Annotated in this window: 433 protein-coding genes, 4 pseudogenes and 7 riboswitches (1 of these 444 running past the window's edge); of the genes and pseudogenes, 135 read left to right on the top strand and 302 right to left on the bottom strand. The window is 43.8% G+C overall.

The genetic code is table 11. The features are described 5' to 3' along the window. Positions 1 to 1041 carry the 5' portion of a class I adenylate-forming enzyme family protein gene (locus AB5I83_RS11165; RefSeq protein WP_448975363.1) on the bottom strand. 486 nt of this gene lie to the left of the window's left edge, so only the first 1041 of its 1527 coding nucleotides appear in the window; the start codon lies at positions 1039 to 1041; the stop codon falls past the left edge of the window. A 110-nt stretch (positions 1042 to 1151) separates the two neighbouring features. Here AB5I83_RS11165 and AB5I83_RS11170 point away from each other — a divergent pair, with 110 nt between their 5' ends. Beyond that, positions 1152 to 1274 (top strand): hypothetical protein, encoded by a 123-nt coding sequence (locus AB5I83_RS11170; protein WP_448975365.1) that lies wholly within the window; start codon positions 1152 to 1154, stop codon positions 1272 to 1274. Here the strand turns inward: AB5I83_RS11170 and AB5I83_RS11175 are convergent. The 4 genes from AB5I83_RS11175 to AB5I83_RS11190 all read right to left on the bottom strand — a co-directional run bounded on the left by AB5I83_RS11175 (position 1259) and on the right by AB5I83_RS11190 (position 7712). Next, positions 1259 to 3307, bottom strand: coding sequence for a sigma 54-interacting transcriptional regulator (locus tag AB5I83_RS11175; protein ID WP_448975367.1), 2049 nt, complete (start codon positions 3305 to 3307; stop codon positions 1259 to 1261). The genes AB5I83_RS11170 and AB5I83_RS11175 overlap by 16 nt on opposite strands. Positions 3308 to 3428: 121 nt before the next feature. Beyond that, positions 3429 to 5255, bottom strand: coding sequence for a LysM peptidoglycan-binding domain-containing protein (locus AB5I83_RS11180; protein ID WP_448975369.1), 1827 nt, complete (start codon positions 5253 to 5255; stop codon positions 3429 to 3431). Positions 5256 to 5521: 266 nt separating this feature from the next. Continuing rightward, on the bottom strand, positions 5522 to 6289 hold the full coding sequence (locus AB5I83_RS11185; protein ID WP_448975371.1) for a 3-hydroxyacyl-CoA dehydrogenase: 768 nt from the start codon (positions 6287 to 6289) through the stop codon (positions 5522 to 5524). 505 nt (positions 6290 to 6794) lie between these two features. Next, the gene (locus AB5I83_RS11190; RefSeq protein WP_448975372.1) at positions 6795 to 7712 is read right to left on the bottom strand and encodes a DMT family transporter; all 918 of its coding nucleotides are present in this window, start codon (positions 7710 to 7712) and stop codon (positions 6795 to 6797) included. Positions 7713 to 7987: 275 nt separating this feature from the next. Here AB5I83_RS11190 and AB5I83_RS11195 point away from each other — a divergent pair, with 275 nt between their 5' ends. Both AB5I83_RS11195 and AB5I83_RS11200 read left to right on the top strand, forming a co-directional pair. Continuing rightward, a complete protein-coding gene (locus AB5I83_RS11195; protein ID WP_448975374.1) occupies positions 7988 to 8869 on the top strand; it encodes a hypothetical protein in 882 nt (293 codons plus the stop codon). 20 nt (positions 8870 to 8889) lie between these two features. After that, entirely contained in the window at positions 8890 to 10692 is a 1803-nt protein-coding gene (locus tag AB5I83_RS11200; RefSeq protein WP_448975376.1) for a hypothetical protein, read from the top strand. 51 nt (positions 10693 to 10743) lie between these two features. Here the strand turns inward: AB5I83_RS11200 and AB5I83_RS11205 are convergent, their stop codons facing one another. From AB5I83_RS11205 to nirB, 6 genes are all read right to left on the bottom strand, one after another. Further along, entirely contained in the window at positions 10744 to 11064 is a 321-nt protein-coding gene (locus tag AB5I83_RS11205; RefSeq protein WP_448975378.1) for a YciI family protein, read from the bottom strand. A 183-nt stretch (positions 11065 to 11247) separates the two neighbouring features. After that, on the bottom strand, positions 11248 to 11874 hold the full coding sequence (locus tag AB5I83_RS11210; protein ID WP_448975380.1) for a precorrin-2 dehydrogenase/sirohydrochlorin ferrochelatase family protein: 627 nt from the start codon (positions 11872 to 11874) through the stop codon (positions 11248 to 11250). 145 nt (positions 11875 to 12019) lie between these two features. Beyond that, positions 12020 to 12754, bottom strand: coding sequence for a sirohydrochlorin chelatase (locus AB5I83_RS11215; protein WP_448975382.1), 735 nt, complete (start codon positions 12752 to 12754; stop codon positions 12020 to 12022). A 28-nt stretch (positions 12755 to 12782) separates the two neighbouring features. Beyond that, positions 12783 to 14243, bottom strand: a complete 1461-nt coding sequence (cobA, locus tag AB5I83_RS11220; protein WP_448975384.1) for a uroporphyrinogen-III C-methyltransferase — start codon at positions 14241 to 14243, stop codon at positions 12783 to 12785. A 48-nt stretch (positions 14244 to 14291) separates the two neighbouring features. Further along, on the bottom strand, positions 14292 to 14618 hold the full coding sequence (locus AB5I83_RS11225; RefSeq protein ID WP_448975386.1) for a nitrite reductase (NAD(P)H) small subunit: 327 nt from the start codon (positions 14616 to 14618) through the stop codon (positions 14292 to 14294). A 9-nt stretch (positions 14619 to 14627) separates the two neighbouring features. Further along, on the bottom strand, positions 14628 to 17051 hold the full coding sequence (nirB, locus tag AB5I83_RS11230) for a nitrite reductase large subunit NirB (RefSeq protein WP_448975388.1): 2424 nt from the start codon (positions 17049 to 17051) through the stop codon (positions 14628 to 14630). 250 nt (positions 17052 to 17301) lie between these two features. On the opposite strand from nirB, the gene AB5I83_RS11235 reads away from it, so the two are divergent. After that, positions 17302 to 17670: a DUF948 domain-containing protein gene (locus AB5I83_RS11235; protein WP_448975390.1), complete on the top strand. Its 369-nt coding sequence runs from the start codon at positions 17302 to 17304 to the stop codon at positions 17668 to 17670. Positions 17671 to 17889: 219 nt separating this feature from the next. After that, positions 17890 to 20268 (top strand): M14 family zinc carboxypeptidase, encoded by a 2379-nt coding sequence (locus tag AB5I83_RS11240; protein WP_448975392.1) that lies wholly within the window; start codon positions 17890 to 17892, stop codon positions 20266 to 20268. Between the two features lie 38 nt (positions 20269 to 20306). Here AB5I83_RS11240 and AB5I83_RS11245 read toward each other — a convergent pair whose 3' ends face one another. From AB5I83_RS11245 to AB5I83_RS11275, 7 genes are all read right to left on the bottom strand, one after another. After that, a complete protein-coding gene (locus tag AB5I83_RS11245; RefSeq protein WP_448975394.1) occupies positions 20307 to 20732 on the bottom strand; it encodes a hypothetical protein in 426 nt (141 codons plus the stop codon). An 87-nt stretch (positions 20733 to 20819) separates the two neighbouring features. Beyond that, entirely contained in the window at positions 20820 to 22010 is a 1191-nt protein-coding gene (locus AB5I83_RS11250; protein WP_448975396.1) for a M14 family zinc carboxypeptidase, read from the bottom strand. 80 nt (positions 22011 to 22090) lie between these two features. Next, positions 22091 to 22666, bottom strand: a complete 576-nt coding sequence (locus AB5I83_RS11255) for a TetR/AcrR family transcriptional regulator (protein ID WP_448975398.1) — start codon at positions 22664 to 22666, stop codon at positions 22091 to 22093. A gap of 14 nt (positions 22667 to 22680) precedes the next feature. Beyond that, positions 22681 to 23388, bottom strand: a complete 708-nt coding sequence (locus tag AB5I83_RS11260) for an MBL fold metallo-hydrolase (protein WP_448975400.1) — start codon at positions 23386 to 23388, stop codon at positions 22681 to 22683. A 470-nt stretch (positions 23389 to 23858) separates the two neighbouring features. After that, a complete protein-coding gene (locus AB5I83_RS11265; protein ID WP_448975401.1) occupies positions 23859 to 24581 on the bottom strand; it encodes an amino acid ABC transporter ATP-binding protein in 723 nt (240 codons plus the stop codon). Next, positions 24578 to 25234 (bottom strand): amino acid ABC transporter permease, encoded by a 657-nt coding sequence (locus tag AB5I83_RS11270; protein ID WP_167833380.1) that lies wholly within the window; start codon positions 25232 to 25234, stop codon positions 24578 to 24580. Before AB5I83_RS11270 ends, AB5I83_RS11265 begins: the two co-directional genes overlap by 4 nt. 117 nt (positions 25235 to 25351) lie before the next feature. Then, positions 25352 to 26170, bottom strand: a complete 819-nt coding sequence (locus AB5I83_RS11275) for a basic amino acid ABC transporter substrate-binding protein (RefSeq protein ID WP_448975403.1) — start codon at positions 26168 to 26170, stop codon at positions 25352 to 25354. Between the two features lie 173 nt (positions 26171 to 26343). Here AB5I83_RS11275 and AB5I83_RS11280 point away from each other — a divergent pair, with 173 nt between their 5' ends. The 3 genes from AB5I83_RS11280 to AB5I83_RS11290 all read left to right on the top strand — a co-directional run bounded on the left by AB5I83_RS11280 (position 26344) and on the right by AB5I83_RS11290 (position 28967). Further along, entirely contained in the window at positions 26344 to 26715 is a 372-nt protein-coding gene (locus tag AB5I83_RS11280) for a VOC family protein (protein ID WP_448975405.1), read from the top strand. Positions 26716 to 26809: 94 nt separating this feature from the next. Further along, the gene (locus tag AB5I83_RS11285; RefSeq protein WP_448975407.1) at positions 26810 to 28024 is read left to right on the top strand and encodes an MFS transporter; all 1215 of its coding nucleotides are present in this window, start codon (positions 26810 to 26812) and stop codon (positions 28022 to 28024) included. Between the two features lie 163 nt (positions 28025 to 28187). Next, complete coding sequence (locus tag AB5I83_RS11290) at positions 28188 to 28967, top strand: formate/nitrite transporter family protein (protein ID WP_448975409.1); 780 nt, start codon at positions 28188 to 28190, stop codon at positions 28965 to 28967. Between the two features lie 8 nt (positions 28968 to 28975). Here the strand turns inward: AB5I83_RS11290 and AB5I83_RS11295 are convergent, their stop codons facing one another. From AB5I83_RS11295 to AB5I83_RS11320, 6 genes are all read right to left on the bottom strand, one after another. After that, complete coding sequence (locus AB5I83_RS11295) at positions 28976 to 29152, bottom strand: hypothetical protein (protein WP_448975411.1); 177 nt, start codon at positions 29150 to 29152, stop codon at positions 28976 to 28978. Between the two features lie 408 nt (positions 29153 to 29560). After that, positions 29561 to 30703, bottom strand: coding sequence for a serine hydrolase domain-containing protein (locus tag AB5I83_RS11300; RefSeq protein WP_448975413.1), 1143 nt, complete (start codon positions 30701 to 30703; stop codon positions 29561 to 29563). 170 nt (positions 30704 to 30873) lie between these two features. Beyond that, on the bottom strand, positions 30874 to 31878 hold the full coding sequence (locus AB5I83_RS11305; protein ID WP_448975415.1) for an ABC transporter permease: 1005 nt from the start codon (positions 31876 to 31878) through the stop codon (positions 30874 to 30876). Between the two features lies 1 nt (position 31879). Continuing rightward, complete coding sequence (locus AB5I83_RS11310; protein ID WP_448975417.1) at positions 31880 to 33379, bottom strand: sugar ABC transporter ATP-binding protein; 1500 nt, start codon at positions 33377 to 33379, stop codon at positions 31880 to 31882. 247 nt (positions 33380 to 33626) lie between these two features. Then, positions 33627 to 34724: a sugar ABC transporter substrate-binding protein gene (locus AB5I83_RS11315; protein WP_226087010.1), complete on the bottom strand. Its 1098-nt coding sequence runs from the start codon at positions 34722 to 34724 to the stop codon at positions 33627 to 33629. A gap of 104 nt (positions 34725 to 34828) precedes the next feature. Beyond that, positions 34829 to 34938: riboswitch (SAM riboswitch) on the bottom strand. Between the two features lie 149 nt (positions 34939 to 35087). Continuing rightward, on the bottom strand, positions 35088 to 37832 hold the full coding sequence (locus AB5I83_RS11320) for a dynamin family protein (protein ID WP_448975419.1): 2745 nt from the start codon (positions 37830 to 37832) through the stop codon (positions 35088 to 35090). Between the two features lie 375 nt (positions 37833 to 38207). On the opposite strand from AB5I83_RS11320, the gene AB5I83_RS11325 reads away from it, so the two are divergent. Further along, positions 38208 to 38717 (top strand): hypothetical protein, encoded by a 510-nt coding sequence (locus AB5I83_RS11325; RefSeq protein ID WP_448975421.1) that lies wholly within the window; start codon positions 38208 to 38210, stop codon positions 38715 to 38717. 45 nt (positions 38718 to 38762) lie between these two features. On the opposite strand, the gene AB5I83_RS11330 is transcribed toward AB5I83_RS11325, so the two are convergent. From AB5I83_RS11330 to AB5I83_RS11360, 7 genes are all read right to left on the bottom strand, one after another. Further along, positions 38763 to 38984 (bottom strand): hypothetical protein, encoded by a 222-nt coding sequence (locus AB5I83_RS11330; protein ID WP_448975423.1) that lies wholly within the window; start codon positions 38982 to 38984, stop codon positions 38763 to 38765. 96 nt (positions 38985 to 39080) lie between these two features. Further along, the gene (locus AB5I83_RS11335; RefSeq protein WP_311074331.1) at positions 39081 to 39278 is read right to left on the bottom strand and encodes a hypothetical protein; all 198 of its coding nucleotides are present in this window, start codon (positions 39276 to 39278) and stop codon (positions 39081 to 39083) included. After that, a complete protein-coding gene (locus AB5I83_RS11340; protein WP_311074330.1) occupies positions 39271 to 39798 on the bottom strand; it encodes a QcrA and Rieske domain-containing protein in 528 nt (175 codons plus the stop codon). Before AB5I83_RS11340 ends, AB5I83_RS11335 begins: the two co-directional genes overlap by 8 nt. 18 nt (positions 39799 to 39816) lie before the next feature. Beyond that, a complete protein-coding gene (locus AB5I83_RS11345; RefSeq protein ID WP_448975425.1) occupies positions 39817 to 40557 on the bottom strand; it encodes an Mrp/NBP35 family ATP-binding protein in 741 nt (246 codons plus the stop codon). A gap of 423 nt (positions 40558 to 40980) precedes the next feature. Further along, positions 40981 to 41532: a 4Fe-4S dicluster domain-containing protein gene (locus AB5I83_RS11350; protein WP_023625614.1), complete on the bottom strand. Its 552-nt coding sequence runs from the start codon at positions 41530 to 41532 to the stop codon at positions 40981 to 40983. 14 nt (positions 41533 to 41546) lie between these two features. Further along, entirely contained in the window at positions 41547 to 43676 is a 2130-nt protein-coding gene (fdhF, locus tag AB5I83_RS11355; RefSeq protein WP_448975427.1) for a formate dehydrogenase subunit alpha, read from the bottom strand. Continuing rightward, positions 43657 to 44826: an MFS transporter gene (locus AB5I83_RS11360; protein WP_448975429.1), complete on the bottom strand. Its 1170-nt coding sequence runs from the start codon at positions 44824 to 44826 to the stop codon at positions 43657 to 43659. Before AB5I83_RS11360 ends, fdhF begins: the two co-directional genes overlap by 20 nt. A gap of 381 nt (positions 44827 to 45207) precedes the next feature. On the opposite strand from AB5I83_RS11360, the gene AB5I83_RS11365 reads away from it, so the two are divergent. After that, positions 45208 to 46197 carry an NADPH:quinone oxidoreductase family protein gene (locus AB5I83_RS11365; RefSeq protein WP_448975431.1) on the top strand — a complete coding sequence of 330 codons (990 nt, stop codon included), beginning with the start codon at positions 45208 to 45210 and terminating at the stop codon, positions 46195 to 46197. A 54-nt stretch (positions 46198 to 46251) separates the two neighbouring features. Here AB5I83_RS11365 and AB5I83_RS11370 read toward each other — a convergent pair whose 3' ends face one another. The 6 genes from AB5I83_RS11370 to AB5I83_RS11395 all read right to left on the bottom strand — a co-directional run bounded on the left by AB5I83_RS11370 (position 46252) and on the right by AB5I83_RS11395 (position 50805). Continuing rightward, positions 46252 to 46884 carry a histidine phosphatase family protein gene (locus tag AB5I83_RS11370; protein WP_448975433.1) on the bottom strand — a complete coding sequence of 211 codons (633 nt, stop codon included), beginning with the start codon at positions 46882 to 46884 and terminating at the stop codon, positions 46252 to 46254. A gap of 107 nt (positions 46885 to 46991) precedes the next feature. Beyond that, positions 46992 to 47435: a threonine/serine exporter family protein gene (locus AB5I83_RS11375; RefSeq protein ID WP_448975435.1), complete on the bottom strand. Its 444-nt coding sequence runs from the start codon at positions 47433 to 47435 to the stop codon at positions 46992 to 46994. Between the two features lie 15 nt (positions 47436 to 47450). Beyond that, on the bottom strand, positions 47451 to 48209 hold the full coding sequence (locus AB5I83_RS11380; protein WP_448975437.1) for a threonine/serine exporter family protein: 759 nt from the start codon (positions 48207 to 48209) through the stop codon (positions 47451 to 47453). A gap of 115 nt (positions 48210 to 48324) precedes the next feature. Beyond that, the gene (locus tag AB5I83_RS11385) at positions 48325 to 49476 is read right to left on the bottom strand and encodes an MFS transporter (protein WP_448975976.1); all 1152 of its coding nucleotides are present in this window, start codon (positions 49474 to 49476) and stop codon (positions 48325 to 48327) included. Positions 49477 to 49644: 168 nt separating this feature from the next. Next, positions 49645 to 50244 carry a DUF421 domain-containing protein gene (locus tag AB5I83_RS11390; protein WP_448975439.1) on the bottom strand — a complete coding sequence of 200 codons (600 nt, stop codon included), beginning with the start codon at positions 50242 to 50244 and terminating at the stop codon, positions 49645 to 49647. Between the two features lie 105 nt (positions 50245 to 50349). Next, the gene (locus AB5I83_RS11395) at positions 50350 to 50805 is read right to left on the bottom strand and encodes an OsmC family protein (RefSeq protein WP_448975441.1); all 456 of its coding nucleotides are present in this window, start codon (positions 50803 to 50805) and stop codon (positions 50350 to 50352) included. A 256-nt stretch (positions 50806 to 51061) separates the two neighbouring features. Between AB5I83_RS11395 and AB5I83_RS11400 the strand changes: the two genes are divergently transcribed. From AB5I83_RS11400 to AB5I83_RS11420, 5 genes are all read left to right on the top strand, one after another. Continuing rightward, positions 51062 to 52714: a M20/M25/M40 family metallo-hydrolase gene (locus tag AB5I83_RS11400; RefSeq protein ID WP_448975443.1), complete on the top strand. Its 1653-nt coding sequence runs from the start codon at positions 51062 to 51064 to the stop codon at positions 52712 to 52714. Between the two features lie 150 nt (positions 52715 to 52864). Beyond that, positions 52865 to 54523 (top strand): glutamine--tRNA ligase/YqeY domain fusion protein, encoded by a 1659-nt coding sequence (locus AB5I83_RS11405; protein ID WP_448975444.1) that lies wholly within the window; start codon positions 52865 to 52867, stop codon positions 54521 to 54523. Between the two features lie 941 nt (positions 54524 to 55464). After that, positions 55465 to 55962: a GNAT family N-acetyltransferase gene (locus AB5I83_RS11410; protein WP_448975446.1), complete on the top strand. Its 498-nt coding sequence runs from the start codon at positions 55465 to 55467 to the stop codon at positions 55960 to 55962. A gap of 90 nt (positions 55963 to 56052) precedes the next feature. After that, positions 56053 to 56403: a hypothetical protein gene (locus tag AB5I83_RS11415; RefSeq protein WP_167833355.1), complete on the top strand. Its 351-nt coding sequence runs from the start codon at positions 56053 to 56055 to the stop codon at positions 56401 to 56403. Positions 56404 to 56523: 120 nt separating this feature from the next. Continuing rightward, positions 56524 to 57468, top strand: coding sequence for a Gfo/Idh/MocA family protein (locus tag AB5I83_RS11420; RefSeq protein ID WP_448975449.1), 945 nt, complete (start codon positions 56524 to 56526; stop codon positions 57466 to 57468). Between the two features lie 23 nt (positions 57469 to 57491). Here the strand turns inward: AB5I83_RS11420 and AB5I83_RS11425 are convergent, their stop codons facing one another. Beyond that, the gene (locus AB5I83_RS11425) at positions 57492 to 58301 is read right to left on the bottom strand and encodes an alpha/beta fold hydrolase (RefSeq protein ID WP_448975451.1); all 810 of its coding nucleotides are present in this window, start codon (positions 58299 to 58301) and stop codon (positions 57492 to 57494) included. A 4-nt stretch (positions 58302 to 58305) separates the two neighbouring features. Further along, positions 58306 to 58818, bottom strand: a complete 513-nt coding sequence (locus tag AB5I83_RS11430) for an NUDIX hydrolase (RefSeq protein ID WP_448975453.1) — start codon at positions 58816 to 58818, stop codon at positions 58306 to 58308. A 155-nt stretch (positions 58819 to 58973) separates the two neighbouring features. Here AB5I83_RS11430 and AB5I83_RS11435 point away from each other — a divergent pair, with 155 nt between their 5' ends. Together AB5I83_RS11435 and AB5I83_RS11440 are read left to right on the top strand one after the other, a co-directional pair. Further along, on the top strand, positions 58974 to 59348 hold the full coding sequence (locus AB5I83_RS11435) for a hypothetical protein (protein WP_448975455.1): 375 nt from the start codon (positions 58974 to 58976) through the stop codon (positions 59346 to 59348). 169 nt (positions 59349 to 59517) lie between these two features. Continuing rightward, positions 59518 to 61212 carry a PAS domain S-box protein gene (locus AB5I83_RS11440; RefSeq protein WP_448975457.1) on the top strand — a complete coding sequence of 565 codons (1695 nt, stop codon included), beginning with the start codon at positions 59518 to 59520 and terminating at the stop codon, positions 61210 to 61212. A 42-nt stretch (positions 61213 to 61254) separates the two neighbouring features. On the opposite strand, the gene AB5I83_RS11445 is transcribed toward AB5I83_RS11440, so the two are convergent. Then, complete coding sequence (locus AB5I83_RS11445) at positions 61255 to 61485, bottom strand: excisionase family DNA-binding protein (protein ID WP_226086992.1); 231 nt, start codon at positions 61483 to 61485, stop codon at positions 61255 to 61257. 6 nt (positions 61486 to 61491) lie between these two features. Further along, positions 61492 to 62076, bottom strand: a complete 585-nt coding sequence (locus tag AB5I83_RS11450; RefSeq protein WP_448975459.1) for a DUF1836 domain-containing protein — start codon at positions 62074 to 62076, stop codon at positions 61492 to 61494. Between the two features lie 131 nt (positions 62077 to 62207). Between AB5I83_RS11450 and trhA the strand changes: the two genes are divergently transcribed. Next, the gene (gene trhA / locus AB5I83_RS11455; RefSeq protein WP_448975461.1) at positions 62208 to 62855 is read left to right on the top strand and encodes a PAQR family membrane homeostasis protein TrhA; all 648 of its coding nucleotides are present in this window, start codon (positions 62208 to 62210) and stop codon (positions 62853 to 62855) included. Between the two features lie 34 nt (positions 62856 to 62889). Here trhA and AB5I83_RS11460 read toward each other — a convergent pair whose 3' ends face one another. From AB5I83_RS11460 to thiM, 5 genes are all read right to left on the bottom strand, one after another. After that, entirely contained in the window at positions 62890 to 63504 is a 615-nt protein-coding gene (locus AB5I83_RS11460) for an exonuclease domain-containing protein (protein ID WP_448975462.1), read from the bottom strand. A gap of 104 nt (positions 63505 to 63608) precedes the next feature. Further along, complete coding sequence (thiW, locus tag AB5I83_RS11465; protein ID WP_448975464.1) at positions 63609 to 64112, bottom strand: energy coupling factor transporter S component ThiW; 504 nt, start codon at positions 64110 to 64112, stop codon at positions 63609 to 63611. A gap of 3 nt (positions 64113 to 64115) precedes the next feature. Then, positions 64116 to 64766: a thiamine phosphate synthase gene (thiE, locus tag AB5I83_RS11470; protein WP_448975466.1), complete on the bottom strand. Its 651-nt coding sequence runs from the start codon at positions 64764 to 64766 to the stop codon at positions 64116 to 64118. Then, positions 64739 to 65578: a bifunctional hydroxymethylpyrimidine kinase/phosphomethylpyrimidine kinase gene (thiD, locus tag AB5I83_RS11475; RefSeq protein ID WP_448975467.1), complete on the bottom strand. Its 840-nt coding sequence runs from the start codon at positions 65576 to 65578 to the stop codon at positions 64739 to 64741. Before thiD ends, thiE begins: the two co-directional genes overlap by 28 nt. 3 nt (positions 65579 to 65581) lie before the next feature. Beyond that, on the bottom strand, positions 65582 to 66391 hold the full coding sequence (gene thiM, locus AB5I83_RS11480; protein WP_448975468.1) for a hydroxyethylthiazole kinase: 810 nt from the start codon (positions 66389 to 66391) through the stop codon (positions 65582 to 65584). A gap of 71 nt (positions 66392 to 66462) precedes the next feature. Here thiM and AB5I83_RS11485 point away from each other — a divergent pair, with 71 nt between their 5' ends. Further along, complete coding sequence (locus AB5I83_RS11485; RefSeq protein WP_448975469.1) at positions 66463 to 66705, top strand: hypothetical protein; 243 nt, start codon at positions 66463 to 66465, stop codon at positions 66703 to 66705. A 30-nt stretch (positions 66706 to 66735) separates the two neighbouring features. Next, positions 66736 to 66845, bottom strand: a riboswitch (TPP riboswitch). A 143-nt stretch (positions 66846 to 66988) separates the two neighbouring features. Here AB5I83_RS11485 and AB5I83_RS11490 read toward each other — a convergent pair. After that, positions 66989 to 67126 (bottom strand): hypothetical protein, encoded by a 138-nt coding sequence (locus AB5I83_RS11490; RefSeq protein WP_167833342.1) that lies wholly within the window; start codon positions 67124 to 67126, stop codon positions 66989 to 66991. 126 nt (positions 67127 to 67252) lie between these two features. Between AB5I83_RS11490 and pepT the strand changes: the two genes are divergently transcribed. The 7 genes from pepT (at position 67253) to AB5I83_RS11525 (ending at position 75147) form a co-directional block, all read left to right on the top strand. Continuing rightward, complete coding sequence (gene pepT, locus AB5I83_RS11495) at positions 67253 to 68485, top strand: peptidase T (RefSeq protein ID WP_448975471.1); 1233 nt, start codon at positions 67253 to 67255, stop codon at positions 68483 to 68485. A gap of 232 nt (positions 68486 to 68717) precedes the next feature. Continuing rightward, entirely contained in the window at positions 68718 to 69581 is an 864-nt protein-coding gene (liaG, locus tag AB5I83_RS11500; RefSeq protein ID WP_448975473.1) for a LiaG family protein, read from the top strand. Between the two features lie 334 nt (positions 69582 to 69915). Then, positions 69916 to 71649: a LytS/YhcK type 5TM receptor domain-containing protein gene (locus tag AB5I83_RS11505; protein ID WP_448975475.1), complete on the top strand. Its 1734-nt coding sequence runs from the start codon at positions 69916 to 69918 to the stop codon at positions 71647 to 71649. Positions 71650 to 71652: 3 nt separating this feature from the next. After that, a complete protein-coding gene (locus AB5I83_RS11510) occupies positions 71653 to 72384 on the top strand; it encodes a LytR/AlgR family response regulator transcription factor (protein ID WP_226086980.1) in 732 nt (243 codons plus the stop codon). 161 nt (positions 72385 to 72545) lie between these two features. Next, positions 72546 to 73997 (top strand): carbon starvation CstA family protein, encoded by a 1452-nt coding sequence (locus AB5I83_RS11515; RefSeq protein WP_226645275.1) that lies wholly within the window; start codon positions 72546 to 72548, stop codon positions 73995 to 73997. A 2-nt stretch (positions 73998 to 73999) separates the two neighbouring features. Further along, the gene (locus AB5I83_RS11520) at positions 74000 to 74152 is read left to right on the top strand and encodes a hypothetical protein (RefSeq protein WP_448975478.1); all 153 of its coding nucleotides are present in this window, start codon (positions 74000 to 74002) and stop codon (positions 74150 to 74152) included. Positions 74153 to 74220: 68 nt separating this feature from the next. After that, on the top strand, positions 74221 to 75147 hold the full coding sequence (locus AB5I83_RS11525) for a ketopantoate reductase family protein (RefSeq protein WP_448975480.1): 927 nt from the start codon (positions 74221 to 74223) through the stop codon (positions 75145 to 75147). 69 nt (positions 75148 to 75216) lie between these two features. Here AB5I83_RS11525 and buk read toward each other — a convergent pair whose 3' ends face one another. The 9 genes from buk to AB5I83_RS11570 all read right to left on the bottom strand — a co-directional run bounded on the left by buk (position 75217) and on the right by AB5I83_RS11570 (position 85989). Next, complete coding sequence (gene buk, locus AB5I83_RS11530; RefSeq protein WP_448975481.1) at positions 75217 to 76278, bottom strand: butyrate kinase; 1062 nt, start codon at positions 76276 to 76278, stop codon at positions 75217 to 75219. Positions 76279 to 76289: 11 nt separating this feature from the next. Beyond that, complete coding sequence (locus AB5I83_RS11535) at positions 76290 to 77210, bottom strand: bifunctional enoyl-CoA hydratase/phosphate acetyltransferase (protein WP_448975483.1); 921 nt, start codon at positions 77208 to 77210, stop codon at positions 76290 to 76292. An 18-nt stretch (positions 77211 to 77228) separates the two neighbouring features. Then, positions 77229 to 78299 (bottom strand): Glu/Leu/Phe/Val family dehydrogenase, encoded by a 1071-nt coding sequence (locus tag AB5I83_RS11540; RefSeq protein WP_448975977.1) that lies wholly within the window; start codon positions 78297 to 78299, stop codon positions 77229 to 77231. Between the two features lie 409 nt (positions 78300 to 78708). After that, positions 78709 to 79833: an NADH-dependent flavin oxidoreductase gene (locus tag AB5I83_RS11545; RefSeq protein ID WP_448975485.1), complete on the bottom strand. Its 1125-nt coding sequence runs from the start codon at positions 79831 to 79833 to the stop codon at positions 78709 to 78711. A 157-nt stretch (positions 79834 to 79990) separates the two neighbouring features. Beyond that, entirely contained in the window at positions 79991 to 80449 is a 459-nt protein-coding gene (locus AB5I83_RS11550; RefSeq protein WP_448975487.1) for a DUF1259 domain-containing protein, read from the bottom strand. A gap of 78 nt (positions 80450 to 80527) precedes the next feature. Next, the gene (locus tag AB5I83_RS11555; RefSeq protein ID WP_448975489.1) at positions 80528 to 82768 is read right to left on the bottom strand and encodes an EAL domain-containing protein; all 2241 of its coding nucleotides are present in this window, start codon (positions 82766 to 82768) and stop codon (positions 80528 to 80530) included. Between the two features lie 168 nt (positions 82769 to 82936). After that, positions 82937 to 84241: a DUF2254 domain-containing protein gene (locus AB5I83_RS11560; protein WP_448975491.1), complete on the bottom strand. Its 1305-nt coding sequence runs from the start codon at positions 84239 to 84241 to the stop codon at positions 82937 to 82939. A 237-nt stretch (positions 84242 to 84478) separates the two neighbouring features. Continuing rightward, positions 84479 to 85465: a lipocalin family protein gene (locus tag AB5I83_RS11565; protein WP_448975493.1), complete on the bottom strand. Its 987-nt coding sequence runs from the start codon at positions 85463 to 85465 to the stop codon at positions 84479 to 84481. 83 nt (positions 85466 to 85548) lie between these two features. Next, complete coding sequence (locus tag AB5I83_RS11570) at positions 85549 to 85989, bottom strand: SRPBCC family protein (RefSeq protein WP_448975494.1); 441 nt, start codon at positions 85987 to 85989, stop codon at positions 85549 to 85551. Between the two features lie 164 nt (positions 85990 to 86153). On the opposite strand from AB5I83_RS11570, the gene rluF reads away from it, so the two are divergent. Beyond that, a complete protein-coding gene (gene rluF, locus AB5I83_RS11575; protein WP_448975978.1) occupies positions 86154 to 86861 on the top strand; it encodes a 23S rRNA pseudouridine(2604) synthase RluF in 708 nt (235 codons plus the stop codon). Between the two features lie 263 nt (positions 86862 to 87124). Here the strand turns inward: rluF and AB5I83_RS11580 are convergent, their stop codons facing one another. Beyond that, positions 87125 to 88393 (bottom strand): MFS transporter, encoded by a 1269-nt coding sequence (locus AB5I83_RS11580; protein ID WP_448975496.1) that lies wholly within the window; start codon positions 88391 to 88393, stop codon positions 87125 to 87127. Next, the gene (locus AB5I83_RS11585; RefSeq protein WP_448975497.1) at positions 88394 to 88870 is read right to left on the bottom strand and encodes an ArsR/SmtB family transcription factor; all 477 of its coding nucleotides are present in this window, start codon (positions 88868 to 88870) and stop codon (positions 88394 to 88396) included. Between the two features lie 168 nt (positions 88871 to 89038). Here AB5I83_RS11585 and AB5I83_RS11590 point away from each other — a divergent pair, with 168 nt between their 5' ends. The 3 genes from AB5I83_RS11590 (at position 89039) to AB5I83_RS11600 (ending at position 91589) form a co-directional block, all read left to right on the top strand. Continuing rightward, positions 89039 to 89809, top strand: coding sequence for an RQC-minor-1 family DNA-binding protein (locus tag AB5I83_RS11590; RefSeq protein ID WP_448975499.1), 771 nt, complete (start codon positions 89039 to 89041; stop codon positions 89807 to 89809). A 118-nt stretch (positions 89810 to 89927) separates the two neighbouring features. Then, a complete protein-coding gene (locus tag AB5I83_RS11595) occupies positions 89928 to 90374 on the top strand; it encodes a MarR family winged helix-turn-helix transcriptional regulator (RefSeq protein WP_448975501.1) in 447 nt (148 codons plus the stop codon). Positions 90375 to 90389: 15 nt separating this feature from the next. Then, positions 90390 to 91589 carry an MFS transporter gene (locus AB5I83_RS11600; RefSeq protein ID WP_448975503.1) on the top strand — a complete coding sequence of 400 codons (1200 nt, stop codon included), beginning with the start codon at positions 90390 to 90392 and terminating at the stop codon, positions 91587 to 91589. A gap of 293 nt (positions 91590 to 91882) precedes the next feature. On the opposite strand, the gene AB5I83_RS11605 is transcribed toward AB5I83_RS11600, so the two are convergent. The 5 genes from AB5I83_RS11605 to AB5I83_RS11625 all read right to left on the bottom strand — a co-directional run bounded on the left by AB5I83_RS11605 (position 91883) and on the right by AB5I83_RS11625 (position 95608). After that, positions 91883 to 92398: a CBO0543 family protein gene (locus AB5I83_RS11605; RefSeq protein ID WP_448975505.1), complete on the bottom strand. Its 516-nt coding sequence runs from the start codon at positions 92396 to 92398 to the stop codon at positions 91883 to 91885. Between the two features lie 105 nt (positions 92399 to 92503). After that, positions 92504 to 93442, bottom strand: coding sequence for a 5-oxoprolinase subunit C family protein (locus AB5I83_RS11610; RefSeq protein ID WP_448975506.1), 939 nt, complete (start codon positions 93440 to 93442; stop codon positions 92504 to 92506). Then, complete coding sequence (locus tag AB5I83_RS11615) at positions 93439 to 94206, bottom strand: LamB/YcsF family protein (RefSeq protein ID WP_448975508.1); 768 nt, start codon at positions 94204 to 94206, stop codon at positions 93439 to 93441. The genes AB5I83_RS11610 and AB5I83_RS11615 overlap by 4 nt, the downstream gene beginning before the upstream one ends. A gap of 5 nt (positions 94207 to 94211) precedes the next feature. Continuing rightward, a complete protein-coding gene (gene pxpB / locus AB5I83_RS11620; protein WP_448975510.1) occupies positions 94212 to 94928 on the bottom strand; it encodes a 5-oxoprolinase subunit PxpB in 717 nt (238 codons plus the stop codon). 50 nt (positions 94929 to 94978) lie between these two features. Continuing rightward, a complete protein-coding gene (locus AB5I83_RS11625) occupies positions 94979 to 95608 on the bottom strand; it encodes a pyroglutamyl-peptidase I (protein WP_448975512.1) in 630 nt (209 codons plus the stop codon). Between the two features lie 136 nt (positions 95609 to 95744). Between AB5I83_RS11625 and AB5I83_RS11630 the strand changes: the two genes are divergently transcribed. The 5 genes from AB5I83_RS11630 to AB5I83_RS11650 all read left to right on the top strand — a co-directional run bounded on the left by AB5I83_RS11630 (position 95745) and on the right by AB5I83_RS11650 (position 98373). Continuing rightward, complete coding sequence (locus AB5I83_RS11630) at positions 95745 to 96191, top strand: GNAT family N-acetyltransferase (RefSeq protein ID WP_448975514.1); 447 nt, start codon at positions 95745 to 95747, stop codon at positions 96189 to 96191. Between the two features lie 156 nt (positions 96192 to 96347). Continuing rightward, on the top strand, positions 96348 to 97175 hold the full coding sequence (locus AB5I83_RS11635) for a glycerophosphodiester phosphodiesterase (protein WP_448975516.1): 828 nt from the start codon (positions 96348 to 96350) through the stop codon (positions 97173 to 97175). A 141-nt stretch (positions 97176 to 97316) separates the two neighbouring features. Beyond that, positions 97317 to 97682, top strand: a complete 366-nt coding sequence (locus AB5I83_RS11640) for a DUF2089 domain-containing protein (RefSeq protein ID WP_226645323.1) — start codon at positions 97317 to 97319, stop codon at positions 97680 to 97682. A gap of 11 nt (positions 97683 to 97693) precedes the next feature. Beyond that, positions 97694 to 98077 carry an SHOCT-like domain-containing protein gene (locus AB5I83_RS11645; protein WP_167833314.1) on the top strand — a complete coding sequence of 128 codons (384 nt, stop codon included), beginning with the start codon at positions 97694 to 97696 and terminating at the stop codon, positions 98075 to 98077. Positions 98078 to 98082: 5 nt separating this feature from the next. Further along, positions 98083 to 98373, top strand: a complete 291-nt coding sequence (locus AB5I83_RS11650) for a hypothetical protein (protein WP_448975518.1) — start codon at positions 98083 to 98085, stop codon at positions 98371 to 98373. 52 nt (positions 98374 to 98425) lie between these two features. Here AB5I83_RS11650 and AB5I83_RS11655 read toward each other — a convergent pair whose 3' ends face one another. Together AB5I83_RS11655 and AB5I83_RS11660 are read right to left on the bottom strand one after the other, a co-directional pair. After that, complete coding sequence (locus AB5I83_RS11655) at positions 98426 to 98944, bottom strand: GNAT family N-acetyltransferase (protein WP_448975520.1); 519 nt, start codon at positions 98942 to 98944, stop codon at positions 98426 to 98428. A 21-nt stretch (positions 98945 to 98965) separates the two neighbouring features. Beyond that, a complete protein-coding gene (locus AB5I83_RS11660) occupies positions 98966 to 99094 on the bottom strand; it encodes a hypothetical protein (protein WP_264163885.1) in 129 nt (42 codons plus the stop codon). 243 nt (positions 99095 to 99337) lie between these two features. Between AB5I83_RS11660 and AB5I83_RS11665 the strand changes: the two genes are divergently transcribed. The 3 genes from AB5I83_RS11665 to AB5I83_RS11675 all read left to right on the top strand — a co-directional run bounded on the left by AB5I83_RS11665 (position 99338) and on the right by AB5I83_RS11675 (position 102293). Continuing rightward, positions 99338 to 100549, top strand: coding sequence for an MFS transporter (locus AB5I83_RS11665; RefSeq protein ID WP_448975522.1), 1212 nt, complete (start codon positions 99338 to 99340; stop codon positions 100547 to 100549). 212 nt (positions 100550 to 100761) lie between these two features. Next, complete coding sequence (locus tag AB5I83_RS11670; RefSeq protein WP_448975524.1) at positions 100762 to 101484, top strand: DUF3784 domain-containing protein; 723 nt, start codon at positions 100762 to 100764, stop codon at positions 101482 to 101484. A 182-nt stretch (positions 101485 to 101666) separates the two neighbouring features. Then, positions 101667 to 102293, top strand: coding sequence for a nitroreductase family protein (locus AB5I83_RS11675; RefSeq protein WP_448975526.1), 627 nt, complete (start codon positions 101667 to 101669; stop codon positions 102291 to 102293). Positions 102294 to 102320: 27 nt separating this feature from the next. Here the strand turns inward: AB5I83_RS11675 and AB5I83_RS11680 are convergent, their stop codons facing one another. The 8 genes from AB5I83_RS11680 to AB5I83_RS11715 all read right to left on the bottom strand — a co-directional run bounded on the left by AB5I83_RS11680 (position 102321) and on the right by AB5I83_RS11715 (position 108793). Beyond that, entirely contained in the window at positions 102321 to 102980 is a 660-nt protein-coding gene (locus AB5I83_RS11680) for a DsbA family oxidoreductase (protein ID WP_448975979.1), read from the bottom strand. A 155-nt stretch (positions 102981 to 103135) separates the two neighbouring features. After that, positions 103136 to 103588 carry an N-acetyltransferase family protein gene (locus AB5I83_RS11685; protein ID WP_448975528.1) on the bottom strand — a complete coding sequence of 151 codons (453 nt, stop codon included), beginning with the start codon at positions 103586 to 103588 and terminating at the stop codon, positions 103136 to 103138. A gap of 144 nt (positions 103589 to 103732) precedes the next feature. Continuing rightward, a complete protein-coding gene (locus tag AB5I83_RS11690) occupies positions 103733 to 104581 on the bottom strand; it encodes an STAS domain-containing protein (protein ID WP_448975529.1) in 849 nt (282 codons plus the stop codon). 262 nt (positions 104582 to 104843) lie between these two features. Further along, entirely contained in the window at positions 104844 to 105458 is a 615-nt protein-coding gene (locus AB5I83_RS11695) for a protein kinase family protein (RefSeq protein WP_448975531.1), read from the bottom strand. 68 nt (positions 105459 to 105526) lie between these two features. Then, positions 105527 to 105919 (bottom strand): sporulation protein, encoded by a 393-nt coding sequence (locus tag AB5I83_RS11700; protein ID WP_448975533.1) that lies wholly within the window; start codon positions 105917 to 105919, stop codon positions 105527 to 105529. A 17-nt stretch (positions 105920 to 105936) separates the two neighbouring features. Next, positions 105937 to 106065: an FbpB family small basic protein gene (locus AB5I83_RS11705; RefSeq protein ID WP_448975535.1), complete on the bottom strand. Its 129-nt coding sequence runs from the start codon at positions 106063 to 106065 to the stop codon at positions 105937 to 105939. Positions 106066 to 106486: 421 nt separating this feature from the next. Continuing rightward, complete coding sequence (locus tag AB5I83_RS11710; RefSeq protein ID WP_448975537.1) at positions 106487 to 107704, bottom strand: DUF5667 domain-containing protein; 1218 nt, start codon at positions 107702 to 107704, stop codon at positions 106487 to 106489. Between the two features lie 94 nt (positions 107705 to 107798). After that, positions 107799 to 107882: riboswitch (cyclic di-GMP riboswitch) on the bottom strand. A 65-nt stretch (positions 107883 to 107947) separates the two neighbouring features. Further along, a complete protein-coding gene (locus AB5I83_RS11715) occupies positions 107948 to 108793 on the bottom strand; it encodes a pirin family protein (protein ID WP_448975539.1) in 846 nt (281 codons plus the stop codon). A gap of 183 nt (positions 108794 to 108976) precedes the next feature. After that, positions 108977 to 109021, top strand: a riboswitch (PreQ1 riboswitch). A gap of 6 nt (positions 109022 to 109027) precedes the next feature. Here AB5I83_RS11715 and AB5I83_RS11720 point away from each other — a divergent pair. Together AB5I83_RS11720 and AB5I83_RS11725 are read left to right on the top strand one after the other, a co-directional pair. Continuing rightward, positions 109028 to 109513 carry a QueT transporter family protein gene (locus tag AB5I83_RS11720; RefSeq protein ID WP_448975540.1) on the top strand — a complete coding sequence of 162 codons (486 nt, stop codon included), beginning with the start codon at positions 109028 to 109030 and terminating at the stop codon, positions 109511 to 109513. Between the two features lie 839 nt (positions 109514 to 110352). Further along, on the top strand, positions 110353 to 111771 hold the full coding sequence (locus tag AB5I83_RS11725) for a LysM peptidoglycan-binding domain-containing protein (protein ID WP_448975542.1): 1419 nt from the start codon (positions 110353 to 110355) through the stop codon (positions 111769 to 111771). 88 nt (positions 111772 to 111859) lie between these two features. On the opposite strand, the gene AB5I83_RS11730 is transcribed toward AB5I83_RS11725, so the two are convergent. Further along, complete coding sequence (locus tag AB5I83_RS11730) at positions 111860 to 112618, bottom strand: 2-phosphosulfolactate phosphatase (RefSeq protein ID WP_448975544.1); 759 nt, start codon at positions 112616 to 112618, stop codon at positions 111860 to 111862. A 329-nt stretch (positions 112619 to 112947) separates the two neighbouring features. Here AB5I83_RS11730 and AB5I83_RS11735 point away from each other — a divergent pair, with 329 nt between their 5' ends. After that, on the top strand, positions 112948 to 116007 hold the full coding sequence (locus tag AB5I83_RS11735) for an efflux RND transporter permease subunit (RefSeq protein ID WP_448975545.1): 3060 nt from the start codon (positions 112948 to 112950) through the stop codon (positions 116005 to 116007). Positions 116008 to 116051: 44 nt separating this feature from the next. Here AB5I83_RS11735 and AB5I83_RS11740 read toward each other — a convergent pair whose 3' ends face one another. The 9 genes from AB5I83_RS11740 to AB5I83_RS11780 all read right to left on the bottom strand — a co-directional run bounded on the left by AB5I83_RS11740 (position 116052) and on the right by AB5I83_RS11780 (position 127591). Continuing rightward, positions 116052 to 117122 (bottom strand): MBL fold metallo-hydrolase, encoded by a 1071-nt coding sequence (locus AB5I83_RS11740; RefSeq protein ID WP_448975547.1) that lies wholly within the window; start codon positions 117120 to 117122, stop codon positions 116052 to 116054. 63 nt (positions 117123 to 117185) lie between these two features. After that, positions 117186 to 117845: an oxidoreductase gene (locus AB5I83_RS11745; RefSeq protein WP_448975980.1), complete on the bottom strand. Its 660-nt coding sequence runs from the start codon at positions 117843 to 117845 to the stop codon at positions 117186 to 117188. A 105-nt stretch (positions 117846 to 117950) separates the two neighbouring features. Then, positions 117951 to 119567: an FMN-binding glutamate synthase family protein gene (locus AB5I83_RS11750; RefSeq protein WP_226086948.1), complete on the bottom strand. Its 1617-nt coding sequence runs from the start codon at positions 119565 to 119567 to the stop codon at positions 117951 to 117953. Between the two features lie 15 nt (positions 119568 to 119582). Beyond that, entirely contained in the window at positions 119583 to 120212 is a 630-nt protein-coding gene (locus tag AB5I83_RS11755; RefSeq protein ID WP_448975549.1) for an NAD(P)H-binding protein, read from the bottom strand. A gap of 67 nt (positions 120213 to 120279) precedes the next feature. Continuing rightward, positions 120280 to 122349 carry a catalase gene (locus AB5I83_RS11760; RefSeq protein ID WP_448975551.1) on the bottom strand — a complete coding sequence of 690 codons (2070 nt, stop codon included), beginning with the start codon at positions 122347 to 122349 and terminating at the stop codon, positions 120280 to 120282. Positions 122350 to 122501: 152 nt separating this feature from the next. Continuing rightward, entirely contained in the window at positions 122502 to 122885 is a 384-nt protein-coding gene (locus tag AB5I83_RS11765; RefSeq protein ID WP_167833289.1) for a hypothetical protein, read from the bottom strand. A gap of 178 nt (positions 122886 to 123063) precedes the next feature. Next, positions 123064 to 123567, bottom strand: a complete 504-nt coding sequence (locus AB5I83_RS11770; protein WP_167833288.1) for a ferritin — start codon at positions 123565 to 123567, stop codon at positions 123064 to 123066. A 176-nt stretch (positions 123568 to 123743) separates the two neighbouring features. Further along, positions 123744 to 125531, bottom strand: coding sequence for a YhgE/Pip domain-containing protein (locus tag AB5I83_RS11775; protein ID WP_448975554.1), 1788 nt, complete (start codon positions 125529 to 125531; stop codon positions 123744 to 123746). 2 nt (positions 125532 to 125533) lie between these two features. Continuing rightward, entirely contained in the window at positions 125534 to 127591 is a 2058-nt protein-coding gene (locus AB5I83_RS11780) for an efflux RND transporter permease subunit (protein WP_448975556.1), read from the bottom strand. A gap of 162 nt (positions 127592 to 127753) precedes the next feature. Between AB5I83_RS11780 and AB5I83_RS11785 the strand changes: the two genes are divergently transcribed. Beyond that, complete coding sequence (locus AB5I83_RS11785) at positions 127754 to 128308, top strand: TetR/AcrR family transcriptional regulator (RefSeq protein ID WP_448975558.1); 555 nt, start codon at positions 127754 to 127756, stop codon at positions 128306 to 128308. Positions 128309 to 128341: 33 nt separating this feature from the next. Here AB5I83_RS11785 and rlmD read toward each other — a convergent pair whose 3' ends face one another. The 3 genes from rlmD to pdaA form a co-directional block, all read right to left on the bottom strand. Next, positions 128342 to 129895 (bottom strand): 23S rRNA (uracil(1939)-C(5))-methyltransferase RlmD, encoded by a 1554-nt coding sequence (gene rlmD / locus AB5I83_RS11790; RefSeq protein ID WP_448975560.1) that lies wholly within the window; start codon positions 129893 to 129895, stop codon positions 128342 to 128344. Between the two features lie 15 nt (positions 129896 to 129910). Further along, positions 129911 to 130771 carry a DNA-3-methyladenine glycosylase family protein gene (locus tag AB5I83_RS11795; protein WP_448975562.1) on the bottom strand — a complete coding sequence of 287 codons (861 nt, stop codon included), beginning with the start codon at positions 130769 to 130771 and terminating at the stop codon, positions 129911 to 129913. A gap of 296 nt (positions 130772 to 131067) precedes the next feature. Continuing rightward, the gene (gene pdaA, locus AB5I83_RS11800) at positions 131068 to 131877 is read right to left on the bottom strand and encodes a delta-lactam-biosynthetic de-N-acetylase (protein WP_448975564.1); all 810 of its coding nucleotides are present in this window, start codon (positions 131875 to 131877) and stop codon (positions 131068 to 131070) included. Positions 131878 to 131994: 117 nt separating this feature from the next. On the opposite strand from pdaA, the gene AB5I83_RS11805 reads away from it, so the two are divergent. Beyond that, a complete protein-coding gene (locus AB5I83_RS11805) occupies positions 131995 to 133008 on the top strand; it encodes a DUF3231 family protein (RefSeq protein ID WP_448975565.1) in 1014 nt (337 codons plus the stop codon). 90 nt (positions 133009 to 133098) lie between these two features. Here the strand turns inward: AB5I83_RS11805 and AB5I83_RS11810 are convergent, their stop codons facing one another. Together AB5I83_RS11810 and AB5I83_RS11815 are read right to left on the bottom strand one after the other, a co-directional pair. Beyond that, on the bottom strand, positions 133099 to 134652 hold the full coding sequence (locus tag AB5I83_RS11810; RefSeq protein ID WP_448975567.1) for a fumarate hydratase: 1554 nt from the start codon (positions 134650 to 134652) through the stop codon (positions 133099 to 133101). Between the two features lie 197 nt (positions 134653 to 134849). Then, complete coding sequence (locus AB5I83_RS11815; RefSeq protein WP_167833282.1) at positions 134850 to 135035, bottom strand: SE1561 family protein; 186 nt, start codon at positions 135033 to 135035, stop codon at positions 134850 to 134852. A 156-nt stretch (positions 135036 to 135191) separates the two neighbouring features. On the opposite strand from AB5I83_RS11815, the gene AB5I83_RS11820 reads away from it, so the two are divergent. Further along, positions 135192 to 135695, top strand: coding sequence for a DUF421 domain-containing protein (locus tag AB5I83_RS11820; protein ID WP_448975569.1), 504 nt, complete (start codon positions 135192 to 135194; stop codon positions 135693 to 135695). Between the two features lie 39 nt (positions 135696 to 135734). Here AB5I83_RS11820 and ggt read toward each other — a convergent pair whose 3' ends face one another. The 5 genes from ggt to AB5I83_RS11845 form a co-directional block, all read right to left on the bottom strand. Beyond that, positions 135735 to 137420: a gamma-glutamyltransferase gene (ggt, locus tag AB5I83_RS11825; RefSeq protein ID WP_448975571.1), complete on the bottom strand. Its 1686-nt coding sequence runs from the start codon at positions 137418 to 137420 to the stop codon at positions 135735 to 135737. Between the two features lie 135 nt (positions 137421 to 137555). Further along, positions 137556 to 138353, bottom strand: coding sequence for a YtxH domain-containing protein (locus AB5I83_RS11830; RefSeq protein ID WP_448975573.1), 798 nt, complete (start codon positions 138351 to 138353; stop codon positions 137556 to 137558). 172 nt (positions 138354 to 138525) lie between these two features. Next, positions 138526 to 139359 (bottom strand): YfkD family protein, encoded by an 834-nt coding sequence (locus AB5I83_RS11835; RefSeq protein ID WP_448975575.1) that lies wholly within the window; start codon positions 139357 to 139359, stop codon positions 138526 to 138528. A gap of 382 nt (positions 139360 to 139741) precedes the next feature. Then, positions 139742 to 140359, bottom strand: coding sequence for a YczE/YyaS/YitT family protein (locus AB5I83_RS11840; protein WP_448975577.1), 618 nt, complete (start codon positions 140357 to 140359; stop codon positions 139742 to 139744). A 450-nt stretch (positions 140360 to 140809) separates the two neighbouring features. Further along, a complete protein-coding gene (locus AB5I83_RS11845; RefSeq protein ID WP_226645404.1) occupies positions 140810 to 141196 on the bottom strand; it encodes an OsmC family protein in 387 nt (128 codons plus the stop codon). A 160-nt stretch (positions 141197 to 141356) separates the two neighbouring features. Between AB5I83_RS11845 and AB5I83_RS11850 the strand changes: the two genes are divergently transcribed. After that, complete coding sequence (locus AB5I83_RS11850; protein WP_448975579.1) at positions 141357 to 142535, top strand: MFS transporter; 1179 nt, start codon at positions 141357 to 141359, stop codon at positions 142533 to 142535. A gap of 52 nt (positions 142536 to 142587) precedes the next feature. On the opposite strand, the gene AB5I83_RS11855 is transcribed toward AB5I83_RS11850, so the two are convergent. After that, on the bottom strand, positions 142588 to 143526 hold the full coding sequence (locus AB5I83_RS11855) for a DMT family transporter (protein ID WP_448975581.1): 939 nt from the start codon (positions 143524 to 143526) through the stop codon (positions 142588 to 142590). Between the two features lie 193 nt (positions 143527 to 143719). On the opposite strand from AB5I83_RS11855, the gene AB5I83_RS11860 reads away from it, so the two are divergent. After that, positions 143720 to 145639, top strand: a complete 1920-nt coding sequence (locus AB5I83_RS11860) for a heavy metal translocating P-type ATPase (RefSeq protein ID WP_448975583.1) — start codon at positions 143720 to 143722, stop codon at positions 145637 to 145639. 534 nt (positions 145640 to 146173) lie between these two features. Here AB5I83_RS11860 and AB5I83_RS11865 read toward each other — a convergent pair. Further along, positions 146174 to 146989: a YihY/virulence factor BrkB family protein gene (locus AB5I83_RS11865; RefSeq protein ID WP_448975585.1), complete on the bottom strand. Its 816-nt coding sequence runs from the start codon at positions 146987 to 146989 to the stop codon at positions 146174 to 146176. 54 nt (positions 146990 to 147043) lie between these two features. Continuing rightward, positions 147044 to 147406: a YtxH domain-containing protein gene (locus AB5I83_RS11870; protein ID WP_448975587.1), complete on the bottom strand. Its 363-nt coding sequence runs from the start codon at positions 147404 to 147406 to the stop codon at positions 147044 to 147046. Between the two features lie 324 nt (positions 147407 to 147730). Here AB5I83_RS11870 and AB5I83_RS11875 point away from each other — a divergent pair, with 324 nt between their 5' ends. From AB5I83_RS11875 to AB5I83_RS11885, 3 genes are all read left to right on the top strand, one after another. Beyond that, positions 147731 to 149086 (top strand): alanine/glycine:cation symporter family protein, encoded by a 1356-nt coding sequence (locus AB5I83_RS11875; RefSeq protein ID WP_448975589.1) that lies wholly within the window; start codon positions 147731 to 147733, stop codon positions 149084 to 149086. 95 nt (positions 149087 to 149181) lie between these two features. Beyond that, a complete protein-coding gene (locus tag AB5I83_RS11880) occupies positions 149182 to 149406 on the top strand; it encodes a DUF1128 domain-containing protein (RefSeq protein ID WP_167833270.1) in 225 nt (74 codons plus the stop codon). 128 nt (positions 149407 to 149534) lie between these two features. After that, positions 149535 to 149849 (top strand): hypothetical protein, encoded by a 315-nt coding sequence (locus AB5I83_RS11885; RefSeq protein ID WP_448975591.1) that lies wholly within the window; start codon positions 149535 to 149537, stop codon positions 149847 to 149849. A gap of 198 nt (positions 149850 to 150047) precedes the next feature. Here the strand turns inward: AB5I83_RS11885 and AB5I83_RS11890 are convergent, their stop codons facing one another. From AB5I83_RS11890 to AB5I83_RS11930, 9 genes are all read right to left on the bottom strand, one after another. Further along, positions 150048 to 150632 (bottom strand): molecular chaperone TorD family protein, encoded by a 585-nt coding sequence (locus tag AB5I83_RS11890; RefSeq protein WP_448975593.1) that lies wholly within the window; start codon positions 150630 to 150632, stop codon positions 150048 to 150050. A gap of 49 nt (positions 150633 to 150681) precedes the next feature. Then, entirely contained in the window at positions 150682 to 153780 is a 3099-nt protein-coding gene (locus AB5I83_RS11895) for a molybdopterin-dependent oxidoreductase (protein WP_448975595.1), read from the bottom strand. Next, positions 153770 to 155062 carry an NrfD/PsrC family molybdoenzyme membrane anchor subunit gene (gene nrfD / locus AB5I83_RS11900; protein ID WP_448975596.1) on the bottom strand — a complete coding sequence of 431 codons (1293 nt, stop codon included), beginning with the start codon at positions 155060 to 155062 and terminating at the stop codon, positions 153770 to 153772. The genes AB5I83_RS11895 and nrfD overlap by 11 nt, the downstream gene beginning before the upstream one ends. A gap of 12 nt (positions 155063 to 155074) precedes the next feature. After that, positions 155075 to 155962 (bottom strand): 4Fe-4S dicluster domain-containing protein, encoded by an 888-nt coding sequence (locus AB5I83_RS11905; RefSeq protein WP_448975598.1) that lies wholly within the window; start codon positions 155960 to 155962, stop codon positions 155075 to 155077. A gap of 24 nt (positions 155963 to 155986) precedes the next feature. Next, positions 155987 to 156187, bottom strand: a complete 201-nt coding sequence (gene tatA, locus AB5I83_RS11910) for a twin-arginine translocase TatA/TatE family subunit (protein WP_079505480.1) — start codon at positions 156185 to 156187, stop codon at positions 155987 to 155989. Between the two features lie 395 nt (positions 156188 to 156582). Then, positions 156583 to 157554 (bottom strand): nuclease-related domain-containing protein, encoded by a 972-nt coding sequence (locus tag AB5I83_RS11915; protein WP_448975600.1) that lies wholly within the window; start codon positions 157552 to 157554, stop codon positions 156583 to 156585. Positions 157555 to 157795: 241 nt separating this feature from the next. Beyond that, positions 157796 to 159136, bottom strand: a complete 1341-nt coding sequence (locus AB5I83_RS11920; RefSeq protein WP_448975602.1) for a sigma-54-dependent transcriptional regulator — start codon at positions 159134 to 159136, stop codon at positions 157796 to 157798. Beyond that, the gene (locus AB5I83_RS11925; protein ID WP_448975603.1) at positions 159108 to 161321 is read right to left on the bottom strand and encodes an ATP-binding protein; all 2214 of its coding nucleotides are present in this window, start codon (positions 161319 to 161321) and stop codon (positions 159108 to 159110) included. Before AB5I83_RS11925 ends, AB5I83_RS11920 begins: the two co-directional genes overlap by 29 nt. Then, complete coding sequence (locus AB5I83_RS11930) at positions 161318 to 162322, bottom strand: ABC transporter substrate-binding protein (protein ID WP_448975605.1); 1005 nt, start codon at positions 162320 to 162322, stop codon at positions 161318 to 161320. Before AB5I83_RS11930 ends, AB5I83_RS11925 begins: the two co-directional genes overlap by 4 nt. A gap of 157 nt (positions 162323 to 162479) precedes the next feature. Here AB5I83_RS11930 and AB5I83_RS11935 point away from each other — a divergent pair, with 157 nt between their 5' ends. Then, positions 162480 to 162623 (top strand): hypothetical protein, encoded by a 144-nt coding sequence (locus AB5I83_RS11935; RefSeq protein WP_448975607.1) that lies wholly within the window; start codon positions 162480 to 162482, stop codon positions 162621 to 162623. Positions 162624 to 162690: 67 nt separating this feature from the next. On the opposite strand, the gene gnd is transcribed toward AB5I83_RS11935, so the two are convergent. From gnd to AB5I83_RS11955, 4 genes are all read right to left on the bottom strand, one after another. Continuing rightward, positions 162691 to 163587 carry a phosphogluconate dehydrogenase (NAD(+)-dependent, decarboxylating) gene (gnd, locus tag AB5I83_RS11940; RefSeq protein WP_448975609.1) on the bottom strand — a complete coding sequence of 299 codons (897 nt, stop codon included), beginning with the start codon at positions 163585 to 163587 and terminating at the stop codon, positions 162691 to 162693. Positions 163588 to 163733: 146 nt separating this feature from the next. Further along, positions 163734 to 164594, bottom strand: a complete 861-nt coding sequence (locus tag AB5I83_RS11945) for a MurR/RpiR family transcriptional regulator (protein ID WP_448975611.1) — start codon at positions 164592 to 164594, stop codon at positions 163734 to 163736. Between the two features lie 215 nt (positions 164595 to 164809). Next, positions 164810 to 165559, bottom strand: a complete 750-nt coding sequence (map, locus tag AB5I83_RS11950) for a type I methionyl aminopeptidase (RefSeq protein ID WP_448975613.1) — start codon at positions 165557 to 165559, stop codon at positions 164810 to 164812. A 361-nt stretch (positions 165560 to 165920) separates the two neighbouring features. Next, positions 165921 to 166439 (bottom strand): type 1 glutamine amidotransferase domain-containing protein, encoded by a 519-nt coding sequence (locus AB5I83_RS11955; protein WP_448975615.1) that lies wholly within the window; start codon positions 166437 to 166439, stop codon positions 165921 to 165923. A 207-nt stretch (positions 166440 to 166646) separates the two neighbouring features. Here AB5I83_RS11955 and AB5I83_RS11960 point away from each other — a divergent pair, with 207 nt between their 5' ends. After that, positions 166647 to 166922, top strand: coding sequence for a late competence development ComFB family protein (locus AB5I83_RS11960; RefSeq protein WP_167833256.1), 276 nt, complete (start codon positions 166647 to 166649; stop codon positions 166920 to 166922). Positions 166923 to 167070: 148 nt separating this feature from the next. Here AB5I83_RS11960 and treR read toward each other — a convergent pair whose 3' ends face one another. Then, positions 167071 to 167796, bottom strand: a complete 726-nt coding sequence (treR, locus tag AB5I83_RS11965) for a trehalose operon repressor (protein ID WP_448975617.1) — start codon at positions 167794 to 167796, stop codon at positions 167071 to 167073. 294 nt (positions 167797 to 168090) lie between these two features. On the opposite strand from treR, the gene AB5I83_RS11970 reads away from it, so the two are divergent. Continuing rightward, positions 168091 to 168411: a helix-turn-helix domain-containing protein gene (locus tag AB5I83_RS11970; protein WP_167833254.1), complete on the top strand. Its 321-nt coding sequence runs from the start codon at positions 168091 to 168093 to the stop codon at positions 168409 to 168411. A 100-nt stretch (positions 168412 to 168511) separates the two neighbouring features. On the opposite strand, the gene AB5I83_RS11975 is transcribed toward AB5I83_RS11970, so the two are convergent. Next, positions 168512 to 168640 (bottom strand): anti-repressor SinI family protein, encoded by a 129-nt coding sequence (locus tag AB5I83_RS11975; RefSeq protein WP_226645451.1) that lies wholly within the window; start codon positions 168638 to 168640, stop codon positions 168512 to 168514. Positions 168641 to 168669: 29 nt separating this feature from the next. Continuing rightward, a riboswitch (cyclic di-GMP riboswitch) is annotated at positions 168670 to 168755 on the bottom strand. 643 nt (positions 168756 to 169398) lie between these two features. Here AB5I83_RS11975 and AB5I83_RS11980 point away from each other — a divergent pair. After that, entirely contained in the window at positions 169399 to 169734 is a 336-nt protein-coding gene (locus AB5I83_RS11980; protein WP_448975619.1) for a helix-turn-helix domain-containing protein, read from the top strand. A 255-nt stretch (positions 169735 to 169989) separates the two neighbouring features. Then, the gene (locus AB5I83_RS11985; RefSeq protein ID WP_448975621.1) at positions 169990 to 170616 is read left to right on the top strand and encodes a nitrous oxide reductase accessory protein NosL; all 627 of its coding nucleotides are present in this window, start codon (positions 169990 to 169992) and stop codon (positions 170614 to 170616) included. 330 nt (positions 170617 to 170946) lie between these two features. Here the strand turns inward: AB5I83_RS11985 and AB5I83_RS11990 are convergent, their stop codons facing one another. The 7 genes from AB5I83_RS11990 to motA all read right to left on the bottom strand — a co-directional run bounded on the left by AB5I83_RS11990 (position 170947) and on the right by motA (position 177847). Then, entirely contained in the window at positions 170947 to 171663 is a 717-nt protein-coding gene (locus AB5I83_RS11990) for an ABC transporter ATP-binding protein (protein WP_448975623.1), read from the bottom strand. Continuing rightward, the gene (locus AB5I83_RS11995) at positions 171656 to 172474 is read right to left on the bottom strand and encodes an ABC transporter permease (RefSeq protein ID WP_448975625.1); all 819 of its coding nucleotides are present in this window, start codon (positions 172472 to 172474) and stop codon (positions 171656 to 171658) included. Before AB5I83_RS11995 ends, AB5I83_RS11990 begins: the two co-directional genes overlap by 8 nt. Continuing rightward, positions 172471 to 172935 carry a nitrous oxide reductase accessory protein NosL gene (locus AB5I83_RS12000; RefSeq protein ID WP_448975627.1) on the bottom strand — a complete coding sequence of 155 codons (465 nt, stop codon included), beginning with the start codon at positions 172933 to 172935 and terminating at the stop codon, positions 172471 to 172473. The genes AB5I83_RS11995 and AB5I83_RS12000 overlap by 4 nt, the downstream gene beginning before the upstream one ends. Next, complete coding sequence (gene nosD, locus AB5I83_RS12005; RefSeq protein ID WP_448975629.1) at positions 172932 to 174278, bottom strand: nitrous oxide reductase family maturation protein NosD; 1347 nt, start codon at positions 174276 to 174278, stop codon at positions 172932 to 172934. Before nosD ends, AB5I83_RS12000 begins: the two co-directional genes overlap by 4 nt. A 674-nt stretch (positions 174279 to 174952) precedes the next feature. Continuing rightward, positions 174953 to 176170 carry an MDR family MFS transporter gene (locus AB5I83_RS12010; protein WP_448975631.1) on the bottom strand — a complete coding sequence of 406 codons (1218 nt, stop codon included), beginning with the start codon at positions 176168 to 176170 and terminating at the stop codon, positions 174953 to 174955. Positions 176171 to 176286: 116 nt separating this feature from the next. Continuing rightward, entirely contained in the window at positions 176287 to 177060 is a 774-nt protein-coding gene (motB, locus tag AB5I83_RS12015; protein ID WP_448975633.1) for a flagellar motor protein MotB, read from the bottom strand. Next, the gene (motA, locus tag AB5I83_RS12020) at positions 177053 to 177847 is read right to left on the bottom strand and encodes a flagellar motor stator protein MotA (protein ID WP_448975634.1); all 795 of its coding nucleotides are present in this window, start codon (positions 177845 to 177847) and stop codon (positions 177053 to 177055) included. The genes motB and motA overlap by 8 nt, the downstream gene beginning before the upstream one ends. 200 nt (positions 177848 to 178047) lie before the next feature. On the opposite strand from motA, the gene AB5I83_RS12025 reads away from it, so the two are divergent. After that, positions 178048 to 179529 carry a methyl-accepting chemotaxis protein gene (locus AB5I83_RS12025; protein ID WP_448975636.1) on the top strand — a complete coding sequence of 494 codons (1482 nt, stop codon included), beginning with the start codon at positions 178048 to 178050 and terminating at the stop codon, positions 179527 to 179529. Positions 179530 to 179622: 93 nt separating this feature from the next. On the opposite strand, the gene AB5I83_RS12030 is transcribed toward AB5I83_RS12025, so the two are convergent. From AB5I83_RS12030 to AB5I83_RS12045, 4 genes are all read right to left on the bottom strand, one after another. Continuing rightward, a complete protein-coding gene (locus tag AB5I83_RS12030) occupies positions 179623 to 179997 on the bottom strand; it encodes a DnaJ family domain-containing protein (protein ID WP_226645498.1) in 375 nt (124 codons plus the stop codon). A gap of 267 nt (positions 179998 to 180264) precedes the next feature. Further along, entirely contained in the window at positions 180265 to 181293 is a 1029-nt protein-coding gene (gene cydB, locus AB5I83_RS12035) for a cytochrome d ubiquinol oxidase subunit II (protein WP_448975638.1), read from the bottom strand. After that, entirely contained in the window at positions 181283 to 182635 is a 1353-nt protein-coding gene (locus tag AB5I83_RS12040) for a cytochrome ubiquinol oxidase subunit I (protein WP_448975640.1), read from the bottom strand. The genes cydB and AB5I83_RS12040 overlap by 11 nt, the downstream gene beginning before the upstream one ends. A 207-nt stretch (positions 182636 to 182842) precedes the next feature. Beyond that, positions 182843 to 183454, bottom strand: a complete 612-nt coding sequence (locus AB5I83_RS12045; protein ID WP_448975642.1) for a redoxin domain-containing protein — start codon at positions 183452 to 183454, stop codon at positions 182843 to 182845. 116 nt (positions 183455 to 183570) lie between these two features. Here AB5I83_RS12045 and AB5I83_RS12050 point away from each other — a divergent pair, with 116 nt between their 5' ends. Beyond that, complete coding sequence (locus tag AB5I83_RS12050) at positions 183571 to 183735, top strand: hypothetical protein (protein ID WP_167833900.1); 165 nt, start codon at positions 183571 to 183573, stop codon at positions 183733 to 183735. 126 nt (positions 183736 to 183861) lie between these two features. Continuing rightward, complete coding sequence (locus AB5I83_RS12055) at positions 183862 to 184179, top strand: YbjQ family protein (RefSeq protein ID WP_448975643.1); 318 nt, start codon at positions 183862 to 183864, stop codon at positions 184177 to 184179. 43 nt (positions 184180 to 184222) lie between these two features. Here the strand turns inward: AB5I83_RS12055 and AB5I83_RS12060 are convergent, their stop codons facing one another. Then, positions 184223 to 184642, bottom strand: coding sequence for a GNAT family N-acetyltransferase (locus AB5I83_RS12060; protein ID WP_448975981.1), 420 nt, complete (start codon positions 184640 to 184642; stop codon positions 184223 to 184225). 54 nt (positions 184643 to 184696) lie between these two features. Next, positions 184697 to 185128: pseudogene (locus tag AB5I83_RS12065) on the bottom strand (NUDIX hydrolase); the annotation flags it as partial. Positions 185129 to 185213: 85 nt separating this feature from the next. Here AB5I83_RS12065 and AB5I83_RS12070 point away from each other — a divergent pair. Together AB5I83_RS12070 and AB5I83_RS12075 are read left to right on the top strand one after the other, a co-directional pair. Continuing rightward, the gene (locus AB5I83_RS12070) at positions 185214 to 187310 is read left to right on the top strand and encodes a DNA topoisomerase III (RefSeq protein ID WP_448975645.1); all 2097 of its coding nucleotides are present in this window, start codon (positions 185214 to 185216) and stop codon (positions 187308 to 187310) included. Positions 187311 to 187441: 131 nt separating this feature from the next. Beyond that, positions 187442 to 188710: an MDR family MFS transporter gene (locus tag AB5I83_RS12075; protein ID WP_448975647.1), complete on the top strand. Its 1269-nt coding sequence runs from the start codon at positions 187442 to 187444 to the stop codon at positions 188708 to 188710. 287 nt (positions 188711 to 188997) lie between these two features. On the opposite strand, the gene AB5I83_RS12080 is transcribed toward AB5I83_RS12075, so the two are convergent. Continuing rightward, positions 188998 to 189396 (bottom strand): hypothetical protein, encoded by a 399-nt coding sequence (locus tag AB5I83_RS12080; RefSeq protein ID WP_448975649.1) that lies wholly within the window; start codon positions 189394 to 189396, stop codon positions 188998 to 189000. A 212-nt stretch (positions 189397 to 189608) separates the two neighbouring features. Here AB5I83_RS12080 and AB5I83_RS12085 point away from each other — a divergent pair, with 212 nt between their 5' ends. From AB5I83_RS12085 to AB5I83_RS12105, 5 genes are all read left to right on the top strand, one after another. After that, positions 189609 to 190841, top strand: a complete 1233-nt coding sequence (locus AB5I83_RS12085; RefSeq protein ID WP_448975651.1) for an aminopeptidase — start codon at positions 189609 to 189611, stop codon at positions 190839 to 190841. A gap of 1010 nt (positions 190842 to 191851) precedes the next feature. Continuing rightward, on the top strand, positions 191852 to 192124 hold the full coding sequence (locus AB5I83_RS12090) for an acylphosphatase (protein WP_167833894.1): 273 nt from the start codon (positions 191852 to 191854) through the stop codon (positions 192122 to 192124). 172 nt (positions 192125 to 192296) lie between these two features. Further along, the gene (gene mscL / locus AB5I83_RS12095; protein WP_167833889.1) at positions 192297 to 192665 is read left to right on the top strand and encodes a large-conductance mechanosensitive channel protein MscL; all 369 of its coding nucleotides are present in this window, start codon (positions 192297 to 192299) and stop codon (positions 192663 to 192665) included. 80 nt (positions 192666 to 192745) lie between these two features. Beyond that, positions 192746 to 193381: a Bax inhibitor-1/YccA family protein gene (locus tag AB5I83_RS12100; RefSeq protein WP_448975654.1), complete on the top strand. Its 636-nt coding sequence runs from the start codon at positions 192746 to 192748 to the stop codon at positions 193379 to 193381. Positions 193382 to 194167: 786 nt separating this feature from the next. Next, a complete protein-coding gene (locus AB5I83_RS12105) occupies positions 194168 to 194500 on the top strand; it encodes a DUF3243 domain-containing protein (protein ID WP_167833887.1) in 333 nt (110 codons plus the stop codon). Between the two features lie 63 nt (positions 194501 to 194563). Here the strand turns inward: AB5I83_RS12105 and AB5I83_RS12110 are convergent, their stop codons facing one another. Beyond that, a complete protein-coding gene (locus tag AB5I83_RS12110; RefSeq protein ID WP_448975656.1) occupies positions 194564 to 195499 on the bottom strand; it encodes a magnesium transporter CorA family protein in 936 nt (311 codons plus the stop codon). Between the two features lie 175 nt (positions 195500 to 195674). On the opposite strand from AB5I83_RS12110, the gene AB5I83_RS12115 reads away from it, so the two are divergent. Next, positions 195675 to 195941: a hypothetical protein gene (locus AB5I83_RS12115; RefSeq protein WP_226086910.1), complete on the top strand. Its 267-nt coding sequence runs from the start codon at positions 195675 to 195677 to the stop codon at positions 195939 to 195941. A gap of 90 nt (positions 195942 to 196031) precedes the next feature. Then, on the top strand, positions 196032 to 196691 hold the full coding sequence (locus tag AB5I83_RS12120) for a TrkA C-terminal domain-containing protein (RefSeq protein WP_448975660.1): 660 nt from the start codon (positions 196032 to 196034) through the stop codon (positions 196689 to 196691). A gap of 17 nt (positions 196692 to 196708) precedes the next feature. On the opposite strand, the gene AB5I83_RS12125 is transcribed toward AB5I83_RS12120, so the two are convergent. The 4 genes from AB5I83_RS12125 to AB5I83_RS12140 all read right to left on the bottom strand — a co-directional run bounded on the left by AB5I83_RS12125 (position 196709) and on the right by AB5I83_RS12140 (position 201386). Then, the gene (locus AB5I83_RS12125; protein WP_448975982.1) at positions 196709 to 197092 is read right to left on the bottom strand and encodes a DUF1284 domain-containing protein; all 384 of its coding nucleotides are present in this window, start codon (positions 197090 to 197092) and stop codon (positions 196709 to 196711) included. Between the two features lie 114 nt (positions 197093 to 197206). Next, positions 197207 to 198538, bottom strand: coding sequence for a polysaccharide biosynthesis protein (locus tag AB5I83_RS12130; RefSeq protein WP_448975662.1), 1332 nt, complete (start codon positions 198536 to 198538; stop codon positions 197207 to 197209). A 443-nt stretch (positions 198539 to 198981) separates the two neighbouring features. Further along, a complete protein-coding gene (gene abc-f / locus AB5I83_RS12135) occupies positions 198982 to 200877 on the bottom strand; it encodes a ribosomal protection-like ABC-F family protein (protein WP_448975664.1) in 1896 nt (631 codons plus the stop codon). Positions 200878 to 201230: 353 nt separating this feature from the next. Further along, a complete protein-coding gene (locus tag AB5I83_RS12140; RefSeq protein WP_448975666.1) occupies positions 201231 to 201386 on the bottom strand; it encodes an RAxF-45 family protein in 156 nt (51 codons plus the stop codon). Between the two features lie 237 nt (positions 201387 to 201623). On the opposite strand from AB5I83_RS12140, the gene AB5I83_RS12145 reads away from it, so the two are divergent. Next, the gene (locus tag AB5I83_RS12145; protein ID WP_448975668.1) at positions 201624 to 201818 is read left to right on the top strand and encodes a hypothetical protein; all 195 of its coding nucleotides are present in this window, start codon (positions 201624 to 201626) and stop codon (positions 201816 to 201818) included. Positions 201819 to 201850: 32 nt separating this feature from the next. Here AB5I83_RS12145 and AB5I83_RS12150 read toward each other — a convergent pair whose 3' ends face one another. From AB5I83_RS12150 to safA, 7 genes are all read right to left on the bottom strand, one after another. Next, a complete protein-coding gene (locus AB5I83_RS12150; RefSeq protein ID WP_448975670.1) occupies positions 201851 to 202021 on the bottom strand; it encodes a hypothetical protein in 171 nt (56 codons plus the stop codon). 18 nt (positions 202022 to 202039) lie between these two features. After that, on the bottom strand, positions 202040 to 202672 hold the full coding sequence (locus AB5I83_RS12155) for a response regulator transcription factor (protein ID WP_167833880.1): 633 nt from the start codon (positions 202670 to 202672) through the stop codon (positions 202040 to 202042). Beyond that, positions 202665 to 203714 (bottom strand): sensor histidine kinase, encoded by a 1050-nt coding sequence (locus AB5I83_RS12160; RefSeq protein ID WP_448975672.1) that lies wholly within the window; start codon positions 203712 to 203714, stop codon positions 202665 to 202667. The genes AB5I83_RS12155 and AB5I83_RS12160 overlap by 8 nt, the downstream gene beginning before the upstream one ends. Beyond that, a complete protein-coding gene (gene liaF, locus AB5I83_RS12165; protein WP_448975674.1) occupies positions 203711 to 204445 on the bottom strand; it encodes a cell wall-active antibiotics response protein LiaF in 735 nt (244 codons plus the stop codon). The genes AB5I83_RS12160 and liaF overlap by 4 nt, the downstream gene beginning before the upstream one ends. 133 nt (positions 204446 to 204578) lie before the next feature. After that, a complete protein-coding gene (locus tag AB5I83_RS12170) occupies positions 204579 to 205223 on the bottom strand; it encodes a PspA/IM30 family protein (RefSeq protein ID WP_448975676.1) in 645 nt (214 codons plus the stop codon). A gap of 185 nt (positions 205224 to 205408) precedes the next feature. Further along, positions 205409 to 205753, bottom strand: a complete 345-nt coding sequence (locus AB5I83_RS12175; protein ID WP_448975677.1) for a lmo0954 family membrane protein — start codon at positions 205751 to 205753, stop codon at positions 205409 to 205411. 183 nt (positions 205754 to 205936) lie between these two features. Then, positions 205937 to 206545: a SafA/ExsA family spore coat assembly protein gene (safA, locus tag AB5I83_RS12180; RefSeq protein ID WP_448975679.1), complete on the bottom strand. Its 609-nt coding sequence runs from the start codon at positions 206543 to 206545 to the stop codon at positions 205937 to 205939. 120 nt (positions 206546 to 206665) lie between these two features. Between safA and AB5I83_RS12185 the strand changes: the two genes are divergently transcribed. Further along, entirely contained in the window at positions 206666 to 206809 is a 144-nt protein-coding gene (locus AB5I83_RS12185; RefSeq protein ID WP_226086902.1) for a hypothetical protein, read from the top strand. A 67-nt stretch (positions 206810 to 206876) separates the two neighbouring features. Here AB5I83_RS12185 and AB5I83_RS12190 read toward each other — a convergent pair whose 3' ends face one another. The 3 genes from AB5I83_RS12190 to AB5I83_RS12200 form a co-directional block, all read right to left on the bottom strand. Then, the gene (locus tag AB5I83_RS12190; protein ID WP_448975681.1) at positions 206877 to 207443 is read right to left on the bottom strand and encodes a general stress protein; all 567 of its coding nucleotides are present in this window, start codon (positions 207441 to 207443) and stop codon (positions 206877 to 206879) included. 154 nt (positions 207444 to 207597) lie between these two features. After that, a complete protein-coding gene (locus AB5I83_RS12195; protein ID WP_448975683.1) occupies positions 207598 to 208743 on the bottom strand; it encodes a trans-sulfuration enzyme family protein in 1146 nt (381 codons plus the stop codon). Between the two features lie 92 nt (positions 208744 to 208835). Further along, positions 208836 to 208940, bottom strand: a riboswitch (SAM riboswitch). A gap of 239 nt (positions 208941 to 209179) precedes the next feature. Further along, on the bottom strand, positions 209180 to 210349 hold the full coding sequence (locus AB5I83_RS12200) for a CBS domain-containing protein (RefSeq protein ID WP_448975684.1): 1170 nt from the start codon (positions 210347 to 210349) through the stop codon (positions 209180 to 209182). Between the two features lie 178 nt (positions 210350 to 210527). Here AB5I83_RS12200 and AB5I83_RS12205 point away from each other — a divergent pair, with 178 nt between their 5' ends. Next, on the top strand, positions 210528 to 211394 hold the full coding sequence (locus tag AB5I83_RS12205) for a YitT family protein (protein WP_448975686.1): 867 nt from the start codon (positions 210528 to 210530) through the stop codon (positions 211392 to 211394). A gap of 306 nt (positions 211395 to 211700) precedes the next feature. Here AB5I83_RS12205 and AB5I83_RS12210 read toward each other — a convergent pair whose 3' ends face one another. The 4 genes from AB5I83_RS12210 to AB5I83_RS12225 all read right to left on the bottom strand — a co-directional run bounded on the left by AB5I83_RS12210 (position 211701) and on the right by AB5I83_RS12225 (position 217299). Next, entirely contained in the window at positions 211701 to 211835 is a 135-nt protein-coding gene (locus AB5I83_RS12210; protein ID WP_260983522.1) for a hypothetical protein, read from the bottom strand. A 24-nt stretch (positions 211836 to 211859) separates the two neighbouring features. Then, positions 211860 to 213347 carry an amidase family protein gene (locus AB5I83_RS12215; protein WP_448975688.1) on the bottom strand — a complete coding sequence of 496 codons (1488 nt, stop codon included), beginning with the start codon at positions 213345 to 213347 and terminating at the stop codon, positions 211860 to 211862. 144 nt (positions 213348 to 213491) lie between these two features. Continuing rightward, positions 213492 to 214634: a DEAD/DEAH box helicase gene (locus AB5I83_RS12220; RefSeq protein ID WP_448975690.1), complete on the bottom strand. Its 1143-nt coding sequence runs from the start codon at positions 214632 to 214634 to the stop codon at positions 213492 to 213494. A gap of 277 nt (positions 214635 to 214911) precedes the next feature. Continuing rightward, positions 214912 to 217299 carry an immune inhibitor A domain-containing protein gene (locus AB5I83_RS12225; protein WP_448975692.1) on the bottom strand — a complete coding sequence of 796 codons (2388 nt, stop codon included), beginning with the start codon at positions 217297 to 217299 and terminating at the stop codon, positions 214912 to 214914. Between the two features lie 408 nt (positions 217300 to 217707). Here AB5I83_RS12225 and AB5I83_RS12230 point away from each other — a divergent pair, with 408 nt between their 5' ends. Next, positions 217708 to 218760 (top strand): M20 family metallopeptidase, encoded by a 1053-nt coding sequence (locus tag AB5I83_RS12230; RefSeq protein ID WP_448975694.1) that lies wholly within the window; start codon positions 217708 to 217710, stop codon positions 218758 to 218760. Positions 218761 to 218790: 30 nt separating this feature from the next. Here AB5I83_RS12230 and AB5I83_RS12235 read toward each other — a convergent pair whose 3' ends face one another. From AB5I83_RS12235 to AB5I83_RS12350, 24 genes are all read right to left on the bottom strand, one after another. Then, a complete protein-coding gene (locus AB5I83_RS12235; RefSeq protein ID WP_448975696.1) occupies positions 218791 to 219969 on the bottom strand; it encodes a hypothetical protein in 1179 nt (392 codons plus the stop codon). A gap of 125 nt (positions 219970 to 220094) precedes the next feature. Next, on the bottom strand, positions 220095 to 221279 hold the full coding sequence (locus AB5I83_RS12240; protein ID WP_448975698.1) for an HD-GYP domain-containing protein: 1185 nt from the start codon (positions 221277 to 221279) through the stop codon (positions 220095 to 220097). Positions 221280 to 221497: 218 nt separating this feature from the next. After that, positions 221498 to 222733 (bottom strand): ATP-binding protein, encoded by a 1236-nt coding sequence (locus AB5I83_RS12245; RefSeq protein WP_448975700.1) that lies wholly within the window; start codon positions 222731 to 222733, stop codon positions 221498 to 221500. A 175-nt stretch (positions 222734 to 222908) separates the two neighbouring features. After that, a complete protein-coding gene (locus tag AB5I83_RS12250) occupies positions 222909 to 223265 on the bottom strand; it encodes an SCP2 sterol-binding domain-containing protein (RefSeq protein ID WP_448975702.1) in 357 nt (118 codons plus the stop codon). A gap of 117 nt (positions 223266 to 223382) precedes the next feature. Beyond that, entirely contained in the window at positions 223383 to 224174 is a 792-nt protein-coding gene (locus AB5I83_RS12255) for an ABC transporter permease (RefSeq protein WP_448975704.1), read from the bottom strand. An 11-nt stretch (positions 224175 to 224185) separates the two neighbouring features. Then, positions 224186 to 224974 (bottom strand): ABC transporter permease, encoded by a 789-nt coding sequence (locus AB5I83_RS12260; RefSeq protein ID WP_448975706.1) that lies wholly within the window; start codon positions 224972 to 224974, stop codon positions 224186 to 224188. Beyond that, positions 224949 to 225974: an ABC transporter ATP-binding protein gene (locus AB5I83_RS12265; RefSeq protein WP_448975707.1), complete on the bottom strand. Its 1026-nt coding sequence runs from the start codon at positions 225972 to 225974 to the stop codon at positions 224949 to 224951. Before AB5I83_RS12265 ends, AB5I83_RS12260 begins: the two co-directional genes overlap by 26 nt. Positions 225975 to 226308: 334 nt before the next feature. Continuing rightward, complete coding sequence (locus AB5I83_RS12270) at positions 226309 to 227340, bottom strand: glycosyl hydrolase (RefSeq protein WP_448975709.1); 1032 nt, start codon at positions 227338 to 227340, stop codon at positions 226309 to 226311. Positions 227341 to 227443: 103 nt separating this feature from the next. Continuing rightward, a complete protein-coding gene (locus AB5I83_RS12275) occupies positions 227444 to 228700 on the bottom strand; it encodes a glycosyltransferase family 2 protein (RefSeq protein WP_448975983.1) in 1257 nt (418 codons plus the stop codon). Then, entirely contained in the window at positions 228693 to 230453 is a 1761-nt protein-coding gene (locus AB5I83_RS12280) for a DUF2334 domain-containing protein (RefSeq protein ID WP_448975711.1), read from the bottom strand. The genes AB5I83_RS12275 and AB5I83_RS12280 overlap by 8 nt, the downstream gene beginning before the upstream one ends. A 263-nt stretch (positions 230454 to 230716) precedes the next feature. Next, positions 230717 to 232258 carry a SulP family inorganic anion transporter gene (locus tag AB5I83_RS12285; RefSeq protein WP_448975712.1) on the bottom strand — a complete coding sequence of 514 codons (1542 nt, stop codon included), beginning with the start codon at positions 232256 to 232258 and terminating at the stop codon, positions 230717 to 230719. A 109-nt stretch (positions 232259 to 232367) separates the two neighbouring features. Continuing rightward, complete coding sequence (locus AB5I83_RS12290; RefSeq protein WP_448975714.1) at positions 232368 to 232733, bottom strand: DUF5658 family protein; 366 nt, start codon at positions 232731 to 232733, stop codon at positions 232368 to 232370. A 59-nt stretch (positions 232734 to 232792) separates the two neighbouring features. After that, positions 232793 to 233503, bottom strand: a complete 711-nt coding sequence (locus tag AB5I83_RS12295) for an LPXTG cell wall anchor domain-containing protein (protein ID WP_448975716.1) — start codon at positions 233501 to 233503, stop codon at positions 232793 to 232795. 197 nt (positions 233504 to 233700) lie between these two features. Then, positions 233701 to 234558 carry a TasA family protein gene (locus AB5I83_RS12300; protein WP_448975718.1) on the bottom strand — a complete coding sequence of 286 codons (858 nt, stop codon included), beginning with the start codon at positions 234556 to 234558 and terminating at the stop codon, positions 233701 to 233703. An 81-nt stretch (positions 234559 to 234639) separates the two neighbouring features. Further along, positions 234640 to 235212 (bottom strand): signal peptidase I SipW, encoded by a 573-nt coding sequence (gene sipW / locus AB5I83_RS12305; protein WP_448975720.1) that lies wholly within the window; start codon positions 235210 to 235212, stop codon positions 234640 to 234642. A gap of 26 nt (positions 235213 to 235238) precedes the next feature. Further along, positions 235239 to 236264, bottom strand: coding sequence for a fibronectin type III domain-containing protein (locus tag AB5I83_RS12310; protein WP_448975722.1), 1026 nt, complete (start codon positions 236262 to 236264; stop codon positions 235239 to 235241). A gap of 253 nt (positions 236265 to 236517) precedes the next feature. Further along, positions 236518 to 238194, bottom strand: a complete 1677-nt coding sequence (locus AB5I83_RS12315) for an acyl-CoA dehydrogenase family protein (protein ID WP_448975724.1) — start codon at positions 238192 to 238194, stop codon at positions 236518 to 236520. Then, on the bottom strand, positions 238191 to 238562 hold the full coding sequence (locus tag AB5I83_RS12320) for a MerR family transcriptional regulator (protein WP_448975726.1): 372 nt from the start codon (positions 238560 to 238562) through the stop codon (positions 238191 to 238193). The genes AB5I83_RS12315 and AB5I83_RS12320 overlap by 4 nt, the downstream gene beginning before the upstream one ends. 89 nt (positions 238563 to 238651) lie before the next feature. After that, a complete protein-coding gene (locus AB5I83_RS12325) occupies positions 238652 to 239812 on the bottom strand; it encodes a murein hydrolase activator EnvC family protein (protein WP_448975728.1) in 1161 nt (386 codons plus the stop codon). Positions 239813 to 240187: 375 nt separating this feature from the next. Continuing rightward, on the bottom strand, positions 240188 to 241093 hold the full coding sequence (sdaAA, locus tag AB5I83_RS12330) for an L-serine ammonia-lyase, iron-sulfur-dependent, subunit alpha (RefSeq protein WP_448975730.1): 906 nt from the start codon (positions 241091 to 241093) through the stop codon (positions 240188 to 240190). A 27-nt stretch (positions 241094 to 241120) separates the two neighbouring features. After that, entirely contained in the window at positions 241121 to 241786 is a 666-nt protein-coding gene (gene sdaAB, locus AB5I83_RS12335) for an L-serine ammonia-lyase, iron-sulfur-dependent subunit beta (protein ID WP_448975732.1), read from the bottom strand. A 141-nt stretch (positions 241787 to 241927) separates the two neighbouring features. Continuing rightward, on the bottom strand, positions 241928 to 242971 hold the full coding sequence (locus tag AB5I83_RS12340; RefSeq protein WP_448975734.1) for a GGDEF domain-containing protein: 1044 nt from the start codon (positions 242969 to 242971) through the stop codon (positions 241928 to 241930). A 275-nt stretch (positions 242972 to 243246) separates the two neighbouring features. After that, the gene (locus AB5I83_RS12345; protein ID WP_448975735.1) at positions 243247 to 244251 is read right to left on the bottom strand and encodes an anti-sigma factor; all 1005 of its coding nucleotides are present in this window, start codon (positions 244249 to 244251) and stop codon (positions 243247 to 243249) included. Beyond that, complete coding sequence (locus tag AB5I83_RS12350) at positions 244232 to 244777, bottom strand: sigma-70 family RNA polymerase sigma factor (RefSeq protein ID WP_448975737.1); 546 nt, start codon at positions 244775 to 244777, stop codon at positions 244232 to 244234. Before AB5I83_RS12350 ends, AB5I83_RS12345 begins: the two co-directional genes overlap by 20 nt. Positions 244778 to 244959: 182 nt before the next feature. Between AB5I83_RS12350 and AB5I83_RS12355 the strand changes: the two genes are divergently transcribed. Continuing rightward, entirely contained in the window at positions 244960 to 245304 is a 345-nt protein-coding gene (locus tag AB5I83_RS12355; protein WP_167833846.1) for an ASCH domain-containing protein, read from the top strand. Between the two features lie 3 nt (positions 245305 to 245307). After that, on the top strand, positions 245308 to 245748 hold the full coding sequence (locus AB5I83_RS12360) for a hypothetical protein (protein ID WP_448975738.1): 441 nt from the start codon (positions 245308 to 245310) through the stop codon (positions 245746 to 245748). A 325-nt stretch (positions 245749 to 246073) separates the two neighbouring features. Here the strand turns inward: AB5I83_RS12360 and AB5I83_RS12365 are convergent, their stop codons facing one another. Together AB5I83_RS12365 and AB5I83_RS12370 are read right to left on the bottom strand one after the other, a co-directional pair. Further along, complete coding sequence (locus AB5I83_RS12365) at positions 246074 to 246535, bottom strand: SRPBCC family protein (protein ID WP_448975740.1); 462 nt, start codon at positions 246533 to 246535, stop codon at positions 246074 to 246076. Then, positions 246528 to 246878 carry a MerR family transcriptional regulator gene (locus AB5I83_RS12370; RefSeq protein ID WP_448975742.1) on the bottom strand — a complete coding sequence of 117 codons (351 nt, stop codon included), beginning with the start codon at positions 246876 to 246878 and terminating at the stop codon, positions 246528 to 246530. Before AB5I83_RS12370 ends, AB5I83_RS12365 begins: the two co-directional genes overlap by 8 nt. Positions 246879 to 247010: 132 nt before the next feature. Here AB5I83_RS12370 and AB5I83_RS12375 point away from each other — a divergent pair, with 132 nt between their 5' ends. After that, on the top strand, positions 247011 to 247199 hold the full coding sequence (locus AB5I83_RS12375) for a hypothetical protein (RefSeq protein WP_448975744.1): 189 nt from the start codon (positions 247011 to 247013) through the stop codon (positions 247197 to 247199). A gap of 26 nt (positions 247200 to 247225) precedes the next feature. Here AB5I83_RS12375 and AB5I83_RS12380 read toward each other — a convergent pair whose 3' ends face one another. The 4 genes from AB5I83_RS12380 to AB5I83_RS12395 are packed head-to-tail and all read right to left on the bottom strand — an operon-like array spanning position 247226 to position 249770. Further along, complete coding sequence (locus AB5I83_RS12380; RefSeq protein ID WP_448975746.1) at positions 247226 to 247654, bottom strand: protein-tyrosine phosphatase family protein; 429 nt, start codon at positions 247652 to 247654, stop codon at positions 247226 to 247228. A gap of 23 nt (positions 247655 to 247677) precedes the next feature. Further along, positions 247678 to 248097 (bottom strand): arsenate reductase (thioredoxin), encoded by a 420-nt coding sequence (gene arsC / locus AB5I83_RS12385; protein ID WP_226645766.1) that lies wholly within the window; start codon positions 248095 to 248097, stop codon positions 247678 to 247680. Positions 248098 to 248115: 18 nt separating this feature from the next. After that, positions 248116 to 249411, bottom strand: a complete 1296-nt coding sequence (locus AB5I83_RS12390; protein ID WP_448975748.1) for an arsenic transporter — start codon at positions 249409 to 249411, stop codon at positions 248116 to 248118. A 14-nt stretch (positions 249412 to 249425) separates the two neighbouring features. Next, the gene (locus AB5I83_RS12395) at positions 249426 to 249770 is read right to left on the bottom strand and encodes an ArsR/SmtB family transcription factor (protein WP_448975750.1); all 345 of its coding nucleotides are present in this window, start codon (positions 249768 to 249770) and stop codon (positions 249426 to 249428) included. A 224-nt stretch (positions 249771 to 249994) separates the two neighbouring features. Between AB5I83_RS12395 and AB5I83_RS12400 the strand changes: the two genes are divergently transcribed. The 4 genes from AB5I83_RS12400 to AB5I83_RS12415 all read left to right on the top strand — a co-directional run bounded on the left by AB5I83_RS12400 (position 249995) and on the right by AB5I83_RS12415 (position 251696). Beyond that, positions 249995 to 250327 carry an ArsR/SmtB family transcription factor gene (locus AB5I83_RS12400; protein WP_226087815.1) on the top strand — a complete coding sequence of 111 codons (333 nt, stop codon included), beginning with the start codon at positions 249995 to 249997 and terminating at the stop codon, positions 250325 to 250327. Between the two features lie 147 nt (positions 250328 to 250474). Beyond that, positions 250475 to 250645, top strand: a complete 171-nt coding sequence (locus AB5I83_RS12405; protein WP_448975752.1) for a hypothetical protein — start codon at positions 250475 to 250477, stop codon at positions 250643 to 250645. A 19-nt stretch (positions 250646 to 250664) separates the two neighbouring features. Then, the gene (locus AB5I83_RS12410; protein WP_448975754.1) at positions 250665 to 251528 is read left to right on the top strand and encodes a permease; all 864 of its coding nucleotides are present in this window, start codon (positions 250665 to 250667) and stop codon (positions 251526 to 251528) included. Positions 251529 to 251564: 36 nt separating this feature from the next. Next, the gene (locus AB5I83_RS12415; RefSeq protein ID WP_448975756.1) at positions 251565 to 251696 is read left to right on the top strand and encodes a hypothetical protein; all 132 of its coding nucleotides are present in this window, start codon (positions 251565 to 251567) and stop codon (positions 251694 to 251696) included. 201 nt (positions 251697 to 251897) lie between these two features. Here the strand turns inward: AB5I83_RS12415 and AB5I83_RS12420 are convergent, their stop codons facing one another. The 4 genes from AB5I83_RS12420 to AB5I83_RS12435 all read right to left on the bottom strand — a co-directional run bounded on the left by AB5I83_RS12420 (position 251898) and on the right by AB5I83_RS12435 (position 255529). After that, a complete protein-coding gene (locus tag AB5I83_RS12420; protein WP_226645776.1) occupies positions 251898 to 253163 on the bottom strand; it encodes a hemolysin family protein in 1266 nt (421 codons plus the stop codon). Positions 253164 to 253284: 121 nt separating this feature from the next. Then, positions 253285 to 253836, bottom strand: coding sequence for an undecaprenyl-diphosphatase (locus tag AB5I83_RS12425; RefSeq protein ID WP_448975758.1), 552 nt, complete (start codon positions 253834 to 253836; stop codon positions 253285 to 253287). Positions 253837 to 253933: 97 nt separating this feature from the next. After that, positions 253934 to 254434, bottom strand: a complete 501-nt coding sequence (locus AB5I83_RS12430; protein WP_448975760.1) for a flavodoxin domain-containing protein — start codon at positions 254432 to 254434, stop codon at positions 253934 to 253936. 591 nt (positions 254435 to 255025) lie between these two features. Continuing rightward, complete coding sequence (locus tag AB5I83_RS12435; protein ID WP_448975762.1) at positions 255026 to 255529, bottom strand: methylated-DNA--[protein]-cysteine S-methyltransferase; 504 nt, start codon at positions 255527 to 255529, stop codon at positions 255026 to 255028. Between the two features lie 242 nt (positions 255530 to 255771). Between AB5I83_RS12435 and AB5I83_RS12440 the strand changes: the two genes are divergently transcribed. Further along, positions 255772 to 258810: a GNAT family N-acetyltransferase gene (locus AB5I83_RS12440; RefSeq protein WP_448975764.1), complete on the top strand. Its 3039-nt coding sequence runs from the start codon at positions 255772 to 255774 to the stop codon at positions 258808 to 258810. An 11-nt stretch (positions 258811 to 258821) separates the two neighbouring features. After that, positions 258822 to 259676 (top strand): amidohydrolase family protein, encoded by an 855-nt coding sequence (locus AB5I83_RS12445; protein WP_448975766.1) that lies wholly within the window; start codon positions 258822 to 258824, stop codon positions 259674 to 259676. A gap of 90 nt (positions 259677 to 259766) precedes the next feature. Here AB5I83_RS12445 and AB5I83_RS12450 read toward each other — a convergent pair whose 3' ends face one another. The 15 genes from AB5I83_RS12450 to AB5I83_RS12520 all read right to left on the bottom strand — a co-directional run bounded on the left by AB5I83_RS12450 (position 259767) and on the right by AB5I83_RS12520 (position 274255). After that, on the bottom strand, positions 259767 to 260726 hold the full coding sequence (locus tag AB5I83_RS12450) for an alpha/beta hydrolase (RefSeq protein ID WP_448975768.1): 960 nt from the start codon (positions 260724 to 260726) through the stop codon (positions 259767 to 259769). Further along, positions 260704 to 261276 (bottom strand): helix-turn-helix domain-containing protein, encoded by a 573-nt coding sequence (locus AB5I83_RS12455; RefSeq protein ID WP_448975770.1) that lies wholly within the window; start codon positions 261274 to 261276, stop codon positions 260704 to 260706. Before AB5I83_RS12455 ends, AB5I83_RS12450 begins: the two co-directional genes overlap by 23 nt. A 338-nt stretch (positions 261277 to 261614) precedes the next feature. Continuing rightward, positions 261615 to 263213 carry an aspartate:alanine exchanger family transporter gene (locus AB5I83_RS12460; RefSeq protein ID WP_448975771.1) on the bottom strand — a complete coding sequence of 533 codons (1599 nt, stop codon included), beginning with the start codon at positions 263211 to 263213 and terminating at the stop codon, positions 261615 to 261617. 518 nt (positions 263214 to 263731) lie between these two features. Next, complete coding sequence (locus tag AB5I83_RS12465) at positions 263732 to 264034, bottom strand: antibiotic biosynthesis monooxygenase family protein (protein WP_448975773.1); 303 nt, start codon at positions 264032 to 264034, stop codon at positions 263732 to 263734. After that, on the bottom strand, positions 264034 to 264969 hold the full coding sequence (locus AB5I83_RS12470) for a siderophore ABC transporter substrate-binding protein (RefSeq protein ID WP_448975775.1): 936 nt from the start codon (positions 264967 to 264969) through the stop codon (positions 264034 to 264036). The genes AB5I83_RS12465 and AB5I83_RS12470 overlap by 1 nt, the downstream gene beginning before the upstream one ends. Before the next feature lie 18 nt (positions 264970 to 264987). Next, positions 264988 to 265749, bottom strand: a complete 762-nt coding sequence (locus AB5I83_RS12475) for an iron ABC transporter ATP-binding protein (RefSeq protein ID WP_448975777.1) — start codon at positions 265747 to 265749, stop codon at positions 264988 to 264990. After that, on the bottom strand, positions 265746 to 266696 hold the full coding sequence (locus AB5I83_RS12480; protein ID WP_448975779.1) for an iron chelate uptake ABC transporter family permease subunit: 951 nt from the start codon (positions 266694 to 266696) through the stop codon (positions 265746 to 265748). Before AB5I83_RS12480 ends, AB5I83_RS12475 begins: the two co-directional genes overlap by 4 nt. Next, complete coding sequence (locus AB5I83_RS12485; RefSeq protein WP_448975781.1) at positions 266689 to 267639, bottom strand: ABC transporter permease; 951 nt, start codon at positions 267637 to 267639, stop codon at positions 266689 to 266691. The genes AB5I83_RS12480 and AB5I83_RS12485 overlap by 8 nt, the downstream gene beginning before the upstream one ends. A 305-nt stretch (positions 267640 to 267944) precedes the next feature. Then, positions 267945 to 269003, bottom strand: coding sequence for an aromatic acid exporter family protein (locus tag AB5I83_RS12490; RefSeq protein ID WP_448975783.1), 1059 nt, complete (start codon positions 269001 to 269003; stop codon positions 267945 to 267947). An 88-nt stretch (positions 269004 to 269091) separates the two neighbouring features. After that, complete coding sequence (locus AB5I83_RS12495) at positions 269092 to 269781, bottom strand: hypothetical protein (RefSeq protein ID WP_448975785.1); 690 nt, start codon at positions 269779 to 269781, stop codon at positions 269092 to 269094. Beyond that, positions 269778 to 270530 carry a hypothetical protein gene (locus AB5I83_RS12500; RefSeq protein ID WP_448975787.1) on the bottom strand — a complete coding sequence of 251 codons (753 nt, stop codon included), beginning with the start codon at positions 270528 to 270530 and terminating at the stop codon, positions 269778 to 269780. Before AB5I83_RS12500 ends, AB5I83_RS12495 begins: the two co-directional genes overlap by 4 nt. Beyond that, on the bottom strand, positions 270505 to 271407 hold the full coding sequence (locus AB5I83_RS12505; RefSeq protein ID WP_448975789.1) for an ABC transporter ATP-binding protein: 903 nt from the start codon (positions 271405 to 271407) through the stop codon (positions 270505 to 270507). Before AB5I83_RS12505 ends, AB5I83_RS12500 begins: the two co-directional genes overlap by 26 nt. Further along, positions 271407 to 271790, bottom strand: a complete 384-nt coding sequence (locus AB5I83_RS12510; protein WP_448975791.1) for a GntR family transcriptional regulator — start codon at positions 271788 to 271790, stop codon at positions 271407 to 271409. Before AB5I83_RS12510 ends, AB5I83_RS12505 begins: the two co-directional genes overlap by 1 nt. A 447-nt stretch (positions 271791 to 272237) precedes the next feature. Beyond that, positions 272238 to 272465: a hypothetical protein gene (locus AB5I83_RS12515; RefSeq protein ID WP_448975793.1), complete on the bottom strand. Its 228-nt coding sequence runs from the start codon at positions 272463 to 272465 to the stop codon at positions 272238 to 272240. A 68-nt stretch (positions 272466 to 272533) separates the two neighbouring features. After that, a complete protein-coding gene (locus AB5I83_RS12520; protein WP_448975795.1) occupies positions 272534 to 274255 on the bottom strand; it encodes an ABC transporter ATP-binding protein in 1722 nt (573 codons plus the stop codon). 180 nt (positions 274256 to 274435) lie between these two features. Between AB5I83_RS12520 and AB5I83_RS12525 the strand changes: the two genes are divergently transcribed. Further along, entirely contained in the window at positions 274436 to 274912 is a 477-nt protein-coding gene (locus AB5I83_RS12525) for a hypothetical protein (RefSeq protein WP_448975796.1), read from the top strand. Between the two features lie 57 nt (positions 274913 to 274969). Here AB5I83_RS12525 and proC read toward each other — a convergent pair whose 3' ends face one another. Then, the gene (gene proC, locus AB5I83_RS12530; RefSeq protein ID WP_448975798.1) at positions 274970 to 275818 is read right to left on the bottom strand and encodes a pyrroline-5-carboxylate reductase; all 849 of its coding nucleotides are present in this window, start codon (positions 275816 to 275818) and stop codon (positions 274970 to 274972) included. A gap of 240 nt (positions 275819 to 276058) precedes the next feature. On the opposite strand from proC, the gene AB5I83_RS12535 reads away from it, so the two are divergent. Next, positions 276059 to 277126 (top strand): GIY-YIG nuclease family protein, encoded by a 1068-nt coding sequence (locus AB5I83_RS12535; RefSeq protein WP_448975800.1) that lies wholly within the window; start codon positions 276059 to 276061, stop codon positions 277124 to 277126. Between the two features lie 32 nt (positions 277127 to 277158). Here the strand turns inward: AB5I83_RS12535 and AB5I83_RS12540 are convergent, their stop codons facing one another. The 5 genes from AB5I83_RS12540 to AB5I83_RS12560 all read right to left on the bottom strand — a co-directional run bounded on the left by AB5I83_RS12540 (position 277159) and on the right by AB5I83_RS12560 (position 281786). Continuing rightward, positions 277159 to 278559: a HAMP domain-containing sensor histidine kinase gene (locus AB5I83_RS12540; protein ID WP_448975802.1), complete on the bottom strand. Its 1401-nt coding sequence runs from the start codon at positions 278557 to 278559 to the stop codon at positions 277159 to 277161. Beyond that, a complete protein-coding gene (locus AB5I83_RS12545) occupies positions 278543 to 279229 on the bottom strand; it encodes a response regulator transcription factor (RefSeq protein ID WP_448975804.1) in 687 nt (228 codons plus the stop codon). The genes AB5I83_RS12540 and AB5I83_RS12545 overlap by 17 nt, the downstream gene beginning before the upstream one ends. A gap of 101 nt (positions 279230 to 279330) precedes the next feature. Then, positions 279331 to 280407, bottom strand: a complete 1077-nt coding sequence (locus tag AB5I83_RS12550) for a hypothetical protein (protein WP_448975806.1) — start codon at positions 280405 to 280407, stop codon at positions 279331 to 279333. Positions 280408 to 280621: 214 nt separating this feature from the next. Further along, entirely contained in the window at positions 280622 to 281191 is a 570-nt protein-coding gene (locus AB5I83_RS12555; protein WP_448975808.1) for a DUF4352 domain-containing protein, read from the bottom strand. Then, entirely contained in the window at positions 281178 to 281786 is a 609-nt protein-coding gene (locus tag AB5I83_RS12560; protein WP_448975810.1) for a vWA domain-containing protein, read from the bottom strand. The genes AB5I83_RS12555 and AB5I83_RS12560 overlap by 14 nt, the downstream gene beginning before the upstream one ends. A gap of 97 nt (positions 281787 to 281883) precedes the next feature. Between AB5I83_RS12560 and AB5I83_RS12565 the strand changes: the two genes are divergently transcribed. Further along, positions 281884 to 282381: a hypothetical protein gene (locus AB5I83_RS12565; RefSeq protein ID WP_167833506.1), complete on the top strand. Its 498-nt coding sequence runs from the start codon at positions 281884 to 281886 to the stop codon at positions 282379 to 282381. A gap of 78 nt (positions 282382 to 282459) precedes the next feature. Here AB5I83_RS12565 and AB5I83_RS12570 read toward each other — a convergent pair whose 3' ends face one another. Next, the gene (locus AB5I83_RS12570; RefSeq protein ID WP_167833505.1) at positions 282460 to 282642 is read right to left on the bottom strand and encodes a DUF3896 family protein; all 183 of its coding nucleotides are present in this window, start codon (positions 282640 to 282642) and stop codon (positions 282460 to 282462) included. 324 nt (positions 282643 to 282966) lie between these two features. Between AB5I83_RS12570 and AB5I83_RS12575 the strand changes: the two genes are divergently transcribed. Further along, positions 282967 to 284412 carry a DEAD/DEAH box helicase gene (locus tag AB5I83_RS12575; RefSeq protein WP_448975813.1) on the top strand — a complete coding sequence of 482 codons (1446 nt, stop codon included), beginning with the start codon at positions 282967 to 282969 and terminating at the stop codon, positions 284410 to 284412. A 194-nt stretch (positions 284413 to 284606) separates the two neighbouring features. Here AB5I83_RS12575 and AB5I83_RS12580 read toward each other — a convergent pair whose 3' ends face one another. The 4 genes from AB5I83_RS12580 to AB5I83_RS12595 form a co-directional block, all read right to left on the bottom strand. After that, positions 284607 to 285965, bottom strand: a complete 1359-nt coding sequence (locus tag AB5I83_RS12580; RefSeq protein WP_448975815.1) for an IS1182 family transposase — start codon at positions 285963 to 285965, stop codon at positions 284607 to 284609. Between the two features lie 320 nt (positions 285966 to 286285). Next, entirely contained in the window at positions 286286 to 287152 is an 867-nt protein-coding gene (locus tag AB5I83_RS12585) for a TRM11 family SAM-dependent methyltransferase (protein ID WP_448975817.1), read from the bottom strand. A 163-nt stretch (positions 287153 to 287315) separates the two neighbouring features. Next, positions 287316 to 287507 carry a hypothetical protein gene (locus AB5I83_RS12590; protein WP_448975819.1) on the bottom strand — a complete coding sequence of 64 codons (192 nt, stop codon included), beginning with the start codon at positions 287505 to 287507 and terminating at the stop codon, positions 287316 to 287318. Positions 287508 to 287592: 85 nt separating this feature from the next. Beyond that, positions 287593 to 288462 carry a cation diffusion facilitator family transporter gene (locus tag AB5I83_RS12595; RefSeq protein WP_448975821.1) on the bottom strand — a complete coding sequence of 290 codons (870 nt, stop codon included), beginning with the start codon at positions 288460 to 288462 and terminating at the stop codon, positions 287593 to 287595. Positions 288463 to 288787: 325 nt separating this feature from the next. On the opposite strand from AB5I83_RS12595, the gene AB5I83_RS12600 reads away from it, so the two are divergent. Further along, complete coding sequence (locus AB5I83_RS12600) at positions 288788 to 290650, top strand: LTA synthase family protein (RefSeq protein ID WP_448975823.1); 1863 nt, start codon at positions 288788 to 288790, stop codon at positions 290648 to 290650. A 322-nt stretch (positions 290651 to 290972) separates the two neighbouring features. Here AB5I83_RS12600 and rnjA read toward each other — a convergent pair whose 3' ends face one another. Together rnjA and AB5I83_RS12610 are read right to left on the bottom strand one after the other, a co-directional pair. Beyond that, on the bottom strand, positions 290973 to 292637 hold the full coding sequence (gene rnjA, locus AB5I83_RS12605; protein WP_226086831.1) for a ribonuclease J1: 1665 nt from the start codon (positions 292635 to 292637) through the stop codon (positions 290973 to 290975). Positions 292638 to 293078: 441 nt separating this feature from the next. Then, positions 293079 to 293999, bottom strand: a complete 921-nt coding sequence (locus AB5I83_RS12610; protein ID WP_448975826.1) for a methyl-accepting chemotaxis protein — start codon at positions 293997 to 293999, stop codon at positions 293079 to 293081. 173 nt (positions 294000 to 294172) lie between these two features. Here AB5I83_RS12610 and AB5I83_RS12615 point away from each other — a divergent pair, with 173 nt between their 5' ends. The 3 genes from AB5I83_RS12615 to AB5I83_RS12625 all read left to right on the top strand — a co-directional run bounded on the left by AB5I83_RS12615 (position 294173) and on the right by AB5I83_RS12625 (position 297473). Further along, the gene (locus AB5I83_RS12615) at positions 294173 to 294736 is read left to right on the top strand and encodes a glycerol-3-phosphate responsive antiterminator (RefSeq protein WP_448975828.1); all 564 of its coding nucleotides are present in this window, start codon (positions 294173 to 294175) and stop codon (positions 294734 to 294736) included. Positions 294737 to 294878: 142 nt separating this feature from the next. Continuing rightward, on the top strand, positions 294879 to 296534 hold the full coding sequence (locus AB5I83_RS12620) for a glycerol-3-phosphate dehydrogenase/oxidase (RefSeq protein ID WP_448975830.1): 1656 nt from the start codon (positions 294879 to 294881) through the stop codon (positions 296532 to 296534). A 90-nt stretch (positions 296535 to 296624) separates the two neighbouring features. Next, positions 296625 to 297473, top strand: a complete 849-nt coding sequence (locus AB5I83_RS12625) for a cation diffusion facilitator family transporter (RefSeq protein ID WP_448975832.1) — start codon at positions 296625 to 296627, stop codon at positions 297471 to 297473. Positions 297474 to 297533: 60 nt separating this feature from the next. Here the strand turns inward: AB5I83_RS12625 and AB5I83_RS12630 are convergent, their stop codons facing one another. After that, complete coding sequence (locus AB5I83_RS12630) at positions 297534 to 297980, bottom strand: DUF4385 domain-containing protein (protein ID WP_448975834.1); 447 nt, start codon at positions 297978 to 297980, stop codon at positions 297534 to 297536. Between the two features lie 113 nt (positions 297981 to 298093). On the opposite strand from AB5I83_RS12630, the gene AB5I83_RS12635 reads away from it, so the two are divergent. Further along, positions 298094 to 298585, top strand: coding sequence for a hypothetical protein (locus tag AB5I83_RS12635; protein ID WP_448975836.1), 492 nt, complete (start codon positions 298094 to 298096; stop codon positions 298583 to 298585). 69 nt (positions 298586 to 298654) lie between these two features. Here the strand turns inward: AB5I83_RS12635 and AB5I83_RS12640 are convergent, their stop codons facing one another. The 4 genes from AB5I83_RS12640 to AB5I83_RS12655 all read right to left on the bottom strand — a co-directional run bounded on the left by AB5I83_RS12640 (position 298655) and on the right by AB5I83_RS12655 (position 302696). Then, positions 298655 to 299605, bottom strand: coding sequence for an MBL fold metallo-hydrolase (locus AB5I83_RS12640; protein WP_448975837.1), 951 nt, complete (start codon positions 299603 to 299605; stop codon positions 298655 to 298657). Positions 299606 to 299649: 44 nt separating this feature from the next. Beyond that, positions 299650 to 301143, bottom strand: coding sequence for an amidase (locus AB5I83_RS12645; protein ID WP_448975839.1), 1494 nt, complete (start codon positions 301141 to 301143; stop codon positions 299650 to 299652). Between the two features lie 133 nt (positions 301144 to 301276). After that, on the bottom strand, positions 301277 to 302110 hold the full coding sequence (locus tag AB5I83_RS12650; RefSeq protein ID WP_448975841.1) for a hypothetical protein: 834 nt from the start codon (positions 302108 to 302110) through the stop codon (positions 301277 to 301279). A 121-nt stretch (positions 302111 to 302231) separates the two neighbouring features. Next, entirely contained in the window at positions 302232 to 302696 is a 465-nt protein-coding gene (locus AB5I83_RS12655; protein WP_448975843.1) for a DUF305 domain-containing protein, read from the bottom strand. Between the two features lie 322 nt (positions 302697 to 303018). On the opposite strand from AB5I83_RS12655, the gene AB5I83_RS12660 reads away from it, so the two are divergent. After that, positions 303019 to 304512 (top strand): peptide MFS transporter, encoded by a 1494-nt coding sequence (locus AB5I83_RS12660; protein WP_448975845.1) that lies wholly within the window; start codon positions 303019 to 303021, stop codon positions 304510 to 304512. 132 nt (positions 304513 to 304644) lie between these two features. Further along, positions 304645 to 305601, top strand: coding sequence for a calcium/sodium antiporter (locus AB5I83_RS12665; RefSeq protein ID WP_448975847.1), 957 nt, complete (start codon positions 304645 to 304647; stop codon positions 305599 to 305601). A 65-nt stretch (positions 305602 to 305666) separates the two neighbouring features. On the opposite strand, the gene AB5I83_RS12670 is transcribed toward AB5I83_RS12665, so the two are convergent. The 8 genes from AB5I83_RS12670 to kynU form a co-directional block, all read right to left on the bottom strand. After that, positions 305667 to 306644, bottom strand: a complete 978-nt coding sequence (locus AB5I83_RS12670; protein WP_448975849.1) for a GNAT family N-acetyltransferase — start codon at positions 306642 to 306644, stop codon at positions 305667 to 305669. Between the two features lie 208 nt (positions 306645 to 306852). Then, positions 306853 to 307494, bottom strand: a complete 642-nt coding sequence (locus tag AB5I83_RS12675; protein ID WP_226646323.1) for a 2OG-Fe(II) oxygenase — start codon at positions 307492 to 307494, stop codon at positions 306853 to 306855. A gap of 275 nt (positions 307495 to 307769) precedes the next feature. Beyond that, complete coding sequence (locus AB5I83_RS12680; protein ID WP_448975851.1) at positions 307770 to 308624, bottom strand: GNAT family N-acetyltransferase; 855 nt, start codon at positions 308622 to 308624, stop codon at positions 307770 to 307772. A gap of 26 nt (positions 308625 to 308650) precedes the next feature. After that, positions 308651 to 308878: a hypothetical protein gene (locus tag AB5I83_RS12685; protein ID WP_448975853.1), complete on the bottom strand. Its 228-nt coding sequence runs from the start codon at positions 308876 to 308878 to the stop codon at positions 308651 to 308653. Then, entirely contained in the window at positions 308875 to 309057 is a 183-nt protein-coding gene (locus AB5I83_RS12690) for an antitoxin VbhA family protein (protein ID WP_448975855.1), read from the bottom strand. Before AB5I83_RS12690 ends, AB5I83_RS12685 begins: the two co-directional genes overlap by 4 nt. 201 nt (positions 309058 to 309258) lie before the next feature. Continuing rightward, positions 309259 to 310305, bottom strand: a complete 1047-nt coding sequence (locus tag AB5I83_RS12695) for an ADP-ribosylglycohydrolase family protein (protein ID WP_448975857.1) — start codon at positions 310303 to 310305, stop codon at positions 309259 to 309261. A gap of 127 nt (positions 310306 to 310432) precedes the next feature. After that, positions 310433 to 311833, bottom strand: a complete 1401-nt coding sequence (locus AB5I83_RS12700) for an amino acid permease (RefSeq protein ID WP_448975859.1) — start codon at positions 311831 to 311833, stop codon at positions 310433 to 310435. 80 nt (positions 311834 to 311913) lie between these two features. Next, entirely contained in the window at positions 311914 to 313203 is a 1290-nt protein-coding gene (gene kynU, locus AB5I83_RS12705) for a kynureninase (RefSeq protein WP_448975861.1), read from the bottom strand. A gap of 112 nt (positions 313204 to 313315) precedes the next feature. Between kynU and AB5I83_RS12710 the strand changes: the two genes are divergently transcribed. Continuing rightward, positions 313316 to 313930: a TetR/AcrR family transcriptional regulator gene (locus AB5I83_RS12710; RefSeq protein ID WP_448975863.1), complete on the top strand. Its 615-nt coding sequence runs from the start codon at positions 313316 to 313318 to the stop codon at positions 313928 to 313930. A 181-nt stretch (positions 313931 to 314111) separates the two neighbouring features. Here the strand turns inward: AB5I83_RS12710 and AB5I83_RS12715 are convergent, their stop codons facing one another. Continuing rightward, entirely contained in the window at positions 314112 to 314243 is a 132-nt protein-coding gene (locus AB5I83_RS12715) for a hypothetical protein (protein WP_448975865.1), read from the bottom strand. A 113-nt stretch (positions 314244 to 314356) separates the two neighbouring features. Between AB5I83_RS12715 and AB5I83_RS12720 the strand changes: the two genes are divergently transcribed. Then, positions 314357 to 315373, top strand: coding sequence for an acyltransferase (locus AB5I83_RS12720; protein ID WP_448975866.1), 1017 nt, complete (start codon positions 314357 to 314359; stop codon positions 315371 to 315373). A gap of 61 nt (positions 315374 to 315434) precedes the next feature. Here AB5I83_RS12720 and AB5I83_RS12725 read toward each other — a convergent pair whose 3' ends face one another. Continuing rightward, a complete protein-coding gene (locus tag AB5I83_RS12725; RefSeq protein ID WP_448975867.1) occupies positions 315435 to 316250 on the bottom strand; it encodes an EcsC family protein in 816 nt (271 codons plus the stop codon). Between the two features lie 54 nt (positions 316251 to 316304). Beyond that, positions 316305 to 317090 (bottom strand): arylamine N-acetyltransferase family protein, encoded by a 786-nt coding sequence (locus AB5I83_RS12730; RefSeq protein ID WP_448975868.1) that lies wholly within the window; start codon positions 317088 to 317090, stop codon positions 316305 to 316307. Between the two features lie 234 nt (positions 317091 to 317324). Between AB5I83_RS12730 and AB5I83_RS12735 the strand changes: the two genes are divergently transcribed. After that, on the top strand, positions 317325 to 318119 hold the full coding sequence (locus tag AB5I83_RS12735; protein ID WP_448975869.1) for an alpha/beta fold hydrolase: 795 nt from the start codon (positions 317325 to 317327) through the stop codon (positions 318117 to 318119). Between the two features lie 209 nt (positions 318120 to 318328). Here AB5I83_RS12735 and AB5I83_RS12740 read toward each other — a convergent pair whose 3' ends face one another. From AB5I83_RS12740 to AB5I83_RS12755, 4 genes are all read right to left on the bottom strand, one after another. After that, entirely contained in the window at positions 318329 to 318523 is a 195-nt protein-coding gene (locus AB5I83_RS12740; protein ID WP_448975870.1) for a hypothetical protein, read from the bottom strand. A 5-nt stretch (positions 318524 to 318528) separates the two neighbouring features. After that, complete coding sequence (locus AB5I83_RS12745; protein ID WP_448975871.1) at positions 318529 to 318732, bottom strand: hypothetical protein; 204 nt, start codon at positions 318730 to 318732, stop codon at positions 318529 to 318531. A gap of 25 nt (positions 318733 to 318757) precedes the next feature. Then, positions 318758 to 320503, bottom strand: coding sequence for a methyl-accepting chemotaxis protein (locus AB5I83_RS12750; protein ID WP_448975872.1), 1746 nt, complete (start codon positions 320501 to 320503; stop codon positions 318758 to 318760). 110 nt (positions 320504 to 320613) lie between these two features. Continuing rightward, entirely contained in the window at positions 320614 to 322212 is a 1599-nt protein-coding gene (locus tag AB5I83_RS12755; protein ID WP_448975873.1) for an amidohydrolase, read from the bottom strand. Between the two features lie 150 nt (positions 322213 to 322362). Further along, a riboswitch (Lysine riboswitch) is annotated at positions 322363 to 322541 on the bottom strand. A 108-nt stretch (positions 322542 to 322649) separates the two neighbouring features. Between AB5I83_RS12755 and AB5I83_RS12760 the strand changes: the two genes are divergently transcribed. The 4 genes from AB5I83_RS12760 to AB5I83_RS12775 all read left to right on the top strand — a co-directional run bounded on the left by AB5I83_RS12760 (position 322650) and on the right by AB5I83_RS12775 (position 328064). Continuing rightward, positions 322650 to 323555 carry a nuclease-related domain-containing protein gene (locus tag AB5I83_RS12760; protein WP_448975874.1) on the top strand — a complete coding sequence of 302 codons (906 nt, stop codon included), beginning with the start codon at positions 322650 to 322652 and terminating at the stop codon, positions 323553 to 323555. A 675-nt stretch (positions 323556 to 324230) separates the two neighbouring features. Then, on the top strand, positions 324231 to 324959 hold the full coding sequence (locus AB5I83_RS12765) for a GntR family transcriptional regulator (protein ID WP_448975875.1): 729 nt from the start codon (positions 324231 to 324233) through the stop codon (positions 324957 to 324959). Beyond that, a complete protein-coding gene (gene gntK, locus AB5I83_RS12770; protein WP_448975876.1) occupies positions 324952 to 326487 on the top strand; it encodes a gluconokinase in 1536 nt (511 codons plus the stop codon). Before AB5I83_RS12765 ends, gntK begins: the two co-directional genes overlap by 8 nt. Positions 326488 to 326717: 230 nt before the next feature. Then, positions 326718 to 328064, top strand: a complete 1347-nt coding sequence (locus tag AB5I83_RS12775) for a GntP family permease (RefSeq protein WP_167833468.1) — start codon at positions 326718 to 326720, stop codon at positions 328062 to 328064. A gap of 55 nt (positions 328065 to 328119) precedes the next feature. Here the strand turns inward: AB5I83_RS12775 and AB5I83_RS12780 are convergent, their stop codons facing one another. Beyond that, the gene (locus AB5I83_RS12780) at positions 328120 to 328314 is read right to left on the bottom strand and encodes a hypothetical protein (protein ID WP_448975877.1); all 195 of its coding nucleotides are present in this window, start codon (positions 328312 to 328314) and stop codon (positions 328120 to 328122) included. A gap of 147 nt (positions 328315 to 328461) precedes the next feature. On the opposite strand from AB5I83_RS12780, the gene AB5I83_RS12785 reads away from it, so the two are divergent. Then, positions 328462 to 328890: a VOC family protein gene (locus tag AB5I83_RS12785; protein ID WP_448975878.1), complete on the top strand. Its 429-nt coding sequence runs from the start codon at positions 328462 to 328464 to the stop codon at positions 328888 to 328890. Between the two features lie 47 nt (positions 328891 to 328937). Here the strand turns inward: AB5I83_RS12785 and AB5I83_RS12790 are convergent, their stop codons facing one another. The 4 genes from AB5I83_RS12790 to AB5I83_RS12805 all read right to left on the bottom strand — a co-directional run bounded on the left by AB5I83_RS12790 (position 328938) and on the right by AB5I83_RS12805 (position 336012). Then, complete coding sequence (locus AB5I83_RS12790; RefSeq protein ID WP_448975879.1) at positions 328938 to 331112, bottom strand: beta-propeller domain-containing protein; 2175 nt, start codon at positions 331110 to 331112, stop codon at positions 328938 to 328940. Positions 331113 to 331240: 128 nt separating this feature from the next. Further along, positions 331241 to 333421, bottom strand: a complete 2181-nt coding sequence (locus tag AB5I83_RS12795) for a bifunctional diguanylate cyclase/phosphodiesterase (protein ID WP_448975880.1) — start codon at positions 333419 to 333421, stop codon at positions 331241 to 331243. 478 nt (positions 333422 to 333899) lie between these two features. Further along, positions 333900 to 335126, bottom strand: coding sequence for an ABC transporter permease (locus AB5I83_RS12800; protein WP_448975881.1), 1227 nt, complete (start codon positions 335124 to 335126; stop codon positions 333900 to 333902). A gap of 1 nt (position 335127) precedes the next feature. Continuing rightward, a complete protein-coding gene (locus AB5I83_RS12805; RefSeq protein ID WP_448975882.1) occupies positions 335128 to 336012 on the bottom strand; it encodes an ABC transporter ATP-binding protein in 885 nt (294 codons plus the stop codon). 210 nt (positions 336013 to 336222) lie between these two features. Here AB5I83_RS12805 and AB5I83_RS12810 point away from each other — a divergent pair, with 210 nt between their 5' ends. The 3 genes from AB5I83_RS12810 to AB5I83_RS12820 are packed head-to-tail and all read left to right on the top strand — an operon-like array spanning position 336223 to position 337620. Continuing rightward, complete coding sequence (locus tag AB5I83_RS12810; protein ID WP_448975883.1) at positions 336223 to 336426, top strand: helix-turn-helix transcriptional regulator; 204 nt, start codon at positions 336223 to 336225, stop codon at positions 336424 to 336426. 2 nt (positions 336427 to 336428) lie between these two features. Further along, positions 336429 to 336854 carry a hypothetical protein gene (locus AB5I83_RS12815; RefSeq protein ID WP_448975884.1) on the top strand — a complete coding sequence of 142 codons (426 nt, stop codon included), beginning with the start codon at positions 336429 to 336431 and terminating at the stop codon, positions 336852 to 336854. 16 nt (positions 336855 to 336870) lie between these two features. Then, a complete protein-coding gene (locus AB5I83_RS12820) occupies positions 336871 to 337620 on the top strand; it encodes a hypothetical protein (RefSeq protein ID WP_448975885.1) in 750 nt (249 codons plus the stop codon). A 353-nt stretch (positions 337621 to 337973) separates the two neighbouring features. Here AB5I83_RS12820 and AB5I83_RS12825 read toward each other — a convergent pair whose 3' ends face one another. The 6 genes from AB5I83_RS12825 to AB5I83_RS12850 all read right to left on the bottom strand — a co-directional run bounded on the left by AB5I83_RS12825 (position 337974) and on the right by AB5I83_RS12850 (position 342844). Then, positions 337974 to 338375, bottom strand: coding sequence for a hypothetical protein (locus AB5I83_RS12825; protein WP_448975886.1), 402 nt, complete (start codon positions 338373 to 338375; stop codon positions 337974 to 337976). Between the two features lie 360 nt (positions 338376 to 338735). Continuing rightward, positions 338736 to 339929 carry an ABC transporter permease gene (locus AB5I83_RS12830; protein ID WP_448975887.1) on the bottom strand — a complete coding sequence of 398 codons (1194 nt, stop codon included), beginning with the start codon at positions 339927 to 339929 and terminating at the stop codon, positions 338736 to 338738. Beyond that, positions 339926 to 340618, bottom strand: coding sequence for an ABC transporter ATP-binding protein (locus AB5I83_RS12835; protein WP_448975888.1), 693 nt, complete (start codon positions 340616 to 340618; stop codon positions 339926 to 339928). The genes AB5I83_RS12830 and AB5I83_RS12835 overlap by 4 nt, the downstream gene beginning before the upstream one ends. Then, entirely contained in the window at positions 340615 to 341733 is a 1119-nt protein-coding gene (locus AB5I83_RS12840) for an efflux RND transporter periplasmic adaptor subunit (RefSeq protein WP_448975889.1), read from the bottom strand. The genes AB5I83_RS12835 and AB5I83_RS12840 overlap by 4 nt, the downstream gene beginning before the upstream one ends. Positions 341734 to 341735: 2 nt before the next feature. Continuing rightward, positions 341736 to 342401, bottom strand: a complete 666-nt coding sequence (locus AB5I83_RS12845; RefSeq protein ID WP_448975890.1) for a Yip1 family protein — start codon at positions 342399 to 342401, stop codon at positions 341736 to 341738. Between the two features lie 203 nt (positions 342402 to 342604). Then, positions 342605 to 342844 (bottom strand): ABC transporter, encoded by a 240-nt coding sequence (locus AB5I83_RS12850; RefSeq protein WP_167833456.1) that lies wholly within the window; start codon positions 342842 to 342844, stop codon positions 342605 to 342607. Positions 342845 to 343018: 174 nt separating this feature from the next. Between AB5I83_RS12850 and AB5I83_RS12855 the strand changes: the two genes are divergently transcribed. Next, positions 343019 to 344752, top strand: a complete 1734-nt coding sequence (locus AB5I83_RS12855) for an ABC transporter ATP-binding protein (protein WP_448975891.1) — start codon at positions 343019 to 343021, stop codon at positions 344750 to 344752. Between the two features lie 75 nt (positions 344753 to 344827). On the opposite strand, the gene AB5I83_RS12860 is transcribed toward AB5I83_RS12855, so the two are convergent. Continuing rightward, a complete protein-coding gene (locus tag AB5I83_RS12860) occupies positions 344828 to 346063 on the bottom strand; it encodes a helix-turn-helix domain-containing protein (RefSeq protein ID WP_448975892.1) in 1236 nt (411 codons plus the stop codon). Between the two features lie 199 nt (positions 346064 to 346262). Between AB5I83_RS12860 and AB5I83_RS12865 the strand changes: the two genes are divergently transcribed. Both AB5I83_RS12865 and AB5I83_RS12870 read left to right on the top strand, forming a co-directional pair. Continuing rightward, positions 346263 to 346622, top strand: coding sequence for a hypothetical protein (locus tag AB5I83_RS12865; protein ID WP_448975893.1), 360 nt, complete (start codon positions 346263 to 346265; stop codon positions 346620 to 346622). Next, complete coding sequence (locus tag AB5I83_RS12870) at positions 346622 to 348187, top strand: sodium/solute symporter (protein ID WP_448975894.1); 1566 nt, start codon at positions 346622 to 346624, stop codon at positions 348185 to 348187. Before AB5I83_RS12865 ends, AB5I83_RS12870 begins: the two co-directional genes overlap by 1 nt. A 418-nt stretch (positions 348188 to 348605) precedes the next feature. Here AB5I83_RS12870 and AB5I83_RS12875 read toward each other — a convergent pair whose 3' ends face one another. Continuing rightward, positions 348606 to 348740, bottom strand: a complete 135-nt coding sequence (locus AB5I83_RS12875; protein ID WP_448975895.1) for a hypothetical protein — start codon at positions 348738 to 348740, stop codon at positions 348606 to 348608. A 191-nt stretch (positions 348741 to 348931) separates the two neighbouring features. Next, a complete protein-coding gene (locus AB5I83_RS12880; protein WP_448975896.1) occupies positions 348932 to 350023 on the bottom strand; it encodes a mechanosensitive ion channel family protein in 1092 nt (363 codons plus the stop codon). A 169-nt stretch (positions 350024 to 350192) separates the two neighbouring features. Between AB5I83_RS12880 and AB5I83_RS12885 the strand changes: the two genes are divergently transcribed. Beyond that, entirely contained in the window at positions 350193 to 351422 is a 1230-nt protein-coding gene (locus AB5I83_RS12885; protein WP_448975897.1) for a DUF438 domain-containing protein, read from the top strand. Positions 351423 to 351461: 39 nt separating this feature from the next. Here the strand turns inward: AB5I83_RS12885 and AB5I83_RS12890 are convergent, their stop codons facing one another. Then, positions 351462 to 352709, bottom strand: a complete 1248-nt coding sequence (locus tag AB5I83_RS12890; protein ID WP_448975898.1) for an MFS transporter — start codon at positions 352707 to 352709, stop codon at positions 351462 to 351464. A 770-nt stretch (positions 352710 to 353479) separates the two neighbouring features. Here AB5I83_RS12890 and AB5I83_RS12895 point away from each other — a divergent pair. The 3 genes from AB5I83_RS12895 (at position 353480) to AB5I83_RS12905 (ending at position 354344) form a co-directional block, all read left to right on the top strand. Then, positions 353480 to 353695: a DUF1659 domain-containing protein gene (locus AB5I83_RS12895; RefSeq protein WP_167833449.1), complete on the top strand. Its 216-nt coding sequence runs from the start codon at positions 353480 to 353482 to the stop codon at positions 353693 to 353695. Positions 353696 to 353731: 36 nt separating this feature from the next. Further along, positions 353732 to 353950 (top strand): DUF2922 domain-containing protein, encoded by a 219-nt coding sequence (locus AB5I83_RS12900; protein ID WP_448975899.1) that lies wholly within the window; start codon positions 353732 to 353734, stop codon positions 353948 to 353950. 196 nt (positions 353951 to 354146) lie between these two features. Next, the gene (locus AB5I83_RS12905) at positions 354147 to 354344 is read left to right on the top strand and encodes a YvrJ family protein (protein WP_448975900.1); all 198 of its coding nucleotides are present in this window, start codon (positions 354147 to 354149) and stop codon (positions 354342 to 354344) included. Between the two features lie 168 nt (positions 354345 to 354512). On the opposite strand, the gene AB5I83_RS12910 is transcribed toward AB5I83_RS12905, so the two are convergent. Next, positions 354513 to 355373, bottom strand: coding sequence for an AraC family transcriptional regulator (locus AB5I83_RS12910; protein ID WP_448975901.1), 861 nt, complete (start codon positions 355371 to 355373; stop codon positions 354513 to 354515). Positions 355374 to 355590: 217 nt separating this feature from the next. Here AB5I83_RS12910 and AB5I83_RS12915 point away from each other — a divergent pair, with 217 nt between their 5' ends. The 6 genes from AB5I83_RS12915 to AB5I83_RS12940 all read left to right on the top strand — a co-directional run bounded on the left by AB5I83_RS12915 (position 355591) and on the right by AB5I83_RS12940 (position 359907). Next, entirely contained in the window at positions 355591 to 356163 is a 573-nt protein-coding gene (locus AB5I83_RS12915; protein WP_448975902.1) for an RNA polymerase sigma factor, read from the top strand. Continuing rightward, positions 356150 to 356941, top strand: coding sequence for an anti-sigma factor (locus AB5I83_RS12920; protein ID WP_448975903.1), 792 nt, complete (start codon positions 356150 to 356152; stop codon positions 356939 to 356941). The genes AB5I83_RS12915 and AB5I83_RS12920 overlap by 14 nt, the downstream gene beginning before the upstream one ends. 142 nt (positions 356942 to 357083) lie before the next feature. Beyond that, the gene (locus tag AB5I83_RS12925; protein ID WP_448975904.1) at positions 357084 to 358427 is read left to right on the top strand and encodes a copper amine oxidase; all 1344 of its coding nucleotides are present in this window, start codon (positions 357084 to 357086) and stop codon (positions 358425 to 358427) included. A gap of 51 nt (positions 358428 to 358478) precedes the next feature. Next, positions 358479 to 358649, top strand: coding sequence for a hypothetical protein (locus AB5I83_RS12930; protein WP_448975905.1), 171 nt, complete (start codon positions 358479 to 358481; stop codon positions 358647 to 358649). 121 nt (positions 358650 to 358770) lie between these two features. Further along, on the top strand, positions 358771 to 359403 hold the full coding sequence (locus AB5I83_RS12935) for a class F sortase (RefSeq protein WP_448975906.1): 633 nt from the start codon (positions 358771 to 358773) through the stop codon (positions 359401 to 359403). Between the two features lie 360 nt (positions 359404 to 359763). Next, complete coding sequence (locus tag AB5I83_RS12940) at positions 359764 to 359907, top strand: Sjogren's syndrome/scleroderma autoantigen 1 family protein (protein ID WP_448975907.1); 144 nt, start codon at positions 359764 to 359766, stop codon at positions 359905 to 359907. Positions 359908 to 359960: 53 nt separating this feature from the next. Here AB5I83_RS12940 and AB5I83_RS12945 read toward each other — a convergent pair whose 3' ends face one another. From AB5I83_RS12945 to AB5I83_RS13010, 14 genes are all read right to left on the bottom strand, one after another. Beyond that, complete coding sequence (locus AB5I83_RS12945; RefSeq protein WP_448975908.1) at positions 359961 to 360578, bottom strand: acetate uptake transporter; 618 nt, start codon at positions 360576 to 360578, stop codon at positions 359961 to 359963. 242 nt (positions 360579 to 360820) lie between these two features. Continuing rightward, entirely contained in the window at positions 360821 to 361774 is a 954-nt protein-coding gene (locus AB5I83_RS12950; protein ID WP_448975909.1) for a sensor domain-containing diguanylate cyclase, read from the bottom strand. A gap of 129 nt (positions 361775 to 361903) precedes the next feature. Then, positions 361904 to 362635 (bottom strand): YwaF family protein, encoded by a 732-nt coding sequence (locus AB5I83_RS12955; RefSeq protein ID WP_448975910.1) that lies wholly within the window; start codon positions 362633 to 362635, stop codon positions 361904 to 361906. An 815-nt stretch (positions 362636 to 363450) separates the two neighbouring features. Then, the gene (locus AB5I83_RS12960) at positions 363451 to 364194 is read right to left on the bottom strand and encodes a class I SAM-dependent methyltransferase (RefSeq protein ID WP_448975984.1); all 744 of its coding nucleotides are present in this window, start codon (positions 364192 to 364194) and stop codon (positions 363451 to 363453) included. A 125-nt stretch (positions 364195 to 364319) separates the two neighbouring features. Continuing rightward, positions 364320 to 365699, bottom strand: a complete 1380-nt coding sequence (locus AB5I83_RS12965; protein ID WP_448975911.1) for a sensor histidine kinase — start codon at positions 365697 to 365699, stop codon at positions 364320 to 364322. Next, positions 365696 to 366397 (bottom strand): winged helix-turn-helix domain-containing protein, encoded by a 702-nt coding sequence (locus AB5I83_RS12970; RefSeq protein WP_448975912.1) that lies wholly within the window; start codon positions 366395 to 366397, stop codon positions 365696 to 365698. The genes AB5I83_RS12965 and AB5I83_RS12970 overlap by 4 nt, the downstream gene beginning before the upstream one ends. Positions 366398 to 366473: 76 nt before the next feature. Next, the gene (locus tag AB5I83_RS12975; protein ID WP_448975913.1) at positions 366474 to 367424 is read right to left on the bottom strand and encodes an ABC transporter permease; all 951 of its coding nucleotides are present in this window, start codon (positions 367422 to 367424) and stop codon (positions 366474 to 366476) included. Continuing rightward, entirely contained in the window at positions 367425 to 368336 is a 912-nt protein-coding gene (locus AB5I83_RS12980; RefSeq protein WP_448975914.1) for an ABC transporter ATP-binding protein, read from the bottom strand. It lies immediately after the preceding gene. Between the two features lie 145 nt (positions 368337 to 368481). Continuing rightward, on the bottom strand, positions 368482 to 369327 hold the full coding sequence (locus tag AB5I83_RS12985) for an SDR family oxidoreductase (RefSeq protein ID WP_448975915.1): 846 nt from the start codon (positions 369325 to 369327) through the stop codon (positions 368482 to 368484). 67 nt (positions 369328 to 369394) lie between these two features. After that, positions 369395 to 369955, bottom strand: coding sequence for a TetR/AcrR family transcriptional regulator (locus tag AB5I83_RS12990; RefSeq protein ID WP_448975916.1), 561 nt, complete (start codon positions 369953 to 369955; stop codon positions 369395 to 369397). Positions 369956 to 370180: 225 nt separating this feature from the next. Continuing rightward, positions 370181 to 370594, bottom strand: a complete 414-nt coding sequence (locus AB5I83_RS12995) for a hypothetical protein (RefSeq protein ID WP_448975917.1) — start codon at positions 370592 to 370594, stop codon at positions 370181 to 370183. A 92-nt stretch (positions 370595 to 370686) separates the two neighbouring features. Then, complete coding sequence (locus AB5I83_RS13000) at positions 370687 to 372300, bottom strand: hypothetical protein (protein WP_448975918.1); 1614 nt, start codon at positions 372298 to 372300, stop codon at positions 370687 to 370689. 2 nt (positions 372301 to 372302) lie between these two features. Then, positions 372303 to 373082 (bottom strand): ABC transporter ATP-binding protein, encoded by a 780-nt coding sequence (locus AB5I83_RS13005; protein ID WP_448975919.1) that lies wholly within the window; start codon positions 373080 to 373082, stop codon positions 372303 to 372305. A gap of 106 nt (positions 373083 to 373188) precedes the next feature. Then, positions 373189 to 373923, bottom strand: coding sequence for a sulfite exporter TauE/SafE family protein (locus AB5I83_RS13010; RefSeq protein ID WP_448975920.1), 735 nt, complete (start codon positions 373921 to 373923; stop codon positions 373189 to 373191). 249 nt (positions 373924 to 374172) lie between these two features. On the opposite strand from AB5I83_RS13010, the gene AB5I83_RS13015 reads away from it, so the two are divergent. Next, a complete protein-coding gene (locus AB5I83_RS13015) occupies positions 374173 to 374733 on the top strand; it encodes a GNAT family N-acetyltransferase (protein WP_448975921.1) in 561 nt (186 codons plus the stop codon). Positions 374734 to 374907: 174 nt separating this feature from the next. Here the strand turns inward: AB5I83_RS13015 and AB5I83_RS13020 are convergent, their stop codons facing one another. Further along, positions 374908 to 375174 carry a hypothetical protein gene (locus AB5I83_RS13020; RefSeq protein ID WP_448975922.1) on the bottom strand — a complete coding sequence of 89 codons (267 nt, stop codon included), beginning with the start codon at positions 375172 to 375174 and terminating at the stop codon, positions 374908 to 374910. Between the two features lie 312 nt (positions 375175 to 375486). Here AB5I83_RS13020 and AB5I83_RS13025 point away from each other — a divergent pair, with 312 nt between their 5' ends. Further along, entirely contained in the window at positions 375487 to 375927 is a 441-nt protein-coding gene (locus tag AB5I83_RS13025; RefSeq protein ID WP_448975923.1) for a YtoQ family protein, read from the top strand. A 78-nt stretch (positions 375928 to 376005) separates the two neighbouring features. Here the strand turns inward: AB5I83_RS13025 and AB5I83_RS13030 are convergent, their stop codons facing one another. The 4 genes from AB5I83_RS13030 to AB5I83_RS13045 all read right to left on the bottom strand — a co-directional run bounded on the left by AB5I83_RS13030 (position 376006) and on the right by AB5I83_RS13045 (position 379619). Then, positions 376006 to 377331, bottom strand: coding sequence for a hemolysin family protein (locus AB5I83_RS13030; protein ID WP_448975924.1), 1326 nt, complete (start codon positions 377329 to 377331; stop codon positions 376006 to 376008). Positions 377332 to 377492: 161 nt separating this feature from the next. Then, positions 377493 to 378260, bottom strand: coding sequence for a TerC family protein (locus tag AB5I83_RS13035; RefSeq protein ID WP_448975925.1), 768 nt, complete (start codon positions 378258 to 378260; stop codon positions 377493 to 377495). Between the two features lie 20 nt (positions 378261 to 378280). Further along, positions 378281 to 378421 carry an FbpB family small basic protein gene (locus AB5I83_RS13040; RefSeq protein ID WP_167834139.1) on the bottom strand — a complete coding sequence of 47 codons (141 nt, stop codon included), beginning with the start codon at positions 378419 to 378421 and terminating at the stop codon, positions 378281 to 378283. Between the two features lie 325 nt (positions 378422 to 378746). Further along, a complete protein-coding gene (locus tag AB5I83_RS13045; protein ID WP_448975926.1) occupies positions 378747 to 379619 on the bottom strand; it encodes an AraC family transcriptional regulator in 873 nt (290 codons plus the stop codon). A 195-nt stretch (positions 379620 to 379814) separates the two neighbouring features. Here AB5I83_RS13045 and AB5I83_RS13050 point away from each other — a divergent pair, with 195 nt between their 5' ends. Beyond that, positions 379815 to 380837, top strand: coding sequence for a serine hydrolase domain-containing protein (locus AB5I83_RS13050; protein ID WP_448975927.1), 1023 nt, complete (start codon positions 379815 to 379817; stop codon positions 380835 to 380837). 59 nt (positions 380838 to 380896) lie between these two features. Here AB5I83_RS13050 and yiaA read toward each other — a convergent pair whose 3' ends face one another. After that, a complete protein-coding gene (gene yiaA, locus AB5I83_RS13055; protein ID WP_448975928.1) occupies positions 380897 to 381367 on the bottom strand; it encodes an inner membrane protein YiaA in 471 nt (156 codons plus the stop codon). 379 nt (positions 381368 to 381746) lie between these two features. On the opposite strand from yiaA, the gene AB5I83_RS13060 reads away from it, so the two are divergent. Continuing rightward, positions 381747 to 381905 carry a hypothetical protein gene (locus AB5I83_RS13060; RefSeq protein WP_448975929.1) on the top strand — a complete coding sequence of 53 codons (159 nt, stop codon included), beginning with the start codon at positions 381747 to 381749 and terminating at the stop codon, positions 381903 to 381905. Positions 381906 to 381939: 34 nt separating this feature from the next. Here AB5I83_RS13060 and AB5I83_RS13065 read toward each other — a convergent pair whose 3' ends face one another. Then, positions 381940 to 382389, bottom strand: coding sequence for a hypothetical protein (locus AB5I83_RS13065; RefSeq protein WP_448975930.1), 450 nt, complete (start codon positions 382387 to 382389; stop codon positions 381940 to 381942). Positions 382390 to 382549: 160 nt separating this feature from the next. Between AB5I83_RS13065 and AB5I83_RS13070 the strand changes: the two genes are divergently transcribed. Continuing rightward, positions 382550 to 383224, top strand: coding sequence for a DNA alkylation repair protein (locus AB5I83_RS13070; RefSeq protein WP_448975931.1), 675 nt, complete (start codon positions 382550 to 382552; stop codon positions 383222 to 383224). 35 nt (positions 383225 to 383259) lie between these two features. On the opposite strand, the gene AB5I83_RS13075 is transcribed toward AB5I83_RS13070, so the two are convergent. From AB5I83_RS13075 to AB5I83_RS13085, 3 genes are all read right to left on the bottom strand, one after another. Next, positions 383260 to 383526, bottom strand: a complete 267-nt coding sequence (locus AB5I83_RS13075; protein WP_448975932.1) for a hypothetical protein — start codon at positions 383524 to 383526, stop codon at positions 383260 to 383262. 44 nt (positions 383527 to 383570) lie between these two features. Then, positions 383571 to 385631 carry a DUF4179 domain-containing protein gene (locus tag AB5I83_RS13080; RefSeq protein WP_448975933.1) on the bottom strand — a complete coding sequence of 687 codons (2061 nt, stop codon included), beginning with the start codon at positions 385629 to 385631 and terminating at the stop codon, positions 383571 to 383573. 644 nt (positions 385632 to 386275) lie between these two features. Continuing rightward, positions 386276 to 387280 (bottom strand): N-acetyltransferase family protein, encoded by a 1005-nt coding sequence (locus tag AB5I83_RS13085; RefSeq protein ID WP_448975934.1) that lies wholly within the window; start codon positions 387278 to 387280, stop codon positions 386276 to 386278. A gap of 193 nt (positions 387281 to 387473) precedes the next feature. On the opposite strand from AB5I83_RS13085, the gene AB5I83_RS13090 reads away from it, so the two are divergent. Then, positions 387474 to 387833: a hypothetical protein gene (locus AB5I83_RS13090; protein ID WP_448975935.1), complete on the top strand. Its 360-nt coding sequence runs from the start codon at positions 387474 to 387476 to the stop codon at positions 387831 to 387833. Positions 387834 to 387973: 140 nt separating this feature from the next. On the opposite strand, the gene AB5I83_RS13095 is transcribed toward AB5I83_RS13090, so the two are convergent. The 5 genes from AB5I83_RS13095 to AB5I83_RS13115 form a co-directional block, all read right to left on the bottom strand. Beyond that, positions 387974 to 389644 (bottom strand): hypothetical protein, encoded by a 1671-nt coding sequence (locus tag AB5I83_RS13095; protein ID WP_448975936.1) that lies wholly within the window; start codon positions 389642 to 389644, stop codon positions 387974 to 387976. A 318-nt stretch (positions 389645 to 389962) separates the two neighbouring features. Beyond that, the gene (locus AB5I83_RS13100; RefSeq protein WP_448975937.1) at positions 389963 to 391903 is read right to left on the bottom strand and encodes an ABC transporter permease; all 1941 of its coding nucleotides are present in this window, start codon (positions 391901 to 391903) and stop codon (positions 389963 to 389965) included. Continuing rightward, positions 391893 to 392654, bottom strand: a complete 762-nt coding sequence (locus AB5I83_RS13105) for an ABC transporter ATP-binding protein (RefSeq protein ID WP_226646035.1) — start codon at positions 392652 to 392654, stop codon at positions 391893 to 391895. Before AB5I83_RS13105 ends, AB5I83_RS13100 begins: the two co-directional genes overlap by 11 nt. Positions 392655 to 392753: 99 nt before the next feature. Continuing rightward, the gene (locus AB5I83_RS13110; protein WP_448975938.1) at positions 392754 to 393755 is read right to left on the bottom strand and encodes a sensor histidine kinase; all 1002 of its coding nucleotides are present in this window, start codon (positions 393753 to 393755) and stop codon (positions 392754 to 392756) included. Next, on the bottom strand, positions 393755 to 394444 hold the full coding sequence (locus tag AB5I83_RS13115; RefSeq protein ID WP_448975985.1) for a response regulator: 690 nt from the start codon (positions 394442 to 394444) through the stop codon (positions 393755 to 393757). The genes AB5I83_RS13110 and AB5I83_RS13115 overlap by 1 nt, the downstream gene beginning before the upstream one ends. A gap of 754 nt (positions 394445 to 395198) precedes the next feature. On the opposite strand from AB5I83_RS13115, the gene AB5I83_RS13120 reads away from it, so the two are divergent. The 3 genes from AB5I83_RS13120 (at position 395199) to AB5I83_RS13130 (ending at position 396654) form a co-directional block, all read left to right on the top strand. Beyond that, positions 395199 to 395750, top strand: coding sequence for an LPXTG cell wall anchor domain-containing protein (locus AB5I83_RS13120; protein WP_448975939.1), 552 nt, complete (start codon positions 395199 to 395201; stop codon positions 395748 to 395750). A gap of 52 nt (positions 395751 to 395802) precedes the next feature. Next, the gene (locus AB5I83_RS13125) at positions 395803 to 395970 is read left to right on the top strand and encodes a hypothetical protein (protein ID WP_226646041.1); all 168 of its coding nucleotides are present in this window, start codon (positions 395803 to 395805) and stop codon (positions 395968 to 395970) included. Positions 395971 to 396231: 261 nt separating this feature from the next. Continuing rightward, positions 396232 to 396654: a hypothetical protein gene (locus AB5I83_RS13130; protein WP_448975940.1), complete on the top strand. Its 423-nt coding sequence runs from the start codon at positions 396232 to 396234 to the stop codon at positions 396652 to 396654. Positions 396655 to 397026: 372 nt separating this feature from the next. On the opposite strand, the gene AB5I83_RS13135 is transcribed toward AB5I83_RS13130, so the two are convergent. Continuing rightward, positions 397027 to 397194, bottom strand: a complete 168-nt coding sequence (locus AB5I83_RS13135; protein WP_448975941.1) for a hypothetical protein — start codon at positions 397192 to 397194, stop codon at positions 397027 to 397029. 268 nt (positions 397195 to 397462) lie between these two features. On the opposite strand from AB5I83_RS13135, the gene AB5I83_RS13140 reads away from it, so the two are divergent. Further along, on the top strand, positions 397463 to 397699 hold the full coding sequence (locus AB5I83_RS13140; protein WP_448975986.1) for a hypothetical protein: 237 nt from the start codon (positions 397463 to 397465) through the stop codon (positions 397697 to 397699). 92 nt (positions 397700 to 397791) lie between these two features. On the opposite strand, the gene AB5I83_RS13145 is transcribed toward AB5I83_RS13140, so the two are convergent. The 4 genes from AB5I83_RS13145 to AB5I83_RS13160 form a co-directional block, all read right to left on the bottom strand. After that, on the bottom strand, positions 397792 to 398169 hold the full coding sequence (locus tag AB5I83_RS13145) for a permease (protein WP_448975987.1): 378 nt from the start codon (positions 398167 to 398169) through the stop codon (positions 397792 to 397794). Between the two features lie 20 nt (positions 398170 to 398189). Then, on the bottom strand, positions 398190 to 398393 hold the full coding sequence (locus AB5I83_RS13150) for a helix-turn-helix transcriptional regulator (RefSeq protein WP_448975942.1): 204 nt from the start codon (positions 398391 to 398393) through the stop codon (positions 398190 to 398192). Between the two features lie 150 nt (positions 398394 to 398543). Further along, entirely contained in the window at positions 398544 to 399749 is a 1206-nt protein-coding gene (gene ilvA, locus AB5I83_RS13155) for a threonine ammonia-lyase (protein WP_448975943.1), read from the bottom strand. A 178-nt stretch (positions 399750 to 399927) separates the two neighbouring features. Beyond that, positions 399928 to 401115: an MFS transporter gene (locus AB5I83_RS13160; RefSeq protein WP_448975944.1), complete on the bottom strand. Its 1188-nt coding sequence runs from the start codon at positions 401113 to 401115 to the stop codon at positions 399928 to 399930. A gap of 232 nt (positions 401116 to 401347) precedes the next feature. Here AB5I83_RS13160 and AB5I83_RS13165 point away from each other — a divergent pair, with 232 nt between their 5' ends. After that, positions 401348 to 401704: a winged helix-turn-helix transcriptional regulator gene (locus tag AB5I83_RS13165; protein ID WP_226646051.1), complete on the top strand. Its 357-nt coding sequence runs from the start codon at positions 401348 to 401350 to the stop codon at positions 401702 to 401704. Between the two features lie 66 nt (positions 401705 to 401770). Here AB5I83_RS13165 and AB5I83_RS13170 read toward each other — a convergent pair whose 3' ends face one another. Next, the gene (locus tag AB5I83_RS13170) at positions 401771 to 402556 is read right to left on the bottom strand and encodes an SGNH/GDSL hydrolase family protein (RefSeq protein WP_448975945.1); all 786 of its coding nucleotides are present in this window, start codon (positions 402554 to 402556) and stop codon (positions 401771 to 401773) included. Between the two features lie 244 nt (positions 402557 to 402800). Between AB5I83_RS13170 and AB5I83_RS13175 the strand changes: the two genes are divergently transcribed. Next, entirely contained in the window at positions 402801 to 403652 is an 852-nt protein-coding gene (locus AB5I83_RS13175) for a TVP38/TMEM64 family protein (protein ID WP_448975946.1), read from the top strand. 53 nt (positions 403653 to 403705) lie between these two features. Here the strand turns inward: AB5I83_RS13175 and AB5I83_RS13180 are convergent, their stop codons facing one another. Together AB5I83_RS13180 and AB5I83_RS13185 are read right to left on the bottom strand one after the other, a co-directional pair. Continuing rightward, complete coding sequence (locus tag AB5I83_RS13180; RefSeq protein WP_448975947.1) at positions 403706 to 404683, bottom strand: aldo/keto reductase; 978 nt, start codon at positions 404681 to 404683, stop codon at positions 403706 to 403708. Between the two features lie 715 nt (positions 404684 to 405398). Continuing rightward, positions 405399 to 406385 (bottom strand): Gfo/Idh/MocA family protein, encoded by a 987-nt coding sequence (locus AB5I83_RS13185; RefSeq protein ID WP_448975948.1) that lies wholly within the window; start codon positions 406383 to 406385, stop codon positions 405399 to 405401. A gap of 210 nt (positions 406386 to 406595) precedes the next feature. Between AB5I83_RS13185 and AB5I83_RS13190 the strand changes: the two genes are divergently transcribed. Then, the gene (locus AB5I83_RS13190; RefSeq protein WP_448975949.1) at positions 406596 to 407111 is read left to right on the top strand and encodes a CBO0543 family protein; all 516 of its coding nucleotides are present in this window, start codon (positions 406596 to 406598) and stop codon (positions 407109 to 407111) included. A gap of 223 nt (positions 407112 to 407334) precedes the next feature. Here AB5I83_RS13190 and AB5I83_RS13195 read toward each other — a convergent pair whose 3' ends face one another. Continuing rightward, the gene (locus AB5I83_RS13195; protein WP_448975950.1) at positions 407335 to 408231 is read right to left on the bottom strand and encodes a GNAT family N-acetyltransferase; all 897 of its coding nucleotides are present in this window, start codon (positions 408229 to 408231) and stop codon (positions 407335 to 407337) included. A 321-nt stretch (positions 408232 to 408552) separates the two neighbouring features. On the opposite strand from AB5I83_RS13195, the gene AB5I83_RS13200 reads away from it, so the two are divergent. Next, the gene (locus AB5I83_RS13200; RefSeq protein WP_448975951.1) at positions 408553 to 409422 is read left to right on the top strand and encodes an STAS domain-containing protein; all 870 of its coding nucleotides are present in this window, start codon (positions 408553 to 408555) and stop codon (positions 409420 to 409422) included. Between the two features lie 125 nt (positions 409423 to 409547). On the opposite strand, the gene AB5I83_RS13205 is transcribed toward AB5I83_RS13200, so the two are convergent. Both AB5I83_RS13205 and AB5I83_RS13210 read right to left on the bottom strand, forming a co-directional pair. Next, positions 409548 to 409976: an N-acetyltransferase family protein gene (locus AB5I83_RS13205; RefSeq protein ID WP_448975988.1), complete on the bottom strand. Its 429-nt coding sequence runs from the start codon at positions 409974 to 409976 to the stop codon at positions 409548 to 409550. Then, positions 409970 to 410410 (bottom strand): GNAT family N-acetyltransferase, encoded by a 441-nt coding sequence (locus AB5I83_RS13210; RefSeq protein WP_448975952.1) that lies wholly within the window; start codon positions 410408 to 410410, stop codon positions 409970 to 409972. The genes AB5I83_RS13205 and AB5I83_RS13210 overlap by 7 nt, the downstream gene beginning before the upstream one ends. Positions 410411 to 410672: 262 nt before the next feature. On the opposite strand from AB5I83_RS13210, the gene AB5I83_RS13215 reads away from it, so the two are divergent. Further along, a complete protein-coding gene (locus AB5I83_RS13215) occupies positions 410673 to 410831 on the top strand; it encodes a hypothetical protein (protein ID WP_226086734.1) in 159 nt (52 codons plus the stop codon). Between the two features lie 84 nt (positions 410832 to 410915). Here the strand turns inward: AB5I83_RS13215 and AB5I83_RS13220 are convergent, their stop codons facing one another. The 4 genes from AB5I83_RS13220 to AB5I83_RS13235 all read right to left on the bottom strand — a co-directional run bounded on the left by AB5I83_RS13220 (position 410916) and on the right by AB5I83_RS13235 (position 413846). Beyond that, the gene (locus AB5I83_RS13220; RefSeq protein ID WP_448975953.1) at positions 410916 to 411518 is read right to left on the bottom strand and encodes a hypothetical protein; all 603 of its coding nucleotides are present in this window, start codon (positions 411516 to 411518) and stop codon (positions 410916 to 410918) included. A 417-nt stretch (positions 411519 to 411935) separates the two neighbouring features. After that, positions 411936 to 412853: an alpha/beta fold hydrolase gene (locus tag AB5I83_RS13225; protein WP_448975954.1), complete on the bottom strand. Its 918-nt coding sequence runs from the start codon at positions 412851 to 412853 to the stop codon at positions 411936 to 411938. 45 nt (positions 412854 to 412898) lie between these two features. Continuing rightward, the gene (locus AB5I83_RS13230) at positions 412899 to 413144 is read right to left on the bottom strand and encodes a hypothetical protein (protein ID WP_448975955.1); all 246 of its coding nucleotides are present in this window, start codon (positions 413142 to 413144) and stop codon (positions 412899 to 412901) included. A 48-nt stretch (positions 413145 to 413192) separates the two neighbouring features. Continuing rightward, positions 413193 to 413846 (bottom strand): hypothetical protein, encoded by a 654-nt coding sequence (locus tag AB5I83_RS13235; RefSeq protein ID WP_448975956.1) that lies wholly within the window; start codon positions 413844 to 413846, stop codon positions 413193 to 413195. Between the two features lie 376 nt (positions 413847 to 414222). Between AB5I83_RS13235 and AB5I83_RS13240 the strand changes: the two genes are divergently transcribed. Then, complete coding sequence (locus AB5I83_RS13240; RefSeq protein ID WP_448975957.1) at positions 414223 to 416229, top strand: methyl-accepting chemotaxis protein; 2007 nt, start codon at positions 414223 to 414225, stop codon at positions 416227 to 416229. 407 nt (positions 416230 to 416636) lie between these two features. On the opposite strand, the gene AB5I83_RS13245 is transcribed toward AB5I83_RS13240, so the two are convergent. Beyond that, positions 416637 to 416762, bottom strand: a complete 126-nt coding sequence (locus AB5I83_RS13245; protein ID WP_448975958.1) for a hypothetical protein — start codon at positions 416760 to 416762, stop codon at positions 416637 to 416639. A gap of 400 nt (positions 416763 to 417162) precedes the next feature. Here AB5I83_RS13245 and AB5I83_RS13250 point away from each other — a divergent pair, with 400 nt between their 5' ends. Together AB5I83_RS13250 and AB5I83_RS13255 are read left to right on the top strand one after the other, a co-directional pair. After that, positions 417163 to 418116, top strand: coding sequence for a magnesium transporter CorA family protein (locus tag AB5I83_RS13250; RefSeq protein WP_448975959.1), 954 nt, complete (start codon positions 417163 to 417165; stop codon positions 418114 to 418116). 195 nt (positions 418117 to 418311) lie between these two features. Next, a pseudogene (locus AB5I83_RS13255) lies at positions 418312 to 419131 on the top strand (MBL fold metallo-hydrolase). Positions 419132 to 419475: 344 nt separating this feature from the next. Here the strand turns inward: AB5I83_RS13255 and AB5I83_RS13260 are convergent. The 6 genes and pseudogenes from AB5I83_RS13260 to AB5I83_RS13285 form a co-directional block, all read right to left on the bottom strand. Next, on the bottom strand, positions 419476 to 420090 hold the full coding sequence (locus AB5I83_RS13260) for a CPBP family intramembrane glutamic endopeptidase (RefSeq protein ID WP_448975960.1): 615 nt from the start codon (positions 420088 to 420090) through the stop codon (positions 419476 to 419478). Between the two features lie 87 nt (positions 420091 to 420177). After that, the gene (locus AB5I83_RS13265; RefSeq protein ID WP_448975961.1) at positions 420178 to 421122 is read right to left on the bottom strand and encodes a hypothetical protein; all 945 of its coding nucleotides are present in this window, start codon (positions 421120 to 421122) and stop codon (positions 420178 to 420180) included. 176 nt (positions 421123 to 421298) lie between these two features. After that, the gene (locus AB5I83_RS13270) at positions 421299 to 422069 is read right to left on the bottom strand and encodes a FixH family protein (RefSeq protein WP_448975962.1); all 771 of its coding nucleotides are present in this window, start codon (positions 422067 to 422069) and stop codon (positions 421299 to 421301) included. A gap of 263 nt (positions 422070 to 422332) precedes the next feature. Continuing rightward, entirely contained in the window at positions 422333 to 423580 is a 1248-nt protein-coding gene (locus tag AB5I83_RS13275) for a helix-turn-helix domain-containing protein (RefSeq protein ID WP_448975963.1), read from the bottom strand. 82 nt (positions 423581 to 423662) lie between these two features. Beyond that, on the bottom strand, positions 423663 to 427844 hold the full coding sequence (locus AB5I83_RS13280) for a S8 family serine peptidase (protein WP_448975964.1): 4182 nt from the start codon (positions 427842 to 427844) through the stop codon (positions 423663 to 423665). 351 nt (positions 427845 to 428195) lie between these two features. After that, positions 428196 to 428543 (bottom strand): annotated as a pseudogene (locus AB5I83_RS13285) (TasA family protein); the annotation flags it as partial. 637 nt (positions 428544 to 429180) lie between these two features. Between AB5I83_RS13285 and AB5I83_RS13290 the strand changes: the two are divergent. Next, positions 429181 to 429534 (top strand): helix-turn-helix domain-containing protein, encoded by a 354-nt coding sequence (locus tag AB5I83_RS13290; RefSeq protein ID WP_448975965.1) that lies wholly within the window; start codon positions 429181 to 429183, stop codon positions 429532 to 429534. 104 nt (positions 429535 to 429638) lie between these two features. Here the strand turns inward: AB5I83_RS13290 and AB5I83_RS13295 are convergent, their stop codons facing one another. The 5 genes from AB5I83_RS13295 to AB5I83_RS13315 all read right to left on the bottom strand — a co-directional run bounded on the left by AB5I83_RS13295 (position 429639) and on the right by AB5I83_RS13315 (position 432936). Beyond that, on the bottom strand, positions 429639 to 429914 hold the full coding sequence (locus AB5I83_RS13295) for a hypothetical protein (protein WP_448975966.1): 276 nt from the start codon (positions 429912 to 429914) through the stop codon (positions 429639 to 429641). A gap of 66 nt (positions 429915 to 429980) precedes the next feature. Further along, complete coding sequence (locus tag AB5I83_RS13300; RefSeq protein ID WP_448975967.1) at positions 429981 to 430976, bottom strand: hypothetical protein; 996 nt, start codon at positions 430974 to 430976, stop codon at positions 429981 to 429983. A 2-nt stretch (positions 430977 to 430978) separates the two neighbouring features. Next, the gene (locus tag AB5I83_RS13305) at positions 430979 to 431146 is read right to left on the bottom strand and encodes a hypothetical protein (protein WP_448975968.1); all 168 of its coding nucleotides are present in this window, start codon (positions 431144 to 431146) and stop codon (positions 430979 to 430981) included. 65 nt (positions 431147 to 431211) lie between these two features. After that, positions 431212 to 431934: an endonuclease/exonuclease/phosphatase family protein gene (locus AB5I83_RS13310; RefSeq protein ID WP_448975969.1), complete on the bottom strand. Its 723-nt coding sequence runs from the start codon at positions 431932 to 431934 to the stop codon at positions 431212 to 431214. Positions 431935 to 432360: 426 nt separating this feature from the next. Continuing rightward, on the bottom strand, positions 432361 to 432936 hold the full coding sequence (locus tag AB5I83_RS13315) for a hypothetical protein (protein WP_448975970.1): 576 nt from the start codon (positions 432934 to 432936) through the stop codon (positions 432361 to 432363). A gap of 122 nt (positions 432937 to 433058) precedes the next feature. On the opposite strand from AB5I83_RS13315, the gene AB5I83_RS13320 reads away from it, so the two are divergent. Continuing rightward, positions 433059 to 433856, top strand: coding sequence for a nuclease-related domain-containing protein (locus AB5I83_RS13320; RefSeq protein WP_448975971.1), 798 nt, complete (start codon positions 433059 to 433061; stop codon positions 433854 to 433856). A 163-nt stretch (positions 433857 to 434019) separates the two neighbouring features. Here the strand turns inward: AB5I83_RS13320 and AB5I83_RS13325 are convergent, their stop codons facing one another. Further along, complete coding sequence (locus AB5I83_RS13325; protein WP_448975989.1) at positions 434020 to 435351, bottom strand: CoA-disulfide reductase; 1332 nt, start codon at positions 435349 to 435351, stop codon at positions 434020 to 434022. A 338-nt stretch (positions 435352 to 435689) separates the two neighbouring features. Between AB5I83_RS13325 and AB5I83_RS13330 the strand changes: the two genes are divergently transcribed. Continuing rightward, positions 435690 to 436772, top strand: a complete 1083-nt coding sequence (locus tag AB5I83_RS13330; protein WP_448975972.1) for a nitric oxide synthase oxygenase — start codon at positions 435690 to 435692, stop codon at positions 436770 to 436772. A gap of 308 nt (positions 436773 to 437080) precedes the next feature. Here AB5I83_RS13330 and AB5I83_RS13335 read toward each other — a convergent pair whose 3' ends face one another. The 3 genes and pseudogenes from AB5I83_RS13335 to AB5I83_RS13345 form a co-directional block, all read right to left on the bottom strand. Next, on the bottom strand, positions 437081 to 437986 hold the full coding sequence (locus AB5I83_RS13335) for a zf-HC2 domain-containing protein (RefSeq protein WP_448975973.1): 906 nt from the start codon (positions 437984 to 437986) through the stop codon (positions 437081 to 437083). Then, positions 437983 to 438471: an RNA polymerase sigma factor gene (locus tag AB5I83_RS13340; RefSeq protein ID WP_448975974.1), complete on the bottom strand. Its 489-nt coding sequence runs from the start codon at positions 438469 to 438471 to the stop codon at positions 437983 to 437985. Before AB5I83_RS13340 ends, AB5I83_RS13335 begins: the two co-directional genes overlap by 4 nt. Before the next feature lie 623 nt (positions 438472 to 439094). Continuing rightward, positions 439095 to 439501 (bottom strand): annotated as a pseudogene (locus tag AB5I83_RS13345) (SDR family oxidoreductase); the annotation flags it as partial.

A 439501-nucleotide genomic window follows, 5' to 3' on the forward strand; every position in this document is an offset into this window, starting at 1 on the left:
GATATCCTTGCCTTCTTCGTCCACCACTCTGGCTTCAGTCAGGAATGCGGCTTTCCCGCCCTTCCCAAGGTGGTGCTTATGACCTTCAGGCCCAAGCAGGATCCCACCAGGACCAGCCTCCGTCAGGCCGCAAAGATTATAGAACTGGTCTGTCCTGAAAAGTTCCATACTTTTTCGCACAAGTTCCGGCGCCATTGGTGCAGCACCATATCCGCATCTTTTAATCGAAGAGAGGTCGTATTCAGCAGCATTCGGCACCTGCAGCATGAAATTGTACATAGCAGGCACGCCAAAGAAATGGGTTATTTTATGCTGTTGGATTGCCTGGAGAGTGGTGACTGGATGGAAATCCCGATGAATGATATGAGTTGCTCCAAGGACGACACCAGAAATCAGGAACAGATTAAGCTGGGCCGAATGAAATAGCGGAGCGATATGGAGAATTCGTTCCTCCTGGTTGATGCCCATGCTGATCATCATCGTCAGGCCAACATTGAACACTCGTTTATGGTCAAACAAGGCACCCTTAGGTCTGCCGGTCGTTCCAGACGTATATAAAATTTCCAGGTCATCATCATCGCTGACTTCAATTTGTGGATTGGAGGCATTTTCAGAAAGAACGTGAGTCAATGAATGATGTCCGATTGCTTTAGGGGTTCCGGTTGTGATGACATGCGATGCATTTGTCCCTTCACGTGCAGAAGTGATGATATCCTCGAATTCTTCATCGCAAATAACCAGGACCGTTCCGGACTGTTCAAGTATGTAATGGACCTCGGATGCTGTCAGACGGAAATTTACCGGCACAATCACCGCCCCAATTTTAGCTGCTGCAAAAAAAGCAAATACAAATTGATCAGAATTCTTCATCATCAGAGCGACTCTCACGCCCTTGCGAATACCCAGACCGAGCAGGCCATGAGCCAATTTGTTCACTTCTTCATTAAACTGCTTGTAGGTATAAATCCTGCCTTCACAATCAATCGCTAGCTTCTCCGGTGTTTTCCTCGCATTCTGCGCTAAATATGAACCAATATCCATTCACAACTTCCCCCTTGATTATATTTGAAAACGCATTCAACTTTATTCATGCAATAATTATGCCAATTTTCCGAAAACAAGGAAGACGATAAAACCAAGGAGGACATAATGTGTACGTCCTGCACAGTGTCCGGAAATTGGACACTGTGTTTGGACATTATGATGTGATTGGCGAACTTGAAAAAACAAATGATAATTCCAGTTCGAATAAAACTTTCTATACGCTCAGCTGATATTTCTTTATTTTTTCATAAAGGCCAGAGCGGCTGATGCCCAGCAGTCTTGCTGCTTTGGCTTTGTTTCCGTTCGCCTGGGTAAGAGCTTTTTTAATTGCGCCGAGCTCGGCATCTTCCACAAGGCTGATTTGTTCGGTTGATGGACTGGATAGTTGCGAGAGCAAGTAGTCGGGCAGATCCTCATTCTGAATTTTTCCGTGCTCCGCAAAGGTCATAGCGCGCTCAAGGACATTCCGCAATTCCCGGACATTGCCTGGCCAACTGTAGCGAAGCAGCGCTTCCTTCGCCTGTGAAGAGATACCTGTGATGCTTGTTCCCAGCATCGAATTCAATTCTTTCATTAAACCTGTGATCAAGTACTCGACATCCTGCACCCGTTCCCTCAGTGGCGGGATATTCAAGGAAATGACGTTCAAACGATAATAAAGGTCCTCCCTGAATTCCCCCTGTTTCACCATCTCTTCCAGGTTCCGGTTTGTGGCTGCGATGATCCGGACATCGACCTTCACCCGCACATTTCCGCCTACCCGATAAAACTCCCGTTCCTGCAGGACTCTCAGCAGCTTTGCCTGGAGGGAGAGTGACATATCACCGATTTCATCGAGAAAAAGCGTTCCTCCATTCGCAAGGTCAAACTTCCCGATTTTTCCGCGCTGCTTTGCCCCTGTGAAGGCGCCTTCTTCATAACCGAAAAACTCCGATTCAAGCAGGTCCTCTGGTATCGCGGCACAATTGACTACGACAAACTTGCCATCGCTCCTGGCGCTGCTGTTATGGATGGCATGCGCGAACAATTCTTTCCCTGTCCCGCTTTCCCCCCTGACCAATACTGTGGATCGGCCTTTTGCTGCTTTGGCAGCACTTTTTTTCAACTTTTCCATATAAGGGTCTTCGCTATAAATATGTTCCCAGGTAAATCTGGCAGACTCTGATTTCTGCAGCTGCTGATGGTAAAAGCTTGCCTTGTTCTCTGCCTTCTGAAGTCTCTTGAACAACTCGCTGACCTCGTTCAACTGGCGGAACATCACTTTTCCTATTGCCCCGATTACCCTTCCATCCTTCTTGATTGGAATGCGGTGGACAATATATCTAATCCCGTTCATTTCGTTAAAATCGCTGACTTCCGCCATTTCAGACCTGAACACATTGCCAAGCTTCAGCTGCGGAAGTACTTGCTCAACTGGCTTATATAGGACCTCTGGTTTTTCGAGTCCGAACAGCTCAAGCAACGGCGGACTGACCATTGTGATCATGTTCTTTTCATCAGTCATCAGGATTCCATCATACGCATTCTCAAGCGTCGTCTCGATTGTCAGCTTCAGCTTTTTGACTGTCTCGAGCTCTTCCGCCATTTTTTCAAATTCAGAAATATCCTGGAATAACAGGATTTTTCCTTCTTCATGATTGACTGTTTCATAGGATGATATATGAAGGATCGACTTGAATTTTTCATAGTGATGCGGCGAACTTTCTTCGTGAAGCAGCCCAGGGAAAATCTCGTCAAGTTCCCTAGACATGATGGAATCAAATGTCCGTCCGCTGATTTTGGCAAAAGCGTCATTCGCATACACCACTTGCATCCTTTCATCAGTCATGAGCACTCCAATATTGGAATGCTTCAGGATTGTTTCCAGCTGATCCTTGAGTGTATTCGCTGATTTTAACAGAGCGAGCACCATGTCGGTCTTGGTCAATAAGCCGATGACCTTATCCCGTTCATCAAGCACAACTCCAGTCCCAACCTGGCTTGTCTTCACAATCTGTTCGATATCCCTGTAAGGAGTATCTATTCGTAGCGATCTTACTTGCTTCTTTATGTATGGCCGGATTGGTGCATCCAGCGGACTGCCATCGAGAATCATTTGGTAAAGCCCGCTCCGAGTAAAAACCCCCTGCAAATTCCGCTCTGCATCTGTCACGGGCAGCAAGTTCCATTTTTCCTTTTTAAAAAGCCCAAGAGCATCTCTTAATGTAGTTTTTTCTGTGACCAGGCAGTGGACAGGCGTCACAATATCCCTGAATTCTATCATTGACTTTCCTCCTTCACAGAGAGATTTCTGAATATTATAACTTCAATTATATAGCAGTGATGCAGAAAGGTACACTTATTGAATGTAAAAAACCCGCTCCTTATAGGAGCAGGTTTCATGACTAGCGTAGAATCGTAAGCTTCTGGCCAATATACAAATATTTTGCCGGATCAAGATTATTCGCCTTCACGATCGCATCGATTGTCGTGGCATATTTCACACTGATTTTCCACAGCGTGTCTCCACTTACCACTGTATGGACAACAGGCTGGACAGCCGGTGGTTCCGGCGTCGGAGTTGAAGAGGGAATCGTAAGTTTTTGACCGATATACAAATATTTTGCAGGGTCAAGATTATTCGATTTTACAATTGCATCAATGGTTGTGCCATATTTCTGGGCAATCTTCCAGAGAGTATCTCCTGATTGCACCGTGTGGACCACTGGCTGCGGTGCTGGTTCTGGCGAAACTGCAGCAGGAACATTCAGCTGTTGCCCGATGTACAAATACTTATTTGGATCCAGATTGTTTAATTTTACAATTTCTGAAATGGTTGTGTTAAACTTGGCTGCGATTTTCCATAGAGTGTCACCGCTCACCACAGTGTATTCAGCAGTGTTTGGAACTGTCGGAGGAACAGTTTCAACAACAAGTTCTACATCACTTGCATTGATTGTTCCAGATACACCTTCCTTGACCAGCACCTCGTACCGGCCGTTTTCAATTGTTTCAGAAATCAATGGGAATGTATCGCCCTTAACAGCCGTATACCCCTGTCCTGCCGGGTACACAGAAAGCTGAGCCTTCTCAGCGACTACTCTGACTCGCTTTTCAGGCTGAAGTGCTTTTACCTCATAGCCGCCTTCAAATCTCACATTGTCTGTAAAAGAGATATAACCTGCGCTTGCTCCTTCAATCAACATGACTCTTATATAATAGTTTCCATTAACGGCTTTCCCGCCGTAAAAGTCGGTACCATCCCATGTAAATGTATGAGTTCCCGCCTGGAAAGACTGCTCGGTGATGACATTTTTCATATGCGCGCCTGCGGCATTCGCAATATAAATAGATAGTTTTGACGGCTCAGCCAATGTGAATTGCCCTGAGACCGTGTCGTTGATCCCATCACCATCGGGGCTGATTACGTCAGAAGTGAAGACACCGTCCGTAACCACTTGTTTTACTCTCCAGAGCGGAATATTATAGTCGCCATCCTTAATGGTAACCGTTCCTGCTTTCTGTGAAGACTGTTTCGTCGCTGGGTAGTTATATGCCGTTTCAATGAAATTAAAATTTACATCATATGTTCCATCCGCAACAACTCGTCCCGCATTATCTCTTCCATTCCAGGTGACAGAATGGGTGCCTGGCAAAAGCTTCATCTTACTGCCTCCATAAATCTCGGCACCATTTTGCCAGATGCTTAACTGCACCTCGGCTGGACGATTCAAATTGAAAGGGATCTGAACTGTTTCTGTCCCGCCATATTTTGGGGCGAAGACGGAAGGATTGATGGAAACCTGGTCGATCAAAGGCTTTGGATTCGTCTCATTGACAACTATCAGTTTGCCAAGCGGATAACCTTGCATCTGATTGTAACCTTGATCAGACAAATAAGCCTTCAATTGGTATTCCCCAGCTGGCAATGGAACTTTCTTCGTATCGTCCCATGGTACCCAGTCTACTTTGTGGACTGTTTTAAAATCGGTAGAAGAAAGGTTGATTTTCGTCTGGATACCGTTGCCTACTGCTAAAATATGACCACGCGTCGGTTCGCTGGTCTTCAGCTCAAAAGTAACATATCCTGGCACACTGTTCCCTTGATATGCAACTGTTCCAGTAGACTGGCTGAAGGAAGTGACCTCCGCCATCGCAGAAGCGAATTGTGGGAAGGTAGCAGCCGACGCAAGGATTAAAAGCATGAAAATTCTAAAAAATTTCGTTGTCACTCTAGTTGTCCCCTGCTCTCTGTTAAAATGTTATATTGCAAAAATATCATATTCGTTTTCTTGACTTTCCACAACGCGAAAATATTTCCACAATGGAATGTGCTCACGCCTTTGCCAGACCTAGATCAAAACGTGCGGCGACAATTAATTATGGCGGACATTTCATTAAGTGAAAATAAGCTTTCGTCAATGTAAAAAACCCTCTCCTGTCAAAGGATGAGGGCTGCACAAAATTACTTTGGCTGCATGCGAAGGGCTGCACAAAATTATTTCGGCTGCATGCGGATGGCTCCGTCCAAACGGATTGTTTCGCCATTCAGCATTGGGTTTGTCAGGATGCTTTCAGCAAGCTGCGCATACTCTTCAGGATAGCCAAGCCGCTGCGGGAAAGGCACCATTTTCCCAAGAGAGTCCCTTGCTTCCTCAGGCAGTGAATCGAACATCGGCGTATGGAACAATCCCGGTGCAATAGTCATCACCCTGATGCCGTATGAAGCAAGCTCCCTTGCAATTGGCAGCGTCATGCCAACAACTCCCCCTTTTGAAGCACTGTAGGCGGCCTGACCAATCTGTCCGTCAAAGGCGGCAACGGAAGCCGTATTGATGATGACGCCCCGCTCACCAAGTTCGTTCGCTGCATTTTTGGACATCTGCTCGGAAGCAAGCCTGATGACATTGAAGGTGCCAATCAAGTTGATGGAAATCACTTTTGAAAACATGTCCAGCGAATGGACACCTTTGCGCGATAGCAGCTTTCCTGCAACCCCGATTCCGGCACAGTTTACAACCGTGTTGATAGAGCCGAATGATTCAAATGCTTTGTTGATCGCATTTGAGACTTCTTCCTCACTCGTTACATCTGTTTTGATGAAAAGCGTCTGTTCCCCAAGTTCTTTGACGAGAGCTTCGCCGCGTTCCACAGATAAATCAAGAATGGCAGCCTTCCCGCCCTGTTCAACAATACGTCTTACAGTCGCTTCCCCTAAACCAGATGCTCCACCTGTAACAATCGCTTTTACTTCACTCATTTTCATTTATCCTGACCTCCACTTTAATAAAGTTGTTAGTTTTATATAAAGCAAGAATCATGCCAAGGTCTGATACTCAATAAAATATAGAGTTTATTAGATATAAGTGTCCAAAATCAGTACGTTTTTTATGAGATATGGACACTTTGGACTTTGAGCCAGGATTTTGAACTTCCTGCCAGCTTTATCTAGAGGTAATTGTATGGTGTATTCCCCGCCCGAATTGTTTTTTTCTCGTAAAATCAGTTTTAATCCCCGTTGCGACAAATTAAATCACCGTTGATTCGGTTTTAATCCCCGTTGATTCAGTTTTAATCCCCGTTTGGTTGTGATATCAATTTAAATACAAGTTAGATTGAGTTTAAAACCAGTTGAGATTAATTTAATTCCAGTTGAGGTTAATTTAATTCCGGTTAAAGTCCATTTAATTCCAGTTGCGACTCATTTAATACCGGTTGATTGTTTTACACCGAAAAAAAAGCAGAGCCAAGGCCCTGCTTAAAAAATCATATTAAGCTGCATTTCGTTTCATCCTGTTTCTCAGCAACAATTCCTCAAGCGCTCCCGACCCGAATATGACTCCGGATACGATGAATATCAGTCCCAGCAGATGAGCGGATGTGATATGCTCGCCAAGGAAGATGGCTGCGAATAAGATGGACAGGAATGTGTTCAAGTTCAGGAATATGGAGGCTTCCGCCGGTCCCGCCTGGCCGATCGCGTAGTTGTAGAGCATATGCCCCACTGCGGTGGCAAAAATCGCTGATGCGAAGAAGATGATCCATACTCCCGCTGAAGCATTTCCGAGGCTTGCCAATCCACCTGGTTCCTTCCATATACCAATCAAGAACAACATAAACGAACCGATGACGAGCATATACCCGGTCAATAGTCGAGGGTCCAATGTTCTTGCTGCTTTGGATATGATGATGAAACTGATGGCTTGTGAAAGAATGGAGAGAAACACATAGAAATCCCCAATCGACACGCCGGATAAACCTGAGCTTCCTGCCAGCACAGTCAATGAAACGCCTATTCCCCCGAAAATAAAGCCCAGTGTACGTACGAATGTCAGCTTCCTTCCCAGGAATAAGATAGCCATCGACGCCGTCAGCAAGGGGCCAAGACCGAGAATCAAACCACCGTTAACCGCCGAAGTTACCTTTAAACCAAGACCAAGAAACATATGGTGCCCAGTTACATTCAAGATACTGCCACCGATAATATAGGTCCACTCTTTCCTGGATGGCAGGCGGACTTTTTTTAAGAAAAAGAGAATGATAAAGACCGAGACTCCTGCGGTGAATACACGCAGTGAGGTGATGGTGATCGGCGGGAAGTTCCCCACTATTACCTTTAGCGCGGTGACATTCAGTCCCCATAAGAACATGACACCGGTAAGAATCAAATAAATTCTAAGATTGTTCATGATGTATCCTTCTTTCATTTAAACGGTTAAAGCATAAATCCCATTCTACTCCTTTTTTATAAAAGAGCAAGAGAAAGGAATACCAATTATTTACCACCCAGAATAATAAGTACCAAAAAGAAGGGAAATTCGAATCAGTCTTTCCTCTACTATTGGAATAGCTTGATAGGTTAAAAGAACGGTTTCTATTAAAATCCTGCAAAAACCGACAAAAACACGTTTTAAATCATGAATGCTATCCCTGAGAGAATTTTCTTTTGAAAGGAGGTGAAAGGATGCACTTCCGACACATACTTATAACTGGCTTTATTGCTGGTGCGGCAATGCTGGTCCCAGATATGGCTTTCGCTGAAAAAGGGGAAAATCCCGGTAAGGGTCCACAGCCTGCAGCGGCTGAACAGGCTAACGTTCCAGACAAAGAAAATAATGTCAGGATTTCTGAAAAATCGCCTGCACAACCTGCGAAACAAAACCAGCCGGTGCATATACAAACGGTTCAGAAACCCATCCAGGCCAAGCCTAAAGAAACACCGGGCGATGCAGTGAAAGTAAAGTCGAATGCCTCATCATCCAAAAAGGATCAGAAGGCACTACAGCCCAAAAAGACTAAGGCATCGACCACCGACAAGCAAAATCAGGTAAACCATAAACAAAAGCACAGCAATAACCAAAATAAAAAAGGTACGTTGAAATCCATACATAATAAAGATCAATACGCAAAAGAAACAGAGCGAAGATCTCCTGTTCTGGAGGAAAAGGTTGAGCCACCTAAGGAGTCTAATGAGATACCGTCCATTGTCAAAAAGGCAGCAAAGACGGTAAGCATGAAAATGCCTCCTGAAAAAAAGGATGAAGATGATCCATCACAAAACGAGAGGTATCCTAAAGGAGACAATCTTCCTAATCCTCCTTCACGCACGAAGGCTTCTGGGGGGCCTTCCGGCGACAGGACAAGTTATGGAAACACGAACAATTTTTTAAGCGATAAATGGTTTTATTGGGATGTAACATTTCAATTAAATCTCCTGCAGCACTTCACATCGCGGGTCGCTGTTTTTCAAAGCCAGTGGGTCAATGCCCCACCTTCCCCACCACCGCTAAAAGCTCCTGCTTTTTTACCGTATACCGATGCAATTGTCACGGATCACGTTAATTAAAAAGGGAGCGAATGATGAACATGAAAAATAATATTAATGGAACTAAAGTTGTGAAATCTTTTATGCTAGCTGGAGTATTGTCAATCGGAGTACTGACTGGAGGACACTTCACTCAAGCTGCAGGACCGGAAAAAGTGAAGGTTGAGCAATCTCACAAGGTGAAACCAGCAAAGGTTCAGGTTCTTGATAAAAAGGCTAATGTTAAAGTAACTCCTGCTAAGCCTGCAGTCAAGGCTCAGCCAAAAGCTGCAACAAAGGTTGAAGCTAAGGAAAAAGCATCAAAGTCACAGGCTGGCATTCATGCAAGCCAAACTGCCAAAAAGCACGCGGCACCGAATGCAGCCGTACACACAACAAATCAGCAAGTGCCTGTCGAAGAGGTGCCAACTGAGGAAGTTCCAACAGAAGAAACAGTTACTCAGGAACCAGTAGTGGAAGAAACTGTAGAAGTTGTAGAACTTGAGCCAATTGTTACTGATGAAACAGATGTTGACTCTGATTCAGAGGAAACTGCAGAAACGGATGCAGCTAAAGAAGAAGAGGAAACTAAGCCTGAGGCTGACACTGAAATGAAAAAGGAAGATGAAGAAGCTGATGAAGATTCTGAAGAGGAATCAGAAGACATCGACCTTGATACAGATGCTATTGTAAAAACAGAAGAAGACGAAGATAATGACTCCGATTCTGAGGATATCGACCTTGATACAGATGCAACTGTAAAGACTGAAGAAGACGAAGAAGAAGAAGATACTGAAGAGAAAGAATCTCCTTCTATCGCTAACAAAATGAAGTCCAGTGCTTTCAATGCAAGTGATGTTGCTAAAGAGAAAGCGAACGAAAATTCAGCTGTTGCTTTGTCTGTTGAAGTAACTGAAGATGATGTGACTGAAGAAGACGTTACTGAAGAAGACGTTACTGAAGAAGATGTTACTGAGGAAGACATTACAGAAGAAGACGTTACCGAAGAAGACCTTACTGAAGAAGATGTTACTGAGGAAGACGTTACTGAAGAAAACGTTACTGAAGAAGACGTTACTGAAGAAGACCTTACTGAAGAAGACGTTACCGAAGAAGACGTTACTGAAGAAGACGTTACCGAAGAAGATGTTACTGAAGAAGACGTTACTGAAGAAGACGTTACCGAAGAAGATGTTACTGAAGAAGACGTTACTGAGGAAGACGTTACTGAAGAAGAAAAAGTATCCCCTTCTGTTGCCAACAAAATGAAGTCTAAGGCTTTCAACGCTAGCGATGTTGCTAAAGAGAAAGCTAACGAAAATTCAGCCGTTGCTTTGTCTGTTGAAGTGACTGAAGAGGTTGTTACTGAAGAAACTGCTACTGAAGAAGTGACTGAAGAAGCTGTAACTGAGGAAACTGCTACTGAAGAAGTAATTGAAGAAGCTGTAACTGAGGAAACTGCTGCTGAAGAAGTAACCGGTGAAGCTGTAACTGAAGAAACTGCTACTGAAGAAGTAACGGAAGAAGGTGTAACTGAAGAAACTGCTGCTGAAGAAGTGACTGAAGAGGCTGTAACTGAGGAAACTGCTACTGAAGAAGTTGTCGAAGAAGCTGTAACTGAGGAAACTGCTACTGAAGAAGTAACGGAAGAAGCTGTAACTGAAGAAACGTCTACTGAGGAAACTGCTACTGAAGAAGCAAAAGTGAATCCTTCTGTTGAAAAGAAAGCTGAGTCTAAGGCAAGCTTACACGCAAGTGAAATGGCAAAGAAGTTTGCTGCTTTGATTTCTGCGGTACTTGCTGTATTCGAAAAAGCACCTGAAGAGACTACTGAAGAGGTTATCGAAGAGGCAGAAACAAAGTAATAGGATTTATATCCTGGAAAGGACTTCCACACTGGCTGGAAGTCCTTTTTTTTAGTGAACCAGATTCGCAGTGGTTTGCGGACTATCCATCAGCCAGTTGTTTTCGTCGTTGGCAACGATGAGTTCGTTAATATCATATGTATTGTAATATTTCTCTTTTATGAACGGGTCACTTTCTACCACATTAATCGCTTCATCAATATCATCACAATTAAGGATGATCATTGCTTGTTCGTTATTTTTGAGCGGTCCAGCTACCATCAATTTTCCTTCCTGTTTTAATTGCCTGAGGTGTTCGATATGTCTAGTTAACAGGCTTGGTTCCAGTTTGCCTTTCCTTTTGTCTTTTAGGAAGACGACAAATGTTTTCATAAATGATACTCCAATCTTATAAGCTTTTACAGTTCATTATATCATTTCCAGAATATACCTTCATGTATGAACCCTTGCCTTGTTAGAACTGAACATAAGAGTCTCCACATGGCAGCATATCTTATTCTGGAGCTGGACATCTGAACCGCAAAAAGGAGGGAAGTAATCGTGCGAACTCGCGCTTTACTTTCCCTCCTCACTGATTGCTTCTATAAGCAGCCTGGCAAACCTTTCTTCTCTTTGGTCAGAAGCTAAGAAACTCTCCTTAGCTATTTCTCTCAAAAGCTTCCTTTTAACTGTTTCATCCTTGACAGCTGCTTTAATTTCTTTTCGGCTTGCTGCCAGGAACTCCAGGTAGCTTTCGTATTTTTCATCAAAAGTCTGCTCCAGTTGACCGCAAATCTTTTTAGCGAGTACAGGGCTTGCACCCGATGTCGAGACGGCGATCATCAATTTCCCTCTTTTCATGACGGATGGAACCTGAAAGTCAGAATGCTCGGGATTGTCTGCAAGACTAACCAATTGATGTGATGAAGCATCCTTCTTAACTGCCAGGTTCGTCTCGGTGTCATTGGTTGCGGCAATCACAAGCAATGCTCCTTCAAGATCTTTTTTCGTGTATTTCTCTGCCTGCCAGGAAATCTCGCCTTCTGCGGCAAGACCCATCAATTCTCTTGTCAATTCAGGACTGACTACCTTCACTTTTGCTCCAGCATCCAGCAACCCCAGTACTTTTCGGTGAGCGACCTTGCCTCCGCCAATCACCACTGCGTTACGGCCTGATATCCGAAGGTTCATAGAGTATAGCATGCTTCCACTCTCCATTTATGTTGCGATTTCTATTATATTGACGGTATTCATACCATTATTGGCGATAAATCGTTTTTTTACCGGTGTTAACAAAATCATTGGCGATCGGTATTTTTATTGGTTTCTGCTGACGAAGACCGTGTTTCTAAGTTAACCTTTCTCTTGCTTCATCAACTCTTTGCAGAAGCAGCCCGCCAAGACGGTCATCGAAACCGACTGGTTCGCACAGGACAACCTCTCTCTCCTGATCTTGAACCAAAGTACTATTTATTGTTTCCTCCATTTTAACTGTAAACCCGCCAGTATAAAGCAAGAATGGCAGAACGTACATCTTCTTGCGGACCTCACTTGCCAAAAGCTTTTCTCCGTAAAATGGCTGTGTTGTTATATAGCCTGTTTCAACTTTAGAGAGAACTTTCTCCTGAACGCGGAATGCCAGTTTCTCGAATACGGTTGCAGCCAAAGGGTCTCTGCTGCCATGTCCGACGAGCAGAACGGCTTCTAACTCGCTGCCCGAGAAACCTTGTTCCTTCAAGCGGTCCAGGACGATTTCCATTATCGTATCATTCACTCCAAGCGGTTCGCCATAGGAAATCTTAACTTCTGGGTGCTTGTGGCTGACTTTTGCCAGTTCCTCAGGTATGTCCACATTTGCATGGATTCCCGGAAGTAACAGCACCGGAACGACGGTAATCGATGACGCACCCTTTAATATGCATGATTCAACACTTTCAAAAATGGTTGGCTTTGTATTCTCAAGGAACCCATAAGCTGCAATCGTACTCGGCTCAGTCGAAATCACTTTCTCGATGAATGAAATAAACACTTTGTTGCCATGCTCACTTCTGCTTCCATGGCTGATGAATACTGTGGCTTCCATATCTTTCTCTCCTTTAAAAATCTGTCCATTACACGAATGCCAGTTCAGATTCTTTTCTGCTTAAACAATCGATCACAGCGGTTTTATCTGGTGATTCTAACACCTTATCTGGGACAATTCCATATTCTCTTGCCGCCTCTCCCGTCCGGACTCCCATGCAGACAATTTTGGATGTTTTCAAAAGCTGCTGTGGGATGATTTCCTCTAGGATTCCTTCTTCAACCATTGTTTTGACCGCCCTTGTGCTTGGTAAAACCACTGTATTGACAGAAGCTTCTTCGAGAATTCTTTTGAAAATTGGCGTGAATTTCTCATCGACAACCTTTTTTGAGATTAGGAACCTTTCAGCATCGGGATATTGGTGCGTGATATCGCTGTCTCCTACGATTAACAGCTTTCCAACCGGATGCAGCTTCCCTTCCACTTCTGCAAAAAAGCCCTTTTCATTCAATGCCCTGACAGACTTTGTTGAACAACCGTAAAGTTCTGCTTTCACCCTCCTGATATCGATTCCTGCTTCAAAAATGATCTGGAAGAATTCTTTTACACACTCAGGAGATGTAAAAAGAATCTGCTCGTATTCTTGAATTTTTTTGATGACTGCCTTGTCTGCAGGAACGTAAACCTTTTTCCATTTCGGAAATTCAATCACGTCCGCTCCCTGCTCCATCAATTCCTTTGCAAGTTCACTCTCAGTACTTCCTGTTCGGGCAAGTAATATTTGTTTACCAAACAAAGGCTTCGTTTCAAACCAGTTCAATTTCTTACGAAGCGATACGATATCTCCGACAAGGGTGATGGCCGGGTTGGTAAAATTCACTTCCATCGCCTTTGCGGCAATATTAGAAAGCGTTCCTTCAAGAGTCTGCTGCCGGGAGAAGGTTCCCCATTGGATGAGGATGACCGGGGTATCCGGTGACTTTCCATTCTTGATTAAGTTTTCACTGATATAAGGAAGATTTGAAATACCCATGTAAAAAGCAATGGTGTCGATTCCGGTGGCAAGTCCCTTCCAGTCCAGTTTTGGCTGTCCATTTTCGGACTTGTCATGGGCAGTCACAACCGCGAAGGATTCACCAAATTCTCGATGTGTAACGGGAATTCCTGCATACAGTGGCGCAGATATTCCCGATGTGATTCCCGGTACAATTTCGAAGGAAAGTCCATTTTCAGCCAGAGCAGCTGCTTCCTCGCCTACTCTTCCAAAAACGCCAGGATCGCCGCCCTTGAGGCGGACAACAATTTTCCCTTCAAGCACTTTTTCAACCAGAAGGTCGTTGATCATTTCCTGGCGAAGGACGTGCCTGTCAGGAAGCTTGCCGCAGTAGATTAGCTCGCAATCTGCAGGAGCATAATCCAGCAGTTTTGGATTGGCAAGGCGGTCATATAGGATGACCTGCGCCTTTTTGATGGCTTCCATCCCCTTAACTGTTATCAGCTGTACGTCTCCAGGCCCTGCTCCGACTAAAAATGCTCTTCCTTTTTCCATTATGTTCCCGCCCTTTCAATGATTGAGAGGGAGGTTCCCCCTCTTAGATCATATCGTTATATAAACTTCATTTTCGATTACTTCAACATGATACGTTTTTACTTCGCCTGTATCCGGTGCCTGAACTTTCCCGTCGTCTAGCGAAATCTTCAGGTCATAGACTGGACAGTAGATAAACTTGCCGCTTACAAGCGCATCTGTAAGAGTTCCGCCTTTACGGTGTGGGCTGCGGTTTTCAACCGCTTTGACCTCTCCATTGGATATGCGGAACAAGACGATGTTCTCGCCATCTACTGTAACTACCTGCCCTGCCCGTTCAGGCAGGGAGTCATAATCAGCTACTTTGATTCTCACTTTCGTTGTTTGCATCTTCATCCATCCTCCTTATTCAACAGTCACGCTGCGGACTTGATAGTACTTTTCTTTTATGCCGCTATCAGTGATCGCTTCGTGCCATGGCTCGTTATATCGCTCCAATGTCTTATCCAGTCTTTCGTTCAACTGCTTTCTCATGTTCTCATCGGCCAGCACTTCTTTGACATGATCAAGTCCCATTCTTTCGAGCCATGGTGCCGTCCTTTCAAGGTATGCTGCCGTTTCACGGTAGTACTGGAGGTATGCTCCGGTAATTTCCAATGCCTCTTCTTTCGTCTTGACGGTATCAAGCAAGTCGGCAGCACGCAGGTCGGTTCCACCGTTTCCTCCGATATAGATTTCCCAGCCGCCATCGACACCTACAAAGCCGATGTCCTTGATTCCTGATTCAGCACAGTTCCTTGGGCAAGCAGAAACACCCATCTTCACCTTATGAGGTGTATCGAGTCTCTCAAACTTTTTCTCGAGCTCAATTCCAAGTCCCATTGAATCCTGGGTGCCAAACCGGCAGAACTTTTCACCGACGCAGGTTTTGACGGTACGCAGTGTTTTTCCGTATGCATAGCCTGATGGCATTCCCAGGTCTTCCCACATAGCAGGAAGGTCCTCTTTGTTGACACCAAACAAGCCAATCCTTTGACCGCCAGTCAGCTTTACCAAAGGCACGTCGTACTTCTCGGCAACTTCCGCAATTTTTTTCAAATCAGCTGCTGTCGTCACACCGCCATACATCCTTGGCACAACTGAATATGTCCCATCTTTCTGGATGTTGGCATGCATCTTCTCGTTGACCAGCCTTGAATCGCGTTCATCCTTATAGCCGCCATAATGGACCATCCCCAAGTAATAGTTGATCGCCGGACGGCATTTCGAACATCCTTCCTCCTGGGACCATCCGAGTACATTCATGACTTCCCTGACATTGGTCAATCCTTTTTCCCTGATCTCAGCGACTACTTCATCTTTGCTTAAAGTCGTACAGCCGCAAATTCCTGCTTTTTTCTTTGATGTATCATATTGGTCGCCAAGCGTATAAGCGAGGATATCGGATATGAGCGATTTGCATCTTCCGCAAGAACGGCCAGCGTTCGTGCAGCCACCAACTTCATCAACAGTAGTCAACTCATTCGTGCGGATGGCTTCGACAATCGTTCCTTTTGTGACACCATTGCAGCCGCAGACGAGTTCGTCATCGGCCATCGCCGCTACATCGCCGGCTTCTCCTCCACCGCAGCATCCGCTTGCTTCAAGAATCGAGACACTTGTCATGCCGCTGATGTCTTCTCTTTTGGTCAGCATCCTGAACAGGCGATTGCTGTCCTTCGTATCACCATAAAGCACAATCCCGGCAATCCGGTTGTCACGAATGACAATTTTCTTGTAAACCCCATCAAATTCATTGTGGACCTTGATTGATTTCGTTCCTTCGTCATCGCTGATTTCACCTGCTGAAAACAAATCACAGCCTGAAACCTTCAGTTGAGTGCCGCAAATCGTTCCTTCATAAGGGTTAGTCGGAATCCCCGCAAGGTTAGCTGCAAGTACTTTACCCTGTTCATACAGCGGTGCTACAAGACCATACACGATTTCTCTATGCTCAGCACATTCCCCGACGGCATATATATTCGGCACATTTGTCTCCATATAATCATTGACGACTATCCCTCTGTTGACATAAATGCCGCTGTCTTTTGCCAACTGGACGTTAGGGCGAATGCCGACAGCCATGACAACAAGGTCTGCCTGGATTTCGGTACCGTCTGAGAACCTTAGTCCTGTTACCCTTTCGTCTCCTAAAATTTCCGCAGTCTGTTTTTCAAGCAAGAAATTCATGCCTTGGTTTTCCAGCTCTTTTTTCAGCATTCCAGAAGCGGTTTCATCAAGCTGCCTTTCCATCAGATGCGGCATTAAATGGACAACATCGACATCCATGCCCAAGTTCAGCAAGCCTCTCGCTGCTTCCAGACCTAACAGCCCGCCGCCAATTACAGCTGCTTTTTTATACTGCTCGGAATCTTTGATCATCATTTCACAATCATTGATATCACGAAACCCGACCACACCCTTTTTGTCAGATCCAGGTACTGGCAGGATAAACGAGCTGGAGCCTGTAGCGATGATTAACTCGTCATAGTCCACCTTGCGTCCTTGGTCGGAAATGACTAGCTTTTTTTCCTTGTCAATCTCGATGACTTCTTCTCCTGCAAAAAGTTGTATTTCATTACCCTTATACCAATCCCAGTCATTCATGATGATATCATCGATCGACTTATCTCCCTGAAGGACTGTCGATAACATGATTCTATTGTAGTTAGGATGAGGTTCATTCCCAAAAATCGTGATCTCGAAGCCATCTGGCTGAAGTTTAAGCAGTTCCTCGATTGTTCTTACTCCTGCCATTCCGTTTCCTATCATGACTAATTTCTTTTTCATCTCGTTTGTCCTCCTATAATTTCAAATGGAGTTTTCATTAATGATATTTTCTCTATGTATAAATTGTATTGTGATTTAAGATGACTGTTTGTGAAGTTCGTCACATTTCGAGTATACTTTGTTCACTGTTTCACAAATCATTCAAATTTAGCAATTTTAGGCTTCCATAAAAATTCAGTTATTCTTTTGCTGAATTAGGGTAATCAATATGTAAATGATTTTTACCTACATTGGAAAGGAGGCTCATTTTATGATCATTGTTTATATAAGCATCGCTGTCATCGTCGCTGCCCTCGGTTATCTAGGATTTGTTGCATATAAAACATTTAAGGACGCCAAGCCAACCATCGATAGTCTTCAAGAGACAGCCACACGTGTCCAAAATAAAACCAATGCCATCAAGGAAGAAACAGATTCACTTAAGTTTAAACAGCAGAAGCTGATGACTGATTTTGATAAAAAGAAACAGGCTGTGAACACAGTCGTCTTTTCTGTAAAGCAGACTCCTGTTGAATTCAAGAACGCACTTGTCGCAAAGCCTGTCGCTGAACTCGAACAGAAGTATAAAGCAAGACAGTGGAACCGCAAACGTCGCAATCGAACAATGCAGCCACAGTAAAACAGGGCCACCTGCCCTGTTTTTTTAATTTTAGCTTCTCCTTGTGACTTTCTACCCATATAGTAATTCCAATTAATTTCCCAACTCGTCAAAAATCAAGGAAAATCAACGCTTGCTCCACATTAAAACATTTTTAGGAATTTCGTACGATTGCCGAAATAATATTTAGTGATTATTATGTATAAATATACAAAATATTATTTCGGAGGAATACATAAAATGAAGCATAAAAAGATTATTTCTGGTGTAGTGGCTGCAAGTTTGCTGGCATCCGCACCATGGACTCCCGCACTGGCTGAGTCAATCAAATGGAATTATGTAAATGCATACGAAGAAAAGGACGGCAGCTTATTCAACAGCGAAAACTATGATTTTATGAAGTTCTCGGAAATCGGCGACAAGCTTGCGCAAATTGAAAAGCAATCCAATCGGGTGAAGGTCGAAGTAAAAGGGAAATCCTCTACAGGCCAGCCTCTTTATGTCGTGACGATTGCCGCCCCTGACTCTAAAGGCAAGTTCGGCAAAATTCAAGCCCTAAGAAAACAAATGTTCAAGAATCCTGGGAAAGCACAGGACTGGATTGAGAACAATCCTGACTTCAAGGTGCCTATCATGATCAATGGCTCCATCCATGGCACGGAGTTTGTCGGTAGTGACGCGGTCATGCAGCTGATCGAACGCTTTGCCCTTGAAAATGATGATACTACCAAAGAGATTCTCGATAATAACATCCTGATTTTCAATGTTGTCCAGAATCCTGATGGCCGGATTGACGCTACCCGCTTCAATGGAGAAGGAATCGACTTGAATCGTGACTTCATCACCCAGTCCCAGCCTGAAACCCAGGAAACTGTCGCATTGATCAAGGAATGGAATCCAATGGTCTTCCTTGATACACATGGCTATGTGAAAAATTATGCACCGAACAAGCAAGGTCTTATTGAACCGTGTACGGTTCCACACAATCCTAACTACGAATATGATTTGTATGAAAAATGGGCGATGGACCAGGCAAAAGCAATGGAAAATGAAATTATGTCCGATAAGGAAAGCTTCTCAGGCAGCCTCTATCAGGCAATGGAAGGAACTTATATTCCTCAGCGTGATGATGCGGAAGGCTGGGATGATTATCCGCCAATCTTCACTCCAATGTATGCCATGTACCATGGAGCATATGGCCATACACTTGAAGCGCCAACCAATGATGAAGACGGTGTTCGCTGGATGTATGACGCCATCATGGGAGCATTGAAAAACGCAACCGAGAACAAGCAGGAAATGATCAAGGATCAGATTGAGATGTTCAAGCGAGGCATCAATTTTGATCATCCATTCCATGAAGAAGGCTTCTTCCCGACTGCCTATGTGCTTCCTGTTAATCCGGAAGATCCAACCGTGACACATAAGGCTGTCAATCATCTGCAGAAAAACGACATCGAAGTCGTCCAGGCTTCCAAAGCTTTTACTGCCGACGGAACATCTTACCCTAAAGGCACGTATATCGTAAAAATGGATCAGGCAAAAGCCGGCCTTGCCAATACGATGCTCTGGGATGGCGAGGACATCACCGAAGACGTTGATGCCATGTATGATATTTCAGCATGGAGTTTGCCTGAGCTTTGGGGATTTGAGGCTATTGCGGTTCAAAGCGAGTTTGATGCAACAGCTGCAAAAGTAAATCAGATTCAAGAACTAGGGTCTGTCAGCGGTAAAGGTCCATTCCTGATTCCAAACAGTTCCGTGAAAGCTGTGGAACTTGTGAATACGTTACTTCAGCAAGGCGTTTCTGTAAAACGGAATTCTGAAGGTGATTTTTACACAGAAGCAGCGGCTAATGTAATCTCAGCAGCAGTAAAAGAATCCGGACTGCACATTGAATCAGCAAAAGTGCCAACCGATGCAGTTGAAATGGCTGACATGAAGGTCGCTATATTGAAAGATGGCGGCATGAACAAGGCTCAATCTCATTCAGGAACTAAACTGGCGCTGAAACGACTGGGATTCAACGTGACAGAAGTGACTCCTGTTGAAGTGGCAGAACAAGGCCTTTCCAGCTTTGACGTATTTGTTTACAGCGGAACGGAAGGCTTGATTGCAAAGAGCCAATGGCGTGAAGGAAATAAGGAGTTTGGATTCGCAAATCCTGAACAATTCGACAGCTTCAAGGCTAATACAGAGGAATTTTTGCAGGATGGCGGCAAGTATATCGCGGTTGGTGCTGGAGCTTCCAATGCAACAAAGACATTAGGTCTTACAGATACCACGGTTGTTGTTGGAGACTATAACAGCAACGGCATCGCAAAAGTTGATTACAGCGGCGAAGGTGTGACAGGAGGATATGGTGAGGACGACTTTGGCTTTGTATACCGCCCAGTCTGGTATGAAAACACCGAAAATGATGAAGTATCCGCAACATTTGACGACAACACCGATTTCTTTGTAGCCGGCCACTGGAAAAATAATGGTGCCGCACAGGGCAAGGCAGTCATCGTGAAAGAACAGAATAAGGACGTTACATTGATTGGCCTCGAAGCAGGTTTCCGCGACCATACCGATTATCTGTTCCGACTTCTTTCCAACAGCATTTTTGAAAAATAAACATGACAAAAGCATCGGGCTCCAGTCCGATGCTTTTGTTAGTTATGTGAATAGTATTTTTCCAAAAGCTGATAATCCTTTGTCTTTTTCACCTCAATATGATTAGTCAAAGCGAATTCTTCAAGCTCATGTATCAGCTGTTCGCTGTTAAAGTAAGCAACATTGAAATTGAAACCTCCCCTTACTTTTACCACTGCATTCTTCGTCGTCCAGCCAATCCGGCCAAACTTTATTTTCTTGATATTCTTAGAAGTAAGTATTTTTCGGTATATTGTAATATTAGAGATGGTTATTTTATATTCAATCTGATGAGTTGCAAACGATAAATGAAATCGCAGATAAATAATAATAACTAAAGCAATCGGAATGAGTAATTGAAAAAACCTGTTAAAATTTGATACGAATGGCATAACAACTAACAAAGAAGAAAATATGTATATTGGCGGTCTACCAGAATAAGTCAACTAATCACCCCTCACTTCCTTTTATTTTACCAGATAAATCCAACTGTTAATATAGAAAAAGACCACCTTTTCAGGTGATCTTCTTTTTCATAGATAAAGTCCTGCAAGGAAGATTCCCAGGGCTTCTTCATAAATCTCATCGAATTGCGAAAGCGGCAGCGGGTTTATGCCGAAGCCAAGTTCGACTGTAAAACCAGGCCTGCGCCAGTCCTGGATGAACCAATCTTTATAGCCGGCATAGCTCTCAATTGTCTTGACCGGCTGGTATCCGCTCACCCGGGCAAATTCATTGACCATTGCCTCGGATTCAGGCGGCTCAAGGTTTTCAAAGCCCCAGTAGATGACCTCTCCCTGAGTATGGAAGGCGAGAACCCGGTCAAAATCGCGCCTTCTTGTCATTTCTGCCATTGCAATTGCTTCCGGCTCGGATAATGGCTTTGGCCCAACATAATCCCTTGGGCCCGGCTGACTTGGGTTGCGTTCTTTTTCAAGCTCCCATTTTGCCGGGAATTGGTCGTTAAGATCCACCCCTCTGATATTCGCCTTCCAACCGCTGAAATCCAGGCTTCCTCTATTCAATTCTACTACTCTTTCATTCCATGGCTCTGCTTCAGGCGGCCCATTGAGCACAAGGTCAACACCATCTGGATTGACCATCGGCACAATTGATAATGTTGTCTGGCCATAGTAATTCTGCATGGACAGGCCGCGGATGGAGGACTTATTTGTCAGCGCCAGAAGATAGTCGTTCAGAAATGTCATGATGATTGGAGTGGTGATCCATTCATTCGCATGGAAAGATCCATTGTAATGGACCCGCTTATTGCCATTCCCGATCAGTGTTTCTGGTATGCTTTTACCTAAAACCGAATTCCCGATCGAAGGCACCCTCATGAACGGATAGACATTTTCCAATCGCCTCAAATCACTCATCAGTGCGGCATAATCATAATTCTTTTTCCCCTGGACAATCCGCCAGGTAATTCTTAGCGGGACCTTGACCATTTGTCCGATATACAACCCGTTTGGATTAATATTGCGGTTCGCCAGCAGAAGGGCATCCACTTGCAGATTCCTGCTTTGCGCAATTTTCCAAAGGGTATCACCTGCACGGATTCGATAATCCACAGCTGCAAAACCTGGAATCCTCACCGTCTGCCCCACATTCAGTGCATTTGGGTCAATATCACGGTTGGAATCTATGATCAACTGGAGAGGGATGTTGAAAATATTGCTGAAATACCAAAAGGAATCTCCTCTTCTCACATATATATCCATAGCGCGCCTCCTGTTCTTTCAAAGTTGCATCTATACATATATATATGAGTACCTTTTGAATCTATTTCAGAAGATGAAAATTAGCTGGATTTTTTCAAGCCTGTAATAAAAGCTGTGACTGCAAGCTTGTAGCTCTCATCCAAGTCCAGCGGCATTCCGAAACCACCTTTATGCTCCAGCGAAGCAAATCCATGCATGAGGCTTCTCAAGCCGCGGACGGCATGGATTGCTTCCTCTTCTGAAAGTTCAAAAGGACGGATTGCAGATACGACGAGTTCAACGATTTTTTTGCCAGCGTCATGAACCAGCTCATCTAAAGGATCCGGTGCTGATAATGCGAACTCGTACAGTCCTGGGTTGGTTCTCGCAAAGGCTAAATACGCCCGGCTTAATGCCAATACTGCTTCGCTCCCGTGAGCTTTGCCCTCCGCTTCCTCTGCCAGGCTATTGTACAGTTTCTGTAGTGAAAAAATGGCCATTTCCTTTTTGATTCCCGGCAGGCCGTTAAAGTGGTTATATAATGAAGGCGATTTAATGTTGAGCTTCTTGGCCAGCATTGCCAGAGTGATATAGTCACTTCCATGCTCATTCGCAAGCTCAGCTGCTGCGATCATAATCGTATTTTTATCAAGCGCCACTTTCGGTCTTGGTGACATGTTTACGCACTCCTTTATTTTGTAAAAGCTTCCTCTGCTTTATGAATGGCTTTTTCGATATGTGCTGCAGGATTTCGCAACAGTTCCCCGTGCCCAACCGCAAGAAGTGTTGGTTTTAGCTCCGTGATTTTCCAGGCACTTTGAAGGGCGGTTTTCTTGTTCCAGGTCGCCATTGCTGGAAAAGGGAACCATGGGATTGTCACCCCTGAAACGGCTGTACCGCCCCTGGTCTGGAATGCATCACCCGCAATCAGCATATTTGTTCTCTGGTCAAGGAATGACATCGATCCCGGTGTGTGCCCAGGAGTTGAGATTGCCAGCAAAGAACCGATTTCATCCCCTTCCTTGATGAGAGTATCCGGTCTTGTTTTAATGTTTTTTGGAATGCCGCCGCGAATCGGTGTCTGGGGTTCAGTCGAATCAAGAGAGGTATCACCAGCTAAAAGGCGCGAATCGCGAGCAGAGATATAAACTGGAACATCAAGTTTTGCTTTCAGTTCATCAAGCGCACCTATGTGGTCGCCATGTGCATGGGTCAAAACAATTCGCTTAATTTCTTTTCCGAATTTTTCAGCTCCCTGCAAGATTGCCTTCGCGCTATTCGGAAGCGCGGCATCAATTAAAGTAAGTCCATCCTCCTCCTCGATAAAATAACAATTTACAGGAAAAACCTTTGGCAAGAACGTCAGCTGATATAAATACCCCTCTTTGATCACTCTCATTTTAGTGAACCTCCCCTAAAACTAATGTCGTTAGTTTTATTTTAACTAATGTCATTAGTTTTAGCAATCGCTAATTGGATAAATTATGAAAAAAGGCCAGTTACTCCGCCAATCTTAAGTTAATGCTGGTATTAGACTGCTTTGATGTGATGGGCCGTAACCTTACCAGTTTACCGACCCTCATTTCTGGATTGACGAAGTGTATTTTACGGTTGCAATCAATATATTTACGGTTGAACATTTTTTATTTACGGTTGAACATTTTTTATTTACGGTTGTATCAATCTTATTTACGGTTGAACAACTTTTATTTACGGTTGTACCAATCTTATTTACGGTTGCACATTTTTTTTAAGGTGGCACAACATTATCTCCAGTTGCTTAACTTTTATCTCCGGTTACACCCGTGTTATTTAGGATTGTCAAAAAAAAGAAGCACCGACTCCAAAAAATCGGGCTTCCTTATCAAACTATAGCACCTTGCTCAAAAATGCTTTCGTCCGCTCATGCTGCGGATTTTCGAAAATCTCATTCGGCTTGTTCTCTTCAACTACAAGTCCTCCGTCCATGAAAATGACGCGGTCACCGACTTCGCGGGCAAAGCCCATTTCATGCGTGACAACCACCATCGTCATTCCTTCGCGAGCCAGCTGTTTGATGACCTCTAAAACCTCGCCGACCATTTCTGGATCGAGGGCTGAGGTTGGTTCATCGAACAGCATGATCTTGGGCTCCATCGCAAGAGCGCGGGCGATGGCCACCCGCTGCTTTTGTCCTCCGGAAAGGGAGTCTGGGTAGGTATCCGCTTTATCTTCGAGACCTACTTTTTTCAAAAGCTCCGTTCCTTTCTCCCTTGCCTGCTGTTCGGAAACACCTCGTACCTTCAGCGGCGCCAGCATGATGTTTTCAATCACTGTCTTATGCGGGAACAGATTGAAGTGCTGGAATACCATGCCGACCTCTTCACGCACTTTGTTGATATCTGTCCCTTTATCGGTAATGTCTATATCTTCGATCAGCACATGTCCGTCCGTGATCGTTTCCAGTAAGTTTATGCAGCGGAGGAAGGTGGATTTGCCTGAACCAGACGGACCGATTACGACAACGACTTCCTGTGGCTGAACCTCAACATCTATTCCATTCAACACCTTGTGGCTGCCAAATGATTTTTGCAGATTAGCGATTTTAATCATTCTGTTTTCAGCCTTCTTTCGAGGAGATTTAGTAAAAAGCTAAGCGACAGGGTCAGTAGTAAGTAAATGACTGCCGCGGTGAGGTACGGTTCCCATACTCGGTAATACTGCCCTGCCATTGCCCGTCCCCAGTACATGATTTCCGGAGTCGCGACGATCGCTGCCAAGGATGATTCCTTGATGAGTACAATGAACTCATTCCCCAGAGGCGGAATCATCCGCTTGAAAGCCTGCGGTAATATGACATACCTCATTGCCTGCACATGGGTCATTCCCAGTGAGCGGGCGGCTTCCATCTGGCCGCGGTCAATCGACTGGATTCCGGCCCTGAAGATTTCAGCTATATAGGCTGCTGCGTTCAGGGACAGCGCGATGATCGTCGCGACAATCCCGTTCGTTTCTCCAATGAGCATCGGAACCACACCAAAATGAATCAGCAGGATCTGCACAAATAACGGGGTTCCCCTAAAGAAAGTGATATACCAGACAAATGGCCATGTCAGCAGTTTTCGCCGCTGGATCTTGCCGAGACCGATGAACAGCCCGAGGATTGTCCCGATTAAAATTCCGGCCAATGACAGCCCGATTGTCAGCAGCGTCCCTTTTATTAGATAAGGAGTATATTCAACGATAATATCAAAACGAAAATCCATAGCTTGCCCTCCAAAGCCCCCAGGCTCGGGACCATTTTTATAAATTTACAAAAAAATGCGTAACGCTATTTTTCAAGAGTTACGCATTATCATTGAAGATTCATAGGTTATGATTGGTTATTCTGATGCTTCTTGTTCTGCTTTCAGCATTTTAATGTTAGGCTCCTGACCGAACCATTCTTGATAGATTTTTTCATATGTGCCATTCTCGACGATTTTCTTGATTGCTTTATCAAAGTCCGCTTTCAAATCTGTGCCTTTTGGGAACAGGATGCCATAGTATTCCGCCTCGAAGCTGTTACTGTCTTCAATGACCTTTAGTTTTTCTTTCGGATTGTTTTTAGCGTACACTTCGACGACGCCATTATCAGCAACGACTGCATCTGCTCCGCCAGAAAGCATTTCCATGATGGCCAGATTGTTGTTGTCGAACTTTTTGATGTCCTTATTGTTCTTGCCGAGAAGCTTATCCATTGCTTCCTGCCCGGTTGTTCCGTTTTGGACAGCCACTACCTTGCCTTTTAGGTCAGCCGCAGTTTTAATATCGCTGTCTTCGCGGACAAGGATTTTATTGGTGGACAAGAAATACGGCAGCGAAAAATCATAAGTCTGCTTGCGCTCATCATTGATGGAAATCGAGGAGACGGCCATGTCAGCCCGCTTACTCTTGATTTCCACAAAAATCGGATCCCAGCCGACATTCTCAAACTTTAGTTCATACCCTGCTTCTTTCGCAGCTGCCTTCAGGAAATCGATATCGAAACCAACAATTTTGTCGCCTTCCATGTACTCGAATGGTGCATACGCTGCGTCCGTGACGACTCTTAATTCCTTCTTTTCAGCGTCCGATCCCCCTCCGCTTGAGCTTGTACCGCAAGCCGAGATTACAAGCGCCATGATTGCCATCATCACAATGGCAAGAAATCTTTTTTTCATTTCTGATAGCCCCCTCTTTTAAAAACGTGCAAAACTTTACTAATTTATATGTAAAAAAGAAGGCCTGTATTACTTTTTACAGTGATAAGAAAAACTTATATTTATAGATTCATACCTTGTCATTTCCTTATCTTTCCTTATAGATTAAAATTTTAAATAGGGAGGGATTGAATATGACATTCAAATTCAAAGCGATCGATCATATACAGCTAGCAGCACCTAATGGTTCAGAAGCTCAGGCAAGAAGATTTTTCGTGGAAATACTAGGCTTTGAGGAGATTGAAAAGCCTTCAGAGTTGAAAAAGCGTGGCGGAGCATGGTTTCAGTCCGGGAATTGCCAAATCCATGTTGGCATTGAAGAACCTTTTGTGCCCGCACGGAAAGCCCATCCTGCGTTTGAAATCGAGAATATCGAAGGATTGAAACAGCATTTGTCTTCTACAGGAATTGATTACATTGAAGATGACAAGTTGCCAGGCGCAAATCGCATATATGTCTACGACCCATTTGGGAATAGAATTGAATTGCTCGAATGGCTGAAATAATACCTTCTTGCTGTATTGGTTTTCAATACAGCAAAAATTTGGTATCATATTTAGAAAAGCGAAATATTCGCACTGTGAAAGAAGTGTTGATGGAATGACCCAGCAGCAAAAGGCGAAACGCAACTTGATGATCATGTGGTTCGCGAATTTCTTTATCGCCGGCAGCATGACAATGGTGATGCCCTTTCTCTCTTTATACATTGAGACGTTCGGTGATTTTTCAGAAAGGTATGTCCAAAATTGGTCGGGATTGACCTTCGGGATTACATTCGTTACTGCATTTCTATTCTCTCCCGCAATCGGAAGGCTGGGAGACCGGTTCGGCCGAAAAATGATCCTGATTTTCATGGCTTTCGGGATGGGTTTTTCAGTTTTCCTGTTAGGATTAGCCAATTCTGTATGGGAATTATTTTTACTTAGGATGTTCATGGGATTATTCTCAGGTTTCATCCCTGTGTCGCAGGCTCTGATTTCCACGCAGACGTCAAAGGAACAGGCCGGCAAGGTATTAGGCACTCTCCAGACTGGCAGTATAACCGGCGCCCTTCTAGGACCGATGATCGGCGGGGTACTTGCCGATTCCCTAGGCTACGCGGTAACCTTCCAATCAACCTCGGCCTTCATCGTCCTGTCAGGATTGTTAGTGTTCATGGTGATGGAGTACAGAGTGGATATTAAAAAAGGATCAAAAACAAATTACAGCCGCAAAGAAGTCCTTCAGCATATCTTCAAAAATCCAATCATGGTGAATGTCCTGCTCATGTCCATGCTTGTCCAGATTGCCCATTTCAGTATCCAGCCAATACTGTCGCTATATGTTGGTGAGCTGCACGGGCCTGAAAACCTCGCTTTCTTTTCTGGAATCGCCTTCTCAGCAGCAGGGCTCGGCAACTTGTTAATGGCACGAAAATGGGGGCAAATTGCCGATCGCGTTGGCTATATTAAAATCCTTGTCGTGCTCCTGTTTTTATCAGCGATCATCTATCTGCCGGGCGGTTTCGTCGGCAACATCTGGCAGCTTGTCCTGATCCGGTTCCTGCTCGGGATCACCATCGGAGGCATCATTCCGGTCAGGGTAGCTTATATCAGGCAGGAAGCACCGGTGGCCATGCAAGGCGAGGTACTCGGCTACAACACAAGTCTCCGTTTCTTCGGGAACATTGTCGGTCCAATACTTGGCGGTTTTCTTGCCGGATACTTCGGCTTCACCTCGGTATTCGTATTGACAAGCGGGCTGCTGCTCGTAAGCGGCATTGTCCTGTTTGCGTCGATGCAGCGCAATCCTCAGTTTGTCAGGGATACATTTTAAGGAAAGACTGAATCTTAGCGGATTCAGTCTTTTTCATTTACCCTGATTAATCTTGCCTCACAACTTGTTCACATTCAGTTGGAAGATTTACTGTTTTTTAATTGCAGTCTGGGGAATCATTTACATTAGAAGATATTATATATGAGAAAATCGGGTGATTCATTTGGAAGTACAAGCTTTACAGGAAGTCGAAAAATTGGCCTTAAAAAAGCATAAGATTTTTAAGCAGAGCAAAACACGTTATCTCGCAAGAGCAGCCCTTGCTTCGATGTTCATTGGCTTCGGGGTAATCGTTGCGTTCAAGACGGGTAATCCATTTTATGTGGAACACTCGCCCTTTGCCTACCCTATAGCGGCCATTACCTTTGGTGCAGCCATTATCCTGATTGCCTATGGTGGAGGGGACCTGTTCACAGGCAACACCTTTTACTATACGTTTACAGCTTTAAGGAAAAAAATGGCCTGGGTTCAGGTGGCCAGGATGTGGGTTTACAGCTATATCGGCAATATCATTGGCGCAGCTGCGTTCGCTTTTTTGATTTACACAACAGGATTATTTGATGATCATTCGGTAAATGGTTTCTTGTTGAGTGTCGCTGAAAAAAAGACCCTTGCACCAACTTCAGAGCTATTTTTCAGGGGAATTCTCTGTAACTGGCTAGTCTGCCTGGCATTCTTCCTGCCGATGTCAATGAAGGGCGACGGAGCAAAAATGTTCGCGATGGTGTTCTTCGTATACTGCTTCTTCATTTCGGGCTATGAGCACAGCATCGCCAATATGTGTACCTTTGCGATCAGCATGGTCCTTGATGACCCTCAATCTGTTACTTTTGCCGGTGTAATTCATAATCTGATCCCCGTGACAATCGGCAATCTCATTGGCGGCGGGATTATGATGGGCTGGATGTATTACTATGCGAACAAACCATTTTTGGATGAATGATAAAAGGCTCAGTTTGTACCTGAGCCTTCCCTTTTGAATTTGATCGCAATTTGAGCTGCCAGCAAGGTGGATCCTAGAAAGATGGAGGCAAGCAGTACTTTATTACTCAACAACTCTTTTGAATATACTGCTACATTCATTGAAAACCAAAACAGGCTGCTGACTGCAGCGGCCGCGAAGAACAACCCCCATATGATCTCCTTGAACTTCCGGTACCAAAGGCTCCCTTGGAGATGCTTTATGTAAAAAAAGAACATGATACACACGACCAAAACCACGAACGAATAACTGTATGGAAAATTTATAGCATCCTCTACCTTATCTACCACAGCAATGTTCCCTAAAAAAAACAGTTGAAAGATAAGAAAATAAAAAATGGCAATTAATAATAAAATCCATTCTGCTATATATATAAAGATCTTTCCGTAAATTACCGATCCCTCCTCTTTTTAACGATAACTAATGAAAAGGCTCAGAATTTTGGCTGAAGCTTTCATTAGGCTATTCTTTCGCTATTGAACTGTGGTCACTACAGACACAGTTTATTTAAAAAGCTCTATAGTATAAAAACTAATACCAATGTGTACAGCTGATCATTCCATAAGTTCTTTCAGTCTTTTATTCGCCTCTTCATTTACCTTAATTGGTTCTTCCGAAACTGCAGCCGGAATGATATATTCTTTTAGCAGAGCGTCAAAGTCATTGCCCGAAGCAGTCTGTACAGCTACGATATTAAGGTCGGGAATGACTCCAATAAACTGTCCATGCGCTCCCATTGCCTCATATACTTTGTGGCCATCCATTTCAGTCAGCCAGAAATAGTATCCATAGTTTTCGCCCCCGGGAATCTCTGTAGCTATCTGCGGAGATGTAGATGCTTCCACCCAATCCATAGGAACAATTTGTTCATCCTCCCATTGGCCTTTATTTAAATATAAAAGACCAAACTTAGCCATATCCCTCGGGGTCATGAAGATACCAGCACCGCCCATTGATATCCCCTTTTTATCCGGGCTCCATCGGACACTATTCATGCCTATTGGTTCAAAGAGCTTTTCAAGTGCATATTCTGATGTTGTTTTGCCCAGCCTTTGTTGGAGGATGGCTGAAAGTGTGTGCGGATCACCACTCGAGTAATTAAATTTGCCTACCTGCTCTTCGTTGATCTGCTGATCCAGATAATACTTCAGTTGATCCTCGCTGTTATCCCAATTTGTCCAAACGCCTTTGTTTTCCGTCCACTCCGGCCAATCGAATCCAGTGGTCATCGTCAGTAAATGCTTGATGGTCAAGTCTTTCTTAGCCTGTGACATATTTTCAATTGGTACATCATGAAAAAAGTTCAATACCCGGTCTTCCAAATTAATTACTTTTTCTTCAGCTGCAATACCAGCAACAGCCCCGAGAATGCTCTTGGTAACTGAGTATACATTATGGCTGCTGTTTTCTGAATATGTCCCACCATATTTTTCCCCTACGATGTAGCCGTTCCTTACCACTATGAAGCTATGGACTTTATCATTGCCTTCAAGCTGTTTATAAAGTTCCACAAGCTTGGAGCTGTCCATTCCCTGCGCCTCTGGCAAGGACGTTCGCCATTGCTTTGTCGGCCAATAAGCCTCCGTCTCTTGGAGAATAATTTCTTTCTTGCTCTCTGTTACTGCACCCTCTTGATTAGAACAGCCACTGCCCAGTACACTGACCCCCACAACCACTGACAATAAAAGTCTCTTCATCTTGATACCCTTTCCTCACCGAATTCAATTTTTTACCATAACCTCTTTATATTCTTGCTGAAGCTTCAATATTCCTCCACCTTAGGCCGATAAAAAAAAGCCGGATTTAGATCGGTTCTAAATCCGGCTTGCTTGTTTTATTTCCAAAAAGAGAAATACATTTTGATCGACTAATGTTTCTGCTTATAATAGGTAATCCCCAGCGCAAATGCCAGCACGGTTCCCTTCACGATATCCATTGCGTAATACGGTACAGACATCATCACAAGCCCGTTTTGCAAAATTCCGATCAGTACCGCTCCTACAAATGTGCCGAACGCATTCGGCTTGCCTGCGCCCAGAACGGAAAAACCAATGAATGCGGCGGCTACCGAATCCATTAAATAAGGGGATCCTGCATTGATTTCAGCAGTCATGACACGTGAGGCCAAGACAATCCCGCCAATTGCTGCGAATAGAGCAGACAGCAGGTAGGCAGCCGTTTTATAGCGGTTGACCGCAATACCCGAAAGCCTGGCCGCCTCTTTATTCCCGCCAATCACATACATATAGCGTCCGTGCTTTGTGTACGTCAGGAATATATGGACAATGATGACGGCGATCGCCATGATGAGGATGATCCATGGAACCTGCCCTATTTTAGCGAAAAACGGGCTGATGGTTCCTGTTGAAAAACTGCCATCAGGAAGAATCATATTCTCTGAAACCGTTGCGCCCTTCGTATAAGTCAACGCTGTTCCCTGGATGATGAACATCATGGCCAGTGTCATCAGCATATCCGGAATCTTAAGCTTGACGATCATCAACGAATTGATTGCCCCTACAATCAAGGCGGCTGCGATCGCTGATAATACCGCAATTAAAGTATTCTGCGAAAACCAGACAAACATCGAGATGACGATGGCGTTGGATAGTGATGCTACTGAGCCGACAGATAAATCAAAACCATCCACAGTCAGCGAGATGGTGATCCCGACCGCGATGATCGTCACAATTGAAATCGAGCGCAGGATATTGATGACATTATCTCCGTTGATAAAAGAAGGATTTGCTGCCGCGAAGATTGCGACCAGGACAAAGATGGTCAATATCGTCCCATATTTATATAGGAACTGGAACAGTTCGAATGTCTTTTTCGGCGTTGGCTCTTGCTGCAATGGGAGTTTCGCTTCCATCCTACCTTCCTCCTGTTGAATAAAATAAAAGTTCTTCTTCTGTTGTTTCGTTGGTTACCAGCTCCTTGACAGGTTCACCGTCATAGAGCACGTAAACTCGATTCGTGATGCCGACGATTTCTGACAGCTCCGAGGAGGCATAAATGATACCCTTCCCTCGAGCTGCAAGCTGGGCAATCAGCTCAAAAATATCCCGTTTCGCACCTACATCCACGCCCTTGGTTGGTTCATCAAAGATATACACGTCCGCATCGGCAATCAGCCACCTGCCAATCGCCACCTTCTGCTGGTTCCCGCCTGAGAGGTTTTCGACCCTCGCATTTACTGAGGAAGTCTTGATGCCGAGAGCCTTTATGTATTCCTGTGAAGTTTTTTTCTCAGCCCGCCGGTCGATAAAACTGAAATATTTTGAGAATCTCTTAAGATTGACAGCTGTAAGATTCGCGGTAACCGATTCTGCGACAAGCACACCTTCCTTGCGCCGCTCTTCTGGCACAAGGGCCAGGCCGCTTTTTACAGCTGCATGAGGACTTGTCAGTTTCAGGTTTTCTCCTTTTAACTTTACGGTTCCACTCTTTGTCGGTGCAGCACCAAACAATGATTTGCACAGCTCGGTCTTCCCCGCTCCGACGAGGCCGGCTATCCCGACAATTTCCCCTGTTTTTAAATGAAGGGAAGTATTTTTCACTTTGCCTCCATGATCTGATAGGCCTTCGACTTCCAGCAGGGGCTCCCCGAATGTGCTGACCCTCGCCGGGAATTGGTCTTCCAGTTTCCGGCCGAGCATGTATTCAATCACCTGGTGGGTGCCGACTTCAGGAATAGCCTTTTTCACGACCAGCTCCCCATTTCGCATGACCGTAATCTCATCACATAACTCAAAGATCTCCGGCAATCGATGGGAGATGAAGATGATGCCCACATTCCTCTCAGCCAGTTCCCTCGTGATCCTGAACAGTTCGGATGTTTCGGTATGACTGAGCGGAGCAGTTGGTTCATCAAGGATGAGGAAGGAGCAATTGCTTGAAGTCGCTCTGGCGATCAGCACAAGCTGCTTCTCAGCAAGCGTGAGCTCCCCGGCAAGTTTTTTCACAGGAATGTGAAGGTTCATGCTGGAAAGAATTTCAGTTGCCTGTTTGAAAAGCTGCTTCCAATTTACCCAGTGTTTATTTTCTGCTGCCTGCACTGTGTGATTAAGCATGATATTTTCAGCAACTGTCAGGGATGGGATGATGGCTGTATCAACCTCCTGGTAAACGGTCTGGATTCCAAGTTTCTGCGCATCTGCCGGCTTGCGGATTTCCACCTTCCTGCCATCAAGCTGGATTTCACCGGTGAAATGGTCGTGGGCTCCAGAAAGCACCTTCATTAATGTGGATTTGCCAGCGCCATTAGCACCAATCAACGCATGGATGCTGCCCGTTTCTGTGCTGAAATCCACCTCATTCAGCGCACGCACTCCCGGAAAGTCAATACTGATGTTTTTCATTTGAAGTTTCATCCCCGGGCCTCCTCTCTATCATTCTGCAAAGCAGACACTCTCGTAAGTTTGAGAGTGTCTGTTTTGTTTTGTTTGAGTGTAAACTGGAAAAAATCGTGCGGAATTTCCAATTCGCTATAAAAGTGAAATTCTCGCTATATATATTGAAAAGTCGCTATATTATTGGAAAAGTCGCTATATAATCGAGAAAGTCGCTATATAATATTTTTTTCAGCTATAAAAACTTCTCAACCAACCATTTCAATAGTTATTTCTTATAATGATCCTTCAATTTCTCCATCCAGTCTTCCAAAAATGCATCCGATTTGCCCCAGCCTTCGATGATTTCAGCTAAATTCGCCATGTTCACCGGCTCTTTTGACTGCTGGAGCTCTTCCTGGGAAATCAGTGATGCTTCTAAGTCGTAGCTTGCTGGAGTTTCTTCACCTGCAAGCTTTTTCGCAAGCAATCTCATATTCACTTCCCCAATCAGCTTTGGATCAACAGCGGCCGTGTATTTCCATGAGCTTCCATCTCCCTGGATTTCCTGCAGGTCAGCATTGGATACATCAATTCCGTAAATCTTGATTTCATCGCGGCCCGCTTCCTTGATGGCACGTGCTGCACCGATCGCAAACGCGTCCCAAGTTGCGAAAATCGCGTCAATTTCTCCTTTTGGATGCTTATTCAGCATGGCTGCAACAGCGTTCTGCGTCTGGACGCTTGTATCAGCGGCGGCCACTCCGAATCTCTCAACTTCTTTGATTCCCGGATTCGCCTTTAAGGTTTCCTGGTAAACTTTATTTCTTCTGACCATCGGCGGGAAGCCATCTACCCATAGATAAACGATATTTGCTTCGCCATTTTGGTCTTTCACAAGCTGGTCCAGCGCCTGTGTGGCGAGGGCTTCATCGTCCTGGGAAGTAAGAGTGACACCTTCTACCTGAGCAAGGTCTGGATTCGAATCAAAAGTCACGACACTTTTGCCCTCATCCACTAACTTTTTCACATCATCTACTGTTGCCGCATCGTCACCATGCGAGATGATGAATCCATCATAATCCTGCTGCAGCCCTTGGTTAATCGCGTCATGGAATTTTGCTGTATCTCCATTCGCAGTAAAAACATCTACCTTGAAGCCAAGAGCTTCTCCTTCTGCTTTTGCTCCGGCTAAAAATTGTGCAGTATGGTCGTCTCCGCCGATCTTGCGGATCACTTTAATTTTGACTTCCTCACCTTTGGCAAATCGCTCCGGAACTCCCTCAACAGGACCAGAGGCCGTCTTCGTCTCTCCCCCGCCACAGCCTGTCAGCAGCAATGCAGAAGCAACTGCACCTAAAAATACTTTTTTCATTCCTTTTTTCATCTGAATTTCCCCCTTTGATTGATCTGCCTGTCTAACACAAATAAAAAAACCTCTCCAGAAAAGAGAGGTTTCAAACGCAGTAAAAATGCAAAGGTCGGATTCCTCTCTTATCTTTCAAAACAAAAAAAATTGTTTTGCAGGATTTAGCACCAATTCCAATTGGAACGGTTGCTGGGCGTCATAGGGCCAGTCCCTCTGCCACTCTTGATAAGAGAATTTCTTTATTGAGTTAATGTTGCAAATCGATAAATTTTACTTTAAACTCCTATACTCATATTGTCAATATTATTTCGAAAATTTAATTTTATTCTTTTTTCACACCAAGCAAAAAGGAAGACTCCAATCGGAATCTTCCTTTTTCAATTAACCTCTCCCTGCAGCGGTCATCCATTCAAACTGGCGAAGCTTCACTTCGTACAGTGTCAATGGGTCGCGGTACAGCTCTGGGTTGATTCTCATTTTTTCAAGCTCGGTCTTGCCATAACCAATTTCGGAATTGGCATCTTCTACTGCTTTTTCTAGTACGTTGAATGGATTTTTGAAGAACAGGTTCACGTCGCGTTCAATCGATTTTTCAAAAATCTCGAATTGCTGCAGGAATCTTTTCGCGGTGGTCACGCCGATCTCATAATAATCTTCTGTCTCCAGATAGGTTTTATATCGGTTATAAAGCATCGCATTGTTTTGCGGCAGCACGCCTAGCAGCTTGCCTGCGCTCTTCAGGAAGAATTGCTGCGGTGTCGAGCGGTTCATGATGTTGATTTTTTCATAGTGAACGCCGTTCGTCATCCGATTTGCATCGCGGCGCCAATCATCAAGTACCCTGAAATCGCAGTCCAGGCTGATCCGTTCATCTCCATACATCGAGTTAAAACCGTCAGCCATTTCATTCAAATAGTTTTGGCTATGATCGAATTCGTCCTTCGAATGCTGAATCCATCCTTGCAAATCCTCATGGAATTTCGGCAACAGTGTTTCATCAAGATATTCTCTTATCTTCTTGTTCATCGCTTCATCCATTTCAGTATGGATTTTTCCGAAATCGCTGTCCTCTGTTACCAATTCAGAACAACTCCGCAGGATTTCCGGAATTTTTTCAATGATTTCCGTACGGGTTTCGTCCTTGATTTTACGGTATGACTTCTGAATGGATTTCGATTTCTCTTCCTCGATGTCACCCAGTTGATTGATCGCACCATTCAGCTTGCTTACCATCTCTTCGTTCCAGCTGATTGTTTCCATATGGTCATTTTCAATTTCAATCCGTTTATCAAGCAAATACGTGATCGCCCTTCTCACAAAGAATTGCAGTTTTGCTGTGCGCTCCTGATCGAAGTCTACTGTGCTTCTGTTTGCTTTGATAAAATCAGAGAAATCTCTCAACTGCTTGCCTTTATCATAAGTAGCTGAGAAAGCGAACATCTTTGCTTCAGGATAGTATTGGCTGATTTCCGCTGATGTTTGGTCGAATACTTCTATTGCCTCTTGCTGACTGTAGACAGCATCTATTTTATTCAACAGGAAGTGAATAGGAAGCTGCGGGAAGTACTCGGATATTTTCGTGAGGATTTCCCTTTCTTTTTCCGTAAAAGGGTCATTTGCGTTAAGCACGAATAATAGGCTGTCAGCAAACCTCAAGTAATTGTACAACGGATGATTGTCATAGTTATTACGATTGATTCCTGGAGAATCAATTAGCGCCAACTGATGGTCGTGCAGGAATGGGAACTGAGCTCTGAAGTCAATGATCGTTTCCTTTTTATGGTTCTGGCGGCGAACTCCGGCGGATTCCTTGAAGTCCTCGAGATCCGTGATTTGGCGGACTGCCGTATCGTTAATTTCCTGGATTTCCGGATTCTCATCGTTCATGAACCTGATGACAGCACCAGTTGGAGTTGTAATCAGCTCTTCGCCAACAATCGTATTGACGAAGGATGACTTTCCATTTCCGGATAAACCGGCAATCAGCAGATTATGGACATTGGTTTCCTGGAGCTCACGGACCATCCATTTTATCCTGTTGCCTACTTCGATTTCATGGTTCTCAGCCCACTTAATGATGGTCTCAAATAACTGCATGCTATCTTCGTATCCATTATCGTATTGACGCGAATTCAGGACAAGGTTCTCCGCGTCGTGAATCGCCGACGTGGTTATGGTTCCTGGAAAAACCTCATTCCAAGCAATGATTGATGATGCTGAAACAAGGCTGTTAACTGGACTCGTAATTTTCAGCCAGTTCGTCAGCAACTCAGGAATCAGCGGTGAGATTTCCTTAATCAACCGATCTCCATTAATCAATTCGAAGTAAGTGTCCTGATAGACCGCTGAAAGATGGGTCCAGCCATCTCTTCTATTGCCGTCCATCCCGCTGAACAGTTGGTTGAATTCCCTCAGCCATTTCATATAGGAACTTTGATCCCGATAACTTTCCCACAGGGATACAGACAGCTGTTCAAACCGGCTTCTATCCACCTGGAATAGGACGGATAAAGCTTCGTTAAAATAAGAAGGTGAGAACTGGCGGGTATGCCCCTGTTCTACATACTGATTCAAGACGTCGAACCATTTCGGCGAACCGGTTCGGACGCCTTCATTGACTGCCAGTTCAACCGCATTCTCCCAGTCGTGATGCTCTTCAAAGAAAGCACGGGCAATCTCTGTTACGCCCGGATAATCCGGATCCAGCTGCACAGATTTCTTGATGACAGCAACCGCTTTGTCAAGCTTCCCCTGTTCTATGTAAAGCGTCAAAAGCTGCAGCCCGCTTTCAATCCTGAGAATATTGCTTTCTGTATCAATCGAAAGGTACAGTTCCTCTGCAGATGTGTGCAGACCAATCTCCAGGAACGCATCACCCATGTTCTTTTTCGCCCATGGCTCCAGTTCATTCGTGATATTTTCCCATTTAAAAATAGCCGCTTCGTAATCTCTGTTATGAAAATAGACCTCTCCCTGAGCAAAACGGATGTATGATAAATCCGGCATATCATTCTTCTGCTCTTCAAGGTAAAGCTCCCCGAGGACACGAACAGGATGTGCCTGGCTTCTTTGTTCCATATAAGTTTCAAAGTACGACTTTTTGATTAATTGCTCTTCAAATGTCATGACCTTCCTCCGACCTCTTTATAATATCAATCCAAAAAAAGAGCCTTCAGACTCCTTCAGGCATAAAAAATTGTTCTAACTAACTATACTTTTTCCCTATGCCGGCTTACGCTCAAACCTTATCATTGTATTCTATCAAACAATTTTTCATGCAAGATTTCAGCCAGCTTTCAGTTTTGCTACAAGCACTGCAAAATTTGTAACCTTTTTAATAAACGATCCATTTTTTTGCCAGTTATTGTCGAAAAATCGTCTCCACCTATACCGTTCGAACTAAAATCAGGTTTTATGGGGAAGTAATGAAGTTTGTCACACCGTAGATAGGGCAAAATCATTATAATGAAGGTAACATTACGACCGAAAAAGGAGATTGTTATGCTTACTCTGAAACTAATGGGCACTCCCCTGGAACATTTGAAGTCACAACATATAAAAAACAAATCTGTCATGATGAACAACAAAACGCTTGCTTCCATCAAGGAAAACGGAAACGTGGTTGAATTCCACATTGACCCTTATCTTGACCTTGAGGAGTTTCAATTTTTACGGGATGTAATCTTAGAGCTTAGCTATGGAAACGAAGCCGCGATCGATGAAAGAGACTGCCAGCTAGGCTATTTGGAGAATGGTGAGGCAGCGTTTTTGATAAAGAATTGGGAAGAGTGGAAGTTATTCCTGATGAAAGCCAAGCTCAGGACTCTTGAAGGCCAGAATGTCCAGGCTTTGAATCCAGAAGGCGAAGAACTGGGGTCCGGCCTGCTTGCGGAATATGAAATCGCTGAAGGTCCGTTCCGCATCACCAGCTGCACCTTGATCACCCTGTTCGGCGAAAGGAAATTCGAAGGGGAAAATATCAAGATTGTGCCGACTAATCAATTTAGCTAAAACGGTAATAGAAAAGCAGCGGAGTTCAAAAACTCCGCTGCTTTTCTATTTGCCTTTTTTCAATTCATCAAGCAACTGTTTTGTCCGTTTCGCATTTCCTTCTGCGAAGTTTTCGAGGCGGTCCTTTAGTTCGGGATCGTCATGGATTCGTTCAGCCGTGATTAGAAAAGTACGCATTAAATCTTCTTCAATTTCAAGGGAATTTTCAAGTACTTCCTCAATTGATTCTTTTTTGCTGTCTTGATGAAAAAAAGAATGGGATACCATGTGCATTCCTCCCTTTTGAACTCTTTTTCATGCCATTCCAACTGCTATGTACGCAGTTGTATACAAAGAGTCCTCCTTTTTATCATCGCCACCAGCTTACTTTTTATACTCTGCCTTCTTCCAGATGAAAAAGGCTGTTGTTGCAAGAATCGTGGAAATCAACGCGACGATAACCGCACCATATACGCGCTCATCTTCGTGTCCATAATACCCCTCGATCGCATTGGATAAAGAGAAAACGTTGATGGCAAGGAACAGGAAAATCGAGAAGAATGCTGCTCTTTTTTTATCCATGCCTTACTTCCCTCCCTACTGCAAAAACCTTTCCGTCCTTGATTTCTAGCAGGATTTTAGGAAGCTCGCGCTGTGGCGGTCCTGCCATCGGCTGTCCGCTGTCTACATTGAAATAACCTTTGTGGCAAGGGCACAGCAAGACATTTTCCTTATGCTCGTAAAAAACCGGGCATTGAAGGTGTGTGCATTTATTGTTGTAGGCTACGAATTTGTCCTCCGGTGTCCTGACCAAAATAGCCGGCTCATTCTTTGTCGGGTAGTTGAAGTTCCTGGATTCGCCGATTGCCAGGTCATCGATATCGGTGATTTCTACTCGCTTCACTTCGCCATTTTCATCGCGCAGGAACGTGAAGATTCCGAATGGAGTCGTCGCAAGTCCGATCGCGACGGTTGCGCCGAATGAAGCCTTCAGGAATGCCCTTCTATTCAAATGGACATCGTCTTTCCTGTTCAGGTTATCGATCAGCTTAATCATATCCTTATCATCTTCATGATGTGTCTTCTTTTTATCATCACTCATTGCCAAATCCTCCTGTTCCTAGAGCTGAAACTTAGCATCGATTTTTTCTGCCAGGTTTACGTATTCCTTGAATAGCGATGTATTCTCTGCTGCGATGGCAGGAGTTTCGCTATTCTCATCGGCTTCCTGGATCGGCAGCTGTCCCAGCAGATCTGTGCCAAGCTGTGAAGCCAGTTCCTCGCCGCCGCCTTTTCCGAAAATATAGTACTTCTGATCACTGTCCTCAGGCTTGAAGTAAGACATATTCTCAACCACGCCGATCACTTCATGCTTGCTCTTGATTGCCATCGATCCAGCACGTTCCGCTACGAAAGACGCTGCCTTATGAGGCGTCGTCACGACGATTTCCTTGCTTTGAGGAATCATCAGGTGCATATCAAGGGCGACATCCCCTGTGCCAGGAGGCATATCAAGAATGAAATAATCCATTTCTCCCCACAGTACATCCTCTGTAAAATGCTGAATCATTTTTCCGAGCATCGGTCCGCGCCAGACAATTGGTTCATTGTCCTTCACGAGGAAACCCATGGACATTACCTTAATGCCATTCGCTTCAACCGGGATGATTTTTCCGTTGAACGTCTTTGGTTTGGAATCTATATTCAGGATTTTTGGTACGCTGAATCCGTATATATCAAGGTCGATGATTGCGACAGACTTGCCAAGCTTTTGCAGCGCGAGTGCAAGGTTCACTGATAAAGAAGACTTGCCAACTCCGCCTTTTCCACTTGTCACCGCCAGCACATTTCCTTTTAACATTTGAAAGCACCTCTTTTTTTGGATGGGTTATTATTCCCTACCTTATCTAAAATTGGTTGAAACCTTAGCTGGAAAAAATCGTTTGAAATTTCCAGTTCGCCAATATATTTTTATTTTCGCCAATAAACCTGCTGTTTTCGCCAATAAAATCAATTTATCGCCAATAAACTTGTGAAAACCGCCAATAAAAACAGATTTTCGCCAATATCGTCAAAAATAAAGCCGGCCCTAATGAACTTAGCGCTCTTTTCCGGCCGGCTCAATTAAATTATCCTGTAAAAATCAATACTTACTTCGAGAATTGTCCAGCTCCAGCGCCTAACCCCTCGAGACGCTTCGGTCCGCCCAATGAAGTCAAAGATCGACTTCACCGGTCGGCCCTTCAGCGCTTGTCGGGGCTGACCAGGCGCTTCCGCATTTCAATTATGATTGTGAATCAGTATAAACTCCGAAAAACTCAGGTACGTAATCCCATTTGTTGCCCTCTTGCGGCTTTTTGCCTTCAACCAGGTTCATCTGGGTACGTTTTCTGCGCAATTGCTGCATTTCATCAAAGTCGATGAAGCGGATCGCATCACTTGGACAAACAGATGCACACATTGGCGCAATATCATGACGAGTTCTGTCATAGCACATATCACATTTGTACATTTTATTTGTCTCGAAATCGAATTTCGGGATACCGAATGGGCAGCCGAATGTACAGTTGCGGCATCCGATACATTTCTCTTCCATCGCTGACAGCACGACGCCTTCATCCGTGATCTGGATCGCGTTTGCCGGGCAGACACGAGCACATGCAGGGTCTTTACATTGCATGCACAGCATCGGGAATGTCTGGCGTGATTCGGTAAAATCAACATATTCTACATAGTTCCGTTCTTTTGCATCATGGTCCCCACACTCACGGCAGGCTGCCTGGCAGGCACGGCATCCGATACAGCGCTCAAATTCTAGATACATTATTTTATTCATAATGGCCGTTCCTCCTATTTCGTCAGTTTTTCAAGCTTTACAGCACAGACTTTAAATTCAGGCATCCTTGAGAATGGATCCAGTGCCGGGCTGGTCAATTGGTTGACTGCCAGCTTCTTGCCCCAGTGGTAAGGGACGAACATTGTGTCTTTGCGGATTGCTTTTGTTATTTTTACCGGAGCGATCATATCGCCGCGCGGAGTTGTCAATTTCACTCTTTCACCGTTCTCGACCTGGTACTGGCTGGCGAGTTCAGGGTGCATTTCGACGAATGGCTCTGGGCATTGCTCCATCAGGAAGTCGACACGTCTTGTCTGGTTGCCTGATAGATAATGGAAAACAACGCGGCCTGTTGTCAGCCATAATGGATATTCTTTTGATTGAACCTCTGTAGGTCCTCTGAAATCGCAGACTGCAAGGTTCGCTTTTCCATCTTCAGTAGCGAATCGCTCTTGGAAAATGGATGGGGTTCCCTTGGAGTCTTCTGTCGGTGCCGGCCAGAAAACGCCGTCCTGTTCATCGATTTTTTCGTAAGTCACTCCGTAGTAATCAGCCTTACCGCCTTTTGAAGCGTGGCGAAGCTCGTCAAAAATTTCTCTTGGTTCGCTGTAATCGAAGTATTTCCCTTTTCCAAGTCGGTCGGCAATCAGCTGCATAATCTCCCAGTCAGGCTTCGATTCTCCAATTGGCTCGACTACCTTACGAATTCGGATAACACGACCTTCGATATTAGTAGTCGTTCCTTCGTCTTCAGCCCATGTTGTTGCTGGAAGAACAACGTCAGCAAGCTCAGCTGTTTCTGACAGGAAGAAGTCATTTACTACAAGGAAATCGAGCTTCTCAAGTGAATCCTGGACATAATTAATGTTCGGTGATGAAACAACCGGATTCGAACAGATGACATGCAATGCGCGGATCGTCTTGTTCTGCATCAGATGGAACATTTCATATGCGGAAACGCCTTCCTTCGGCATTTCCTCAGGCTTGATGCCCCAAACTCCAGCAACGTGCTCGACATCTTTAGGGTTGGCGATTTTACGGTATCCAGGAAGCGCATCTGCTTTCTGTCCGTGCTCGCGTCCGCCCTGGCCATTGCCCTGTCCTGTAAAAGTAGCAACGCCTGATGCGAATTTTCCGATTTGGCCTCTTAACAATGCCATTGATGTATAAAGGCTTACATTGTCAACACCAGAAGTCTGCTGCTCCGCACCGCGTGCGAACATCACGACTGAGCGTGGTGATTTTCCGAAAATGTGAGCTGCCTTGATGATTTTCTCAGCTGCCACACCTGTTAGCTTGGATGTATATTCTGGCGTGAATTTCGCCGTCATTTCTTTCAATTCTTCAAAGTTGTTGCAGCGTTCCTGCACATATTGGTGATCTACATAATCATATTTGATCAGAAGGTGCATGATGCCGTTTGCCAAAGCAGCGTCCGTACCAGGCAGCAAGTCAAGGTGGACGTCAGCAACGCGTGCTGTTGCTGTTTCACGCGGGTCGGCTACGATGAATTTCGCGCCTTTGTCCTTTGCTTTCCAGAACCATTGGATACTAGTCGGATGGCATTCCGCTGTGTTGGAGCCAGCCATGAAGAAAGTATCCGTATGCTCTAGCTCAGTCCAAGGAAGTGTCGATCCGCGGTCCATTCCAAGTGTCTTGTTGAATCCGCCGGCAGCGGAGCTCATGCAGTAGCGGCCGTTATAGTCGATATAGCGAGTACCAAGTCCTACGCGTGCGTATTTGCCGACAAGGTAACATTTTTCATTTGTCATCGAAACGCCGCCGTAAACGCCTATCGCATCTTTTCCGTAGTTTTCCTGAATCCCTTTATATTTGCTTTCAATCAAATCCAGGGCTTCGTCCCATGTAGCTTCGACGAACTTGCCATTCTTTTTGATCAAAGGAGTCTTGATGCGATCCGGATGGTCGACTGTCTGGTAAGCCGTTACCCCTTTAGGGCACATCTTCCCTCTTGTTAAAACCCAGTCATAACGTGGTTCGACACCGACAACCTTGTTATTTTTTTCATCGACTCGGATGTGCATGCCGCACTGCATCCCACAGTAGCAGCAATGCGTTGTGACTAGCTTTTCACCTTTGCGGATTTGATTCTTTACGCCTTCTTTAACGAGAAATTGGCTCATCTACTTTTTCCTCCTTTGAATCCTGTTCAAGTCCGTAAAATTCTTCCGAACGTTTCTTGCTGAAACCTGATATATGAATTCCATTGTTTGTGCTTACTGGTCCGTATGGGTTGCCTTTTGGTGCTTCAAGATTCATTTGCTTCATCGCTCTCATCCTGCGGCGGCAGCCTGTGCAATAATCTGATAGGTATGAGCCGTCCGAAAGCTGCAGGTCGAAATTCTGGCTCTTTAATATTGCCTGGACATCTGCTATCTGGTCATCATTGCTGTAGACTTGGCCGCAGCTTTTACATGATTTCGTATCCACTTTGACCACCTCTTGATAACTCATTGGAACGGCTGTAGCCAGCGGCCTGATCGGCACGTGGAACAGTTTTCCGAATGGGAAGTACATTAGCATGACAATGACTGTTACCTGATGGATGAGTGACATATAATGATGCATCCAGCCATCAAGGAATGTGTATTGGATTGTCAGGATCAAACCTGTAACGGTAACTGCCAGCAGAATGATCAATGGCAGGATATCGAATTCGAATCGCTGTGTTACTTTTACATCGTAGTCCGTGATGCGTCGGTATAAGGCCATTCCCGCTCCGATCAGCACCATGATTGCGCCGATGTTCAGTCCGTTATAGACAATCTCGGCGAAGATTCCGTGAGCCGCCATCGTGATGGTTGGCATATCGAACACTATGATCTGGTATGTTTCCGGGTCGATCAGGTCAAAACGCATCCATCCGAATGTAAGGCCGAATGTGATTGCGAAGGAAATGATGCAGCCCCATGAAATCATGAAGTGCTGGATTCCGCGGTAGATCCCGCGCTGGAAAATGAATTTTTGCAAAATGATATTATCAATCAATGTTCTGATTAATGCTTTTGAATTACGTTTCAATCTTTCTTTATTAAAAAGGTTATCAACGCTTCGCTTCGCCACCCTGTTAGTGGCTTTGCGCCACATCCAGAAGCTCATCCTGATTGTCAGGCCAATCGCGAAAACCGCAGATGAAATTGCATATCCCAGAAGCGCCATATCAATATGGACAAACTTCGAAGTTGAATACCACATTGAGAAGAACAAGATCATCACAACGACAAAGGAATACATGCTTGTTTTTGAGTAAAAAGATTTCTCGAATTTGTACAACTTTGCTACCTCCCTGTAAATCGTTCCCGATTTCAAAACTCATCTTATCATGGAAAAACAGTCATAATAGGGTGAAATTGTAAACACTTTGTGAATAGTGATAAATTGATTTGATAATGTTTTTAAAGCCCTAACCACCACTGTGTACCTTGCTTACCTAAATCTTAAGGGAGGCAGATTAAAAGATATGTGAAGTCCGTCACACCAAAAGAAGTGGACACAAAATCGTAATAAATTCGTGACGGACTTAACTTTTTGCAATGATATCTATAGGGATGAATCATGAAAGGTAAAAAGAATCCCTGGGTAAGTTAAGTTATTAGAAGTCTGGTACGCCTATGCCCTATACTAAAACTATCAAGCCAGGAAAGGTTGGGAGATATGGAGAATTTCAAAGCTTTTATGGTGAACAAGAATGAGGAAGATTTTTCTGCTGAAATAAAGACGGTCAGGCTGGAAGGCTTGCCTGCCGGGGATGTACTGATCAAGGTAAGCTATTCGAGTGTCAACTATAAGGACGGACTGGCAAGCATCCCGAATGGAAAGATTGTCAGGTCCTATCCTTTCATCCCTGGCATCGACCTTGCCGGGACAGTGGTACGATCTGATGACAACCGCTTCAAAGAAGGCGACGAAGTTATTGCTACAAGTTATGAGATAGGGGTTTCCCACTATGGTGGATTCAGCGAATTTGCCCGTATTCCGGGAGACTGGATTGTTCCATTGCCTGAAGGTCTCTTATTGAAGGAAGCGATGGTTTACGGAACCGCAGGATTCACGGCAGCCTTGTCTGTCCATCGACTTGAAGAAAACGGCCTTACTCCTGAAAAAGGAAAAGTTCTCGTGACCGGTGCAACCGGCGGGGTCGGCAGCGTGGCTGTTGCGATGCTCGCCAAACGGGGGTATCAGGTTGTTGCAAGCACAGGAAAAGAAACCGAACATGACTACCTGCGTAAAATTGGCGCAGCCGAGATCATCAGCCGTGAAGAGCTTGCCGGTGAAAAATTAAGGCCATTGGACAAACAGCTATGGGCAGCGGCCGTTGATCCGGTTGGCGGCAAGACATTATCGTCAATCCTCAGCAAGCTCGATTACAACGGTTCAGTCGCAGTCAGCGGCTTGACTGGCGGAACAGATGTCCCAACAACTGTATTCCCGTTCATCCTCAGGGGAATCAATCTCCTTGGCATCGATTCAGTTTACTGTCCGATGGAAACGAGAAAACTTCTCTGGCAGCGGATGGCTACAGACTTGAAGCCTGAGGGATTGCTGGAAACCATTCAAAATGAAGTAGAATTAGAAGAACTGCCAGGCGTCCTTTCCAGCATCTTAAAAGGCGAGAACCGCGGACGCACGATTGTGAAGATGTAATAAAAAAGCCCGAATCCAGCTATTGACTGGGTTCGGGCTTTTCTATCTTACCTATTAATTTTGTACTGCCAGATTCTCTTCATCCACTTTTGCCAGATGGCCGCAGTCATTCAAAAACAGGACTGCTTTTTGTCCTTCTTTTATCTTAAGCAAATGAATTCCTGTGTCCCCAGTCGGAAAATAGATATCATTGGAAACCGGAAGATTCAAGAATGTCCTCAGCAGGTTGGAAATCATTCCTCCATGGGAAACAATTGCGATTCTTTTCCTTCCTGCACTTTCTGTTAGTATCTTTGAAAATACCGTCTGGGCGCGGAAGCGGAACTCCAGTTCAGACTCCCCTTCCTCTATTGGTTCATGAGGTTTCCTGCCACCCTCTGGCTCCGGATAGCGCAGCTTGGCTTCTGCATAAGGCAAACCTGCCAAAACTCCATTATTGAATTCTCTTAATTTCTCATCCTCAATCACTGCAATCCCTGTTTCCTTGCTGAGTATTTCCGCCGTCTCCCTTGCACGCTTCAATGTGCTGGACCAAATTACTTCCGGCATGAATTTTTCTTTTACCACTTTCGCCATTTCCTTAGCCTGCCTGCGGCCATGTTCCGTTAACAGCAAATCCGCCCGGCCTTCATGGACCTGTAGGATATCCCCCTCCGACTCACCATGCCTGATCAATAGTATTTCCATGTCCTCACCCTTTTTTTGTCTTTTTATCTACAATTCTCCACAAACGGCAAAATCACCTTTTTGCCCGTAAAAAAAGACCCGCAGCAGTACGCGAGTCTTCCCAATCTTTATTTTACCGGCCCCAGGTTTGACCTTCTGATCACCTGGTTGATTACTTCAGAAAAAACAAGGCCGACCGCGATGGCGCCTGATATCATCGATGCTTTCGCAGCGAGCGATAGGGCCACACTATAATCATTCTCCACGAAGTTCCTCATCGCATCATATGCCAGTCCGCCCGGAACCAGAGGGATGATTCCGGCGACACTAAAAATGATGATGGGCGTCCGATATGCCTTCGCGAACACCTGGCTGACAACCGCAATTAAGAAAGAGGCCATCAGTGTCGCAAAAATCGTGCCGAACCCATTTTTATCAAGTGCAAAATAGACGATCCAGCCAGCCATCCCAGAAATCCCGCATTTAACGAGGGATTCCCTCGGTGCGTTAAAAATGATTCCAAACGCTGCCGAAGCAATAAAACTCGTAATAAGATGTTCTATATAAATCATCGCCACTTCTCCTGACTACAACAAAGATAAAATTGCGGCTATGCCTGATCCAATCGCAAACGCGGTCAACAGCGCTTCCGCTCCTTTTGACAGTCCTGAGACCAAATGGCCAGCCATCAAATCCCGCACCGCATTCGTGATCAGCAGGCCGGGAACAAGCGGCATCACGGAGCCGATAATGATTTTATCCAGTTCCTGTCCCAGTCCCAGTTTCACAAAGAAAAACGAAATCATCCCAATCATAAAAGAGGACAGGAATTCTGCGAAAAATTTTACCGGGACAATCCTGTGAAAATAAACGACCAGGAAGAATCCAATCCCACCTGCGGCCATCGAAGGCAAGAAATCAAGCCAACTACCCAGGAACATGATGGTGAAACAACCGCTCGCAATCGCTGCCGCAAGTATTTGAACCATGAACGAGTAGGTTAAGTTGGCTTCTTCAATTTCTCCGAGGAGCCTGCAAGCCTCCGTAAGCCCTACCTCACCGCTGCTGATTCTCCGTGAAACACTGTTGACCATGGCGACCTTCCGTAAATCTGTCGTCCGCTCGGAGATCCTCACAAGCTTTGTCCGTTCCCGGCCCACACCTTCAACTGAAAAAATAATGCCGGTGGGTGTCACATAACTGTGGGTCTGGTCAATACCGAAGGCCGAAGCCATCCTCGACATTGTGTCCTCAACCCTATACGTTTCCGCACCGCTTTGGAGCATGACTTTCCCGGCCAACAAACAGGCCCGCATCACTTCAAATGTTTGATCCTGATTATCCATAATGATCCTCACATACCAATCCGTACTGTCTAAATTTCTTTATCAGTTTAAATCATAAGAGTGCTGTTCGCAACCAAAGAAAAAGCCAGCCCATAAACCAGGCTGGCATCCTGCCTCAGGATAGAGCTTCCTTTGGCTGTTGTACTTCTTTTGTACGTCTTCCTTTTACAATGGTCAGGATCAGAGCTAGCACAATGAACCCGCTGGAAATCCGGAATAGTGCCCCCAACTCGACGAATTGTGCAAGCACTCCGAAAACCAGGCCGCTTAATCCAATCCCCAGGTCAATGGATGAAAAGAACATTCCATTTGCGACACCTCGGCGGTTTGGAGGTGTCAGTGACAATGTCCACGATTGCAGCGTCGGGATCAGGGAACCGAATCCGATTCCGAACAATACACCGGCAATCGCAATCATGATGTTGGAATGGGCGAAGCTCAGCACCCACATCCCCATGATCGTAATGGAGATGGTTAGTATGACAAGCCCGACAGGCCCTTTCTGATCAAACCATTTTCCGGCAACCGGACGCGACAAGGACGCAAGGATAGCATTGCACAGGTAGAACAGGAAGATTTGGTCAATCCCGCGTTCATCCCCGAAAATCACGATGAAGGTGACAATCGTTCCATAGCCAAGGTTGATGAGCAATGTTAGCATTGCCGGAAACCAGCCGGATTTTTCGACAAGTGACCCTAAATAAGTGAACTTAAGGTCTTCCTTTTTGGTCGTTAACACCTGATTGGGCGTGTTGTACTTAATCGTCCCCAGGAGCACCAATGCAATGACACCAAGAGCCCCGGAAATGTAAATAAGGTTATCGAAAGACGTAACCTGGAACAGAAAAATTCCCAGACTTGGTGCAATAATCATCCCAATAGTGATGGACAGGCCGAAATACCCCATTCCCTCGCCAAGGCGTGAGTTCGGGACTAGATCCACAGCAGCAGTACCATTAACCGTCGTTGACCATCCCCAGGCAAGGCCGTGAATCAGGCGGATTGCCAGGAAAATCACGACTACTTGTGAAAGTGGATATAAGAATGTAATCAATAGGAGCATTACAGCACCAATCAAAACGAGCGGTCCGCGCGCTTTATACTCAAGCATGAAGCCGATGAACGGCCTGCTCAAAACAGCACCGATAGAGAATAATGCCGTGACTAGCCCGATTTCCGTTCCGCTGGCACCAATTGATTTTATATAAGGCGGCAGAGTCGGAATCAGCATCTGGAAAGACATGAAAATGAATAGATTCCCCACCATCAATTTAATGAACGAAGAGGTCCATAATGGTTCTTTTTGTTGTGACAAAGTATATCTCCCCTTTTTCTTGAAAAAGAAAAAAATCTTCTGCAAAGAAGATTTTCAATGTTATTTCGCATTTCTAAATAATAGCATAGGCCACTGGATAAATAAAAGGGAAATTTTGTTTTATTGAAGGTATTTCGGGTTATCTTGTGGATTTGATTTATTGAGTTCCTTAAAAATATCCGGATTTGCTGATTCCGCTTTGTCTTCCATTTTCATGAGCATTGCTGGAAGATAATCATTCAGCGCCTTTTTAAACTCCCCGATTGTGAGCGGTTTTGCGTCATCCATAAGCTCATAGCCGAGCTGGCCATTAGGCTCGATTGTCGCATATTTAACATCTTCCAGCTTCGTAATCCCTTTATTCCTTAACCTCATTTCCAACTGGTCAACCGTCAGCCGAAGCTTCTTCAAGTTCTTGATATTTAACTGACCATTCTGGATGATGATTTTTGATTTCCCTGTGATGAATTTTTCGAAGAAATTAAATTTCAACTGCAAGTACTCCAGAATCACAATGGCAGCAACAAAGATAGCTGCCCCAGCGATCGCCTTCCACATGCTTTTTTCCACAATGGGCTGGACGATGATGGTACCAAGTGAAATCATGACGACTGTTTGCGCAAGTGTCATTTGAGAGATTGATTTCCTGCCCGCGATTCTCAATAACAGGATTCCTGAAAGGATCAAAAACGCTGTTTGCCAAATAAAAGTGAAATCCATAAGCTGCCTCCTAAAAAATTTTTACCTTTAATTTCTCCATTGCTAAAGTTTTTATGAGTAAAAAAAAAAAACGGCACCTGATTGGCGCCGCCTATTGTTCGTACCTTATAATGCAACTGGTTTTTCGATGATGATTTCTGATTTGGTGACATTCACTGGATTTGAGATGGTATCATCCACCGGACAAGTTTTCGCAATAAAATCTGCTAGTGCCCTGATGTCTTCCTCTGGAGATGGGGACTTTATATAGTAGGTATAGCGAATATCTGAATAACCCCGGCGCACGTCTGACTTGTTCATGAATCCATCCGTATCAAGGTCCCCTTCCAATTCAACCCGGAAATCCTCTAACACCACACCGAATTTTTGGCTGTACACGCGCGCCACGATCGATTGGCAGGCTCCTAACGCACCAAGAAGCATTTCCACCGGATTCATACCCTGGTCGGTTCCTCCCAAATTGGCAGGCTCGTCAATCGTGATATGGAAACCCCTGGCCTGAACATCAACCTTTACACCCTCCTGCAATGCAGCACTGGCTTTGAAAATTTCTTTTGGCATGATATTCCCTCCTTATCTATTACACCTTTATTTTTAATTATTTTTTCAAAAAAACATACACTTAAGAGCAATCTTCATAAAAGGTTCATCATGTTATGTCTTGATTGTGAAATACTCAACAAACTAAAACTATGGACACCTTTTTTCAACTATTACGATAGAGGAATTCCCTTAGTCATTTTTTTCTATTGTATTTCACGTCGATATACGTTAGCTTGATAATAAATCCTGAATATTCTGAAAGGGGATGCTTTGGATGCTTAATTGCAGGGATGAGGTTTTATTTTATACGAAGCAGCTTGTGAACATCGGGAGCATTGTCAATACCAATGGAGAAAACGAGATTGCCCAAGCACTTTATACGATGATTTCATCGTTTCCTTATTTTATAGAGAATCCGACACATGTAATCAAACCGCAAACCCAGAATGATGTGCTCGAACGATATAATGTCATGGCTTTTGTAAAAGGAACAAAAGGGATCAGCAACCGAACTCTCATTTTGATGGGCCATCTTGATACAGTGGGGATCGATGATTTTACACAGTTGGCTGATGTGGCGTTTGACCCAGACCAGCTGCTTGTTGAGTTAAAAAAAGAAAAGCTGCCCCCACTTGTCAATGAACATGCGCAATCAGGAGACTGGATGTTCGGACGCGGAGTTCTGGATATGAAGAGCGGCGTCGCTTCCAATCTTTATCTTTTGAAATACTTTTCCGAGCACCCGGAGGAACTCGATGGCAATCTGGTCTTTTTGGCAGAGTGCGATGAAGAGGACAGCTCGTATGGAATCCTCTCTGGTGTCAAGGACCTCAAGACCTGGAAAGAAGAGCATGGTTTTGAATATGTCGCGGCGGTCAACAGCGACTTTGTTTCCCCAAGATATGCTGGAGACAAGAACCGCTATATCTATAAAGGAACTGTCGGAAAGCTGCTGCCTTCTTTTTACATCACGGGATCTGAAACCCATGTAGGCTCTGCTTTTGAAGGTCTCGATCCGAACTTGATTGCAGCTGAACTGACCAGACAAATCGACTATAACCCTGATTTGTGCAATGAGGCGCTTGGTGAGACGACGATGCCGCCCGTATCCCTTAAGCAGATGGACCTCAAACCAAACTATACCGTCCAAACGGCACTGGCTGCATATGTATATTATAATTTCTTTATCCACTCCTGGACTCCAAAGGATGTTTTAGGAAAGTTGAAAGAGCAAGCTCATATTGCTTTTGAAAAAGCCTTGAAGCTGTACGAGGAACGTTACCTGCAATTTTGCGAAATCAGCGGCGAACCATGCAGGGAACTGCAATGGCAGCCGCGGGTGATGACGTATGAAGAAATGGAAGCTCAACTCATTAAGGCCCATGGATCTGAATACACCGCCCATATGGTTGAATTCAAGGATAATCTTCTTCTCGATGCCAGCCTTGACCTGAGAATGTATGCTGCCAGAGTCGTCGAGGAAGCCTGGAAGTGGATGCCCGACCAAAGTCCGGCCATCATCGTCTTCTACTCCTCCCTCTACTCACCAAGGATTGAAGTCGCTGGTGATACCGAGGATGAACGAAATCTGATTGAAGCTTTGGACGCTGCTGTTAAAGTGGTTCAGCCTGAATACGAGGAACCGATCGTTGTCCGCAGTTTCTTCCCTTATATATCTGATATGAGCTTTGTCGCATTAAGTGATGATGACGAAGCGTTGGACTCTGCGTCCCGGAATAACCCTAGCTGGGGAACGAAATTTTTCGTGGATTACCAGGAAATCCGTGAGTTGAACGTACCAGTCATCAACATCGGGCCATACGGGCTTGACGCCCATAAACGATACGAACGGATGGAAATCGACTACTCTGTTAAAATCGTTCCGAATCTCACTTACGAAGTGATCAGGAATCTTTTAGCAAATTAATCTGCAGGTGCCTTGATTTAAGGCACCTTTTTCCTATTTCACCACTTGTTTTTCCGCTTTTTTCTTATTACTATATAGTTCAGTGGAAATATATTATAGTAATCATTAAAATAAAGATAATGAGACTGATCAAAGGAAAGGCTGATTTAATTGGAAGAAAACTCTAATTTTATAAAAACAATCATTAAGGAAGATTTGGAGAGCGGCAAGCGCGATCAAGTCGTGACCCGTTTCCCTCCGGAACCAAATGGATACCTACATATCGGTCATGCAAAATCCATCGTCATCAACTTCGGCCTTGCAGATGAATTCGGCGGCAAGACCAATCTGCGTTTCGATGACACGAACCCGCTGAAGGAAGACCAGGAATACGTGGATGCCATCAAGGAAGATGTTGAATGGCTGGGCTATGAGTGGGAAGGCTTGTTCTTTGCATCTGACTATTTCGATGAAATGTACGACCGAGCTGTCCTGTTGATTAAAAAGGGATTGGCGTATGTCGATGACTTGTCAGCAGATGAAATCCGCGAATACCGCGGGACACTATCTGAGCCAGGTAAGGAAAGTCCGTACCGCAACCGTTCAGTAGAAGAGAACCTTGAGCTATTCGAAAAGATGCGCAATGGCGAGTTCGCCAATGGAGAAAAGGTACTGCGCGCGAAGATCGATATGTCATCACCAAATATCAACCTTCGTGACCCTGTCATTTATCGTATTTCCCATGCATCACACCACAACACAGGCGATAAATGGTGCATCTACCCAATGTACGCTTTTGCCCATCCACTCGAGGATGCGCTGGAAGGTGTTACCCACAGCTTATGCACAACGGAATTCGAAGACCAGCGTCCGCTATACGATTGGGTTGTCCGTGAAACTGAAATGGAAGCAACTCCGCAGCAAATCGAATTTGGCCGTCTGAACCTGACAAATACAGTAATGAGCAAGCGCAAACTGAAGCAGCTTGTTGAAGAAAAGTATGTCGATGGCTGGGATGACCCTCGCCTGCCGACAATTTCCGGTTTGAGAAGACGCGGCTTCACACCAGAAGCAATCCGTGAATTTGTAAAAGCGGCCGGCGTTTCCAAAGGCTACTCAACAGTTGACGCACAAATGCTCGAGCACTTTGTCCGTGAAGACCTTAAGCTGAAGGCTCCGCGTACGATGGGCGTGCTTCGTCCATTGAAAGTCGTCATCACGAATTATCCTGAAGGCGAAGTGGAATGGCTGGACGCAGATATCAACCCGGAAAACCCGGAAATGGGCACACGTAAAATTCCATTCTCACGTGAAATTTATGTTGAGCAGGACGACTTCATGGAAAATCCACCAGCGAAGTACTTCCGCCTCTTCCCTGGCAATGAAGTCCGTCTGAAGCATGCATATTTCATTAAGTGCAATGACGTCATCAAAAACGAAAATGGTGAAGTCGTCGAGCTTCACTGCACCTATGATGTAGAAACAAAGAGCGGATCTGGCTTTACTGGCCGCAAAGTAAAAGGAACACTGCACTGGGTAGACGCCACGCATGCACTGCCTGCAGAATTCCGCCTGTATGAGCCGCTTATTCTTGATGATGAAGAAGAAAGCCAAAATGAGGCAGAAAACAAATCATTCCTTGATCAGGTAAATGAAAAATCACTGGAAATCGTGAACGGCTACATCGAGCCAAACATGAAGGACGCCAAACCGCAGGACAAATTCCAGTTCTTCCGCCACGGCTACTTCAACGTCGATCCAAAGCACACAACAGAAGACAAGAAAGTCTTCAACCGCATTGTTTCGCTGAAGAGCTCGTTTAAGCTTTAATAATTGGATCAAGTTGGCCTCCCCGGGTTTGTCGGGGAGGTTTTTGTTTGGTGCTGCTTCGGACTTGTGACAGCTTTTCTCCTTTTGATGCCAAACCTGTCTTAAGTTTGCTCTTCTTTTGACAGCTTTTCTCCTTTTGATGTCAAAGCTGTCTTAAGTTTGTTCTTCTTTTGACAGCTTTTAGCCTTTTAATGCCAAACCTGTCTTAAGTTCACTCATCTTTTGACAGCTTTTCTCTTTTTGATCCTGAACCTGTCTGAAGTTTGTTCTTCTTTTGACAGCTTTTCGCCTTTTAATGCCAAAGCTGTCTTAAGTGTGCTCTTCTTTTGACAGCTTTTCTCTTTTTGATGCCAAACCTGTCTTAAGTTCACTCATCTTTTGACAGCTTTTCTCTTTTTGATGTCAAACCTGTCTTAAGTTCACTCATCTTTTGACAGCTTTTCTCTTTTTGATGCCAAACCTGTCTTAAGTTCACTCATCTTTTGACAGCTTTTCGCCTTTTGATGTCAAACCTGTCTTAAGTTTGCTCATCTTGTGACAGCTTTTCGCCTTTTGATGTCAAACCTGTCTTAAGTTTGCTCATCTTGTGACAGCTTTTCGCCTTTTGATGTCAAACCTGTCTTAAGTTAGCTCATCTTGTGACAGCTTGTCTCCTTTTGATGTCAAACCTGTCTTAAGTTAGCTCATCTTGTGACAGCTTTTCTCCTTTTGATGTCAAACCTGTCTTAAGTTAGCTCATCTTGTGACAGCTTTTCGCCTTTTGATGTCAAACCTGTCACAATATCATCGGTTTCTTGACAGCCTTTCCGCGCTCGCCTCCAAACTATCACACGAAGTTTCCCTTCAGTTCTCTCTCTCATAAATACAAATTCTCTTTTTTAAAGGAAATTCGTAATAAATCTCGAACTCTATAAAGCAACGATTTTACAGAGGTGAGCATTATGGAAATTCGGCGATTAAATGGTGGGGATGCTGAAGGTTATCGGGTCCTGCGACATGAGGCTTTGCTTCAGAACCCTGAGGCATTCAGCTCGAGTTATGAGGATGAGATGTATTATGAAGCATCAGATTACAAGCAAAGGCTCAATAGTAAATTCACTTATACATTTGGCGCGTTTGACGAAAACCTACTGGTCGGGGTCGTGACACTTGTTCCAGAAGGAAAAGTGAAGCTGAAGCACCGGGCAAATATCTTTGCCATGTATGTGACCTCCTCACAACGTGGTCGGGGTCTTGGACGGGAACTTGTAACAACAGCCATTCAACAAGCGGCAAAATTAAGCAGCGTGGAACAGATTCACCTCACAGTGACCTCAAGCAATGAGCCTGCAAAGAAACTTTATGCTTCTCTAGGTTTTGAACCATATGGAGTCGAAAAGAATGCTTTGCGGATTGATGGAACTTATTATGATGAAGATTTAATGGTGTTATTTATGTAAAAGGCCTGAATTGGCCTTTTTTTCATGTTTATTTTTTGCTGAAAAAGGAAGTAGGTAAAGGATGAGTCTTTTATTGAAAGGAGATTGCTCATGTTTTTAGATGCTTATGTTAACCAGAAGGTTCAGATTAAACTCAAAAATTTTCCCGATAGCATGATTGGCGATATTACGGGAATTTACCAGCCAGATGAATGGTATCTTGTAAAAATAGTACATGCTGAAAATATGGGGATTTGGGTTGAGAATCCTTGCTATAAGCGGACTCCAGTGCAGAAGGAAGATGGTACCGCGATTCCTGACGAAGACCAGGTGGAGGAAACCTGTATCACCCACATGTTCCTGCGCTGGGATTATATCGCATCCGTGATTACCTTCCCAGACGCAGATCCTAAAGCTGATAAAAAGGCCAAGTTGATCGGGTTCCAGCCTGATATTGATTAACAATGAATAGGAACGCTGCCGGAAATCTGGCAGCGTTTTTTATTGCTTCGACTCACTAAACTATTTAATAATTAAAATTATCTGTATAATAGTTTTCAAATGAATTATTGGAGGTCCCTCATGATAAAAGTTGGAGTAATCGGCCTTGGAGCAATTGGCCAGCGTTTGATTAAAGGTTTTCAAGAACACCCGGAGATGGATATTGCGGCTGTCTGTGACGCGGCTGAAGATAGAGTGAAGGAAACGGCAGCCGAACTTGGTGGGGTTCCAGCATTCACGAATCATCAAGAAATGCTTGAGAACTCGCAGTTGGATCTTGTTTATGTTGCTGTTCCCCCTAAGTTCCACCATGCCGTAGCATCTGATGTACTTGCGAAAGGAATACATATTCTTTGCGAGAAGCCGCTGGCAAACTCTGTAGAGGAAGCTGAAAGTCTATTAAAACAGGCGCAGGATGCGGGTGTCGTTCATGCGATGAACTTCCCGTTGAACTATAGCGCTGGCAGCAAGACGTTCGAAAAATTAATTAAGAGTAACTATGTTGGCAACCTGAGAAGGGTTCAATTGAAGATGCACTTCCCGCAATGGCCGCGTCCATGGCAGCAGAATGCATGGGTTGCGAGCAAGGAACAGGGTGGCTATGTTCTTGAGGTTGGCGTCCATTTCATCCAGCAGCTACAGAAGATTTTCGGAGATGTAGAGGTAAAGGATGTCCACATTCAATTCCCTGATGACCCGCACGCGAGTGAAAGTGCAATCCTAGCAATCTTGAAGCTGGCAGACGGGGCTCCGGTTCTGATTGATGGCATGAGTCAAATTGCCGGCAAAGAGGAAATTGCGTTCACAGCTTATGGTGATGAAGGAACATTATCACTCCTAAATTGGGGGCAACTCGAAGGCGGCAGACTTGGCGAGGAAATCCTGCCACAGGAAGCTGATCACTCCCTGACAGATTCATTGGTTGATAATCTTGTAAAAGCAATCAAAGGCGAAGAAGCGACGATCATTGATTTTGCCGCTGGTTATGAGGCACAGATTATATTGGAACAACTCCGGAAAGGTTGAGAGCGCATATTTGCGCTCTCTTTTTAATGACTGCCACTCAACCAATCCGCCATTAAATTCTGAACAACTTCACGCTTCTCAATTTGCAGCATATGCCCTGCCCGATCCAATACAGCCAGTGTGGATTTCGGAAACTTTTCTAGTAAAAACAAATGATCTTTATAGCCGCAAATATAATCCTGTTTTCCGAGGATAAACAGCGCTGGATTCGGTAGAGTTTGCACATCGTGAAAAGGTTCCTCATCCAGGTAATAGCGTTTTGCCTTCCAATCCGAAGCAAGAAATTCACGATTGGCCAAAATTCTGCCAGGCTGGACCTCCTTCATGAAGGCAGCTAATACCGCTTCATTTTGATAGATGAATAGAGTCTCGAATGCAGCCCGGATATCAGGCTTAAGACTGGAAAGCAAGTCTTCATCCCTCTCTAAAATAACTCTTTCAGGTACATCCCTCTTCTTTAGGTGAAGTGCCGGTGCCAATAGACAAATCCCTTTTACCTGGGACCTCCTGTTATGAAATATTCCTTGAGCTAAATATCCGCCAAACGATGCACCGACAAGTGAAAATTCTCCCTCTCCAAAAGTATCATCAATAAAATCAAGCAGGTTTGCGAGCAAATCATCGGTCGAATTCACATGGTCCTCAATAGCACTCCGGCCATGCGCTGGTAAATCAATATATACTCTTTGAAAGCCTACGACCTTATTAAAAACAGGTTCCAGCCATCCTTTCATGGAACGATGGTCTGTACCCATAGCATGAAGGATCAGCAAGGGAAACCCATCTCCAATGACTTCATAATGAATAGTGCCCTTTCTTACTTTGCAATCCACAGCTTCATCTCCCCCGGCCTTTAAGGCTCCTCATCCATCCATCGTCCCACTGGAACTCAGTCATTTCACTATCACTTTTCACAAAAATGCTCTCGGGATAAGGCAGTGCCAATTCTGGCTTGTTTTCCGAACTGAAGTAACGTAGTTCCGCAGTTTCGCTGTCGATGGGATTGTGCTCTCCCCCGACGGGTCTGCAATCGAAAACGAACACCACATATTCAACCTTGTGGCCGTTCGGATATTCATAACGGAACTCTTTCCCGCCAAAGACACCGAGTAATTTTTCTGGTAAAATATGAAGCCCTGTTTCTTCCCACACTTCGCGGACAACGGCTTCAGCCGGTGCTTCTCCTAGTTCGATCGCTCCTGCAGGCAAGCTCCATTTTTCACCATTCCCTTTGTTCTGGAATAAGATTTCTCCAGCTTCATTCCTGACGATCCCTGCCACACACGGCATAAAAATTAGGTTACTTCCCACTTTATCCCTAAGATCTTGATAGTAATTCGACATTCCCATAATTTGTGCACACCCCCTGGTTATCCATTCGGCGCAACACCAGTTTTTTCCTCCTTTAGGCAAATGCCTATCACTCTCCGCTTTCACCTACATACTTTATAGAGAATTTATCGCCAGCTCTCAGGCAGATTTTTTACCAAAAGGAGTGTGCCCGCATGTATCAACAACACTATAGTTACAACCCGAATCAATTTGATCCTTATACTCATTATGATTTCAACTATTATGCGCACCAGCAGGATCCGTATGATTTTGATCGACAGCCTGCTCTCGAGCGAAGAGTGAATCAGCTTGAAAGGCAATTACAAGTTCAAAAAACAGAGCTAGATAGGCAGAATAAAGAAATTGGCCGCCAAAACAGGGAGATTTCCCGGCTTAACAGAGAGATTGGCCGTTTAAACAATGAAATTACGCGATTAAATCAGAACGATGAACGGCATACACGCCGTTTGAACCGTTTGAACCAGAGGCTGCGCACTGTTGAAAACCGTTTGAATATTCCTTTTCAGGCAACGGATGGAGATTTTTAAAAAACACCAAAGGACCGGATTCGATTTCGGTCCTTTGTATAATTTTCCAATTGGAACAGAAGATATATTGTAAATAATCCTAATTTTATAGAACAAAATTGTGCTACTATAGAAAAGTAACACTAATTTCAAAATGCGTGAGCTTGATGCTTACTTTAGGAGTCAAGAGATGAAGAAAAAGCAATATGTCCTTATCTTTTTCATAATGAGCATGGCCTGGATTTTTGGTACAAACTATTTACTGAATTTATACGCTCCTTCTGAATTTGTTGCCATAATTGAACATACGAAGGAAGTCCTTTATGTATTGCTGGCAGGTTGGTTTTTCTATTTTTTCATCTCGAAGATGGAGGAATTGAGTGCCTCCAAAGAAGAAGAAGAGCGTTTATCCACATTGATCAATTCAATGGTCGATTTCGTCAACTTCAAGGATGGCGAAGGCCGGTGGATTCAAGCCAATGATTTTGGCTTGAAATTGTTTGATATTGAAAATGTTGATTATAGAGGAAAGAAAGACTCGGAGCTTGCCGAGTATAGCAATTATTTCAGCGATGCATTGAGATATTGTGAGATCTCCGATGAAGAAGCATGGAAAGCAGGCGGAATCATCCGTGTCGAAGAGGTACTTCCGCAGCCTGATGGAACGACCAAGACGTTCGATACGATTAAGGTCCCTCTTTTTAATGATGATGGAAGCCGACAAGGACTTGTCATCATCGGCCGGGATATTACCGAACGAAAAAATGTTGAAACTCTTCTCGAAGAGAGCAGGCAGCAGTACCGGTCATTATTTGAGTACAGCCTGGATATTGTTTCCATGCTCGACTTGAATGGTACAATTACCAACCTGAATCCTCAATTCGAAAAAATCACCGGGTACAGCAAGGAAGAATTTATCGGAAGAAACCTGGCAGACTTACTTCCTGATTCCCACCGACAGATTGTCTTAGATAAGATTGCCTGTGTGGTAGAAAATCAATGCCCACAAACGTTTGAGCTCGAATTACTGCATAAGAACGGCAAGCCATTGATTTTCCAAAGCACGTCCCTGCCGATCATTGTGAATGACAAGATTGCCGGGATCATTTGCAACTCAAGGGATATTACTGAGCTTCGACAAACAGAGGAGCGCCTGCGAAGAACGGACAAGCTCTCAGTAGTGGGTGAACTGTCCGCGAGCGTGGCACATGAAATCCGTAACCCGCTCACTTCCCTGAAGGGGCTTGTCCAGCTGCTGCAGATGGAAGATGAAAAGCATCAGCTGTATTATCAGATCATGATCGATGAACTGAACAGGATCAACCATATCGTCAGCGAATTGCTGTTGCTGGCCAAGCCGCAGCAAATCAAATATACGGAAGCCGACATGCAGGTCATTTTACATGATGTTATCTCTCTTTTAAAATCAGAAGCGAGCCTGCATAATATCCAAATCGAATTCCATGTCCAAAGTCATCCTGTCATGATTGAATGTGAACCGAACCAGCTCAAGCAATTGTTCATCAACATCGTAAAGAATGCGATTGAAGCATCTTCAGCCGGAGATGTTGTCACAATCTCACTTCAAAACCATGACAACAAGGTAACGGTTATGGTCAAAGACGAGGGAGTGGGAATATCGAAAGAGCTTCTCGAAAGAATCGGTGAACCTTTTTATTCATCAAAGGAAAAAGGTACTGGCCTCGGTATGACAGTCAGCTTCAAAATCGTCCAGTCCCATAATGGCACAATCAAGTTCAAAAGCGAACCTGATATAGGGACAGAAGTGGTCGTTCAATTGCCAATCAAGCATGGAGATAAAGTGACCGGTCTACAAGGCAATAAAAGCGAAAGCTCATTGGTTAGCCAGAAAATTAACCCATAAAAGCACAAAAAAACGCGAAAGGATCAGTCCTTTCGCGTTTTTTTAATCCTCATCTTTAATGTCGATATCCTCGGGAACAGGTTCATTCATTATTTCCTCAACGAGCTTCTTATACTTCTCTACCTGTTTCAAATGCGTATTGAATTGATCCTTGTAGATTAAATATTGTTCGCCATCGTGAATGGCTCTTATTTTTCTTTGGAAAATCATATTTTCCACCTGTTTCTCCGGAATCGATAAGTATTCTGCTGCTTCTATTACTGTCAAATACACCCTTATTCAGTCCTTTTTCTTTTTTTCAGCTGCAAGTCTGTCAACAAGCTTTTCCGCTGTCCTTCTGTAAAAGTTGCTTATATTAATGAGCGATGCAATCAGAAGGATCGTTTCAAGCTCATCTGGTTCCTCTGCCTCAAGGCTCTCCACTTCTCGTTTCACTTCATGCTGAGTTTTAAGAACATCCTCATTAAAAATCTCTATGTTTTTCTCATGCAAATTCAAGAAACTTTGATAAAAAGGGCCAAGTAGAATTTCACCCGACAAAGCCTTCTCATTGATCCCTTCGAGAGTCTGCTTAATATCCTGTATGGACAACCCGCCCTTCAGCTGATAAATCAGGCTGATCAGGATCAAGTGTTCCTTCGAATACTTTTTATTCTTGATTGGAAAAAACAGTTTCCCCTTCGCGTAATTATTGATCATTGTTTTAGTGAGGACCTTTTCATCCTCATTTCTCGTGGAACTGCCGAAGTTCTTTTCGAATAGCTGGATGACCTGATCCATGTACAAATCGATCTCCGGAATGTCTTCAAGCGAGATATTATTTTCAAGATTGAGTTCAGTTAACAACTGTTCTAAATTATCCACTATAAACTCCTCATGTTTTTATTTTATTATAATGCAAAAAAATAAAGACGTAAACATTGACTACATATCATAATGTATATATTATTATATATAGTTATTAAAACTATATTAAATGATATGGAGGTTTAAAAATGAACAGCTACATCCGCGAACCAATCAACGGCCTCACCCATCTGGCTGGTGCCTTACTATCCTTTGCAGGACTCCTTGCCCTCGTGATCAAAGCTTCAATCACGACAGGATCGGCACTCGCCATTACTTCCGTCACGATTTTCGGCATCAGCATGATCCTTCTCTATACGGCATCCGCTACCTACCATATGGTCATCAGCAAAGATAGCGTCATCGCCTTCCTTAGGAAAATTGACCATTCGATGATTTTCGTCCTGATTGCCGGTACCTATACTCCATTTTGCCTGATCAGTCTCAATGGAGTGACAGGCTGGACATTATTCGGCATCATCACTTTCGCTGCACTATGCGGAATTCTTTTTAAAATGATTTGGTTCAGGAGTCCGAGATGGCTGTCGACCTCTATCTATATTGTCATGGGCTGGATGGTTATTTTCGTCGTTTCTCCCCTCTCCTCTGTGCTCAGCAAAGGAGGAATTTCCTTGCTGGTAATCGGGGGAATCATGTACACGATTGGCGGAGTCATTTATGCTTTGAAGCCTGATTTCCTTCGATCCAAGCACCTGGGCTTCCATGAAATCTTCCACATCTTCATCATGCTCGGAAGCACCGCCCACTTTCTGAGCGTATATGTATATGTCCTTTAAATATTGAAAAGGTGCCTGAAATCAGGCACCTTTCCTAGTAGAACATTCTTCTTCTCTGTTTTTGGGCAGGCTGGTATTTGCGCATCGGGCCATATTCCAGCACTTCTTTTAAATAATAATCGCCGTTCGGATTTTGCTGTTTCAAGAGTTCCGTCAAATATGTAATATCATCCATCGCTCTGTGTGTCTGGAATTTTGAAATATTATGCGCCTGCAATAAGGTGAGCAACTTGCTGTTTGGGAAGCCATGATTCTTCCATTTGACATTCTTCATCGTGCAATACCACTTCATCTCATTGACTTCCGGATACATCCTGAATAAAAAGCTTCTGTCAAAGGAAGCGTTATGCGCAAAGATCGCATCGGTGCGATTGAAGAAATCCATAATCTTCTCATCGTAAAATGTTTTTCCGCGGACCATATCATAATGGATTCCATGAATTCGGTACGCCCTGTCATAGTTTCTCTGTGCCGTTGTCGACAGTGGCTCCCTCAAATATGAATCTTCATCTACTATATCAATAATTTCCCCTGTCTCTTCATGAAAAGAGAACAGCTTAAGCGCTAATTCTATGATTTCATCCGAATCTGGACCCAGTCCAGTTGTCTCAACGTCCACTACCAATCCAAGCTTGTTCTCTGTGCTCAAGAATTGTCACCCTTTTCAGCTGGTATATATGAATCTATTTATAATCATATAGCAGGAGTTCTCCGTTTTCCAGCTAAAGGCAACAGGATGAAATCATTTCCAGACTACATCCTGTTGGTCATCTCCAATCTTCCTGCGGCATTTTTCATGAAAACTTTCAGAAGAGCGAAGCCGATTGCTGCACCCGCAAGCGAGCTGGCAAAGAATGCCGGTACCATTCCAAATAAAGCTGCTTCCTTACCAAGGAACAATGTAGCAATCGGATAGCTGGCAATCGCTCCAATAATACCGGTGCCAACTACTTCTCCCGCAAAAGCAAACTCCATTTTCTTTGTCTTTTTATACAAATAGGCAGCCAGAAGAGCACCGATCATGCTGCCAGGAAAAGCGAAAACTGAACCTGTGCCCATCATATTCCTCAGCAAAGAGATGCCAAATGCCTGGGCAACAGCGTAATACGGTCCAAGCAGTACGGCTGACAAAACATTGATAAAATGCTGCACCGGAAACACCTTGACGATTCCGAGCGGGATGAATAACATATGGCTTGTCAATGTACCTATCGCCATCATCATGGCGGTGAGGGTAAGCTTTTGTGTCTGTCTCATTTTCTACCTCCGCAGTACTTTCTCTTTAAGTCTGACTGCTGCTTCTTTGACATCTTCAGCTTGGCTGATCGCTGTGATCACAGAAACTCCATCTGCACCGGCAGCCATTACGGCTCCTGTATTATCCGCATTGATACCGCCGATCCCGACAATCGGTACGCCAAAGTCTTTTAGCTGCTCTAGAAATACTGTTCCCTGCACTGCTCTTGTATCCTTCTTTGTTGCCGTTGGAAAAATCGGCCCAACCCCAAAATAATCCGCACCTGCAAGCTTTGCCTTTTCAGCTTCCTCCAGATTGTGTACAGAAACTCCAAGTATCTTATTTCCAATTTTTCCGCGGACCTGAGCAGTGTCCTCATCCTCCTGGCCGATATGAACACCATCCGCATCAAGCTCGAGGGCCAGTTCAAGATCATCGTTCACAATGAAGGGAATGCCATTGTCCAGGCAGAGTCTTTGTAAATTCTTGCCCAGCTCCAGCTTTTCAATTTTCTCTAGACAGCCTTCTCCTTTTTCACGGTACTGAAAAATCGTGATGCCCCCGCGAATCGCTTCTTCAAGCACTTTAACAGGATCCTTAAAACAATTCGTGCTGCCAGCAATAAAATAAAGCTTCAGCATGCTTCTCATTTGTTCAGGACTGATTCTTGCCATGAGCTGACCCCACTTTCCTTTTTCATATTGTAGGCCCAATGGTTGGTAGGTCCATGTCCATTCCCGATAGGCAGCGGGTTGGCGATGGCAGCCTGGATGAAATCCTTCGCCACAGAAACTCCTTCTTGGACCGAAGCCCCTTTCGCCAGCTGTGCCGTAATCGCAGCGGAAAAAGTACAACCTGTACCATGGGTGTTTTTCGTACTGATTCTTGGAGAGGAAAAAAAGGTGAAATCCCTGCCGTCGAACAGGACATCAACAGATTGAACCGCCTCCTCATCATGTCCGCCTTTTATCACCACATTTTTCGCGCCAAGCTCATGGATCCGCTTTGCGGCTTCTTTTTTCTCATCCATGCTGTTAATTGACATGCCTATTAAAACTTCAGCTTCAGGAATGTTCGGAGTGATGATGAGGCAAAGCGGGAGCAAATCTTTTTTCAAGGCTGAAACCGCCTCCTGCTGAAGCAACGAGGCTCCGCCTTTCGCAATCATGACCGGATCGATTACGACCTTTTCCCAGCCGAACTGTTTTATTTTTTCCGCGACAGCTTCGATGATTTCCGCGTTAAAAAGCATCCCTGTCTTTATGGCATCGGTCCCAATGTCCTCTCCAACAGATTGGATTTGTTTCGCCACAGCCTCTGCGGTCATTGGAAAAACTTCTTGCACACCCAGAGTGTTTTGCGCTGTTACTGCTGTCAATGCGGACATTCCGTATACACCCAGCTCCTGGAACGTTTTCAGGTCTGCCTGGATTCCGGCTCCGCCTCCGCTGTCCGATCCTGCGATTGTCAATGCTTTTTTCATCATCAATTACCTCCTTTTGTAAAAAGAACTTCTATTAAAGATTTCCTCAGTATCCAAGTGGTACAGCTGGTTCAGGAGCTCCATTTGAAAACTTCCCGGTCCAAGCATGCCGCTTTTATCAGCGGCAGCCTCTGCTGCTACTCCATAAATGGTCAGTGCAGCAGTTGCTGCTTTGAGAAAATCCTTTTCAACTGCTGTGAATGCCCCAATAACTGATGTCAGCAGACATCCAGTGCCCGTCACCTTCGTAAGGATGGGGTGACCATTGCGGACGACAAACGTTGATTTCCCGTCTGTAATAACATCTTCTTTCCCTGTCAAAGCCACAATCGTGTTCAATTTTTGAGCAGCGGATTCAGCCAGTTCGATTACATCCCCATCTGATTCTCCGGCATCAACGCCTCGTATGCTCCAGGTTTCACCGGCAACATTCGCTATTTCCGCAGCATTTCCCCTGATAATCGAAATCTCTAATTCTTGCATCAGCCTTCTTGCTGTTTCGGTCCGATAAGCAGTCGCCCCGGCGCCCACCGGATCAAGAATGACTGGTACTCCATGTTTATTTGCGGCACTCCCTGCAAGCAGCATCGACTCTACAACTTCCGGGCGCAATGTTCCGATGTTCAGTACAAGGCTCCCCGCCATGCCTGCCATTTCGGCAACTTCCTCGTGTGCATAGGCCATCACGGGAGATGCGCCTAACGCCAGCAGTCCATTAGCCGTAAAATTGGTGACCACAACATTGGTGATATTATGTACAAGCGGATTCTCCCTCCTGACTTTTTCTAGCAAGCCAGCAATCTCTCTTTTTTCCATCCTGATCCCTCCTTGAAAAATAAAAGCGCAAGCGCCTTGGTCAGCCCCGACAAGCGCTGGAGGGCCGACCGGTGAAGTCGTTCTTTGACTTCATTGGCCGGACCGAAATCGAAATGTATAGCCGACTGCCCAGAAACGCAGAAACTGGAGACTCCGACAAAGAAGCGCTTTTTGCTTCTGTCGGCGGAGTTGAAGTTTCGGAGTTTCTAGGAGGCGACACTAGACAAGCGACTCGAGGGGCTAGGCGCTGGAGCTGGACAATTCTCGAAGTAGAATACACTTCGTTACCTCAAAATAAAAAGCCAGATCCATAAATGGACCTGGCTTAAAAGCAAAGTAAGAAAACTTCTCTCACACTACTTTCCTACGCTGGTATTACCCAGATCAGGTCCGAAGGGTTAAAAGACTTAGTGTCTTCCTCTCAGCCCGCAGCAGGGCACCCCTAGTAGTACATCAATATTCATTTGTCTTTATCCTAGCCTTAACTCTTATATATGTAAAGTGAAAAGTACATATTCAGCCATTTTTCCAGTCTGATTGATTTCAGGGAAGCTTGAGATATTTTTGATTGTGATTGGCTCTTTGACATAAACAGGATCAATCTTCTTTCTTTTTCCCTTCGGCAAGGTCATCGAATGGAGTATAGTTATTGCTTGGCATTTTTCCTGACCGTATCATTTTAAAAATCGAATAAAACACCACAAACAGCACAATAGCCGTGAACACATAACCCAAATTTCCCATCCTCCTTTTCTATATATTATACTCACAAAAAATGGAATTTTCATTCTTTTTAAAATGGTGTTCCCGTCGATCTATGCTAATATGAAAATATACATAGTAAATAGGAGATGACAGGAAATGAAAAACGAGATTATTGAAAGATTCACCTCTTATGTAAAAGTGGATACTCAATCGAATGAAGACAGTGAAACCACCCCATCGACAGCTGGACAACTAACGCTTGCCAATATGCTGGTCGAAGAGTTGAAAACAATCGGCATGGAGGAAGTCAGTATTGACGACCATGGTTATGTGATGGCCACCCTTCCTGCCAATACAGATAAGAATGTGCCAACGATCGGCTTCCTCGCTCATGTTGATACAGCAACTGATTTTACCGGAAAAAATGTAAATCCACAGATTGTTGAAAACTTCGATGGCAATCAGATTGTCCTGAACAAGGAACAGAATATCATCCTGTCACCTGCTGATTTTCCAGAGCTGCCTCAGTATAAAGGACATACCCTGATCACCACTGACGGAACGACGCTGCTTGGAGCTGACAATAAAGCTGGAATCGCCGAAATCATGACAGCGATGGCTTATTTGATTCAGCATCCGGAAATCAAGCATGGTAAGATCCGTGTTGCATTCACACCAGATGAGGAAATTGGCAGAGGCCCTCATAAGTTCGATGTGGAAGCTTTCAATGCGAAGTTCGCTTATACTATCGATGGCGGCCCGCTAGGCGAGCTGGAGTATGAAAGCTTTAATGCAGCAAGCGCGAAGGTGACTTTTAAAGGCAAGAACGTCCACCCGGGAACAGCAAAAGGAAAAATGGTGAACTCAGCCAAAATCGCAATGGAATTCAACAGCAAGCTTCCTGCAGAAGAAGCACCGGAACACACCGAGGGATATGAAGGCTTTTTCCATCTTAGCTCGATCAACGGTGATGTCGAGGAAACAACGCTTCACTATATCATCCGAGATTTTGACGGTGACAGCTTCCAGGCACGCAAGGACTTGATGCAGAAGATCACCAATGAATTGAGACTGACTTATGGCGAGACCCGCATTGAGCTTGAAATGAGTGACCAGTATTACAATATGAAGGATAAAATCGAACCGGTGAAGGAAATTGTCGATATCGCCTATGAAGCAATGGAAAACAACGGCATCAAGCCAATCGTCAAACCGATACGCGGCGGTACAGACGGTTCCCAGCTAAGCTATATGGGACTGCCAACACCGAATATTTTTACAGGCGGAGAAAACTTTCACGGAAGGTTCGAATATATCTCAGTTGATAATATGGTGAAATCAGTAGAAACCATTGTAGAAATAGCTAAACTTTTTGAAGCAAAGGTCTAGCCTTAACTCAACCAGAAGCCAGATTCCCAAACCGTACGGAATCTGGCTTCTTTGTTCATGCTCATTTGGCTTTCTTAAACTAATTTTTTCTGAAGTCTTTCTCGAAAAGAGAAGCGGCCTATTCTAAAATACGCCTCAGGTCCTATCGAGATTTAAATCGGAGGTGCATTGGGGTTCAGAGCGAATCCCCTTATTCTGGTTATAGAAGGAAACTTGAGAGGAGTTTTTATCAATGAAACGGATTTTGGTTATTTTCCTGGTGATTACCGGGGCCTATATTGGATGGAATTATATGTTCGATGGGAGCGGATTGAACTTTGCACAGGCGGAAGATGCTGTGAAGGTAACAAATGATACCGATAAAATCAGTATTGATGTATCAAGCGTCGAGACGGTGATTGTGCCAGATGAGCGCGATGATGTCCGCGCCGAGTTGGAGGGCGAAGGAACGGTCAAAGTTCAGGAACACGGTGATGAAATAAAGGTTTCTGTTAAACGGAAAGGCTTTTTCTGGTTCAACTGGTTTGAGATGGATAAGACGACTATGACAGTTTATATCCCTGCAGATTATGAAAAGGATATGGACATCGAGCTCGGCTCAGGGAAAATTGTTTTTAAAGGTGAATCTGCCGAAAACCCTATGAAGCTAAGAGATCTTTCACTCAATATCGGTTCGGGAAGGGCCACATTGGAGAATTTCGATGTTGAAAAATTGGTAAACCAGAGCTCATCAGGCGAGGTTGAAATGAACTCGATCGATGCTCAATCCGGTTCATTTGATGTCAGCTCCGGAAGCGTTCATGTCAAAAACTATTCTGGCAAGGTTGATGCTGATGTTTCATCTGGCAAGCTGGAAATCCAGATGGACCAGTTGTTGGATGATGTCAGCCTGGACGTCAGCTCCGGCTATATCGTTTTGGATCTGCCTGAAGATGCAGGCTTTATATTGAATGGAAAAGTAAGCAGCGGGAACATATCAAGCGATTTTCCGCTTCAGAACAAAGAACAATCTGACAACCGCCTGCGCGGCAAACACGGAAGCGGCAAATTCGAAATCATCGCTGATGTATCTAGCGGGAATATTAATATAAAGTAGAACTTTATAGAGGTGGCGAACTGGAAAAAATCCAGTAAAATTTCCATTTCGCTATATAAGTTAAAAAGTCGCTATTATAATCAGAAAGTCGCTATATAAAATTGAAACTCGCTATAATAATCAGAAAGTCGCTATATTAAATCGAAACTCGCTATAAAAATAATTTCTTCGCTATAATTCACTTTCTTCCACCCTATTGGTAGAAGCGAATTGGAATTCCAAAGCCTGGCAGCAGATGCCAGGCTTATATTTATATAAAACTCGGACAATGTTTCTTTGTTTTTCGTAACCATTCATTTAAAATAAGTGCAAACACTTCCTGAGGAGCATCATTATGTTCGAATTACTCATTACGATGCTGGAGCGGCTTGGCATCATCGTGACGATTGCTTTCATTTTAACGAGGTTCCGTTTCTTCAGGGGATTGATTTACCATGATTCCCTGAACCGGCGCCAGCAATATTTTGCCATCCTATTCTTTGGTTTTTTCGGGATTATTGGTACATATTCCGGGATGAGTTTTTCAACGGATAATCTCCAGTTCAACCCCTGGGCAGCTGATTTGGCTTCTGATGAAGCCATTGCTAATTCCCGTGTCATCGGGATTGTGATTGCCGGGATGCTTGGCGGCTACAAGGTTGGTATTGGTGCCGGCCTTATTGCGGGTCTGCATCGGTTCACGCTCGGCGGATTCACTGCTCTTGCGTGCGGACTTGCGGCAATCGTGGCTGGAATCATCGCGGGCCGTTTTCAGAAGAAGAAAAATAATATCAACCTAAGAACCGCCTTCCTGGTCGGGGCGATTGCCGAAAGTGTTCAAATGCTGATTATCCTATTGATTGCCAAGCCTTATGTTCAAGCTCAAACTCTCGTTGAAATAATCGGTGTTCCGATGATCATCGCAAATGGGCTGGGGTCTGCTCTATTTTTAATGGTAATCAAGAATGTGGTTTCCGAGGAAGAAAAGACTGGAGCGATGCTAGCGCAAAAAACGCTGAGGATTGCCGACCAGACACTCGCCTACTTGCGCAAGGGCATCAATCAGGATTCAGCGCGGGCAGTATGCCAGATTTTACACAACGAAGTACAGACTAGCGCGGTGGCAATCACCAACCAATATGAAATCCTTGCCCATATTGGTCTTGCTGATGACCATCACCGCTCAACAAGCCCTATTCAGACCCAGATTACAAGGGATGTGCTGAAAAGCGGAAAACTGGTCGTCGCCAATGATGAAACGATCCACTGCCGCGAGCAAAGCTGTCCGCTTGGCGCGGCAGTGATTGCTCCATTGAAACTGCGCGAGGAAAATATAGGCACGTTGAAGTTTTATTTTAAATCGGAAAAGGAAATTACCGATGTCGTCATTGAACTGATATCCGGGCTCAGCAATCTGCTCAGCAACCAGCTTGAAATCGCTGAAGCTGATAAGGCCTATCAGCTTGCAAAGGAAGCTGAGGTTAAGGCCCTTCAGGCTCAGATCAGTCCTCATTTTTTATTCAATACAATGAATGTCATCACCTCACTGATCAGGATTGATCCGGCAAAAGCACGGATGCTTCTTGTCTCTCTATCTCATTTCCTGAGACAAAATTTAAATGCAACTACCGTGTCAATGACGACTCTTGAGCAGGAATTGGCTCACGTGAAAGCCTATCTATCCATTGAAGAGACGCGGTTTGTAGAAAAGTTGCGGGTTACCTACGATATAGAGGAGGACGCTTTGCCTGTAAAAATTCCGCCGCTGACGCTGCAGCCAATAGTAGAAAATGCCGTAAAACATGGAATCAAGGATATGGATCACGACTGCCAGATTCATATAGCCATTCGTAAAGGGATTAAAAGCACGATTGTAACAGTGAACGATAACGGGCAGGGAATGAACCAGGAACGGATCAATCTGCTAGGCAAACAAATAATAGATTCTGAAACAGGAAGCGGAATCGCACTTTTTAATGTAAATAGAAGACTTACGATGAACTTTGGGGAAGATGCCTCATTGCGGATTGATAGTGAGCCAGGAAAAGGCACGAAGGTTTCCTTTACGATTCCACAAGCGGAGGAATGATAGATGGATAAGATGATACGTACTCTGATCGTTGATGATGAATTATACAGCCGGGATGAACTGAAGCATTTATTGCAATCCTTCCCCTCCATCCAGGTTGTTGGGGAAGCGGAGTCAGGTGAGGCTGCAGTCATGAAAGCTTTGCAGTTTTATCCTGATGTCGTCTTTTTGGATGTTGAAATGCCGAAAATGAATGGAATGGAAGCGGCGAAAGCGTTGATGGAATTCAAAAAAACGCCGCTGATTGTGTTTGCAACGGCCTATCCGCAATTTGCTGCCGAGGCTTTCAGATATGAAGCTGTCGATTACTTGCTTAAACCGTATGACGAGAATCAGCTGAAAGAAACGATCCTTAGGATTGAGAAGCATTTTCTGATGCCAGCTGAACAAGAGTCTGCCAAGCAGACTGGCAAGCTTGCCGTTGAAGGGGATGGCGAGATTTTTTATCTGGACCCGAAGGATATCCTCTACATATCGAGAGAAGAAAAATACTCAAAAATCATCACGAAAACAAAGGAATACGAAACAAGGATTCCTTTAAAAGATCTGGAAGCCCGGCTTACAGCATACTCCTTTTTCCGGATTCATAAAAGCTATATTGTGAATCTGGATTATGTCACCCGCCTTACACCATGGTTCAATGGCGCCTATCAACTAGAAATTGAAGGCAGGGAGGAAATGCTGTCAGTCAGCCGGAATTATGTAAAGTCACTGAGGACCCAGCTGGAATTATAAGTACTCATTAAAGCATCTTAAGGGTGCTTTTTTGCATTTCAATCGACATATCTTGCACTTCAAGCTCATTTTCCTGCATCTTGTTCACAAAACAGCCACAATTCCACCTTCTCTATTATACTAAATGAAAACGCATACAATTTTCTTTGAGGAGGTTTCATATGTATACCTTTCTAGCTGGTATTGCACTTTTAATTGTTGGTTATTTTACGTATGGAAAGTTTGTTGAAAAGGTTTTTGGAGTGAACGAAGGTCGTAACACTCCGGCTTATACACATAAGGATGACGTTGACTATGTGCCAATGTCCACAGCAAAGAACTCTTTGATCCAGCTTCTTAATATCGCTGGTGTTGGTCCTATTTTCGGGCCGATCATGGGAGCACTTTACGGACCGGTTGCTTTCCTTTGGATCGTTCTTGGCGCTATCTTCGCTGGTGCTGTCCACGATTACCTTACAGGTATGATTTCAATCCGTAACCGAGGCGCACACCTTCCTGAACTTGCAGGAAAATTCCTGGGTAAATTCATGAAGCATGTTGTTAATGCATTTGCGATTCTTCTTTTACTATTAGTTGGAACCGTTTTCGTCACAGCTCCGGCTGGCTTGCTTCATAACTTAATGGACGGAAAGGTTACAATGGGCCTGATCATCGGGGCAATCTTTGTTTACTATATTTTAGCGACACTTCTTCCTGTTGATAAAATTATTGGCCGCTTCTATCCAATCTTCGGTGCATTGCTATTGATCAGTGCCGTTGGAGTAGGTGCAATGCTTGTGATCACGGGAGCACCGATTCCTGAATTATCACTAACGAATTTCCATCCTGGTAATGCAGCGATTTTCCCGCTTTTGTTCTTAACCATTTCTTGCGGAGCGCTATCAGGATTCCATGCTACACAAACACCGATCATTTCACGTACAACTCAAAATGAAAAGAACGGCCGCAAGATTTTCTACGGAATGATGATTGCTGAAGGTGTCATCGCAATGATCTGGGCAGCTGCTGCAATGAGCTTGTTCGATGGCTATAACGGCCTTAACGACATGCTTGCTAACGGCGGACCTGCTGCTATCGTAAGTGAAGCCTCAACATTGATGCTTGGCGCAATCGGCGGAACGCTTGCTGTACTTGGTGTCATCGTACTTCCGATCACTTCTGGTGATACTGCTTTCCGAAGCGCGCGTATGATCATCGCTGACTACTTCAATTTTTCACAGAAGAAAATCACCAGCCGTCTTTGGATTGCTGTTCCATTATTCGTGATCTCTTTCGCTTTGACAAAAATTGATTTCACGCTTCTCTGGAGATACTTCTCCTGGGCTAACCAATCAACTGCGGTCATCGCGCTTTGGGTTGGCGCCATGTACCTGTTCATCGCCAAGAAGAACTACTGGATCGCGATGATTCCTGGCATGTTCATGACAGCAGCTACAACTTCCTATATCCTTAATGCCCAAATCGGATTCGGCCAGTCACTGACAGTATCCAATATCGGAGCATTAATTGTCACAGCTGTCATCACGGTCATTTTCTTCAACGCTGCCAAGAAAGCTAGGGCAAAAAATATCCCGCTTGAAGAGGATATCTCCAGCTATAACCAGGTGGCGTAACGATGAGCGGATGCTGCAGTCCGGAATACCGCAAATCAGTCAATGAGAAGGAAAGCCAGGTTAATGAAAAAGGGAAAGAGCAGCTTCCCTTTTTCGCAAAAATCATCATTGTCCTTATTACTGCAGGAGGGCTGCTCGCAGCCTTTCTTGTATAATAAAAGGCAAGGATTGTGCACGCTTGATTCCAGGCGTGCACTTTTACATCGTCAGGAGGGTGGTTTTCATGAAAATTTTAATAGTTGGTGCAGGTGCTATTGGCGGCTACTTTGGCGGCCGCCTTTTGGAAAAAGGAGAAGATGTCACGTTTTTGGTGCGTGAAAAGCGCCAGCTTCAGCTTCGTGCAAATGGGCTGGTGGTGGAAAGCATTCACGGAGATATGCATGTCCCTGAACCTAAAACGGTTTTGGCGGGAGAAAATGCGGAACCATATGATGTTATTATTGTCTCTACAAAGTCCTACCATTTTGAAGGCGCCATTGAGGACATCCAGCATTATGTAGGAGAAGAGACGATGGTCCTGCCATTATTGAACGGAGTGGCTCATCTTGATGTGCTGATAAAGGCGTTCGGTGCTGAAAAGGTCATTGGCGGCCTATGCTTTATCGAAACCACCCTGGCTCAGGATGGCAAAATCATTCAAACAAGCCCGATCCACGACCTTGTTTTCGGTGAGCGGACTGGCGAAAAAACGGAAAGGATTTTACAGCTGGAGAATGTGTTCAGCGGTACGAAGGCAAGCTTCCGCCTTTCTGAAAAAATCCAGCAGGAAATGTGGCACAAGTACTTATTCATCACTTCATTAAGCGGGATCACCTCCCTTTTCAGGTCACCAATCGGCCCTATTCGCGATCAAGAGCATGGCTGGCATACAATTCATAAACTGGTCCATGAAGCTGCGGAAATCATGGAGAGACTCGATGCGCCACTCGCTGAAGGAGCGATCGAGGCCACTCTTGGAAAAATGAATGAAATCGGACATGGAATGAAGTCCTCCCTGCAGCGGGATATGGAGAAATCACTCCTGACTGAAGCGGATCACCTTTTTGGCTATTTGCTGGAGAATGGCAAGAAATCAGGTTTGGATGCTCCCATTTTATCTGCCATCTATGCAAATGTTAAAGTCTATGAAAGTCAGCTTGCTTCTGAATAAATCTGTGGTCATACCAGACCTAATAAAAAGGCATGAGCCCCATTTTCATCACATGGGCTCATGCCTTTTTTAATAGATTTTCGCGTCTTCGATTCCTCTCATCACTCGTAAAGCACCTGCTGCCAGTGCTTCCATTTCCGCTTCACCTGGCAGGACGAAAACTTTCCCTAGAAAGCTGATTTTCTTTTTAATTAAACCTACAATTCTATCTGAATGGGCGATTCCACCGGTAAGGATGATTCCGTCCATTTCCCCTTCAAGTACGGCGGCCATCGCGCCAATCTCTTTTCCGATTTGATGTACCATTGCCTTTAAAACCAGGGCAGCCTCTAGGTCACCCTCAGCGGCCCAATCCTCAACTTCCATGAGATTCTTGGTGCCAAGATAGGAATACAAACCACCCTGTTTTGTCATCCGCTGAAGCAATTCCCTTTCAGTATATTTCCCTGAAAAACAAAGCTGTACGAGCTGTTTTGCCGGCAGTCCGCCTGCTCTTTCGGGTGAAAATGGACCTTCATTTTCAGCATTATTGACGTCGATGATTTGTCCATTCCGTACCGCTGCAACCGATATACCGCCTCCAAGATGGGCAACAACGAAACTGGCATCTTCTAAAACCTTTCCAAGATGTACAGCAATTTTACGAGAAACACCCTTGATATTCAGTGCATGGACATGGCTTTTCCTCTCTATATCAGCCAGGCCGGAAATCCTTGCTTCCACAACCAATTCATCTACACAAACTGGGTCAACGATATAGGCGGGTATTTGGTGAGAGTCAGCTATTTCAGCTGCGATCATTGATCCCAGGTTTGAAGCGTGATTGCCATATTTCCCAGAGCGGGCGTCATTCAGCAGATTTTCATCAATAAGATACGTCCCACTGTCCATCGGCTTCAGCATTCCACCCCGGCCAACGACTGCGTCCAGGTGTGAAGGATTGAAGTCCTGCAACCGTAAAGCTTCCAGGATGGACTCAAGCCTGTACGGCAACTGGTCATCTAGTTCCGGAAGCTTCATGATTTCATCATCAGGATGGCGGATGGTCTCTTCAAAAAGTAAATCTTCATTTTCATACACTGCTAGCTTGGTAGAAGTGGAGCCTGGATTTACCGCTAGGATTTTCATCATACCTCTCCTATCTAAACGCTGACCGTTGTGTTGGATGCCGCTAAGACGGCGAGTGCAATCGAAGCCAATTTTGCTTCTGCTGTATCTGACCTTGAGTTCAATACGAGCGGCACTTTCGCACCGAGCACGATTCCTGCCATGGTCCCTTTCGCAAAATAGGTAATCGCCTTGCCAAGGAAGTTTCCTGCCTCAATCGTTGGAACGATAAGCAGATCCGCTGCTCCCTCAAGCTCGCTGTCCAATCCTTTATGGAGAAGCGATTCCCTGCTAATGGCAAGGTCGAGCGGAAGCGGTCCTTCTATCAACAGCTCTCGGCTCGCTTCATTTTTTATCAGCATAGCCAGATGGTCGGCTTCCACGGTCACTGGCATCTTCTCACTGACTCTTTCGTTGGCTGCTAAAATCGCAACCCGCGGTGAGTCGATTCCAATTCTGTTGAGGAAATCGACGGCATTAAGGATGATTTGCTTTTTCTGCTGAAAATCTGGCGCTATATTGATACCGCCATCACTCATGCTGATCAGCCGATCTGCACCCGGGATATCGAAAACGGAGATATGGCTGATGACTGTGCCAGTTTTTAAATTTAGTTCCTTATGTAGCACCCCTTGTAAAAATGGCGTGCTATTCACGAAGCCTTTCATGATAGTCTGCACATGTCCCTCGCTAGCCAATTTTGCGGCAACAAACGCATTTTCCTTTTCAGTATAGGCAGGATAAACAGGATAATCCTCCACAGAAAAGCCGATTTCCCTTGCCAGTTCAAAGATCTTCTGCGGGTCGCCGACTAGATATGGTTCGATGATTCCGATCTCCACAGCTGCCTTAACCGCTTGAAGCACATCCCGGTCGTGTGCTGCGGCGACGCTCATTTTTACAGGGTGCCTTGTCCGTGCGAGATCAATGACATCTGTAAAGCTTTTATAGCGCATACTTTCACCTCCTGTTGTTCAACCTGTATACTTGCTCTGGATCCGGCTGATTTTTTCAATCTTCTCTTCTACTAATATATTGGCGGCTTTATATGTTGGGATATCATGAGTTTTGGAGATTTTGTAGATTTTTTCTAAAATGTCGTAAATCATGCTCGCATTCCTGAACGCCCGGTCCTTGCTGTACTCGTGCAGTTCGTCCGCTACCTGAATCAAGCCGCCTGCATTCGCCACGTAGTCCGGTGCATAGAGGATACCTTTCTGGTGAAGCATATCGCCGTGCCGTTCTTCCGCGAGCACATTATTCGCTGCTCCGGCAACAGCCAGGCACTTGAGTTTCGGTATTGTGAGATCATTGATGACAGCCCCCAATGCATTTGGTGAAAAGATATCGCATTCTACGCTGTAAATCTCGAGAGGATCAACTGTTTCAATATCCGGGTATTGCTCCTTGATTTCTTTTACATTCTCTTCAAAAATATCGGTGACGATCAGCTTCGCTCCTTCTTCATGAAGGTGGCCTACGAGAAAGCGACCTACCTTTCCAAGACCCTGGACAGCAATTCGCCGGCCTAGAAGTGAATCTCTGCCAAAAATCTCTTTCGCCGTTGCCTTGATGGCTTTCCACACACCGAAGGCCGTTATGACAGCTGAATTGCCGCTGCCGCCATATTCTTCAGGCAAGCCAACAAGGTAGGTTGTTTGCTTTGAGGCAGAAACGAAATCCATGCCGACCGTTCCGACATCCGTTCCTGTGTAAAAGCGTCCCTTCAAAGTTTCGATGAATGAGCCGAAAGCCTGAAAAAGTTCATCCGATTTTTCTGACTTGTGATCACCAATAATGACCGCTTTCCCGCCTCCATAAGTCACACCCGAAACACCGCATTTATAGGTCATGCCTTTCGAAAGCCGCAGAACATCACGCAGCGCTTCTTCCGTCGATTCGTAATCCCACATCCGGCATCCCCCAAGAGCCGGTCCGAGCGTCGTATCATGGATGGCGACGATCGACTTCAATCCAGTGGCCTTGTCATAATTGAAAATCACCTGTTCGTGGCCCTGGCTTATCATTTCTTCAAAAATATCCAGTACCATTTTCTGTTCTTCCGTTAGCAACACAAACATCCCCTCCCGTGATCGGTCCTGGCAAAGCTGCGTCAATCTAGGTAGATCCAGGTTATTCAAACAAATGTAAGCCCTTACATATATTCATTATAAAGACTTCAGCTGCTGCTTACGGTGATTTATCTTACACTTTCATGGCAATTAGAACTGGAAAAAAACGATGATAATTTCCAGTTCGCCAATAAATTTAGATTTTCGCCAATAAATGGAGTGTTTTCGCCAATAAAAAGTTTTTTTCGCCAATAAAATGAAATTATCGCCAATAAAATTGTGAACTTCGCCAATAAATCACTCTGCTAAGAGAAGCACCCCATTAAATTTCACGATAAAAAGAACCAAAGCAGCAGCTTTGGTTCTTTTAAAGCAACTTTTATTATTGAATTCCCGGAAACCAGCCTGGTGTATTGATGATTGCCTGCCATAATGGTTCCGGTACGACAAGCCGAGCCTGGGCACCTGGATCAATCTTTGTTTCAATTTCATTTTCACGGCCAGTTTCGACTTTTTCTACCCAATCCGGGTCAATGATCAGTTCGCGGCCTAACGCGAGCAATGGGACTCCCGTCTCAAATGCTTTGATGACATCATCTGCGCTATAAAGCGAGCCGACACCGATGACAGGAACCTTGCTGCCGACTCGTTCGTGGATGATTTCCATTCTCGAACGATCATCGTCGACACCCCTTCTTGGCTTTGACCAGAAATCATTTAACGAAACATGCAAGTAGTCCAGATCTTTTTCGGCGAGGGCATCAATCAGCTGAAGGGTGTCAGCCATCGTGATTCCAGGCTCCTCCGGTTCTTCCGGTGAAAATCTGTATCCGATAATGAACGGTTCCTTTGCATGCTTAGCGGTTACTTTTTTCACCTCATCAACAACTGCCAGCGGGAATGCCATCCTTTTTGCCAGGGAGCCTCCCCATTGATCATCACGTCTGTTTGAATGAGGAGAAAAGAATTGCTGGATCAAATAGCCGTTGGCTCCGTGGATTTCGACGCCATCAAAGCCTGCTTCTATCGCCCGGCGGGTTGTCTCGCCAAACGCGGCAATGATGTGTTGTACTTCCTCCCCAGTCAATGCCCGCGGCGCCTTTGCACTATTACGCTCTGATTGAACATCGCTTGCACTGACGATATCCCCGTTAGGTACAAGCTCTGGAGGACACTCGCGCCCGCCATGGAAAATTTGCAGCACCGCTTTAGCACCTTCAGCTTTGATCGCTGTTGCCAGCTTTTTCAGGCTTGGGATCATTTCATCAGTATCGGCTCCGAATTCACCATGAAATCCTTTCCCATTGCGGGTTACATATGTACACGCAGTTACCACCATGCTGACGCCCTTCGAACGGCGGACGTAATAATTGACCTCTTCGTCCGTTACCGTTCCATCCTCGTTAGACGAAAAATTGGTCATCGGCGCCATCACAAGTCTATTTTTCAGGTTAATGCCATTCTTGAACGTAAATGAATCAAATAATGGTTGGTATTTATCATTCACAGAAGTTATCCTCCTTCTTTAGTATACGAAAGTGTAATAGCCTAAACGGACTTCTGTTAAACATCCTTGTTTATTATTTGTATTCCAATCGAAAAAAAACAGCGAAAATATTCCGCTGTTCCTGCTGATTTCGTTTCCCGCTGAAAAGAGGCGTAATTTATTTACTCGTCTTATCGATCGCTGCCTTAATCGCTTTTGCCTGCTGTTCCAAATTGCCGAGTCCCTGGAAATGGACATACATGATTCTTGGCTCTTCAAACATCATATGGTTGTGCAGGGCGGTTACTTCGAGTTCTCCTTTACGCAATTCGTCCAAAACTGGGTTCACCTCTTTTTGCAGAAGGGCAAGTTCGCCTATGACAGCAGTCTGTCCATCCTTCTGCTCAAAGCTGAAATGGAAGGCCAGTTCCATCATTTCGGGGGAGAGTTTTTTTCCCATATTCGTCGGCTTGATGCTTTGACGGTGTATTTCTACTTTGCAGACACCATTTTTGGTCTCCACACTTGTTTTGAACATTTTCTCTAATTTTTCACAGTCAGCATTTCCTTGCGCCTGTACTGCACCAGCTAAAAAGAGAGCAAAAACCAGTGTTGCCAACATGATTAACCTATTCATTTCCACCACTCCTTTTTAGCCTTAGCGTCTCTCATTCAGGCTTCGCTATACGGCGGGAAAATAAAAAAAGACATTCCGCTATTGCAGAATGCCTTCATGTTTCACATTGTTAAAAAGCAATTCTTCCATTTGCTCCACCGGAAGCGGCTTGCTGAAATGATAGCCTTGTCCGACCATGCAGCCATTTTTGAGCAAAAATGCAACCTGCTCTTTTTCCTCGACGCCTTCAGCAATAACCTCGAATTGCAGATTATGCCCCATGTCGATGATGGTCTTGACCATCGCTCCATGGTTGGAATGGTGAATGATGTCATCGACAAAAGATTTGTCGATTTTGATTTTATCAATCGGAAAATGCTTTAGTAAGCTTAACGATGAATACCCGGTACCAAAATCATCAATTGCAAGTGTAATGCCCAGCTCCTTCAGTTGATCAAGTATCAACGCTGTCTTCTCACTGTTCTGCATGACGCTTTCTGTGATCTCAAAATCAAGAAACTTTGGAGCCAGCTGCGTATCGGCCAGTACTTGTTTTACACTATCAATGAAATGATCCTCCTGGAGCTGGCGTACAGAAATGTTCACTGACATCGGGATGGGTCTGTAGCCTTGCTCCTGCCAAGCTTTGTTTTGGGCAGCCGCTTTTTCCAGCACCCATTTCCCAAGCGGGACAATCAATCCCGTTTCCTCAGCAAGGGGAATGAACTCAGCCGGTGAAATGAGGCCATTCTCCGGATGGATCCAGCGCACAAGTGCTTCCACACCAATAATTTCACCAGTTTCCAGATTAATCTGTGGTTGATAATGAAGCGTGAGCTGATTTTGTTCCAACGCTTTCCTCAGACCGTTCTCCAGCTCCATTTTGCGTGAGGAAAGACCATCCAGCTGGTTGGTGTAAAACTGGTAATTATTTTTTCCGCGATCCTTCGCGAGATACATTGCCGTATCCGCATGCTTGATCAGTGTTTCCTCATCTTGGCCGTCTTCTGGTGCCATGCTGATGCCAATACTTGGAGTCACAAAGAACTCCTGGCCTTCGATTGTAATCCCCGTACCGAATTCTTCAAGAATCCTATCAGCAATTTCGCTGACTTGATCTTTCCCAAGGCCTTTAAGGACAATGATGAATTCATCACCGCCCTGGCGCGAAACCAGCCCCTGCTCTTTGACTGCATTTTTCAGTCTGCTGGCGACGACTTTTAACAGTAAGTCACCAAAACGGTGGCCCTTTGTGTCATTGATAATTTTGAAACGATCGAGGTCAAGGAACAGAATTGCGAGCCTTTCATTCCCTTTAGATAGCGAATCTTTCAGGTGCTTCCGGACCATATTCCGATTCGGCAGGCCGGTAAGCACGTCATAATAGGCCATATATTTGATTGTTCTTTCCGCTTTTTTGCGCTGAGTCAAATCCCGGCCGACAATTTGTTCAGCCATTCTTCCTTCATATAAAATCGGCATTGCCGACATCTCAACCACAATTTCAGTCCCATCTAACTGAACTGCCTTAAATTCAAACCATAATTTTTCCTCAAAATCCTCACCTATTGCCAGTTCACGATTTTTTATATGAGCCAGTACATCAGGCGGAATCAGCCTGGAGATGGGCTGACCGATCAAATCTCCCGGGCTTTCCGCCTTAAAAAGCTTGCATCCGGCTTCATTGATATAATCCAGCTTTCCTCTGCTGTACACCGCAATTAAATCGGGAGACATTTCCACAAGGCTGCGATATCGGCCTTCGCTTTCCTGCCGGTTGGTGATATCGAAAAGCACACTAGTAAAATCAATGAAGTTTCCATTATCATCTATGACAGGGATGCCTCTATCCTGAATCCAGCGCACCTCTCCATCAGGCCGGATGATTCGGTATATACTGGTGACTGCTTCCCCTCTTGATAACCCTGCTTCCCTTTCGGTTAATATGTGCAGGTCATCAGGATGAATGACTTTTTTCCAGAGAGTGTTGTCTTGGTAAAATTCTTCAGACGAATGACCGTATAATTTTTCGATACCAGAGGTAATTAGTAATGTATCTGTTTTCAGGTCATGTGACCAGATTGCGACATCCAGGGTATCAAAAATGCTTTTAAGTCTTTTTTTATGCCCATTCAAATCCTCTGCTGCATTTTTTAGTCCCTTAATTACGAAGAAGACCACTGCGATGTAAATGAAGGATACAGCCAAATCAATCAAAAAGCCCTCTTTTTCACTTATGGTAAAATAAAACGATGTCAGCCAATCCATCAGCTCTGCTAACAGAAGAAAAATAATTATCGATAAACCGGTGAATCGTGTAATCTTCCCTTTATTGCCCATTAAAATTTATCCTCCTGTGCCACGCCGCACGAATGTCTATTGTAATATATTGGTGCAGTTCTTCTACTAAAATAACAAAGAACACTGGTCCGGCACAATGAGATTATTCCATATGACCCACAAAATTGAGGTTTTTTGTCACTTTCTGTATTAAAACACCAATGGACACTAAAGGGCGATGCCCAGAACCGTTGACAGTTCTCTCTTTTTTTCATTCAAATAGATTTGGTCGATCTCCTTCAATTCGTTAGAATCGAATTTTTCCATGCTGTAGATATACAGCTCCCATACGCTCTTCTTCAAGGATTCATCCTCCGTTTTTCCGATCAGCAGGTACGCGTCGATCAAAGCAGTCAGAATGGAAAAGTCCTGGCTTCCATAATGAACAATCTGATAAAAAGATAAATATAAGATATCCATCGTGCGTTTTTGCTTCCCGATAATCCTTGGCTGCATATCTTCATCATAATAAGCTATATACCGTCCGTTTGAACGGACTCGGCATAAGTGGGACAGAGCCATGCCTAAATAGGAGATACAGACTCTGGCCGTATTCGGATCATTAATTCCCGGTGAGATGGCCCTCAAGGCAACTTCCACAATCTTCTGGAGTGCAAATTCAGGATCCTGGATTGATGACCGTTCTTTTCCGAGTCTTAAATAATGATTCAAGGCAGCATCAATATCCTCATCGAACTCGCCACTATGATGGACCCTGAAAGCAATACTGTTTTCTGTCATGAAATCACCATTCAGGAAGTTGGCTTCAACCCCAATTTCGTTTTCAGATGCATATTCCAATAGTCCCTGATAATCAGTCAGCTGGACATAACCGAACCCCCTGCATTTTACATCCCGCACAAATTCATAGGTGAAACCAGCATCCTTCCTGTCATCAATCACATTCGTGTATTCACTTTCCAATGTATCCTCCTGACTTTTAATCACCTTCAGAGCACCTTCCGTGATCTCCCTGATCAATGTGCTGACCTGGACGGAGGTGGCGACATTATGGATAAAATAGGCGAAGAAGGCGAGACAGATGAACGCAATGACAACTCCAACCGTAGCCGAAATGACCTCGCTCTCATACCACGTTTCGCTCATGAACAGCAGCGACAGGATCGAGTAGACAAAGCCTCCCATGAAGATTCCGAGCACACGCAATGTAACAGGATCCTCGACGAAGTTACTCAAAGTCCTCGGAGAAAATTGAGATGAATATGTAGTCAGGACGACCATGATCGTTGAAAAAGTAATCGTCGTCATCGTCAGCAGAGCACCGGAAATTGAACCTAGAATCGTCTGTGCCAAATCTACATTTGTCAGCAGGAACGAAGGCACTATTCCCTGGGCGAGTTCGTTATGATCGATATATATCACGGCCAATGCCAGCAGGAATGCAAGTACACTATATATAACTGGCTTCAGCCACATGCTTTGCCTTATTCGTAAAGCAATCTTTTTCAACAAATATAACAGCCCCTTAAGTTACCAACTCTTTCCTTACTTATTTAGACCATTTTCGGGGTGTTTAATCCTTTATTGAAGGATTCCATTGCTATTCTCTCTATAAAACTTTTCTTAATCGAAAAAAACCTTGCTAACCGCAGCAAGGTTCCCCATTTCAGTTCGCATACCCCACAAGCTCCATAAAACCTCTTCCTTTTAGTGACCTGCTCTTTCCATTTTCCAGCTTTTCACTGCCAGTTACTTACATACCCCTTCCCAAATGGCCTGTATGGGGCCAATGATCAACATTTCCTGGTTTGGGAATTCCGCTTCAACATGAAGCTCGATTCCAAGTTCGGGAATGCGAATCTCCCATTCTACTGGATACCTGGCATTTGTTTTCAGGCTTTTCCAGTACTTTATTTTTTGAAAAGTTATATTTCTCGTAAACTTGATACTGCCGTCCTCTTCAATAAGGTTTGCCATCGGCTTTCCGGAGGACATTTGATTAAGCAGCAGCTCACGGCCATCGCTTAGCTGAAGCCCAAACCAGTCCCAGCCTGATCCTTTTACTAATGAGTAATCACGTCCCCATTGATGGTCGAACCAACCAGTGCCGCTTACATTTTCCGTTTTCGAATCAGTCCTTACCATCCCGCTCATAGAATTCCTCGTAGTAGAGTAATAGTACAAATCGTCCGGCTTTCCATCGCCGCCTATCAGTGCAGCAGGTTTCATTGGTGTGAATTCAAGTTCAATCTCTGAATTTTTCTCCTTTAAAATTACATCAAAACCAACCGCCTTTTCCCCTATGAAGTTCAGCCTGTGGCTCCCATAAGTTAACTTAATGGGATTCTGATTGATTTTCGCAGTTTTCAACATTTTGTGAGGTGCAGGTATCTTCCCCTTAAGCAATTGTTTATAGAGTCTCCAGATTCTTCTATCTGTTGGGTGGCGCAAAAGGTAGAAAGGCAAATATATGGCGAGCATCGCAAGCTTAACCCTTGTATCGAAACTTGAAAAATTGGAGCGTTTTTTACTGTTCAGGTCGATCAAAGTATGGATGATATAATGCCCTTTGCCAATCTCAAGCTCGCCTACACGGAAAAATGATGCCATCACCGCATATCGGCCTCCCCTGTCTCCATTCAAAAAAGCAAAAAAGTACCACCATTCGATATTGGCATCTCCATGCGGCCCAGCATCCTTTGGCAGTGTAATCCTGTCTAACCGTCCTTCATTCATCCCAGCACACACCTTCTGTTTTTTAGTAAGGTATGCAAGGGACAGTAAAAAAGCATCAAAGAAGCCATTTCCTTCTTTGATGCTTATCCTAATCCTTCGATTATTTCTTTTATTTTTCTCAGGTCTTTCCTATTTGCCTTTCTCATCATTGAAGCCATAAAAGGCGACATTAGTTTGGAGAATCCAGACGGTTCACCCTGATTCCTCAAAGTCATCCGTGTTGTATTCGAATCCAATGCTTTCCAGATGTATGTAGTCTTCATCGGGAATGGGCCTTCTGAGGTTTGCATCACCATTTTCACTCCTGGGACATACTCGGCAATTTCATAAATATAAGCTAGTTCCCGGCCAAGGAATTTTGCTTTAAAAGCAATCTTCGAACCAATTTTCAAAGGTTTTTCAGTGATCCATTCAGCAGAATCAATGTTCACATACCATTCCGGAGCGTTGTCAGGATTGGATGCATATCGAGAAACCTCATCAACTGGGGACTTTATATCTATTTCTGTCAGGACATCTACCAATATAATTCCTCCACATTTAAAGCGTTTTTGAACATTATAATATAAGTTAAGCCAGAATCGACAATTTACTTGCCGTTTTTATTGCCGACTGCTGGAAAGCTTGAAAATAAATCTACAGTGGAATATCCTTAAATGTATACTTTATATTTAAGGATGGGATTACCCTGCGTATCAATAAATTCATCAGCGAAACAGGAAAAACGTCGAGACGCGGAGCTGACCGTCTCGTTGAGGAAGGCCGCGTGACCATCAACGGAAAAGTGGCGAAAATCGGCAGCCAGGTTGAGCCTGGCGATGTCGTCAAGCTAAATGGCGAAGAAATCAGGGTGGCACAAAACTATGTATATTTAGCTTTGAATAAACCAGTCGGAATCACCTCCACAACGGAGAGGCATGTGAAAGGCAATATCATCGACCTTGTCAATCACCCGCTAAGGATTTTCAATATCGGACGCCTCGACAAGGATTCAGAAGGTCTGATCCTGCTCACGAATGACGGAGACATCGTAAACGAAATCCTGCGAGCCGAAAACAAGCATGAAAAAGAGTACATTGTTTCAGTCGACAAGCCCATTACTCCAGAATTCGTCAAGGCGATGTCAGAAGGAGTGAGGATCCTCGGGACCAAAACACTGCCTGCAAAAGTCGTCCAGCTTTCCAAATATGAGTTCAATATCATCCTTACACAAGGATTGAACAGGCAAATTCGCCGCATGTGTGAAACCCTTGGATATCAAGTTGTCAGATTGCAGCGCATCCGCATCATGAACATCCATCTAGGGAACCTGCCAATTGGCCAATGGCGGGACTTGAATAAGAAAGAAAAAAGGCAGCTTTTCAGCGACTTGAATTACGAACCTAAGGAATGGTAAAAGGATGAGCCGCCGCTCATCCTTTTCTTTCTGTCTATTAAAATTTATAAGCGGAGAATTTCCGTCTATTGTCTATAGAAGACGCTTATGAAGCAGAAATAAACGGAGATATTCCGGTTAGCTGCTTGAAATTAGATAAAATCCAACCCTTCTTGATGAAATAACCGGAAAAACGACCCTTATTTTTAAGAAAATAATGGGCTTTTTCCATTTAAGCGGAATTTTTCCGTCTATTATCAATCAACCATTTAGTTATAAAAGATTTAGATCGAGGCTGCTTTGGGCTGGTCTTCTTCCCGCAATAATGTAAGGAACATCTTCTCGCGGTAAAGATAGAATACGACTGCAAACAAACTCAATCCGCACACGCCTAACAACAGCCACACAGGCAATTTTTCGAGCAAAAACCCAAACAAGATGAATCCTGCAGGAGTCATGGCGCTTGAACCTGTTTCGAGCAGGGCCATGACCCTTCCGCGATACTCATCAGGAGTGTTTTTTTGCAAAAGGACGCTTACAGGTGTGTTGATGAACATGATGGATGCAGAGAGAATCAGGACCATACCGATCAAGAATCCGAAGACGGCTGCGTTTGGCAGGCTCATGAAACCAGGCAGCGCTGGAAGACCAATCATCATCAAGGTCGCTGAAAGCAACACCATCCCCCCTATGATGGATCGCTCCTTCCTTCTGATTTCCTTCCGCGCTGACAGGATGATGGCCATGACCATCATGCCGACGGAGAAGGCTCCTTCTATGAAACCCAGCTGAATGGAGGACATTTTCTTGACTGTCAGAACTAAATACGGCATGGCGACCGGAAAGACCGCAAACCAAAAGTTCAGCCAGACGCTCAGGATGACAAGATGGAGAAGAAATGGCTGCCCCTTTATATAGGCTACTCCTTCCCTCAAGTCTTCTGATACACGTGTTGTTTTTTTACCTTGTGTTTTCTTAGAAAATAAATTGTATTCTATGAGGATGCTTGCAAAAGCTGCGATGAGATAAGTAAGTATGTTCAATGCCATGAAGAGATGGATTTGGATCAGACCAAAGAATACTCCGCCAAGCACCGGACCCAGGATGGCAGAGAGGGAAATGGCCGCTTGATTCAATGACATTGCTCTTTGCAGATGATCCGGCCCGACCATGTTGTAAATCGAAGAGGTAACGGCGATGGAATAAAAAGTACTGATAATGCTCAATCCGGTCGTTGCGACATACAAAATCCAGATTTCCTGTGTAAAAAACAGAAAGGATACCAGAATCACTCCAAGCCAGAAAGCACTTGCAAAGTTCGAGAAAATGATGATTTTCTTGCGGTCGAGACGGTCGCTTAATGTCCCCGCAACCGGAGCAAGCAGAATCCGCGGCAGCATGCTGAGCACAAGCGTGAGCGCAAAATTGAGGCTTGAACCTGTTTTCGCCAGGATATACAGTCCGATGGCAAATGCATAAATCGATGACCCAAGTACGGAAGTTACCTTTCCAACCAGGAACAAGACAAGGTTTTTCTTAATGGCACTTTCCACTTAATTTTCCTCCTCCACTTCTCTTTTTAATGAGATATTAATTTCATATGAAGTTTTATCCTGATCACTTTTCACTGCAGATTTTTTAACGTATTTCAAAAAAAGCGAATCGATATCGTTCTGCAGCTCCTTCCTGTCTTCCTCTGTCAAAGTAAGATATGTGGACTGGCTTATAACCTTTTCTGAAACGGGCTTCCCGGCCTCATTCTTCAGGTTGAAATGGGTGGCTCTTGACCGGTAGTATTTTTCGATGATCCCCCTTTTTTCCTTCGTCTCCTCCAATTCGAGAATCCCGCCATTATACAGCTGCTGGATATGGTAATGGATGCTTCCTGCAGACTTTCCCAGCTCATCTGCAACCTGCTTTGCCGTCATCGCTTGCGTTGCAAGCAAATAAATGATTTTTACCCGCAGCGGGCTCGAGATCAATTTTTGCTGTTCTAGATTCACATCCATCGTTTTCTTTATATAATCCACTGAAATCACCTTCCAATATATCCATATGTTCTAAATTTATTTTACGTTCTAAAATTTTAGAATGCAATGTTTTTTTAGACTGATACTTTTCTCATTTATACTTGCATGACTATTTTGCAGTATGATGCAATAATTACACTAACGTTCTAACTGATTGGAGTTTTTTACATGAACAAATGTAATACGATGAATACATTAAGTGAAGATGAACTTACCACAATATTGCTCGCTGCCAACGAAATCATTATGTACGGCGGCAAGGGGCTGCTTGGCAAGATTCTTGCAGGCTCAAAGGACAGGAGGATTTATACAGTCGACCTTCACCTGACCCCTTTTTACGGTGCATTTGCAGACATGAAACAAAAAGAAATCATGGACAAAGTTGCTTGGGTGATGGCCAACGGATACCTTTCGGCCGATGAAAAGCTTTCCCTACTTATGTATACTGACAAAGGCTGGAACCTTATTAAAGACCAACTCGCAGAAGTTATTTACAAAAAGTTCACCCTCGCTGCAGAATACGGAAAATACGAGTATATACAATTCATCCTCTACCAGGATCCAAAAGTAAAGATGGATCTGCTCGATTTAATTGAAAAAAGAGACAACAAAGCACAAATTGACATGCTTATTGAGTGGCTGGAAACCGAAGACTTTAAACCCGTTCCTGAAAGGATTCATGAAGTCATTCAGAAATTGGACAAGGGTGTCTCTCGCGGTCCTCAGCCAACAAGCAGTCCGCTCTCTTTTTCAGCCAATAAAAAGTGGCTGTCTATCCCTCAAGGTATCAGGCAGATGTTTGTGCAGAACGTTTACTGCGGACATTGCCGAGATTCGGTTCAAATTGTGAAATATGTAATCAAAGACTTCAACGACACAGTAGTGCTTGAAGGAAAGTGCAAAAACTGCGGCAATGCGGTCGCAAGAGTAATTGATTAAAGGCACCTGGTTGAATCCAGGTTTTCTTTTGGTCAAATATAATTTGTATACAAACTATATTTACACAAACTAATTCTGTATGATATGATTTTTAAAGGCCAGTAAGGAGGACATAATTATGAATCTTTCTATGGATAAAGCAATTGGCTCTGCCTCGGTTCGGTTGAGCAAGAGGCTGACGCGAATCATCAACTTATACTTAAAACCTTATCAAATTACGACGGAGCAATGGAGTGTGCTGCGCACTTTGAGCGAATCCGATGAGATTTCCCAAAAAGAATTATCGCTTCGTTCCGATAAGGATCAGGCAACTTTGACAAAAATTTTGGATCTGCTGGTTAAGCAAGAGAATGTTGAGAGAATTGCCAACCCTCTGGACAGGAGATCTTTCCTGGTAAAAATCACTCCAAAGGGCGCCATAATCGCTGCGGAAGTGACTCCTTATCTTGAGGAGATTTTCACGAAGATTACACATGGAATTGATGAGGAACGCCTTGAGATATTCAGGGATGTATCACTCACCCTCGAGTCCAATATCGAAAAACTTTTGGAGGAAAACAAATAGAAAGAAGGCAATCTAATGAATACACCCAGGTTATGGACAGCACAGTTTACGGCCATTGTCATAATGGCTTTTTTATTTTTCCTATGCCTGCAGCTTTTGACTGCCGGCTTCCCCGCTTTCATCACGGACATTAAAAATAATCCTGCCCAGGGAGGCTTGATGACAACTGTCTTTATGGTTTCCGCCATTGCAATCCGTCCTTTTGTCCCTTCCTTGATGCAGAAGATGGACAAAAAGAAATTAAGCGTTATTTCTCTTGGCTTTATTGCTATTTCTGTAGCCTTAAGCTTTGGTCAGGATTCAGTGGCTCTGCTGCTCCTGCTCCGTATTTTCCATGGCATTGGTTTTGGGATCATCACGACGATTTTCTCGACGATGGCAACGAATATCATCCCTGCCCACCGATTGGGCGAGGGAATTGGCTATTACGGAATGGCCACCAGTGTCGGGACAAGTCTTGGACCGATGCTGGCACTGGCTTTGCTGCAGGTTTTTTCTTTTAACCTGCTTATACTTCTTTCCGTAGGATTGACTCTCCTTACCTTGCTTTTGAACCTTTTCATTAAAGGTCCGCGGAAACCAGCTAAAAAGATGGCGATAGTCCAGAAAAGCCATTTCAGGGAGCATGCCTTTGACCGTCATGCCTTTACACCTGCAATTCTTACAGCATTTTTCTCTATTACGCTTGGCGGAGTGGTAAGCTTCCTTCGGGAATTAGGGAAAGAGGCGGGTCTTGGGGCAACGATCTCGCTGTTCTTTCTTGTCCTGACAATTGTGATGGTCGTCATCAGACCGTTCTCCGGAAGGATATATGATCGATTGGGACACAAATTCATCATCTACCCTGCTGTGGTCTCGGGAATCATTGGGCTGACACTTTTGGCCATCACTCAAAATACCATGACCCTTTTAGTCGCCGCCGTTTTTTACGGGCTGGCTTACGGAACAGTAGCCCCGACTCTTCAAGCACTTGCGGTGGGTGCGGTACAAAAGGAGAAACAAGGAACAGCAAATGCGATGTATTTTTCCTCCATGGACCTTGGAATGGCTCTCGGGTCTGCCGGACTGGGATTGCTTGCTTCCTATACGAGCTACCACTTCATATACGGGTTCTCGGTCATCTTCCTCGTTGGATTGATGCTTGCCTATACCTTTGTCTTCGTCGTGAAAAAGAAGCCACAAGAACAAATCGTAAAAAAATCGATCGAAGCGTAACAAAAAGCGCTGGAGTTGGATTAAGACACTTAAAATGTAGTTATACACAGAATGCTTTTATAGTTTCCTGATGTACATTAAAAAACACGGTCGAGCCTTTCCCACCGTGTTTCTTTTAATGTTTATCGTCAGGATCCCGCCTGACCTCATGCCTTGTGATATACTTCCACATGGCGATATAGGTCAGGAAAAGCAAAACTAGAAACACCGGTGCTGATAATACATTCTGTATCAACAAATTAAGCCACCTCTTTTATTTGGCTGCTTTCTTAATATCAATGTGATGATAGCCTTTATTTTAGGCTGTCCAGCGGAAAAGGAAATAATATATAAAAAATGACAGCGAGCGGGATTGAAATGATCCAGGCCAGGGCGGGTTTCCGGTAATGAATCCATAGAGTCACGAATAAAATCAGGTTCAGCCAAATATTGTGCCAGCTGTTCCAGCCATTATCATATACGTACATTCCTCTGTGAGCGAATAATGCTTCAATGATGGTATAGAAGGTCACCCAGCTCCCTAGATAGATCAACTGATTTCTTCTGTTAGCAGGAAAGCGCTGCAGATAGATGATCAATCCGACCGGGCAGATAAAAAAAGTGAAGGCGATATTGATGATGGAATGGCTCAGCCAGTCAGCCGTAATACCCCTGAAAGCCCAAAGAGTATGGTTATAGTAAAGCGTGTTATAGAGAAGGTTCACCATCATGAAAAAAAGGATGGTTGAGTATTGCCTTTTCCATTGTGACCAATCAACAAATTTATAAGCGAAAAAAATCCAAACTACTATCACCAACAAAAGATACATGCTTCTCTCTCCCGGAAAGTACTGATTTCATCAGTTATTTCCCGGAGGTGAGGTTTTATACATAAAAAGAGACCTGTTTGTCAGGTCTCTTAAAAAGGGGTATTACTATACAACAATGGAAAGGGCTTGGAGAAGTTTTTTCTGCTTCACGTAAAGCTTTTGTGCTTCTTCCACGGTGATTTTCACAAAGCGGAGTTTAGTTCCTGGTTTTGCCTGGGCCAGGATCGGCAGGTCAACGGATATTACAGTGGCAATCCTTGCATATCCTCCGGTCGTCTGTCTTTCTGCCATCAGGATGATGGGCTGTCCGTTAGATGGCACCTGGATTCCTCCTGCTTGAATGGCATCTGAGATGATATCTGCGCCGCCAATATGGCTAAGCTCGGGGCCTTCAAGACGATAACCCATTCTGTTTGATTGTGGCGAAACCATGTAGTCTCCTGATAAAAACTGTTCGATCGCATTTGAAGTGAATTTTTCAAGATGAGGGCCAAGGATCACCCGGATTTCAAGCTGGGTTTTATATTCAGGAATAAAGTCTTTATGTAAAAATCGATTTCTTCGGACAAATGGATTGCCATGTAAACTATCCCCCTGTTCCAGCTGCCGTCCATCCAAACCGCCTATACCTCCATTGATGAAGGTGGACTTGCTGCCCAGCACAAGCGGAACCTCAATTCCACCGGCTACTCCAATATACGCTCTTGCCCCGTTTCCTCCATTTCCAAATGACAATACATCCCCTTTTTTAAAAACAAAGCATCTCCACATCGGCACTTCCTCATTATTCACCATCGGCTTCAGGGCACCTCCGCAGATTGCGATTGATACATCAGCCATGGCTTCGAGACGCGGGCCGATTATGGTGACTTCCAGCCCGGATTCGCCAAGAGGGTTCCCAACAAGGATATTGGCCATTTGCAAGGCATAAGCGTCCATCGCTCCCGAAGGACTGATGCCAAACCGCTGATAGCCTTTCCTCCCTAAATCCTGTACGGTTGTTTGCAAGCCAGCTTTGAGGACTTTAATCAAAGGTACATTCATTTTGCATCAAAGCCTCTGCCTACTTCTACCCCTTCAGCTTTCAATGCCCCTTTTAACGCAACAGCAAAGTCGAGTGCCTGCGGTTCATCTCCATGGATGCAGACTGTATCTGCCTTTATGTCAATGTCCGTCCCATCAACTGCCTCAACTTTCCCTTCACGTACCATCCGGACTACTCTGCTGATGGCCAAATCAGAATCGTGAATCATCGCGTTTGATTGAGAACGCGGCGTCAGCGAACCATCAGGCTGATACGTTCGGTCGGCAAACACTTCCTGTGCCACCGACAATCCCCTTTCCATCCCCGCTTTCACAAGCGAGCTGCCTGCAAGCCCGAACAAGACAAGAGACGGATCGACATCCGCCACTGCTTTGGCAATGGCTTCAGCTATTCCTTCATCTTTTGCAGCCATATTGTACAGCGCGCCATGCGGCTTTACATGATTCACCTTTGTTCCACAAACCTTCGCAATCGCAGCAAGAGCGCCAATCTGGTAAACCGTTATATTATAAATCTCCTCATTGCTTACCATCATTTCTCTCCTGCCGAATCCATGCAAGTCTGAAAAGCCGGGATGTGCGCCTATCTTCACTCCATACGCTTTTGCCATTTTCACCGTTTCCACCATTACATTATGGTCGCCTCCATGATATCCGCAGGCGATGTTGGCAGAAGTGATATGCTTCAACACTTCTTTATCATTGCCAATTTTATAGAATCCGTAGCTTTCAGCTAAATCACAGTTAAGATCAACGAATAACACCTTCCTCACCTCTTTTCATACCTGGTAACCTGGTATGCTTCTCCCATTTGCTTTATATGTGAAAATTGCTCTTCATTGATTGGCACAAATTTTATATAATGTCCTGAATTGAACAAGAACGGTTCCTCCTTCTCAGGTGAAAATAATGTCACAGGAGTGGTGCCAATGATCCTCCAGCCTGAAGGAACATCAGCAGGATAAATCCCTGTCTGGCTCCCTCCTATTCCGACAGCTCCAGACTTCACATTATGCCTCGGCTGCTCAAGCCTTGGCACAGCCAGCTTTTCCGGCAAGCCTCCAAGGTATGGAAACCCCGGCATGAATCCCATCATATAGATGAGGTATTCTCTATTTGCATGAAGGCTGATGACTTCCTGCTCGGACAGGCCATGATATTTAGCGACATAAGCTAAGTCCTGGCCCCAGTCTCCGCCGTAGCTGACCGGAATCTCGTAGACAAGTGGAATGTCTTGCATGGTTTGACCCGGAGACAGACTGACTCGATCAAGCTCGGCTTTTAGCGATTCATAGGCTATCATTTCAGGTTGATAATAGATCGTCAGAGTCGTATAGGCAGGCACCCATTCAACGATGCCTTTAATTTTTTCTCTTTCCAGCTTGCTAATGAAAAGCTGAATTTGTCTGTTCGTCTTTTCATTGATTTCATTGCCGAATGACAAAACTACCGCTAAATCACCCAGCGGCGAGATTTTATACTCCATCCTTTCTCTCCTTTAAAAAATACCAGACAAATTTCATCCGGCATCCTTCCTTATTGTCGTGACTCTGCAGAACATGTTTCAACAATCACCTTCAATGCCTTAGTCATTGTTTCCTGCGGCAGTGATGGCAGGGAGGGATTGAGCGCTGACATTTTCGTCGATGCCGGAAAATGGATGAATCCAGCCTTGATGTTCAGGCTATTTTTCCGGATATGATTCAAAACAGCATACAAGGTGTTATTGCAGATGAAAGTACCGGCACTGTTTGAAACCGCTGATGGAATGTCCAACTCTTTCAGTCTCTTCTCAATCAGGCGGTTGGGCAAAGTGGCGAACAAGCCGTCCGGTCCCTCCTCATCGATCATTTCATCTGTTGGGATACTGCCCTTATTGTCAGGATAAGGATCACCAGAACCTGTATCTTTTACATTAATTCCGATTCGCTCTGGAGTAATCGCTGTCCTGCCAGCTGCCAGACCGCAGGAAATCACCACATCTGGCTGGGTTTCTTCCATCTTTTTAATCAACTCTTCCGCGCACTCGTCATAATTAACCGGCAAAAGGATCGTTGAGATTTCCACATTTTCAATTTCAAACTTTTCAGCTTCCAGCAACAATTCCTCAGTAGGGTTAATGTTCATTTTTCCAAAAGGCTCAAAGCCGGAGATAAGAACTTTCATCTAGCAGACCTCGTTTCTCGATTTTTATATGGAATTGGATGTATTAAAAATTCTACTATAGTTAACTATGGATATATACCTTTTAAACTCATAAAATTGGGTTTAGTTGTAATATTCCGATAATATAGGTGGTCAAATGGAAATTGAATATGGCAAAGCAACCGGACCTGAATTACAGGAGATTTTTAGCATGGCGGGTGTAAATAGAGCAGAGGCTACTGGAATACAGGCGGATAATCACAAAGAAGAGATGATATCTGCTTATAAAGATTCCCTTGAACATGGAGCTTATTTCCTTGTGGCCAGAAACCAGGAGTCATTGATTGGCTGGGTGCTGGTGGACCGAAGCCTGGATTGGTTCACGCAAAAGGAAATCGGCTGGATCAGTGATGTTTATGTAAAAAAAGACTACAGGCAAAACGGAGTTGCCAAGTCCTTGATCGAGCAAAGCCTCGTAGAGTTCAAGCACCTTGGCTATAATGATGTCCGTCTGAATGTCTTTTCATTTAACGAGAAAGCCATTCACTTATACGAAAAGCTGGGATTCAAAGACGTCAGCAAATTTATGAAGATTGATATATAGGGAATAATTACTCATCCTAATGTAAATAAAACTATGAAAATTTAACTGAATAAATTAATAATTCCATTACTCTCTTCATACAGAAACAACATAGTCTCTAAACATTCCTCCGCTAAACTAGCATTGTTACATACATTATGCGGAGGAGATGGAGAAATGAAAAAAACATTAATCGGAACAGGTTTTGCACTAACCCTAATGCTGAGTCCATTCCAACAGGCACTCGCTGCCGAACCTACAACAGGTGAATTAAGGCAGTTCGACACTGTCGCCCACCGCGGCGCTGCAGGTTATGCACCAGAAAACACAATCGCCGCATTTGATAAGGGATTGGAAATGAAGGCTGATTACATTGAAATCGATGTTCAGCGCAGCAAGGATGGCGAATTGGTCGTGATCCATGACACTACTGTAGATCGGACAACAGATGGCACTGGCAAAGTTGGCGAGCTGACACTTGAAGAACTACGCAGCCTTGATGCCGGGAGCTTCAAAGGCGAGCAATTTGCCGGTGAAAAAATTCCTACCTTTGAAGAAATACTCGAACGCTATCACGGAAAAATTGGCATATTAATAGAATTGAAAGCACCTGAGCTTTATCCTGGAATTGAAGAAGCAGTGGCGCAGGAATTGAAGGAAAGAAATCTGGACAAGCCGCAAAATGACAAGATCATCATCCAATCTTTTAACTTTGAGTCCATGAAAAAGATGGATGTATTGCTTCCAAAAGTACCGATTGGTGTCTTAACCTATTCAAGACTCCACACAACGGATGCTGCGCTTCAGGAATTCGCCAAATACGCTGATTTGTTCAACCCAAGTTATGGACTCGTTTCCAAGGAACTTGTCGATAAAGTCCACAGTCTTGGAATGGAAATCCAATCCTGGACAGTACGAAGCCCGGAAGCAGCTCAATTCCTGATTGATATGAAGGTCGACGGCATTATTACGGATTACCCGGATTATGTTGATCCGCGCAATTAAGCTAAAAAACCTGTCCTGAAGAGGACAGGTTTTTATATATTTAATTACAAAATTAAATATATTAATTAATTTAAAATTAATTATTTACATTTTTAATCTATATATATAATATATAACTAAACACACCGAAAGGAGGCAGTCATGGCATATCCAGTCTTAACGAATTGTCCTGTTTGCAGCCAAAACCTTAAAATTACCAAACTTAAATGCAATCACTGCGATACGACCATTGAAAATGAATTCGAACTTTCAAAACTTGCTTCTTTAACAAAAGAACAGCTACAGTTCGTCGAAACCTTCCTTGTATCCCGTGGAAATATTAAAGAAGTGGAAAAAGAGCTAGGAATTTCCTATCCGACTGTCCGGGGAAAGCTGAACGATATCATCACGGCACTTGGATATGACACTCAAAAGAAAAATGAACTGGATGAGAAGAAAATCGTTGCAATGCTGGAGAAGGGTGAAATTTCTCCAGAGGATGCAATCAAACTTTTAAAAGGTGAATAGGAGGAATTGCAATGAGTGAAGAGATTTCGAAGATTTTAACGATGGTACAAGAAGGAAAAATTGATTCTGAAAAAGGCGCCCAGCTGATTGCCGTACTCAAGGAAAAAGAAACTCCTGCCATACCTAAGAATCAAAATAAATACTTGGATAAAACATTAAAAATCCGTGTTGTATCCAGTGAAAATGACAATGTGAACGTCAATGTGCCGATCAAACTTGTAAAAGCACTTCTTAAAACCGGACACAGCATTGCTTCAGGCATCCCTCAATCACAGCAATACGTCAAGGATCTTGATATCAATATGCTGATCGATGCTATTGAAAATGAGCTGGATGGCAACATTGTTGACATCCAATCGGCGAACGGCGATACAGTTAAAGTCGTCATTGAGTAAAAAGCATGATAAAAATAAAGATCAAAACACCCAATAAGATCGCCATCTTCCTCCCTGTCCCTTACACAATCTTAAAATCTTCCAGCTCCATTCTTGCCTCTAAAAAGTTCCAGAAACAGATGCATAAATGGGCAAACCAGGATCTTGAACATAAACCTATTCCCGCTGCGCTTTTCAATACTTTACTAAACAAGCAGCTGATGAATGAAGTCATCCGCGAACTGGGGAATCACAAAGGAACAGTCCTTGTCGATGCAAAATTGCATGATGGTACGGTGGTCCATGTAAAACTATGAAAGCAAGAAACCCTGGCTTCCTTTTGCAGCGAAGACAGGGTTTCTATTTATATCAGAACAATTTTTCGAAGCAAACATATAATTCATGTCCCTCAGGCTTTTCATTCATCATCACTTTTCCGGTAATCTTATAGCCCCTTTTTTCATAAAAGCGGACTGCCCCCTCATTCCCGGAGTATGTATCGAGCCGGAGCACACCATATCCATGATCCCTGGCGAAGTCCTCGGCAAACTGCAGCATCTTGCTGCCAAATCCCCCGCCCTGTGCAGATGGATCGACACAAAACGAGTGGAGAATCAGCGGCTTTCCTTCTGTTTTAGACCAATTCGCATTCTCCCATTCAGGAGCCTGCCACTCATCGAGGACCATTACGCCAATTATTCCTTCTCCTTTTTTCAACACGAACAGCTCTTCACCCTGCATCGCATTCTCAAAATATTCATGGTTTGGATATTGTTCATCCCATTGTATAATGCCTCTCGACTCAAGATACTCTTTGCACTCCGCAAACATTGATCCGATGACAGGCAAATCAGTTTCCATAGCCCTTTCAATCCGTTCTTCAGCCATTTCCGAGCTCCTCCGCTGCCATTATTCACTGTCAGGCGTTATATTAAAAAAGTTCGCACTCTTGTTCTTCTTCTTTTCATCTTTTTTCTTATCATCCATTTTCCCGTCAGATTCATAGCTTAACTTGAACGGCTGCTGATCTTTTTTCATCGTAAAATCTTACCTCCTTTTTAGTTTGGCGGTAAGATTAGTTTGTCCCTTTACCCTTGTAAAATTCGAATTCTTACTGCGTGGTATGGAGCGCAAAGAAAAAAATCTTCCTACTCCGTATCTTTACTCGCTACCTTTACGTTATAAAATTGCATAATCATAATATTTAGCTTTACGAAGTTTCACGAATATCAGATAATTGAAGATAACAAAATTCTTTAGAAACCGAGAGGCACAAACAGAATGTGGAAAAATAAGAATGTCTGGATTTTATTGTCTGGCGAGTTTATTGCCGGTTTAGGACTATGGCTTGGAATCATTGGTAATCTTGAATTTATGCAAGAACATATTCCTTCTGACTTTTTAAAGTCGCTGCTGCTGGCAGCCGGATTATTGGCGGGGATAGCTGTTGGCCCGATGGCAGGGAAATTGACCGATCAACACAGCAAAAAGACTGTCATGCTCATATCAGGTTTCGTCCGAATCATCAGTGTCATGTTCATGCTGATTGCCATTCAAACCAGTTCGGTATGGTGGATGCTTGTATTCCTCGTATTATTGCAAATATCTGCCGCGTTCTACTTTCCGGCACTTCAGGCAGCTATTCCGCTTGTTGTCAGCGAGAAGGATTTATTGCAGCTGAATGGAGTCCATATGAATGTGTCAACCCTATCCCGAATAATCGGGACAGCCGCTGCAGGAATTTTACTTGTCGCCATTCCATTGAACGCTGTGTACCTCCTGTCGATGGTGGCCTACCTTGTTTTATTCGGACTGACCTGGTTCCTGCAATTTGACGAAAACAAAAAAGGTACTGAAGTAAAAGAAGGTATGCCAAAGCAAGGATTCAAAGACGTATTCCCTGTCATCGTCAAGCTGCCGATTGTGATGATGACCTTGATTTTGACGTTGATCCCTCTCATTTTCCTGGGAGGCTTCAACCTGGTGGTCATCAATATCAGTGAGCTTCAGGAAAGTACAGCCATCAAAGGCTGGATCTATACAGCAGAAGGTCTCGCCTTCATGAGCGGCGCCTTTTTGATCAAAAAAATCAGTTATAAATTTTCGCCATATAAAATATTGTTTTCCAGTTCCATGCTGATCGGCTTCTCACAGCTGTTGCTCTATTTTGCTGACCAGCCAGTCTTGACAATCATTGCCTTTCTGCTGTTCGGATTTTCCGTAGGCTGCTTCTTCCCGACCGCAGCTACCATCTTCCAGACTAGAGTGCCTAAAGACTTTCATGGCCGTTTCTTCTCGTTCCGGAATATGATGGACCGCGTTTTCTTTCAGGTCGTCCTACTCATGACCGGATTCCTTCTTGACGCAGTCGGCCTCCAAAAGATGAGCGTCATGTTCGGTGCACTGTCAATCGTCATGACAGCAATCTTTTTCCTGAGGTCGCGCAACTTAAGAGCCGCCACTACGGAAACTGAGCAAAGGGTAAGCTCGTAGACTAGATGAAATGCCATCCTGGAAAACTGGAACCGTCTCTGTCCGTCATCGAAGTTATGACGGACACTTTTCTTTTGAATCACGACTTTTCTGTCCGTCATCGAGGCTATGACGGACATTTTTCTCCCAATCACCTGATTTTTTTCCGTTAGTGAAACTTGTTTCCAGGCAATCCGTATAAGTAGGTAAGGACTCTTATAGAGGTGATCGATATGATGTTATTTATTGGGATCCAACTTCTTACGATTGTTATGTTCCTGTTCTTTGGCTGGGCGATTGTGAAGAAGAAGTGGTACGGACTGATTTCGAATTTCAATGGCAAACCTGAGGATGAGCAGCAGCAATTAATCAAGAATGGCTATCCACAAAGAGTGGGGAAGCTGATGCTCGCTACTGCCGCGGGAATGGCCCTTTTGCTTCCTTTAAGTTTCACTTCTTTTCAATATTCCCTGGAAGTCCAGTTTGGTTTTATGATGGTATTCCTTCTCGGCGGTCTGATTTATCTTTCCAAATATGAAATAAAAGAGAAGCGAAAGCGAAGCTATATTTTCAGCAGCCTTATTGCCATTGGAACGATTGGGTTTATAGTGGGACTTTTCTTTACAGGATATCAGGACTTTGAATTGAAGGACTATGGTGATTCTTTTGAAATCACAGGCATGTATGGTGAAGTTTGGGACTACGCAGATATTCGCCATGTAGAACTCCTTGAGGAAATGCCCGAAGTGACATGGAAAGAAAATGGGTTTGGCCTTGCCACGTTGGCAAAGGGACATTTCAAAGTAACGGACTACGGAAGCAGCCTGCTTTTTATCCACAAAGATTCACAGCCTTATTTATTCATCGAAACAGAAAAGGATAAGATCTTCATCAATAGCAAAAATTCAAATGAGACGAAAGAATGGTATGAAATTTTATCCAGCAAAACAAAATAAGGGGCGTCCCGGTTGAACGGGCACCCCTTATTTTCAATCCCGATTTCTCCAAAGTTCACTCCTCTTCACTGTCCAGTTATTGGAATGGTCGATTCCGGTCATACTGTTTGACTTTACCCACTTACTAATAGTAATCTGAAAGCTGCTTACTAAAAGTAACAACAACTTTGGAGGAATTCATAATGAACAAATCTGAGACAAGCCTGTCCAGTGTCATACGTGAACGACGTTCTGTCAGAAAATATGACCCTAGCTTTAAGATTTCAAAAGAAGAGATTTTAGATATATTAAAAGAGGCTGCCCTGGCACCTTCTTCAAGCAATCTTCAGCCATGGAAGTTTCTTGTCATCCAGGATGAGGAAACGAAGAAAGAACTAAGAATGATTGCCAATAACCAAGAGCAGGTCGAAACTTCTTCAGCTGTTATTGCGGTTCTGGGCGATCGGGAAATGTACCGAAATGGCGAAAAAGTATACCGCAGTTCATATGAAGCTGGGTATATGGACGAAACAACAATGAGCAGAATGATTGAAAATACCAATAAATTATACCCGTCTGCCCCCGTTGCGATCAGGGAAAACATCGCGTCTTTCGATGCCGGACTGATTTCAATGCAGCTTATGCTGATTGCCAAGGCGCGAGGTTATGACACTGTGCCGATGGGCGGATTCAACAAGCAGCAATTCCTCGAAAAATTCAACATTGATGAGCGCTATATGCCCGTCCTCCTTTTGGCTCTTGGAAAGGCTGCTCAGCCAGGGCATCCAACGACCCGCATTCCGGTCGAGGAAATCGTGGAGTTTATATAATCCTAATAAAAAGAACTAGTCCGAGGACTAGTTCTTTTTATTAGGAATCTCACAGCCATCATCATCACAGATCATTCCATCATCGCTGCTTAAAACGGTGATTTCACTCTCAGCAATGACTTTTTTCAACGACTGAACGATGACATCCGTCGGTTGTGCGCCTGTAATGGCGTACTTTTTATTGATCAGGAAGAACGGTACTCCCGTGATTCCATACTGCTGGCCGATGCTTTCATCTGCGCGGACCTCATTGGCCATTTCATCGCTAGCTAGCATTTTCTCTACTGCATCACGGTCGAGTCCCACTTCAACAGCCAATTCTGTTAATGTTTCATGGTCACCAATGTGCTTTGATTCGGTAAAATAGGCACGCAGAATTCTTTCGGTCATCTCTGCCATCAATCCATGCTTTTTAGCAAACATTGTCAAACGGTGAGCATCAAAAGTATTGGTTAAAATAAGCGTGTCCATATTATAATCCAGGCCCGATTCCTTGGCCATTTGCACCATGTTTTGCGTGCTCGCTTTCGCCTGGGCAATGCTCATCCCATATTTCTTCGCTAAAGCTTCATAAATATTATATTCAATGTCCCGACTTGAGTTCGGATCAAGCTCGAAGCATCGATACGTCACTTCAATCGGGTGATCAATCTGTTTAATAGCGTCATCCAGACGCCTTTTGCCAATATAGCAGAACGGTCAAGCAAAGTCTGTCCACATTTCAATTTGCATGCAGGATCCCTCCAGTTGATTATTTCACACTATAGTATAGGTGTTAACCATGTAAATTACACGAGATTCGACTCGTAGAGTACAGACTCACCGATGAAGACAGTGCAAATCTATTCTATTTCATAAACCAGCCAGTCTGACTGTTTTCCACCCATTTTATTGTAAAGACTTTGTGCGGCATGATTATCCTTGGACGTTTCCCATGTCATATAAGCGAAATTATTTTCCCGGATATGGGAGAGACATTTTTCAAAAAGCTGCTCTCCTGCCTTTTGGCCTCTTGCCTCGGCTGATACAAATAAGTCATTTAAAATCGCCGCCCGTTTTACCTGAAGTGTGCTGAAAGTATAATACAGGGTTGCAAAGCCGATTATTTCCCCTTCTATTTCAGCCACGAACTGCAAACCAAAGTCAGGATGAGCCAGCAAGTGTTGAATTAAATTTCTCAGTTCATCTTCATTTGGTTTTGGCTTCTTATAAAAATCCACAATGTATTGGGTCATTAAATGGTGTATCCTTGGAATGTCTCGTTCTTCAGCAGGCCGTATATTCAACTCAGCCATGCCATCACCTCCAAAATTATATTTCTCAATCCCTGCAGGTTCTTTATGCAAAAATCATTACTTTCCCTCTAGGAAATTCTCCTCTTAGAAGGTGAATCCTGCTTTTTTATGCAAAAAAAAAGCTGCGTGGGCAGCTTTCGAATTTTATGCATTTTGCAAAGTTTGAATCTCTTTGAATGCCTGGTGAAGATTTGATTTGACCATGATTCCTTCGAGGTTGAGACCAAGTGTCACCATTGTGTGGGCAACTTCAGGGCGGATGCCCGTCATGATTGTCTTGACACCAACTAGTGATAGAGCGTTGATGACCTTGAACAGCTGGTCCGCAACCATTGTATCGACAATCATAACTCCTGACACATCAAAGATAAGGTGAGAAAGCTTGAGTTTCACAGCCTGATCCAGCGTTTCTTCCATCAACAACTGGGCCCTTTCCGTATCAACATTCCCTACTAGAGGCAATACCCCTACACCAGGCATTAATGGAACGACTGGCACGGACAATTCCAATAATGCTGTCTTGGCGTTCTCAAGACTCTTTTGGTGCGAGTCGACAAATGTCAGGCTGAAGCTGTATATTGCATGGTCCATTAAAGGATCAATAATATCCAATACTTCAAAGATGACTGTTGCTGACATCTCTTTGGCCTCATGTTTGAGTGCCTTCCAGATATGATTCCGATAATAGCTTGTATCTTTAAGAGCCTCATCGAGTGAAGCACCAAGTTTATAGATATATTCTCCGGTTTCTTTGCCCCAATTTGTGATTTTTTCAAAAACCTTGCTCTGGTCTTCATGCTCAATCAATGCCTGGCCGAATAATTCGATGAAATTCGCCCTGATCTCAAGGATTTGAACTTCAATTTTACCAAGTTCATATTTCTGCGCCTCTGTCAAAGCGGCTTCAGTATACCTATCTTTATGCACAGCTTTAGCGATTTCATGCTTCCTGCTGACGATTGCTTCTCCTAATGCTTGCAGTTCGGTTGTCATTTATATTCCTCCATATGTTCAACGACAAATTGATTTATATTTTTCCTGCGGATAATATTCCAAATTGGACTGTTATAATCCATCATAACGCAGGTTCAGAATGCAGGACAAGTTTTTGAGCTTACACCTCTTTTCAGTCAGTGGAGTAAAACCGCTTTCTTTTTTGCGGGATTTCAATAAAGGACATTTTCTTAGCATGTTTAGTTTTCACTAGTTTTTAGGGGGAAGTCTCCTATCTAAAAAACGGACTGCAGCCATTGAATTAGTTAATCGTTGGCAGCAGTCCTTTTTTATAGAAGAATGCTATTAAATTTATCGCAGGTTCTGGCACTTTTTTCGGAAAACGTTCACTTCTGTAATATTTATAGAATGCACTTCTTAGGTCCTCCCACTGGGAGCATTGCTTCATTTGCCGGAATCGGGCTACATCTATAAGCTTGACTTCATCATCTGGTGTGATGATGATGTTCCGCAGATGAATATCTGAGGGATTCAGGCCTTTTTCTCTTGCTAGCTTAAGGGCATGATCGACTTCCTCGATATGGCCGGCTGCAATCGGCATGCCATTTGCCAAACACTGATAGAGTGTCATGCCCCGGACATAATCCATGACTAAGTAATTGCGTCCGGATTCGTGGAGAGTAGGGAAAAATGGAATTCCGGCAAGCTCCTTATAAATCCCGGCTTCTTCTGCGGCCACTTTCTCAAATTGAGGGAAAAAGACCTTTAGAACAAGATCTGTACCATTAATCCTGAATGCGAACGCACTCCTGCCCTCACCGACCAGCCTTAGTGATGAATCTTTATGAACCAAAGCTGCCTTTGATCCTCGGATTGAATATACAACACTGTTTGCAAGATGTTCATATTGATTCATTCTTTTGCTCCTTTCAGTCTATTCCCAATGGCTCCAACGGGGGGTTTCACCATCACCGATCCTGCAAATCATCTTTTTACAACCTTAATCAGGTCTTCATCCCAGCTTTCTATACCCTGCTTGAAAACCAATTTTGTTTTAAAATGATAGGAAATATCCTTATTTGAAGGAGGAACATCTTTCGGGAGCAGGAAGCTGAACGGCACAACATCATCCCCATCCGGCTGGATCCTTAACTGCACATCGATTGTCACAGTATCTAGTACGCTTTCTTCCTCTGTCTTTACATTCACCATGACAAGGGCACACTCAATCAGCTGCAGATCCTGATCCACAGTTCCGCCCTTGATCAAGAACTTTCCATTCACTGCCTCACCAGGAATTAAAACATCCTTCTTCAAAATCAGGTCAATCTGGGCCGAACCTACTCCTAGCAAAGACATATACTTCCGTAATAACATCCTGTTCCTCCATCTATTTACTTTTTTTGATTGATGTACTTTTCATCAAGCTTCTTTTCAATTTGCTCAATCTGTTTATGATCTGCTAACAATTCTTCTCTGTTCTTCTTAACCAGTTCATCAAAGCTAAGCTGTAATTTCTTCATACACCTACACTCCAATACTTAAATTTATGTTTTTCGATCGTAAAATGCCTCTTTATATCTATAAATAGCTCAGATTTGTTCCTTCATTTTTCGCATGCAAGTTCATGGAACCAGAGCTGTTTTTTTCATATTATTGAAGGCGTCCACTCCGCTGTTTTTCTAAACAAAAAACCTTCACCTGGTTTGGTGAAGGTTAAAAATAAATAAAGACCTTCACCAAGTTTGGTAAAGGTCTTGCTAACAACTGTCGTTGCCAGCAAAGCCGGGAGGGATTCTCCGTAATGACGACTCTGCTGTGAAAGCTACTCCCCTTTAGGAGGACTATATGATTTTATACGATAATCATACAATACAGTGTACATTCCGTCAATTCATTGAAATCAAACTGGCAGTTAATTCTGCAGCATTGACTTGCTCAATGTTACTTGCCGTTATCTTTCCCTTTTCCTTTGCTTCCATTATCATCACTGTCATCACCTTGCTCATCGTCTTGCTCATCGTCTTCTTCGCTGTCTTCATCTTCTTGTTTTTCTTTGTTTTTCTTGGTTTCTTCACGCTTTTGTTCTTCAGCTTTTTTGGTTGCTTCTTTTTGCTGCTCTTCAGCTTTTTTTGCAGCTTCCTTTCGTTGTTCTGCTGCTTTTTCTGCTGCATCTTTTTGCTTGGCTTCAGCTTTCTTCTCTGTTTCAAGCTTTTTTTCTTCAGCTTTTTTTGCTGCTAAAGCTTTCTTCTCTTCAGCTTTCTTTCCAGAGCTTTTTTCACTTTGTGCTGAAGCAGAGCCAACCTGCTGGACCGTGGTTTGTTCAGAGGCTGTTTCTTCGCTTTCATTTTCAGTTACAGTTTCAGCTGCTTGCTGTCCAGCTTCTTCTGTACTGCTCTCTTCTGATCCCTCTGTGTTTTCCTCAGTTTCTGTATCTTCCTCTTGGTCTTCTTCAGATTCTTGTTTTTTTCCTGATGCGAGACCTTTCATTTTCGAAGGATGGACGCCAAGCTGCTTGGCTGCCTGGCCAAATCCGATCTTTTCTTCTGTATATAAAGCAGTGATTTCCTCAACTGTTTTACCAGCTGCTTCTGCCAGCCAGAAGATTTGAGCAATTTGGCCGTAACCCAACTCCTGTTCGCGCAGCTGTAAAACCATTTCCTGGTCCAGATCTTTAACAACATTAGCAACGATCTTTGCTTGTTCCGTTGCTTCTTCAACTTCTTCCTTCAGCTCATCTTCAAGCTCCTCAGTAAGTTCATCCTCAACCTCAGAAACATTTTCCAGCTCTTCAGTCAGTTCGTCCTCACCTTCAGAATCAGTCTGTTCTTCAACAATTACTTCTGTAACCTTCTCTTCCGCTTCCTCAAGAGCCTCTAAATATTCTTGAAAAGCCTGTTGGACGAATTCTGTTTTTTCTTGTTCTGACATTGCGCCAGCTTCAGCCAGCCTTTCATTCGCAAACTCGAGAAGGAGTTGGGCATCTTTTTCATCATCAAAGGTAACTAGAAGCTTCAATTCCTCAAATAGTTGGTCAAAAGTAAATAAAAACTCGTCTGGAGTCGTTCCCGGGTCTACCGTTTCGCCGAGCACATCTGCAGATGCTGCAGTACCAAAAGCAAACACTCCGGTTAAAATTGTTGATGCTAAAAGCTTTTTCATTCCAATACCCCCACTGTTTTTTATATATTGGAATTAAAATCGACATAAAAAGTGCTGTCCGAAGAGCAGCACACATACATTAGCTATGTGAATCTTCGGCATCTGGCTGGCATGGTCGATGACTTTAGCCCCTGTAGCTTTGCGTCCCCCGGTTTCCCTGGGTTTGCCATTATCGGATTTTAATTCTACTTTTATCTTACTTATTCGACAGGAAAAAATAAATAGAAACTTTTAAAGTTTCGGTTATTCAGCTGCCTCGCCGAATTTACCTTCCTGATAATCGCGGTAAGCCTGGCGGATCTCATCCATCGAATTCATAACGAACGGCCCGTAGGCAACCACTTCCTCTTTGATCGGCTTTCCTGAATAGACCAACACCCTTGATCGTAGGTTTGCTTTCAGGCTTAGTTCGCTTGTCCCCTCGCCTCCGTCATTGAAAGTCAATGTTGCCGCAGCCGACTTTTTAAGGTGTGTACGACTTGAACCGGCCTCAATATCTCCTGAAAGAACATACAAGAATGCATTATGTGACTCAGGCAATGAGTATGTGAATTCGGTATCCTCAGCCAGTTGAATTTCTGATAATGTAAAAGGCACCAAGGGTTCGAGAGGCCCTTTTACACCAGCTGTTTCTCCTGAGTACACCTTTAAGATACCGCCTTCGAACTGGACAACCGGTGCCTGTTGGGAATACACATTTTGATAGGAAGTGGTAGTGCCCTTCAGCTCCTTCGGAAGATTCAGCCAGAGCTGCAATGTATGCGCGATATCATTGTCGACTGCCTCTTCAGCATGCCGCGCGCCGCTGCCTGCGTTCATATACTGGATGTCACCGGATTCCAGGATGCTGTGGCCTCCATGGTTGTCAATGTGCTCCAGCCTGCCATCAATGATATACGTAATCGTCTGGAAGCCTCGGTGCGGGTGATCGGAGAAAGTCCCGCGCTTAAACCAGTCCTCCGCCATTAAAATGAAAGGATCCAGTTCCCTCCAGTCTTGTGGGTTCAGCACAAGTCCTGCCTGGACATGCGGCATCCCTCTTTCTTCATATTGAACAGTCCAATGCTTCTTGATATCTCTTATGAACATTTTTCAAAACCCCTTTATCATACTGCTTACTTTCCTATTCTCAAATTATAACAAGGCAGCGTTATATTTTAAAATAAAGATAATTTAAGCTGAGATATCTTGTGGTCGCCCGACAACTATTATTCTAAGAAAATTATATTGTGAGAAGGTCTTTTATCCTATATAATATAAAATTGGCTTTTAAATAACGTGGTTCGTAACCATCCCACGTAAAAAAACTAGGAGAGATGAAAAATGAACACTAGAACGATTGTGAGGAACGGGATTCTTGCAGCTCTATATATTGCCGTTTCTGCCGTCATCCAGCCATTTGGCTTCACTAATGTACAATTCCGCGTGTCGGAAATGTTTAACCACTTGATCGTTTTCAATAAGAAATACTTTTTTGGAATCGTATTGGGTGTGTTTTTAACCAATTTGCTCTTTTCACCAATGGTCGCCTATGACCTCGTCTTTGGAGTTGGCCAGTCTGTGATCTCCTTGCTGATTACGATTTTCACAGCAAAATATATTAAGAGCATCATTGGCCGCATGGTTGTGAACACATTGGTCTTCACATTCACGATGTTCCTGATTGCGATTGAGCTGAACCTGGCATTCCAATTGCCATTCTGGTTCACATGGCTGACAACAGCCGCAGGTGAATTAACGGTTATGGCTGTAGGTATACCTGTAATGCTTGCGATTCACAAACGCATAAACCTTGAAAAATTAGTTTAATATAGATCAAACGCATGGATGAAGAGAGTCCATGCGTTTTGTTTTGCCTCAAAGTTGGAGTCTTTCTTTAGATATCGACTTAAGCTTCAACCGTTTTTGGTATGAACTCGCACCTGTTTCGGACATTCTAAACGGCTTCCGCTGCTATTTTGTCCGAACTTGCATCTACTTCAGACATTCTAACCGACTTCCGCTTTAATTTTGTCCGAACTTGCACCTACTTCGGACATTCTAATCGGCTTCTCCTCTGATTTTGTTCGAACTCGCACCTACTTCGGACATTCTAACCGGCTTCTCCTCTGATTTTGTCCGAACTTGCACCTGCTTCGTACATTTCAAGCGGCTTCCGCTATGATTTTGTCCGAACTCGCACCTACTTCAGACATTCTAATCGGCTTCTCCTCTGATTTTGTCCGAACTCTCACCTGCTTCAGACATTCTAACCGGCTTCTCCTCTGATTTTGTCCGAACTTGCACCTGCTTCGTACATTTCAAGCGGCTTCCGCTATGATTTTGTCCGAACTCGCACCTACTTCAGACATTCTAACCGGCTTCTCCTCTGATTTTGTCCGAACTCTCACCTGCTTCAGACATTCTAACCGGCTTCTCCTCTGATTTTGTCCGAACTCGCACCTACTTCAGACATTCTAACCGGCTTCTCCTCTGATTTTGTCCGAACTCTCACCTGCTTCAGACATTTCAATCCGCCTCTTCTTCAATTTAGTCTGAACCTGGCTAACACTGACTCTTATAATGAGATTAATAAACGTCCTCCTTCAACATATAATCCCTTTTTATCTCATAGCATATTGTAGGACTTTTTCGTGAGGGGGTTCATTATGATCATTCATGTTGTACAAAGAGGGGAAGCTCTGTGGCAGATTTCAAACAGATATCAGGTGAGCGTAACGCAAATCAGTGAAATAAATGGCCTGGAAAACCCTAATCAATTGGCTGTGGGCCAGGCTTTGCTCATTCCATCTTATGACGCATTCCATTCCGTTCAAAACGGTGAGGCATTATGGTCGATTGCCCAGCGGTACGGAACAACTGTAGACGCCATCATTCGGGCGAATGCCATTACCAACCCTGCTCTCATCTACCCCGGGACCGTACTCCGCATACCCGCTTCCCGCCACACCGTCCAACGCGGTGAAACTCTTTGGAACATTTCCCAGCGTTATGCTGTAACCGTACTGGCGATCATCAAGGCAAATCAAATCCAAAATCCAAACCTGCTTTATCCAGGGACGATCCTGGTCATCCCAAAACCGAAACCAACGATTGAATCGAATGCCTTCACTTACCATTCCGATGAAATGGCCATTGAACTGGTCGGGGGAGTAGCCGACCTGTTGACCTATATCGCCCCGTTTGCCTATGTCATCCAGCCTGACGGGTCGCTGGTCCTTTATATGAAGGACGATACTGAAGCTATCCAGACAGGACTCGCAAAAGGCGCACTGCCAATGATGTCGATAACCAATTTCACAGCCACTGAAGCCGGAGAAAATATTGCCCATGAAGTACTGGCTAGTGAAGCACATCGTGCCACACTCCTTAACAATATCCTTTCTGTCATGCGTGAAAAAGGGTACCGCGGCTTGAATATTGATTTTGAAAATGTACTTCCTGCTGATCGGGAGCTTTATAATACTTTTCTGCAAGAAGCCGTTGATACGCTTCATAAAGAAGGTTATTTCGTTTCAACTTCTCTTGCCCCGAAAGTCAGGGCCGACCAAAAAGGGCTATTATACGAAGCACATGATTATCCCGCACATGGCAGGATAGCAGATTTCGTCGTTTTGATGACCTACGAATGGGGATACCGCTTTGGTTCACCACAGGCTGTTTCACCATTGAACGAAATCCGCAGGGTGCTTGATTATGCAGTTACAGCGATTCCAAGGAATAAAATCCTGATGGGCTTCCAGCTGTATGCCAGGGACTGGATCATTCCCCATATACAGGGCCAGGAAGCTGAAACATACAGTCCACAGGAAGCTGTCAGCCGCGCCATCAAGTACGGAGCTGCGATTCAATACGATACAGTGGCCGCATCGCCTTATTTCCGCTACACCGATGAACAGGGCCAGCAACACGAAGTATGGTTCGAAGACGCCCGAAGTGCCCAGGCAAAGTTTGATTTGATCAAACAATACAATCTGCGTGGTGTCAGCTACTGGGTGCTCGGGTACCCATTCCCGCAAAATTGGGCGCTGCTGGAGGATAACTTCAATATTAAGAAGTTAAAGTAAAACATATAAATATCTCTGTTCATATGGCCTTCTAGTGAAGCTGACTCTAGAAGGCTATTAGTATTTTTCCATCTTTACTAGCACCAGGTCAGATATCTTCATTTCCTTCTATAAATCTTCCATCCTTCATTATTGGCACAGTGCCGGTCACATTCAGCTGGCAGCAATACTTCACATCATCTTCATATCCCCGTTCGCGCAATTCACGTCCGCTGCCCGAATCCCAGACCAGTTCTTTCAACCGATTGACCGAAACCATAAAAGCTCCGGCGCATACCTCTGCTTCCGGGGATTTGCTGCCGCCAAGACCTGAAAGGATTGCGCCAGCACCTAAGTAATCCTCAACTGAGGGCCTCAGTCCATCTTCATCTTCACGAGCATCATTCCACATTTCTCCGCAAGAGACGATCGTGATGTCCGCTCCTGTTTCCTGCTGCAGCTTACCGGCAAGAACAGCTGCTGCTGATGCATTGAGTAATGACCCTATCAATAGCGCTGGCACTTTGGCAGCAATCCAGGAACAATATGCACCATTAAGAGAAGTTAAAACAAAACGCTCGTTAAGATGCTCCTCATTAAATGTCACTGGCGACAAGGTGGGATTTCCCGTCCTTGCTGCTTCTGCCCTGCCAAGTATATATTGGGCCCCAATGCTGCTCGCATATTTTTTGCCATCGCGATTTGGAGGGTAAGGAAAAATCACTGCCCCTGCATTCAATGCAGCTACAACGGTTGATGAAAAGCTTAGTACATCGACAATGATGATAATATCTCCTCGCTCCGCTGCCTCCCTCGCCCCTCTTCTTCCCCATTCCATTTTCACTTTAAAAGGAGCCTGGCTGAACATGAAATTCACCTCACATTTTTTTCTACGAAATTATATTCTCGTTTTACATGCCTATTCCTTCTCGGTCTTGAGCCCTATATAAAAATCTGTCTCTGGCTCATTATGAAATCTCACCACGAGGGATAAAATGGAAATATCTTAAAGGATATGGAAGTTTCTTTATTTACCCAGTGATTAAAGTACTCCAACAGGTATATATATGGGAAATATTAATAAAAACACAAAAAAATAGTTATTTTTTCCTATTAATATGTGTATAATCTGTTTTTGGGTGAATAAAATAGAAATTTTTCACAATCCTATTTTGCGATAATAATGGGGAGGATTTTATGAGTTTATTTAGATTTATTGTTCAAAGAAAGATTTTAGTCAGTTTGACGGTTGTATTAGTTTTAATGATTGGCAGCTTTTCAGTTTTGAAGCTGGATAAGGAACTTTTTCCATCCATCAAGATGGATGGTGCTTATGTGGAAATCTATGCCGGTGAGCTGCCTGCAATTGAAGTGGAAAGAACCATCACTACTCCGCTTGAAAAAAAGATCCTCGGCATTGAAGGTGTAGAGGAAGTCCTTTCGACCAGCAATATCGGGAAAAGTTCCATGCAGCTAACGATTGAACGTGGCCGTGGAGAGGAAGTATACAAGGAAGTCGAGTCCGTGGTGAATTCTACCACCTCCGATATGAGCGGTGTCAAAGATGTGATGACCGGACAATTCGGCACTAGCCAGGCGTACGACTTTTTCATGGATGTCTCTGGATCCGACATGGAGAAAATGACAGCCTTCGCTAAGAATATCCTGGAACCAAGGCTCGAGGCTCTTCCTGAAGTACATGATGTCTTGCTGTCAGGCAGCCTCGAAAAAGAAGTGACTGTTGAACTGAAGCGTGACGAACTATTAAAAAATGGGCTGGATGCAGCACAGGTGATTGGCGCAATCCAGCAGACAAACAATGAAGCAACACTGGGCCAGCTAAACAACGAAACAAACTCCCCTTCCCTTAGATGGAATACACAGCTAGAATCGGTCGAGAATGTTAAAAACCTGCAAATTCCGGCAGCGAATGGTTTTATCAAATTATCACAGGTTGCCGACGTTAAACTGCAGCCCCTGGAAAGCTCTTCATTCGTCTGGAAAAATGGTTCAAAGGATTTCATTTTTGTCCAGGTAGGCAGAGTAGCTGATGCCACTCAAATCGAGATGGCAGAAGCGGTGCGTGAGGAAATCAAGCAAATCCGAAAAGAAGGCTTGGTCAGCGGCGTTGAATTGAATGAAATGGTCGCCCAGGCAGATTATGTAAAGGAATCCATAGATGGCGTAACCAGTAACATCCTGATTGGTGCTGCTATTGCCGTGGCGATCCTGATGCTGTTTTTGAGAAATATACGTGCTACATTGATCGTCGGACTTTCGATTCCAACATCGGTGCTGCTCACTTTCGCTTCAATGTGGGTTTTTGGATACAGCTTCAATATGCTCACCCTTATTGGTCTTGGACTCGGAATCGGGATGATGGTCGATTCGTCCATCGTTATTCTTGAATCCATCTACCGTAAAAAAGAATTAGGTTTAAAGAGTCTAGAGGCAGTCATTAATGGAACAAAGGAAGTAGCTACAGCCGTATTGGCTTCGATGCTGACGACGATTGTCGTGTTCGTGCCAATCGGCCTGCTTGGCGGTGAGATGGGCTCCTTCATGATCATTCTTTCTGTTGTCGTCGCCATCACTCTCATCAGCTCTGTCATTGTTTCATTTACACTGATTCCTTCTCTATCCGATAAGTTCCTGAAGCTGAAAAAGAAAGAAAAGACCAACAAAGAAGGCCGCCTTGTGCGCGGCTACAGCAAGATGATATCCTGGACCATCAAGAAAAAGCGACACAGCTTTGCTGTCATCGGCCTCTTCTTCCTGATGCTCATTGGATCGCTGATGCTGGTGACAAAGATTCCAATGACCATCATGCCAGACATGATGAACCGTTATGCTGAGCTCATGGTCACCGTCGAACCTGGTCTAAGCCTGGATGAAAAACAGGAAATCGTAAGTGAAATGAACAAAGCATTAGATGAAATTCAAGATGTCGAATCTAACTATGTAATGGATAACGGCAATATGCTGTATACGATTATCAACATGACAAAAGGCGATGAAATCACAAGAGAACAAAAAGACGTAAATGAAGAAATCCTTAAGTCATTACGAGCCCTTGAAGGGAAAGTACCTTTGAAAAGCGCAGCAGCAGCCATGTCTGCAGGCGGCGGTTCCCCTGTTCAAGTCAATATCTCAGGTGAAAGCTTTGACGAACTCCAATCAACTGCTGACGGGTTTATAGAAGAGCTTAAGTCTATTGAAGGAATTGTCGCGGTCGAAAACTCGATTGAAAGAACTTCGGTTGAACAAGTCGTCCAACTGGATGAGTCTGAAATTGAAAAAGCAGGATTGTCACAACCGCAGATCAAGCAATTCATCGAGCAGGCCTTTTTACAGATGCCTGTGGGTGAATTGAAAATCAATGAAGAAAACGTTCCATTAAAAGTAAAGTGGGATGAAGAGACGAACACCAAAGCCGCTTTGCTGGACCTGAAAGTTCCAACTCCTTCAGGGGAGAAAAAGCTATCTGAGTTCATCTCATTAAAGAGCGTTGAGAACCCGAACGAAATCTCGCACAAGGATGGAGAACGATATATTTCCATCTCGGCAGATATTGAAGGAAAAGACCTGGGCACCATCAACCGTGAAGTCCAGAAACTGATGGACAGCTATAACGTGCCAGAAGGCTACAGCATCACACCTGCTGGAGACCTTGAGCAACAACAGGAAATGGTTCAAGACATGATCCTGATCCTGGCGATTTCCATCTTCCTTGTCTATCTGGTCATGGCCGTCCAGTTCAACCACCTGGGCCACCCGCTGATCGTCATGTCCGTCATTCCGATGACCATCGTCGGTGTCATTCTTGGACTATTCCTGACGCAGCAGGAATTAAGCATCATGTCCGGAATGGGCATCATCATGCTAATCGGGATTGTTTTGAACAACGCAATATTATTGATCGACCGCACAAATCAGCTGCGCAACGAGGGCTACTCTGTCCAGGAAGCACTCGTTGAAGCAGGGAAAAACCGCATCCGCCCGATCTTGATGACAACACTGACAACAGTCGGCGGCATGCTTCCACTTGCACTGGCTTCGGGAGGATCGGGCAATTACCAGGCACCAATGGCAACTGCCATTATCGCCGGTTTGAGCTTCGCAACCCTTATCACCCTGCTGCTGATCCCGGCTGTTTACCGAATCTTCACAAGAAGTGCTGAGAAAAGAAGCTGGTTCCGCAGGAAAGCCAAGAAAACAAAAGAAACGATCACTCCAGTTCCTGAGGCATTGAGCTAAATATAAAAGAGGCAAAACGACTCATACATCGTTTTGCCTCTTTTTTAGTTCTGCTCTGTCATTTCAATCCTACGCCACCAGTCTGATGCTGGATAATCATCATGTCCAACCACGAACGTTTCCCCAATCCTCGGTGTTGCAATCTGGACTCCTGTTTTTTCCGCTGACCGGACTGCCCTCTCTACGGGATCATGCCATGCATGAAGAGACAGGGTGAAAGCTCCCCAGTGTACAGGTATCATCAGCCTTCCTCGTACGTCCTGATGTGCCTGAACTGTTTCTTCAGGCATCATATGAAGCGCTGCCCAGCGAGCGTCATACTGGCCGCATTCCATCAATGTTAAGTCAAACGGGCCATATTTTTCTCCTATCTCTTTAAAATGTGGACCGTAACCGCCATCGCCACTGTAGAAGATTTTTATATCCTGTCCCTTGATGACCCAGGAGCACCAAAGAGTGGCATTCCTGTCGGTAAGGCTGCGGCCAGAAAAATGGCGGGCAGGAGCACAGGCCAGCTCAAGCCCTTCAAAGGAGAATTCATCCCACCAGTCATGCTCCTGGATTATTTCAGGAGCAATTCCCCAACGCTGCAAATGTGCCCCTACTCCGAGTGGAGCGATAAAGTTCTTTACCTTGCTTTTCAGTTTCATGATTGAACCATAATCAAGATGGTCGTAATGATCGTGTGAAAGCACAACGGCATCTATAACCGGAAGTTCTTCTATCTTAAATGGCAGCTCCCTGCTATATCGCTGGTTCCTAACCGGGAATGGAGTCGGTGCCTTCCCGAACATCGGGTCGAATAAAATAGTCTTGCCTTCAATTTCAAGCAGGAAGGCAGAGTGCCCAAACCAGGTTACTTTCGGACCTTTTTCTGTGCCAGGTGCATATGAAGCCATCTGAAGCGGGACTCCCGGCTTTCTCTCTGGATTGCCTTTCATAAAGTCCTTCATCATTGAAATCATTGAACTAAAACCTGTATTCCATGTAGTTTCAACCTGATTGACAAACCTCCCGTTTCGATATTGCAGAGACTTTGCGTATAATGATTTTCTTTTATCTGTATGCTTTCCGCCAAAAGCCGGATAGTAATTCAGGACTGCATATACTGCCATTAAAAATAACACCAAGAATATGAATAGATTTAACATCATATATACCTCACAAAAGTTGTTTGATCATTGGCCAATATCATGAATTTCTTCAGAAGGGTATACCGTCAGACCTTTTGCATCCTTTTGGGCTACTTGATACATGGCGGATGCTACCGTCCTGCCTTCGATGGCTTTGTATTTCCTGAACGGGCCAGCAAACAGGAATGGGACTTTCGTAAAAATGGCAGCAGCACTTCTTTCGCCCAGCCTGAATTCATCCCGCTCCCCCAATAACAAAGAGGGGCGGAAGATTGCCGTTGTCTCAAATGAAATTTTTTTTATTTCTTCTTCAAGCCTCCCTTTCATTTTCGAATAGAAGATCGGTGACTCGGGATTGGCATTCATCGAACTGACAAGTAAATATTTCTTTGCTCCGTGTGAACTGGCCAATCTGGCAATCGCCAGTGGATAATCTACATCTATTTTCCACATTGCTTCCTTTGCCTTCGCCTTCTTGATTGTTGTACCCAGGGCGCAGAAGACATCATCAACGGCAAAAAGCTCGTTATATTGATCTAATCGATCAAAATCAACAACCCTTTCTTCGAGTTTAGGATGATTAATCTCAACCGACCTTCTCACTATCGCTACTACTTTATCGTATTCATTACCATTCAATAGGAACTGTAATAGTTCTTTCCCAATCAAACCGGTCGCACCGGCAATTAAAGCTGTTTTACCCACCAAGCAAGTAACCCCCTAATTCATAGCGTGATACTTTCAAATTTTACTGATAAGAATATTTTAACCGTAAAACAGCCAGCCCACAATTGGACTGGCTTCTTGATCCTAATCTATCTTTCTTTCTTTTTGTGATTGAGCCCTTCTTGCTGCAATAATCAAATCTTCTACGGGAGATACTCGGCCAAGCTCGTCTTTATGGACAATATGCTTCCTTTCAAATTGTGTTGGGCTGTCCAGGCCTGCAGCCGCCGCCAGATTATAAAGGCCTTCCCGCAAGGAGATAATATAATTGGCGACCCGGTACATTTTCTCATCCACAACCAGGCCATCCTGGAGTTTTTGGTCTGTGGTCGCCACACCCGCAGGGCAAGTATTCGTATGGCATACTTGGGCCATGATACAGCCAACACTGATCATCATGCCGCGGGCTATATTCACAAGGTCCGCTCCCATTGCCAGGGCGATGGCGATTTTATCAGGAGTGATCAGTTTTCCTGACGCAATCAGCTTCACTCTGTCTCTGATTCCATATTGGCGAAGCATTTCATCCACAACAGGAAGCGCTGAGTTGATAGGAAGGCCAACCGTGTCTGCCAGCTCCTGGTAGGTTGCCCCAGTGCCGCCTTCTCCGCCATCCACTGTGATGAAATCCGGGCCTTTCCCGCTTTCCTTCATGTAGGAAATCATATTTTCAAGCGCGTCCATATCTCCGACGACAATCTTGATTCCAACTGGCTTTCCGCCCACCGAACGCAATTCCTCAATCCAATCAAACATGGAAGGGACATCGCTGAACTCATAAAATCTGTTCGGACTGTTAATTGTCTTTCCGACTTCGACAAGGCGGATCTTAGCGATTTCCTCAGTGACCTTTTCTCCTTCAACATGGCCGCCGCGTGTCTTCGCTCCCTGCGCCAGCTTGATTTCAAACGCTTTTACCTGAGGCATTTCACTTTTCTTCTTGAACTCTTCCCATGAAAATTCACCGTTCGGTTTCCGGACGCCAAAGAGGTCCGGCCCGATTTGCATGATGATATCTGGGTTTCCGGCAAGGTGATGGTCAGATAACCCGCCTTCTCCTGAATTCATCCATGTCCCGCCTGCAAGCCCAAGGCCCTTCGACAATGCCTGGATCGCTTTTTCCCCAAGCGCTCCATAGCTCATTGCCGACTGCCCCACCTGTCCCTTCACCCTGAAAGGATAGCGGCAGTTTTTCTCACCGAGCACTACGGCGTCATCATCCTGTAAATAATAAGGATCAGCCAATTTTTCCTCGTTATGTTCTTTCCTTGTAAAAAGGCCCTCGCCATCAATCTTATAAACTCTTGTTTTAATTTTATCCGCATTATCGACCTTCATTTCATCAGTCAATTTAGGAAAAAGTGTATTCCTGATGTAAAAGCCCTCTGCCTCAAAATCCTTTAATGATCCAAAACCTATTAATCTTTCCTTATACTTGCCTGCCTTAACGACATCCTGGTATTCCTTGCGCGAAAAAGGCTTACCCTCATTATCACCATTGAATAAATATTGTCTTAGCTCTGGACCAATATGCTCAGTGAAATAGCGAACCTTACCAAGCACGGGGAAATTCCTTAAAATTGAATGTTGCTGCTGGTGATCATCTTTAAAATATAAATAGATAAATAGAAAGACCGGCACCAGGATAAGCAATGCTATGAAAATAAACAAGCCGATCACTAGATAATCCGTCAAACCCATTAAAATCCTCCTTTCCTATAATGAAGATAAAGCTTTTGTGATGACTGTATCTCCTTCTGCCACTTCGAAAGTCTTGTTAAAAGCGGCCTCGGTTTCGAGGGACATGACCAATACCTCCGCGATGTCCTCGTGTGAAATTTCAAGCTCATTTGAATTCAGTGTTTCAGCCGCAGATATTTTTCCATTGCCAGGTTTGTCTGTAAAAGCTCCCGGCTGCACGATCGTATATGTCAAATTGGATTGCCGCAGCAACTCATCTGGCATCTCTTTCGCGCCGATTTCCCGGCTGTCATCCCCTGCCGCTTCATTGGCCATGATGGCGCTCATCATCACAAAACGTTTCACACCCTGCTTCTCTGCTTCCTTCACCGTCTCGATGACCGACTCATGATCAACCATTACAGTCCGGCCAGTTTTGGCCTTTGGATTAACACCAGTCAGATAAATGGCGGCATCATACCCATTGAATAATGTCGGCAAGATCCTTTCTTCATATAGAACTACCTCTGTAGCCCCTCTCTTTTTCATCAAATCCATTTGATTCTCATCGCTGACGACTGCGCAGGATGTATACCCATTTTCCATCAGCTTGCTGACAACAAACTCCCCGACGCTGCTATGTGCACCAATCACGATTACCTTCATTACATTCCCTCCTTTGTAAAAAAGAGAAACAGATTATATCCGTTTCTCTTTTTGAATCACTTGGAAATTACATCATCCGGTTCCAGTGTCGATGTTCGGCAATTGCATCAATGAACTTCTGGCTGTCTCCTGACGCATCATTGGTGTTTGCAAAGATGACAACACCAGGTGCGTCTTCATGGCCAATGCCTGCTGCTGCCAATAATTCAGCTGCTTCTTTTCCCGCACCGACTGCTTTCAAATGGCTGTAAGCCTCATCAACAAAGTAGACTGCTTCCTTTTTTTGATTCAAGCTGTCAACACTTTGCTGGCCGCCGGCAACATGCAGTGCATCAAATAAAACAGAGCTGCCAGTCAGCAGCGTATGCTGTACTTCAAGTTCCGTGCCATCATCGCCCTTGATCATCCCAAGCTGCTTGCTGACGATTTCTGCCGTAATGCCGCTCTTTTTCAGCATCTCCATCATTCCAGAGACTTCAGCTCCGTTAAAGCCATGATCAGCTAGGATTGCAACCTTTCTTGTATTCGGCTGCTTTGCTGTATTCATCTGGCTCAATGCCGGAGAAGTCATGTTCACTTCTGCTGGTTTGCTTGTCGGCTTCTTAGCGCCTAGACTTTCAGCTACCTGTTCAGCCAGGAATGTATCAATATTTCCAAGCATCTCCACCACCTGCTGCTGCACATCCTTGCTTTTCACTTTTCCAAGCTCAAAACTGAATGCCTCGATCATATGCTGCTTTTCCACATCGGACATGCTGTTCCAGAAGAGAGTCGCTTGGGAATAGTGGTCCTTGAAGCTATCACTGCGTGCCTGGACTTTTCGTCCCTCGACTTTTTCCTGGTGATGTTCATATCCTCCTTCGCTCACAGGTGAAGGCTCAGGATCATTGTTTTGCAGCGAATTTTTGTGATAAGCGACCTGCCCGCGGTCAATCGTCATCCGGTGCATGCCATCACGCTGGTTGTTATGGAACGGGCAAACCGGCCTGTTGATTGGGATCTCATGGAAGTTCGGGCCGCCGAGACGAGATAGCTGAGTGTCCGTATAAGAGAACAAACGCCCTTGAAGGAGCGGGTCATTTGAAAAATCAATTCCTGGAACGACATGTCCCGGATGGAAGGCAACTTGCTCAGTTTCTGCAAAGTAATTAGTCACATTTTGGTCCAGCGTCATTTTTCCGATGATCTTGACTGGCACCAATTCCTCGGGCCAGATCTTGGTAGGGTCCAATACATCGAAATCGAACTTGAATTCATCTTCCTCGTCAATCATCTGGACACCAAGCTCATACTCTGGATAATTCCCCATCTCGATTGCATCAAATAAATCTCGGCGGTGGAAATCCGGATCTTTTCCGGCAAGCTTTTGGGCTTCATCCCAAACTAACGAATGAACACCCAGTACCGGTTTCCAATGGAATTTTACAAACCGGGCCTTGCCCTGCTCGTTCACAAACCTGAATGTGTGGACTCCGAACCCTTCCATCATCCGGAAACTGCGCGGAATGGCACGGTCTGAGATATGCCACATGATCATATGGGCCGACTCAGTGTTATTAGCAATGAAATCCCAGAATGTATCATGAGCCGACTGGGCCTGCGGTATTTCATTATGAGGCTCTGGCTTGACCGCATGAATCAAGTCAGGGAATTTGATTGCATCCTGGATGAAGAAAACAGGGATGTTATTACCAACAAGGTCGTAATTGCCTTCTTCTGTATAAAATTTCGTCGAAAAACCGCGGACATCACGGACGGTATCACCTGATCCCCGTGAACCGGCTACCGTTGAAAAGCGCACAAAAACGGGAGTCTTTTTGGATGGATCCTGCAGGAAGCCTGCTTTCGTATATTCAGCCATTGGCTCGTATGCCTGAAAATATCCATGAGCCGCAAACCCCCTGGCATGCACCACGCGCTCCGGAATACGCTCATGATCAAAATGAGTCATCTTTTCACGGAAATGGAAATCCTCCATCAATGTCGGACCGCGGGTTCCTGCCTTCAATGAATGCTCATCTTCAGAGACACGCAGTCCCTGGTTAGTCGTCATTGCTTCACCATTATGTCCAGACCTGTATTGCTCAAGCTGCTGATTCTTCTCGTTCATAGATTGATTCTTCTCGTCATTTTTCATCGATTATTCCTCCCGTTAGAGATGGGGGCATGTGGACTATTATGTAATTCCTCTTAAGCTGCCTTTTTATCGTGCCGATAGACACCATGCTCCTATATGGACGTATACCACAAGCGAAAGCCCGCTAAACGATAAGTTAGCGGGCTTGCTTTTTACAAGTTTTCATTCAAGTATTCCTTCGCTTCTTCTGGAGAGGCAAAAGGTTTAATGAAGGTAACTTCTTTGCCATCGTTGGCAACTGCCAGGAATCCATCAGCTACCTGGATAATATCTGCAGTCACATTATTTTGCCCATCAGGTTCTACGGTATCAGCAACTGTCGCCTGCCCTTTATCAACCCAGGACTGGACTTCGACCGCATATGCATCATAATCCATTCCTTCATAGAATCTCTCCTGCAGGTAATCCGTTGTAACTGGATCTTCCTCTGTCTTCACTTCCGTATCCGGCGGACCCTCCTGGCCGATCTCACTATCATCAGCGCTGCATCCAGCAAGGATTCCAGCCGCCGCTAAAGATATCAGTAGTTTCTTCATAAGATCCTCCTTATTGTAAGATTCTCTTATCCTCTCTTTACCCTATTTATCAAGCTAAAAAAGTTTTCAGGTCATTTTGGATGGAATTGGCAATATGACTTATTAAGGAGAAATTTATCATCTGGGAAAGCACAAAAAACAGGATTCCGGCATGGAATCCTTCGATAACCCTTTATTTTCACTCTGGTGCTGTGAATGAACGCTGTGCGAGTTCGTTTTCGAGCATGAAAAATGCGTTGCTGTCCTGGTCAATCCGGCGCAGCTTCTGGATCAAGCTGTCGAACAGGGCTTCTTCTTCAACCTGTTCTTCAATGAACCACTTCAGGAAAGTCATCGTCGCATGTTCACGCTCATCCAGCGCAATATCCGCAAGTTTGTAAATGCGGCGTGTAACTTCCTTTTCGTGCCCAAGCCCTTTTTCAAAAACATCAAGGACAGACTCGAACTCGTTTGATGGGGCATTGAAGCCATCGAAAGTCACTCGCTCACCCATATCATTGATAAAATTGTAGAACTTCATTGCATGGAATCGTTCTTCTTCAGCTTGTACCATAAAGAAATTCGCAAATCCATCTAGATTTTCAGCTGAGCAATACGCAGCCATTGCCATGTACGCATGAGCAGAATAAAATTCATAATTCATTTGTTCAACCAAACCATTAACCAACTTATCGCTGATCATTGTCATTCCTCCTCAATCTCTGCAGCCTTTTCTTTTTACGCTAACATAGTTATTTTGCCTTCTCAATTGAATTTTACCCTTTCGTGCTCCATAAAACCATGTTTATCCAAAGTGTTGCAATAAAAAAGGACAGCACGAAAGCAAACGCTAATGCCTCCTGAACTGTCCTTCACTTATTAAAATAACTCCAACAAAAGATCCCAAAACCCTTTCTTTTTCTCAGGTTTTGCTTTTTTCTCTTCTGGTTCTTCTTTTTCAATTGCCTCGGTTTTGATCACGAATTGTACAGAAGTGACTTTCTCGTTCTTCGTTGACACAAAGGAAACTGGCTCGAAGTCCGATTTGTCATACTCCTTGATTATATCATTGATTTCCTGCTTCATTTGTTCAGGCAGATCTTTCGTTTCCTGATGCAGCTCGCTTGTTCCTTTGTGGAGTTGTTCTACTCCATCATTCAATTCGCCTGTGCCATCTGCCAGACTAGCAATTCCCGAATGCAGCTGGTTATAGGAAGCTGCCAGCTTGCTCACTCCTCCTGTATAACCAACAAGACCGGAATGGAATTCTCCGTATTTCGAGGACAATTCAGTGAGCCCTTTCTGGAGCTGTTCCAATCCGCTCATATCCATATCCTTAAGGGAGGCAGACAGTTCATCAGCTATCGCTGTAAGCCCCGAGCTCATTTCAGTTACCGAACCGCTGACCTGCTTAAGTGATGGATCCACGGCAGCAAAAGCTTCCTGTACCTGTGAATAAGTACCTTTGACTTTTTGGGCAGCTGCATAGGATTCCACCAGTTTATTGACCAGACTCGCATCCGCGCCGCTGCTGTATAATACTTCTATCTCTTTCTCTGAAACTTCATGAGCGGGAATCCCTTTAATTGCTCCATCAAGGGCACCGTAAGCCTTTGCGTAATTTTCACGCAAAGTTGTCAATCCATCGGCTGCCTGATTCATGCCACTGGCTAATTGGGTCAGGACCACTGGCAATTCACTCAAGCTCGCCACGTCCATTTGGGCAGAATCACCGGAAAGTGAGGTGCTGATTTGTTTCAATGCATCGCCAATGGAACTGGATGCGCCAACTATTTGTGAAGACGAACCATTCAGCTCCGTCACGCCGTTTTTATATTTTGCCGAACCATCACGCAGGCTTGCTGCTCCATTGTTCAATTGCGAAACACCGCTCTTCAGGTCGGCTACTCCATTATTCAATTCCTTGATTGCGTCTGATAATGCCGACATATCGTCGCTCATGCTCTCCATTTCTGAAGTATCGATCGGCAGGGTCGACGGAACAGCTGCAATATCAACACCGGTGAACTCAAAATTCTCTACTTCTGCCTCAACAGTGAATTCTTCCTCCTGGCCAGGCATGACAGTGAATGTAATTTGTTTGTTCTTTCCGGCATTCGCAACCATGCCGCCCTCAGCTTCGATATTCTGATAGCTATTCGAGAGCTGCAGGGAAATTTGCAATAAGTAGTTCTCAAAATACACGCTATCTGCTTTTTCGTTGGCAGCAGTCTGGATCTTTATTTCCACATTCCCTTGTTTTCCGGCAAGCTCAGACGCTTCAACGTCACGTCCATCAAGCAAATAGGAAATCTCAATATCCCATGGCAGCTCCGTGTTGTCTTCCATATTACCCTGATAATAAAACTTACCTTCAGGTGCATTGATCGTGACAGCCTGCCCTTTTTGGTCAAGTTCAGAAAGGTCGGTCAGATTTTTCACGCTGCTATACAACCCATAGTCAAGAATTTTCCCAGCCTTCGCTACCTCCAATGTATTAACGACAAAAATATCATCAAGATCTCCATTGGATTTCAATGTCGCGTATACGACTTCATCCTTGGAAGTGATTTTCCCTGCCGTTTCAGCCGCTGCCCCATGACTAAGAAATGAAGGCAAGATGATTATCGATGCAAGAGCAACGGGAATTATTTTGTTTTTTCTCATCATCATTTCTCCTCGTAAAAATTTGCTTTATAGGTCGTCTTATTAATGAATTTATCGAATACAAGCAGCATTGCCGGCAAAATGAACACAACCATCACAAAGGCAAGCAATGCGCCCCTGCCCAATAACAGGCCAATGGATCCGACAATCGGATTGGAAGACGTCAACCATAAAATAAATCCGACACTCGATAAAATCGCTGCAGATATGGAAATAGAGAATGTCTTTTCATCCAATGTTTTCACGATTGCCTTTTTGGCGGACATTTCCTGGCGATTATGCTGGTAAGCTTCCGTCAGCAAAATCGCATAGTCCACTGTGGCCGCCAACTGTACAGTGCTGATAATTAAATATCCGACAAAGACAAGGGAAGAACTTGTAAAGTACGGAATCGACAGGTTGATCCAGACAGCTGATTGAATCGTGATCAACAATACAAGCGGTATCGAAATCGATTTAAAAGTTGCCAGCAGGACAATCGCAATCGTCACGACCGTCAGCACGTTCACTACGAGATTATCCTTATTGACGACATTCTTGATATCATACAATGTTACGCTTTCTCCAAGGCTCATTGCCTTGTCTCCATAATAATTCGCAGCCGCCGATTCTACCTTTTCGACAATCGAAAAAGGAAGATCCCCTTCCGTTCCCTGATTGGTATTGATGATGATCCGGCTGTAATTTTTCGAATAGAATTCGTTCGTAATCGACTCATCCAGGTACTCAGGCGGAATGACGGAACCTACCATATTCACATAGGCAATAACGCTCGTTACATAATCCAGATTTTCGAGCTCCTGGACAAGCTCTGTTTCCTTTGCTGTATCTCCTTTTGGTACCAAAAGGACGATGGGAGTCGTTTCTCCAAATGCTTCTTTTATTTCGATAAAATCACTGCCGGCACGGGTTGTTTCCGGCTGTTCACCGAGTCCGTACGTAAATGCTGTATTGCTCTGTGCCAAAAAGCTTGGAACAAGAATAGCGAGAACAAGCAGCAGGCTTGGCATTTTTAGTTTGATCACAAAATTGCCGATTCCGGCAAAGCTTGGAACAAAATTCCTGTGCTGCGTCTTGTCCATCCATTTATAGAAAAGTAAAGTAAGCGCCGGTAAAAACACCATGACACTGATAAAGCTCAGAACGATTCCTTTTACCAAATTGATACCAAGATCGGAGCCTATTTCAAATTTCATGAATGTCAGAGCGATGAATCCAAAGAATGTTGTCGCTGCACTGGCAGTAATCGCCGGGAACGACTTCTTCATCGCAAGAACCATGGCTTCTTCAGGATTATTAGTCTGCTTCCGATAATCAGAAAAACTATGAAGCAGAAATACCGCATAGTCGAGTGAAACCGCCAGTTGCAAAATCGGAGCGACCGATTGGGTAACGAAGGAAACCTCGCCGATAAAAATATTCGTCCCCAGGTTGATCAGGACCGAGACCCCAATAGCCGTCAGGAAGAATAAAGGCTCTACCCACGATGTAGTCGAGATCACCAAAATAAAAATGATGATCGGTACAAGCAGGATCGCGGCGTACATCGATTCTGTCCCTGCCATTTTTTGCGAAGAAGCGGTATTGATGGCTTCTCCCGCAATCGCTCCGTCTTCACCAATCAAGTCATAAATGGCATCAGTAATTGGAACCTCATCACCAGAGCGGACACTGATGGAGAACAGCGCATTTCCATCTTTGTAGTAGTTTTCGACTGTCTCTTGATCTGCCATTTCGAGAGGTGTCTTCAAATCCACCACATCATCAAGCCAAATGACGTCTCCGACACCATCAATGGCCGCCAATTCCTCTTTAATCCGCAGCGCTTCCTGCAAGGAGATATCCCTTACCATCACCCTCGTATCAGGTACCTCAGCAGTGAACTCCTTTTCCATGATTTCCATTGCCCTTGTTGACTGGGCATCTTCAGGCAAATAATCCACCATATTATAATTGACTGACACAAAAAATTGCGCCACTGCCGATATTAACGTAAATAGAACGAATGCTATTACAACAGCTTTCTTATGTTTTATGACTTTTTCAGCAATGCTTATCATTCTTCAACCTCACTTGAGTCTTTTGCTCTTTCACTTTATCATTATATAAACACCGTGTTGTCTATTCAACAAACAGTTGGGCACATAACGTGCAATAAACAACACAGAATCTTTTTTTGTTGTTTAACTCAATGTTTTACAGATAAAGGAAGGGTTTGAAAAATGGACAGACGAAAAAAATATACCCGGATGGTTTTAAGAGAAAGTCTGATGGACTTATTGAAAAACAAGCCAATTTCCAATATCACCATAAAGGAAATCTGTGAGCTCGCAGATATTAACCGCTCCACATTCTATTCTCATTATTCCAGTCAATATGACCTGTTGAATGCGATTGAAGAAGAATTCATTGAAGACATGGTAGCGACGCTGAACCAATATAATTTTTCCAAAGAAGAAGAAGCTTTGAAAATGACAGAGAAGATTCTTGAATATATTGCCCAAAATAGCGATGTATGCCAGACACTCTTAAGTGAAAACAGCGATATCCACTTCCAGAAAAAAGGAATGATGATCACCCAGGAATTCATCTTCAAAAACTGGATTACCGACAGCCATTTTGACCGCGAAACATTCGAATATATCAATATCTTTGTTGTCAGCGGCAGTATTTATGTAATAAAAAACTGGGTGGAAAACGGAATGGATAAACCGCCCCGGGAGATGGCAGAAATCATCAACAACTTCATAAATAGAGGATTATCCAATATGCGATAAAAGCGCCAGCCCTGATCCGGGCCGGCGCTTTGATTATTTCAGTACCAGTCTTGTGACACTCTCAATCTGAGAAGTGTGCGGGAACATATCGACTGGCTGGATGTATTCAACTTTATATTTTGAACTCAGAGTCGTGATATCCTTTGCAAGTGTTGAAGGATTGCAGGATACATACACAAAGGTTTTTGGCTGGATTTTCAGGACAGTCTTCAGGAATTCCTCGTCGCAGCCTGTACGAGGCGGATCGACGACGACCACATCCGGACGCCAGCCTTCATTCAGCCATTTTGGAAGCAGTTCTTCCGCTTTGCCCATATAGAATTTTGCATGCTTGACGCCATGCTTCTCGGCATTCTTTTTGGCATCTTCGATGGATTCTGCAATAACGTCCATTCCGCGGACTTCGCCAGCCTGATCCGCCATCCACAAACCAATCGTTCCAACCCCGCAATACGCATCCACTAGCTTTTCCTTCCCAGTCAACATTGCAGCTGCCTTCGCTTCGTTATAAAGTTTAACCGTCTGCTCTGGATTTAGCTGGAAGAATGTACGTGCCGATAATTCAAATTGCAGGTCGCCCAGTGTCTCCTGGATAAAATCACTGCCCTCTAATGTTGTGGTTTCGCTGCCAAAAATGACCGAAGTTTTTTCACCGTTGACGTTTTGGACAATCGAATGAACCTCAGGCAGACGCTTCTTGATCTCCTGGATGATAATGTCCTTCTTCGGCAGCTCCTTCTTTGTTGTGATCAGGACAATTTGGAGCTCCCCAGTCTGCACTCCCGTTCTCGCAACGATTGTGCGGACAAGCCCACTGTGCTTCTTCTCATTGTAAATCGGGATCTTCAAGTCCTTCAGAATACCTTTCACAACCTCTGTAGCTTTCGTCGTTGCAGGATGCTGTACCGCACACTGCTCGATATTGATCAGATTGTGAGAGTTCAAGCCATAGAGGCCCGCAAGTATCTTTCCGTCCTTTTCACCAACCTGGAACTGGCTCTTGTTTCGGTAACCCCATGGATTCTCCATGCCAATCGTCTTTCGGATATCCAGATTATCGATCTTCAGCTTTGTATGGCGCTCCAATGCCTGGATGACAATATCGCGCTTTTCATTGAGCTGCTGATCATAGCGCAAATGCTGCAACTGGCAGCCGCCACACTGATCGTAGACCGGACATAGCGGCTTGATCCGATGCTCTGAATGTTTACGGATTTTCTTGATTCTCGCCTCAGCAAACTTTGGATGAACCTTCGTCGCCTCAGCTACAATTTCCTCACCCGGCAGGGCACCCGGCACGAACACCACCTGGCGCTTGAAATAACCGACTCCCTCACCATTGATGCCAAGACGCTTGATCGTTAGCGGGAAGGTCTGCTTCAGCTCCAGCTTAGCGGTTTGCTGTTCTTTTTGGTATTGCTGTCCTTTTTTCTTATACGGGGCTTTGTTTTGAGGACCTTTTTTATGCTGAGTGTTGTTTTGGGAACCTTTTTTGGTATGCTGCACATTTTTGGATTGCTGTTCTTTCTTGATATGCTGTTCTTTCTTGACATGTTGCTCTGTCTTTATTTGCTGCTCTTTTTCCATAAAACTTCACTCCAATTATTCAATGCTTCTCCATAAATAGAGCGAAGCATAGCTTAAATAAGGATTCCATGGTTCTTTATACTTTTCCATCTGCGCTGGAGTCGGTTTTTCCTCCAGATTGAAATACTTCTTCAGTGCATTCTGGATTCCGATGTCGCCCATCGGGAACAGGTTTGGTCTTCCGAGTGCGAACATCAGGAAGTTCTCAACCGTCCATGGACCAACTCCGCGGACTTTAATCAATTCCTGGGCAACTTCCGCATCAGGTTTCGATTTCATTTTTTCAAAATCAAGCTGACCCGATGCTGCCAATTCGGCAATTCCGATTACATACTCTGCCTTCCGTACGCTGAACTGCAATTCACGCAGTTCTTCAACCGTGAGCTGAGCCACTTTTTCAGGACTTGGGTAAAACCAGATTCCATCCAGCTCCTCACCGAAAGAATGCACGAACCGTTCTGTTAGTGTAAAAGCGAATTTAAGATTGACCTGTTGATGGATAATGCTCTTGATCAAACTCGAGAACGGGTCAAACTCCAGGACGAGCGGAGTTCCGTAATGTTCATTGAATAAGTCCTTCAACTCAGCCGTCTGGAAATGTTCATGAATATGGAGAAGTTCCACATTCCATTGAAAAATTTCTTGGAGACGCTGCAGTGTCATTTCCTTCTCATGGTCAGCACGGATAATGAATTCCGGCTTTTCCAGAGACCCAGTTCCGGTGACTTCTGCAACGATTTTTTTATGGTTAAAAACAAGCGGCACCTTTACAATCCGCTTTTCTATATCAACAAAATGCAATGGATCGAGCGCCAGCCTGCTTAATGCAAGATCAAAATTATATGGCCCTGAAATCGACACCTTTTCTTCCCACATATACAAACCGCCCTTACGTATTTTCCCCGTATTATAGCATTTCCACGAGTTTTTTACGATGAAAGGGGATTTATTCAAGTGAAACTGAATTTGTTTGCTTGAAATTCAGTTAAGACAATTGAGTATATTGATGTTCTTAACAAAAAAAATAATAATATAGCGAATTTTTCTTTTATATAGCGACTTTTTCATTTTTATAGCGAGTTTTCCTTTTATATAGCGAATTGGTAATTTTCAAGATTTTTTTCCAATTTCAATAGTCCCGGCACCAACAAGATGCCGGGACTAACTTCATACTAGTATAACATTGGATCTTTCATGCCGCCTTTGCTCAGCATCAAATCGTCCAGGCTTTTAAAATTGTAGCCTTGCTCTTTCAGATCCCTGATTACTTTTCCAAGCGCATCGGCGTTGTCCTTTGATACAGTATGCAGAAGCAGTACTGCTCCTGGGTGGATCTGCGTCATGATTTTATCATAGGAGTATTGCGCACCTTTCTGCTGGTCCGTATTCCAGTCAACAAAGGCGAGTGACCAGAATACATGGGTATAGCCGGCTTCCTTCGCGACCGCCATCGTCCTTTCGCTGAAAATCCCGCGCGGGGGCCGTAGATAGGTCATATGTTTCTTGCCCGTTATTCTTTCTGTTTCTGCCCGGACCATTTCCAGTTCCTTTTTGATTTTCTCATCGCTGATTTTCGTCATGTCAGGATGGTGCCAAGAATGGTTGCCCACAATATGTCCTTCATTGGCCATCCGTGCAACAAGCTCTGGTGCACTGTCGAGATAATGCCCTGTCACAAAAAATGCAGCCGGCACCTTTTCTTCCTTTAAAATATCGAGAATTTTCTCGGTATAGCCGTTTTCATATCCATTATCGAAGGTTAAATAAATATCCTTTGAATTCTTATCTCCTTTGTAGACAGCTCCATGGTCTTCAAGGATGACCTCAAACATCCTCCCGGCATCTGCCTGCCTTCCATTGCGGCCCTTTTTGAAACCCCAGTGCAATGGTGAATTGGAGTTCTCCTCCGCACCTGTCGCAGCAGGCAAGGTAATCAACAGCAGCATTGCTGAAGCAAGCAAAATTTTAACAATTTTTTTCATGATGTTCCTCCATTGATGTTTTTCCTTATTGTTTGTCAGGAGGGAAAAAAAATTCTTATAAGTATATTTCATTTTGAGAAGCTAATAGTAAAAATACCAAACACTAAGGAGAACATTATGTCGGAAGAACGAAAAATCGATTGGACGTCCGGAGAGATCGGCAATTTGTGGAATATCTACATGGCAAATTCAATGTCTTCCTGCATGTTCAAACATTTTTTACTGTATTGCGAAGACGAGGAGATTAAGGATTGCCTGGTGACTGCTGATCAATTGAGCAAGGACATCCTCTCTCATTTGAAGGAAATGTTTCAGCAGGAAGGAATGGCTGTGCCAATTGGATTTTCCTTGGAGGAGGATGTAAATGAGAGTGCGCCCAGGCTTTTTTCTGACAGCTTTTATCTGAACTATCTTGATATGATGGTTAAATACGGTGCACTTTATTATAGTGTAGCTTTGCCAGGTTTCTCGAAAATGGACCTGCGCCAATCCATTACAGATATCAATATCTCTTCTCTCAATCTTTCAAATAAGGTAACAGAAATGATGCTAAACAAGGGACTGCATGTAAGGGCACCATCCATCCCCAAAATGAAAGAGGTTTCTTTTGTTGAAAAGCAAAGTTTTTTTAATGGATATTATGGCGATAAAAGGCCTCTTTCTGCTATGGAAATTGCCCATTTATTCCTTAACATCCAAGTGAATGCGATTAAAACGATCCTTGTCATGGGGTTCAGCCAGGTTGCTAAGGATGAAGAAGTAAGGAATTATTTTTTGCGTGGAAAAAAAATCAATATCAAACAGCACAACACACTTTCCCAGATTATGTACAAAGAAGACTTGCCTGTTTCATTCCCAAGCCAGTTCATGATTACCGAATCGACTGAAGCTCCGTACTCGGATAAGCTAATGCTCTTCCATATTTCAAACCTATCTTCAGCAAAGGTGCGAAACTTCGGCGATTCAATGGCAGTAAGTCCGAGGCATGATCTCGGGGCTACATATGCAAGATTCTTTTTGGAGACAGCAAATTTCGCTGAAGATGGCGGAAATATCCAAATCGAAAATGAGTGGATGGAAAGGCAGCCAGGCAATGTAGATCGCAACCAGTTGGCTAAAGAGAAGAAATAAAAATTCTGAGGCGAACTGTACAAACATCTAGCACCAGTTAGACAATATAAAAGGAGACTCTCTTAAATAGCGAGTCTCCTCTCATTGTTTTTACTTATATACTCGATCGGCAAACTGGGCCAACTTTTCAAGGGATGATTTTTCAACATCTTCGTGCAGGCTGTTGCCGTGTGAGTCCATTGTGACAACGGCAGTAAAGCCTTCGACGTTCAGGTGCCACATGGCTTCAGGAATACCAAAGTTCATCAGGTCTACACCCTCTACTGACTTGATGCAGTCCGCATAATACTGGGCAGCTCCGCCGATGGCATTCAGGTATACACCGCCATGTTCTTTCAAGGCAGCCAGTGTCTTAGTGCCCATTCCGCCTTTCCCGATGACAGCACGGATACCGAACTTTTTCATGATATCACCCTGGTAAGGCTCCTCGCGAATACTTGTTGTCGGGCCTGCAGCCTTGACATGCCAGTTACCTTCTTCATCCTTCAGCATGACCGGGCCGCAATGGTAGATGATTTGGCCATTCAGGTCCACTGGTGAATCGTGGTCTGACAGATACTTATGGATTGCGTCGCGTCCGGTGTACATCATGCCGTCGATTTTCACGACATCTCCGACCTTTAGCTGGCGGATCTGCTCTTCTGTAATTGGAGCGGTCAATGTGACAACATTCTCTTCCACCGGTGCTTCAACAGCTGCCGCGATTTCCTGGGCTGCAGGCTGAGCGAAGTCTATCTTCTCACCCTCCTGATACATCCATTCCTGGATCTCCCCTGTCTCAGGATTCACAGCAACTCCAAGGCGGCGATATGCCCAGCAGTTATACGCAACAGATACATAGAAGCTTGCTGGAATACGGTTCATGACACCGATTTTGCAGCCTAGAAGGGTCGTTTCGCCGCCAAATCCCATTGTACCGATTCCAAGCTTGTTCGCATTTTCCATGACATAGTCTTCAAGGTCACGGAGTTCTGGATGCGGGTTCTCATCATCTACCGTACGGAATAACTGCTCTTTTGCAAGATCATAGCCTGAAGAACGGTCGCCGCCGATTCCAACGCCGATGAAGCCGGCGCTGCAGCCTTGTCCCTGTGCTTGGTAAACCGAATGCATAATGCATTTACGGATTCCATCCAGATCGCGCCCGGCACGTCCGAGCCCTTCCAATTCTGCAGGAAGGCTGTATTGGATATTTTTATTTTCACAGCCGCCGCCTTTTAAAATCAGACGAGCGTCAATATAGTCTTTTTCCCATTGCTCGAATTTGATGACAGGAGTGCCGCCGCCAAGATTGTCACCACTGTTCTCGCCTGTCAATGAATCAACAGAGTTCGGGCGCAGCTTCCCATCCTTTGTTGCCTGGGCAATTGCATTGTAAATCGCTTTTTTCATCACAAGCTGGTTTGCACCTACAGGAGTCTTGATCTTAAATGTTGGAAGACCAGTATCCTGGCAAATTGGCGAAACATTATCATCCGCCATTTTGATGTTGTTGGTGATGGTATCAAGGCTCATCGCTGAACGCGTCCCCGCGTTTTCACGCTCCGCCGCCGCTTTGATCGCCCGGCGGACATCCTTAGGAAGGTTTGTGGATGTCTCAACAACCAGCTGGTACATGCTTTCCTGGAACTTTTCGATATTCATCTGTCTACCCCTCTCCCCTTGTTTGCTGTCTCTTTATATGTGAAAATTTTATAACAATTTCTCCGATATCATTATACTCCTATCATCTTTCGATTTAAAGATAGAAAGTGGAATCGTTTACAAATAGAAAAGCGCAAGCGCCTTGATTTAGCTTAAAAGAAGAAAAAATAAAAAAAGACCTCATCAAAAAGGTCTTTTTACATATCGCGATGCTTGAACTCGCGGCATTTCGCATCCATTTCCTCAACAATCTGGATCATGCGATCGATATCCTCAAGGTCTGTTTCCTCCGGATCAATTGCTTCAAGCAACTCAGCAAACATATCCAGGCGCTGCTTCAGGAATACGACCTGCGTATTTTTATCATTAATCGGATTTCCCAAGATTCTCGCTCCTTTCACTACCCTAACATCCTACCGAAAAATGGGTGAATGTGCAATAAGCTTTAGATAGACTTTTCTGTTCTATTGGATAGTATTCCCCCTTATCCGTATGTTTGCACAGGCTTTTTTAGGAAAAAACATATATGAGGTGATTCGATGTTTTTTAATTCTTGGGATAATATTTGGCGAACATTGATTGTTGGTGTGCTAGCTTATGTTGCACTCGTTTTACTGTTACGTTTATCTGGAAAAAGAACACTTTCAAAAATGAATGCTTTCGACCTGATCGTAACGGTTGCACTAGGTTCAACGCTGGCAACAATCTTATTGAATAAAAAAGTAGCCCTAGTAGAAGGGTTTACCGCATTCTTCATTTTAATCATGCTTCAATATATAGTTGCCTGGAGTTCAGTACGTTCAGACGGCTTTAAGAGGCTAATCAAGTCAGATCCTAAATTAATTTTTTACCAGGGGAAATATTTAAAAGAAAATATCATTAAAGAGCGGGTGCTGGAAGTTGAAATTCTCCAGGCTGCACGCTCAAGCGGCATCAATTCGATGGATCAGGTGGAAGCCGTAGTCCTCGAAACAGACGGCAGCATTTCCGTCATTAAAAAATCAGATTCAGAGACCAATACACTGACTAGCGTCGACAAATAAGAAGCAGGCTGCTTTAAACAGCCTGCTTTTTCCCTCTAATTATTCATCAAGCCCAGTTGCTTTTCCTTCGCGGCTTGAATCAGCTGCCCCATAAATAAGGCCTTTTTCACGGTCTATCTGGATTGCCTGGACATTGCCTAGCGGGAATGGTCCATCGGCGAACTCGAAGCCCCTTGATTCCATTTCGCCTTTCGCCTCCATGCTTATACCAGACTCCCAGCCAATGAGCGGGCCGGTACTGTTGAAAATCCTCGGCTCTTCAATAGCCTCTTTTAGATCCATACCTAAATCAAGAACATTGACTAATGTCTGAAATACGGAGCCAATGATTGTCGGACCGCCAGGCGAGCCTAGAGTCAGCACCGGTTCATCATTCTTGAATACAATCGTCGGCGTCTTGCAGCTTACCGGACGTTTGCCCGGCTGGATTTCATTCAAGCCTCCAGGGACCGCATCAAAATCTGTCATTTCATTGTTTAATACAAATCCATGGTCCTTGACCATGATTCCCGAACCAAATGGGTGTTCAACCGTAGATGTGCAAGCAACAATATTTCCCCATTTGTCAATGACGGTGAAATGGGTCGTTTCGCTTCTCTCCTTTTCAGGCTCGAACGGCTGGCGCACGACATTGATTTCTTCACCACCTGTATAAGCCCATGGGTTCCCAAAATCAACTGAGTCATTCCTTCGTTCAAAATCAATCAATTTTCGTCGTTCAGCAAGGTACTCTTCACTGAGCAACCCATTTAACGGAATATCCCCAAAGTCAGGGTCTCCCGAAAAGGCGATTTTATCTGAAAACGCAATCCTCATTGCTTCCGTAAATAGATAATACTTTTCCCAGGATTTCGCGTTATATTTGCTGAGATCAAAGCCTTCCAGCAGTTTTAAAATTTGCAGCATCGTTGTTCCGCCTGCGCTTGGCATATTGGATGAAGCTATTTTGTAATCACGGTAAGTTCCCCACACAGGTTCATCAATCGTGATGTCATACTCTCTGAGGTCAGACATTTCCATAATGCCGCCAAGTTCTTTCAATGTTGAGATGATCGCTTCACCTATCTCTCCTTCATAAAAGGCTTCGATGCCATCACGCTGAAGTATACGGAATGTTTTTGCCAAGTGCTCCTTCTGATAGACATCGCCTTCTTTAAGGGATTTTCCTCCCGGCTGGAACAATTCCCTCGCATGATCGCCAAGTCGATAATCAAACGTGTTAAGGATTTCTTCCATCACCCAGTTTACTTCCACGCCCTTTTCCGCCGCCTGGGCAGCAGGTTCAATCAATTCAGCCAGCGGCTTTGTTCCATATTCCTTCCTGGCTGCTTCCATGGCTTTCAGAATTCCCGGGACACCAACTCCCGTGGCATGTGTCGACCTTTCTTTAAACGGAATCACTTCACCTTCATCATCCAAAAAGAGTTCTGGATGCGCTGCTTTAGGAGCTCTCGTATGGCCATCAAAGATTTTCGTTGTCTTGCTTTCAGCGTGGTAGACCATGAAAAATCCGCTTCCGCCAATTCCGGTCATCATCGGTTCCCCGACATTCAGCCCAAATTGGATGGCGATCGCTGCATCAACCGCATTACCGCCATCACGGAGAATCTTCTCACCGGCATTCGTGGCGATCGGATGAGCTGAAGCTGCCATTGCGATTTTACCTGTAGCTGTTTCTCTATCATAATCACACCTGTTTGAGCGTGGTTTCATTTCTTTATCCATTGACTTTGTCCTCCCTATCTATCTGCTTGTACTATTAATTACCCCCGAGTTGAAAGCGGGAAACAACCAAATATATGGGAGTAAAGACAATAAAAAACCAGTCCCTGAAAATTGGACTGGTTTTATGGTTAAAGTTTAGCGATTGTTATCATTTTTCTGGTTTTCCGGGGATACAGTGAAGGCATTAGAAGTGTTACCTAAACCTGTTGTATCAGATGGTTTACTTTCCATGCCTGTAGCATAAGCGTCAGCTGCACCATTGGATCCAGAGTTTGAAGAATTTGATTCGGACGCCGAGTTCACCACTGGGTTATCCATCGCAGTTGAGCCTGCTTCCTTCACTTTTGATCCAACGTCCTTGAGGTCTTCCTTAGCATCCATCACTGTCTGCATAGCTTCCGATGAATTCGATTTCGCCTCGTTCATTTTGCTGAATACATCATCATTCAGGCGCTGGTAAAGGTTTTGCGCATCACTGATGGCTTCTTTTAGGATACTGGATGCTTCTTTAAAACTGCTCATCATTTGATCCTTCACATCAGTAGGATTGTTTTTGACTTCGCTGAAAACATTCATTGACGTATCTTTGGCATCGACTGCTTTATTCTTTACCTTTGTACGAGTGTTTGAGTCAAGCAGTGTTAATGCACCGCCAATCGCTGCGCCAATTAATACACCCTTCATCAGTTTGCCATTCGTTGAGCCTGTGCTGGATGAGCCTGTGCTGCTGGAGTTGTCTAGAGCATAGCTGTTTGAGTAGCCGCCCATAGATGTATTGTTAGAATAGGAATCACCAGAATTTGTGCTCGCGTACGTTGTTGTGCCAGTTGTCGTATCATACGTTGCATTTTCCCTTGAAGAACTGTACATATTGTTGTTCATATTATAATTGGAGTTGTTACCCGTTTGGTTAGAAAGAATGTTGTCAGACATAATAAATTTCCTCCTTTAGTTTTTGGTGTTTCAATTTGTTATGTCTATCTAATTCCCGGGTCTGACAAGCGTTAAACAGGATATATATACCTTTTGTCAAGAGGATAAAATTACCATGTGCGCAAAAAAGCCTCACTCCTTTTATCGGAATAAGGCTTTTCTGTGTTATCTTTTATCTCGGTCTCTCACTTGAAACAAAACCGAAGCTGACATGATCCTGAACCGGGATCCATGCTCCGATTCCCTGAGAAACGACATTTTTAACGACGATGAACTTCTTGCTTCCTTTTAGCATCAAATAGACCTCACCATATGTTACCTTGCCCTTTTCGTTTATCGCCGGGGCGTAAGCGTAAAGGTAACCGAGGCGTTTTGGCTGGATATTATAGATATGGTCCTTTTTCGTACCCCCGCCAACAATGGTTTCAAACGCCAGCGGCAGTCCCGTTTTCTTTGCTGCTTTTAAAAGCATCATTTTTTGCACATCTTCGGCGCTCTTGATTTTTGCTGTCAAGCCGCCCTTCACAGACTTTTGCTGCTCTTGCACATAATGGATTTGATAAATAGAATTCCCACCGCGATTATCATAGTAGTTCGTATTTATTTTCTGGAACTCCCAGTTCGGAGAAGTTTCAGTCGATACATAATTCAATGGCCATTCCCCAAGGTATACAATCGCACGATAGCCGATGGCAAAAGGGGTGCTGTTAATGGAAGTTTCATTCAGCATTCTGATCAAATCCGGGTTCTCAATCTTTACTTTCGATGTCTTCAACAGGTTCTTCGTCAGCTCACTAGGCTGTAGGAAAGGCAAATCCTCTGTCGGGTTTGGATATGTGTTGTCTTTTGTGATATTCATGACTGAGTTCGGGATTGTATACTTTGCGCTTTCCCCCTGCTTCGGTGGAGGAGCCTTCTTCCCTTTTCCTTCCTCAGCAAAACCAGGCGCTAAAATGGACATCATGAAAACAGTAGTCATAACTAGAATAGCTGCTGCTTTTTTCATTGGTGTTGTTTTCTCCTTTCACTACGGGAAACTTATAAGTTTGTTTATAGTGTTTTCGGAGTTCATTAACTTTATCCAAAGTTTAAGCTGGTTTTCGGAAACTTTGTTAGTTAACAAAATAAAAGAGCATGTCCCAAAAGTATAAACTTTTGGGACATGCTCTTTTTTTAGTACGACTTATAAAAATGGTCCGTTGATTTCCGTTCCAGGCGCTTCGCTTTCCGCGGGGCTGGCGCTGAGCCTCCTCACGCCTTCGGCGTCTGCGGGGTCTCACCTGTCCAGCTGAGCCCGCAGGAGTCTTCGCGCCTTCCACTCCAATCAACTTAGGTTCATAAATTTATTTACAAAAAATTATTCCTACTTTTGAGTTGGCCTACTAAAATCATCGTGCCGACGTAAGCAGCTTATTATAAAGTTTTTCACAGTAAGGGTAGAACAATTGGATCAGCGGGCCGATGGCAAAGGTGACAATCAATGTACCGATACCGATAGGTCCTTTAAAAATGAACGCAGCAGACAAGGCAAACACTTCACCGAGCGTTTTAGCTACCATCAGATTGAGGCCAAAGCGTTCTCTTAATGCCATCATGAAATTGTCGATTGGGATCAATGGGAACTTTGGTTGCAAATAGACTGCCAGCCCGAAGCTCAGCGCGACCATTCCCAAAATAAAAACTGCAAATTGTTTTGCGTAGCCGGTCACAACCAAATCTTCGAACACTCTCAAAAGCCAGAAGTCAATCAGCAAACCAGTGATCAACAGCGTGATGATCGCAGCCACATCCGGACGTCTTTTTACTAGAGACGCATTGATGAAAATCATGACAATCCCCACAATTACAACCCAGCTGCCAGGTGTCAGCCCTACAGTTTTCGATAAACCGACATTGAGCGCATCCCATGCACCGGTTCCCAGCCCCGCTTTAATCGTCATCGAGACTCCAAAAGATAGAATACTTAACCCAATAATGTAAAATAGAGTGCGATAAACAAAAGCCATATTCCTTATTCTCCTTCTTCTATAACCTTCTAATGGACATTTGGGCTGTCCACTTGCTTCGAAATGTCCATTAAACAGCCTTTCTTAGACATTTTCACTGCCCACTGGCATTGAAATGTCCATTAAACAGCTTTTCTTGGACATTTTCACTGCCCACTGGCTTCGAAATGTCCATTAAACGGCTTTTCTTGGACATTTTCACTGCCCACTGGCTTCGAAATGTCCATTAAACGGCTTTTCTTGGACATTTTCACTATCCCTTGGCTTCAAAAGTGTCCAATTTAACGTTTCCGTTTTTTTGGTCCAACAGGAGCTTGCTTTTTTACAGCGAAAAAAGAACCCTGTCCTCTCGGAACAGAGTTCATTAGTTCTATTATATTAAAGCATGTTCAATACAATACTCATTATAGCATAACAAACTATATGTGTATCTCGCCTTTTTAAGGCAATTTATTGAACGATTTCAAACGTTTCTTCAACCTCGATGCTGCCTACGACAGATTGGACCATCGAGCAATTTTTCCTCGTCAGGACCATTGCCTTTTCGATTTTCTTTTCATCGAGATTGCTGCCGGCAATGCGGAAGTGGACTGTAATCTTGCTTACTCTGTTCGCTTCCTCCTCTACACGTTCAGCATCCGCCTGGATATGGATATCCTCGATTTCCATCCTCATTTTCTCCAGCACCTTGCGCAGTACACCGCCGCTGCATACCGCTATAGATGATACGAGCAGCTGGTAAGGCCTGAAACCATACTGATCATCACCCGCCACATCAAGCCTGCCAAAGTCTGTCTCTGTATAAAAACCAACATCCGGTTTCATTTTGAATTCCATGATACCCTCTCCCTTATCTAACCGCTTATAAAGTAGTTAATTTTGACTATTACCATGAGATTACACTATTTTTTCCTTAATTAAAAATAAAAACCGTTGCACTAAAAAATTTATATCGTTAACATCTAAAGAGTATTAAGTACCCAGGGAGATTTTAAATATGAACATAAGTATAAAGCTTCGTTTCTGGATTTTGGTCAGCATTGTCGCGATTTCAGGATTTTCACAGGGAATGCTGCTTCCCTTGATTGCGATTATTTTTGAACAGGATGGTGTATCATCATCCATGAATGGCTTGCACGCCACAGGTTTATATATAGGCATACTGATTGCCTCACCATTGATGGAGGCGCCGCTCCGCAGATTCGGTTACAAGCCCATCATTCTTATCGGTGGCTTTACCGTCGCCATTTCCCTTGCATTATTTCCATTATGGAAGTCCTTTTGGTTCTGGTTCTTGCTTAGGCTCGCAATCGGGATCGGCGATCATATGCTTCATTTTGCCACACAGACATGGATTACTTCTTTCTCACCTAAAGACCGGATTGGAAGAAATATTTCGCTTTATGGATTGTTCTTTGGGCTCGGGTTCGCTGCCGGCCCGCTGATGACAGGTTTTGTAAAAATAAACACCGCGCTGCCGTTCATTATTTCTTCTGCCATAAGCCTTGCCGCATGGCTGACCGTCTGGCTTTTGAATAATGAGCGGCCAGAACACGACACGGATTCTACTTCATTTTTCGGGACAATGAAGAGGTTCGGGAAAGTTTTCAAATATGCCTGGGTCGCATTCCTGCCGCCGTTTGGCTATGGATTTTTGGAAGCGAGCTTAAATGGCAACTTCCCTGTTTACGCCATGAGATCGGGAATCGGTGTCGATGCAGTCGCACTTCTGCTTCCAGCATTCGCGATAGGCGGGATCCTTTCCCAGCTTCCGTTAGGAATATTGAGTGATAAGCTTGGCCGTAGGAATGTCCTGCTATTCGTCACGGTCACCGGCTTCATCAGTTTTACTGCTGCCGGTTTGCTTGAGAATTCGACAACCGGACTGCTTGTTTGCTTCTTTATAGCAGGAACGCTTGTAGGATCTACGTTCTCCCTTGGCATCAGCTATATGGCCGACCTGCTGCCTAAACAGCTGCTGCCAGCAGGCAATTTGATGTGCGGAATTTTCTTCAGCTTCGGAAGCATCAGCGGCCCCTTCATTGGCGGGCTGGCCATACAATGGCTGAAAGGCATCAGCTTCTTTTATGTGATCAGTACGATGCTGCTGTTGATTTTCATCGCCTTGGTGGCGGTTCGTCATGATGGTTCGACACAACAGGCAAACTCTGTCTAATAAGAAAGCGGAATCGCATTGGTCACGCCCACAACGCAAAACAGCCTCCCTATTATTTCGCAGGGAGGCTGTTTCTTTTTCGGGCTGGGCGGTTGACAAGTACGATACCGACGACCACAAAAAGTAATCCGGCAATAACAAAATAATGTATTGGCTCAGCAAGCAGCACCGCTGATAGTATCACCCCGAATACAGGGACGAGGAACAGATACAATGAGACCTTGCCGACTTGATTGTACTTCATGACATTGTTCCATAAAATAAAGCCTGCTGCTGAAAGGAATGCAAGATAGAGAAGCATCAAACCTGACTTCAAATTGAAATCGAAAGGCGCGATCCCCACTGAGAAAGCTCCAATGGCAATCAAGCCGAGGGATCCTAAGATCATCTGGTAAGCTGTTAAATAAATGACCTCCATCTTAGCGCTACCCTGTTTTGCAAGGATATTTCCGTAGGCACCAGCCATCATCGCTCCCATTAGCAGGATTTCACCGATGCCAAAGCTGATTTCATAAGCACCATTAGGCCAGTTCGCGAAGATGACCCCGGTGAATCCGACCATCAGCCCAGCAACCTTCAAACGGCTCATCCTATCATCAGGATAAAGGAAGTGCGCAAGCAGTATTTGAAAAAACGAGGTTGTCCCGGCAATGATTGAACCCTGGATTCCGGTTGAATAACTAAGTCCGATATAAAACAGGACATATTGGAGAAACGTCTGGAACAGGCCAATTTTCAGAAGAGACTTAGTACTTTCGGGCCTGAACTTCATCTTCCTTTTCAAAAGAAGGAACATGATCAGGATCAGCAGCCCGGCAAGCAGGAATCGGTACCCTGCAAACAGCATTTGCTCCCCCATCTCTTCCGGCCTGATATCAAGGCTGTTATAGCTCAGCTTTATGAACGGGAACGCACTTCCCCATAGGAAGGTCGCACCTACAGCCGAAACAGCAATTCCAAGCGGGTGGGTAAAAAAGTCTTTTGTTGTCATTAAATGATCTCCTTAGACAGACGCATTATTCTTTCAAAAAGCATATATTGTATGGTAACATAATAGTGAACACAATATGTATTTTTTGACTTGGATTCTCGCTGTCACCATTCTGGTGGCAGCTTTCGTGTTTTTTAAGGGGATTGATTGTGATTATTAGTATCATTTAGAGAGTTTAAAGGAGGAGAAAAGGATGGCACAGGGAGCAAATGCATTGATAAAGAAAAATTCGGTTCCTGAAGTAAGTTTTTTTGAAAAAATAAAGCCTCATGCGGAACTGATCGCCGCCGTCTTCAGCGGAATCCTGATTGCTGCGGGATGGATTTTAAGCAAGGGAGATTCAGAAACTGCATCTGTCATCGCTTTTATCCTGGCCTATGTCATTGGCGGTTTTGCTAAAGCAAAGGAAGGCATTGAAGCGACAATTGAAGACAAAGAATTGAATGTCGAAATGTTGATGATCTTTGCTGCGATTGGCTCGGCCATTATTGGTTACTGGACAGAAGGCGCGATTTTGATTTTCATTTTTGCGATGAGCGGAGCGCTGGAAACGTATACGATGAACAAGAGCCATAAGGAAATTTCTTCTTTGATGGAGCTGCAGCCAGAGGAAGCATTGAGGATTATGGATGGACTTGAGGAAAAAGTGCATGTTTCAGAATTGGAGATTGGCGACATGATTCTGGTGAAGCCAGGTGAAAGAATCCCATCCGATGGCAAGGTTGCCAGAGGGCAGTCAACGATCGACCAAGCTGCCATCACCGGGGAATCCATTCCGGTTTCGAAGGATTCCGGAGATGATGTATTTGCAGGTACGGTCAACCTGACAGGATCGCTTACCGTTGAGATTACAAAACGAAATGACGAGACACTGTTTCAAAAAATCATCCAGCTCGTCCAGAACGCGCAAAGTGAAAAGTCCCCTTCCCAGCTGTTCATCGAACGGTTTGAAGGCACTTACGTAAAAGTCGTTCTGGCAGTCGTCGTGCTGATGATGTTCGTTCCGCATTATCTGCTTGACTGGAGCTGGACGGAGACGTTTTACCGCGCGATGATCCTGCTTGTCGTTGCTTCACCATGCGCACTCGTTGCCTCGATCATGCCTGCTACTTTGTCGGCGATTTCGAATGGCGCGAAACACGGAATCCTATTTAAGGGCGGCGTCCACCTGGAAAATCTGAGTCACCTTAAAGCAATCGCTTTCGATAAAACAGGGACTTTGACAAAAGGCAAGCCGGAAGTGACCGATGTAATTGTAGCTGAAGGACTAGATTCTGATGATGTTTTGCTCAAAGCAGCATCGATTGAAAGCCACTCCAACCACCCGCTGGCCAATGCCATCGTAAAACACTCTAAGGAGATCCTTGGCAAGGAGCTGATACATCCAGAGAGCATCGAGGATGTATCAGGCTGGGGTGTGAAGGCTCATTTTGAAAATGAGGATTGGAAAATCGGAAAAGCCGACTTTGTCGGAAGGACCGAAGCTGAATCCTTCTCTGGCGGAGCCGCGTTACAGCTTGCAGCACATGGCAAAACCATCGTTTTCATCGAACGGAACGGTCAGATTGCAGGGTTAATCGCATTGAAAGATGTTGTCCGTGAAGAAACGAAACAGGCAATCGACCTGTTAAAGTCAGAAGGCATCTACACGGTCATGCTGACAGGAGATAGCCAGAACACAGGCAAGGCAATCGCGGCTGAAAGCCATGTTCAAGGATATATCGCCGAATGCCTGCCAGAAACAAAGGTTCAGGAATTAAAGAAATTGAAAGACCAATATGGCCAGGTTGCCATGGTTGGAGACGGCATCAATGACGCGCCTGCACTCGCAACCGCAAATGTCGGCATCGCAATGGGAGAAGGTTCCGATGTTGCTTTGGAAACAGCAGACGTCGTCCTGATGAAAAACGACCTGCCAAAGATTGCCGAAGCCATCAACCTGTCCCGCCGAATGAACACAATCGTCAAACAAAACATCGTGTTCTCGATCCTGGTCATCATGGTGCTCATCGCATCCAACTTCCTGCAGCTGCTCGACCTGCCATACGGCGTCATCGGCCACGAAGGCAGCACCATTCTAGTTATATTAAATAGCTTGAGGCTGTTGAAATGAATATAGCTCCCGCTGGGGAAATCCAGCGGGAGTTTTTTATTAGCCTGGATTGAGCCAAGCTATTGATGACGGACACTTTTCCTTGGCTTCCCCGGATTTTTGTCCATCATGGCGAGGATGACGGACACTTTTCATCTGCTTCCCACGCTTTCTGTCCGTCATGACCTTGATGATGGACACTTTTCATCTGCTTCCCCCGCTTTTTGTCCGTCATGACCTTGATGACGGGCACATTGCAAGCAGTGAATCTGATTTCTGTCCGTCAATTCCCCGCTAAAGTATCCAATCAATAAAGAAAAGCGCCCTCCGAATGGGGGCGCCTGGTGTTAGTGATATCCGTTTGATCCGTTTGCTGAACCGGATGTTTTTTGGCTGTGGTTGCTTTTGCCTTTTTGCTTTGTGCTTCCGTCTTTTTTCGTCTTCTTTGCCATCCTGAATTCCCCCTGTTCATAAGAAGTGAGGAGCAAGCCTCAATTGTATCTTCTGCAAAAACAGCAAAGGTTACCTGAGGTAATTTCAGGATAAGTTATCGTGTCAGCAGCCTGCTTTCTTCTCACTGTAATAGGCATTGATTTCTCCGCCGATGATAATGATATAGGCGGATAAATAAAGCCAAATCATCAGGACTATGATCGCTCCGATACTACCGTACGTAGCCGTGTAGGAAGCGAAATTACTGACATAGTAGGAAAAGCCAAGTGAAACGAGAACCCATCCGCCTGTGGCAAAGATCGAACCAGGCACACCGCTGATGCACGTAAGCTTTTTATTGGGTGCTATCCAGTATAGCCCGAGGAAAACAACAAACAAAATCAAGATACTGATCAGCCATCGGAACATATTCCAGACGTAAACGAATTCTTCCTTCAGTCCGAAATTCGCGAACAGCCAGCTGCCGATTTCTTTCCCGAACACTGGCAGGATCAATGCGACCAGAAATACAAAGATCATGGCAAAGGTCAAAAAGATTGCCATTAACCTGCTTATGATGAACGACCTTGTTTCCTCTACTCGGTACGCACGGTTAAATGCCCTGACAATGGCATTGATCCCATTTGAGGCGGACCAAACAGTTGCCAGCAATCCAAAGCTCAGCAATTTTCCGTCTTTTTTCATGATATCCTCCAGGCTGTTCTTAATGAGGTCCATTGATTCACCTGGAGCATAATCATCAAAAAAACCGAGGATATCCACTTCAGTAATTGGCAAATAAGGAACCAATGTGACCAAGAAGATCAACAGCGGAAATAAGGAAAGCAAGAAGAAATAGGCCAACTGCGCGGCAAGAGCCGGAACATCGTCCTCCTGTATCCTCTGCCACATATGCCTGAAAAATGATATATCAACCATTGATTCACCTCATTTATGCTTTCCTTGTCCTGCCATAGGCTTGTCAGTCAGTCATCATCCATTTTCATCTATATGCTGCTGTGTTTGGGCAGATGACGCAATCTTCCTCAATGTTTCTTTCGTGTCTTTGACCAATTCCGTAACCTGAGGCGGTACATCCTTTATTTCTTCGACTTTTTCAGTGATAAAAGCAACGTCCTCTGTTACTTGTTCCACTGTTGTCCGCACTTTATTCGCTGTCTCCCTTAGGTCTTCAATAAATTCATTTGGATTTTTGACCACATATGCTACACCGCTGGAAACCTTGCTGAAATCCTCTTTAACAGCCTGCCGGGTCGATTTCTCCAATAAAGTAACCGCTCCGCCGGCCATTGCACCTAAAACCATGCCCATCCAAAACTTTTTCGAACTGCCCATGTATACTCCTCCTAGAGTCTTCCTGATCTTTGCAGGTCTCAACTCGCCTGCTTCCTAACTAACATTTTCCACGATTGCCACTACTTCATGCAAGTATTGAGAAAAATATTGAGAGTATTTTTAAAAAGTGAACCAGAATAAAGATTTTGGTTGTAAATGAAGAATAATTTTTTCTATCCGCCAAACACCTACACACCAAGGACCCTTGTATACTTTTCACGATCACACCAGATTTCTTCAGTGGATATCACTTGACTTACCACTAATTATCAGAATATTCTTGTACAATAACATTTTTTGAATATAATTCTGAGGGGGAGAAACATGACATTTGAAGAATGGATTGGAAAAATCAGCGGCTGGGTTTGGGGCCCGCCTCTTTTGATCCTGCTTGTTGGGACGGGTATTTACCTTACCTTCCGCATTGGCTTCTTGCAAATGAGGCTGCTGCCTTACTCGCTCAAGCTTGCTTTCACGAAAAAACAGGACAAGCGGTCTGAAGGTGATATCTCTCATTTCCAGGCTTTGATGACAGCACTTGCTGCAACGGTCGGCACGGGAAATATCGCTGGTGTCGCAACCGCGATTTTTACAGGCGGACCTGGTGCCGTTTTCTGGATGTGGATTACAGCGTTTTTCGGAATGGCGACGAAATACGCGGAAGCTGTCCTAGCCGTTAAATACAGGGTCGAGGACAAGGATGGCGAGATGTCAGGCGGTCCGATGTACTATCTTGAACGCGGACTTGGACAAAAATGGCTTGGGGTCTTATTCGCTATATTTGGGGCGATCGCTGCTTTCGGAATCGGCAATCTTGTTCAATCAAATTCAGTTGCCAGCGTTGTCCAATCAACATTTTCAATCCCGGCCTGGGTTACGGGACTGGTATTGACTATTTTCACTGCACTTGCCCTGATTGGCGGAATTAAGAGCATCGGAAAAGTCACTGCCCTTTTCGTTCCAGTGATGGCAGCATTTTACCTTCTTGCTGGCCTGGTGGTCATGATCATGAACTTTGACCTTGTCCCAACAGCAGTTGCACTTATTTTTACAGATGCTTTCACTGGAGAAGCCGTAGCTGGCGGAGCGCTTGGAACTGTCATCCGTATGGGTGTTGCCCGCGGTGTCTTCTCTAACGAAGCTGGTCTCGGGTCCGCACCAATCGCTGCCGCTGCAGCCAAGACGGACTTGCCGGGACGGCAGGCTCTTGTGTCGATGACCCAGGTGTTCATTGATACAATCGTCATCTGTTCAATCACGGGGATTACCATTGTCATGGGCGGCTTGTACACGGGTGACACAACAGCTGCCGACCTGACTTCAGCGACCTTCGGCAAGTTCCTTGGCCAGACTGGTTCTGTAATTGTGGCGGTCGGATTGCTGTTCTTCGCCTCATCGACCATCATCGGCTGGTCTTATTATGGAGAAAAATGCTTCTCGTATCTCTTCAGCAAAAGTGTCGTGTTTTATTATCGAATGGCATTTGTCGTCGCTGTTTTCATCGGAGCGATTTCCCAGCTTGAAGTTGTATGGGGAGTAGCCGATGTAATGAATGGATTGATGGCCTTCCCGAACCTGATTGGGCTGCTCGGCTTGTCTGGCGTGGTCGTAGTTGAAACGAGGAATATCCTGAATGCGATAAAAGAAGAGAAGAAAGAATCTAACACGTATAGTGCCTGATTGCAATCCGGCGTCACAAAGGCGCCGGATTTCTAATTGACTTTTTTTGACGGACGTGGAAAGATGGTTGTACAAACATTGAGAGGATGAACGGAGTGGACTTAACGAAAAATTCTCCTGAAAACGTTGATTTCATGGTTGAGAAAATCAAGGAAAAATTGAAGTTCATGAACCTTGGAGCGATTAAATCGACGCATTTTGACAGTGAGATGTATGAAGAGTTGAAAGAAATCTACGATATGATCATGAGAAAGAATAACTTCAGCCCAAATGAAATGCAGGCGATTGCTGAAGAGCTTGGAAACTTAAGAAAGCAGTAATTGGGACAGGTACCATTTAAGGTGCCTGTTTTTTTGTTTTGAGAGAAAAATGTCAAAACTTTTTTGTTTCCACTATGCATATATTGTTATACGATTGTATTACTACTTTTGGAAGGGAGTGTGGGACCGTGAAAAAGCTGATGAATTATTCTCTGAGTCTGTTCATTTTGCTTTTACTCAGCCACAGTGCTCTTCCTGCCGAAAAACTGAAATTATTCGAGCCTAAATCTAAAGCAATCATCAGCATGGATCAAATGCATGAAGATGCTCCCGGCCCAGGCAAAGAAGACAAACAAGCCGCTTTCATTCCACCCGTGTTTGTCCTTCTTGTTTTGAGCATTTTTATAAGCAAAACAATAGACAGGACAAACAGGAATACAGCATTAGCCGCTTTTCTAACCGCAGTCTTTTTCCAGTCAAACTATGTGATCAGCCCTCTTTGATTTTTTCTCTAAAAAAAATCAAGGAGGAATGATAGTATGTGGTTTCGATTCCTGATGATCGGTTTCTTTTCAATGACGGCAATAGGCTTCATGTTTTATCAGGGCATTGAGTTTTATCAAGCGTTTATAGATTACTTTAAACAAAATAAGTAAGACCAAAGCGAAACGGTCCCCGATTATGAGGACCGTTTCTCCTTTTTATGCTGCTTCCACCCAATCTTCACTCATCAATTCCGCATAAAAGCTGAGAAACTCCTTAAAGAATGGATGATTAATTTTTGTTTCGGCATTCTCCAGCAATGGTTCCAGGACTGGCTTGATGAATCTAGCCAGCATTTCTTCCTCTATTTCTTCTAATTGTAGGAGTCTTTCGCGGTCGTCTTCTTGTTCCGCCTGGATTTCCCCCTGTAAAATTGAACTAATGAATGCGGTCATGCTTCCGAAATGGTCTGGCAGCCGGTCTTGCTCGAGCGGGAAGTAAAAGGCTGTTTTTTCATAAAGGCCAATCAGACACAGCAGTTCATGCCTGCGGGCTTCTTCATCTTCATGACTTTTACTATAAGACGAAAAGTATGGGGAGACAAAATGATCTCCCGGTATGAAAAAGTGATTGTCATACCAGAGCTGCACTTCTTCCCGATTGTATAAGGAATGAAATGAAAGCTCATTCTGCATTCCTTCAGGGACTTCGTTCATGAATGCTTCGTAAGTATCCCAGTCACCCAGCCAGATGCTTGTCATGATATTCGCAATCGCCAGCTTTCCATATCGTTCTTCCATCATTGTCTCCACCTTCGTTTTCCAAGAAATTTCGGAGTTGCCTCCGATGTTGTTACGCTTTTTCCACGTCCACGAATACGTCCTGCTGTGCCGGACCGCCAATCAGCAAGTCTGCGAGATAGCCTTCGAAGTAGCTGCCATCGCGGTCAGATAAGGCATTGACGGAGAAGCCCAGTCCACGCGGTTTTGCATAGCCTGATTCTTCATGGAGCGGCTTGTTGAACTGGTACGGTGTATGGCCATATTTCCCTGCTGGTTCTATTGTTTTGCCATCCACTTTAACTGCTTTTGAACCGTATGCATTGTGCCCAAAGCTGAAGTTCGCTCCGACGACGCCTGGCTTGATTCCTGGTGTTACAAGGGCACGGCCCTTCACTTTAGAATTATTGGAAGAGATATAAATCTCATCATCTGTTTTGATTCCTTTTTTCTTCGCATCAACCGGATTGATCCACAGATAGTTCTCCGGTTTCACTTCACGCAGCCAGGCATTTCCTTCAGTCCGGTGCGTTGCCATATTTCTTGATTTCCAGTTGATGAACTGCAGCGGTTTGTTTGGCTTATAGATTTCGCCATCGTATGTCTTGATTTCCTCTGCGACCGGCACGCCTTCAAAGAACTTGCCAGTGTAGGCACTCTTGAAGCCTGCTGCCTTTTCATCGTAAAAATAAACCTGTTTTGCCCACTGATACTTAAGTTTGTTGCCGATATATTCATCGCCAGCTGCCTCAAAGCGTCCGCCGCGATTCAATACATAGACGACTTTCTTCCATTCTTCCGGTTTGACGGCATTTTTCAGCTTCTGGATGTCGAAATATTTGCCTAATGCTTTCTGCCTTGCTTTTTCAAAAATCGCGAGCTCTTCAGCGTTTGCATCCTTGACCGGCTTCTGGCCGTCAAAAGCGATGTTCGCAATCCGTTTTACGTAATAATCTTCAGGTGTGTGTATCGCTGATCCGTCAACCAATGCATTGTCTCCGACACCTGGAAGGCCCATGCCTTTTAGCAAATCGATGTACACCTGTTCAGTTGGACGTGCGTCAGGAACGACTCTTGTCACCGGCTGAATGACACCTGCGAATTTATGCTTCAGAATCGGGAAGATGTCTTCCGCGTTCCAGCTTTCCAGGTATGCAAGATCCGGTAAAATAAAGTCTGCGTACTTTGAAGTTTCGCCGATGATCACGTCAGATGCGACGACAAGTTCAACAACTTTTGGATCCCTGATGAACTTGGCCTGCATTTCTGATCTTGGTGCAGACATGACCGGTGAAGTCCTGTTGATCAGCAATGCCCTGATTTTATATGGATAGCCTTCGGCCGAGCTAGGCAGGACATCATGGATCAGTTTATTGCCGAACGGATACCATGGGCGTTTCGCTGGATATCCATCTTTAGCAAATAATGATGTTTTTTCATAAGGAACCTTATGCCTTGTGACCGGGATTCCCCAGCCTTTGTTGGGATTTGGCACTGTCGCAAGATCATATCGTCCCTCTGTTGCTTTATACTTGGCGCCAAGTACGGTGTCGCCCCCCTTCCAGTCATGGTTGCCGACAAGGTGGTTCAGCATATTGATGGCACGAACACTGTAATAGCCATTCGTGTGCATTGCCGGTCCTCGATAAGAATGGATGCCGACCTTTTTACCATGCGAAGTGAACTCACGGGCAATCTGGACAATCTGGTCTACTGGCACATCTGCTTGCTTTGCATATTCTTCGATTGATTTTTCCATGACTCTGTCTTTAAAAATACGGAAAACAGATTTTACCTTGATGCCATTTATGGTTGTATCTACATCAAGCTCTCCGTTTCTTGCTTTTGCATGTGAGACTGGCTTGCCATTTTCGATGACCACAAACTCCTCGCCGCCGATTCCAAGGTCCTGTGCACGGACGAACGGGCGCTTCTTTTCCCCGACATTGACAAGGAAAGAAGCATCGCTCCAGGTTGTTTCGCCGTCCTCATTCGCTGCTTCCTGGTTCGGGTTGCGAAGATAAATATTGTCATAGCGATTGTTTTCGATGATCCAGCGGGACATGGCCATTGCAAGCGCTCCATCTCCGCCTGGTTTTACAGGTACCCAGACATGTGCTTTCTCTGCTGTTTTACTAAAGCGCGGATCTATTACGACCATCTTCATGCCGCGGTCGATTGCATTTGTGATCTGCGGTGCGAAAGTGGTCGGCCCACGGTTTGCGACCATTGGGTTTGTTCCCCAGACGATGACCATCTCCGCATTGTCATAATCAGGAATCATCCGTTTCTTCGGCTTTTCTGCATCATGTGAGCGGACATTTCCCATTACGCTCGTAATTCCGCAATAGCCGCCATGATCATAGTAGTTGGCCGTACCTAAGCTGTTGGCTGCAAGACGCTCGATGAACTCACGTCTGTGGCCAGCCATCACGGCGATCTGGTTCGCCTTTGGCCCAAGATCCGGATGGTTCGTATCGATCAGGATGTCCTTGTATTTTTTATCAAATTCAGCTTTTGTCATTTCACCAGCCTTCAGCAGATCCCAATCGGCCATGACAGCTGCTTCAGGTGCATATTTCCACATTTCTTTTAACCCAGGTGTGCGAAGATCCTTGCTGCCCTCGAGGATTTCCTTGTATGCCTCTTCCCAGCTGACCGTTTTCCAGACGCCGCTTCCTCTCTCACCCACGCGCTTCAATGGCTTTTGGATCCGGAATGCATCATAGTTTGTCTGGATGCCGGCCTGCCCCTTCAAGCAAGTACGTCCGCCGCGAAGTCCGCGTCCCATTTTGGCAACATCTCCGGTTCCTTTTACAGCCTGTGAAACTGGAGTATCATAGTTGATATGGCCGATTTGCACCATATTGATCGGGCTGTACTGGTTGCCGGCAATCTTGCGGACGATGGAAGAATAAGCTCCGCCTGCCGCTCCAGCCGTAATATAAGTTTTGATTGTACACGTTGCATTACATTGCTGACATGACGTGAAGATAACATTTTCCACTGTATAATCTTGATAATCGGTGCCAGTTCCGTGAGGTTCATCAATCCAGACACCGCCCATTACCTGCTTGACTGGCCCGACGAATGCCGGTCCGACAAATGCGACAGCGCCAAGCGTTCCGAGCGCTTTTAAAAATCCACGCCGTTTCATTGGTTTATTTTCCATTATGGCTCACCTCGTCAGAAGTTTCTTCGATTGGCAGCAGCAGCTCACCGAATGAGTAGATTAATAGTCCCATCGCGACGACGCCGACGCTGACCATCCATTCCTTGATCGTTGGCGCGTAATTGCCCCATGGCAGTTCGTGAAAAACAGGTGTGACTAGCGGCGGGACAACGATATTGAATCGGACTCCGATGATTCCGATGACGATCAGGACAGCAGCCGCAAGCAGTGCATTGATGTTCTGGCTTGTTTTTTTCCAGAAAACAATCGTGATCGGAATGACAGCTCCCAGGAACATTTGCACGAACCAGAATGACCAGGCTTTTTCACTGGCCATCATCGTTGCCAGGGTATCCAGATGTTCTGCCTCAAGACCGTACCAGCCGATCAGATATTCATAGAATTGAAGACCAAGGTCGATGATCAGGAACCCAACCATCAATTTTGCGAGGGATACGACCATCCCCTGATCAATAGGCTGTTTCTGGACCTTTTTCTTGATGACATACATCGCTAAAAGCAATGCAGTTCCCGAAACCATCGCAGATACGACGAAGATGATTGGGAATAAAGCGGTATTCCATGCTGGTCTTGCTTTTACAACAGCGAAGATGGTTCCAGTTCCACCGTGCACACCGAGGATCGCGAGCGGGATCCCGACGGTGCCGAGGATTTTCATCCACATATGATCACGCTTCTTCGTAGCTGCATTGATGGTTGCGTTTTTGAATGTGATCAATTTTGCGACAAACCCTTTCAGCGAATTGGTTTTTGCTGCGCGGACAAGGTCTTCTCTCATCGCGATGTAGAGCTCGACTGCCAGTAGTCCGATGTACACGAGGTAAAAATGGACTTCCCAGGCAAGCGGTGACGTGACATTCCAGTAGATGATCGCATTGAGCATTCGCTCCGGACGGCCAAGGTCCATCAGGACGAAGGTCAGTGCGACAATCATACAGACTATCGCGGTAAAAAGCGCCGCCTTACCGACTCTCTCGTACTCTTCCATTCCGAAAACATAGATCAAGGTCGACAGCAGGAACGATCCCGCACTCAAACCAACGAAGAAGATGTAAAAAGCGATCCAAGCTCCCCACGGGGTGATGCTTGATAGATTCGTAGCCGCCAGCCCCGTGAAGAAGCGCTCTACAATAAAATAACCGCCGATCAAAAAGGCAACAGTTAAGGCTGAAACCCATATTTTAAAAGCCTTCGATACGGTCACATTGATTTTTGTTTTTGATGTGCTTTTCTCTTTTAAATCAACAGCAAGATTGGCCATCGCCAGTCCCTCCTATCTTAGATAAATGACATTCGGATGTGTTCCAAGCTCTTCCTTCAGGCGGAATGCTCTTGGACTTGCAGCAAGCTTCGATACCACACTGTTCGGGTCGCTGATGTCACCGAAGAAGCGGGCATCGCCAATGCACGTTTCCACACACGCTGGCTCTTCGCCTCTTTGCAGGCGATGGAAGCAGAAGCTGCATTTACGGACTGTGCCGATCGGCGTCTTGCCTTTTTCACGATTGCCGCGTTCGACGCCGTATTCAGGGCTCGTTACATCATTCGCGCCTTGCATTTCCTGTTCATAGCTTTCGCCGAAATCGAAGGATCTCGCACCATAAGGGCAGGCAACGATGCAGTAGCGGCAGCCGATGCACCGGTCATTGTCGATCGCGACAATTCCGTTTTCCATTTTATAAGTCGCTCTTGTCGGGCAAACCTGGGCACATGCCGGTTTGTCACACTGCATGCACGGCCTTGGCAGGTTGACTGCCTTGATATTCGGGAACTCGCCTTCAAGCGATTCCATGACGACGTTGTAGGAGATTCCCGGCGGCGTCCTGTTCTCGGCCTTGCAGCTGACCGTACATGTATCACAGCCGACGCACTTCTTCAGGTCGATGACCATCGCCCATTTAGGCCCGTCACCCTTCCTGATATCCGGGCCATCAGCTGAAGCGTAGTAGTTGCCGAATTCCTTTGTCAGTGATGAAGAATAGACTTTATGGAAGTCTTCAATTTTCAGTTTGCCGCTGATAACCTTCCTGGCATCGCGCGCCATATTCAGGCCAAGCTCTGTGTCATACTGGGATTCATCCATTTCCTTCTTGGCATCTGGCAGCATCTTGTCGACGATTTTATCGTAATCCACCTTTTTCTCATTTGAAAAAAGACCCATTTTCACTCACCTCTTTTTTTGCGTTTAGATTTCTTTTTTGATTTCCTTGATGTCATCCGCGATATCATCGGTAATATCACTTGTCAGCTCACGAGTCGATTTCTTGAATTCCTTCAGCGTCTGACCGAACGCCCTGCCGATTTCAGGCAGCTTTTTCGGACCGAAGATGATCAACGCCAAAGTCAGGATTAAAATCAAACCAGGAATGCCAATATTGGATAGCATGTCGCCACTTCCTTTTTTAGTTTTCTTGCTTATTTATAATGCAAGCTGCGTGCCAAGTTTTTTGGCATGGTGGATTATTAGGTGTATGGACTAGTGGAGCGCTTGTGGGAGTAAGAATTGGGGAAATCGTGACACTTTTGTGAACGCGAAAAAGCGGCTGAAATCGAATTTTCGGATTGATCTCGGCCGCTCGTTATGTGACATTTTGGCATGGTGTTGCAATTTTGGCATGTGACATTTTGGCATGGTGTACAGGAATGGCATGAGACATTTTAGCATGGTGTGCAGGAATGGCATGAGACATTTAGCGTGAGGTTCCAATTTTGAGATGTGACATTTCAGCTGGGTTTGTTGGATTCTCGTACACTTCGATGAGTAGTTTTTGGATTAAACGATCATTCCCACAACTGAAAGTTCTTTCCTGGGGTGTAGATTCTTCCTTTTGTGGATCCGGTGCTATCAAGGTTCAGCACCGAAAGCAGCCTTTTTGATTGGTGAATGGAGGAAATGTTGAGGAAATCACTGAATTGCGCGTTGGTAATCGATGGCCCATTGATGAGAAAGAAATCTTTCAATGCGGCAACATGTGCACTCTTTGATGTATGACCGCATATCTTGCAACCCCATAGACCATGAAATCTTTCCATGCCGATTGTATGGCATTTTGGACACTCCACCCCTTTCTGGAATTCACTAAAAGGAATTTCTTTTATGTCAGGAAGATATGGTGTATGTTTCCGCAATAGAAGCTTGACCATTTTCTTTATATCTTGATTTGTGATTACATCCTTTTGATATTTTTCTAAATACGAGCTGATTTTATAATAGATTCCAGGGGACTTGAATACTCTTTGGCTGACTTCTTTATTTTGAGTTGGATTTTTAATCAGGGCTTGTGAATTGGTGATGGCAACGAGCGGTTCCAACGGAGGTGGGGAAAATTGATGACTAGTTAGGAAGGCTTTGAGTTGTCGTCCTTGTATTTTCGTCTGGAGGATTGGATCAGGGTATACCTTTTCAATTCCGTTTAAATATTGGATCATTTGGTTGAATTCCGGGTAAAATTCGAGCGTCCCGGCATAATACTTGGAATCAATTGGAATGATGAAGGAATTGGAGATGAATAGAGTGTCAATTTGGAAATGAGTATCATTGTAGGGGATTCTGATATCATGAAGGATTGTGAATTTTGAGTGGTCGATTTGTGAGATATGGTAATCTAATTCTTTTTCACCTTTGTATCCTGCCCGCTTTCTGGATAATCTGCTCTCAAATTCTGCTTTTCGTGGATGATTTACCGGTAATCGCCTTATAATGGCCTCATAAATCTTTATTTCTTTTGGATTGGATCGAATCTTCGCTATCAATAGCTTCACTCCTTCTATATAATTCTCCTAATCATTCGATATTTGTAGTCAAATCACCTTCTAATTTAATTGTGAACATTTTTATTGGCGAAGTTCACAACTTTATTGGCGATAATTTCATTTTATTGGCGAAAAAATTATTTTATTGGCGATTTTTCACTGTTTATTGGCGAAAATCAAATTTTATTGGCGAACTGGAAATTCCACTCGTTTTTTTCCAGTTCGCCTCACTACATACAAACTACTCTTTCAACCCATATTGATCAATTTTCCGATACAGATTCCGGACGCTGATGCCGAGCACGTCCGCTGCCTTTGTTTTGTTCCAGTTCATCTGCTTCAAGGCGGTTTCGATGTGCACCTTTTCGACTTCTTCCAGAGAGCAGAGCTTGGTTGCCACACCAACGGGAGCATCAGTAACTGCTACCTGTTTCGGCAAAAGCAAATCATCCGCTTCTATCAAGCTTCCCTTCGATAGCAGGACGCCGCGTTCAATCAGATGGCTCAGCTCGCGGACATTTCCCGGAAAATCGTATTGCTCTAACGCGGCCTGAGCTTCCGCCGACAACTGCTTCGACTGGTCTTTCGTCCTCATAATAAAGTGCTCAATCAGCGCGGGCAAATCACCCTTCCGTTCACGAAGCGGCGGAATCGTCAGCTTCACAACATTCAGCCGGTAATAAAGATCTTCGCGAAAACGTCCTTCGGCGACTTCTTTTTCCATGTCGCGATTCGTGGCAGCAACGACACGCACGGTCACATGGCGCTCGCGGACATCACCGACCCGACGGAATTCGCCAGTCTCGAGGAAACGCAGCAATTTTACCTGAAGAGCAAGCGGCATTTCGCCAAGCTCATCCAAAAACAGCGTCCCGCCTTTCGCTGCTTCGACCAGCCCTTTCTTCTCGTGGCTTGCTCCGGTAAAAGCACCGCGGGCATGACCGAACAATTCGCTTTCCAACAGATGTTCAGGCAGCGCACCAGAATTCACTGGTACGAATGGTTCATCAGCACGGCAGCTCCAATAATGAAGAGCCTTAGCAAACAGCTCCTTCCCGGTGCCGCTCTCGCCCTCAATAAGGACAGGCACATCACTGTCAGCAATCCGCCGCGTCATCTCGAGCACTTCTTTAAAATTGGCACTGTCACCGATAATATGAAATTCATTATGCTGGGCGATGATTTTTTTCATCGAGTCATTTTTCTCTTTGAGCGCTTTATTTTCAATAGCCTTGCCAATTGTCAGTTCCAGCTCTGATAGATTATAAGGCTTGGTGATGTAATCGAAGGCGCCCACCTTCATCGCTTCAATCGCGGTATCGATCGTCCCATGCCCTGTCAGGATCAACACTTCGATATCAGGCTGTATCTTCTTTGTTTCTTTTAACAGCTCAATGCCATCCATACCGGGAAGGCGGATGTCATACACGCCGATGTCATATTCATTCGTTTTCACGAGTTCGAGGGCGTCCTCTGCCGTTCCTGCGCTGTCCACGTCAAAACCTTTCCGCTTCAGCCTCCTCACCAAAAGCTCAAGCAAATCCTGTTCATCATCAACGACCAACAATCTTGTTGCTGACATCGTAGCCCACCTCCGTTGTATCTATTACTGTGTTTCCGTAGACATCTGCATGACCTGATTTGGAAAACCTTTGTCCACTCGCTTCTGCTGAGTTTGCCACACCAAGCCCCGCTTTCAGCGAACGCTCTGCCGGCAGCTGGATTTCCACTGTTGTCCCTTCTGCAGGTTTACTGTCAATTGCAATCGTCCCGCCAAATTGCTGGATGATTCCATAACAAACGGATAAACCAAGTCCGGTTCCTTTGCCGATTGGCTTTGTTGTGAAAAACGGGTCGAACAGTTTATCCATCGCTTCGGCAGGGATTCCGTGACCGCTGTCAGTCACTTTGATTGATACTGATTCGTCGAAAGACTTAGTTGCTGAAACGATAAGTCTACCTTCGCTTTCCATTGCATCAATTGCGTTATTGATCAGATTGACGATGACCTGCATCAGCTTCAGGCTGTCTCCGCTGATCAGCGGCAGCCTATCCGCGACACGGAGCTCTAGCTGGATTCGCTGCTTTTTCAGCTGGTGCTCGACAAGGCTGATGCTGTTCTCAATGATTTCCCTAATCCGAATTTTGTCTTCTGCCCAATCGTTCTTACGCGAAAAATTAAGCAGGTTCCCGGTGATCCGTTTGCAGCGCTCAGTATTTTCCTTAATTTTACGAAGATAATGCTCCATTTCTTCTTCATCGAGGTCCTCATCACCGGCCTGGATCCTGTCAATCAGATCCTCTGCATACACATTGATCGTCGCCAGCGGATTGTTGACTTCGTGTGCGAAGCTCGATGCCATGATGCCGAGCGCGCTTAGTTTATCCGTCTGGATCATCGTTTCTTCCATTTGTTTTTGCTCGGTGATATCCTCGAGCACGACGAGGAATTCGCCTTCTTCCTCAATCGCGTGATTCAGCGGGAACACCCTGTGCCTGAAAATCCGCTCGCCATTGGCGCCGTCCTTGAACTTCATGACCTCGTCAGCAATTTTATCTAGGTCTGGACAGGTAATCGGGCAGTTCAGGCACGGCGCGTTCTCCCCGCCGATCACCGCGTAACAAGGCAGCGTCAGCCGTTCCTCGTTCAGCCACCCTTTTAAAATCGGATTCATCCAGGTGATACGGTATTCTTTTGTCACAAGTGCTAGCCCGGCGCCAATTCCGTTCACCACCACATCGAGCCTTTCCTTCTCCTGCTCTAGCAATCTTGATTTTTCGAGCAGTTCCTTGCTCATGTCGTTGAAGGAATCTGCCAATTTTCCAAGCTCATCGGTGCGCCTCATTTTCACCGGGCTGATCTTCCGTCCCTGCTTCAATTTGTTCATTTCCCGGTCAATCGAAACAATAGGCCTTGTAAAATAAAGCCCAGCCCAAACACTGATCAGGCTGACGGTTAAAATCAGCAGCGCAACCGCACCGATTCCGCTCTGGAGCATCCTGTTGATCGGAGCGAACGCCGTTGCTTTCGGCTGCTCCATCACAAGCACCCAATCCAAATCCTCGATTTCTGCGGTAACGCCGAGTTCATCCTCGCCTCCAGAAGTCTGCTTTTGCCAGAGTTTGCTGTAATCCTGGTGGGCGATGACCCGTTCTTTGTCATCCAGTAAATAAATATAAGAAGAATGATCCTGTCGCATCGAAGAAATTTTCCCGATGATTTTTTGAAGCTGGACAGTCACTCCGATTGCTTTCTTGCTGTCGTCTTCATAAAAAGGGATTGCCAGTTTCATGACAGGCTGACCGTATTGGTTGAATTCCACCTGGCCATATACCTTGTCACGCGATTGCAGCTGGAACCACATATCGTCCGTAAACCACCGTTCCATGTTTCCAGCAATATTGAGTTCGTAACGGGATACCCTACTTTCGACAAAGCCTTTTTCATCCGCGATGATGACCTCTTCGATCGATTCGCTTTGCTGCAGGAGGTCATACAGGGCGCTTTGTTCTTTATTCAATAGATTCAGAGAAGCAAGGACATGGATCCGCTGGAATGTCTGACTGAATTCGTATTGTATTTCCCGCGATAGATTCTCGAGCACCAGATGCTGTTTTTCAAGGATCCTTGTTTCCAGGTCTGCTTTTACAAAAGAGTAATAGTACAGGCTGAGGAGCAGTAACGGGATTGTCGACATGACGACTCCGAACACGAGCACCTTATTGCGGATGGTCTGGGAATGCATGAAATCCATCAAATATTTCATCGCTTGCTCCCTCCCTGCACTTCAGGGTGGATCAGGTCGGCGATATGCAGCAAATCCTGATTATAGCTGACTCCAAGTGCGTCCTTCGTCTGCTGGTTGACGACAAAACGGATGCCGTCTGGCAATTCAACAGGTAAATCCCCCGGTTTGTTTCCCTGCAAAATCAAGCTGACGAATCTTGAAGCCTGATATCCTTGCGAGTAAAAGCTGGACCCATAGCTCGCCAACAGTCCTTTTTCCGCTTCAAAGTCATACAGCCCCATGGCCGGAATCTTCTTCTCAGAAGTCAGCCTCACTATTTCATCTGTCAGTGACTCAATCCTGAAGCTCGGCAGGACGAGGATAGCCTCTCTTTTGCCAACTGATGCCCATAGTGTATCCAAGCAGTCCTTTGAAGCATCACAAGGTGCGATTTCCACACCCAATTGAGTGGCTGCATTCCTTGTCTCATCAAGGCTTAATTTGCTGACATCAATCTTGCTGTCATAAATCACATGCACCCTGTCAACAGCGGGCACAAGTGAGGTAAGCATCTCAAGACGCTTGCCGGAGATACTCGCATGGTAATTATTGATTCCGGTAAAAAGTCCACCCGGAGACTTGTAATCGTTGATCAATCCCAGTTCTTTCGGAGCGGCAAGTCCGGCAAAAACAACCGGAATCTCGATCCTGGCTTCATCCATTTTTTCCTTTAGTCGAAATGTTTCAATCCCGCCAAGCGTCACAATCAGGTCAGGTTTCGCACTAAGCAGCTCATGTATTTGCCTATCTATCAAATCTTCATCATCTTGTGCATTTTTCACGGTAAAATGGATGTTCTTCGTGTTGTAACCCAGATCCATCAAGCCCTCTCCAAGGCCAGTGAATTTCTCATATCGGTTTTCGCCAATCATCAGGACGCCGATTTCAACAGACTCTTCCCCTTTCACTCCCAGAAAAGCATAGATCATCGCCGAAACGGCAACTGTCGTCAGGAAAAAGAAATACCACTTTGTTTTCACATTCCGCGCCCCCATTTTCCGTATTCACTTCCACTATAACGGAAAAAGCAATGTAGCCATCTTGCAAAAAAGGATAATTTTATGAACAAGAACAAAAAGCGCAAGCGCCTTGTTCAGCCCCGACAAGCGTTGGAGGGCCTGACAGTGAAGTCTCTCTTTGACTTCATTGACAGGACCGAAACGTCTCGAGCTGCTCAAAGCTAACGCTTCTCGCAAGATACTCGAAGAAGATACTCGGGATGAAAACTGGCTAGGCGCTGGAGCTGGATTAAGAAAACTGCATGTAGTTATCCACATTTAAAGTATTTATAAATCCATACAAAACAAAAAAGGTCCCCCTCTATTCGAGGAGAACCTGGATTCATGTCTTATTTCTTTTCGACAGCATGTCCGCCGAATTCGTTTCGCAATGCTGCGACAACTTTTCCTGTGAACGTGTCGTCTTCAAGTGAGCGGTAACGCATCATCAGTGACAGTGCGATGACTGGTGCTGCTGTTTGCAGGTCCAGCGCTGTTTCGACTGTCCATTTACCTTCGCCTGATGAATGCATGACGCCTTTGATGCTTTCAAGCTTAGGCTCTTTGGAGAAGGCATTTTCCATCAGTTCCATCAGCCAGCTGCGGATGACGGAGCCGTGGTTCCATACACGTGAAACTTCTTTGTAGTCATAATCGAATGGGCTTTTTTCCAGAATGTCAAAGCCTTCAGCGATTGCCTGCATCATTCCGTACTCAATCCCGTTGTGCACCATTTTCAAGAAGTGGCCGCTTCCGACCTTTCCTGTGTAAAGATAGCCTTTTTCGATTGAGATGTCCTTGAAGATTGGCTCAACATGAGCAAAAACTTCTGCGTCGCCGCCGATCATTGTGCAGGCACCATTGCGAGCGCCTTCCATTCCGCCGCTTGTTCCCACATCCATAAAGTGGATGCCCGCTGCAGACAGCTTTTCAGCACGTCTTAACGTATCTTTATAGTTGGAGTTTCCGCCATCAATCAGGATGTCGCCTTCTTCCAAGTATGGTGTGAACTTCTCGATCACCTGGTCGATCAATTCTCCGGCAGGAATCATCAGCCAAACCACGCGCGGCTTTGGCAGCATGTCCGCCATTGCCTGATAATCAGCTGCAATCTCGGCACCCTCTGTCTTGATTTTCTGCATTGCTTCTTCATTAATATCGTTCGCCACAACTTCATGGCCGTTTTCCATAAGATTCAATACCAAGTTATAGCCCATTTTACCAAGGCCAACCATTCCTAGTTTCACTTCGATGCACTCCTTTTAGTTAGCATCTTTTCGGAGGTTTCCAAAACCTAATAGAAACACTTTTACGAAAAGAGCTTTGTTATAACATGATAGTATCAAATATTTTTTCATATGTATATCCATTAGATGAAAATATTTTTCACAAACTAAAATCTTTTAATCGAAATGGCTTCTCTTATCTTCTGCAGATTCCCTAGCGTTTGTTCCTGTCTCGTTACAGATACCGCAACATGAATTACGTCAATTAGACTAAGCTGGACCAGCCTTGAAGCTAAGGCTTCGGACCTGAATAGCGTTTCACGTGATGTGGTATAGAGAACGAAATCCGCTTCTTTCGACAGCGGTGATTTGTAATGTCCGGTAATCGCGATGGTCGCTGCCCCATTAGCTTTTGCAATTTTCAACGCTTCTATGACATCTTTATTACTGCCGCTATGCGAAATACCGATTGCTGCCTGCCCGGGACCGAGCAGCGCTGCTGAAATGATTTGCTGATGACCGTCACTATGGGCATTGCAATGAATGCCTGTCCGCAGGAATTTATGGTAAGCATCAAGCGCAATCGCCGATGATCCGCCCGAACCGTAAAAATCGATCCTTGTAGCCTTTCCCAGAACATCGATAATGTTTTCAAGCACTTTGGCATCCAATAGATTCAGCGTTTCCTTCATCGCTTCAATATGTCCGGCGAACACTTTTTGCGCAAGGGTTACGACTTCATCTTCTTCCTTTATTTCTTCATGGATATTCTTGATCGGTTCCACAAGCTCACTCGCCAGGGCGATTTTGAAAGCTTGATATCCTCTGAATCCAAGCCTTTTGCAAAAGCGGAAAATCGTCGCTTCGGCAACAGAAGCATGCTCCGCAAACTCGGTGATCGAAAGATGGATGATTTCCTGCGTGTTTTTCAATATGTAATCTGCGACCGCCTTCTCCTTGGAGGAAAGCGATGAGTAGATAGCGTTAATTTTCACGACCACATTTTGTCCATTTAGTTCACTGGCCATATTTCCTCCCCCTTTTCTGACGACTTTATCTTACCAATAAAATTTCATCTTTATTTGCAGAAGATGAAAATTTTTTTCACCTTGCATAAAAAAGTCGGGCCAAACTTTGGTTCAGCCCGATGCTTATTCTGTCCTGACAGAATCGTAACTAACTATGATTCGATACGAAGCATTTTTATTAATACAACCAACCTTTTATTCATCCGATGCAGTTATTAATCCTGTTCTGTTAAAATGACGGGACCATCCTTTGTGATCGCAATCGTGTGCTCATACTGGGCAGACAGTTTGCCGTCGACCGTTCTTGCAGTCCAGCCATTGTCATCCATCTTCGTTTTCCACTCTCCGATATTGACCATTGGTTCAATCGTGAACACCATGCCCTCCTTGAGCCGCGGCCCTTTTCCAGGCAGCCCATAGTGCGGAATATCCGGCTTTTCATGGATTACAGAACCGATTCCATGTCCGATGAATTCACGTACAACCGAAAATCCCTCGCCTTCCACATAGGACTGGATCGCATGGCCGATATCCCCAACACGGTTGCCCGGCACTGACGCGGCAATGCCACGATATAATGCCTCTTTTGTCACTTCCATAAGCTTTTGCGACTGCTCGCTGATATCGCCGACTGCATAGCTCCAGGCGGAATCGGCAAGAGCCCCGTTCAGGTTGACGACCATGTCGATCGTCACAATGTCGCCATCCTTGAGAGCCTCTTTTCGGGGAAAACCGTGGCAAACCTCATCATTGATGCTTGCGCACGTTGCATATTGATAGTTCCGGTAGCCTTTTTGCTGCGGAGTCGCCCCATTCTTTTTCAAATACGCCTCCACAAACTCATCAATTTCCCAGGTCGTAACCCCAGGCTTAATCATTTTGCGCAGCTCTTTATGAACAGAAGCAAGCAATTTTCCAGCTTCCTTCATATTTTCAATCTCTCGTGCCGACTTTAAAACAATCATTCCTTCATCTCCCTGATTCATTTCATCCTCTATATTATCTTATACGTAAAATTTCTCAAAATGAACCAGTTCATCACAAGGTAAAAGAAAAACAGCCATTTTCATTCGATTATTTTATGGGTAATAGATTCTTAATCAAATCTCCGAAAAGATTTTTCAGCTAGTATTTGATTTTATAGCGAGTTTTTCTTTTATATAGCGAGTTTTTCATTTATATAGCGAGTTTCTTGTTTATATAGCGACTTTTCCATTTTTATAGCGAGTTTCTCGATTTTATAGCGAATTGGAGATTCCACTCGTTTTTTCCCAGTTTGCACACACAGTAAAAAACCCTTCTGCCTCAGCAAAAGGGTTCTTACTTTTATTTTTCCAGCACTTTAAGTGATTCGCGGTTGAACGCCGGAATATCTTTCGGTTCTCTGCTTGTGACAAGCTGGTTGCAGCAGACGACGACTTCCTTGTCCATGTATTTCGCTCCGGCATATTCCATGTCGACGCGGATGGATTTGTATCCGGTTGCGCTTCGGCCTTCGAGCGTCTTGGCTGTCAACAATAGTTGTGGACCATGGCAAATCGCGAATACCGGTTTCTTCTCATCCATGAAGTACTTGGCGAATTGCACGAATCGATCATCCCCGCGCAGCTGGTCAGGTGAGAACCCACCAGGGATGAATAGTGCATCGAAATCTTCCGGCTTGACGTTGTCGATGCTTTCGTCAATCTTGACCTCTGCTTTGCCTTGCTTGCCTTTTACTGTCTTGCCTTTTTCTTTTTCGATTGTCATAACTTCATGCCCAGCTTCTGTAAAAGCGCGTGAAGGCTCTAGATATTCCACATCTTCAAATAGATCGGTTATTAAACAGGCAATTTTTTTACCCATAGAATCAACATCTCCTTTTGTGTGTAAAATTCTACCCCTAATTAAAATTCCCTGTCTGCTCCTGATGAAACATCTTGTTGACACTTCCATATTTTTGTATAAACACATGTAATTAGACCCATCTTATAACGATGATAAAAAAAACATTTTATATTTCCGTCATTCAACTATAATTTAACTTAGGACATCAATAGGGAGAGAGGCATCATGAATTTTAGTTATGTCAACGTAATGGAAGAGGTCGTTTCGACTCTTGTCAATGTGCTGATGCTGAGCCCGGATTACCAGACTTTCTGCAGTTGCCAGAAATGCCGGAACGACATCATCGCCATCAGCCTGAACACTCTTCCAAGTCACTATGTCACGACAGAAGACGGCCGAAAGATGGTCTATGAGCAGCTTAATACCCAAGAGAACAGATCCTGGATCAATAAAAGGATCATCAGTGCCATCCATCTCGTCGGGAAGTATCCGAAGCATTAAACCGGAAGAGCATAGAGTCTTCCTGGAACTGGAGTATTTCATCAGAAAAACGAGGCGTCTTTTGATGAGCAACGGGCGGAAATTAAATAAATAAAAGCTGCCATGATATTGCCTGGTTCATCCGGCATCCATAATGGCAGCTTCTTTTTTATATAGACTGTGTATCCATACGTCTTGCAAAGTCCACGAATCGGAACTTGTCAGGGCGGTGCCTGGACTCAGTATATTGGAATAGGGTGGCATCATCAAAATGAATATAATTTTTCACGATGACGATTGCATGGAACCCTTCCATGTCAAGTAGCTCTCGGTCCTCTGCGCTTGGTTCCTCCACTGTGAATTCTTTCTTCGCAAAACTGATTTTCTTCTCAAGCTGCCCTTCAATATACTCGAATATCGAGTTCTCGCATTTCTGGCGGGACAGTCCTAGCACATGCCTTTCTACCAGATAATCCTTATCGAGGATCACTCGTTCTTCATCAATATGCCGGACTCTTTTTACCTTCCAGACCTTTTCATCATTACCAACATTCAATTCCCTGGCGATTTCCTGGCCGGCCAGCTCGAGAGTGAAATCCTCCACTGTCGTTTTCGCCTTTCCACCCATATTCTCTGCCAGTTCTTTAAAACTAATCAATCCGGTGATCGGAAACTGATGCCGTTTCAAATCGAGGACAAGTGAACCTTTGCCGCGGATTTTTTGGATGAAGCCATTTTGGGCAAGCAGATTCAGTGCTTTGCGGATGGTTTCCCTCGAGGTTTGATACATATCCGCAAATTCATTTTCAGATGGCAAAATCGTTTTTGCTGGATAATTTCCTTCCTGGATCTGTTTCGCAATTTCTTCATAGATTAATAAATATTTTTTTTGCATAATACATCACCGTACCTTGTCTGATTGCTACCATTTTACCTTTTTTAAGTCCGTTTGAATACAATAGACAATCGTGTTTGTCTTTTTCAAAAAAACTTCATAAAATCATCTACAACTTCAAATACAATCGCCGATATAAAAGCTGCGAGTTTTTTCCCAATAAGTTTTTTTCTAAAAGTGAACCAAAAAATCTTGGTGTTGGTTATAATTGTTCTATAAGGTGTTCTTAATATGGAACTATTTTATCAGATTTGTTATGATATAACTATAAATTGATAAGGTGTGTGGATAACAGTGATTGGTGAACGCGTCAAAAAACTTCGACAAGAGAAACGAATGTCCTTATCCGAATTGGCAGAACAAGCTGGCGTGGCAAAATCATATTTGAGCTCACTCGAGCGAAATCTTCAGACAAATCCTTCAATACAATTCTTAGAAAAGATCGCTGGAGTACTGAATGTGCCAGTGGACCATCTCATTCATGAACAACCCGATAAAGAAAACATGGATTCAGATTGGGTCAATCTTGTAAAAGAAGCAATGGATTCGGGGATCACAAAGGATCAATTCAAGGAATTTCTTGAATTCAATAAATGGCGACTTCATAATAAATGATATCCAGGACAGCTTAGATGGCTGTCCTTTTTTGTGCAAAATAAAAAGCACCTCCATAAGAGCTGCCCGATTGCACTTCTAATCTCTATGTATAAATTCCTCAGCTATTTTTCGTCTGCGTTAAAAACTCCCTGATTTCTTCTTTGTTAATTCCCATTTCTAATGCTTCCATTATAAGCTGCATCCATTCTGTATCCAGTTCTTCGAAAACTACCTGCTCTTTAATCAAGTTCTTCCCCCCAAAATACAGTTAGTATTCCAGGCAGCCCGGCCATCATAGTACATTGCACCTTAGATCCGTGACTTTGCGTCCTAGTTTTTCAACAAGTTTGCCTTTTTCTGTACCTTTTTACTCACTTTTAAGTCCCAATGTCATTGTACCGTGTTCTATATATTTAACATGTAAGTATTTGTCGCCTGCAATAGAAGGTTTTTTTCTTTTTTCTTCCAAATGATTACAAAATCATAGCAAGAAAGAGTATTTTTCTGAAAATTACAATGATTTAGATAAGATTTTTTGTCAAATAATATCTCTAATTGTTGAACTCTTTTTAATTTTTTACCCCCATAAACTCAAGGGTTGGCCATTTTTTTGTACTTTTGCTTTTTCCAGTCCGACATAATGGCCACTTTTTCAAGACTGATGGCATTAAAAAATGGATATCTCGTTAAATCATTCCCGCAAATCGGGCAGATCCATTCTCCTGCCTCACTGCTGCTAAACGAAGGACGATTGCAACGATCACAATTCTTTCTGTACACGACATCCTGCCTCCTTTTTAAGTGGCTTACTACCTCATTCCACTGAAGTATAGTTCATTTGTACCAATCTTGAAAAAGTCTAAAATATGGCGAATTTTCTTAAAAAAGAACAAAAATCGTTCTTTTTTAAGAAAATACTCTGTTTATCTCAGTTTCTTGTATTTTTAAAAGAACTAATTTGTTCGTTATAATGAATTAATAGATGAATTTAAAGGAGATTGCCATATGACGGTTGGCGAAAAAATTAAAAACTTAAGGCTGAAGAAGAAGTATTCAATTAGTGAGCTCTCTGAAAAAGCGAATGTATCCAAATCCTATCTCAGTTACATTGAAAGGGGAATACAGGGTAATCCCTCACTTCAGGTGCTTTCCCGGCTCGCAGACAATCTAGATACAAGTGTTGAGTATTTGATGGGACAACAAAATACGAAAGCTTTCCTGAAGCCTGTTGATGAGGAATGGGCTGGACTCGTTGATGAAGCCATAAAAAATGGAATAAGCAAAGAGGACTTTGCTTATTATGTGGATTTCATGAAGTTTCAAAGCAGGAATAAACAGTAAGCTTATATACTAAAATACAAATTAAAATCGCTCTTTAGACCAAATATTTCACGATATTACCGCTTATCTTTTTTTGAGCCGACAAAATACATAGTCACTCCCCCATGCACTGTGACCTGGCATATTTACGGTGCCAGAAATCTGTCACAAAATATTCATAAAAACAATGTACTTCTCACGTTTTCCCCATTGATTTTTCGCATTTTAATCACAACTCCTTGATAGGATTAAATTCGATCAAAGGAGGAGAATGGAATGAAGAAACTATTTGCTGTCATGATAGCATTCTTATTAATGATCATTGTTTCTGCTTGCGGAGATGAAGCGGCTGAAAACGAACAGAAAGATGAACAGGAGACTGCGGCAACAGAAGTTAAGCACGAGGAGAATGATCACGATCATGGTGATGGCCCTCATGAGCCTGGTGCCGAAGATGTTTGTGCCTTCTGCAATATGAAAGTATACGATGAAGCTGACCCAATGGGTGTATTTACAGCCCAGGCTAAAACGAAAGACGGCGAGTATGTATTCTTTGACGACTCCGGATGTCTGTTGAATATCGCACGGCGTGATGATGTGGAATTCGAGGAAAAGTGGGTGCGTGATTACATTACATCTGAATGGATTGACGCCGACTCCGCTACTCCAGTAAAAGCAGATCTTAAAACACCTATGAAATACGGCTACGCATTCTTCAAGGACTCAGAAAGTGCCGAAAAATTCATTTCAGAAAACAACGGCAAGAACCCTGCTACCGCAACATGGGAGCAAATCGACCAAATCGCAAAAGAACGCTATATGAAAAAAATGAAGATGAACAACGATAGCATGGATAAGGATAGTAATATGGATGGCGACAGTGAAGAGGAAAGTGGCCATTAAGTTGTGAAATTATACTTAATAATAGGCTCTGTTAATGCAAAATGTTGTTTACAACCCTGTTGATTGCAGTGGAATGCGCGTAGACTCCTCCGAAAATGCTAACGCATATTCATCGTGCGTGGGCAGGTTCGAGGAAGTAACTCAATTTCCTGCGGGCTTAGCTGGTCAGATGAGACCCCGCAGGAGCAAAGCGACGAGGAGGCTCAGCGCCAGTCCCGCGGAAAGCGAAGCGCCTGGAACGAAAATCAACAGTCTAGTTAAACAGAGCCTAATAATAAAATCCCGGTGCAGAAATCAGCACCGGGATTTTTCACATAGTAGTAAAGATTGTCATGAACTATGAAAGAACACTTTTTCGAGCGGCGTATAGACACCCTCTTTTTGAACCAGTGATGATACTGAATCACAATACTGCAATTGCCCCTCCTGCATGAACGCTGCCCTGTCTGCCAATTCCTCAACAAGACTAAGGATATGGGTAGTAAAGAAAATCGTCCTGCCCTGCTTCTTCTCTTCCTGGACAATTTCCTTAAACCGGTAAACCCATAATGGATCCAGTCCATTGGTTGGTTCATCGAGGATTCGCAGCGGAACATCCGGCAACAGTGCCTGTGCCAATGAAAGCCGCTGCTGCATTCCTTTAGAGTATTGTTTGATCTGCATGTTTTTCACATCATATAGCCCAACCTGCTGCAGGGTTGCGATTACTTTCTCATTATTTATTCCTCGTAATCTCGCAAAAAAAATCAAAACTTCCAAACCTGTCAGCTGGCGAGGAAAGAGCATTTCATCCGGCATATAGGAAAATAGGTTCTTGAAGTCCTGTTTTTGCGGGTCGATGACCTGGCCGTCCATCAAGACCTTGCCAGCAGTCGGTTTCATCATTCCTGTGAGCATCTTGATCAACGTACTCTTCCCCGCTCCATTGCCGCCGCAGAGAGCAAAGATTTCGGGCTTTTCAATGGTAAAGGTTATGTCATTAATCCTTTTCGTTTCACTATAATGCTTGGCCAACCCTTCAATCCTGATCCATTCTTTGCTATTCATCACCAACCCCCCGTTTCGTCCTGTACACAGTGTATAGGACTGGCAGTACCATCCAGAGCAAAACAGCCAGAATAAACATCATTCTTCCTGTCCAGCCATCTGCCCAGATCGTTAAATCATATAATCGCGGCCCAAATACTGAAGCTCCGTCCAGCGAAAGGATCGACTGGACGCGGATTAACTCCACCGGATTCAGAAAGATGGACACAGTCAGCATTGGCAGCAGCCATTGCTTCATCAGGAACATGCTTAATCCCATAATGATAAATTCATAGAAAAGCACAAGGAAAGCCCAGACAATCAGGCTTATGCCCAGTGCCTGGAATCGCGTCTTGGCGATTATGCCAATCATCATAGCCAGCGACAGGAAAATCGCCGAGAGCAGGATCGAATACAGATAAAATAATATCAGCAAGGAAACAGAGACTCCTCCGCCGACGAAGAAAATGACGAGCAATGCTGCACCATAGCCAAACGTCAAAACAGACCAGATGGCAGCAAACAGTCCTGCATACTTTCCAAGGATAACGGTCCACGGCGAAAGCGGATAGGTCATTAGCAGCATTAGCCCGCGATCTTCCTTTTCACCAGACAGAAACAAGCTGCCGATCAGCAATGACAGCAAGGGAATCAGCAGCAAGTTTATATTCAACAAGCTGGCCGTCATTCTGTTAAACCCATCAAACCCGGTCCCTCCGGTGTTGCCAAGGAACGCGACCATCACGGCCAGGGATGAGAACAATAAGCCAAATCCGGCTAGCCAATGGCTTCTCATCATCAAGGTCATTTGCTGCCTCGCGATGTGCCTCATTGCTCCCAGCTCCACTCATGTTTCTTTAATGACTCATAATCCAGCACTTCGCCTATTCCTTGTTCTTTTACGTACTTCTCAGCGCTCTCTTTATCCTTGAAGCTGACAACACCATTTGCCATTGGTGTCCAGAAATCAGGGTGGTAAGCATGGAAGGCTTTTTCTAGCTCGACCCATTCTCCTGTATCCACATCACGGACGTATTGTTTTGCAGCATTTTCTTCCTTGAGTTCTGGCGCCATCTCCACGAATTCATCCATACAGCCTATATCATCAAATTTATATACTTCACCATCCGCAGTGACGATCTCGGTGGCAAAGTGCTCATGGGCAAGACCCATATTGCACACCTCGCACACATCAATTTCTGGGTTGATTTCCTCTGGTTCCATTGTGCTGTTTTGGCAGCCCGTTATCAACGCGACCGACATTAGCAATAGAGCTCCAAGTTTTTTAATCATGACAGCTTTCTTCCTTTCACAATGACAAATATCGATAACAAAATGAACAGCATGCCTATTACGCCCGGTATCATCCGGTCCTCGCTGCGCTGTTCAGCTTCCTGAAGCATGTCTACTGGTTCGACCAGCGGGCGGGCATCAAACACATCGGCTGTCCCAAATGAAGGAAACAATGCTTCAGCCTTTGTCCACAGCTTGATTGATGGACTTTCAAAAAAGAATTGCCAGTACGGCTGCCTCCGCAAAAGGCGATCGTACAGTGAACCTGCCTTGTATGCTTCTTCTCCCACTCCATCACCTGAAAGGTCAAAACTGCTGTAATCATCCCAGTAATTTCCCTTCACTCCATCATCGAGCCTCATGTCCTCCCCTGAAATCTTTGATTGAACGACATTTCCGATAAAATTGTTTTCTGAAAACGCGTTATTTTCGTTCTTGCCCACGAATTCCAGGCCGACTTGATTGGCGGCAATCTGATTCCTGTTGACTTGAGTATCAACCCCATCTTCCAGAGACAGACCGGTGCTATTCCGAAGAATTTTATTTCCTTCTACGAGTACGTCTTTTGTTTCATAAATCAAGATACCGTAACCACGGAAGTGAAAGTGGTCCGTCACTTTGTTTTCAATAAAATCTATGCCAACCGAATCCATCACCATGAACCCTGTCACATTTTTTTCGACATGGTTCCTCTCAGCTAGAATTCCTTCACTGAACATAAAGTGCATGCCATAGCGTGATTCACTGATGTGATTATCAAGCACCTTGATGCCTTGGGTAAAATCAAAATAAAAACCATCCTGGACATTGACAACCTTATTTTCTTTCAGCAAATGGCCGCCACCCTTGAACATATGGATGCCATTCCCACGCTTGGAAAAATGAGATTCATTGCTTGTAATGCTGTTTCCCAGCAGCTGATTTTCATTGCTGTTACCTATATAAATTCCGTTCTGGACATTTTTTAATATATTGTTCTGAATTACATTTCGGTCAGCTTTTTTAATGTAGATTCCGCTGTCCTCTTGACCAGAGCCGCTATTCTGAATCGTGATTCCTTCGATCACCACATTTGAAGCCGTGACCATGATGACATTCCCATTTCCACCGCCATCAATGATGGTCCCCTCTTCTCCTTTTATCGAAACTTCCTTATTGATTACTAAACTTTCTTTATATACTCCAGGAGCGACAAGGATGGTATCCCCATTTCTGGCACCTTCGACAGCTCTCTGGATTGATTGGCCGTGCTCAACTTTGAACTCCTCAGCAAAGGCATTCATAGAAATGAATAATAAAAGCAAAAAGAAAATGATGGCAAATGGCTTTTTCAGCCTCCACATACAGCTGCCTCCTCCCGGCAATAGTCTCTTTTTAAATTAGCAAAAAAATGTGAGGAAACCTTGAAATATTTGTTGGGAAACGTTGAAGTTAGCGATGGAATTTACTGTGTAAATAGGGGAAAACTCATTAAATTTGTTAAGTTTTCAGAATAATCAAAAGTAATTGTGTCTATTTTGTGACAAATCCAATATAATGTTATTAATATGCAAACCTTATTAAGGTTAAGGGAGGACTTGGACATGACCATTGTTCATCTATTAAACTTCTCCATTCCCATCGCGATGATGCTCGTAATCGGTTTCGGCATCGATAAGATGTGTCAGCCTGATACACCAGAGCAGGAAGCCGAGTAATGACCGCGGCTTCCTTTTTACATATTGGTGGTAATTATTACAGACAATTACCATTTCGCTATAAAAATGAGAAAGTCGCTATAAAAAGTAAATTCTCGCTATATAAATGAAAAAGTCGCTATAAAATTGCAAAACTCGCTATATAAAAAATAAAGTCGCTATATTAATTTCTTTTTACTTTGTACACCTCACTTTTTTTAAAAAAAGAATCATAATCCACCCATTTCATCCTCAACTTAATTTTCCGTGGCAATCATACCTATCATTCAGGCGAACCTGCACAAAAAAAGCAAGATTCCTCGTGGAATCTTGCTTTTTTCTCATCCTTTAACAACTGTCGGTGCTGTTTTTACAAATATTTTGTTTCCCTGAATGAAGAATAGGATACTACCTAGGACTGCCAGGGCGATGAACGAGAATAACACGGTTCCTCCTGCTTCATTCAATAGATAACCTCCTGCAATCGGGCCTAGAAAATGACCGATTTTCCTGAACTGTGCGGCTCCGAAATAGGTTCCCCGCAGCTCATCTGTTGCGAGCTGATCGACGAGATAGCTGCTTGATGGGAAGATGAGAATTTCCCCTATTGTGATAAAGACAATGGCCAATATGCCTGTGTACCATCCGGTTACAAACCCGAATGCCAACATGCCCGCTGACAGGAAGACGGCACCGGCCATCATCACCTGCATCGTCTTGAATCTTTCTGCAAAGTGGCTGATCGGCATCTGCAGCAAGACGACCATGACTGCATTGATGGACAACATCACGGAATAAACGAATACTCCGTTCGCAATCGAAGACTCGAGATATTGCGGGATATTTGATTCCATTTGGGAATAGCCAAAATTAATGATGATAGTTCCTAGAATCAAATACCTTAATGCTTTATCTTTGCCAATGATTTTCAGTGAGCTGGCGATCGTTACTTTACTGGTCCCTCCAACTACCTGATTGCCCAGGTTGTATTTCTTCATCATCAGGGCCAAAATCAATACATAAATGAAATACATGATTCCTGTTACCATAAAAGCAGATTTAGCAGAAACCACTGCGAGATAGGCGCCCAGCAATGGTCCGACCGAAGCTCCGATATTGATCGCCGTATACCTCAGAGAGAATGCTCTCATCCGCTTGCTTTTTTCTGTCAGGTCGGCAATCAGCGCCTGGCCGGTCGGTTCGAAAAATGATCCGCTCAAACCATTCAATGCATTCAGAATGATGAACCAGCCTGGTGTCTCTGCGATCATAAAGCCGAAATAGACGAGCGACATCGAAAACAATGAACCGAGCATGACTGGCTTGCGTCCAAATTTGTCAGATAAATGGCCGCCCAGAAAACCACCCACCACTCCTGATAATGGGCTGATTCCGATTGTCAATCCGATCAATACAGGGTGCAAATCAAGATTCCTTGAAAGATAGATGGCAAGGAATGGCAGTGTGGCAAACGCTGAACCCCTTGCAAGAACAGTCCCGCTCAGCAGTACCCATACAATCGGATGGAATTGCCGGTAATAGTTTTTAAGTTTATTCATTTTGGTTTACCTCGTAATTTTAGATTATTAAATCATAGCAAATATCCAAAATTATGAAAATACCCTATGAAAAATAAATAAACCGCCGCCAAATCTCATTGGCAGCGGTCCATCGTTTATTGTCCTGGATTATTGCTTGTCCGCGGAAGGATCAGAATTTCTACCCGGCGGTTCCTTGCCTTGCCTTCTGCTGTGTCGTTCGTAGCGACTGGCTGGAATTCACCAAATCCTTTTGCGCTGAACCAGCGCGGGTCAAGCTGTTCATTTTTCAAGATGATTTTCATGAATTCGACCGCCCTCATGACGCTCAGTTCCCAGTTCGATTCATATCTTGCGGTCCTGATTGGCACATTATCAGTGTGACCGCTGATGATGATATTCCGCGGAGGCTCCATGACCAGCAAGTCGGCAATTTCATTGGCAATGTTGACATCTGTATTACGTACTTCTGCCCTGCCCGATTCAAACAGGACATTGTCGCGGATCGTCAACAGCAATCCCTCATCCGTAAGCTTTGTATCCAGTTTATCTGTCAGCTTTTTATCTTCTATATAAGAGTTGACCTTCTGCTGGATTGCGAGAAGCTCCATCTGATCTTTGGCTGCATCGGCCTTTTCCTCGTCATTCTTTTCAACATCTTCCTTGCGTTCATCAGGCGATTCCATCTGGCCTTCCGGCATCGGACTCTGGAATTCAAAAACTCCTGTCCCTCCGGAAAATACATCATTGAATGCCTTTGAAAGCTGTTGGAATTTGACGGCATCGACCGAGCTCATCGCAAACAAAACGATGAATAGTGCCAGAAGAAGGGTGAGCAAATCTGCATACGGGATCAGCCAGGATTCGTCCATATGATCTTCGTGGTGCTTCTTCTTCCTTCTCCTACTCATCCTTCGCCACGCCGCTTTCCTCAAGGATCATCTTCCGTTCGCCAGCTGGCAAGTAAGAAGCAAGCTTTTGCTCGATCACTCTTGGTGCTTCCCCTTCAAGGATGGAGAGAATTCCTTCTATCATCATGTATTTTACTTGTGCTTCTTGCTTTGATTTACGCTTTAATTTATTGGCGAATGGATGCCACAATACGTAACCAGTGAAAATCCCCAATAATGTAGCGACGAATGCCGCACTAATTGCTCTGCCCAGCTCATCAGTATTATCCATATGGCTTAGCGCCGCAATCAAGCCAACTACCGCTCCAAGAACACCAAGTGTCGGTGCATATGTACCAGCCTGCGTAAAGATGGCCGCCCCAGAAAGGTGGCGTTCCTCCATCGCTTCCACTTCTTCTGTTAAAACATCACGGATGTAATCAGCGCTCTGGCCATCGACAGCCAATGATAATCCATTCTTTAGAAATTCATCATCGATTTCACTTGTTTTCGCTTCAAGAGCAAGCAGCCCCTCTTTTCGGGCTAGCTGGGCCCAGTCAGAAAACAGGCGGATCAGAGAGGGTAAATCAGCGCTTTCCTGCTCCTTGAATAGAATTTTGAAAAGCTTCGGTACTTTCTTCAGTTCTTTTGCGGGAAAGGCAATTGTTACCGCCGCAACCGTACCCACCAATATAATCAAGATCGCTGCCGGATTGGCAAGGGCACTCGGGCTGACACCCTTGAACACCATCCCCACTCCTACCGCAATGATCGCTAATATGACACCAATGATCGACGACTTATCCATGTACGACTCCCCTGTCTGCTATACTTCTATTTCTGTCTTTAGTTTTAACTGTCATAATATCTCTTTTTATTTCGACATGTTTTCAAAAATCTTAAGTGATGGGCACGAAAAATAAATTTTCATAAACAATAAAAATTCAGTTTTTTTATGCCGATATAATATAAGCAACAATTTAAAAGACAATCTAAGGAGGCTATTTCGTGGAGGCAATTCAAAATCTCCGCAAGCAGGATACGAGAAAGAAGAATATCTTGATGCTCAGTACTTATTCAGTATCCTTGGTTGCGACATCTGCCTATACAATTATTGAAAAGGAACCATTTATCAAAACAATGGTTTATGTAAGCGAATTATCATTTTTTGTACTGTTCTTCCTGATTTTCCAGCTCTGGCTTAAGAAGGAGTCCTTTTTCCCTTATGCCGCTATTGGTGCTATTTTCATCCACCACTTCTTCTATATCGGAATGTTCGGAGGCAACGGGGCCTTCTTGCTCGTCCTCTTGTTCCTGGCCGTTTTTTCAGCCATTCATTTTGATATTAAAATCTTTGTTACCGGGTACAGCCTCGGACTTGTTGCCGTTGTCATGAACACCATGCTGGCGACAGAGAACCAGGACTTTTTAAGCAGTACCTTCACCGCAATTTTACTTTGTTATGTTTTAATCGGCGCAGTGCTGTTCGTCTTGATCCGTTTGAACAAAGCTGCATTTAAATCGCTGGAGACCTTCCTGGCGGATTCAGAAACTGAAAAAGTCCGTAAAGAACAGCATAGTGCATTGCTGCATGGTGAACTTCTAGTCGTTACTGAAAGCCTTGGCAAAATCAATGATCAAATCCAGACACATCTATCTTCACAAACAGAAATGAAAATCGCTGTAAATGAAATCTCTGCCGGAAGCCAGGTGCAGACGGAACAGATCAACCAAATTTCCGAAAATGCAGAAATGACAAAGCAGAGAATGGATGAAATGTCCGATATGTCCGTCCTGCTCTCAGACAATACTTTACAGGCAGCCAAGGCGTCTGAAAGCGGCTCAGTGAAAATTGTCGAGCTTCAAGGTGACATGAAGGACCTTGCTTCTTCTATTTCCGAATTGAGCCAGACATTCTCCATGCTGACGAAGAAAATCGAAGAAACGAATGGCTTCATCGTCAACATCCGGAATATCACCGAGCAAACCAATCTGCTCGCTTTGAACGCTTCAATCGAAGCAGCACGCGCTGGAGAAGCCGGCAAGGGGTTCTCAGTTGTAGCCAATGAAATCCGCAAACTGGCGGAAATGACGAAAGAAACAGCCATCCAGATTACCGAGAACCTTACTTCTGTAAATGAGACGAACTCCGCTGCTCTGGAAAAAATGAACGACAGCAGCGAAAAACTGACCGAAAGCCGTTCCGCTGTTGAAGAGGTTTCCGGATTCTTCGCAGAAGTAAGCAGTACATTGCGTGAGCTGACGAACCAATTCGGCCAATTCGAATTGACAGTCAGTGATGTTAAAAATCAGTCAGGCGATGTCGAAGCCTCCACACGTGAGCTTGCAGCCATTATCGAACAGGCAACAGCAGGCCTGGAAGAAATGAACGCCACGATCGAAACCTTGAATGACGATAACCAGACCATCGCAGCGTATGTCAGCCAGACAGCAGCTGCTGCTGAAAAAATTAAAACGCTAGGTGCTTAATAAGAAAAGCTCTAGCACCTTGGCTAGGCGCTTAAGCGTCTGATTTATCCCATAAAAAGGGCCAGGCTGGATTTCTCCGCCTGGCCCTTTCCTTTATAACAGCTTCTTTTCAATTTTCCGTTCGTAATTCTTAAACAGCGAGGAGTTTGTTTTAGCTCCCCTGCTGGACATCATCTTATTGTATCTAAGAAGCTTCTGGCTTAGTTCCTGGTTCAGTCTGTCTTTTTCTTCCGGATTTTCACACGTGCGGATCAGGCTCTCGACGGTCATCACTTCCTGCCTGAGCTTCTGTTCTTCAGGAGAGAAACCGGCATTCTTCATCATCTTGTAGGCCATTCTCAGTTCTTCTGGTACGGCTGACAGGTCCTCCAGATTCAAAGGCTTTCCGTAGCCAGGCAAATTTTCAAACTCCCCGTCCCTATAGGCTTTTTTTATCCGATCCTCAGATACAACCATAGAAAAATCCATCTGAACCACCACTCCAGTTCATTATTAGTATTTATACTATTATTATATTACTTTAATCCAGTATTTTCTAATTAGAACATTTGGAAAAAGCGATTTTATCACGTTAAAGGCTTAGAGAGTTAGCGTCTATTAAACCTCTTATATTAGACATTTTGGTGTTGCTCGTTACAGCAATTTCTATTAACCCCTTCTTATTAGCTAGCTAGAAACACACCTTACTGGCTTTCTACATAACTAAAAAGCGTCTGGTCCCCCAGACGCCTTTCCTTATTGATATCCCTTCGCGCTTTCTTTTACTATTTTGTCCTTGAAAAGTGTGTAGCTCCAGGACTGGTAAGCGATGATGATGGGCACGAAGATGACGGCCACGACGAACATGATGGACAGGTTGAGCTTGCTGCCTGCAGCCTCATAAAGTGTCACGCTGTAGGCGTTGTCTATGCTTGATGGCAGCATGTTCGGGAACATCCCGACGAAGACAAAGGCCATTTTCGTAAAAATCGTCACACAGACAGCAGTAAAGGCATAACCGATTTTCTTTTTAAAAATAAAGTACACTGCTGCAAGCATCGCAGCTAGTGCGAGCATCGGCACAATCCAAAGGACCGGCTGCTGCGAGTAATTATCGAGCAATGGTGTCCTGTTCACTGTCGCCAAAAAGAACAGCGACAGCATGGCCGGAGTCACACCTGCTAATACCCTTGATATTCTGTAAGCCCGCACGGCGGTTTGCCCCGCTGTCTTCAACTGAATCCATAGAGAGCCTGACAGCAGGAATAATGATACAAACAGCAATCCTCCCAATAGGCCATAGCCATTCAACAGGCTGAACAAATTGCCTTCATAGCCATTTGCTCCAATCAATAAACCCCGGTACAGATTGGCGAAGGTGACTCCGAATAAGAAAGCGATCAAGAAACTGCCTGTGAAAAATCCCCATTTACACGCTGCCTGCCATAGCGGGTTGTCGTCCTTATGCATGAATTCAAGTCCAATCGCCCGGATGAACAAAGCGATCAGAACCAGGAATAATGGTGTATACAAAAAGCTGAACATATCGGCATAAACTGCCGGGAAAGCAGCGAATGTGGCTCCGCCTGCGGTGATGAGCCAGACCTCATTCCCTCCCCAGAACGGTCCGACTGCCTCCTGAAGCTGGTTGCGTTCCTGCCGGTTTTTCGCAATGAACGGAAACAGCATCCCAGTACCAAGAGTGTATCCATCGAGGATGAAATAAACCGTCCAAATCAATCCCCACAAACCGAACCAAATGATGGCAAGTGTATCATGAGACATGCTTCACGCCTCCTTCAAGGCCATATTTACCCTCTGATTCAGGACCTTTTTTTGCATATTTGATGATTAAATAAACATCCGCAATCAGCAGGATCGTATAGAAAATGACGAGAGCTGCCAGGGAAAACACCACCTGGGACATAGCGATTGGCGATACTCCCTCAGATGTTTTCATCAATCCATATACAACCCATGGCTGCCTCCCCGCCTCAGCCACCATCCAGCCGGCATTGATCGCCAGGTACGGCAGCAGCACAGAATATAGTACGAGCTTCAGGTATCTTGGTGAGTTTTCCAGTTTATTTTTCCGGTAGAGGTACAAGCCGTACCAGGATACAGCCAGAAAAAAGACTCCGAGCGCGACCATTACCCTGAAAGCGTAAAAGACCAGTTCGACATTTGGCCGTTCATCTTTAGGGATATCATTTAATCCGGTCACTTCTCCATCAAAGGAGTTTGTATAGAAGAAGCTGCCCAGCTTCGGTATGCTGATTGCCTCAAAAGCATTGCGCTCGTTTTCCTGATCCGGGATCTGGATCAGGTGGAATGGCATGTCCTTTTGTGTTTCCCAGACAGCCTCCATCGCTGCCCCTTTTGCCGGCTGCATTTTCGCCGCGAACACACCTGACTGGTGCCCAATGAAAGGTGTCAATGTGGCTGAGAACAGGGCCATGGCCAATCCGTATTTAAATGATTTTTTATAAAAAGAGATTTCATTCTTCCTTAACAGATGGTAAGCACTGATGGCCATCATGAAGAAAGCTCCGACAATATAGGCACTTACAACAGTATGTACAAACATATACCAGGCATAGGGATTGGTAACAAGCTCCCAGAAGCTATTCAATTCTACACGGCCATTTTTCAATACGTAGCCGACCGGGTTTTGCATGAAGCCGTTGGCGGTAATGATCCACAGAGCGGAAATATTCGTGCCAAGAGCGACCATCCAGATCGAAAATGCCCGCAGCTTTGGTGAAAACTTATCCTTGCCGAACAGCCAGATGCCCATAAAGGTCGATTCTAGGAAAAAGGCGACCAGAGCTTCAATAGCGAGCGGCGATCCGAAAATATCCCCCATATACTTAGAGTATTCAGACCAGTTCGTGCCAAATTGGAATTCCATCGTTATACCGGTAATCACGCCAAGCACAAAGTTGATTGCGAACAGTTTTCCCCAATAATCCGCCATCCGTTTGTACGTCAGGTCGAGCGTACGCGCATACTTTGTCTCCATGATGGCAACGAGTATGACTAAACCAAGGGTCAATGGAACGAATAAAAAATGATAAAAGACAGTGACAGCAAACTGGATCCGGCTTAATATCAGGACCTCATCCATCTTCAGTTCCTCCTAATTTTCTGTTTGTGAAATTCTTAACATAATCTCAATTCTATTTTAAAAAAACTTTGTGAGTGATATCGAAGGTTTTTGTAGAGAATTTGTGACATTTTTATCCACCAATTGTGATGCTGGTCACAGACAAAAAATAAAGCGGACAAGCCTGGATATAAAAAACAGGCCCTGCTTTACAGGACCTGCTCGCATTTAAATATTCCCTATATTGGAAGGGTCTGTACTGACTCCCTGCTGGCCGGGCACCCAGTTCGCCGGCACACCTTTGCCCGTTTGCTTGGCATATTCGAAAGCCTGCAGCATCCTTACATGCTCAGGAAGATTGCGGCCGACATTCCCGGGATAAGTAAGCTTTGCCCTGATAATACCCCCTGGATCAATGAAAACCGATGTCCTGAAACAGGCCCCTGTTGTTTCATCCAGGACCCGGTAAGCACGGCTGATGACCTGTGTCCTGTCGCTTACCATTGGATACGTTACATTCTTCAAAGATGGAGAGGTTTCCTTAAAAACCTTGTGAGAGTAAACACTATCCGTGCTGATGGCCAGCAACTCAGCCCCCAGCGCCTGGATATAAGGGTAAACAGCGGCGACCGCCGCCAGTTCTGTCGGTCAGACAAAGGTAAAATCGCTTGGATAGAAAAATAAAATGACCCACTTTCCCCGATAATCCTCAAGGTTAACCTTTTGAATGTCACCATTAATCAAGGCATCTGCTGTAAAAAGCGGAGCCTGGTCATCACGATTAGCACAAAAAACAGTCGGGCACTCAACCAAATCTTGAGCGTACAATTTTTCGTCCATTTAAGCCGCCCTTTCTTTCTAAAAAATTTGTATCTATACAATCATATGCAAGAGATTTTTTATATTTCAGGTCCCATCAGGAAAAACTACATTGGACAAGAAAGGAGGGTTCATGAATGAGCAGAGGCAAAGAGTTCAACCACAAGAAAAAGGGCCATCCCGGAGACCTGCCTGCAGGTGCACTGAAAGCTAAGCGACCTGAAACAGAAGCCCAGGAAGATGAGGAATTCCTCGTCGTCCAGGAAGCTTTCAAAAATCGTGTAGAGGAAGACGAAGTGTAATTATTCTAGGACTCGGCTAATAATTGCCGGGTTCTTTTTTGATTGAAACTTTTTCCAAGAGAAATCGTATATGTTTTTATACACAATTTTTTACTAGCCATTAACCATTTGGGGAGGAATATGTACATGATCGTAACAACTACTTCAACATTACAAGGAAAAGAAGTCGAGAGCTATATGGGGATTGTTTCTGGCGAAGCAATCATGGGTGCCAATGTGGTGCGTGACTTTTTGGCAAGTGTCACCGATGTGATCGGCGGCAGAAGTTCGGCATATGAAAACAAACTTGCCGAAGGCCGTGAAATCGCGATTCGCGAAATGGAAGATAAAGCACGCCGCATGGGCGCGAATGCCATAATTGGCGTCGATCTCGATTTTGAAACATTGCGAGAAGGCATGATGATGTGCATCGCGACAGGAACGGCTGTTAAAATTAAAGAATAATGCTGAAAGGACCAGGCTTGCTGCCGGGTCCTTTTGTCTGAGATTAAATTTTCACTTTTTTAAAATGGGCAATCACCAGTCCGTCACCGACCACTGAATCATGCTGGCGCTCGAAACCAAGCTTCTCATAAAGCTTCACTGCAGGTGTGTTCGCGGCCCCGGTTGAGACGATCATTTGAGAACATCCATAATGCTCTAACTGACAAAGCAGCTTCCGCGCAATTCCTCTGCGGAAAAAATCAGGATGCACCATCATGCGATGAATATCGATTACTTCTCCTTCTATTTTAAAAGAGATTGCCCCGGCAAGCCTGCCTTCGATATGACAGCCAATGAAAGTTTCACCGCAATTTTTAAGCTCCTCGAATGTTTCTTTTAACGGCGGGATTTCATCTGTGCCGATCAGCTCTGCTTCTATTTTATAGGATTTTCTTTGGAGATCCAGAACTTCGGCACACTCCATGATTTCATTAAGATTAAGTTCCTTCAACTCAGGCAGGATTCCGCTTTCTTTTACCTTGTCTATTATCAGCTCTTGCCTTTCTGTAAGCGAAGGCAGACTGTTTAACGGGAAAAAGCGGAGCTCCTTGCTCTCCCCATCATTCACCTTCAAATTCCCTTCCCAATCGTCACACGCATACAAAGCGATCGCATTATAAATTTCATCGCCATTAGGGTATTGGAAATAGTACTCTTCACCAGCAGCCACATCCAAAAACTTCAGATCCTTGAGATGAAGGCCTGTTTCCTCGAACAATTCCCTGCGAGCACTTTCCTCGAAGCTTTCTCCAGGCTCCATCGCCCCTCCGGGAATCCCCCACCTGCCAGTATCCGTTCTTAGCTGCAGCAGCACCTCATACTCCTTATTAAAAACAAGCACAGCAGAACCAACCAGAATGAAAGGCCTGCTTCCAATAAGTGCACGGATTTCTTTTATATAGTCGCTCATGGTCTCCCCCATTACAAAAAATCTCTTTTTTCCATTATACTAAGTAAAGCATAAGCAAAACTGTTTTGTTTTGAAAGGAGTATTCATGAAATCATTAGTTCTTGCAGAAAAACCAAGTGTGGCCCGCGAGCTCGCACGTGTACTTGGCTGCAATAAAAGTAATAAAAGTTATTTCGAAGGAAACCAATATATCGTCACCTGGGCGCTCGGCCATTTGATTGAATTAAAAATGCCGGAGAATTATGACCCGAAATATAAGGTATGGAAGCTAGAGGAGCTGCCGATCATCCCAGATAAAATGGGGTTGAAGGTGATCAAGCAGACGAGCCACCAGTTCAAGGCCATCGAGCATCTGGCTGAACGCAAGGATATCGGCGAATTCATCATTGCCACTGACGCTGGGCGTGAAGGTGAGCTGGTAGCCAGATGGATTCTCCAGCGCATCAACTGGAAAAAGCCAATTAAGCGACTGTGGATTTCCTCCCAGACGGACCGCGCCATAAAGGACGGTTTTAAGAATCTTAAGCCTGGGAAGCAGTTTGAAGACCTGTATGAATCGGCAGTATGCCGCGCCGAGGCTGACTGGCTGATTGGGTTGAATGTTTCGAGAGCTTTGACAACAAAATTCAAGGATCCATTATCTGCCGGGCGTGTCCAGACACCAACACTTGCGATGGTCCTCGAACGCGAGGATGAAATCAATAAGTTCGTGCCGAAGGAATATTGGACCATCCAGGGTAAAGTCGGCTCATTGAATGCAGAATGGGAGCATAAAGGCGAAAAGCGTATTTTTTCAAAGGAAAAAGCAGAGCAGATTCAAAAAAAGCTTTCCAACAAGAAAGCTGTGCTGAAATCGCTGGATCGCAAGCAAAAATCAGAACCACAGCCGCTGCCTTATGACCTGACGGAACTGCAGCGTGACGCCAACAAACGTTTTGGCTTCTCTGCAAAGAAAACTTCCAATGTCCTGCAGGGATTGTATGAACAGCACAAGCTCGTCACCTACCCAAGAACAGATTCACGATATTTGACGACCGATATGGAAGCGACAATGGCGGACCGCCTTCAGGGAATCATGTCCGGCTACCGTGACGAAGCGAAGCCCGCCCTTGCCCAAAAAGGAAAAGTCCAGGCGCGCCGCGTGTTCAATAACGAAAAAGTCACTGACCACCATGCGATCATCCCGACAGAGGAGCGCCTTCACCTTGCCGATTTATCACCGGATGAAAGGAAGCTGTATGACTTGATCGTCCGTCGATTCCTTGCTTTATTTTACCCGGCTTATCAGTATGAAGTGATTCATGCTAACTTCGATGTCGATGGTGAATCACTGTCAGCTCGGGAAACGAATGTCCTTGAGCTCGGGTTTAAAAAGGTGCTCGGAAAAGATGATGATGATGCAGCTACTCAGTCTTTAAGCCATCTCGAAAAAGGCAAGAGCTACTCAGTCGGCCAGGTTAACATGAATAAGAAAATGACCGAACCGCCGCTTCGTTTGTCTGAATCGGATATCCTTGCAAAGATGGAGAAATTCGGGCTGGGCACTCCGGCAACGCGTGCGGAGATCATTGAACGAATCATATCATCAGAGGTCGTGGAAAGACAGAACGGCCGCCTGTATCCGACGAAAAAGGGCAAGCAGCTCATTGACCTGGTGAACGATGAACTTACATCCCCTGAGCTGACGGCAAAATGGGAAAAAGAACTTGAAGAAATCGCCCGCGGCAAAGGGGATCCGAAGGCGTTCAAGAAACGGATCCGCGAACAGACAGCCCGCCTTGTATCCGAGATCAAGACGAGCGACAAAACCTACCGCGCCCATAACCTGACAGGCTCAAAATGCCCTGAATGTGGTGAGTTCATGAAGGAGCGCAAGACAAAGGAAGGACGCATCCTCGTCTGCTCAAGCCCAGAGTGCAGCTTCCGCAAGCATAAGGATCCAAAGCTTTCACAAAGACGCTGTCCTCAGTGCCATAAGCGAATGGAAATCCACAACGGCAAGGCTGGCGCCTACTTCCAGTGCCGCCGCTGCAATGTTGTGGAAAAAGCCGAGGATAAAAAGAAAAAAGGCGTATCCAAGCGTGAGGAGCGCAAACTGAAGGAAAAATACTCACCATCCCAGGAGAACTTCGGCACCAGTCTCGGAGACTTGCTGAAGGCAGCAATGGAGGATAAAGATTAAAGCAAAAACTGAAGCGGCCCTTGTGCCGCTTTTTTCATTTGCATAGAGATGACCATTTAACTTGTAAAAAATTCCTATGGAGTAGTATGATATTCGTTGGTGTCATTCAAAGATATAAAAGGAGAAGCATCATGAGGATAAGAGATTGGGATCGAAACTTGAAAATTCGCTTGTTCGGCGAAGCTTTAATGAATATAACATTTTGGATGTTTTTCCCGTTTTTAACGATTTATTTTGCCGAAAGCTTTGGTAAGGACAAAGCTGGATTCCTGCTGATTTTTTCACAGGTGTTCTCGGTGTTTGCGAATTTGCTTGGAGGATATACCGCGGACAGGTTCGGGCGCAAGCGAATGATGGTCATCTCAGCATTTGGCCAGGGCATCGCCTTCCTAGTTTTTGCCTATGCCGTATCACCATGGTTCACTTCGCCGATACTCGGTTTCATATGCTTTACCCTGGTTGGGATGTTCGGCTCGATCTATTGGCCTGCCAGCCAGGCGATGGTCGCCGATGTCGTCCCGGAGAAAGATCGAAGCAGCGTGTTCGCTATTTTTTATACACAAATTAATATCGCCGTGGTTGTCGGTCCAATTCTCGGAGCGATTTTTTATGTGAAATACCGGTTTGAACTGATGATTGCCGTCGCAATCATCTCCATCCTTCTTGCACTTGTCCTCGCAAAATGGACGCGCGAGACGGTGCCTGCTTCAGCCAGGAAGGCACGTGCAGAAAATGGAAAATGGTACGACTTCCTTAAAGATCAAATTGCCGATTACAAGGTCATTGTCCAAGATAAAATCTTTCTCATGTTCATCATCGCAGGGATTTTAGCGGCCCAAACATTCATGCAGCTCGATCTGCTATTCCCAGTTTACACAAAGGATATGGTGCATAATCAAACGGTGCTAGAACTCGGCAACAAGGTATTCACCGTGAATGGAGAGCAGGCTTTTGGATTGATTTTATCCGAAAATGGATTGCTGGTTGCCCTCTTCACAGTAGTTGTTACGAGATGGGTGACCCGCTTCCGGGAACGTAACGTGTTTGTTTTGTCATCGCTCATCTATGCAGTGGCGATCTTGATGTTCGGCGCGACAAATTGGATTTGGGGCCTAATCTTGGCGATGGCTGTATTCACACTGGCTGAGCTGATGACAGCCGGACTGCAGCAAACCTTCATTTCCAACCTGGCACCTGAAAAAATGCGCGGCCAGTATTTTGCAGCCGCTTCATTGCGCTATACGATTGGAAGAACAATTGCCCCAATCAGCATTCCGCTGACTGTTTGGATCGGCTATGGCTGGACGTTCACCATCCTCAGCATTCTCGCTGTTTTGAGCGCCGTGCTGTTCTGGGTGATGTTCCGGATGTATGAGAGGAAGAAGGCTGCCGGGGTTTGAGTGTAATTCTTCAAATTCGCAGATCTTCTAATAGTGGAAATATGAAGTTGGTCGATATAATTAAAAATCCGCTGATATATTGCAAAATGTGGTCGATATAATTAGAAATCCGCTGATATATTACAAATTGTGGTCGATATAATTAGAAATCCGCTGATATATTGGGAAATGTGGGCGATATATTTGTATTTTCGCCAATATATTGATTAAAAAGTAGGATGATTAGCATTATTGAAAAGCCCAAACACATAAAAAATCCATGCAGAGCAGATCCTGCATGGATTTTTTTATTGTTTTACCTTCGCATCGCTATATTTAAATGTCATGAACACAAATAGCAGGAAGCTGAGAAGCAAAGTGGAGCCGCCGACGATATAGAACACCATTGTAAATGTTTCTGGCAGCGGGAATGGCTTCACGTTATAAAGCCACATGCCTAGAGTCAATCCAAAGCTGCCAATGATTGCTGTCCAGACATGAAGTAATGCTAGTTTTGAAGTCTTAGGCACCACATAAGAACGATAGTAGCTAGAAAAGGCAAACAGACTCAGCCAGCCGACAACAAGGATATGTGCATGGACTGGTCGGATAGCATAACTGCCGGCACCTGCCATATGCGAACCGAGGAATGCCCCAATGAAAGCGTAAATCGCTGATAACCGTAATAAAACTACATCATATTTCATCTTTAAAATATCCTCCTATACCCCTTTTTATACCGCTCTATTTTACCTTAGGCCGCTGTCATGTGCTAGTTTAATAGGCTAGCAAATTTAGACAGATAAGGACTGAACCTGTATTGCCGCTTGTGTGTCTAGTTTAGTCGAATGTCTTAAGTTTCTTTTTTCCTATAAAATCGTTACAATGTAAAAGAAGATTCTGAAAAGGGGCGAAATAGATGAGTGATTTTCAAACGAATTTAGAAAAATATGCAGACCTTGCTGTCAAGGTTGGCGTGAACATCCAGAAGGACCAGACGCTTGTCGTCAATACGACGATCGACTCTGCTGAGTTTGTCCGACTTGTTGTGAAAAAGGCGTATGAAGCCGGTGCTAAAAACGTCGTCGTGAACTGGAATGATGACGTCGTGAACAGGACGAAATACGATCTTGCACCAGATGAGGCGTTCACAGAATACCCTGAATGGCGCGCACGCGAAGTGGAAGACCTAGCTGAAAACGGTGCAGCATTCATGTCAATCGTTTCTTCAAGTCCTGACTTGTTGAAGGGTGTGAAGTCCGAGCGCATCGCAAACTTCCAGAAAGCTGCTGGAACGGCACTTTCAAAGTATCGCAAATACATACAATCCGATAAAGTAAGCTGGACAGTCATTGCTGCTCCTTCTGAAGGCTGGGCAAAAATGGTGTTCCCTGAGGAGACTGCTGAAACAGCTGTGCAAAAGCTTTGGGATGCGATTTTCAAGGCAGTCCGCGTGGACACTCCAGATCCTGTCGCTGCATGGAAAGACCATGACTCTTCCCTTCATGAAAAGGTTGATTACCTGAACGGCAAGCGTTACAAGAAGCTTCACTACAAAGCACCTGGCACTGACCTGACAGTCGAGCTTCCTGAGAAGCATATCTGGGTTGGCGCTGGCAGCGTGAACGAGCAAGGCAATGAATTCATGGCAAACATGCCGACTGAAGAAGTATTCTCTGTTCCGTTGAAAACAGGCGTGAACGGTTATGTTTCAAGTACGAAGCCACTTAGCTACGGCGGAAACATCATCGACAACTTCAAGCTTACTTTTGAAAATGGAAAAATCGTCGGCGTTGAAGCGGAAGAAGGCGAAGAAATCCTCAAGCAGCTTGTGGCGACTGATGAAGGTTCACACTATCTGGGTGAAGTTGCCCTAGTACCATTCAACTCGCCAATTTCTCAATCAAATGTATTATTCTTCAATACATTGTTTGATGAAAATGCATCAAACCACTTCGCGATTGGCAGCGCTTATGCGTTCTGCGTGGAGGGCGGCAAGACGATGTCTTCAGAAGAATTGGCTGAGAACGGACTGAACGAAAGCATCACGCACGTCGACTTCATGATCGGCTCCGATAAAATGGACATCGACGGCATCACAGCAGATGGAACTGCTGAGCCAGTATTCCGCAATGGAGACTGGGCTCTATAAGATTGGATATATTTTTAGCAGCAGCCGGACAATTTGTTCGGCTGTTTTTGATGTGGTTGGAAGATTCACAGGCTGGGGCTGAGCGGCTTCTGACAGCTTTTGCTCTTTTCCCTTCAAACCTGTCTGTACTTGGCCTTACTTCGGACTGCTTTTGCTCTTTTCCCTTCAAACCTGTCTGAACTTGCCCTTACTTCGGACTGCTTTTGCTCGCGTCCCCTCAAAGCTGTCTGAACTTGCCCTTGCTTCGGACAGCTTTTGCTCTTCTCTCCTTAAACCTGTCCGAACTTGGCCTTACTTCGGACTGCTTTTGCTCGCGTCCCCTCAAAGCTGTCTGAACTTGTCCTTGCTTCGGACAGCTTTTGCTCTTCTCTCCTTAAACCTGTCCGAACTTGGCCTTACTTCGGCCTGCTTTTGCTCGCGTCCCCTCAAAGCTATCTGAACTTGGCTCTTCTTCTGACAGCTTTTGCTCTTCTCTCCTTAAACCTGTCCGAACTTGGCCTTACTTCGGACAGCTTTTGCTCGCGTCCCCTCAAAGCTGTCTTAACTTGGCCTTACTTCGGACAGCTTTTGCTCTTCTCTCCTTAAACCTGTCCGAACTTGGCCTTACTTCGGACAGCTTTTGCTCGCGTCCCCTCAAAGCTGTCTGAACTTGCCCTTACTTCGGACAGCTTTTGCTCTTCTCTCCTAAAACCTGTCCGAACTCGGCTCTTCTTCTGACAGCCTTTCCTCTCTTCCCCTCAAACTTGTCCGAACTCGGCTCTTCTTCTGACAGCTTTTGCTTCTTTTAACTCAAAGCTGTCTTAATTCCGGGTTGACGCCTACAAGCTTACTTCCTAGATCAATTTCTGTACCTCCCTTTCCCTTTTCATTTGGGCATGTCTAAAAACAAAATATAAACTCCGGTTTTCCTTATGCCCCCTAATCTTGTGTGATATAATGAAGTTACTAAGCAATCATTACATATACATTAGATATATTGTTAACCTATTTGTTTATCTGGGGGCGACGTCTTGATCCAATTACAAATTATTGTGACGGGTGAGGTTCAGGGTGTGGGGTATCGGTATTATACTCAAATGAAGGCAATCCAATTTGGCATTACAGGCTGGGTGAAAAATCTACCGGAGGGCGGCGTGGAAATCCTTGCTTCTGGTTCCAGGCCTGACCTTGAAAAATTCACCGATGAAGTGCGAAGGGGCAATCCATTCTCTACTGTTAACCATATTGAAGTGAACGAAACAGAGAAAACCGAAACCTATAAGTCATTTGCGATAAAATATTAGAAAGGCAGAGGAATCATCCTCTGCCTTTGTTGTGTGCAAAAGTTAGCATCTATAGGTATCTCCATCGACTTAAACACTTAAGTTACTTCTTCAAGGGAGCAACAGGCCCTATTGCTTTTTCCCTGACAATCTCGCAGAATATAAGAGATATCATTTTAGGGGGTACATATAAATGTGGAATGAGTTCAAAAAATTCGCCTTTAAAGGGAATGTGCTGGATCTCGCTGTCGGGGTCATCATCGGGGCCGCGTTCGGGAAAATCGTATCATCACTAGTGGCTGATATTATTATGCCAATCGTAGGGCTTGCTACATTTGGTGCTGACCTTTCGGATCTTAAATATAAAGTGATTGCATATGGATCGTTTCTCCAGGCTGTCGTTAACTTTTTCATTACCGCTTTTGCTATTTTCGTGTTTGTGAAGATTATCAACCGCTACAGGAAAAAGGAAGAGGCCAAGCCCGCAGCTCCAACACCTGATGTAAAGGAAGAGCTTTTGAAAGAGATTCGCGATCTTTTGAAAGAAAAAAAACATATTTAAAATTTTTTTGCAGCGGATGAAACCAGTAGTGCCTGTCACCCGTATACATAATCAAATAAAATGATGAGGTGACATATTAGATGTACGCTTACTCAGATCACTCAATGATGCCATCGGTAATGAGAACTTTCGCTTTTTCCCTGGCAATTGCCTTCATTGGTACAATGGCCGGAGTGTTTGTTCCTCCAGCGCTGTTCCTTCCGCTCGTCATCATTGAAATTGGGATGCTGATAGGAGTGTTCTTTTTACGCAAGAAAAAAGCGATCTCCTATGCATTCCTTTATGCTTTTACGTTCATTTCTGGAATGACGATGTATCCGGTTATTGCCCATTACATAGCGGTATCCGGTGCTAATGTCGTGATCAACGCGCTCGGGGCGACAACAGTTGTTTTCGCTGGTCTTGCAATTTATGCGACAAAAACGAAGCGTGATCTCAGCTTTCTTGGCGGCATGCTGATGGCAGCTTTGCTGGCTTTGATCGCGGTAAGCATTTTTAACTGGATCTGGCCGCTTAGCTCTACGGGAATGATGGCTTATTCCTTCATTGGAATCCTCGTTTTCAGTGGGTATGTATTGTTTGATTTTAATAGAATGAAGCATTATGGCGTGAGTCCAGAAGAAGTGCCTTTGATGGCACTGAACCTATATCTGGATTTCATCAATCTTTTCCTATATATCCTGCGTTTCTTCGGGATTCTATCCAGCAATGATTAATACAGTTTAAAAGGCAGCCCCTGGAGGCTGCCTTTTCGCTTATACCAATACTTGGATTTAATACCAACTTTTTATTGAGTTTAAGAAGTTTTCTGTCATTTCACCCGGGTATATAAATAGTGCAAGGCCAATACAAAACAAAGAAGGGACTGGTTAAGTTGAAAGACTTTACGGCGACTTCGGAAAATGTCATTGGCTAAGCAAATGGAGGAAGATTTGCGTTGCTATCTCAAGGAACGCTGGTCTTTAATCGATGGACTTAACATCGATTGACACCATTGTTTTTGAATAGCTTGAGCAGGACACTCCTCTAAGTTAGTCCGCAGGATAGAGCAAGGCCAATATTAGTAAGGAAGGGACTGGTTAAGTTGAAAGACTTTACGGCGACTTCGGAATACGTCATTGGCTATGCAAGCGGAGGAAGATTCGCGCTGCTGTCTCAAGGCACGCTGGTCTTAAATCGATACATTTAACATCGATTTACCCAAGAGCGCAAATTGAATAGCAACAGAGGAAGACTCCTCCCATCGTCCGTATGTCGGACTCAAAAAAGGTGCAGGCCCAGTGGCCCGCACCTTTTTTGATAAAGCTCTTTTCATCCCAAAATAGAAACTTGGAATTCCTATCTATTAAAGACAGCAAAGATCGCTTCACCCTAAACGAAAAGAGACTCTGAGTATCAACTTCCCGACTTTTAACATGAAGCAATCTGAATGTGCTCCCTAAGGTTTACTAGATTCAGACTTCAGGGTATTTAAAAGATATCTTTTACAAGGAGGTTTTAATATGGAAAAAGATCATATGATTAATAAAAATGGCGAAGTGGATACTAGTAAGGTGGATGAAACGCTTGAAAGGATTGATACACAGGAAGCAGATGAAATCCTGGGTGACTTCAATGAGTTCAGGACTTATTTAAGCAAGCGTATTCAGTTAGGCAAAACAGCCGGGTTGAGTGAAGAGCAGCTTGCAAAAACAGCGGAAAAGGTTGCCGATTACCTTGCTGATAACGTAACGCCACGCAATAAAGAGGAGCAGCTTCTTCAGGAACTGTGGAAAGTTGGCACAAAAGAACAACAGCACGGACTGGCACATATGCTAGTGAAATTGGCTGAATAACTCTCCTTTTTCACAAAAAACTGCACCTATCATCAAGGTGCAGTTTTATTTTGGGCTCTTCATCTAAAAGAACCTATTCTTCTTTTTCACTCTTAAGATGTCTCCCATCCAGCCCTTGACCTTCAAATAATAATAGAGTCCAGCTGTTGAAGCGATTATTAACACACCCGCGAATACGTAGCCAAATTTCCATTCCAATTCCGGCATGACTTTGAAATTCATTCCCCACACCGCGCCCCAGGCGGTCACAGGCGTAAACAGGATGGTCATGACCGTCAGCGTCTTCATGATTTCGTTTCCGCGGTGAGTGGACACGACTTCTTCAAGGTTGATCATCGTATCGATTGCCTGCTGGTATTCACTAAGCAGTGTGCGGATTCGATCGACGCGGGTTACCACTCGGCTGAATTCTGCTTTTTCATGAATGGATTTCCCATAAGCTTCCTCAGCTATGAATTTCAATTCCACAATCGGGATGACTAGGTTTTTCCAAATAAGAAGTTCATGACGACTTTCATAGATTCTCTCGAGGATTTCGAGATTATTATGTTCCTTCATTTCCCATAATAGATCATGAAGCCGCTCTTCATATCCATCTATTTTCTGCAAATAGCTTGATAATATTTCACCCAGCAGAATAAAGAAGCCCTCAATAGCATTTTCGGCCTGGTCCATTTGTTTATGCACACCTATTGAGTTCGTGTTGAGGATGGTAAAATCAAAATCCACAGTGATGAAAAAGTCTTTGCTAATATAAAAATGGAAGATGTTCTTCTCGCCCTTCTCCTCGATATCCTGTTGATATATCAGTGAGCCCCAGATATACTCTTCTCCCCTTTTCTGTGTGTTTAACTCAAGAAGGTTCGATTTATTGTCTTCTATATTTTCGTACCATTTTTCACAGGAAGGTTTTCTTGAGACGAACTCTTTAATCTCCTGCTGGTCTTCTTTCCCAGATTCAAACCAAGTCCATTTTTTATCATTAAATGTATGCCGCAATGGCCTCAGACCTTTCATAGGATAATCAAATATTACTCTTCCCTCAATATACTTGTTTGAAACCGTCACACTAATACTTGCCAGGCTTTCCATATGAAAAATGTTTTTGATTTTTATAGAGCGGGTAAATAAAAGTAGAAGCAATAACAAAGGTGAAAACACTTAGGAGGTTTTAATGATGCAAACCAAAACTAAAAACGCAGTCATGTTGGGAGTAGGAGCCGCTGCATTATGGATGGCCATGAAACCAGAAAATAAAGCGAAACTTACCGAGATGGCAACACAGGTAAAAGAAAAGGTCATGCCATCGAAAACCGATGTGATTCCAGTACAAAAAGCCGGAAATCCTGACCCATTGGACGTTGAAGACAACAAAATGGTCAGCGAAGGCGCAATGTACGGAGTCAACTACTACAACGAGAATCTTCAAGAACAACGATAACCATGTCCGGGGAATGGCTTCCCCGGTCTATTTTTTGTTTAATTCATGTCTTCACAATCAATACTAGAAGTGAGAGGAGGGATGCAGATAATGGGTATTCTTTTTATATTCATCTACCTGTTCATTGTGTTTACGGTAATCGAGATTAACACATCGATATTTGTTGCAACTGGCCTGGAACGTAAAATCGCCCGGTTCCAGGTCATTTCCATGCTAACCGGCACAGGCTTTACTACAGGAGAATCCGAATTGATCATTGACCATCCTGTCAGGAGACGGCTGGGTGCATTTTTGATCCTTTTTGGAGCATTCTCGCTTGCGGTGATCATTTCAGCCATCAGCAATCTTTTAACCGATAATTTTTATACTATGGAAATCGCCTATATTGCCGGAGGGCTATTAGTCTTGTTACTAATCTTAAGGGCACCAGCTGTTCAACACATGATGTCAGGGAAAATGAAAAGTGAGTTAAAAGAAAACTATGAGCTGGCAGACCTGCCAATTAGCGATGTACTTCTTATGGATGAAGAAGATGAGGTTAGAGAGATTGTGATAAGTGAAGACTCTCTTTTTACAGATAAGACATTCGAGGAAATTGTGAAAAAAAAGGATGATATCATTCTTCTATTCATAAAAAGAGGGGAAATCAATATCCGCAACCAAGCTTATGATACAAAAATTGAGCCTGGTGACAAACTGATTGTCTACGGAAATAACCCCCAGATTGAAGAAAAATTCAAAAATGCCTGACCCGATGGTTGATGGTATCAACCACGAGTCAGGCAATTCTTACTCTCGCGAAGCTCCGCAATCCCTTCCTTGCATACTCCATATTGCAGCCAGGAACAGTTCTTGCAAAGCTCATCCAGGTCATTTGGTTCAACCTTTTCTGCCGTCCAATTTACCAACTCAGACTTAAGGTAACGCTCCCCAGGCACGAGCCCCAAATGGCGGATGACTTTCCCATCCATCGATAAAACATGCTCATTGGATCCCTCACTCGCCTCACAAATCTCAAGGCCCCTATGTGGACAGGACATGCATGCATCATCGAATGCAGCAACTACTTTTATGTAAAAATCCTGCTCCGGGTCACGTATATCCTTAACGATGCTTTCCATCTTCTTCACAAACTCTGGACTGTAGCCCATCCCCCTGAAACCATGCACACAGAGGAGATGGTGCCCTCGCAAAACTTTTTCCACACCATCACTCCTGAAAAATTGATCTGTTTAATTAATTCTGCAAAAGTCCTTGTATTCCTCTTAATACCGCGAATCTTTGATGGGGCTTTTAGCAAACCAGGTGATGCCGATTTTCTTGCAAATGGTAAGGTAATGCAGCATCAGGATCACCATACTGCCTGTATTCATGCCGACGATGACCCCTTCCATCCCCCATTCGGGCCTTGAGCCAACCAAATAGATCAGCGCAAAGGTAACAATCGTTGCATAGACGGAATGGATAAAAGCGTCCTTCACCAAACCGAGGCCGATTAAATAAGCCTGCATTGGGATGGTGAAATAGTGAAACAGAAAGTATGGCGCAAGCAGCTGCAAAAAGACGGCCGCTTGTTTTGAATGGAAAAAGGTCATTGTCAATGGCTCGGCCAGAAAATAAAAGGCCGTGACCGCCGGCAATCCATAAAGCAATGTCAAAAGCATCACCTGCTGCAGCAATTTTTGCAGCTTGAAGAATTCTTTTTCTGCATAGGCCTTTGACACAGTTGGAATCAGGATGATTAGGAATGAATGAGCAATGAAGGCCGGAAAAAATCCAATCGTCATCGCGATTCCCGCCATCATCCCGAATTGTTCTGTCGCCATTTCAGTAGTTAACCCTGCACTGACAATCGCAAATTTTATCAGAAATGGCTGGACGGCATGCGTCAGTGAATGAAAAATCCTCAATCCTGTCGTCGGCACGGACACTTCCACCAGACTCTTCCTTACCTCCAGCCCGCTAACATGCTTACCTGGCACACGTTTGATGCTTTGATAGGACATGATGAAGTAGTGTAATAGATATAGGAAGACAACGAGTTCACTGCCGGCCAGTGTGCAAAAAGCAACAAGGAGAGCCGTTTCGCTTCCAAACTCAAAGAACTGAAAAAGAGCTGAAAGCAGGATGAGCTGGACAGCTCTTCTCACAAAATGGGATATCGCGATTTTCCCCATATCCTGTTTTCCCATGAAAAATCCCCTGGCAATCGCGGTGATCGTCATCACGGGGATAAGCGACAGCACGACCCATTTGAGCAAAGGATGGTAATCATTGAACACTGGAATGATCGGAAGCACTATCGCCGCCGCAATCAGCAAAACCGTAGTGAATACCACTGCCAGCCTGATGGCATGGCTGATCATGCTCCGGTGGTACGACTCATCCTTCTCCGCAATCATCTTGGAAATCGATACCGGCAGCTCAAAGCTCGCAAGCATCATGATCAAGAAAATCGTCGGCAATATCGTCATGTAATGCCCCATCCCGCTTTCCCCGAGCTCCCTTGCCAGAATCATATTGACGAGGAACTCCACCACCTCTCCAAGAAAAGTAGCAACCACAAGGATCGACATCCCTTTTAAAAAAGTATTCATAGCTTCTCTCCCAATCCGACTCATTTACTCCTATAAACATATGAGACAAGTCCGGACAATATGTAAGGGTAAATTTTGAGGTGTTTGGTGAGACTCCTTCATCATTTGGGGAGTGGAATTTTAAAGCGGGATTTTCTTTTTATATTGATATTCTAGTTGTTGTGCAGCAAGATTTCTCTTTATAGTGAGTTTTCATTTTTATTGAGTTATTCTAATCGTTATAATCGAGATTTTCAGTTTTATATTGAATTCTCAATTGTTGTATAGATGGATTTTCTTTTTATAGCGAGTTTTTCATTTTTATAGCGAGTTTTCAATTTTTATAGCGACTTTTTCTTTTATATAGCGAGTTTTCAATTTTTATAGCGAGTTGGAAAATCCGGTGTATTTTTTCCAGTAAAATAAAGGAAGAACTGCCTAATAAGCAGTTCTTCAATTTGTTTTTATGATATCTCCTCAAGCTTTGAGTACAGTTGATTCCGTTTTGATTCTAATGCTTCTTTCTTCGCATGGAGCTCCTGGAGCAATGCGAGGTCAGTCATTGCGGACATTTGCTGATCGAGCGCGGCAATGGATTGTTCATGAATTTCGATTTCTTCGAACAGAGCTTCCTCTTTAGGATCAGCTACAGGCTCTTCAACTTTTTCCTGTCGAATTGCAGGCTTTACAGTTCGCTCTGGAGCTGGAGCCGCAGTCTCGGAGTGCTTCCGTTTCTCTGTCATCTTCACTCTGGCACGATCGTAATTTCCTTCGATTTCCGTGAGCTCTCCGCTCTCCAGCCAGTAAATCTTATCAAACAGCTTATTCAAGAAATAGCGGTCATGCGAGACTGCCAGGAGAGTGCCTTCGAAACCTTCCAGCGCACTCTCAAGTACTTCTCGTGAATCGATATCGAGATGGTTCGTCGGCTCATCTAGAATCAGGAAGTTAAGATCCTGGTGCATCAGCTGGGCAAGGCGCAGCCTCATTCGTTCGCCACCGCTCAGCTGAGTAACTTTTTTGAAAACAGATGGTCCGTAGAACAGGAATCCTGCAAGAACATTCCTGGCCTCTCCCTCATTCATGACCACCTCGTTCCGGAAGGCATCAAGCACTGTCCCATCCTGGCTCGATAGCTCCATATGCTGTGATAGGTAGCCAATTTTAACATTGCTGCCTTTTCGGACTTCACCCTGGTCTGGGGCAAGGTCATCCTGAATGAACTTCAGCAGCGTCGTCTTGCCTGAACCATTTTCACCGACTATCGCTGCACAATCCTGATAATGAAGCTGGAGATTGACTTTGGAGAACAGCTCTCTTCCGCCAAATGATTTCTGAACATCTTTGAAGACCAGCACATCTTTACCGCTGCGTGCTCCTGTTTCCAGTTCGAAATTCATTTTCTTCCTGTTTAAAATCGGACGGTCCAGCTTTTCCATCCTGGCAAGCGCCCTTTCCATATTCGTAGCCCTTTTATGGAGGGCAGCACTTGGCGGGTTCGCTCTATTCGCCCAGTCGCGCAGACGCTTGATTGCCTCTTTCATTTTCTTGATTTTCTTTTGCTGTTCCTCAAACGCCTGGAATTCACGCAGTAATTTAGCTTCTTTTTCCTTGATGAAACCTGAGTAATTGGCATGATAGAGATCAATCTCGCCATCCTCCAGGTCAAGGATTTTTGTCGCTGTCTCGTCAAGGAAATAACGGTCATGCGAAATAATCACTACCGTACCATCGTATTCCTTCAGAAACTCAGCCAGCCACTCGGCTGCCATAATATCAAGATGGTTGGTTGGTTCATCGAGAAGCAGCAATTCTGGATTTCGCAACAAGCTCAACCCCAAACCTACCTTTGTTTTCTCGCCGCCGCTAAGACTGTTGAAGTTTGAGTCAAGCATGCCCTCTATGTTCAAGCCATTAGCTATGCGGTCAATATTGGCGTCCATTTCATAACCTCCACCGAGAGAAAACTTCTCCTGAAGAACACCGTATTTGGCCAGCAGTTTTTCAAGCTTACGCGAATCTTCACCCGCTTCTGCCATTTCATTTTCAAGCTGCTTCATCTCAGCCTGAACAGCCAGCAACTCGTCAAAGGCCGTTTTTAGAACATCCCTGGCTGTCATTCCTTCCTCATAATTCGGAATTTGGGCAAGGTAGCCGATTTTCAAGCCTTTCTTCCAGTGAATCTTTCCCTGGTCAGTTTCCTCTATGCCGGCAATCAGCTTCATCAGCGTTGTCTTGCCGCATCCATTTGGTCCTACCAGACCCACCCGGTCCTTCTCGTTTATTTCAAAAGACAAATCCTCAAAAATCAGATTGCCTCCGTACATTTTGCTTATATGGTTAATGCTGCATGCTATCATGATAATTTCCTCCTATTAACGATCCCCCTTTTCAGCTAATGCACCCCGGTTGTTTTTAAGCACAAGGCTCTGTTAAACTCGACTGTTGATTTTCGTTCCAGGCGCTTCGCTTTCCGCGGGCAGTCGGGAAGCCTCCTCGGCGCTTTAGGCGCCTGCGGGGTCTCCCCATGACTCGCTCATCCCGCAGGAGTCTTCGCGCCTTCCACTACAATCAACAGGACTGAACATAACATTTGCTTTAACAGAGCCAACCACAAAAAAGCCAGGGGCAGCTGGCTCTGCTCCTGGCTTGTGCAACTTGCATGAATAGAAAAGGAGGGCAAAGAGCCCTCCCCATTCACCGTAGCTTGCAATTAAGCGGGAAAAGAGATGATCCTACCGTTTGTATTTGATATTGAGCTGTTAAAAAGGGGCATACGTATCCCGTTGGCAGCTGCAATCGCAAATTTTGCACGACAAAAATATAGGAATTCATTCCAAAATCCGCGTACAAAAACAGTCTGGATCATCTCTTCTCACCTCCGTTCAATAATAATTAGTTTTATTTTACAACCATCATTCTATTTTAGCAAGTTTTTCCTGATACGATAATTTATCCCTGTTAATCAAACGTTTGATTGAATCTTTTTCAGTACCGCCACAATAGGCTTTTATCAATTTTTGCCATACTGATAATCTTGTGAATAAAGCGTTTAAGCAGGCTTGACCCGCGGGTAATGGATAACTAATGAAGGAGTGGGTGACAAATGCTTAAACAACTGGAACTTTCTGATTACCAGCTCTGGATGTGTAAAAAGATTAAAGAAAAGTTAGCTGAAAAGCATAACTATATAAATTGCGCTTCCCATTATCCAAATGAGTTTGAAGAGCGGGAAGTCATATCCATAGCCTTAAGCGAAATGCTTATGAAATTAGATGTAATCGACAAAAAAGCGAACTAGTTTGACCGGGGGCCATTGGCCTCTTTTTTGTTTTATGAATCAAAATGATCCTTTCTTCTCAACTCAGCAAGAATCTCAGTCAACAATGCTTCCTGTCGTTTCGTGCTCGTTACAAGCATGACATATAGCACAATAAGGACGATTGGCAATCCGATCGACAACAGAATACCTACCAATCCAAACAAACCAAAAAACGGCTCCATGCAGAAAACCTCCCCCTGTTATTTTACGATTGAATGCCTGAAAGCATATATGACTGCCTGGGTGCGGTCCTGCACCTGAAGCTTACTTAGTATATTGCTGACATGCGTTTTCACGGTTTTCAGGGCGATGAATAGTTCGTCAGCAATTTCCTGGTTCGTTTTTCCCTCAGCAATTAGCTTCAAAACTTCCATCTCTCGCTCTGTCAACTCTTCGTGCAGTTCAACATTATTCTTCTGGCGCATTTTCATCATCATCTTGCCTGTCACTTCCGGTTCGAGCACTGGCTGACCAGAGTATGTAACTCTTACCGCATCTGCTATTTCACTGGCTTTCGAGGTTTTCAGCATATAACTCGTCGCCCCAGCTTCAAGCGCAGGATATACCTTTTCATCATCAAGGAAGCTCGTTACAATGATGATTCTCGCTTCAGGCCACTGCTCGATGATCTGCTTTGTCGCCTCGATTCCATCCATCTCTTTCATGACCAGATCCATCAGTACGATATCCGGCCGCAACTCAAGAACCATCTCGACACCTGTCTTGCCATTATCCGCCTCGCCGATCACTTCAATATCAGGCTGGGCTGATAAATACGACGAAACGCCAATCCGCACCATTTCATGGTCATCCACAAATACAACTTTAATCATTCTTCTCACCCGCCACCATTAAAATTGGAACCTTAACCTCAAGCCTGGTCCCTTTATTTTCTACACTGACAATCTTCAATGTCCCGCCGATTTCCCCGGCACGCTCGTGCATATTCTGGAGGCCATATGATCCTGCTTTTGCTTCTTCTACATTAAAACCGATACCATCATCGACAACTCGCATGATTACTTTATCATCGCGCTTGATCAACAATACTTCCAACTCTTCTGCCTTACCATGGCGAAGCGTATTCGAGACAGACTCCTGGAGGATGCGGAATAGATGGTCCTCGACCCCTTTATCCAATGGGAATGGCTCCACCTTCCACTTGATATTCATGGTGACTTTCTGTCTTAATTCGATTAATAGTTCTTCGATTCCTTCCTGCAGGCTTTTCCCTTTCAAAGCGACTGGCCGCAGGTGCAGAAGGAGCGCCCTCATTTCAAGCTGCGACTGATGGATCATTTCCTCGACCATCTTCAGCTGCTTTGTCTCACGCTCATTCTCGGAAGGTGCTTTCGTTTCATTGATCGCGGACATCAGCATCGAGGCTGCAAAAAGCTGCTGGCTGACAGAATCATGCAGTTCGCGTGCCAGCCTATTGCGCTCTTGCGAAATGATTTCCTGAATCCGCGACTCTTGTTCCTCTGCTTTTTCAGTCGCAAGGCGCTGTGACAGCATCGCTTTTTCAGAAATCTGCTTATGAAGCTTGCTGACTCTTTTCGATATAGAGGAGATTTCCGCGTATGCCTGATTGAGTTCAATTTCAGGTTCCTGTCCTTCCTCCAGCTGAAAAAGCCAGTTGTCGACTGTTCTGAATTGCTTTCGCCAATATGTCCCTGATGCCATACCAAAAGCAACGCCCAGCACGACGCTAATGCTGAAGGTGAAAATGATGAACGGGATATCCATCAGTTCCCGGTTCCACAAATCAGAAAGCTTCGCGACCGGAAAAACGAGTACAAAAGACAAAGTCACCGCGATGAATAAAATAATACCGAGTGTTAATCCCCATAAGATTTGGCGCATGGCAGTCGTCATATGCGTTTCACCTCGATATTACCAACAAGCATAGAGGTGAAAATTTTCACTTTTTGCTCTGCCTCTTCATAGCCTGGAGTCTGCACATATAAATTCTGGTTCAGTGCCCTTCCTTCCTCATGCTCGAATACTTCAGCAGAGCCAATCACTGATGAATGACGGAGGGTTACTTCTAAATCATATGGCACATACAATTTGACATTGCCTATGATATTTCGGATAAAGATGACGGTTTCTCCCTTTGGCAGAACTGTCAGGCTCAGGTCGATCACACTGTCGCCAATCCCCGTCTGGATATTGACATCATTCCACTCATATACATGTGACGGTGTTTCCTGATGCCCAAACAAACGATTTTTAAAAAGAGGAGTCTTTTCAATCAGCATTTCCTTCCGGTTCTCTATTTCAGGCTCCTGTAAAACTGGTGTGATCACTTCAGGCTTCTTTTTCGACTGTGCAAATTGATAGGCAAGGTAAATCAGGACGGCCAATAAGAAAAATCGGAACGTCATCATGCTGAAGACGCTGCTCAGGAAAAAGAACAAACCTGCCCAAAATAAGAACTTTCCCGATTTTTTCGGCATTAATGAGCGGCCGAAGTAAATCATCGCTCCGCTTGCCAGGAGGGAGAAAATCAGTCCTTCGTTAAAAAATGAAACTTCGAGCAATAGCAATATAAGTCCAGTAATCACAATCCAGCTGACATAATCATTTTTCATGTTGTTCAACATGCTGTTTCCTCCCTTCCTCTAGCTTTTTAAAAATGGAATACTTGATAGAGGATTTTTATTATGAAGTCTTTTCGAGGTGATATCCTAAAAGGCGCAGCTGCCTGCGCCTTTATAGAATACCATGTTTTGCCTATTAAATAGTATGTGTTTCTTTATTTTTGAACTCTTTTTCGAGCTGGGCAATCCTGCTGTCGATTGTATTGCGGTTGTAAGTGCTGTTCACTTTCTCCTCCAGCTGGTCGAGATAGGTTTCCATCTCTGTGAATCTTGAGTAGGCTTTATCGGAGTACGCACCGTTATCCAATACCTGATCCATTCGATGATGGGCTCTTGTTACATTCTCGCGGCCCATCAATTCAAGACGTCGGATGTGCATATCTTTCAATTTATGCTTCATCTCTTCATATTTCCGCTCGAGCTCGAGCTGTTGTTTCACACCATTTTCCATGGCTTCCTTCAGTCTGGCTGCACGCTCCTCATACTGCGCCTGCTCCTGCTGAGCAAACTCCTGGAGATCATTTTCACCAGCTCTCATTGCCACCTCTGATTGATACTTCCTTTTTTCAGCCATTTCAAGTGCTTGCTGATGTTCGCGGGCAAACTGTTCCTTCAACTGCCCTTGGCGCTCAAGAAGCTTTCTGACCTTTTCTGTTTCATTTTCACATTCACGAAGATACTGATTCAGCAGCGCGATTGGATTTTTCTTTTCCTTCTGGTCAAGAGCCTCGTGAAGATCTGCCATTACCGTGTTTTTGATTCTTGTTAATAGATTTGCCATTTAATATCTCTCCTTTTTTGATAAGCGCAAGCGCCTTGGTCAGCCCCGACAAGCGCTGGAGGGCCGACCAGTGAAGTCGTTCTTTGACTTCATTGGGCGGACCGAAGCGACTCGAGGGGCTAGGCGCTGGAGCTAGATAGTTTTCAAATTGAAGTACATTCATTTTATTTTTGTGGATTTATTTGTTATTTGTTATTCAATTGTGCCCATTGCTTTTCGAAGTTGACGAAAGGGTCGTTGTCTTCGCGAATCACATTTTCTTTCTTATCCCAGTTCTTGTATACAAGGTACAGGACATAAGCAGCTGCGATTGCCAAGATGGCTGGTACGTTTGAAGCTGTCGCCATCAGGATGATGAAGCCCGCGATTCCCCAGCCGACTTTTGCGGCAGTTGAATCTGTCTTTAAAAATTGTTTGACGACGAAGTAGAGCACCAGCAAGCTGACCCCAAGTCCGACGAGCGGGCCAAGGTTTGAAATCAGCACCATGGCAGCAATGAAACCGGCAACCAGTAAACCAAATTTTTTCATGTTCAATTCCTCCTTATCTCTTATGATTACATCTTACCTTTCTGGCTAAAATTCAATAACGTGCCTGAGCTTGATTTTGGAGTAGGACCTGAGGCTTAGCTGCGTACCGGTCTATGGGATTCAACCGCAGCAACAAAAAAATAACCCGGTCTCCATGAACCGGGTTATTTCCATTTGGATTATTTATTTTGCGATGAACATTTGCGTCCAATAGTGTCCATAATTACCGCCCGTTGCATGTCCAACACCGATATGTGTGTATGTAGGACTAAGGATATTCTTGCGGTGGCCGGGGCTATTCATCCATGATTGGACTACTTCATTCGCTGTACGCTGGCCGGCAGCAATGTTCTCTCCAGCACTGCGATAGTTGACGCCAAAATTCTTCATCATCATAAACGGGCTGCCGTATGTTGGGCTTGTATGGGAGAAATAATTTTTGTCTCTCATATCAGCAGATTTATATCGTGCAACCCTGGAAAGCTGCCAGTCAGCAGCTAGCGGTTTCAGGCCATTCTTGGCTCGCTCCTGATTCGTCAGCTGGATTACCTGGCTTTCAATACTCTTTGTTGCTCTTATAGTAGGGATATTCACCTTCTGTCCAGGATAAATCAAATTTGGATTTTTAAACTGCGGGTTGGCGGAAATGATTTCAGAAAGGCCAATCTGGTACCTGACTGATATTTTCCATAGAGTATCACCCGGCTGTACTGTGTGGACCTGCTGTGCGGACGAAATGGTTGGAAGAGCCATTACCATCAATAAAAGAGCTAAAAGTATTTTCTTGAACATATTCAATCCTCCTCACCTGATAGGATGAGAAAAACCCAAGAAATTATACTTTATTAATTTTTCATAAGAAAACATCACAAGAACGTTGCATATAGTTTATTCAAGGGAGGAATGCAAAGTATGGGCTATCTTTGGGTGATGACCATTGGTTTTGTCATTTGTCTCGGTTTAATGGGCGGTACGTTAATGTTTTTTATCAGATCTGCTTTTAATTACGATGATGTGAGCCGGGTTGATTTGTTGGATAGCAAGCGAGAAGAGTAGGTTGTAGAATGCCAAAAGGCTGCCAGGATGAACTGGCAGCCTTCTTACAATGGCATGGTTTTAAAAGTTAAAAGTCGCGTGTGTTATCAAAACGAGTGTTGGCAGGGTTGTCCGAAGTCAGTGGTGCATCGACTGGGTCTACATTCCTTGTGCCATCAACCGCTGTAGCATTATCATTCAGGCCGACTCTGTTTTCGTCACGCTCGACAACTACAAGAATCTTACCTTCTTTTACATAGCCTTCGTAACGTTCCGCTTCATCTTCCGGAATGCCCATTCCGATCAGTGCTCCGGCTAATCCGCCTGCACCTGCGCCTACTGCTGCACCTGTAAGTGTCGCAGCGATTGGGCCCGCAGCTACGATTGGACCAATTCCAGGAATCGCTAGCGCACCGATGCCTGCCAATAATCCAGTAAGGCCGCCTAATACGCCTCCTGTTGCTGCACCTGCAGCCAGACCTTCCTCAGTCTTTGTACCGGTTGCTTCATTGACATCGTGAATCTCATCTTCGTTCTTACTGATAACAGAGATGTCATCAGTTGAGTATCCCTGTCTTTTCAGGTCCTCAACAGCCTGGATTGCGTCTTGCTCGTTATCATATACTCCTACAAGATGTTTTTCATGTTCAAACATAATAAAAGCCTCCTTTAGACGAGTAGTCCCTTTAAAAATACCCGCATACAAGAGGCGTAAACCTTATGTCGAACGATAAAATGGGACATTTTTTTCTTTGAAATCTACATTTAGTTAAAAAGCAACAGTGCAAAGTAGCTCATTTACTTCCAGATTATTTTTCCACAGCCGCAGACAGTGCTGCTTCAAATTGCTGAATGATATCCTCGCTATTTTCGATTCCAACTGAAATCCTGACTAGTCGATACGTGATTCCAAGCTCTGCCTGTGCCTCTGGCGGCAGCGCGCGATGGGAAGTTTTCAGTGGATGGGAGACCGTTGTTTCGACTCCTGCAAGTGTTGGCACAATTTTAATCCAACCAAGCGATTTGAAAAATTGATCTGCATCCACCTGTTCTGCGAGTTCAATACTTACGATGGCGCCGAATCCCTTTTCACCTTCAGTAAATGGATAATAAACCTTTGCGACATTCTTATTTTCATTCAGACTATCAGCCAGCATCCTGGCATTCTCTGATTGAGTTTTCATTCTTAACGCCAGAGTCTTCAACCCCCTGCATGTAAGCCACGCTTCAAACGGACTGAGGTTCGCACCGAGGTTCACGATCCTCGCACGTGCTTCTGCAATCAGCTCCTTCTTGCCAACAACGACACCTGATGTGACATCACTATGGCCGCCAATGTATTTAGTCGCGCTGTGGACAACCAGGTCAGCTCCTAGTGTGAACGGGCGAACATGAAGCGGCGTTGCAAATGTATTATCCACCAAAACAATCAGATCTCTTTTCTTGGCAAGCGCGATGACCTCTACCAATTTTTCCACACGAAGAAGCGGATTTGTGATGGACTCAGTATATAGAAGCTTCGTATTCGGTCGGATCGCCTGTTCTACATTTTGCAAATCCGCAAACGCTACAAAGGTCGTCTCGATTCCAAAGCGTTCCAATTCAGCCTTCAGCATATGAAAACTTCCGCCATAAACATCATCAGCCGCCACGATATGGTCGCCATTTTTCACAACTGCCAGAACACCCGCTAAAATCCCAGCCAGCCCTGAAGAAGCCGCCACTCCATCTTCTGCATACTCAAGCGCTGCTACGGCTTGACCCAGTTCATCCGTATTCGGATTGCCAACCCTGGAATACAAATAATTCCCTTCTCCCTGATAAAAGCCCTCCAGCTCATCAAGGTCATCGAAAGTAAAAGCCGACGTCTGATATATCGGGGTAGCCTTGCTTTTAATTCCCTGTTGCTTCGTATGTACTGAATGCAATACTTCTGTTTCAAACTTTTTAGCCATCTTGTCACCTGCTTTTAGAATTCGTAGTCGTATGGTAAAAACAATCATAAAAAAACCTCTCCAATAAGGAGAGGTTACAGTTCAATCAGCCTCTCTTATCTTCAGACTGCAATCTTCAGAACTCAGCACCTTTCATCGTAAAAAAATAAGGTTGCCGGGCTTCAAAGGGCCTGTCCCTCCGCCGCTCTGGATAAGAGTTATTTCGGGTTTAAAAATAGTTTTTTAATAGCTGAAGTATACCAGCCTCTCCGGCTTTCCGTCAATGAGGGTTCATCCTTTCGGTACCGTTCGTAATACATAAATGACAGTTCATACTTCGGAGGCACCGTTCGTGATACACACTTGACAGTTCATACCTCGGCACCGTTCGTGATACACACTTGACAGTTCATACCTAGGTACCGTTCGTCTTACGTATATGACAGATCGCACAAACTCAATCTTCCGGATCGCTGTCAAGCAAGTCCCAAGGCGTGATCACGCCAATTGGCTTCCCGTGGCGGTCACCGGTTTCCGTGATGATGACGGCCTGCAGTTTTTTTCCTCTTGTATGGTAACGCTCGAATAACTCTTCAATATGATACAAAGATGCATCCTCATCGACAAAGGTCACAAAGTAATTTTTCCCCTTCGTCAGTAGCTCCTTGACCCTCACGTCCTCAAAATGCACGACGCTATCTGAAAAATGCTTCGCCATCCACTGGATGATTTCCGTTGAAGTCAGCAGGGCAATATATTTATCATCCTTGTCATAGACAGGGAATCTTGTGAAATCAAACTTATTGATCACCTTTAGAACATCTTTAAGATACGCATCTTCATAATAATAAAACACAGGGCTGGTCGCGATCGATAACGCTGTCTGCGGCTTCTCGAACTCCCTGCATATCTCCTCGATCCGTTCAACCACTTCGATATGAGGCTCGGCGATATAATAATCCGCGTTCACCCGCTCATGGACAATCGCATTGCGAAGCTTCGCAAACTGATGAAGCTCACTTTTATATTTACGCACTAATGAATGATTTTTATAGCCTGAATACAGCAGTTCGACAAACGCATCACTGTCCGTTCCCTTCACCATTTCCTTCAACGCTTTATGAATCCTGTTAAAAGCTGTCTCGAACTTTCCGGATTGCTCCTTATGTTTTACCTCATGCTCCTCAGAAGCATTGGTGCCTGATTCGGGATTCCTTCCATCATCATTGCCTCGCTTTTTCCCATTCCCATTATTGGATTGTTGAGAAGATGGTTTCCCATTACCATTTTTACTTTTGGATTGATTGGAGGATGAGTTACCATTACCACTTTTTAATTGTTCTTCAGATGAGGAACTCTTCCCGCGTCTAATCTGCTTGTTGTCTGGTTTTACTTTTGACGGCGAGTTGCCGTTTCCTTTTCCAGCTGTATTGGATGAATCCGCACTTTCGTTGTCTTTTTTACCAGGGTGCTTTTGTTCCTTTTCATCGACTCGCTTCAGTCTGTTTTCATCTGACACTTGCTGCTTAGGATTTGTACGAATATATGACTTTTTATTTTTACCAGCCTGTTTTTTTGAACCTGACTGATGATTGAATCTATGTTTATTCTGAGTATTATTAACCAAGATAGCCCCTCCGTAATTTCAAATAACTTCCCTTTCTCCTTACCCCATTTAGTACTTTTACTAATCATGGATATATAATGTAAAAATTCCAGATGAACATTATGTTTGATACAATAAGTATAGTACATACATTACTAATTCACAGATGTTATTTTTATAGAAAAGGGATTGATATTCAGTGGCAGCAACGAAGAAAAAGAGAATAGTTATAGAGGTCACACAGCTTGTGACCATCACAATCGGGGCGATTATCGCGGCTTTTGGGCTCGACCTGTTCCTGGTTCCTAACGCAATTCTTGATGGAGGGGTCATCGGGCTATCCATCATTGCAGCGGAACTGACGAACATCTCGATGAGTATTTTCCTGATTGTTTTCAACCTCCCATTCCTGTATATCGGATATCGGAGGATGGGTTTGAAATTCACGCTTCGCACTTTGTATGGCGTCATCATTTTATCCGCCGCGACCGCTTATTTACACCATTTTGCCCCTGTGACAGATGATTTATTTCTAGCGACTATCATCGGCGCAGTTATCCTGGGTACAGGTGTCGGTTTGGTCATCCGGGCAGGCGGAGCACTGGACGGAACGGAAATCATCGCGATACTTGTCAGCAAAAAGCGCACCGTCTCTGTCGGACAAATCGTCATGATCATGAACTTATTCATCTTCATTTTAGCCGCCTTGCTCGTGTTCAGCTGGGAAACAGCCATGTACTCTATCATCACCTATTTCATCGCCTTCAAAATGATCGATGTCGTCGTCGAGGGCATGGAAGAGCTAAAATCCGTCACGATCATTTCCGATGTTCCTGAAGAAATCGCCGAAGCCTTGCTGAAGCAATTAGGCAGAGGCATGACCTACATACAGGGCCAAGGCGTTTTTTCAAGCGAGCCTAAAAAAATCATCTACACCATCGTCAGCCGGATTGAATTGTCCACACTGCGCTCCGTTGTCGATGATATTGATCCAAATGCTTTAGTCGCGATTGAAAATGTCGCTGATGTTTCCGGAAGCAACTTTGATAAGAGCGGCGGGCATTGATTAAACATGATGGATGAGCGGTTGGTCGATAAAACCTGAAATGTGGTCGATATATCCTTAAAAGTGGTCGATATATCTTAAAAAGTGGTCGAAATAATCAAAAATCCGCCAATATATTTCGAAATGTGGTCGAATTATCTTCAAATGTGGTCGCATAATTTATTTTTTCGCCAATAAGTTCTTGATAAGTCTTTGTCTACGCTTGTTTCTCATGCAATTGTTAGTATTTCCACCAAAATTTGCAGTAATTTTATCATTTTTAATGTAAAAAGTGCCCTGGCGAAGAATCGCCGGGGCACTTTGCTGTTAATCAATCGGATTGTTGAATTTCTTTTCTTTCTGGCCAGTTGTGAATTCGACAAGTTCTTCAGGAGTGTTGTTGCCCTTTTTCTTGTTGTTGTTGCGCTGGGCGTTCCCGTTGCCTAGCTTTTGTTTGCCCATTCTACCTCGCTCCTTTTGATGGATTCATGAAGTAGTATGAGTTTTTTCCTCAGCGTTTATTCCAAGTTCAGGTGCCTGGCGCACTCTCGTTGCCTGCTCGTATGCATAGGCGAGTTTGATCAGCAATGGTTCGCTGAAGGCAGTGCCCGTGAAAGTGATGCCGACCGGCTCTCCACTTTCTGTAAAAGCAGTTGGAACCGTAACGGATGGGTATCCTGCTTTTGATCCGATTGTCGATCCATCCATCGGGAAAAGCACCGCATCAGCACCATATTCTTTCAATGCATAGTCAATCCCCTGCTCCCTTGCCATATAAAGATTGTATTCAAGTTCTTCGAGGTACTCAGCCTCGGTCAGGGTCCCGCTTGTTTTTTCCGATTCGAGGAGCACTTCCTGACCGTACTTCAGCATTTCATCGCCATGCTCGTTATTGAAAGCAATCACGTCAGCAAGTGTCCTGACCGGTACATTCGGTGCCAGACCGTTCAGATAAGCATTCAGGTCCGCTTTGAATTCATAGCTCAAAACCTTATAACCCCAGGTCGCCTTCGCTGCTGGTATCGCTGCTTCAACTACTTGCGCGCCTAGCTCTTTCAATTTTTCAACCGCTTTTTGAAAAATTTGCTCCTGTTCCTGAGTCCACTTGCCAATATACTCTTCTCTTACAACAGCAATTTTCGCTCCATTTAATGCTTTTTCATCGAAAAGAGAGTCATGATTGAATTGTGGTAAACTGACCATCGTTGCCGGGTCTTGCGGATCGTGTCCAGCAATCGCTTCTAAAAGATAAACCGCGTCCTTCACACTTCTCGCCATCGGGCCGGCGGTATCCTGAGTGTGGGCAATCGGAATGATGCCGCTGCGGCTGACAAGGCCGACTGTCGGCTTGATGCCTACCAATGAATTCTGCGAAGCTGGGTTCAAAATAGAGCCATCCGTTTCGGTTCCGACTGCTACGGCAGCCAGATTAGCCGCAATCGCCGCACCAGAACCGGCACTTGATCCCCCAACATCGAAGTTTCCAGGACCATACGGATTCAGCACCTGGCCTCCGCGCGAACTGTAGCCGCTTTTCATGTTATTCGCCATGAAATTCGCCCACTCTGTCATGTTTGTTTTGCCAAGAATGACAGCGCCAGCCTCCCTTAGCTTGGCTGCAACAAAGGAATCCTTCTGGGCAAAAGAGTCCTTCAATGCGAGCGATCCAGCACTTGTATGCATTTTATCATTTGTATCAATATTATCTTTTACCAGAACCGGAATGCCGTGCAATGGACCCCTGGCACCCTTCAGTTTTCGTTCTGCATCCAGTGAAGCTGCGATCTGCAGTGCATCGGGGTTCAACTCAAGTACTGAATTGATTGTTTTATCAAAAGCCGAAATACGGGCCTGGTACATGAGGACAAGATCATGAGAGGACAGCTCACCCTTCTCCATTTTCTCTTGCATCTCATCAATCGTCGCTTCCGGCAACCACTCTTGCATCAATGTATCCAAATGTGGATTTTTCACGTTCAACAATTCCTTTCAAAAAAAATACCCTTTAACAGAGCCATCAAAAATAAACTACGGAATATATATTCTGATGCCTTAAGGAAAACTCCTTTATTCACAGTAAAAAAGCTATAGGAATTGATCCTATAGCTTCGATAGTTGTTATTCAGGGTCGACAATTTTTCCGCCGTAAAACTCTTTTTGTACTGGCGTGATATTAAGGGCGTTGCAGAACCTTTTCAAATCACGTTCTTCACGTTCGTTGACGATTGAGATGACCGTTCCCTCTGCGCCAAAACGGCCTGTACGTCCGGAGCGGTGGATATATTGATCATGCTCCCTTGGCAAGTCATAGTGGACAACGTGAGTGACACCTTTGATATCCAAGCCACGAGCTGCGACTTCAGTCACAAGCAGCATTTCGCTGTTGCCATCACGGAACTTGTTCAAGTATCGCTGACGATCTTGCTTGTTGAGCTCACTGTGCAGCTGGCCAACGTGGAGGTCCTTGAACTTCAATTTTTCAGCGGCGATGATCAGGTTTGGAATGTCCTTGATAAAAACAAGTGACTTCGTTCCATCCAGACGGGCAATCTTCTCAAGAATTTTAATTTTGTCACGCTGCTCGCTGAGGAAATAAATATGCTCAACTTTTGCAGCATCGATCGTTTCATCCTTTTTGACATTGATGATCTCTGGGTCCTTCGCCAATCTCTTGATCGATTTTTCAACAGTCTCTGGAAGAGTTGCTGAAAATAGCAGAAGCTGTCTTTGATCAGCAAGAGTCGATTTGACAATGCTTTTTACCGTTTCATTATGCTCCGGGGTAAGAAGCTGATCACCTTCATCGAGGACGACTGTTTGGACCTTATGCATTTTCAGCTTCTTTTGCTTGATCAGTTCATTCGTCCGCCCTGGAGTACCGACGATGATGTGCGGGCTCTTTTTCAGCTTGTCGATCTGACGCTTCAAGTTCGCACCGCCGATCAGGCTTGCCGATTTGATGCCGCTGCCTTCTCCCCATTTCTGTATTTCGGACAGGATCTGCATGACAAGCTCCTGTGAAGAAGCCAGGATGACAGCCTGTGTATTCTGCATTTTAGGGTCGATTTTATTTAAAACAGGAAGCAGGTACGCCAAAGTTTTACCAGTACCAGTCGGTGATTCTCCGACAACATCTTTTCCTTCTATTATGAGAGGAATGGCGGTTGTCTGGACAGAAGTCATCGTCTCGAATCCAGCCTTCTCCCAAGCCTGCTGCAGGAACGGTTGTAGTTGTGCAATAATTTGTTGAGTTTCAGACATGATTTTCTCCTTCAGTTAAACATTCTAGTATTGATACTAGCTAAAACACGATTATAAGTCCAGTATTCCCTAGAAAATTAACGTTTTGCACCTTTTATTTGCGATTGTTTTTTGCTCGGATTCGTTTTATTGGCGAATTTCTATTTTTATTGGCGAATTTCACAATTTTATTGGCGAAAATCACCCTTTTATTGGCGACTTGGAAATTTTGCAGGTTTTTTTCCAATTCACAAAAAGACACCGGGCGAGTTACCGCCCGATGTCTCTTAATTCAAACTTATTTACGAATCCAAACTGCGCCAGCAGAGTTATCCTTTGCTTCACCAATGACCTGGAACTTCAATCCGTAGTTAGGCAGTTTTTTGCCTGCATCCGGAATCAATTCGTTGATGTACTTTTTAGAGTCATCAAATGTCGTCACACCTGGAAGTCCTTCGTAGTCAAAGATTCCGCGTGAAGGAGAATCTACATACCATTCCGGTGCCTTATCAAGTGAGAATGCCGCGTCAGCGATTTGATAACGTGTGCTACTAGTTGTAGAATCTTGTCCATTAAGCTTACCAACGATTGCTTCTGGGTGAGAGTCAACAACACCGATGAAGCCTTCACCTGGGTGAACACCTACCCAGTTATCAGTGAAGCTGTCGTCACCGTACCAAACAACTAAACCAGTGTTGTACTTCACGCCGCGGCCTTCAATCAATCCTTTGTCAGCGCCAGCGTAGTTTCTCCACTCAAGGTAGTAGTAGTGGTCTTTATCGAACAGACCGTTTGTTGAGATGAATCCATCAAGAGTCACTTGCTGAGTACCTTCTGCATCATCAGCAAATACTTCTGTGCCGTCAACAGTCAGGCTAAGGTTGTCCATTGCGAAACCTTCCGGTGCAAGACCTCCGTCTGTTACATATTCAAACACAAGCTTCACTTTCTGGCCTGCGAACTGGCTTAAGTCATAAGACTTATCTTTCCATTCGCCTTGAGTTGTTTCCATGCCGCCAGCCGTGTTTTCATCACCAATAACGTCTAGCTCAACTTCTGTGCCATCTTCTGTTACTGCATTTACAAATACATAGTCATAATCGTACTCAACTTCAAACAATGTTTTGTAATTGAAAACCGCTTCTGTTGCAGCTGTCAGGTCGAACACAGGTGTTTCCAATGCAGTGTGCAGGTCATCGCCTTTTGTGCTGTAGTAATATTTTTCACCGAAAGCTGGCTTGATGCCTTCTACCTTTTTAGATGGTAGGTTCACTTTTACAATGCCGTTATTCTTTGACTTCGTGACACTCTGGTCGATGACTGCTGTCAAACCATTTTCATCAATTTCGTCGTAGTTAACTTCCGTAATGTTAGCCCAATTGCCGCCCATGATCTTTTGGAAGTACTCTTTGTTCTGTGGAGAGAAGCTTGTAGGCTCTGTTCCTGCTACTGCTCCGTTCCAGCTGCCGCCGCTCATGATTGACCATGATGCAACAGGCTCACCTTGTCCAGTGTACTGTGTGTCATACTCATCTGGAAGACCTAGGTCATGTCCGAATTCGTGTGCGAATACACCAACCGCTCCATCTTCAGGCTCGATTGTGTAATCGTATGCAGCCATCGATCCGCCCCAGTATGGTACTTGAGCAGTTCCTTCAGTGCCAGGAACTCTATGAACTCCATTCAATACCCAACGGTGTGACCAGATTGCATCGTCACCAAGTGCTCCGCCGCCAGCTTCCTGGCCGACACCAGCATGAAGGACCATCAAGTGGTCAACAAGTCCGTCCGGCTCATTTTGGTTGCCGTCACCATCCAGGTCATAAAGATCGAATTGGTCGAACTCAGATAGATCAAGTCCGCCTTCAACCGCTGCTTTCAATGCATCTTTTACAAAGTTACGTGGTCCATCTTCACCATTGTTATCATGGCCGCCTTCTGGACTATCGTCACCATAGTCAGCAGCATTTCCAGGTACTGTCACCCAGTCTGTTACATGACCGTCAACTGTATAGCTTCCGCCAGACTGCTCTTCATAGTACTGCTTGAACGTCTGGACCTTTTCACCATTGAATAATGTGAACTCTTCATCACCGAAAAGCATTTTTTCGTAGTGCTCGCGGCTGAAGTCATCTGAGTACATATAGCCTTCTTCTTGTTCGATGTTATTGTGCTTGAAGTCTGCGAATTCAGCTAAAAGAACAAGAACTTTGTCCTCCCTGACTTCGCCATTGTAAGGAGCCTGTTTCGCAGGATCCACTTTCGCGTAACCTGTTGGCTTGCCTTTTTTATAATTGTCATGGCCTTTTTCAAGCTGCTTTGTCAGCTTGTCCTTCTGCTTTGTCAAAAAGTCCTTGGACTTCTTGGTCATTTCATCTTCAGCAGCATGCTTGTCAGCCTTTCCCGCTTTAGTACCCTGCTTCTTCTTAATATAGTCTGTTACCGCTTTGTTGACTTCTGCCTGTGAAGCACCTTTCGAAATCAGGCCGCGCTCCTGCAATGCTTTTGCCAGGCGATCCTGGTCAACGATGTTCAGGTCGATTGGCGCTGATACCGGTGCTGTTGCAGCTTCCACAGATTTAGTTGCTACTGGAGAACCTGCAAATGATCCAGCAAACAATGTTGATGCGAAGACAGCACTAGCTGCCACGCTAGAAAGAACCTTTAAAGAACTTTTCTTCTTCAAAAAGATAACCCCCTGCTATATTCTAAGTTTCGAATTTTCATATTTTCTGAAGACTCTGATTGGAATTGTAGCAAGGTTTTTAAATATTGTAAATTTTTATAATATAATAATATTTTCCTATAAAATCACCCTCTTTTTAACAAAAACACCCTTTATTAAAAATAAACTGAGTCTATCATCCTGTTTTTATCTCAAAAATAAGGGTATTTAAAACTATTTTAATAAATCTTTCTATTGGGAAAATTTCTTCGGGTCTCTAAATTTGATTCGAAGGAACTAGCAAATTATAGTGATTTTTTTAAAATAATGATGTGCTTAATAAATTTGATTGGTACTATTTACATTAATGATTGAACTCGATTGCTAGTGGTAATGTATTGTAGAACCTTTTCAAGGAGTGCATGTACGATGAAGGAATTATTGAAAGAATTGCTCTTGATTGACAGCTCCACAAAGGAAGGGGCCAATCAAGCGGTTGAGTTTTGCAAACAGTGGCTTATTGAGCATGAATTGCAGCCTAGTTTGATTGAAAATAATGGATACAAAATGCTAGTCTGCGAGATTGGCGAGGGGGATAAAACAATCGTTTGGAATGGCCATGTAGACGTTGTTAGCGGGAAAAAGGAACAATTCGTCCCTGTTGAAAAAAATGACCGGATCTATGCCAGAGGCGCGGCTGATATGAAAGCGGGCGTTGCAGCGATGATGGTTGCGATGAAAGAATTACACAATCAAAAAATTGGGGTGAAAATCCAGCTGCAGATCGTTTCCGACGAAGAAATTGGCGGGATGAATTGTACTGGTTATCTTGTGGAAAATGGTTATCGCGGTGACTTTGTGATTGCCTCTGAACCGACCCAGCTAGGAATCGCCCTGCAGGCAAAGGGTGTTTTGAGAATCGAAGTCGAGGTCACCGGAAAGTCCGCTCACGGCAGCAGGCCTTGGGAAGGCGAAAATGCGATTGTCAAAGCCTATCAAATTTATGAAAAGCTGCTAGAGTTGCCTTTTACAAAAGAAAGCTCAGAGTTCTATCGGTCACCCTCTATTAATCTAGCGATCATCTCGGGCGGTGAAGTTTTTAACAAGGTTCCTGATCACTGTGTCATGTCCCTGGATATCCGCTACCTTCCTGGACAGGACGCCGATGTGATTGTGCAGCAAATTGAAAGCATCTCAGATGGTAAAGTTACCGTCAGCCTTAAAGGAATCCCTGTGGCGACAAAGCGAGATGATTCATTTATCACTCAGTTGAAACCAGTTTTAGAAAAGCATGTTGCTGGTGAAGCAGTGATGTTCGGCCAGCACGGAGCAGCCGACACCCAGTATTATGCAGCACATGGAATCCCGGCAATCGAGTTCGGCCCCAGCGGAGCAAACTGGCATGGCGATGACGAATTTGTCGAGCTGGAATCACTTGAAAAGTATAAAGAGATTTTAATCGATTACGTGAAATCTTATTAAAAATTAAAAGACAGCCACTCGGCTGTCTTTTTAACTGCTAAAACGATATTTCTTTGACCAAGAATATAGCAATAATCCTAAAACCAAAACAATTTGCAGCAAAAAGACAACCGAATCCCAAAAACGAATGCTGCTGATTGGTTCCAAGAATCCCGGCAGCATGATGTCATTCACAGCGAACACCATTTGTGGAATGTAGTAGGAAGCGGTGATGGCAAAGGTGAGCAGGATGCCTGCAAGATAGAAATAGGCGTACCTGCGGACAATCCTCTCTTCCCCGTCGAATGTTTCCGTTTCTGGCACTCTCAGAAAAGGCAGCCACTCCGCTAAGAAGTTCCGCCCATTTTCCATTAGATTGTAGCAGCCGGTTTTGTTTTCAAGGACATAGTAGAGATCCGTTTTCATGAATACGGCAGCTTGAAAGATGAGGCGGATGAAAGTGTTCAGTACAATCAATTTTAGAAGACCCGTTATGATAGTTTCTTCACTCACCAAAACCTGAGCAGCCAATGCCAGAAACAATACCAAGATATCAAAATACATCCCAGCAAGAAATAATTTATTGCGCTTTTCAGCCGGCAATTTCCAAACTTGGGACATATCCGTCTCCAACACAACGAAAAACAGACGGTTCCCCACTTCTATTTTTGCTGGCAAACCCTCAGATCGGACCGCAAGCACATGGCCAAATTCGTGGAGGATTACAAGCAAGAAGCTGATTAACAGTAAGGCCACCATATTTTGTACCATTAGGTCAAACGCAAACAGATCCGAATAGCGTGGGAATAGCTCTGGGTTAAATAAAAACAGACCTACGATTGCTATGAGCACAAATAAATACAGCTTTGAACTTTTGCTGTTAAAGAAAAAGTGGCCAACTACTTTTGGAATCCACGAGAAGCCGGAATGATTCTTGACTAAACGTATCCCATGGATTGCTTCACCATCAATTGCACTAACCAACTCCAGTTTTAGTAATTGATTTACAAAGTCTATTAAATTAATTTCTTCACCGGGATAGTCAGACACTAAAGACTTTTCAATTTCAGTTAGCGTCTTTTTTTGTAGAAGTAACTTGATTGCCGTGATACAAACCTCTGACATTTCATAAAATTCGCCGGTAGCCTCATCCTCAACTATGTAGTATTTTTTATCTTTTCGTATTTTCAGAGGATAAAGAGTAACGACTGATTCGTAGGATACATTCATATTACCACCCTAATCTCAGGCAAAATAAGCGATGATCCTCGAACATCAACGTGGAAATAAAGCACACCACCAGCAAGTCGTTTTGATCCTCTTTAATTTGCGTATTTTCATGATGTCACCTCCTTTCAACTAATGTTTGAGTGAACAGGAAGACCCTTTGACCATTCATATTTATTATGGAAGTTAACCCATTCTGGGAACACCTCTTTAAATAGTTCCACAAGGTCAGGGTCAAATTGTGTACCCTGACCTTCAATAACTCTTTTGTATGCCTCTTCAACAGGCATCGCCGACCTATACGACCTTGAGGAAGTCATAGCATCAAAAGCATCTGCGATGGATACTATTCTTGCAGAGAATGAAATCTGCTCACCCTTAAGCTGATCGGGATAGCCCTTTCCATCCCATCTTTCATGATGAGATCTGATAATTTCTATGCTATCACCAAGGCCATTTACTTTTGCAATTGCTCCTGCACCTACTTCAGGGTGCGTTTTAATGACTTCATATTCTTCTTTGGATAGTTTCCCAGGTTTAATTAGTATTGAATCAGGTATATTCACTTTTCCGATATCATGCAATAAACACGCATGTGAAAAAGAGCGAAGTTCCTCTTGTGAAAATGCCCCAGTCGCTGTTGCTAATGAGTGTGCATAATAAGCCACTCTTTCACTATGCCCTCTAGTATATGGGTCTTTAAGCTCCAGTGTTGCAATGACCCCTTTAACAATGCCGGATAACTGATTGTCATAAGAAGTTCTGATTGCACTTATATATCCCTGAAATCTTTTTAAAATAATGAATCCTATTAAAGAAAGGGCTACAATAAGAGCTATTGGAAACAATACACCCGTAGTTTTAAGGAAGAGTCCGATAAAAGCATATTTTAAAATAATTCCTAAAGACACTGTCCAGTAAAATAAAGAACTCACAAAGATAGGAGCGAACAGAATGAGAAAAACTTCAACTACATTACCACTTTTATACTCATAACCACTTCCATAATACGTAAAAGAATCATATAGGACTGTTAAAACCAAATAAGAAATAACAAAAAAATACTTGAGCATTGGCAATTTAGTTTTTTTGGCCAAAAATACAACAACCGGAAGCAGCAGAAGAATCAAGAAATAATAGTAATATCTATAAATCCCAAAAAATTCAATGTCCTGTTGCAAAATTTGTTTTGGGTAAATATAAAAATAGAAGACATCAAAAGCAATAAATAGTCCATAAAATAATGTCAAAAACCATTTTATAGCTCTTTTTTCTTCATGATTTAACGAAGGATCCTTAAAATTTGTCTGCATATATGTACCTCGCAATTTCACTTAAAGCGTAAAACCTTCTTTTCCATTCTTATCGCCAAAAAATCAGATAGTTTAATAGTAATAATAAACGCAATCACAAATGAATATAAAGACCTATAAAACCATCGTCAAATATCGACATTTGTTTCATTATAAACCAAAAGGACTATTTAATAAAATAGTCCTTTTGGTTTATTTAATGGATATCTTTTCATGATTTAGCCACAATCTGGGGTAGCCGGAAGTATTATTGTCACAGTTGTTCCTTTGCCAGGCTCACTTTCAATAGCTAAACTGCCATTATGTTCTTCAATGATTTTCTTAGTTACCATTAACCCTAATCCATTACCATTATTCTTGGTCGTATAAAATGGTTCTCCAAGCTTAGCCAGTTTATCTGGATCAATGCCACAGCCATCATCTTTAACCGAAACTTCAACTCGATTGTCTGCTTGTTTTGTTTTGATTACAACGGTACCTCCATGTGGCATAGCTTCCATTGCATTCTTGATTAAATTGATAAAAACTTGTTTTAACTGATTTTCATCACATACAAGAACAGTTGAACCTTTTATATCCAAGTTTATTGTTACATCTTTTCTTTGAGCATGTGGATCAATTACAGACAAGACGTACTCGATTATTTCTTTAAGGCTTTTTTCCGTCTTAACAGCTGTGTTAGGTTTTCCTAAGATTAATAGATCATTTACGATTGCATTAATCCTATCTATCTCATTTAGCATTATAGGATAATAATGATCATCGCCTTTATCTTTCTCTTGTTGCAACTGTGTAAAGCCCTTCAGCGCTGAGAGCGGATTCTTTATTTCATGGGCAATCGCTGCTGCCATTTGCCCGATTACTGCTAATTTTTCTTTCTGCCTCAAATCATTATACATTGTAGAGATGGCATTAATATATGATTGGAAACGTGTAAGAAGAATCCAGGATATAATAGCAATAAAAATAATCAACCCCATAGGGAATAAAACTTTAGGTGCTTGGAAGATGATCCCGAATAACGAATATTTTATAAAAAAGCCTAACGTCATAGCCCAAAAGAATCGCTTGTTAACGAATATCGGCGAGAACAAAATAAAGTAGATTTCCAGAACATGGCCGCTTTTAAACTCATGGTCTGTTCCCCAATAAATCATGAAATTATTAATAGAATCTATCAGTACAAAAGCTAGAAAGTAGAAATACTTAACTTTTTCGGGCTCTCCACGTCTTATTAGTAAAATACCTACTGGAATAAGTAAGAATAATAAAATATGAAAGAAAAAACCTAGTCCGCCATCAGGTAAGCCCATTGCTTCTTTATTTAAATAAGGAACTATAAAATAGTAAATAATATCATATGGGAAAAGGATTATATAAAAAGTCCACAAAAAGAACTTAACCGCTTTTACTTCTTCATATACTAAGACCGAATTTTTTTTGAATGGTTCCATACGGAATCTCCTTAAATCTGAAAACTTGATAGCCTTATTATATCAGGATGTGTCAGTTCTTGTTACATTTTGTCTCATCACGCAACGAATTTTTAATAAATCTTTTTTATGGATGGAAAGGAATTTTTTATGGAATCAAAAATGGACCAGGCGATTAGATGCCTGATCCATTTTTTTATACTGTTTCGCTTAGGTTGTATTCGTTGAGGATTCCTTCGAGTTTGAGTGCGAGTCCCATGCTGCCATGGACTTTCAGCTTTCCTGTCATGAAGGCGGCTGTTCCGTTTAACTTGCCCATGATCATCTTCTTGAAGTTTTTATCTGACAGCGTCAGGGTGCAGTCTGGTGTTGCTTCTGTTCCTTCAACTACCCGGGCAGTTCCATTTGTGATCAACAGCTGGAATGTCCCGGTGTCATCTCCCGTGATGTCATATTGATAGACCGTATTCATGCCTTGAATCGGCTCAGGCCTTTCTGTCATGACCCTCTCGATTTCCTGCCATATTTCTCTGACCGACTTAGTTTCCAACATCTTCTCCACCTCTATCAATCTATTTATTTCCATCTTACCCGACGGAAGTCCTATTGGGCAATCCGAAAATGAATATATTATCCGATAATTCAAAATATTCGCCGGGTTGCTTTTAGATTAACTGCCCGTACTCGCGAAAGCCTTCAAGCCTCTGTTCCAAAATGCGTAGGCAAGCCCGCAGCAAACAATCGCTGCAACAGGGGTCCAGAGCGCGAATTCCTTGTAGCCGGACTTGTCGATAAAATAGGCTGCCGGATAGAATGCCGTGAAACCGTATGGAATGATCCATGTCAGAAACATGCGGATTCCTTTGTGATAGATGGTCAGCGGGTATCTCGCAAAGTCACTCAGGTTGAAGACTGCCCATACAATCGGCAGGCTGTCGATCATCCAGAAGCTGAACGTCGCAAAAAATAAGTTAATCGCCACAAAAATCAATCCTGATGAGATAATCATGACAACCAGCATCACGATTTCCGCTGCTCCCCAAACTAGGTCAAGCTGTGGAATCGCTGTTCCCAGGATGATTAAACCAATGATCAGCTGGCCAAATCCGTCCTGATGCAATCTGTCCGCAACGACATGGAATAACGGATTGACCGGCCTGATCAGCAGGCGATCCAGCTTCCCTGGCCGGATATATTGCCAGCCAAGCGTCCATAGATTATCAAAGAAAATCTGGTGGATCGAACGGCCCGTTGCTGCGATGCCGTAGATGAACAATATCTCGTAAAACGACCAGCCATTGATCTGCTCAATGTGGTCGAACACCACTTTTACAAAAAAGATTGAAGCAAACTGCTCAAGCATAACTGAGGCGACACCGATCAAAAAGTCGATCCGGTACTCCATCATCACCTTCATATGGCTCTTCGCAAACTCCCAATATAATCTCGTATAACGACGCATAAAATCGCCTCCTATCCTCCAAAAATCGTAATCTGTTTAATCGCCTGCGACCAGATGACCCTTACCAAAACATATAATGAAATGAGCCAGAATAACTGGATTCCAAGTGCCATATAAGCGTCAGTTCCGGTAATCAGACCGGAATAGATGGAAACCGGCAGATACACCATCGCCTGGAACGGTAGGAATTCGGTTATCGTTCTAAGCCAATCCGGAAAAAGTGTGATTGGTACCAATGCCCCTGAGAAAAAGGTGATCAATGATTCCTTCAGCACTCGTACACCCCATACATTGACGGTCCAGAATGCAAGAACACCGACAAGGAAATCGAAGAATGTCCCAATCCAGATGCCAACAAGCGCACTCACTATAAATAGCAAGATGGTTTCGGGCGATTTTGGAAAGCTTAAATCCATAAAAAAGTAAGCAATCAGTACCATTGGAAGTGTACCCTGGATCAGGTACATGATTTTCTCTCCAATATCCACTGCGAACATTTTAAAAATCATATCGTAAGGACGCATCAGCTCAATCGCTACCTGGCCCTCCTTGATATTTTCCGCAAGCTCATTCCCGACACCGCCGACAAAACCTTGAAGCAGCATCGCAATCACGATATACGTAATCATTGTTTCCAGATTGATGTTTTCAATCGTCGTCTGGTTCGCGTAAACAGCCTGCCAGAAGAAGTAAATAATCAACAGCCTCATCACCGCCGAAACGGTTCCAGCCCAGTACCAGGCCGAATAGGCCGTGTTTTCCTGCATCCGTCCTTTAGCTATTTGCCAATACTTTTTCATGCTCTCCCCCCTGTTCCTGCTTGTTGTACAGCTCCTCGACGATCGTCTCGATCTTAGGGTCCGCAATATTCAAATCGCCAATTTCATACATGCTCATCATTTCCGAAATCACGAACGAGCTTTTAACCGTCTCATGGTCAAACGATAGGCTGACCTTCGTTTCTTCTTCATTCGGTAAAACTTCTACGTGATCAGTAAGTGAAGCAGGAAGTGTGAACTTCTCTTTATCTGCCAGTTCAAAATGGATTACCCTTTGTTGGCCGAATTGCTTTTTAATCTGCTCAAGTCCACCATCGTATAAAATCGTACCACCATCAATGATGATAATCCGGTCGCAGATTTCCTCTATGTCCTGCATGTCATGTGTAGTCAGCAGCACTGTTGTGCCCCAGCGCTGATTCATTTCTTTGATAAACTTACGAATCTTTACTTTCACCGCAATATCAAGACCGATTGTCGGCTCATCCAAATAGACAACCTTAGGTCTGTGAAGGAAGGCTGCAGCCAGTTCACAGCGCATTTTTTGCCCAAGCGAAAGCTGTCTGACTGGAATGCCAAGTAATGGCTCCAGGTTCAGTACTTCAGTGAACATCTCGACTGTCTCCTGATACTCCTGCTCCGGAATCTCGTAAATATGTTTTAACAGATTATAAGACTCACGAACCGGGATATCCCAGAACAGCTGCGTCCGTTGCCCGAAGACCGCCCCGATATTGACCGCATTCTTCTGGCGGTTTTCATATGGCACCAGCCCATTCACCGTCACCATACCCGACGTCGGTGTCAGGATTCCCGTCAGCATCTTGATCGTCGTCGACTTCCCCGCACCATTCGCACCGATATAGCCAACCGTCTCCCCCTGCTCAATCGTAAAATTAATCCCCTGCACCGCATGCTTCGTCTCATACTTCCGGTTAAAAAGCGACTTGATTGCTCCCTTAAGACCAGGATCACGCTTCACCAATTTATATTCCTTCTTCAAATTCTCAACTGTAATCATCTAAATCATCCTTTCATTAAGAAAAGTGCACACTCCCTGTTCAATCCTGACAAACGCTTGCATTAAACAGCACTTCAAACCCAGAGAACATACATTCGCTTTCCAGGCACAAAAAAACCACAGACATCCCAGTCCGTGGTTACGCAGTTATTTTAACAAGACAAAAATAAACGCTACTACACACAATACAGGCAGGCCGAAGGTATACCATATGAAATTGTTGTTGCTGTTCCATTAGTTGTGTTAATCATTTCGACTGCCTCCTTAGGTTAGTTGAATACTTTCATATTGTACCTGCATAAGAAAAAATTGTAAAGGATTTATTTTACAGTACTTATTTAACAAAACCTTGATTTCTCAAAACACTTTCAGCAAGCATCGGAAGCAAATTATCAAATATATGAGTGTCATCGTCTTTATTCACTGAATAACCACCGTAATGTCTGCTTAGAGGATTTTCTTCTTTAAACTTTATCATCCTCTTATATAGGGACAATGCAAAATCATGATCTCCATTTTCAAGTGAAAGCAATATTGCCAGTGCATAAAGCGCGGGTGACTCATAAGTAACGGCCGGTTCAGAGCTGCCTCGGAAATAACGTCCAAAAATCTTGCCATCTCTTATGAATTTCTTTTTTAACAATCCCAGGAATTCTTCATTTTGCTGACCAATTTTAGAACGATTAATGGCAATCAGCAGCTGATCAATCATATTGACTTCATCATCAAAAAAATAAGACTCCTGCTCTACATTATAGGATTTTGCGAAGAAACCGCTCCTAGAGGGCGTATATGACAGCACACGCATCATTTCCTGATAAACTTTCTCGTCTGAAAATCCGTATTCATCTATCTTTGCTAATGCTTCCGTGTCAATATAAGCTATCGTAACTGTGTCACTTTTGGAATTCGTTTGATAATCATAATAATCTGCCAACAGATTCTTCACCTTAGTATTTAATTCCATTTGCAAGTAAATTTTTTTCCCTGCATTTACATACTCTTGATTGCCCCACAGCTCGTATGCATCGATTAAACAATTAATGATTCTTAGGTCATCAACTGTCGCATTTGTGGTAATGTTTGGCGTACCATTTTTCATTGTTTTCCAGTGAATAAAACCTTCATCATTCATGAAATACCGGGTAAGGATAGAATACTGTTTTTTAAATAAGATAAAATCCTCTCGTTCAATTGCATACTGCATCATGATTCCCAGACTTTCGGATAGTGCTTCTCTACCGCTTACAAGGTCAGCATCCTGGACTGCAGACTCATTTGCATAGGTTGACAGAGTGCCATTATGATTGGTCAACCATCTTTTGACGAAGTCCTCTGTAGGATTCGTCTTACTAACGTTTAACATATATAAACTCCAAACCAAAAATAAGATGATAACTGACAGTATCATTTTTTTACCTATTTTAGGAAATTTAGTTCCCCATCGCATCATATTCACTTCTTCTCAATTAAGCAGATTGTTTATACCGCTGTGTCTTATACCATTTAACTTCTTGCTTGAATAGCATGCGTTTGCTTTCAAGAAACAGAGAGCATATGACCAGGAGAAGCCAAATTTGCGAGTAAGTAAAGTACATAAGGATAATGACCAGGAAGTTCTTGACCGTCAGCTGGCCTTTTTCAATGCTTAGTGCAAGAGAAACTTCCGAGAGATAGAGAAGAAAAGCGAGTACGAACAGGGCGGTAGATGCAGCGCCTGCAGAGAGCTGGATATCGGTGAACAAGTTTAAAACAAAGATGATGTCAGAAACAAGCACTCCGAATAAGAACAATAAGTAAGTGAATAGAAAATAACTTAAATCAAGAAGGACTTTTCTGTTCTTCAATTTTGATAAGTCAAACAGGTACTTTGATATAACATATTGATTCCCACGCGCCCATCTTGTTCTTTGCTTCCACCACACCCTCCAGGTTTCAGGTTCTTGTTCCCATGTAATCGCGGCAGGAAAAAAGCGAATATGGTACCCCAGGTTATATACACGAAAACTTAATTCTGTATCCTCGGACAATGCTTTTTCATCCCAGCCTCCAAGCTTCTCCAAAATGGAACGCCTGATGGCAAAATTCGTACCTGGGATTGTAGCAAGTTTAAACCAAAACCAGCGGCCGCCCTGAGCCAGCCATTGAAAAGTGATCGTTTCAATATTTATGAATCTTGTCAGAATATTTTTGGTTGCATTGACGACACGAAATTTACCTACTGTGGCACCTGCTTTAGGATCATTTTGCAATCCCATTACAAGGTAATGGACTGAATTTGGTTCAGGCGTGTTATCCGCATCATAGACGACAATCACTTTTCCTGTAGAGTTTTTCAGACCTTGATTTAACGCACCAGACTTCCCTTTCCCAGCATATGGAGGCTTCGTATGAACAACCTTTAAAAATGAATTCTCTCTTGCGTATGAATCAGCGATTTCACCCGTTCTATCTGATGAATTATCATTAATAACGATTACTTCTAGTTTTTCTTTCGGATAATTAAGCTTCAACATTGCTTTAATTGTGTTTTCTATCACAACTTCTTCATTATGCGCTGGTATCAATACACTGACTTTAGGTAGAATATAAAGATTCCCTTCCCATTCTTTTGCTGTTTTCCTGTATCTTAAAAAGTGGGAGTGTCCCCCTTTCATCAAAAACATATGGTAAATCAACATGAACCAGATTAGAAAAAGCGAAAAATAAAATAATAAATTACTCATCATATTCCCCTCCTTCATTTCTGGCTCTCCTGATATTCAGCCTGATGGCATAATAGGTGAACATTATAACCATCAGGCCTGCAGCCGTGACAATCCCCCATAAAGTAGTATTGATGGCTGATTTCACATGTGGCTTATAGTAATTTGGCGAACCTTTCAAAAGGCCAAAATAATCGATTGATAACTCTACTTCATTATCCACACCTGCTGTGAGGGAAATATTGTCGACTCCTACATAATTGTTCATTTGTGCTAAATCAATCCAAGAAAGGTTTGGAATTTTTTCTAGTTGGTCCATTAAATCTTTGAAACGTTCTACTCCTAAATATGGATGATAAAACCCAGCAACATAACCATCCCTTACAATCAGCTGATCTTTTGCCGCCTCCATCATTTCATCTATTGCATGAGGATTATCAGGTTCCACATATCCTATAGTTTCAGGCAGCAATTTCATACCATGTAAAAAGCTTGGATAGGATACATATGGTGATGCAGCCATGATCCTCCAGTCCCTGTCACCGAGCTGAAGTTGGCCTACATAAGTTGAGAAGTGGTCGGCTAAAATTTCATATCCACTTTGTGACATCGTATAATGAGGAGCCTCAAATGCTAATGGATATAATCCTAACCCCACCATTTCCTGAATGGCGTTGTTAACCTTGGATTTAATATATTCTGTTTCAAACGCTTTTTGCTTTCCAAGGTGCTCTAAATAATCCTTTTCACTGTCAAAATCTGTTCTGCTTTTTACGATAGGTGTCTGTCCTGCCGGTACTGTGACAGGCATATTGGCATCAACATCCCAAAACTCAAAGCCTTCCCCCGTTTCATCATCTTTATATTGGTGAGTATAACCATGCACGATGATGCTTCCGCCATTTTTCTGCATAAACTTCAAGGCGTCCAATACTTCTGGAAAATCACTGAATCTCGACTCCTCACCAGTCTCTGGATTACGATAAACCGGTATTACGGACACAATGTATGGAATGTTCTTCTTTTTAAGGATGACACCTATTTCTTTTAACACATATGGATCAGTTAATGGATGGATATCTTCTAATCTTAAATATGCTGGATTTTCTGTTTCATGATCAGCCTCGAAAACATCATGAAGAACTTCGCCAAGATAAACGGAAAATAATGAATCAATGCGATCAGAGGAAAAATAATAATTTTTTTCATTTCGAATGAATAATGGGTAGGTTTTCCCCCTTCCCATTCCTTTTACCAACACCTCTGTGCTGTCATCAGGAGTGATGGCTGTGATTACCCGCATATCTTCCATTTCTCTGACTTTATTACCTTCGACAAGAACTAATTGATTAATAGCCGCTTGTTGATCCTGCTTAAAGAATCCAAATCTCTTGCCAAGCTGCTCTTTATTATGGCCAATTGCCATGACAGTCCCAGGAAATCTGTCAATCGATTCTGCTAAGGAATCCGGGAGCACATCTGCTGTTTCTCCATAATAAATTAATGTTGATACTCCACTTAAGTCGGTTTCCCTTAAGTCCTTAGCATTTTTCATTATCAGCTCTTTTGAAAAATGACTAACCAGCATATCCAAAAGCCTTTGATTTTCACTGATCTGTCCAGTTTCAGTTGAATAGATAATTACCGTTTTACTATCTTCGCGAGGGTCACCATCAGATTCAGCCTTTACAGATACAGTTAGTGCAGAGCTAATAAAAAGAACTAAGGCGATTACTTTCATCCTGTTATTCAGCCAAAACTGATAAATCCACATATGGTTGCACTCCTCTAATTCGTATTGTTCTATAAAAAGAACATACATAAATATTATAAAGAACACAATGTGGATAAAAGACGATTTTTATGGATTTTTACTTACTTTCCTCATATTTCCTTTCTATTGCTTCCTAAATCATAATATATTGTTCTTTAATAAGAATTTATCGTGCAATTATAAGAACAAAAAAACTTCTGCATTAAGGGATGCAGAAGTTTAATGGATATTTATTAAAATTTGAAGCTGACTGAATTTATTACTTAAGTGGCTACTAGTTCTTCATCAATATCCTTGTTGCTTTTTTGCTTTAGAAGCTCCTCCAGAGTGTCATAATGACCAGCAGGGCCAAACTTCTGAAATATATTCATCTTCCTTAGGAAGCCTCCAAGATCCAAATCATTGCCGACAAGATAAAGGGTTTGCCCTCGCCCGCTCAATTGATCTCTTAACTGGAGCAACAGCAACGCACCTGAAGCGTCTACAACAGTAACTTTTTCTAAATCTATGACGATTTCCGGACTGCTATCCGAACTAATCGTCTTGGTGATCAATTCAGTCGCACCAAAATACAGCGGCCCTTCCAGGCTGTATACCTTCAAGTCGTTTTCCGTTTTACCATTGATTTTAAAGCCTTCCTCACTCATACGCTTCATGAAAATCAGCGCGCTCATCACAATGCCTACTCCGACCGCAACCATTAAATCAATGACCACCGTTAATATCATCGTCACTAGCATGACGGCTGCATCCGTTTTTGGCTCATCCTTCAAAATTTTCAAGCTGTCGTAATCGAACATTGTGATCCCCGTCATGATTAAAATCCCGGCAAGCACGGCCAGAGGAATCTCCTCAGCTAGCGGGCCGAACACGAGCATGAACAGCAGCAAGGCAACACTGTGGACCATTGCTGACAGAGCAGTCTGGCCACCGCTACGCAAATTGACCACTGAACGGACAGTCGCACCAGCACCGGGCATTGCACCGAATAGTCCAGCTATGGTGTTACCAATACCCTGGCCAATTAACTCTTTATTGCTCTTGTGCTTTGTACCCGTCATATTATCCATGACAACTGAAGTTAGCAACGAGTCAATCGACCCAAGAACGGCGATACTTAACGCTGCCGGAATCAATTGGATGATGACACCCAAGTCAGCAATTGGCAGGTGAAGTTGTGGCAAGCCTTTTGGAATCTCGCCAATTCTTTCTGCAGTGTCAAAGAAAATGAAGTCGTTTATAAATGGCATTGTAAAATGAACGGCAGGAAACACTTTTTCCAGAAGGATTACCGCCACTGTTCCTAAAATCAGAGCCATCAAGCTTGGAGGTATGATCTTGATCCATTTCATCGCTACCAGCATAAAGATAATCGTCAACAGCACGACCAAAAAGCTGCCCGTCACATACTGCAGCTGCCCCATGATAATGATGATGGCAATTCCGTTCATAAAACCGCTGACCACCGGCAAGGGAATGAATTTCAAATAATTCCCCGCCTTCAAGATCCCGAAGACAATCTGAAAAAGTCCACCCATAAACGCGGCAATAAACGCATACTCCAATCCCTGAGTCGCCACAATCCCAGTAAAGATAATCGTGATCGGCCCAGTCGGACCCGTCACCTGCCCCTTCGTACCGCCAAACAAAGCCGCAAAAAAACCAGTGATGATGGCACCATACAAACCAATGATCGCCCCATCCGAATTACCCGTCGCCTGCATCCCAAAAGCCAACGCAAGCGGCAGCGCAACAACCGAAACCGTAATCCCGGCCAATAGTTCACGCTTCAGGGTTTGAAACATCTGTGTACGCCTTCTTTCTTATATATGATAAGAAAAATTATACTCCTGTCAGAGTGATATTGAATATAGAATAAATAGAAATTTGAGGAACATTTCAAGTTTTTAGCTATTAAAAAACGAGGACAAGCCAGAAGACATGCATGAAGACAACTGCAGTATACGCAGCGGATGCAAAAATTGTGATGCCCTTGATCAATGAAGACTGAGGAACTACTTTAAAAAGAACAAACAATAAAAGGAAGATGGAAAGAGTGACTTTTATGAGGATGAACAAGAATGGATGTGCTTCATAGACTGTAAGCATAAACGGATTCAATTCAGAAATCAAAGAATTCTCTAGACCGATCCAAGTTAACGCTGCGTCAAATAGATTAAGGGTTATTAGGTAATAGAAGAGTAATGTCAACGGAATCACCTCAGAACTAATTAGAACTATCCATAGTTTTCCCAAACAAATGGCACTGTTAACATTCATTTGATTATTTCTCCTTGATAAACTATTAAGGCCTTGAAGTTATTAACTCCAGGCCTTAATCAGTTATCACGGCGGTTTCTTCTTCTATTGAGTAAAAGCAGGACACTTCCACCACCCAATAAAACTCCTCCAACAAGAAGTAAATTGTAATTATTAGTAGCAGTATTAGGAAGTCTGTTTACGTCCTTAGGTATTACAACAACATCAGTAACATCTGGGGTTTTTGGATCCTCTGGAGTTTCTCCTGAAGGTTCCTCGCAACCTACCTGGGAAGGATCTTCCTCACAGCTTGGAGGAGTATTGGTAATTCCTTCTGCATAAAAGATGATCTCAGCCTCCGCCGCAGAACCCTGGAACTCATTTCCCAGCTCATATGGCATAGTAACCTGAAAAAACAATGTCTCCTGTGACCCTTTTGAGAGCACACGTGGATTAAGACCTTTGAAATCTTTTAGTTTGCCATCGAAGAGAACGACAGAATCTTTTTTAACCAATAACAGCAACTCTTCAAAAAGACCTTTATATGACTTCGTTTCACCAACCTGGGCAGTGTATTTAAAGTTTTGCTTCCCATCATTTTTGATGACTAGATCACGTGACATCCAGTCGCCGGGTTTGATGTTTGAGACATTAAATAAATAGCCATTTGGGATGGTGTTTATGTCGATTTCTTTTTCGGAGGCGGATGCCTGTTTTAAAGAATGATTGAAAAGTAGTAATGTTAGAACAACTACCTTTAAAACTATTAATAGCCATTTACTTTTTTTCATCGCATACCTCTAATATTTTTAAATTGAGATAGGGAAGGTGACTAACCTCCATACCTCTTACATCACCGTACTTACGGTCCTTTTAATTTTATGTCTAACTCGTGTTTTTACCTTGCGGCTAGTTCTTAGTACTTATTCAAATTCCGCACCCAATTATGTAGAAAAGGTGGGATAACCCACCTCTTCTACTATTTATATTAGTCTTCTGTTTCAGTATCTTTATATTTTCCACCTTCAATTGTTACAGGATCTGGTAAGCTTCCTGCATCAGATGAACCTTGAACACCATTGTTTACTGTTCCGTTTTTACGGTGAACATCCATAAACATTCCTTCCCATTGCGTAGCTTCCAAGTTGAAGAAGAAATCAATTTTGTCTCCTTGATATTTATTCTGTACGTAAGTCCCATCAGCATTTTTATCGGTGGTATTATTTTTAAATGTAATTTTAATTCCCACTGCGTCATTGTCTTCTGGTGTAACTGGAATACCTCTGTAGTCTTCTTCACCTGGAGCTACAGTTAATGGAGCTAAGTTCAAGCGTTTAGTCCCGTCACTTGCTTTGAATTCGTCTTTAATTTTATCGTAGAAGTCACCGTTTACTAAATCAGCTAATGTAATTTTTTCACCTGTTTTTATAACACTATTCCTTGGTTCGTAGGTAGGGGCAGGAGACTCGCTATCTGTATTGAAGAAGTCGATTTCAAATTGTGAGAGATATTCTTCATCCGTGTTTTCACCGCCATTAACAGCGTCAGTACCATTAACAAAGTTAGCAGCAGTCGTATCCAATAACACTTCCTTTATTGCGATGGACCCCGCATTACTTAGTTTAAAGATTCTTCTTACACTATCTCCAGGTTTCATGTTTGCAAGATCAAAATTCAGAACGTGATAAGGATGATTTCTACCTACCTCAAGGTCGAGTGTTCCTGCAGCAAAGTGGTTATTAATCGTTGCAGTATCGTTGAATGCTGCCCAAGTTCCTCCACCTACTAGTGATAATCCTAGTGCTGCTGATGCTACGCCTAATCCTAATTTCTTTTTTACTGACATTAGTATTTCCTCCTCATTGTTTGCCTCGTTTAAGAGGTATGTAATTTTATATATTGAATCCCATAAGGGACTGCAACCAAATTAAGCTGTCTTTTCTTCATTGCCCGGCGTTTTTGGATCAATCTCTTTTAAAGCTGACCAGATTGTGATTCCTGAGTAACCTAACAGCAGGATACCTGGAAGAATCAGCATGATTGCCATACCCTTACTTGACTTTGCAAAATCTATGAAATATCCAAGGTAAGGTACTGTGACATCAGTATATTTAGCTACAACATTTTGTGATAATACGGGTTGGGAATCGAAGTCTTTGTTGTTATCTCCTTTTGTTTGATACATGGTTTGATCTTTTTGTTTGATTACATCTGTGATTCTGTGAGTGACAAGATTTCCATCTTGCTGCATGTAGGTGATAACATCACCCTTCTTTAAGGCAGTTGAATCCTCAACTGGTTTAACTGCGATAATTGAACCTGTTTTAAAGGTTGGTTCCATTGATCCTGATAATACTGTTTTCAACTGGTATCCTAGAAACTGCGGCTCCCCTCCTGATGCTTTGGATGATATAACCACAAAAACCATGAAGATGAGCAGCAGGAACAATATTGTTGTAACAAGACTACTAAGTATATTGAGGACTTTTTTAGCATTCATAGGTATCAACCTTTCATCTTAGACTGTTATTTATGCCAAGTAACTTCAATAGGTACTCCTGGAGATTCATTTCCGGAAGTGTCAACGGTTGTTATTTTATAACTGTGATTTTTTTCTGAAACCTGATCTGAGTAATTGTTCGTATTCACATTGTCTGCAATTAATTGATCGTCTCTGTATATTCTTACATGGCTATAATCCGAGTCTGATGGAGGATTCCAGGATAGTTCGACTTTGCCGCTATTCCCTGTTTCAGAACCACTTGGATTTATTACTTCTCCAGGAGACTGTGTATCTTGTTCAGGTTCTGTTGGGCTGGTTTCAGGTTGTGGTTGCTCACTATTCTGTTCAGGATTGGTTGAAGCTTCAAAAATTGCTGTTCCAAGATTTTCGCCCTGATTATTTACTTCTACTATGTGATAGATATATTTTGTATCCGGCTTTAATCCTGTATCTTCAAACTGACCATTCATGATGTTTTCAGCGATTGGAGCAGACTCATCATTTCTATAAATCTTTATCGATTTAAATTTATTATCATCAGGATTGGTCCAAGTTAAGGTGATGGTATTGCTAGTCTTGGTAGCTTTTATATTGGATATCCTGCTGCCTTCTGAACATGGGGCACTGGTATGATCACCACAAGATTCACGATTGTGACCAGGGTTATCTTCATCCTCTCCCTTTTCAGAATCACATTCATCTCCAGGTTCACAACCATTTCCTATACCTGAATTATCTTTGCAGTACTCTTTATGTTCTTTTGCCCATTCTTTATCTGCACAATAGTTATCCGCTGCAGCTATTGTTTCGCTTATTGTTTCGACATCGTTAAAATAAGCCCCGGTATCTGCCGTAAGATAAGAACCAGAAAGAATCAATAAGTACCACAGGGCCACAATCTTTGCTGCAATCAGGAGCCCTTTGCCTTTTTTCTTAAACTTTCTCAGCCTGCTGTATCGAATTTTCCTTCCCTCCCAACCAACCTTTTGTGTGGCACTGGCTATCTTATGTATAAAATCGAGAACGAAGTTGGTGATTGTTTTTCTCACTTTTATCAACTTCCTCAGAGAACATTTTCGTTCTTTTTAACGAACTTTATATTGTGAGTATATGCCAACATACTAGTTTTGAAAAACGTCAAATTCGGCTGTTTTTTCTTAATAACGCACGAATATTGTTCGTTATCTCTATTTATCTCCATTTTTCTTAATTTTTTGTAATTTAAACAGAACACTTTGTCATTTATATAGAACGATAAGCATATAAAAAACGCCTCCTACATAAGGAGACGTTTTTATCTGGCTATTTTACCAGAGATTTTTCTTGTGATAAGATTTCACTGACGATCTCATAAAAATAATTCACTGGCTTTAATTGATCAATAAACTCATGTCCAGATTTCCAAGTTTCTTCTATATAAACTTCCATCAACTTCTGAGCTCGTTCATCCCTACCTGAAGCATACTCCAGCGCATTCACACTCTCAAAAATCTTCACCATCAATTCAGCCACCGTTTTGGAGTGATATGTTTTATGGTCATGGGAAGCCGTTTTTAGTGACACAAGCAATTTCTCCAGCTGCTCAATCCCGCCATGAACTTGGTCTACATACTGACCTTCCATCCCAGCAACACGCTCTTTCATCTCCTCCAAAAACAGTTCCCCAGCTCCGAACTTCTCCATTAACCTCAACACTTCAAGCCCAAGAATATTCGCAGTCCCCTCCCAAACGGTCAACACCTGTGCATCTCTCAACAAACGCGGCGTAACAAAGTCTTCGATATATCCGTTTCCGCCGTGCATTTCGATTGCTTCGTGTGCAAAGTGGACAGCTTGTTCTGCAGTTTCTTTTTTGAGTAGGGCAATGTAGAGTCGATTCAATACGATATCTTTTTCGCTTACTCCTGGTTCATTCCTCATGACTTTTTCGAACAGTGGAAGATACTTAAACACGGTTCGGGTTTCAACTTCGAGTTTTACGGCCATTTTTACCAGAGAGTCTTTGATCATTGGAAAATCGGCGAGTTTCTTGCCGAAGGCGTCCCTCTTCAGTGCGTATTCCCTTGCTTCGCGGTAGGCTCGGCGCATGATGCCGAGTGAGGCGACGGTGTTGCAGACGCGGGAGAGGTTCAGTGCTTCCATCATGTAATAGAAGCCTTTTGTTGGGTCCCCTACTACAAAAGCTTCTGCTCCTTCGAACTCTACTTCGGCGGATGGCACTGCGCGTACTCCGAGTTTATCTTTGAGTCTGCGAATTTTGATGCCGTTGAGTTTTCCGTCTTCTTTGCGCCATGGGACGGCGAACAGTGTCAGGCCTTTTGTGCCGGATGGGGCTCCTTCTTTCCTCGCTAAAACCATGGCGACTCCGCACATTCCTGCGTTGGAGGCGAAGTATTTTTCTCCGTAGATTTTGTAGCCGTCCGCTGTTTGGACTGCCTTCACTACGTTTGCGCCGACATCGGATCCGCCCTGACGCTCGGTCAAGAAGGTGGCGCCTTCGTATAAAGTTGTTTCTCCTGTTGATAAAACATGGGGAAGAAATTTCTCTTTTACCTCTGGTGATGCGTACTGGTCTAATAAATACGCGGTGGCCATCGTCAATGTAACTGGACAGTAAAAGCCGGCTTCGGTTTGGGACAATAGATAGCCCTGAGCATAGGAATAGATATAATTCCCGCGTCGTCCGAGTTCGGGAATATCCTTATGAACATAACCGACAATCCCGGTGTTATAAGAATCCTCGACCGTTTTCCGGTAACCATCGTTCACCCATACTTCGGAAATATCGTCGCCATAGGCATCAAACTTTATTAGCTTAGGCTGGCCTTCGCGGTCGGTGAATCTGGCGCGCTCGTCAATTTCGTTGGCGCACCTTTCACCGAACGCCAGCAGCTCTCGATCGGCGTATTCAAAGAACTCTTCATCCAATAACTCATTCAACAAAGCTCGAAACTGTGGTTCTTCACTGTAAAAATTCATTCCTTTAGCCTCCCTTTGAATTCAGATAACAGCCTTTCAATTTCTTCCCTGATCTCAACTAGTTCACAAATCCGTTCATTCACTTCTGCGAGCTTTTCTTCTCCGTACTGTATCGTCACCTTCAGCTGTTTTTCACCAGTCCGATCCACGTCGAACAGAAGCACCATTTCCTTGATTTCATCAAGCGAAAAGCCGAATCGCTTCCCACGGAATACGAGTTTCAAGCGTGTTACATCACTAGCAGTGTAAATCCGCCGTCCACCTTCAGTCCGTGATGGCAGCAGCAAACCGATTTCTTCGTAATAGCGGATGGTACGGGTTGTCACACCGAACTGCATCGCCAAGTCAGAAATCGTGTACATCAGCAAAACCTCTTTTTTAACAGAATAGTCAGTAAATTAATTATACCATTGACGTTAACGTAAAGAGCAAGCCAGATTTCCACTGGAAACCTGGCTTATTTTTTTACATATTGAAGTGGATCGATGCTGTTTGATTTCTCATAGTTCCACTGGCCTTCATGAATTTCGAAGTGCAGATGCTTCCCCCTGCTGTCGCCGGTGTTCCCCATATAGCCCAGCAATTCGCCTTTTTTAATAGATTGACCTGTTGTGACTGTGCTTTTTTCCAGGTGGGCGTAAAGGGTAGTGAAGGTCCTATCGTTGATTTTGTGGGTGATCAGAACACAGTTACCGTAGGTTACGGAATAATAGGAGCGGATGACGGTTCCGGATGCAGCCGCGACGACTTCTGTTTCGACTGATTCATCGGCAATATCGATTCCTGCGTGCAGCCTGCCCCATCTTGGACCGTAACCAGAGGTCTGTTCTCCCTTTGTAGGCATGATAAAAAGATCCTCAGATTCAGAGGGATGATCCTCCACTCTCTGGTTTTCTTTTAAAATCGCAATCTCCTGGGAGGCGAGGTTGACATAGACCTCGTACATGTCCATCAGCTGTGATTCACTTTCCTCCTTGGAGGCATGAACAGTTTCAAGCAAGCGCTGCTTCTCCTCCGACTTCTTCTCCAAGTCAGCTTTCAGTGACAGTAGTTCCTGTTGATCCTTTTCGAGCAAAATCACTTTGTCTTGGAGTGCATTTTCCCGTTCCTTTAGTGTCTCCAAGTCAGCTTTATGCTTTGCCAGCAAATTCTTATCAGCCTTAATAATTGTGCTTACCGCGATTGCCGCATCAAACAGCTGGGACATGTTTTTCGAATCAAAAATCAAATCCACATACATTCCCAATCCATCATTATTCTGCATCAAACGCAGCCTTTTTTTGATTAATTGCTCCCGATGTTGGATGTTGGAGTTGAGATTGCGAATTTCATTTTCCATGTCCGTTGCAGATTGTTCCGATGAATCAAGGACGATTAGAAGATCCTTGATTTTCTGATTCAGCTCTGACATCTCATCATCGAGCGACTTCAGTTCAGTTAGATACTTTTCCTCAGCCTTTTCCAACGTTTGAATTTGTTTTTCTTTTTCATTGAAATTCTGCTTTAGGTCGATACGTTTCTGCCGAATTTCGGTCAGACTCTCTGATGTTTCAGCGTAGGCTGCACTCATTCCAGTCAGCCCAATCGTCACTGCGAGGAATACACTACGTTTAAGCACCCTTTCCCTCCATTATTCAAGTCTGCATGACTGATTCTATGTATTCTTTAACTCAGTATATAATGCCAAAAACAATAATGTTGTCGAGTTCTGTTGCGAATCGTGGGAGAAATCTATTGCTGTGCTATTAATTTCTCAGAAACCAATTAATATTTTCACCTTAATTGTAATCGCCCTTCTATATACATTAATCAGGAACATCAGTTAATCTCTCAATTATCAGCAATATTTTCCCGAAAGTGTTCAATAATCTCTCGAACTTCAGAAATATTCTCTCGAAACTTACCAATATTCTCTCGCTCAACACCGATAATCTCTCATTCTTCCAAAAAAAAACAAAAATCCACCCTCAAATTAAGGATGGATTCACATACATTATTTCTGAATCAAATAATCTACTAGTTTTTCCTTTGGCTTCCCAAAAATCTCTTCCTCTAAGCGCTTGCCTGTTGGTGTCGCCGCAAGTCCGCCTTCTGCTGTTTCCCTTAGTGCGGATGGCATTGTCTGGCCGATGGCGTACATGGCGCCGATGACTTCGTCGCATGGGATTCGGCTTGTGATGCCTGCTAGTGCCATGTCGGCCGCAGTGATGGCGTTGGAAGCACCCATTGCGTTTCTTTTTACACACGGAACTTCAACTAGCCCGGCTACCGGGTCGCAAACCAATCCAAGCATATTTTTCATCGTGATTGCAAATGCTTCAGATGACTGCTGTGGTGTTCCGCCGGCCATTTCGACGATTGCCGCCGCGGCCATACTTGCAGCAGAGCCTACTTCTGCCTGACAGCCACCCGCAGCTCCGGAAATTGAAGCATTGTTGGCAACGACAAAACCGAATGCCGCAGTCGTAAACAGATACTCGATCATCTCCATGCGTGTTGGGTTCAACTTTTCTTTTACTGCAAAAAGTGTGCCCGGAACGACGCCTGCTGATCCAGCAGTCGGTGTCGCGCAGATGATGCCCATTGCCGCGTTCACTTCATTGGTTGCAACCGCCTTGCTAACGGCATCCAATAATAGATTGCCAGCTAGCGATTTTCCGCTGTCGATGTATTTTTGCAACAGGACTGCGTCCCCGCCGGTAAGGCCGGTCTGGGATTTCACGCCAGCCAAACCTCTTTCTACAGCGCGTTCCATGACCTGCAGATTATTGTCCATCTGGGCAATGATCTCCTCACGCGAGCGGCCTGAAACTTCTATTTCCTGCCGAATCATGATTTCGGCGATCTTTACGTTATTTTTTTCAGCTAATTCAACAAGCTCCGCAACATTACGAAACATGGCTAGCCCTCCTGATGTAACTCATATTTAGTCAACGAGACGGATAACCTGGTCAACGCCATCAAGGGCTGTTAACTCTGCATAGACTCCGTTTTCGATTTTGTGATCCATTTCGATGACCATGACTGCTGTATCTCCCTTATCTTTGCGGGAAACCTCCATATGGCCGATATTGATTTGATGCTTTGATAAAACCGTTGTCACGGCTGAAATCAGCCCGAACCGGTCATGATGGACGACGAGGATGGCCGGGTTGCCACCGGACAGCTTCAGCTTGAACGAATTGATTTCAGTGATCTCAATCGTTCCGCCACCGATGGAAATCCCGACGATTTCAAGCTCCTTGCCCTGTCCATCGTAAAGATTTATTTTTACCGTATTCGGATGCTCTGTGACGGCATCCTCAGTGATGAATTCAACTTCGAGACCGGATTGCTCCGCGATTTTCAAAGCGTCTGGAATCCGTTCATCAAATGTATCAAAGTCCATGATCCCGGCAACAAGTGCCCGATCCGTTCCATGTCCTTTATAAGTTTTAGCAAAAGAACCATACAGAGAGATGACGGCCTTTGTCGGCTGCTTCTCGAATAATGTGCGCGCCACGCGGCCAATCCTTGCAGCGCCGGCTGTATGCGAACTCGATGGCCCGATCATCACCGGACCTATAATATCAAATGCAGAACGATATTTCATGGTGCACTGCCCCTTTACCAATCTATTGAAAGCGATTTCATATACTAATACTATGCAAGATTCCTAACCATTGTTATCTTACCACATTCTATATATAGTTTAATCATATATTTAATGGAATTTAAAAACCACCCCTATCAATCAGGATGGTTCATTCACGCTCACTTTATTTCTTCCAGAGTTTTTCGACCTATACAATGCTTCGTCGGCACGGTTCAGCAACAAATCGATATTGTCACCAGGCTGGAACTCTGTAACCCCGAAGCTCGCCGTCAAACTGCCGGCTCCTTTAAAACAGTGGTTCTCGACCATTTTGCGGAAATGCTCTGCTTTTTCATAGGCTTGTCCACTGGCACTGTTGGTGATCAGGATGAACTCCTCTCCGCCCCAGCGGCCGAACAGGTCACCACCCCCAAGATTTCCAGAGACGATGGCAGATAGCTCCTTCAGCACACAGTCGCCAATTTTATGGCCGAATACATCGTTGACCTTTTTAAAATGGTCGATATCGAAAAAGATGATGGAAAACGGTTTGCCTTCTTTTCCCGCAGACTCGAGCCTTTCTTCGAGCCAGATATCAATCTGGTGCCGGTTGGCTATGCGGGTCAGGGAATCGAGATAGGCGTACTTTTTAAGCAAATCTCTTTCTGTAAAAGCGCGGAACATATTTTGCGCGTAATACAGCACCAAGATATAAACGATATTCGCCGCATGGAACTGCGTGAGTGAATCGATTGATTCAGAGGTCATCTGCCCGCTGTAAATCATTCCGATTGTCATTGTGACCATGAAAATAAAAATCGAATAGTACAGGCCTTTTTTTATACCGAGCGCCAAAAAGAAAAACATGATGATGAGAGGCATCCAGACAATGAAGTCTCCTAATGAGCCGCCTCGTTCGGCGAGATCATTGGAAACGACATCAAACATCGTGGAGACATGATACATACTCACCAAAAAGAGAGTGACATATTCCGCTATGCGAATTCCACGATTGGTATAGGCTATAACCCAGCTGATGGAAAACCAGATAATCAGCGTTGTATTAACGACTGTATCGAACAGGCTGTTATCATTTAAAAAGCTATTGATGACCAGCGCAACCGTAATGATTGGGAGCAGCCACATATATACGCTTCGTTTAAGTTCCTCAATCGTTTCAAAGTTATGAAACACTGTTCTCATCTCCCCAGCCGCCATGCATTGGCAACGTGTCTTTAACTGTAAGAACGTATTGCCTGGTCCGCAGCTTTTTAGGCTCAAGTTTTTCCTCGAAAGTAATTATTTTGAATTTGAAATATATTGCTATAGATAGGTGACAATTACTGCCTGAACAGCGGTCTACCCTCTACTTATATTGTACTAGAAAACTCTATTTTAGTATATTTCCAAAAGCAAAAGAAGAAGCAAAAGTCCCAGAAAAGACCTTGCTTCTTCATAAAATTCCATGCTGATATTCGTTATTCTTCAGACCAGTTCCAATAAGACATATCCCCAAGGTTGGCACCCTGGATTTGTTCGTTTTCCTTTAGCTTCAGCAACTCTTTTACCGGACCGGTAACGACAGCGCCGTAGACCTGGAAACCTTCCTTCATCAAATAATCATAGCGCTCCTCAAGGTGGGAGAGCCCGAGGAAATTCTCCCTGTAGCTGGTTGATTCATTTTCCAGCAGTTTTTTCATTTGCTTCAGCATCATTTTCTTATTTTGCTCAGTGAATTTCTCGTCAAGGCCATACTTGCTCTGAGAATTATAGTCATCACCAGTTTCGCGCCCGCCTGTGAAGCCATAAGGATCGACAGACATTGAATTACCGCCGCCGCTCCAGCTTGCAGGTTCAAATCTCTTCATCTCTCCTGTATACAACGGCATCCATAGAACATCGAGGTCATATGGCTTCAGAAATTCCAGCATTTCCTCAGGTGTCATATACTTCTTCGTCGAAAAAGACAGTTCGGCAACCGTTCCTTCATGAACTTTATCCAACTTCGTCCAAACTCCTGGATCTTCATTAGCGCCCAGCTTATTGCCTGTCTTCGGATGTTCCGGCAGGTAAAATCGATATTCTTGCTCGTTTTTAGGCTGAAGGTATTCAGTCTGATTTGTTGAGTACATTGGAACCAACCGTTTGGCCAATTGCTTGGTGCCTACAAGCTCAGGCTCTTTCCCAACCATTTTGAAGACTGGATAGGAAATTTTCTGCGTTAGGAATGGAGTGATCTCGGCTGAATCGATACCTCCAAAATCGTCCCACATATTCGGCTGCGTCCAATCCATCGCCACCCGGCTGTAAAATATATGCTTTTTTTCAAGACCAAGAGAGTGGTAGCTGATCGAAACGACCATCATATACAGCCAAAAGAAGAACAGCGTGGCGAGGATGACCCTGATCACCTTCACCGTCAATGCAAATCGATATTTAAAAAGGATTTTCTTTTCCTTATCCTTAGTCCATTCCATGTTCATCGTCCTTCCATCCTTGTTTTTCCGCTATTTGCGCTAGCCTTTTACGCGCCCGATGAAGCGTGACCTTGACCTGGTTTTCTGTCAGTTCTAACGCTTCCTGTATTTCCTGATAGCTGAACATCTCGACCTCACGCAGATATAGGATCGACCGGTACTGTTCCGGCAAATAGGCCATCAGCTGCTCAAGGTCATCAGAGGTCTCCGCCTGGATAGCTTCGTCCTCTGGAAGCCCGTATGGACTCGCCATCTCGTCCTTTGAAAACAAATAATCCGCGAACGGTACCCATTTCCTCCGCTGCCGCCGGCGCCATTCATCCAGATAAGCATTCCGTGCCACCTTGAACAGCCAGGCCCTGACGTCCTCATTCTGGTAAAAGGAAAGCGAAATCGTTGCCCGCACAAAGGTTTCCTGAACCAAATCCTCTGCCAGTTGATGTGACCCCGAAAGCTTCAGCAAAAAATAATACAGGGGCTTCGTGTACTTTCTATATAAATGTTCGAGTTCATTCCTTCTGCCTTCGTCCATACAACTGCCCCTCATTTTTAAAATCTCGATACTAAAACGATGAACTATGTAAAATGTTACACTCAATCTAACTGTTTTTGTAAAAAAGTTTTCAAAAACCTATTTTCACGGTGAACGGCTTGGCTTTCTTTTTTCGAAGTATGGTACATTTATATAGGAGCAAAACGAAGGGAGTTTTTTCAATGACAGAACAGAATAATACTTTACCGCCAAAAACATGTGAAATCGAGCGTCTTGTTACAATGGAAGACGACGTCAATAAGGTACTGGAAGGCAAAAAAACTGCGACTCGCCGTAACGGCCGTTATGCAGATGTAGGCGAAGTCATGGAGTTAAAAGGGAAGAAATTCGTGGTGGATCATGTCTACTCACAATCTCTTGGCGAATTGACAGACGCTGACGCACAGCGTGAAGGCTTTGAAACAGTCGAGGAGTACAAGCAGTCAATCCTGTCTTATCACCCAGGAATGCCATGGCTTCCGCAAATGCGCGTATGGGTCCACGAATTCAGCCCTGTTGAAGAATAAAAAATGAATCTGGCATATCGAATCATTATTTATCTTCACGTCGCAAGCGTGGTCATGTCGATTGGCCCATTCTTCATACTGATGCCAATTGTAAAAAAACTGCCTGATGCAGTGGGAAAAGAACTGGAGGCATATCTGGCAACATTGAAATCAGCTGTCCGGCTGTCAAAGCACGCCGGCCATGTACTGATTGGAACAGGAGTGCTGCTCGTCATCCTCGGGCCATGGACATGGAAAACACCGTGGATCATTGCGACTCTGGCCTTACTGTTTGCCTCGCTCTTCTTCCTTGCTAGGGCATTCTCGCCGACACTCAGGAAATTTGCCGAAGAAGGCGCGAATAAAATAGAACTCTCCGCAAAATTGAAACGCACCATCTGGACATACATCATCTTATTGATGTCCATGCTCTGGTTCATGGTCGTGAAGCCGAATTTGTGGTAAGCCGTTTTTAAGCCCGGGCACAGTTGCCCGGGCTTTTTAATTGGGGAAATCTGCGACTTGGTCGATATATTTCGAAATCCGCCGATATATTCAGAAATGTGGTCGATATATTTCAAAATCCGCTGATATATTCGGGAATGTGGTCGATTTATTTTGATTTTCGCCAATAAAATAATCAGCTTTGATAATTTTAGCCAATGAACCACTAAATCTGCCGGTAAATTTCCTTAACTGAAGCAAAATCCCTTTGCAGATTACTCCATTTCTCAAAATTGAGCAGGTTCTTGCCATAAGAACTGCCATCACAAAAATGGCAGCCTTGTAATCACTTCTTCGCTTCTTTCAAAGCTTCCTCTTCCACTCTATCCATAAAATCCGTGACGACTTTTTTGTTGTTCTTCTCTCCGCCCAATTTCAGTAACGTCTTGCCCAGGAAGTTCAGCCCCGTATTCTGGCCTTGGTAAATAAATCTGGTTTCATTCTCCCCGATCTTGATCAGCGTGTACGCTGCTTCAATTTGAAATGCTTTGGCTAGCGTGAAACCTATTTTGTGGTGTTTTTTATCAGGAGTGTTTTCGTGCTCGAGGTCTTCAACGATATACGTCTCGATCCGCTTGCCTTCTTTATATTTCTGCTCATATTTCGACCCGACGACTCCTTCTTTCTTTTCTATCACCTTGTTCTCTATCACATTCGGCATGATTCGCTGGATGTTCTCCAGCTCGAATAATGTCCAGATACTTTCGATATTGACTGGAATGATCCGTTCTTCGTGCCACTTAATCATTTTCTGCTTCCTCCATTCCAAATTCGAAGAAATCATCCATTTCTTCAATGAGTTCATTCAGTTCCTGCACCTGATTGACGAGTCCCTGTCTTTTCTTCCATAAGATTTGTTCCAGGTTTTCAAATGATTCATCGTTCACAACGGTCAGCATTTCCTGGATGGTAAAATTGAATCGTCTCAGATGCACCAATAACCTTGCTACCAAATAGGATCCGTTGTCATAATAGCGATACTTATTATTTGGGTCGATGAATACTGGCTCGAGCAGCTTGATCTCCGCATAATATCTGAGCGTCTCCTTGCTGAGTCCCGTCATTTTGGAAAATTCGCTTACCTTGTACATGTCGGCCCCCTTGTACAACCATCATAAACTATGTAGTGCACCACAAAGTCAAACAGATATAGAAAAACAGCCACGAAAAAGTTTGTGGCTGCTCTAGCATGATTCTCTATTGCTTCTTGTTAAAATAAAATCATGATTAAAATCTATCGTCAAACCTTTTACTTCATATTCAATCGAAGGATCAACAGCGACCTTGATTCCATCGATGAGCATAACCTCATCGTCTTCTTCCGGCTCATCCAGAGCCAGTCCTATTTTGGAGCGCCTTCAGCTGATGCCGGCGAAGTACAGACGGATACCAGATACCTGATCATTCATTAATTGTTCGCGTGCTCGCTCTGTGATCTTCATTTCTTTTCAGGAAAAATCCTTTCAAGAGATGTGATCAATTTTGAATCAAGATTCAGCACTTCACGAACTTCCCTTGCTTTCGTCTTTGCTTCCTCGATGCTGTCTGCTTCATTCAGCTTCAGTAAAGTTCCAGCGGCAAGAGTGCCTGTCCGGGTTCTGCCCGTGGAGCAGTGGAAGTAAATGTTTTTGCCAGACTCATATGCCACTGCTACCTCATCCAGCGCCTTTTTCACCGACTCATCCTGCTGGGAATCGTCATCATACATAGGCAGATGGGTTCGAGGATAATCATAATTCCCCTCTTTGTTTTCCGCTCGAAGGTCATATACCATATCAATTTTTTCATTCTCAAGCAGTTCGGGGATTGCGTTTTCGCCTCCGATAAAAACCCTGCCTGGAATCAACGCCTGATAGTTCTTGCTCATTCAATAAACCTCCTTAGTAAGGATTATTTTCCTGTTTCAGCAAATGTCTTGATGCGATCGCTGATTTGGTCGCGGACGCGCTGGAACACGGCCCACTTTTCTTCTTCTGTTCCCTCAGCTTTTGCCGGGTCGTCAAAGCCCCAGTGTTCGCGTTTCACATGTGGAGGTGTTACAGGGCAATGCTCGTCTGCGTGCCCGCACAGTGTGACGACAAGCTCTGAATTGTTCAGGATTTCTGGATCGATGACATCTGATGTGTGGCCAGTGATATCGATTCCAACCTCATTCATCGCCTTTATAGCGTTTGGATTCAAGCCGTGCGCTTCGAGACCTGCACTCTTTACTTCCCACTCGTCTCCAAGATATTTTTTTGCCCATCCTTCAGCCATTTGGCTTCTGCAAGAGTTTCCAGTACATAAGAAGTAGATTGTTTTTTTAGCCATAGTCGATTCGCTCCCTTGTTAGATAATTAGCAACCAAATATATAGACCTACCAAAGTGATGAACAGAGTAGGAATGGTTAGAATGATTCCAGTTTTAAAATAAGTGCCCCAAGAGATTTTGACGCCTTTCAATGAAAGAACATGAAGCCACAATAGTGTTGCCAGTGATCCAATCGGCGTAATCTTCGGTCCTAAATCAGATCCGATGACATTCGCGTAAATCAACGCTTCGCGGACAACACCTGTTGTGTTAGTATCCGCAATCGCCAGTGCATCAATCATGACAGTTGGCATATTGTTCATGATTGAAGAAAGAATCGCGGCAATGAAGCCCATTCCGATCGTCGCGACAAACAATCCCTGATCAGCCGCAGCCTGAATGACATCCGCAAGAACGTTCGTCAAACCAGCGTTTCGCAAACCGTAAACGACCACATACATCCCAATCGAGAAGAACACAATCGCCCATGGTGCGCCTTTTACAACGGTGGTTGTATGAACAGCTGGGCTTTTCCTTGCCATCAACAAGAAGAAAATCGCGACAATACCGGCAATGAAAGATACCGGTATGTTCAGGAATTCACTTCCGAAGTACCCAACAAGCAGGACTCCCAACACAATCCACGATAAGCGGAACATCTTCATATCCTTGATCGCTTCAGCCGGCTTTTTCAAATCAGACATATCATAGTTCTTCGGTATGCTCTTTTTGAAAAATAAATACAACACCAAAATACTTGCACCTAATGAGAAGAAGTTCGGCACAATCATGCGGGAAGCATATTCGACGAATCCAATATCAAAGAAGTCGGCAGATACGATATTGACAAGGTTGCTGACAATCAGTGGCAGTGATGTCGTATCGGCAATGAACCCGCTCGCGATGATAAAAGGAAAAACCATTTTTTCCTCGAACTTAAGATTCCGTACCATCGCCAGCACGATTGGTGTCAAAATCAGTGCGGCTCCATCGTTTGCGAACAATGCCGCTACCGCTGCACCAAGCAAGGTGACATATACGAACATCTTAACTCCGTTACCCTTTGCGGCCCGTGCCATATGTAAGGCGGACCATTCGAAAAATCCGATTTCATCCAAAATAAGTGAAATGATAATTAGTGCGACAAATGTAAGGGTTGCGTTCCAGACGATACTAGTCACATCAACCACGTCCTGGAAATCGACCACCCCAAAAATTAATGCTAAAACAGCTCCACCAACTGCTGAATATCCAATGCTCAGCCCTTTAGGCTGCCAGATGACCAGTGTCAGCGTCACAAGAAAAATCAATGAAGCTATAATCGGTAAAGACAATCCACACACCTCCGTTATTCACAGGAAATCCGCTTTCCCTGCTTTTCAAGTTCTGTTAATTTTTCTTCCTGGCTTGGCAGTGCCTCCAAGAGCAATTGAACAAATTCAAAATGCTCGTACTGCACATTCAGTGAATAAAATACCCACTGCCCCCTCCTGCTCTCTTTTACCAAACCTGCATCCTTCAGCTTGCGGATATGCTGGCTGATCGCCGGCTGGCTGGCTTCGAAAATCGCTACAAACTCACAGACACAGCAATCGTGGTCCGCAAGAATTCTCATCATCGTCAAACGCGTCTTGTCACCAAGCAGCTTAAGTACTGCAGCAGCCTGATCCATTTCAATAGTTTGCATAATCAATTACTCTCCACCTCCAAATACTGTATTATCATATAATGATTTGCTTATATGTTCAATGATTATTTGTCATTTTTCAGTTTCTTAACATTCCCCCAAAAATATTATTTATCAACTATTTTTGATTTAGCAGTTGCAAAATGGTTTTACAGGAAATATAATACAATATATCAAGAAATTTTGATTAAGGAGAGCTGAGAGTGGAAAAATTCATTCCTTTAACAGACCTGACAACTGACACTAAAGCAGCCAAGGAACCGCCGCTTCAAAGCACTTTTGAAAAATATGAAAAGAAATTCAAAGCCCTTGCTGACCAAAAACGCCTGCACATCCTCAACCTTCTATGCCAGCAAGACTCCAGCTGCGTTTGCGATTTAAGTGAACTGATTGACATGCCTCAATCAAAATTATCGTATCATCTGAAAATTTTGCTTGATGCCAATCTGATCCAGAAAGAAACGAAGGGAACCTGGAGCTACTACACAGTTAACACCGAAGAAATCAACCATCTACTATCTCCAGAGCTTTGCTGCCTTTTCAGACCTAGCAACTGTTGTTAAACTCTTTTCGTCCACGTTTAGATTTTGCTACCTAATTAATTTAACAACGGTTCGAAAAGAGCATATCCAGCAAGGTCTCTTTTTTCAGTCGATTAATCAATTTTTTTTGATAAATAAATCAACATATTTTGATTAAGGAGGATTTATATGTTTTATCAAGATTATCAAGCAATTGCACAGTTAAAACAGCAGGACGTTGAAAGGAAAGCTAGACACGCATGGAAGTTCTTTGAACAGCCGGAAACGAAGCAATTCCCTTTGATTTCCCGTGAGCAAAAACAGCAGCCAAAATGCTGTCCAATTCCAGCTAATTGCTAAAGAAAGAAGGTAGAGGACAATGATTGAATTTCTAAAAAGCTTTTTATGGATCGCTCTAGAGTTAACGGTGCTTTTTATCGGGATTTCCTTTCTGATCAGCTTGCTCCAGGGATATATTCCTTATGAAAAAATTGAAAAGAAACTGACAGGACGCAATAAAGTGCTTGCCAGCTTTGCCGCCATTCTGTTTGCCTTCATAACACCGTTTTGCTCTTGCTCCACAATTCCAGTAGTCGTCAATATGCTGAAAAAGAAAATACCGTTTTCAATCGTTATGGTTTTCCTCTTCGCTTCTCCGGTATTGGACCCGACAATTTTAACCATCATGGGTGTCGTGATGGGGTGGAAAGTTACAATCATATACACCATCATCACAAGTGCTTTATCAATTGTCATCGGCTTTACGCTTGATAAACTCGGATTTCAGCGCTACGTCAAAAATGTCATCATGTCTGGATATGAAGAAAAGAATCAGAAATTCAATTGGAGATTTGCTTTAGACGAAACCTGGTCGCTGATGAAAAGTGTCTACCCTTACTTGCTGATCGGTGCTGCGATTGGCGCGGTCATTCACGGCCTTGTTCCAACTGAAATCATTACGAAGTGGTTTGGCCATGATGCATGGTGGCTGATCCCAGTGGCTGCAATCGCAGGAATTCCATTATACATCCGGCTCTCAAGCATGATTCCGATTTCGCAAATGCTGATTTTAAAAGGAATGGCACTCGGTCCCGTGATGGCGATGATGATCAGCTCAGCCGGTGCCAGCCTGCCTGAAGTCATCCTGTTAAAATCGATTTTTAAAAAGCAGCTTGTGATTGCCTTCATCGCATCTGTCATCACCATGTCCACTGTTTCTGGGTTTGTGTTCTATTTTATCTAATAAATCAATTTTTCTTGATGAAAGGAGGTGAAATTAATGGCTAACTTGATCAAAATCCTGATGGGCAGCAACTCGAAGTCTGATTGCTGCAGCGTGAAAATCAAAGAAGTCCAGGAAACAGAAGAGAAAAACGAAGCTTGCTGCGACGGCGATGCTACTTGCTGTTAGTATTTTTACAATAAAAGGAAGACGATGCAATTAACGGGGGTTTTCGTGCAATTAGCATCGTATTCCGTGCAATTACATGACCTTACAGTGCAATTACAGGTCATATCTCTGCGATTATCGCTCATCATTAAGAGAATAATTTTTCCAGCAAGCAAAAAAGGTGGAACCAGGCTCTTAAATCGCCTGATTCCACCTTCTTTTTTACTCTTCTACCTCTAAAACGGGCATGATTTCCACTTTTATATTACGAATACGGTGATTTTCTACTTCCTTGACGATAATTCGCAGGTTTTCGTAGACGAATGTATCCCCGTTCACCGGGATGCTTTCCAATGTTTCAAAAATCCAGCCGCCGAGGTTATGGTACGATGTGTCCGGCATTGGCACATGGAACAATTCGGAAAAATCATCGAGATCGTAGGCCGCATCGAACTCATACGTGCTCTCATCGATCTTCGTCATGATATTGACCTTTTCATCGTGCTCATCCCAAATCTCACCGACCAGCTCTTCGAGGATGTCTTCAAGCGTAATCAAGCCGCTTGTTCCCCCGAATTCATCGACGACGATCGCCATATGGCTCTTCGTCCTTTGCAGCTCTGGCAGCAAGGTCGCGATTTTCATCGATTTCACGACGAACATCGGCTGGCGCAGCATCTCGCGGACATTCACTTCTTTATTCTGGATCATTTCTGCAAAAAACTCACGTTCGGATAAAAATCCGATGATATTATCTATATTGTCCTCATAAACCGGAACTCGAGAGAAACGTTCTTCTATGAAAATCTGTTTGATTTCCTCGAGTGACTGGCTTACTTCGATTGTAATCATGTCCATTCGATGTGTTAAAATTTCGCCGACAAGAACGTCGTTAAATTCCAGGGAACGGTGCACGAGCTCCCTTTCCTCATTATTAATGACACCCTCTTCTTCACTGATGTCGACCATCACCTTGATTTCTTCTTCAGTGACGGAAGGTTGGACTTCTCCATCCTTCGAGAACATCCTCGATACAGATGCCTTCAATTTACTGAACACGAAATTGATCGGCGTCAGGATTTTGATCAGCAACAGCAGGATACCGGAAATTTTTAACGAATAAGCTTCTGCATTTTCCTTTGCGATAGACTTCGGCAAAATCTCACCAAAAATCAGGATTAAAATCGTCATACCAAATGTACTTACGATCAGACCTGTGCTCGCTCCGAAGATATCAACAGCTACCTTCGATGAAATACTCGCCGCCGCAATATTGACGATATTGTTACCTACTAGAATGGTAGACAGCGCGTCATCGAAATTCTCGGAAATATACAAAGCATTCTTGCTTCCAACGCGGCCTTCAGACTCATAGTTTCGCAGCCTGATTTTGTTGACGCTGGAAAAAGCGGTTTCTGCCGATGAAAAGAAGGCAGACAACAGAATTAAAACACCTAATAAAATGACTAAACCTATGGGAACTTCCAAAAAAATTCACTCTCCGAAAAAAAATTTGTCAGAATATATTTTACTGGTCTAGAGTAAATAAATCAAATACTCTATCTCAGCTTCATTTATGTACGATTTACCCGGCACAAAGGTTTCATAATCAGAGATTTTTCATTTCCTTGCCTGTCAATTTATTCTTGTTTAGCATTTCGATGTTTGGAATCAGTCGATAGCCTAGGTAGGCAAACCACGATCCTAGAAATGCACCAAAAAGGATATCTGCCGGATAATGCACGCCGGCCCAAATTCGCGAAAAACCAACCATTCCGGCAAGCAGAACCCATAAATATGTATGCTTTCTTTTAAACAGCCAGAACGTGACCGCCATCGTGAAAAAGATAATACTATGATCGCTTGGAAATGAGTTGTTCACTTCCATCTCAATCAATTGATTCACATTTTCAAGCGCTGCAAACGGCTGGTGATTGGAGTGGAACATGCCCGCAATTTTCCCGGCTACTTCTGCTAAAATAAGCGACACTAAACCGCTCACCACCATCAATCGGTTTCCCGGCTTACGACTGAACAAGTATATCAGGACGGCCGCCGCTAACAGGTAAATTGCATTGTTAGCGATAAAAACAAAGACAGGATTTAAGGCTTCGAATTCCTTTCCAGCGCCATTAATCATTCTGAAAAGCTCTATATTCATACTGTTAAAACACACTCCCCCAGACAAAGTACTTTGATTATACAATATTTCCAGCGTTCAAAATAAAAAAATCGAAGGCTCAGGAAGCCTGCGATTTTTAGACAGGTAAATACTTATTATTTCGATTAACAGCTTCCGCAAATTCATTGATCGATTCCAGGTCGAGATGCGAAACTTCTTCTGTCGACCCGCTTACGCTTTTTGCAATGATCTTCTCGAAGAAGTTCATTTTTGAAAAAATGAACTCACCCCCGAACAATCCCTTCGCTACGGCCGCTTCCCTGAGGTTTGGCGGGAATGCATTCTCAAACTGAAAGTGTGCCTCCTGCCCTTCTCGCATACAGCATAGGAACAAGCCAAGGTTTTTCCGTTGGAGCACGTCCTCATGCTCTTTCATGAATTTCTTGATTTTCCCCTGGATGCTGCCGGCGTGAATCGACCCGCCGATCATCACCGAATCAAACAGCTCCAAATCCGAATGAAGCTTCGTCTTATCCAGATTGATGGCAATGACATCCCCTTCAATCTTCTTCCGTAAAAGATGTGCCGCTTTAGCTGTCGTACCATGTGTTGAGCAGTAAACAATCAAACTCTTCATTCAATCGCCCCCATCAGCCCTCTGGTATCCCAGACCACCGTGCATAGTCCATTTGGGTTCATTATAGCTTTTTGGTAAAGAAAAAGTGTGAAAGATGTATGGCAATTTTCTAACAATTCAAGTTTAGCATGATGAGGTGATTCCTTGATGCAGTTTCCTCTTCAACCCGCTCCACATTATGATTTGAATGTTCGGATAAATTTCGCTGAACCTCATTTACCCGAACATTATTCTCTTTTATGTGACGATACTCTTCCCTGAGTCCTTTTTATCTGCACATTAACCTGTTTTATGTGACGATAATTTTCCCGGAACCCTCTTTATCCGCACATTAACCTCTTTTATGTGACAATAATCTTCCCGGAACCCTCTTTATCCGCACATTAACCTCTTTTATGTGACGATAATCTTCCCGGAACCCTCTTTATCCGCACATTAACCTCTTTTATGTGACGATCATCTTCCCGGAACCCTCTTTATCCGCACATTAACCTCTTTTATGTGACGATAATCTTCCCGGAACCCTCTTTATCCGCACATTAACCTCTTTTATGTGACGATAATCTTCCCGGAACCCTCTTTATCCGCACATTAACCTCTATAATGTACTTTCTCCAGCTCTAATAAGTGCTGTTTCATTGGAATTCCACCGCGGTATCCTGTGATCGCCCCGTTTTTTCCAATGACCCGATGACAGGGTACTGTGATCAGAACTGGATTAGCCCCAATGGCTGTTCCAACTGCTCTTACCGCAGCAGGCTTTCCGATTTTTTCTGCAATATCTGAGTATGTAAAAGTCTCCCCATAAGGTATTTCCTTAAGTGCACCCCAGATTGCTTCCTGGAATGGTGTCCCTTTTACATCGATGGGCAGGGAAAATTCGGTGCGCTTGCCTTCAAGATACTCAGTCAACTCTTCCTTGTACGGTTTCATGATTTCTTCATTTTTTTCAAAAACAGCCCAAGGAAAACGTTTAGCCATAACATCATAGTCTTCTTCCGGCGATCCAACATAGCATAGGCCATTTTCAGTTGCCGAGATATAAATTTCGTTGTGATTAAAATCGAGGATATCCCAATAGATTTTTTGCTCCACCACTCATCGCTCCTTCTAACCTTCTTTTCCTCATTATACTAAAAAAGAAAGCCACCGTTTCAATACGAAAAAACATTAAATTCTAAATTTTCTTTACTCTAGCGAATTTTCCCTTTACGATGGATATGGAGTGCAAAACACTCCCATCAAATCAAAGGAGGTTGAGCAAAATGGACAATTCAAAAAAGAAGCTTATTTTAGCGAAAAAGGAAGATGGCCCATAGTCAGGGAGGAGAATCGTAATGACACAATTGAACAAGGTAATTCAAATCGAGAAATACCATGAAGGGTTGGCGGCCGGGATCGCCAGGATGTGGAATCTGAGTCGTGACGGCTGGGGCGGCGATACGCGCGTCATGACGGAGGAACAGGTGAAAAAGAAGGAAGCCAACTCCGACAATATCGAGCTCTACCTGGCGCTGGACGGTGAAGAAGTCGTCGGGTACTGCGGTTTGTCTGAGTATAAGGAGGATACGGGATCTTTATATATCCCGCTGCTTAATGTCAGGCCCGATTACCAGGGGCATAAGATAGGCAAGAAGCTTCTTCTTCAGGCGCTGGAAAAAACGGTGGATCTGGGCTGGCCGCGACTTGACCTATATACCTGGGCCGGGAACACGAAGGCCGTTCCGCTTTATAAAAAATGCGGATTTTTCTGGGAGGACCGGGATGACTCGACACACTTGATGAATTTCATTCCGCAGGTTTTGAACACAACGCTGTTAAAACCAGTCTTTGAACAAATGGATTGGTATGAGGACAGCACTAGATTGATAGAAGTGAAGCCGGACGGCCATAAAGAGAATGGTTTTACTTTCTATGAATATAGCTGGCAGAACGCTGAAACGTCAACACGAGTACAATTCGAACGAACAAGCCGCGGCATCAGCTTGATTGAAACGGACGAGTTCATTCTGCAGTTGAGAATCGCAGACCATGAAGTGATTCAGGAGGAAGAACGGGAATTCGAAATCACGGTCGTGAACAAGGGTGCAGCACCGCTCAGCTTCAAGGCAAGCGGCATCGGCAATGAGCGAATTAAGTATGATTTTACAACAGAGCAATTGGTAGATGATGAATCTACTATATCCGCTGCCTTTACCGTTCAAAAGGGAGAAGAACCGAGCAACTGGCATACCCATCCTAGCATCAGGGCGACTGTTTGGATCAACGGTCTTGAATGCGAGTTGAAGCTGGGGGTCTTCCCAATCAATCCGGCAAAAATAGAAGCCAGCTACTCTGGCAATCTCTCGTTCCTGGACAAAGAAACGTCTATCGATGTTGAAATAACCAATAACCTGCGGGAGAACGCTGAGTTTCAATTATGCTTCCCGGAGAATGAACAGGTTGTTTTAAAAGGGAACACGGTCACCACCCACATTCCTGCCAGTGGCCGGAAGACAGTTTCTGTGCCATTGACGGTGAAAAAGCATGGATTTTACAAGCCTGAGCTGACGATTACAGCAACAAAGAATGATGGACAAAAGTTAAGCTTCAAACAGGATGTTTCGGTTGCCTTCAAAGGTCCTGGAGTGAAGTTCGGCGGTGAATCGAAGGATTTCTGGCATATTTTCAACGGTCTTGGACAGATCAATGTCCGCAAACGGGATTTGGTGACGGCTGTTGCGAAAAGTAAGCAGAACCTTCCTTTTGCCTTCCTGACACCAAAGCTCGGAAAGCCATATTCGCTCGAGTTTACCAAGAAAAAGCCTACATCGGTTACCTGGGAGGTCCACGATTCTTCGGTCGATTTAAAAATCTGCCTGGATTCAGCAGATATGGAAGGCTTGCGCTTAACACAGACGTTCCGTTTATTTGGTGATGGAATTCTCGAAACATGGGCAGAGGTTGAAAATAAAGGTGAAAGCACCCATCCTGATGTGGCCTTCAGCCAGCCTGTTCACCAGGATCTGGAGCAGGTCAGCTTCCCGCTTGATGGCGAGGTTGTTTATTTTTCCGAAAATCGGATCATGGAAATCGGCGAGCTGGATCCAGAGAGAATCACAGGGAACTGGTATTTTTCTGAAGGACATTCCGGCCCAATTGGATTGACCTGGTCAAAGGAGAGCAACGCTGGTCCTGAAAGCTGGCAATTCATCATTGAGGACCAATTCGGAAAGCTGGAGCCAGGTGCTAAAGCTGTGTCCGGAACCATTACCCTTTCACTTGGTGCATTCCAGACTGTCGATGATTTCATTGCCTATGCAGAGCAAGCCCCTGTCTTAAAGAAGCCTGAAAGAACAAGCGAGCTGAGTTATCAATCAGACCAGCTTGTAATCAATCCTGATGCTGATCCGGAATTCACTTTAAAAACATACCGTAACAGCTATCTGGACGGGACTTTAACCATCGGAAATGAGAATCATGATATCACCGCAAAAATGGAGAAAACCTCTTATTCCGTGACAGTGCCAATAACAACTTCACTGCCCGTATCTATCATCGAGGCTGCATATGAAGGCAATGGAACAGAAGCTAGATTCAAAGAATTGCTGCTCTCTCCTTCTGGAAGGGTAACTAGCAACTGTGAAGATGACCGTTTCATCGTCGATAACGGTGTCATCACCCTTAAGGCAGATCCAGCTTTCTATCCTGGAATCTATTCAATGGAAGTGAATGGCCACGAATGGCTCGCCAATTCCTACCCAGAGTTGACGGCGAAGAGCTGGTGGAATCCTTGGGCCGGCGGAATGAAGACCGCACCAAGAGGAATCAACACCTTCTCCCTGTTAAAAGAAAACAGCCATGCTGAAGTGGTTGAAAAGAAAGACAGTGAAGGAAACAAGTGGAGCGGACTCGCGATCACTACTGAGTTCGAGGAACATAAGCAGTGGAAAGATGTCCAGTATGTGCAATATTATTTGATGCTTCCAGGCGTGCCGGTTGTCGCATCTTTAGCAGAAATTAAGGATGCTGGCGGGAAAAACCTTGCAGATGATGTTTGGATCACAGACCTCTTCGTCGGTGGCAATCAGCTGACCGATGTGAAGATTTCAGTCAGTGACAGCCAGCAGGGGCATGCTTATCACGCAGGCAGTGAGGAAATTCCTCTACTGTTGGATGGAGATTCGTATTTTACTTCTAACCACTGTGATGATAAGTTTTACATGATTCCGAATAATGATGCATTCCTAACTGATGCGTATACAAATAAAGAAGTTTTGCAGCTTGTCTCAAGGCACAAAGGCGACTTTGAAAAAAGCGCTCCGCTATTCCTGCTGTTTGATGAACGCAGACTGACTGGCCACTTGCTGAAAAAGCTTAGAAGAGTCCAATTTTAAAAGGAGAAACTATGAAAATCATCGATGCCCATATTCATCTATCAAACATTAAATCCTTTTATGAAACGGCAGAGAAGCTGTCATTCGTCGACTATTCCACAGATGGCATTCTAAAGGAGTTCAAGGAAGCTAATGTGGTTCTCGGAATCGGCATGGGCCTGACGGAAACCGATAAAATGGGATTCCCAGATTATGAAGCCCGTACGCCAATGGGGCTTGATATGGAAGAAGAACTCCCGGCCAACATTTTTTTCTGCGCCGGGGTCAACCCATACGACCTGGATGAGGCAGCCCTTGCCCGGCTTGAGGCAGAATTGCATAATCCGAAGACGGTCGGAATTAAAATCTATCTTGGGTATTATCCGTTTTATGCGTATGACGAAGTGTACGAACCGGTCTATAAGCTGGCCGCGAAATACCAGCTTCCAGTTGTGTTCCATACCGGCGACACCTATTCGGAACGGGGTTATTTGAAATATTCCCATCCGATGGCGATTGACGAGGTCGCAGTCAACCATCGTGACGTGAATTTCATGATGGCCCATTTCGGGGATCCTTGGACATTGACCGGAGCGGAAATCATTTATAAAAACCCGAACGTTTTTGCCGATTTATCCGGGCTGATCGTCGGGACAAAGGCTGAGCTGGATAAGCGCAGCCAGGGGCGTTTCCTCGACCATTTGCGCCATGCACTCGAGTTCGCTGATTCCTACGACAAGCTGCTGTTCGGCACAGACTGGCCGCTGATTCCAGTCGGTCCGTATATACAGTTTATCAAGGACCTGATTCCGCCTGAGCACCATGAAGATGTATTTTACAATACCGCTCTGAAGGTGTTTCCAAAGGTCAAGTCGTTTTTGGAATAGAGTTGAGATATTGTAGAGAAACAAGAAGAAGTCCCGTTACCACTATGGTAATGGGACTTTTACTTTTAAAGGTATATCTATGAAGTCATTTTAAAGATATCTCTGAAGCCAGGAAGTCAGATGCTTTGCCGCCTCAGAATGAATCGGCTTTCCGATTGTTTTTAAGTAATCCTTTTTGTAGGATGATGGCCTCAGCGGTGTAAGCTGTTCCTTCAAACCGTGGTCCATGTTTTCGACGACGTGGATTTCATATTCTCCCTGGACAAACTGTTCAATGCGCTTCAGCCTTTCAGGGTTGGCTTGAAAATCTTTTGCCCCATTGATGGCCAGTACCGGGCATGTCACTTTGGACAGCGCCTCTTCTATATCGAGCGCAAAATGCTCCCTGAAGTACTTGGCCGGCATTTTGATGAAACCCAGCGTTTTCGTTACATCTTTTCCAGAATCAATCATTTTCTGATAGGTACCCTGTGCTTGTTTTTCAGCTTTATCGAGGGTGTTGAACTTGTTGATGATGAAGCCCTGAAGTCCCTTCTTTTCTCTCATTTCTTTATAAAGCAGTTGTCTTTGGTGATCCAGTGCTTCTTTCAGTGTTTCACCTCCGCCTGAAAGAAGAACCAAACCTGCTGCCGGCCTGATTGCGTTCAGGGCAGTTCCGACCATGCAGCCTTCGCTATGTCCAATGATGATGAGTTTGCTTCCATCGACTTTTGGATGAGCTTCAAGCAGATCCAGCGCTGCTTCCCCGTCTTTTAACGCATCAGATAGCCCGGCTGAATGGAAATTCCCTTCGCTTTCACCCACACCTCTTTTATCATAGCGGAACGTAACAAATCCAAGTGATGTACACAGTTCAGCCAAATCCTTATATAGATCAAATTTAAATTTTCCATTAGGGGTGCTGCCATCACGGTTCAATTCTCCTGACCCTGGAAGGAATATAATTGTCGGGTACGTCTCCTTCCCTTGATCCGGAATCAACAAAGTCCCTCTTAACTGAACATCACTCTTAAAAGAAATCTCCTCTTTAACCATCTGGGCGTTCATCATCCTTATTCCCCTCTTCAATGTTATGGTGGGTTGTCAATATATTGGTAACTGTCCGTTTCTTCCTGTCCGGTGTTTCTTCATTGTGAAGAAGCGGTGTGATCAATTCGACGTACTTCCTGATAAACTCACTATATTCCTCATCACTGGCATATAATGTTGCTGTCCTGAAGCTCGCCATGTCTTTTTGAAAATCGTAGTTAGGTTGGCGGATATATGACTCAAAATCCATCAATACATTGGCCATGAACTTTATAAAGTAATCCAGATGCTCATCAGGTCCAGCCTTAAGCACTTCATCCCTTGAGACGACTTCGTTGTTTTTCGGCAAAGCGTAGACTTTCTCAACCGTCCCGCGCACCTGGTTTTCCTCGACCACTTCGATGATCTTTCCATCAAGCAGCTTTTTCAAGTGACGATACAAAGTCGCCTGTGGCACCTCCGGCAGTTTCTCAGCAATCTGCTGTACTGTCTTCCTCCTCCCGCTGGATAACGTGTGAAGAACCTTCATTCGTACCGGGTGTAAAATCAAATCTGCTTTCGTTTCCTTCATCGTGATCACCTGCTGTGTATTAGTTTGCGATTATTATCATTATCAATAATGATAATGATAATTCCTTTTGAAAATATTGTCAATGATTATTGGTAAAATTTTTCACCAGATTTTTTATGGACCATTTCCTGCTTTCTTGGCTTGATTTTGTCCGTCATTGGCTTGTTGATGGACAGTTTCCTTCTATTCCGATCTGATTTTGTCCATGATTACCCTGGTGACGGACACTTTCCTTCTCTTCTAACCTGATGATGGACACTTTCCTCATCTTCCACCCAAGTTCTGTCCGTCATTAAAAAACTCCCGCTGGAATGCCTTTCTGCGGGAGTTGTTCAATCTTATAAAAAGAAAACCAAAACCTGTGATGCCACGGCAACGGAGATGAGCGCGAATGGGTAAGCTGCTGCGTATGCGATGGCGGGATCTTCGGAATCCATCAACTGGTTGGTTGCGCCGAGTCCGGGTGTACTGGTCATTCCTCCGCACAATGCTCCTAATGAGTGAATGATGCTTAATCGGAAAAGCTTTCTTGCGATGAAGAAGCCGGCTACGACTGGCAGGATTGTAATGATCGCCCCGCCGATGACAAGGTTGAAGCCTTCCTGCTGAATGACCTGCACGATTCCTTTACCAGCTGTGGTACCAGCGCCGGCAAGGAATAAAACGAGTCCAATATCGCGGATGACTTGGTTTGATGGCTGGTAATAGCGCGCATGGATGGGACCAAGTTTTCCGAAGTGGCCGATGATCAAGGCGATGAACAACGGTCCGCCAGCAACACCAAACGTAATTGTTCCAAGCTTCGGGAAATGGAATGGAATCATACCGGCCAGCACTCCCAGCAGCAACACTAAGCTTAGCGAAAGGATATGGATATTCGTGACCGTCAGTTTCTTCCTGCTGAACAGCTTTTCGGCGTCATCCAAACGGTTTTCACTGCTGACGAGTGTCAAAACATCCCCTCGTTCCAGCCGCCATTTCGAGTTCTGGTTGAATTCAAAACCGCCGCGTTCAATCCGCGTAACTGTCACTCCGTATGTGCGCCTTAATTCAAGCTCCCTGATCGTCTTCCCTATCAATTCAAGCGAGTCCACTGTCACCTTGCGAAGCTCAACATGATCATGGTTCTCGAAATTCGTCTCGACTTCTTTGCCTATATCTTCGCATAAGCGTTCTAAGTCACTCCGCAGACCGACGGCAACGAGCCTGTCCCCCACTAAAATAACCGTATCATTGAGAGCGATGATATTCCGGTCCCCGCGGATGACGCGGCTGATCACAACAGTATTATATTGATTGAACTCCAATTCTTTTAAGGTTCTTTTATTGATAGATGGATTCGTCACCTCGATGGTGATGACTTCAGGTGACTCATCATTGCGAACGGGGCCAGATTTCTTTTTCAGATCCTCCGCTAAATCCACCTTGAGCACGCGTGGCAAAAGCTGTACGAACAGCACAACCGCTAGGACGCCGAATGGATAGGCAATCCCATACCCGACCGAAGCGAGCGGATCTCCAGTTGCCTGCAGTGCCGCCGCAAGTCCAGGTGTACTCGTCAACGCCCCGGTCATGATTCCGATGCTTAGGGCCGGAGACAGATTGAACAGCTTGGACACAGCAATCGTCGTGACTGATGCAACGAGAACGATCAACAAGCTGATGATGCCAAAAACAACTCCGCTCGTTTTCATCATCCGGAAAAAGCGCGGCCCAGCAGATAAGCCAACTGCCACAATAAATAAGCCGAGGCCCAGCTGCTGGATGACCGGCGACACCTGGTAGCCGAAGTGGCCAAATACCATTGCCGCCAGCAAGACACCGGATGTTCCAAGACTTAGTCCCCGTATTTTGATTTCTCCCAGCGCCGAGCCAAGAAATAAGATGACAAATAGTAAAATTAATGGTTCCTCAAGCAAACCAATTATGCCGTCCACAGATGATTCCTCCAATGATTGCGATTATGATAGTGATTGCGATTCCGATAACCATTGTGAAAGTCTACACAACTTAGAATAGCACGATGCCTAAAATTTTCATAACCAGTCCGTGACGAATTTAGTACAAAACAACACCAAGCTGATGGAAACGCTCTCATATTCAAGCCTTTATGCGTTTTCCTCAAAAAAGGTATCTGTAAACCGTATTTTGCCGCTCCAACAGTGGAAGATTGGCATTTTCAATGCATAATTTATTAGCTGAAAACTTCAAAAATATAAATTGGTAAGCCAAACCCTCTATTTTTAGAGTAAAATATCCCTTCCAATAGAGACCTTTTAATTAATATAGCGGGTTTTTCGATATTATAGCGAGTTTTCCTTTTATATAGCGACTTTTCTTCTTTTATAGCGAGTTAATCTTTTATATAGCGACTTTTCATTTTATATAGCGAATTGGAAAATATCGCTCATTTTTTCCAAATGAAAAAGAGACCCATTGCTGAGTCTCTTTCCGCTTATATCACATCATAGACATCCTGGGAGGATTCAAGGATATAATCTGGTTTTGGCTGGCCGATTTTGGCTTTGTGGCCGGCGATATGGTCAGGATGCTTCTCCCAGTTCTTCCAGTCTTGTTCGGATTGCCAGCTGATCATGACCATGACTTCTTCATCGCCCCGGCGGCTCTTTTTAATGAGAACCTGTTTATCCAGGAAGCCCGGCTGCTGCTCAATCAACATACCTTTTTTCGAAAAGCGTTCGATCACCTGGCTGGAATGTCCTTCTTTGACTAGTATTCTCTTGATTTGATAGAACATTATAGTGCCGACCTCACTTCATCGATCATGGACTGCATTGACTGCAAGCCGCCGCCGCTCAAGTACCAGTTTGTGCCGTCAAGGTAGATGACTTTGCTGTTTTTGAAGGCATCAGTCTTTTTCACAAGTTCATTTTCGATTGTTTCCTTCGCGCCGACTTCGCCACCTACTGCTGCGGTACGGTCGATGACGAACAGGATACCAGGGTTTTTCTCAAGGATATATTCGAAAGTGATGCTCTGGCCGTGAGTGGATGCTTCGATATTTTCATCTGCCGCCTTAAATCCGAATACATCGTGGAGGAAACCGTATCGGGAACCGGCACCGTAAGCGCTGACCTTACCTTCATTCGCTAGCACAAGCAAGGCTTTTTCATCTGCAGCAGAAGCTTCTTTATGGATTTCATCTATGCTCTTATTGACTTCCGCTAATTTCTCCGTCACGACCTCTTCTTTTTCAAAAATCTCACCAATCAGTTTCATGTTCTTTTCAAAGGATTCCATATACTTTGTATAGTCCATGCCAACAAAAACGGTAGGCGCGATTTCCGCAAACTGATCGTACAATTCAGCCTGTCTTGCAGAAATGAAAATGACGTCCGGCTTCATCGCGTGGATTGCTTCAAAATCTGGTTCTTTCAAACTGCCGACATTTGTGTATTCCTTGCCAGCGTATTTTTCCAGGTAGTCAGGAACGATGGCCTGCGGTACGCCTGTTACCTTTACACCAAGTTCATCAAGGGTATCGAGAACACCAAAATCGAACACGACCACTTTTTCAGGGTTCTTTTTGACCGTTGCTTCTCCGTATTCATGTTTGATGGTCATTTCATTTGCTTCTCCGGCTGATGCAGTTTCTGCTTTTTCCTCTGAGCCACAAGCTGCCAATGCAAATACCATCGCTAAAACAAGTACTAGTAAACTATATTTTTTCATAGTTAATCTCCCCTTTTACTAAGAATTAAAATAAACGCAGATCCGGCAATTGTTCATTTCCTGGATCGGAATATCCATATCGTAAATTTCTTTTAAGGCATCAGATTGGATGATTTCCCTCGTTGGGCCATCCCTGACGACTTTTCCATCCTTCAGTGCGACGATGCGATCCGAATAGACGGAGGCAAAGTTGATGTCATGCAGGACGATGACGACCGTTTTACCAAGATCATCGACAAGCTGGCGAAGGATTTTCATGATCTGGACCGAATGCTTCATGTCCAGGTTATTTAACGGTTCATCGAGCAGGATGTACTCTGTATCCTGGGCAATGACCATCGCGATGAACGCACGCTGCTTCTGACCGCCTGACAGCTCGTCGAGGTAACTGTCCTGCATCTCGGTCAGATGCATGTAGTCAATCGCCTGGTCGACGAACCGCTCATCCTCCTCGGTCAGCCTCCCTTTTGAGTAAGGGAACCTACCAAACGAAACGAGCTCTCGAATCGTCAGGCGGACATTCATGTAATTCGACTGCTTCAAAATCGAGACGACCTTGGAAAATTCATTCGACTTCATCTTCCGGACATCGGTTTGGTCGATGAGCACTTCCCCTGAATCAGCATCAAGCAGCCGGCTGACCATCGAAAGCAGCGTCGACTTTCCGGCGCCATTTGGCCCGATGAACGAAGTGATCTGGCCTCTCTGGATGTTGACAGTCACATCTTCAACGACACTCTTTTTTCCGTAAAATTTGGACAGTGAACGAACTGAAATCATGAGGATCGACTCTCCTTCAGCAGTAAGTAGATGAAATAGACGCCACCGACGAAGTTGATGATGACACTAAGCGTGGTGGAGAAGGTGAATACTCTTTCCACGACCCATTGGCCGCCAACTAGGGAAATCACACTGATTAAAATTGCTCCGCTGATCAGGACGCTGTGCTTGTATGTTTTGAAAGCTTGATAGGATAGATTCGCAACAATCAAGCCTAAAAAAGTCAGCGGGCCGACAAGAGCGGTGGAAATCGAGATGAATACGGCAACGAGCACGAGCATTTTTTTTACAATAGAATCATAGGAAACTCCCAGATTAATCGCATTCTCCCTGCCGAGCGAGAGCACGTCGAGATAGGCTGTGAACCTCCAGGCATACATGATCAGCAGGACAATCAGGGCAATGGCAAGCCACACCAGGTCGGTGTTGATGTTGTTGAAGCTGGCAAACATTCTGTCCTGGACCACCTGGAACTCGTTAGGGTCGATCAGCACCTGAAGGAATGTCGTAATACTCGAGAAGAAGGTGCCGACGATGATTCCAACCAGCAGCAAGAAGTAGATTGGTTGACTTCCTTTTTTAAAAAGAAGCCGGTAAAGCAGCAAGGCAAACACAACCATGATAGCCACTGTTAAAATGAAGTTCACCTGTTTATTGACTACTGTTACATGGCCAGAGCCGAGGAAGAAAATCAGCACAGTCTGCAGCAGCATGTAAAGAGAATCCAGTCCGATGATGCTTGGTGTCAGGATGCGATTGTGGCTGATCGTCTGGAATACGACGGTTGAATAGGCAATTGCTACTCCGGTGATCACCATCGCCGCCACCTTCATCGCCCGCTTAGGCAGGGCATAATCGAAGCTGCCATTCAGGTCATGGAACAAATACAACGCGCTCGCACCCATTGCGATTAAAACTAGGAGGATTAATTTGACTGAATTACGCATATGCCTTCCTCCTAACCAACAGGTACAAGAAAATTCCGCTGCCGATGACGCCGACCATCAGGGAAATCGAAATCTCATAAGGATAGATCAGCACGCGTCCCAGGATGTCCGTCACCAGGAGGAAATTCGCTCCCAGCAATGCGGTATGCGGCAATGTTTTTTGCAAATGGTCGCCTTTGAAAATCGAAATGATATTCGGGATGATCAGCCCGAGGAAAGGAATCATTCCGACCGTCAGAACCACGGTGGCCGTAATCAGCGCGACAAGGATCAATCCGATGTTGACGACCCGTTTGTACGCGAGTCCCAGGTTCTTCGAAAAATCTTCTCCCATTCCTGCCACCGTGAAGCGATTGGCGAATAAATAGGCAATCACCAGGATGGGAATGCTTATGTACAGCAGCTCATAGCGCCCCTTCATGATCATCGAAAAATCACCCTGCAGCCACGCGGACATATTCTGGATGACATCTGCTTTGTAAGCAAAGAATGTCGATATGGATGATAGGATATTACCCAGCATCATCCCGACAAGCGGAATGAAAATCGCGTCCTTGAACTTAATCCGGTCAAGGATTTGCATGAACAAAAATGTTCCTGCCAGTGCGAATACGAACGCAATCAGCATTTTCTCCATCGTGGACGCGTTTGCAAAAAACAGCATCGAAACGAGAATGCCCAATCTCGTCGCATCGAGCGTGCCCGCCGTCGTCGGTGATACGAACTTATTGCGGCTAAGCTGCTGCATGATCAAACCGGCAATGCTCATCCCCGCGCCGGCAAGCAGGATGGCAACTAAACGCGGTACCCTGCTGATCAGGAAGATTTCCGTTGCTTCCGATTGAAAATCAAGCAGTTCCATCGGCGTTATGCTGCTGACTCCCACAAACAGGGAGAGCAATGAAAGGATGATCAAAGATGTAATTAAGTAACGCTTTTTCATTTTCTGTGCTCCTACTCTGTATCGATAGATAATGATAATCATTATCAGTTAACCTATTTAAATATTAAATCGTTATCATAAATAATGTCAATAGATAAATGAGAATTTTTTTCAATTAGATTGAGAAATTGTGGGAACATGTCATGAAAATTATTAGATTTTATATAAACTCTATGGTTTTGTGGCAGGTCTTGCTCCTCCATTAGATTAGCAATTTTCCGTTGACAGCTTTACTTGTTTTTCAGGCAAACCTGTCTTAAGTACCCAGGGTCGAGCGAAATCTCCTCAAACAAAAAAAGCCCCGATCAGGAGCTTATTTCCAATGACTTTTCAATCAATTTTTGATGCCGGATTTCAAACTTGTGAATTTGGTTCAACTCTTCCAGCAGGTCGTGAATTGAAACGAGTTCATAATAGATGACCGTTTCTTCGGAAAACCGGTGGGATTTTGCCTCACGCTCGTCTACTTCATGTCTCAATAGTTCCAGCAGTTTTTTGACGATGGCATCATGAGATTCATCCATTGCGAAATCAGGATCTTGGAAGGCTGACTTGATTGATTTCACCATGTTTTCGACGACCTGTGCTTTTGTCTCGGGCAAGTGCATCGACGGAACAGAAACGAGATTACCAACATGATAATGGACTTGTCTCATAATCGTCAGTTTCTTGAATTCATAGTGGATATTCCGCATGTCTTTCCGGTCGAATTGGTGCAGCTTCCATTCTTTCTTCTGATACTTGCACAGTGTTTCGATTGCTTCCATGTCTTTCAGGATTTTCAGGAAGTCAGCCCGTGTTTCTCGGTGCAAAGGCTGGTGTTTGGTGATTTCCGTTCCTCTGCCTTCTATCAGGTCACCCGTTTCCACAATCAGGCGCTGGATTTTTGACTTGATCGATTTTGAATAATCCGGTCGGATCACTAGCAGGTTTACTAGGGTCGACACTGTCAGTCCGGTCAAAGTTGTTCCAAGACGGATGAAAAAGCTGGACAGATAGTGGTCATGGACAGTAGAAATCATGGCGACGCCGGTCAGGACTGCTACGAGTGCTCCATCTTGAAGTCTCAGCCTGTGACAGGCAATAATCGTCGCGACGGCCACGAGCATGTAGGTTAGCGGACTGTCTCCGAATGCAAAGTTGAAGACGACCGAAAAAGCCGCACCTATTGCTGATGCCGGGAATCTCACATATGCTTTTCTTATTGAATCTGCCGCGGTCGGTTCGATCGTTACAATCGCTGTAATCACGGCAAACATCGGCGGCCAGCCTAACAGCTCACAGATCAATGCCGTAATGAACACAGCAATTCCCGTCTTCAGAACCCTTCCACCGACAAAATTGAATTTTTTCAGTATAGCCATTTTGCATTCCTCATTTATCATTACATACACTCATTATACCGTATGGCCCCCAGATATGAAAAAGAGCCCCAAAAACGGGGCTCCTGAATTAGTTGATCACATATCCGTCTCCGCGGACATCAGTATCAGCTGGGACAGTGATATAAATGAAATCCAATCCTTGCATCATTCCATAACCGCCGTTGAACTGCTCTCCATCTTCACTGAATTGGGTGAATGGAAAAGCGTTCGTGAACTTTACGAGTTTTATATTCACATGGTCAGCCGGAAAGACTTTTAAAGTTGATTCACTTAGTTCTAAAACTGGTGATTTGAAGCGATCGGTTATATCAATATTATCAACATAGGAATAGGTGGAGTAATGAGTCGCTTCGACTTTCCCCTCAAGAGAATCAACCTTTTCAATGAAGATCATGACATTCTGGCCCATGAACTCTATGTCCAGTTGCTTGCCGTTAAGCGAAAAATCCCATTTCTCTTTTTTGGTCAGACCCTCTGCCTCTTCAATCATTCCAGATTCAACTATAGAATAAATATCGCTATTCAACCGATCATTTTCTGCTAATTCCTCATCAGTCAAATACTCTGCTTCCAGAGTACCCTCCACTGGCACAATGGATGCTAGAATTCCTGCTACTAGCAGAATAACCAGGTATCCTGTAAAAACCTTGGTGATCCCGCTTCCGTTTAGGAATCTGGCACCTGCAATCCCCTTGGAAAAACTTCCGAAACTTAACATTAAAAGTAAAACAAAAAATACCAAGATGAAAAGACTCATTTTCTCACCTCCAGGCTATTCGAGATCCAGGCCGCTGCGCCATAAAGGAGCGAGGATGTGAGAAGCACTTTTACAAAAAACAGTATAAAAGAAGTTTCTCTCACAAAAATTTGGCCAATGTCAATTACAAGGGTAGACTCACTTTCTAGTAATACATTCATAAATATGCTGCCAAACAGGAGTGCAGGGAGAATAATCATAAAAATTCTGTTCCTTTGAACCAGCATTCCGACCAGATAGCCCATCGCCGTGAACAAGAGCAGATAAAGGATGGTGGCACCCAGTCCTTCTCCCATTTGCAGCACGGTCATTGGCTGGCTTTCAATGAATTCCCGGTTCTGCTGAAATAATATTGCGAGTTTCAGTGATTGGCTTGCTAGTAAAAATGTAACTCCGCCGATGATACTTGCCCAGCCTAGGAACAGGATATTCGATAAGTGGCTGCTGAGCCTGTTGGCCACAAAAGAGTAATCATCATAACGATACGCCTGGGTGGTAACAACAATTGCTGAGATGAAAGCCCAGATCATCATAAAAGCGAGGATGAAGTTGCCAGAGTAATAGTTTGAATCATAACTGAAAGTCTCCGTGCTTCCTCCGCTGCCTCCTTCTCCTCCTAGCGAAAAAAGAATTCCAATGACTTGCAGCATCATTAAGGAAGTGAATACTCCCCGGTAAGATTTCAACTTAAAACGAAATTGCTTTTTTACGACATCCCAAAGGCTAACCTTTGTTAAATACATCATCAATCCCGCCTTTCTCCTGGCTCGTCAAGTACAGACAGAGGTCTTCGTTAGAAATCGTAGAGAACTCAAGGCCGTTTTTCATCGCTGTGGCGATCTGGTCATCAGATAGATCATTGCGAATCACTGCATAGATCCTTCCGAATTCAGCATTGCTTTTGTGGAATACCTCGTGGCCGCGCAGCCATTTTTTCATCCCTTCCTCTTTACCGCTGACAACCACCGCATATTCACGCAGTTCTTCAATTGGCATATGCAAAAATTGCTTGCCATCCTTCAGGAGCAGGATGTCTTCGAGGATATCCTCCACCTCGTTCAAGTGATGGCTTGAAATGATGATCGTCCGGGGATTGGCGATATAGTCTTTCAAAAGCGCTCGGTAAAAATCCTTCCTGACTCCCGCATCCATTCCGTTAGTTGGCTCATCAAAAATGGTCAACGGGCATCTTGCCGCCAGACCTATAATCGCATTGAAGGTATTCCGCATACCCTTTGATAGCCCGGCATGAGTCTGCTTCGGATCGAGGCGGAAATAATCCAGCAGATTTCGCGCCAATTTCATATCCCAGTTATGATAAAAATCACCCGCTGTTTCCAACAACTCCCCGAGATTCAATGCAGCAGGCAAATTCATGTCATTATCAACCATGATCATGTTGGCAGACACCGTTAGATTATTGAATGGATTCTCTCCGAACACTCTGATCTCGCCTGAACTCTCACGCATGAAACCAGCCGCGATTTTCAGCATCGTCGTCTTTCCTGCCCCATTCCTGCCGATCAGGCCAGTAATCTTATTTTCACCGAGGGAAAACGAAAGATTATCCAACGCGTTTTTCTTTCCATATGTTTTGGTTACATTTTCGAACTCCAGTACACTCATCACGATTCCCCCTTCATATCCCGTTTGGCTTCCTGGATCATCTGCATCAATTCCTCTTCTGTCACCTTGAGATGCTCCGCTTCCCGCACCAACTCAGCCACCAATGACTTCAATGTCTGGTTCCTCCGTTTCGCCATGATTATCTTCTTCGCATCCTCCGATACGAACATCCCGAGACCGCGCTTTTTATAAACAATGTTTTCATCCGCCAAAATATTCAACCCTTTTGCCGCTGTCGCCGGATTGATATTCAGCATTTCCGCAAGCTGATATTGTGAAAAAACCTTTTCATCCCTTTTGATACTCTCGCTGAGAATCTCCGTCTCCAGCCACTCAGCAATTTGGACATAAATCGGTTTCATGCTATCTGAATTAAGGATCAATCCCGCACCTCCTTTAACAGGCTATATAGTGCATTACTGTTGTAATGTACTATATAACATATTATGCAAGATCACAAGGGATATTTAACCAATTTTAAGAAATTTTTCAGATAAGGACTTAATTGGGTGAATAAATGAAGCCGGTAGAAATGGGTAAAATCCTTCCGCCAACAAAAAGCTGGTTAAATGAATGCTATTAATCCCCATTTAGTGGGAATTAGTTGACGTTCCCCCTCCTATTTGAACGGCCTACGGGTTATTGCACCGATAACTGCGATAATTGCACCGTCAAGTGTAATAATTGCACGGTTGATCGGCGCAATTGCACGGTCATAGAGATTAATTGCACCGTTTAGTAAGATAATTGCACCTTCATCCTAAATTTGGATAAAATGATGACCTCTCCCACATAAAAAAACCCCCTCGCATTTCACGAGAGGGCAAATTCTATAAAACTTTTTTGTCCAAAGGGCTTTCAATCTTCATCAGTTCAAGCTTCATCTTTTCCGTTTCTAACAGGTAATTTTCATGCTTCAATCTCTCGAGTTCGATTTCGTCTTTGATCATGTTGTGTTTGATTTTGGCTACTTTTTGATAATGGCTTGTTACAATGGCGACAAGCGGAATCGAAAACACCATAATGATACCTAAAGCCCCTGTCAAAGCTCCTGTCATGAAACTTCACTCCAACTCTCTCATGATTTTACTCTTATCATATCAAATACAGGAAAAATAAACCAACCCTAAATGGATGTTTCGAATTGGACCTTATGCAGGCTCGCGAAGATGCCTCCCTGTTCAATCAGTTCATCATGACTGCCTTGCTCGGCGATCCCGTCCTCCGTGACAACGACAATTCTGTCGGCACTTTTGATCGTTGCCAGCCTGTGCGCGATGACTAGTGTCGTTCGGTTCTTCGATAATTCTCCAAGCGCTTTTTGAATGATTCTTTCGGTCTCGGTATCAAGTGCTGATGTCGCTTCATCGAGGATCAGGATCGGCGGGTTTTTCAGGAACATACGCGCAATCGCAATTCGCTGTTTCTGTCCACCCGACAGCTTCAGGCCGCGTTCTCCAATCTGCGTCTCATAGCCATCTGGCAAAGCAGCAATGAAATCTTCCAGATGCGCTTGTTTCGCGGCTCTGACGATATCCTCATGCGTAGCCCTAAGTGAGCCGTAGGCAATATTCTCACGCAGTGTTCCTGTAAAAAGGAATACATCCTGCTGGACAATCCCGATTTGCGAGCGCAGGGATTTCTTCGTCATCTCGCGGATATCGATGCCATCGATTGTGATGCTGCCGCTGTTCACATCGTAAAAGCGGGGGATCAATGAACAAATCGTCGTTTTCCCTGCACCAGAAGGACCGACAAACGCGACTGTTTCACCATGGTTAATTCTCAGATTGATTCCTTCCAAAACCGGTTTATTTTCATCATAGCTGAAGGTAACATCGCTGAATTCAATATTTCCTTTTAAACTAGTGACCTCAATTGCATCTTCCCTGTCCAAAACATCCGGACTCTGGTCCATCAGCTCGGTAAACCGTTTGAAACCTGCCATCCCTTTCGGATACAGTTCCAGGATGGCACTGATTTTATCGATTGGCTTAAAAAGTACGTTCACATACAAGACGAACCCTACCAGTTCTCCATAACTCAAGGTCCCCTGGAAACTCAGCCACGCACCATACACGAGAACAACAAGGACAATCAGCCTTGTCAGCATATAAATACTGGACGAACTAAAGGACATCACCTTATAGGCACTCAATTTGGCACGGCGGAACTTGCGGTTATTCTTTGTGAATCTCTCAATCTCGAAGTCTTCATTTGTAAAAGACTGGACCACCCTGATTCCGGAAACACTGTCCTCCACCCTGGCATTCACATCAGCAATGTCTGTGTACATATTCTTCCATGCTGTGTTCATTTTTAGATTGGAATAGGTAATTAGCCAGATCAGGAATGGCACGATGATCATCGTCGTCAATGCCAGATTGACATTGATTGTCAGCATGATCCAGAACGCGCCGACGAAGGTCATCACTGCAATGAATAAGTCCTCTGGTCCGTGGTGCGCCAACTCTCCCAGGTCAAAAAGATCATTGGTGATCCTGCTCATGATATGTCCGGTTTTCGTATTATCGAAAAAGCGGAATGATTGCTTCTGTACATGCTGGAACAGCTGCTGCCTCATATCTGTCTCAATATTGATTCCCAGCTTGTGGCCCCAGTAATTGACGATGAATTGCAGCAATGTGCTGATGATATACAACAGCAGCAGCCCGACGCTTACAGTAACAATCATATTCCAGTTTCCGCCGGGCAGCAGTGTATCAATGAACCATTGCACGGCAAGCGGAAAAGCAAGTTCCAACAAAGCAACAATCACCGCACTGCTGAAGTCAATGATGAATAGCCGCCGATGAGGGCGGTAATAAGTAAAAAATCTCCGTATCATTTTCGTTTCTCCTTTAATATCTTCAAGTGATTATATGCCAAACAATGCTACTTTTTCAATAATTACGAAAACTTTCTTTCAGAAGAAAACTCTATTTCGTTTATTTTATTCACGGTTAATTTTACTAATTTATGGATAGTTTATAGATAGAATTGAAAGTAGTTGAGGTGAGGACATCGGATGATTTCAAAGAGGCATTTCCTGTTTAATCTTGTAATGATTTTTGTTCCATGGCTATCGTTATTGTTCATCGGCAAAAGAAGCTTTAAACGATACTCTGCTGCCGGAGTTTTTATCATTATTTTTGAAATCATCAACCATATGTATGGGCACAAGCGGAACTGGTGGAAGTTTTACAATAAACGAAAGTCATTCCTCAGGGATGAACTACCATTCAGCATCGGACCTTATATGCCACTATCAATGTGGCTCTTGAAAAATTCTTATGGGGATTTCAAAAGGTTCATCAGACTGAATGCCATTGCAGACGGCATTTTCGCATTCTTTTTCATCCATGTGCTGAAAAAACTCAAGATCGTAAGACTGAAGAGATTAAGCCCTATCCAGTTCTTTTTCTATCTTCATTACAAAGCATACTTATTGTATGGCTTTCAGTACCTCTACGAAAAATGGCGGGGTTACCGTTTGTATATGTAAAAAGCTCCCGGCTTCATTAGCCGGGAGCTTTTGTTTTTTAATTTAAGGATTGATTTGTTATGAAGGGACGAGAACGCCTTCGAGTTCTTTATTGATCTCTTTTGAGCGGTTCGCCGCATGGTTGACGGCCTGGGAGATCGCCGTACCGCCATTGTACTTCCTTAACGCATTCAGGCCCGATGCTGTCGTTCCATTCGGGGAGGTGACGTTTTTCCTGAGCACCTCTGGCGTTTCGTCTTTTTCGATGATCATTTTTGCTGCACCAAGGATGGTCTGGGCAATGATTTCACGGGCCATTTTTTCGTCCATGCCGTTTTCCTTGCCGACACGCTCCATATGCTCCATCAAGTAGTAAAAATAAGCAGGTCCGCTTCCGGCAAGGCCTGTGAAGATATCCATCTGCTCTTCTTCAATCAGGAACACTTTGCCCATGCTGCTTAAAAGTTCTTTTACATCCTCGATGTTTTCATTCGTTGTGTGCATCCCTGGTGAAATGGCAGTCGCTGATTCCTGTATCATGCTTGATGTATTCGGCATGACGCGGACAACCTGCTGGCCACTCTTAAGGTTTTCTTCCATGAAACCTGTTGAGATGCCTGCCAGAACGGACACGACCACCTGGCCGGGCACTAATTGATCCTTCAAAGCCTCTAGAGCACCTGCTGCTCCCTTTGGCTTCATCGCTAAAATAAACATATCTATTTCTGCGTATGGTAATTCATTCTGAGGCATCGCATTGATTCCGTATCTGGATTCCAGACGCTCCAGCTTCGCTGCATTGCTCTTGTTCGTCACATAAACATTTTCCGCACGCATCTTGCCTGATTTGACCACACCTGAAATCATTGCTTCCGCCATTGATCCTGCACCTAAAAATGCTACTTTTTTATGTTTTAACAACCGCATTCACCTCAAAATTTTTATTTCCGTTCGTTTTTTATCAACGTTACCTATAGTAACATCCTCAGAATTAGATTCAAGGAGATCGAGGCAATTCGGGAGCATACGGGCGAGATAGTGAATGAAAGCGGAAACATTTTAAAGAATTCCACCTTTATATGCTTCTAAAGAGCGCTCATCCCGTCTTATGCTAAAATATGAAGATATATAAGGATTCAGAAATAAGAGATAATTGAGGGATCGGACATGAATATAAAAGAAAAAGTCAAGAACCTTCCTTTTACTCCTGGTGTTTACCTTATGAAAGATTACAACGGTACAGTGATTTATGTCGGGAAAGCGAAAAGCCTCAAGAAGCGGGTCCAATCCTATTTTCAAAACTCTGCAGCCCATCCCCAAAAAATCAAGAAGATGGTCGCTAACATAAATGATTTTCATGTCCTGCATACTGATACGGAATTTGAGGCATTCATTCTTGAATGCAAACTTATCAAAGAACTGAAGCCACTTTTTAACAAGAAAATGAAGAGCCACCTTTCTTACTCTTATATTGCCATTAAGATGGACGGGCCTTTCCGGAAAATTTCGATCGTATCTGAAAAGTCCGATGATGGCGGAACGATTTATTTTGGACCCTATACCAGTCCCATTTATGTAAAAAAAGCAATTGAAAACTTTAAGGAGTATTTCAAAATAGACTGCATTCAACCCCTCAAGGGTTCTCCTTGCCTGAACTATACCCTGGGGAAGTGCAATGGTCTGTGTTTAGGCAGATCAGGGGTTGAGCAATACAATAGAATCGTGGAAAGGTTCATTTCTTTTCTCCAAGGTTCTGATACTGAGATTTTGGACGAACTAGAGCAGAAAATGAATCATGCCTCCGAAGAATTTAAATTTGAAGAAGCAGCAAAATACAGGAATTACATGAAGTCATTCTCCATCCTTTTGTATAAGGAAAATATGATTCAATTCACTGGAGGAAATAAGAATATTGTCGTGGGTGAATGGATCAACGACCGCACATTGAAGATCTTTCTTATCAAAGGGCATAAGGTTATTTTTAGTAAGGAATACCGTCCAGAGAAGTTTAGTCAGCTGACAGGGGAGATCAGGGACACCGTCTTAGAATCTTTTCAGCAGTGTGAGAAAAGAAAATCTGTCGTCATCGGCAAGGAGGAACTTGATGAAGCCCAAATCATCTATAGTTATTTAAATGGGGGCCATGCCAGATTCATCGTCATTCCAGATGAATGGCTGGATGGCAGTGAGAATGAGAAACTGGATAATTCCATTGATCATTTACTAAACGCTTAAACAGGGCTGCAAAGAAAGATGCAGCCCTTTTTCTATAATTCTTTTGGCCATAGTATTGAAAAAGTCGTACCGCTTGAATTGCTCTCCTTTAAAATCAACTCTGCCCCCAGCGAGCGGGCCAACATTTTGCTGAAAGGCAGGCCGAGGCCGAGACCCCTGACTTTCAGTTTTTTCTTCTCACCACGGAAGAAACGCTCAAACACCAGCGCCTGCTCAGCTTCCGGAATTCCCAAACCGGTATCTTTCACATCAATCCTTCCCTCTGAAAGAATGAGGGATACGCTGCCATCATGACCGATTGCCTGGTAGGAGTTATTCAATAAGTTAATCAGGATTTGCTGTAAGCGCAAAGGATCCGTTTCAGCATGTATGGAGTGGTCAGGCGTGATGACCATCAGATCAACAGGTTCATTTTGTGTGACTTGCCACTGCCTCCCGATATCCTCAACGAGTTTATTCATATCACAATCTTCTGTGCGAATCGTAAAAGCCCCGGCTGCCAATGAGTTGAATTCCAGCAGGTCTGAAATCATCGTTTGCAATCTTTGGATTTCTTTTAGGGTGATATCCAGAAACTCCTGGCGCTCTTCACCAGTCACGACTCCATCCCGCACAGCCTGGACGAGGCCGCTGATCGAGGTTACCGGCGTTTTCAGATCATGGGTGACCCCCGCGAGCAACTCTGCTCGCATTTGCTCCAGCTGGGTCAGACGGCTGGTCATTTCTTTAAAAGAAGTAACCAGTTCATACATTTCAAGTTCCTTTTGGTTTGAATCCAGCATGATGTCATAATCACCTTCCCGCACCTGTGCCGCTGCCCTCGCTACATCCTGGATTGGTTTCAGGATTCGTTTGGTAAGAAGATAAATGACAATCCATCCCAGCAAGCCAAGTCCCACCAGTAAAATCAGCAACAAACGGTATTCCTGGTCAACATCCGCCAAATCAGCAGCATTCTGCATAACGACAACCCATCCGGCCTGAAGCTCATCGATGGTGATGGGCGCTTTAACAACATAAATAGCTGTTCCATTTTCCATGACCCTTTGAATGCTGTCATCACTTGTTAGGATTTCCGAGGGAACATTTCTTGAAAGATGACGAGGGCCGCCCCCGCCGTGCATTGGGCCTGTGTTCAGGACATTCCCACCCATATCAGTAATGAAAAGCAGTGGCTGACTTTCCATTTCGAAAAATTTAGTCGGGTCTCCCATCCTTTTGTCAAAACCACCGAAATCGTCGGCCTGCGCGACCCGGTCGGCAGTTTCAACAGCCATGTATTCCATTAACTTCAACCGGTTTTCCAGTGTCGTTTCCTTTATCCACCACACCGAACCGGCACCGAGCAAAAGCAGCCCGCCAATCAGGGTCAGCAGGTATCTGGTTGTCCAATATCTCAACAATGGAACGCGCTTTTTATTTTTCGTAAACACTGAACTGATACCCCAATCCTCTTAATGTCCTGATCTCTCCCTGTGAAGCGGGCCAACCCGCCAGTGAATGGCGGATTCTTTTTATCGATAGATCTACTGCGCGATCGCTTCCGTCATAATCCATCCCCCAGACATTTTCAATCAAGTCTTCCCGGGTAAAGGTTCGATTGGGTCTCCCCGCAAGGAAAATCAGCAAGCTGAGATCTTTGGGCGTTAACACTACTTTTTCGCCATTGACCGAGACGACATGCGAATCCATATTGATCTTAAGGCTGCCAAACTGTTTCATGTTTTCCGTTTCAAGAACCTGGGAGGAACGGCGCAGCACGGCATTTACCCTGGCAACCACTTCTTCGCCAACGAACGGCTTGGAAATATAATCGTCCGCTCCCTGGTTCAGCCCTTTTAAGCGATAGTCAATGTCCCCCAGGGCAGTCAGCATAATGACGGGACAGGAGCTGATGTTTCGGATTTCCTTCAGAACATCCCAGCCATCCCTTTCAGGCAGCATCACATCCAGCAGAACAAGATCAGGCTGGTGCTTGGTAAAAAAATGGAGACCTTGTTTGCCATCGTACGCCTGGAGTATCTCATATCCTTCATGCTTCAGGTAAACTGCCAGCACTCTTGAGATCGTTTGTTCATCTTCTACTATTAATATGCTTTTCATCGCCGCCCCTCCCATCATCCTATATATTTGAACTTTTCTACTTCTTATCTTACAGGAAAAACCCCCGCTTGATATCGGGGGGCCCTTACTATTTAATGAAATTAAAATCCTCTTCCGCTGCCGCTATGGTGCATGCCGCCACGGCCACCTTTACCTCCGAAACCGCCATGTCCCATTCCGCCTTTATCTCCGCCATGTCCAAAACCACTGTCCATTCCGAAACCTCCGCCTTGTCCAAAACCACTGCCCAATCCGAAACCACCATCATGTCCAAAGCCCATTCCATGGCGCCCGAATCCATCTTCGAACAACTCATCTAGCTTATCAGCGTCCTTGGCTTGAATTTCCTCCATCAGCTGGCGTGTGTCTTTATCAGAAGTCGATATTCCCAATTCCTTCGCCAAGTTCAGGACTTTCTTTTCCTGCACTTCCTGGGCGATTTCACCGATTGTTTTGCCGTCAATCGTAATGTTCAGTTCTTTGGCATCTGCTTTTACTTTAGCAGACCGCACCTCCTGCGCAATGTCGCGGATATCCTTACCTTCTACTGCAATTCCATACTTTTTAGCCTGTTGATTGATATAAGCTGTATGAACTTCCTGCTGCAATGTCTGCAGGTCTTTTCCCTCAGTAGAAACACCCAGTTCCTTCGCTTTTTTATTCAAGTTCGCTGTCCGGATTTCTTCCATTAAAGTCTGTGCATCCTTGTTATCCGTTGAAACGCCCAGCTCTTTCGCTTCCTTCTTAAGGTTCTCTAGACGAATCGCATCGTGGAGGGCTGCGGCATCTTTTCCATCAGCAGAAATACCCAAATCCTTTGCTCTTTCCTTAAGATTCGCCAATTGGACTTCCTCAGCCAGCGTTGAGATATCCTTACCGTCTGTCTTGATCCCAAGTTCTTTTGCTTCATTCTTAATTGTCGCTTCACGAATTTCACCCATTAATGTTTGAGCATCTTTTCCTGATGTGCTGATGCCAAGATCCTTTGCCTTTTCGATCAGTACCTCTGAGTTCCCGCCGTAATATCCTTTATGGCCAAAGCCCTTACCAAAAAAACTTTTGACAGTGGTCGCAGCACTGCTTGTCGTACTGTCATCATTCGCCAACGATGTAGTTGCATACCCTCCAAGCAATAATGAACCTGCAATTGTGAAGCCAATAACTGATTTCTTTTTCATATCTGACATCCTCCTGTAAATCTTTCTTATTTAGATTCAAATTGGACATGAACCTTATACTTATAATTTACTCTGGTAATATGTCAGCAAAATGTCAGATGCAATATTTTTTTAAAATAATATGGATTGCTAAAGGAGATTTCACTGCAAAACAGTGCTTTAACATGTCAGGAAAGCGTCAAAAGCAGGGAACGGCCAAGCCGCTCCCCTGCTCTCATTGCAAATTCACCCTAATTGTCTTATCGGACCAGAAGCTAGGGGTGTATTGAAGCTGCAGGCCAGGATCTCCGGCTGGCTGTTCAAAAGCGATTGTGCCAGTAACCGTTCCACCAGGTGCGAGTTCTCCGGATTGTAGTGCGGTATTTGTATCAATCGTCGTGAATGCCTGGTCAACGATTTGCCCCTGGCTGTTCGACATCTTAAAATCAAACGGATTATAAGAAATATTCTCAACACCTGCATTTTCAATCAAAACCGTTACCACAACATACTCATGGCCATCCTTTGGCTGGTCAAATTCACCTCCGGCAGACTTCTCAACCTTGGTGACCGTCAGCACATTGTCTTCTAATTGGACCTTCTCCCCGACTGCGAATTCTTCCTTTACTGGAGGAGCTTTCTCTTCTTCTTTTGCCGATGCTGAGGTTTCTCCAGCTGCAGAAGCTGAAGTTTCCGCGGCTTGATCTACCTTGGTCGCTGTTTCCTCTTCTCCTCCGCCTCCAGCTAAAGCAAAGACAATAATAACTGCAATCAACCAGAACCACCATTTCTTAAAGATTTTCATCTTCAGACATTCCCTTCATTCTTTTCTCGGTGATCGATTCTGACACCATTTCATACATGTTTTCAATTCCTTTTTCAGAGGCTTCGAAGTTAAAGGAATTCTCAATATTGATTCCGAGGCTGTCAGCTTCTTTGGCCACATCGATGTTTGCTCCCATGAAGATGAATTCCCAGTTGTACTTTTCCTGCTGGTGCCGGATCAGCTCCTTCACCTTTCCATATGTGAACTCGCTGCTCGCGTTCTCCATGCCATCGGTCGTGATGACGAAGATGACTTTTCCTGGCCTCTTTTCCTCACTTGTTCTGGCGAGACGGTAGCCAACATCAAGGATCGTCTTTCCGACTGCATCCAAAAGTGCTGTCATCCCGCGGACATAGTACTCATCTTCAGTGAGCTTCGCCTCCCGTGCATCAATCCCGTTCCAGAGCACTTCATATTGATCATCAAAAAGCACCGTTGTCAGGATTGTCTCGCCTTCCAGTTCGGTCTGCTTTTTTACAAAAGCATTGAATCCGCCAACTGTGTCTCTCTCCAGCCCTGCCATCGAGCCGCTCCGGTCTAGCAAAAAAATGATTTCCGTTAAATTATTCTTCATCACTATCATCCTCCTAAGCTGAATCTGATATAATCATATCTAGATTCATCCATATTTTGGTCGCCTGTTAAGCGACATTTTCAAGGAGGCTGGCCACATGCTGGATCAAAAAATATTGGCAGATTTACAAGAGTATATCGATCTTAATATGAATTTTGTCCTTTATGAAAAGTCCGCTGGACCTATAGAGGATTATGTCCTTGAGAGCATTTCACCCCTCGAGATTGAAAGCTTCATAGCCGAGAAGAGAAAGCCGACTCTCCAGAAAGTATTGTTTGGATTTATAGATAAAAAAGGCTGCAAGGACTCCGAGGTCTATAAGAAAGCTGGCCTTGACCGACGTCTTTTTTCAAAGATCCGCTCAAACCCTGAATACAAACCGAGTAAAAACACGGTCACAGCCCTTGCGCTGGCCCTTGAGCTCAACAAAAAAGAAACCGACAAGCTGTTAAGCTCTGCCGGCTACTCTTTGTCAGACAGTGAAACATCCGATCTTGTGATTCAGTTTTGCATTGAAAGAAAAATCTATGAAATTGACCAGGTCAATTATGCATTGGATTATTTTAGCCAGAAGCCATTAAGCGGAGTCCTATAAAGCTCGATGGTGCTAGCATTAGCTCCAAGATTTTTCCATAAAAACAGCCTGGAGGAACCAACCTCCAGGCTTCGTTTATTAGTGAATGGCCTTGCCCCGCTCAAAATGATTCATACAGGTTAATTCAATAATATAATCGTAGTTTGCAATCGCTCTCTGAAGCTCATTTTTTTCATCTATAGACAGGCTTGGATTCTGCATTTTATTTGCCAGCTGCATCTGCAATGCTTCTAATTGAGATTTGACTTCTTGATAGTTCATGTCCAACACCCTTTCAGAAAAATGAAATCGTTTTCTTCCTTATTTTCATTATATCCTGATAACCCCTTTGGGTATCATGAGATTTATTGATAATTTGTGAAATTTTTATTATAAATCAGCCTTTTTTCATAGCTTCTAATTTATTTTTCAAAAGAGCATCATCAAGGAGCACAATTTGTTCGAAGGCTTCCCTTTCTCAAATTTAAGTCGATTAGTCTCGCGTTTGAAGTATAATGAATACTATTCAGTTTATGCATATGATGATTCTTTGCGAGAATCCTAAATATAAATAAGTGGAATAATAAAATAAAAAGAGGTTTTCACATGAGTAAAAGAAGTTTTGACGATTACAACTTAAGCGACGAAATTAAACGCGCCCTCTCAGTGTTGAAATATGAATCGCCAACAGAGGTTCAGGAAGAAGTCATTCCGTTAGCAATGGAGAAGCAAGATCTTGTCGTAAAGTCCCAGACTGGAAGCGGTAAAACTGCCTCCTTCGGCATTCCTATTTGCGATTTGGTTGAATGGGAGGAAAAAAATCCACAAGCGTTGATTCTTACTCCTACAAGGGAACTGGCCGTTCAGGTTCGTGAAGACATTACGAATATCGGAAGGTTCAAAAGAATTAAAGCGATGGCCGTTTATGGGAAGGAACCTTTCGCTAAACAAAAAGAGGAATTGAAGCAAAAAACGCATGTTGTTGTTGGAACGCCCGGACGTGTGATTGACCATATCGAAAGAGGAACACTTGTATTAGATGAGATCAAGTACCTGATCATAGATGAAGCGGATGAAATGCTCAATATGGGTTTTATCCATGATGTGGAATCGATTATCGAAGAACTTCCATCAGACAGAGTAACGATGGTATTTTCTGCGACATTGCCTAAAGACGTTGAAAATCTCTGTCATAAATATATGAAAGATCCTGTTAATATCGAAATTGCTTCCACTGGGGTCACAACCAATACGATAGACCATTTGCTGATCGAAGTGAAAGAAGAAGATAAGATTTCACTGCTTAAAGACATTACCGTTGTTGAAAACCCGGAGAGCTGCATCATTTTTTGCCGAACGAAGGAAAATGTTGATACTGTGTTTGAACAGCTGGAGGATGCTAATTATTCCTGTGAAAGACTTCATGGCGGATTAGAGCAGGAAGACCGCTTCGCCGTAATGAATGGCTTCAAGATGGGGAATTTCCGTTATCTAGTGGCGACCGATGTTGCTGCACGCGGGATTGACGTTGATAACGTTTCGCTCGTCATCAACTATGACGTTCCGATGGAAAAAGAGGGCTATGTGCATCGGACAGGCCGAACTGGACGCGCTGGTAATAAAGGAAAAGCGATTACGCTTGCTACACCTTATGAAGGGAAATTCATCAAGGCTATCGAACGATACATTGGCTTTGAGATTCCTGTGGCAGAGGCTCCGGGCAAGCAGGAAGTTGCTAGAAACCAGGCTGCGTTCGATGAAAAAATCAGTGGGCGCCGTGTCGTGAAAAACAACAAGACAGCGCGCATCAACCAGGACATTATGAAGCTTCATTTTAGCGGCGGGAAAAAGAAGAAGCTTCGTGCTGTCGACTTCGTTGGAACGATCGCGAAAATCCCTGGAGTAACCGCAGATGATATCGGCATCATCACGATCCACGATACTATGTCATATGTCGACATCCTGAACGGAAAAGGCTCGCTTGTCATTCAGGCAATGGAGAATGCAACGATCAAAGGAAAGAAGCTTAGAGTCAGCAAGGCTATTAAATAAAGCAAAAAGCGCAAGCGCCTCGTACAGCCCCGACAAGCGCTGGAGCTGGATTAAGAACAGCAGAAAAAAGGACGATTATGATATCATAATCGTCCCAGTTTGTCGACAAAAGGGGTTCGGAATGCTCTCATTCCGAACCCCTTTTTGGATTTCATCGAATTTTTCAAAGAAAATAGACTCTCTTCGCTATACTTTTAGGCCATTACTGGACTTCTCCAAGTCCAGTTGGCCATCTTCTTCAAGTTCAAGGCAGCGAAAGTAAGCATCGCCTGCATCGACAATTTTTTTTGGCCCCTTAGGGTTGTCCAACGCATGCCATGCTTTTCTTTTGCATCTGCGAATACGCGCTCTATGGTTTCCTTACGCTTCGCATAGATTTCTTTTACTTCCTGCTTGTGCCTCAAGTGGTCCGCTTCTTCCACATACTCCTGCCAGATATGACGAGTTACCACCTTTTGATGATCCTTGCTTTCTGTACATTGCGCTAAAAACGGGCAGGTTGCACAGATGTGTTTTGGGGATTTATATTCACGATACCCCTCTTTTGTGGTGGTCGAATACTTCAGGATCTCACCGGCAGGACACAAATAACAGTCGTAGAATTCGTCATATACATAGTCATATTTACGGAAGAATCCGTCCTTCGTTCGCGGTCGTGTATAAGGCAAAGCTGGGGTCATTTCGTTTTCCATCAGGAACTTCGTAATAGCGGGAGTTTTATAGGCTGCGTCGGCCGCAACGGCTTTGGGCTTTCCGACTTTCTCTATCACTTGTTCTACCAGTGGCTCAAGAATCAGGCTGTCATGCGTGTTACCAGGTGTCACAATGGTCCCCAGGACAAATCCGTTACGGTCTGATGCCGCATGAAAGGAGTAGGCAAACTGCTTTGTCCGTTCATCCTTGACGTAGTATCCACTCTCCGGATCGGTCGTGCTTTCCTTGATTTCCTTTGACTCTTCCTTATCAAATTTATCAGGAGGAAATGGCTTCTTCCCATGTTCTTCCCGATCCAGATTGATTTCTTCCTGGAGTTTCTCCTGATACGCCCGTGTTTCCTTACGCACCACTTTCTTCTCGAATTTATGCTTATTCGCACTTGCTTTTACATGGGTTGAATCAATGAAGACGTGTTCTGCACTAATAAGTTTCTTATCAGCTGCGGTCTTAAGAATTCGATAGAAGATCTGTTCAAACAAATCGGTATCTTTAAAACGGCGATCGTAATTCTTCCCGAAGGTGGAGAAGTGGGGCACTTTATCATGGAATCCATACCCCAAAAACCAGCGGTAGGCCATATTCGTTTCTACTTCGGCAATGGTCTGGCGCATGGAACGGATGCCAAAGGTATATTGAATGAAGGTAAGTTTAATTAAAATCACAGGGTCAATGCTTGGGCGCCCTACTTCCGAATACACATCTTTCACCAAGTCATAAATGAAAGAAAAATCTAGGGCAGCTTCCATCTTACGGACTAAATGTTCCTGAGGAACCAGTTGGTCTAAAGCAACCATTTCTAATTGATCTCGTTGGATTGGATTGTTTTTCGAAAGCATCTTTATCACCTCAAGCGTTATATATATCTATTTTAAAATAGACTTATGGTTAGTTCCACGTTAAGTTTGGAAGTCCTGTTGATTGGAGTGGAAGGCGCGTAGACTCCTGCGGGCTCAGCTGGACAGGTGAGACCCCGCAGACGCCAACGGCGGTGAGGAGGCTCACCGCCAGCCCCGCGGAAAGCGAAGCACCTGGAACGGAAATCAACAGCCCCCATTTCAGCACCAACCAAAAAAAAGACTGTAGACAAGCTCGATTTCCATCGAGTTTGTCTACAGTCTGGGACGATTATGATATCATAATCGTCCTTAAATTTATCTTATTTTTTACAGACAATGATCTCGCGTTCGAAGGCCCCTTTTCTCACGACACAGCGATCAGCAATTTCAAATCCGGAATTTCCGATGATGGAGTCGATTGGTTCAATCGTGACGATGACTACTTTATCAGCAAATTCATATGTGCTTTGGAGCATCTCGAGCTGCTCTTCGGGTGTGATGACCGAGCACAGATTGTACGGCATATCAATAATCGCTGCATCATAGTTCCCAGTGACGTGGCGGATGTCCTTAAACGTCACTTCTGTGTCATAGCCAAAATGCGCGATGTTCTCTCTTGTTCCAGGCAGAATGAGCGGGTTGATATCACTGGCAACAATGTCAATCCCCATCGATAATGCTTCCACCACTACCGTTCCAATTCCGCAACATGGATCGATTGCTTTAACTCCAGAAGGATCAGGAACGGCGATATTAGCGACAGCTCTTGCTACACGCGTACTTAATGAAGTTGAATAGCTATGCGGTTTTTGCTGATGGTTCAGCCAGACCGCTTCACTGCTGTGGTATTCACCAAATACCCAACGCTCATTCACATTCATGATCCCAAACAACAGATCAGGATTTACCAGTTCCGGCTCCCCGGGAATTTCCAGACCCACTACTCGTTCGATTCTGCGTCTCTCTTCAAAATCCACCTTTTCAGGACCTGCCACTTTTACATACATCACTTTAAAAGTAGCGCCATTCAAATCCAGCTTCCTCAATTGCTCAATTAGGTCCTCTAATTGCTCACCCTCAAGGAAGACATCCAAGCGTCCCCTCATAAAAGGACTACGGCTTGGGTCGATTTTTAAAGTGCTCTCAAGGACGCTGGAGTCTGTATCCTTCCCAAAAAACGAGCGCATTTCCAGTGCACACAACTCTTTTTCTTCAGCTGGAAATGCGTAATTATATATAAATGACTTAGGTTCAAAATTAGTGAGAGTCAATCAGATTCAAATCCTTCCCTGTACAGTACAGCTTTTATCCATTCTTTTTTATAACTTGCCTTGCAGAAATAAAATTGACTCACCCTTTGGGTAAGTCAAGTGATTGGTATGCACTCTGATACTTTCCGCCTTCAGCTACTTCAGAGTGATACAAAGCTTTTAATGCAAAGCTTTTCTCCAGGTCATGTTCTTTTATCAAACTAGATAAGCGTGTTTGCAGCTCTGGATTATTTTTAATCAATTGTTTCATCTGCGATTTTACAAACTTCATGAATCAATACCTGTACCCTTCTAAAATAATTGACCTGCTAAGTATAGCATTAACCAACCTTTAGTCGTTCATATCTTTTTCCTGCTCAATCCGGCTCTACATGGACATGGACGTCATAGATATCATATTCATCCATAAGCCTCTCTTCAACTCTTGTCGAGATGTCATGTGCGGTGCTGATATCGAGGGTTGGATTCACGGTGATGACGCAGTCGACGACAATATTGTTGCCGTAGCTTCGTGCCTTTATATCCTTAATTCCTTTGACACCAGGAATATTACAGATGGTATCGTTATATTCTTTAATTAGGTCTACATCAAAGCCATCTGTCAGCTGGTGGGATGCTTCGCGGAAGATGTCCCAGCCTGTTTTTAAAATCAGTGCACCAACGATGACTGCGGTTACGGGATCGAGCCATGGCAAGCCAAATTGGGAGCCGATGATTCCGACGGCCGTACCGATACTCACCCAAGAATCGGACAGGTTATCTTTAGCCGCGGCCATGACCGAATGGCTTTTTATTTTGTTAGCGAGGTTCCGGTTATAACGATACACGAAATACATAATGAGTGCGGAAAATAAACCTGTCCAGGCAGCAATCAGATCTGGTGCTTCCTGAGCTCCTTCGAAAACGGATGTGAAAGCGCTGGTTAAAACTTGGAAACCGACAACTATGATGATAAAAGATGCAACCATCGAAGCGACCATTTCCGATTTCCAGTGGCCATAAAGATGGTCATCATCCGCAGGTTTTTGCGATAGCCTCAAGCCGATGAGGACGGAAAGCGAGGCTAATATATCGGTCGTGTTGTTCAAACCATCAGCCTTCAATGCTTCGGAATCGCTGATATAACCTACAGAAAGTTTCAAGGCAGAAAGAAGTATATAAGCGAGGATACTTATAATGGCTCCACGTTCGCCTAATTTCAAATTGGAATAACGTTCTTCATTCATGGACTGTCCTCCAAATCAATTACTGCTCAAACATAATAACAACCAAGAAGTGAGTGGGTCTATAGCAACCTTTTTACCCTTGTCCATATAATTGACAGGACTCCAAAAAAGTTTCCTATGGCAAAAAAAACAAAAGCGCCAGACGGATACGATTGTTAGGACAAAGTTATATGAATAAAAAAGACTTGAAGTAATTACCAGAAACTTTTCCCTGCTTTTAAACGTATAATTAATATCGGAAAATTACGCGATTATCAGTACAGCTACAAAACTATTTTCACTTGTGGTAAAATGTAAGCTTCAATAGATTCCTAGGAGGGATTGCATGGGGACTAAAAAGAATATGTCCGTAAGTTTTGTTTTGATTGCCATTGTTCTATTATGGCTAAAAACCTACACCGTTTATAAGTTCAATTTTGATATAGATATTGAAAATAAAATGCAGGAATTCATCCTGTTCATTAATCCATTGAGCTTCCTTATGTTCGCTTTGGGGCTAGGGATTTTCATGGCAGGCAGGAAGCAGAAAATTTTTGTCATCGCGACAAGTTTCATCACTTCCTTTATTCTTTACGCCAATGTTGTTTACTATAAGGAGTTCAGTGATTTCATCACGATTCCGCTGTTGACACAGACAAGCAATATGGGCGATTTGAAGAGCAGTGTCGGGGAATTGATTAGCTGGACTGATATCATTTATTTTGCCGATACCTTGTTGATTCTAGCGCTGGCTTTTGTAAAGACGCCTAAGATTTCTTTTAAAAAGTACAAAAACGTATATGCAGCAGCGTTTTACTTCAGCGCGATTGGTCTTGCCTTTTTCAACCTTGGGCTTTCTGAGTCTGAACGTCCTGAATTATTGACTCGTACGTTCGACAGGGAAATCCTTGTGAAGAATATCGGGACGTACAATCACCATATCTATGATGCGTACCTACAAACAAAGACAACAGCACAAAGAGCCATGGCAGATGGCAACCAGTTGACCGAAATCGAGAACTATACTCGCGCTCAATATAAAGAACCATCTAAAGAAATGTTCGGTGCGGCAAAGGGAAAGAACCTTATTGTCATTTCAATGGAATCTACCCAGAACTTCGTCATTGGACAGAAGGTGAATGGCCAGGAAATCACGCCATTCTTGAATGAGTTCATTAAAGACAGCTATTACTTTAATAACTTTTACCATCAGACGGCACAAGGTAAAACGTCTGATTCCGAATTCCTATTGGAAAACTCTTTATATCCGCTTGGCCGCGGAGCCGTATTCTTCACCCATTCAGGGAATGAATACATGTCACTTGCTGAAAGGCTGAAGGAAAACTCTTATTACACTGCGAAGCTTCATGCGAACAACAAGAGCTTCTGGAATCGTGACGTCATGTACAACAACTTCGGCTATGACCGTTTCTACTCATTGCCGGATTATGAAGTGAATGAAGAAAACTCTGTTGGCTGGGGTATGAAGGACATGGACTTCTTCGACCAGTCAGTTGAACATTTAAAAGCAATGCCAAAACCGTTCTTCGCGAAGTTCATTACGCTGACAAACCACTTCCCGTTCGAACTGGATGAAGAAGATAAATTCATTGATGAGTTTGATTCTAACAGCGGCACTTTGAACCGCTACTTCCCAACCGTTCGCTATACGGATGAAGCATTGAAGCTATTCATCGAAGATTTGAAAGCAGAAGGACTTTACGAGGATTCAATTATCGTGATCTACGGTGACCACTATGGTATTTCCGAGAACCATAACAAAGCAATGGAGCAATACCTTGGAAAGGAAATCACGCCATTTGTTTCTACACAACTGCAGCGTGTGCCGATGATTATCCATATCCCTGGTCACGAAGGCAAGACGATTTCAACTGTAACTGGTCAAATCGATCTTCGCCCAACATTGCTGAATCTCGCTGGGATCGATACTAAGCAAGATATCCAGTTTGGAGCAGACATGTTCTCCGAAAAGCAGGATAACTTTGTTGCCCTAAGAGACGGAAGCTTCATTACCGAAGATTTAGTCTACACAAAAGGCGTTTGCTACGATAAGGCGACAGGCGAACCAACTGATGGTGCAAGCTGTGAACCTTTCATCGAGCATGCCAAGAACGAACTGAGTTACTCAGATCAGATCATTTACGGAGACTTGCTTCGTTTTTATGAAAAAGATGATCAACAACAATAAGATTGCAGAACCCCACTGGTGATTCAGTGGGGTTTTTTGTGTGGAATTGAAGGTTTGTATGATAACGTCACTGCATCTATGACTTCAGGCAAAATCTCGTGGACGTGACTTTGTTTTGTCCGAATCTGGCATGACTTCAGACAAAATCCCGGGGAAGTGGCGCTGCTTTGCTTTGTCCGAAGCTGGTGTGACTTCAGACAAAATCTCGGGGAAGTGGCGCTGTTTTGTCCGAACCTGGCTTGACTTCAAACAAAATCTCGGGGAAGTGACTTTGTTTTGTCTGAACACAAAAAAAAACGCCCCATTAAGGAGCGTTCTTAATTTATACTTCCATGATAATCGGCAAAATCATTGGCCTTCTGCCTGTCTGGCTGTATAGGAATGGATTGACGACGTCGATGACGGCCTTCTTGATGCTTGACCAGTCCTTCGTGCCTCCTGCCAATTCCGTCACAATTTTATCCTTGATCAGTTCTTCTACATTTTTCATCAGGTCGCCTGACTCCCTGACGTAAACGAATCCTCTTGTTACCACAGTCGGCTTGTTGACCAGCTGCTTTTTCTCGCGATCAATCATCATCGTGACGATCACAAGTCCGTCCTGTGAAAGTACTCTTCTGTCTTTTAAGACGATATGTCCGATATCGCCGATTCCGCTGCCGTCAACATATACTGGCTGAGCTGGAACTTTTCCGGCAACCTGCCCGCCATCCGCAGACAATTCCAGGACATCCCCGTTATCTAAAATAAACGAGTTTTCACGCGGGATTCCGCATTGTTCCGCTAATTTAACATGCTGGTCCAGCATACGGTATTCACCGTGAATCGGAATGAAAAACTTTGGATTCAGTAGCTTGATCATCAGCTTCTGCTCTTCCTGCTTGCCATGCCCTGAGGTATGAACCTCACTGATTTTATGATGGATGACATCCGCTCCGATTCGATGCAGCTTATCAATCACCCGGTTCACGCTGATTGTGTTGCCAGGAATCGGTGATGATGAAAAGACAATCGTATCTCCAGGGATGACGGAGATTTGTCTATGCGTTCCATTCGCAATCCGCGCAAGGGCTGCCATCGGCTCGCCCTGGCTACCTGTACAGATGATTGTAAGCTGATGGCTTGGGACCTGTCCGATCTCGTTGACGCTTACGAAAGCGTCATCGGGCGCAGAAATATAACCAAGTCTGCGGCCGATCTCGAAGGTCTTTTCCATGCTTCGGCCAACAATCGCCATTTTCCGGTTATACTTTAGGGACGACTTCACCACCTGTTGTACGCGGTCAATATTGGATGCGAATGTAGCGAAAATCACGCGGCCATCCACTGTCTGGAAAATATCCTCGATGGCTTCCCCGACACGTCTTTCAGATATCGAGAAACCTGGCTGCTCACTGTTCGTGCTGTCCGATAACAAGCAAAGGACACCTTCACTGCTGATCTCAGCGATTTTTTGAAAATCAGTGCCCCTGCCAACCGGTGTTAAATCAAATTTGAAGTCACCTGTGTGAACAATATTCCCTTCCGGAGTCGTAACCACGACACCGAATGAGTCGGCGATACTATGCGTTGTCCGGAAAAAGCGCACCTTGATATTCTGGAACTCGACGACCGTGTCATTATTAATTTGGTGGAACTTCACACCCTTGATTTTGTGCTCCTGCAGTTTGGACTTGATCAACTCAACTGCAAAATCGCCTCCATAAATCGGCGCCTTCACATCCTGCAGCAAAAACGGCAATCCGCCAATATGGTCCTCATGGCCATGAGTGACAAAAATCCCGACCAGCTTGTCCTGGTTTTGCTTCAAATAAGTGTAATCCGCTAGCACATAATCAATTCCGAACAACTCATTATCCGGAAACTTAATTCCGCAATCCACTAATACCATTTCATTTTTGTATTGAATTACATACGTATTTTTACCGATCTCACCAAGACCGCCCAAAGCGAAAATCTTGAGATCCTTTTTCAATTTCGTTTCCATAGTTCAGCTCCTGTTTCTTTGTGTAAATGTATTTATCAATTCCCATGGGAATCATATCTCTTAATAAAGAATAGTGAAGAAAGTGGCTGGAGAAAATAGGGGGTTGAATTCTTAAAATATACCATAAATTTAACGGTTCAACAAATATTGCAATCCCTTGTAAAGATTGAGACGATAATTATAGGGGAAAAGTTGCTGTCGACGGTGGATTTTTAATTACTCCGGGGTATTGTTGTATTTAGTAGTAGAAAAAGTTCCTGCTTTTACCGTTTTTCATCTTTCGGTTCTTTTTCGGGTAATGCATTTCGTATACATTCCTTTTATAAGACCTTATCTCATTATCTCAATCCGTTTGGGCTTTTTTCCCATCACCTGCTTTTCCACCCGGCTATCCCACACCCCACAAAAAAACACCGCTATAATCGCGGTGTCAGGTTTCTATTACAATATGTCCTTGAATGTTTTTGCTTGCTGGTCCAGTTCGTGGGCGGCACTGCCGATTTCTTTGAAGGCGGTGACCGCTTGTTCATTGAGGTTCTTGTTGTTGGTGATGCCATTTTGCGAGCGCTGGGTGGCTTCGTTGATTTTGGTGATTTCGCTTGCTATTCCTTCGATGTGTTCATTGACTTCCTGAATCGAATCCTGGACGCGTGTGGCGAGTTTCCGGACTTCTCCTGCAACGACGTTGAAGCCTCTCCCATGTTCTCCGGCTCTTGCCGCTTCAATGGCTGCGTTCAGGGCAAGCAGATTGGTTTGTGCGGCAATTTCGCGAATGGTCTGTACGATGCTGCCGATTGATTTGGCCTGCGATTTCAAAGATTCGAGAATTTCAAGATTTTCTTTTGACTCCTGTACAAGCCTGCTGGCGGCCGTGGCTGCTTCTTCACTTCTTGTAATCCCCATTTCCGCGCGTTCATTCAGGTCTTGGGACATTTGCTGAAGCTCCCTGGCAAGTCTTGTCGTATTCAATTCACGCTCCGTGATGTCAGTTGCCACTTTCACCACACCTGCAACTCTGCCTAAGTCATCATATACAGGTGTGTATGTAGCCTCAAGCCAGAGAAGGTTCCCTCTCTTCGTGACTCGCTGGATTTTTTCCTGAAAGCTTTTTCCGCTGCGCAGGTTCCTCCATAATTCTGTATAGGCTCTGCTTCCTGCAAATTCGGCTGTACAAAACTGTTTATGTAAAAGTCCCGGCATTTCATCTACTCGATAGCCCATCGTCCGTGCAAAGTTCTCATTTGCCCAGAGCACTTTTCCATCAGGATCGAATTCAATCATCGCCAAAGACCTTTCAATGGCTGCCAGGACGGCGTCTTCCCCAAAAACCTGTGTGCTCTTCTTTTCCTTACTAATCTGCATATTGTCTCCTCTTTAATATGTAATAGGGATCTTTATTACTATCGTACTAATGTTTATGCATTACCACAATTTTAAGTATGCTATTGTGCTTATAAAAGCCATCTGTCTCCATAGAAAACATCAAGCCACTCATGTTAAGATAATGGGTAATTAAATGTAAGGATGGGATTCTTTTGGATCAAAAAATCTTGCCCGCATCTTCGAACATGAAGGAGTTTGAACAGTTCCTTGGAAGCCCTTTTGAAATCGGCGTCATGCTGGAAGTGCATATCGCCCAATTAAAAAATATTAACGCTATGGCAAAACGCCATGGAAAAAAGATGATCTATCATGTGGATATGATTCAGGGGCTGAAGAGCGATGACTATTCGACCGAATACCTCTGCCAGGAATACAAACCGTATGGCCTGATTTCAACGAAGTCGAGTGTCATTTTAAAGGCAAAACAAAAAGGAGTGCTCGCTGTGCAAAGGGTGTTCCTAATTGATTCGCATGCACTCGAAAAAAGCTATAAACTTATTGAAAAAACGCGCCCTGATTATATTGAGGTTTTACCAGGAGCGATGCCCTGGATGATTAAGGAAGTCAAAGAACGCGTCAATATCCCTATATTTGCAGGCGGGCTGATCAGGACTCCTGAGGAAGTGAAAAACGCATTGAATGCAGGCGCTTCTGCTATCACCACTTCCAAAAGGGAGTTGTGGGAAAATATTCAAATTCAGAAATCCGACACATGAATATCTCACATGTCTGTGATATAATGATTACAAGTTAATAAATCGGGTAGGAGAACTGGAGAGACCACGATAACATTACGGCTTTTGGGCGATAATGTTGTTTGTGGTCTCTCTTTTTTTCATATTCAAGGAGGCGTATCGTATGAGATTTTCAAATCTCGATCGTAAAAATATAGTATTGAAACTGAAAAATGAAGCATTCGATGTTCTTGTGATTGGCGGCGGCATTACCGGTGCCGGAATTGCGCTGGATGCTGCAACTAGAGGGATGAATATAGCTTTGTTGGAAATGCAGGATTTTGCGGCCGGAACTTCAAGCCGTTCAACAAAGCTCGTGCACGGCGGCCTGAGGTATTTAAAGCAATTCGAAGTCAAGATGGTGGCTGAAGTCGGCAAGGAGCGGGCGATTGTGTATGAGAATGGCCCGCATGTCACGACACCAGAATGGATGCTGCTCCCCTTCCATAAGGGCGGAACATTCGGAAGCTTCAGCACCTCCATTGGCCTTAGGGTGTATGACTTTTTAGCAGGAGTCAAAAGGTCGGAGCGCAGGAAAATGTTCAGCGCGGCTCAAACTTTGGCAAAAGAACCACTTGTGAAAAAAGACGGCTTGAAGGGCGGCGGCTATTATGTTGAATACCGCACCGATGACGCCAGACTGACAATCGAGGTCATGAAACAGGCTGTGGATAACGGCGCAACGCCTTTGAACTATTCCAAAGTTAAAAGCCTTATTTATAAAAATGGAATTGTTGCAGGCGTCCTGGTACAGGATCTTTTAACAGGCGAGGAATACGAAGTTCATGCAAAAAAAGTGGTGAATGCCACTGGCCCATGGGTGGATGGAATCCGTGAAATGGATGATTCGAAAAAAGGGAAAACACTGAAGCTGTCAAAAGGTGTCCACATCGTCATCGACCAATCACGCTTTCCGCTCAAGCAAGCAATCTATTTTGACACGCCTGACGGACGGATGGTATTCGCGATTCCTCGTGAAGGCAAAACCTATGTCGGCACGACCGATACTTTTTACAATGAGGACCCGATCAATCCTGGCATGACGGAAGAAGACAGAAGTTATCTGCTTAAAGCGATCCGATACATGTTCCCAGATGTGAATGTCACGGAAAAAGATGTAGAATCCAGCTGGGCAGGCGTCAGGCCGCTGATCCATGAAGATGGCAAGGCTCCTTCCGAAATCTCCAGGAAAGATGAAATCTGGGAATCAGACTCAAAACTGATCACCATTGCTGGCGGAAAATTGACTGGCTACCGCAAAATGGCGGAAACGATTGTTGACCTGCTTGCTGAAAAATTCGCTAAAGAAGATGGACTCAACTTCCCTGGCTGCCAGACGAAGAATTTGCCGATTTCAGGCGGAGATGTCGGCGGTTCTGCCAACCTTGATTCTTTTGTAGAAAAACAGCTTGAAGCGGGCATTAAGGCTGGCTTTACTAAAGAAGAAGCCCGCCGTCTTGCCTACCAGTATGGATCGAATGCCCCGATTGTGTTCCAGCTTGCAACTGAACAAAAGAAAGAGGCAGATCAATATGGCCTGCCTATGGAATTGTTCGCGAAATTGATTTACGGCATCCAATATGAAGCGGCAGCGACGCCAGTCGACTTCTTCAACAGACGCACTGGAGCGATTTTATTCGATATCCACATTGTGCATAACTTCAAGGAAAATGTGATTAACTTCATGCGTGACCAATTTAAATGGAACAAGCAGCAAATAGAAGCCTTTACTTTGGAGCTTGAAGGAGCTTTAAATGAAGCGGTCATTCCAGTAAAATGACCTATAAACCCTTGATCACATCAGAGTGATCAGGGGTTTTCGTTTGTGCTAATTCTCCTGTGGGAATATAGGGAACAGGAGATGATTTATATGCCACAAGATTCAAAGACCAGCAAGAGAATGGGACTGGCATTCTTTTTGAATGCAGGTTTTACAGTCATAGAAATAATCGGCGGCATCCTTACTGGCAGTATTGCAATTGTTGCGGATGCGATCCATGATTTTGGCGACACTTTGTCACTCGGTGCCTCCTGGCTGCTAGAGAAAAAATCGAAAAAAGGAGCTACGGAGAAATTCCCTTTCGGCTACAAACGCTTTTCCCTGCTTGGGGCTTTGTTGAGCGGAACCGTCCTGATTAGCGGGTCATTATATATTTTCTATGAAGCAGGGAAAAGACTGCTTGACCCTGTTTCGCCTCATTCAGATGGGATGATGTGGCTGGCAATCCTCGGAGTCCTCGTGAATGGGTTTGCTGCTTTAAAATTACGGCATGGAGAAGGCTTGAATTCCAAGATGCTAAGCTGGCATTTACTTGAAGATGTGCTAGGCTGGATTGCCGTCTTAGTGGTCAGTATCATTTTACAATTCAAGGATATTCCGATTCTGGATCCGCTTTTATCCATCGGCATTACGATCTACATTTTGTTCCACGTCGTTAAGAATTTGAAGAAAACCTTATTGATTTTACTGGAATCTGCGCCCGAAGGTTTGGACCTGGATGCGCTGAAAAGTAAAATCCTTAATAAGCCACGTGTGATCGACATTCAGAAAATGAAGCTGTGGTCTCTGGATGGGAAAGAAAATGCTGCGATGATCCATTTATTGGTTGAAAACATGGAGCCAGAGGAGTCTGACCAGTTGCGGTCCGAAATCCGCGAGTTTTTAGAGACCGAAAAGATTTCTGACTCTACATTGGAATTGAATTATGAAAAAAGCTGATTGACTTTGGAAACATGTCTGGACAAATGAAAAAACCTAATCCCCGGCGGATTAGGTTTTTTATCCGTATTCTCTCTGATGTTCCTTTTTCATCACGAGATACTCTTTATCGGTTCTGGCCTGTTTCCATTTTTCCATGAAGATTGCTGCTGATTCGGCCTTTACCGGATCATTCTGCCGTTCCTTCACCTTGCCGTCCTCATCATATTTCCTGCCGCCCTTATAATTCGTATAGCGGCGGGCACGAGTGTAGCCCATCTGCAGGAACTTCCTCGCCATATCCATGCCGACAAAATCATTTTTCGCTTTATAATCCATGAACATTTCATATATTTTTTCGGATGACTCCCTGGCGATGTCCGGTGTCTTGAACCGCCAATGCGGCAGGATTTCACTTTTATACGGCTCCACCAGCAGAACCCCCTGTTCGCCCCTTCCCACCCGGTACAGTTCCGGCTGCTCACGGAAATCAATCTCATCAAAATCGAGGTCATAATTGAAAGGCATTGTACCATTCCTTTTTATTAACTGTTTACCCTTTTATCCCGATGAATAACAAGCACCGAAGTGACCAAGGCGAATAAACTGTAGGCATGAGTACTATGAGTGGAGTGAGGTAAATGGTGAAGTACCAGCCTTTCAGGGGAGTCGTAACGATGATAAATGATTTTTCGATTACACCTTCCGGAGAAAATGAAGGTTGCTATACATTGATGTCGGTCATCGATGGAACAGGAAGACAAGTGAATTTTGTGGTTGAACCGAAAACCTATTTCGTCGACCAGGCAATGGTCAGGGTTGGCGATCAGGTGACAGGCTATTATGACGCTGACGCACCTGTGCCGCTTATTTATCCGCCACAATACAGGGCTCTCGTCATGGTAAAAGAAACTCCCGGCCAGAATGTCAAGGTAGACTTTTTCAATAGCCAGCTGGTCAGCAGTGATGGCATGCTGAAGCTTAATCTTTCACCTGGAACACCAATTGTATTGGAAAATGGGCAAAGATTCACAAAAAGTATCGCAAACCGGAACTTGATTGTGATTTATGGTCCCTCGACTTTCAGCATCCCGGCGCAAACGACACCATACAGGATTATTGTTCTATGTTAAAAAGAGGCAGCCTCAGCTGCCTCTTTTCAGTATTACCGGGGGGGTGACCTCGTTTAATCAAACGTTTGATTAAGAATGGCTTACCTCCCGCTGGCTCAAATACCCATATAAAAAATTCAGATTCCACTCATAGACATGGGGACTATCCATCTTGCTGTACTTTTCCAACATGTGCTCAGCCATCAGTTCTTCCACCAATTTTCCTTTTTGGTTCATTTCTGAGACAAAGTGAATCATATCTTCTATATATTCCTTCGTGTTTTGAAGATCCTCATGGCTGCCTGCATTACCGTGACCAGGAACTATGCTGCTGACAGCAAATTTTTGCATCTTCTCCAGTATAGTTAGCCACTCATGAGGGTTGCCATGACCCATCCACGCATGATTATTAACAAACACTAAATCACCAGCAAATAATACTTGCTCATCTGGCAGGTACATAAAGAGGTCACTTTCGGTATGGCCTCCCCCGAAATGATAAAGCTCCACTGTCCTTTCACTGCCTTGAAGCACAAGTTTATCTTCAAATAATACGGTTGGGAGGACTTCTTCTATCAGATCTAGCGATTCCGCGTACTTGCGCTTATCTGAGAGATCATATTCAAGTGCAATGCGCAACTGCTCGTTTTGTTCTTTAGCGATTCGCTCTTCAAGCTGAGCAAAATAGGAATCCATCCCTGCCTTCATGGCTGGAATATCACGATTCTCGTAACTTTCCTGCATTTTTTGCCTGGTCAATGCAGTAGAAATGATCACAGCATCTTTGAAGACAACATTGCCATTTGTATGGTCACCGTGATAATGACTATTCACAACATATTTTACAGGTTTGCCAGTCTGCTCTTCAGCCACCCGCCGCAGCTCCGAAGCAGCCTCCGGAACCATGAAGGTATCAAAAATCAGAATCCCATCTCCGAGATCAACAAATCCTGCATTGCCGAGTGCCCCCAGTCCGTCCTTTACAACGGCTGCATATACTCCCTTATGAATTTCCGTACATGTGAAAAATTGATTTTCCATGCATTTCCCCCCGCTCTGCTTCTTTTTTAATCGCTGAACAAAATTTAAAACAAAGGATTCTTCTTTACATCAATCCAGTTCTCAGATTCCTCTAGCTCCCCTGCCAGTTGGAAAAGCAGGTCCTCTCTTCCTCTTGCAGCTATCACCTGGACACCGACTGGGAGTCCATCTTTTGTCTGGTGCAGCGGCAGCGACATCGCTGGCTGGCCTGTCAGGTTGGCGAGCTGGGTGAATGGCGTGCGTGCCAGATTCTTTTGTGCGATTTGATCCACAACCCCTGCTTTCTTTAAAACTCCGCCGAGCCCCAGCTTGCCAACAGTACTAATCAGGAACTTTTCAGATGATGAAGGCTCAAGCTCTCCTATTTTCGCCGGCGGATAAGCAGTTGTCGGTGTGATGTAAAAATCATAGGTTTCATGAAAGGTTTCCATTTGCAGGGCAGCCCTGTCCCACTCTCTTAAACTTAAGACGAATTCTTCTGCGGATGTCGCTTTGCCAAGCAGGCCGAGCAGCCAGGTCGTTGGCTCCACATCAGCGGCAGTTGCTTTCCGGCCAAGCACTTCCTCTAGAGAGGCTAATAGTGCTGCCGTTTCCCCGAAGTACATCGTCAAATAGCTTTTCGCGATTTTGTCACCGTCCACTGGCGCTTCCACCTCTTCCACTCTATGCCCCATTGCTTCGAGAAGCCGGACCGTTTTCAGGACAGCCTCCTTGCAATCTGCATCAACCTCTGTTCCAATCGGCGATTCTACCGAAAAAGCGATCCGCAGTTTTTTTCCAAGAGGAGTGCCTGCCGCTGTTAAGTAGCTGCCTGAATATGGAGGAACAGAAAACGCGCCGGCTTTTTCATGGCCGTGAAGAACATCGAGCATGGCTGCGCTGTCCCTGACTGTACGTGTAAGGACATGTTCAGCGGAGGCTCCCTGCCATGCCCGGCCATAACTTGGCCCAACCGGGGTGCGGCCGCGGGTCGGTTTCATCCCGAATAATCCGCAATAGGCAGCCGGGATCCGAATCGATCCTCCACCATCATTGGCACCAGCAATCGGAACGATTCCTGAGGCTACAGCCGCTGCCGATCCCCCGCTGGACCCGCCTGGAGTATGACCGAGATTCCACGGATTGCGCGTTGGTCCGTAATGAGCCGGCTCCGTCACCGCGACCAGTGCAAACTCAGGCACATTCGTCTGGCCTAGAAAAACGACACCAGCCTTGCGCAAGCGTCTAGCATACTCCGAATCTGCTTTTGCCCGGTAGGTTAAAAATGCTTTGGAGCCAGCCGTGATTGGTTCTCCTTCGATTTCCTGCGAGATATCTTTAAGAAACATAGGCACACCTGCAAAGGCGCCAGTCGATTCTCTTTCTGCCGCCTTCCTCGCCTGCTCGTACATTTTGTTGATGACTGCATTCATTTTCGGATTCAATGAATCTGTCTGTGAAATTGCTTCCTCAACCAGTTCGATGGGCTGAATCTCTTTCTTTTTGACCAGTTCCGCAAGTCCTAGCCCGTCATAGTGCTTGTAGTTGAACCCCTCCATAGCCCTCACCACCGCCTTTTTTAATATCTACTTTCTCTAAAAATATTAAAAAACCTCTCAAGTTAGACCTTTACTCAAAACGTATTATGGGATAAAAGACGCCTGACTCAAATGCGTCAGGCCCGATAAAAATCTATAAAAGAATATTTTTCAAGTTTTCCCTATGCTTATCAAAGTCGAATTGTGAATTATTCAGGATATGCATAGGGATTGAAAGCTGATTAAGAATGCTTTTTTCAAGTTTCTGCCTTGCCTTAAGTATCTCAATTGTGCCATCCAGCCCGCTCAGTTCTTTTGCAAGCCCGTACCCTTGAGACGTGTAGTAATGGACAAAACCATTAAACCAGTCACCAGGCCTTTCCTCCACTGCTTTGCGGAATGATTTTTCAATGTCTTCCTGGCTTACATAGACTAGCAAAGGGTTTAAGACTTTTACGGCCTCAGCCAGCTTGTTTACATATTCAATGGTCACTTCTGCTTCAGCTCCATACTTGACCATGCCAACAGTAACAGGGTTTTGAATAAAACAGCATTCGAAGATATAGACTTTTTCTTGTGAAGCCGCCAGTTTCGCAAACTCTTCCCAGCTTTCCGAAATGACTGCGATATTCTCTTGCAGTGGCAGTTCATACACATCCTTTTTGGAAATGGGGGCAAGCAATTCGTCCGAAAGACCATTGCCTATTTCATTCTTCATTTTCATATATGGCAGCAGACGGCGCCCTCTCTTTACAGTTACCCATTTCTCGAGAATCGTACTGAGACTGCCGCTCTCTTCTAGAAGATTTTCAAACTCTTCTTCTGTAAAATGAGCCACACCCTCATAGTCGGCCGGATGATCTAAGTTCCCTTCCATGAAAAGATCGGCATCCACACCATTCTCGGTGAGGATTTCATGAATCAATCTCGCGGTTGTCGACTTCCCTGAGCCTGGAAGGCCTTCTACTAAAATTAACTTCGTCTTCATTTGATACACTCCTAAAAATTATCAACTCTCTCGATAATTCTCCACCACTGGCAAGTTTTCCTTTTTGGACGTAAGAAAAGAGACTAATCCAGATGTTTGGACTAGTCTCTTTTGAAAACTCCTATTCGTCTTCTTCCTTCTCTTCCAGGTCCTTAATCAGCATCTTCATTTCGCCGATTTCTTTACGCTGTGCCTTGATGATCTCGTCGGCAAGTTTTCTCACACGAGGATCCTCGATTTCGGCACGCTCACTTGTCAGGATGGCGATCGAATGGTGCGGGATCATCGCTCTCATCCAAGATTCATCATCAACAGTTGTCTGGCTGCGAACAAGGAACAGCGAAACCGCAATCAACAAGGCGCTTCCCGCGAATATTCCGATGTTCACTTTCTTGTTTGTATACATTTTCATCATGAAAGATAGCATGACAATTGCCATCACACCGCCCATGATCAAGGTCATATAAAGTCTTGTTTCACTGAAGAATACATGATCAATACTATAAGTATTCAAATACATGAGAATGAACATGATGACCGTGGAAGTCAGTACCATCAGGGCAAATCTGCCGTAATTGTTCTTCATCGTCTATCTTTTCCTCCCTTTTTAAAATTCTGATATTCTTTGAATACCCTAACGGCTAATAAATATTCATTTTAATTGCTGGTTTGTCATTCTGTAAAAGGGGGTAAATATGGCTTGGTGCACCATGGTAGATTTTTACTAATTTACCTGATTATTTAATAAATTCTTATTACTTTTATAATTTTTAATACACTTTCTTTTTGTGTGTGAATCTCCAAAAACCCTTATATATCAACGTTTTAGGATATTCCTTCCTAATATTGTTTTTGACAATTCACACATCAAAAAGTATTCTAAGATAGAAAAACAGGGAGGGGTAACCATGTCAAACCTAAATAGGCAGAAAATTGTGGAGAGTGTCCCGCAAAGTGGATTCTTCGGACACCCTAAGGGACTTTTCACTCTTTTCTTCACAGAATTCTGGGAGCGTTTTTCTTACTATGGAATGAGAGCGATCCTCGTATTCTACATGTATTATGAAGTTTCAAAAGGCGGATTGGGCCTTGATGAAACACTCGCATTATCCATCATGTCCATTTACGGATCACTAGTATATATGTCTGGTGTCATTGGTGGATGGCTTGCTGACCGTATTTTCGGTACTTCTAGAGCTGTTTTCTACGGTGGAGTCCTGATCATGCTTGGACATATTGCGCTAGCGATTCCTGGAAGCGTAACCATGTTCTTCGTCTCCATGATCCTGATTGTCATCGGTACAGGTCTTTTGAAGCCTAACGTATCGACTGTCGTTGGTGAAATGTACAGCGAAAATGACGCTCGCCGCGATGCTGGTTTCACGATTTTCTACATGGGCATCAACGCTGGTGCATTTCTTGCGCCACTGATCGTTGGAGCAGTTTCTGATGCTTATAATTTCCATTACGGCTTTGCCATTGCCGCAATCGGTATGTTCGTTGGATTATTAGTTTTTGTTTTTACAAAGAAAAAGAATCTTGGTCTTGCTGGGACAGCTGTTCCAAACCCGCTTTCACCTTCTGAAAAGAAGAAAACTTTCACAATCTTTGCTATAGCAATTGTCGCAATCGGTATTTTAAGTGCTATTTTAATTCCTGCTGGACTTTTAACATTCGAAAGCTTTATTAACCTTGTCACAATCCTTGGTATCTTAATTCCGACTGCGTACTTTATCATCATGTACCGCAGCCCGAAAACAACAGAAGTTGAACGTTCACGCGTTCTAGCTTATATTCCTTTATTCTTGGCTGCTGTCATGTTCTGGGCAATCCAGGAGCAAGGTTCAACTATCCTTGCAAACTATGCGGACAAGCGTACGCAATTAGAATTCGCTGGAATTTCCATTTCTCCAGCATGGTTCCAGTCTTTGAACCCATTATTCATCATTATCTTTGCACCGATTTTCGCAGGATTCTGGGTGAAGCTTGGGGACCGCCAGCCATCTATTCCTAAGAAATTCTCATTCTCATTGATGTTCGCTGGTCTTTCGTTCCTTGTCATCCTGATTCCTGGATACTTCACAGGTTCTGATGCACTTGTCAGCCCATTATGGCTTGTACTTAGCTACCTGATCGTCGTATTCGGTGAATTGCTGATCTCACCTGTTGGTCTTTCAGCAACAACTAAGCTGGCGCCTGCTGCGTTCTCTGCACAAACGATGAGCCTCTGGTTCCTTGCAAGTGCTGCAGCACAAGCAATCAACGCACAAATCGTTAAGTTCTACTCTGCTGAAACAGAGATGGCTTACTTTGGTACAATCGGTGGAGCATCCATCGCGTTAGGTATCATCCTGTTCATCATGTCTCCAAAGATTCAAGGGTACATGAAAGGTATTAAATAATTTTTTAAAATCAAGAAGACGGTTCCTCCATTAGGAGGGCCGTCTTTTTTGGCGTTTTACCTATAAAAATTTTTATTTGGATCCTTTTTTTGTTATGTTGTAAGCAATAATCTTTCATGGAGGGATGGGAAGTTGACTTATATCCTTTTAGCTATCGGTTTTGCCTTACTCATAAAGGGAGCGGATTATTTCGTCGAAGGTTCCTCTAAAATTGCCACACTGCTCAGGGTTCCACCCCTGTTGGTTGGTTTGACGATTGTCGCTTTCGGAACAAGTTCACCAGAAGCCACTGTCAGTATCATTGCCGCAATGGAAGGCAGCAGCGAGGTTTCTCTCGGGAATGTCATCGGTAGCAATATCTTCAATATCACTCTTGTTGTCGGAATCACAGCCATGATCAACCCGCTTGCAGTGGAAACAATGACAATCCGGAAAGAAATACCGTTCACCCTGCTGGCAAGCGTAGCACTGGCTGCAGTGGCCAATGATATAGCACTCGATATGGCAAACATCAATTTAATTGGCAGAAGCGAAGGCATCATCCTGCTTCTCTTCTTTATGATTTTCCTTTATTACATCATTGAAATCGCCTTGAATAACCGTGAACCCGCATCAGCGGTGGCTGCCGATACCAGCAGAGGAACTTGGGGGAAACATATTCTCTTCACTCTTGCCGGACTCGCCGCGATAATCTTTGGCGGTGACCTGGTAGTTGATAATGCAACAGAAATCGCTCTATCCCTCGGAATGAGTGAAACCCTTGCAGGTCTGACGATTGTGGCGGTCGGTACCTCATTGCCAGAATTGATTACATCCATTACCGCCGCGCTGAAAAAGAAAACCGAAATTGCCCTCGGCAATATCGTAGGAAGCAATATCTTCAATATCCTGTTCGTCCTGGGTGCCTCAGCCACCATCTCACCGCTTGCGGTCAATGATAAAATCTTTACTGACATTGCCTTAATGATCATTCTGACAGCTGTCCTGCTGATTTTCTCAAGATCGAAATTCAAGATTTCGAAAGTTGAAGGAGCCATACTGGCAGCGGTTTATATCATGTACTTGGTTTATATTATTTTGCGCAATTAAAAAAGCGAAAAGGCCTGACTTGTTTTGCAGGCCTTTTCGCTGTAGCGAAGTATGTATATGGTAGTCTAGATACTCACCATTTTGGATACGTTCGAGTCTTTACGATAACGGATAATCGTCAGGTCTTTATTGATGACTTTGGCTTCCCCGGTTTGTTTATAGCCCATCTTTTCATACAAGTAGCAGTTGCGCTTTTCAGTAAGTATGGTATCCAGCTCCCAGGCATCTGCTTCCGGGTACATGATCTCCAGCCTCTTCATGACGTTCTGGGCAATCCCTTTATTATGGTGTTTTTCGAGGATGTTGATAATATGCAGCCTCATCAACCCAGGGGACTTTTCATATACAAAGACACTTCCTGCGAGTTCACCTTCATAGAGAACCTTAAAATAAGTGCCTCGTTCGAACCTGGCCGTGAATCGCTCCATCGTTTGGGTGACTGGGCTGGTTTCATGGTCCTTGTATCTTTTATACAAAGGCATGAAAACTTCTCGCTGCAGAGCCAGAAGTTCCTCGGCATCCTCAACCGAAGCTTTTGCCAGGCTGATGTTTGAATGGACCATTTCAAATAACTGATCAAAATAGTTAAACGGGATGAATTCACCTTTTTTGACCATTTCCTTTATTTCCTCTTCACTCGCCCATCTCGCTTCAGCCACTTCCTCTTCTTGGAGTTGCAGCTCTTCAATCGCGACATTTTGCCGGACCAGCCAGATGTCATCGAAACCCTGCGAAAACCTCACCGTAAAAATCCGTTCACCCTTTTCGATGTCCAGGTCGATTCCAATCTCTTCCTTGACCTCCCGGATGGCCGCCTGCTCACTATCATCACCCATGACCGCAGAACCTGCAGCCGAACAGTCCCACATATTCGGGAAGCCGATTTTCCAAGGCTGCCTCCTCTGGATCAGAAACTGTCCATCATCATTCACAATCCAGACATGGACCACAAGGTGATAATCCCCCGCCTTCATCTCTTGCCCTCTTTCATGAACCCGATCCGTCATATGCCTGTATTGGTCGTAAATATTCCAAAGTTCCATGGAAGATCAACCCCCTTTCGAATTTGTTCTATTATTATACATGTCAAACGAAAATTTCGGCAGTTTTTTCTAGGCGAATTTAAAGTGAATGGAGTAATTGTCGAAATGGTAAAGCAGCAGTAGAATGAGGGCATTATGTTGGTGAAAGCCTGTACGGGTCCAGACTTCGATAAAAAAAAGAAGCATGTTCGCCATGCTTCTTCATTCTCTATTTCACGCTTTTCCTTCTCATCCACTGCGTCGCTGCCCATTTGTCACCGATTACGACTGGAGCTCCACCATGCAATGTCAAGTCGTTCAAGTCTTGATTGTCATAGAAGTATTCAAAATAAACGGCCATGCCCTTTTGCGGGGACACCGCAAAATTCAGTTTAGGGAAGTAAGTTTCTCCTCCCTGCTCGACATCATTCAAATACATGACCAATGTGCTGATCCTTGGGTTGCTGACATTTGACGAGAAAAAGTCAAAATGCGCCTTGTACTCCTGGCCGATTTTATAGTTCAAGATTTGCAGGCCTTCACCATGTTCATTCGGGATGCCCATGATTTGAGAAACCCTTTTTTCCACTCTAGCCACAACGTCATTTTCGGCTTCTTCAATGAACGTACTGCTGCTAGTCCTCAGTTCATCCACTTCGCGGGAATTCCCGATTTTTGAGCGCTGCAGCTTGTCCTTGGACAGCTTCATGAGCTCATCGCATTCCTCGTCACTCAATACATTACCCAAAATGACGATTAACGGTTCTTCCATTCTAGCAATTATGTTGATTTCACGATCCTCGGTTTTGATTTTGTTCCCGATATGATTAAAAATCGTTGGTTCCTTAACAGTTAAATCAACAGCATCCATTATCAACTTTCATCAACCTCTTATAATAAATTTTCCCAAAAATTAGATTGATATATAAACGAAAGCATCATTCATTCTCTGTGTCCCTTGTTTCCTCCTGTAATTCAAAATGGATGACAAAACCGAATCTCAAACACTATTCAATTTTCAATTTATTTTACAACGGAGGAAGATGATTTACTATCATTTTTTTTATGAAAAAATCTCCCATGGTCCCCTGCATCAAAGATATATGAAAAGCGCCGCAAATTTCTGCAGCGCTTTTTACACCATCATCACCCATAAGCCTGGGATGCGATCGTAAATAAAGTTTGGTTTCTGGGTGGCATTTCTCTCGTACGGATTGCCATCACCGGAGGGTTATTGACCTTTACAAACCCGCGTTGTTCCAGAAAAGCCATCAGATTCTCCTGGCCCGAGGGCACATCTACTCTTAATTTGCCCTTATGATCACAAGCAAGGCGGTCGATGATTAATTCTGCAATTCTTGTATTAGGCGCTACTATTGGACCAAGAACCAGGTTTACTGGTCCCAATACGGAAAGGCCGAATCCAATTATTCTAGAATTCTCATCCTTTACGACTAGACATTGATGCGACTGTTGAATCCTGTTTCGGAGGAAGATGCTTCTTTTCTCCCCGAAAGCTGCACCATCCAACTCAATCACGTCTACTAATTGCTCTTCCTTAAATGCTTCAATTGAAATATCGCTTTTTATTGCAAGTTTGGGTGGAGCATACTTTTCACATAGATATTTATGGACAGAGTCCACCACCGTAAAACCCAATTTCTCATATAAAGGTTGTCCTTCAGCCGTTGCAATGAGTAGTATAGAGCGATCACGAGCACACTCAATACACTTTTTCATAACTTCTTTCCCCAGACCGAGGCTTCGATATTTGTTATGAACAATCACCATGCCAATCCAAGCAAGTTTATGGTCATAAGGAATGATTGCGGCACTGGACACGAGCTTTCCGTCACGATTTTTGTGGCCAAATATTTTATAGGATGAGGAAAGCAGTGTTCCTACTTCACCTTCGTCATAATCCCAGCCGACGGATGCTGACAGATCCACCAATCCTCTCGTATCTTTTTCATTCAATTCGACTAATTCTACTAACTCCATAAAGGTTCTCCTTTATTTGATCAAATTCAACTTCCGATGGTGATTTGAAGGAAGCCAGCATCCGAGAATGCCTTCCGAAGGAGTTTCCTTGCTTCAGCATGCTCCCAGAACAGTGCTGTATCAAGAGTAATAGACCCACTCTCCAGTGCGTCTGAAATATCCCATAATTCCTGTTTGATCTCCAGGTCTTCCGCCTCTAAAATTACACTTTGGATAGAATCGAGCAAGTCCTTGCCAGACGGCTGTATCATCATTTCGAATCACCGCCTTTTTCCTGAGCGAGGCGTTTAGCTTCTTTCAGGAATTCTTCATTTGTCATTTCACCAGTCAGAACCATTCTGACTAAGTCGGTATGCTCTTCTGTCACCTTGAATCCCGAAATTTCGAGCGAGGCCTTTGCATTCTTCATCGCTTTTTCTATCGCGTCAGCCATGAGACTGCCTCCCCTCCTGTATCTCCTGAAAACCACTGCATTAAATGGGTAACCATAATAAATATAATAGAAGCAAAAAGCATGCTAATCAGATGGCTGGATACGTTTTTCATAAATTTTATTATATCCAATGAAAGCTCTCCTGTCTGTTTCACTTAAAAATAAAGAGAATCCCAGATTTATCAGGATTCTCCCTTTATCTTACATCTTAATAGATCTATCATATAATCTGCTGGCTACATCGGCAATCAATTCTTTGAGCTCCACTTGTTCGGCCCAATCTTCGGGTATTGCTTCGATACCATTGCTCGCACCGAGAATATTCCCGCAGATCGCACCGGTTGAGTCACTGTCTCCATCATGATTGACAGCCAGGATCAAAGCCTTCTTGAAGTCAGATTCCTTCATTGCACAGTAGAGTGAAACCGCGAGCGCTTCTTCTGCTACCCAGCCCTCGCCAAGCTTAGTGATCGCATTAACCGGACTTTCGTCACTGCCGGCAAGTTCCGTCGCATTCTCCATCGCCGACAAGGTTTCTTCATGCTGAGGATACTCTTTTAAAATCGCCATTGCACTCTGGGCGCTTTCTGCAACGCTTTTACCATTGAGCAGCTCAGCGATTATGACAGCCAGCGCACCGGATGCTAAATAGCCCGAAGGATGACCATGAGTAATGGCAGCGATATCCGCAGCCACCTTGAATGCCTGAGCAGGGTCTTTATGCAAAAATAACCCCACTGGCGCAACACGCATGACGCCGCCACAACCCTTGCTGTCGTTGATTGGCCTTCCCATCGTTCCCATTTTATTGCTTTCAAGCGCCGACAAGCACGTGTTTCCAGGAGCTCTTAGCGAGAACAGTTCCTTATATGCTAAAATGCTGCCGCTCTCCTCATGTGGCTGAGGGTCAAGCAGCCAGTCATAGTGCTCATCCGGCAAGCTCTTCGTCTGCGTATAAAGCCAGCGCAGATACGATTGATAGACTCCACTCCCCGCATAGCTGCCAATCCCTCGCTCACTCATGCGGTCATAAGCCCAAATCATGCCATCCGCAGTGAATAACGTCATCTGAGTATCATCCGAAATCAGCGCTTTCCCAGCATAATCATCAAGAACTAAATCGGTTATTCCCTCATCACCGAACCTCGACTTAATCTCATGGAGCTTCATAAACTCAACTCTATAACCAAGAGCATCACCAATAGCGCCTCCAAGCAAGGACGCTATGAAAGTTTCTTTTTTCAACATAGGGACTCCTTTGGTATTGTATTTATTTTCTTATATTCGGTATTGTGACTAACAGTTCCTCCCCGCATATTCAATTGAGTGATTATACCGAAACAAAAGCACCAGACCAAGTCTGATGCTTTCGCATTTATACTGATTTGCTATCCAAATCCACTGGTATAGCAGTATGCTTTTTCTGGTGCAGATAATACGATAATGACAGCAGCAATAACCAAGGTATTCCTACAATCAATGTTGCTTTGAAGAATGAGACAAACCAGGTTGTGATTAGCAAGCTGACCATAAGTGCAGCTCCAAGGATTGTTAGATATGGATATCCCCACATCCGTACTGCAAGAGGCCCTCCATTATACTTTTTCCGGAAAAAGTAGTGTGTCACGAAAATCATGAACCAGGTGAACATCGCGCCGAACATGGCGATTCCCATCATTAATAAGTAGGCCTGGTCAGGCACGATTGCATGGATCACTGCTGCTGCTGCAATCCCGATAGTTGAAAGGATCAAGGAATATACAGGTACATTCTTTTTGTTAAGTTTGCCAAAACGAGCTGGTGCATAGCCCGCTCTCGATAACGAGAACATCATTCTGGTTGTGATATACAACTGACTGTTCATGGCTGACAGTGCCGCAACTAAGACAACAAAGTTCATGATACCTGCAGCTGCTGGTATGTTCATTAATTCCATGACCACTACGAATGGACTCTTTTCAATGCCAGCACCTGCCCACGGTACGATAGCAAGCATTAACGTTAAAGTTAAAAGATAGAAAAGGATCAAACGGAATACTGTTGCTTTTAGAGCTCTTGGAACAGCAGTCTGCGGATCTTTTGCTTCACCCGCAGTAACCGCGATCATTTCGATACTCAAGTAACTGAACAGCGCAATAACAACCGCTACCCACATCCCTGACCATCCATTAGGTAAAAAGCCGCCATCATTCGTGAAGTTTTGGAATCCAATCGATGGATTACTGCCGCCGAATACGACATATGCTCCAATGAGGATAAATCCAACAATCGCAACAATCTTGATCATGGAGAACCAGTATTCAACTGAACCGAACAGGTTGACACTTGTTGCGTTGACATAGATTAATATCGCTGAAAACACCAATATCCAAACAGTACCAGAAACGTCTGGGAACCAATAGGACATATACACAGCAACTGCTGTAACCTCTGTCCCGACGGCTCCAACGATACAGGCCCAATAAGTAAAACGGACAACATAACCCGCCCACGGGTTTATGTAATGCTCTGCAAATGCACCGAACGATCCTGATGTTGGGTGTGCTACTGTCATTTCCGCCAATGCACCCATAAGTAAAAGCGAAATAAGTGCTCCAATAGCATAGCTGATGATAACACTCGGTCCAGCTTGCCCAATGGCAAAGCCACTTCCCAGGAACAATCCTGTTCCAATTGCACCGCCAATGGCAATCATTGAAATTTGCCCAGTCGTCAAACCTTTGTTAAGGCCTTGCTCACGATCAACAATTTCTTGAAAGCTTCCTTTTTGCTTCATATCCATCCTCCTATGAATTATCATTTTCACCCCAATGGGTCATTCCACAGATGATGTGAGGTCTGGCTGATGGGTCTATTCTAAGCCACTACATTTCTGGTATTCTCAAATTTTTTATATTCTTCATTCACCATAATTCTTTTTAAAATCTGCACTGTACTATAAATATCTTCATAGCTCGTGTATAAAGCGATCGGCGCGAGCCTAATGACATTAGGAGCACGAAAATCAGGAATGACATTAGATTCTTTAAGAGCTTTACAGATTCTAGCGGCCTCTTCGTGCTCAAGGCACACATGTCCCCCGCGACGCCAATCTTCTCTTGGATTTCCGATTTTAAAACCAGATTCCCCGAGATCATGTTCGATGAGCTGCATCATATATTCAGTCATTCGCAAGGAAGATTCTCGTATATTCGAAATGCCTGCTTCTTCAAACATCTCAAGTGATCCTAAAAGTGGTGCAATACTTAATACATGTGGTGTTCCAATTTGGTAGGCTCCTGCTGTCTCTGCATGTTCAAGATCATGCTTCATATCAAACTGCTTATCCTTTTTGGAACTGAACCAGCCTGCAAGACCCGGGACTGTCCCCAAATGTCGTTGATGTACAAACATACCTCCAACACCGCCTGGACCACTGTTCAGATATTTGTAGTTACACCAAACGGCAAAATCAACTCCCCACTCATGCAAGGAATGCGGAATCGCCCCAATGGAATGGGCAAGGTCAAAGCCTGCCAATATACCTCTTTCGTGTGCCGCCTCTGTTATCACCTTCATATTGAGAAGCTGCCCGCTTCGGTATAAAACGGATGGAAGCCAGACAATCGCGATTTCCTCCGTCATAGCTGCGATCACATCTTCTTCTTCAATGGTGCGGCCGTCCTTACTTTTCACCTGAACTAAGTGTTCCTCCGGATCAAGGCCATGCAACTGTAACTGTGCTTTTATTGCATAGATATCCGAAGGGAAATTAAGTTCATCAGCGAGAATCTTCGTTCTCTTTCCAGCAGGTTTGAAAAAAGTGCTCAATACCTGATGGATATTCGTTGTAATCGATCCAGTCACAACGACTTCTTCGGCTTTAGCTCCAACAAGCGGTGCTGTCAGGGCACCCAGCCTTTCTGAAAAATGAAACCATGGCTGAGTTCCAGACATCCACCCATCGATGCCGAAATTCTTCCAATCTTCCAGGGAATTCAATAAGGTTCGTTCCGCTCGCTTGGATAGCAGCCCTAAAGAATTTCCGTCCATGTAATAGGTATCTCTCTTTATGTAAAACTCATCCCGGAACCTACTAAAGGCATTTTGCTGGTCTAATTGGCGAGCATAATCTATAGTGTTATCAAAAGATGTATACGCTTTCATTTCGTTTCCCAACCCCCTCTACTGGTTTAATCAATATCCTAACTGGAATATTGACACCGCGTCAACATTATATTATAAAATTATTATAAATTTTCAGAAAAAAGGTGAGTCTATGACAGAACAAATAGATGGCAGACTGCTACGGTCAATAGAAACCAAGGAGAAGATTCTTTCTGCTGCAATAGAGATTTTTACCGAAAATGGTTTTGAAAAAACAACCATTAAACAAATCATTTCAAGAGCACAGATTGGATATGGTTCAGCATATACCCACTTTAAAGGAAAAGATGAAATCTTAATAACCCTTATGGAAGATGTCATGGACAGATTTTACACAATCGCAGAAATGGAGTATGAGCCCGTCAATCTAGCAGATGCCCAAGCCAGGATTACACATCAAGTGAGTGAATTTCTGCATCTCGCTGAACAAAATCGCTCCATCCTGCAAGTATTCCATGAAGCAATGGGAAAATCCGAAAACGCACAGAAGAAATGGAAATTGATCCAAAATAAATTCATCGAACGAATATCAATGGATATATCTTATGTACAAGATAAGGGTCTCGCTAAAAGCACACTAAACATTGAAGTAGTCGCCCGAAGCTGGTTTGCCATTAATGAAATGTATTTATGGGAACTTGTTAATCAGGAAGACTGTTCATTCAAGGTTGAGGAAATCGCACAAACATTGACAGAGCTTTATACAAAAGGTCTTTATGCAGAATAGGTAAAGTGGCTGCCTAATACGGCTGCATTTGTATTGATCCGACGCCATATTGTTAGAAATCGATTTAAATCTAGGGATGCTTAAACCGTCCAGTCCACCATGGTTAAACACCAGGGCCCCCTGTAACATTTGCTCTTAACGCAAAAGAGGAAAAACCCAGGTTAAAGGTTTTTCCTCTGCTTCAATTTAAGTCTGAAGAATCATCATAATCATAGCGGAAGCCGTCTGTTTGATTAGGAGATTGTTCGTTCTTTGTGTTCTTCAAGTCCTGTTCCATTTGCTTCTTGTCTTGCCGTTTTTTTTCATAGTCCAACGAATTTGCCTCCTTTTTGCTTCCTATTATCCCAAGTCATTCTGCTTATATTCATAAGTCTCAATATAGTGGAAAAGCTAGGAGTACAAATCCTTACAACTCCGGGGCTAATCATGCAGCGAAACGACGCAATTGACTTTATCAAATTCTTCGCCATCCTGGCGGTCGTCATCATTCATACATTTCCCGGCAATGATCAAATTGGATATTTCGTTCTCGATAACTTATCCAGGTTCGCTGTCCCTTTTTTCTTTGTCGCTTCCGGCTATTTGTTCAGTCAAAAGGTGAGTGACAATCCTCAGTCCTTTGCCTACTTCAAAAAATATGTCACAAAAATACTGAAGATTTATGTTAGCTGGCTCCTGTTTTATGCTGGTTATGATGTAATAAGGATTTTATTGACGGATGGAAACGTTAAAGCTGAACTTACCAAGTACAAAGAAAACCTGACTGTTCTTAACCTGCTCTATTATGGCCAGGGAACAAGCGGGTATCAGCTGTGGTTCGTCATTTCCCTGGTATGGAGCATCGTGATTTTATATTTCTTTTATAGATTGAAAAGAGTAAGGCTGCTTTTGGTGATCGCTTTTTGTTTCAATCTCCTTGGCCTCTTTGGACAGTCTTATTCCGTATTTGATGAGCTGCCAGTCAGCACAACCCGGGCCGCTCTCTATATCAGCCTGTTCTATACAGTCATGGGATTCTGGCTTGCTTCGGTTCCCACCTGGCGAAAATATACTGCCAAGACTTACTTTTACTTGTTTTGTATCTTTATTATTTTACAGGTTCTAGAAGGTCTCTGGCTTCAGAAGGGACTGGATTCACAACATGGCGAATACTTCTTTTCGACGATTTTCCTTACCTTATTTCTGTTCCTTTACGCCTTACGCAGACCCCATCTCGGCAAGGGTTTGTTCATCACCAAGATAGGCGGAAACTCTCTCGGTATTTATGCCATTCATCTATTTTTTATAGATATGGTTGATCTCTTATTCGAATCAATCGGTTTGGGAAAAAGCACACATAACTTGCTGCTGAACTTGGTGGATACGTCTCTTGTCTTCGTTTTATCCTATACCATTTATAAGTTTTTACAGTCTGCCAAGTATGTGATCAAAAACAAAGCCTGATTCCAGCAGGAATCAGGCTTCTAGTTTTTACGCGAGGCACAGGAAGACAACTTGCACCTATTTATTTTTCCTCAATCAAATTCCTTTCCAACCTCTCCAAAATCCTCCGCTTCTGATAAAGCATCGTCGCGGTTTCAGCAAGGTCGCTCACCATGGATCGATTCGCGAAAGCTCCGAACACGATTCCTGCCACCGGAACCATTTGGAGCAGCTTTTTCCAGCCGAATGATTCTGTATATGTCAATGTCACCTCGCGCCAGCCCTGCAGCTGCGAGATGACTTCCCTTGATTTTTGTTCATTGTTAAAATCGGATAACTCATTCAGGATCGCTTGCTTTCCGACGACATCCGCTGAGGAAAACTGGAGGCACTTGATGATGAACACCCGCTCCTTCTTATCTCTCGGGTCGAAACCATGGATGATGGCGATGTCCTGAATCGTTTTTAGCGAGAGGGCCAGGACTGCGGGAATATCGATCGCTAGCGTAAAAATCCCACCAATCCCTGTACTTGCTCCCTGGATTGTCGCCGCCTTCTTCCGCTGCTCGCCCAGCGCAAGTGATGCCTGCTTCATTTCTTCCACCGGAATGGTTTCCATATCGGAAAGATGGCTCACTTTCCTTCCAGTCTTTTTCTCGAAGAATTGGAACACAGACTTCTCACTGGTCAAATACTGTCCGCCTGTTTGTATATAGCTGCCAAGCTCATCCAGCAGGAGACCGACCTTTTCCTGGATGAACTTCGGAGTAAACCGGTCTAGCATCTTGAAAGGCAGACGAGTCAGCTTCTCCCAAAACCATAAACCTTTCTGGTCCTTCTCCCATTTTTCAATTTGCTCCAGTTCTTTCAATAAGTACTCATGTGAGTCCATCTGCATTCATCCACCTGTCATTTTTGATACTATATAAACGGTTTACACTATAGGAAAGTTTCATTTTAATTCGATGTTATAGAATTCTTTTGCCAAAGCCTTGAAACGCTGAGAATCTATTTCCTCTTTCTGAACCCCAACTTCCGTCCAATAAGTAAAGCTGGTTTCCGTCAACACCATGCTTCCATCGGCCGTCACCCTAGTCAACAGCGGCTTCTTGTTAAAAGGTGAATGTGGATGCTCTGTAATGATGTTCTTCATCTCAGTCAAATCACTGATATTCTCCACCGGCTCTCTAGAATCAAAAGCATAGCCGATTCTCCAATCAGGATCCTTATACTTCAGCTTCATCTCTAAAAAGTAGTCTCCGAATTCACTCTCTTCTTTTTTCACCCTGAACTCACCGTTCGGAGAATGTATTTCTGTCCCATCCATCGGCACCGGCCTTAACGGCAAATTCCCGCCAAAACCGGTATCAACCAAATACCTTTTCCCATCGGCCTTCAGTAAAATCGCAGCATGCGTCCTGCCCGTCGGACTGAACCCTCCTAAATCCGGAACATAAACAGACCCACGGACCAGCTCAACATCAAGCCCATTCTCTTTTAAAAACAAATAAAGGATGCCGTTCAAGTCATAGCAGAGGCCGCCTTCCTTTCTATGGATGATCTTTTCCACTAGATGAGCTTCAGTCAACTCATTTGAATCTCCAGAAAGGGTGCATAGGTTTTCGAAGGGGATGGTGGCTGCAGTCTTTTCAAGTACATCAGCCAGATTATGTATGGCAATAGAATCATGTGGTTGAAATCCTATTCTTTTTCGGAATTCCCTATTTAAATTATTCATACAAAGTTACCTCTTTCAAATTTTGGAATTAATTCAAGCATATAATATTTATAGTATAACTCCAATTATTCATACCTATATTTCCATTGCTTGTTTTGATGCCTTCTCCACAAAATCGACAGGTACCCTCCTTCCAGATGGTACCTGTCGTTATTTTCGCCTTAATAGTTTACTGAAAAGGCTATCAAGGGTATTATTAATTGACACAACTAGATCGGCTAAAAGGAGAATCGGATGCTGGATTACAGATTATATAAAGGTCAGGGCACGGAGTACATCGTGTTGTTGCATGGGATCGGCGGAAGCTCGAATATTTTTTACAAGCAGCTTAAACCTTTTCTTAAAAAATATCATATCGTCGCAATCAACATGCCTGGCCATGGGAAATCACCTGACATAGATTCCTATAAGGAAAGGTTCTCCTTTGATTCAATTGTCAGGGAGATACTCAAGACGCTGGACCACCTTTCGATTCGCAAGGCTCATTTTGTCGGAGTTTCGCTAGGAACAATCATCGTCCACCATCTTTTGCAAACCGAACCTGGACGAGTGAGGTCAGCAGTCCTGGGCGGGGCGATTACCCGATTGAACCTATTTGGAAAATCATTGATCAAGCTCGCTTGGTTAGTAAGGAACTTTATTCCTTTTATGTGGCTTTACCGTATATTGGCCTGGATCCTGATGCCTCGTGGCAACCATAAGAGTTCCCGGAGATTTTTTATCCAGGAGGCCTATAAGATGAAACGGAAAAACTTCCTTGCATGGTATCCTCTTGCAGGTGATGTGAAAGCCACCTACAGCAAGGTCCAGGAAAAAAGCGAGGACGTGCCGAAGCTCTATATCTCAGGTGCCGAGGACCATATGTTTGTCAGGGAACTGGCAGAGGATCTGCGTGGAGATGATAGCTCTGAGCTAGTGATCCTTGAACAGTGCGGCCATGTCTGCAATATTGAAAAAGCTGATGAATTCAACCAGCTATCAATCGAATTCATGGATAAACATGAAAGCAAACGAGCAAACATCAGTTAATTAGAAAAGCGCAAGCGCCTTGGTCAGCCCCGACAAGCGTTGGAGGGCGGACCGGTGAAGTCGTTCTTTGACTTCATTGGGCGGACTGAAACGTCTCGAGGGACTAGGCGCTGGAGCTAGACACTAATCTAAGTGAGGAAATTTATACTTACTTATCCATTAAAAGAGGGAATGAGCTAAGCAGCTCATTCCCTTTGTTTGTTGACGATTTAGTAGTAATAAAACGGATATCTAGGCGGCGGGCAGCACGGATAAACCGGCGGGTAAAATCCACCATAGTAAGGGCGCGGATAAAACAAAGCGCCTCCCAATAATCCACCAGCCAAACCACCTAAGAATGGCAATCCAAAGCCCCAGCCGAACCTCTGATCGTGCGAACGATAAGGATGTCTGTATGCATGCATACGGCTTACCTCCCTCTTCTCTTTTTATCTTCATTAATTTTATATGCGTTTATCATGGTTTTGGCTTGGGCGAATGCACATGGGATGTGGATTTCAGGGTTGTAGGCTTGTGCTGGAGCATTGGTATCTCTATTTCCGAATCTATTCCTAAATGGGCCTTTCAGGATGAAAAATTGTCCTCCATTCAAAAAAAGAAGCATGAAAGCCACTTTGGGCCTCCATGCTTCCAAACTATTAAACTTTAAATTTCGCGACCATTTCTCTCAGATTCTCTGCAAGTCGTGCAAGTGATGCGGATGATGAAGCGACTTCTTCCATGGAAGCCAGCTGCTCTTCTGTTGCGGATGCGATTTCTGCAGTGCTTGCGACTGAGCCTCGGGCGATTTTGGTCACCTCATCGATTGAGGCGTTCACCTGCATGACGCTCGCTGACATCTCTTCTGAAATCGCGGAGACTTCCTGGATTTCCGAACTGACATTTTCAATCGATTTTAGAATCTCGTCAAATGTCTTTCCAGTGTCTTCTACCAACAAAGTTCCCTCGGAGATTTCCGCTGTTCCTTTGTTCATCATTTCAACGACCTGGTGGGTTTCTTTTTGAATCACTTCGATCAAGCCGGAAATCTGACTCGCTGACTGTCTTGAGAGCTCAGCAAGCTTTCGGACTTCATCGGCGACGACCGCGAATCCTTTTCCATGTTCACCGGCTCTTGCAGCTTCAATGGCAGCGTTCAGGGCCAGCAAATTTGTCTGGTCAGCGATTCCCGTAATGACCTCAATGATTTTGCCAATCTCAGCCGATTTTCGATCCAAATCCTTGATGACGGCATTCGTTTCACTTGTCGTATGATTGATTGTTTTCATTTTCTCGATCACTTTTTCCAAGGAATCATGTCCGAGCATTGCCTGTTTTGTCGTATCAGCCGCAGACTCTGCGACAGTGGAAGTCGTAACGGCAACCCGCTGGATTCCTTCCGACATCTCTCCTACCGCTTTCGCACTTTCTTCCGTATTCTTGCTTTGCAGTTCTGCACCGCCGGCAACTTCCTGGATGGCTGTTGCTACCTGATTTGTTGCCGAGTTAGTCTGATCCGCACTTGCCATCATTTCTTCAGCAGATGCCGCAACCTGCTCGGATGTACTGCTAACTTGATAAATCAAATTCCGCAAGTTGGTTGCCATTTCATTGAAATCGGCTGCCAACTGGCCAATTTCGTCGTTATTTTTCACATTGATTTTTTCAATAGCCAGATTTCCGTCAGCCATTTGCTTAGCTGCATGTGATACAAGCTGGACAGGCTTTGAAATGATCCTGCTGATATAGGTAGCAATCACTGTTCCGATGATAAAAGCAGCTGCACTGAGCAAAATGATGAGCAGCGCTACTTTCTGTACTTGTCCGGATAAAGTTTCACTCGTAGCATTCAACGCATCCTGCTGGTACTCGATTGCATCCTCTGCCGCAGAATTCAGGTTGAAGATGAGTGGATTCCCTTCTTTCTGCATAAGCAATCGGACCTTGACCGCCTGTTCATCTCTTATTAAAACAAAGGCCTCTGAAGCGACTTCATAATATTGCGCTTCGGCTGCAATCAGATTTTCCCCTACCTTTTTCCCCTCGGAAGATTCTGTTGTGCTCATATATTTCTTAGAGCTTTTCTTAAAATCTTCAACAGCACCCTCAAATTCAATCAGACTTTCACCATCGCCATTTGCCATATATTTTTGAAGTGCCAGCTGCTCCCTCATGATGGCATCCTTCATCTCGACAATCAGATTCAGCTTGTCCATCCGGTCTTCAATGGATGATGAGTATTGGCTGTTCATTTTATTAAACTCAAAGTTTGAGATAATGGCCACGACAGCCAACAAAGCCAATACTGAAAAAAAACCCGCCAATAACTTGGCACGGACACTGGTTTTCATTTGCGGTTTTGCGAATCTTACCTGTGGTTTTGCGAATCTCTTTTTGAATTTCATTTTCCGCTCTCCTGTCCAGTAATATTAATTACCCCTCTTACCTTCTATTTCGGCTAAGATTCAGAAAATTTTAGGACTTTAGTTATAAAAACTCAAAAAAAAAGAAGGCTCTATGAAAGCCTTCGATACTTGATTTCACCGCCAATGATGGTCATCTCGATATTCATTGATAAAAGCTCGTCTGCATCCTTCATTTCAAATGGATTTTTTGAATATACGGTCAGGTCAGCTAATTTTCCTCTTGCAATCGTGCCTTTTAGAGTCTCTTCGTTCGTCGGGTAAGCTCCTAATTCTGTAAAAAGACGGAACGCGTCGACCATCGACAGTTTCTGCTCTGGCACGTAGCCATCGTGAATTTCGCCTGGCTTTTTCCGGGTGACGGCTGCATGGATTCCGAGAATAGGATCGACTGGCTCAACCGGAGAATCAGAACCCCCTGCACAAATGACGCCTGCATCCATCAAAGTTTTCCAGGCGTATGAAAGCTTGATCCGCTCTGCGCCAAGGCGCTCCTGAACCCAAGGAAAGTCACTCGCAATGAAGCGCGGCTGAATATCGGCAATCCGGCTTGGTGATTTCAGGCGAGGAATCAATTCCTCCCGCAGAACCTGGGCATGTATCAGCCTGTCACGATAAGCTGCAGCCGGGAACTGGTCCAGCACATCAAGAACATTTTCCAGCGCCTGGTCACCAATTGTATGGACCGCAATCGGCATGTCCAGTTCGCGTGCCCCTTTCACGATTTCATAGAGCTGCTCCTGGTCATACATGGCATCACCATAGTGACCCGGCGCATCGCTATAAGGCTCCGACAACAAAGCGGTCCTTCGTCCAAACGCCCCGTCAGCAAAAACTTTCACCGCACCGATTTGCAGCATGTCATTGCCATAGCCCGTGTACATTCCCGCTTCCTTTAGGTTTGGTAAAAATTCATGGTTTATCAGGAGATTGCTTCGTAAACCAAGCTGCTCTCCATTTAATAGCTCATTGAATAGATCCCACGTTTTTTCGAGACCCCCGAGATAGAGCGGATCATTCGTATGGACACTTGTCAGCCCTTTGCTCATCGCATAATGCATCGTCTGCCTCATCGCTTTTTTCCAGTCATCGTATGAACGCTCAGGAATGTATGCCCTGATCAGATTCGCCGCTGACTCGAGGAACAGGCCAGTCGGCTGTTTCGTGATTTCATCCAGGACGATGGTGCCGCCCTCCGGCACTGTGATCGCCGGATGATAGCCGCTCACTTCCAATGCTTTACTGTTGACAAGGGTCGCGTGCAGGCACGTCCTTGTTAAAAATAACGGGTTGGCTGGTGCCACATAATCCAGCTCACCAATCGTCGGAATTCCTCCGTCTGTAAAAAGATTCTCATCCCAGCTTGAGCCGACAATCCATTCACCAGGCTCAACCTGGTCGGCTTTTGCCTTGATTTTTGCCAGCATCTCATGCCTTGATGTGATTCCTACAAAATCAAGGTTGATGAAGCTATCCGCCATGATGGATAGGTGAAGGTGGCTGTCAATGAGGCCTGGCGTGGCCGTCTTCCCTTCAAGGTCAATGATTTGTGCCTGGCTTCCCCAGTGCAGCACCATGTCCTCGGTAGTTCCCATATCAATAAAACGGCCATTTTCGATGACCACTGCCTGTACAATTGGATTTCGTGAATTGAATGTATAGATGGTTCCATTTTTGTAGATGGTTCTCAAGAAGATTCTCCCCTTTAGATAAAATGTGAATGCCTGGGGAGTGCGTCAGGAGTTTGATAGAAGGGGGATAGTTGGTAAGCTCTGGCATACAAAAAAGCAATGACAGAAAATAACCTACCATTGCTTTTACAATATACGTTATCCTCCATTTCGATCAGTAGTTCTCCATGCACAAAACCCCGCATGACAGTCTGCTCCTTATTCAGAAAGCAGCCCAGCAATAATCAGTCTGACCCTGATTACGCTTCGGCAAACAACCCTTTCAGCCACCATCAACGATTGTCGATCTCCGATGGACTACTCTTGTTATTCGCTCCTCTACCTCACCGATCTGATAAGATCATATGAAATTAGGTTAATAGTATCATAAATGTCCAAGAATGTTCACTGATTTTTGCTTGACATTCTTTTACAATGAAAAAGAAAGGAAGTGGAATATGATAGTAAAAGAACGAACCAAACCAGAAGAACTAGTATTGTTGCAGGCTCTAAAGCCAAGAATGGAATTAGAAGAGAAAGATGCGCAAAACCTATGGACACTGGAGAAAGGCTATGAGGGTGAAGTCCAATTCGACAAATGGTTTACGGAATACCAAGTTGAAAGTCTCATTATCAACGACCTGTTACTGGAAGTGAATGGCACCCTTTTTCAAATCGATTCGTTTGTGATCACACAGGACCGGTTGCATCTTTTTGAAGTGAAGAATCTTGAAGGGGACTATTATCTGGACGGAGACAAATTCAAAACTGTTGCCGGCAAAGAAACCAAAAACCCCCTCCACCAATTAAGCCGCGCAGAATCACTCCTTAAACAATTGCTCAAGGAACTTGGCTATTACATTCCTCTTGAACCTCACCTCGTGTTCATTAACCCAGAATTCGCCCTGCTGCAAGCACCATTGAAATCACCCATTATTTTACCCAACCAACTCAACCGTTTTATGGATAAAATGAACAGAACCTCTTCCAAGCTGAATAACAAACATACCAAATTGGCCGAAGCGCTATTGTCCTTGCATATTAAGAAATCACCGTATTCAAGAGTGCCGAGCTATGATTTTGGTATGTTGAGGAAAGGGGTTATTTGTGGAGGGTGCGGGGGGTTTTGTGAAATTTATAGTAAAAGCAAATTCATTTGCAGTCACTGTGGACTCACGGGGGATATTGATACCGCTGTGGTTCGAACAGTTAAGGAATTTCAAATGCTCTTTCCTGAAATTAAGGTTACAACACAGACTATATTTGATTGGAGTGGCGGCATACTATCCAAGAAAACCCTTAGAAGAATATTAAAAGATAACCTTACTTACATTGGTGATTTCAACAGGCGATATTACGAATAATAATTCTTGATCAGTGTCCGATTTTTTCGGACACTTTTTGTTTAGTGAAGCTTCGAACTTTCTGCGACCGTAATCTTGGCAGGATTCCTTTTTCGGGCGCAGCTTCGAACTTTCTGCGACCGTAATCTTGGCGGGATCCCTTTTTCGGGTGCAGCTTCGAACTTTCTGCGACCGTAATCTTGGCGGGATCCCTTTTTCGGGCGCAGCTTCGAACTTTCTGCGACCGTAATTTTGGCGGGATCCCTTTTTCGGGCGCAGCTTTGAGCTTTCTGCGACCGTAATCTTGGCGGGATCCCTTTTTCGGGCGCAGCTTCGAACTTTCTGCGACCGTAATCTTGGCGGGATCCCTTTTTCGGGCGCAACTCCGAGTTTTCTGCGACCGTAATCCTAGCGAGCTTCTTCTTTCGGGCGCAGTTTCTAGTTTTCTTCCAACACAAATACTGGCGGGACCCCTTTTTCGAGCGCATGTTACTCCTACTTGTGGCTCTAATCTCCACCTTTAACAACTTACTAGCACATAGAGAACTATGTATTAATAAGATCCTAATTCACCCTCAAGGAATGAACCCAAAAGAATTTGGCAAAATAATCATAATAGAAAACGCTTGCAATTTTTCAGATCCGTTTTATAATACTTGTATACAAGTATACTTGATTAACCAGGAAGGTGAGGAAATGACGGAAAATAGTAATTTTCTTTATCCGCAAAAATGGCTCTCTAAGGCTTCAACGGGTGACCGGGTTGCGAGTGAGCTCCGGATGCAAATTATTTCGGGCTTGATTGAAAGCGGTGCCATCCTTTCGGAGAACAAACTGGCTGCTGATTTTAACGTAAGCCGTTCGCCGATCCGTGAAGCGCTCAAAATTCTTTCAGCTGAAAACCTGATCCGCCTGGAAAGAATGGGTGCCGTGGTTATTGGCCTTACAGAAAAAGATATCGAAGAGATTTATGATGTCCGCTTACTGATTGAATCATTCGTTTTTGAACGACTTATCAAAATAGATACAACCAGCCTGGTAGTTGAACTGAGCAAAATTCTCGAAATGATGAAAATTGCCATCAAATACAAGGATGCCGACGAGTTCAGCCTTCAGGATGTTCTTTTCCACGAGACGATCATCCGGGCCATCAACCATTCCTATATCAGAATGATTTGGGATAATACGAAGCCCGTCATGGAAGCTTTCATTCTTTTATCGATGCGAGCAAGGGTTGAAGAAAAGTACGAAGACTTCGATCGCATCCTCGAGAATCACGAGCTTTATATTGAAGCCATCAAAACGAAGAATCGCGACCTGATGATTAAATCCTTACACCAAAATTTTGATGATGTTCAAGGTAAAGTAGATGACCTTTGGATATCGCAGCAAACGCTTTCCAAGGGAGTGGAGAAAAGTGACTGAATATATGCTAGGAGTCGACATCGGTACGACGAGTACCAAGGCTGTCCTTTTCAGCGAAAAAGGCGAAGTCATCCAGCAGGAGAACATTGGCTACCCGCTCCATACGCCGGATATCTCAACAGCCGAGCAAGATCCTGAAGAAATTTATATGGCGGTCCTGACAGCCATAACGAAAATCATGAAACACAATCATTACAAAAAGGTGGCGTTCATCTCATTCAGCAGCGCGATGCACAGCGTCATTGCCATTGATGAAAATGATGAGCCGCTTACACCCTGTATCACCTGGGCGGATAATCGCAGTGAAGCATGGGCGCATAAAATCAAAACAGAACTGAATGGACACGAAATTTACAAGCGCACCGGAACGCCGATTCATCCAATGTCACCATTAAGCAAGATCGCATGGATCGTGAACGAGCGTCCTGAAATTGCCGCTAAAGCGAAGAAATATATCGGCATCAAGGAATTTATTTTTAAAAAGTTCTTTGACCAGTATGTGGTTGACCATTCGCTTGCGTCAGCGATGGGAATGATGAATCTTAAAAAGCTGGAATGGGATGAAGAGGCTCTGCAAATTGCGGGGATCTCAACAAATCAATTATCAGTGCTTGTACCGACAACAAAAACCTTCACGGATTGCAATCCAGAATTAGCGAAGCAAATCGGGATTGAGCCTGAAACTCCTTTTGTCATAGGTGCTAGTGACGGTGTCCTTTCCAACCTCGGCGTCAATGCGATTGGCAAAGGTGAGATTGCGGTCACAATTGGGACAAGCGGTGCAATCCGCACGATCATCGACGAGCCGCAAACCGATGAAAAAGGACGTATCTTCTGTTACGCCCTGACTGAGAATCACTGGGTCATCGGCGGTCCAGTCAACAATGGCGGGATGGTCCTTCGCTGGATCCGCGATGAATTCGCAGCATCTGAGGTCGAAACGGCCAAGCGTTTAGGAATCGACCCGTATAATGTTTTAACGAAAATCGCTGAACGCGTAAGACCCGGTGCGGAAGGTTTGCTGTTCCATCCATACCTTTCAGGTGAGCGTGCTCCATTATGGAACCCAGATGTACGCGGATCCTTTTTCGGATTGACGATGTCCCATAAAAAAGAGCATATGATTCGTGCCGCATTAGAGGGTGTCATTTTCAACCTGTATACCGTTTTCCTAGCGCTCACGGAAGCGATGGAAAGCCCGGTTACAAGGATTCAGGCTACCGGCGGTTTTGCCAGATCAGATGTGTGGCGCCAGATGATGTCCGATATTTTCGACATCGAGGTGGTCGTTCCTGAAAGCTATGAAAGCTCTTGCCTTGGTGCTTGCATCCTTGGCCTCTATGCAACAGGTAAAATCGACTCATTTGAAGTCGCTTCCGAGATGATCGGCAGCACCCACAAGCACACGCCGAACGAAGAAGCGGCAAAAGAATACAGACAGCTCGTACCGATTTTCATCAGTTTATCTCGAGCATTGGAACAGGATTATTCAAGAATCGCAAACTATCAGAGAAGCCTGATTAAATAAGGGCTATCCAAGAAGCCTGATTCGATAAGGGCCTATCAAAGTAAATAGTTTGATTAAATAATGGACTATTAAAGTAGCCTGATTTGATAAGGAATTACAAAGAAGTTTGGTTAAACAAGGGATTATCCCAAAGGGGACACTTGATCCCCGCACAAAAATGGCAGCGCTTTATTTTACAGAGGGAAACACCCGCGAAATGCGGATCACAAACATCTTAGGGGGAAATTACAATGCCGTTGGTTATTGTAGCAATTGGTATCTTAGCTTTACTATTATTGATCATGGGCTTAAAGCTCAACACATTCATTTCCTTGATTATCGTATCGTTTGGCGTAGCATTGGCGCTTGGAATGCCACTTGGCGAGATTGTTAAAACAATTGAAGCTGGACTTGGCGGAACTCTTGGCCACTTAGCACTGATCTTTGGTCTTGGTGCGATGCTTGGTAAATTGATTGCGGATTCCGGCGGTGCCCAGCGAATCGCTATGACACTTGTTAACAAATTCGGTGAAAAGAACATCCAATGGGCAGTCGTAGCTGCTTCATTCATCATCGGTGTTGCTCTATTTTTCGAAGTAGGTTTAGTATTATTGATTCCAATCGTATTTGCGATTTCAAGAGAATTAAAGATTTCTATTCTGTATCTTGGTATTCCAATGACTGCCGCTTTATCTGTCACACACGGCTTCCTGCCTCCTCACCCGGGTCCAACTGTAATCGCTGGTGAGTATGGCGCAAACATTGGTGAAGTATTGCTTTACGGATTTATCATTGCGATTCCAACTGTCATCCTGGCAGGTCCAGTTTTCACGAAAATCGCGAAGAAACTTGTTCCAGAATCTTTTAACAAAACAGGAAACATTGCTTCTTTAGGAGAACAGAAAACTTTCAAACTTGAAGAAACACCTGGTTTCGGAATCAGCGTTTTCACTGCACTTCTACCAGTTATCTTAATGTCGATCGCAACAATCATTTCTTTACTGCAAAAAACGATGGGATTCGAGGATAATGCTTTCCTTGCAGCTATCCAATTCATCGGTGATGCAGGAACGGCGATGTTATTATCCCTGCTTGTAGCGATTTACACAATGGGAATCGCGCGTAACATTCCGATCAAAACAGTAATGGATTCTTGTACGACAGCAATCTCTCACATCGGCATGATGCTCTTGATCATCGGTGGCGGCGGCGCCTTCAAACAAGTCTTGATCAATGGCGGCGTTGGCGACTATGTAGCTGAACTATTTAATGGCACTTCCCTTTCACCAATCCTGCTGGCTTGGATCATCGCAGCGATCTTGCGTATCTCACTTGGATCTGCAACGGTGGCAGCATTGACAACAGCTGGCCTGGTCATTCCATTGCTTGGCCAGACAGATGTGAACCTTGCCCTTGTCGTACTGGCAACTGGCGCAGGAAGCTTGATCGCTTCACACGTGAACGACGCAGGCTTCTGGATGTTCAAAGAATACTTCGGCTTGAGCATGAAAGAAACATTTGCAACATGGACATTGCTTGAAACAATTATTTCAGTAGCAGGATTAGGATTCATCTTATTGCTTAGCATGTTTGTATAAAAAGAAAGGTCAGCCTGAGTACAAGTCAGACTGACCTTTTTTCTATTATCCCTACCTACACAAACCACTTAATGTAAATCCCCACTGCCAGAAAGGATAGCAGAATGACCACAATATAAATCAGAGAAAGATTCGTCGTGTTTCTCTTCGTGGCTTTGCTATATTCCTCGTCTCCCTTGCCGGAGAGCAACAATGTTGCCAGCAGTGCTGCAATGATGATGATGATTACCAATATAAGGCCAATGGTCATACTAACACCTCTTATTCAGGAAAAATCCTCTCATTATCATTATAGCAAACTAGAAGTCCGATAAACCCCGTTCCATTCCATCTTTCAGGAAAAAGTCACCAGCATTGTTATATAATTAATCCATCAAATGGAATCGAGGTGCTGAAGATGGAGAAGCCTTGGTCTTGGTCTGAAAAAATGCCTGCGGTCCAATTCCGGATTGCACGGCCAACGGATCAACTGGAAAAGGTTGTGGAATTTTACCGTGATGGAGTTGGGTTGGAAGTGGTTGGCGGTTTTGAAAAGCATGATGGGTATGATGGCGTGATGCTTGGCCTGCCTGATTTAAGCTATCACCTTGAATTCACCCAGAATCAAAACGGCAGTCCCTGCCCTGCACCGACGGAAGACAATCTATTAGTCTTCTATATTCCGAATAAAGAAGCACGCGATGCAATCGCCGAGCGCCTTCATACAATGGGTTATCCTGAGGCCGAACCGGAAAATCCGTATTGGAAAAGAGCTGGCATAACGATTGCCGATCCCGATGGCTGGAGAATTGTGCTGCAGAATACAAATGGTCTCAGCGGTATATAAAATGACAAGGCTCTCCTGCACCAAGTGCAGAAGAGCCTTCTTTTTTCCTAAAATTCCAGCTCTCCAACCTTCTCATAACTGCCCATTTTATGGCTCGTGATTTTATCTGCCGACAGGGCGTAGAGGGTGTCTCCGATGTAAAGCAGGCGCTGGATTTGGTTTTCCCATTCTTCGTAATACGGCATTTCGCCGTTGATATGGGTGATTTTTGACTTCAGGTGAATTCCGGTTGCCGGATCGATATCGTAAACGTATGCTCCCTGATATTCAAAAATTTGTTCGTATTCCCTCTTCTCGCTGTTTTGGTAAACCGAGATCGGAAAGGCGAAAATGTCTTTGTCTTTATTGAACAGCAATGCTTTATGGTCATGATTCAATGGTGAGTAAGTTCCTCGCCCGCCGATGATTTCGGTGAATTTTTCTTTCGGGTTGGACATATCGCTGACATCGAACAAGGAAATCTTGACTCCGTCTGTCAAGATCCGCGGCTGCGACGCTCCTTTTTCAGCAACGATTTTCGTATCCTGGCCGAATCCGATAATATGGTTTTCATCATAAGGATGCAGGTAATTACTGAAGCCAGGAATTTTCAGCTCACCAAGCACTTTCGGGTTGGCCGGGTCGCTTGCGTCAAACACAAACAGCGGGTCTGTTTCTTTAAAAGTAACCATATAGATCCGGTCACCCATGAATCTCGCGGAATAGATTCTCTCCCCGCGCGCCAGATCCTCGATTTTCCCGGTTTCCTTCAAGTTTTTATCCAGTATATATAACTGGTTGGAAGATGGACGCTTCTCGTCCCACGCGTAGCCCTTTGTCGTCACAACACGGAAATAGCCGTTGTGCTCATCCATCGAGAACTGATTCAGCACAGTTCCCGGCACAGTAGCTGAACTGTGGTATTGAACATCCATTCCGCTGATCGCAAATTTATGGACATCCGTGTCAGGGGCAATCACACCGCGCTCTTTTAAGTCCATATCTCCATAATTCTCGACTGCAAGGTAGAGATTTTCCTTTGACATATAAAGCTGTCTGCCGCTGCCGAGATAGGTCGTCATTGAAACTTCCTTTTTCGGCTGCTCAAGGTCGAGTGCGGCTATGAGTGTATAGTTCGGCTGGCGCGATTCCGGAAAATAGTGAATATCGTCATAATCAATCATTCTCTCTTTTGAACTCACTGCTGAATCGGTGAACTTCGGCCGGATATCAATCTTCCTGCTTTCCTTCAGCAGCCAGTAATCCGGATAATGCTGCGTGATCAGGTAAACGAGGTTATCCACCTTCCTGGCCGAAACATAGTGACCCTCCATCTTCACTTCACGGATTTGTTTTGGATTGGCAGGATTTTTCACATCATAGACAAGGATGGTCGTCGACTGCATCATCGGAGCAATCAACGAATCTTTGGCAACATCTTCGTAAGGTCTGTACATCTCATTGTACTGGTGCCCAATGACCACGAGCTGATTCTCTTGCAAGAACAGCTGGCTAGGTGAAAAATTCCCTTTATAAGGAATCGTCGACAAAACCTTCATCTGCGCACCTGGCACAGCCTGAATGATCCGCACCTTATCATGCTCCGCCTGGAAAATACTTTTTCCATCTGTTTTGACAATATCCGCTTCATCGACACCCTGGACCTGGACATTCGTTTCGGAAACATCCCCGCCGCCTCCGGATTTATCAGCAGCCACTGACTCTTCCGTCGCTTTATCCTCGCCAGCAGAAAAGGATTCCTTCAAGCCGCCAAACCAGCCCCGAGCCTTTTGTTCTTCCTTGATAATTTCTTCAAAATAGCTCGCCAGGTTCTCCTGTGTCCCGACAGTTGGAAGTGTTTCTTTTACAACGAATTTCCAGCTATGCTCAGAGTCCAGCTCCTTGCCCAAAGCTGATTTGATCCCTTTTTTAAAATGAACACTATATCCCGACTGCGGGTCATATCCTTCTTCCGGAGGATGGATGTAAATGGTTTTGCGGTCGTCACCCAGCTCCAGCTTCGTATCAAGCTTCTCTCCCTTGTCATTCGTCACATACATCAATTCATGATCAAGGCTTTGCTCAGAAATCTTCTCCGAGAACTGCATCTGCCATACCTTTGTCGGCAAGACGACATGCTCCTCTTCCCACGCATTGACCACCTTGAACTGGGAAAAAGAATAAAAAGCCACTGCTGCAATAGAAATGAACATCAACCCGATTATCAACCACCATTTTTTCATCTTTTTCAGCCCCTTTGAAGAATTAGACGGAAATTCATTCCAGGTGTTTCAACATTTATTGTTAAAAATGAAAAAGCTCCTCGAATTGCTCCTTCCTTTTGCGCTAAAAATGAAAAGGCCCCTCCATATCATGAAGGAACCTTGATCTTACTAAATTCTTCAGGCGGAACAGGCTTGCTGAAATGATAACCCTGTGCTTCGTTGCAGCGATGCTGCTTCAGCAACCCTAACTGCTCTGCTGTTTCAACGCCTTCTGCAATGACGGACAAGCTAAGGTTATGCGCCATTAAAATAATGGTCGTCGCGATGTTTTCATCACTTTTATTCTCGGCGATGTCCTTCACGAAGCAACGGTCAATTTTCAAATGATCAATCGGAAATCTTTTCAGGTAACTGAGTGAGCTATAGCCTGTCCCAAAATCATCGATTGAAATATTCACTCCTAGCTTTTTCAATTCTCGGAGGATGACACTGGCTTCTTCTACATCCATCGTCATGCTTTCGGTGATCTCGATGGTAAGGAATTGCGGTTCAACTCCGGTCAGCTCAAGTGTTTCCTTAATCATCTGAATTAAATTCGGCTGGTAAAATTGGCGAATCGATAAATTCACCGAGACCGTCAACCCCTCCATTCCGTTTCCGTGCCATTCCTTGAGCTGGAGCAATGCTGCTTTCAACACCCATTCTCCAATCGGAATGATCAGCCCTGTTTCTTCTGCAATCGGGATGAATTGATCTGGTGATACATAGCCAACTCTGTCGTTCTGCCAGCGAATGAGCGCCTCTGCTCCTGTGATTTCATTTTTGCACAAGTTCACAATCGGCTGATAATGGAGCACAAACTCCTCCCGCTCGAGCGCTTTGCGGAGCTCATTCTCTATCAGAAGCTTTTCGTAAGCTTGGCGGTCCAGCATCACATCGTACATCTGGAAGTTGTTCCGCCCCTGCTTTTTTGCCTGATACATCGCCACATCTGCTTTGCTCAACAAGATGTCGACCTCTTCACCATCATCAGGGTAAAAGCTCATGCCAATGCTCGTTGTGACGAAAATATCAGTCCCATCAACCGCAAAAGGCTCCTCCAATGTCTTCAGGATATCACGGGCCACAGCTTCCGCTTTTTCTTTCGTCGTATGCTCTAGTAAGATTGCAAATTCGTCCCCACCCTGCCTTGAAAAAACCACTCCGTCGCCAAGCCTTTTCTTCAGCTTATCAGCTACATAAACCAGCAAGCGGTCTCCGAGTGAATGCCCGAGTGAATCATTTACATATTTAAACCGGTCAAGATCGAGAAACATGAGGCTCAGCTTTTCGCCATCATCCACTTTTGTCTTGGCAAACGCCTTTTTAACATGATCATCAAACAGCCGCCGGTTCACCAGTCCTGTCAGAGCATCATGATAGGCCATGAAATTAATTCTTTCTTTTGCCCGATAATGCTGAATCACCAGGCTTGCGAGATCGGTTGCCTTCCGGATGATCTCCCTGTCCTTTTCACGCGGAGACCTTGAACGGCCATAATAAAGACCAAAAGTACCAATCACCCTTTGGTCATCATCAAAGACCGGAGTTGACCAGCATGCCTTTAAATCATACGATAGCGCCTGGTCGCGATATCCCTCCCACAGTGGGTCTGAGGCGATATCCGTTGTGACCACAGATTTTTTAAAAAAGGCAGAAGTGCCACAGGAACCAAACGTAGGACCAATCGGAATCCCATTAACTGCTTCATTGTAAGCTGGCGGCAAGTTAGGCGAAGATCCATGTAATAACCTCTTCCCCTCCTGATCAGCAATCAGAATGGCACAGTGCGCTCCGTCCGTAAAACTCTCGATAAAAAGGACAACCTCATCAAGAACCTCTTGATAGGAGGCTCCCTTCGCCATCATTTTAAGGATTCTATTCTGGCCTCTCAATAAAGCCTCGAGCTCCTTTTTTTCCGTGAAATCCTGTGCACACCCAACAATGCCCAAAATCTCTCCATCAACCGTAATCGGGACAGCGGTTATCAACAAATCAATTCGTTCACCGCTGTTTTTTTCAAAAATCGCTGTTTCGAATTTCGTTCGCTCCCCTGATATGACGGATTTAAATTGCTGGATGGCATCATCCACAAACTCACCATGAATCATCGAGATAAAGTTCATTTCCAGTGCTTCTTTTTCGGAGTAGCCTGTAATCGCCGCAGCCTCATCATTGAATGCAATGAAATTCCCTTGCACATCAAGGGCGTAACACCCATCATGGTTAAAATTAAATAACGATTTATAAACATCAAAAAGAGATCTGCTATTTAAATCTGGCTGCATTATAGTCACCTCCCCCTCTAACTTTCGGTATATACATGTCATATCGGCACTCCCTGCCTATGGATGTAGAGGTATATTTTTACAATAGGGGTTAATGAACTAATACAATAGAAAAAGGCCCTTAATCCAGGGCCTTTGGTTAGTTATTGATAAGATTGTATACTTCATTTTTCCTCCTGCATATGGGTGCCTTTCTTCCTCTTAGAGACCCTTTTGGACGCTCTTCCTCCTGTATAAGGGTCTCTTTCTCACTCTTAGAGACCCTTATGACCACCCTTTCCTCTGCATAAGGGTACCTTTCTCACTCTTAGAGACCCTTATTGCCGCTCTTCCTCCTCCATATGGGTACCTTTCTTTCTATTAAATGGGCTTCTGCCAAATTTCAAAGTTTTTCTCCGTACAAAAAGCGAATTCCAGGCAGTATTTCAACAAAAAAAAGACCGGAGCCGTAAACGGCGTCCGATCCAAATTTCCACATTTATAACACTTCTGTTTTTTCCTTCTTCAGCATCCCGCTCATTTGGGACCACTTGAATTTTTCGCCATAGACCATGACGCCTTTTACGTAGATGCGTGATGATAAGTACGCGATCAACAGGATCGACGCGACCAGTACTGCTCCGCTTAATAGCAGTTCTCCAGTCGTTAACTCACCCATTACATACTTTGAGAAAGCGACGATCGGTGAAAAGAATGGGAAATAGGTTGAGAATGTGACCAATGCGCCTGTTGGATCCATCATGGTCTTGATTCCTACCATCAATGCACCCATGACGAGCATGATGACTGGACCCATGACACTGCCGAGGTCTTCCGTACGAGAAATGACAGAACCAAGTGCGGCAAAACAAAGCGCGTACACCAGGTAACCGCCGGCAAAAAAGAAAACAAAAGCAAAAATCAAGCCAGGTCCAACTTGGGAAAGATCAAAGGAGAATCCGAACACACTGAATTGATCCGTGTTCATCCACCCCAGCAGGTAAGCCAGATAGCCGGCAAGGAAGAAGATTGATACCTGGATAAGACCCGCAGCAAGGTTGGAGAGCACCTTAGCAAACAGCATGTAGATCGGCTTGATTTTTGTGATCATGACTTCCATTACGCGTGTCGATTTTTCACCAGTAATGCTCATGGCAATTCCCTGGCCGAACATCAGGATGAAGGTATACATCAGGAAGATGAAGACATATACGATTCCGAGACTGCCATTGTTTTCGGCAAGCATATTCCTTTCGACAGGTATTTGCGTAAACAAGTCAGCCACCACATCGCCAGAAAGATTATTTTCGCTTGATACATTCTGCAGGTATTGCTGCTGCAGCTGGGTTGAAAAAGCAAAGATTACGTTCGGATCAGGCATCCGGTGATAGAAATACTCCACTGTTGGAAGTGTGTCTTTTTGGTCGATGATGACGAGATGATCGAGATCCTGTTCTTTGATTTTTTCCTTTTCTGAATCGACATTGCCTGCATCTTTAACCGACAGCTGCAAACCATCAATCATGCCCTTCAGCCCGTCTTCATCCACTTGAAAGTCCGAATTGTTAATAACAGAGACACGGACTTCTTCTTCTTTTGACATAAAATGATTGTAGGCGAAAAACCCTAGAATCAGCAAAGACAGAACGATCGAGGTAATCCTGAATCCTTTGGAGCGAGTTTGCTCCTTAAAATGAAAAAGAAACGCAGTTCCGAGAGCCTTCATTCTATGATCCCACCTTATCGATAAAGATTTGATGAAGGGTTGGCTGCAGGTAGGTTACCTCGCTGAATCCCACTCCTTCTTGTTTTAATTGTGAAAGAATGGTTAAAGGATCTTGTTCTTTTTTCAGAGAAACAATAATTCTTTTCGCCTCTTCCGCAAATGGATAGTCATGAGCTGCACAGAACTTGGTCAGGCCAGGAAGATTTCCGTATAGTGATAGATTCATCATTCCATATGAATCTTTTACAGCTGCCAAATCCCCAGAGATGACTGCTTTCCCATCCTTCATAAGCACAACATCTTTGCAAAATTTCTCAACCTGGTCCATCTGATGGCTGGACATGATGATGACTTTTCCCTTTTCCTTTTCTTCCATAATCACTTCAGTCAGTAAGTTTGTATTAACTGGATCGAGCCCGCTGAAAGGCTCATCAAGGATGATGAGATCCGGATTATGTAAGAGGGTCGCCACTAACTGGACCTTTTGTTGATTCCCCTTCGATAGATCACCAGCGAGCTTATTCTTGTACATGCCGATATCGAATCTCTCAATCCAGTAATCTATGCTTTTCTTGATATCATTTTTCCCCATGCCTTCGAGCTTGGCAAAATAGGAAAGCTGCTCAACAACTTTGGTCTTTGGATATAAGCCCCTTTCCTCTGGCAAATAGCCATATGACGCATGCCTCAATCCCTTTTGATGATTCCAGCTGACGCTTCCGCTATCAGGTGCGACCAAGCCTAACATCATTTTGATGGTTGTCGTCTTTCCCGCGCCATTTCTACCCAAAAGCCCAAATACTTCGCCTGGAGAAACGTTGAAGGAAAGTGAATCTACAGCTACTTTCGAGCCATATGTTTTTGATAACCCCTTTATTTCTAGCACGATAACCCCTCCTTTATACCTATGAATACCAATCTTTATACTATGTTATTCCACATCTATCTTACAACCACTTTTTAGTAAAATAAACCTCTTTTTACCATCTTTGATAATTTACTTTCTAAATAAATGTTAAAAATCATTTACAAAATGCAAAGTATATATTACATTTTAAGTGTGAAAACAAATATTTCCAAAGGAGTAAACTTGTAAATGCTGAAAAACTCTGTTCGAGAATACCGTGCGAGATTCCGTTTTTCACAGCAAGACTTGGCGAACAAGATTGGCGTGACGAGGCAGACTATTGGACTAATTGAAAAGGGCGATTACGCCCCATCCGTCACCCTTGCCTTAAAGATCGCAGCTGCTTTCCAAGTGCCTGTGGAAGAAGTATTTCGCTTAGAAGGAGAGGAATGACCGTGTTAAAAAGAACGTTTCAATCACCGTTATTCAACGTTGTCCTAATATTAGGGCTGGGCATCATCATGATTGGCAACTATTATAGCGAGCATGTCCCGGCATGGCTTAAAATCGATCCAATGGTGCTCGGCATTCCCATTCTCATTATGATTGCTGTGATTCCGCTTTACAACAAACGTAATCCTGAAGATCCGATAAAACCACAGATCATCCCGATGGAAATGCGTGAAGAAGACGAAGGGATGCAATGGCTGACTTTTAAGGCGACAAGAAAGGTGTACATCTTCTTTGCTCTATCCATTCCGGTCGCGATTGCCCTAACCGCTTACTTCCATCACATTCCATATTTGCCGATCATTCTGTTCATCGTCATGGGAGTTTCGCAGTACCTGATCTATTGGTTCCAAATGAAACGATACTCGTAAAACGGGAGGAATTTTTATGGAGACGCGCCTGATTGTGACAGGCATCATTGTTGTTGTGCTACTTGAAGGGTTTCTTGTGCATTTGTTTCTTTTATATAGGAAAGGAAAAATTACCGAGAACCCTTTGCTGTTGATTTATAAAAAAGAAATGATGATCCTGTTTTATGCTTTTTTCAAATGGAAAATCCCGACCCGAAACCCGGAAACTTTCTATTATCATAAAAATTCGAACTACTTCTGGCTATATCTCGCCCTCGTCCATGAACAGGTCATCGAGATGATTGTCTTTCATATTTATTTAAGAAAAGAAGCACCAGAAATCGCTCTAGCCATGCTGCTGCTTCATATTTACAGCGTCTTTTACATAATGGGAGATTATAATCTGTTGAGGAATACACCGATCCTGTTGAAAAAGAATGCTGTCTACATTCAGATTGGCGCTCGAAGGCGATTAAGTTTTTCCTTGAGTCAAATTGAAACCATCCAGCCAGCAAAACTGAAATACAACAATAGCGGCGGGATTATCCATGAAAAAGCTGTGTTCCATGCCACCGCCTTCCCCCGGGCACTCACAAGGATTTTTGGAATGAGCGATGAAGCAAAATATGAAATTATCTTCAAGCAACCCGTCATCGCAAGAGGATATTTTGGCCAGGAAAAAGAAGTACAAAAGGTGTTATTATACATTGACCAGCCAGATGAATTCGCTGATTTAATAAAAGATAAACTGAATCATATCCATGATGATCGATTGGTAACGGTATAGCAAAGGCCACTTGGAACTCTCTCAAGTGGCCTGCGTGTTGGATGGTGTTAGAAACATTGAAGAGACTTCGCTTAGAGGTTCAATATTTCACGAATGTTGTAATGCTCCGCTTCGAGGTTCAATATTTCAAGAAATGTAATGATGCCGCGCTTCGAATTTGAATATTTCACAAATGTAATGATGCCCCGCTTCAAATTTCAATATTTCACGAATCTAATGATGCTCCACTTTGAATTTTAATATTTCACGAATGTAGTGATGCCCCGCTTCGAATTTCAATATTTCACGAATCTAATGATGCTCCACTTTGAATTTTAATATTTCACGAATGTAGTGATGCCCCGCTTCGAATTTCAATATTTCACGAATGTGGTAATACTTCGCTTCGAAGCAATCGTTTTTCCGGCGAGTTGTTCTTTCCATTCCTTCTCGTCCAGCTGGTATTCCCCATATTCATCTTTATAAGTCTTTTTCAATAGATTAATTGTCCGGGCTTCTTCAGGAAGATTGAGAGACAAAGGCCTCCCCCGCTTCCCTTCTTCATATATGTAAAACTCAACAACATCGCCAAACTCCATGAAGTCATCCAGAAATGAGATAAACTCGACATCTTCGCCTCCGTATTCATACACATATGGAAGAGAAAGCGGAAGTTCCTTCTTATAAGCCTCACCGCTTATAAAAGGATAGGCCTGACCCTTCAAATGGAATTCCTCTATCGGCCTCATTGTTGCAATAAAATAATGGCAAGTCATTCTGTTCACCCCTTTTTTGAGTCACTATTGATGAAATCCATTCTTCATCTGGCGCAAAAAGCTATACATATGAAACCATGAAACTGATTTTTTAGAGAAAAGATTTTATATAGCGACTTTTTTATTTATATAGCGAGATTCTCTTTTTTATAGCGACTTTCTGAGTTATATAGCGAGTTTTTCCCTTTTATAGCGACTTTTTAGATTATATAGCGAAATGGAAATTATGCTCGTTTTTCTCCAGCTAAAAATGCAGCGGGACACCCGCTGCACTTTTTCCGAATTTAATAGAAAGTGCCACCCGGTGCACTTTTCCGAACTTAGCAGCGGGACCGCTGCGAAAGGGCACCTGCTTCATGTCTACTCATACCTTAAAGATTCGATCGGATCGAGTTTTGATGCTTTATTCGCGGGCAGCAGTCCGAAAACGACTCCGATGATCATCGAGAACAGCATGGCGCCGGTCACGACCTGCCATGATACAAGTGACGGCCAGCCGGCAAAAAAGGAAATTAGTGATGCCGAGCCCCAGCCTACCAGGATGCCGAGCACTCCGCCAATCAGAGTCAGAGTGACGGATTCGATCAGGAACTGGGTCATGATTTGCGACCTGGTCGCGCCGAGCGCCTTCCTGATACCAATTTCCCTTGTTCTCTCGGTTACGGAGACGAGCATGATATTCATGACGCCGATTCCTCCGACAAACAGGGAGATCCCTGCGATGCTGCCGATGATCAGGGTCATCACCTTGGTGATTTTGCCGATTCCCTCAGCCATTTCCTCCATGTTGATGACCATGTACGATTCCTCGGTGTCATGCATTTTATTCAGCAGGTCTGCGGCCTTTTTGCCAGCGATCTGCAGCTCATCGGCGGATGCGGCCTGAAGTGTTACCTGGTTAAAATCGCTTTTGCCGTAAATGACCTGCCAGGTTTTACTTGGAACGTATATTTGCATGGTCCCAAACGCGAACAGTCCAGTCGGCTTTTCCAGTACACCAACGATCTCGATCGGTTGGACGCCAATGCGGATCACCTTGCCGATGGGTGATTCACCACCGAACAGCTCCTCCTGCATTGAATAACTGACAATCCCAACTCTTCTGCCGCCAAGGAAATCAGCTGCCGTAAAGCTTCTTCCTTTCTCTGCCTTAATATCGTTCATCTCAAAAAACGCCTGGCTCACTCCGGTTGTGGAAGCATCCACCGTATCTTCCCCGAATGAAGTCTTTGAAAGCTGGGAGCTTGATGCCACTACCTGCTTGACTTCCGGTATTTTTTCCAGTGCGCGGATATCTTTCTGTTCGAATGGGGCTTCATTGAAAATATTCGGATTGGCCTGTATTTCTTCATCAGACGGCTGGTAAAACAGCTCAATTGTGTTGCCCGGGCCAGTCAGCTGCGTTTTCAGCATCGCTTCCCCGCCCTGGCCGATGGCGACAACAATGATGACTGCCCCGACACCGATGATGATGCCGATCATTGTTAAAATCGAGCGCATTTTATGAGCCTTCAGCGACCCGAGTGCCATCCGCAGATTTTCCATCATATTCATGAGCGCATCCCCCTTCCAGCTGGTGTGGAAGAGACAATCAGACCATCCCTGACCATGATTGTCCGCTGCGCGTATTCCGCGACTTCCGGCTCGTGCGTGACAAGGACGATCGTGGAACCCTCCTCATTCAATCCGGTAAAAAGCTCCATGATCGTCTCGCTTGTTTTCGTATCAAGAGCTCCGGTCGGTTCATCGGCGAGGATGATTTTCGGCTCATTCACGATGGCCCTGGCTATGGCAACACGCTGCTTTTGCCCGCCGGACAAGGCATTCGGGAAATGATTCATCCGGTCGCCAAGCCCAACCTTTTCAAGAGCAACCCTTGCTCTTTCCAGTCGCTCCTTTTTTGAAATGCCGCTGTAGATCATCGGCAGCTCGACATTCTGGACCGCCGTCAGTCTTGGCAATAGATGAAATTGCTGAAAAACAAATCCGATTGACCGGTTCCTAACCTTTGCCAGTTCGGCATCCAAATAGCGCGAGACATTTTCACCAGCCAGTTCATACTCACCGGCTGTCGGTTTATCAAGGCAGCCGATGATGTTCATCAAGGTCGATTTGCCTGATCCCGACGGTCCCATGATGGCAACCGATTCTCCCGCCTGGATGCTGAGATCGATTCCTTTTAAAACTTCTATCGTTTCCCTGCCCACTTCAAAGGATTTCGTAATTTGTTTCAGCTCAATCATTTTACCTCCACTTCCATTCCATCCTTCAGATTGTCGGACGGATTGGCAATAACCTGATCTTCATCGCTCAAACCATTGATGACTTCTATTTTGCTGCCAAAAGCGATTCCAGTTTCAATTTCCTGCTTGTAGCTTTTGCCTTCTTTTACAAGGAATACATAGACAGTATCCTTATCAGTAAGGACAGCCTCCGCGGGAACAGTCAGCGCCTCTTTCCGTTCTGTCTCGATTTCCATGATTAACTGGAATCCTGGCTTCAAATCCATGCCACTGACTTTCACCTTGATTGGATACTGCGCGGCAGTATTCTCGCCCAATGCCTGTGCCTGCGTCTCTTCCGGGAAAACAGCAATATCCTCGACGACACCATTCCATTCTTGATCTGGCAGGACATCTGAATGCAGCTTGACCTTCTGTCCTTCTTTTACCTTCATGCTGTCAAACTCGGATAAACGACCGGCGGCTCCTTTGGCATCAAGATTCCCTATATGAATCAAAGGCTTCACTGCTGCTGCAGGATCTGATGGACTTTCCTCATTCACCTGGAGGATGACACCATCAATCACGCTCTTAATCTCCAAATCTTTTAACCGTGATTCTGCATCCTTTTGTTGGAGCAGTACCTGCTTGAGGTCAATATTTGCCAGCCTTTTTTCACCCTCAAGCTGTTCGATTTCGGATTCAGTCTGTTCTTTTGCAGCTTTTTTTCCTATTTGCTTGCTGAGTTCAGATTCGTTTTCCCGTACGTCTTTTATCTTTTTTTCCAGCTGATTGATTCGTAAGTAGCCTGATTCCGCTTGAAGCTTGACTCGCTCCAGTTCCAGTGTCAAAGCGCTGGCATCATACTTTGCGAGCACATCGCCTTTATTGACAGAGTCGCCTTCTTTAACAAGGATTTCAGCCAGCTGCCCTTTTTCCGGGGCAGAATAGATTTTTTGCTCTTTCTCCAGAATGACGGATCCCGGAATCATGATTTCATCAGCAATTTCTTCCGTCGCAGGATTTACCACCTTCACTTCTGGCCCCTTAGCAAAAGCCTGTCTGTAAATGTTTACACCCGCCATCAGCAAGACCAGGCCGGCCACCCCAATGGCAATCCAAATCTTTTTGTTCATGGTTAGACACCCATTGTGTTAGAGAACATGGCTCCAATAATGGCAAAGCCGATCCCAATCAAGAAGAATACGATGGCAATGCCCCATGCCCATCCTTTTGACAAGCCAGCAACACGGTGAAGCCCAATCGCTGTCAAAATCGTCTGCCAGATGGAAAATACCTCAATTGAACCAAGAACACCCGACTTGTCACTGTTCACCAGGCCGGCAAGGCTCGTGATGAAAATTTCAGGATTCCCTCCAATTGCTGCCCTAAGAAGCATATTCAGCAAAAGACCGGCAGCACCAATGATCATGATATGAGTATTCATTGAAAATAACTGCTTGAACGTTACATCGGATCCAGCGATTTTTGTAAAGATCATATAAATCGCACTTGATATCAGCACTACGAACACTGGTGTCAGGATTCCTGTAATAGCAACCGTAATCTTTGAAAAAGCCAACACCATAGCGGCTTCTTCCTCACTCATCCCATCAACCCCAAGGTAAGAGGCATCCATTGACAATGTCATCAGATACATGCCAATGGCATACAGAACACTTACTAAAATCAACGGTACCCAAATCTTCGGGTTATGTCGTATCCGGTCAAACTGCTCTCCCGGGCTCCAGAACATCCCTATTAAACTTGGTTTCTCGATTTTGCTTTTCATTTCTTGTTCCATTACATTACACTCCCATTCTTTTTAAGCCTTTCGACTTACCTTTTACGAGACTGGTATGTAAAAAGTTTCAAAATTACCCAATTTTATAATTTATTGGGAGTATCCCCTTGAAAAAGTCCTTCTCGTGCATGGAAAAGCCAAACGAACAAAAAAACAGCCTCAAACAAGAAATTGAGACTGTTTCTTCAATCTACCTTAAACGTTTAGCACCGTCCGCCAAAACAACAACGCCATAACCTTCGTATGATGCAGTAGGCAAACAGGATGACCACGATTAAACCAATTACTCCAATGATTGTACCTATAGTAGCAGCCACTGGGCCAAGGAATGCCAGGATTCCCGCGACTAATCCAAAAGTAGACAATAGAATCAATCCTACCCCTACCAAGACTCCAAGAAACAATTCGAACACGCTGCACGCAGCATGAACACCGTTACTCATATGCTTCACCTCCAAATGATTGTTCACCTTCATCATATGCATGTACGAGAATGCTTGTTTATTTTTAAAGGTAAAAGAGGCGATTATCATATCTATTTATGCCTTACACCCATATTTCCATCTATGCTGAAAGTGGTTTATGATGGAATTATCCAGAAGAACAGGAGAATAGTAATGGAGAAACAGCAAACAAGCTTAAAACCTTTCCTCAATCTGATTTTATCGACGAATCTTCCGAAGGCTGCCCTTTTCACTGGACTAGCCGCGAGTATAATCACTACCCTGGCTGGCCTGGTGGTTCCGCTCTTGACGAAAAACCTGGTTGATGGTTTTTCTGTAGAGGCAATCAGCGTTCCGCTTATGATTGCCATCGGTGCCGCCTTCATCATTCAGGCATTGATCAGCGGGATTTCCATCTACTTGCTCAGCTATGTTGGGCAAAAGGTTGTGGCCAGGCTGCGCGAACGGATGTGGTCGAAGCTGATTCGCATGCCTGTCCGCTATTTTGACAAGCAGTCCAGCGGGGAAACAGTCAGCCGGATTGTCAGTGACACGAGCATCGTCAAAGAGCTGATCACCAATCATTTTCCGAATTTCGCAACCGGAATCATTTCGATCATCGGTGCCGTTGTGATCTTGCTCGTGATGGATTGGAAAATGACCTTGTTGATGCTCATTTCCGTGCCGCTCACATTGGCAATCATGATGCCTCTTGGCAGAAAAATGGCCAAAATCGCTCGCGGATTACAGGATGAGACCGCCACTTTCACCGGACATATCACCCAGACACTCGGTGAAATCCGCTTAATGAAAGCTTCGACGGCTGAAAAAATTGAAGAAGACAATGGCTATAATGGAATTGATAAACTGTTCAACTTTGGTTTGAAGGAAGCGCGAATCTTTGCGTTGATCGGTCCGGTCATGCAGCTGATGATCATGGTCGTCATCGTCATCATCATTGCCTACGGAGGTATGCGCGTCGTAAATGGAACCATGTCGACAGGATCGCTCATCGCTTTCCTGCTTTATTTATTCCAAATCATCATGCCAATCACTTCGTTCGCGATGTTCTTTACGCAGCTGCAAAAAGCAAAAGGCGCGACAGAACGAATCATTGAAATTCTCGACCAGCACCTTGAAGAAGGACAGGATGGCATCGTAACAGATATTAGCAACCTGCCGATCACCATTGAAAATGTCAGCTTCTCCTACAGTGAGGAGGAGCCGGTTATCGAGGGAGTTTCGCTGGACGCGCAGCCTGGCCAGATGGTGGCATTCGTCGGACCAAGCGGCGGCGGTAAGACAACGATGTTCGGGCTGATTGAACGTTTTTACGAACCGACACAAGGAGAAATCCGGATTGGTGACACTCCGATCCAGCAACTATCACTTAACTCCTGGCGCAATCAAATCGGCTATGTGTCCCAGGAAAGTGCGATGATGGCCGGAACCATCCGCGAAAACCTGTATTATGGGCTGAAAAATGGTGATCAGATTCCCGATGATCGACTGTGGGAAGTCGCACAAATGGCCTATGCAGACCAATTCATCGCAGATTTTCCAAAAGGGCTAGATACCGAAGTCGGCGAACGCGGCGTCAAACTGTCTGGCGGTCAAAGGCAACGCATCGCCATTGCCCGCGCCTTCCTCCGTGATCCGAAAATCCTGATGATGGACGAAGCCACCGCCAGCCTCGACAGCCAGTCAGAAGGCATCGTCCAGCAAGCCTTGACCCGCCTGATGGAGGGCCGGACAACATTCGTCATCGCCCACAGACTCTCCACCATCGTCAATGCCGATAAAATTATTTTTATCGAAAAGGGAAGAGTCACTGGTATCGGCACACACCAGGAATTGATTCAATCGCATGATTTGTATAGGGAATTTGCTGAGCAGCAGCTGGCATAGACATGCGAAGCTTATGGCATAAACATCAAAAAGGAGGTCCGCCATCATGGCTGGACCTCCTTTTCTGGACTCTTCCTAAATAAAAATAATCTCCTCAGTCGCCCTATAGTCCCTTGGTGACAGGCCAACGTATTTTTTGAAGGTCCCGCTGAAATAGTTTGGGGTATTGTACCCCAGTTCTTCCGCAATTGCTTCTACCGTGTGGTCGGTGTGCCGCAGCATCCAGACACCTCGCTGCATCCGGACGAAGGTGACATATTCAACGAAGCTTCGGCCTGTTTCCTGTTTAAAGATGCGGCTGAAGTATGGCACGCTCAGATTGATTTGGTCGGCAACCTGCTTGATGGATAAGTCCTCTGTACAATATTGGGAAATGTAATCGGCGCACTTCTGAATTTGCATGTCCATCGTGATGTCCTCAAAATAGCGGAGCTGCAGTCTCTCGTACGGCGATGTCCTTCTTGCTTTACAAGCTTCCTTGTATGAATGGTGCAGCAGCAGCGGCTCGCGATAAACCGAGCCTACACCAATATAAAGCTGAATCCCATATTCATTTTCCAGAGACTCTATCGTCTCAAGGATTCGCTCCTCCCCCTCTTTCCAATGCTTCAGTGAACCATATGCGGACGGCACCTGTAGGAGCATAAGAAGATGTTTCCTGTATGAAAGGAAGGTAAGCTGATCCCCTTCAAACTGCTTTTTAAAATAGTCCTGGATGACCATCGGCGCCTGCCAGCCTTCTTGCATTCGTTTAGCCGGACAGCGGACGAATCCCTGAATAAAACAAACCACATTCGGCACAGATTCCCCCGACAGGAAAAAACGGGATTGCAGAAGCTCCTCCTCAGTCTTCACTTCCCCTGACAACAATCTCCGTAAAAAAGCCTCCCTAAATGGCAAGGTGTTGCGTCCAGCTGCCTGCGCTGCATCAAAATGATGGAATACTTCCTCGCTTTCTATGTATCTTGTATTCTCACTTTCGATTTCTTCGACCGCTCGCCTTAAGGTACGTATAAAAATCCGTTGTTTTACCGATTTCACCAACAGGTAGGTCAGTTTGAACTCGATGGCCAGCGGAGTGGTGTGCAAAAGTGAAGGGTCCAGGAGCGGAATGATCCTGCAGCTTTTATTTCGTTTGCGGAACCGATGGATTTTTACCCAATCATGCCATTTGTTCACTTCAATAATGGCGATCTGTATATCATTCTCTTCGTCTACGAGCTTACAATTCTCCTTGCATTCTTCCATAATCCATGAAGCCAGCTTCCTATACTCCCCTTCATCTTCTACTCCAAGCCAAATTGAATGCACCCTTACCACCCCCTTATATTATTCACATGAGTGAATAAAAATTTAAACTACATTAAATATTTGTATATTTCTGATAATTTATTGTAAGGTATTGGACAATTCTCTATCGTACAATCAATTTAATCATATCATGGCTTGCCTAAAGGAGGGAAATCTTGATAACGGGTTAGGCCAAAATTTTATTTAGGGGGAATCATATTTGGCAGGGGAGTATCGGGAGTATAATTATGTAGCGGCTGATACAATTGACGTCAGCGAGCTGAAGCCGCTTGATCCGGAAACAAAGCAAATCATGAAAAGTGAATTCAGTACAGGCATTAAACTTACGCTCTTTTATTATGTATTCATTCTTTCCATTCCTATTTTGAATTGGTATGCAGGAGATTTCATGTTCTCCAGGATGTGGGGCGGCATGACCTACAGCTGGTTCTTCACAAGTATTGTCGCGATGGCGATGGCGTTTGTCATTGCACTCATCCATACGACTTTGTATGAGAAACGCCTGAAAAACCAAGCAGAACAATCCTCAGCTCCTGCTGATGGAAGGAGGATTGGCTGATGTCGACATTCCTTGAGCCGAAATTCCTTTTAACAATGATCCTGATGGGGACCATTGTCTATATCACCTATCTGACAAAAAGAAACGCGACAGCTTCAGACTACTTCGTCGGAGGACGCAGCTTCGGCTGGTTTACCAACGGCTCGGCAATTGGCGGCGACTATTTGAGCGCAGCCACCTTCCTCGGGATTGCCGGCCTGACCTATCAGTTAGGCTATGACGGTGCTTACTATGCCTTTTGCTTCTCGATTGGCTTGACACTCCTGGCGATTTTCGTCGCTGGACCGCTTCGCCGTTTTGGAGCTTATACAGTCGCTGACTTTTTGGCGTACCGCTTCCACAGCCGACGCGCCCGCCTTGCTGCCGTCGCTGTCGTACTAGCCATTTCCGGTTTTTATGCAGCCCCTCAGCTGCTGGGTGCTGCCCAGATTCTTAGCATGTTTTTTGGCACCAGCTATGAGTTCGGAATCATTTTTACCTGCTCCGTCATGATTTTCTATGTGGGAATCGGCGGCATGAAGGGAACTACCCTTAACCAGGCGCTTGAATTATGGATTCGCCTTGGCGCGTTCCTCCTCATGGTTGGCGCAGCCATCTGGGGCGGACTTCATTACCAGGATATCTTAGCATCAATCAATGAGTTCAAAGGAACGATCACAGGCACAGCAAGCCTTACAGCTGATGGAAAAGACATTCCATTCGATGGTTCTGTCTGGACTGGAACAGGCAACTACTTCCCTTCATTCTGGCAAACCATTTCGATGACAATCGGCCTTTCACTTGGCACAATCGGACTTCCGCACATCCTTTTGCGCTTCTACACAAACCCAAGTGCAAAAGCTGCCCGCCGTTCTGCCTTGATGGCAATCGGAATCGCGAGCGCGTTCTTCCTGTTCGCTGTTTACCTTGGAGTAGTCGGACGCTCAATCTTCTTGACTGGTGAAGCTGATCCAGCTGTCATGAAAGACCTGATTGCCGGCGGGAACAACATGGTTGTCCCGTCAACAGCACAGGCCCTTGGCGGAGAATGGCTGCTTGGGCTTGTCATCGCCGGTGCTTTCGCAGCAGTCTTCTCGAACCTGTCTGGACTTTTCATCGCGAGCTCAGGTGCCCTGGCCCATGATTTGTACGCAACCTTCTTCCGTAAAAACATTACCGAAAAAGAGCGCGTGATCGCTGGAAAGGCATCCATTATCGTGCTCGGTGTCTTATACGGAATCCTTGGCCTGTTGGTAAAAGAAGCATCCATCGGCCACCTGGTCGCCCTCGCCTTCACCGTGGCAGCCAGTACGTTCACTCCAATCTTCATCCTTGGCATCTGGTGGAGAGGAATGACCGAAAAAGGAGCGATCGCTGGCCTTGTATTGGGTCTCGTTTCCTCCATGTACATGATCTTCTTCAAGACAACACTGCCAGAGTTCCTGCAGTTCAACGTACCGGGAATCATCACGGTGCCAATCGGATTCCTGTCCGTATACATCGTTTCAAAGCTTGACCGAAGAGTACCTTCTGACGTGAACGAATTCATGAAACAAGTTCACTCCAAAGAGTCTGAAGCAGCGTAAACGTTCCGATTTTTATTAAATGACAATCGAAATGGCGTGTAAAAACTGACATCAGTTTAGGCACGCCATTTTAGTGTTTTATGATGTTTTCACATCTAATATATAGAATCTCATTTCACGTAAGCACCCGTTCGTTCAATAAGCAATTCGTGGTTATTCAAGAATACTTTTTTTGCCCTGCCCTAAAAGAGCTAACCTTCCCGGACACGACAGGGAATCAGCGGCGTGTTGATTAATAAGCGGAGAAATTCCCCTTAATTTTGAAAAAGCTCTAAAAACAGCTCAAATAGCCGGAGAAATTCCGACTATCAACTCAAAAAACAGGCAAATGGACAATTTTGTACCATTTAATCGGAAATTCTCCGCTTATTTCCACCCAACTGAGCCATATTCTGCAGTCTAACCGGAAAATCTCCGGTTATTTTAAGTCTTTTTGGTAACTCAAATTTGGAGTAAGCCTATTTATTAAAAACCATTCCTTTACTAAATGCATCGCTTTTTCAATACGGAATTTAACAAAAAAGTGCCCACCTGCAAAATATACTATTTCCATAATGACTCTCCTCTTTGTAAAAAAGAATAAACCTCCAGCTAATATGATACCGTTCACTCAAACTACTGTTTTATACCTTCGGATTTTAGTAGTATTCAAAAAAAAGAGCATGAATCCCTTCTAAGATTCATGCTCTTACCAACTGTTCACACAAAGAGACGCAGGATTGCTCCCCGGCTTCTCTTTTTCTGCTATATAGATTCTGCAACCCTGCCAACAGACTCCCCCTGTGTCTCCACATAAAGCGTCCTGCTTGGGAATGCCACGGAAACTCCTTCTTCTTCGAGGATTTCCATAATTGCGAAGTTGATTTCTTCCTTCACTGTCAGGTATTCTTCCCAGACGGTACTTTTCGTGAAGAAATACAGGAAGATGTCGAGGCTGCTGTCATTGTACTCGTCAAACTTTACAAAAATCGTATCCGGATGGATATCGTCGTTTGCTCTCAACATTTCTTCAATCCTGAGAATCGTTCTTTGCAGCTTCATTCTCGGTGTGTCATACGTTACTCCAAGCTTGAAGGTAATCTGTCTTCTCCCCATTTTGCTCCAGTTTGTAATCGATTCATTTGCTAAAATCGCGTTCGGAACCGTGACCACAGCCTGTGCGAAGGTGCGGACCCTCGTGCTTCTGAAGGAAATATCCTCAACTGTCCCCTCGACACTCGGTGTCTTGATCCAATCACCAATCGTAAAAGGTTTTTCCGTAATAATGATGATGCCGCCAAACAAATTCCCGATCGCGTCCTTTGCAGCCAGCGCGAACGCCAGGCCGCCCAGCCCAAGGCCAGCAATGAATCCATTCACATCATACTCAAATACCTGCGCAATGATACTGAGGCTGATCGCGACGATGATAAACCGGATCGCCTTCGAGAAAAACGGAATCAGAATCTGATCGATTTCCATATTAAAACGATCATTGATTTTCATGAAAAGCAGCGATGAACCCGAAGACAGATTATACAGCCCCCAGGAAATCAGCATGATGATCGACGCTCTGATAATCTTTAAAAATAGCGGACTCGTTTGCTCCATGAACGGGAAATAATCCGCCGCCACATAGATTCCTATTATAATAAATAACCATCGGATCGGCTGCTCAAATGCGACGGTCATACTGGTGAACAGCTCGGTCGGCGTCTTCTGGCCCAGCTTTAACATCAGCCTGAACACATATTTTGTGAAAAGCTTCCTGAACAAAAGGAACAAGAAGAAGATTCCTATGGAGATCCCCAGATTTTTCAGCACTTCGTAAGACAAAAGATATTCCCACCAGGTCATTCGTCATTCCCCTCTCTATTTTTGCTCGTTCCATCATAACATTGAATTTCTATGAAAAAAACGCCAATTAATGATTTGTATCACTACTTTGTGTTTGGATAAGTGTTATTTTTAGCATGAGAAACATTATCAATGATTGCCAATACACACTCTAGGAGGAAAGATAATCATGAGTGAAATGATAAATAACCGTGAATTGAAAGCTATGGACTCTGCAAAACGGAACGCGACGTTAAAGCAGCTTTTCAAAGATCTGCATGATGGGAAAAATGTGAATGAGGTCAAGGCTCACTTTGATGCTTTTATCGGAAAAATAACCATCGAGGAAATTGCCGGCCTCCAGCATGTCGAACTGATCGAAGGCGATATTTCCGTTACCGAAATGCAGCGTATTTATGCGGCCCACACCGACCTTTTTAAAGGTGCAATCGAAGAGAATGAATCCGTGTACGGACCAGAAAACCAGCCAGGACACCCGGTCCATACATTCGAGATGGAAAACCGCGAGATTGAACAGCTTTTACAAAATCGATTGGCCGTTCACCTTGAGCAATTTGCTATGGAAGACAGCGCTGAAAACATCAATCTGCTTCTGGAGGATTGCAACCTTCTCTATGACATTGACAAGCACTACAGCCGCAAGGAAAACTTGATCTTCCCTTACCTGGAAAAGTACGGGATCTACGGCCCGACAACGAATATGTGGCGGATCGATGATTTCATCCGTGACGGCATCAAACTGGCAAAAAAAAGGCTGTCCAATTATGACGGTAATAAAACTGGCGTGATTGAGGAGGTCCAATTTGTCCTCAGGGAAGTGAGCGGCATGATTTACAGGGAAGAAAACATCCTCTTCCCGATGGCATTGCAAAATTTCACAGAAGATGAATGGGTAAAAATCGCCCATGAAAGTGATGAGATCGGCTATTGCCTGACGTCACCGACTGAGGAATGGAAGCCTGCCCGCAAACACCTTGACGCAGACGCCATCTCTGAAGGCTATATTAAAATGGAGACAGGCATCCTGTCATTGAAGCAGCTTGAACTGCTGTTGAACCACCTGCCAGTCGACATCACCTTCATTGACCAGGATGATGTAGTCCGCTACTTCTCACATGGAAAAGAAAGGATTTTCGCACGGACAAAGGCAGTCATCGGCCGCACCGTCCAGAATTGCCACCCGCCAAGAAGCGTCCATGTCGTTGAGGATTTGCTGAGGGACTTTAAGTCAGGAAAAAAAGATACTGAGGATTTTTGGATCAAAGTGCGTGATAAATTCGTATACATTCGCTACTTCGCGGTCCGCGATGAAAACAATCAATATATCGGCACCCTCGAATTCACACAGAACATCAACCCGATTCAAGCCCTTGAAGGTGAAAAGAGGATACTGTCATAACAAGAAAAGGAGGCCCTTATTATCTGGGCCTCCTTTACCTTATACTCCCTCTTCCAGGCTTACCTTTGGATTCTTTTTCATCAAAGGAACCAAAACCATAATGCCGATAAAGAGCAGAATTGCAGCTGTTTCATAAATGTAAACAATGGAAAGATGCGTTTTAAGCCAACCCGCCGCTGACATAGTGATGACCATTGCCCCCATGAAGACTGGGTTAAGGATGCCATTCACCCTGCCAATGAAAGATTCTTCCGTGTTTTGTAAAATCATCGTATTGATGCCGATGTGAATGCATGGCATAAACAATCCTGAGAAAAATTGCGCCGTCAATGTCAGCCAGAATACGGTTGATAATCCCATCCCGACGAACCCGATTGCACTGGCAGCCATACCAATCGCCAGCAGCACCTGCGGCTGAACCTTTCTCGAAATCGCAACTGTGATGCCGCCTCCCAGAATCATCCCCACGCCGAATGCAGCCATTAGCCACTGCAGCTCTTCCTTAGGAAGTCCCAGTCTTTCTGTAATCAGGAAAACGCCAAGCGGCTGGGTCAAACCAATGGCGAGACCGGCTGCCGCGAAACATCCGCCCAGCAATGACAATGCCCTGCTGTTCAATACATAGCGGAATCCCGCCTTCATCTCTTCCATCAGGGTTGTTTTTGATTTTTCAGCTGTAGGTTCCTTGTCTGCAGGCAGCATCAGCAAGACAGCTGCCGAGCAAATGAAGGCAATTCCCATAACAGCGACAGCTGCGAGAATACCGAAACGCTGATAGACAAAGGTTCCGAGGATAGGCCCAAGAATCATAAAGAGCGCAAAAACGGTCTGGTACATCGACATCCCCATCTGAACAAGCTCCATCGGTACATGCTGCTTGAACAGCTTCATTCCCGACGGCTGTGAAAATTGCGATAGAATGGATGAAACCAATGTCGCGAAGAAAATCATTTTCCAGCTGCCAAAAAACAATGTCAGCAGCACCGCGAAAACAGATACTGCACTGAAAACATCACACCAAATCATCGTCCTCTTCGGCCGCCAGCGATCCGCAAACGTCCCTCCTATGAACGAAAACAAAAAAATCGGCGCAAATTCAGCAACGGATATCAAAGAAACCGCAATCGCGTTACCATTCGTCTTCTCAATCACATACAAGAGAATTGAGTAATTCCGGACCCAGATCCCAATTTGAAGAAACAGCACCGACAGCAGAATTATCCGGATTACCTGATTTTTAAATAATGCTCCCATGCCCACATTTTGATCATGCGTCATTTCCGACATAAAAAAAGCCCCCTATTCCTGACTGGATAGAGAGCAGACCTTAACCATTAAAAGAACACAGACCATGCCAGGGCATGATCATATTTAACATTGGGTTCTCAGAAGGCAAGCCTAATCCTATCCAGAAAAATTGTGTATTTCAATTCATTCTCAAACAGGATTAGTTATTCATCGCCCCAAGTCACCCTTCCACAAAATAGTATTACCATACTACATGAAAATAAAATCCAAATCAATACGGTAGGAAGCATGAGAATGTCTTCAGGAAAAAGCTCTTTTTGTTGAGGGGTTTTTTTGTCTATTAGAAGCCCTTCTATCGGACACTTTTCCCTTCTTTTCCTCTGGGTTTGACTGATAGAGCCCTTCTATCGGACACTTTTCCTTTCTTTCCCTACGCTTTTGTCCGATAGAGCCCTTCTATCGGACACTTTCACCTTCTTTCCCTCTGTGTTTGGCCGATAGAGCCTTTCTATCGGACACTTCCCTCTTCTTTTCCTCTGTGTTTGGCCGATAGAGCCTTTCTATCGGACACTTTCCTCTTCTTTTCCTCCGTGTTTGTCCGATAGAGCCCTTCTATCGGACACTTTTCCTTTCTTTCCCTACGCGTTTGGCCGATAGAGCCCTTCTATCGGACACTTTTCCCTTCTTTCCCTCTGCGTTTGACCGATAGGACCTGCTACCTTCAAATGAAGTCCTCCAATAATTTTCTCACTCACCCTGTCCTTTCCCCTTCCCCATCTGTATATAGAAGGTGAAAGGAGGTGAGGCAAATGGCAATGGCGATGTTGAAGGATTCTAATATCAGGCTGATGTTTGAGGCTGGTGTGGATGAGAAGGGCGAGTCGATTTTCAAGCCTAAGACTTACCGTTATGTGAGAAAGGAAGCTACTGCTGATCAGGTTCAGCAGGCGGCTCTTGCACTTGGCGGCCTTAGCGCGAACTTGTTAAGCTCTGTGGAGCGTAACGACAGCTTCGATATCATCTAATCTGGCAATCTACTCTTTCAATAGGAGGTGAAAAACATGGCAAAAACTATTGAGTTGCAATTCACTACGGCTCTTGGCAAATACGCGAAGCTAGCGGTTGATAACCCGAAGGAGCCCGTTGATCCAGCAGCAGTCAAGCTGGCAATGGAGCAAATCATCGCTTCCAATGCATTCCAGCCAACGAATGGAACCCTTGTTGCCGTTCACAGCGCACGCGTTGTCGAACGCAACATCACCGATTACGAATTAATTTAGTAAGAAAAGCGGAAGCGCCTTGATCAGCCCCGACAAGCGCTGGAAGTCCTGACAGTGAAGTCGTCCTTTGACTCCATTGGCAGGACTGAACCGTCTCGAGGGGCTAGGCGCTAGAGCTAGACAATTATGAAAGCGGGCCGGTCTTCTACTAGAGACCGGCTCTTATTTTAAAAATGAAAGAAAGGAGAAAGCGCATATGGAACAGCTGATTCCGTTCATCAGCGATGTTGGGTTCCCGATTGTTGTGACACTGTACCTGCTTCACCGAATTGAAGCAAAGCTGGATACCGTCGTCCAATCAATCCAGGGCCTGCCCGCGAGATTACAGGAAAAGCATGAAACCGAGCCCGTTTATTCCGCCAAGATCGCCGAACAGATTCGTGAAATCAATTAACTTCAAGACCATCCCTTTTTAAAAAGAGGGGTGGTTATTCGTTTCAAAGACCGCTCACTAATAAAAAAACTATTTAATCAAACGTTTGATTAGATAGTTTAAACATGCACTCTATCAAGAATTCTTCTGAGAGAAATCCTTCAAATCACCCTCCCCAAGCGGAACCTCTTACTTAACCGGTATCCATACCTCAGAATAATACTCCGGATCAGCTGAATTGCCTGCTGGATAAACCTCCAGCTCTGGTGTCCCAGCATGTTGGAACCCACTGGCGGGAAACCATTCTGTAAAAATTTGCTTCCATACCTTTTGCATGGCATGCGGCATTGGACCGTGAACCTCGAAGATCACCCACTTGGACGCAGGGATTTCCATTTTCAGATAGCCATCAGGTGTTTCGCCATTATATGCTGCCGCAACCCAATAATCCATCTCCTTATCCCGGATCTTGCCTTGGTCCACACATACACCAAGAACTCCTTTTACTGGGCCATTGTTTTTACAGGCCAAAAAATCACAAGTTCCATCCTGATTCACCTGATCCCACATCTTAGGAATACCATCCAGATTCTCTCCATTATCATAAGAAAATACCTGCTTAATACGAATCACTTCAAAACCATCTTGCTCTACCACTTTGTATTGCATCGGTTCCGCTCCCTTCAAACTCACCTGGATTCCCAGGCGGCTGTATGATTTCAGCTTTCCGGTGTACTTCCGTGCTTCAGTTGGAGAAATGCCATGTTGCCTGCGAAAAGCCTTCGTAAATGCTTCAGGAGTGTCGTAGCCATATTTCAGCGCAAGGTCAATTACTTTTGCATCGTCGCTGCATAATTCACCTGCTGCGAGCGTCAAACGCCTCCGTCTAATGTACTCACCCACAGAAATGTCCGTTAGAATGGCAAATGTCCGTTGGAAATGAAATGGAGATGAACTCGCCTGTTTTGCAATGTCCTCCACTGTCAAATCGTCAAGCAAATGCTCCTCCATATAGTCAATTGCCCTCTGCAAGGATTCAATCCACGCCATACCACTCACTCCCTTACAATCATCCTATCAAGATTCCATGGTGCAATCCGGTCATTCTTTGCTCATGTTTGTCAGTAATTTCAATATAAAAAGGCCAATTCCTTTTTTAAAAAATGATCTTTATTCTATTTTGAATCGTTAGTTTAGCAGACTCTAAAATTACATCTTTAACTAAATAGGTTATGATGTTACAAAATACATATAGAAGGAGAAATTGATGAGCGAACATGATATCGAGCTTTATGCACGTTTGCAGGCAAAAGATAAACGGGCACTTGAACTCTTATATGACCGATATGAAAAGCTGCTGTTTTCGTTCGCATACAGGGTGACTGGCAGGCGTGATTTGTCAGAGGAAATCGTACAGGATGTTTTCCTTAAACTGTGGACGAAACCGGGAATGTATGATGAAACGAAAGGGAAATTTTCTTCTTGGATATTGACCGTTACCAGGTATGCTGCAATTGATTGCCTCCGCAAAAAGGATGAGAACCATGTCGAGCTTGAGGACCGCGATGCATTGAAATCGACTGAACCTTCGGTAGAAGAAGTGGCAGAGTGGAAAGAAAAACAGAGTGAGATCAGGGTGGCCATCAATCAACTGGCTGAAGAGCAGCAGCAAATTGTTGAACTGTTTTATTTTAAAGGACTCTCACAGCAAAAAATTGCAGATACATTTCAGATCCCTCTGGGGACGGTTAAAGGACGAATACGATTGGCTCTTAAGCATCTCCATAAAACAATAGGTGGTATCAGGGAAGGGAGGGATCATAGCTATGACCGATCATAAAGTATGTGAATGTTTACTGGATTATTTTAATAACACACTGACTGTTGAGGAAAAATCAATATTTGAGAACCATTTATCCACCTGCAGGGATTGCCGTGAAGAGCTGGAGGAACTGACTATGCTAACAGCTGATCTTCCTTTTTCAGCAGAATTGGTCGAGCCGAATGAAGGAATGAAGGACAGAATCCTTGCTTCTGTTTTTGAAGAGGCAGAGCAAGCTGAGAAATTTGAGAAGCCAGCAGAAACTGAGGATATTGAAAAATTAGCAAAAACTGAAGAAGTTGTAAAACCAGCAGAGAAAAAACGTAAACGCCGGAATTACAGTTGGCTTCAGCCCCTTTTGGCTGCGTCATTGCTTCTCTCCTTATCCGCTAACGCATACTTTTATTTGAACCAGCCTGACCAGGAGCTCAGCGATCCACCACGGGAAGGAACGGATGAAATCGTAAAACAGGTTCAATTGGCTGTTTCGGAAGGATATGAAGGAAATGCTGAAGCAGCCATGATCAAAAAAGAAGAAGGAATGGCCCTTGTTGTCCAGGCAAGCAACCTCAAGCCATTAACCGGCAATGAAGCCTACCAGGTTTGGCTGATTGATGAAGCCGGCGAAAAGTTCAGGGCAGGAACTTTCCGTACCAACTCTGAAGGCAATGGTGCCGTCACATACTCGGTTAATTACGAAGGCGAGCACAACTGGACCACCATCGCAGTTACACTCGAACCGACCCCTGACAGCAAACAGCCAAAGGGTGATATTGTTTTAGCTTCACAGTTATAAAAATGAATTTGAACCTGACCCGGTTTTTGAACTCCGGATCAGGTTTTTTTCATTTTTTTTAAATTTTTTCAAAAAAAGTGATCTATCTTCAAATTTCTCCCGTTAGCATAGTGAAAACCAAAAACAAAGGAGAGATTTCATAATGAATTTAAAAAAAGCAGCGATTACCGTACCACTTAGCCTATCCCTCTTACTTCCTGTTGCAGCCAACTCAGCAGCAGCCCATGATCACGCAGTTCCCACAGTATCCGATTCAGCAGTCGATTTAAGAGCTACACTTGACCAGCTCCTTAGTGAACATGTTTATTTAGCAGTTGAAACAATGCGTAAAGGTGTCGATGGCGCGAAGGACTTTGAACAGTCCGCAGCCGCCCTTCAAGGAAACACCGATGATTTAAGCGCAGCGATTGCCTCAGTATACGGTGATGAAGCAGGTGCAAAATTCAAGGATATGTGGTCCGCACACATTGGCTTCTTTGTAGACTATGTCAAAGGAACAGCGGGAAATGACGAAGCAGCGAAGAAAGCTGCCCTTGATGAATTGGCGCAATATAAAGAAGACTTCTCGAATTTCCTCTCCACAGCAACTGAAAAACGACTGGAAGCGGATGCCCTGGCTGAAGGTCTGCAGATGCATGTGGACCAGCTGGTCGGCGCCTTCAATGCCTACGTTTCAGGGGATTATGAAAAAGCATATGAATACGAACGTGAAGCGATCCACCACATGTACATGGTGAGCAAGGGCCTTTCCAATGCAATCGTCATGCAATTCCCGGATAAATTTGAAAACCATCAGGCAGTCACTCCTGCAGCTGATTTACGCTCCGACTTGAATTACCTGCTATCAGAACATGCCGGCCTGGCCGTGACAGCGATGCAGAACGGCATTGACGGCTCAAAGGATTTTGATGCGTCAGCAGCGGCTCTTTCTGCCAATACGGAAGATTTGAGTGCAGCGATTGCCTCTGTATATGGCGACGAAGCAGGCGAACAATTCAAACAGATGTGGGCCGAACATATCGGACATTTTGTCAGTTATGTAAAAGCAACCGGAGCAAATGATGAAGAAGCAAAAAAAGCAGCCCTTACTGCCCTTGCCCAGTATAAGGATTCATTTGCCAAGTTCCTTGAGACAGCAACGGATGGCAGACTGAAAGCAGATGCCCTGGCAGAAGGATTGCAAATGCACGTAGACCAGCTGATTAAAGCTTTCGATACCTACACGGCTGAAGATTACGCCAGCACCTACCCTACTGTAAGGGAAGCTTATGGCCACATGTTTGAAACATCAAAAGGACTGTCTGGGGCCATCGTTGACCAGTTCCCTGACAAATTCAAAGCAGAAATGCCTTCTGAAATGCCTAAGACTGGAATGGGCGGCACCGCTTCACAAGGACTTCCGTTTGAGGCGATCCTGATCTCAGCCATTCTGGCGTTAGCCGCTGCAGGATTCGTAACTGTTCGACGTATCGCTGCTGACAAATAAGAAAAGCGTAAGCTCCTTGGACAGCCCCGACAAGCGCTGGAGGGCCGGCCGGTGAAGTTGCTCTTTGACTTCATTGGGCGGACCGAAATCGAAAAGTATAGCCGACTGCCCAGAAACGCAGAAACTGGAGACTCCGACAAAGAAGCGCTTTTTGCTTCTGCCGGCGGAGTTGAAGTTTCGGAGTTTCTAGGAGGCGAAACTACAAGCGACTCGAGGGGCTAGGCGCTGGAGCTGGACAATTCTCAAAATGAAAATTTAAACATTTCTTATTTTCAAATAATAAGCCAGATTGAGAGAAGGAATCTCCCCTTCTCTCTTCTGACTTTTTCCTGAGGTGAATCACTTGAAAAAAATTCATATAATAGTTGCTGCACTGATAATGGCAGGCTGCTCAAGCCAGCCTGGTGCTGAAACGGCAGAAGAAACTCAAGCTCCTAATAAAGAGCAGCAAGCAACCTCTGTACCTGCCCCTTCCTCAGAATCGAAGGTTGAGATCATTAAAGATAACCGGACAGGGATCATCCCTGTGACAATCGAAATTCCTGCAATCAATGTCAAAACCGAGATGGAGCAAGTAGGCACCTTGAAGGACGGGCGCATGGATGTTCCGAAGGATCCTGACAATGTTGGCTGGTATGAGCCCGGTACATTGCCCGGAGCTCCAGGAAATGCAGTCCTCGCAGGACATGTAGACGACCTGACAAGCCCTGCTGTGTTCTATGACCTTCACAAACTGAAAAATGGCGACAAAATCATGCTAACGGACTCCGAGGGCCAGACACTGACCTTTGAAGTCTACGACCAAAAAACTTTTCCTCGTCTGGATGCCCCAATCGAAGATATTTTCGGCTTCTCATTTGCCAGCACGCTCAACCTGATTACTTGCAGCGGCGACTATGACCCTGAAACAACTGAACGGGCTGAACGGACCGTTATTTATACCAAATTGGTTGATGAAGAAAGTGATAGTCTCTGATGTTCAACTTGCTGCTTGAAGCCAGAATGAAAGCCGGATACAGATACAAATATCGAACCAGCCTCACTATAAAGTTAGCAAAGAAAGATGCTTGGAGAAACTCCAAGCATCTTTTACATACTCTATATTTACATTAGAACCGTACATTGTTTACAATTCATTAGGATTTATAAATCAAATTATTTCTACTAAAAAACGTCATTTTTTCTTACCCCAAAACTTGAGAGTATGCAAATCCTCGAACGTAGACAAAAATGATTTGTGACAATCTCTGTTTATCTCCTGTTTACTCCACTTTTCATATTTGCTAAAAAAAATATAATTTTATATGCTTGTCGCAAATGAAAAGGAGGAAGAAAAATGTTCAATTTCGAACCAGAAACAAAGGAAACAAATATTTATTGTCCCAGATGCGGAACTAGACTTTTAGAAACAAGTCAAAGTGATAATCTATACTGTCCAAATTGTGAAGATGAGATCGATGCAAGTGATTTCTTAGACTAAGCCTACTTGGTACCGAAAAAAGCACTAAGCATTCACGCTTAGTGCCTTCCCTCTTATTTCTTGAAAATCCCGAATGGCTTGCCGATTGGCAGGACAACTCTTCCGAAGTGGGTATTCAGCACATTGGCTGCCGAGCCGTAGAATGAAAGGATCGCAATGCCCAGTTCTGACACGGCCGCCAGCATATGTGAGGCCTCATGGATGATATCGAATGAACTCAATGAAAGACCAATGAATAAAAAGTCGATCAACACGAAAATGAAAAATAAGACTTTATTCGTTTCAAGTGCCCCAATTGTCATGAAAATAGAGAAAATCAGATAACTGATGAAGGCCATGCCCAGTTGCTTCCCATCACTATCTGCGGCGAGGTTTTCACCGAAAAAGCCGAGCTGGATCAGCCAAGTCGTTCCGACACCGAACCAGAAGAGGCCGAACGCACCGAAAGCTGTCATGCCAAAGACATTGTTATGCTTCCCATCAAGAATCGCAGCGTAAAGCTGTGCCAGTCCGCCAAGGAAAATAGCCCAAGGAATGATGAGTGAAACGCCATCTGTGAACCCAAGCTTCTGGGAAGACGCCACCAATGTAACCATCGCCAGTCCAAACAAGCCAAGCGCTGATGGATCTGCTGTTGTGATTTTGATCTGTGTTTGATTCTGAGTATCCATTTCTGCCTCCTATAAATAAATGCGCAAGCGCCTTGTTCTAGCACTCTACATTTTCAAAAACATACTTTTGTACTTTATAGGATTCAAGTGTTGTAGTCAATATGATTTATTTGTCAGTTGCTTCCGTTTGATTACTAGCACACTACTGCAAAAAATTTTAACAAACATAAAAAAGAGACGGATCCTGAACGTCCCGTCCCTTCAATATTTTTGATCTTGCACAATTTTCCGGAGATTCATTTTTACCAAGAATTGGCGAACCTATTTTTCTTATTATACTTCTTTTCTCTGTACATCTGATTATCGGCTTCGATGAACAACTCTTCCATTTTGCCGATTGACGTGTGGTCGAAGGCATAGCCCTTGGAAAGGTGAATTTTGTACAACCTGTTTTCATCGGCGTTCAGATGATCCATCTCCCTCTGGATCGCGGCCATTAGAGCCTCTGCCTGCTCAGGAGCGCTATTCACCAACAATATGGCGAACTCGTCACCGCCAATTCTTGAGACAATCACATCGTCATTCGAGAAGTCTTTTAAAATGGCGGCCGTTTCCTTGATTAGCTGATCACCCACTTTATGGCCATATGAATCATTGATTTTCTTCAAATGATCCAAATCGAAAACCAAAATTGAAATCGGTGCATTGACTTGATGATCATACCGATCCATCATGGTTTCAAAGTATTCCCGATTGTACAGACTGGTTAAAATATCATGGGAAACCTTATATTCCAGTTGTTTTTGCAGCTCAACTTTATCACTGATATTCCTGATGATTCCCTGGATCGCTACGATTTCACCCCTCTGATAAATCGGTGTCGTATGTTCCTCGAACCAGATATATTCACCAGCATCGTTTTTCCAGCGCTGGATGATGGGTTGATTATAATCCAGCCCACCGGAGGTTTTTTTCATCAAGATTGGAAGATCTTCAGGATGAATCCTTTCAAACGCTGTATATGGGTTCCTCATGCTCTCTTCGACAATATTCGGACTCAAGATTGAATTGATGGATGGACTTAAATATCGGTATTTGAACACTGGCTTCAGTTCCAAGTAGTAAATGATATCCTTCGAGTACTCTACAAGATTAGAAATGGTCGTTAAATAGTTCATTCGTTGCTGTATTTTCTGCCATAACTGATACACCCCGTAAATAAAAATCATTCCTAAGATGACATATAGAACGTTCATGAACACCCTTCTTCTCTTCTGAATAATCTTGTAAGCATAGTAATATTTTACTATATTATACATTTAAATTACATTTTTTGTTAGTGATAATATGCTAGATTTTTAGATAAAAAGAAAATTGGTATTCCATCATTTCTGCGAGTAGGTGCTGATTAACCGCTTGCGATTTTCCACTTTAATCAGCTGCCACATTGGCATATAAGTAATGCTGAAAACGATGAGTGCCGCAGCTTCGAGATTCAAGTAATACATGATCCCACTGCCAAAAAAGCTCAGGATGGTCTTTGCTTCTGTTGGACTCGCCAAGTAAAAGAAATTCGTATCGAACAAGAAATTGAAAAGGAAGATTGGGACAGCAACGATGTTCACTACTAGATAAGCGAAAAGAATGGCTTTGCGAGGAATTCTGTAGCCTTCAAAAAGGATGAAGTACAATACGGCAATCGGAATGGCTGAGTGATTGAGGAAGTATTCGATATAGTCGAAATGAGGAAAGGTGTAAGACATTTCAGGTGTAACCATGGCTAAAATCGCTGGTAAACTGCCAATGAAGTAGAGCACATAAAAACCTTTTACGCTTTTCCTTAAAAAAAGGTACATCGCCAGGAAAGAACTCAACGAGCACAGATGCAAAGGAAGATCGCCAATTTCCCATTGTCCGGTGAGGATAAGCCATGTTTGATGTGAAACCTGACATGCCACAAGAGTCCAGAAAATCATCCATTTCAAAACATTTTTATGTGGCCTGATTTGATTTCTGAATAACACCAATCCAAGACAAACCCCAAAGAAAATCCCAAGAGTAATCAAATGCTCAGCAGAAAACAGCTCAAACCCCTGCATTCCCGAAACAGAAAACATGATGTCATCACCTCGCTGTCCATTAATGTTAACTATAAATATATGCGCGAGGTTTGAATTTGAGACTGTGGAGATTAGGAGATTTTATTAATTATATGGACCTCTCGGGCGAATCGTACCCTTATGGGGATGGTTCATTCTACATAAAGGTACCTTTCGAGCGGAATCGTATCCTTATACGGATGGCTCCCTCTTCATAAGGGTATCTTTCGAGCGGAATCGTACCCTTATGCGACTGGTTTCCTTTACATAAGGGTATCTTTCGGACTTAATCGTACCCTTATGCGACTGGTTTCCTTTACATAAGGGTATCTTTCGGACTTAATCGTACCCTTATAAAACTGATTCCCTTTACATAAGGGTATCTTTCAGACCTAATCGTACCCTTATGCGACTGGTTTCCTTTACATAAGGGTATCTTTCAGACCTAATCGTACCCTTATGCGACTGGTTTCCTTTACATAAGGGTATCTTTTGGCCGGAATCGTACCCTTGTGGAGCCGATTCCCTCTACATAAGGGTATCTTTCGGATCTAATCGTACCCTTATAAAACTAATTCCCTCTACATAAGGGTATCTTTCGGGCGGAATCGTACCCTTATAAAACTGATTCCCTCTACATAAGGGTATCTTTCGGATCTAATCGTACCCTTATAAAACTGATTCCCTCTACATAAGGGTATCTTTCGGATCTAATCGTACCCTTATAAAACTAATTCCCTCTACATAAGGGTATCTTTCGAGGCTCGATGGAGAATCATACGGCTCGCCAGCCGAATGAATGGCGAGTGTCTCCATTCATTCCTGCCATACAATTAACCTTTTACAGACTTAATGATCATCGTTGACGGGAATCTTCTAGCCTTATATAAAGAATAGTAACGATCGGACACTTCCTCATCCACGCCATCAAATTCAGGTGACACTTCGCTTTCAATCACAGACTCAATCGTGAAACCTGCGTTGATTAATTCATTTATGTAAGTGGACATTTTCCTTTTTGGAATGATTACCGGCGCTTCCTCTCCTTTAAAGTTTTGGTATTGTATCATTCCCTCCACCTGATAGGATCCATCGAGAAAGAGTTCTCCGTTCTGACTTTTCAAATGACCATATAACGGTTGGTCCCAGCTGAATATGAAGGAGCCGCCCGGCTTCAAATAGGAATGGATCAGTTCAAACGTAGCAGCAAGGTCTGATGTCCAGCCGATTGCATAGATGGAGCAAACTACGTCAAAGTATTGTTTTGGCAGCCCAATCTCAGATTCCATTGGTGCACAGAACAAATGGTGTTTTACATCCTTAAGTGTTTCTTCTGCAGTCCTTATTTGTGTCTCTGACAAATCCACTCCCCAGAGTTCACTTGCCCCCTTTTCAGCCATATAGGCAAGTGAATGCCCGCTGCCACAGCCAATATCAAGGACCTTTTTATTCTTGAGCTCGCCAAAAAGGCCTAACTCTTCTTCACTTTGGGCAAAAGGGCCATAGCTTGGCAAAGCGTCCTTCCCGTTAAAATGATGTGCCACAGTATTCCAGCTCTTTTTGTTTTGTTCGATCATCTCAATGGACAATTTAATCGCTCCAATTTCATTTAAGACTTCACTCAAATTTTAACATATTATCCCATGAAATAAACTTAGTATTCAGACAAAAAAGGAAGCACAGGGTACGTCCCCGTGCTCCACTAATGCCTCAGATACAATGGCAATGTGAAAGTAAATTCACTGCCTTTTCCAGGCTCGCTTGTCACCTGAATCTCTCCGCCATGTGTTTCAATAATGTATTTTACAATCGCAAGGCCAAGTCCTGTGCCGCCGGATTCCCTGGAACGCGACTTTTCGCCGCGGAAGAATGGATTGAAAATGTTTGGCAGATCTTCTGCACTTATCCCCTGTCCATTATCCTTTATGCTAACCTGAATAAAACTGCCCTGTTTCTCAATTTTCATGATGATTGTCGTCCCGCCATACTTGACGGCATTATCAATCAAGTTCACCATAACCTGCTTGATCCTGCCGCTGTCGATATTCAGGCTGACCGATGGCATTGCCCCAGCCAGCACCAGCTCTACTTCTCGATAGTCCAATTGCGCACTATGGAAAGCATCCTGAAAAAACTCGGAGCTGTTCACAAGATTCTTATCAATCGAGAGCTGCTCCAACTCGAACTTGGAGAACTCAAACAAGTCTTCAATGAGCCTGTCCAGCTGGTCGGTCTTTGATTTGATGACCCGATAATACTTCTTCTGCATCTCTTCATTTTTAGCAATTCCATCTTCAAGGCCCTCAACATAGCCCTTGATCGAGGCAAGTGGCGTGCGCAGATCATGCGATATGCTGGCAATCAGCTGCTTCCGCGACCGTTCATATTGCTGCCTTTGCTCGATCGATTTTTTCAGGTGCTCACGCATCAGGTTAAAGCCCTGTATGAACCGGCCGATTTCGTCCTGTTTTCCGTATCTGATTTTATAATCCAAGTTCCCTTCAATGACTTCCTCAGTCGCATGATATATTTCCTTTAAAGGATGGAGGACCGTCCTGGAGATATGCCAGGTCCACAGCAAAATGAGAGCGGCCAGGACGGCCAGCCCGATCGCAACCCCGCCAAGAACGGCATAGATCATTTCTTGAAACTGCCTGAATGGCGGCACAGAGAAGGAATTGGCCTGGATTTCAGCAGATAATTCGCCCTGTTCTTCGGTCAGTATGTCCACAGTAAACTTCCCGAGCCTATCCGGCCACATAGATGCTTCGCTACTTCTTTGATGTGCGGCAGAATTAAATACTGGAGCTCCTTCAGCGGAAAAAACCGTCAGCTCAATATCATATTTTTCAAGAAGCGGCCTTATCCTTTCGTAAAAGAAAGCTGGTTCTGCAAGATATTCAGCATTCTCGTGAATCGTACTTTTGACCTCAGACAGGAGAATGTTCAGTTCATCCTCATTCCCTGATTGTTGTTCCACACCTGAAGAAAATAAGGTTATAAACAAAATCGATGCCACAATCGGCAGCAAGATAATGCTGATAAAAGCGAAGATCAGCCGCGGCTTCAGCCCCCATCTCATGTGCTTCCACCATCGAATTTATAGCCTATTCCCCAGACTGTCTTTATAAATTGTGGTTCTGAAGGGTCTGATTCAATCTTCTCGCGCAGCTTTCGCACATACACGGTGATCGTGTTCGTATCGCCGACATGCTGGTAGCCCCAGACATTTTCGAGCAGCTGTTCTTTTGTGAATACCTGCCCTTTATTGGCCGCCATGAACGCAAGCAGCCGAAATTCTTTGGCCGAAAGCTCGACCTGATTCCCTGCACAAAACACTGTGTATTCTTTCATATTAATCTCAAGCCCGGGGAATCTGATGACATTTTCCGGCTCCTTTTGGACAGACAAATGCTTGAACCGCCGAAGCTGCGCCTTGATCCTTGCAACAAGCTCCCCAGGGCTGAATGGTTTGGTCACATAATCATCCGCGCCTATCCCGAGCCCGATGATCTTGTCAGTATCACTTTTCTTCGCACTCATGATGATAATCGGAATATTCGACTCTGCCCTGATCCTGCGGCAAAGCTCGATTCCATCCATTTTTGGCAGCATCACATCTAGCACGGCCACCACAGGCTGTTGTTCCATAAATTGATTCAACCCATCAAGCCCATCATAAGCCAAGATGCTTCGGAACCCCTCCGCCTCCAGATAATCGCGGACAAGCTCAGCAATTTCCCGTTCATCTTCCACAATCAGAATCAAATCTTTTTCCATGCACAGTACCGCCCTACTTTTTTAAAAATGAAGGAAACCACCAAAAGCGGTTTCCTCTTTCATAACATAGTTAAGCTTAAGCCGCAACATCACGCTTTTTAAAAATGTACAGCGACAGAAAAGCGAAAAGCGCGAAGTAAATCAACAACATGACAATGGAAAAAGTCATCGTCATTCCTTCAACAAGCGGTGTGCCTGTCGTGTACTGCTGCAAGTCCGTATTCGCGAACAGGATAAATTTTGCCCAGTCGTACTGGCTTAAAAGCTGGACGAGTTGCGGTCCCGTAAACATCAGGAACAACGAAATGCCAATTGCGAGCGAGCTGCTGCGGAACACAGTCGAAATCATGAAAGCGAGAGTCACCATCATGACAAGGTCGATGCTCCTGAAACCAAACAACTGAATAATATGGGTGACCATATTCTGCTCGACGACCTGTCCATTGCTATAGGCCAGGTATGGTGTTTCTGCACCGCCGAAGCCGAAAAAGAGGGTGCCAAACAGAAAGGATGCGCTGAACAATAATAGTAGCATTAAGAGTGCGAACAGCAAGGTCGAAGCATATTTTGCCAGGAGGATTTTCGTCCTGCTGACCGGGCGAATGAGCAGCAGCTTGACGGTTCCCCAGGAAAATTCACTCGCTACCATTCCAGCGGCAATCACAATCGTGAAAAGAGCAGCGATCCCGGTGAAGGTTGTAGCATCAACCATATAGCCCCAGAGTGAATCTCGTTCGATTGGTGCCACATCATTTTCAATCCGGTATTCATTCAAGGCAATCCTTTCTTCCATCATTCGCTTTTGCGCTTCAAGCATTGGCGCCGACTCTACACTTTCTGTCAACTGTGCATTCTCAGCGCTCAGCTGCGCCTTCCAGTCAGCATTTCCGCCAGGATCCAACACAAACTTTGTAAAAATACCAACAAGGGCCACGACGAGAACCAGGATCCCGATCATCACCCATGTTCCCACCCGCTTATATATTTTAATATTCTCATTATGCACCAATCTGAAAAAATGGCTCATTTATTTCCCCTCCGTCATTTCCAGGAATTTTTCCTCCAAGGTCTTATTCCCGGAAGAGATTTTGTAGATACTGAATTCATTTTCCGCAAGCGCCTTAACAAGTGCTGGTATGTTTTCACGGCTGGCTGAAACCTGCAGCTCATTTCCATTGATTTTTGGATTGAGTTCAGGAAGTGTTTTTTCAATAAACTCTTTGGCTTTTTCAAGCGATTCTACTTCGATCACCGTGTTCACCTTATCTCCAACAAATTCCCCGACACTTTCCACGCTCACCAGATGCCCATCCTGGATGATGCCAATCCGGTCACACATCATTTGCATTTCCGAAAGCATGTGGCTGGATACAAACACAGCGATTCCTTCCTCATGGGCAATCTTCCTTATATATGTGCGGATTTCTCTGATTCCGGCAGGGTCCAGGCCGTTTGTCGGCTCATCGAGGATTAATAAAGCCGGAGAATGCAATAAGGCCTGTGCGAGTCCGAGCCTCTGCCTCATTCCGAGAGAATAGCCCTTCACCTTTTCATGGATTCGCTTCTCGAGCCCGACAAGCTTCACGATTTCATTGATTCTTTCCTTCTTCACCGGGACCGGCAGCATCCGCGCATATTGAAGCAAATTATCATAACCTGAAAGGAACTTGTACATCTCTGGATTTTCAATGATTCCGCCAACATGCGAAATCGCCTTCTCAAAGTTTTTCTGTATGCTGTAACCATTGATCTGCACTTCACCTTCCGTGATTCCCATCAACCCGACCATCATCCGGATTGTCGTCGTCTTCCCCGCACCATTCGGCCCCAGGAACCCAAAGACCTCACCAGGAAACACATCCATGCTGATTCCATGGATAATCGTTTTATCTCCAATCACTTTCTTTAAATTCTTTATCTCCACAATCGGCTTTTTCATAGGTCATAGCCTCCCTTTCACATTCTTTATTCTGCCAACAAAAACCTAAAATGCTCTTATGAAATTATTAATAAATGATTAAAATGCACGAAAAAGAGAGCGCCCATTGGGTCACCCTCCATTCTGAAGAATTTTTTAAAAATCCCTAAAGCCAAACTTCTTTGTAATCCTCGATATACTCCCTGATGCTGGATGGCTTCGTTCCAGTTACCTTTTCAAAGTCATCCTTTATCCCTTTTGCCAGGCCCAATTTCGTCGGCATGTGGATGCCGGCAACAACATTGATAAAACTCTCATCATTTCCCGCAGAAATCATATGATCTTTAAACTCTTTTACGGAAGGGTTAGAGTACTCAACCTTCGTATTCATCACTTCTGACATGATCCTGGCCACTTCATAAAAATCGAGCGCTTCCTTGCCGGTGATGACGTAATTTTTATTCCTGTGCCCTGCCGGATCAGTCAGGGCAATCGCTGCAACCTCGGCAATATCCCTGGCATCTACAAAGCTCGTCTTCCCATTTCCTGCAGGCACAAAGATGCGTTTTCGCTCTTTTAGCTCCTTGTGTAAGAAGTCATTCAAATTTTGCATGAAGTAGCCTGCACGCAAAAATGTATAAGGAATTCCAGCCTTCTTTATTAATTTTTCATTTTTAAAATGGTGGATGAATGGCATGAATTGGACATCCTTCACTGAAAGGTAGACAATATGGCGGACGCCCTTCTGCTTGGCCAGTGTGATAAAGGCTTCAAACTCGATACGCTCTCCAGGCGGGTACATCAGGAAAATCCCATCAATTCCTTCCAAAGCCTCCTCGAAAGTATCTGGCTTTGAAAAATCGAGGGCGACAAAATCGAACGCTGAACCATGCCGCTCCCTTGCCCGATCCACATTCCGGACACCACATTTCATTGAGACTTCCCTTTCCTTTAATTTCTCCGCTACTTCATAACCAACCTTGCCATTGAAACCAGTCACTAATATTGTCATGTTCATCCACCTCATCATTTTTGTAGACCAGTCTATATAATTCACTTTCAAAAAACCCCAGCAATACTCACTTTAAGAGTGCTGGAATATTTTTAGCCGCCAATAACAGCGGTTCATTGTTACCCATTGTAAAAGATAGCAGAAAAGCTCCTTCAATCATGCTGTTGATGACTATTCCAAGTTCTCTTGCCCTGTCTTCTTCATATCCCGATTCAAGCAATTTGTCGGTAAACACTTGCTGGAAACTCTCATAGCCGCTTTGACAGGCTTTTCGAATGCGTTCGCTGAAAAGAGCGGTCTCAAGTGCGACTGCAGCAATGGGAACTCCTTCTTGGGTGGCATCATGTTGATATTGCTCTGCCATTTTTTCAATAAAATTTTGAATCGCTTCAGCGGCATCTGCTTTTTGATCCAATCCCCGCTTAATGCGTTCCCTGACATGCTCAGCAGTCAATTGCACAGACTCAACCGCAAGCTGTTCCTTTCCATCAGGAAAGTAATAGTATAAAGAACCCTTCGGAGCACCACTTTCTTTTAAAATGTGATTCAGGCCGGTACCATGGTAACCCTGCAGCTGAAACAGCCGTGATGCCGTGCTGATTAATTTATCCTTTGAAGTCTCCTTCACATCACTCACCCCACATTTTTATATTATAACAATCGGTCTACATATAACATAAGCAATGGTGAAAACATTGTGTCAATCGGGGCATAGCGCTTATCCATTATGGATAATCCAGTTTCTTACTGTCCAATGCTGTAAAAAAAGAAGCACAAGACCTGAACTGCCCGTTATTGTCAGACTAAAATACTAACATTTACGTGGCAGTTCAATCCCCATGCTTTGATGGTATTACTCATCAGCTGTGATCACGAACAAATTGAGCAGGAAAATATACAATGGATATGCGAGCAATCCCCCTATGATGATTAAACCAGATACAGGATTCGGGTCATCTCCACCATAAGTGATTGGAAATAATGAAGCGAATATATACAGGAAAAGCACAAAATAAGGTATCCACAGGATAATGGTCCAATAGTTCGCCTTTCTTCTGCCCAGCCACTTTTTTGTAAAAGAAATTAGCAGAAGTGAGCCAGCTGTTATTTCTATTAAAATCATTACGCCAGTCAAAAGATTGACCGTATCAATTCTCCAGTTTGTTAACCTGTTTATGCGATATACATTCACCATTAGTTCAACTGGCAAAAACACCATTAGAGCGTACAAAATACTGATGGCATTTACTCTAAAAAAGTACATCATAATGGTTCTCCTTCGAGACAAGAAACATACTTATCCTAAGTAAAATGGAAAACGGTCCTATGAGAAGACTCACAGTGTACCGCCCTCTCCCTTCATTTCAACCTCTTCCACAACACCAAATTCAATACAAGCAGCAGCACACCATAACCCACTACTCCAAAGGACACCTTCAAAGCTAAATAGTGCAGCCCAACGAAGACGGGGATGATTAACATCAGCAGGAACAATCTTATATCCCCACTTTGCTTTACGGCGTCAAATGGCTGTGAAAAGGCTAGTTCCTTTTCTCCTGCCAGATAGCAGAGCACAGTATAGATCAATGCTGCCACTAATACGGCAAGCAGGTCATCAAGGACTCTCAGCCCGAACAGAAAGCTGAACATGATCGATACAAGCAGGAACAATGGCAAAAATAGCTGGAACAGGAATGCCTTCAATGCCGCTTTATTAAGAATGAAAGGATTTTTCAGCGGTGAGACTTGGTAAATCCATCCCCCTTTATAGGAACCGGAATGCGCTAGCATAATGACTGATGCCGGGATGACCAGCATGACTGAGTAGATGGTCAAATAATAGCTGCTCGCCCTGAATTCCTCAAAAGTCATCATTCCATAGCCGTTGAACATGAACACAAATGGAATCACGACGGCAAATCCGAGGGAAGGATACACCTTCAACTTGAAATCGCGCTCGTTTTTCATCATGATTCTCGTGAACCGGAAAAATGGCAGCTCCTCTTTGGAGATAAAGAAAGGCAAGGAACGAAAGACCTTCCATTTGCTGCTTGCTTTTTTCTTGCCTGTCTGAGCGGTCAGCTTCTGCAAGTTGCGTTCGAAATCCGGAATCATTTTCACATACAAAAGGATGGACACAATAGGTCCTAACAACGCAAAAAGGGTCAAAATCAGATTACCGGAATTCCTGTCGCCCCCAAGCAGGACATCGAATAGGCCGGCAAACCACATGGGCGGAAGCAGCAGCTGCCACCAGGCAAAATCCAGATGATAGTCAAGATTCACCAATTCAAAAGAACGCGCCACGACCTGGTAGCCAATCATGACCCCAACGGATAGGGCAATCTGGACATAGTTGATGATATCCTTCAGCTTCTCGCCGTCAAAATATCGCAAAATGAATAAATACAGCAGCGCCGTGAACGCAATGATGAAGACATCAGCCAGCGCAAATGAAACTAGCAGCAAGCCCGTGAATAAAATCCCTTTAAAGATTGCGCTGACTACCAATGGGATCATTGTTGTGGCAAGGGTGATGTACAGCATATAAATCGTCACATGCAGCAATTTTGCCATGCTCACTGTCTTTGACTTGACTGGTTTCGTATCGAGGACACTTTTATCCCGCAAGTCGAGCAATACCGATGAAAAGTCGGAAATCAGTGTCGTCATGATGATGAACATGAAAATACTGAACAGGATGGATACCTGGAACAGATAGTTATCATTTAAAAATAAAAACGGGATCAGCATCAATCCAAACAAGCCATAGATCCACAAAGACTTGAAAAACTCATTCGTCTCCGGCCTATCCTTCTTCTTCCGGGATTGATTGAACACGGTCGGCTTGCGGCGCTGGTCCATCGTCAGCTTGACCTGAAGAATCCGCCGCATCGTCTTGTACTCTACACCCATTTTTAAAAAGAGAGGTTTGAACAAATCAAGCAGCTTTAATATGAAAAAGTTCTCCATCGTCACCCCTCCCTGACAATGGATACAAATTCAGCGGCACGGTCCTCATGCTCATGAAAACCGGTCATCTGGTTGAAAATATTCTCCAGCGAACCCGCCTTGCTCTGAGACTTCAATTCTTCGAAACTTCCATTCGCCACAATATGGCCGCCGTGCAGCAGGACAATCCGGTTGCTGATTTTCTCAACGACATCCATGATATGGGACGAATAAAAAATCGTCTTCCCTTCAGCTGCGAACCGGGCAAGGATTTCTTTGAACACCATCACACTATTTGCATCCAGGCCAGTCAACGGTTCATCCAGGAACAGCAAATCAGGGTTATGTAAGAAACTAGATACAATCAGCGTCTTCTGCCTCATCCCTTTGGAAAAAGATGAGATCCGTGAATGGTAGACATCACTCAGGCCAAACACATCAAACAACTGCTCCGCTTTCCGGTCGGCATCGTCATATTCCATGCCATACAGCTCGGCGACGAACGTCAAATACTCCTGGGCCGTTAGTGAGTCATACATTTCCGACGTTTCGGGAATGTAACCGATTCGCTGTTTATAGCCGCCGCCCTGTCCTGCGATATCCTTCCCAAAAATCTCAATCTTGCCGGAATATCCTTCTTCAAGACCGAGCATCAGTTTTACCGTCGTACTTTTTCCTGCGCCATTCGGTCCTATATATCCAATGATTTCTCCTCTATTAACCTTTAAATCGATCCCTTTCAGCACCTCTTTGCTGTCATACGATTTTGTCAGGCCGGTAATCGATAATACCTCCGAAGACATGACTCTCCCCCTTTTAAAAATGGTTCAAAATACCATATTCCCATTCTAACATAGTAGTAAAATACTGGAATGGCATGTGGGGTATCAGCCATTTCCTTGGAGCTCTCTACAACACTTTTTCGAAAAAGATCTGTACAACCAAAGCCACCGTCATTACCCTCAAAATCGGTTTAACATAACGCGGGTTCAGCTTGCTGGCGATCCTCACCCCTATCTGTGCTCCTGTCACTGAACCGAGCATCAAAGCGAGGGCCACTGGCCAAATCACGTCCCCAGCCGAGATATAGGTAATCGCCGCCCCTAAGCAGCTCGAAAATGTTGCAAGACGGACATATCCGACCGCACGGATGTAGGCGATGTTCAAATGATCAAACAGATACAGCATCAGTGTTCCTTGCCCCGGCCCAAATAGGCCATCATAAATCCCGATTGCGTATAACCCCGGAATACTTTTAGCTGAAGGCTTTAATGGCTGATCGCCTGACATGCTCCCTTTCCCCAGAAATGAGGCGATGAAAGCAAAAACCAGCAGGCCAATCGCCACGAAATACATATCATCACTGGAGATTTTTGAAGCAATGAAGCCCCCACTGACTCCGCCAATCAGACTGACAGGTATGATCCAGAACGATTCCTTAAAAGTGATTTTCTTTTCCCTATAAAGATGGTAAAAGCTCGAGAACGAGCTGACCGTATTCGAAACCTTATTTGCGGCAATTGCCGAATGGACTGGTATACCCAAAACGAGCATGGAAGGTAAGCTGATCAAGCCCCCGCCACCCGCCAGAGTTCCAATCGTCGTTGCTAAAATTCCAATGAAGAACAGGATGATATAATCCATATTTTAACACCTCCTTCATCCATTATATTCTTGCTTATTCAATAAGGAAATTTAATGTTTTTAATGATTATCCATAACTTTTACTTATATAGACACCAGCAATACACATACCCTCTTTGATGTCCATTCAAATTCTATCAAGTTAATTAACAGAAGAGCGCATGACCGATAAAAAAGGAAATGGCAGGCTCGCTGTAGAAATTACAACTACATCTGATGTACCAATTAAAATAATCGGAGGTTTTCCCTATGAAAAATGATTCAAAGCCCGTCAGGCTACTGATCGGTGATAGAGTGTATTTAAGGCCGCTCAGCCTGGAGGATACGGAAACGTATTTCCAGCAATTATTTGACCCTGAAGTCAGGAGGCTCACGGGGACGACCCGAGCATTTACCAAAGAAGGAATTCACCGCTACATCGACGGAGAATCCCAGGATTCCTCCACTGTCCTTCTGTTCATCTGCCTGAAAGACAGTGATGAGGTCATTGGGGACATTGCCTTGCAGGATATCGATCCAATCAACCGGAATTGCAACATTCGGATTGCTGTTGAAAGCAAGTATCAGGGAAAAGGCTATGGAACCGAAGCCATGCCGCTTATGCTCGATTACGGATTTGGCATTTTGAACATGCACCGAATTGAGTTAGAGGTGTTCTCTTATAACCCCCGCGCAATCCATGTGTACGAAAAACTCGGGTTCAAACAAGAAGGGATACAGCGTGACTATCTCTACTACAATCATAAATACCATGACTGCATAAAAATGAGTATTCTAGAAGATGAATTCAGAGAGTTATATGTAAAGTGATTATGAGACAGAGGGAGGAATAAATAGAGGGCCAGTAAACAGTCTGAAAATCCGTGAAAATATCCAAAATATTTAAAGGGGCATAGTGTAATGTGACCACATGCTCTTTTTCATTCATTATGGTAAGCTCACGAAATGCTTGCAAAAAAAAGAAGCACAGGGCAAAACCCGGCCTCAGCCTTCCATTATGTTCATAAGCTTGAAAGCTGCCAAACTAGTCAGCATCAGCCCAAATACAAGCATGATTCCCCCAGCAACCAAAAAGGAATTGATATAACTTTTGACCATGAGATGATAATACGCTGTGTCCGCTCCTCCGCGGCTAGCCAGCCAGGAGTCAGCCATTGACGAACCCAAAGACACGCTTGAAAACGTCAGAATCACTCCTAGCAAACTGAATAGAGCGCCAATAATCACAAAGCCTTGCAGCTTTTTTTTCATTTTCCTCCCACTCCCTTCAGCAGCCAATCATCCTCTGCTGGATGAATAAATCCATAACATACAAGGTACTTCTCGTTTTTTCCAATCGGTTGCAAAGTAAACACTTGCCACTCGATAGAAATGTATTCAAGGAGAAAGCTGAAAAATCCTTTTTTTGGATTTCTTATAAAAAAAAAACACAGGTTTATCTAGATTTAGAAACACTTATTCAAACAATCAGCCAGATGGAAAAATAGAGATCCTAATTCCTTTGAATTATCAGTAAAGTTTACTATGATTGAATGAGAATATATATAATTGGAGGGTGTTACGATGGAATTAACGGTTTATTTAGCTGGGCAGATTCACGATGATTGGCGGGATCAGGTGGCACAAAAGGCGAAGGATAAGAATTTGCCTCTTGTCTTCGTTGGTCCGCAGACGAACCATGATCGCTCTGATAATATTGGCGAGGATATCCTCGGAGAACAGCCAGGCAATGTGTATAAGGATGATGCGGCATCTGATATCAACAACTTCAGGACACAGGTTTTAATGCAAAAATCCGATATCGTCATCGCTCTTTTCGGGGAAAAGTATAAACAGTGGAACACTGCGATGGATGCAAGCGCTGCGATCACGATGAACAAACCAACGATTATCGTCAGACCAGAATCCTTGATTCATCCTTTGAAAGAGTTATCCAATAAAGCGAATGTAACGGTAGAAAATATCGACCAGGCATTGGATGTCATTAGTTATATTTATGAATAAGTGGAAGCGCAGAATGCACACTCCTGCGCTTCTTGAATAAAAATGAAGCATAGGCGCCCTATGCTTCATTTTTCATTACTATTCAGATGCTTCTTCTGAATCTTTTATTCTAACGTTAACAGTAGCAATTCTTCTGTCGTCCATTTCGGCAACGGTAAACACGATATCCTGATATTCAATCTCTGGGTGTTCACCCGCAGCAGGAATATATCCAAGCTGACCAAGGACAAATCCGCTTAGTGTATCATATTCTTCGCTTGGGAGTGCTATTTTTAGAGCATCCTCTACTTCATATAAATTAAGCGTTCCTGCCATCACATACTGGTTAGCATCCACCTGAACAATTTCAGCGGCGTCAAGTTCCGGTTCATCATATTCATCGAAAATATTGCCGACGATTTCCTCAAGCAGGTCCTCGATCGTCACTATTCCATCCGTTCCGCCATATTCATCAATCGCAACCGCCATATGGATATTGCTCTTCTGCATCACTTTAAAGAACTGATCGAGGCGCATGGATTCCAGTACAAAGTTTGGTTCGCGAAGCATGCTTCTCAGATTAAACTGTTCCTGATCCTCACATTCAATGAACGGAATCAAATCCTTTGTATGGAGAATGCCAACGATATGGTCGATGCTTCCTTCATACACAGGCATTCTTGTGTACTTTTCCCTGTTCACTATGGAAACCGTATCTTTCAGGCTAGTATTAACAGAAAGAGCGACAATATTGGTCCTGTGTGTCATGATGTCAGAGATTGTCTTATTATCAAATTCAAAGATATTGTTGATCATCTCTTTCTCTGTATCCTGAATGGTTCCTTTTTCCATGCCCACATCGACCATCATGCGGATTTCTTCCTCAGTTACATTCTCTTCATCCGCATTTGGATCGACTCCAAACAGTCTGACGATTCCGTTAGTGGATAACGTCAATAACTTAACGAATGGAGACGAAACCTTGGATAAGACTGTCAAAGGAGCAGCAGCGAACATAGCAATTGGTTCAGCTTTCTGCAACGCTAGCCGCTTCGGGACCAATTCTCCAAGTACGAGAGTAAAATAAGACAGCACTAATGTGATTGTAATGACAGATATTAATTCCAGCATGCTTTGTGAAAGCGGCACACCCATTTCGCTTAAAAATGCTGCCATCCGTCCGGCAAAGCTTTCAGCTGCAAACGCACTCGCCAGGAATCCTGCCAGCGTGATGCCAATCTGGATTGTCGCCAGGAAACGGCTTGGTTCAGACATCAGATTGTACAGCATTTGCGCTTTGCGGTCACCGCCTTCAGCCATCAATTTTACTTTATTGTCATTCAAAGAAATCAGCGCGATCTCTGATGCCGCAAAAAAAGCGTTCAAGACAATCAGGATCAATAATACCACTATCTCTGTTCCCAAAAGGGATCAACCTCCAAATACATATTTCTCATAATTGTATCACATCATTTACATGTCAGGACATTCGGAGCTTTTCTCCCTGCCGGTCCTTTAACCGCAAATTCATTTTCCAATGGATACTACTATTCTTTGCAATGTTCGATTATATCCTTTTGACATATTTAAGCAGCTTGGTTGACTGTCTTTTCCTTCGACATGAACCAGCCTGTTGCTGCGATGCCGACGAGTACCGTGTAGAAAAATAGCTTCCATTCCAAAGAATGGGCGAACTCATAGGAAATGACTCCGATATCTTTATGCCCTAGTGTCAACACAGCCAGTTTGACACCTACCCAGCCAACGATTGCGAACGCAGCAATTTCAAGGCCCGGTCTTGACTGAAGCAATTTGACAAACAGATTGGCTGCGAAACGCATGATGATCAATCCGATTAGACCTCCAGCGAAAATGACGAGGAACTTGCCGCCATCCATCCCGCCAATCGCCGGCAGGTTTGTGTTCGGCAGCGTCATCGCTAGAGCTACAGCCGCCAGGATTGAATCAACCGCGAACGCGATATCTGCCAGCTCTACCTTGAAAACAGTTGCCCAAAAGCCAGACTTCTTTTTCTCATCTGCTTTGTTTTCATCTTCCAATTTCTTAAAATAAAGCTTCCTGACTATGTGGTTAATGGCAATGAACAACAGGTAGAGAGCCCCGATCGCCTGTACCTGCCAGACATCGACGAGAAAAGAAATGATGAATAGAGACCCAAATCGGAAAACAAAAGCCCCTGCCAGGCCATAGAAGAGCGCCTTCTTTCGCTGCTCTTCCGGAAGATGTTTGACCATGATCGCCAATACCAAAGCATTATCCGCGGCCAGCAATCCTTCAAGAGCAATCAATAACACTAATACCCAACCGTATTCAAATAAAATCGACAGTTCCAATCGCTTTTCCCCCTTTTAAATTAAGATGCATTCCCGCTTTTTTGTGCCAAACGCCTGTCTTCAATCCTTTCCTCGATTTTTTCCAGCTGCTTCTGATCCTCCAAAAGCTCTAGCCTGTTTGCCTTCAGCAATTCCTCAAAAGTCACTTTTTTCTTTTTCAACTGATCCCTCTCCTTTTCAGTAGTTTCATAGATTGAAAGTTCATGTTTGTCTGCGGTCTGATGAATAGAAAAAGACCCTTACCAGACATGGTAAAGGTCTTAAGACAACAAAAAGACCTTTACCAAATAGGCAAAGGTCTTGCTAACAACGCCAGGCGTTGCCAACAAAGCCGGGAAGCGCGAAACTTCCGAAATGACGACTCTGCTGTAAAAGCTACTCCCCTTTAGGAGAACTATTCAATTAATGTAAGTACAATATAATTCATGTACAGGCACTGTGTCAATATGGAATGTGCAAACAGGATAGTGATCACATTCCAGTACATTACTTCCTTTTCACCGGAATCCAGATTTCACTCCGGAATGTTTGCGAAGATATATCTTTCTGTTCATTCCAGAGGAGTTCGGGGCCTTCTGCCTGTTCGTAGCCCGCAGATGGAAACCACTCGGAATAGATCCTGCCCCACACATTTTGAAGGGTTTCTGGGAACGGGCCGATTGCTTCGAAAACTGCCCAAGTCGATGGTGCCACTTCCAAGGAAGCAAAGTGTGGCGGGCACTCTTTCGTCGTAGCGGAACCAATATAGTGGTCAAGTTCCCCTTTGCCCTCCATTCGGCCTTCGGAAAAATTCACCGATGCGCTGACCAGTCCCAGCGGTTCCGTATCCGACAGCTCCTTCATCTCCTGAATTTTTTCCATATTCAAGCTTTGCCACATCGCATTGATTTCCGGATTCACTCCGTGGTAGACCAGCGGCACTCTTTTCATGATTCCAACAATGCGAAATGCATCTTTCTCGACGATTCTGTAATTCATTTCAGAACCTCCCTTTATTGTTAATTGGAAGGTCATAGACGGATAAGCTTTTAAAGAATGACCTGGCATCCTTGCTTCCGATGGAGTGATTCCATGTAAGCTGTGGAACGCCCTTGTAAAAGAATCTGGAGAACGATACCCATACTTCATCGCCACATCGATTACCTTGACATCGCGATCCTCCAGCTCGAATGCCGCCAGCGTAAGCCGCCTCCGCCTAATGTATTCAGTAAGCGAAACACCCGCGAGGAAAGAGAACATCCTTTTAAAATGATATTCCGAACAATACGCCCGCCTGGCCACTTCCTTAAAATCGATCTCTTCCGCCAGATTCTCCTCAATATATCTCATGGCCTCATTCATACTCTCCAGCATATCCATGTCACGACCTCCTTCCTATTCAACAATAACAGGAACTGAATCCCTTCACCCGACAATCCCTGCACCGTTTTTGCAGTGCCGAGGAGCTCGAATGACTATTCATAATATCCAAGTATTCCATCTATTGTCATATTTTACTACAGTTCATGCCAGTTGAGTGTTACCCTTTTAGTAGATAGAGTTAGGAGGAATAACATGAATACCTTAGAAAAAGCCATTCAGGCGGCCCAGTCCAAGGTTGATTTTTCAGGAACAGCCTTGGTCCAGCATGGGAACGGAGAAGCTGCAACTGCTAGCTTTGGCTATGCTAATCGAGCTGATCATGTAAAAAACAACCTGGGAACTCGTTACGGAATCGCTTCGGGCTGCAAGCTTTTCACAGCGATTGCGATTTGCCAGCTGGTGGAGCAAGGAAAACTTACTTTCGATACTAGACTGAAAGATTGCCTTCATATCGAGTTTCCTAATTTCAGTGATGATATCACGATCCATCATTTACTGACTCATACATCTGGTGCCCCTGATTATTTTGACGAGGATGTCATGGACGATTTCGAGGAGCTGTGGATTTCGAGGCCGATGTATCATATCAGGAGCCTCAAGGATTTCCTGCCCATGTTCCAGAATGAGCAGATGAAGTCCACTCCGGGGGAATCCTTTCACTACAATAATGCTGGCTATATTTTGCTGGGCCTGATGGTGGAACAGGCCTCCGGGATGGAATTCACTGCCTATGTGGAGGAACATATTTTTAAAAGAGCAGGAATGACGGAGTCTGGTTACTTCTCCTTTGACGCTCTGCCTTCAAATACTGCTTTAGGGTATATCGACTTGCCGGATGGGAGCTGGAAAACCAATATCTATTCACTTCCGGTGAAAGGCGGTTCAGACGGAGGAGCGTACGTGACCGCAGATGACATGAACAAAATGTGGAAGGCACTTTTGGGCGGACTTTTGCTAAATGAAGAGACCGTGAACAAACTACTGACTCCTCATGCACAAGTAAATGAAACAGGCTTCTATGGATACGGAGTCTGGATTAAGAAGCAGAACGATGACATTTACAAATACCATGTCATGGGCTATGACCCGGGAGTCAGCTTCCATTCCGCTTACTATCCAGCTTCCAAAACCATTGCAGTGGTGTGCTCCAATAAATCAAGCGGTGCCTACGATATCATGGAGGTAATTGAAGAGACATTGCAGAATAAGGCATAACGAAGCAGGGACGGTTCCTAATGATGGAACCGCCCCTGTTTTATCCAAAGATGGGATGATCAATCCCTTTCTTTCGCTCGCTGTGTATCCCTGATATTCTTCTGGACTGTAATGGCAGCAAAAATACTAAGGACAAAGGACATTGCATAGAAGCCCTTCTCGCTCAAAATAATGCTACCGGCATTGTACAAACCAATTGCCATTAAAGAAATAGAGACAATCAACGCAAACCAGCTGATCCCGTAATAAATATTCGTAACGGGTATGTCCTCTTCCTTATCTCTCACTGCCTTTTGCAGAGATACCGCTGCATAAAGACCGAACACCAATACGGCAAAATAATACCCTTTTTCGTTCAGTTCCATCGTGGCATTGAATAAACCAATCAAATAAGCTGAAACACCAATTAACAGAGCTCCCCAGGAAGCCCCCTTGAATGCCGAGGTAGGTTCTCCTTCTTTCCTCTCCGCTTTTACCTTTGGCTTTCTTTCAACCGCTTTATCCAAAGACACCTCATGCTCATTAGACATCCTGTCTCTCCTCCAACTTTTACAAATATGACTCATATCTAAATACATTATATAGAAGTTGTTTACAAATAATAGATAAATTTGTTATTTTTTCTAAAATATTAGAATTCACAGCCTTTGATAAAAAATAAACGGAGAATTTCCGCTTAAATTGAGAAAACCCCTTATTTCTTTGAAAATAAGGGTCATTTTTCCGCTTATTTCATCAAAATCGTTAAATTTTGATTAATTTTTAGTAGTTAACCGGAAAAGCTCCGCTTATTTCAGCTTTCTAAGTGGCCTTTCTATACAATAACCGGAAATTCTCCGCTAATGATATCTGCATGAATGATAAACAGAGCTTTGTAAATAATAAAACCGGAAACGAAGGAGGATTTTTATGGAGAAAAATCAACAAGGTAAAGGCAATTCAGGATCTGCTATGCAACCTGGATACTCAGGAACAGATGCAGAACAAGTTAAACAGCAGATTCAGAAAGATGTAGCTGCAGGCCAGGGGGCCATGACTTCCCGAGAGGCAGGCTCCATGCGCGATTAAAAAACCACTTTGAGTGGTTTTTTTCTCTTTAAAGCTATCGCAAGACGATGATCTCACTTGTATCCGGGTTGACCATCACCCGCTGCTCTGCATCCATTGTTCTTACCTTAAAGGTATAAAAGTGTGTGTAAGCGAACGGATGAAATCCGGAATCCATCACAGGTATGGTCAGTTCTTTTTCGTTTATGATCTCATATTTCTCCTGGACGATTTCCTTCGCCTGATTATAGGTATAGTCAGGGAGAGAGAAATATAGAACGGTCAAGAAAAGGGCTGCAAATATCCAATACGGCATTCTCCTTTTCCCCTTTACATCCGTCCGAAAATACAGAGCATGTGTAACGAGGAGTATAACTGGCAGAGTTGAGGGCCAAACGCCAAGATAGACCGTTTGATCAACAACCATGATGATAAGAAAAGCAGCCAAGGAAATGCCCCAGCCCAGGTATGATTTATTCATCGCCTTCATGATTCTTCCTCTCAATCCGCACTCCAATTTTTATAGATTAAGTTCGACTTTCATCATCCATTTCCTTCTTATGAGCTGTTGCGATTCCAAGACATTTTTTCGTACATATCCCGGTTTCCCCAATTACTATACAATAGAGGCAGGATACTAATTCAATATTAATAGTGAGGTAACTATGCATACGTACGTTGAAGCATTATATGAGGAAGCATTGAAACACCGGGATAGCGCGGAAGCAATCAGGCTTTCCAAATACATGAGGAATCAATTTGACTATATTGGTTTGAGAGCTCCGCAGATGCAGGAAGTTTTCAAACAGCATGTAAAGGCTTATGGCCTGCCTGCAAAGGAAGACTTGCATGAGGTCATCACTTCCCTCTGGAACCTGGACGAACGCGAATTGCAGATAAGCGGGGCGTACCTGTTAGATCTAATGAAAAAACAGTTCACCGAAGAGGATCTCCAGCTTCTTGAATACATCATCACGACCAAGCCGTGGTGGGACACGGTCGACCATATCGCGAAAAAGCATTTCGGTTATTATCTTGAAAAATTCCCGCAGCAACGGCAGCCTATTATCGACAGATGGATCGCCTCGGATAACATCTGGCTGATCCGTTCCTGCATCTTATTCCAATTAGGCTACAAAGAAAAAACCGACGTGCCCATGCTCGAGGATATTATCTCAAGAACCTGCCATACAAAGGAATTTTTCATCAATAAAGCCATTGGCTGGGCACTGAGAGAATACGCTAAGCAAGATCCTGAAAAAGTCTTCGAAATGACGAACAGGCTTCCTCTTTCGAACTTAAGCAAAAAAGAAGCCTTAAAGCATATTGGCAAGAAGTGAAGTGACGGCGCCTTATGGAAAGGAGCACAGGGATTTTACCCTTGTGCTCCTTTAACTTTCCTAAATAAAACGATGATCATTACAGAAAAAAACGTCATTCCGATAAAAGTAAAGAGGAAGAAAAACGGAGAACTCGTCGTGCCGAAAGCTACTTCGTTCTGCAGCGGATCAACACGATTCCACGATCCCTCTATATCCGGTGTGTAATTAACCGTTTTGATGTAACCAATGACCAATAGGCTGACAAAATAGATCACATGAATGGCAATCGAACCAATCGCTGCTTGTATAAATAGCTTCATATTTTAGCCTCCTTGTTATAAAAACACCGTTCCCCTTTTACGTGTCAATCCAGCGAAATCTTCACCTGATCATCCAAATATTTCATTGAGCTATACCCGTAAAGTTCGAGTCTTTTAGGGATGACTTTGTTCCCATCTAACATTAAGATGTGGTCGGTAACGAAATGACGTGGTTGTTCTATTTTTTCATAATCGAATGTCGGTGATTCCATATCGTATTGAACACCATTCTTATCCACGATCACTCCCTCCGTTTCCATCCCGATTGAAATCGGTTCATTTTCATCTTCACCTACAACATTAAAGTGAAGAGTTTCGAATTCCCGGTTTTCAACTTCATGATTGCTTATGACAACGGTTGTAGGCTGGCCAATCTCGACTTTATCGATGCTGATGGTACTTCCTGCATATTGAAACGTCTGAGGATATTGTTGATTCGGATCCAGTTCGATGCTTTTAGGGACTTCGAATGAAAAATAGGCAGAATGAAATTGAACGATCACGGCTTCCGGTTCTTCTCCATAAAACGGATCATAATACATCTGGAGGATCTGCCAATTGAGTTCAGGCTGTAAATAGTTATACCCACCGCCAAACTGGTCTGCTTTCACTTTTACATTGTTCACTTCTAAATCGTCAAATTGAATCCTATCGATCCTCTTGTCTTGACCATCCATCGGAATACCATATTCCAAAAGCGTGGCTGTTGGGGCCATGATCAATTTATCGAGACGAACCGAGATTCCTTCGATTTCTGCTTTTTCATTCAATTCATATTGTATGGACGGCTGCTTCGTCACCGGGACCTCAAATTCCCACTTCCCTGTCTTAAACCCTTCGCTTCTGTAACCAAATCCCATCCGTACCTCTTGTTCACCAAGAGCAAACTCTTGAATTCTTTCAATATTCATTTTGATAACGCCACTTTCTTCCTCAAGAGGCCGCAGTCCAACCTTTCCGTGATAAACATTCTTTTCCTTCTTATTCATCTCAGCTTTAAGATCTGGAAATTGATATCGCGGATAGATATCCTGCTTCATGAGCTCCCTCTCGTTTTCGATAGAAAGCCCATCCTCGAAGTTCATGACATATTGTTTATCCTCATTTGTATCTTCAATTTCGTAAAAAACAAGTGTCTGATAATCATCAGCAACGACGCCTTTAATTCTGATTTTCACGCCATCGCTTTCTGCTTCTAAGTTCACACTCTGGGCAAGGCCCTGCTGCAGGAAGGTACGCAATTGCTCGTCTTCTTCTGTCCAAGCATAATAGACGTTAGCAAAAGCACCAGTAAAGAAACCGATCCCAAGCACGAATGAAAATATACTTACAAAAACAAGTGCAACATTCTTACGCTTCTTGCTCCTCAGCTTCCTTTGCTTCTCCTTTTCTGCCAGCCGCTCTTTGATTTTAGCGATGAAATTGTCTGGCACAGGCAAGTCACTCATCCACTCAGCATGATGCAACATCAAGGTAACATCCTGAAAGGCAGCCAAATCCTCCTGGCATTCTGCGCACCCATAAAGATGAATCTCAAACTCTATCTTCTCCGGTCGCTCCATCGTTTTTCCCAGATAATCAATGTAGTTCTGCTGATATTCCTTACATCCGTTGAAGGTGGTGGTTCCGTACAATTGTCTTCTGACCGATTGAGTTCCCGAGAACAACAGCTCTTTCATTTTATCCGCTGAAACTTGTAAAATATGCGCAGCTTCCGCCCGCGAATACCCTGTGCCATACGTCAGGATCATTGCTTCTTTTTCCTCTTTTGGAAGCGGATCAAGTGCATGAAATAAATCCTGATGTGATGGACTATCGGCTGATGATGCCAGCATGACATCATCAGCCGAAAGCTCCTGGCAAATATCAATGAAAATCGAAGCAACCCACAATTCGAATGAAGAATCCTGTTTATATCGAGGCAATTCCTTATGCACCTTAACGATCGACCGGTAAAATAACTCCTCCATTTGCTGTTGATTACGAAGGTAAAACCAGCCTAACGCATAAAAGGATTGCTGACGCTGCTCGAACCAATCCACGACAGAATCGATCCCTTTTTCCCGTAAAGTTACGATCGTAATGGAGTCCATCGCTGGGACCATAATCGTTCCCCCCTTTTAACACGCTCTATCTCTTTAACTCTATTTTACCTTTAATTCCCTATTATGCTAGCAATCTTTGAAAAAAGGGAATATTGCGTAAGTTGGGGATCCTTACGGCTGGTATCTTATCCTTTTGTTGGTGGATTGGACTTCATAAGGATACAATTCGCTTGTATTGTACCCTTATGTGGCTGACTTGGATTTCATAAGGATACGATTCGGCTTGTACCGTATCCTTATGTGGCTGACTTGGACTTCATAAGGATACGATTCGGCTTGTATTGTACCCTTATGTGGCTGACTTGGACTTCATAAGGATACGGTTCGGCTTGTATTGTACCCTTATGTGGCTGACTTGGACTTCGTAAGGATACGGTTCGGCTTGTATTGTACCCTTATGTGGCTGACTTGGACTTCATAAGGATACGATTCGGCTTGTATTGTACCCTTATGTGGCTGACTTGGACTTCATAAGGATACGGTTCGGCTTGTACCGACCGTACCGTTATAGTGGTAGAGTTACCTTCATAAGAAATCTTTCGGCTTTAACTGGCATACGGACACACCCTCCGCTTCTAAATTCAATCAAAAAAAGCACAGGCTCTCCCTGTGCTTTTTTACGATGTTCTCTTCCCGTCCATTGTTCACTTCCGTAATTGTTTCAAAATCCGAAAGTGCCCTTTTCCAGGGATATATCCAAGACTTCTATTGATATGCTGCATTGGTGCGTTCTTTTCCTCCGAATCGGTTGTCAGCGTATGGGCACCTGCTTTCATGGCTGCCTCAATGGATCGCAATTTCAATGCCTTTGCAATTCCCCGACCACGATATTCTTTCTGGACGCCTGTATAGTTTGTATAAAGTACCCCATTATCTTCCGTACTGAATAATTGAGAAACACCAATAATCCGCTCCCCCTCAACTGCAAGGAAAACCCATTCCTCGCGCGAAGTTGCTTCTGGCAGGAACTCTTTCCTCCATTGCTCAAATGGAGGAAGGCTGGAGTATTGGCCAGGGTTATCTTTGGAAGTTTCTACGCATAATTCATACAATTTGGATTCTGAATCCTCACCGTGCAATTCGGCTAAAGTGGTAAACTGTATGCCTGACTTGGTTACTTGTTCAACTGTATCTTCATACTTGGCATAGTTAAATTGATTGAGGTCCAATTCCAAATCAAAGATATGTGCGTCCACCACAAAGCCGCGTTTTTGGACAAATGACAGCGAATCATCAATCCAATCCATTACGATAGAGGATAATACAGATGCTTGATGCCCATTCGCCCAATTTTCAAGATGCGCAAGAATCCTTTCGCCTAGCCCCTTCCCGCGAAAATCAGGATGAACACAGAAGACGCTTCCTAGATTACCAGGATCAACCCAGGGAGCACGGAACGAAGCACCATAACCAACGATCTGCCCCTTTTCATCCTCAGCAACTACCCTGGTTCTCCCAAAACCAACCAACAGACCATCTTCGTTCATTTTAAAATTGGATGTCGCCGGCATTTGCCGATCTTCTTCTTCAATAGATTGAGCAGTAGTGGAGTCCGGATCAATCATATTAAGAAGATTTGCAAGCTGCTTATAATCTTCTGGAACCTTCATCTCTCGAAGTTTTATTTCCCTAGTTTTATTTACGGACATATGTATTGGTGCCTCCCATTTTAATATCCATATTAATTTCTACATTTTTTGTAAAAACACCTTTTTTAGCCTGATAGATGCACTGTCACGAAGAAATAAATGCACATCAAGAAGACTGCCGAGAACATACTTTTATAGTGACTATCTTTACTGGTCCGGGTATAATAAATCCATAAAGAAGGAGGTGAATGAGATGGAAGTCATATTGAATAAGATTTTAGATCGGTTGGACTCCATAGACCTGCGCTTTGACTCTGTTGATGCTCGCTTTGATGCTGTTGATAAACGGTTTGATTCTATGGAAGATCGTTTAGTTAGCTTAGAGAATGGTCAGAAATCCTTGAACTCAGAACAGACTACTCTAAAAGATGGACAGCTGACTATTCTTTCGGAACAGAGTGAAATGCGGAAAGAAATGGCTTATTATTATGGAACACTGATGAAGAAGCTGGATGATACGAAATCAGAACTATCCAGTGAAATTAAGCATGTTTCCAATGTACAGAAGCAGCACCAGGATGTTTTGGAGATTCTGAATGAGAAACAACAGTAATTTATCCACCTATACTATCTCCTAAATATCCCACACACAAATGTCCTCAAGACACTTTGCCTTTCTTTTATTTATCCATAAGCAAATAAAATCGCCTGCCTCCGGTCTAACATTCACACCGGATGGCAGGCGATTTCTTTTTATTCTAATCCTTGGATCACTATCTCTTTCACTGGCAGGAAGGTTTCTCCGGTATCCATGTATCTGACATTGACCTTGTCGCCTTCTTTTACATAAATCGCCAGCGGGTTCGTTTCTGATGAAATGATGTAGTTCTGTCGATTATCCAGCAGGATCGAAACAACCGTGTAGTCGCCTGTTTTTTCTTTGTAGACGCGCAGTACGGTTCCGCTCGTTTGCTTTTCCTCCGCCTTGGAACTTCCATCGACCGTTCCTCCGCCACGCTGGAGAGCGGTCTTATACTTTTTCAATGCATCATTCGGAGTGTTTCCGTATACGGAAATCTCCGGGTTCGCTGCTGACACGATAAAGTAGTTTTGCAGGAAGCCGTTTGAATCGAGTACACCTGACAACCAGCTTGCCTCGCCATAGAAATTATAGATGATCGGCATTTCCCCGTGCCATTTTTTCTCGATGAATTTCTTTTCAATAATCTGGAGCGCACCTTCGGAATCCATATAGGATTCTTCGAGATTGCCGGTATAGAAGGTCGCCTTCCCCGTGCGCGAGTTGGTCAGCGCATATCCGAGCATCGAGTCGACCCCTTCTTTCGGACTGGTAAAATCGGTGAAGTAATACATATCACCATTTTCATCGAAGATCGGGCTGACCTGGGCCTCTGTTCCTTCATCTGAAGGCAGCCTCACATCCGTCTTTCCGAACACGCTGTTCCAATAGCCATGGACATAATTCCCGTAATAGCTGTTTTGCAGACTGACCGCCTCAGGAGAAACGGCACCATCAATGAATTCAGGAACATCAGCCAGCGCATAGGATTCCGTCTTCCCTGAAGCAGGGTCCACGACGACAACGCCTTTCACATCAAAACCATTCCTGGCTGAGATGAACTCGCCGAAAGTCCTGATATAATAAGGTTTTCCTTCATCATCAATCTCCAGCTGCGTGTCTCCGTAAAAAATGGACTCAGGATACTGCATGCGGATATGACGTTCGAGATTTTTGTTGAAGTAAGAAGATGGCGTGTAAATCATCTTTGACTTCATGAATTTCGGGTTCGCTGTTGAATCAGTGGCACTCACTGTAAAATAACCTGGTGTCGAGTCGCCATTCCACCATTTGAAAAAGCCTGAAAACTCTACGGGCGCTATATAGACATACTCGCCATTGACCTTTTGGATCTGCAGATTCCCAAGCTCATAGTAACTCGTATTCGGAACCTGGCCGAATGCCTTTTTCATTTTATTACGAGCGAACTGCGGAGGGACGCTCGCCGGTGTTTCTTTTTCATCAAAAGTCGAAATCTCCGTCTTTTCCGCCATTTTCGCCGATTCATATTTTTCCCCTGCGTTAAAAAGAAAAGCAATCATAAAGTACCCGCCAATAAGCAGGGTGGCCAGGAATAAGATTCCTTTCACCATTCTTTCCTTCCCTATCGCAAAAAACGTTCCGCCAAACGTGATCAGAACTGCAAACGGCCACAAAGAAGAAAGATTCCGATCCAGATTAAATACATAATAGAATGCAAAAGTACCGATTGTAACGATCACAATCACAGCAATCAAAAAGGATGACCTCATTTTCCAGCCCTTATCTTCTCCTCTTGTAAAAGGCGTAAGAATCAGGGCAGAGGCCAAACCTACCATAAGTGCAAATAGAATGATATTTCCCATAGAAAGATCCCCTTTTGTTTTTGTCTTCTCTATATACGACTCAACTCATATAAAGTTTCACGAGGACGTTTCACCGAAAGGTAATGGTAAAATTTGTATGAAAATGCAAATATGGTTCTTGAGCGTGCAATTATGGTTCTTAAGCGTGCAATTAATGCTCTGGAGCGTGCAATTCCGAATTGTTTTCACGCAATTATTGCTGGGATTGGTGCAATTAGCAGGTTTGACAGTGTAATTAACCTAGTTTATTAAGAGAATAATTTTTCAAGTATTAGAAAAAGCACAGGGTACGTACGTCCCCGTGCTTCTTGCCCTCATTTAAAGCGATTCCCGGATGACTTTCTTTGAATGCACCACCGAAAGTACAGCAAAAATGGAATACAAAGCAGTGTAAAGTCCCATGACGATCAGCATCGGCCACCAGAGTTCTGTGCCGAAGAAGAACCAGCCGGATTGAACGGCGAAGTAGCTGTGCAGCAGTCCGATTGCCAGCGGGATTCCGAAGTTGAATGCCTGCTTTGCCTGGATTCCTTTCAGCAAATCTCCCTGTGTGAACCCCAGTTTTCGTAGAATCGTATAATTCGGTTTTTCGTCTTCTGTCTGGTCCATTTGCTTGAAGTACAGAATGCAGCCTGATGTGACAAGGAAGGTCAGTCCAAGGAAACCGACAATGAACATCATAAGCCCCATCTGTTTCTTTTGGATATTTTCACTGTCCAGGCGGGATTCATTCATACCCTTTTCATGGTACTTATTTTCGTTGAACAGATCATTCGCTTTTTCCAAATCATTTTCATTTTGAATCCCGATTCCGATATAGAGAGAAGAGCCTCTTTGAATCTCAGGATCCGCATCCTTCTTCAGCTTCTCGAAAACAGCCTCATCCACCACGGCTACCGGAGAGCTCCCAAAATACCGGGAAACCGGATAATCCTTTTTCATCCCCTGATAATCCAGCGGAATGGAGAGATTCTCCCCAATGATCTCAATCGGCCCGGAGTCCTTCATCGAAATGAATTTCATCATGATATCGCTGTACCCTGTCAAGTAGGCTTCATCCTTGCTTACTTCCCTCTGCCCTTCAGACTTCTCGCTGATGACCGAAACACCCATGGATCGCGGGTCCTGCGTATACCCCTCCATTTTCATGCCTATGATGTCTTCTGCATTCATGACCGCCTGAAGAACCTCTATTCTTTTTTCCGTAAAATCAATTCCCTCTGCCTTCAATTTCTTCATAAAATCGGCAGCAGAGTTCTCATCCACAAAGGCAAAGTTGTCTGGCACCATATTTTTCGCACTCTGCTCAGCGGAATAATAAGAGATATAGCTTAACGACAACAACCCGATCGCCAATGCTGATACTGTCGTGATGATCGTCAACAGCAGCGCATTAGACTTCATCCTGAACATGATCGAGGAAAGAGAAAGCACCTCATTGATATTCAAATAACCGTCCTTCTTTTTCCGGATGATATTGGCGATAAAACTGACAGACCCTTTGTAAAACAGATAGGTCCCGAAGATGACCGAAGCTAAAATGAACACCATAGCAGCGAAGAGTTCGTTGATAGTGGTAAAGTCCCCTTCGAACAGCATGGATGACACATAATAGCCGATTCCAATCAATGCAATGCCAAGGACACCAATCAACATTTCCCAGAAAGAAATTTTCTTCACTCGGCTTTCCGTCTTTGATACAACCCTGAATAGGGATAGGATGCTTTGTCTTTTTATGAAAATAAAGTTCAGTACCATCAGCAAAACAAAGATCAGCGAAAAAACAATCAGAGTTTGCGTCAGGGCTGTACCGGAAAAATGAAGCGTCGCAATCCCATCGACCTGGGTGATTTTGAACAGTACCATAATGATCAGCTTGGAAATCGAGAATCCAAGGAAAACGCCCGCCAGCAAGGAACCATAGTAAAGCAGGAAGTTCTCAACACTCAGGATCCGGAAAATCTTGCCCTTCGTCATCCCTACGAGCTGGAATAGGCCGATTTCCTTGCTTCTCCTTTTGATAAAAATCGCATTAGCGTAAGTCAAGAAAATCGCGACAATACCGACAAGCAGGACAGAAGCAGACTTTATCGCTGCCGCCCCTTTGATCGAACCCTTTGTTTCATCCATCGACGGGTCATATTGGAGAGTGACGAACGCAAAGTAAAGGGCGACACTGAACATCAGCGCAAACACATACAAATAATAGTTTTTCAGGTTCTTTTTCAGGTTGCGGAGGATGAGTTGATTAACGCTCATGGTGCACACCGCCCAATACACTCTGGGTTTTCATGATGTCCTTGAAAAATTCCTGCCTACTCTGGTCACCTTTATTCAATTCTGTGTAAATCAGGCCATCCTTTATAAAAATAACCCGGCCGCAATAGCTTGCCGCAACAGGATCGTGTGTGACCATCAGGATGGTCGCCTGCCGTTTTTGATTCAAGTCGCTCAACTTGTTTAAAAGATCGGACGCCGACTTCGAATCAAGAGCACCTGTCGGCTCATCGGCAAAAATGATGCTTGGATCATGGATAAAAGCTCGTGCAGCCGACGTCCGCTGCTTTTGTCCGCCAGAAATTTCATTCGGATACTTATCCTTCAGTTCGAGAATCCCCAATTCACTGGCAATCTGCTCAAACCTTTGGTTCGCTTCCTTCCTCGGCGTTTTGCTGACTGAGAGCGGCAAAAGGATGTTTTCCTTCACCGTCAGCGTGTCGAGCAAATTGTAATCCTGGAACAAGAAACCCAAATGCTGCTTGCGGAATTCAGCGAGCTGTTTCTCCTTCATCCCGGTAATGTCTTTTCCTTCAATCTTGATGGATCCGTTGGACACCCGGTCAATCGAGGAAAGTACATTCAGCAACGTCGTTTTTCCTGAGCCAGAGGCCCCCATGATGCTCACGAACTCACCTTTGAAAATTTTCAGGTCGAGCCCTTTCAATACTTCCTGTTTATTAAACTTATTTCCATATGTTTTATGAAGTTTGGCAGCTTCAAGTAAAATCATGTCCGCACATCCTTTCTTTGATAGTTTCATTATAAAATCCTCTCAATATGCCTTCCTTCGATTCAGCTAACAAATGAACACAGGCATGTGACATTTTTGTCACATGCCTGTTATTTGCACAAATTCATTGCTTTTCGGGAAGGTAAGGGTGAATGTGCTTCCCTCGCCCGCTGCGGATTCCACATCAATCCTTATTTTCAGCGGTTGTGCCGCTTTCCTTGCGAGATATAAGCCCATTCCGGTTGCGGCGTGATCCTGGTGATGGGCAGTGGATGTAAACCCTTTTTCAAAAATGCGCGGGAGATCCCTGGAATCAATCCCCCTGCCCTCGTCGGCAATTTCAAGGATAATCTGGCCTTCCCTATCTGCACTTTTAATCTGGATATCAGCTGCATCGCTGTATTTCACAGCATTCGTCAACAGCTGCCTTAGTATAAACGAAAGCCATTTACCATCCGTCATGACCTCGTTGTATTCCAAATCAATATCGAAGCCAATCCCTTTTTGGATGCACCACGACTGCAGGGTTTTGACCTCGCCAAAGATCACACTCTCCAGATCGGTCTGTTCAATATATAAGTCATTCTCCATGAACGGAATTCGTTTCTGATGCAGCTGCTGGTCCAATAAAAGATGGATGCGCAGCCACTCATAAGTCATTTCCCTTTTCAGTGCCGGGTCCTCGAGCCGGTCAATCATCAATTTCAAAGCCGTCAGCGGCGTTTTCACTTCATGGATCCACGAAAGCAGTTCATCCTTTTCCTCGTCCAGCCTGCGTTCATTTTCGGAAACTGATTTTTTCAGCGTTTCAAAGTGATATGTGATGCTTTCTGCAACCATCCCTTCAAACGGACTGAGCTGTTCCCTGTCTGAAAAATCAAGAAGATCCTCCGTATCCTTCAGTTCCTGGTAAAATTTCATTTCTTTCTGGTAACGAATCAAGATAAAAATCACAAATAGAAGAGCTGACAGAAATACATAATAAAAAATCGACTGTATGGATACAGCGGAATCTATATAAGCAATAAAAACGAGCAGGAACTGGAGGAGCAAAAATAACAGAATCCAGCTTCGCCGTTCCTTTAGATAGTTAATAAACATCAGGCATGTTCCTCTTCAACAGCCATATAGCCCTGTCCAATCTTCGTTTGGATTTTACTGCCCAAACCAATCTCATCCAGCTTTTTCCGCAGCCGATTGACATTGACCGTCAGCGTATTGTCGCTGATGAACCGCTTATCATCCCACAAGCTGTTCATCACCTCATCGCGGCTGACAATCTTGTTTTTCTGGTCAATCAGCAGCTTTAAAATGAAGATTTCATTCTTCGTCAATTCAATCCGGCCCATCTCATTTTCAACCGTATTTTTATTATAATCAATCGTCGCCCCGCACCATGTCTTCAACTGGTTCTGGGTCGCATTATAATTATAGGCACGGCGCAGAATCGCCTGGATTTTCGCAATCAGCACCTCAAAGTGGAACGGCTTTTGGACAAAATCATCCGCCCCCAGCTGCATCGACATGACCATATCGGTAGGATGGTCCCGCGATGACAGGAAAATGATCGGCACATTCGAATGCGACCGGATCATCCGGCACCAATGAAACCCGTCAAACCGCGGCAGCTGGATATCAATGATCACCAAGTCAGGCTGCACCCTCGTAAAATCACCCATCACATCCCCAAAATCCGTCACCCCATGCACCTCATACGACCACTGAGTCAGACGCTCCCGAATTTCATGAAACAAAGAAGCATCATCCTCAATCAGCAAAAGCTTCAACACCATAACCACCACACTTCCACATCTATCACCTCTATTTTATAGGAAATATTTTCTATACACCAGAGATAGCAGGGGGTGATGGAGGACAAGTGTTTAGGTCCTGGGTTATTGGTAACCGCATTTTCAAGTTTATGGACTAAATGGCGCCAATCTGCTTCATAATGACCTCATTTTTTTCTGTTTTTTTAGGCACTTTTTGTCCATTTTATAGAATACTCAAGAGTCAACTAGCATTATTTAGGACTAATCGTACCCTTATGCGGAAGGATTGCCTTCTATAAGGGCACATTTATTGCTTAATCGTACCCTTATGCCGGAGGTTTGCCTTCTATAAGGGCACATTTATTGCTTTATCGTACCCTTATGCAGGCGGTTCGGCTTTTATAAGGGCACATTTATTGCTTAATCGTACCCTTATGCGGAAGGTTTGCCTTCTATAAGGGCACATTTATTGCTTTATCGTACCCTTATGCAGGCGGTTCGGCTTCTATAAAGGCACATTTACTACTTAATCGTACCCTTATGCAGGCCGTTCGGCTTCTATAAGGGCACATTTATTGCTTTATCGTACCCTTATGCAGGCCGTTCGGCTTCTATAAGGGCACATTTATTGCTTAATCGTACCCTTATTCAGGCGGTTCCGCTTCTATAAGGGCACATTTAGTCATTTACCTTATTAACTTCCTTAAGAGGCTATCAAAAGAAGGATATGAACTCCATATAATAGAATCAATATGTATCAGGAGGTGCGATTTTGAAAAAGTTACTCGCATTTATGGTTTTAAGTTTGTTCCTAATAGGATCCTTTCCTGCTGTATCAAATGCATGCTCTTGTGCGGAATTACCTACCGTTGCAGAAGAACTAGAGCGTTCAGATGCTGTTTTTAGCGGGAAGGTCATCGAGATAAAAGAAGAGAAGGTAAAAGGATACATGACGAAAAAAGTGCTGTTTCAGGTGACTAACACGTGGAAAGGCATGGATGAATCACAAGCGATCATCACGACAGGATTAGGCGGCGGGGACTGTGGTTTTCGATTTATCGAGGGGCAGGAATACCTGGTCTATGCAAAGGAATCGGATATGTACGGCGCAAAATCGCTTACGACCATCATGTGTGACCGAACCGACACATTGAGAGTTTTACAAGATGATTTGGAGCTTTTAGGTGCAGGGAAAGTTCCAACGGAAAAAGCCGAACTAAGCAGGAGCAATCAAAACTCAACTCCCTTTTATCTAGGAATTGCAGGAGCTTTAGCAGTTGTCGCCCTCACAGCTTTCTTTTTCATGAAGCGTAAGAAAAAGTAAGATTCTCCGTCAATTTCGTAAGCAGGAGACTAACTGAAGGATGTGAATGTTGATGATTTCAATCATTACCTTTTTATTAGGGATTCTATTCGTAGGAATTGGCGCTGTTTCATTTTTCCGTCCTTACAAGTATCCTTGGGCGGTAAGATTCCTGATTATCCTCTTCGGAACTGGATTCCTGACCTATTCCTTTGCGAGTTGGTTTGGATTAGTTGAATAATGGAGTTGGGGGAAGATGTGCTGCCTCATAAACCTTCTCAGTTCTCATTCAGAATATTTTCCTATAAATAAAGAGAGAAGTGCTTCAATACCTCTCCCTGCAATCTGCCGTCAGGGTGGTTCTTCGATGAGAACCACCCTTTTGCTTTCGATGGCTTTTCCCCCTAAGACTTAATCCACGCATAACTACTCGCTACTCCCAGTTGAGATTCCAATATGTTACAATACCGAAAAGGGATCATCTACAAAGGAGGTCGGACAAATGGCGTTTTTCATTTCCTTCATTTTCATTGTGATTTCAGCATTCATTTCCCTTATTTTTAAAAATGAACTGGAGCGGATGTTTCTTAGAGGAAAAGAGTTTTTCCCCTTTCACATCTGCAATGTACTGATTATCTTGATGGTGGCTTTTGCATCTCAGGCCGTAATGACGAAATATGTTTTCAGCCAACCATTCCATATCGTCCGGGACATCCTGATTTTGCTCGCGATCATCCTACCTGTATATATTTCCGGACACCTAGCCTTTGAAAAATACAAATCAGTCTACCGCAAATTTTCAGCAGCCGAGAATGGGAAAGTTCTCGTACTGAACGAAAAATACTTGAAAAAGAAAAAGCGATTTAAAAGCCTCAAACATTATAATGCTCTGTCCCGAGCAGATCAAAATGATAGCAAAACCTAGCGCTCACCTTCAGGTCAATCCAGCTTCATGAGCGTATCGTTCGTGACTTTTCGTACCCTTATGAAGACAAATCACACTACATAAGGGTTCCGTTCGTGACTTACCGTACCCTTATGAAGGTAAATCACACTACATAAGGGTTCCGTTCGTGACTTTTCGTACCCTTATGAAGGCAAATCACACTACATAAGGGTTCCGTTCGTGACTTTTCGTACCCTTATGAAGACAAACCCAGCTTCATAAGGGTACCGTCCTCGCTGAACCACATCCTTAATTAAAAAAAGCAGGTGCCGCTCCACCGACGGAGCACCTGCTTCTGATATGAATTATTCGCTTTTTTAAAGAGGAGCTTTCATATAATTGCTGTTTCACTCATAACTCGCCACAGTTTGATGGATCCTTTCTATCTCCCTCCATATAGTCCGTTCCTTCTGTTACGGATTCCAACCCATATCCGGTTTGGCTGATTTCCAGTGACTCGGCGTTCTGTACATTATTGATTACTTGGGGATCCTTATGTTTTTGTTTTTGATCTCTCATGCTTTCCTCCAGAGTTTTTTCTGTATTTTTCTCCTGAAGGGCTATTCTTATTCGCACTGATCATCCGAAAGCAGGCACGCTACTCCTCTCTATATAAAATAGAATCTGCATTCTACTTTTACTCCAGTGTTTATTGAATTTTTAAGGATAATGACGGATAAAGCATCTCCAAAATGCAATAACTATAGGTAATAAAACGGATCCCGTTAAATATGAGGTGCTTGATGTGGAGGCTTTCCCGATTATACACACGAACTTTTGGGATGCAATGATCGCTGTCCCTTTGGTGGTTTTGCTAACTCAAATAGTAAAAAACTTTATCAGAATACCGAAACCCTTTATTCCAGGAGTGGCCAATATCATTGGATTGATCATTTCCATCTTTTTCGCACATCGCCATAACTTGTGGGCCGGGTTGTTCATGGGGTTCTTTTATGGGAATGCAGGGGTTGGCTTGTATTCTTCATTAAAAACTCAACTTATGTCCTACCGAAAATACAACTAAAAGAAAGCGATGACAGCTCCCTGTTAAGAGGCGGGAATCTTTCCTGATCATTCATCCCTAGTTATTCGTTGCCTTTAATCCATCCTCTAAAATCAATAAATCTTCGAAAATATCACAAATGACAAAAAAACCGTACAAATCATCAATGTGGATAAGATGTGGACAACTGCACTGGCCGATAATTCGATCAGGTCCAGCTGCAGTCCAAGATTTAAAATAATAAAATATACCATCATGGCAAAGAATGAAGCGAACATTCCCTTCTCTCGAATAAGCTTCATCCGTTCGTCTTTCTGCTTGAATTGTGGATAAAGATAGCTCACGCAAAAGCACATGACGGCCATTCCTACCATGATAATTGTAATGGAAGGCGGAGCCGAATCAGCCATCATGCCTGCAAAGGCGAGGAAACCACTCATACCTAAAAAGAAAATCCCGAAGACTAAAAATGTAATTTGCTCTTTCATCACCTTTTTTTCACCCAAAGAACTCATCCTTTCTTCCCCTCGTATGTAAACAATTCTTCTATTGTCGTACCAAATGTCCTCGCCAATTCGAATGCCAGCGGAAGCGAAGGATCATACTTCCCTTTCTCGATCGATATGATTGTCTGCCTGGACACACCGAGTGTGGCTGCAAGCCGGTCCTGTGAATAACCATGCTTTTTCCTGAATTCAACTAAATTGTTTTCCAACACGTTCACCCCATATATTTCCATTTTATTGTAAAGGAAGCTTTACGTCAAGGAAACTTTACATTATTTTCAGATTGAGACAAAGGGACAGTTTACATTTTCCCTCATGCATAAAAAAAAGCACAGGGTACGCCCCCATGCTCCTAGTCGTTATTCCTCTTGTTTCAGCTGAAAACCTTTATTCTTTAACATGCTATAAAGTTGCTCTATATGATCATGGTCCTTTGTTTCTACTGAAATCTCCAGCAGCGCATTTCCTGGATAGATATGCTTGCCGATCCGGTGAAGGTTGACAAATTGTACGTTCGCATTCAGTTCAGTTACGGAGCTAAGCACTTTTTGCAGCTCCCCAGGCTTATCTTTTAAATAAATGGTAAAATGAGCAAACCTGCCGGATTCAACCAGGCCACGTTCAATGATCCGGGAAATGAAATTGACATCGACATTTCCGCCGCTAATAACAGCAGCAACCTTCTTGAAGGTAAGCTTCACTTTGTCATAAAGCAATGCTGCAAGCGGGCTTGCTCCTGAACCTTCAACCAGCAGCTTATTTCTCTCAAGAAGAAGCAGCATCGTTCTGGCTATTTCCATTTCATCGACACAAAAAATGTCGTCAACATACTCCTTGATGATCGTAAACGTCTTCTGCCCCGGTTTCTGAACAGCAATTCCATCCGCCATTGTTGGAGCGGATTCAACAGCGATAGGCTGGTTCTCTGCAAGTGACTGTTTCATGCTCGGACATGCAAGCGTCTGGACACCATATACCTTAATGTCGGGGTTTTTCTCCTTTACTGCCAAAGCGACACCTGCAATAAGTCCTCCCCCGCCAACAGGACAAAAAATGGCCTCGACATCCGGCATCTGATCAAGGATTTCCAGTCCAACGGTCCCTTGGCCGGCAATGACCGCCTCATCATCAAACGCATGGATAAAAGTGGCGCCAAGCTTGTCTTTCAGTTCCAAGGCATAAGCTAACGCCTCATCAAACACGGCTCCTTCCAGTATCACCTCAGCACCGTATTGCCGTGTTGCAAGTACCTTGCTGAGCGGTGCACCCTTTGGCATGACAATCGTACACGGAATGCCAAGCATCTGGCTCGAATAGGCCACACCCTGGGCATGATTGCCGGCTGAGGCTGCCACTACCCCTTTTTGAAGCTCTTCAGGAGACAAAGATATTAACTTATTATAGGAACCTCTAACCTTAAAGCTCCCCGTCTTTTGCAGGTTTTCAAGCTTCAAATACACTTCATTATTCGAGAGAGTGCTAAACGTCTTAGAATAATCAAGTGGGGTCGAGTGCACAATCCCCTTCATTTTTTCACGCGCTAAAATCACTTCATCCAAATTCATTGCGTACCCACCTTATTTCCTCCATTTTCCTCTTATGTTGCTCAGGGCCAGAGAAAGTATGCGGAGACATGTGAGACAGAGGGATGATTATCTTGTCCCAAAACTTTATATTTTTCAACGTTAATGACCAATAAAAAAGCAAAGGGTACGCCCCCTTGCTCCACTGAAAAAATCGTTTTTATCTCTTTCTAATTTCCATATTACGGCTCCAGACTGTTAGCAGAACCGCTCCAACTACCATAACTCCTCCAATCCACGGCGTGTGGATCAGCCCGATTGAGTCAACAATCAGTCCTCCAACAAATGCACCAATGGCAATTCCAAGATTGAAGGCAGCTATATTCAAAGCGGATGCTACATTCACAGCGGTCGGAACATAGCGTTCGGCCAATCGTACGACCAGAACCTGCAGGCCGGGCACATTCATGAACGCAAACATGCCCATCAAGAAGATTGTGATCACTCCAGCCACCTTGAATGGAGCTGTGAACGTCAGAATAAAGAGAATGATGGCTTGAGCAATGAACATCCATAATAATGCCTTTAAAGGATTTTTGTCGGCAGCCTTACCTCCAATCGAATTTCCAATGGCAACAGCCACTCCATATACAAGCAGGATGATGCTAACCACTTTCGGAGAGAACCCCGTGATGTCTTGAAGAATTGGAGTCAAGTAAGTGAAGGCGACAAAGGTGCCTCCATATCCAAGAGCGGTAATGGCAAAAGCCAGCAGCAATGGGCCGTTGCCAAGTATTTTCAATTGATCACTGAATTTAGCTGGCGGTGCCTCTTTCATATTTTTTGGTATCAGGACTGCACTTGCGACAATCCCGATTACTCCTAATAATGCCACTCCCCAAAAAGTCGCTCTCCAGCCGAACAGCTGGCCAATGAAGGTTCCAAGCGGCACACCGGTCACAGTTGCGACCGTCAACCCCGTGAACATAAAGGCAATCGCACTCGCTCTTTTATCCTCAGGGACAAGGTCTGCGGCAATGGTGGAGCCTATTGAAAAGAATACACCATGGGAAAACGCCGTGATGATCCTTGCAGCAAGCAACAGGCCAAAGCTGCTGGAAATGGCGGCAACTGAATTCCCGATGATAAAGATGACCATCAAAGCCATGAGCAATGTTTTGCGGCTCATTTTATTTGTCAAAGCTGTTAAAATCGGTGCTCCAAATGCAACACCCATTGCATACCCGGATATCAACAATCCCGCCAAAGTAATCGAGATATTGAGATCATTTGAAATCGTCGATAATAACCCAACTGGTACAAACTCAGTCGTACCGATGCCAAATGCACTGATTGCCAGTGCCAAAAGGGAAAGTGTTCCCTTATTATTTTGTGTATGTGAACTCATAAAAAGGTATCCTCCATTGCAGATCATTAAGTTGACCCGCGAAAGGCGCCTTTCACGTTTGGCCAACATGAATGCAATTATGAAGGATACCGGAAAAGTTGAGAAGTACGCACTTTAAAGTTCCGTAGGCACCTCCAGGTGATATAGGCACCAAAAAGTGCCTTATACTACTTATAGAAATGTAAGGGTATAATGACACTACAATCAATCGGAAAGACAAGGAGGGTGCATCTTGAAGAAATATAATATACCAGTCGAAGCCGCCCTCGAGGTCATCGGCGGCAAATGGAAAGTCGTCATTCTTTGCCATTTGATCGAAGGCAAGAAGCGGACAAGCGAACTAAAGAAACTCATGCCTGGCATCACGCAAAAAATGCTCACACAGCAATTGCGGGAGCTGGAAGAAGATAATGTCATTTTGCGGAAAGTCTATAACCAAGTTCCTCCTAAAGTGGAATATTCATTAACGGAATATGGATGGTCATTGAAAGGGATACTGGATTCATTATGCTATTGGGGAGAGCAGCATATTGAGAAAAATTACCCGAATAAAGAGGATGTTTTGGTTACTCCTGACCCTAAGGAATAAGGAAGAGACAGCGGGCCGATTACGCTGTCTCTTGCTATTTACTCTAATAGACAATAAAAATAATCTTCACTGCGCGCCTGACATATCTTCGCTGCTCAGCTTCTCCCTCAGTGCCTCTATCTTCCAAACAAATGAAGATAATTCCTTCGCCCACAACCCATATGTTAGCTTTGAAGGATGGACTCCATCACTAAAAAAGTCCCCATCCTCCTTATTGAGTTTCGCTTTCCAATCTTTTAGCCGGATTTTCGTATCGCTGTAATGGACTCCATCGAACTTTGATGCAGTAGCCAGCAGCTCATTGCCTAAAATATCAACCAAATTCCCGATGAATACTCTTATTAACAATGGAAATGCCGGAAAGTCCTTAATAGGCGGCATATTGGCAAAGACGATGGGTACATCCTCAAATTTGGATCTCAAGTCTGAAACTAGTTTTTCTGATTGCTTTTGCCAGGACCAGGGATTATTAAGGGTAAAGGCATCATTGGCACCAAGGCCTACCACGACCAAATCCACCTTCTGGTCAGGTATCATCGGGACAATGCTTTCTGTCACCTTTTTAAGCGTGTAGCCGCTTTTGGCATACACTTCCCAGTGGACCGTCGTATCCAATTTTGCAGCTAGTTCCTTTGCGAAAACTCCAGCGAACCCTTCATCATGGTGCGTGACCCCTACCCCGGCGATCGAACTCTCCCCGAGAAAAATTACGCGAAACTCTCTTTCCTTTCCCGCGCTCACACTGCCCATAGGCCCGATCGCCTCCGGTAGCCGCGGTGTACGCGCTCGGACTCTTTTTCCCTGAAAATATAAAAATGGCAGGAAAGGGACCATGATTATACTTCCGAACATGTATCGTAACCTCAATTTTTCACGATCCTCTCACAGATTCATTCGCTATTAAGTTTAGTCAAATACATATTCAACAAAACCAGGGTGAATCCTTTCCTTTATAAAAAAGGCTTTCAGACATTTCGGGAGCCTGTCATGCTTCATCAGCCTCAAGTCCTAGCGAAACTTCAAACCTAAGCGCGTCGATTCCTGCCCTTGCCTTTCCTATAATGAAAACACAAGCAAAGATAAAGGAGAATTCAACTTGATTACACATAGAGAAAAAGCGCATGAATGGATCCTGCACCTATCTATAAGCATCGTGGCCATCTATTTTGTATTTGCGCTATTGCCTACAGTACTTCCAATTTACAAATGGCTATATGTAAGCGCCTTGCTCGTGGTTTTAACATTGGATGGATATTTCGTCATGACGAGACGGAACAGTCTTATTAGAATTAATAGAATGATTCTGTATTATTTAGGGACGATTGTCCTTCTGACATTGGCGATCTTTTATGTCTCAAAAGTGATTGTTTTTACCGATGTGTATGGGTTTGAAGGTTTGTTAAAAGAACATCTGCATACAGCGAAATATATATTCTTTTTCATCAGTTTCGCTCAACCCATCCTCCTGCCGATCCCTGAGGCTGTTACTATTCCAGGTGCGAGCGCGGTTTTCGGCCCTGGTGTAGCGGCAGCCATTGCCTTTCCAGGAACACTTCTTGGGATTTCAGTCATGTTTTTTGCCGCCAGATACGGGGGAAGAAAATTCATTTCCAAGTTCATCAAGGAACAGCAGCTAGAAAGATACCAGCAATATGTCTCGAAAAATGAAACGCTGATCATGTTCCTGCTATTCATCATTCCAATCCTCCCAGACGAAATCATCTGTGTAGGAGCAGGCATTGGGCAAGTATCACCCAAAAGGTTCTTACTGATTGCTTCAATCTCAAAATTTTTCACAGCAACGGTGCTCGCATACTCATTGGAACTGGCCGAGAGACTGTCTTTAACACCCCCGCAGTTGATGGTCGGATTTTCAGCTATTGTCATTATTCTATTTGGGATTACCGCGTTAACGAAGAAATTTTTAAGCAAAGAACGTGGCTTGTAAAAGAAAAAAGATGGACGGTTTACAGGATTCGTCCATCTTTTTATATCAAAGTATTAAGGAAGATTAACGCCTCGTGAGCTCACGTACAATGTATACCATTCGTCACGAGTCAGGCTCACATTGACTGCTTCTGCACTTGCCTTGATCCGTTCAGGGTTTGCCGTGCCAATGACAGGCTGAATTCCTGCTGGATGCCTCATCAGCCAGGCGAGAACGATCGCTTCTGGTGTGGTTTGTTTTTCCTCAGCTAGCTTTTGTACCAGAGCTGCGGTGTTCTTGACACTTGCGCTTTCCTTATCAATGTTTTTCCCGGAATAGAGCCCTTTTGCAAGGGAGCCCCATGATTGAATCTGGATATTCTCCATCTGGCAATATTCCAGCGTTCCTTCCGGGAAGGTATTTTGGCGTGCCGCTTCCTGATTGACATGGACACCCGTATCGAGCCAACCAATTTTATGTAAGCTCATTTCCAGTTGGTTGACGATGATTTTTTCATCCGTATGCTTCTGCAGCAAGCGCATTTGCCCGGCACTCATATTGGAAACACCGAATGAACGCACTTTTCCGGAAGCCTTGAGTTGATGGAATGCCTCTCCTACCTCGCTTGGATCCATCAATGGATCAGGGCGGTGCAGCAACAGGATGTCCAGGTGCTCAATTCCAAGCCTTGAAAGGATGCCATCCACACTATCAAGAATATATGATTTGGAAAAATCGTATCTTGTTGGCAGTCCCGCTTCCTGATTACCGAAACGGATGCCGCACTTCGACTGGATGATGATTTCATCGCGAAGTCCCGGCTTTTCTTTTAGCACCTGTCCAAAAACTTTCTCCGCTTTCCCCAATGTATAAATATCAGCATGATCAAACATATTGATTCCCGAAGCCAGCGCCGCTTCTACCGCTTCATGCGCCTGCTTGACATGTTCCTGCTCAATCGGCTGAGCATCCCAGCTTCCTCCCAGCCCCATGCAGCCAAAAACAAGCTCAGAAGCATTCAATCCATTTTCATTAATAGGCAGCTTTCTCAATCTAGATTCCTCCTGATGTAAAAGTAAAATCCTTTGCAAGCCATTCTACCATATTACGATGATGGATAATAATGAAAGACCGTGGGTTGTAGCACGTAACTGCCTTTCGATTAAAAAACCATTGAAGAATAAGTGAGCAGGGCTACTTTTGACAGCTTTTCTTCACTTGACACCAAACCTGTCTGAAGTTGGGCTCTCTTCTGACAGCTTTCCTTCATTTCGCACCAAACCTGTCGCAAGTTGAGCTTTCTTTTGACAGCTTTTCTTCATTCGGCACCCAACCTGTCTGAAGTTGGGCTCTCTTTTGACAGCTTTTCTTCATTTGACACCAAACCTGTCGCAAGTTGAGCTTTCTTTTGACAGCTTTTCTTCATTTGAACCCAAACCTGTCTGAAGTTGAGCTTTCTTTTGACAGCTTTTCTTCATTTGAACCCGAACCTGTCACAAGTTGAGCTTTCTTTTGACAGCTTTTCTTCATTTGAACCCGAACCTGTCACAAGTTGAGCTTTCTTTTGACAGCTTTTCTTCATTCGGCACCCAACCTGTCACAAGTTAGGCAGCCTTCAGACAGCAATGCCGGTGATCCCGCAAAAGCTGTCTGTACTTTGTTCAACTTTTAAAAGGAGCTGCGCCCATGAAAAAAGAAGCACAGGGTACGTCCCCATGCTCCTGAAAAAAGGAACGTTATTTCTCATGCTTTCATTTGAAACACCCATTACTCACCTGGATACTTCAATCCCCACTGCCCGCGTATCTCGTCCATCAGTTTCATAATTTCCAATGATTCATCCAGGGGAACGACAGGGCTTTCTAGAAGCCCCTGATTTAGGCATCTTCCTACTTCTTCTATCTCAAAAGCATAACCTGCCGATTGTCTGTCATCGTTGAATGCCTCTGCTTCCTCCCCATTTTTATATAAGAAGGCAGACTTGGCACTATGGAATGAAGGAATCCGAATATGACCCTCTGTCCCAAGGATGTAAGCTTCATTCGTTAAATCGACGCGAAACGCACCATTGAGGGTCGCTGTCTTTCCATCAGGATAGGACATTAGGATGGAAAACTGTTCATCCACTCCTGTTTCGCCAATATGAGCTGTACTCAAAATCTTATCTGGTTTTGTTCCGAAAATCATGGATGCAAAGGTGACAGGATAAATTCCCACATCTAGCAAGGCTCCTCCTCCTAGGGCCGGATTGAGCAATCTCCCCTCCGGATTCCATGGCGCACGGAAGCCAAAATCCGCTTTCACCAACAGAACTTCGCCGATTTTCCCGCTGTCAATCCATTCTCTTACTTTTAAAATCGGCGGCAGGAAACGTGTCCACATCGCCTCCATCAAGAACAGCTTTTGTTCTCTGGCAAACTGAATGACTTCTTCCAGTTCACCGCTATTGATGGTAAAAGGCTTCTCGCAGAGCACGGCCTTGCCAGCTCGAAGACAGGCCAATACATTTTCTTTATGAAAAGGGTGAGGCGTCGCAATATAAATGGCATCTACATCCGGATCTGCCACAAGTTCTTCATAGCTCCCATAGGCACAAGTCACGCCATGCTCCTCCGCAAATTTCTCCGCGCTCTCTTTCGTGCGTGAACCAACAGCACACTTTTCCGTATTCTCAGCAAAGTTTAGATCCCTTGCAAAAGCACTGGCGATTCCGCCAGTCCCTAATATTCCCCACTTGATCACTTTTTCGTCCATCGTTCATTCAACTCCTTAAGTACCGAGTAGCCCAATAGAAAACAGACCTTGTTTGTCCATTATACTACGATATTTTTCAAGCAGACATGGAAGATCATTAAAAAGCCATTCGCACTTTTTTGACGCTTGAACCGCCCTTGTGTCTCCATCGTGTCTAAGGAATATTCTTTTTGGAGAGAATTCTACTAAAAGTTATAAGAGGTTATAGATATGTATTTGTTATTAGTCATTGTGGTATATATTATTTTTGCAAAAAAGTTCGTTAAGTGGCATAAGTGGAAAGAATACTACCCTACGGTCCAGTTCTATATTATCTGTAATTTATTGTATAATTTCATCTTCTATCAACATACTCTATGGAGGTATAAAGCGGTTACAGTGGATTGGTTAAATCACACGCTGATCGAGATTGCCTTCACATTTTTCATTGTCCCTGTCGTCTTGATGATTTACCTGGAGTATTTTCCAAAAGAAAGGTTAAGAGGACTTTTGTATGTGCTGATCTGGGTGGCCTATTTCTCTGGGATTGAATATCTATTTGAGGCTAAAGGATTGTTTGTCTATGAAAATGGCTGGAACGCTTGGTGGTCTGTATTGTTCAACATCATTACTTTTACGATAGTTAAGATCCACTATAAAAACGCGCTGGCCGCATTCCTTATATCGGCACCTATTATTGCGGTTCTCCTATTATTTTTTCATCCAGCATTACACGATTTAAAATAGAAGGTGATCCGATGGATTCTCTATCCACTCCCTTATTCATAGTTCTTCTCTTCAGCATCTACATAGGGATAGCCCTGTATTTAGAAAAACTGAGGAGAAGAAAGTAAGAAGGAGACCCTGTTTCTGTTCTCCCGTCTCATACTTTTAGACATTCAACATGTGACTCTTCCCCTTTTACCCATACGCTAAAAAAAGAGGAAACACCGGGGGCGATCCCGATGCTTCACTTAAGTTCATATCGATAACAGACTACTCCTTCTGTCTGTTCGAACCCTTCCTGCAGGTAGAGGGCTTTAGCTTGTTCATTGTCTCCATTCACGCAAAGCACACATCTTTTGTACCCTTTTTCCTTCGAAAACTTGATTGCGGCTCTTAACAGCACCCTGCCTAATCCTCTCCCCTGGTATTCCGGCAAAACAGCGACTGGTCCTATGTTCATGATTGGTGAATCTTCATACTCATCGTCCGACCCTCTCACCACTCCAACTGGCTCGTCGTTCTCATAGAGAATCATCATACCGCCATCCAGGTAATCAGACTCTGACGGCATTTTTGCGACCATCTCGGGTGTAATCGCCGTTTCACTTCCCTTCAGCGTCGAGAAGGCAGCATTCCTTACCAGACACCAGGCATCCTCATCCAAGCCTGGCCTGAAGCTCTTAATCTCAAAACCTTTTGGAATAGCCAGTTCCCGGGGCTCCAAGTCCTCCCTGACCAGCAGAAAAGTATATCTTTCCACGTCAAAATTAAGCTTTTCCATGACGACCTTCAATTGCTCGTTAAGCAAAGGAACAAATAGAAATACATGATCCAATGACGTTGTATGTTTTAATACTGCCTCAAACAGTCTTTTATAGTCCTGGTCATCATGTGATTCACAATGAAAAATCCGGAATCTTGCCCTATTGCCCCTTCGATGGTAGTCATCCAGAATAAGAGAAGCAGCACCCTTTATTTGGCCATTTGAGTCATTCATAATATAAGTAGGATTTTCGGCATCCGCCTTAAAGTTCTCCAAATCTTCATCATACAAAAAGGAATCATCCAGTTCCTTTCGATGTTTTTTACAGTATTCAAAAAAATCTCCCTGTCGCTCCATTTTTAGTGCTTCGATCTTCATGATGCCCATCCTTTCAAATTAGACGTTATGCTTCTTCACTTGATAAAAAGACACTTCTCTCTTGCCATGCTTCAATACCAATTCTTTATTCTTTATTCCACAGAAAATATCCTGCTTTCAAGGTTTAGACCTTAGCACAATGGGCAGCCGTCTTTTCTCCATCACAGCCACTATGAAGATGGTAAATCTGTTTCCTCAAACTAATAACAGCCAATAAATGCAAGCCCAATCCTTAGCATACAAAAAATTGATTTTATCTATTATATTCTTTATATTTAACTTGAAATGACCATTTTGATATCAGAAATTAAGGAGAAAATCATGAATTCTAATAATCAGAAACTCTATGATTTCATTACTGAAGACCCTTCCATTCTAACCAATAAATGGTTAAGCAAGAGAGCAAATGACCCTACAAGTGTATACTCCTCTTGTGACAACCATCGAGCTGAGGACCGATTAAGGGAGCAAAATGGACTATTTATTAGAACGGTAGCTAGTGTACTGGTCGCCAGCGAAAACGAAGTGAATCAAGAGATTAAAACGTGGGCTCAAGCCGTTGCGATGGATCGTGTTGAGACAAGAACTCCTCTCCACGAGGTCATTCATCAATTCAAGGTATTTAGAGGAATTTTCTGGGAGCATGTTCACCTGTTCGTGATGGAGAATAAAGGGGAGGTTTCCGATACAGAAATCCTGCATTGGAGCACATTGATCCATTCCACATTTGATACAATCATCGAAACCTTTGCTGAAAAATATTATAACTATTACAATGATCGAATTTCTGTCCAAAGTGAATTGATCAATGAATTGAGCGCCCCGATCATACCACTCTCAGATTCTATCGGAGTATTGCCGCTTGTGGGAGATATCGATACCCAGCGTGCAAAGCACATTACAGAATCCGTCCTGATGCAAAGCAAAGATTACCATCTAACACACCTGTTTATCGATTTATCAGGCGTCTCCATTATTGATACAATGGTAGCAAACCAGTTATTCCAAATTATCGACATCTTGAAGTTAATCGGAGTAAAAGTACATATTAGCGGGATCCGTCCAGAAATTGCCCAGACAGCAGTCCAACTAGGAATAAACTTCCATAAAACACCAACACAGGCAACCTTAAAGCAAGCATTGAAGGCCAATAAGATTGTCCTATCGAATACTATTGACGACCAAAAGTAAAAGCAAAGGAATCATCCTTTGCTTTTTCCTTTTATTAAACATTAGAATTTTGAGCCTTACCAAATCCTAGGCATCCTGCTGCCTTCCCCATCTCTGATCACCACAGAACCCTAGCCCCCAAAACCCTATGATAGAATCTTTGATTTAAAGTAGATGATTTCAGGGTCACCTTCATCCAAGTTTTCGACAATACCACTCTCGACAAATCCATTTGCTTCAAATACTTTCTGCATGCTTTCGTTAGAACGATTTGTAGAGGAGAAAATTTTATCAGTAGGAGCCATACGAACCAGATCATTCATCAATTGACTCGCAATACCCTTTCGTCTCTTTGCGGGAGATACAATAACCAGGGATATAAACGTACATTCAAAAAAATGAGTATCATATATCAAAAATCCAGCAACATCCTCATTTTCATTCACTAGAATACAACGCCCTTGCTTAATCGCTTTCTCAATAAAATCTTTTCTGCTCGTATTCCCTATCACTTGACGGTCTACTTGAACAATCGCGTTTAGATCTCTTAACTGTGCCGTGACTACTTTCACAATGATTCCCCGCTTAAAAGATCCTTCTTTAAATAGAAATGCTTGAAATCCCTTCCCACATTATCCAGTGTGCCGTAAACGGTATACCCGTTATTTTGATAAAAATCCAGCGCCTGAAAGCTCAGAGTATCCACCTTTATAAAATCGCAATTGCTCTCTACGGCGATTTGTTCCATTTCTCCTAACAATTGAGTTCCATATCCTGAGCCGCGGAGATCTTCATCGACCATAAGCGTATGTATTTCCAGCCAATTCCAACATACCTCTCCCAAAATGCCCCCACGAACATTCCCATCTTCATCTAGTAAAAAGAAATTCACTTCTCGGTATCTTCCTCTTAAATCCTCAGGAAAATGGCTTAAATTATATTCATAAAGTTTTTGATTAACATGGCTTTTATTACTATCGTTTACCTCATTGGTTATACGAAATTTCATATTGCACCTCTCCCTTATAAATAACGCATTGATGCTTGGACCCTGTATATAAATCTTAACATAAATTTCCTGTACGTTATTTTGTTCCCAGAGGACGGTTCTTCTGTCTCTAGATTATGCATTCTAAAAAAATGGAAAGGAGCAGCTTTCCGCATATTAATTTCCAACATTTCTCAAATTTTAAATGATTAGTAGTATAATTGTTATATATAGATAGCTAATTCGTTAGCTGCACTTTTTATTGGACCGGAGGCGTAAGATAATGGATAATCAATATTTTGTGGGTTGGGGCACCTTGGCGTTAATAAATGCTGGACTTGCACAAGGAAAGAATCGGACCGGATTGAATTGGTTTTTGCTCTCACTTTTATTAGGGCCTTTAGCAACACTATTTTTGTTATTTGCTGAAAAGAGAAGTTAGCTAGGAGGGTGAAAGAGACAGCGGATGGTTCTGCTGTCTCCTAAACAAAGAGCACAGGGTACGCCCCATGCTAAGTATTTGCTTTTAATCCTCATTCCGTAAAAGTTCCTGCTTGTACTGAATCACGCTAAGCAGCTTGGCTCCCCGCAAATTCGGAATCATAGTCTCCAATTCATTGAGCACCTTTTCCTTCTCCCCGTCATGGACCATCTCATCCAATTCCAATAACCTGCGGTAAAAGGGATTCCTCACTTTTTCTTTGTACTTTCTATATGTTTCACGATCTCCCTGCTCCATCGCAATCCCAGCAAGGGAATACCATTTATACATATTGTCCTTTAACCCTCTCGCCATTTCTTCTGCTTCATCAAACTGCTTCCTTTTTACAAGCAGGTTCACATGATTCAGCTTTTGATAAAAAGGAGATTTAATCTTATGCATCCTGTCCTCCGCTTCCTCCAACTCATCATTGAAAAAATAATAATGAAATTGAAATTGCGGATGTTTTGATTTCTTCATGAAGTCCATGATTTTTTCAGGATCCTTCTCAAAAAGAAACGGATAAAAACTTCTGTACATAAAAACTAAAATTATAACAAGATTGACCAATATAATTAGCCATCCCGGCGCTTGCATCAAACCTAATATCAAATCAGCAAAAAATATCACAATAAAGAACCAAAACATAGCTTACTCCCTCTTTTAATATTTTTAATTAACGTTTATGACTCATTTTATATCGGTAAATAGGCTACTTATTTCAATTTCCCGGTATATGGGCACCGTTCCTCAGTCCCCATTTGGTTTTTATAGCGACTTTTTTATTTTTATAGCGGAATTCTCATTTTTATAGCGACTTTTTCGGGTTTTATAGCGAGAATTCCATTTTTATAGCGATTTTTTCGGTTTTATAGCGAATTGGAAAAAACAGGGGATTTTTTCCAGCAAAATTAAAAATTTTGTAGTTGTCTTTACAGCTAGCCTAAGACAACAACAATAATAAATATTCCATCTTATGCAGCTAATTGTAACATGGTATTCCATAAAGAAAGGGCTGCCATCTACAAATGTACAGGCAACCCAGTTTCTAAGATTAATAGAAAATCAGCGATGACCAGAAGACTCAGCCACATCCTCATGCTTTGCAACCCGCTCCAAGAAATGCTTCACTGCGAGTCCTGCCTGTTCCGGGAGCTGCATCCAAACGTAGGCATGCATGGAACCTTCCACTTTGATGATTTCATGCGAATCCACAAGCTTTGAAAAAGCATCCAGGCTTCTCCTGATTGTTTCATCAGCATATTCCTCTTCACTTGGCATAAAAAGGACCGGGCATTTAATCTTCTTATAATATTCCTCGAATTGAAGGTCCCAGTATTTTTCCATGTACTCCATCCTGACATGATTCCGGTAATGACTGGTTACGGTGCCGTCATCCAGCTCTTCTGCCGTGCTTTTCAGGTAGCTCAGGAAATGTTCATTCAGGATACCCAGCCGTTCGATCGGCTCCTTCGCTTCAGACAGGTAATCTCCGAGGGATGGGTGTTCGGGCATTCTTCGCTCCAATAACTTCTTCCTCTGTCTCTCTTTTTCAGCAGCAATCTCCTCCGCAGTCCCATTGAAGATTCCATACTCCCCAAACTCATTGTAAAGAGCACCTTCACAAACAATCGACTTCACCATATCAGGATGAGACGCTGCCAAACTCAATCCAATCTCAGCCCCCATCGAACTGCCCACAATATGACAGCTCTGGACATCAAGTGCCTGGAGCAGCAGGTATAAATCCTGAGCTAAATCATCAATATGATAGCCCGTCGGTGGCTTATCCGATTTCCCATGCCCCCTGAAATCAGGAGCAATAACTCGATACTCCTCAATGAACATGTTCAGAATGCCATCCCACATATTCAAAGTCCCTCCGCTAAAATGAAGAAACAAGACTGCGGGTTTCTTTACAGATGAATATTTTACATTCAACCCTATTGAATTCGGTAACTGGATATTTCTTTCTGTGATCATATGAGACTCCTCCTATACGGTCCTCTTCGCATCAAAAATGAACTATTAGATCAGGGATAAGTAAGCAAACAAAAATATCAGAGCAATATACTTATAAGCCCTTTTTTCCGTAGTGAATCTTTCTTTAATATCCTTCGTTAAAAATGAGAGCAAAACAATGATCAAAGAATATGTAAGCACTTCCTTAAGTGAAGTCTGTCCTGTAAAAAAGGTTAAAACTAGAACAACGCTCACTATTGCTGTTAAAAGAATGGTAATATACTCAGGCTTAAAATTTTTGGCGCTTTGCAAATTTCATCCTCCTCTATAAGACTATTGTTGATAGCAAAACTCCATTCTTCATGCACGCTTTTTCACATGGATCATACTAATCCCCAATACTGTAGCAGGAAAAAGAGCCAGGACAGAACCTATGAAAAACTCATAAGATTCTTTTACCGTATCTGGTTGGATGAAGTATGTATTTCTTATAAAATTGAGCGCAATAAATATGATCGCAATAATAACCACGGCTCCAATGGTTCCCGTCACATATGCTTTATAACCATTCATTTCCCTAAATTTTTGGGATGAGATGAATAGAGACAAAACAACATAAATGACAGCACTAGCAGCATATAGGACCAGGGTTAACTGAGAGTAGTTTACTTCCTCGATAATTTGTCCCTCCCTGACTCCAATTGTATACATTCCAGTTGACGTCAGGAGTAGTTGAAAGCTTATTACCAGCAGGAAAAAGAAGAGCTGCAGCCCTCCCTTAATCCAGGATGTATACTTTTTAGAAAGGGATAAACCGTATCCAAATAGCGCAATCGAACAGATTAGCAGAATGATATTACATATATTTAGCCAGCTTGGCAGGATGGAGATTGACTGTAAATTTACCACTGACATAAACAGGCTCATAATAAAAAATGCAATAGTTATAAATCTGATATTTTTTTGCATCTCTTCTTTCGTTGTATGACCTAGCCTGGTTTTAACCGTCTTCATCGCAAACTCCTTTCTATCTAGGTGTTTAATTAAGTTCAACAAAAAGAGCGTTAATCCTTCTTGGATCAACACTCCTTCAAATCGGAGGAACCTTAGCATAGGAATGGACTTTTTAAACTCCCGGGGAAGAATAAAAAACAAAGAAATAATGATGAGTCGGTTAAACAGGACAAGACTTAAAAATGAAGATGACCATTTTAGATAACAGCGCTTTAAAATAAACGTAATATGAACATAAAAATAGAAAATTCTCAATTAGAGTACAAGTGAGAAAGTACTGTATTATTTTACAAGTAGTAAAATTATAAATTCTCTTCCTTTTGTTCCGATAAATAAACAAGAAATTGTTTTTGAAAAGGGACTAGGAGGCAAAAGGATGTTTAAGAAAATTCAAACCAAGATTATGCTTACAATGAGCGTGCTAATTGCAATCACGCTAATAGGAGTCTCAGCACTAACGTATTTTCAAACGAAAAGAGAAATTCTATCAAACGTAAATACCAGTTCAAAATCTCAAATCGACGATTTAAAGAGCAACATTGATCTTTATCTTAACTTTTATGGCAGCACGGTTGACCGCTACAGCAAAGATAATCGGATAGTTGAATATTTAAAAGAAGTGAAGCAGAACGAACAAACAGGCTTGGAAGCATATTGGCCTATTGTAAGCAGTGATTTTGAGAATTTTATGGGACTTAATCAAAACGTAGCTGTTATTTACGTTGGGGCTGAAACAAAACAATTTAAAACGACCCCAGTTATTGATTTGCCGACGGACTTTGATCCGACTGGACGGCCATGGTATACAGCTGCTCTTAAATCACCGGATAAAGCACTTTGGACAGAACCATACCTGGATGCCAGTTCAGGTGAATACGTGGTTACGGTTGTTAAACCCGTTATAGATCTAGTATCGAAGGAAGTGCTGGGAGTTGTAGGATTAGATTTAAGCTTATCGGGTTTGTCAGAAATGATTAATAAGACCGCAGTAGGATATAAAGGATACTCCTTACTATTAGACAGTAATGGAATGGCGCTCGTCCATCCGAAAGAACAGGGCAAGGATTTAAGCAAGAAACCATATTTCTCAGTGTTAAAAGAAAAAGATGCAGGTTTTACAAAATATGAGGAAGGTAAAACAGAAAAACAGTTATTTTATCAAACCCTGGACCAGACAAACTGGAAAATTGGAATGGTGTATGAAACCAACGAATTATTGGCAAGTGCACAAAAGCTAAGAAATTTGATTCTAATCATAGCTTCATTGACCGTTCTTGCTAGCCTCGCCATTACCTATTTCCTGGCAAGAAGCATAGCCAATCCGATCACTTTGTTGAATAGTCAGGTCCAGAAGGTAGCTAAAGGTGACCTGACCGTTAATGTAGAGGCAAATTCTAAGGATGAAACCGGCCAGCTTACAGAACACTTCAATGTGATGGTTGAGAATATGCGTACACTCATTTCATCCGTAGAAAATTCGGTTGAAAGCGTCAATGATTCTGCTTCGAACTTAACTGCAGTTGCTGAAGAAACCATCGCTGCAAGTGAGGAAGTGGCCAAAGCCATTGGTGAGGTGGCCGCAGGAGCTACACAGCAAGCTCAGGATTCTGATGAAGCAAATAATCGTACTGTAAGCTTGTCACTTCAAATTGAAAAAGTTCAGGAAAGCATGGATCAAATGACAGGACTATCGAGACAAGCGGAGAAAACAAATCAACAAGGACTTGAACAAATGAATTCCCTTAGGCATAGTACTGGAGAAAGTGATGAAGTCATTAAGAATGTAGGAAATGTCATTAACAAGTTGGCTTCAAAAGTTCAAGAAATAGAACAGGTTATCCATTCCATAACGGAAATTTCCGAACAGACCAATCTTCTTGCTTTAAATGCAAGTATTGAGGCAGCAAGGGCTGGCGAAAGCGGAAGAGGCTTTGCCGTTGTTGCAGAGGAAGTTCGAAAACTGGCGGAGCAGTCGGCAAAAGCGGCACAACAAGTTAAAATCACCATTTCCTCCATCGAAAACGAAACCAATATCGTCGTGAAGGAAATGGAACAAACCCTTAAGATATCCCATTTGCAAAACGAAGCAGTTAGCCATACAGAAATTGCTTTTAATGAAATCTCTCAAACCATTCAAAATATTGTTCAATCCATTGATACAATAAAGGCGGATGTAGCGAATATCAATGAGCTAAAAGACGATGTAGTAGCGTCCATTCAAAGCATCGCCTCCGTTGCGGAACAATCGGCAGCTTCATCTGAACAGGTTAGTGCATCTACTGATGAACAGGTACGTGCGTTAGGTTCAGTAACCCAATCTGCCATAGAGCTAAATGGGGCCAGTGCCGAATTAGCTGCATTGATCAAACAGTTTAAAATTTGATAACAGCTTACATTGTTCTGTGAAAGCCATTAATGAAAAATGGACGAGAGGAAGCCATACTTCGTAAAGAAGTGTGGCTTTCTTAATTAGAGAAGCAGAGGGACAGACCTTTTGCTTCCCAAAACAATTACGAAAAAGGAGCAAAAGATACGTTCCCATGTTCCCAAGCTTTTCGAAATTGGGCTACTTCGGACAGCTTTAACCGGAATCTGTATAAAGTTGGCCGAACTTGAGGCTACTTCGGACAGTTTTGACGGTAATCTCTGTAAAGTTGTCCGAACTTAAGACGTGTTCCAGCTGGTCTGCCAGCAAGATCTTAGAACCTTTCCTTTCTCTCTTAAAAAAGGCTTTCTTATATGAGACCAGCAGTTCATCAACGAATGCTCCCTGGCGCAAAATCCTGCTATTCAGTTCCTTCTTAATCTCAGTAAAAATGTATCCAGCTCATCATTGGACCGGTTCAAGCCCATCTGCTTCATACCGTACTTTGCATCCTCCACTACTTCTCCGACACCACAAGCAGAATAAGGCACATGTGCGGATCCCTACCTACCGATTCTGTCCTCAATGCAACCGGATAAACCATCGCCTGCGCCTGTCCACCCAACTTCTACTTCTTGCCTCTGAATCCCATCGCCTGTACATAATCGAACAACTGAAGCTCAGGCAGTAAAATACGAAGCCATTTTTGGAAACCCATGATCCAACCTCACCTTACCTATGATATTCTACTATTTTTTAACCAATGTATAACAATTTTAATTATACTTTCCATTTTTAAAAAAGGCAGGGCTAATCCGCTGCCTCTTCTATCTTCGGGACACAAGAACTGTCTTTTTGCCCCTTATGCCTTAAAACTAAAGCTAGTTCGAAAATAAAAATTTCTATAACAACACAAAATAATGGTAAATCCATATTAGGAGACAAATATAGATGCTCATATACTCATCAAACAATAAGTCCGTTACAAAAACAGAAGATCTTTCCCTTCCTGCTTCCAGGGAAGATATCGCATGGATCCATTTTCATCCATCGAATGCCGATAAATTTCAACACTTTATCAAAAGCTTGGACATTCACCCTTTGGCATTGAAAGAATTACAGGAATTTAGTGATATTCCAAAGATTGATGTGTTTAAAAATGAAGCCATTATTTCACTAATCGCGATACAGCAGGATTATACCCGAGTTAAAATCACAATATTGATTGGCCATAATTACGTAGTATCAAAGGTTGAAAAAGACCTTCATTTAGTAAAAAACTTAGAACAGCCATTCCTTGAAACTCCCCAAAATATGTCTCATGTTGGAATGATTCTATTTCACATTCTTGACCAAACCATCTCTCAGGATTTAGAAATGATTGATAAAATTGCAGATGAAATTCAAAGCTTAGAAAAAAAGGTTTTTAAAGATCCATTTGAAAACAATATTGCCAGAAGTGTATATAGGTGGAAAGCGACCCTGCATGAATTAAGACAGACAATGGAGGCACAGGAAGATGTAATGGAAACCATTAGTTCAGAAAAGTTTTCTTTCACTAATGAAGAGTCTGGATTTTTCATACGAAATCTTAACAATAACTATGCCCGAATCATTAATGCACTCGACACATTCAAAGAAAGCCTTAACAGCATTTTTAATTTGCAAATGACACTTAAGGCCGATCACTCCAATACAATCATGAAGACATTGACTCTCGTAAGCGTCATATTCCTGCCGATGACTTTTTTAGCGGGTTTATATGGCATGAACTTCGAGGTCATTCCAGAGTTAAAGTGGGATTACGGCTATCTTTACGCGCTAGTTTTAATGCTTGTGACTGGTGTATCCATCGCCTTATACTTTCGGAAGAAAGGCTGGTGGGGAAGTAGCAAGAAGGAATAAGGCGGTGTTGTCGAAGAGCGAGAAGTGCAGGACCACATTTCCATTCGGAAATGGAAGAATGAACTGGAAAATGAGACAGGCAGATGGATGTATCTTTTGCTTTTAAAAAATTCCCGAAAAAGCAGCAAAAGTTCCGTCCCTTCGCTCCCTTTGAGTTATAGTTAGCGTAACAGGAGATTTAACGTTGAGGGTGTGATGAAATTGCTTCTAAAAAAAAGTGCATCAAAAGGCGAGAAAAGTGGAGTCGCATTTATTAATGGAAAAGTTCGTTTTCAGGGTGTCTCCTTAAACGTCTATAGTTTTGCCGTTGATGGCATTTTAATCGATACTGGAGCACAATCCTTGAAGAAGTATTTTGAGGCCTTCATTGATGAGGTGGATTTCCATCAGGTCGTGCTGACTCATTTTCATGAAGACCATACAGGCTGTGCCGCCTATGCCGTAAAATCAACACAACAACCTATATATCTGGACCAAAAGTCTATTCAGTCTTGCAGCCTGAAGGCAGATTATCCCTTATACCGACAGCTTTTCTGGGGCCGAAGAAAGCCATTCCACGCTCAAGAGATGCCTGAAACTTTCACTTCCAACACCGCAACCTGGGATGCGATCGATACACCAGGCCATGCACATGACCATAAGGCCTTTTTAAACAGGGAAACAGGCCAATGATTTATTTGTTCAGGAACGCACCAAGGTGGTGATGACAGACGAAAGCATCCCGCAAATCATCGACTCCATAAAACGGGTACTTACCTATGACTTCGAGGAGATGTTTTGCAGTCATGCAGGGTATGTAGAAAATGGTCGTGTTGCTCTAACCCGCAAGCTCGATTATCTGCTGTCCATCCAACATGACGTCATCACGCTCCATGAGAAAGGCGAACCTGCCGATGAAATCTGTAAAAAACTCTTTCCTAAAAAGTACCCGATCATAAAGTTTTCTGGAGGCGAGTGGGACTCCCGCCATATTGTCAGTTCCATTTTACGCGGACAACAAACAAGAGAGATTTAAGATTGTTTAAAATTAGACCGTTTCAAGACGGTCTTTTTTAGAAACACAGGGACGGTTCCGGCGTTCATAAACTGCTAAAATATACAATTTACTTGAAACATAAGAACTGTCCCCACGTTCTCCCCCCCTCAGACCTTACCACCCTGCTGCCTTGGACTTCTTCTATAACGGTCTTTATATTCCTTGACACCATTATGATGGGGCTGCTGAAAGAAGAATTCCAGCCTATCACTTACTAAGACTTGGCTTCAACGGCCAAGTTTTTTATTTGCAGGAACCACTTCCATTACTCCTGGCTAGGCAGATAGCAGAGAGCCTAATTTCCAACACGCCGCCACTTATCATCATATCCCCTTTAACTTTATGAGATTATATTTAAACAATAAAGTCATCCCGACGTTCATTAAAAAGTGCGTCGCAATTGGGACGATCAGGTTACTTGAATAAAAGAAAATCCAGCAAAATACAAAAGCAGGAACCACTAAATTGAACAGCATTACTGGTTTTTTGAAATATTGAAAATGGTAAACAGTAAATAGAACGGTTGTACCGATAATCGCAGCCCAGTAATGGTCGAAGGTGTAAAAAATATAGCCTTGAATAATACCTCTAAACAATAACTCCTCAAATAACACGGCCAAAAACATAAAGATGATGATGTTGAACAGGCCTTCATTTTGGTATGTTTTATTTGTCTCATCAATAAATTTTGCGGGAGTTATTAATGTTAAAACAACCCCAAACAAAATCAGACCAATTGAAGCGATCAGACTACTAACTAACAGTTTAAAAGGGGATGCGAATGAAAAAGAATCTTCTATTGATACAATCCCTGATTTAATAAACACAATTAGTAATACTCCCAAAACCAGTGATAGTATTGCAAATATTGGCATAGCCTTTCTCATACTAAATTCTTCGTTGGGACTTTTTGTTTCTTCAATGACAGATCCTTTCACTTCCTCACCTCTTCATACTTTTCCACTTGAACATAAATTCATGATAACTTATTCCGTAGTGACACGGGGGCATGCCCTTGTTCCTTTTCAACAAGCAGACGTTTTCAGTTCACTTGTATTCTTATCAAAAAGCTCCAGGGCTTTGGAAGATATGTTTTGATAATCTTCTTCCAACCAAACATTTATATTAGACTCATAATCTTTTTCAAATATTGCATAAGACAGATCCTTCATAATGTTGTATGAAGCATACGGGTGGGGAAAATCAGGGTCATTTTTTGCATCGTTCAGGAATTTCTTTAATATTGAGTGATCTTTGGTATAAATAAGCTCTACTAGCTTTGCCCGATATTCTAATTCAGCGGAGTTCAAACCAGGAAAGGATCTGTAGTCAGATAAATGCTGGGCTTCGTGTTTTAAATACGATACCTGAAAATCGTCGTGATCTAAGTTTTTGTAACGTTTGAAATGACAATACAAGCCGGCCTCATTTGCCCATCCGCCGACTGTTCTATTGTTGAAAGTTGCGAATCCCATCCAGCCTTCAAGCAAGAAATCTGACATCATATGTACAGTCACAGTGACCGATTGATGAGGAATTTCAACATTAAAATCAATCGATTCACACCGTTTCCAAATATATGCTCCTCTAAATGGAGGAGTAACTCCGCCCAAGAAATGATATCCCTTTTTAACAAAAATAGCAGCCAGCTTATTTTCAATTTCATCATTCGTGACTGGGGACTCAACTTTTAAAATCATTTTCAATCTATTATTCAGTTCTAACTCAGCATGATGCATTAAATCTGCATTGGTTAATACGGTTCGGAAATATTGATGATATGCTGCCAGTACATCCTTAATCCATTTATCTTCATTCAGAATAGGTTCAACTGGTTCCTTGGAATAAAACCTTTCCATATACATCTGCTGTATCTCTTCCATATCCTTTGTTTTTGGCTGAATAGAACTTAGATAGTCCAATGCTGCATTTAGATCTCCTTGAAGGCACAATGAATAAAATCGATCCATTTATTACTCCCCTTTTTATAGATAAGCACCTGTTTAACTTGCTGATATAACTAAAAAGTTCAATATATGACAAGAATGGAGCATGATTGTTAGTTAAGTTCAACAAAAAGAGCGTTAATCCTTCATTTTTGGATCAACGCTCTTTACTTATCTTTTTAACAGTTGTTTGCTGCTCACTAATTCACTGTAATGGTTTCCTCTTTATGGTCGTGAATGTCTCCCTTTTCAACATGAACCTTTATATGATACGTTCCTGATTTCGGGAATACTTTCTCATAAATATAGACACCATTTTCTATTTCAGCCGCTTCGATAAATTCATGGACGGAATCCTCGCCATGCCAAATCTCGAATCGGACTGCTGCGTCTGTTAAAGGCTGATTTTCGTTTTTAATTTGAGCTGATAGATTCACTTTCTGATTCACTTTAAAATCATGGTTAGTATCCAGGTCAATTGATACATGACTATGATGGTGGTCACCTTCTGCTCCTTCCCCATTCTCATGGGAGTCTGCAGAGTCACCATGTTGATGTTCTGTTTCACTGTCAGTTCCAGCAGGATTTCCAACCGTTAATTTTTCACTTGGCATATTATGCATGGACCTTGCCGTAACATGGGCCGTTACCATATACTCCCCATCTTCTTTAAAGGTTTTCTTTATTTCATACATACCTTTTCCTTGATGAGTTGCCTTAATCATTTCCGAATCCTCGTCCCCCACTTTGCGAACTTCGAATTTGACTTCATCAGCATCTTCCACTTTTTCTTCCCCTTGTGTCACTTCCGCTGCCAGAACGACTTCGTCACCCACAGGAATATCTTCTGGAGTAATAAGGTCCACTTCCAATAATTCAGGTTCTTTCTCTTTGTTTACTCCTGAATCTGAATTGGAGCATCCTGTAATGATAAAAAATAGAGTAATAAATAGGATCAGATATTTTTTCATTTTAAACACCCCGTTCAATCAATCTGTTTGTAGTAATTATAAGAGGTCGCGGATTTGCTTTTATCGGGTCTGTCTTTGTTTTTACTGTTTTCACTTTTTCAATCTCCTTTATAAATGATTCAAAATATCATTAATCATATTCTGCAAGTGTGAGAAAAGAATGAAGTTTTGTTTGAAGTTTAACATTTTTTTGACGGACCTTTTGCTTCATAAAATAAATCACGAAAAAGGGAGCAAGGGGTACGTCCCCTTGCTCCCATGTCTCATTCATAATCATAAAAACTCTTTTTCGAAGATATGTATGTGCTTGCGAGTTCTAATGCTTCTTCTTTATTCCCATTTTGTAAATAATATTTAAAGAGTTTTCTTTCATAATGGTCGATGAGGATAACGTATCCGATTTGTTTGTAATAGGGGATTACCTTCTCCTCGATCAGTTGAAAATATTTCTCTTCTTGTTTTGTCAGTTTATACAAGTGCAGCTGAAAGTTCATCCAGTCAGGGGAGTTCATGGAGTTGGCATGCTCCAGGCCTTTTTCGGCGAGCGTTCTGAGGGTGGCCGCTGAATATAGCCTTCCACTATGACAAGTATGAATATAGCCATCCAGACTAGATAGATAATGAGGTGATGCCTCTCCCAATAAATCGATTGCTTTTTGATAGTAATCGGCAGATTCTTTGTACATTTTCCGACGGTAGCATTCAAACCCGAGGTTATGATAGATCTTTCCGATCCTGTCTTTGGAGTGAAGAGATTCACTCAATTTAATCAATTGCTCGTACTTTGCCTTCGTCTCGGCAAAATCGTGAAGCTCTTTTGCATTCAGTTGAACAATCAGTAACATTTCCGTATCAATAATTCGAATGATATTTAATGTCCTCTGGAAAAAGGCCAAAGCTTTCTTCCCGTAATAGTAAGCGGTGATATTGGAATGGATTGCATGATAGGCAAGCGCTAAATGATAAAAATATTCTTCATTGCTATATTGTTCGGGGTTGATGGAAGTTAAACAGTCGATACAATCTCGAAATTGTCCTTTTAAAAAATGATAGATCCCTAGAGTGTGCTTTAATGCATTTTGATTTTGAGGAGACAGATCCCCGTCTTGTTTTTGCAAGCTTAGTATCATGTTATAAGCCAATTCTAATTTATGTTCAAATAGATAATACCTTGCTGAATACAATCGGAATAAAATCTGAAACTCCGGCATGCCAATTAAACGTTCTTTTTCGAGCTCCTCTTTTAAGGACCTTGAATCATTTTCCCGCTGCATGATCATCGCTTCCAGCCATTGATCCAGTTTCTGTGATGATTGGTGATGGCGGATGATTTCATCTTCAAGTTTAATGTTTAGTTTTTTTGCAAGAAGCGCTGTTATTTCAGGAGAATATTCGGTAATTCCTCTCTCAATCTTACTAAGATGGGTAACGGAGCATATTTCATTGCACAGCTCCCCTTGTGTCAAATTCGCTTTTTCTCTGTAAAATTTGATGATTTTCCCCTCTATCATGCGGCACCTCGATGAAAAATAGTTTTTAACATTATAACAAAAAAGCAGGAGACTTTTCTCCCGCTTTTTCTGCTAAAAATAATTATTCCTTTGGTTCAAGGCCGATCATATTCAAAAAGTCTTTTAATCCCTTTTTTCCGATGGTCGCCATTGGCTGCGCACCTTTTCCTGCTGCCTGGCCTTTGGACATGAAGTTTTTCTCAATGAACCTCACATCGGTTTCATCAACCATACCATCTTGATTGAGATCCAGGTTGACATTGTCTGGGTTCTTTTCACCATAATGGTTTACAACCTCTTTGAGATCACGGATATCAATGATTTGGTCTCCTGTCACATCACCAGCGAGATTCTTTCCCGGATTGTCCCTCCAGTAAATCCCACGGTATTCGTCATTCACTTGAATACCGCCCATGACGTTCTTCACCTGTGTTAAATGACCTGGAATTTCCGTGAAAATCGTATAGGAAACACCAGCTGGAACAATCACTTCGTATAATCCGCGATCATCTAAGTTGGCAGGATAAATGCTGCCATCCTTTCCTTTTGCATAAACCTTTAGGTTCAGCTTTGTTAAGTCATACTTACGGTCGATCCAGCCGCCTTCTGTCAGGAATGCTTCTGGGGATATGTTTCCACTCAGTCTGGAATGCTTGGAAATAACTTTGAAGCTTGTTAAGCCGTAAGCCGGGATTTTTGTTAATTCTGCCTTGCCTTGCTCCTGGTAAGTTAATTCCTTCAAGCGGACTCCCAGACTTTTACTGCTGAATGTATCATCAATAAGTTTGAATGTGACGTCAAGGAATGGGGTATCGCCGCTGATTCCCTCAAATCCCTGTCCTTCCAGGGAAGCCCCTACCTTTACAGTGTTATTACCGACTACTGGCTCGTCAAGCTTCACTTCCGCACCTTGTTCTGCAGCAAGCTTTTCAAATTCCTCGTTTACTTTTACATGCTGGAATTCCATCGTGTCAATAAATAGATCAATATTTAAAGAACCTGAAACCATTTTTTTCACGTTATTCAAATCAAGAGTCACTGTAATTTCATCATTTAACTGCGCACTTTCCTTATTGAATCGGCTTGTTGCGTACCCTGTACCCTCTTTTAAAAAGACGTATTTAGGGGACCCTAAACTGTCGGCAGCGGTTGCTATATCCCATGGCATCAAACCGAGCTGATATGGTTTTGTCCCATACTCTTCAGGAAGCACCCCGAATTTTGTATCCCCATTATCGGCAAGTCGCAGGAATCCCATGATGAACGCAAGGCCATTTTCATAATAGCCTACAGTATTCGACTTCTGTGTGTAATCAAAGCCTCTTTCCTGCAGTAAATCGACCGTTGTATCGGTTACCTTTCCATGTACCCAGAGAGCACGGGTCCCATCTTCCTCTGTCAACATGCTGTCATTCACTTCTGTTACCCCAGGTTCAATATCAAGCTCCACTTTTGGCGGTGTATTATCGACTACCCCAACACTTTCAGAATGATAGGTTTTTCCATCTTGATCCGTACTGATCAGATCAAGGACATATTCACCCTCAGGCAGCTTGTGAATATAATCGGCAATTGGCTGCTTCTTATCCCCTGTAAACGGGTAAGCAAGTCCTCTATGGCCAAAGAAAATGAGATACTCTCGATCAGGGACAGCATTTGTTGCGTCATAGCTTCCAATCACGCCAACTGCCTCCCCTGTTTTGGCATCTTTCACGATCAGGTCAAAACGCTCCATCGGGCTTTTGAACTTGAAAGCAAAATGCGTTCCAGGTGCATAGTACTGATGGAACGGTGTATCATTCGATACGGAAGGCGAGAGCGGCTCAGCATATGCTATGCCTTTATCTGTCACACGAATGGCAAAAGGAACCTGGTAGCTCTCCTCTGGATTTGCTTCATTTGTAAAATGAATATAACCTTCGTAACGCCCTAGTTCAGCATCTTGCGGAATGGTGATAGCGGCTTCGATCGCTTTCATCTCTCCTGCTGCTACCGAAAAGGTTGCCGGAACATTCACCTTTATTTTATTTTCAAGGCCATCCTGTACACCTTCTCTTGCCTGATGATACTCGATTTCTGCCTTAAACGATTTAGTTTGTGTACCTTTATTCATTACGTTAATCTTGCGGCTATTCTGGACATCTCCGCCATCGATATAATGGTTGCCAAAGCTGAGAGAGCCTGTAAGATCCTCTACTTCTACATATTCACCGTTTTCAATATGATCTGTTTTATCGACTACTTTAAAAGCAACATCCGAATGGACCGCTTGATAGGCATCCACCCTACCGGTTCCTACCTCATAGACCGAGTAATCACTCTTCAAATCATCTGCCGTGTTCATCAGGGCTGCTTTCACTGCGAACGGGTCAATCCCTGGCTGTTCTTGTAAAATCAATGCTGCAACCCCAGCAACATGAGGAGTCGCCATCGAGGTCCCATTCAACCTTGCGTAGGCTGCGGTAAAATCAATGCCTTCCTCCGGGCTGTTCATATACTCAGGATAGGTGGAGAAAATAGATACTCCAGGTGCTACCAGATCCGGCTTGATATCGTAGCTGCTGTTGACCGGCCCTCTTGAGCTGAAGTCCGCAAGAGAATCCCCCTCTGTTTTAATCGAAGAAAGCTGATTGAACATAATGGATGCATCAATCATTCCCTTAAGATACTCTCCATCCGCTTTTGACAACTGGAACGTAGGAATGTATTTCGTATTTTCACCGATATAAACCGGGATTTCGCCTTCTTCGTTGTTGTAGATGATCACAGCCATTGCGCCAGCATTTTTCGCATTCTGGACCTTCGCTTCAAAGGTAAGCTCTCCCCGTTCAATCAGCGCGATTTTTCCAATCAGATCCTGGCCATTGAAATCCTCTGGCTTGCCCAATCCTGCGAACACAAGCGGATACGATTTTCCTTCCAGATCCTTCAGGTTATCGGTAAAATTTTTCGCAAGAAGTTTCATATTTTCAAAATTCAGATCCCCGGCACTACCCTTAAAGGACGGAATGGACATAGCAGCGTCACTTGCACCTACGGTAATGCCGAATGCACTCGTACCAGGAGAACCCAATGTCTTTTCATTCGGCCCGGCATTTCCTGCAGCTACGACTGAAACGACTCCAGAAAGCATGGCATTATTAATCGCTACAGATGTTGGATATAAAGGATCGTTGACTCCTGCTCCAAGTGACAGGTTGATGACATCCATTCCATCGGCAACCGCCTTATCAATTCCAGCCAGCACGCCATCAGTCTGTCCGGTCCCATATGGTCCCAGCACTTTATATCCATACAAATCAACATCAGGCGCAACCCCTTTTACCGCATAATCCACACTGTTTTGTTTTTGCGCAGCAATCGTCCCTGATACATGTGTACCATGAGATGTATAGTAAGCTCCTCCTGAATAGTTGTATTCTGGATTTTTGGTACCTTTCCAATCTGAATAAGTTGTTTCCATCGGATCCGCATCATTATTAATGAAGTCCCAGCCTTTTACAGAAGACGGATCGACTGATTTAGGATCGATACCCTCCTGCCCGCGGTATCCTTTATATGAATCTGTTAGATCGGGGTGAGTATAATCAAGACCTGTATCCAATACCCCTACTTTGATGCCCTCGCCCGTGATTCCTTCATCATGCAGTTTATCCACCCCAATTTGCGGTATGCTATCTGCCATCTTAGGGGTAATTTTTTGCTGCTCGCCGTTTGGGAACTCCAGCTGAACCTGGGCATTGCTCCAGATCCTCTTGACTGCCCCTGATTGGAGAAGCTCTTCAACAGCAGTTCCCGGCAAACTCATCGAGACTCCGTTAAAGGCATTTTTGTATTCACGTTTAATTTCGATTGAACTAGGATCATAGAGGGTACCACTTCTCTTAATCTTCAGGGCTTTTACATGTTCCTTGAATTCCTTGTGGGATTGCTCTACTTTGTCCTTCGCAGTGCCAAGTGCCAGCTTTTTCCCCTTCAAAGCCGCTTTCTTCACCTCAACCTTTGCCGGTGCCTGGCTGAACTCGACGATCACATCTACAAGTTCAGGAGTTTTCGTATTCACTTCAGGTGAAATGATAAATCCAGGACCTACCTCTAGCTGCTGCAACGCTTCTCTTTGTTCATTCGATAGACTGTTAAGGATTCTCTCAGCTTCTTCAACTGTCACTCTAGGTTTCTCTGCCATAACATTAAAAGGTATAGTAGCTGAAATCATCAAACCAGCTGCCAAAGCCCCAGTTATTAAGTTCTTCCGTCTCTTCATGTCCATCCCCCTGATTCTAAATTGATAGAAAAGTAAAAATACTTTCTATATTCATAGTAAGGTTGGCTATTGCTCGTCGTAAATTGGGGTAATGAAAGTGGGACAAATGGGATAGGAGGGCGGTTCTTGCGTCCCAGAACTTCCTTTTAACTGGGGATTCACAGGTTCTTGTGTCCCGAAAATCCATGCTTCCTTATTATTAATCAGATAATAAACCTTCAAAATTTAGAGAAGACATTAATTAATTCAATGGTTTCGACTCCCGAATGGGTGCACATCACCGTCCCTACGTCTCCTAAAAAAAACAGGACCTCCAGTAAAGGAAGGTCCCATTTTGTGTACATTTATAGATTAGTTGTTATCTGGATCTGTATCGTCATGGTAGGTTGAATTGCCTGTCTTCGCGTCAAATGTCCAGTCTACTTTTAGCGTATCACCCTGGAACTGGTTTTGATCTTCTCCATTATCGACGAACTCGAATAGAACGAAGATTTTTTCTTGCTGTCCTACAGGAATTCCGTCTGGCTGCAGATTAGGATCATCATCACTACTTCCAATAAAGGTAGGGATGGCCGTCACATCAGGAGTTTGTGCTTTTAATTCAGCCAGGGTCGTTTCAACCACTGTGTTCGCTGCACTGCTTGTATTGTACATGATGGTTACCTTGATATGTTCTGCTAGATCTCCGGTGTTATCTTGTTTTACATCCTCCGCTGCCTATGATGCTGTGGGTGTTCCAGCTGAATAGTTGACCACAGCTAAAAATTTGGATTCCTTATAGATTTATAAAAATGACTTATACCCGTTCGAGCAGACTATCACAACCATCTGCCCGATCGGGTCCTTTTTTAAATGCTCTTTTCATGAACATTTTATCTTTTTTTGCCCTATTAAAATTTGTTCTAAATAAATAGGCGGAGAAATTCCGCTTATTAAATTTTAAACCGCGAAAATTGATGACTTTTAATTGAATAGCCGGAAAAACTCCGCTTATTTCAGCTTAAAATAACTCCATTTTAATAATAACCGGAAAACTTCCCCTTATATTTTACTCTTCGTCGACCCTATCTGCTATCTGCCGTCTTTTTCGCAGTTAAATCACCGCTCTTTATCCACGCAACAAAGCAGACCAGATGAAAACAGCCTTTGAATAAAAGGCTTTTGGTTTACTAGATTTCCAATAATAAGAATTGGATAGTCCTAATTAAGGGTTTTAATTTGCGAAAATATAATTCGTATAGTGCAGTGAATGGCAACCCGCTATAATGAAATAATTTAAAGCTGACAAAAGTAATTCCTAGAAATAATTGGATGATATGGGCCAGGAGTGGATTTCATGTTAGAAGGGGAAATCATCAAATTTTACCGCAAAAAGGCTGGACTGACACAGGAACAATTAGGGAAAGACATTTGTACGGCAGTTGCTGTTTCTAAAAAGGAGAATCACGAATTATATAAAATCCTATTCACACTAATCACATATCGGATCCACAATGAATGGAACAAATATTATCAATACATAACAGAAACAGCCCTGCCATTCTTTCATTCCCACCATCATGTAACACATGCCAATAAATACAGAAAAATCATGTACAGCTATTTTGTCCAGATGAAACAATATGAACAAGCAGTGGAAATGAGTAATATTTTGATTAATGATCCGGAACATACAAACACCCGTGTTTAACTCAATGAATATCAGAAACAACACATAAAAACAGACGGTTCTACTGTTCAAGTAACCATGCTACTGAAACGCGAGAACCGTCCTCCATTTTATAGATTGATTGATTATTTAATCCCTTGTTTTAGTATTTCTTTAGCTTCTGAGGTAATTAGTGAACTATTATATAATTTCACAATCGCTTTCACCATATCAATTTCATCAAACGCTGGGGCATTATTGACAGTCATTCCGTTCTTTGTGTATCTCATTAAAAGTTGGACCTCATTTTTAGGTACTCCATTTATAACAGGAGTACACTTATCAAACACAATATCATATGCCTCATCAACATTGTGCGAAATACGATCATGACGTTTGTACTTTGTTTGGGGTTTATTCAACTTGGCTTCCTCCTTTTATGATATTAAAAAGATTCCCTCTAGTCTGTATATATTAACTCCTTGGACTTATATACCAGACCCAACCCTATTCAAGTACATTTTAGCTATTTGTTCCTGGCCAATGACTCTCCATTTGATGTCTTCATTTTCAGCCTTCAATAACTCTAGTCTTCTTTCAAGCTCGACCTCAAACTCCTCCGTCAGGTCTCCGATTATAAACAGGTAGGCAATCGAGGAACCCGAGTTTCTTATACACCTTTCCAGATCATCTATCGGTCTTTTCGTTTTTACGGCACCCATATAATTTTTGCATTGGACTGGAATATCCTCATGTAAAATTGACCCATCGATTGGATCCAGAATCCTCATCGTGAGATCCCATCCTTGACCGGAGTCTCCCTGCTTCTTGACTTCCAACCCAGAAGTCGAACGAATGAGGTCAGCAACAAATTTCTCAAAATAAGCACTCGGCCATTTCGTCGAAATTCGCTTATAGGTTTGCATGATGACATCTTCTTCTAGCACCTTTGACTCGTACTCTGCGGTATGCTCAATCTCATTGGCCTGCAAAAATTCGGCATCCCTTTGCAATGATTTTTCCAAGATCCAATCCAGTTCCTCCTTGGCCAGGTCATCATAAATCTCATAGTAATGGCCTCGTTTGGAAAGGTGGTGCCTCAGTGACTGTGAAACCGCCTGGGACTCCACGTTTATAAATGCCTCTGTTAAAAGCTTACACTCTATATAATGGTTAAAATCACTCTCTTGAGGGTCTGTCGAATGATACTCCCCTGTCACTTCAGCGATGAGAAATTTCCGCAATGGTCTGCTTAACTGAATGATTAGTCTGTCGCCCTTCGTCAGCCGGTTGATTAAAAACTGTGTGTACCTCCAGACGATTTTTTCATCCGCAGTCCTGGCAGATGAGGATTTCGCCTTAATCACTCTCAAGTCAGACCCAGCACTGCTCCAGCCAAACCTTGCCCGCCCTTCCTGAAGCTCTTTTAACATCCAATCTTCCTCATCTTTTCTGATTGCCACAAATTTAAAATAACGCGACATGTTCATTCACTCCTAAACCCTAATTTTTCATAATAACCGCAGAAATCACTGCACACCCAGGCAGGATAAATCGTCTCAATCTGTATAGACCCATCTCTAAGTTCAATAATGTTCTCAAAAGCATCCTCTATCATCACGCTGCCGCATTTTGGGCAAAGCTCCGTTCGCATTTAGGCTCCCCCTGTGATTTTGATAAATAAAAAGCTTATAAAAAAATAGAAACTCGGATCTTTATTCAATCATCCAATTCAGTATTAAGTTCCATGGATATAGGCATATGATCACTTAAATTAAGCCATTCTTCATATGTTCCGATTTTGAGATTTCTTATCTGCTTAAGGATTGTTTCTGATGCAAAAATAAAATCAATGTGAAATGGGCTAGATTTATTCTTCCTAAAATAATGCGTTGGCTGTATTTCGAGACCATGTTCTTCATTAAGCAAATGATGATAGGCGCTTCTAATTTTCATTTTCTCCAGAAGGTCCACTACTTCTGAGTGGGTTCCTACCCGTTTAATATGATCAAATATTTTATTACTGTTCCAATCACCTGCAATGATACAAGGCTCCTTAAGTAAGCATTCATAATACTTTAAAGCTAGATATATTTGCCCTATATAACTATCAAACCTGCTCTTTGTAAGCTGAGACCAAACTGCAAACAGCAGGAAACTTTGCTTTCCAGTAACAATTAATGGAATAATATAGCGGAAGTCCTTATTATAGGACGGATGTAACTCTATACTAAGGGCTTCATCTAAATTGAATATTCCAATGCCTTTGTTCAGATTGTCACCAAACCAGAGAAACTGATGAATATCCTTATGTTGATCTTTCCCTCTCCATTTTTCTGGAGCTTCACATTCCGGTATGACTAAAATATCTGCATTGAGCGGAAATATACTATCAATTTTATCTCTGAATCGCATAGAAGCATTCCATGTAATGAGCTTCATATTTTAACTCCTTCAACAGATGGTTAAATTTGTACAGGAAATCAAGGGGACGCATCTTATGCTTATAAAACCAGAAGAAACACTAAGTAAGTCCCCATTTCTAGAAAAAAGCATGGAACTATTTTTCCACTGCTTCATTGTTCATATCTGATGGTAATCGATAAAGCTCCCCGCTGCTTCTTTTCTGGAGAATATATTCCATATGTACCGTCTATCATTTCTTTCATTGTACAAAATTCAATCAGATCGCTAACTTGAATTCCCCTTATTTTTCATCGTTTAAACGAACATCTATTTTCTTCTTCGCCTCAATGATTGATTGAAAGTATTCTTCATACAAACCCATTCTGTGTAGCACGCTTTTACTCCTCTATTAATTAAGAGTAGTTCTGTATAACACTCCTTACCTCTTACATATCACTGGAACTATTTCATCATTTCATCATTTCCACTATGAGAAAGTACCGTCCAGGTCATCTCCCCATCAATATAGTGCCCTGATAGCTCTGTTAATCGATCTCTTGCCCATACTTGTTGTTCCAGTGTCAGCCAGGAGTCATCTTCAATGAATTCGTATTCCGCTTCATGGATAAAGGCTAAATAGTATTGAGTAATAGCCATTGGTGTGGCATCTAAATAGTTCTTAATTTTTTGCACATCGTCCTCGAAAAACTTCATAGTACCGCATGCTTTATATTTCAATTCGATGATTGACAGAACATTTTCGATGTCATCTTTCAAATGGTCATTGTTACCTGGATTGTCATTCAATTTTACAATGGCAAGATCCGCAATAAATCCACCATGGTAAAATTCCGTAAAGATCCTTAGATTATGCTTTTCTAATAAACTAGCAAGCTCCGTTCGCAAATGGTAGTAAAGAGCATTCTTTAACGTATCTTCTTTTAAAAGATAAAACGACTTATGGTCTACTGAAATCTTATTTACCCAAATATTTTTGATAGCCCGGTCAATTGTTTTTTGTATTTGCTTCAAATCCATTCAAATCACCCCTCACCATTAAAATTAGTTATTTTTTCCATTATATCAAAGTAAAACTTAAATAAAGCAGGTATTAGAACGAAAGTATAAGAGAGGATACTTAACAGCAAGGAGAGAGAATCATGTTATTATTTCTAAATTTCTTGAAGAAGCAGAAGACAGAGGCACCATCTGTAAAGGCGAAGACTATCGCTACAAAACAGATTGCCGTAAGAAAAGGGGAAATTGGCGAGTATAAAATTGATATACAGCTGGACCAGCTCCCAAAAGACTGCCGCTACTTGAGTGACCTCCTCATAAAGAACCCAAAAGCGAAATCAGGTTATTCACAAATCGACCATGTGGTGCTGACACCATACGGCATTTTTGTCATTGAAACAAAAAATTATCAAGGAACAATATACGGCGGGAAAGACAGGAAAACATGGTCAGTCAATGGGAAATTCAAAATGATGAATCCATTTGTCCAAAACTACGGGCATATAAAAGCACTAGCTTACTTAGTGGATCAAAAGTATCAGAACCTTTTCATATCAATTGTATCTTTCACCAAGCGCTCTACATTTAATGTAGACCCGGGCTACCGAAAAATTGCATCTAACGAACTCATTGTCTATGATATCGAGCTATCAGAATTCGTTCATAGAAAAGTATCTGTATTAAAGATTCAACACAAAGAACCTCTCTTAAGCGAGAGGGTGATTTCAGAGATTTACGCTGTCTTTTCAAATGCAGATATAAAAGACCCTGCAATTAGACGAGAACATGAACAGGCATTGAAGGCAAGTGGCTCAAACACCACCACTCAACCAACTTGTTCTATCTGCAATAAACCTGTGTCAGATAAAGTTAAAGCTTATTGCTTATCAAACCAAAAATTCAATGGCAAGATTTATTGTTATGAACATCAGAAGAAGTAGCTTTAGTTGAACAGAAAAATATAAAATAAAGGAAAAAAGCTTGGATGTTTTCCAAGCCTCTTGTTAGCAATTTGATTAAAATTAAAATCCAATTTTAAATACACTGTCGGCAAAGTCAATTAAAACCGAAATTGCCGACAGTATTTATTTATGCCATTCCCCTCTACTCCACCCTCCTGGCCGCCTGCTGAATAGGATCCCACACTCCATTATATGGAGGAGCATAGGCCAGGTCTAAATCAAGCAGCTCTTCAGTCGTCATGGAATGAAATATGGCTGTCGCTAGGACATCGATTCGTTTGTCGACGCCATTTCCGCCAATGATTTGACCGCCAAGAACCTTATGTGTCTCTTTATGATAGACCAGTTTCAGCTTCATCTTTTTATCATTCGGATAATAACCAGCGATATCTCTTGCTGTGATGGTTACAGAGCCACAGGGGATGTTCAGCGTGTTTGCCTCTTTTTCTGATAGCCCTGTTCTCCCCAGGGTTAGATCGAAAAACTTAATAATCGAAGTGCCGACAATTCCTTTAAACGTTTTATGTACATCGACCATGTTCAATCCGGCGATTTGTCCTTGCTTGTTGGCATGTGTTCCTAATGGGACATGGTCGTCCTTCTCTTTTACCCGGTGATATTGTGTGGCACAATCTCCAGCCGCGTAGATATCCTCCACACTTGTTTGCATATAGGCATTCACCTGGATCGCGCCATTTCCAATGGTTTTGATTCCTGTTCCTTCTAAAAAGGAAGTATTGGGCTTCACACCTACAGCGACCAGCACCAAATCTGTGTCATACTCTCCTTTATCGGTTTTCACAGATTCCACATGTTCACTTCCGCCGAATGCTTCCACGGATTCACCCATTTTCAACACAATGTTTTGCTTTACTGCTTCTTCGTGGATCAGTTCGGCCATGTCTCTATCAAATATTTTGGCTAGTTGCTCATTTCTCTCAATGACGGTTACCTTCTTGCCAAGCTCCGCAAAACTTTCGGCCATTTCAAGTCCAATGTATCCGCCGCCAATCACCGTCACATTCTTAATATCTTTATCCAGATAATCCATGATTGCTTTTGCGTCAGGGATGGTTTTTAGTGAGAAAATACCTGGAAGTGTCACACCCTCCCACTTCGGAATGACCGAGCTTACACCAGTCGCTATCAGAAGGCGGTCATAGGGAAGGCTGAACGTCTCACCATTATTATGGTTTATCCCACTGACCATTTTATTTTCTATGTCCACCTTCTGGACCTCATGAAATACACGTGCATCAATGCCATACTTCTCTTTAAAAGTAGACTGAGTGCGCGCGATTAACTTATCTGTGGACTCAATCTTCCCGCTGATCACATAAGGCAGGCCACATTGTCCATATGAATACACGCCTCCCTTTTCCAATACAGTAATTTCATGTCCAGAGCTGTTCCGTACCATTTGCATCGCAGCGCTCATACCTGCTGCATCGCCGCCAATAATCAGTATTTTCATCTTCATCCCTCCACTCCTTGTGTATCCATTTATGATTCAGTTTTAAACATTGGGGGTTATAATCTTTAGGATAAGACTGCTCTGAAAAATTTAGTACACGAAAACCATTTTAAATTTCGAATTTCAGAATCCTATCGCTAATAGTTCTCCAAAATGAGCAGACTCCCTTCTTCTCGTCAGCGGAAAAATCCAAATACTTCAGGTATATAAGTTCTAGATATTCATAGATCCCTCTTTGGGAAAAATAATGTTTTGTTGCCGAGAACCTTCCCCAATTTATTGATAATGCAGCCTTCATGTTAAAATAATGACGACATCAGTAACAGGAGGATTCAAGCTTGGTTAATCAGTTGGTCATTGAAGCGGAAAGATTTATAGTGAACTGTTATGGAGAACTGCAAAAATCGGAACAGGAAGTAGAAAGAAGAATTCATTTCATTAAGCAGGAAATTTCTCAAACCGGGACTTATGAACATACTTTTGAAGAACTAGAACATGGGGCGAAAATGGCGTGGAGGAATAGCAACCGCTGCATCGGCCGTCTTTTTTGGGATACTTTGACTGTATTTGACGGTCGAGGTCTGCAACAGGAAGACGAAATAAAGCACGCCCTGTTCCATCATATAGAATATGCAACGAATCAGGGGCGGATCAGGCCGACAATCACCATTTTAAAGCCAAAAAAGAACGAGAAGGATTCTGCTCGGATCTGGAACCATCAGCTTGTACGGTATGCTGGTTATGAAACGGAAACTGGTATCATCGGTGATTCAAGCTCTATTGATTTTACAAAAGTGTGTGAACAACTAGGCTGGGAAGGCGCTGGAACAGATTTTGATATCCTGCCATTGGTTATTCAAGTCGACGGCAATCCGCCAAAATACTACCCCATACCCGAGAGCTTAGTGCTTGAGGTCCCGTTGCGCCATGAGGAATTTGAATGGTTCGAGGATTTAGGCTTGAAATGGTATGCCGTTCCGTTCATATCCGATATGAAGCTTGAAATTGGCGGAATTGAATATACAGCTGCCCCATTCAACGGCTGGTATATGGGAACAGAAATAGGGGCGCGAAATCTGGCAGATGAAAACCGCTACAACCTTTTACCAAGAATCGCAGATCGAATGGGGCTGAATATGAAGAAAAATGCTTCCTTATGGAAAGATCGGGCCCTTATTGAACTTAATAGCAGTGTGCTCTATTCATTTAATGAAGACAGAGTGGCAATTGTCGATCACCATACTGCGGGAATGCAATTTAAGGTTTTCGAAGAAAAGGAAAAGGGAGCTGGAAGGAACCTGACAGGAGACTGGACATGGCTGATTCCGCCAGTATCCCCTGCTACGACGCATATCTTCCATAAATCATATGAAAACGAAATCCTAAAGCCAAATTATTTTTATCAGGAGAAGCCCTTTTAATGAGGGACATGGGGACGGTTCTTGTGTTCCTTACTGGTTATACAACCCCCACCTACAAGGCTTATCTATCGGGTTCCCTTTTGAAAGATAAAAGCATAGTAAATAACAACGCGTTTCACATATGAATGACCAAACAAAATCGCATACTATTTAGCAATAAAGAAGGAGCTGGATCTGAAATCCTAGCTCCTTTCTTTGTATTCTTTGTTCAAGTAACGCACCCGTATGTTGAAGATGGACTCATTAATCAGAAATAATGAGTCCATCTTCTGCAACTTCCTATTATAAACCAGTGAATGCAACAACTATTATAAAGTGCTTTTCGGATTCTTGATTGATATTTTTTTTAATATATTCCTTCCAGCTAACAACGCAAAATATAAAGGAATTGTGACAAGTAATATTACATAAAGGTCTCGTCCAGCAAGGTAAGTGGCTGAGTGAAGACCTTTTAAAAGTAAGTGAGCAAACAGGTACGAGATAGGCAATAGAATCATTTTTTCTAGTCCATTTCTTATTTTTTCGTTCTTACGGAATATGACCAATCCAATTCCACAAATAAGTAAAAATCCTATAGCAAACAACATATAGTAGCTTAAAACAAGCCGAGGTAACGTCATGACAGAACCATCCGTTATTGGTTTTCCATAAATTAAAGTATTTTCACTTCCATCGGTATTGTAATAGTAGATCGAAGCGACCGTTTCCCCATTCGGGTTTAAGACCGTATTTTCCAGGTTGTTTTTGATTATTTTCTGTTGCCACATCGTTTCCCATGTAGTTATATCATAGACATAACCTGAATTGTCTGCTGCTGGATATTGATTTACATTATATCCAGAGACTTCTTCACTAAAATTCAAAAGTACAGTTCCGTCATCCTTTTCAATAATTGAAACCGCATTTTCATTATAAGAGATGTATGCTGGGGTTGTCAGATAAGCGATTGTAACCACTGCAAAAACCAATGTTACCATGACTGAAAGAATAATCGTTTGCAGCTTTTTCTTCCGCAATGTATTTTGTATGTTTCTTAAGGGAGCTATATCGGTATCTACTGGCGGTTCTTCAAAAGTCCTCATTTCTTTAAGTCGTTTTTTACAGTTCTCACAAGAAGCTATATGTTCTTCAACTAGATCTCTAGTATCTTGACTTGCCATATCCTCGACATATAACGGCAGTATATCTCTAATCATATTACAGCTAATTTTCATCGATAATCCTCCGATCGCGCTTTAATTTTTTCTCTAGCACGGTGATAAGTAACACAAGCCCAGTTTTCACTTTTTCCAAACAATTTGCCAATTTGCTTAAATGACAGTTCTCCAAATGCACGGAGAGTAAAAACCTTTTTGTATGGCTCTTTCAAATTCTGGATAACTTCATGTACTTTCATAGACGCTTCTGAAATGGCTATTTCTTGTTCTACATTGTCTCCACTAGCTGATTCTGGAACCGACTCAAGATCCACCAAGCTTTTATTCTTACGCAAATAAGAGTAATAACTGTTTTTGGCAATTTGGCATAACCAAACACGGATATCACTATTCCCTCTGAAACTGTCTAGCGATGTTAATGCCTTCATAAAAGTTTCCGAAGTGATATCTTCAGCGATATGCTTATCGCCAGACAAACTATACACATATAAAAATACATCTTTAAAGTATTTATTATAAATATCCTCAAGCTGTGTCACCATCTCACCTCCTTACATATAAGACGCGATAAACTCAAATATCTTACAATAATATAAGAAAAACCGTACAAAATACTAACGGGTTTACTTGTGAGGTGCAATACGTTAAATCACAGTGCTAATCGCAAGGCAAATAGCAGTATATTTCACGGAAAAAAGGCTCAGAGTGATTTTCTACTCTAAGCCTTTTTGTGTTATGTTATTTAACTAAAGCACCCATATGTTTAAGTGTAATGTTTCACAAAGCATGGCGCAATTCTACCTTGAAAATCTTATTAACGCGCAAATTGAAGGAGGATTTACAGTAAATTCAGGTTAGCAAGTATAATCATTAGGATAATCCCTCCGTATATTAGAAAAGAAACTATGGCTGCAAACCACAAAACTGCTTTATACACGGGATACTTGTAGGCAGTATAAATAAGAATGCTAATCTGAATAAGCATCATTACGACAAGAAGGACCCTTCCCCAATTAAGAGTCATATTTTCACCATCCAAATTAATGTAGCCTACTTTTCCCTTTCTTCCTATATAAGTAAACCTTCTTCGTTTAAATAAGTAAATCAATAAAAAATATATAGAAACAAAAGAAGGTCCTCTCAGAAAGTCTAAGCTTACAATACATCATTGTAGCTTATTACTTAGATATTCCCCGAATGTGATTTCCCCCATTTTCCGCAAAGAATTTGTATTTTTACCCTCGGAGATAGATTTGTATAGTTTCCCTGGAAAAGAAATACTCAAAACTTTATTTGGTTCATTATTTTTTTTGATTTTCAGTTCAGCCATTTCTTTTAATGTCATAATATCTGGTCCACCAAAGTCCTCCGCTCTTCCTTGTGGATCTTTTTCCACTAAACCTATTAGATGACTGGAAAATTCACCCACATCAACACTTTGAAATTTAAAGTTTCCAGGGACAATATATCTTTTAAAGTGTGGTTTGGATATAAATAAATTTTCGACAAAGTTGTGGAACTGAGTGGCACGAACAATCGTATGAGGGATAGAACATTTTTTTAACAACTCTT

The sequence above is a fragment of the Mesobacillus sp. LC4 genome (assembly GCF_053543455.1).

Excerpts from the sequence above, each read along its gene's own strand:
- AB5I83_RS11175 (WP_448975367.1), bottom strand. The coding sequence starts at position 3,307 with ATGATAGAATTCAGGGATATTGTGACGCCTGTCCACTGCCTGGTCACA.
- AB5I83_RS11185 (WP_448975371.1), bottom strand. The coding sequence starts at position 6,289 with ATGAAAATGAGTGAAGTAAAAGCGATTGTTACAGGTGGAGCATCTGGT.
- AB5I83_RS11190 (WP_448975372.1), bottom strand. The coding sequence starts at position 7,712 with ATGAACAATCTTAGAATTTATTTGATTCTTACCGGTGTCATGTTCTTA.
- AB5I83_RS11195 (WP_448975374.1), top strand. The coding sequence starts at position 7,988 with ATGCACTTCCGACACATACTTATAACTGGCTTTATTGCTGGTGCGGCA.
- AB5I83_RS11200 (WP_448975376.1), top strand. The coding sequence starts at position 8,890 with ATGAAAAATAATATTAATGGAACTAAAGTTGTGAAATCTTTTATGCTA.
- AB5I83_RS11205 (WP_448975378.1), bottom strand. The coding sequence starts at position 11,064 with ATGAAAACATTTGTCGTCTTCCTAAAAGACAAAAGGAAAGGCAAACTG.
- AB5I83_RS11210 (WP_448975380.1), bottom strand. The coding sequence starts at position 11,874 with ATGCTATACTCTATGAACCTTCGGATATCAGGCCGTAACGCAGTGGTG.
- AB5I83_RS11215 (WP_448975382.1), bottom strand. The coding sequence starts at position 12,754 with ATGGAAGCCACAGTATTCATCAGCCATGGAAGCAGAAGTGAGCATGGC.
- cobA (WP_448975384.1), bottom strand. The coding sequence starts at position 14,243 with ATGGAAAAAGGAAGAGCATTTTTAGTCGGAGCAGGGCCTGGAGACGTA.
- AB5I83_RS11225 (WP_448975386.1), bottom strand. The coding sequence starts at position 14,618 with ATGAAGATGCAAACAACGAAAGTGAGAATCAAAGTAGCTGATTATGAC.
- nirB (WP_448975388.1), bottom strand. The coding sequence starts at position 17,051 with ATGAAAAAGAAATTAGTCATGATAGGAAACGGAATGGCAGGAGTAAGA.
- AB5I83_RS11235 (WP_448975390.1), top strand. The coding sequence starts at position 17,302 with ATGATCATTGTTTATATAAGCATCGCTGTCATCGTCGCTGCCCTCGGT.
- AB5I83_RS11240 (WP_448975392.1), top strand. The coding sequence starts at position 17,890 with ATGAAGCATAAAAAGATTATTTCTGGTGTAGTGGCTGCAAGTTTGCTG.
- AB5I83_RS11250 (WP_448975396.1), bottom strand. The coding sequence starts at position 22,010 with ATGGATATATATGTGAGAAGAGGAGATTCCTTTTGGTATTTCAGCAAT.
- AB5I83_RS11255 (WP_448975398.1), bottom strand. The coding sequence starts at position 22,666 with ATGTCACCAAGACCGAAAGTGGCGCTTGATAAAAATACGATTATGATC.
- AB5I83_RS11260 (WP_448975400.1), bottom strand. The coding sequence starts at position 23,388 with ATGAGAGTGATCAAAGAGGGGTATTTATATCAGCTGACGTTCTTGCCA.
- AB5I83_RS11265 (WP_448975401.1), bottom strand. The coding sequence starts at position 24,581 with ATGATTAAAATCGCTAATCTGCAAAAATCATTTGGCAGCCACAAGGTG.
- AB5I83_RS11270 (WP_167833380.1), bottom strand. The coding sequence starts at position 25,234 with ATGGATTTTCGTTTTGATATTATCGTTGAATATACTCCTTATCTAATA.
- AB5I83_RS11275 (WP_448975403.1), bottom strand. The coding sequence starts at position 26,170 with ATGAAAAAAAGATTTCTTGCCATTGTGATGATGGCAATCATGGCGCTT.
- AB5I83_RS11280 (WP_448975405.1), top strand. The coding sequence starts at position 26,344 with ATGACATTCAAATTCAAAGCGATCGATCATATACAGCTAGCAGCACCT.
- AB5I83_RS11285 (WP_448975407.1), top strand. The coding sequence starts at position 26,810 with ATGACCCAGCAGCAAAAGGCGAAACGCAACTTGATGATCATGTGGTTC.
- AB5I83_RS11300 (WP_448975413.1), bottom strand. The coding sequence starts at position 30,703 with ATGAAGAGACTTTTATTGTCAGTGGTTGTGGGGGTCAGTGTACTGGGC.
- AB5I83_RS11305 (WP_448975415.1), bottom strand. The coding sequence starts at position 31,878 with ATGGAAGCGAAACTCCCATTGCAGCAAGAGCCAACGCCGAAAAAGACA.
- AB5I83_RS11310 (WP_448975417.1), bottom strand. The coding sequence starts at position 33,379 with ATGAAACTTCAAATGAAAAACATCAGTATTGACTTTCCGGGAGTGCGT.
- AB5I83_RS11315 (WP_226087010.1), bottom strand. The coding sequence starts at position 34,724 with ATGAAAAAAGGAATGAAAAAAGTATTTTTAGGTGCAGTTGCTTCTGCA.
- AB5I83_RS11320 (WP_448975419.1), bottom strand. The coding sequence starts at position 37,832 with ATGACATTTGAAGAGCAATTAATCAAAAAGTCGTACTTTGAAACTTAT.
- AB5I83_RS11325 (WP_448975421.1), top strand. The coding sequence starts at position 38,208 with ATGCTTACTCTGAAACTAATGGGCACTCCCCTGGAACATTTGAAGTCA.
- AB5I83_RS11330 (WP_448975423.1), bottom strand. The coding sequence starts at position 38,984 with ATGGTATCCCATTCTTTTTTTCATCAAGACAGCAAAAAAGAATCAATT.
- AB5I83_RS11335 (WP_311074331.1), bottom strand. The coding sequence starts at position 39,278 with ATGGATAAAAAAAGAGCAGCATTCTTCTCGATTTTCCTGTTCCTTGCC.
- AB5I83_RS11340 (WP_311074330.1), bottom strand. The coding sequence starts at position 39,798 with ATGAGTGATGATAAAAAGAAGACACATCATGAAGATGATAAGGATATG.
- AB5I83_RS11345 (WP_448975425.1), bottom strand. The coding sequence starts at position 40,557 with ATGTTAAAAGGAAATGTGCTGGCGGTGACAAGTGGAAAAGGCGGAGTT.
- AB5I83_RS11350 (WP_023625614.1), bottom strand. The coding sequence starts at position 41,532 with ATGAATAAAATAATGTATCTAGAATTTGAGCGCTGTATCGGATGCCGT.
- fdhF (WP_448975427.1), bottom strand. The coding sequence starts at position 43,676 with ATGAGCCAATTTCTCGTTAAAGAAGGCGTAAAGAATCAAATCCGCAAA.
- AB5I83_RS11365 (WP_448975431.1), top strand. The coding sequence starts at position 45,208 with ATGGAGAATTTCAAAGCTTTTATGGTGAACAAGAATGAGGAAGATTTT.
- AB5I83_RS11370 (WP_448975433.1), bottom strand. The coding sequence starts at position 46,884 with ATGGAAATACTATTGATCAGGCATGGTGAGTCGGAGGGGGATATCCTA.
- AB5I83_RS11375 (WP_448975435.1), bottom strand. The coding sequence starts at position 47,435 with ATGATTTATATAGAACATCTTATTACGAGTTTTATTGCTTCGGCAGCG.
- AB5I83_RS11380 (WP_448975437.1), bottom strand. The coding sequence starts at position 48,209 with ATGGATAATCAGGATCAAACATTTGAAGTGATGCGGGCCTGTTTGTTG.
- AB5I83_RS11385 (WP_448975976.1), bottom strand. The coding sequence starts at position 49,476 with ATGGTGGGGAATCTATTCATTTTCATGTCTTTCCAGATGCTGATTCCG.
- AB5I83_RS11390 (WP_448975439.1), bottom strand. The coding sequence starts at position 50,244 with ATGGATTTCACTTTTATTTGGCAAACAGCGTTTTTGATCCTTTCAGGA.
- AB5I83_RS11395 (WP_448975441.1), bottom strand. The coding sequence starts at position 50,805 with ATGCCAAAAGAAATTTTCAAAGCCAGTGCTGCATTGCAGGAGGGTGTA.
- AB5I83_RS11400 (WP_448975443.1), top strand. The coding sequence starts at position 51,062 with ATGCTTAATTGCAGGGATGAGGTTTTATTTTATACGAAGCAGCTTGTG.
- AB5I83_RS11410 (WP_448975446.1), top strand. The coding sequence starts at position 55,465 with ATGGAAATTCGGCGATTAAATGGTGGGGATGCTGAAGGTTATCGGGTC.
- AB5I83_RS11415 (WP_167833355.1), top strand. The coding sequence starts at position 56,053 with ATGTTTTTAGATGCTTATGTTAACCAGAAGGTTCAGATTAAACTCAAA.
- AB5I83_RS11420 (WP_448975449.1), top strand. The coding sequence starts at position 56,524 with ATGATAAAAGTTGGAGTAATCGGCCTTGGAGCAATTGGCCAGCGTTTG.
- AB5I83_RS11430 (WP_448975453.1), bottom strand. The coding sequence starts at position 58,818 with ATGGGAATGTCGAATTACTATCAAGATCTTAGGGATAAAGTGGGAAGT.
- AB5I83_RS11435 (WP_448975455.1), top strand. The coding sequence starts at position 58,974 with ATGTATCAACAACACTATAGTTACAACCCGAATCAATTTGATCCTTAT.
- AB5I83_RS11440 (WP_448975457.1), top strand. The coding sequence starts at position 59,518 with ATGAAGAAAAAGCAATATGTCCTTATCTTTTTCATAATGAGCATGGCC.
- trhA (WP_448975461.1), top strand. The coding sequence starts at position 62,208 with ATGAACAGCTACATCCGCGAACCAATCAACGGCCTCACCCATCTGGCT.
- thiW (WP_448975464.1), bottom strand. The coding sequence starts at position 64,112 with ATGAGACAGACACAAAAGCTTACCCTCACCGCCATGATGATGGCGATA.
- thiE (WP_448975466.1), bottom strand. The coding sequence starts at position 64,766 with ATGGCAAGAATCAGTCCTGAACAAATGAGAAGCATGCTGAAGCTTTAT.
- thiD (WP_448975467.1), bottom strand. The coding sequence starts at position 65,578 with ATGATGAAAAAAGCATTGACAATCGCAGGATCGGACAGCGGAGGCGGA.
- thiM (WP_448975468.1), bottom strand. The coding sequence starts at position 66,391 with ATGGAAAAAAGAGAGATTGCTGGCTTGCTAGAAAAAGTCAGGAGGGAG.
- pepT (WP_448975471.1), top strand. The coding sequence starts at position 67,253 with ATGAAAAACGAGATTATTGAAAGATTCACCTCTTATGTAAAAGTGGAT.
- liaG (WP_448975473.1), top strand. The coding sequence starts at position 68,718 with ATGAAACGGATTTTGGTTATTTTCCTGGTGATTACCGGGGCCTATATT.
- AB5I83_RS11505 (WP_448975475.1), top strand. The coding sequence starts at position 69,916 with ATGTTCGAATTACTCATTACGATGCTGGAGCGGCTTGGCATCATCGTG.
- AB5I83_RS11510 (WP_226086980.1), top strand. The coding sequence starts at position 71,653 with ATGGATAAGATGATACGTACTCTGATCGTTGATGATGAATTATACAGC.
- AB5I83_RS11515 (WP_226645275.1), top strand. The coding sequence starts at position 72,546 with ATGTATACCTTTCTAGCTGGTATTGCACTTTTAATTGTTGGTTATTTT.
- AB5I83_RS11520 (WP_448975478.1), top strand. The coding sequence starts at position 74,000 with ATGAGCGGATGCTGCAGTCCGGAATACCGCAAATCAGTCAATGAGAAG.
- AB5I83_RS11525 (WP_448975480.1), top strand. The coding sequence starts at position 74,221 with ATGAAAATTTTAATAGTTGGTGCAGGTGCTATTGGCGGCTACTTTGGC.
- buk (WP_448975481.1), bottom strand. The coding sequence starts at position 76,278 with ATGATGAAAATCCTAGCGGTAAATCCAGGCTCCACTTCTACCAAGCTA.
- AB5I83_RS11535 (WP_448975483.1), bottom strand. The coding sequence starts at position 77,210 with ATGCGCTATAAAAGCTTTACAGATGTCATTGATCTCGCACGGACAAGG.
- AB5I83_RS11550 (WP_448975487.1), bottom strand. The coding sequence starts at position 80,449 with ATGAATAGGTTAATCATGTTGGCAACACTGGTTTTTGCTCTCTTTTTA.
- AB5I83_RS11555 (WP_448975489.1), bottom strand. The coding sequence starts at position 82,768 with ATGGGCAATAAAGGGAAGATTACACGATTCACCGGTTTATCGATAATT.
- AB5I83_RS11565 (WP_448975493.1), bottom strand. The coding sequence starts at position 85,465 with ATGAATGAAGGACGGTTAGACAGGATTACACTGCCAAAGGATGCTGGG.
- AB5I83_RS11590 (WP_448975499.1), top strand. The coding sequence starts at position 89,039 with ATGAACAAATGTAATACGATGAATACATTAAGTGAAGATGAACTTACC.
- AB5I83_RS11595 (WP_448975501.1), top strand. The coding sequence starts at position 89,928 with ATGAATCTTTCTATGGATAAAGCAATTGGCTCTGCCTCGGTTCGGTTG.
- AB5I83_RS11600 (WP_448975503.1), top strand. The coding sequence starts at position 90,390 with ATGAATACACCCAGGTTATGGACAGCACAGTTTACGGCCATTGTCATA.
- AB5I83_RS11605 (WP_448975505.1), bottom strand. The coding sequence starts at position 92,398 with ATGTATCTTTTGTTGGTGATAGTAGTTTGGATTTTTTTCGCTTATAAA.
- AB5I83_RS11610 (WP_448975506.1), bottom strand. The coding sequence starts at position 93,442 with ATGAATGTACCTTTGATTAAAGTCCTCAAAGCTGGCTTGCAAACAACC.
- pxpB (WP_448975510.1), bottom strand. The coding sequence starts at position 94,928 with ATGGAGTATAAAATCTCGCCGCTGGGTGATTTAGCGGTAGTTTTGTCA.
- AB5I83_RS11625 (WP_448975512.1), bottom strand. The coding sequence starts at position 95,608 with ATGAAAGTTCTTATCTCCGGCTTTGAGCCTTTTGGAAAAATGAACATT.
- AB5I83_RS11630 (WP_448975514.1), top strand. The coding sequence starts at position 95,745 with ATGGAAATTGAATATGGCAAAGCAACCGGACCTGAATTACAGGAGATT.
- AB5I83_RS11635 (WP_448975516.1), top strand. The coding sequence starts at position 96,348 with ATGAAAAAAACATTAATCGGAACAGGTTTTGCACTAACCCTAATGCTG.
- AB5I83_RS11640 (WP_226645323.1), top strand. The coding sequence starts at position 97,317 with ATGGCATATCCAGTCTTAACGAATTGTCCTGTTTGCAGCCAAAACCTT.
- AB5I83_RS11645 (WP_167833314.1), top strand. The coding sequence starts at position 97,694 with ATGAGTGAAGAGATTTCGAAGATTTTAACGATGGTACAAGAAGGAAAA.
- AB5I83_RS11650 (WP_448975518.1), top strand. The coding sequence starts at position 98,083 with ATGATAAAAATAAAGATCAAAACACCCAATAAGATCGCCATCTTCCTC.
- AB5I83_RS11655 (WP_448975520.1), bottom strand. The coding sequence starts at position 98,944 with ATGGCTGAAGAACGGATTGAAAGGGCTATGGAAACTGATTTGCCTGTC.
- AB5I83_RS11660 (WP_264163885.1), bottom strand. The coding sequence starts at position 99,094 with ATGAAAAAAGATCAGCAGCCGTTCAAGTTAAGCTATGAATCTGACGGG.
- AB5I83_RS11665 (WP_448975522.1), top strand. The coding sequence starts at position 99,338 with ATGTGGAAAAATAAGAATGTCTGGATTTTATTGTCTGGCGAGTTTATT.
- AB5I83_RS11670 (WP_448975524.1), top strand. The coding sequence starts at position 100,762 with ATGATGTTATTTATTGGGATCCAACTTCTTACGATTGTTATGTTCCTG.
- AB5I83_RS11675 (WP_448975526.1), top strand. The coding sequence starts at position 101,667 with ATGAACAAATCTGAGACAAGCCTGTCCAGTGTCATACGTGAACGACGT.
- AB5I83_RS11685 (WP_448975528.1), bottom strand. The coding sequence starts at position 103,588 with ATGGCTGAGTTGAATATACGGCCTGCTGAAGAACGAGACATTCCAAGG.
- AB5I83_RS11690 (WP_448975529.1), bottom strand. The coding sequence starts at position 104,581 with ATGACAACCGAACTGCAAGCATTAGGAGAAGCAATCGTCAGCAGGAAG.
- AB5I83_RS11695 (WP_448975531.1), bottom strand. The coding sequence starts at position 105,458 with ATGAATCAATATGAACATCTTGCAAACAGTGTTGTATATTCAATCCGA.
- AB5I83_RS11700 (WP_448975533.1), bottom strand. The coding sequence starts at position 105,919 with ATGTTATTACGGAAGTATATGTCTTTGCTAGGAGTAGGTTCGGCCCAG.
- AB5I83_RS11705 (WP_448975535.1), bottom strand. The coding sequence starts at position 106,065 with ATGAAGAAATTACAGCTTAGCTTTGATGAACTGGTTAAGAAGAACAGA.
- AB5I83_RS11710 (WP_448975537.1), bottom strand. The coding sequence starts at position 107,704 with ATGAAAAAGCTTTTAGCATCAACAATTTTAACCGGAGTGTTTGCTTTT.
- AB5I83_RS11715 (WP_448975539.1), bottom strand. The coding sequence starts at position 108,793 with ATGTTCATAAGAGATATCAAGAAGCATTGGACTGTTCAATATGAAGAA.
- AB5I83_RS11720 (WP_448975540.1), top strand. The coding sequence starts at position 109,028 with ATGAACACTAGAACGATTGTGAGGAACGGGATTCTTGCAGCTCTATAT.
- AB5I83_RS11725 (WP_448975542.1), top strand. The coding sequence starts at position 110,353 with ATGATCATTCATGTTGTACAAAGAGGGGAAGCTCTGTGGCAGATTTCA.
- AB5I83_RS11730 (WP_448975544.1), bottom strand. The coding sequence starts at position 112,618 with ATGTTCAGCCAGGCTCCTTTTAAAGTGAAAATGGAATGGGGAAGAAGA.
- AB5I83_RS11735 (WP_448975545.1), top strand. The coding sequence starts at position 112,948 with ATGAGTTTATTTAGATTTATTGTTCAAAGAAAGATTTTAGTCAGTTTG.
- AB5I83_RS11740 (WP_448975547.1), bottom strand. The coding sequence starts at position 117,122 with ATGGCAGTATATGCAGTCCTGAATTACTATCCGGCTTTTGGCGGAAAG.
- AB5I83_RS11750 (WP_226086948.1), bottom strand. The coding sequence starts at position 119,567 with ATGGGTTTGACGGATTATCTAGTGATCGGCTTGTTTATTTTCATAGCA.
- AB5I83_RS11755 (WP_448975549.1), bottom strand. The coding sequence starts at position 120,212 with ATGAAGGTAATCGTGATTGGTGCACATAGCAGCGTCGGGGAGTTTGTT.
- AB5I83_RS11760 (WP_448975551.1), bottom strand. The coding sequence starts at position 122,349 with ATGAAAAATGACGAGAAGAATCAATCTATGAACGAGAAGAATCAGCAG.
- AB5I83_RS11765 (WP_167833289.1), bottom strand. The coding sequence starts at position 122,885 with ATGAAGAAACTACTGATATCTTTAGCGGCGGCTGGAATCCTTGCTGGA.
- AB5I83_RS11770 (WP_167833288.1), bottom strand. The coding sequence starts at position 123,567 with ATGATCAGCGATAAGTTGGTTAATGGTTTGGTTGAACAAATGAATTAT.
- AB5I83_RS11775 (WP_448975554.1), bottom strand. The coding sequence starts at position 125,531 with ATGAGAAAAAACAAAATAATTCCCGTTGCTCTTGCATCGATAATCATC.
- AB5I83_RS11780 (WP_448975556.1), bottom strand. The coding sequence starts at position 127,591 with ATGATAAGCATTGCTGAAAAAGTCATAAAACATAAGAAAGCTGTTGTA.
- AB5I83_RS11785 (WP_448975558.1), top strand. The coding sequence starts at position 127,754 with ATGGACAGACGAAAAAAATATACCCGGATGGTTTTAAGAGAAAGTCTG.
- rlmD (WP_448975560.1), bottom strand. The coding sequence starts at position 129,895 with ATGGAAAAAGAGCAGCAAATAAAGACAGAGCAACATGTCAAGAAAGAA.
- AB5I83_RS11795 (WP_448975562.1), bottom strand. The coding sequence starts at position 130,771 with ATGTGGGAAGAAAAGGTGTCGATTTCAGGGCCATATAATTTTGATCTT.
- pdaA (WP_448975564.1), bottom strand. The coding sequence starts at position 131,877 with ATGAAAAAAATTGTTAAAATTTTGCTTGCTTCAGCAATGCTGCTGTTG.
- AB5I83_RS11805 (WP_448975565.1), top strand. The coding sequence starts at position 131,995 with ATGTCGGAAGAACGAAAAATCGATTGGACGTCCGGAGAGATCGGCAAT.
- AB5I83_RS11810 (WP_448975567.1), bottom strand. The coding sequence starts at position 134,652 with ATGAATATCGAAAAGTTCCAGGAAAGCATGTACCAGCTGGTTGTTGAG.
- AB5I83_RS11820 (WP_448975569.1), top strand. The coding sequence starts at position 135,192 with ATGTTTTTTAATTCTTGGGATAATATTTGGCGAACATTGATTGTTGGT.
- ggt (WP_448975571.1), bottom strand. The coding sequence starts at position 137,420 with ATGGATAAAGAAATGAAACCACGCTCAAACAGGTGTGATTATGATAGA.
- AB5I83_RS11830 (WP_448975573.1), bottom strand. The coding sequence starts at position 138,353 with ATGTCTGACAACATTCTTTCTAACCAAACGGGTAACAACTCCAATTAT.
- AB5I83_RS11835 (WP_448975575.1), bottom strand. The coding sequence starts at position 139,359 with ATGAAAAAAGCAGCAGCTATTCTAGTTATGACTACTGTTTTCATGATG.
- AB5I83_RS11840 (WP_448975577.1), bottom strand. The coding sequence starts at position 140,359 with ATGGCTTTTGTTTATCGCACTCTATTTTACATTATTGGGTTAAGTATT.
- AB5I83_RS11845 (WP_226645404.1), bottom strand. The coding sequence starts at position 141,196 with ATGGAATTCAAAATGAAACCGGATGTTGGTTTTTATACAGAGACAGAC.
- AB5I83_RS11850 (WP_448975579.1), top strand. The coding sequence starts at position 141,357 with ATGAACATAAGTATAAAGCTTCGTTTCTGGATTTTGGTCAGCATTGTC.
- AB5I83_RS11855 (WP_448975581.1), bottom strand. The coding sequence starts at position 143,526 with ATGACAACAAAAGACTTTTTTACCCACCCGCTTGGAATTGCTGTTTCG.
- AB5I83_RS11860 (WP_448975583.1), top strand. The coding sequence starts at position 143,720 with ATGGCACAGGGAGCAAATGCATTGATAAAGAAAAATTCGGTTCCTGAA.
- AB5I83_RS11865 (WP_448975585.1), bottom strand. The coding sequence starts at position 146,989 with ATGGTTGATATATCATTTTTCAGGCATATGTGGCAGAGGATACAGGAG.
- AB5I83_RS11870 (WP_448975587.1), bottom strand. The coding sequence starts at position 147,406 with ATGGGCAGTTCGAAAAAGTTTTGGATGGGCATGGTTTTAGGTGCAATG.
- AB5I83_RS11875 (WP_448975589.1), top strand. The coding sequence starts at position 147,731 with ATGACATTTGAAGAATGGATTGGAAAAATCAGCGGCTGGGTTTGGGGC.
- AB5I83_RS11890 (WP_448975593.1), bottom strand. The coding sequence starts at position 150,632 with ATGATGGAAGAACGATATGGAAAGCTGGCGATTGCGAATATCATGACA.
- AB5I83_RS11895 (WP_448975595.1), bottom strand. The coding sequence starts at position 153,780 with ATGGAAAATAAACCAATGAAACGGCGTGGATTTTTAAAAGCGCTCGGA.
- nrfD (WP_448975596.1), bottom strand. The coding sequence starts at position 155,062 with ATGGCCAATCTTGCTGTTGATTTAAAAGAGAAAAGCACATCAAAAACA.
- AB5I83_RS11905 (WP_448975598.1), bottom strand. The coding sequence starts at position 155,962 with ATGGGTCTTTTTTCAAATGAGAAAAAGGTGGATTACGATAAAATCGTC.
- tatA (WP_079505480.1), bottom strand. The coding sequence starts at position 156,187 with ATGCTATCCAATATTGGCATTCCTGGTTTGATTTTAATCCTGACTTTG.
- AB5I83_RS11920 (WP_448975602.1), bottom strand. The coding sequence starts at position 159,136 with ATGTCAGCAACAAGATTGTTGGTCGTTGATGATGAACAGGATTTGCTT.
- AB5I83_RS11925 (WP_448975603.1), bottom strand. The coding sequence starts at position 161,321 with ATGAAATATTTGATGGATTTCATGCATTCCCAGACCATCCGCAATAAG.
- AB5I83_RS11945 (WP_448975611.1), bottom strand. The coding sequence starts at position 164,594 with ATGGCCAGTGAACTAAATGGACAAAATGTGGTCGTGAAAATTAACGCT.
- map (WP_448975613.1), bottom strand. The coding sequence starts at position 165,559 with ATGATTGTTTTAAAGTCGGCACGAGAGATTGAAAATATGAAGGAAGCT.
- AB5I83_RS11955 (WP_448975615.1), bottom strand. The coding sequence starts at position 166,439 with ATGGGTAAAAAAATTGCCTGTTTAATAACCGATCTATTTGAAGATGTG.
- AB5I83_RS11960 (WP_167833256.1), top strand. The coding sequence starts at position 166,647 with ATGAATTTTAGTTATGTCAACGTAATGGAAGAGGTCGTTTCGACTCTT.
- treR (WP_448975617.1), bottom strand. The coding sequence starts at position 167,796 with ATGCAAAAAAAATATTTATTAATCTATGAAGAAATTGCGAAACAGATC.
- AB5I83_RS11980 (WP_448975619.1), top strand. The coding sequence starts at position 169,399 with ATGACGGTTGGCGAAAAAATTAAAAACTTAAGGCTGAAGAAGAAGTAT.
- AB5I83_RS11985 (WP_448975621.1), top strand. The coding sequence starts at position 169,990 with ATGAAGAAACTATTTGCTGTCATGATAGCATTCTTATTAATGATCATT.
- AB5I83_RS11990 (WP_448975623.1), bottom strand. The coding sequence starts at position 171,663 with ATGAATAGCAAAGAATGGATCAGGATTGAAGGGTTGGCCAAGCATTAT.
- AB5I83_RS11995 (WP_448975625.1), bottom strand. The coding sequence starts at position 172,474 with ATGAGGCACATCGCGAGGCAGCAAATGACCTTGATGATGAGAAGCCAT.
- AB5I83_RS12000 (WP_448975627.1), bottom strand. The coding sequence starts at position 172,935 with ATGATTAAAAAACTTGGAGCTCTATTGCTAATGTCGGTCGCGTTGATA.
- nosD (WP_448975629.1), bottom strand. The coding sequence starts at position 174,278 with ATGTGGAGGCTGAAAAAGCCATTTGCCATCATTTTCTTTTTGCTTTTA.
- AB5I83_RS12010 (WP_448975631.1), bottom strand. The coding sequence starts at position 176,170 with ATGAATAAACTTAAAAACTATTACCGGCAATTCCATCCGATTGTATGG.
- motB (WP_448975633.1), bottom strand. The coding sequence starts at position 177,060 with ATGAGTAGGAGAAGGAAGAAGAAGCACCACGAAGATCATATGGACGAA.
- motA (WP_448975634.1), bottom strand. The coding sequence starts at position 177,847 with ATGGATAAGTCGTCGATCATTGGTGTCATATTAGCGATCATTGCGGTA.
- AB5I83_RS12030 (WP_226645498.1), bottom strand. The coding sequence starts at position 179,997 with ATGGATTTTTCTATGGTTGTATCTGAGGATCGGATAAAAAAAGCCTAT.
- cydB (WP_448975638.1), bottom strand. The coding sequence starts at position 181,293 with ATGTCTCATGATACACTTGCCATCATTTGGTTCGGTTTGTGGGGATTG.
- AB5I83_RS12040 (WP_448975640.1), bottom strand. The coding sequence starts at position 182,635 with ATGGATGAGGTCCTGATATTAAGCCGGATCCAGTTTGCTGTCACTGTC.
- AB5I83_RS12050 (WP_167833900.1), top strand. The coding sequence starts at position 183,571 with ATGAGCAGAGGCAAAGAGTTCAACCACAAGAAAAAGGGCCATCCCGGA.
- AB5I83_RS12055 (WP_448975643.1), top strand. The coding sequence starts at position 183,862 with ATGATCGTAACAACTACTTCAACATTACAAGGAAAAGAAGTCGAGAGC.
- AB5I83_RS12060 (WP_448975981.1), bottom strand. The coding sequence starts at position 184,642 with ATGGAGTGTGCCGAAGTTCTGGATCTCCAAAGAAAATCCTATAAAATA.
- AB5I83_RS12070 (WP_448975645.1), top strand. The coding sequence starts at position 185,214 with ATGAAATCATTAGTTCTTGCAGAAAAACCAAGTGTGGCCCGCGAGCTC.
- AB5I83_RS12075 (WP_448975647.1), top strand. The coding sequence starts at position 187,442 with ATGAGGATAAGAGATTGGGATCGAAACTTGAAAATTCGCTTGTTCGGC.
- AB5I83_RS12080 (WP_448975649.1), bottom strand. The coding sequence starts at position 189,396 with ATGAAATATGATGTAGTTTTATTACGGTTATCAGCGATTTACGCTTTC.
- AB5I83_RS12085 (WP_448975651.1), top strand. The coding sequence starts at position 189,609 with ATGAGTGATTTTCAAACGAATTTAGAAAAATATGCAGACCTTGCTGTC.
- mscL (WP_167833889.1), top strand. The coding sequence starts at position 192,297 with ATGTGGAATGAGTTCAAAAAATTCGCCTTTAAAGGGAATGTGCTGGAT.
- AB5I83_RS12100 (WP_448975654.1), top strand. The coding sequence starts at position 192,746 with ATGTACGCTTACTCAGATCACTCAATGATGCCATCGGTAATGAGAACT.
- AB5I83_RS12105 (WP_167833887.1), top strand. The coding sequence starts at position 194,168 with ATGGAAAAAGATCATATGATTAATAAAAATGGCGAAGTGGATACTAGT.
- AB5I83_RS12115 (WP_226086910.1), top strand. The coding sequence starts at position 195,675 with ATGATGCAAACCAAAACTAAAAACGCAGTCATGTTGGGAGTAGGAGCC.
- AB5I83_RS12120 (WP_448975660.1), top strand. The coding sequence starts at position 196,032 with ATGGGTATTCTTTTTATATTCATCTACCTGTTCATTGTGTTTACGGTA.
- AB5I83_RS12125 (WP_448975982.1), bottom strand. The coding sequence starts at position 197,092 with ATGGGCTACAGTCCAGAGTTTGTGAAGAAGATGGAAAGCATCGTTAAG.
- AB5I83_RS12130 (WP_448975662.1), bottom strand. The coding sequence starts at position 198,538 with ATGAATACTTTTTTAAAAGGGATGTCGATCCTTGTGGTTGCTACTTTT.
- abc-f (WP_448975664.1), bottom strand. The coding sequence starts at position 200,877 with ATGATAGCATGCAGCATTAACCATATAAGCAAAATGTACGGAGGCAAT.
- AB5I83_RS12140 (WP_448975666.1), bottom strand. The coding sequence starts at position 201,386 with ATGATCCAGACTGTTTTTGTACGCGGATTTTGGAATGAATTCCTATAT.
- AB5I83_RS12145 (WP_448975668.1), top strand. The coding sequence starts at position 201,624 with ATGCTTAAACAACTGGAACTTTCTGATTACCAGCTCTGGATGTGTAAA.
- AB5I83_RS12150 (WP_448975670.1), bottom strand. The coding sequence starts at position 202,021 with ATGGAGCCGTTTTTTGGTTTGTTTGGATTGGTAGGTATTCTGTTGTCG.
- AB5I83_RS12155 (WP_167833880.1), bottom strand. The coding sequence starts at position 202,672 with ATGATTAAAGTTGTATTTGTGGATGACCATGAAATGGTGCGGATTGGC.
- AB5I83_RS12160 (WP_448975672.1), bottom strand. The coding sequence starts at position 203,714 with ATGACGACTGCCATGCGCCAAATCTTATGGGGATTAACACTCGGTATT.
- liaF (WP_448975674.1), bottom strand. The coding sequence starts at position 204,445 with ATGTTGAACAACATGAAAAATGATTATGTCAGCTGGATTGTGATTACT.
- AB5I83_RS12170 (WP_448975676.1), bottom strand. The coding sequence starts at position 205,223 with ATGGCAAATCTATTAACAAGAATCAAAAACACGGTAATGGCAGATCTT.
- AB5I83_RS12175 (WP_448975677.1), bottom strand. The coding sequence starts at position 205,753 with ATGAAAAAATTTGGTTTACTGGTTGCCGGTTTCATTGCTGCCATGGTG.
- safA (WP_448975679.1), bottom strand. The coding sequence starts at position 206,545 with ATGTTCAAGAAAATACTTTTAGCTCTTTTATTGATGGTAATGGCTCTT.
- AB5I83_RS12185 (WP_226086902.1), top strand. The coding sequence starts at position 206,666 with ATGGGCTATCTTTGGGTGATGACCATTGGTTTTGTCATTTGTCTCGGT.
- AB5I83_RS12190 (WP_448975681.1), bottom strand. The coding sequence starts at position 207,443 with ATGTTTGAACATGAAAAACATCTTGTAGGAGTATATGATAACGAGCAA.
- AB5I83_RS12195 (WP_448975683.1), bottom strand. The coding sequence starts at position 208,743 with ATGGCTAAAAAGTTTGAAACAGAAGTATTGCATTCAGTACATACGAAG.
- AB5I83_RS12210 (WP_260983522.1), bottom strand. The coding sequence starts at position 211,835 with ATGGGCAAACAAAAGCTAGGCAACGGGAACGCCCAGCGCAACAACAAC.
- AB5I83_RS12220 (WP_448975690.1), bottom strand. The coding sequence starts at position 214,634 with ATGTCTGAAACTCAACAAATTATTGCACAACTACAACCGTTCCTGCAG.
- AB5I83_RS12230 (WP_448975694.1), top strand. The coding sequence starts at position 217,708 with ATGAAGGAATTATTGAAAGAATTGCTCTTGATTGACAGCTCCACAAAG.
- AB5I83_RS12235 (WP_448975696.1), bottom strand. The coding sequence starts at position 219,969 with ATGAATGTATCCTACGAATCAGTCGTTACTCTTTATCCTCTGAAAATA.
- AB5I83_RS12240 (WP_448975698.1), bottom strand. The coding sequence starts at position 221,279 with ATGCAGACAAATTTTAAGGATCCTTCGTTAAATCATGAAGAAAAAAGA.
- AB5I83_RS12245 (WP_448975700.1), bottom strand. The coding sequence starts at position 222,733 with ATGGAACCATTCAAAAAAAATTCGGTCTTAGTATATGAAGAAGTAAAA.
- AB5I83_RS12250 (WP_448975702.1), bottom strand. The coding sequence starts at position 223,265 with ATGTTGGAAACTAAGTCGGTCAGAGAAATATGGCAGGAAATCGAGAGG.
- AB5I83_RS12255 (WP_448975704.1), bottom strand. The coding sequence starts at position 224,174 with ATGCGTCGTTATACGAGATTATATTGGGAGTTTGCGAAGAGCCATATG.
- AB5I83_RS12260 (WP_448975706.1), bottom strand. The coding sequence starts at position 224,974 with ATGAAAAAGTATTGGCAAATAGCTAAAGGACGGATGCAGGAAAACACG.
- AB5I83_RS12265 (WP_448975707.1), bottom strand. The coding sequence starts at position 225,974 with ATGATTACAGTTGAGAATTTGAAGAAGGAATATAAATTGGTGAAGCGT.
- AB5I83_RS12270 (WP_448975709.1), bottom strand. The coding sequence starts at position 227,340 with ATGTTAAACGTTAGTAAGACGAATCCTACAGAGGACTTCGTCAAAAGA.
- AB5I83_RS12275 (WP_448975983.1), bottom strand. The coding sequence starts at position 228,700 with ATGAGTAATTTATTATTTTATTTTTCGCTTTTTCTAATCTGGTTCATG.
- AB5I83_RS12280 (WP_448975711.1), bottom strand. The coding sequence starts at position 230,453 with ATGTGGATTTATCAGTTTTGGCTGAATAACAGGATGAAAGTAATCGCC.
- AB5I83_RS12285 (WP_448975712.1), bottom strand. The coding sequence starts at position 232,258 with ATGTTTCAAACCCTGAAGCGTGAACTATTGGCCGGGATTACGGTTTCG.
- AB5I83_RS12290 (WP_448975714.1), bottom strand. The coding sequence starts at position 232,733 with ATGAATGTTAACAGTGCCATTTGTTTGGGAAAACTATGGATAGTTCTA.
- AB5I83_RS12295 (WP_448975716.1), bottom strand. The coding sequence starts at position 233,503 with ATGAAAAAAAGTAAATGGCTATTAATAGTTTTAAAGGTAGTTGTTCTA.
- AB5I83_RS12300 (WP_448975718.1), bottom strand. The coding sequence starts at position 234,558 with ATGTCAGTAAAAAAGAAATTAGGATTAGGCGTAGCATCAGCAGCACTA.
- sipW (WP_448975720.1), bottom strand. The coding sequence starts at position 235,212 with ATGAATGCTAAAAAAGTCCTCAATATACTTAGTAGTCTTGTTACAACA.
- AB5I83_RS12315 (WP_448975724.1), bottom strand. The coding sequence starts at position 238,194 with ATGAATTTTTACAGTGAAGAACCACAGTTTCGAGCTTTGTTGAATGAG.
- sdaAA (WP_448975730.1), bottom strand. The coding sequence starts at position 241,093 with ATGTTTCGTAATGTTGCGGAGCTTGTTGAATTAGCTGAAAAAAATAAC.
- sdaAB (WP_448975732.1), bottom strand. The coding sequence starts at position 241,786 with ATGAAATATCGTTCTGCATTTGATATTATAGGTCCGGTGATGATCGGG.
- AB5I83_RS12340 (WP_448975734.1), bottom strand. The coding sequence starts at position 242,971 with ATGAGAACAGTGTTTCATAACTTTGAAACGATTGAGGAACTTAAACGA.
- AB5I83_RS12345 (WP_448975735.1), bottom strand. The coding sequence starts at position 244,251 with ATGAACATGGAATGGACTAAGGATAAGGAAAAGAAAATCCTTTTTAAA.
- AB5I83_RS12350 (WP_448975737.1), bottom strand. The coding sequence starts at position 244,777 with ATGGACGAAGGCAGAAGGAATGAACTCGAACATTTATATAGAAAGTAC.
- AB5I83_RS12355 (WP_167833846.1), top strand. The coding sequence starts at position 244,960 with ATGACAGAACAGAATAATACTTTACCGCCAAAAACATGTGAAATCGAG.
- AB5I83_RS12360 (WP_448975738.1), top strand. The coding sequence starts at position 245,308 with ATGAATCTGGCATATCGAATCATTATTTATCTTCACGTCGCAAGCGTG.
- AB5I83_RS12365 (WP_448975740.1), bottom strand. The coding sequence starts at position 246,535 with ATGATTAAGTGGCACGAAGAACGGATCATTCCAGTCAATATCGAAAGT.
- AB5I83_RS12370 (WP_448975742.1), bottom strand. The coding sequence starts at position 246,878 with ATGTACAAGGTAAGCGAATTTTCCAAAATGACGGGACTCAGCAAGGAG.
- AB5I83_RS12375 (WP_448975744.1), top strand. The coding sequence starts at position 247,011 with ATGATTAAAATCTATCGTCAAACCTTTTACTTCATATTCAATCGAAGG.
- AB5I83_RS12380 (WP_448975746.1), bottom strand. The coding sequence starts at position 247,654 with ATGAGCAAGAACTATCAGGCGTTGATTCCAGGCAGGGTTTTTATCGGA.
- arsC (WP_226645766.1), bottom strand. The coding sequence starts at position 248,097 with ATGGCTAAAAAAACAATCTACTTCTTATGTACTGGAAACTCTTGCAGA.
- AB5I83_RS12405 (WP_448975752.1), top strand. The coding sequence starts at position 250,475 with ATGTTTTATCAAGATTATCAAGCAATTGCACAGTTAAAACAGCAGGAC.
- AB5I83_RS12410 (WP_448975754.1), top strand. The coding sequence starts at position 250,665 with ATGATTGAATTTCTAAAAAGCTTTTTATGGATCGCTCTAGAGTTAACG.
- AB5I83_RS12415 (WP_448975756.1), top strand. The coding sequence starts at position 251,565 with ATGGCTAACTTGATCAAAATCCTGATGGGCAGCAACTCGAAGTCTGAT.
- AB5I83_RS12425 (WP_448975758.1), bottom strand. The coding sequence starts at position 253,836 with ATGAATATAGAGCTTTTCAGAATGATTAATGGCGCTGGAAAGGAATTC.
- AB5I83_RS12430 (WP_448975760.1), bottom strand. The coding sequence starts at position 254,434 with ATGAAGAGTTTGATTGTTTACTGCTCAACACATGGTACGACAGCTAAA.
- AB5I83_RS12440 (WP_448975764.1), top strand. The coding sequence starts at position 255,772 with ATGACACAATTGAACAAGGTAATTCAAATCGAGAAATACCATGAAGGG.
- AB5I83_RS12445 (WP_448975766.1), top strand. The coding sequence starts at position 258,822 with ATGAAAATCATCGATGCCCATATTCATCTATCAAACATTAAATCCTTT.
- AB5I83_RS12450 (WP_448975768.1), bottom strand. The coding sequence starts at position 260,726 with ATGATGAACGCCCAGATGGTTAAAGAGGAGATTTCTTTTAAGAGTGAT.
- AB5I83_RS12455 (WP_448975770.1), bottom strand. The coding sequence starts at position 261,276 with ATGAAGGAAACGAAAGCAGATTTGATTTTACACCCGGTACGAATGAAG.
- AB5I83_RS12465 (WP_448975773.1), bottom strand. The coding sequence starts at position 264,034 with ATGTTCTATCAAATCAAGAGAATACTAGTCAAAGAAGGACATTCCAGC.
- AB5I83_RS12470 (WP_448975775.1), bottom strand. The coding sequence starts at position 264,969 with ATGAAAAAATATAGTTTACTAGTACTTGTTTTAGCGATGGTATTTGCA.
- AB5I83_RS12475 (WP_448975777.1), bottom strand. The coding sequence starts at position 265,749 with ATGATTTCAGTTCGTTCACTGTCCAAATTTTACGGAAAAAAGAGTGTC.
- AB5I83_RS12480 (WP_448975779.1), bottom strand. The coding sequence starts at position 266,696 with ATGCGTAATTCAGTCAAATTAATCCTCCTAGTTTTAATCGCAATGGGT.
- AB5I83_RS12485 (WP_448975781.1), bottom strand. The coding sequence starts at position 267,639 with ATGAAAAAGCGTTACTTAATTACATCTTTGATCATCCTTTCATTGCTC.
- AB5I83_RS12490 (WP_448975783.1), bottom strand. The coding sequence starts at position 269,003 with ATGGCTATACTGAAAAAATTCAATTTTGTCGGTGGAAGGGTTCTGAAG.
- AB5I83_RS12495 (WP_448975785.1), bottom strand. The coding sequence starts at position 269,781 with ATGAGTCTTTTCATCTTGGTATTTTTTGTTTTACTTTTAATGTTAAGT.
- AB5I83_RS12505 (WP_448975789.1), bottom strand. The coding sequence starts at position 271,407 with ATGAGTGTACTGGAGTTCGAAAATGTAACCAAAACATATGGAAAGAAA.
- AB5I83_RS12515 (WP_448975793.1), bottom strand. The coding sequence starts at position 272,465 with ATGACAGGAGCTTTGACAGGGGCTTTAGGTATCATTATGGTGTTTTCG.
- AB5I83_RS12520 (WP_448975795.1), bottom strand. The coding sequence starts at position 274,255 with ATGATACGGAGATTTTTTACTTATTACCGCCCTCATCGGCGGCTATTC.
- AB5I83_RS12525 (WP_448975796.1), top strand. The coding sequence starts at position 274,436 with ATGATTTCAAAGAGGCATTTCCTGTTTAATCTTGTAATGATTTTTGTT.
- proC (WP_448975798.1), bottom strand. The coding sequence starts at position 275,818 with ATGCGGTTGTTAAAACATAAAAAAGTAGCATTTTTAGGTGCAGGATCA.
- AB5I83_RS12535 (WP_448975800.1), top strand. The coding sequence starts at position 276,059 with ATGAATATAAAAGAAAAAGTCAAGAACCTTCCTTTTACTCCTGGTGTT.
- AB5I83_RS12545 (WP_448975804.1), bottom strand. The coding sequence starts at position 279,229 with ATGAAAAGCATATTAATAGTAGAAGATGAACAAACGATCTCAAGAGTG.
- AB5I83_RS12550 (WP_448975806.1), bottom strand. The coding sequence starts at position 280,407 with ATGAAAAAGAAATCAGTTATTGGCTTCACAATTGCAGGTTCATTATTG.
- AB5I83_RS12555 (WP_448975808.1), bottom strand. The coding sequence starts at position 281,191 with ATGAAAATCTTTAAGAAATGGTGGTTCTGGTTGATTGCAGTTATTATT.
- AB5I83_RS12560 (WP_448975810.1), bottom strand. The coding sequence starts at position 281,786 with ATGAAGAATAATTTAACGGAAATCATTTTTTTGCTAGACCGGAGCGGC.
- AB5I83_RS12565 (WP_167833506.1), top strand. The coding sequence starts at position 281,884 with ATGCTGGATCAAAAAATATTGGCAGATTTACAAGAGTATATCGATCTT.
- AB5I83_RS12570 (WP_167833505.1), bottom strand. The coding sequence starts at position 282,642 with ATGAACTATCAAGAAGTCAAATCTCAATTAGAAGCATTGCAGATGCAG.
- AB5I83_RS12575 (WP_448975813.1), top strand. The coding sequence starts at position 282,967 with ATGAGTAAAAGAAGTTTTGACGATTACAACTTAAGCGACGAAATTAAA.
- AB5I83_RS12580 (WP_448975815.1), bottom strand. The coding sequence starts at position 285,965 with ATGCTTTCGAAAAACAATCCAATCCAACGAGATCAATTAGAAATGGTT.
- AB5I83_RS12585 (WP_448975817.1), bottom strand. The coding sequence starts at position 287,152 with ATGCGCTCGTTTTTTGGGAAGGATACAGACTCCAGCGTCCTTGAGAGC.
- AB5I83_RS12590 (WP_448975819.1), bottom strand. The coding sequence starts at position 287,507 with ATGAAGTTTGTAAAATCGCAGATGAAACAATTGATTAAAAATAATCCA.
- AB5I83_RS12595 (WP_448975821.1), bottom strand. The coding sequence starts at position 288,462 with ATGAATGAAGAACGTTATTCCAATTTGAAATTAGGCGAACGTGGAGCC.
- AB5I83_RS12600 (WP_448975823.1), top strand. The coding sequence starts at position 288,788 with ATGGGGACTAAAAAGAATATGTCCGTAAGTTTTGTTTTGATTGCCATT.
- rnjA (WP_226086831.1), bottom strand. The coding sequence starts at position 292,637 with ATGGAAACGAAATTGAAAAAGGATCTCAAGATTTTCGCTTTGGGCGGT.
- AB5I83_RS12610 (WP_448975826.1), bottom strand. The coding sequence starts at position 293,999 with ATGCAGATTAGTAAGGAAAAGAAGAGCACACAGGTTTTTGGGGAAGAC.
- AB5I83_RS12620 (WP_448975830.1), top strand. The coding sequence starts at position 294,879 with ATGAGATTTTCAAATCTCGATCGTAAAAATATAGTATTGAAACTGAAA.
- AB5I83_RS12625 (WP_448975832.1), top strand. The coding sequence starts at position 296,625 with ATGCCACAAGATTCAAAGACCAGCAAGAGAATGGGACTGGCATTCTTT.
- AB5I83_RS12630 (WP_448975834.1), bottom strand. The coding sequence starts at position 297,980 with ATGCCTTTCAATTATGACCTCGATTTTGATGAGATTGATTTCCGTGAG.
- AB5I83_RS12635 (WP_448975836.1), top strand. The coding sequence starts at position 298,094 with ATGGTGAAGTACCAGCCTTTCAGGGGAGTCGTAACGATGATAAATGAT.
- AB5I83_RS12640 (WP_448975837.1), bottom strand. The coding sequence starts at position 299,605 with ATGGAAAATCAATTTTTCACATGTACGGAAATTCATAAGGGAGTATAT.
- AB5I83_RS12645 (WP_448975839.1), bottom strand. The coding sequence starts at position 301,143 with ATGGAGGGGTTCAACTACAAGCACTATGACGGGCTAGGACTTGCGGAA.
- AB5I83_RS12650 (WP_448975841.1), bottom strand. The coding sequence starts at position 302,110 with ATGAAGACGAAGTTAATTTTAGTAGAAGGCCTTCCAGGCTCAGGGAAG.
- AB5I83_RS12655 (WP_448975843.1), bottom strand. The coding sequence starts at position 302,696 with ATGAAGAACAATTACGGCAGATTTGCCCTGATGGTACTGACTTCCACG.
- AB5I83_RS12660 (WP_448975845.1), top strand. The coding sequence starts at position 303,019 with ATGTCAAACCTAAATAGGCAGAAAATTGTGGAGAGTGTCCCGCAAAGT.
- AB5I83_RS12670 (WP_448975849.1), bottom strand. The coding sequence starts at position 306,644 with ATGGAACTTTGGAATATTTACGACCAATACAGGCATATGACGGATCGG.
- AB5I83_RS12675 (WP_226646323.1), bottom strand. The coding sequence starts at position 307,494 with ATGGATGCTGTTGATTTAACTGTTAAGGAACCAACGATTTTTAATCAT.
- AB5I83_RS12680 (WP_448975851.1), bottom strand. The coding sequence starts at position 308,624 with ATGGAGTTAGTAGAATTAGTCGAATTGAATGAAAAAGATACGAGAGGA.
- AB5I83_RS12685 (WP_448975853.1), bottom strand. The coding sequence starts at position 308,878 with ATGATGATACAGCCGTCTGGCAAGGACTTGCTCGATTCTATCCAAAGT.
- AB5I83_RS12690 (WP_448975855.1), bottom strand. The coding sequence starts at position 309,057 with ATGGCTGACGCGATAGAAAAAGCGATGAAGAATGCAAAGGCCTCGCTC.
- AB5I83_RS12695 (WP_448975857.1), bottom strand. The coding sequence starts at position 310,305 with ATGTTGAAAAAAGAAACTTTCATAGCGTCCTTGCTTGGAGGCGCTATT.
- AB5I83_RS12700 (WP_448975859.1), bottom strand. The coding sequence starts at position 311,833 with ATGAAGCAAAAAGGAAGCTTTCAAGAAATTGTTGATCGTGAGCAAGGC.
- kynU (WP_448975861.1), bottom strand. The coding sequence starts at position 313,203 with ATGAAAGCGTATACATCTTTTGATAACACTATAGATTATGCTCGCCAA.
- AB5I83_RS12710 (WP_448975863.1), top strand. The coding sequence starts at position 313,316 with ATGACAGAACAAATAGATGGCAGACTGCTACGGTCAATAGAAACCAAG.
- AB5I83_RS12720 (WP_448975866.1), top strand. The coding sequence starts at position 314,357 with ATGCAGCGAAACGACGCAATTGACTTTATCAAATTCTTCGCCATCCTG.
- AB5I83_RS12725 (WP_448975867.1), bottom strand. The coding sequence starts at position 316,250 with ATGCAGATGGACTCACATGAGTACTTATTGAAAGAACTGGAGCAAATT.
- AB5I83_RS12730 (WP_448975868.1), bottom strand. The coding sequence starts at position 317,090 with ATGAATAATTTAAATAGGGAATTCCGAAAAAGAATAGGATTTCAACCA.
- AB5I83_RS12735 (WP_448975869.1), top strand. The coding sequence starts at position 317,325 with ATGCTGGATTACAGATTATATAAAGGTCAGGGCACGGAGTACATCGTG.
- AB5I83_RS12740 (WP_448975870.1), bottom strand. The coding sequence starts at position 318,523 with ATGCATGCATACAGACATCCTTATCGTTCGCACGATCAGAGGTTCGGC.
- AB5I83_RS12750 (WP_448975872.1), bottom strand. The coding sequence starts at position 320,503 with ATGAAATTCAAAAAGAGATTCGCAAAACCACAGGTAAGATTCGCAAAA.
- AB5I83_RS12760 (WP_448975874.1), top strand. The coding sequence starts at position 322,650 with ATGATAGTAAAAGAACGAACCAAACCAGAAGAACTAGTATTGTTGCAG.
- AB5I83_RS12765 (WP_448975875.1), top strand. The coding sequence starts at position 324,231 with ATGACGGAAAATAGTAATTTTCTTTATCCGCAAAAATGGCTCTCTAAG.
- AB5I83_RS12775 (WP_167833468.1), top strand. The coding sequence starts at position 326,718 with ATGCCGTTGGTTATTGTAGCAATTGGTATCTTAGCTTTACTATTATTG.
- AB5I83_RS12780 (WP_448975877.1), bottom strand. The coding sequence starts at position 328,314 with ATGACCATTGGCCTTATATTGGTAATCATCATCATCATTGCAGCACTG.
- AB5I83_RS12785 (WP_448975878.1), top strand. The coding sequence starts at position 328,462 with ATGGAGAAGCCTTGGTCTTGGTCTGAAAAAATGCCTGCGGTCCAATTC.
- AB5I83_RS12790 (WP_448975879.1), bottom strand. The coding sequence starts at position 331,112 with ATGAAAAAATGGTGGTTGATAATCGGGTTGATGTTCATTTCTATTGCA.
- AB5I83_RS12795 (WP_448975880.1), bottom strand. The coding sequence starts at position 333,421 with ATGCAGCCAGATTTAAATAGCAGATCTCTTTTTGATGTTTATAAATCG.
- AB5I83_RS12800 (WP_448975881.1), bottom strand. The coding sequence starts at position 335,126 with ATGAAGGCTCTCGGAACTGCGTTTCTTTTTCATTTTAAGGAGCAAACT.
- AB5I83_RS12810 (WP_448975883.1), top strand. The coding sequence starts at position 336,223 with ATGCTGAAAAACTCTGTTCGAGAATACCGTGCGAGATTCCGTTTTTCA.
- AB5I83_RS12820 (WP_448975885.1), top strand. The coding sequence starts at position 336,871 with ATGGAGACGCGCCTGATTGTGACAGGCATCATTGTTGTTGTGCTACTT.
- AB5I83_RS12825 (WP_448975886.1), bottom strand. The coding sequence starts at position 338,375 with ATGACTTGCCATTATTTTATTGCAACAATGAGGCCGATAGAGGAATTC.
- AB5I83_RS12830 (WP_448975887.1), bottom strand. The coding sequence starts at position 339,929 with ATGAATATGATGGAAAATCTGCGGATGGCACTCGGGTCGCTGAAGGCT.
- AB5I83_RS12835 (WP_448975888.1), bottom strand. The coding sequence starts at position 340,618 with ATGATTGAGCTGAAACAAATTACGAAATCCTTTGAAGTGGGCAGGGAA.
- AB5I83_RS12840 (WP_448975889.1), bottom strand. The coding sequence starts at position 341,733 with ATGAACAAAAAGATTTGGATTGCCATTGGGGTGGCCGGCCTGGTCTTG.
- AB5I83_RS12845 (WP_448975890.1), bottom strand. The coding sequence starts at position 342,401 with ATGGAACAAGAAATGAAAAGCAAAATCGAGAAACCAAGTTTAATAGGG.
- AB5I83_RS12850 (WP_167833456.1), bottom strand. The coding sequence starts at position 342,844 with ATGAGTAACGGTGTTCATGCTGCGTGCAGCGTGTTCGAATTGTTTCTT.
- AB5I83_RS12855 (WP_448975891.1), top strand. The coding sequence starts at position 343,019 with ATGGAGAAACAGCAAACAAGCTTAAAACCTTTCCTCAATCTGATTTTA.
- AB5I83_RS12870 (WP_448975894.1), top strand. The coding sequence starts at position 346,622 with ATGTCGACATTCCTTGAGCCGAAATTCCTTTTAACAATGATCCTGATG.
- AB5I83_RS12875 (WP_448975895.1), bottom strand. The coding sequence starts at position 348,740 with ATGGAAATAGTATATTTTGCAGGTGGGCACTTTTTTGTTAAATTCCGT.
- AB5I83_RS12880 (WP_448975896.1), bottom strand. The coding sequence starts at position 350,023 with ATGACCTGGTGGGAATATCTTTTGTCTTACGAAGTGCTGAAAAATCTG.
- AB5I83_RS12885 (WP_448975897.1), top strand. The coding sequence starts at position 350,193 with ATGAGTGAAATGATAAATAACCGTGAATTGAAAGCTATGGACTCTGCA.
- AB5I83_RS12890 (WP_448975898.1), bottom strand. The coding sequence starts at position 352,709 with ATGTCGGAAATGACGCATGATCAAAATGTGGGCATGGGAGCATTATTT.
- AB5I83_RS12895 (WP_167833449.1), top strand. The coding sequence starts at position 353,480 with ATGGCAATGGCGATGTTGAAGGATTCTAATATCAGGCTGATGTTTGAG.
- AB5I83_RS12900 (WP_448975899.1), top strand. The coding sequence starts at position 353,732 with ATGGCAAAAACTATTGAGTTGCAATTCACTACGGCTCTTGGCAAATAC.
- AB5I83_RS12905 (WP_448975900.1), top strand. The coding sequence starts at position 354,147 with ATGGAACAGCTGATTCCGTTCATCAGCGATGTTGGGTTCCCGATTGTT.
- AB5I83_RS12910 (WP_448975901.1), bottom strand. The coding sequence starts at position 355,373 with ATGGCGTGGATTGAATCCTTGCAGAGGGCAATTGACTATATGGAGGAG.
- AB5I83_RS12915 (WP_448975902.1), top strand. The coding sequence starts at position 355,591 with ATGAGCGAACATGATATCGAGCTTTATGCACGTTTGCAGGCAAAAGAT.
- AB5I83_RS12920 (WP_448975903.1), top strand. The coding sequence starts at position 356,150 with ATGACCGATCATAAAGTATGTGAATGTTTACTGGATTATTTTAATAAC.
- AB5I83_RS12925 (WP_448975904.1), top strand. The coding sequence starts at position 357,084 with ATGAATTTAAAAAAAGCAGCGATTACCGTACCACTTAGCCTATCCCTC.
- AB5I83_RS12940 (WP_448975907.1), top strand. The coding sequence starts at position 359,764 with ATGTTCAATTTCGAACCAGAAACAAAGGAAACAAATATTTATTGTCCC.
- AB5I83_RS12945 (WP_448975908.1), bottom strand. The coding sequence starts at position 360,578 with ATGGATACTCAGAATCAAACACAGATCAAAATCACAACAGCAGATCCA.
- AB5I83_RS12950 (WP_448975909.1), bottom strand. The coding sequence starts at position 361,774 with ATGAACGTTCTATATGTCATCTTAGGAATGATTTTTATTTACGGGGTG.
- AB5I83_RS12955 (WP_448975910.1), bottom strand. The coding sequence starts at position 362,635 with ATGTTTTCTGTTTCGGGAATGCAGGGGTTTGAGCTGTTTTCTGCTGAG.
- AB5I83_RS12960 (WP_448975984.1), bottom strand. The coding sequence starts at position 364,194 with ATGATCGAACAAAACAAAAAGAGCTGGAATACTGTGGCACATCATTTT.
- AB5I83_RS12965 (WP_448975911.1), bottom strand. The coding sequence starts at position 365,699 with ATGAGATGGGGGCTGAAGCCGCGGCTGATCTTCGCTTTTATCAGCATT.
- AB5I83_RS12970 (WP_448975912.1), bottom strand. The coding sequence starts at position 366,397 with ATGGAAAAAGATTTGATTCTGATTGTGGAAGATGAACGGGAAATTGCT.
- AB5I83_RS12975 (WP_448975913.1), bottom strand. The coding sequence starts at position 367,424 with ATGAGCCATTTTTTCAGATTGGTGCATAATGAGAATATTAAAATATAT.
- AB5I83_RS12980 (WP_448975914.1), bottom strand. The coding sequence starts at position 368,336 with ATGAAAAAGCCGATTGTGGAGATAAAGAATTTAAAGAAAGTGATTGGA.
- AB5I83_RS12985 (WP_448975915.1), bottom strand. The coding sequence starts at position 369,327 with ATGACAATATTAGTGACTGGTTTCAATGGCAAGGTTGGTTATGAAGTA.
- AB5I83_RS12995 (WP_448975917.1), bottom strand. The coding sequence starts at position 370,594 with ATGATGTACTTTTTTAGAGTAAATGCCATCAGTATTTTGTACGCTCTA.
- AB5I83_RS13000 (WP_448975918.1), bottom strand. The coding sequence starts at position 372,300 with ATGGAGAACTTTTTCATATTAAAGCTGCTTGATTTGTTCAAACCTCTC.
- AB5I83_RS13005 (WP_448975919.1), bottom strand. The coding sequence starts at position 373,082 with ATGTCTTCGGAGGTATTATCGATTACCGGCCTGACAAAATCGTATGAC.
- AB5I83_RS13010 (WP_448975920.1), bottom strand. The coding sequence starts at position 373,923 with ATGGATTATATCATCCTGTTCTTCATTGGAATTTTAGCAACGACGATT.
- AB5I83_RS13015 (WP_448975921.1), top strand. The coding sequence starts at position 374,173 with ATGAAAAATGATTCAAAGCCCGTCAGGCTACTGATCGGTGATAGAGTG.
- AB5I83_RS13020 (WP_448975922.1), bottom strand. The coding sequence starts at position 375,174 with ATGAAAAAAAAGCTGCAAGGCTTTGTGATTATTGGCGCTCTATTCAGT.
- AB5I83_RS13025 (WP_448975923.1), top strand. The coding sequence starts at position 375,487 with ATGGAATTAACGGTTTATTTAGCTGGGCAGATTCACGATGATTGGCGG.
- AB5I83_RS13045 (WP_448975926.1), bottom strand. The coding sequence starts at position 379,619 with ATGGATATGCTGGAGAGTATGAATGAGGCCATGAGATATATTGAGGAG.
- AB5I83_RS13050 (WP_448975927.1), top strand. The coding sequence starts at position 379,815 with ATGAATACCTTAGAAAAAGCCATTCAGGCGGCCCAGTCCAAGGTTGAT.
- yiaA (WP_448975928.1), bottom strand. The coding sequence starts at position 381,367 with ATGTCTAATGAGCATGAGGTGTCTTTGGATAAAGCGGTTGAAAGAAAG.
- AB5I83_RS13060 (WP_448975929.1), top strand. The coding sequence starts at position 381,747 with ATGGAGAAAAATCAACAAGGTAAAGGCAATTCAGGATCTGCTATGCAA.
- AB5I83_RS13070 (WP_448975931.1), top strand. The coding sequence starts at position 382,550 with ATGCATACGTACGTTGAAGCATTATATGAGGAAGCATTGAAACACCGG.
- AB5I83_RS13075 (WP_448975932.1), bottom strand. The coding sequence starts at position 383,526 with ATGAAGCTATTTATACAAGCAGCGATTGGTTCGATTGCCATTCATGTG.
- AB5I83_RS13080 (WP_448975933.1), bottom strand. The coding sequence starts at position 385,631 with ATGGTCCCAGCGATGGACTCCATTACGATCGTAACTTTACGGGAAAAA.
- AB5I83_RS13085 (WP_448975934.1), bottom strand. The coding sequence starts at position 387,280 with ATGTCCGTAAATAAAACTAGGGAAATAAAACTTCGAGAGATGAAGGTT.
- AB5I83_RS13090 (WP_448975935.1), top strand. The coding sequence starts at position 387,474 with ATGGAAGTCATATTGAATAAGATTTTAGATCGGTTGGACTCCATAGAC.
- AB5I83_RS13095 (WP_448975936.1), bottom strand. The coding sequence starts at position 389,644 with ATGGGAAATATCATTCTATTTGCACTTATGGTAGGTTTGGCCTCTGCC.
- AB5I83_RS13100 (WP_448975937.1), bottom strand. The coding sequence starts at position 391,903 with ATGAGCGTTAATCAACTCATCCTCCGCAACCTGAAAAAGAACCTGAAA.
- AB5I83_RS13105 (WP_226646035.1), bottom strand. The coding sequence starts at position 392,654 with ATGATTTTACTTGAAGCTGCCAAACTTCATAAAACATATGGAAATAAG.
- AB5I83_RS13110 (WP_448975938.1), bottom strand. The coding sequence starts at position 393,755 with ATGTTTATTAACTATCTAAAGGAACGGCGAAGCTGGATTCTGTTATTT.
- AB5I83_RS13125 (WP_226646041.1), top strand. The coding sequence starts at position 395,803 with ATGATTTCAATCATTACCTTTTTATTAGGGATTCTATTCGTAGGAATT.
- AB5I83_RS13130 (WP_448975940.1), top strand. The coding sequence starts at position 396,232 with ATGGCGTTTTTCATTTCCTTCATTTTCATTGTGATTTCAGCATTCATT.
- AB5I83_RS13135 (WP_448975941.1), bottom strand. The coding sequence starts at position 397,194 with ATGAGAGATCAAAAACAAAAACATAAGGATCCCCAAGTAATCAATAAT.
- AB5I83_RS13140 (WP_448975986.1), top strand. The coding sequence starts at position 397,463 with ATGATCGCTGTCCCTTTGGTGGTTTTGCTAACTCAAATAGTAAAAAAC.
- ilvA (WP_448975943.1), bottom strand. The coding sequence starts at position 399,749 with ATGAATTTGGATGAAGTGATTTTAGCGCGTGAAAAAATGAAGGGGATT.
- AB5I83_RS13160 (WP_448975944.1), bottom strand. The coding sequence starts at position 401,115 with ATGAGTTCACATACACAAAATAATAAGGGAACACTTTCCCTTTTGGCA.
- AB5I83_RS13170 (WP_448975945.1), bottom strand. The coding sequence starts at position 402,556 with ATGTTCGGAAGTATAATCATGGTCCCTTTCCTGCCATTTTTATATTTT.
- AB5I83_RS13185 (WP_448975948.1), bottom strand. The coding sequence starts at position 406,385 with ATGGACGAAAAAGTGATCAAGTGGGGAATATTAGGGACTGGCGGAATC.
- AB5I83_RS13190 (WP_448975949.1), top strand. The coding sequence starts at position 406,596 with ATGTATTTGTTATTAGTCATTGTGGTATATATTATTTTTGCAAAAAAG.
- AB5I83_RS13195 (WP_448975950.1), bottom strand. The coding sequence starts at position 408,231 with ATGAAGATCGAAGCACTAAAAATGGAGCGACAGGGAGATTTTTTTGAA.
- AB5I83_RS13200 (WP_448975951.1), top strand. The coding sequence starts at position 408,553 with ATGAATTCTAATAATCAGAAACTCTATGATTTCATTACTGAAGACCCT.
- AB5I83_RS13210 (WP_448975952.1), bottom strand. The coding sequence starts at position 410,410 with ATGAAATTTCGTATAACCAATGAGGTAAACGATAGTAATAAAAGCCAT.
- AB5I83_RS13215 (WP_226086734.1), top strand. The coding sequence starts at position 410,673 with ATGGATAATCAATATTTTGTGGGTTGGGGCACCTTGGCGTTAATAAAT.
- AB5I83_RS13220 (WP_448975953.1), bottom strand. The coding sequence starts at position 411,518 with ATGTTTTGGTTCTTTATTGTGATATTTTTTGCTGATTTGATATTAGGT.
- AB5I83_RS13225 (WP_448975954.1), bottom strand. The coding sequence starts at position 412,853 with ATGATCACAGAAAGAAATATCCAGTTACCGAATTCAATAGGGTTGAAT.
- AB5I83_RS13235 (WP_448975956.1), bottom strand. The coding sequence starts at position 413,846 with ATGAAGACGGTTAAAACCAGGCTAGGTCATACAACGAAAGAAGAGATG.
- AB5I83_RS13240 (WP_448975957.1), top strand. The coding sequence starts at position 414,223 with ATGTTTAAGAAAATTCAAACCAAGATTATGCTTACAATGAGCGTGCTA.
- AB5I83_RS13250 (WP_448975959.1), top strand. The coding sequence starts at position 417,163 with ATGCTCATATACTCATCAAACAATAAGTCCGTTACAAAAACAGAAGAT.
- AB5I83_RS13265 (WP_448975961.1), bottom strand. The coding sequence starts at position 421,122 with ATGGATCGATTTTATTCATTGTGCCTTCAAGGAGATCTAAATGCAGCA.
- AB5I83_RS13270 (WP_448975962.1), bottom strand. The coding sequence starts at position 422,069 with ATGAAAAAATATCTGATCCTATTTATTACTCTATTTTTTATCATTACA.
- AB5I83_RS13275 (WP_448975963.1), bottom strand. The coding sequence starts at position 423,580 with ATGATAGAGGGGAAAATCATCAAATTTTACAGAGAAAAAGCGAATTTG.
- AB5I83_RS13280 (WP_448975964.1), bottom strand. The coding sequence starts at position 427,844 with ATGAAGAGACGGAAGAACTTAATAACTGGGGCTTTGGCAGCTGGTTTG.
- AB5I83_RS13290 (WP_448975965.1), top strand. The coding sequence starts at position 429,181 with ATGTTAGAAGGGGAAATCATCAAATTTTACCGCAAAAAGGCTGGACTG.
- AB5I83_RS13300 (WP_448975967.1), bottom strand. The coding sequence starts at position 430,976 with ATGTCGCGTTATTTTAAATTTGTGGCAATCAGAAAAGATGAGGAAGAT.
- AB5I83_RS13305 (WP_448975968.1), bottom strand. The coding sequence starts at position 431,146 with ATGCGAACGGAGCTTTGCCCAAAATGCGGCAGCGTGATGATAGAGGAT.
- AB5I83_RS13310 (WP_448975969.1), bottom strand. The coding sequence starts at position 431,934 with ATGAAGCTCATTACATGGAATGCTTCTATGCGATTCAGAGATAAAATT.
- AB5I83_RS13315 (WP_448975970.1), bottom strand. The coding sequence starts at position 432,936 with ATGGATTTGAAGCAAATACAAAAAACAATTGACCGGGCTATCAAAAAT.
- AB5I83_RS13320 (WP_448975971.1), top strand. The coding sequence starts at position 433,059 with ATGTTATTATTTCTAAATTTCTTGAAGAAGCAGAAGACAGAGGCACCA.
- AB5I83_RS13325 (WP_448975989.1), bottom strand. The coding sequence starts at position 435,351 with ATGAAAATACTGATTATTGGCGGCGATGCAGCAGGTATGAGCGCTGCG.
- AB5I83_RS13335 (WP_448975973.1), bottom strand. The coding sequence starts at position 437,986 with ATGAAAATTAGCTGTAATATGATTAGAGATATACTGCCGTTATATGTC.
- AB5I83_RS13340 (WP_448975974.1), bottom strand. The coding sequence starts at position 438,471 with ATGGTGACACAGCTTGAGGATATTTATAATAAATACTTTAAAGATGTA.